Annotated in this window: 424 protein-coding genes, 2 tRNA genes, 1 rRNA gene, 5 pseudogenes and 3 riboswitches; of the genes and pseudogenes, 213 read left to right on the top strand and 219 right to left on the bottom strand. The window is 69.8% G+C overall.

The features are described from left to right. A pseudogene (locus Q1A98_RS10330) lies at positions 1-106 on the top strand (IS481 family transposase); the annotation flags it as partial. Positions 107-200: 94 nt separating this feature from the next. Here the strand turns inward: Q1A98_RS10330 and pgl are convergent. The 5 genes from pgl to tkt are packed head-to-tail and all read right to left on the bottom strand — an operon-like array spanning position 201 to position 6,661. Next, positions 201-941, bottom strand: a complete 741-nt coding sequence (pgl, locus tag Q1A98_RS10325; RefSeq protein ID WP_299572803.1) for a 6-phosphogluconolactonase — start codon at positions 939-941, stop codon at positions 201-203. Beyond that, positions 938-1,861, bottom strand: coding sequence for a glucose-6-phosphate dehydrogenase assembly protein OpcA (locus tag Q1A98_RS10320; RefSeq protein ID WP_299572799.1), 924 nt, complete (start codon positions 1,859-1,861; stop codon positions 938-940). The genes pgl and Q1A98_RS10320 overlap by 4 nt, the downstream gene beginning before the upstream one ends. A gap of 31 nt (positions 1,862-1,892) precedes the next feature. Further along, positions 1,893-3,434: a glucose-6-phosphate dehydrogenase gene (gene zwf / locus Q1A98_RS10315; RefSeq protein WP_299572796.1), complete on the bottom strand. Its 1,542-nt coding sequence runs from the start codon at positions 3,432-3,434 to the stop codon at positions 1,893-1,895. A gap of 3 nt (positions 3,435-3,437) precedes the next feature. After that, the gene (tal, locus tag Q1A98_RS10310; RefSeq protein WP_299572793.1) at positions 3,438-4,556 is read right to left on the bottom strand and encodes a transaldolase; all 1,119 of its coding nucleotides are present in this window, start codon (positions 4,554-4,556) and stop codon (positions 3,438-3,440) included. Then, positions 4,553-6,661, bottom strand: coding sequence for a transketolase (tkt, locus tag Q1A98_RS10305; protein WP_299572790.1), 2,109 nt, complete (start codon positions 6,659-6,661; stop codon positions 4,553-4,555). Before tkt ends, tal begins: the two co-directional genes overlap by 4 nt. Before the next feature lie 290 nt (positions 6,662-6,951). Here tkt and Q1A98_RS10300 point away from each other — a divergent pair, with 290 nt between their 5' ends. Then, positions 6,952-7,929, top strand: coding sequence for a heme o synthase (locus Q1A98_RS10300; protein ID WP_299572787.1), 978 nt, complete (start codon positions 6,952-6,954; stop codon positions 7,927-7,929). Positions 7,930-7,956: 27 nt separating this feature from the next. On the opposite strand, the gene Q1A98_RS10295 is transcribed toward Q1A98_RS10300, so the two are convergent. Beyond that, entirely contained in the window at positions 7,957-8,940 is a 984-nt protein-coding gene (locus Q1A98_RS10295; protein WP_299572784.1) for a quinone oxidoreductase, read from the bottom strand. 34 nt (positions 8,941-8,974) lie between these two features. Between Q1A98_RS10295 and Q1A98_RS10290 the strand changes: the two genes are divergently transcribed. Further along, positions 8,975-9,325 carry a hypothetical protein gene (locus Q1A98_RS10290; protein WP_299572782.1) on the top strand — a complete coding sequence of 117 codons (351 nt, stop codon included), beginning with the start codon at positions 8,975-8,977 and terminating at the stop codon, positions 9,323-9,325. On the opposite strand, the gene Q1A98_RS10285 is transcribed toward Q1A98_RS10290, so the two are convergent. Genes Q1A98_RS10285 through mptB form a run of 4 tightly spaced genes read right to left on the bottom strand, consistent with a single transcriptional unit; the run spans position 9,326 to position 13,992 of the window. Beyond that, complete coding sequence (locus tag Q1A98_RS10285) at positions 9,326-10,318, bottom strand: heme A synthase (RefSeq protein WP_299572780.1); 993 nt, start codon at positions 10,316-10,318, stop codon at positions 9,326-9,328. Positions 10,319-10,341: 23 nt separating this feature from the next. Further along, on the bottom strand, positions 10,342-11,145 hold the full coding sequence (locus tag Q1A98_RS10280) for an ABC transporter permease (RefSeq protein ID WP_299572777.1): 804 nt from the start codon (positions 11,143-11,145) through the stop codon (positions 10,342-10,344). Then, positions 11,142-12,077 carry an ABC transporter ATP-binding protein gene (locus Q1A98_RS10275; RefSeq protein WP_299572774.1) on the bottom strand — a complete coding sequence of 312 codons (936 nt, stop codon included), beginning with the start codon at positions 12,075-12,077 and terminating at the stop codon, positions 11,142-11,144. The genes Q1A98_RS10280 and Q1A98_RS10275 overlap by 4 nt, the downstream gene beginning before the upstream one ends. Before the next feature lie 58 nt (positions 12,078-12,135). Beyond that, positions 12,136-13,992 (bottom strand): polyprenol phosphomannose-dependent alpha 1,6 mannosyltransferase MptB, encoded by a 1,857-nt coding sequence (mptB, locus tag Q1A98_RS10270; RefSeq protein WP_299572867.1) that lies wholly within the window; start codon positions 13,990-13,992, stop codon positions 12,136-12,138. A gap of 222 nt (positions 13,993-14,214) precedes the next feature. On the opposite strand from mptB, the gene Q1A98_RS10265 reads away from it, so the two are divergent. Genes Q1A98_RS10265 through Q1A98_RS10225 form a run of 9 tightly spaced genes read left to right on the top strand, consistent with a single transcriptional unit; the run spans position 14,215 to position 21,754 of the window. Continuing rightward, a complete protein-coding gene (locus Q1A98_RS10265) occupies positions 14,215-14,970 on the top strand; it encodes a metalloregulator ArsR/SmtB family transcription factor (protein WP_299572866.1) in 756 nt (251 codons plus the stop codon). Then, complete coding sequence (gene sufB / locus Q1A98_RS10260; protein WP_299572771.1) at positions 14,957-16,411, top strand: Fe-S cluster assembly protein SufB; 1,455 nt, start codon at positions 14,957-14,959, stop codon at positions 16,409-16,411. Before Q1A98_RS10265 ends, sufB begins: the two co-directional genes overlap by 14 nt. 26 nt (positions 16,412-16,437) lie before the next feature. Further along, positions 16,438-17,628 (top strand): Fe-S cluster assembly protein SufD, encoded by a 1,191-nt coding sequence (gene sufD, locus Q1A98_RS10255; RefSeq protein ID WP_299572864.1) that lies wholly within the window; start codon positions 16,438-16,440, stop codon positions 17,626-17,628. A gap of 34 nt (positions 17,629-17,662) precedes the next feature. Then, the gene (gene sufC / locus Q1A98_RS10250) at positions 17,663-18,436 is read left to right on the top strand and encodes a Fe-S cluster assembly ATPase SufC (protein WP_299572768.1); all 774 of its coding nucleotides are present in this window, start codon (positions 17,663-17,665) and stop codon (positions 18,434-18,436) included. A 35-nt stretch (positions 18,437-18,471) separates the two neighbouring features. Further along, positions 18,472-19,746 (top strand): cysteine desulfurase, encoded by a 1,275-nt coding sequence (locus Q1A98_RS10245; RefSeq protein ID WP_299572765.1) that lies wholly within the window; start codon positions 18,472-18,474, stop codon positions 19,744-19,746. A 4-nt stretch (positions 19,747-19,750) separates the two neighbouring features. Next, entirely contained in the window at positions 19,751-20,227 is a 477-nt protein-coding gene (gene sufU / locus Q1A98_RS10240) for a Fe-S cluster assembly sulfur transfer protein SufU (RefSeq protein WP_299572762.1), read from the top strand. Then, entirely contained in the window at positions 20,224-20,589 is a 366-nt protein-coding gene (locus tag Q1A98_RS10235) for a metal-sulfur cluster assembly factor (RefSeq protein WP_299572759.1), read from the top strand. Before sufU ends, Q1A98_RS10235 begins: the two co-directional genes overlap by 4 nt. Positions 20,590-20,636: 47 nt before the next feature. Then, positions 20,637-21,335, top strand: coding sequence for an SDR family NAD(P)-dependent oxidoreductase (locus Q1A98_RS10230; protein ID WP_299572756.1), 699 nt, complete (start codon positions 20,637-20,639; stop codon positions 21,333-21,335). After that, entirely contained in the window at positions 21,332-21,754 is a 423-nt protein-coding gene (locus Q1A98_RS10225; protein WP_299572753.1) for a MarR family winged helix-turn-helix transcriptional regulator, read from the top strand. Before Q1A98_RS10230 ends, Q1A98_RS10225 begins: the two co-directional genes overlap by 4 nt. Positions 21,755-21,763: 9 nt before the next feature. On the opposite strand, the gene Q1A98_RS10220 is transcribed toward Q1A98_RS10225, so the two are convergent. Continuing rightward, the gene (locus Q1A98_RS10220; RefSeq protein WP_299572750.1) at positions 21,764-22,957 is read right to left on the bottom strand and encodes a lycopene cyclase family protein; all 1,194 of its coding nucleotides are present in this window, start codon (positions 22,955-22,957) and stop codon (positions 21,764-21,766) included. Further along, positions 22,950-23,711 (bottom strand): SDR family oxidoreductase, encoded by a 762-nt coding sequence (locus Q1A98_RS10215; RefSeq protein WP_299572861.1) that lies wholly within the window; start codon positions 23,709-23,711, stop codon positions 22,950-22,952. Before Q1A98_RS10215 ends, Q1A98_RS10220 begins: the two co-directional genes overlap by 8 nt. 105 nt (positions 23,712-23,816) lie before the next feature. Between Q1A98_RS10215 and Q1A98_RS10210 the strand changes: the two genes are divergently transcribed. After that, positions 23,817-25,445: an ABC-F family ATP-binding cassette domain-containing protein gene (locus Q1A98_RS10210; protein WP_299572748.1), complete on the top strand. Its 1,629-nt coding sequence runs from the start codon at positions 23,817-23,819 to the stop codon at positions 25,443-25,445. 59 nt (positions 25,446-25,504) lie between these two features. On the opposite strand, the gene Q1A98_RS10205 is transcribed toward Q1A98_RS10210, so the two are convergent. From Q1A98_RS10205 to Q1A98_RS10195, 3 genes are all read right to left on the bottom strand, one after another. Next, positions 25,505-27,028 (bottom strand): acyl-CoA synthetase, encoded by a 1,524-nt coding sequence (locus Q1A98_RS10205; protein ID WP_299572745.1) that lies wholly within the window; start codon positions 27,026-27,028, stop codon positions 25,505-25,507. A gap of 92 nt (positions 27,029-27,120) precedes the next feature. Continuing rightward, positions 27,121-27,693, bottom strand: coding sequence for a TetR/AcrR family transcriptional regulator (locus Q1A98_RS10200; RefSeq protein WP_299572742.1), 573 nt, complete (start codon positions 27,691-27,693; stop codon positions 27,121-27,123). Between the two features lie 95 nt (positions 27,694-27,788). Then, complete coding sequence (locus tag Q1A98_RS10195) at positions 27,789-30,593, bottom strand: aconitate hydratase (protein ID WP_299572739.1); 2,805 nt, start codon at positions 30,591-30,593, stop codon at positions 27,789-27,791. Between the two features lie 277 nt (positions 30,594-30,870). On the opposite strand from Q1A98_RS10195, the gene Q1A98_RS10190 reads away from it, so the two are divergent. From Q1A98_RS10190 to Q1A98_RS10155, 8 genes are all read left to right on the top strand, one after another. Further along, on the top strand, positions 30,871-31,503 hold the full coding sequence (locus Q1A98_RS10190; RefSeq protein ID WP_299572736.1) for a DUF6676 family protein: 633 nt from the start codon (positions 30,871-30,873) through the stop codon (positions 31,501-31,503). Positions 31,504-31,820: 317 nt separating this feature from the next. Then, complete coding sequence (locus Q1A98_RS10185; RefSeq protein ID WP_299572734.1) at positions 31,821-33,446, top strand: NlpC/P60 family protein; 1,626 nt, start codon at positions 31,821-31,823, stop codon at positions 33,444-33,446. Positions 33,447-33,531: 85 nt separating this feature from the next. Further along, entirely contained in the window at positions 33,532-34,770 is a 1,239-nt protein-coding gene (locus Q1A98_RS10180; RefSeq protein WP_299572731.1) for an AAA family ATPase, read from the top strand. Beyond that, complete coding sequence (locus tag Q1A98_RS10175; RefSeq protein WP_299572728.1) at positions 34,757-35,710, top strand: DUF58 domain-containing protein; 954 nt, start codon at positions 34,757-34,759, stop codon at positions 35,708-35,710. The genes Q1A98_RS10180 and Q1A98_RS10175 overlap by 14 nt, the downstream gene beginning before the upstream one ends. Continuing rightward, positions 35,707-36,681 (top strand): VWA domain-containing protein, encoded by a 975-nt coding sequence (locus tag Q1A98_RS10170; RefSeq protein ID WP_299572725.1) that lies wholly within the window; start codon positions 35,707-35,709, stop codon positions 36,679-36,681. The genes Q1A98_RS10175 and Q1A98_RS10170 overlap by 4 nt, the downstream gene beginning before the upstream one ends. A gap of 67 nt (positions 36,682-36,748) precedes the next feature. Then, a complete protein-coding gene (gene fabG1 / locus Q1A98_RS10165) occupies positions 36,749-37,504 on the top strand; it encodes a 3-oxoacyl-ACP reductase FabG1 (protein ID WP_299572723.1) in 756 nt (251 codons plus the stop codon). A gap of 45 nt (positions 37,505-37,549) precedes the next feature. Further along, on the top strand, positions 37,550-38,386 hold the full coding sequence (gene inhA, locus Q1A98_RS10160) for an NADH-dependent enoyl-ACP reductase InhA (RefSeq protein WP_299572721.1): 837 nt from the start codon (positions 37,550-37,552) through the stop codon (positions 38,384-38,386). After that, positions 38,383-39,462 (top strand): ferrochelatase, encoded by a 1,080-nt coding sequence (locus tag Q1A98_RS10155; RefSeq protein WP_299572719.1) that lies wholly within the window; start codon positions 38,383-38,385, stop codon positions 39,460-39,462. The genes inhA and Q1A98_RS10155 overlap by 4 nt, the downstream gene beginning before the upstream one ends. Positions 39,463-39,476: 14 nt before the next feature. Here Q1A98_RS10155 and Q1A98_RS10150 read toward each other — a convergent pair whose 3' ends face one another. Then, positions 39,477-40,304 carry a hypothetical protein gene (locus Q1A98_RS10150; protein WP_299572717.1) on the bottom strand — a complete coding sequence of 276 codons (828 nt, stop codon included), beginning with the start codon at positions 40,302-40,304 and terminating at the stop codon, positions 39,477-39,479. Positions 40,305-40,403: 99 nt separating this feature from the next. Between Q1A98_RS10150 and Q1A98_RS10145 the strand changes: the two genes are divergently transcribed. The 3 genes from Q1A98_RS10145 (at position 40,404) to Q1A98_RS10135 (ending at position 43,005) form a co-directional block, all read left to right on the top strand. Beyond that, the gene (locus tag Q1A98_RS10145; protein ID WP_299572716.1) at positions 40,404-41,246 is read left to right on the top strand and encodes a DUF3097 family protein; all 843 of its coding nucleotides are present in this window, start codon (positions 40,404-40,406) and stop codon (positions 41,244-41,246) included. Positions 41,247-41,325: 79 nt separating this feature from the next. After that, complete coding sequence (locus Q1A98_RS10140) at positions 41,326-41,754, top strand: NfeD family protein (protein WP_299572715.1); 429 nt, start codon at positions 41,326-41,328, stop codon at positions 41,752-41,754. 39 nt (positions 41,755-41,793) lie between these two features. Next, complete coding sequence (locus tag Q1A98_RS10135) at positions 41,794-43,005, top strand: SPFH domain-containing protein (protein WP_299572712.1); 1,212 nt, start codon at positions 41,794-41,796, stop codon at positions 43,003-43,005. An 18-nt stretch (positions 43,006-43,023) separates the two neighbouring features. Here the strand turns inward: Q1A98_RS10135 and Q1A98_RS10130 are convergent, their stop codons facing one another. From Q1A98_RS10130 to Q1A98_RS10120, 3 genes are read right to left on the bottom strand one after another with little or no spacing between them, the layout of a single operon-like run. Beyond that, positions 43,024-43,575 carry a hypothetical protein gene (locus Q1A98_RS10130; protein ID WP_299572710.1) on the bottom strand — a complete coding sequence of 184 codons (552 nt, stop codon included), beginning with the start codon at positions 43,573-43,575 and terminating at the stop codon, positions 43,024-43,026. Continuing rightward, positions 43,572-44,171, bottom strand: a complete 600-nt coding sequence (locus Q1A98_RS10125) for a winged helix-turn-helix domain-containing protein (protein ID WP_299572708.1) — start codon at positions 44,169-44,171, stop codon at positions 43,572-43,574. The genes Q1A98_RS10130 and Q1A98_RS10125 overlap by 4 nt, the downstream gene beginning before the upstream one ends. A 48-nt stretch (positions 44,172-44,219) precedes the next feature. Continuing rightward, on the bottom strand, positions 44,220-44,957 hold the full coding sequence (locus Q1A98_RS10120) for a TVP38/TMEM64 family protein (RefSeq protein WP_299572706.1): 738 nt from the start codon (positions 44,955-44,957) through the stop codon (positions 44,220-44,222). 244 nt (positions 44,958-45,201) lie between these two features. Here Q1A98_RS10120 and Q1A98_RS10115 point away from each other — a divergent pair, with 244 nt between their 5' ends. The 12 genes from Q1A98_RS10115 to Q1A98_RS10060 all read left to right on the top strand — a co-directional run bounded on the left by Q1A98_RS10115 (position 45,202) and on the right by Q1A98_RS10060 (position 59,578). Next, complete coding sequence (locus tag Q1A98_RS10115) at positions 45,202-47,085, top strand: methylmalonyl-CoA mutase family protein (protein WP_299572858.1); 1,884 nt, start codon at positions 45,202-45,204, stop codon at positions 47,083-47,085. Beyond that, a complete protein-coding gene (gene scpA / locus Q1A98_RS10110) occupies positions 47,082-49,349 on the top strand; it encodes a methylmalonyl-CoA mutase (protein ID WP_299572704.1) in 2,268 nt (755 codons plus the stop codon). The genes Q1A98_RS10115 and scpA overlap by 4 nt, the downstream gene beginning before the upstream one ends. Positions 49,350-49,361: 12 nt before the next feature. Continuing rightward, positions 49,362-50,351 (top strand): methylmalonyl Co-A mutase-associated GTPase MeaB, encoded by a 990-nt coding sequence (gene meaB, locus Q1A98_RS10105; protein ID WP_299572701.1) that lies wholly within the window; start codon positions 49,362-49,364, stop codon positions 50,349-50,351. Between the two features lie 153 nt (positions 50,352-50,504). After that, on the top strand, positions 50,505-51,386 hold the full coding sequence (locus Q1A98_RS10100) for a carbon-nitrogen hydrolase family protein (protein WP_299572698.1): 882 nt from the start codon (positions 50,505-50,507) through the stop codon (positions 51,384-51,386). Continuing rightward, a complete protein-coding gene (locus tag Q1A98_RS10095; RefSeq protein WP_299572696.1) occupies positions 51,379-51,693 on the top strand; it encodes an MSMEG_0570 family nitrogen starvation response protein in 315 nt (104 codons plus the stop codon). Before Q1A98_RS10100 ends, Q1A98_RS10095 begins: the two co-directional genes overlap by 8 nt. Further along, positions 51,690-52,970, top strand: a complete 1,281-nt coding sequence (locus Q1A98_RS10090) for an MSMEG_0569 family flavin-dependent oxidoreductase (protein WP_299572694.1) — start codon at positions 51,690-51,692, stop codon at positions 52,968-52,970. The genes Q1A98_RS10095 and Q1A98_RS10090 overlap by 4 nt, the downstream gene beginning before the upstream one ends. 14 nt (positions 52,971-52,984) lie before the next feature. After that, positions 52,985-54,385: an AMP-binding protein gene (locus Q1A98_RS10085; RefSeq protein WP_299572692.1), complete on the top strand. Its 1,401-nt coding sequence runs from the start codon at positions 52,985-52,987 to the stop codon at positions 54,383-54,385. Between the two features lie 168 nt (positions 54,386-54,553). Next, positions 54,554-55,078, top strand: coding sequence for an MSMEG_0572/Sll0783 family nitrogen starvation response protein (locus Q1A98_RS10080; RefSeq protein ID WP_299572690.1), 525 nt, complete (start codon positions 54,554-54,556; stop codon positions 55,076-55,078). A gap of 2 nt (positions 55,079-55,080) precedes the next feature. Continuing rightward, the gene (locus Q1A98_RS10075) at positions 55,081-56,136 is read left to right on the top strand and encodes an MSMEG_0568 family radical SAM protein (RefSeq protein WP_299572688.1); all 1,056 of its coding nucleotides are present in this window, start codon (positions 55,081-55,083) and stop codon (positions 56,134-56,136) included. Then, on the top strand, positions 56,133-57,575 hold the full coding sequence (locus tag Q1A98_RS10070; RefSeq protein WP_299572686.1) for an MSMEG_0567/sll0787 family protein: 1,443 nt from the start codon (positions 56,133-56,135) through the stop codon (positions 57,573-57,575). Before Q1A98_RS10075 ends, Q1A98_RS10070 begins: the two co-directional genes overlap by 4 nt. 42 nt (positions 57,576-57,617) lie before the next feature. Next, positions 57,618-58,490: a carbon-nitrogen hydrolase family protein gene (locus Q1A98_RS10065; protein ID WP_299572684.1), complete on the top strand. Its 873-nt coding sequence runs from the start codon at positions 57,618-57,620 to the stop codon at positions 58,488-58,490. Next, positions 58,487-59,578, top strand: coding sequence for an MSMEG_0565 family glycosyltransferase (locus tag Q1A98_RS10060; RefSeq protein WP_299572683.1), 1,092 nt, complete (start codon positions 58,487-58,489; stop codon positions 59,576-59,578). Before Q1A98_RS10065 ends, Q1A98_RS10060 begins: the two co-directional genes overlap by 4 nt. Here the strand turns inward: Q1A98_RS10060 and Q1A98_RS10055 are convergent. From Q1A98_RS10055 to Q1A98_RS10045, 3 genes are read right to left on the bottom strand one after another with little or no spacing between them, the layout of a single operon-like run. After that, complete coding sequence (locus tag Q1A98_RS10055; protein ID WP_299572681.1) at positions 59,554-60,615, bottom strand: nucleoside hydrolase; 1,062 nt, start codon at positions 60,613-60,615, stop codon at positions 59,554-59,556. The two genes, Q1A98_RS10060 and Q1A98_RS10055, sit on opposite strands and share 25 nt — an antisense overlap. Positions 60,616-60,625: 10 nt before the next feature. Then, positions 60,626-61,108 (bottom strand): DUF664 domain-containing protein, encoded by a 483-nt coding sequence (locus tag Q1A98_RS10050; RefSeq protein ID WP_299572678.1) that lies wholly within the window; start codon positions 61,106-61,108, stop codon positions 60,626-60,628. Next, entirely contained in the window at positions 61,102-62,493 is a 1,392-nt protein-coding gene (locus Q1A98_RS10045) for an SDR family NAD(P)-dependent oxidoreductase (RefSeq protein ID WP_299572856.1), read from the bottom strand. Before Q1A98_RS10045 ends, Q1A98_RS10050 begins: the two co-directional genes overlap by 7 nt. Before the next feature lie 133 nt (positions 62,494-62,626). Here Q1A98_RS10045 and Q1A98_RS10040 point away from each other — a divergent pair, with 133 nt between their 5' ends. Further along, a complete protein-coding gene (locus Q1A98_RS10040; RefSeq protein WP_299572676.1) occupies positions 62,627-63,148 on the top strand; it encodes a gluconokinase in 522 nt (173 codons plus the stop codon). 5 nt (positions 63,149-63,153) lie between these two features. Here the strand turns inward: Q1A98_RS10040 and Q1A98_RS10035 are convergent. Then, a tRNA-Leu gene (locus Q1A98_RS10035) sits at positions 63,154-63,239 on the bottom strand. Between the two features lie 121 nt (positions 63,240-63,360). Between Q1A98_RS10035 and Q1A98_RS10030 the strand changes: the two genes are divergently transcribed. Continuing rightward, the gene (locus tag Q1A98_RS10030; RefSeq protein ID WP_299572674.1) at positions 63,361-64,701 is read left to right on the top strand and encodes a M20/M25/M40 family metallo-hydrolase; all 1,341 of its coding nucleotides are present in this window, start codon (positions 63,361-63,363) and stop codon (positions 64,699-64,701) included. Between the two features lie 10 nt (positions 64,702-64,711). Here Q1A98_RS10030 and Q1A98_RS10025 read toward each other — a convergent pair whose 3' ends face one another. Continuing rightward, the gene (locus tag Q1A98_RS10025; RefSeq protein WP_299572673.1) at positions 64,712-65,983 is read right to left on the bottom strand and encodes an HNH endonuclease signature motif containing protein; all 1,272 of its coding nucleotides are present in this window, start codon (positions 65,981-65,983) and stop codon (positions 64,712-64,714) included. A gap of 245 nt (positions 65,984-66,228) precedes the next feature. Between Q1A98_RS10025 and Q1A98_RS10020 the strand changes: the two genes are divergently transcribed. Next, positions 66,229-66,723: a hypothetical protein gene (locus tag Q1A98_RS10020; protein ID WP_299572669.1), complete on the top strand. Its 495-nt coding sequence runs from the start codon at positions 66,229-66,231 to the stop codon at positions 66,721-66,723. 105 nt (positions 66,724-66,828) lie between these two features. After that, complete coding sequence (locus tag Q1A98_RS10015) at positions 66,829-67,371, top strand: YbhB/YbcL family Raf kinase inhibitor-like protein (protein ID WP_299572667.1); 543 nt, start codon at positions 66,829-66,831, stop codon at positions 67,369-67,371. A gap of 21 nt (positions 67,372-67,392) precedes the next feature. On the opposite strand, the gene Q1A98_RS10010 is transcribed toward Q1A98_RS10015, so the two are convergent. From Q1A98_RS10010 to Q1A98_RS10000, 3 genes are read right to left on the bottom strand one after another with little or no spacing between them, the layout of a single operon-like run. Further along, entirely contained in the window at positions 67,393-68,511 is a 1,119-nt protein-coding gene (locus Q1A98_RS10010) for a quinone-dependent dihydroorotate dehydrogenase (RefSeq protein ID WP_299572665.1), read from the bottom strand. Then, positions 68,508-68,789 (bottom strand): DUF5703 family protein, encoded by a 282-nt coding sequence (locus Q1A98_RS10005; protein WP_299572662.1) that lies wholly within the window; start codon positions 68,787-68,789, stop codon positions 68,508-68,510. The genes Q1A98_RS10010 and Q1A98_RS10005 overlap by 4 nt, the downstream gene beginning before the upstream one ends. A 23-nt stretch (positions 68,790-68,812) precedes the next feature. Next, the gene (locus tag Q1A98_RS10000; RefSeq protein WP_299572659.1) at positions 68,813-69,850 is read right to left on the bottom strand and encodes a hypothetical protein; all 1,038 of its coding nucleotides are present in this window, start codon (positions 69,848-69,850) and stop codon (positions 68,813-68,815) included. A 75-nt stretch (positions 69,851-69,925) separates the two neighbouring features. On the opposite strand from Q1A98_RS10000, the gene Q1A98_RS09995 reads away from it, so the two are divergent. From Q1A98_RS09995 to Q1A98_RS09970, 6 genes are all read left to right on the top strand, one after another. After that, positions 69,926-70,768, top strand: a complete 843-nt coding sequence (locus Q1A98_RS09995) for an undecaprenyl-diphosphate phosphatase (RefSeq protein ID WP_299572657.1) — start codon at positions 69,926-69,928, stop codon at positions 70,766-70,768. A 56-nt stretch (positions 70,769-70,824) separates the two neighbouring features. Further along, entirely contained in the window at positions 70,825-71,547 is a 723-nt protein-coding gene (locus Q1A98_RS09990; RefSeq protein ID WP_299572655.1) for an MSMEG_4193 family putative phosphomutase, read from the top strand. Positions 71,548-71,620: 73 nt separating this feature from the next. Continuing rightward, positions 71,621-72,298, top strand: coding sequence for a DUF3090 domain-containing protein (locus Q1A98_RS09985; protein ID WP_299572652.1), 678 nt, complete (start codon positions 71,621-71,623; stop codon positions 72,296-72,298). A gap of 62 nt (positions 72,299-72,360) precedes the next feature. Further along, a complete protein-coding gene (locus tag Q1A98_RS09980; protein WP_299572855.1) occupies positions 72,361-73,158 on the top strand; it encodes an SCO1664 family protein in 798 nt (265 codons plus the stop codon). A gap of 52 nt (positions 73,159-73,210) precedes the next feature. Next, positions 73,211-74,470 (top strand): cysteine--1-D-myo-inosityl 2-amino-2-deoxy-alpha-D-glucopyranoside ligase, encoded by a 1,260-nt coding sequence (gene mshC, locus Q1A98_RS09975; RefSeq protein WP_299572649.1) that lies wholly within the window; start codon positions 73,211-73,213, stop codon positions 74,468-74,470. A gap of 9 nt (positions 74,471-74,479) precedes the next feature. Beyond that, positions 74,480-74,803 (top strand): hypothetical protein, encoded by a 324-nt coding sequence (locus tag Q1A98_RS09970; RefSeq protein WP_299572646.1) that lies wholly within the window; start codon positions 74,480-74,482, stop codon positions 74,801-74,803. Here the strand turns inward: Q1A98_RS09970 and Q1A98_RS09965 are convergent. From Q1A98_RS09965 to Q1A98_RS09950, 4 genes are all read right to left on the bottom strand, one after another. Further along, complete coding sequence (locus tag Q1A98_RS09965) at positions 74,796-75,140, bottom strand: Rieske (2Fe-2S) protein (protein ID WP_299572644.1); 345 nt, start codon at positions 75,138-75,140, stop codon at positions 74,796-74,798. The genes Q1A98_RS09970 and Q1A98_RS09965 overlap by 8 nt on opposite strands. Then, complete coding sequence (gene nirB, locus Q1A98_RS09960; RefSeq protein ID WP_299572642.1) at positions 75,137-77,605, bottom strand: nitrite reductase large subunit NirB; 2,469 nt, start codon at positions 77,603-77,605, stop codon at positions 75,137-75,139. The genes Q1A98_RS09965 and nirB overlap by 4 nt, the downstream gene beginning before the upstream one ends. 23 nt (positions 77,606-77,628) lie before the next feature. After that, complete coding sequence (locus tag Q1A98_RS09955; RefSeq protein WP_299572641.1) at positions 77,629-77,973, bottom strand: molybdopterin oxidoreductase; 345 nt, start codon at positions 77,971-77,973, stop codon at positions 77,629-77,631. A gap of 100 nt (positions 77,974-78,073) precedes the next feature. Beyond that, positions 78,074-78,952 carry a PAC2 family protein gene (locus tag Q1A98_RS09950; protein ID WP_299572639.1) on the bottom strand — a complete coding sequence of 293 codons (879 nt, stop codon included), beginning with the start codon at positions 78,950-78,952 and terminating at the stop codon, positions 78,074-78,076. Between the two features lie 51 nt (positions 78,953-79,003). On the opposite strand from Q1A98_RS09950, the gene metH reads away from it, so the two are divergent. After that, entirely contained in the window at positions 79,004-82,612 is a 3,609-nt protein-coding gene (metH, locus tag Q1A98_RS09945) for a methionine synthase (RefSeq protein WP_299572637.1), read from the top strand. Between the two features lie 68 nt (positions 82,613-82,680). Then, on the top strand, positions 82,681-84,129 hold the full coding sequence (locus Q1A98_RS09940; RefSeq protein ID WP_299572634.1) for a hypothetical protein: 1,449 nt from the start codon (positions 82,681-82,683) through the stop codon (positions 84,127-84,129). Here the strand turns inward: Q1A98_RS09940 and Q1A98_RS09935 are convergent. Beyond that, positions 84,075-85,628: an MFS transporter gene (locus Q1A98_RS09935; protein WP_299572632.1), complete on the bottom strand. Its 1,554-nt coding sequence runs from the start codon at positions 85,626-85,628 to the stop codon at positions 84,075-84,077. The genes Q1A98_RS09940 and Q1A98_RS09935 overlap by 55 nt on opposite strands. Before the next feature lie 96 nt (positions 85,629-85,724). Between Q1A98_RS09935 and Q1A98_RS09930 the strand changes: the two genes are divergently transcribed. Further along, positions 85,725-86,798 carry an Lrp/AsnC family transcriptional regulator gene (locus tag Q1A98_RS09930; protein WP_299572630.1) on the top strand — a complete coding sequence of 358 codons (1,074 nt, stop codon included), beginning with the start codon at positions 85,725-85,727 and terminating at the stop codon, positions 86,796-86,798. Here the strand turns inward: Q1A98_RS09930 and Q1A98_RS09925 are convergent. Further along, on the bottom strand, positions 86,780-87,361 hold the full coding sequence (locus tag Q1A98_RS09925) for a dihydrofolate reductase family protein (RefSeq protein WP_299572629.1): 582 nt from the start codon (positions 87,359-87,361) through the stop codon (positions 86,780-86,782). The genes Q1A98_RS09930 and Q1A98_RS09925 overlap by 19 nt on opposite strands. Positions 87,362-87,430: 69 nt before the next feature. Here Q1A98_RS09925 and Q1A98_RS09920 point away from each other — a divergent pair, with 69 nt between their 5' ends. The 3 genes from Q1A98_RS09920 to hisG are packed head-to-tail and all read left to right on the top strand — an operon-like array spanning position 87,431 to position 89,318. Next, positions 87,431-88,156 (top strand): HAD family phosphatase, encoded by a 726-nt coding sequence (locus tag Q1A98_RS09920; RefSeq protein WP_299572627.1) that lies wholly within the window; start codon positions 87,431-87,433, stop codon positions 88,154-88,156. Between the two features lie 6 nt (positions 88,157-88,162). After that, positions 88,163-88,426, top strand: coding sequence for a phosphoribosyl-ATP diphosphatase (locus tag Q1A98_RS09915; RefSeq protein ID WP_299572625.1), 264 nt, complete (start codon positions 88,163-88,165; stop codon positions 88,424-88,426). A 46-nt stretch (positions 88,427-88,472) separates the two neighbouring features. Then, positions 88,473-89,318 (top strand): ATP phosphoribosyltransferase, encoded by an 846-nt coding sequence (gene hisG / locus Q1A98_RS09910; protein WP_299572622.1) that lies wholly within the window; start codon positions 88,473-88,475, stop codon positions 89,316-89,318. 15 nt (positions 89,319-89,333) lie between these two features. Here hisG and Q1A98_RS09905 read toward each other — a convergent pair whose 3' ends face one another. Together Q1A98_RS09905 and Q1A98_RS09900 are read right to left on the bottom strand one after the other, a co-directional pair. After that, a complete protein-coding gene (locus Q1A98_RS09905; protein ID WP_299572620.1) occupies positions 89,334-90,137 on the bottom strand; it encodes a thioesterase family protein in 804 nt (267 codons plus the stop codon). Further along, complete coding sequence (locus Q1A98_RS09900; RefSeq protein WP_299572853.1) at positions 90,134-91,006, bottom strand: RecB family exonuclease; 873 nt, start codon at positions 91,004-91,006, stop codon at positions 90,134-90,136. The genes Q1A98_RS09905 and Q1A98_RS09900 overlap by 4 nt, the downstream gene beginning before the upstream one ends. A 129-nt stretch (positions 91,007-91,135) precedes the next feature. On the opposite strand from Q1A98_RS09900, the gene Q1A98_RS09895 reads away from it, so the two are divergent. The 13 genes from Q1A98_RS09895 to Q1A98_RS09835 all read left to right on the top strand — a co-directional run bounded on the left by Q1A98_RS09895 (position 91,136) and on the right by Q1A98_RS09835 (position 105,966). Next, positions 91,136-91,987, top strand: a complete 852-nt coding sequence (locus Q1A98_RS09895) for a tRNA (adenine-N1)-methyltransferase (protein ID WP_299572618.1) — start codon at positions 91,136-91,138, stop codon at positions 91,985-91,987. A gap of 155 nt (positions 91,988-92,142) precedes the next feature. Continuing rightward, positions 92,143-93,894 carry a proteasome ATPase gene (gene arc, locus Q1A98_RS09890; protein ID WP_299572615.1) on the top strand — a complete coding sequence of 584 codons (1,752 nt, stop codon included), beginning with the start codon at positions 92,143-92,145 and terminating at the stop codon, positions 93,892-93,894. A gap of 94 nt (positions 93,895-93,988) precedes the next feature. Next, positions 93,989-95,488, top strand: coding sequence for a depupylase/deamidase Dop (gene dop / locus Q1A98_RS09885; RefSeq protein WP_299572613.1), 1,500 nt, complete (start codon positions 93,989-93,991; stop codon positions 95,486-95,488). A 118-nt stretch (positions 95,489-95,606) separates the two neighbouring features. Further along, positions 95,607-95,801 carry a ubiquitin-like protein Pup gene (locus tag Q1A98_RS09880; RefSeq protein ID WP_253652880.1) on the top strand — a complete coding sequence of 65 codons (195 nt, stop codon included), beginning with the start codon at positions 95,607-95,609 and terminating at the stop codon, positions 95,799-95,801. Continuing rightward, positions 95,798-96,634 carry a proteasome subunit beta gene (gene prcB / locus Q1A98_RS09875; RefSeq protein ID WP_299572611.1) on the top strand — a complete coding sequence of 279 codons (837 nt, stop codon included), beginning with the start codon at positions 95,798-95,800 and terminating at the stop codon, positions 96,632-96,634. Before Q1A98_RS09880 ends, prcB begins: the two co-directional genes overlap by 4 nt. Beyond that, positions 96,631-97,428 carry a proteasome subunit alpha gene (gene prcA / locus Q1A98_RS09870; RefSeq protein WP_299572608.1) on the top strand — a complete coding sequence of 266 codons (798 nt, stop codon included), beginning with the start codon at positions 96,631-96,633 and terminating at the stop codon, positions 97,426-97,428. Before prcB ends, prcA begins: the two co-directional genes overlap by 4 nt. A 60-nt stretch (positions 97,429-97,488) precedes the next feature. After that, positions 97,489-98,847, top strand: a complete 1,359-nt coding sequence (gene pafA, locus Q1A98_RS09865) for a Pup--protein ligase (protein WP_299572605.1) — start codon at positions 97,489-97,491, stop codon at positions 98,845-98,847. Positions 98,848-98,913: 66 nt separating this feature from the next. Beyond that, positions 98,914-99,903 (top strand): WYL domain-containing protein, encoded by a 990-nt coding sequence (locus tag Q1A98_RS09860; protein ID WP_299572602.1) that lies wholly within the window; start codon positions 98,914-98,916, stop codon positions 99,901-99,903. Next, positions 99,900-100,877 carry a YafY family protein gene (locus tag Q1A98_RS09855; protein WP_299572600.1) on the top strand — a complete coding sequence of 326 codons (978 nt, stop codon included), beginning with the start codon at positions 99,900-99,902 and terminating at the stop codon, positions 100,875-100,877. Before Q1A98_RS09860 ends, Q1A98_RS09855 begins: the two co-directional genes overlap by 4 nt. A gap of 90 nt (positions 100,878-100,967) precedes the next feature. After that, on the top strand, positions 100,968-101,240 hold the full coding sequence (tatA, locus tag Q1A98_RS09850) for a Sec-independent protein translocase subunit TatA (RefSeq protein ID WP_299572598.1): 273 nt from the start codon (positions 100,968-100,970) through the stop codon (positions 101,238-101,240). A gap of 150 nt (positions 101,241-101,390) precedes the next feature. Beyond that, the gene (tatC, locus tag Q1A98_RS09845) at positions 101,391-102,320 is read left to right on the top strand and encodes a twin-arginine translocase subunit TatC (RefSeq protein WP_299572850.1); all 930 of its coding nucleotides are present in this window, start codon (positions 101,391-101,393) and stop codon (positions 102,318-102,320) included. Further along, positions 102,307-105,129 (top strand): DEAD/DEAH box helicase, encoded by a 2,823-nt coding sequence (locus Q1A98_RS09840; protein WP_299572595.1) that lies wholly within the window; start codon positions 102,307-102,309, stop codon positions 105,127-105,129. Before tatC ends, Q1A98_RS09840 begins: the two co-directional genes overlap by 14 nt. 132 nt (positions 105,130-105,261) lie before the next feature. Next, entirely contained in the window at positions 105,262-105,966 is a 705-nt protein-coding gene (locus tag Q1A98_RS09835) for a DUF4333 domain-containing protein (protein ID WP_299572593.1), read from the top strand. A gap of 25 nt (positions 105,967-105,991) precedes the next feature. Here Q1A98_RS09835 and Q1A98_RS09830 read toward each other — a convergent pair whose 3' ends face one another. Then, positions 105,992-106,948 (bottom strand): 5'-3' exonuclease, encoded by a 957-nt coding sequence (locus tag Q1A98_RS09830; protein WP_299572848.1) that lies wholly within the window; start codon positions 106,946-106,948, stop codon positions 105,992-105,994. 70 nt (positions 106,949-107,018) lie between these two features. Here Q1A98_RS09830 and Q1A98_RS09825 point away from each other — a divergent pair, with 70 nt between their 5' ends. Continuing rightward, positions 107,019-108,134 (top strand): Xaa-Pro peptidase family protein, encoded by a 1,116-nt coding sequence (locus tag Q1A98_RS09825; protein ID WP_299572591.1) that lies wholly within the window; start codon positions 107,019-107,021, stop codon positions 108,132-108,134. 83 nt (positions 108,135-108,217) lie between these two features. On the opposite strand, the gene Q1A98_RS09820 is transcribed toward Q1A98_RS09825, so the two are convergent. Next, the gene (locus tag Q1A98_RS09820; RefSeq protein WP_299572590.1) at positions 108,218-108,628 is read right to left on the bottom strand and encodes a pyridoxamine 5'-phosphate oxidase family protein; all 411 of its coding nucleotides are present in this window, start codon (positions 108,626-108,628) and stop codon (positions 108,218-108,220) included. An 85-nt stretch (positions 108,629-108,713) separates the two neighbouring features. Between Q1A98_RS09820 and Q1A98_RS09815 the strand changes: the two genes are divergently transcribed. The 5 genes from Q1A98_RS09815 to Q1A98_RS09795 are packed head-to-tail and all read left to right on the top strand — an operon-like array spanning position 108,714 to position 114,206. Continuing rightward, positions 108,714-110,675, top strand: a complete 1,962-nt coding sequence (locus Q1A98_RS09815; protein ID WP_299572588.1) for a TerD family protein — start codon at positions 108,714-108,716, stop codon at positions 110,673-110,675. A 30-nt stretch (positions 110,676-110,705) separates the two neighbouring features. Next, the gene (locus Q1A98_RS09810; RefSeq protein ID WP_299572587.1) at positions 110,706-111,479 is read left to right on the top strand and encodes an SDR family NAD(P)-dependent oxidoreductase; all 774 of its coding nucleotides are present in this window, start codon (positions 110,706-110,708) and stop codon (positions 111,477-111,479) included. Next, complete coding sequence (cbiE, locus tag Q1A98_RS09805; protein ID WP_299572584.1) at positions 111,476-112,684, top strand: precorrin-6y C5,15-methyltransferase (decarboxylating) subunit CbiE; 1,209 nt, start codon at positions 111,476-111,478, stop codon at positions 112,682-112,684. Before Q1A98_RS09810 ends, cbiE begins: the two co-directional genes overlap by 4 nt. After that, complete coding sequence (gene cobM, locus Q1A98_RS09800) at positions 112,681-113,439, top strand: precorrin-4 C(11)-methyltransferase (RefSeq protein ID WP_299572582.1); 759 nt, start codon at positions 112,681-112,683, stop codon at positions 113,437-113,439. Before cbiE ends, cobM begins: the two co-directional genes overlap by 4 nt. Continuing rightward, a complete protein-coding gene (locus tag Q1A98_RS09795; RefSeq protein WP_299572580.1) occupies positions 113,436-114,206 on the top strand; it encodes a cobalt-precorrin-6A reductase in 771 nt (256 codons plus the stop codon). The genes cobM and Q1A98_RS09795 overlap by 4 nt, the downstream gene beginning before the upstream one ends. Here the strand turns inward: Q1A98_RS09795 and Q1A98_RS09790 are convergent. The 3 genes from Q1A98_RS09790 to cobG form a co-directional block, all read right to left on the bottom strand. Further along, a complete protein-coding gene (locus Q1A98_RS09790; protein ID WP_299572578.1) occupies positions 114,154-115,701 on the bottom strand; it encodes a precorrin-2 C(20)-methyltransferase in 1,548 nt (515 codons plus the stop codon). The two genes, Q1A98_RS09795 and Q1A98_RS09790, sit on opposite strands and share 53 nt — an antisense overlap. Next, the gene (locus Q1A98_RS09785) at positions 115,698-116,321 is read right to left on the bottom strand and encodes a precorrin-8X methylmutase (protein ID WP_299572845.1); all 624 of its coding nucleotides are present in this window, start codon (positions 116,319-116,321) and stop codon (positions 115,698-115,700) included. The genes Q1A98_RS09790 and Q1A98_RS09785 overlap by 4 nt, the downstream gene beginning before the upstream one ends. A gap of 13 nt (positions 116,322-116,334) precedes the next feature. Beyond that, positions 116,335-117,504, bottom strand: coding sequence for a precorrin-3B synthase (gene cobG / locus Q1A98_RS09780; protein ID WP_299572576.1), 1,170 nt, complete (start codon positions 117,502-117,504; stop codon positions 116,335-116,337). Then, a riboswitch (cobalamin riboswitch) is annotated at positions 117,504-117,634 on the top strand. (Overlaps the previous gene by 1 nt.) Before the next feature lie 30 nt (positions 117,635-117,664). Between cobG and cobN the strand changes: the two genes are divergently transcribed. The 5 genes from cobN to Q1A98_RS09755 all read left to right on the top strand — a co-directional run bounded on the left by cobN (position 117,665) and on the right by Q1A98_RS09755 (position 125,954). Beyond that, the gene (gene cobN / locus Q1A98_RS09775) at positions 117,665-121,267 is read left to right on the top strand and encodes a cobaltochelatase subunit CobN (protein WP_299572573.1); all 3,603 of its coding nucleotides are present in this window, start codon (positions 117,665-117,667) and stop codon (positions 121,265-121,267) included. Between the two features lie 55 nt (positions 121,268-121,322). Next, positions 121,323-121,790 carry an FxsA family protein gene (locus tag Q1A98_RS09770; protein ID WP_299572570.1) on the top strand — a complete coding sequence of 156 codons (468 nt, stop codon included), beginning with the start codon at positions 121,323-121,325 and terminating at the stop codon, positions 121,788-121,790. 51 nt (positions 121,791-121,841) lie between these two features. Next, positions 121,842-123,452 (top strand): amidohydrolase, encoded by a 1,611-nt coding sequence (locus Q1A98_RS09765; RefSeq protein ID WP_299572568.1) that lies wholly within the window; start codon positions 121,842-121,844, stop codon positions 123,450-123,452. 104 nt (positions 123,453-123,556) lie between these two features. Next, on the top strand, positions 123,557-125,140 hold the full coding sequence (lnt, locus tag Q1A98_RS09760; RefSeq protein ID WP_299572843.1) for an apolipoprotein N-acyltransferase: 1,584 nt from the start codon (positions 123,557-123,559) through the stop codon (positions 125,138-125,140). Then, positions 125,121-125,954 (top strand): polyprenol monophosphomannose synthase, encoded by an 834-nt coding sequence (locus tag Q1A98_RS09755; protein WP_299572566.1) that lies wholly within the window; start codon positions 125,121-125,123, stop codon positions 125,952-125,954. The genes lnt and Q1A98_RS09755 overlap by 20 nt, the downstream gene beginning before the upstream one ends. Positions 125,955-126,024: 70 nt before the next feature. On the opposite strand, the gene Q1A98_RS09750 is transcribed toward Q1A98_RS09755, so the two are convergent. Beyond that, positions 126,025-126,372 carry an RNA polymerase-binding protein RbpA gene (locus Q1A98_RS09750; RefSeq protein WP_299572563.1) on the bottom strand — a complete coding sequence of 116 codons (348 nt, stop codon included), beginning with the start codon at positions 126,370-126,372 and terminating at the stop codon, positions 126,025-126,027. Between the two features lie 180 nt (positions 126,373-126,552). Here Q1A98_RS09750 and Q1A98_RS09745 point away from each other — a divergent pair, with 180 nt between their 5' ends. Beyond that, positions 126,553-126,885: a hypothetical protein gene (locus Q1A98_RS09745; RefSeq protein WP_299572560.1), complete on the top strand. Its 333-nt coding sequence runs from the start codon at positions 126,553-126,555 to the stop codon at positions 126,883-126,885. Positions 126,886-126,907: 22 nt separating this feature from the next. Here the strand turns inward: Q1A98_RS09745 and Q1A98_RS09740 are convergent, their stop codons facing one another. The 6 genes from Q1A98_RS09740 to Q1A98_RS09715 are packed head-to-tail and all read right to left on the bottom strand — an operon-like array spanning position 126,908 to position 133,799. Further along, complete coding sequence (locus tag Q1A98_RS09740) at positions 126,908-128,134, bottom strand: TerD family protein (RefSeq protein WP_299572558.1); 1,227 nt, start codon at positions 128,132-128,134, stop codon at positions 126,908-126,910. Further along, positions 128,131-128,973, bottom strand: coding sequence for an HAD hydrolase family protein (locus Q1A98_RS09735; RefSeq protein WP_299572556.1), 843 nt, complete (start codon positions 128,971-128,973; stop codon positions 128,131-128,133). The genes Q1A98_RS09740 and Q1A98_RS09735 overlap by 4 nt, the downstream gene beginning before the upstream one ends. Beyond that, on the bottom strand, positions 128,970-130,085 hold the full coding sequence (locus Q1A98_RS09730) for a cysteine protease StiP family protein (RefSeq protein WP_299572554.1): 1,116 nt from the start codon (positions 130,083-130,085) through the stop codon (positions 128,970-128,972). The genes Q1A98_RS09735 and Q1A98_RS09730 overlap by 4 nt, the downstream gene beginning before the upstream one ends. Continuing rightward, positions 130,082-131,368 (bottom strand): phosphoribosyltransferase family protein, encoded by a 1,287-nt coding sequence (locus tag Q1A98_RS09725; protein WP_299572552.1) that lies wholly within the window; start codon positions 131,366-131,368, stop codon positions 130,082-130,084. The genes Q1A98_RS09730 and Q1A98_RS09725 overlap by 4 nt, the downstream gene beginning before the upstream one ends. Beyond that, positions 131,365-132,597, bottom strand: a complete 1,233-nt coding sequence (locus Q1A98_RS09720) for an HpcH/HpaI aldolase/citrate lyase family protein (RefSeq protein WP_299572549.1) — start codon at positions 132,595-132,597, stop codon at positions 131,365-131,367. The genes Q1A98_RS09725 and Q1A98_RS09720 overlap by 4 nt, the downstream gene beginning before the upstream one ends. Then, complete coding sequence (locus Q1A98_RS09715) at positions 132,594-133,799, bottom strand: hypothetical protein (RefSeq protein ID WP_299572546.1); 1,206 nt, start codon at positions 133,797-133,799, stop codon at positions 132,594-132,596. The genes Q1A98_RS09720 and Q1A98_RS09715 overlap by 4 nt, the downstream gene beginning before the upstream one ends. 189 nt (positions 133,800-133,988) lie before the next feature. Between Q1A98_RS09715 and Q1A98_RS09710 the strand changes: the two genes are divergently transcribed. The 4 genes from Q1A98_RS09710 (at position 133,989) to Q1A98_RS09695 (ending at position 137,799) form a co-directional block, all read left to right on the top strand. Beyond that, positions 133,989-134,564: a TerD family protein gene (locus Q1A98_RS09710; RefSeq protein ID WP_299572544.1), complete on the top strand. Its 576-nt coding sequence runs from the start codon at positions 133,989-133,991 to the stop codon at positions 134,562-134,564. 94 nt (positions 134,565-134,658) lie between these two features. Further along, positions 134,659-135,774 carry a DUF475 domain-containing protein gene (locus tag Q1A98_RS09705; RefSeq protein ID WP_299572542.1) on the top strand — a complete coding sequence of 372 codons (1,116 nt, stop codon included), beginning with the start codon at positions 134,659-134,661 and terminating at the stop codon, positions 135,772-135,774. Positions 135,775-135,797: 23 nt separating this feature from the next. Then, entirely contained in the window at positions 135,798-136,910 is a 1,113-nt protein-coding gene (locus Q1A98_RS09700; RefSeq protein ID WP_299572539.1) for a ferredoxin reductase, read from the top strand. A 166-nt stretch (positions 136,911-137,076) separates the two neighbouring features. Beyond that, positions 137,077-137,799 (top strand): adenylate/guanylate cyclase domain-containing protein, encoded by a 723-nt coding sequence (locus Q1A98_RS09695; RefSeq protein ID WP_299572840.1) that lies wholly within the window; start codon positions 137,077-137,079, stop codon positions 137,797-137,799. A gap of 19 nt (positions 137,800-137,818) precedes the next feature. Here the strand turns inward: Q1A98_RS09695 and Q1A98_RS09690 are convergent, their stop codons facing one another. Next, on the bottom strand, positions 137,819-138,502 hold the full coding sequence (locus Q1A98_RS09690) for a YoaK family protein (protein WP_299572536.1): 684 nt from the start codon (positions 138,500-138,502) through the stop codon (positions 137,819-137,821). A gap of 176 nt (positions 138,503-138,678) precedes the next feature. Here Q1A98_RS09690 and Q1A98_RS09685 point away from each other — a divergent pair, with 176 nt between their 5' ends. Beyond that, a complete protein-coding gene (locus Q1A98_RS09685) occupies positions 138,679-139,776 on the top strand; it encodes a glycosyltransferase (RefSeq protein ID WP_299572533.1) in 1,098 nt (365 codons plus the stop codon). Between the two features lie 3 nt (positions 139,777-139,779). Here Q1A98_RS09685 and Q1A98_RS09680 read toward each other — a convergent pair whose 3' ends face one another. Beyond that, positions 139,780-140,643, bottom strand: coding sequence for a cyclopropane mycolic acid synthase family methyltransferase (locus Q1A98_RS09680; protein ID WP_299572530.1), 864 nt, complete (start codon positions 140,641-140,643; stop codon positions 139,780-139,782). A gap of 149 nt (positions 140,644-140,792) precedes the next feature. Here Q1A98_RS09680 and Q1A98_RS09675 point away from each other — a divergent pair, with 149 nt between their 5' ends. Genes Q1A98_RS09675 through Q1A98_RS09665 form a run of 3 tightly spaced genes read left to right on the top strand, consistent with a single transcriptional unit; the run spans position 140,793 to position 143,180 of the window. Next, complete coding sequence (locus Q1A98_RS09675) at positions 140,793-141,221, top strand: SRPBCC family protein (protein ID WP_299572528.1); 429 nt, start codon at positions 140,793-140,795, stop codon at positions 141,219-141,221. Between the two features lie 50 nt (positions 141,222-141,271). Beyond that, positions 141,272-141,742 carry a nitroreductase family deazaflavin-dependent oxidoreductase gene (locus Q1A98_RS09670; RefSeq protein ID WP_299572525.1) on the top strand — a complete coding sequence of 157 codons (471 nt, stop codon included), beginning with the start codon at positions 141,272-141,274 and terminating at the stop codon, positions 141,740-141,742. Between the two features lie 25 nt (positions 141,743-141,767). Further along, the gene (locus Q1A98_RS09665) at positions 141,768-143,180 is read left to right on the top strand and encodes a glucose-6-phosphate dehydrogenase (NADP(+)) (RefSeq protein ID WP_299572523.1); all 1,413 of its coding nucleotides are present in this window, start codon (positions 141,768-141,770) and stop codon (positions 143,178-143,180) included. Positions 143,181-143,347: 167 nt separating this feature from the next. On the opposite strand, the gene cynS is transcribed toward Q1A98_RS09665, so the two are convergent. The 4 genes from cynS to Q1A98_RS09645 all read right to left on the bottom strand — a co-directional run bounded on the left by cynS (position 143,348) and on the right by Q1A98_RS09645 (position 147,516). Next, on the bottom strand, positions 143,348-143,800 hold the full coding sequence (gene cynS / locus Q1A98_RS09660) for a cyanase (RefSeq protein ID WP_299572520.1): 453 nt from the start codon (positions 143,798-143,800) through the stop codon (positions 143,348-143,350). Between the two features lie 34 nt (positions 143,801-143,834). Further along, complete coding sequence (locus Q1A98_RS09655) at positions 143,835-145,652, bottom strand: glycoside hydrolase family 15 protein (RefSeq protein ID WP_299572517.1); 1,818 nt, start codon at positions 145,650-145,652, stop codon at positions 143,835-143,837. Positions 145,653-145,721: 69 nt separating this feature from the next. Beyond that, on the bottom strand, positions 145,722-146,222 hold the full coding sequence (locus Q1A98_RS09650) for a CoA-binding protein (RefSeq protein ID WP_299572514.1): 501 nt from the start codon (positions 146,220-146,222) through the stop codon (positions 145,722-145,724). Continuing rightward, positions 146,212-147,516 carry an O-acetylhomoserine aminocarboxypropyltransferase/cysteine synthase family protein gene (locus Q1A98_RS09645; protein WP_299572511.1) on the bottom strand — a complete coding sequence of 435 codons (1,305 nt, stop codon included), beginning with the start codon at positions 147,514-147,516 and terminating at the stop codon, positions 146,212-146,214. The genes Q1A98_RS09650 and Q1A98_RS09645 overlap by 11 nt, the downstream gene beginning before the upstream one ends. 148 nt (positions 147,517-147,664) lie before the next feature. Here Q1A98_RS09645 and Q1A98_RS09640 point away from each other — a divergent pair, with 148 nt between their 5' ends. The 3 genes from Q1A98_RS09640 to car all read left to right on the top strand — a co-directional run bounded on the left by Q1A98_RS09640 (position 147,665) and on the right by car (position 155,880). Continuing rightward, a complete protein-coding gene (locus Q1A98_RS09640; protein WP_299572508.1) occupies positions 147,665-151,690 on the top strand; it encodes a bifunctional nitrate reductase/sulfite reductase flavoprotein subunit alpha in 4,026 nt (1,341 codons plus the stop codon). 54 nt (positions 151,691-151,744) lie between these two features. Then, positions 151,745-152,149: a hypothetical protein gene (locus Q1A98_RS09635; RefSeq protein WP_299572506.1), complete on the top strand. Its 405-nt coding sequence runs from the start codon at positions 151,745-151,747 to the stop codon at positions 152,147-152,149. Between the two features lie 197 nt (positions 152,150-152,346). Continuing rightward, on the top strand, positions 152,347-155,880 hold the full coding sequence (gene car / locus Q1A98_RS09630; protein ID WP_299572505.1) for a carboxylic acid reductase: 3,534 nt from the start codon (positions 152,347-152,349) through the stop codon (positions 155,878-155,880). 51 nt (positions 155,881-155,931) lie between these two features. Here the strand turns inward: car and Q1A98_RS09625 are convergent, their stop codons facing one another. Continuing rightward, complete coding sequence (locus tag Q1A98_RS09625; protein WP_299572503.1) at positions 155,932-157,236, bottom strand: cytochrome P450; 1,305 nt, start codon at positions 157,234-157,236, stop codon at positions 155,932-155,934. 104 nt (positions 157,237-157,340) lie between these two features. Between Q1A98_RS09625 and Q1A98_RS09620 the strand changes: the two genes are divergently transcribed. Next, positions 157,341-157,949: a hypothetical protein gene (locus Q1A98_RS09620; protein ID WP_299572501.1), complete on the top strand. Its 609-nt coding sequence runs from the start codon at positions 157,341-157,343 to the stop codon at positions 157,947-157,949. A 14-nt stretch (positions 157,950-157,963) separates the two neighbouring features. On the opposite strand, the gene Q1A98_RS09615 is transcribed toward Q1A98_RS09620, so the two are convergent. The 6 genes and pseudogenes from Q1A98_RS09615 to Q1A98_RS09590 form a co-directional block, all read right to left on the bottom strand. Continuing rightward, on the bottom strand, positions 157,964-158,968 hold the full coding sequence (locus Q1A98_RS09615) for a fumarylacetoacetate hydrolase family protein (protein ID WP_299572498.1): 1,005 nt from the start codon (positions 158,966-158,968) through the stop codon (positions 157,964-157,966). 84 nt (positions 158,969-159,052) lie between these two features. Continuing rightward, positions 159,053-159,223, bottom strand: coding sequence for a hypothetical protein (locus tag Q1A98_RS09610; RefSeq protein WP_299572495.1), 171 nt, complete (start codon positions 159,221-159,223; stop codon positions 159,053-159,055). A 93-nt stretch (positions 159,224-159,316) separates the two neighbouring features. After that, entirely contained in the window at positions 159,317-160,450 is a 1,134-nt protein-coding gene (locus Q1A98_RS09605; protein ID WP_299572492.1) for a nitronate monooxygenase family protein, read from the bottom strand. 77 nt (positions 160,451-160,527) lie between these two features. Beyond that, positions 160,528-161,271, bottom strand: coding sequence for a dienelactone hydrolase family protein (locus Q1A98_RS09600; RefSeq protein ID WP_299572490.1), 744 nt, complete (start codon positions 161,269-161,271; stop codon positions 160,528-160,530). Positions 161,272-161,637: 366 nt separating this feature from the next. Beyond that, positions 161,638-163,109, bottom strand: a pseudogene (locus tag Q1A98_RS09595) (AMP-binding protein). An 18-nt stretch (positions 163,110-163,127) separates the two neighbouring features. Further along, complete coding sequence (locus Q1A98_RS09590; RefSeq protein ID WP_299572488.1) at positions 163,128-164,048, bottom strand: diiron oxygenase; 921 nt, start codon at positions 164,046-164,048, stop codon at positions 163,128-163,130. Between the two features lie 148 nt (positions 164,049-164,196). Between Q1A98_RS09590 and Q1A98_RS09585 the strand changes: the two genes are divergently transcribed. Beyond that, positions 164,197-164,814, top strand: a complete 618-nt coding sequence (locus tag Q1A98_RS09585; RefSeq protein WP_299572485.1) for a GyrI-like domain-containing protein — start codon at positions 164,197-164,199, stop codon at positions 164,812-164,814. Positions 164,815-164,842: 28 nt separating this feature from the next. Here the strand turns inward: Q1A98_RS09585 and Q1A98_RS09580 are convergent, their stop codons facing one another. From Q1A98_RS09580 to Q1A98_RS09570, 3 genes are all read right to left on the bottom strand, one after another. Then, positions 164,843-165,532: an SDR family oxidoreductase gene (locus Q1A98_RS09580; RefSeq protein WP_299572482.1), complete on the bottom strand. Its 690-nt coding sequence runs from the start codon at positions 165,530-165,532 to the stop codon at positions 164,843-164,845. Positions 165,533-165,613: 81 nt separating this feature from the next. After that, positions 165,614-167,062, bottom strand: a complete 1,449-nt coding sequence (locus tag Q1A98_RS09575; protein ID WP_299572838.1) for an aldehyde dehydrogenase family protein — start codon at positions 167,060-167,062, stop codon at positions 165,614-165,616. A gap of 144 nt (positions 167,063-167,206) precedes the next feature. After that, positions 167,207-168,418, bottom strand: a complete 1,212-nt coding sequence (locus Q1A98_RS09570) for a CoA transferase (RefSeq protein WP_299572480.1) — start codon at positions 168,416-168,418, stop codon at positions 167,207-167,209. A 53-nt stretch (positions 168,419-168,471) separates the two neighbouring features. Here Q1A98_RS09570 and Q1A98_RS09565 point away from each other — a divergent pair, with 53 nt between their 5' ends. Then, positions 168,472-169,878 (top strand): amidohydrolase family protein, encoded by a 1,407-nt coding sequence (locus Q1A98_RS09565; RefSeq protein ID WP_299572477.1) that lies wholly within the window; start codon positions 168,472-168,474, stop codon positions 169,876-169,878. Here the strand turns inward: Q1A98_RS09565 and Q1A98_RS09560 are convergent. The 3 genes from Q1A98_RS09560 to Q1A98_RS09550 form a co-directional block, all read right to left on the bottom strand. Then, positions 169,856-170,845: an enoyl-CoA hydratase/isomerase family protein gene (locus Q1A98_RS09560; RefSeq protein ID WP_299572474.1), complete on the bottom strand. Its 990-nt coding sequence runs from the start codon at positions 170,843-170,845 to the stop codon at positions 169,856-169,858. The two genes, Q1A98_RS09565 and Q1A98_RS09560, sit on opposite strands and share 23 nt — an antisense overlap. Before the next feature lie 29 nt (positions 170,846-170,874). Continuing rightward, positions 170,875-172,173 (bottom strand): lipase family protein, encoded by a 1,299-nt coding sequence (locus Q1A98_RS09555; protein WP_299572472.1) that lies wholly within the window; start codon positions 172,171-172,173, stop codon positions 170,875-170,877. Positions 172,174-172,383: 210 nt separating this feature from the next. Further along, positions 172,384-173,091: a cutinase family protein gene (locus tag Q1A98_RS09550; protein ID WP_366943417.1), complete on the bottom strand. Its 708-nt coding sequence runs from the start codon at positions 173,089-173,091 to the stop codon at positions 172,384-172,386. A gap of 174 nt (positions 173,092-173,265) precedes the next feature. Between Q1A98_RS09550 and Q1A98_RS09545 the strand changes: the two genes are divergently transcribed. Further along, positions 173,266-174,444: a thiolase family protein gene (locus tag Q1A98_RS09545; RefSeq protein ID WP_299572832.1), complete on the top strand. Its 1,179-nt coding sequence runs from the start codon at positions 173,266-173,268 to the stop codon at positions 174,442-174,444. A 16-nt stretch (positions 174,445-174,460) separates the two neighbouring features. On the opposite strand, the gene Q1A98_RS09540 is transcribed toward Q1A98_RS09545, so the two are convergent. Together Q1A98_RS09540 and Q1A98_RS09535 are read right to left on the bottom strand one after the other, a co-directional pair. Beyond that, on the bottom strand, positions 174,461-175,159 hold the full coding sequence (locus Q1A98_RS09540; RefSeq protein WP_299572469.1) for a hypothetical protein: 699 nt from the start codon (positions 175,157-175,159) through the stop codon (positions 174,461-174,463). Further along, positions 175,156-176,118 carry a hypothetical protein gene (locus Q1A98_RS09535; RefSeq protein WP_299572467.1) on the bottom strand — a complete coding sequence of 321 codons (963 nt, stop codon included), beginning with the start codon at positions 176,116-176,118 and terminating at the stop codon, positions 175,156-175,158. The genes Q1A98_RS09540 and Q1A98_RS09535 overlap by 4 nt, the downstream gene beginning before the upstream one ends. A gap of 239 nt (positions 176,119-176,357) precedes the next feature. Between Q1A98_RS09535 and Q1A98_RS09530 the strand changes: the two genes are divergently transcribed. From Q1A98_RS09530 to Q1A98_RS09520, 3 genes are read left to right on the top strand one after another with little or no spacing between them, the layout of a single operon-like run. Next, positions 176,358-177,179 (top strand): acyl-CoA thioesterase II, encoded by an 822-nt coding sequence (locus Q1A98_RS09530; protein ID WP_299572464.1) that lies wholly within the window; start codon positions 176,358-176,360, stop codon positions 177,177-177,179. Then, positions 177,176-177,613: a hypothetical protein gene (locus Q1A98_RS09525; RefSeq protein WP_299572462.1), complete on the top strand. Its 438-nt coding sequence runs from the start codon at positions 177,176-177,178 to the stop codon at positions 177,611-177,613. Before Q1A98_RS09530 ends, Q1A98_RS09525 begins: the two co-directional genes overlap by 4 nt. 55 nt (positions 177,614-177,668) lie before the next feature. Continuing rightward, on the top strand, positions 177,669-179,327 hold the full coding sequence (locus Q1A98_RS09520) for an OB-fold domain-containing protein (RefSeq protein WP_299572461.1): 1,659 nt from the start codon (positions 177,669-177,671) through the stop codon (positions 179,325-179,327). Between the two features lie 45 nt (positions 179,328-179,372). Here the strand turns inward: Q1A98_RS09520 and Q1A98_RS09515 are convergent, their stop codons facing one another. From Q1A98_RS09515 to Q1A98_RS09460, 12 genes are all read right to left on the bottom strand, one after another. After that, the gene (locus tag Q1A98_RS09515) at positions 179,373-180,143 is read right to left on the bottom strand and encodes an SDR family oxidoreductase (protein WP_299572459.1); all 771 of its coding nucleotides are present in this window, start codon (positions 180,141-180,143) and stop codon (positions 179,373-179,375) included. Positions 180,144-180,172: 29 nt separating this feature from the next. Beyond that, positions 180,173-181,582, bottom strand: coding sequence for an MCE family protein (locus tag Q1A98_RS09510; RefSeq protein WP_299572456.1), 1,410 nt, complete (start codon positions 181,580-181,582; stop codon positions 180,173-180,175). 11 nt (positions 181,583-181,593) lie between these two features. Further along, complete coding sequence (locus tag Q1A98_RS09505) at positions 181,594-182,790, bottom strand: MCE family protein (RefSeq protein WP_299572455.1); 1,197 nt, start codon at positions 182,788-182,790, stop codon at positions 181,594-181,596. Next, positions 182,787-184,037, bottom strand: coding sequence for an MCE family protein (locus Q1A98_RS09500; RefSeq protein ID WP_299572453.1), 1,251 nt, complete (start codon positions 184,035-184,037; stop codon positions 182,787-182,789). Before Q1A98_RS09500 ends, Q1A98_RS09505 begins: the two co-directional genes overlap by 4 nt. Positions 184,038-184,045: 8 nt before the next feature. Next, positions 184,046-185,104 carry an MCE family protein gene (locus Q1A98_RS09495; protein WP_299572452.1) on the bottom strand — a complete coding sequence of 353 codons (1,059 nt, stop codon included), beginning with the start codon at positions 185,102-185,104 and terminating at the stop codon, positions 184,046-184,048. Beyond that, positions 185,097-186,149 carry an MlaD family protein gene (locus Q1A98_RS09490; RefSeq protein WP_299572450.1) on the bottom strand — a complete coding sequence of 351 codons (1,053 nt, stop codon included), beginning with the start codon at positions 186,147-186,149 and terminating at the stop codon, positions 185,097-185,099. The genes Q1A98_RS09495 and Q1A98_RS09490 overlap by 8 nt, the downstream gene beginning before the upstream one ends. Beyond that, positions 186,146-187,339, bottom strand: coding sequence for an MCE family protein (locus Q1A98_RS09485; RefSeq protein WP_299572448.1), 1,194 nt, complete (start codon positions 187,337-187,339; stop codon positions 186,146-186,148). Before Q1A98_RS09485 ends, Q1A98_RS09490 begins: the two co-directional genes overlap by 4 nt. After that, positions 187,336-188,181 (bottom strand): ABC transporter permease, encoded by an 846-nt coding sequence (locus Q1A98_RS09480; RefSeq protein ID WP_299572830.1) that lies wholly within the window; start codon positions 188,179-188,181, stop codon positions 187,336-187,338. The genes Q1A98_RS09485 and Q1A98_RS09480 overlap by 4 nt, the downstream gene beginning before the upstream one ends. Further along, entirely contained in the window at positions 188,181-188,939 is a 759-nt protein-coding gene (locus Q1A98_RS09475; RefSeq protein WP_299572445.1) for an ABC transporter permease, read from the bottom strand. The genes Q1A98_RS09480 and Q1A98_RS09475 overlap by 1 nt, the downstream gene beginning before the upstream one ends. 25 nt (positions 188,940-188,964) lie before the next feature. Continuing rightward, entirely contained in the window at positions 188,965-190,491 is a 1,527-nt protein-coding gene (locus Q1A98_RS09470) for an aldehyde dehydrogenase family protein (RefSeq protein ID WP_299572443.1), read from the bottom strand. A 223-nt stretch (positions 190,492-190,714) separates the two neighbouring features. Continuing rightward, positions 190,715-191,140 (bottom strand): OB-fold domain-containing protein, encoded by a 426-nt coding sequence (locus Q1A98_RS09465; RefSeq protein WP_299572440.1) that lies wholly within the window; start codon positions 191,138-191,140, stop codon positions 190,715-190,717. Next, on the bottom strand, positions 191,137-192,285 hold the full coding sequence (locus Q1A98_RS09460; RefSeq protein WP_299572437.1) for an acetyl-CoA acetyltransferase: 1,149 nt from the start codon (positions 192,283-192,285) through the stop codon (positions 191,137-191,139). Before Q1A98_RS09460 ends, Q1A98_RS09465 begins: the two co-directional genes overlap by 4 nt. Before the next feature lie 78 nt (positions 192,286-192,363). Between Q1A98_RS09460 and Q1A98_RS09455 the strand changes: the two genes are divergently transcribed. The 5 genes from Q1A98_RS09455 to Q1A98_RS09435 are packed head-to-tail and all read left to right on the top strand — an operon-like array spanning position 192,364 to position 197,089. Next, positions 192,364-193,170, top strand: coding sequence for an aldolase/citrate lyase family protein (locus tag Q1A98_RS09455; protein WP_299572434.1), 807 nt, complete (start codon positions 192,364-192,366; stop codon positions 193,168-193,170). A gap of 50 nt (positions 193,171-193,220) precedes the next feature. Continuing rightward, positions 193,221-194,333: a TauD/TfdA family dioxygenase gene (locus Q1A98_RS09450; protein ID WP_299572432.1), complete on the top strand. Its 1,113-nt coding sequence runs from the start codon at positions 193,221-193,223 to the stop codon at positions 194,331-194,333. Beyond that, positions 194,333-195,406: a hydroxyacid dehydrogenase gene (locus Q1A98_RS09445; RefSeq protein ID WP_299572429.1), complete on the top strand. Its 1,074-nt coding sequence runs from the start codon at positions 194,333-194,335 to the stop codon at positions 195,404-195,406. The genes Q1A98_RS09450 and Q1A98_RS09445 overlap by 1 nt, the downstream gene beginning before the upstream one ends. 38 nt (positions 195,407-195,444) lie before the next feature. Then, positions 195,445-196,266 carry an enoyl-CoA hydratase-related protein gene (locus Q1A98_RS09440; RefSeq protein ID WP_299572426.1) on the top strand — a complete coding sequence of 274 codons (822 nt, stop codon included), beginning with the start codon at positions 195,445-195,447 and terminating at the stop codon, positions 196,264-196,266. 55 nt (positions 196,267-196,321) lie between these two features. Next, positions 196,322-197,089, top strand: a complete 768-nt coding sequence (locus Q1A98_RS09435; RefSeq protein ID WP_299572424.1) for a TetR/AcrR family transcriptional regulator — start codon at positions 196,322-196,324, stop codon at positions 197,087-197,089. Positions 197,090-197,125: 36 nt separating this feature from the next. Here the strand turns inward: Q1A98_RS09435 and Q1A98_RS09430 are convergent, their stop codons facing one another. After that, on the bottom strand, positions 197,126-198,301 hold the full coding sequence (locus tag Q1A98_RS09430; protein WP_299572421.1) for an acyl-CoA dehydrogenase family protein: 1,176 nt from the start codon (positions 198,299-198,301) through the stop codon (positions 197,126-197,128). A gap of 163 nt (positions 198,302-198,464) precedes the next feature. Here Q1A98_RS09430 and Q1A98_RS09425 point away from each other — a divergent pair, with 163 nt between their 5' ends. Next, complete coding sequence (locus tag Q1A98_RS09425) at positions 198,465-199,493, top strand: acyl-CoA dehydrogenase (protein WP_299572419.1); 1,029 nt, start codon at positions 198,465-198,467, stop codon at positions 199,491-199,493. Between the two features lie 29 nt (positions 199,494-199,522). Here the strand turns inward: Q1A98_RS09425 and Q1A98_RS09420 are convergent, their stop codons facing one another. Then, positions 199,523-199,921: a PaaI family thioesterase gene (locus tag Q1A98_RS09420; protein WP_299572828.1), complete on the bottom strand. Its 399-nt coding sequence runs from the start codon at positions 199,919-199,921 to the stop codon at positions 199,523-199,525. 31 nt (positions 199,922-199,952) lie between these two features. Then, on the bottom strand, positions 199,953-200,861 hold the full coding sequence (locus tag Q1A98_RS09415; RefSeq protein WP_299572418.1) for an enoyl-CoA hydratase: 909 nt from the start codon (positions 200,859-200,861) through the stop codon (positions 199,953-199,955). 173 nt (positions 200,862-201,034) lie between these two features. Between Q1A98_RS09415 and Q1A98_RS09410 the strand changes: the two genes are divergently transcribed. Together Q1A98_RS09410 and Q1A98_RS09405 are read left to right on the top strand one after the other, a co-directional pair. After that, entirely contained in the window at positions 201,035-202,117 is a 1,083-nt protein-coding gene (locus Q1A98_RS09410) for a dihydrodipicolinate reductase (protein WP_299572826.1), read from the top strand. Beyond that, positions 202,114-202,812 carry a nitroreductase family protein gene (locus tag Q1A98_RS09405; RefSeq protein WP_299572416.1) on the top strand — a complete coding sequence of 233 codons (699 nt, stop codon included), beginning with the start codon at positions 202,114-202,116 and terminating at the stop codon, positions 202,810-202,812. Before Q1A98_RS09410 ends, Q1A98_RS09405 begins: the two co-directional genes overlap by 4 nt. Before the next feature lie 52 nt (positions 202,813-202,864). Here the strand turns inward: Q1A98_RS09405 and Q1A98_RS09400 are convergent, their stop codons facing one another. The 3 genes from Q1A98_RS09400 to Q1A98_RS09390 all read right to left on the bottom strand — a co-directional run bounded on the left by Q1A98_RS09400 (position 202,865) and on the right by Q1A98_RS09390 (position 205,719). Continuing rightward, positions 202,865-203,632 (bottom strand): SDR family oxidoreductase, encoded by a 768-nt coding sequence (locus tag Q1A98_RS09400; protein WP_299572414.1) that lies wholly within the window; start codon positions 203,630-203,632, stop codon positions 202,865-202,867. A 24-nt stretch (positions 203,633-203,656) separates the two neighbouring features. Beyond that, entirely contained in the window at positions 203,657-204,949 is a 1,293-nt protein-coding gene (locus Q1A98_RS09395) for an amidohydrolase family protein (RefSeq protein WP_299572413.1), read from the bottom strand. 143 nt (positions 204,950-205,092) lie between these two features. Next, positions 205,093-205,719 (bottom strand): TetR/AcrR family transcriptional regulator, encoded by a 627-nt coding sequence (locus Q1A98_RS09390; protein WP_299572411.1) that lies wholly within the window; start codon positions 205,717-205,719, stop codon positions 205,093-205,095. Positions 205,720-205,825: 106 nt separating this feature from the next. On the opposite strand from Q1A98_RS09390, the gene Q1A98_RS09385 reads away from it, so the two are divergent. Then, complete coding sequence (locus Q1A98_RS09385; RefSeq protein ID WP_299572409.1) at positions 205,826-206,980, top strand: ABC transporter substrate-binding protein; 1,155 nt, start codon at positions 205,826-205,828, stop codon at positions 206,978-206,980. 18 nt (positions 206,981-206,998) lie between these two features. Here Q1A98_RS09385 and Q1A98_RS09380 read toward each other — a convergent pair whose 3' ends face one another. Then, positions 206,999-208,054, bottom strand: coding sequence for a dihydrodipicolinate synthase (locus Q1A98_RS09380; RefSeq protein WP_366943416.1), 1,056 nt, complete (start codon positions 208,052-208,054; stop codon positions 206,999-207,001). A 228-nt stretch (positions 208,055-208,282) separates the two neighbouring features. On the opposite strand from Q1A98_RS09380, the gene Q1A98_RS09375 reads away from it, so the two are divergent. After that, positions 208,283-209,281 (top strand): dihydrodipicolinate reductase, encoded by a 999-nt coding sequence (locus tag Q1A98_RS09375; RefSeq protein WP_366943415.1) that lies wholly within the window; start codon positions 208,283-208,285, stop codon positions 209,279-209,281. Between the two features lie 79 nt (positions 209,282-209,360). After that, entirely contained in the window at positions 209,361-210,194 is an 834-nt protein-coding gene (locus tag Q1A98_RS09370; RefSeq protein ID WP_299572401.1) for an SDR family oxidoreductase, read from the top strand. A 52-nt stretch (positions 210,195-210,246) separates the two neighbouring features. Here the strand turns inward: Q1A98_RS09370 and Q1A98_RS09365 are convergent, their stop codons facing one another. Beyond that, positions 210,247-211,005: an SDR family oxidoreductase gene (locus Q1A98_RS09365; protein ID WP_299572399.1), complete on the bottom strand. Its 759-nt coding sequence runs from the start codon at positions 211,003-211,005 to the stop codon at positions 210,247-210,249. 208 nt (positions 211,006-211,213) lie between these two features. Between Q1A98_RS09365 and Q1A98_RS09360 the strand changes: the two genes are divergently transcribed. After that, positions 211,214-212,434, top strand: a complete 1,221-nt coding sequence (locus Q1A98_RS09360) for a CoA transferase (RefSeq protein ID WP_299572397.1) — start codon at positions 211,214-211,216, stop codon at positions 212,432-212,434. Positions 212,435-212,463: 29 nt separating this feature from the next. On the opposite strand, the gene Q1A98_RS09355 is transcribed toward Q1A98_RS09360, so the two are convergent. From Q1A98_RS09355 to Q1A98_RS09320, 8 genes are all read right to left on the bottom strand, one after another. Continuing rightward, entirely contained in the window at positions 212,464-213,072 is a 609-nt protein-coding gene (locus Q1A98_RS09355; protein ID WP_366943414.1) for a helix-turn-helix domain-containing protein, read from the bottom strand. Positions 213,073-213,113: 41 nt separating this feature from the next. Continuing rightward, positions 213,114-214,280 (bottom strand): lipid-transfer protein, encoded by a 1,167-nt coding sequence (locus Q1A98_RS09350; RefSeq protein ID WP_299572391.1) that lies wholly within the window; start codon positions 214,278-214,280, stop codon positions 213,114-213,116. Continuing rightward, entirely contained in the window at positions 214,277-214,729 is a 453-nt protein-coding gene (locus tag Q1A98_RS09345) for a MaoC/PaaZ C-terminal domain-containing protein (protein ID WP_299572388.1), read from the bottom strand. Before Q1A98_RS09345 ends, Q1A98_RS09350 begins: the two co-directional genes overlap by 4 nt. Beyond that, positions 214,726-215,853: an acyl-CoA dehydrogenase family protein gene (locus Q1A98_RS09340; RefSeq protein ID WP_299572385.1), complete on the bottom strand. Its 1,128-nt coding sequence runs from the start codon at positions 215,851-215,853 to the stop codon at positions 214,726-214,728. The genes Q1A98_RS09345 and Q1A98_RS09340 overlap by 4 nt, the downstream gene beginning before the upstream one ends. Position 215,854: 1 nt before the next feature. After that, positions 215,855-216,280 (bottom strand): Zn-ribbon domain-containing OB-fold protein, encoded by a 426-nt coding sequence (locus tag Q1A98_RS09335; protein WP_299572823.1) that lies wholly within the window; start codon positions 216,278-216,280, stop codon positions 215,855-215,857. Next, positions 216,280-216,786 carry a MaoC family dehydratase N-terminal domain-containing protein gene (locus Q1A98_RS09330; protein ID WP_299572821.1) on the bottom strand — a complete coding sequence of 169 codons (507 nt, stop codon included), beginning with the start codon at positions 216,784-216,786 and terminating at the stop codon, positions 216,280-216,282. Before Q1A98_RS09330 ends, Q1A98_RS09335 begins: the two co-directional genes overlap by 1 nt. 74 nt (positions 216,787-216,860) lie before the next feature. Next, positions 216,861-218,045 carry an acyl-CoA dehydrogenase family protein gene (locus Q1A98_RS09325; RefSeq protein ID WP_299572382.1) on the bottom strand — a complete coding sequence of 395 codons (1,185 nt, stop codon included), beginning with the start codon at positions 218,043-218,045 and terminating at the stop codon, positions 216,861-216,863. After that, on the bottom strand, positions 218,045-219,166 hold the full coding sequence (locus Q1A98_RS09320; protein WP_299572819.1) for a cytochrome P450: 1,122 nt from the start codon (positions 219,164-219,166) through the stop codon (positions 218,045-218,047). The genes Q1A98_RS09325 and Q1A98_RS09320 overlap by 1 nt, the downstream gene beginning before the upstream one ends. Positions 219,167-219,439: 273 nt before the next feature. On the opposite strand from Q1A98_RS09320, the gene Q1A98_RS09315 reads away from it, so the two are divergent. From Q1A98_RS09315 to Q1A98_RS09300, 4 genes are all read left to right on the top strand, one after another. Further along, entirely contained in the window at positions 219,440-220,897 is a 1,458-nt protein-coding gene (locus Q1A98_RS09315) for an aldehyde dehydrogenase family protein (RefSeq protein WP_299572380.1), read from the top strand. Continuing rightward, entirely contained in the window at positions 220,894-223,278 is a 2,385-nt protein-coding gene (locus tag Q1A98_RS09310) for a CoA transferase (RefSeq protein WP_299572378.1), read from the top strand. Before Q1A98_RS09315 ends, Q1A98_RS09310 begins: the two co-directional genes overlap by 4 nt. A 40-nt stretch (positions 223,279-223,318) precedes the next feature. Continuing rightward, positions 223,319-224,539: a cytochrome P450 gene (locus Q1A98_RS09305; protein WP_299572376.1), complete on the top strand. Its 1,221-nt coding sequence runs from the start codon at positions 223,319-223,321 to the stop codon at positions 224,537-224,539. A 73-nt stretch (positions 224,540-224,612) separates the two neighbouring features. After that, complete coding sequence (locus tag Q1A98_RS09300) at positions 224,613-225,782, top strand: NDMA-dependent alcohol dehydrogenase (RefSeq protein WP_299572373.1); 1,170 nt, start codon at positions 224,613-224,615, stop codon at positions 225,780-225,782. Positions 225,783-225,848: 66 nt separating this feature from the next. On the opposite strand, the gene Q1A98_RS09295 is transcribed toward Q1A98_RS09300, so the two are convergent. Further along, positions 225,849-226,337 (bottom strand): MaoC family dehydratase, encoded by a 489-nt coding sequence (locus Q1A98_RS09295; RefSeq protein WP_299572370.1) that lies wholly within the window; start codon positions 226,335-226,337, stop codon positions 225,849-225,851. An 82-nt stretch (positions 226,338-226,419) separates the two neighbouring features. Next, positions 226,420-227,619, bottom strand: coding sequence for an amidohydrolase family protein (locus Q1A98_RS09290; protein WP_299572367.1), 1,200 nt, complete (start codon positions 227,617-227,619; stop codon positions 226,420-226,422). Between the two features lie 155 nt (positions 227,620-227,774). On the opposite strand from Q1A98_RS09290, the gene Q1A98_RS09285 reads away from it, so the two are divergent. Next, complete coding sequence (locus Q1A98_RS09285; RefSeq protein ID WP_299572364.1) at positions 227,775-228,218, top strand: nuclear transport factor 2 family protein; 444 nt, start codon at positions 227,775-227,777, stop codon at positions 228,216-228,218. Between the two features lie 10 nt (positions 228,219-228,228). On the opposite strand, the gene Q1A98_RS09280 is transcribed toward Q1A98_RS09285, so the two are convergent. Genes Q1A98_RS09280 through Q1A98_RS09270 form a run of 3 tightly spaced genes read right to left on the bottom strand, consistent with a single transcriptional unit; the run spans position 228,229 to position 231,921 of the window. Continuing rightward, positions 228,229-229,134, bottom strand: coding sequence for a TIGR03619 family F420-dependent LLM class oxidoreductase (locus Q1A98_RS09280; RefSeq protein ID WP_299572361.1), 906 nt, complete (start codon positions 229,132-229,134; stop codon positions 228,229-228,231). After that, a complete protein-coding gene (locus Q1A98_RS09275) occupies positions 229,134-230,267 on the bottom strand; it encodes an acyl-CoA dehydrogenase family protein (RefSeq protein WP_299572359.1) in 1,134 nt (377 codons plus the stop codon). Before Q1A98_RS09275 ends, Q1A98_RS09280 begins: the two co-directional genes overlap by 1 nt. Next, positions 230,254-231,921, bottom strand: a complete 1,668-nt coding sequence (locus tag Q1A98_RS09270; RefSeq protein ID WP_299572356.1) for a class I adenylate-forming enzyme family protein — start codon at positions 231,919-231,921, stop codon at positions 230,254-230,256. Before Q1A98_RS09270 ends, Q1A98_RS09275 begins: the two co-directional genes overlap by 14 nt. A gap of 148 nt (positions 231,922-232,069) precedes the next feature. On the opposite strand from Q1A98_RS09270, the gene Q1A98_RS09265 reads away from it, so the two are divergent. From Q1A98_RS09265 to Q1A98_RS09250, 4 genes are read left to right on the top strand one after another with little or no spacing between them, the layout of a single operon-like run. Further along, complete coding sequence (locus tag Q1A98_RS09265) at positions 232,070-233,263, top strand: amidohydrolase family protein (RefSeq protein WP_299572354.1); 1,194 nt, start codon at positions 232,070-232,072, stop codon at positions 233,261-233,263. Between the two features lie 7 nt (positions 233,264-233,270). Then, positions 233,271-234,233, top strand: a complete 963-nt coding sequence (locus tag Q1A98_RS09260) for an acyl-CoA dehydrogenase family protein (RefSeq protein WP_299572351.1) — start codon at positions 233,271-233,273, stop codon at positions 234,231-234,233. Next, the gene (locus Q1A98_RS09255; protein ID WP_299572348.1) at positions 234,227-235,429 is read left to right on the top strand and encodes an acyl-CoA dehydrogenase family protein; all 1,203 of its coding nucleotides are present in this window, start codon (positions 234,227-234,229) and stop codon (positions 235,427-235,429) included. The genes Q1A98_RS09260 and Q1A98_RS09255 overlap by 7 nt, the downstream gene beginning before the upstream one ends. Before the next feature lie 14 nt (positions 235,430-235,443). Next, positions 235,444-236,997, top strand: coding sequence for an AMP-binding protein (locus Q1A98_RS09250; protein WP_299572346.1), 1,554 nt, complete (start codon positions 235,444-235,446; stop codon positions 236,995-236,997). 15 nt (positions 236,998-237,012) lie between these two features. Here the strand turns inward: Q1A98_RS09250 and Q1A98_RS09245 are convergent, their stop codons facing one another. The 6 genes and pseudogenes from Q1A98_RS09245 to Q1A98_RS09220 form a co-directional block, all read right to left on the bottom strand. Further along, the gene (locus Q1A98_RS09245; RefSeq protein WP_299572343.1) at positions 237,013-238,485 is read right to left on the bottom strand and encodes a class I adenylate-forming enzyme family protein; all 1,473 of its coding nucleotides are present in this window, start codon (positions 238,483-238,485) and stop codon (positions 237,013-237,015) included. Further along, on the bottom strand, positions 238,482-239,294 hold the full coding sequence (locus Q1A98_RS09240; protein ID WP_299572817.1) for an enoyl-CoA hydratase/isomerase family protein: 813 nt from the start codon (positions 239,292-239,294) through the stop codon (positions 238,482-238,484). The genes Q1A98_RS09245 and Q1A98_RS09240 overlap by 4 nt, the downstream gene beginning before the upstream one ends. 87 nt (positions 239,295-239,381) lie before the next feature. Continuing rightward, a pseudogene (locus Q1A98_RS09235) lies at positions 239,382-240,128 on the bottom strand (enoyl-CoA hydratase/isomerase family protein); the annotation flags it as partial. Then, positions 240,128-241,375, bottom strand: a complete 1,248-nt coding sequence (locus tag Q1A98_RS09230) for an acyl-CoA dehydrogenase family protein (protein ID WP_299572341.1) — start codon at positions 241,373-241,375, stop codon at positions 240,128-240,130. The gene Q1A98_RS09230 and the pseudogene Q1A98_RS09235, both read right to left, overlap by 1 nt. Then, the gene (locus Q1A98_RS09225) at positions 241,372-242,178 is read right to left on the bottom strand and encodes an enoyl-CoA hydratase-related protein (RefSeq protein WP_299572338.1); all 807 of its coding nucleotides are present in this window, start codon (positions 242,176-242,178) and stop codon (positions 241,372-241,374) included. Before Q1A98_RS09225 ends, Q1A98_RS09230 begins: the two co-directional genes overlap by 4 nt. A 5-nt stretch (positions 242,179-242,183) precedes the next feature. Beyond that, complete coding sequence (locus tag Q1A98_RS09220) at positions 242,184-243,425, bottom strand: hypothetical protein (protein WP_299572336.1); 1,242 nt, start codon at positions 243,423-243,425, stop codon at positions 242,184-242,186. Positions 243,426-243,505: 80 nt separating this feature from the next. Here Q1A98_RS09220 and Q1A98_RS09215 point away from each other — a divergent pair, with 80 nt between their 5' ends. Beyond that, entirely contained in the window at positions 243,506-244,309 is an 804-nt protein-coding gene (locus Q1A98_RS09215; protein WP_299572334.1) for an enoyl-CoA hydratase-related protein, read from the top strand. A 12-nt stretch (positions 244,310-244,321) separates the two neighbouring features. Here Q1A98_RS09215 and Q1A98_RS09210 read toward each other — a convergent pair whose 3' ends face one another. Then, the gene (locus Q1A98_RS09210) at positions 244,322-245,185 is read right to left on the bottom strand and encodes an SDR family NAD(P)-dependent oxidoreductase (protein WP_299572330.1); all 864 of its coding nucleotides are present in this window, start codon (positions 245,183-245,185) and stop codon (positions 244,322-244,324) included. A gap of 62 nt (positions 245,186-245,247) precedes the next feature. Here Q1A98_RS09210 and Q1A98_RS09205 point away from each other — a divergent pair, with 62 nt between their 5' ends. Further along, positions 245,248-246,789, top strand: a complete 1,542-nt coding sequence (locus Q1A98_RS09205) for a class I adenylate-forming enzyme family protein (protein ID WP_299572328.1) — start codon at positions 245,248-245,250, stop codon at positions 246,787-246,789. Between the two features lie 44 nt (positions 246,790-246,833). Here Q1A98_RS09205 and Q1A98_RS09200 read toward each other — a convergent pair whose 3' ends face one another. After that, entirely contained in the window at positions 246,834-248,327 is a 1,494-nt protein-coding gene (locus Q1A98_RS09200; protein WP_299572327.1) for an AMP-binding protein, read from the bottom strand. An 11-nt stretch (positions 248,328-248,338) separates the two neighbouring features. After that, positions 248,339-248,635, bottom strand: a complete 297-nt coding sequence (locus Q1A98_RS09195) for a hypothetical protein (RefSeq protein WP_299572326.1) — start codon at positions 248,633-248,635, stop codon at positions 248,339-248,341. Positions 248,636-248,757: 122 nt separating this feature from the next. Between Q1A98_RS09195 and Q1A98_RS09190 the strand changes: the two genes are divergently transcribed. Then, a complete protein-coding gene (locus Q1A98_RS09190; RefSeq protein ID WP_299572325.1) occupies positions 248,758-249,708 on the top strand; it encodes an alpha/beta hydrolase in 951 nt (316 codons plus the stop codon). Here the strand turns inward: Q1A98_RS09190 and Q1A98_RS09185 are convergent. Then, positions 249,680-250,456: a TetR/AcrR family transcriptional regulator C-terminal domain-containing protein gene (locus Q1A98_RS09185; protein ID WP_299572324.1), complete on the bottom strand. Its 777-nt coding sequence runs from the start codon at positions 250,454-250,456 to the stop codon at positions 249,680-249,682. The two genes, Q1A98_RS09190 and Q1A98_RS09185, sit on opposite strands and share 29 nt — an antisense overlap. 60 nt (positions 250,457-250,516) lie before the next feature. After that, on the bottom strand, positions 250,517-251,704 hold the full coding sequence (locus tag Q1A98_RS09180) for an amidohydrolase family protein (RefSeq protein ID WP_299572323.1): 1,188 nt from the start codon (positions 251,702-251,704) through the stop codon (positions 250,517-250,519). A gap of 283 nt (positions 251,705-251,987) precedes the next feature. Here Q1A98_RS09180 and Q1A98_RS09175 point away from each other — a divergent pair, with 283 nt between their 5' ends. After that, positions 251,988-252,536, top strand: coding sequence for a hypothetical protein (locus Q1A98_RS09175; RefSeq protein WP_299572322.1), 549 nt, complete (start codon positions 251,988-251,990; stop codon positions 252,534-252,536). Positions 252,537-252,587: 51 nt separating this feature from the next. On the opposite strand, the gene Q1A98_RS09170 is transcribed toward Q1A98_RS09175, so the two are convergent. Continuing rightward, positions 252,588-254,054: an MFS transporter gene (locus tag Q1A98_RS09170; RefSeq protein WP_299572321.1), complete on the bottom strand. Its 1,467-nt coding sequence runs from the start codon at positions 254,052-254,054 to the stop codon at positions 252,588-252,590. Positions 254,055-254,253: 199 nt separating this feature from the next. On the opposite strand from Q1A98_RS09170, the gene Q1A98_RS09165 reads away from it, so the two are divergent. Further along, a complete protein-coding gene (locus Q1A98_RS09165) occupies positions 254,254-254,913 on the top strand; it encodes a GPR1/FUN34/YaaH family transporter (RefSeq protein WP_299572320.1) in 660 nt (219 codons plus the stop codon). A 22-nt stretch (positions 254,914-254,935) separates the two neighbouring features. On the opposite strand, the gene Q1A98_RS09160 is transcribed toward Q1A98_RS09165, so the two are convergent. After that, complete coding sequence (locus Q1A98_RS09160) at positions 254,936-255,658, bottom strand: aquaporin (RefSeq protein WP_299572318.1); 723 nt, start codon at positions 255,656-255,658, stop codon at positions 254,936-254,938. A gap of 179 nt (positions 255,659-255,837) precedes the next feature. On the opposite strand from Q1A98_RS09160, the gene Q1A98_RS09155 reads away from it, so the two are divergent. After that, positions 255,838-256,302 carry an SRPBCC family protein gene (locus Q1A98_RS09155; RefSeq protein ID WP_299572317.1) on the top strand — a complete coding sequence of 155 codons (465 nt, stop codon included), beginning with the start codon at positions 255,838-255,840 and terminating at the stop codon, positions 256,300-256,302. Between the two features lie 65 nt (positions 256,303-256,367). Here the strand turns inward: Q1A98_RS09155 and Q1A98_RS09150 are convergent, their stop codons facing one another. Beyond that, the gene (locus tag Q1A98_RS09150; protein ID WP_299572316.1) at positions 256,368-256,664 is read right to left on the bottom strand and encodes a DUF503 domain-containing protein; all 297 of its coding nucleotides are present in this window, start codon (positions 256,662-256,664) and stop codon (positions 256,368-256,370) included. Positions 256,665-256,688: 24 nt separating this feature from the next. After that, positions 256,689-257,297: an NAD(P)H-dependent oxidoreductase gene (locus Q1A98_RS09145; RefSeq protein WP_299572314.1), complete on the bottom strand. Its 609-nt coding sequence runs from the start codon at positions 257,295-257,297 to the stop codon at positions 256,689-256,691. Positions 257,298-257,382: 85 nt separating this feature from the next. On the opposite strand from Q1A98_RS09145, the gene Q1A98_RS09140 reads away from it, so the two are divergent. From Q1A98_RS09140 to Q1A98_RS09090, 11 genes are all read left to right on the top strand, one after another. Beyond that, on the top strand, positions 257,383-258,009 hold the full coding sequence (locus Q1A98_RS09140; protein WP_299572312.1) for a TetR/AcrR family transcriptional regulator: 627 nt from the start codon (positions 257,383-257,385) through the stop codon (positions 258,007-258,009). After that, the gene (locus tag Q1A98_RS09135) at positions 258,009-258,143 is read left to right on the top strand and encodes a hypothetical protein (protein ID WP_299572310.1); all 135 of its coding nucleotides are present in this window, start codon (positions 258,009-258,011) and stop codon (positions 258,141-258,143) included. Before Q1A98_RS09140 ends, Q1A98_RS09135 begins: the two co-directional genes overlap by 1 nt. A gap of 4 nt (positions 258,144-258,147) precedes the next feature. Next, on the top strand, positions 258,148-259,185 hold the full coding sequence (locus Q1A98_RS09130) for an LLM class flavin-dependent oxidoreductase (protein WP_299572308.1): 1,038 nt from the start codon (positions 258,148-258,150) through the stop codon (positions 259,183-259,185). Between the two features lie 131 nt (positions 259,186-259,316). Continuing rightward, positions 259,317-259,829, top strand: coding sequence for a ferritin (locus Q1A98_RS09125; protein WP_366943403.1), 513 nt, complete (start codon positions 259,317-259,319; stop codon positions 259,827-259,829). A 191-nt stretch (positions 259,830-260,020) separates the two neighbouring features. Beyond that, positions 260,021-260,635, top strand: coding sequence for a class I SAM-dependent methyltransferase (locus Q1A98_RS09120; RefSeq protein ID WP_299572304.1), 615 nt, complete (start codon positions 260,021-260,023; stop codon positions 260,633-260,635). 7 nt (positions 260,636-260,642) lie between these two features. Next, entirely contained in the window at positions 260,643-261,179 is a 537-nt protein-coding gene (locus tag Q1A98_RS09115) for an AAA family ATPase (protein WP_299572302.1), read from the top strand. A gap of 85 nt (positions 261,180-261,264) precedes the next feature. Then, positions 261,265-261,870 (top strand): GTP cyclohydrolase I FolE, encoded by a 606-nt coding sequence (gene folE / locus Q1A98_RS09110; RefSeq protein WP_299572300.1) that lies wholly within the window; start codon positions 261,265-261,267, stop codon positions 261,868-261,870. 27 nt (positions 261,871-261,897) lie between these two features. Beyond that, positions 261,898-262,977 carry a dihydrodipicolinate reductase gene (locus tag Q1A98_RS09105; protein ID WP_299572298.1) on the top strand — a complete coding sequence of 360 codons (1,080 nt, stop codon included), beginning with the start codon at positions 261,898-261,900 and terminating at the stop codon, positions 262,975-262,977. A gap of 30 nt (positions 262,978-263,007) precedes the next feature. Continuing rightward, positions 263,008-264,456, top strand: coding sequence for a glutaminase A (gene glsA, locus Q1A98_RS09100; protein ID WP_299572295.1), 1,449 nt, complete (start codon positions 263,008-263,010; stop codon positions 264,454-264,456). 122 nt (positions 264,457-264,578) lie between these two features. Next, positions 264,579-265,313 carry a TMEM165/GDT1 family protein gene (locus tag Q1A98_RS09095; protein ID WP_299572292.1) on the top strand — a complete coding sequence of 245 codons (735 nt, stop codon included), beginning with the start codon at positions 264,579-264,581 and terminating at the stop codon, positions 265,311-265,313. A gap of 152 nt (positions 265,314-265,465) precedes the next feature. Beyond that, positions 265,466-265,771: a GlsB/YeaQ/YmgE family stress response membrane protein gene (locus Q1A98_RS09090; RefSeq protein ID WP_299572289.1), complete on the top strand. Its 306-nt coding sequence runs from the start codon at positions 265,466-265,468 to the stop codon at positions 265,769-265,771. A 24-nt stretch (positions 265,772-265,795) separates the two neighbouring features. Here the strand turns inward: Q1A98_RS09090 and Q1A98_RS09085 are convergent, their stop codons facing one another. Continuing rightward, a complete protein-coding gene (locus Q1A98_RS09085) occupies positions 265,796-267,253 on the bottom strand; it encodes an MFS transporter (protein WP_299572287.1) in 1,458 nt (485 codons plus the stop codon). Between the two features lie 149 nt (positions 267,254-267,402). On the opposite strand from Q1A98_RS09085, the gene Q1A98_RS09080 reads away from it, so the two are divergent. From Q1A98_RS09080 to arr, 6 genes are all read left to right on the top strand, one after another. Further along, on the top strand, positions 267,403-268,287 hold the full coding sequence (locus tag Q1A98_RS09080) for an oxygenase MpaB family protein (protein WP_299572285.1): 885 nt from the start codon (positions 267,403-267,405) through the stop codon (positions 268,285-268,287). A gap of 83 nt (positions 268,288-268,370) precedes the next feature. Beyond that, a complete protein-coding gene (locus Q1A98_RS09075) occupies positions 268,371-269,570 on the top strand; it encodes a cytochrome P450 (protein WP_299572282.1) in 1,200 nt (399 codons plus the stop codon). A gap of 69 nt (positions 269,571-269,639) precedes the next feature. Next, a complete protein-coding gene (locus Q1A98_RS09070; RefSeq protein ID WP_299572280.1) occupies positions 269,640-270,776 on the top strand; it encodes a VOC family protein in 1,137 nt (378 codons plus the stop codon). After that, the gene (locus Q1A98_RS09065) at positions 270,773-271,711 is read left to right on the top strand and encodes a fumarylacetoacetate hydrolase family protein (RefSeq protein ID WP_299572278.1); all 939 of its coding nucleotides are present in this window, start codon (positions 270,773-270,775) and stop codon (positions 271,709-271,711) included. The genes Q1A98_RS09070 and Q1A98_RS09065 overlap by 4 nt, the downstream gene beginning before the upstream one ends. Continuing rightward, positions 271,708-273,261 (top strand): bifunctional 3-(3-hydroxy-phenyl)propionate/3-hydroxycinnamic acid hydroxylase, encoded by a 1,554-nt coding sequence (locus Q1A98_RS09060; RefSeq protein ID WP_299572276.1) that lies wholly within the window; start codon positions 271,708-271,710, stop codon positions 273,259-273,261. Before Q1A98_RS09065 ends, Q1A98_RS09060 begins: the two co-directional genes overlap by 4 nt. A gap of 59 nt (positions 273,262-273,320) precedes the next feature. Further along, the gene (gene arr / locus Q1A98_RS09055; RefSeq protein ID WP_299572274.1) at positions 273,321-273,746 is read left to right on the top strand and encodes an NAD(+)--rifampin ADP-ribosyltransferase; all 426 of its coding nucleotides are present in this window, start codon (positions 273,321-273,323) and stop codon (positions 273,744-273,746) included. Here arr and Q1A98_RS09050 read toward each other — a convergent pair. Further along, entirely contained in the window at positions 273,739-274,272 is a 534-nt protein-coding gene (locus Q1A98_RS09050) for a DinB family protein (RefSeq protein ID WP_299572272.1), read from the bottom strand. The genes arr and Q1A98_RS09050 overlap by 8 nt on opposite strands. A 213-nt stretch (positions 274,273-274,485) precedes the next feature. On the opposite strand from Q1A98_RS09050, the gene Q1A98_RS09045 reads away from it, so the two are divergent. Further along, entirely contained in the window at positions 274,486-275,520 is a 1,035-nt protein-coding gene (locus tag Q1A98_RS09045; protein WP_299572270.1) for a zinc-dependent alcohol dehydrogenase family protein, read from the top strand. A 7-nt stretch (positions 275,521-275,527) separates the two neighbouring features. Here the strand turns inward: Q1A98_RS09045 and Q1A98_RS09040 are convergent, their stop codons facing one another. After that, positions 275,528-276,016: a nuclear transport factor 2 family protein gene (locus tag Q1A98_RS09040; protein WP_299572268.1), complete on the bottom strand. Its 489-nt coding sequence runs from the start codon at positions 276,014-276,016 to the stop codon at positions 275,528-275,530. Between the two features lie 47 nt (positions 276,017-276,063). Then, a complete protein-coding gene (locus Q1A98_RS09035; RefSeq protein WP_299572267.1) occupies positions 276,064-276,894 on the bottom strand; it encodes a MerR family transcriptional regulator in 831 nt (276 codons plus the stop codon). Between the two features lie 136 nt (positions 276,895-277,030). Between Q1A98_RS09035 and Q1A98_RS09030 the strand changes: the two genes are divergently transcribed. Continuing rightward, positions 277,031-277,375 (top strand): nuclear transport factor 2 family protein, encoded by a 345-nt coding sequence (locus tag Q1A98_RS09030; RefSeq protein WP_299572266.1) that lies wholly within the window; start codon positions 277,031-277,033, stop codon positions 277,373-277,375. Beyond that, positions 277,372-278,214, top strand: coding sequence for an oxidoreductase (locus tag Q1A98_RS09025; RefSeq protein ID WP_299572264.1), 843 nt, complete (start codon positions 277,372-277,374; stop codon positions 278,212-278,214). Before Q1A98_RS09030 ends, Q1A98_RS09025 begins: the two co-directional genes overlap by 4 nt. Here the strand turns inward: Q1A98_RS09025 and Q1A98_RS09020 are convergent. Continuing rightward, positions 278,208-278,720, bottom strand: a complete 513-nt coding sequence (locus Q1A98_RS09020; RefSeq protein ID WP_299572262.1) for a hypothetical protein — start codon at positions 278,718-278,720, stop codon at positions 278,208-278,210. The two genes, Q1A98_RS09025 and Q1A98_RS09020, sit on opposite strands and share 7 nt — an antisense overlap. A 33-nt stretch (positions 278,721-278,753) precedes the next feature. Here Q1A98_RS09020 and Q1A98_RS09015 point away from each other — a divergent pair, with 33 nt between their 5' ends. The 3 genes from Q1A98_RS09015 (at position 278,754) to Q1A98_RS09005 (ending at position 280,653) form a co-directional block, all read left to right on the top strand. Then, entirely contained in the window at positions 278,754-279,152 is a 399-nt protein-coding gene (locus tag Q1A98_RS09015; protein WP_299572260.1) for a nuclear transport factor 2 family protein, read from the top strand. Between the two features lie 38 nt (positions 279,153-279,190). After that, a complete protein-coding gene (locus tag Q1A98_RS09010) occupies positions 279,191-279,940 on the top strand; it encodes a WYL domain-containing protein (RefSeq protein ID WP_299572258.1) in 750 nt (249 codons plus the stop codon). A gap of 80 nt (positions 279,941-280,020) precedes the next feature. Next, positions 280,021-280,653, top strand: coding sequence for a DUF2231 domain-containing protein (locus tag Q1A98_RS09005; RefSeq protein ID WP_299572256.1), 633 nt, complete (start codon positions 280,021-280,023; stop codon positions 280,651-280,653). Positions 280,654-280,696: 43 nt separating this feature from the next. Here Q1A98_RS09005 and Q1A98_RS09000 read toward each other — a convergent pair whose 3' ends face one another. Both Q1A98_RS09000 and Q1A98_RS08995 read right to left on the bottom strand, forming a co-directional pair. Further along, a complete protein-coding gene (locus Q1A98_RS09000) occupies positions 280,697-281,191 on the bottom strand; it encodes an NAD(P)H-dependent oxidoreductase (protein WP_299572254.1) in 495 nt (164 codons plus the stop codon). Then, entirely contained in the window at positions 281,122-281,343 is a 222-nt protein-coding gene (locus tag Q1A98_RS08995) for a hypothetical protein (RefSeq protein ID WP_299572252.1), read from the bottom strand. The genes Q1A98_RS09000 and Q1A98_RS08995 overlap by 70 nt, the downstream gene beginning before the upstream one ends. 96 nt (positions 281,344-281,439) lie before the next feature. On the opposite strand from Q1A98_RS08995, the gene Q1A98_RS08990 reads away from it, so the two are divergent. Continuing rightward, complete coding sequence (locus Q1A98_RS08990; RefSeq protein WP_299572250.1) at positions 281,440-281,967, top strand: MarR family transcriptional regulator; 528 nt, start codon at positions 281,440-281,442, stop codon at positions 281,965-281,967. A gap of 572 nt (positions 281,968-282,539) precedes the next feature. On the opposite strand, the gene Q1A98_RS08985 is transcribed toward Q1A98_RS08990, so the two are convergent. Continuing rightward, positions 282,540-283,136, bottom strand: a complete 597-nt coding sequence (locus Q1A98_RS08985; RefSeq protein WP_299572247.1) for a TetR/AcrR family transcriptional regulator — start codon at positions 283,134-283,136, stop codon at positions 282,540-282,542. A gap of 105 nt (positions 283,137-283,241) precedes the next feature. Here Q1A98_RS08985 and Q1A98_RS08980 point away from each other — a divergent pair, with 105 nt between their 5' ends. Together Q1A98_RS08980 and Q1A98_RS08975 are read left to right on the top strand one after the other, a co-directional pair. Next, entirely contained in the window at positions 283,242-283,637 is a 396-nt protein-coding gene (locus Q1A98_RS08980; protein ID WP_299572245.1) for a hypothetical protein, read from the top strand. A gap of 151 nt (positions 283,638-283,788) precedes the next feature. Next, complete coding sequence (locus tag Q1A98_RS08975) at positions 283,789-284,799, top strand: MBL fold metallo-hydrolase (RefSeq protein WP_299572243.1); 1,011 nt, start codon at positions 283,789-283,791, stop codon at positions 284,797-284,799. A gap of 279 nt (positions 284,800-285,078) precedes the next feature. Here the strand turns inward: Q1A98_RS08975 and Q1A98_RS08970 are convergent, their stop codons facing one another. After that, positions 285,079-285,477 (bottom strand): hypothetical protein, encoded by a 399-nt coding sequence (locus Q1A98_RS08970; protein WP_299572242.1) that lies wholly within the window; start codon positions 285,475-285,477, stop codon positions 285,079-285,081. 66 nt (positions 285,478-285,543) lie between these two features. On the opposite strand from Q1A98_RS08970, the gene Q1A98_RS08965 reads away from it, so the two are divergent. From Q1A98_RS08965 to Q1A98_RS08950, 4 genes are all read left to right on the top strand, one after another. Then, on the top strand, positions 285,544-286,161 hold the full coding sequence (locus tag Q1A98_RS08965) for a TetR family transcriptional regulator (protein ID WP_299572240.1): 618 nt from the start codon (positions 285,544-285,546) through the stop codon (positions 286,159-286,161). An 82-nt stretch (positions 286,162-286,243) separates the two neighbouring features. Beyond that, entirely contained in the window at positions 286,244-286,684 is a 441-nt protein-coding gene (locus Q1A98_RS08960) for a hypothetical protein (protein ID WP_299572238.1), read from the top strand. A 32-nt stretch (positions 286,685-286,716) separates the two neighbouring features. After that, entirely contained in the window at positions 286,717-287,079 is a 363-nt protein-coding gene (locus Q1A98_RS08955; protein WP_299572236.1) for a DDE-type integrase/transposase/recombinase, read from the top strand. Next, positions 287,060-287,383, top strand: coding sequence for an IS3 family transposase (locus Q1A98_RS08950; protein WP_299572815.1), 324 nt, complete (start codon positions 287,060-287,062; stop codon positions 287,381-287,383). Before Q1A98_RS08955 ends, Q1A98_RS08950 begins: the two co-directional genes overlap by 20 nt. A 74-nt stretch (positions 287,384-287,457) precedes the next feature. Here Q1A98_RS08950 and Q1A98_RS08945 read toward each other — a convergent pair whose 3' ends face one another. From Q1A98_RS08945 to Q1A98_RS08935, 3 genes are all read right to left on the bottom strand, one after another. Next, entirely contained in the window at positions 287,458-288,546 is a 1,089-nt protein-coding gene (locus tag Q1A98_RS08945; RefSeq protein WP_299572234.1) for a zinc-binding dehydrogenase, read from the bottom strand. Between the two features lie 319 nt (positions 288,547-288,865). Beyond that, complete coding sequence (locus tag Q1A98_RS08940; RefSeq protein ID WP_299572232.1) at positions 288,866-289,468, bottom strand: TetR/AcrR family transcriptional regulator; 603 nt, start codon at positions 289,466-289,468, stop codon at positions 288,866-288,868. 991 nt (positions 289,469-290,459) lie between these two features. Continuing rightward, a complete protein-coding gene (locus Q1A98_RS08935; protein ID WP_299572230.1) occupies positions 290,460-291,002 on the bottom strand; it encodes a DUF302 domain-containing protein in 543 nt (180 codons plus the stop codon). A gap of 92 nt (positions 291,003-291,094) precedes the next feature. Here Q1A98_RS08935 and Q1A98_RS08930 point away from each other — a divergent pair, with 92 nt between their 5' ends. Then, positions 291,095-291,451: a helix-turn-helix domain-containing protein gene (locus Q1A98_RS08930; RefSeq protein WP_299572228.1), complete on the top strand. Its 357-nt coding sequence runs from the start codon at positions 291,095-291,097 to the stop codon at positions 291,449-291,451. A gap of 255 nt (positions 291,452-291,706) precedes the next feature. Here the strand turns inward: Q1A98_RS08930 and Q1A98_RS08925 are convergent, their stop codons facing one another. From Q1A98_RS08925 to Q1A98_RS08915, 3 genes and pseudogenes are all read right to left on the bottom strand, one after another. Then, positions 291,707-295,369, bottom strand: coding sequence for an Ig-like domain-containing protein (locus Q1A98_RS08925; RefSeq protein WP_299572225.1), 3,663 nt, complete (start codon positions 295,367-295,369; stop codon positions 291,707-291,709). Between the two features lie 73 nt (positions 295,370-295,442). Next, entirely contained in the window at positions 295,443-295,988 is a 546-nt protein-coding gene (locus tag Q1A98_RS08920; protein ID WP_299572223.1) for a hypothetical protein, read from the bottom strand. 741 nt (positions 295,989-296,729) lie between these two features. Continuing rightward, positions 296,730-297,008, bottom strand: a pseudogene (locus tag Q1A98_RS08915) (nuclear transport factor 2 family protein); the annotation flags it as partial. A gap of 293 nt (positions 297,009-297,301) precedes the next feature. Here Q1A98_RS08915 and Q1A98_RS08910 point away from each other — a divergent pair. Together Q1A98_RS08910 and Q1A98_RS08905 are read left to right on the top strand one after the other, a co-directional pair. Continuing rightward, on the top strand, positions 297,302-297,778 hold the full coding sequence (locus Q1A98_RS08910; protein WP_299572220.1) for a DUF664 domain-containing protein: 477 nt from the start codon (positions 297,302-297,304) through the stop codon (positions 297,776-297,778). A 369-nt stretch (positions 297,779-298,147) separates the two neighbouring features. Further along, positions 298,148-299,053, top strand: coding sequence for a phosphodiesterase (locus Q1A98_RS08905; protein WP_299572218.1), 906 nt, complete (start codon positions 298,148-298,150; stop codon positions 299,051-299,053). Here the strand turns inward: Q1A98_RS08905 and Q1A98_RS08900 are convergent. Then, entirely contained in the window at positions 299,050-300,585 is a 1,536-nt protein-coding gene (locus Q1A98_RS08900; protein WP_299572215.1) for a stealth family protein, read from the bottom strand. The genes Q1A98_RS08905 and Q1A98_RS08900 overlap by 4 nt on opposite strands. A gap of 418 nt (positions 300,586-301,003) precedes the next feature. Between Q1A98_RS08900 and Q1A98_RS08895 the strand changes: the two genes are divergently transcribed. After that, positions 301,004-301,513: a hemerythrin domain-containing protein gene (locus Q1A98_RS08895; RefSeq protein ID WP_299572213.1), complete on the top strand. Its 510-nt coding sequence runs from the start codon at positions 301,004-301,006 to the stop codon at positions 301,511-301,513. A 25-nt stretch (positions 301,514-301,538) separates the two neighbouring features. Here the strand turns inward: Q1A98_RS08895 and Q1A98_RS08890 are convergent, their stop codons facing one another. Beyond that, entirely contained in the window at positions 301,539-302,726 is a 1,188-nt protein-coding gene (locus Q1A98_RS08890) for an MFS transporter (protein ID WP_299572210.1), read from the bottom strand. An 84-nt stretch (positions 302,727-302,810) separates the two neighbouring features. On the opposite strand from Q1A98_RS08890, the gene Q1A98_RS08885 reads away from it, so the two are divergent. Then, entirely contained in the window at positions 302,811-303,587 is a 777-nt protein-coding gene (locus tag Q1A98_RS08885) for a helix-turn-helix transcriptional regulator (protein ID WP_299572207.1), read from the top strand. Here Q1A98_RS08885 and Q1A98_RS08880 read toward each other — a convergent pair. Next, positions 303,572-304,660, bottom strand: coding sequence for an oxygenase MpaB family protein (locus Q1A98_RS08880; RefSeq protein ID WP_299572204.1), 1,089 nt, complete (start codon positions 304,658-304,660; stop codon positions 303,572-303,574). The two genes, Q1A98_RS08885 and Q1A98_RS08880, sit on opposite strands and share 16 nt — an antisense overlap. Before the next feature lie 230 nt (positions 304,661-304,890). Between Q1A98_RS08880 and Q1A98_RS08875 the strand changes: the two genes are divergently transcribed. The 3 genes from Q1A98_RS08875 to Q1A98_RS08865 all read left to right on the top strand — a co-directional run bounded on the left by Q1A98_RS08875 (position 304,891) and on the right by Q1A98_RS08865 (position 308,080). Beyond that, complete coding sequence (locus Q1A98_RS08875) at positions 304,891-305,424, top strand: TetR/AcrR family transcriptional regulator C-terminal domain-containing protein (RefSeq protein WP_299572201.1); 534 nt, start codon at positions 304,891-304,893, stop codon at positions 305,422-305,424. A 110-nt stretch (positions 305,425-305,534) separates the two neighbouring features. Further along, complete coding sequence (locus Q1A98_RS08870) at positions 305,535-306,677, top strand: epoxide hydrolase family protein (RefSeq protein ID WP_299572813.1); 1,143 nt, start codon at positions 305,535-305,537, stop codon at positions 306,675-306,677. 8 nt (positions 306,678-306,685) lie between these two features. Then, positions 306,686-308,080, top strand: coding sequence for an NAD(P)/FAD-dependent oxidoreductase (locus tag Q1A98_RS08865; RefSeq protein ID WP_299572199.1), 1,395 nt, complete (start codon positions 306,686-306,688; stop codon positions 308,078-308,080). Positions 308,081-308,116: 36 nt separating this feature from the next. Here Q1A98_RS08865 and Q1A98_RS08860 read toward each other — a convergent pair whose 3' ends face one another. Beyond that, positions 308,117-308,881 carry an SDR family oxidoreductase gene (locus Q1A98_RS08860; protein ID WP_299572196.1) on the bottom strand — a complete coding sequence of 255 codons (765 nt, stop codon included), beginning with the start codon at positions 308,879-308,881 and terminating at the stop codon, positions 308,117-308,119. 102 nt (positions 308,882-308,983) lie between these two features. Here Q1A98_RS08860 and Q1A98_RS08855 point away from each other — a divergent pair, with 102 nt between their 5' ends. Both Q1A98_RS08855 and Q1A98_RS08850 read left to right on the top strand, forming a co-directional pair. Then, a complete protein-coding gene (locus Q1A98_RS08855; protein ID WP_299572194.1) occupies positions 308,984-309,877 on the top strand; it encodes a helix-turn-helix transcriptional regulator in 894 nt (297 codons plus the stop codon). Positions 309,878-309,886: 9 nt separating this feature from the next. Next, a complete protein-coding gene (locus Q1A98_RS08850; RefSeq protein ID WP_299572191.1) occupies positions 309,887-310,441 on the top strand; it encodes a YceI family protein in 555 nt (184 codons plus the stop codon). 18 nt (positions 310,442-310,459) lie between these two features. Here Q1A98_RS08850 and Q1A98_RS08845 read toward each other — a convergent pair whose 3' ends face one another. Continuing rightward, a complete protein-coding gene (locus tag Q1A98_RS08845; RefSeq protein WP_299572189.1) occupies positions 310,460-311,446 on the bottom strand; it encodes a phytanoyl-CoA dioxygenase family protein in 987 nt (328 codons plus the stop codon). Then, positions 311,437-312,249, bottom strand: coding sequence for a class I SAM-dependent methyltransferase (locus Q1A98_RS08840; RefSeq protein WP_299572187.1), 813 nt, complete (start codon positions 312,247-312,249; stop codon positions 311,437-311,439). The genes Q1A98_RS08845 and Q1A98_RS08840 overlap by 10 nt, the downstream gene beginning before the upstream one ends. A 74-nt stretch (positions 312,250-312,323) precedes the next feature. Between Q1A98_RS08840 and Q1A98_RS08835 the strand changes: the two genes are divergently transcribed. Then, entirely contained in the window at positions 312,324-313,184 is an 861-nt protein-coding gene (locus tag Q1A98_RS08835; protein WP_299572186.1) for a methyltransferase domain-containing protein, read from the top strand. Between the two features lie 73 nt (positions 313,185-313,257). Here the strand turns inward: Q1A98_RS08835 and Q1A98_RS08830 are convergent, their stop codons facing one another. Both Q1A98_RS08830 and Q1A98_RS08825 read right to left on the bottom strand, forming a co-directional pair. Then, complete coding sequence (locus Q1A98_RS08830) at positions 313,258-313,671, bottom strand: hypothetical protein (RefSeq protein WP_299572183.1); 414 nt, start codon at positions 313,669-313,671, stop codon at positions 313,258-313,260. 109 nt (positions 313,672-313,780) lie between these two features. Then, a complete protein-coding gene (locus Q1A98_RS08825; RefSeq protein WP_299572180.1) occupies positions 313,781-314,731 on the bottom strand; it encodes an SDR family oxidoreductase in 951 nt (316 codons plus the stop codon). A gap of 167 nt (positions 314,732-314,898) precedes the next feature. On the opposite strand from Q1A98_RS08825, the gene Q1A98_RS08820 reads away from it, so the two are divergent. Continuing rightward, entirely contained in the window at positions 314,899-315,732 is an 834-nt protein-coding gene (locus tag Q1A98_RS08820) for a helix-turn-helix transcriptional regulator (RefSeq protein WP_299572178.1), read from the top strand. Then, positions 315,729-315,878 carry a hypothetical protein gene (locus Q1A98_RS08815; protein WP_299572176.1) on the top strand — a complete coding sequence of 50 codons (150 nt, stop codon included), beginning with the start codon at positions 315,729-315,731 and terminating at the stop codon, positions 315,876-315,878. The genes Q1A98_RS08820 and Q1A98_RS08815 overlap by 4 nt, the downstream gene beginning before the upstream one ends. Before the next feature lie 240 nt (positions 315,879-316,118). On the opposite strand, the gene Q1A98_RS08810 is transcribed toward Q1A98_RS08815, so the two are convergent. Further along, the gene (locus tag Q1A98_RS08810) at positions 316,119-318,044 is read right to left on the bottom strand and encodes a primary-amine oxidase (RefSeq protein WP_299572173.1); all 1,926 of its coding nucleotides are present in this window, start codon (positions 318,042-318,044) and stop codon (positions 316,119-316,121) included. Between the two features lie 27 nt (positions 318,045-318,071). After that, the gene (locus tag Q1A98_RS08805; protein ID WP_299572170.1) at positions 318,072-319,553 is read right to left on the bottom strand and encodes an APC family permease; all 1,482 of its coding nucleotides are present in this window, start codon (positions 319,551-319,553) and stop codon (positions 318,072-318,074) included. 208 nt (positions 319,554-319,761) lie between these two features. Here Q1A98_RS08805 and Q1A98_RS08800 point away from each other — a divergent pair, with 208 nt between their 5' ends. The 3 genes from Q1A98_RS08800 (at position 319,762) to Q1A98_RS08790 (ending at position 323,340) form a co-directional block, all read left to right on the top strand. Continuing rightward, a complete protein-coding gene (locus tag Q1A98_RS08800; RefSeq protein WP_299572167.1) occupies positions 319,762-321,231 on the top strand; it encodes an APC family permease in 1,470 nt (489 codons plus the stop codon). Further along, positions 321,228-321,911, top strand: coding sequence for a helix-turn-helix domain-containing protein (locus Q1A98_RS08795; RefSeq protein ID WP_299572164.1), 684 nt, complete (start codon positions 321,228-321,230; stop codon positions 321,909-321,911). Before Q1A98_RS08800 ends, Q1A98_RS08795 begins: the two co-directional genes overlap by 4 nt. A gap of 67 nt (positions 321,912-321,978) precedes the next feature. Further along, on the top strand, positions 321,979-323,340 hold the full coding sequence (locus Q1A98_RS08790; RefSeq protein ID WP_299572161.1) for an APC family permease: 1,362 nt from the start codon (positions 321,979-321,981) through the stop codon (positions 323,338-323,340). On the opposite strand, the gene Q1A98_RS08785 is transcribed toward Q1A98_RS08790, so the two are convergent. Further along, positions 323,322-324,098, bottom strand: a complete 777-nt coding sequence (locus Q1A98_RS08785; RefSeq protein ID WP_299572158.1) for an SGNH/GDSL hydrolase family protein — start codon at positions 324,096-324,098, stop codon at positions 323,322-323,324. The genes Q1A98_RS08790 and Q1A98_RS08785 overlap by 19 nt on opposite strands. A 78-nt stretch (positions 324,099-324,176) precedes the next feature. Here Q1A98_RS08785 and Q1A98_RS08780 point away from each other — a divergent pair, with 78 nt between their 5' ends. The 6 genes from Q1A98_RS08780 to Q1A98_RS08755 all read left to right on the top strand — a co-directional run bounded on the left by Q1A98_RS08780 (position 324,177) and on the right by Q1A98_RS08755 (position 328,377). Further along, positions 324,177-324,764, top strand: a complete 588-nt coding sequence (locus Q1A98_RS08780; protein ID WP_299572155.1) for a PadR family transcriptional regulator — start codon at positions 324,177-324,179, stop codon at positions 324,762-324,764. Positions 324,765-324,807: 43 nt separating this feature from the next. Continuing rightward, on the top strand, positions 324,808-325,203 hold the full coding sequence (locus Q1A98_RS08775; protein WP_299572153.1) for a nuclear transport factor 2 family protein: 396 nt from the start codon (positions 324,808-324,810) through the stop codon (positions 325,201-325,203). A gap of 14 nt (positions 325,204-325,217) precedes the next feature. Next, entirely contained in the window at positions 325,218-325,694 is a 477-nt protein-coding gene (locus Q1A98_RS08770; RefSeq protein ID WP_299572151.1) for a nucleoside deaminase, read from the top strand. A 137-nt stretch (positions 325,695-325,831) separates the two neighbouring features. Then, the gene (locus tag Q1A98_RS08765) at positions 325,832-326,107 is read left to right on the top strand and encodes a UBP-type zinc finger domain-containing protein (protein WP_299572811.1); all 276 of its coding nucleotides are present in this window, start codon (positions 325,832-325,834) and stop codon (positions 326,105-326,107) included. Between the two features lie 31 nt (positions 326,108-326,138). Continuing rightward, positions 326,139-327,587: an MFS transporter gene (locus tag Q1A98_RS08760; protein WP_299572148.1), complete on the top strand. Its 1,449-nt coding sequence runs from the start codon at positions 326,139-326,141 to the stop codon at positions 327,585-327,587. A 10-nt stretch (positions 327,588-327,597) separates the two neighbouring features. Further along, on the top strand, positions 327,598-328,377 hold the full coding sequence (locus tag Q1A98_RS08755) for a sulfite exporter TauE/SafE family protein (protein ID WP_299572146.1): 780 nt from the start codon (positions 327,598-327,600) through the stop codon (positions 328,375-328,377). A gap of 1 nt (position 328,378) precedes the next feature. On the opposite strand, the gene Q1A98_RS08750 is transcribed toward Q1A98_RS08755, so the two are convergent. From Q1A98_RS08750 to Q1A98_RS08730, 5 genes are all read right to left on the bottom strand, one after another. Next, entirely contained in the window at positions 328,379-329,452 is a 1,074-nt protein-coding gene (locus Q1A98_RS08750) for an NAD(P)-dependent oxidoreductase (protein ID WP_299572143.1), read from the bottom strand. Next, complete coding sequence (locus tag Q1A98_RS08745) at positions 329,449-329,895, bottom strand: hypothetical protein (RefSeq protein ID WP_299572140.1); 447 nt, start codon at positions 329,893-329,895, stop codon at positions 329,449-329,451. Before Q1A98_RS08745 ends, Q1A98_RS08750 begins: the two co-directional genes overlap by 4 nt. A 37-nt stretch (positions 329,896-329,932) precedes the next feature. Further along, positions 329,933-330,652, bottom strand: a complete 720-nt coding sequence (locus Q1A98_RS08740; protein ID WP_299572137.1) for a hypothetical protein — start codon at positions 330,650-330,652, stop codon at positions 329,933-329,935. Between the two features lie 164 nt (positions 330,653-330,816). Further along, positions 330,817-331,608 carry a CbbQ/NirQ/NorQ/GpvN family protein gene (locus Q1A98_RS08735; protein WP_299572134.1) on the bottom strand — a complete coding sequence of 264 codons (792 nt, stop codon included), beginning with the start codon at positions 331,606-331,608 and terminating at the stop codon, positions 330,817-330,819. Then, complete coding sequence (locus tag Q1A98_RS08730) at positions 331,605-333,119, bottom strand: VWA domain-containing protein (protein ID WP_299572132.1); 1,515 nt, start codon at positions 333,117-333,119, stop codon at positions 331,605-331,607. Before Q1A98_RS08730 ends, Q1A98_RS08735 begins: the two co-directional genes overlap by 4 nt. Before the next feature lie 204 nt (positions 333,120-333,323). Here Q1A98_RS08730 and Q1A98_RS08725 point away from each other — a divergent pair, with 204 nt between their 5' ends. Further along, positions 333,324-334,250 carry a hypothetical protein gene (locus Q1A98_RS08725; RefSeq protein ID WP_299572130.1) on the top strand — a complete coding sequence of 309 codons (927 nt, stop codon included), beginning with the start codon at positions 333,324-333,326 and terminating at the stop codon, positions 334,248-334,250. On the opposite strand, the gene Q1A98_RS08720 is transcribed toward Q1A98_RS08725, so the two are convergent. Both Q1A98_RS08720 and Q1A98_RS08715 read right to left on the bottom strand, forming a co-directional pair. Continuing rightward, positions 334,247-335,839 (bottom strand): carboxylesterase family protein, encoded by a 1,593-nt coding sequence (locus tag Q1A98_RS08720; RefSeq protein WP_299572128.1) that lies wholly within the window; start codon positions 335,837-335,839, stop codon positions 334,247-334,249. The two genes, Q1A98_RS08725 and Q1A98_RS08720, sit on opposite strands and share 4 nt — an antisense overlap. Positions 335,840-335,929: 90 nt before the next feature. Beyond that, positions 335,930-336,409, bottom strand: a complete 480-nt coding sequence (locus Q1A98_RS08715; RefSeq protein ID WP_299572125.1) for a MarR family winged helix-turn-helix transcriptional regulator — start codon at positions 336,407-336,409, stop codon at positions 335,930-335,932. Positions 336,410-336,453: 44 nt separating this feature from the next. Here Q1A98_RS08715 and Q1A98_RS08710 point away from each other — a divergent pair, with 44 nt between their 5' ends. From Q1A98_RS08710 to Q1A98_RS08700, 3 genes are read left to right on the top strand one after another with little or no spacing between them, the layout of a single operon-like run. Continuing rightward, complete coding sequence (locus Q1A98_RS08710; RefSeq protein WP_299572122.1) at positions 336,454-336,984, top strand: phenolic acid decarboxylase; 531 nt, start codon at positions 336,454-336,456, stop codon at positions 336,982-336,984. Beyond that, entirely contained in the window at positions 336,984-337,448 is a 465-nt protein-coding gene (locus Q1A98_RS08705) for a DUF3237 domain-containing protein (RefSeq protein WP_299572119.1), read from the top strand. Before Q1A98_RS08710 ends, Q1A98_RS08705 begins: the two co-directional genes overlap by 1 nt. A 40-nt stretch (positions 337,449-337,488) precedes the next feature. Next, positions 337,489-339,816 carry a pyruvate dehydrogenase gene (locus Q1A98_RS08700; protein ID WP_299572118.1) on the top strand — a complete coding sequence of 776 codons (2,328 nt, stop codon included), beginning with the start codon at positions 337,489-337,491 and terminating at the stop codon, positions 339,814-339,816. Here the strand turns inward: Q1A98_RS08700 and Q1A98_RS08695 are convergent. Continuing rightward, entirely contained in the window at positions 339,809-340,768 is a 960-nt protein-coding gene (locus Q1A98_RS08695) for an NAD(P)/FAD-dependent oxidoreductase (RefSeq protein WP_299572116.1), read from the bottom strand. The genes Q1A98_RS08700 and Q1A98_RS08695 overlap by 8 nt on opposite strands. Positions 340,769-340,872: 104 nt before the next feature. Here Q1A98_RS08695 and Q1A98_RS08690 point away from each other — a divergent pair, with 104 nt between their 5' ends. Further along, a complete protein-coding gene (locus Q1A98_RS08690; protein ID WP_299572115.1) occupies positions 340,873-341,466 on the top strand; it encodes a helix-turn-helix domain-containing protein in 594 nt (197 codons plus the stop codon). Here Q1A98_RS08690 and Q1A98_RS08685 read toward each other — a convergent pair. Both Q1A98_RS08685 and Q1A98_RS08680 read right to left on the bottom strand, forming a co-directional pair. Beyond that, positions 341,454-343,817, bottom strand: coding sequence for an excinuclease ABC subunit UvrA (locus Q1A98_RS08685; protein ID WP_299572113.1), 2,364 nt, complete (start codon positions 343,815-343,817; stop codon positions 341,454-341,456). The genes Q1A98_RS08690 and Q1A98_RS08685 overlap by 13 nt on opposite strands. 10 nt (positions 343,818-343,827) lie before the next feature. After that, positions 343,828-344,574, bottom strand: coding sequence for an acetoacetate decarboxylase family protein (locus Q1A98_RS08680; protein WP_299572110.1), 747 nt, complete (start codon positions 344,572-344,574; stop codon positions 343,828-343,830). 99 nt (positions 344,575-344,673) lie between these two features. Between Q1A98_RS08680 and Q1A98_RS08675 the strand changes: the two genes are divergently transcribed. Then, positions 344,674-345,558: a DUF1295 domain-containing protein gene (locus Q1A98_RS08675; RefSeq protein WP_299572108.1), complete on the top strand. Its 885-nt coding sequence runs from the start codon at positions 344,674-344,676 to the stop codon at positions 345,556-345,558. Further along, on the top strand, positions 345,555-346,667 hold the full coding sequence (locus Q1A98_RS08670; protein ID WP_299572106.1) for an FAD-dependent oxidoreductase: 1,113 nt from the start codon (positions 345,555-345,557) through the stop codon (positions 346,665-346,667). Before Q1A98_RS08675 ends, Q1A98_RS08670 begins: the two co-directional genes overlap by 4 nt. 121 nt (positions 346,668-346,788) lie before the next feature. Here the strand turns inward: Q1A98_RS08670 and Q1A98_RS08665 are convergent, their stop codons facing one another. Then, complete coding sequence (locus Q1A98_RS08665) at positions 346,789-347,208, bottom strand: VOC family protein (RefSeq protein ID WP_299572103.1); 420 nt, start codon at positions 347,206-347,208, stop codon at positions 346,789-346,791. 54 nt (positions 347,209-347,262) lie between these two features. On the opposite strand from Q1A98_RS08665, the gene Q1A98_RS08660 reads away from it, so the two are divergent. Further along, positions 347,263-348,324 carry a hypothetical protein gene (locus Q1A98_RS08660; RefSeq protein WP_299572101.1) on the top strand — a complete coding sequence of 354 codons (1,062 nt, stop codon included), beginning with the start codon at positions 347,263-347,265 and terminating at the stop codon, positions 348,322-348,324. Positions 348,325-348,381: 57 nt separating this feature from the next. Here the strand turns inward: Q1A98_RS08660 and Q1A98_RS08655 are convergent, their stop codons facing one another. From Q1A98_RS08655 to htpG, 4 genes are all read right to left on the bottom strand, one after another. Then, positions 348,382-349,050, bottom strand: coding sequence for an MspA family porin (locus tag Q1A98_RS08655; RefSeq protein WP_299572099.1), 669 nt, complete (start codon positions 349,048-349,050; stop codon positions 348,382-348,384). A 43-nt stretch (positions 349,051-349,093) separates the two neighbouring features. Continuing rightward, positions 349,094-349,801 (bottom strand): MspA family porin, encoded by a 708-nt coding sequence (locus tag Q1A98_RS08650; RefSeq protein WP_299572096.1) that lies wholly within the window; start codon positions 349,799-349,801, stop codon positions 349,094-349,096. A gap of 320 nt (positions 349,802-350,121) precedes the next feature. Next, positions 350,122-351,450: an ammonium transporter gene (locus Q1A98_RS08645; protein WP_299572094.1), complete on the bottom strand. Its 1,329-nt coding sequence runs from the start codon at positions 351,448-351,450 to the stop codon at positions 350,122-350,124. A 22-nt stretch (positions 351,451-351,472) separates the two neighbouring features. Then, positions 351,473-353,437: a molecular chaperone HtpG gene (htpG, locus tag Q1A98_RS08640; protein WP_299572091.1), complete on the bottom strand. Its 1,965-nt coding sequence runs from the start codon at positions 353,435-353,437 to the stop codon at positions 351,473-351,475. A 216-nt stretch (positions 353,438-353,653) separates the two neighbouring features. Here htpG and Q1A98_RS08635 point away from each other — a divergent pair, with 216 nt between their 5' ends. The 3 genes from Q1A98_RS08635 (at position 353,654) to Q1A98_RS08625 (ending at position 356,798) form a co-directional block, all read left to right on the top strand. Then, positions 353,654-355,051 carry a glutamate decarboxylase gene (locus tag Q1A98_RS08635; protein WP_299572089.1) on the top strand — a complete coding sequence of 466 codons (1,398 nt, stop codon included), beginning with the start codon at positions 353,654-353,656 and terminating at the stop codon, positions 355,049-355,051. Positions 355,052-355,149: 98 nt separating this feature from the next. Continuing rightward, complete coding sequence (locus tag Q1A98_RS08630) at positions 355,150-355,929, top strand: PIG-L family deacetylase (protein WP_366943395.1); 780 nt, start codon at positions 355,150-355,152, stop codon at positions 355,927-355,929. A 56-nt stretch (positions 355,930-355,985) separates the two neighbouring features. Continuing rightward, positions 355,986-356,798, top strand: coding sequence for a glycosyltransferase family 2 protein (locus Q1A98_RS08625; protein WP_299572088.1), 813 nt, complete (start codon positions 355,986-355,988; stop codon positions 356,796-356,798). Positions 356,799-356,800: 2 nt separating this feature from the next. On the opposite strand, the gene recD is transcribed toward Q1A98_RS08625, so the two are convergent. The 7 genes from recD to Q1A98_RS08590 all read right to left on the bottom strand — a co-directional run bounded on the left by recD (position 356,801) and on the right by Q1A98_RS08590 (position 369,087). Beyond that, complete coding sequence (gene recD / locus Q1A98_RS08620) at positions 356,801-358,594, bottom strand: exodeoxyribonuclease V subunit alpha (RefSeq protein ID WP_299572086.1); 1,794 nt, start codon at positions 358,592-358,594, stop codon at positions 356,801-356,803. Then, complete coding sequence (locus Q1A98_RS08615) at positions 358,591-361,920, bottom strand: UvrD-helicase domain-containing protein (RefSeq protein WP_299572084.1); 3,330 nt, start codon at positions 361,918-361,920, stop codon at positions 358,591-358,593. Before Q1A98_RS08615 ends, recD begins: the two co-directional genes overlap by 4 nt. Beyond that, complete coding sequence (gene recC, locus Q1A98_RS08610) at positions 361,917-365,228, bottom strand: exodeoxyribonuclease V subunit gamma (protein WP_299572081.1); 3,312 nt, start codon at positions 365,226-365,228, stop codon at positions 361,917-361,919. The genes Q1A98_RS08615 and recC overlap by 4 nt, the downstream gene beginning before the upstream one ends. A 1-nt stretch (position 365,229) precedes the next feature. After that, positions 365,230-365,694 carry a thioesterase family protein gene (locus Q1A98_RS08605; protein WP_299572079.1) on the bottom strand — a complete coding sequence of 155 codons (465 nt, stop codon included), beginning with the start codon at positions 365,692-365,694 and terminating at the stop codon, positions 365,230-365,232. A 95-nt stretch (positions 365,695-365,789) separates the two neighbouring features. After that, entirely contained in the window at positions 365,790-367,034 is a 1,245-nt protein-coding gene (locus tag Q1A98_RS08600) for a cyclopropane-fatty-acyl-phospholipid synthase family protein (RefSeq protein ID WP_299572077.1), read from the bottom strand. Further along, positions 367,031-367,801 carry a DUF1365 domain-containing protein gene (locus tag Q1A98_RS08595; protein WP_299572075.1) on the bottom strand — a complete coding sequence of 257 codons (771 nt, stop codon included), beginning with the start codon at positions 367,799-367,801 and terminating at the stop codon, positions 367,031-367,033. Before Q1A98_RS08595 ends, Q1A98_RS08600 begins: the two co-directional genes overlap by 4 nt. Then, positions 367,798-369,087, bottom strand: coding sequence for an FAD-dependent oxidoreductase (locus tag Q1A98_RS08590; protein WP_299572072.1), 1,290 nt, complete (start codon positions 369,085-369,087; stop codon positions 367,798-367,800). The genes Q1A98_RS08595 and Q1A98_RS08590 overlap by 4 nt, the downstream gene beginning before the upstream one ends. A gap of 180 nt (positions 369,088-369,267) precedes the next feature. Here Q1A98_RS08590 and Q1A98_RS08585 point away from each other — a divergent pair, with 180 nt between their 5' ends. The 3 genes from Q1A98_RS08585 (at position 369,268) to Q1A98_RS08575 (ending at position 372,983) form a co-directional block, all read left to right on the top strand. Further along, complete coding sequence (locus tag Q1A98_RS08585; RefSeq protein ID WP_299572070.1) at positions 369,268-370,611, top strand: TIGR01777 family oxidoreductase; 1,344 nt, start codon at positions 369,268-369,270, stop codon at positions 370,609-370,611. A 140-nt stretch (positions 370,612-370,751) separates the two neighbouring features. Then, positions 370,752-371,345 (top strand): GNAT family N-acetyltransferase, encoded by a 594-nt coding sequence (locus Q1A98_RS08580; RefSeq protein ID WP_299572068.1) that lies wholly within the window; start codon positions 370,752-370,754, stop codon positions 371,343-371,345. Positions 371,346-371,504: 159 nt separating this feature from the next. Next, positions 371,505-372,983 (top strand): NAD(P)/FAD-dependent oxidoreductase, encoded by a 1,479-nt coding sequence (locus tag Q1A98_RS08575; protein ID WP_299572066.1) that lies wholly within the window; start codon positions 371,505-371,507, stop codon positions 372,981-372,983. A gap of 62 nt (positions 372,984-373,045) precedes the next feature. Here the strand turns inward: Q1A98_RS08575 and Q1A98_RS08570 are convergent, their stop codons facing one another. The 7 genes from Q1A98_RS08570 to Q1A98_RS08540 all read right to left on the bottom strand — a co-directional run bounded on the left by Q1A98_RS08570 (position 373,046) and on the right by Q1A98_RS08540 (position 378,233). After that, entirely contained in the window at positions 373,046-373,720 is a 675-nt protein-coding gene (locus Q1A98_RS08570; protein ID WP_299572064.1) for an urease accessory protein UreD, read from the bottom strand. Positions 373,721-373,724: 4 nt separating this feature from the next. Further along, complete coding sequence (gene ureG, locus Q1A98_RS08565) at positions 373,725-374,402, bottom strand: urease accessory protein UreG (protein WP_299572061.1); 678 nt, start codon at positions 374,400-374,402, stop codon at positions 373,725-373,727. A gap of 52 nt (positions 374,403-374,454) precedes the next feature. After that, the gene (locus tag Q1A98_RS08560; RefSeq protein WP_299572059.1) at positions 374,455-375,111 is read right to left on the bottom strand and encodes an urease accessory UreF family protein; all 657 of its coding nucleotides are present in this window, start codon (positions 375,109-375,111) and stop codon (positions 374,455-374,457) included. Next, positions 375,111-376,832: an urease subunit alpha gene (locus tag Q1A98_RS08555; RefSeq protein WP_299572056.1), complete on the bottom strand. Its 1,722-nt coding sequence runs from the start codon at positions 376,830-376,832 to the stop codon at positions 375,111-375,113. Before Q1A98_RS08555 ends, Q1A98_RS08560 begins: the two co-directional genes overlap by 1 nt. After that, positions 376,829-377,140, bottom strand: coding sequence for an urease subunit beta (locus Q1A98_RS08550; RefSeq protein WP_299572053.1), 312 nt, complete (start codon positions 377,138-377,140; stop codon positions 376,829-376,831). The genes Q1A98_RS08555 and Q1A98_RS08550 overlap by 4 nt, the downstream gene beginning before the upstream one ends. Further along, positions 377,137-377,439, bottom strand: coding sequence for an urease subunit gamma (locus Q1A98_RS08545; RefSeq protein ID WP_299572050.1), 303 nt, complete (start codon positions 377,437-377,439; stop codon positions 377,137-377,139). The genes Q1A98_RS08550 and Q1A98_RS08545 overlap by 4 nt, the downstream gene beginning before the upstream one ends. A gap of 377 nt (positions 377,440-377,816) precedes the next feature. Next, positions 377,817-378,233 (bottom strand): PaaI family thioesterase, encoded by a 417-nt coding sequence (locus Q1A98_RS08540; protein WP_299572047.1) that lies wholly within the window; start codon positions 378,231-378,233, stop codon positions 377,817-377,819. A gap of 292 nt (positions 378,234-378,525) precedes the next feature. Here Q1A98_RS08540 and Q1A98_RS08535 point away from each other — a divergent pair, with 292 nt between their 5' ends. The 9 genes from Q1A98_RS08535 to Q1A98_RS08495 all read left to right on the top strand — a co-directional run bounded on the left by Q1A98_RS08535 (position 378,526) and on the right by Q1A98_RS08495 (position 389,757). Continuing rightward, on the top strand, positions 378,526-378,915 hold the full coding sequence (locus Q1A98_RS08535; RefSeq protein WP_299572045.1) for a BlaI/MecI/CopY family transcriptional regulator: 390 nt from the start codon (positions 378,526-378,528) through the stop codon (positions 378,913-378,915). A 135-nt stretch (positions 378,916-379,050) separates the two neighbouring features. Continuing rightward, on the top strand, positions 379,051-379,998 hold the full coding sequence (locus Q1A98_RS08530; protein ID WP_299572043.1) for a M56 family metallopeptidase: 948 nt from the start codon (positions 379,051-379,053) through the stop codon (positions 379,996-379,998). A 51-nt stretch (positions 379,999-380,049) separates the two neighbouring features. Continuing rightward, complete coding sequence (gene gndA, locus Q1A98_RS08525) at positions 380,050-381,510, top strand: NADP-dependent phosphogluconate dehydrogenase (RefSeq protein WP_299572040.1); 1,461 nt, start codon at positions 380,050-380,052, stop codon at positions 381,508-381,510. A 9-nt stretch (positions 381,511-381,519) separates the two neighbouring features. Continuing rightward, complete coding sequence (locus Q1A98_RS08520) at positions 381,520-382,959, top strand: GuaB1 family IMP dehydrogenase-related protein (protein ID WP_299572038.1); 1,440 nt, start codon at positions 381,520-381,522, stop codon at positions 382,957-382,959. 7 nt (positions 382,960-382,966) lie between these two features. Further along, complete coding sequence (locus tag Q1A98_RS08515; RefSeq protein WP_299572036.1) at positions 382,967-384,370, top strand: hemolysin family protein; 1,404 nt, start codon at positions 382,967-382,969, stop codon at positions 384,368-384,370. Next, positions 384,367-385,443, top strand: a complete 1,077-nt coding sequence (locus tag Q1A98_RS08510) for a hemolysin family protein (RefSeq protein WP_299572034.1) — start codon at positions 384,367-384,369, stop codon at positions 385,441-385,443. The genes Q1A98_RS08515 and Q1A98_RS08510 overlap by 4 nt, the downstream gene beginning before the upstream one ends. Continuing rightward, positions 385,440-386,339 (top strand): 3-methyladenine DNA glycosylase, encoded by a 900-nt coding sequence (locus Q1A98_RS08505; protein WP_299572032.1) that lies wholly within the window; start codon positions 385,440-385,442, stop codon positions 386,337-386,339. The genes Q1A98_RS08510 and Q1A98_RS08505 overlap by 4 nt, the downstream gene beginning before the upstream one ends. Positions 386,340-386,417: 78 nt before the next feature. Beyond that, positions 386,418-388,580 carry a malate synthase G gene (locus tag Q1A98_RS08500; protein WP_299572030.1) on the top strand — a complete coding sequence of 721 codons (2,163 nt, stop codon included), beginning with the start codon at positions 386,418-386,420 and terminating at the stop codon, positions 388,578-388,580. Between the two features lie 10 nt (positions 388,581-388,590). Further along, a complete protein-coding gene (locus Q1A98_RS08495) occupies positions 388,591-389,757 on the top strand; it encodes a hypothetical protein (RefSeq protein WP_299572028.1) in 1,167 nt (388 codons plus the stop codon). Positions 389,758-389,764: 7 nt separating this feature from the next. Here Q1A98_RS08495 and Q1A98_RS08490 read toward each other — a convergent pair whose 3' ends face one another. From Q1A98_RS08490 to Q1A98_RS08435, 12 genes are all read right to left on the bottom strand, one after another. Continuing rightward, positions 389,765-390,601 (bottom strand): alpha/beta fold hydrolase, encoded by an 837-nt coding sequence (locus Q1A98_RS08490; RefSeq protein WP_299572025.1) that lies wholly within the window; start codon positions 390,599-390,601, stop codon positions 389,765-389,767. Between the two features lie 102 nt (positions 390,602-390,703). After that, positions 390,704-393,577 carry an aminomethyl-transferring glycine dehydrogenase gene (gene gcvP, locus Q1A98_RS08485; RefSeq protein ID WP_299572023.1) on the bottom strand — a complete coding sequence of 958 codons (2,874 nt, stop codon included), beginning with the start codon at positions 393,575-393,577 and terminating at the stop codon, positions 390,704-390,706. Positions 393,578-393,738: 161 nt separating this feature from the next. Beyond that, positions 393,739-393,839: riboswitch (glycine riboswitch) on the bottom strand. A gap of 28 nt (positions 393,840-393,867) precedes the next feature. Beyond that, entirely contained in the window at positions 393,868-394,437 is a 570-nt protein-coding gene (locus Q1A98_RS08480; protein ID WP_299572809.1) for a MerR family transcriptional regulator, read from the bottom strand. 336 nt (positions 394,438-394,773) lie between these two features. Beyond that, complete coding sequence (locus tag Q1A98_RS08475; RefSeq protein WP_299572020.1) at positions 394,774-395,274, bottom strand: bifunctional nuclease family protein; 501 nt, start codon at positions 395,272-395,274, stop codon at positions 394,774-394,776. Between the two features lie 123 nt (positions 395,275-395,397). Next, positions 395,398-396,081, bottom strand: a complete 684-nt coding sequence (locus Q1A98_RS08470) for a MerR family transcriptional regulator (RefSeq protein WP_299572018.1) — start codon at positions 396,079-396,081, stop codon at positions 395,398-395,400. A gap of 75 nt (positions 396,082-396,156) precedes the next feature. Next, positions 396,157-396,615 (bottom strand): glycogen accumulation regulator GarA, encoded by a 459-nt coding sequence (gene garA / locus Q1A98_RS08465; RefSeq protein WP_366943394.1) that lies wholly within the window; start codon positions 396,613-396,615, stop codon positions 396,157-396,159. A gap of 200 nt (positions 396,616-396,815) precedes the next feature. Beyond that, a complete protein-coding gene (gcvH, locus tag Q1A98_RS08460) occupies positions 396,816-397,220 on the bottom strand; it encodes a glycine cleavage system protein GcvH (RefSeq protein ID WP_299572014.1) in 405 nt (134 codons plus the stop codon). Between the two features lie 10 nt (positions 397,221-397,230). After that, entirely contained in the window at positions 397,231-397,848 is a 618-nt protein-coding gene (locus Q1A98_RS08455) for a CDP-alcohol phosphatidyltransferase family protein (protein WP_299572011.1), read from the bottom strand. A 36-nt stretch (positions 397,849-397,884) separates the two neighbouring features. Then, positions 397,885-400,293 (bottom strand): accessory Sec system translocase SecA2, encoded by a 2,409-nt coding sequence (gene secA2 / locus Q1A98_RS08450; protein ID WP_299572009.1) that lies wholly within the window; start codon positions 400,291-400,293, stop codon positions 397,885-397,887. A 137-nt stretch (positions 400,294-400,430) separates the two neighbouring features. Further along, positions 400,431-401,345: an alpha/beta hydrolase gene (locus Q1A98_RS08445; protein WP_299572007.1), complete on the bottom strand. Its 915-nt coding sequence runs from the start codon at positions 401,343-401,345 to the stop codon at positions 400,431-400,433. 31 nt (positions 401,346-401,376) lie between these two features. Further along, positions 401,377-401,925: a DUF1990 family protein gene (locus Q1A98_RS08440; RefSeq protein WP_299572005.1), complete on the bottom strand. Its 549-nt coding sequence runs from the start codon at positions 401,923-401,925 to the stop codon at positions 401,377-401,379. Further along, positions 401,922-402,512 carry a mismatch-specific DNA-glycosylase gene (locus tag Q1A98_RS08435; RefSeq protein ID WP_299572808.1) on the bottom strand — a complete coding sequence of 197 codons (591 nt, stop codon included), beginning with the start codon at positions 402,510-402,512 and terminating at the stop codon, positions 401,922-401,924. Before Q1A98_RS08435 ends, Q1A98_RS08440 begins: the two co-directional genes overlap by 4 nt. Before the next feature lie 28 nt (positions 402,513-402,540). Here Q1A98_RS08435 and Q1A98_RS08430 point away from each other — a divergent pair, with 28 nt between their 5' ends. Beyond that, positions 402,541-402,984, top strand: a complete 444-nt coding sequence (locus Q1A98_RS08430; RefSeq protein ID WP_299572003.1) for a VOC family protein — start codon at positions 402,541-402,543, stop codon at positions 402,982-402,984. Positions 402,985-402,995: 11 nt separating this feature from the next. Here the strand turns inward: Q1A98_RS08430 and Q1A98_RS08425 are convergent, their stop codons facing one another. The 5 genes from Q1A98_RS08425 to Q1A98_RS08405 all read right to left on the bottom strand — a co-directional run bounded on the left by Q1A98_RS08425 (position 402,996) and on the right by Q1A98_RS08405 (position 407,069). Continuing rightward, complete coding sequence (locus Q1A98_RS08425; RefSeq protein ID WP_299572000.1) at positions 402,996-404,078, bottom strand: endonuclease/exonuclease/phosphatase family protein; 1,083 nt, start codon at positions 404,076-404,078, stop codon at positions 402,996-402,998. Between the two features lie 88 nt (positions 404,079-404,166). Then, positions 404,167-404,469, bottom strand: a complete 303-nt coding sequence (locus Q1A98_RS08420; protein WP_299571998.1) for a Dabb family protein — start codon at positions 404,467-404,469, stop codon at positions 404,167-404,169. A gap of 23 nt (positions 404,470-404,492) precedes the next feature. Beyond that, positions 404,493-404,987, bottom strand: coding sequence for a phospholipase A2 (locus Q1A98_RS08415; protein ID WP_299571995.1), 495 nt, complete (start codon positions 404,985-404,987; stop codon positions 404,493-404,495). Positions 404,988-405,061: 74 nt separating this feature from the next. Beyond that, a complete protein-coding gene (locus tag Q1A98_RS08410) occupies positions 405,062-406,069 on the bottom strand; it encodes an alcohol dehydrogenase catalytic domain-containing protein (protein ID WP_299571992.1) in 1,008 nt (335 codons plus the stop codon). Positions 406,070-406,097: 28 nt separating this feature from the next. Continuing rightward, on the bottom strand, positions 406,098-407,069 hold the full coding sequence (locus Q1A98_RS08405) for an aldo/keto reductase (protein ID WP_299571989.1): 972 nt from the start codon (positions 407,067-407,069) through the stop codon (positions 406,098-406,100). Positions 407,070-407,154: 85 nt separating this feature from the next. On the opposite strand from Q1A98_RS08405, the gene Q1A98_RS08400 reads away from it, so the two are divergent. Together Q1A98_RS08400 and Q1A98_RS08395 are read left to right on the top strand one after the other, a co-directional pair. Continuing rightward, on the top strand, positions 407,155-407,526 hold the full coding sequence (locus Q1A98_RS08400) for an NTP pyrophosphohydrolase (RefSeq protein ID WP_299571986.1): 372 nt from the start codon (positions 407,155-407,157) through the stop codon (positions 407,524-407,526). A 28-nt stretch (positions 407,527-407,554) separates the two neighbouring features. Then, positions 407,555-408,379 carry an SDR family oxidoreductase gene (locus Q1A98_RS08395; protein WP_299572807.1) on the top strand — a complete coding sequence of 275 codons (825 nt, stop codon included), beginning with the start codon at positions 407,555-407,557 and terminating at the stop codon, positions 408,377-408,379. A gap of 15 nt (positions 408,380-408,394) precedes the next feature. Here the strand turns inward: Q1A98_RS08395 and Q1A98_RS08390 are convergent, their stop codons facing one another. The 3 genes from Q1A98_RS08390 to Q1A98_RS08380 all read right to left on the bottom strand — a co-directional run bounded on the left by Q1A98_RS08390 (position 408,395) and on the right by Q1A98_RS08380 (position 412,304). Beyond that, positions 408,395-408,868 (bottom strand): OsmC family protein, encoded by a 474-nt coding sequence (locus Q1A98_RS08390; protein WP_299571983.1) that lies wholly within the window; start codon positions 408,866-408,868, stop codon positions 408,395-408,397. Between the two features lie 121 nt (positions 408,869-408,989). Continuing rightward, positions 408,990-410,534, bottom strand: a complete 1,545-nt coding sequence (locus tag Q1A98_RS08385; protein ID WP_299571981.1) for a carboxylesterase/lipase family protein — start codon at positions 410,532-410,534, stop codon at positions 408,990-408,992. Positions 410,535-410,555: 21 nt separating this feature from the next. Continuing rightward, positions 410,556-412,304, bottom strand: a complete 1,749-nt coding sequence (locus Q1A98_RS08380) for a DUF3556 domain-containing protein (RefSeq protein WP_299571979.1) — start codon at positions 412,302-412,304, stop codon at positions 410,556-410,558. 137 nt (positions 412,305-412,441) lie between these two features. After that, positions 412,442-412,582: riboswitch (cobalamin riboswitch) on the top strand. Positions 412,583-412,731: 149 nt separating this feature from the next. Here Q1A98_RS08380 and Q1A98_RS08375 point away from each other — a divergent pair. The 3 genes from Q1A98_RS08375 to Q1A98_RS08365 are packed head-to-tail and all read left to right on the top strand — an operon-like array spanning position 412,732 to position 415,567. Beyond that, the gene (locus Q1A98_RS08375; RefSeq protein ID WP_299571976.1) at positions 412,732-413,772 is read left to right on the top strand and encodes an iron ABC transporter permease; all 1,041 of its coding nucleotides are present in this window, start codon (positions 412,732-412,734) and stop codon (positions 413,770-413,772) included. Further along, positions 413,769-414,551: an ABC transporter ATP-binding protein gene (locus tag Q1A98_RS08370; protein ID WP_299571973.1), complete on the top strand. Its 783-nt coding sequence runs from the start codon at positions 413,769-413,771 to the stop codon at positions 414,549-414,551. Before Q1A98_RS08375 ends, Q1A98_RS08370 begins: the two co-directional genes overlap by 4 nt. Further along, a complete protein-coding gene (locus Q1A98_RS08365; protein WP_299571971.1) occupies positions 414,548-415,567 on the top strand; it encodes an ABC transporter substrate-binding protein in 1,020 nt (339 codons plus the stop codon). The genes Q1A98_RS08370 and Q1A98_RS08365 overlap by 4 nt, the downstream gene beginning before the upstream one ends. On the opposite strand, the gene Q1A98_RS08360 is transcribed toward Q1A98_RS08365, so the two are convergent. Continuing rightward, entirely contained in the window at positions 415,564-416,586 is a 1,023-nt protein-coding gene (locus Q1A98_RS08360) for an LLM class flavin-dependent oxidoreductase (RefSeq protein ID WP_299571968.1), read from the bottom strand. The two genes, Q1A98_RS08365 and Q1A98_RS08360, sit on opposite strands and share 4 nt — an antisense overlap. A gap of 13 nt (positions 416,587-416,599) precedes the next feature. Further along, positions 416,600-417,445, bottom strand: a complete 846-nt coding sequence (locus Q1A98_RS08355; RefSeq protein WP_299571965.1) for an alpha/beta hydrolase — start codon at positions 417,443-417,445, stop codon at positions 416,600-416,602. A 78-nt stretch (positions 417,446-417,523) separates the two neighbouring features. On the opposite strand from Q1A98_RS08355, the gene Q1A98_RS08350 reads away from it, so the two are divergent. After that, the gene (locus Q1A98_RS08350) at positions 417,524-418,132 is read left to right on the top strand and encodes a TetR family transcriptional regulator (RefSeq protein ID WP_299571962.1); all 609 of its coding nucleotides are present in this window, start codon (positions 417,524-417,526) and stop codon (positions 418,130-418,132) included. A gap of 7 nt (positions 418,133-418,139) precedes the next feature. Here Q1A98_RS08350 and Q1A98_RS08345 read toward each other — a convergent pair whose 3' ends face one another. Together Q1A98_RS08345 and Q1A98_RS08340 are read right to left on the bottom strand one after the other, a co-directional pair. Continuing rightward, complete coding sequence (locus Q1A98_RS08345; RefSeq protein WP_299571959.1) at positions 418,140-420,548, bottom strand: Tex family protein; 2,409 nt, start codon at positions 420,546-420,548, stop codon at positions 418,140-418,142. Positions 420,549-420,565: 17 nt separating this feature from the next. After that, positions 420,566-420,871 carry a hypothetical protein gene (locus tag Q1A98_RS08340; protein ID WP_299571957.1) on the bottom strand — a complete coding sequence of 102 codons (306 nt, stop codon included), beginning with the start codon at positions 420,869-420,871 and terminating at the stop codon, positions 420,566-420,568. A gap of 185 nt (positions 420,872-421,056) precedes the next feature. Here Q1A98_RS08340 and Q1A98_RS08335 point away from each other — a divergent pair, with 185 nt between their 5' ends. Both Q1A98_RS08335 and Q1A98_RS08330 read left to right on the top strand, forming a co-directional pair. After that, entirely contained in the window at positions 421,057-422,424 is a 1,368-nt protein-coding gene (locus Q1A98_RS08335; protein ID WP_299571955.1) for an AarF/UbiB family protein, read from the top strand. A gap of 73 nt (positions 422,425-422,497) precedes the next feature. Further along, the gene (locus tag Q1A98_RS08330; RefSeq protein ID WP_299571953.1) at positions 422,498-423,184 is read left to right on the top strand and encodes a DedA family protein; all 687 of its coding nucleotides are present in this window, start codon (positions 422,498-422,500) and stop codon (positions 423,182-423,184) included. Between the two features lie 65 nt (positions 423,185-423,249). Here the strand turns inward: Q1A98_RS08330 and Q1A98_RS08325 are convergent, their stop codons facing one another. Continuing rightward, positions 423,250-424,950 carry an alpha/beta hydrolase-fold protein gene (locus Q1A98_RS08325; protein ID WP_299571950.1) on the bottom strand — a complete coding sequence of 567 codons (1,701 nt, stop codon included), beginning with the start codon at positions 424,948-424,950 and terminating at the stop codon, positions 423,250-423,252. A 195-nt stretch (positions 424,951-425,145) separates the two neighbouring features. On the opposite strand from Q1A98_RS08325, the gene Q1A98_RS08320 reads away from it, so the two are divergent. Next, on the top strand, positions 425,146-425,964 hold the full coding sequence (locus Q1A98_RS08320) for a DNA-formamidopyrimidine glycosylase family protein (protein WP_299571948.1): 819 nt from the start codon (positions 425,146-425,148) through the stop codon (positions 425,962-425,964). Between the two features lie 397 nt (positions 425,965-426,361). Here the strand turns inward: Q1A98_RS08320 and Q1A98_RS08315 are convergent, their stop codons facing one another. The 3 genes from Q1A98_RS08315 to Q1A98_RS08305 all read right to left on the bottom strand — a co-directional run bounded on the left by Q1A98_RS08315 (position 426,362) and on the right by Q1A98_RS08305 (position 428,780). Continuing rightward, on the bottom strand, positions 426,362-427,861 hold the full coding sequence (locus tag Q1A98_RS08315) for an FAD-dependent oxidoreductase (protein WP_299571945.1): 1,500 nt from the start codon (positions 427,859-427,861) through the stop codon (positions 426,362-426,364). Positions 427,862-427,901: 40 nt separating this feature from the next. Next, complete coding sequence (locus Q1A98_RS08310) at positions 427,902-428,183, bottom strand: hypothetical protein (RefSeq protein ID WP_299571943.1); 282 nt, start codon at positions 428,181-428,183, stop codon at positions 427,902-427,904. An 81-nt stretch (positions 428,184-428,264) separates the two neighbouring features. Continuing rightward, the gene (locus tag Q1A98_RS08305) at positions 428,265-428,780 is read right to left on the bottom strand and encodes a hypothetical protein (RefSeq protein ID WP_299571940.1); all 516 of its coding nucleotides are present in this window, start codon (positions 428,778-428,780) and stop codon (positions 428,265-428,267) included. A gap of 491 nt (positions 428,781-429,271) precedes the next feature. Between Q1A98_RS08305 and Q1A98_RS08300 the strand changes: the two genes are divergently transcribed. The 3 genes from Q1A98_RS08300 to Q1A98_RS08290 all read left to right on the top strand — a co-directional run bounded on the left by Q1A98_RS08300 (position 429,272) and on the right by Q1A98_RS08290 (position 431,524). Further along, the gene (locus Q1A98_RS08300) at positions 429,272-429,427 is read left to right on the top strand and encodes a hypothetical protein (RefSeq protein WP_299571937.1); all 156 of its coding nucleotides are present in this window, start codon (positions 429,272-429,274) and stop codon (positions 429,425-429,427) included. 289 nt (positions 429,428-429,716) lie between these two features. After that, positions 429,717-430,529 carry a DUF1684 domain-containing protein gene (locus Q1A98_RS08295; protein ID WP_299571934.1) on the top strand — a complete coding sequence of 271 codons (813 nt, stop codon included), beginning with the start codon at positions 429,717-429,719 and terminating at the stop codon, positions 430,527-430,529. 98 nt (positions 430,530-430,627) lie between these two features. After that, positions 430,628-431,524, top strand: coding sequence for a hypothetical protein (locus Q1A98_RS08290; RefSeq protein ID WP_299571932.1), 897 nt, complete (start codon positions 430,628-430,630; stop codon positions 431,522-431,524). 6 nt (positions 431,525-431,530) lie between these two features. Here Q1A98_RS08290 and Q1A98_RS08285 read toward each other — a convergent pair. The 17 genes from Q1A98_RS08285 to Q1A98_RS08205 all read right to left on the bottom strand — a co-directional run bounded on the left by Q1A98_RS08285 (position 431,531) and on the right by Q1A98_RS08205 (position 449,073). Then, positions 431,531-431,604: transfer RNA gene (locus Q1A98_RS08285), tRNA-Pro, on the bottom strand. A 71-nt stretch (positions 431,605-431,675) separates the two neighbouring features. After that, a complete protein-coding gene (gene der, locus Q1A98_RS08280) occupies positions 431,676-433,103 on the bottom strand; it encodes a ribosome biogenesis GTPase Der (RefSeq protein WP_299571929.1) in 1,428 nt (475 codons plus the stop codon). Beyond that, positions 433,100-433,792: a (d)CMP kinase gene (gene cmk / locus Q1A98_RS08275; RefSeq protein WP_299571927.1), complete on the bottom strand. Its 693-nt coding sequence runs from the start codon at positions 433,790-433,792 to the stop codon at positions 433,100-433,102. Before cmk ends, der begins: the two co-directional genes overlap by 4 nt. After that, positions 433,789-434,751, bottom strand: a complete 963-nt coding sequence (locus Q1A98_RS08270) for a pseudouridine synthase (protein ID WP_299571924.1) — start codon at positions 434,749-434,751, stop codon at positions 433,789-433,791. The genes cmk and Q1A98_RS08270 overlap by 4 nt, the downstream gene beginning before the upstream one ends. A 25-nt stretch (positions 434,752-434,776) precedes the next feature. Beyond that, entirely contained in the window at positions 434,777-435,523 is a 747-nt protein-coding gene (gene scpB, locus Q1A98_RS08265) for an SMC-Scp complex subunit ScpB (protein ID WP_299571921.1), read from the bottom strand. After that, positions 435,520-436,374 carry a segregation/condensation protein A gene (locus tag Q1A98_RS08260; RefSeq protein WP_299571918.1) on the bottom strand — a complete coding sequence of 285 codons (855 nt, stop codon included), beginning with the start codon at positions 436,372-436,374 and terminating at the stop codon, positions 435,520-435,522. The genes scpB and Q1A98_RS08260 overlap by 4 nt, the downstream gene beginning before the upstream one ends. Beyond that, on the bottom strand, positions 436,371-437,273 hold the full coding sequence (locus tag Q1A98_RS08255; protein ID WP_299572806.1) for a ParA family protein: 903 nt from the start codon (positions 437,271-437,273) through the stop codon (positions 436,371-436,373). Before Q1A98_RS08255 ends, Q1A98_RS08260 begins: the two co-directional genes overlap by 4 nt. A 202-nt stretch (positions 437,274-437,475) precedes the next feature. Next, a complete protein-coding gene (gene xerD / locus Q1A98_RS08250; RefSeq protein ID WP_299571916.1) occupies positions 437,476-438,414 on the bottom strand; it encodes a site-specific tyrosine recombinase XerD in 939 nt (312 codons plus the stop codon). 16 nt (positions 438,415-438,430) lie between these two features. Beyond that, on the bottom strand, positions 438,431-439,063 hold the full coding sequence (locus Q1A98_RS08245) for an NUDIX hydrolase (protein WP_299571914.1): 633 nt from the start codon (positions 439,061-439,063) through the stop codon (positions 438,431-438,433). Beyond that, positions 439,060-440,823 (bottom strand): CTP synthase, encoded by a 1,764-nt coding sequence (locus tag Q1A98_RS08240; protein WP_299571910.1) that lies wholly within the window; start codon positions 440,821-440,823, stop codon positions 439,060-439,062. Before Q1A98_RS08240 ends, Q1A98_RS08245 begins: the two co-directional genes overlap by 4 nt. A 113-nt stretch (positions 440,824-440,936) precedes the next feature. Beyond that, entirely contained in the window at positions 440,937-441,848 is a 912-nt protein-coding gene (locus Q1A98_RS08235) for a copper transporter (protein ID WP_299571908.1), read from the bottom strand. Positions 441,849-441,851: 3 nt separating this feature from the next. Then, the gene (steA, locus tag Q1A98_RS08230) at positions 441,852-443,039 is read right to left on the bottom strand and encodes a putative cytokinetic ring protein SteA (RefSeq protein ID WP_299571906.1); all 1,188 of its coding nucleotides are present in this window, start codon (positions 443,037-443,039) and stop codon (positions 441,852-441,854) included. A gap of 93 nt (positions 443,040-443,132) precedes the next feature. Beyond that, positions 443,133-444,899, bottom strand: coding sequence for a DNA repair protein RecN (recN, locus tag Q1A98_RS08225; RefSeq protein ID WP_299571904.1), 1,767 nt, complete (start codon positions 444,897-444,899; stop codon positions 443,133-443,135). A gap of 7 nt (positions 444,900-444,906) precedes the next feature. Continuing rightward, positions 444,907-445,863 (bottom strand): NAD kinase, encoded by a 957-nt coding sequence (locus tag Q1A98_RS08220; protein ID WP_299571902.1) that lies wholly within the window; start codon positions 445,861-445,863, stop codon positions 444,907-444,909. Then, a complete protein-coding gene (locus tag Q1A98_RS08215; RefSeq protein ID WP_299571899.1) occupies positions 445,860-446,687 on the bottom strand; it encodes a TlyA family RNA methyltransferase in 828 nt (275 codons plus the stop codon). Before Q1A98_RS08215 ends, Q1A98_RS08220 begins: the two co-directional genes overlap by 4 nt. 20 nt (positions 446,688-446,707) lie before the next feature. Then, entirely contained in the window at positions 446,708-446,980 is a 273-nt protein-coding gene (locus Q1A98_RS08210; RefSeq protein ID WP_299571896.1) for a hypothetical protein, read from the bottom strand. Continuing rightward, complete coding sequence (locus tag Q1A98_RS08205; RefSeq protein ID WP_299571893.1) at positions 446,977-449,073, bottom strand: HAD-IIA family hydrolase; 2,097 nt, start codon at positions 449,071-449,073, stop codon at positions 446,977-446,979. The genes Q1A98_RS08210 and Q1A98_RS08205 overlap by 4 nt, the downstream gene beginning before the upstream one ends. 175 nt (positions 449,074-449,248) lie before the next feature. Between Q1A98_RS08205 and Q1A98_RS08200 the strand changes: the two genes are divergently transcribed. Both Q1A98_RS08200 and Q1A98_RS08195 read left to right on the top strand, forming a co-directional pair. After that, complete coding sequence (locus Q1A98_RS08200) at positions 449,249-450,439, top strand: molybdopterin-dependent oxidoreductase (RefSeq protein ID WP_299571890.1); 1,191 nt, start codon at positions 449,249-449,251, stop codon at positions 450,437-450,439. Next, complete coding sequence (locus Q1A98_RS08195; protein WP_299571889.1) at positions 450,436-450,879, top strand: hypothetical protein; 444 nt, start codon at positions 450,436-450,438, stop codon at positions 450,877-450,879. The genes Q1A98_RS08200 and Q1A98_RS08195 overlap by 4 nt, the downstream gene beginning before the upstream one ends. On the opposite strand, the gene Q1A98_RS08190 is transcribed toward Q1A98_RS08195, so the two are convergent. Next, positions 450,876-452,186 carry a GAF domain-containing protein gene (locus Q1A98_RS08190; protein ID WP_299571887.1) on the bottom strand — a complete coding sequence of 437 codons (1,311 nt, stop codon included), beginning with the start codon at positions 452,184-452,186 and terminating at the stop codon, positions 450,876-450,878. The two genes, Q1A98_RS08195 and Q1A98_RS08190, sit on opposite strands and share 4 nt — an antisense overlap. Before the next feature lie 130 nt (positions 452,187-452,316). Between Q1A98_RS08190 and Q1A98_RS08185 the strand changes: the two are divergent. After that, a pseudogene (locus Q1A98_RS08185) lies at positions 452,317-454,162 on the top strand (NAD(P)/FAD-dependent oxidoreductase). 13 nt (positions 454,163-454,175) lie between these two features. Here the strand turns inward: Q1A98_RS08185 and Q1A98_RS08180 are convergent. Next, entirely contained in the window at positions 454,176-454,526 is a 351-nt protein-coding gene (locus tag Q1A98_RS08180) for a nitroreductase/quinone reductase family protein (RefSeq protein WP_299571884.1), read from the bottom strand. Positions 454,527-454,616: 90 nt separating this feature from the next. After that, a 5S ribosomal RNA gene (gene rrf, locus Q1A98_RS08175) occupies positions 454,617-454,733 on the bottom strand. Positions 454,734-454,895 lie beyond the last annotated feature (162 nt).

Genomic DNA, 454,895 nt, shown 5'->3' with positions numbered 1-454,895 from the left:
CCGGAACCGAACACGCGGCCTTGACCGCTTCCTCGTCCGCTACAACACTCAACGAGGCCACTCCGCCCTCGGCGGACACCCACCCATCAGCCGACTCGCTGCCTGACAACAACGTGTCAGGTCACTACAGCTAGGCGCCCACTCGATCCTGGCAACCGCCCACTCGACGTCGCCAAGCGCCCACTCGACGGGGTGGGTGGTCAGAGGTCGGCGGAGGCGTCCGCGTCGACGAACCAGACGGTCGCCTCGGTACCGCTCACCGACGCGCACGGCCACGCCGACGCGTCCCCGCCACCGACACCCGCGGCGACGGCTTCGGCCTTGTCGGCGCCGGCGACGAGGAACCACACCTGTCGGGCCCGGTTCACCGCGGGCACGGTCAGCGTGATGCGCCGCGGCGGTGGCTTCGGCGAGTTCTCGACGGCGACGACCGTCGCCGACCGCTCGGCGAGCGCGTCGGTGTGCGGGAAGAGCGAATTGATGTGGCCCTCGCCGCCCATGCCGAGCAGGTGGATGTCGAACGCGGGGCTGTCGGCGCCGTCGCCGCGCTCGCGGAGAAGCCGCGCGTAATCGGCGGCCGCGGCGTCGATGTCGTCGCCGAACTCCCCGTCGCTGGGCGCCATCACGAACACGCGGGCGGGGTCGACGTCGACATGGTCGAGCAGCGCGTCGCGCGCCTGCCCGGCATTGCGCTCGTCGTCGGCGTCGGGGACGAACCGGTCGTCGCCGAACCAGACGTCCACCGACCGCCAGTCGATCTCGGAGCCGTTGTCGCGCAACCACTCCAGGATCGCGATGCCGTTGCTGCCGCCGGTGAGGACCACCGACGCCGTCCCGCGTTCGCGCTGGGCGGCCACGACGGTCTCGACGAATCGCGCGCCGGCCGCGGCGATCAGCTCGGGCTTGTCGGTCACCTCGACGACCTCGGGACGAACGCTCATGCCGGGACCTCCGCTCCGGGTCGGGTCAGGCGCGCGACACCCTGCAGCGCCAGGTGGTAGATCTCGTCGGGATCGAGCCGACGCAGCTCCTCGGCGATGCACTCGCGGGTGCCCCGCGTCGACATCGCGATACGGCCGTCGGGGCGTCCCGGGATGGACAGGACCGCGTTGTTGTTCTGGTCGACGGCGAGCACCAGCGGTCCCGATTCGCGCTCGAGACGGATCTCGAAGCTCCCGACACCCCGCTGGACGTCGACGCCGAGCTGCGCCTGCAGCCATCCGGCGAGCAGGTCGATCGACGGCGAGTGCGTCGGCCCGGTCACCGACGCCGAGCGCACCGGTTCCAGCGGCGGCCGGTCGAGCGCGGCGGTGAGGATCGCCCGCCAGTACGTGATCTGCGACCACGCGAGATCGGTGTCGCCGGGGGAGTAGCCCTCGAGCCGGGTCGCGAGGACGGTGTCCGCGTCGGCGGCGTGCGCGGCGTCGGTGATCCGTCGACCGGCCAGGCGGCCCAGCGGGTCCTTGGCGGGATCGGCGGGGGCCTCACCCGGCCACCAGGTGACGACGGGTGTGTCGGGCAACAAGAACGGCGTGACCACGCTCGCGGCGTGCTGCGTCAGATCGCCGTAGAGACGCAGAACGACGACCTCCGAGGCGCCGGCGTCGCCACCGACACGGATCTGCGCGTCGAGGCGGGTCGCCGCCGCGGGATTGCCGAGCGAGACGACGATCACGCGACAGGGGTGCTCGCGGCTCGCCTCGTTCGCGGCGTCGATCGCACCCTCGGTGGGCTGCCCCTCGGCCGCACACACGACGAGCGTCAACACGCGCCCCAACGTGACGGCACCGCCGGTCTCCCGGATCGACACCAGCTTCTTGCTGACCTTCTCGGTGGTCGTGGCCGGCAGGTCGAGGATCACCGCAGGGACTCCTTCACGGGCAGGGTGGGTGTCACGGACGCCGCCAGGTGCGTCCGACGCGCGACATCATCTCGTCGGCCGAGCGTGGACCCCATGTGCCGGACTCATAGGTGTCGGGTCGTCCCGAGGTCGCCCAGTCCTCGAGGACCGGGTCGAGGATCTTCCACGACAGCTCGACCTCGTCGTTGACCGGGAACAGCGACGGCTCGCCGAGCAGCACGTCGAGGATGAGGCGTTCGTAGGCCTCCGGCGACGACTCGGTGAACGCCTGCCCGTAGCTGAAGTCCATGTTCACGTCGCGGACCTGCATGCTCGATCCCGGGACCTTGGACCCGAAGCGCAGCGTGATGCCCTCGTCGGGCTGCACGCGGATCACGAGGGCGTTCTCGCCCAGCTCCTCGGTCATCGTCTTGTCGAACGGCAGATGCGGTGCCCGCTTGAACACGAGTGCGATCTCGGTGACCCTGCGGCCCAACCGTTTTCCGGTGCGCAGGTAGAACGGCACCCCCGCCCAGCGGCGGCTGTCCACCTCGACGGCGATCGCGGCGTAGGTCTCGGTGATCGAGTCGGCGGCGAAGCCCTCCTCGTCGACCAGGCCGGGCACCTCGGTGCTTCCCTGCCATCCCGGGCCGTATTGTCCGCGGGCGGTGTTGAGGTCCAACGGGAGCACGTTGCGGGTCGCGGAGAGCACCTTGATCTTCTCCGCCTGCAGTTCCTTGGGCTCGAAGGAGACCGGCTCCTCCATGGCCACCAGCGCCAGCAACTGCAGCAGGTGGTTCTGGATGACGTCGCGCGCCGCGCCGATGCCGTCGTAGTAGCCGGCACGACCGCCCAGTCCGATGTCCTCGGCCATCGTGATCTGCACGTGGTCGACGTAATGCGAGCTCCACAGCGGGTCGAACAACTGGTTGGCGAACCGCAGCGCGAGGATGTTCTGGACGGTCTCCTTGCCCAGGTAGTGGTCGATGCGGAACACAGCGTCCTCCGGGAACACCCGGTTGACGACGGCGTTCAGCTCCTGTGCGCTGCGCAGGTCGTGCCCGAACGGCTTCTCGATGACGACGCGACGCCAGTGCTTGTCGGTCTGATCGGCCAGGCCGGACCGCTGCAGCTGTTCGCACACCGTCGGGAACGCGCCCGGCGGGATGGACAGGTAGAAGGCGTGGTTGCCGTCGGTGCCCCGCTGCCGGTCGAGGTCGCCGAGAACCGTCGACAACTGGTCGAACGCGTCGTCGTCGTCGAAGGCGCCCTGCACGAAGCGGAAACCCTCCGACAGCCGCTCCCACACCTCCTCACGGAACGGTGTGCGCGCGTGCTCGCGCACCGCGTCGTGCACGATCTGTCCGAAATCCTGGTCGTCCCAGTCCCGTCGGGCGAACCCGACCAACGCGAAGCTCGGTGGCAGCAGTCCGCGGTTGGCCAGGTCGTACACAGCCGGCATGAGCTTTCGTTTGGCGAGGTCACCGGTCACACCGAAGATGACCAGGCTGCAGGGTCCGGCGATCCGCGGAAGGCGTTTGTCCCGCGAGTCCCGCAGCGGGTTGGCCCAGGAGGTCGACACCGTCGCGGTCACGCGTCAGCCCTTGGCGGACTTGAGCTGTTCGGCGGTCTCGTCGAGCAGTTCGCCCCACGCCGACTCGAACTTCTCCACGCCCTCGTTCTCCAGCGTCAGGAACACGTCGGTGAGGTCGATCCCGAGGTCGGAGATGGAGGCGAACACCTGCTCGGACTCCGGTCCCCGTCCGATGAGCGACTCGGTGTCCACCTCGCCGTGGTCGGCGAAGGCGTCCATCGTCTTCTCCGGCATCGTGTTGACCGTGTTCGGTGCCACCAGCTCGCTGACGTAGAGCGTGTCGGAGTAGTCGGGGTTCTTGACCCCGGTGGAGGCCCAGAGGGGTCGCTGGGGGCGTGCCCCGTCGGACAGCAGGCCCTGGAACCGCGAGCCCACCTCGAACACCTGCTGGTAGGCGACGTAGGCCAGACGGGCGTTGGCCAGGGCGGCCTTGCCCTTGAGCTCCATCGCATCGGGGGTGCCGATGGCGTCGAGTCGCTTGTCGACCTCTGTGTCGACGCGGGAGACGAAGAACGAGGCCACCGAGTGGATCGTCGACAGGTCGTGCCCGGCCTTCTTCGCGGCCTCGATGCCGTCGAGGTACGCGTCCATCACGAGGCGGTAGCGCTCCACCGAGAAGATCAGCGTCACGTTCACGCTGATGCCCTCGGCGAGGGTCTTCGCGATGGCCGGGATGCCCTCTTCGGTGGCCGGGATCTTGATGAGGAGGTTCGGGCGGTCGACGATCTTCCACAGTTCGATCGCCTGCTCGACGGTCTTGTCCGTCTCGTGCGCGAGACGGGGATCGACCTCGATCGACACCCGACCGTCGACGCCGTTCGTGGCGTCGTAGACCGACCGCAGCACGTCGCAGGCGTTGCGGACGTCGTCGGTGGTGACCGTGCGGATGGTCGCGTCGACGTCACTCCCGCGGGCGGCGAGTTCGTTGATCTGGTCGTCGTAGGCCTCGCCCTTCGACAGGGCTGCCTGGAAGATCGACGGGTTGGTGGTCACGCCGACCACCGACTTCGTCTCGATGAGCTCGGCGAGGTTGCCCGACGAGATGCGCTCGCGCGACAGGTCGTCGAGCCACACCGAGACGCCGGCGTCGGAGAGTGCCTTCAGGTTCGCGTTCTGGCTCATGCGGATTGTCCCTTCACGGTCGTGATGGAGCGCTGCGCTGCTGCGACGACGGCCTCGACGGTGAAGCCGTACTCGCGGAACAGTGTCTGGTAGTCGGCGGATTCCCCGAAGTGCTCGAGGGAGATGATCTCGCCGTGTCCGCCGACGATCGGGTACCACGGCATCGCGATGCCGGCCTCGACGGAGACGCGGGCGGTCACGGTCGGCGGCAGCACCTGGTCGCGGTAGTTCTGGTCCTGGTCCATGAACCACTCGATGCACGGCATGGACACGACGCGCGCACCGATGCCCTTCTCCTCCAACGCCGCTGCGCCGTCGACCGCGAGCGACAGCTCGGAGCCGGTGGCGATGACGATGACCTCGGGCTCGGCGGTGGAGGAGTCCTTCAGGACGTAGCCGCCCTTGGCGACACCCTCGGCGGAGGTGCCCTCGAGGATCGGGATGTTCTGGCGGGTCAGCGCGAGACCCACCGGACCGCTGCTCGACGAACGCCCGATGACCGACTTCCAGGCGAACGCGGTCTCGTTGGCGTCACCGGGACGGACCACCGAGAGGTTCGGGATTGCCCGCAGCGCGGCGAGGTGCTCGATCGGCTGGTGGGTCGGCCCGTCCTCGCCGAGACCGATGGAATCGTGGGTCCAGATGTAGATGGGGTCGATGTCCATGAGCGACGCCAGGCGCACCGCGGGGCGCATGTAGTCGGAGAACTGCATGAACGTGCCGCCGTAGACACGGGTCGGTCCGTGCAGCACGATGCCGGACAGGATCGCGCCCATCGCGTGCTCGCGGACACCGAAGTGCAGTGTGCGGCCGTAGGGTTCGGCGTCCCAGTCGTCGGTCGAGATCGACGTCGGGCCGAAGGACTTCGCGCCCTCGATGGTGGTGTTGTTCGAGCCGGCGAGGTCGGCGGAACCGCCCCAGAGCTCGGGGAGCACCGGGCCCAGCGCGCCGAGCACCTTCCCCGACGCAGCGCGGGTCGCGACGGCCTTGTCACCGGGATTCCAGGTGGGCAGGACGTCGGCCCATCCCTCGGGCAGTTCGTCCTTGGTCAGACGGTCGAGTAGCGCGCGGCGCTCGGGGTTGGCCGACGACCACTTCTCGAACTCGTCCGACCACTCCTCGTGGGCGTGACGGCCACGCTGCAACAGCTCGCGGGTGTGGGCGATGACCGCGTCGTCGACCTCGAAGGTCTTGTCCGGGTCGAACCCGAGGATCTTCTTCGTCGCTGCGACCTCCTCGTCGCCGAGCGCCGAGCCGTGCGCGTCACCGCTGTTCATCTTCGTCGGCGCGGGAAAGCCGATGATGGTGCGCAGGATGATGATCGACGGCTTGTCGGTGACGGCCTTCGCGGCCTCGATCGCCTCGAGGATGCCGGTGACGTTCTCGCCTCCCTCGACGTACTGCACGTGCCAGCCGTACGCCTCGTACCGCTTCGCGGTGTCCTCGGACAGGGCGATGTCGGTGTTGTGCTCGATGGAGATCTTGTTGTCGTCGTAGAAGACGATGAGGTTGCCCAGCTGCTGGGTGCCGGCGAGCGACGACGCCTCGCTGGTGACGCCCTCCTCGATGTCGCCGTCGGAGGCGATCGCGTAGATGAAGTGGTCGAAGACGCTGCGACCCTCCGGCGCATCCGGGTCGAACAGACCGCGCTCGCGGCGGGCGGCCATCGCCATGCCCACCGCCGACGCGAGACCCTGACCCAGCGGGCCGGTGGTGATCTCGACGCCCCGGGTGTGGCGGAACTCGGGGTGGCCGGGAGTCTTCGACCCGAAGGTGCGCAGCGCCTCGAGGTCGGACAGTTCGAGCCCGAAACCGCCGAGGTACAGCTGGATGTAGAGCGTGAGCGACGAATGGCCGCACGACAGGATGAATCGGTCGCGGCCGAGCCAGGCCGTGTCGTTCGGGTCGTGACGCATGACGCGCTGGAACAGCGTGTAGGCCAGGGGAGCGAGGCTCATGGCGGTGCCGGGGTGACCGGATCCACACTTCTGCACGGCGTCGGCGGCGAGGACCCGGACTGTGTCGACGGCGCGGGTGTCCACGTCGGTCCAGTCCGCCGGGTGCGACGCCTGGGTGAGGGAACGGATCTCGTCTGTCACGGCCACGATGCGGGGATCTCCTGAGGTCGGTGCGGTGCGTCGGGGGAACGCGGGAGCGGCCCGCGCAGGTGTGGGACCGCGCTCTCAGCCTAGTCGCCGCCACGCCCGCTGTGACGCCCCCGGCACCCGCTCGTAGGGCCCGCGGTGACGTGTCCGTTTGTCGCCTGGAGGGTGGGGCCGTCTACCATTCTCTGTAGTAGACGCGCGAGGCGACGCCGGTCGGCTCGGCCCGCGCGCGGACCAGCCGGGTGAGTGTCACGAACGCCCCGGGTCAGCGGGACGGTGCAGGAGAGTCAGTGGAGATCGGGCACAGCGGCGCACGGACGTCGGCCGCGACCCGCTCGGTCGACGAGCCCGGCACCCCGGCGTCGCCCGCCCGGCGGGGTCGCGATCTGGTCCTCGCCTACATCGCGCTGACCAAGCCCCGCGTGATCGAGCTGCTCCTCGTGGCGACGGTGCCGGTGATGCTGCTGGCCGACCGCGGGTCCGTCGACATCGCCCTGATCGCCGTCACACTCGTCGGCGGGTGGCTCGGCGCCGCGAGTGCCAACACGCTGAACATGGTGGTCGACGCGGACATCGACCAGAAGATGAAGCGCACCGCCCGGCGTCCCCTGGCCCGGCACGCCGTGGGCCGTGGACACGCTTTCGTGTTCGGGATCGTGCTCGGCGCGGCGTCGTTCGCGGTGCTGTGGGCGTTTGCGAACCTGTTGAGCGCGCTGCTGGTGATGGCGACCATCGCCTTCTACGTCCTCGTCTACACGATGGTCCTCAAGCGCCGGACCTCGCAGAACGTGGTGTGGGGCGGGGCCGCCGGCTGCATGCCGACCCTCGTCGGCTGGGCCGCGGTCACCGGCACCATCTCCTGGCAGCCGGTCGTGTTGTTCCTGATCATCTTCTTCTGGACGCCGCCGCACACCTGGGCGCTCGCCATGCGCTACAAGGAGGACTACGCGGCGGCCGGTGTGCCGATGCTGCCGGTGGTCGCCACCGAACAGCAGGTGGCGCGGCAGATGGTGATCTACACCTGGGCCACCGTGGCCGCCACGCTCGTCCTGGTCGCCGCGACCGGGTGGATCTACGCCGTGGTCGCCGTGGTGGCCGGCGCCTGGTTCCTCCGGGCCGTGCACAAGCTCTACGCAGGGACCCGTCGGGGCGAGCCCATCGCGCCGCTGCGCGTCTTCCTGCAGTCGAACGAGTACCTCGCCGTGGTGTTCTGCGGCCTCGCCGTCGACTCGGTGATCCACCTGCCGACGGTGCTCTCCACCTTCTGATCGCCCTGCGGCCGGTTCCCGTCGACGTCAGGGGATGAGCGCCACGGATCCCGTCGTCGTCCGCCCCTCGAGGTCGGTGTGTGCCCGGGACGCGTCCGCCAGTGGGTAGCGGTGATCGACGCGCATCGGCAGCCGCCCGTCCGCCACGGCGGCCATCACCTCCGACGTACGGCGCGCGAACTCGTCGGTGTCGGCGATGTAGTGCGCGAGGGTGGGCCGGGTCACGAACAGCGATCCCAGACCGTTGAGGCGTTGCAGGTCGAACGGAGGCACCGGACCGCTCGCGGCGCCGAACAGCGCGACGGTCCCGCGGACCGCGGTCGCGGTGAGGCTCTGCTCGAACGTGTCGGCGCCGACGCCGTCGTAGGTGGCCGCGACACCCTTCCCGACGGTGAGTTCGCGGACCTTCTCGCCGACGTGGTCGCCATAGCGCAGCACGTGTGCGGCGCCGGCCTCGCGGGACAGCTGCTCCTTCGCATCGGTGGAGACGGTGGTGATCACACGGATCCCACGGGCGGCGGCCAGGCGGGTCAGGATGAGGCCGACACCGCCGGCGCCGGCGTGGAGAAGGACCGTGTCCGGACCGTCGGGGTCGCCGCTGCCCCGCAGATGCGACACCCCGTCGAGGAGGTAGTGGGCGGTGCACCCCTGCAACAGGACCGACGCGGCGACGGCGTCCTCGACACCGTCGGGGACGACCACCGTGCGGTGTGCGGGGACAACAGCGAGCTCGGCGTAGCTGCCGGGTGCGTCGCACCAGGCGACCCGTGTCCCGACAGCCGGCTCGGTGACGCCGTCGCCGACCGCCACGACGGTGCCCGCGCCCTCGGAACCAGGGATGTACGGCGGGTTCGACGGGTAGTAGCCCGATCGCAGGTAGGTGTCGATGAAGTTGACGCCCACTCCGCCGACGCGGACGAGAACCTCGCCCGGGCCGGGGCCGGGGTCGTCGACGGTGACGATCTCGAGCACCTCGGGACCGCCGTGGCGGGTGACGTGGACTGCCTGCATCAGACCGTTCTACCGCCCCGATAGGATCGGCGACATGGCTGACGAGAGCGCGACCGAATCCGCCCAGGCCACCGACACCCGCGAGGCCGCGGTGCCGGCGCCCAAGAAGGCCGTGGCCGCGGCGACGCGGTTCGTCCGCGACGGCGGCGGCGAGGCGACGGCTGTGATCGAGCCGATCGGGGCGGCGGGCGTACGGATCCTCATGGTCGCGCAGGACGGCGGCGTCATGGGCGACGTCGTCGTGAAGGACGTCGCGACCGCACACGCCGTCGTCGACGCGGTGGCGGGCCTCACCGCCGGTGAGTGGGACCGCGAACTCAGCGCCGCGGCGACACCGCAGCCGGGCCACTGGCGCAAGATGGCCGGCTGGGTCGCCAACACCTGATCAGCGGTCGGCGCGTTCGGCGAGGCCGGACGGCTCCGACGTCGCCTCCTCGCTCGGCATGAGTCGGCGGGGCCGCAGCGAGATCCACAGGGCCGCGGTGGCGGCGACACACGCGGCCGCACCGGCGACATGGAACACCACGAGCAGCTCGGGGATCCCCGTGGCGTACTGGGTGATCCCGATCGCGGCCTGCACGACGATCATCCCGACGACCACGTAGAGCCGTCGGCGGATCGCGGCGGTCGCGCCCACCGCGGCCAGCCCGAAACCGAGCGCGACGATCAACGCCAGATAGGCCACCATCATCTCGGCGTGGAAGTGCACCAGGGTCGTGATCGCGACCGCGAGTCGCGGGACCGGCTTCTCGATGCTGGCGTCGCCGGCGTGCGGGCCGGCACCGGTGACCATCGTCCCGGCCACCAGCACCACGGCCATCATCACGGCCGACAACGCGGTCAACCAGCGCAGCGGTGCGGGCACCAGGGGGATGGCCTCGCCGTCGTCGGGTTCGCGGACCTTCTCCAGCAGCAGCACCGACAGCCACACCATCGCCATCGACACCAGCAGGTGGATGGCGACGGTCCACCACAGCAGACCGGTGAGGACGGTGATGCCGCCGATCACGGCCTGCGCGACCGTCGAGAGCGGGATGAGCCAGGCGTAGAAGCGAACCTCGCGACGGCGGTTCGCGCGCGTCACCGCGATCACGATCGCGGCGGCGATGATCACGACGGCGAACGTCAGCATCCGGTTGCCGAACTCGACCGCCTGATGGATCCCCGCGACCTCCTGGTGCGGTTCCGGGGTGAAGCTTCCCGGGAAGCACTGCGGCCAGGTGGGGCATCCGAGCCCGGAGGCCGTGACCCGGACGACGGAGCCGGTGACGGCGATACCCGCCTGCGTCAGGACCACGAGGACGGCGATGACCGTCTGCACTCGGAGGGACACTGCGGGCAGGAGGTTCACCAGCCGGACGAAACCGCGATACAGCACGTCGTCGATGGTATCGCCGCGGCTCAGGTGAACCGAAACGAGCGGATCGCGGCTACCGCGGCGACGACGCCCCAGGCGACGAGCACGCCGAACCCCACCCAGTCGACCGACAGCCGTGTCGCCTGGTGCAGGGCCTCCGCCAACGCCCCCGACGGGGAGCACCGCGCGACCCACTTCACCGCCTCGGGAACCGACGACCCGGCGACCACGAGGCTGCCGATGCCGATGAAGACGAACCAGGCGATGTTCGCGACGGCGAGGACGATCTCGGCCCGCAAGGTGCCGCCCAGCAGCAGCCCGAGCGCCGAGAACGTCAGCGTGCCCAGCGCGATCGCGACGGCACCGACGAGCAGACCGCCGAGACCGATGTCCCAGCCGAACGCGACGCCGATCGCCCCGAGCACGATCGCCTGCAGGACGACCACGACGGCGACGGCGATCGACTTGCCGGCGATGACACCCCAGCGGGGCAGGGGGGTGGCGCCCAGCCGCTTCAGCGCGCCGTAGCGGCGGTCGAAGCCGACCGCGATGGCCTGTCCGGTGAACGCGGTCGACATGACCGCCACCGTCATGATCGCGGGCACGAACCGATCCGCTCGCGACTCGGCCCCGGTCGAGATGGGCAGCAGGCACAGGCCGATCAGCATCGTGACCGGGATGAACATCGTCAGCAGCAACTGTTCGCCGTTGCGAAGCAACAAGACCAGTTCCATCCGCGACTGGGCCGCCAGCATGCGCATCACCGGTGCGGCGGCCGGACGAGGAGTGAACAGGCCCGGGGTGAAGCGAGCGGCGGATGCGCCGGTGCGACGGGGTGTGTCGGTCATCCGCGGAGGTCCCGTCCGGTGAGGTCGAGGAAGACGTCCTCGAGGCTGCGCGTCTCCACCCGCATGTCGGTCGCGAGCACGTTGATCCGCGCGCACCACGCCGTGACCGCGGCGATCACCTCGGGGGTGACCGGGCCGGCGACGAGGTAGGTCCCCGGCGAGATCTCCTCGGTGGAGTACTCCTCGGCGAGGATGGAGCGCAGCAGGTCGAGGTCGAGGCCACGGGGCGCCTTGAACCGCAGCTCGTTCTCCGCGCCGCGGCTGGTCACCTCCGACGGCGAGCCATGGGCGACGACGCGACCGCGGTCGATGATGACGAGGTCGTCGGCGAGCTGCTCGGCCTCGTCCATGAGGTGTGTGGTCAACAACACGCAGACACCGTCCGCTCGCAGGCGGTCGATCAACTCCCACACCAGGATCCGCGCGGCGGCGTCGAGTCCGGCCGTGGGCTCGTCCAGGAAGACCAGCTCCGGGCGTCCGACGAGCGCGCAGGCCAGCCCGAGCCGCTGTTGCTGGCCGCCGGACAGCCGTCGGTACGGCGTCCGCTGCGCGTCGCGCAGGCCGAGGGTGTCGATGAGCCAGTCGGGGTCGATGGGGTCCGCCGAGTAGGCGGCGCACAGTCGGAGCATCTCGCCGGCCCGGGCTCCGGGGTAGGCGCCGCCGCCCTGCAACATGACGCCGATCCGCGGTCGCAGCGCCTCGTTGTCGGCGATCGGGTCGAGCCCGAGCACGCGGACGGTGCCGTCGTCGGGGGTCAGGAACCCCTCGCAGATCTCGACGGTCGTCGTCTTGCCCGCGCCGTTGGGGCCGAGGAGTGCGACCACCTGGCCGCGCTCCGCGCGCAGGTCGATGCCGTCCACCGCGGTCGTCCCGTCGAAGCGCTTGACGAGGCCCGTGACGTCCAGCGCCGGGGCTCCGATCGGGCTGTTCACGCGCTCAACAGTAGGCGGGCGGCCGCGCCGGATCGTCGGGGGGCGTGTCCGGCGGCGGTCACCGGACCCGCTGGTCGGCGGCTGCGACGGGGTCCGACGACGAGGTCGACGACGCCTCGTCGTACGACGCGGTGTCGGCGGGATCCGATCGCGCGCCGACGTGGTCGTCGGCCGGTCGGATGTGGGGGTCCGGCGCGACACGATTACGGCGACTGCGCGGCCGTTCGAAGAACAGGGCGGTCAGGGCCGCCGTCAGCAGGATCGACGCGACGATCGCCTCGGCGAGCTGGAAGCCCCGGGTGCCCGCGCCGGTCGGGAGGATGACGACGGCGATCACGGCGGACACCGCGATCGCCACGAGGCGGAACCACCGACCGGTCGCCCACGCGGCCAGCGGGATGATCGCCCACAGCAGGTACCAGGCCTGCACGAACGGGAAGAACACGACGAAGGTCGCCATCGCGATACCGAGTGCGCCGAGCGGGTGCAGGCGACCAGCGAGCGCCGCGAGCAGCCACCGGACGATGAACACCGCCGCGATGAGCTGACCGATCGGACGGGCCACGTCGAGCATGGCCTGGGTGTGGTCGCCGAGTCCGAGCACCACTCCGACGCGCCCACCGGTGACGCCGAGCAGGGTGGGCATCGACATCCACGACCGGACCACGTCGCCCGTGCTCAGCGTCTTCGTCCAACCGAAACCGAGGCCGGTGCCGACGCAGATGCCCACCATGACGACGACCAGCACGGCCAGGAGCAGGCCGGCCGCGCCGGCGAGGGCGATCACCGACTGCCGCGATCGCGTCCACCACTGCGACCGCGGGGCGTGGCGCAGAGCGGGCAGGGTCGCCCCCCAGCGGCGCGCCAGGCCGATGCCGACGAACCCCAACGCGAGCAGCGAGGCGATCTTCACCATCGACGAGGCGGAGATCACGACCACGCCGGCCAGGAACAGCCACCCGGTGGGCGACGGCATCCACCCCGGTGCCCGGCGCAGGCGATGCGGCGAGTCGAGCGCTCGGAAGCACAGCTCGATCCCGGCCAGCATCATCCCGAGCATGAGGGCCTCGTTGTGGATGCCCCCGACCAGATGCAGGATCAGCAGCGGGTTCAGGGCCCCGAGCCACAGCGCGGCGACGGGCGACACGCCGCAGCGGCGTGCGAGTCGTGGCAGCGCCCACACGACCAGGCCGACACCGACCAGCGCGAGGAGACGGTGCAGGAGGATCGCGGCGGACAGGTTGTCGCCGGTGATGTTCGTGATGCCCTTGCCCAGCCACAGGAACAGCGGCCCGTAGGGCGCGGGGGTGTCCCGCCACAGGTTGGGCACCGACCGCGTGAAGACGTGGTCGACGCCGAGGCCGCGGACAGGACTGATCGTGTAGGGGTCCATGCCCTTCGCCGCGATCGCGCTCTGGGCGAGGTAGGAGTAGATGTCCTTGCTGAGCAGCGGGGGCGCGACGACGATCGGCGCCAGCCAGACGAGCAGGGTGCGGTCGGCCTGACGGTGGGTCATGCGGCGCTCCGGACGGCGTCCGGCGGCGACGTCGACGGTGAGCCGCCCGACCGCGAAGCGCCCCAGCATCAGCCAGGCCAGCACCAGGACGATGGTCCCGGTGATCGACAGCGTCAGCGCCGTCGTCCACATCCGGGAGGGCAGCGACAGGACGCGCATCCCGGAGATGGGGTTCTGCAGCACGGGGACCGCGCCGGTGCCGAGCGACCCGACCAGGATGAGGATCGATCCCACGGCGCCGAAGATCCGGATCCGTGCCAACGCCCGGTTCTCCGCGGGCAGCAGCGGGCCGACCTCGGGTTCGCGGTCGTGCATGCGCGCGAGCGACACGCCGTAGTCGCCCGGGAGGTCGGGCGGTGGTGCCGTCCCGCGCCGTCGCAGGCCCAGGTAATCGCCCACGACGCCGACGCGCGCGGGGATCACGCCGCGGGCCCGCGGCCGGGGGTCTGACACGAGTGCAGACTATCCGTCGGGGAGCCGTTCCCGAGTGGGGCCGAGCCGCGCGCCACCGCGGGGGTCGCACATCGGCCGCGGCTGGGGGATAGGTCACCCTTGCTGGCACCGCGCCGCGAATTAGGTGACACTTGTGTTGTGAAAACCTCGCCGGCAGGCGCGCGCTCGATGGAGCCGCACGTCACGATCACCACGGAGGGCCAGACCCGGTCCGCGGTGATCGCGTTGCTGCTCGAGCACGGACCGAGCACCGCGGGCGAGATCGGCGAGGAGCTCGGCATGAGCGCGGCCGGGGTGCGTCGTCACCTCGAGGCGCTGATCGCCGAGGGGCGTGTCACCGCGGGCGAGTCGTCCCGGTACGCCCGTCGCGGTCGGGGTCGTCCGGCCAAGCAGTTCCGCCTCACCGCACAGGGTCGGGGACGTCTCCCGCACGCCTACGACGATCTCGCCGGTGCCGCCATGCGGCGCCTGCGCGACCTGGGCGGCGACGAGGCCGTCCGGGCGTTCGCCGCCGATCGCATCGACGACGTCGTCGGCGAGGTCGAACCGACCTCACCCGAGGTGGCCGAGCGTGACCCCGCCGCGGTCGAGCGGACGGCCGCGCAGATCGCCGACGCGCTGACCCGATCGGGGTTCTCCGCAGACACGCGTCGTGTCGGCAACGGTGTGCAGATCTGCCAGCACCACTGCCCGGTCGGCCACGTCGCGCAGGAGTTCCCCGAACTCTGCGAGGCCGAGACGGCGCGGTTCACCGAGTTGCTCGGCACCCACGTGCAGCGCCTGGCGACCATCGCCAACGGCGATTGCGCGTGCACCACACACGTACCCCTGTCCACCCCCACGACCTCGCACCCGGCGGCCGACGCACAGCCCCCGTCGCCGACCGCCACCACCCACCGAGAGGACACCGATGACCGTCACTGACCCCCGCACCACCGCCGGCGGGCCCGCCGCCCCGCTGACGCAGGAGGAGACCATCGCGTCGCTGGGCACGTACGGCTACGGATGGTCGGACTCCGACGTCGCCGGTGCCAGCGCGCAGCGCGGCATCAACCCGGCGGTCGTCACCGACATCTCGGCGAAGAAGAGCGAGCCCGAGTGGATGCTCGCCGCCCGCCTCAAGGCGCTGCAGACCTTCGAGCGCAAGCCGATGCCGACCTGGGGCAGCGACCTCGACGGCATCGACTTCGACAACATCAAGTACTTCGTGCGCTCCAGCGAGAAGCAGGCCGCCACGTGGGACGACCTGCCCGCCGACATCAAGAACACTTACGACAAGCTGGGCATCCCCGAGGCCGAGAAGCAGCGTCTGGTGTCCGGCGTCGCGGCGCAGTACGAGTCCGAGGTCGTCTACCACTCGATCCGCGAGGACCTCGAGCAGCAGGGCGTGATCTTCCTCGACACCGACACCGCGCTGAAGGAGCACGAGGACCTGTTCCGCGAGTACTTCGGCACCGTGATCCCCGCCGGCGACAACAAGTTCTCGGCGCTGAATACCGCCGTGTGGTCGGGTGGCTCGTTCATCTACGTGCCCAAGGGTGTCCACGTCGACATCCCGCTGCAGGCCTACTTCCGCATCAACACCGAGAACATGGGCCAGTTCGAGCGGACGCTCATCATCGTCGACGAGGGCGCCTACGTGCACTACGTCGAGGGGTGCACCGCGCCGATCTACAAGACCGACTCGCTGCACTCCGCGGTCGTCGAGATCATCGTCAAGAAGGGCGGGCGCTGCCGCTACACGACCATCCAGAACTGGTCGAACAACGTCTACAACCTGGTCACCAAGCGCGCGAAGGCCGAGGCCGGCGCGACCATGGAGTGGGTCGACGGCAACATCGGCTCCAAGGTGACGATGAAGTACCCCGCGGTGTGGATGACCGGTGAGCACGCCAAGGGCGAGGTTCTCTCGGTGGCGTTCGCCGGCCCGGGTCAGCACCAGGACACGGGTTCGAAGATGGTGCACCTCGCGCCGCACACCTCGAGCAACATCGTCTCGAAGTCCGTCGCCCGCGGCGGTGGTCGCGCCTCGTACCGCGGCCTGGTCCAGGTCAACCGCGGCGCACACGGCAGCCGCTCGACGGTGAAGTGCGACGCGCTACTCGTCGACACGATCAGCCGCAGCGACACCTACCCCTACGTCGACATCCGCGAGGACGACGTGACGATGGGTCACGAGGCCACCGTCTCGAAGGTCAGCGACGACCAGCTCTTCTACCTGATGAGCCGCGGCCTGACCGAGGACGAGGCCATGGCGATGGTGGTGCGTGGGTTCGTCGAGCCCATCGCCAAGGAACTGCCCATGGAGTACGCGCTCGAGCTGAACCGTCTCATCGAGCTGCAGATGGAAGGGTCGGTCGGTTGAGTTCTGCGCAGGACACGCCCACCGGAGTGGTCGGCGCGGTGGCGGGGGAGAACCCGCACCCCGTCGTCAACAAGGGCGAGCTGTTCACGTCCTACGACGTCGACGCCTTCGAGGTGCCGTCGTCCAAAGACGAGGCCTGGCGTTTCACGCCGTTCCGGCGTCTACGGGGCCTGCACGACGGCTCGGCGACCGCGTCGGGCTCGGCCACGGTCGAGGTGACCGGCGCCGGTGACGGCGTGACGGTCGAGACCGTCGGCCGCGACGACTCCCGCCTCGGTGACGGTGGCATCCCGTTCGACCGGATCGCGGCGGCGGCGTGGTCGGGGTTCGAGCAGGCGACCGTCGTCTCCGTCGCTGCCGAGGCCGAGGTGGCCGACCCGGTGTCCGTCACGATCACCGGCCCGGGTGCCGGCGTCGTCGCCTTCGGACACGTACAGATCCGCCTCGGGCGGCACGCGCGGGCGACCGTCGTGCTCGACCAGGTCGGCAGCGGCACCTACGGCGAGAACATCGAGTTCGTCGTCGGTGACGGCGCGTCGCTCACGGTGATCGACGTCCACGACTGGGCCGACGACACCGTCCACGTCGCCGCGCACCACGTGCGGCTCGGACGGGACGCGTCGATCAAGCACTTCGCGGTCAGTCTCGGCGGCGACCTGGTGCGCCTGAGCCCGCTCGTGCACTACGACGGGCCCGGGGGGAACGCCGAACTCTGGGGTCTGTACTTCGCCGACGCCGGTCAGCACCTCGAGCAGCGGCTGCTGGTCGACCACTCGCAGCCGCACTGCCGCTCGAACGTCGTCTACAAGGGCGCGTTGCAGAGCGACGTCGACGCGGCGGGGCGCGCCACGGACCGGTCGCGCGAGGCCCACACCGTGTGGGTCGGCGACGTGCTGATTCGCGCCGAGGCCGAGGGCACCGACACGTTCGAGCTCAACCGGAACCTCGTGCTGACCGACGGTGCACGTGCCGACTCGGTCCCCAACCTGGAGATCGAGACCGGCGAGATCGTCGGTGCCGGGCACGCCAGCGCCACCGGACGTTTCGACGACGAGCAGCTGTTCTACCTGCAGGCCCGGGGCATCCCCGAGGACCAGGCTCGCCGACTGGTGGTGCGCGGTTTCTTCGCCGAGATCATCGCGAAGATCCCCGTGCCCGACCTCCGCGAGCGTCTCGAGGCCGCCGTCGAGGCCGAACTCGCCACCGCCGGCGTCTGACGCCGCCCCACCCCACGATTCACGAAGGATTCCTGTGACCACTCTCGAGATCCGCGACCTGCACGTCGACGTCGCCGGCAGCGACTCCGACGCCGAGCCCATCCACATCCTCAAGGGCGTGGACCTGACCATCGAGTCGGGCCAGACCCACGCGATCATGGGCCCCAACGGGTCCGGCAAGTCGACGCTGTCCTACGCGATCGCCGGGCACCCCAAGTACACCGTGACCTCGGGGTCGATCACCCTCGACGGTGAGGACGTGCTCGCGATGTCCGTCGACGAGCGCGCCCGCGCGGGCCTCTTCCTCGCGATGCAGTACCCGGTCGAGGTGCCCGGCGTCTCCATGTCGAACTTCCTGCGCACCGCGGCCACCGCCGTGCGGGGCGAGGCCCCCAAGCTCCGCCACTGGGTCAAGGAGACCAAGGAGGCGATGACCGAACTCGAGATCGACTCCTCGTTCGGTGAGCGCAGTGTGAACGAGGGCTTCTCCGGTGGCGAGAAGAAGCGCCACGAGATCCTGCAGCTCGGCCTGCTCAAGCCGAAGATCGCGATCCTCGACGAGACGGACTCCGGCCTCGACGTCGACGCGCTGCGGGTCGTGTCCGAGGGAGTGAACAAGTACAAGGAGCGCGAGAACGGCGGCGTGCTGCTGATCACGCACTACACCCGCATCCTGCGCTACATCCACCCCGAGTTCGTCCACGTCTTCGTCGGCGGCCGCATCGTCCAGTCGGGCGGTCCGGAACTCGCCGACGAGCTCGAGGAGAACGGGTACGTCCGCTTCACCGGGGCGGGCGCGTCGGCCTGACGCCGACCCGACACCCATCGTCACGAGGTGATCGCATGACCAGCACCGTCGCATCGCCCGCGCTCGACGTCGAGGCGTTGCGCGCCGACTTCCCGATCCTGGGCCGCACGGTCCGGGACGGGAAACCGTTGGTGTATCTCGACTCCGGCGCGACGTCGCAGCGGCCGCTGCCCGTGCTCGACGCCGAACGCGACTTCCTGCTGCACCACAACGCCGCGGTGCATCGTGGAGCCCACCAGCTCGCCGAGGAGGCGACCGACGCCTACGAGGGCGCCCGCGCGGACATCGCGTCGTTCATCGGTGCCGCCTACGAGGAGGTGGTGTTCACCAAGAACGCCACCGAGGCGATCAACCTCGTCGCGTACACCCTCGGTGACGACCGGACCGGCCCGCTGCTCGGTGGGCACCGCCTCGGCGAGGGTGACACCGTCGTGGTGAGCGAGCTCGAGCATCACGCGAATCTCGTTCCCTGGCAGGAACTCTGCCGTCGCACCGGCGCGACTCTGCGCTGGTACGACGTCACCGAGGACGGTCGGATCGACCTCGCCTCCCTGGATCTGGACGACAGCGTCGCGGTGGTGGCGGTGACACACCAGTCCAATGTCACCGGCGCCGTCACCGACGTCGCCGAGGTGGTGCGGCGGGCGCGGGCGGTGGGTGCCCTCGTCGTCCTCGACGCCTGCCAGTCCGTCCCGCACATGACGGTCGACCTGCACGCTCTCGACGTCGACTTCGCCGCCTTCTCGGGCCACAAGATGTTCGGGCCGTCCGGAGTCGGTGTGCTGTACGGCAAGTCGGCACTTCTCGAGCAGTTGCCGCCGTTCATCTCCGGCGGGTCGATGATCGAGACCGTGTCGATGGAGGTGTCCACCTACGCCGCCCCGCCGCAGCGGTTCGAGGCCGGCGTCCCGATGACGTCGCAGGTCGTCGGGCTCGGCGCCGCGGTGCGGTATCTGCGGGACATCGGGATGGATGCGGTCGCCGCCCACGAGCACACGCTCACCGAGCACGCGCTCACGCGTCTGGCCGCCATCTCCGGGCTGCGCATCGTCGGTCCGACCGACGCGACGGATCGCGGCGGTGCGGTGGCGTTCGTCGTCAACGGCATCCACGCCCACGACCTGGGCCAGATCCTCGACGACGAGGGTGTGGCCATCCGCGTCGGACACCACTGCGCGTGGCCGTTGCACAAGCGGTTCGGGGTCGCAGCCACCGCGCGGGCATCGTTCGCCGCGTACAACACCACAGCCGAGGTCGACGCTCTCGCCGACGCGATCGGGACCGCACAGCGGTTCTTCGGGGTGGGCTGAGCACATGCGGATGGAGCAGATGTACCAGGACGTGATCCTGGACCACTACAAGCACCCGCACGGCCGGGGTCTGCGTGAGCCGTTCGGCGCGGAGGTGCACCACGTCAACCCCACCTGCGGTGACGAGGTGACGCTGCGCGTCGCGGTCGCCGACGGTTCCATCGCCGACATCTCCTACGACGGCCAGGGGTGCTCGATCTCCCAGGCCGCCACGTCCGTCCTGTACGACCAGGTCGTCGGCCTGTCCGTCGCCGAGGCGCTCGACACCGTCGGGGCGTTCACCGGCATGGTCACCTCTCGCGGCGAGGTCGAGGGCGACGAGGACGTGATCGGCGACGGCATCGCCTTCGCCGGCGTGTCGAAGTACCCCGCCCGGGTGAAATGCGCCCTGCTCGGGTGGATGGCGTTCAAGGACGCCCTCGGCCGCACCGACGCCACACTGCCCGACGACGAGACCAGCACAGCCAGGAGCACGACATGACCGACCAGCAACAGACCCAACCGGTGCCCGCCGAGGTACAGACCTCGCTGCCCAGCATCGACGACGTCGAGGAGGCCATGCGCGACGTCGTGGACCCCGAACTCGGGATCAACGTCGTCGACCTCGGTCTCGTCTACGGGATCGACGTCGACGCCGAGGCCGTCGCGAAGATCGACATGACCCTCACCTCGGCGGCGTGCCCGCTCACCGACGTCATCGAGGACCAGTCGCGTGCCGCCGTGGTCACCAGCGGATTGTGCACCGACATCGAGATCAACTGGGTCTGGCTGCCGCCGTGGGGCCCGGACAAGATCACCGACGACGGCCGCGAGCAACTGCGCGCCCTGGGGTTCACCGTCTGATCCCTGCCGCTTGACGCGGGATCGTTGTAGAGTACACAATGGTTGTCATGAGTACAACCATTGTGGGTGATGTCCTGATCATCGGTGCCTCGCGCGGACTCGGTGCGGCGCTGGTCGCCGAATGGGTGTCGGGTGGTCGGCGCGTCGTCGCGACCACCCGTGGCGGTCACACGCCTCTCGACGAGTTCGCGGCCGCCCATCCCGACCACGTCGAGATCGAGAACGTCGACGTCACCGATGTCGACCAGATCGCGGCACTGCGCGGCCGACTGGACGGTCGGTCGTTCGGGCTGCTGTTCGTCAACGCCGGGGTCACCGACGAATCCGACGCAACGGTCGCGGAGGTGTCCACCGACGAGTTCACCCGTCTCATGGTCACCAACGCGCTGAGCCCGTTGCGTGTCATCGACGCGCTCGAGGATCTCGTCTCGCCCGGCGGGATGATCGGCGTGATGTCGTCGGGTCAGGGGAGCGTCGCGAACAACACGCGCGGCGGGCACGAGGTGTACCGCGCCAGCAAGGCGGCACTGAACACCCTCGTCCGCAGCTGGGCGGCCCGTCGAGGAGAACAGCGCGGACCGATCGTCCTGATGGCGCCGGGATGGGTGCGCACCGAACTGGGCGGCGCGGGCGCCCGTCTGACCGTCGACGAGAGCATCCCCGGGGTCGTCGCCACGCTCGACTCCCTGGCCGACCGCCCCGGTGTCCACTACGTCGACTACCTCGGACGGACCGTCCCGTGGTGACCGACGACAGCGCGACCCGCTCGTGGGCGTTGCTGTACGACTTCGTCGAGGCGCAGGGCCGACGCGCGGAACTGGCGCAGGCGCTGGGGTTCTCGCTCGGTGGTGGTCGCGGCAAGGTGTTGACGCGGCTCGGTGAGGGTCCGCGGACCCTGCGGGACATCGCGGCCGACATCGGGGTGGACGCGCCCTACGCCACCGTCATCGTCGACAAACTCGAGTCGCACGGACTGGTCGACCGCAGACCCCACCCCGACGACCGTCGGCGCAAGCTGGTCGCGCTCACCGAGGCCGGTCGGGACGCCCTCACCACGGTCGAGGCGATCCTCCGCAGACCTCCCGCGGCGATGGATCGGTTGTCGGAGACGCAGCGACAGACCCTGCTGGAACTCCTGACCGAACTGACCGCGGACGGCGTCTGACCCGCTTGGTCAGCGGGCTCGCGTCGACGCCCACGACGGTCGTCGCATCGCCCCGCGGGCGATCCGCACCGCCGCGGCAGGGCCGACGATCGGCATGAGTGCGGCCATCGCTCCGGCCACGGCGCCGAGGTCGTCGCGATCGCTGAGGTAGGCGTCGCGTCGCGCCGGGTCGAGCAGGAAGAAGCCGTCGAAGAACCCGATCGTCGCGGCGGCGTCGAGGCGCAACATCGTGTTCAGGCCGCGCCGCCGCAACGCGTGGACCGTCCGCGCCGGCGACGGCCACAGCGCACCGACGACGTCGGTCCCGTCCGCCACCGCTCGCACCACGACGTCGGCGAGGGCGAGCGACACCGCGACGCTGTAGCCGGTGGCGGGATGCATCAGTCCGCCTGCGGCGCCGAACCGGACCGGGTCGGCGTGCCAGGGTCGTTCGCCGCCGCCGTCCAGCGCGAACCGCACCGACTCCCGCGGCGCCTCGGTGATCGCGTCAGCGTCGAGTCCGGCACGGACCAGCCGTCTCAGCAGCCGGGCGCGGAGTTCGGCGACGGGCACCGGCGGGTCCGCGGCCAGACACGTCTCCTCGAGCAACACCGTGTTCTCGGCGACCGGGATCGCGTAGAGGAACGTCGCGGGAAGCGTGCGTCCCTTGCTGTCCACGGTGGTGGCGTCCAGCGGGCGGCCGTCGGGATCGCGCCAGTCCATGAGGACCGCCTCCTCGTCGCCGAGGACCGGCGCCGCGGTGGCGGTGTCGACGAAGATTCCCGATGCCGTCTGCGCCGGCCCGGGGGCGTCCTGGCTGCCGCGGGCGTCGACGACCACGTCCGCGGCGAGCACGCGACCGTCGGCGAGCCGCACCGCCTGCGCCGTGATGTCGGTGACCATGGCGGCGTACTCGCTGACCTCGGCGCCCAGCGCCGATCGCAGGGCGGCGCTGTCCAGGACGACGTAGGGCCGGTCGATGCTGTGCCGGCGCCCGGTGTGGACGGAGATGCGACGCACCCTCGTCGCGATCACCTCGGGTGGCAGCCAGAGCGGCAGTTCGTCCTCCCAGGCCGCATAGGTCGCCGACCACACCGCTGCTGGGTGGGGGTCCACGATCGCGACGTCGATGCCGGCCAGCGCGGCACGGTGGGCGACCGCGCGTCCGGCCGGCCCGGCGCCGACGACGACGAGCCGGTGTCGTGCCGTCGGACGGTCACCCACCGGCGAGCAGCCCGCCGTCGAGCGTGATGGTCTCTCCGCTGATCCAGCCCGACCGCTCGTCGTCGACGAGGAAGGCCACCAGTTCGGCGACGTCGGTCGGCGTGCCGAGCCGCTTCATCGGGAAGCGCGCGGCCACGCCCTGCTCGTCGGCGCTGTAGAGCGCCTCCGCGAACTGCGTCTTGACGATGCTCGGCGCGATGGCGTTGACGCGGATGCCGGGGCCGAGCTCGGCGGCCAACTCCGCGGTCAATCGGATGAGTGCGGCCTTCGACGCCCCGTAGGCGGCGATGACCCCGGTCGACCGCAGTCCTGCGGTGCTCGCGATGTTCACGACGGCACCGCCGCCGCTGCCCATGCCGGCGCGGTGACACTCCTGGAGGTAGCCGAGGGCCGCGACCACGTTGACGTCGAAGATCTTGCGCACCGCGTCCAGGTCGGCGTCCATCAGCGGGCCGTAGACGGGATTGATCCCCGTGTTGTTGACGAGGATGTCGACGGTGCCGTGGTCGCGAGCGGCGAGCTCCACGGCGGCTCGTCGGTCGTCGGGCGAACCGGTGTTCGCGGCGATGGTCCGCACGTCGGCATCCGGTGCCGTTTCACGGATCGTCGCCTCGGCGGCGGTGAGTGCGTTGGCCTTACGACCGGTGATCGTCACCGCGGCGCCCCGCGCGGCCAGCACAGACGCGGTTCCGAGGCCGATCCCGCGGCTCCCGCCGGTCACGAGGGCGGTCCGTCCGGACAGGGGCTGTGTCACATCGGTCACACCCACGACGCTATCCGACACCGCCGCGCGTCCTGCCAGGTCAACCCCGTCGTCGGTGGGGGAACCGGTTTGCACCCCTCCGTAGACTGAATCGTCGTGATCACGGCAACGGACCTCGAGGTGCGGGCAGGGGTGCGGACCCTGCTCTCGGCGCCCGGTCCTGCGCTGCGCATCCAGCCCGGCGACCGGATCGGCCTCGTCGGCCGCAACGGCGCCGGCAAGACGACCACCATGCGGATCCTCGCCGGCGAGGGCGAGCCGTACGCCGGCACCGTGTCCCGCACCGGCGACGTCGGATATCTCCCGCAGGATCCCAAGGAGGGCGACCTCGGCGTCCTGGCGAAGGACCGCGTGTTGTCGGCTCGCGGACTCGACGCGATGGTCCGGGACATGGAGAAGCAGCAGGCGCTGATGGCCGAGGCCGCCGACGACGCGACCCGTGACAAGGCCGTGGCGAAGTACGGGCGGCTCGAGGAACGGTTCTCCTCCCTCGGCGGGTACGAGGCCGAGTCCGACGCCGCGCGGATCTGCCACAGCCTCGCCCTGCCCGACCGCGTCCTCGGGCAGCCGCTGTCGACGCTGTCGGGCGGACAACGCCGGCGTATCGAGTTGGCCCGGATCCTGTTCGCCGCGTCGACCGGCGGCGGCAAGTCGAACACCACGCTCCTGCTGGACGAGCCCACGAACCACCTCGACGCCGACTCCATCACGTGGCTGCGCAGCTTTCTGCAGAACCACGAGGGAGGCCTCGTCGTCATCAGCCACGACGTCGACCTCCTCGCCGACGTGGTCAACAAGGTGTGGTTCCTCGACGCCGTCCGCGGCGAGGCCGACGTCTACAACATGGGGTGGGCGAAGTACCTCGACGCACGCGCCACCGACGAACAACGGCGCAAGCGGGAACGGGCCAACGCCGAGAAGAAGGCGTCTGCGTTGCGGACCCAGGCCGCGAAACTCGGCGCGAAGGCGACGAAGGCCGCTGCGGCACAACAGATGCTGAAGCGGGCCGACAAGATGATCGACGCCCTCGACGAGGAGCGGGTGGCCGACCGGACGGCGAAGATCCGCTTCCCCGAGCCGACCGCCTGCGGCAAGACGCCGCTCATGGCGAAGGAACTCACCAAGAACTACGGGTCGCTGGAGATCTTCACCGGCGTCGACCTCGCCATCGACCGCGGCAGCCGCGTGGTGGTCCTCGGCCTCAACGGTGCCGGCAAGACGACGCTGCTCAAACTGCTCGCGGGCGTGGAGAAGCCGGACCTGGGCAGCATCGAGCCCGGGTACGGGCTGAAACTCGGGTACTTCGCGCAGGAGCACGACACGATCGACGACATGGCCTCGGTGTGGGAGAACATCCGCCACGCCGCGCCCGACGCCGGTGAGCAGGACCTGCGTGGGCTGTTGGGGGCGTTCATGTTCAGCGGTCCCCAGCTCGAGCAGCCGGCGGGGACGCTCTCGGGTGGCGAGAAGACCCGTCTCGCGCTGGCGGGCCTGGTGTCGTCGGCGGCCAACGTACTGCTCCTCGACGAGCCCACGAACAACCTCGACCCGATATCGCGCGAGCAGGTGCTCGACGCGCTGCGCACCTACGCCGGCGCGGTCGTGTTGGTCACGCATGACCCGGGTGCGGCCGCCGCGCTGGAACCCGAGCGTGTGATCCTGCTGCCCGACGGCACCGAGGACCACTGGTCCGCCGAGTATCAGGAGCTCATCGAGCTCGCCTGATGACCCGGTGCGGAGATGAGCTCCTCCGCCGTGTCACAGAACTCATCGAGCTCGCCTGATCAGACGTAGGCGGCCTTGAGCTTCCCCTTGACCAGCTTGCCGGTGGGCGTGCGGGGGAGTTCGTCGACGAAGTCGTAGCTCCGCGGAGCCTTGAAGGCGGCGAGCTCCCGACGGACGAACGCGTCGAGCTCGGCGGCCAGTTCCGGCGAACCGGTGTGGCCTTCCTCGAGCTGCACGCAGGCCTTCACCTCCTCGCCGAACTCGTCGTTGGGGATGCCGATCACGGCGACGTCGAAGACGGCGGGGTGACCGATGAGGACGTTCTCGGCCTCCTGCGGGTAGATGTTCACGCCACCGGAGATGATCATGAACGCCTTGCGGTCGGTCAGGTAGAGATAACCCTTGTCGTCGACGTGCCCGATGTCGCCCGTAGTGGCCCAGAGTTCGTGGTCGGGATGCTCCGCGGCGCGCGTCTTCTCGGGATCGTTGTGGTATTCGAACGCCTTCGCCTCGCGCTCGAAGTACACCGTGCCGGTCTCGCCGACGGGCACCTCCGCACCGCTGTCGTCGCAGATGTGGATGACGCCGAGCAGGGGCTTGCCGACCGATCCGGGGTGCGCGAGCGACTCCTCCGAGTTGATGAAGGTGCCACCGATCGCCTCGGTCGACGAGTAGTACTCGTGGATCACCGGACCCCACCAGTCGATCATCGCCCGCTTGATGTGCACGGGGCACGGTGCGGCGGCGTGGATCGCGGCCTTCATCGACGAGACGTCGTAGCGGTCGCGGACCTCCTTGGGCAGCTTGAGCATCCGCACGAACATCGTGGGCACCCACTGACTGTGGGTGACGTGGTAGGCCTCGATGAGCCGCAGGGCCTCCTCGGGTTCGAAGCGGTCCATCACGACGACTGTGCCGCCCACCGACTGCGTCATGCCGCAATAGCGCAGCGGCGCAGCGTGATACAGCGGGGCGGGGGAGAGGTACACGGTGTCGGCGTCGAAGCCGTACATGCCGGAGAAGATCACCGTGTAGATGTCGGGGACCTCGTCGACCTCGCCCTCGGGCAGCGGCGGCTGGATCCCCTTGGGGCGACCGGTGGTGCCCGAGGAGTAGAGCATGTCGTGGCCGCGCGGCTGGCTCGCCGGTTTCTCCGGGGAGGCGGCGGCGAGCACCTCGTCGTACGACTCGAAGCCGTCGATCCCACCCCAGGCGATCCGGTGTTCCAGGGTGGTGACCTCCGCGGCGTCGGCGACGGCACCGGCCGACGCCGCGGAGGCGAACAGGACACGCGCACCGCAGTCACCGAGGATGAAGTTCGTCTCGGCGGCGGTCAGGTGATTGTTCACCGGCGTGATGTAGAGCCCGGACCGCAGGGCGGCCCAGTAGACCTCGAAGACCCGCAGGTCGTTGGTCGAGACGAGTGCGATGCAGTCGCCCCGTCGGAGTCCGAGTTCCCGGAGGTGGTTCGCCAGGCGGACGGACCGATCGTCGAGTTCGGCGTAGGTGATCTGCTCACCGGTCGCAGGGAGGATGGCTGCGGGCTTGTCGGGCGTCGTCGCCGCGAACACTCCTGGGAACATGGCGACAGGATAACCACACCTATGCCGCCGATGGAACAGATTCGGCAACTTGTCGCTTTGGGTCGGCGAGCAACTCGCCTGATGTGTTCGGTCTACTCCGCGCGGGGGCGACGGACCGACTCCTCGACGAGGTCGAGGACGGCGTGCAGGTCACGGCCGCGGTGGCCGGATGCGAGGCGGGTGATGAGGCCGTCGAGGACGAGGTCGAGGTACTGCACGATCACCTCGGTGGGGAGGTCGTCGCGGAGACGGCCGGCGCTGCGTTGGCGTTCGAGCCGGGCGAGGGTCGCGGCCTCGAGGTCGATGGACCGGGCCACCCACTCCGACCGGAAGTCGGGGTCCGACCGCAGCTTGCGCGCGATCTCGAGTCGCGTGCCGAGCCAGTCGAAGTCCTCGGGGTGGTCGAGCATGTCGCGCATGACCTGGACGAGTCCCTGCTCGGCCGCGACGTCGGCCATGCGTTCGGCGTCCTCGTGCGCGAGTGCGAGGAACAGCGCCTCCTTGTCGCGGAAGTGGTGGAAGATCGCGCCCCGGGACAAGCTGGTCGCGTCTTCGAGACGGCGCACCGTGGCGCCGTCGTACCCGTGTTCGGCGAAGCAGCGTCGCGCACCGTCGAGGATCTCGCGGCGGCGTGCCGCCAGGTGGTCTTCGCTCACGCGAGGCACGGCTGCGCCTCCTCTCCTCGATCGACACGGCGGCGATGGGCGCGCGCCCCGGTCCTGTGGGAGGGACCGGGGCGCGCGGACATCGGACGGACTGCTCAGTCGCCGATCATGTTGCGCAGCACGTACTGCAGGATGCCGCCGTTGCGGTAGTAGTCGGCCTCACCGGGCGTGTCGATGCGGACCTTCGCGTCGAACTCGACCGTGTCGCCGCTCTCCTTGGTCGCGGTGACGTGGACCGTCTCCGGGGTGGTGCCGTTGTTCAGCTCCTCGATCCCGGTGATGTCGAACGTCTCGGTGCCGTCGAGGCCCAGCGACTTGTGCGACTCGCCCTCGGGGAACTGCAGCGGGATGACGCCCATGCCGATGAGGTTCGAGCGGTGGATGCGCTCGAAGCTCTCGGTGATGACCGCGCGCACACCCAGCAGGCTGGTGCCCTTGGCGGCCCAGTCACGCGACGACCCGGTGCCGTACTCCTTGCCGCCGAGCACGACCAGCGGCGTGTTCTGCGCGGCGTAGTTCTGCGCGGCGTCGTAGATGAACGACTGCGGGCCACCGTCCTGGGTGAAGTCGCGGGTGTAGCCACCCGAGACCCCGTCCAGCAGTTGGTTCTGCAGGCGGATGTTGCCGAACGTCGAGCGGATCATGACCTCGTGGTTGCCGCGACGGGCACCGAGCGAGTTGTAGTCCTTGCGGGCCACACCGTTCTCGTCGAGGTACTGCGCAGCCGGGGTACCCGGCTTGATGGTCGACGCGGGGGAGATGTGGTCGGTGGTCACCGAGTCGCCCAGCTTCGCCAGCACGCGCGCGCCGGAGATGTCGGTGACCGGGGCCGGCTCACGCTGCATCCCCTCGAAGTACGGGGGCTTACGGACGTAGGTCGACTTCTGGTCCCACTCGAACGTCTTGCCGTCCGGCGTGGGCAGGCTCCGCCACCGCTCGTCGCCTTTGAAGACGTCGGCGTAGTCGGCCGCGTACTGCTCCGGCGAGATCGACTCGGCGATCGTCTTCTCGATCTCCTCACCCGAGGGCCAGATGTCCTTGAGGAAGACGTCGTTGCCGTCGGTGTCCTGGCCGAGCGGGTCGGACTCGAAGTCGAAGTCCATCGTCCCGGCGAGGGCGTAGGCGATGACCAGCGGCGGCGACGCCAGGTAGTTCATCTTCACGTCGGGGTTGATGCGACCCTCGAAGTTGCGGTTGCCCGAGAGCACCGCGGTGGCCGTGAGGTCGTTGTCGTTGATGGCCTTGGAGATCTCCTCGGGAAGCGGGCCCGAGTTGCCGATGCACGTGGTGCAGCCGTAGCCGACGAGGTAGAAGCCCAGCTTCTCCAGATACGGCCACAGGCCGGCCTTCTCGTAGTAGCCGGTGACGACCTGCGAGCCCGGGGCCATCGACGTCTTGACCCACGGCTTGCTGGTGAGGCCCTTCTCGACGGCGTTGCGGGCCAGCAGTGCCGCGCCGATCATCACCGACGGGTTCGAGGTGTTGGTGCAGCTCGTGATCGACGCGATCGTGACGATGCCGTGGTCGAGGATCATCTTGCCGCGCTCGGTCGACTCCACCGTGACGGGCTTGGACGGACGGCCCTCGGCGTTGCGCGCCGCCGAGTGCAGCGGCGCCGCGTCGTCGTCGGCGAAGGACAGTGCAGCCGGATCGGACGCGGGGAACGTGTCCTCGACGGCCTCGTCGAGCTTGGTGTGCTCAGCGGCGTTGCCGTTCTCGACGTAGTTGTGGATGTCCTTGCGGAACGCGTTCTTCGCGTCCCACAGCTCGATGCGGTCCTGCGGACGCTTCGGTCCGGCGATGGAGGGGACCACGTCGGCGAGGTCGAGCTCGAGGTACTCCGAGTACACCGGCTCCTTGTCGCCGTCGTGCCACATGCCCTGTTCCTTGGCGTACGCCTCGACGAGCGCGAGCTGCTCCTCGCTGCGCCCGGTGAGTCGCAGGTACTTCACCGTCTCCTCGTCGATGGGGAACATCGCGCAGGTGGAGCCGAACTCGGGGCTCATGTTGCCGATGGTGGCGCGGTTGGCCAGCGGCACCGCCGCGACACCCTTGCCGTAGAACTCGACGAACTTGCCGACGACGCCGTGCTTACGCAGCATCTCGGTGATGGTGAGCACCACGTCGGTGGCGGTGACGCCCGGCTTGGTCTCGCCGGAGAGCTTGAAGCCGACGACGCGGGGGATGAGCATCGAGATGGGCTGGCCGAGCATGGCCGCCTCGGCCTCGATGCCGCCGACGCCCCAGCCCAGGACGCCCAGGCCGTTCTCCATGGTGGTGTGCGAGTCGGTGCCGACGCAGGTGTCGGGGTAGGCGACGCCGTCACGCACCATGATCGAGCGGGCGAGGTGCTCGATGTTGACCTGGTGGACGATGCCGGTGCCCGGGGGGACGACCTTGAAGTCGTCGAACGCGCCCTGGCCCCAGCGGAGGAACTGGTAGCGCTCCTCGTTGCGCTGGTACTCGATCTCGACGTTGCGCTCGAAGGCCTGCGCGTTGCCGAACGCCTCGATGATGACGGAGTGGTCGATGACCATCTCGGCGGGCGCCAGAGGGTTCACCTTGTCCGGGTCGCCGCCGAGCTCCTGGACGGCCTCGCGCATGGTGGCCAGGTCGACGATGCAGGGCACACCGGTGAAGTCCTGCATGATCACGCGCGCCGGCGTGAACTGGATCTCGATGCTGGGATCGGCCTCGGGGTCCCATCCCGCGATCGCCTGGATGTGATCCTTGGTGATGTTGGCACCGTCCTCGGTGCGCAGCAGGTTCTCGGCGAGCACCTTGAGCGCGTAGGGGAGTCGGTCGACACCCTCCACGGCGCTCAGCCGGTAGATCTCGTACGAGTTGTCGCCGACCTCCAGGGTCCCCTTGGCTCCGAACGAATCAATTGACGAGCTCACGCAACACTCCACTTCTCGGTTCGCCGGCGTCGCTGATCCGCCGACTCTCGTCGCCGACGGGGCTGCGCCGACGCTGACGTGTCCTGTACCCCGCGGGCCGGCGGGGTGCGAACGTGCCCTCAGTCTAGCAGTACGCGCGTACTGGTTGGGCTCTTCGGGTGAATGGTGTGTCCCGGCGGGTGAACATCGCGAGGACACCGTGCTGTCGTACTGTGCATCCGTCACCCCGGGGCCCGAAAGGGTGCCCGGATCCCGACGCCAAGAGGAGCCACCGGTCATGACCGTCGGCATGCAGATCGCCGGCACGGACCCCGCCGACATCCGGGGGATCCTGCATTCGGCGCCGGCGTTGACCGTGATCCCCGAGGACGTCGACCTGGGTGCGATCGAGAAGGATCTCGCCGCCGATCACGTGTCGGCCCCGAGCGGCGATGTCGCCGGACTCGAGCGTGTGGTGGCCGAGGCCAAGGGCAAGGGCCACGACATGAACTTCGTCGTGCTCGAGCAGGCGCAGCCGAACTTCACCTACTACCGCGACATCGCGACCGCTCTCCAGGAGCAGACCGGCGGCACGGTCGTCGTGTTCGGCCCGGACACCGTGGGCACCGCGTCCGACGACTTCAGCCGGGTGCAGCTGGAGCAGGCGCAGGACAACCTGACGGTGTCGCAGCCGACGACGGGTGCCCAGCAGATGCTCGACCGGATGACGGTCCAGACGCAGGTGCCGTGGACGATCGTCACGCTCGTCCTGGTCGTCGTGGTGGTGGTGGGCGCCGTCGCGGCCCGCATGCTCCAGGTGCGCCGGCGCACGTCGGTCGCCGCGACCCCCGCCGGCGCGACCGCCGCGGAGACGTCGACCGCGTCGTCCACCGCCGACGCCGAGCGCCGGGACACCGCTCCGCCGGCCTGACGCGGCCACCGGGATCGCCCACGTCACAGTGGCGTAGTCACTCTTTACGATCGCACATCGAATCACGTCGATGTGGTTCGGCTGATCAGCCCCCAGAACGGGCTCGCGAGCGGTGTTTCCGCAGGTAATCACGTACTTGTAATTTGTTACTCGTGTTTCACTGGTGGCGATTGTGACGTACTGTTCCTCATGTCATTGGTGGTGTTGATGGGGAAGTTGACACCTCCCGTGGCGCACTTCGGGGGTGGGTCGACGTTCGGCTGAGCCGTGGTGTCGCCACCCGCCGATCGCGTGTCCGTTCTGCGAGGGAGTCATCTGTGAGGCGACGTTCCGCATGCGGTCGTCGGGAGTCGTTTCATCCCGTCGACCCGCGCCGCCACCCTGCCGTCGACGACGGCCCCATCCATCCGACGGACCCCGGAGACGGCGTGCATCCGCGCCCCGCCCGGGGTCTGCGCGTCCTCACCGCCGCCACCGTGGCCCTCCTCGCCGCCATCGGTCTGCTCGGTGCCGGGGCAGGAGCCGTGGCCGCGGACCCTGCGGCCCCCGCACCCAGGGGACCGTCGGGGATCGCCGGACTGATCAACCAGATCGCCGACGTCGACCAACGTCTCGCCGACATCGACGCGTCGCTGGCGATCAAGAGGGAAGCCGCCAACCGCGCCCTCGTCGACCTGCAGACGTCCCGGGATCAGGAACGACTGTCGGTGCTCGCCGTGAACGGGTCCTCGGACGCCGTGAAGAAGGCCGACGACCAGATCGCGCTCGCGCAGAAGAACTTCGACGGGTTCGTCCGGGATCTGTACCGGCAGGGCAGCAACCAGGCGTCGCTCGCGGGCATCTTCGCCTCCGGTGACCCCGCGGCCGTGCTCGACCGCGCCGGGATCATCGCCCAGCTGACGAAGGACCAGCAGGCGACGATCCAGCAGCTGAAGGTCTCGCGCAACGAGAAGGCCAACAAGCTCGCCACGGCGACCGCGACCCGCAAGTCGGCGGCTCGCGCAGCCGAGCAAGCCGCCCAGCGCAAGCAGGACGCGGTCGACGCGATCGCGCAGACCGTGGCCGCGGCGAAGACGGAATCCGCGACGAAGGCGCAGCTCAGTGCCGCGCGCGACGCCGCGCAGCAGCAGCTCGACGCGATGCGTGGCCGGGTACCGGCCGCCGCTCCGGTCACCGTCCCGGGAGGTGCGCCGAGCAGCCCACCGGGCAGCACTCCTGCCGCCGCACCGGCCCCGACCCCGGGTGGGGTCGCCGCGGTCATCCCCGGCCGGGTGGATGCGGCATCGCCCATCGACCCGCTCCGCGACGCGATCGTCACGGCCGCACAGTCGGCGTTCCAGACCGCCGCACAGGCCGCCGCCAAGCTGGCCGTCGACGCCGCACAGCAGGTCGTCGCCCAGGTGATCGCCTCGATCACCGGCAACCACACCGACATCGACGGCACCGACGGCGGGTCGGGCACGTCCGGCGGCAGCGGCGGTGGCGGCGGCGCGACCTCGGTGACGCCGGGTGTCACCGGATCGGCGGCCGTCGAGATCGTCGTCAACCGCGCGCTGTCACAGCTCGGCGTCCCGTACTCGTGGGGAGGCGGCAACGCCAGCGGCCCGACGAAGGGCATCCGCGACGGCGGCGTCGCCGACAGCTACGGCGACTACAACAAGGTGGGCTTCGACTGCTCGGGGCTGATGATCTACGCGTTCGCCGGCATCGGCATCTCGCTGCCGCACTACACCGGCTACCAGTACACGTCGGGTCCGCATGTCCCGCTGTCCCAGATGCAACGCGGCGACATGATCTTCTACGGTGCCAACGCCAGTCAGCACGTGGCTCTCTACCTCGGCAACAACCAGATGGTGGAGGCACCGCAATCGGGGTCGGTCGTGAAGATCTCGCCCCTGCGGACCAGTGGCGCGATGCCGTACGTCGTCCGACTCACCGGGTAGACGCCGGGGGAGCACCCGCGTGCCCGGGCGGGCGGCGGGCGGACCGCTACCCTCGGGAGCGACAGGCGTGCGGGCGTGCCCGGCGATGCCATGGAGCCGAGCAGGCGTGACGAGCGGTGGAGGAGAACGCGTGACCCAGACGCACGACGGTGGCGGGACCCGGACCGAGCAGGACGGGGGTCTCACCGACGCCGACGTGAAGCTCCTCGAACGCACCATGTTCGAGGTGAAGCGCGTGATCGTCGGACAGGACGCCCTCGTCGAGCGGATCCTCGTCGGTCTGCTGGCTCGGGGCCACATCCTCCTCGAGGGTGTTCCGGGTGTCGCCAAGACCCTCGCCGTCGAGACGTTCGCGCGGGTCATCGGCGGGTCGTTCTCCCGCGTGCAGTTCACCCCCGACCTCGTGCCCACCGACCTCATCGGCACGCGCATCTACCGGCAGGGCCGAGAGACGTTCGACACCGAGCTCGGCCCGGTCGTCGCGAATTTCCTCCTCGCCGACGAGATCAACCGCGCGCCCGCCAAGGTTCAGTCGGCGCTGCTCGAGGTGATGGCCGAACGCCACCTGTCGATCGGTGGCGAGACGTTCCCCATGCCCGACCCGTTCCTGGTCATGGCGACCCAGAACCCGATCGAGAACGAGGGCGTCTACCCGCTCCCGGAGGCCCAGCGCGACCGCTTCCTGTTCAAGGTCCTCGTCGACTACCCGTCGGTGGAGGAGGAGCGCGAGATCGTCTACCGGATGGGCACCCGTCCGCCGCAGGCCCATCAGGTCCTCGACCCCGCCGCCACCGTGCGCCTGCAGCAGTTGGCCTCGACGGTGTTCGTCCACCACGCCCTCGTCGACTACGTCGTCCGGGTCATCACCGCGACGCGTCGCCCCGAGACGGTCGGTCTCTCCGACGTCGCGGGATGGCTCGCCTACGGTGCGTCGCCACGCGCGACGCTGGGCATCGTCGCCGCGGCGCGCGCATTGGCGCTGGTCCGCGGCCGCGACTATGTGATCCCCTCCGACGTCGTCGAGATCATCCCCGACGTGCTGCGTCACCGGCTGGTCCTCAGCTACGACGCCCTGGCCGACGAGATCGACGCCGACCAGGTGATCACGCGGATCCTGCAGACCGTGGGTCTGCCGCAGGTGGCGTCGCAGCCCGTCGGTCCGCCGCCGGGTCAGAACGGGCCGCGGCCCGCCCCGAACGGTCAGCAACCGCCCGCCGTGAACGGCCCCTCACCGCAGTACGGGGCGCCGGCGCAGCCATACACGCAGAACGCACCGCCTGCTGTGCAGAACCCGTCCGCCCCGGTCGCCGATGGCCGAGGCTGACCGCCTTCCGTCGTTCGGCGACGGCGCACTGGACGACCCGACGCTCACCGCGGCACTGAAGACGCTCGAGCTCACCGTCCGTCGCAAACTCGACGGTGTCCTGCAGGGCGACCACCTCGGGCTGATCCCGGGACCGGGATCGGAGCCCGGCGAGGCGCGGATGTATCAGCCCGGCGACGACGTCCGGCGCATGGACTGGTCGGTCACCGCGCGCACCACGCACCCGCACGTGCGTCAGATGGTCGCCGACCGTGAGCTCGAGACCTGGCTCGTCGTCGACATGTCGGCCAGCCTGGACTTCGGGACCACCGGCGGCACCAAGCGCGACCTCGCAGTCGCCGCGTGCTCGGCGATCGTCCACCTGACACTCGGCGGCGGGAACCGCATCGGAGCGATCGTCGCGACCGGCGACCGCATCGTGCGGGTGCCCGCCCGCTCGGGGCGGGCGCACGCGATGTCGCTGCTGTCGACCATCGCGTCCACCCGGCGCAGCGCCGAGGGCGTCCGCGGTGATCTCGCCGGCGCGATCGACGCGCTGCGCCGCCCGCAGCGCCGCCGCGGTCTCGCGGTGATCGTGAGCGACTTCCTCGGCCCGATCGACTGGGACCGCCCGCTCCGTGCCGTCGGCGGTCACCACGAGGTCCTCGGTGTCGAGGTGCTCGACCCGCGTGACCTCGAACTGCCCGCCATCGGTGAGATCGTCCTGCGCGACGCCGAGAGCGGACAGGTCCGCGAGCTGACGGTCACCGAGAAGGTCCGCACCGACTACGCCCGCGCCGCCGCCGCCCACCAGGCCGACGTGCACCGGGTGCTGCGGACCTGTGGCGCCCCGACGATGAGCCTGCGCACCGACCGTGACTGGATCGCCGACGTGGTGCGGTTCGTCGCCCGCCGGCGTCGCGGTCTGCACGCGGGCGCCGTGGCCGGGGCCGGGCGGTGACCGATCTCGCCACCCCGTGGTGGCTCCTGCTGCTGCTCGTCGTCGCCGCGCTCGCCGCCGGGTACGTCTACATGCAGCGGCGTCGGCACTCCCGCGCCGTCACATTCGCCAACCTCGAACTGCTCGACACGGTGGTCCCGCCGCAGCGCAACCGCCTCAAGCACGCGCCGATCGCCCTCATGCTCGTCGGGTTGATCCTGCTCACCGTCGCTCTCGCCGGCCCGCAGGCCGATCGTCGGGTGCCCCGCAACAAGGCGACGGTGATCCTGGTGATCGACGTCTCGCGGTCGATGAACTCCACCGACGTCGCACCCTCGCGCATCCAGGCCGCCCAGCAGGCGGCGAAGAAGTTCGCCGACGACCTCACCGACGGCATCAACCTCGGCCTGATCTCCTTCGCCGGCACCGCCGCGACCCTGGTCTCGCCGACGCCCGACCACGACGCCACCAAGGCCGCCGTCGACAAGCTGCAGCTCGCCGACAAGACCGCGACCGGTGAGGGCATCTTCGCCGCGATCGAGCAGATCAAGACGCTCAACGCCGTGCTCGGCGGCGACAAGGGCGCACCCCCCGCCCGGATCGTGCTGGAGTCCGACGGCAAGGAGACCGTCCCGGACGACCCCGACGACCCGCGCGGGGCGTTCACCGCCGCCCGCAAGGCGAGGGAGGACAAGATCCCGGTCAACACGATCTCGTTCGGGACCCTCACCGGCACGGTCGATCTCGAAGGTGACCGCATCCCGGTGCCGGTGGACGACGCCTCGCTGGAACAGATCGCGAATCTCTCCGGTGGTGAGTTCTTCACGGCCTCGACCCTCGACGAGCTGACCCGCGTCTACGACACCCTGCAGGAACAGATCGGCTTCGAGACCCAGCGCGGCGACAACTCCCGGCCGTGGGTCATCGCGGGCACGATCCTGGTGATCATCGCGGCGATCGGTGCCATCGCGATGAACCGCAGATTGCCGTGAGCGAAGGTCCGTCCCCACGTCGACCGCGGTGTCGTCCGGGTGGTGGGCAGGCGATAGGTTGACCGGCATGGCAGAGACCGCGTCGCAGCAGCCCCCCGCCACCACCCGCTCCGGCGGACCCTCCCGATCGGTCCTGGTGACCGGCGGCAACCGCGGCATCGGCCTGGCCATCGCCCGACGCCTGTCCGAGGACGGCCACCGCGTCGCCGTCACCCACCGCTCGTCCGGTGCGCCCGAGGGACTGTTCGGCGTGGAGTGCGACGTCACCGACTCCGAGGCCGTCACGCGGGCGTTCGCCGAGATCGAGGCGCACCAGGGCCCGGTCGAGGTACTCGTCGCCAACGCCGGCACCACCGACGACACCCTGCTGATGCGCATGACCGAGGAGCAGTTCGAGAGGGTCCTCGACGCGAACCTGACGGGCTCGTTCCGCGTCGCGAAGGCCGCGTGCCGGTCGATGCTGCGCAAGCGGTTCGGGCGGTTCATCTTCCTGGGCTCGGCCGTCGCCACGATGGGCACACCCGGCCAGATCAACTACGCCTCGTCCAAGGCCGGCCTCATCGGCATGGCGCGGTCGCTGACGCGTGAGCTGGGCACCCGCTCCATCACCGCGAACGTCGTGGCACCGGGCTTCATCGACACCGACATGACCGCCGCCCTTCCCGGCGAGTACCGCGAGCAGGTCACCAAGATCATCCCGGCCGGCCGCACGGGCACGGCCGAGGAGGTCGCCGCCGTCGTCAGCTGGTTGGCCTCCGAGGACTCCGCCTACGTCTCCGGCGCCGTCATCCCGGTCGACGGCGGCCTGGGCATGGGGCACTGATACACGCGCGACCCGAATCACCCACCACCACCTAGGAGTTCACCAGTGAGCGGACTGCTCGAGGGCAAGACCGTACTGATCACGGGCATCATCACCGACTCGTCGATCGCCTTCCACGCGGCGTCGGTCGCCCAGGAGCAGGGGGCCACGGTGATCATCACCGGCATCCCGGAACGGCTGCGCCTCATCGACCGCATCGCCAAGCGGCTGCCGAAGGAGGTCCCGCCCGCGATCGGACTGGACATCACGAACGAGGAGAACCTCGCCGAGCTCGCCGACAAGGTCCGTGAGCTGGCACCCCAGGGTGTCGACGGCGTCCTGCACTCCATCGCGATGGCCCCCAAGAACCTGATGGGGCCCGACGCGGTGCCCTTCCTCGACGCACCCGGCCCCGACGCCGCCAAGTCGTTCGAGATCTCGGCCTGGAGCTACGCGTCGCTGGCCCGTGCGGTGCTGCCGGTCATGAACGAGGGCGGGTCCATCGTCGGCATGGACTTCGACCCCCGTACCGCGATGCCGTACTACAACTGGATGGGCGTCGCGAAGGCCGCGCTGGAGTCGGTGAACCGCTACGTCGCGCGAGAGGTCGGCGAGGCCAAGAGGATCCGGTCGAACCTCGTCGCGGCCGGCCCGATCAAGACCCTGGCCGCCAAGGCCATCGCCGGCACCGCGACCGACGACGCCAAGCAGCTGAACATGCTCAACGAGTACTGGGACGGGGCATCGCCGATCGGGTGGAACGTCGACGACCCGACGGTCGTGGCGAAGTCGATCTGCACGCTGCTGTCCGACTGGCTGCCCGGCACCACCGGGTCGATCATCTACGTCGACGGGGGCGCAAGCCACAACACCTGGTTCCCCGAGGGGTTCACCGGTTCATGACGGCACCGCGCACTGCCGGGTTCGACGCGGTCCTGCTGCTCTCGTTCGGTGGGCCCGACGGTCCCGACGACGTGATGCCGTTCCTGGAGAACGTCACCCGCGGTCGCGGTGTGCCCCGCGAGCGCCTCGAGTCGGTCGCCGAGCACTACATGCACTTCGGGGGCGTGTCACCGATCAACCAGCTCAACCTCGACATCATCGACCGATTGCGGACGGCGTTGGGCGACAACGGCATCGACCTGCCCGTGTTCTTCGGCAACCGCAACTGGCACCCCATGGTCGAGGACACCGTCGCCGAGATGTTCGACGCGGGACACCGCCGCGTGCTGGTGTTCCCGACGTCGGCGTGGGGTGGCTACTCGGGGTGCGCGCAGTACCACGAGGACATCGGCCGCGCGCTCACCGCGCTCGCCGAACGACGTCCCGCGTCCGCCGACGACCCGATGACCCTCCGCAAGCTGCCCCACTACTGGGACCGCCCGGAGATGATCGAGGCCGGCGCGGACGCCGTCCGTGCCGCGCAGGCAGACCTCCCCGAGAACGTCCGCTCCGACGCCCGGGTCGTCTTCACCGCCCACTCGGTTCCCTCGGCGGCCGACGCCGTCGCCGGACCGCCGGACGACGGCGGGCACCTGTACAGCCGGCAGGTCATCGCGGCGTCCGCGGCTGTCGCCGCCGCGGCCGGTGTCACCGAGCACGACGTGGTGTGGCAGTCCCGGTCCGGGCCGCCGCAGGTGCCGTGGCTCGAGCCCGACATCGTCGACCACCTCCAGGCGATCCACGCCGACGGGACCCCCGCGGCGGTCGTGGCCCCGGTCGGATTCGTCTCCGACCACCTCGAGGTCGTCTGGGATCTCGACACCGAGGCGGCCGAGAAGGCGGACGAACTCGGCATGCCCATGGCGCGTGCGGCGACCGTCGGCACCGATCCGCGGTACATCGCGATGATCGTCGAGCTCATCCGCGACCAACTGGCCGGCGCGACGACCCGGAGCACCGGGATGGGCTGCACCGACAACGGACAGCGGTGTGTGGAGGGCTGCTGTCCACTGGTCCGCCCGACACGGCCGGCCTGACCGGCGAGAGGGGCTCAGCGACGCGGCAGGCGGTCCGAGTCGGCCACGACCGCGTTGAGCGCGGTCATCCGCGCGGTCCGCACGGTCCGGTCCAGGCTGTCGAGGGCTGCCTCGGCGCGACCCTGCCCCGTCGCCGTCAGCCCCGTGCGCGGACGTCCGTCCGCCGCGAGATGCAGGATGGCCGCGATCTGCGCGGTCTGACCGATGACCCGCGCGACCCGATCACCCGAATCCGGTGGGACGTCGAGGGTCTCGGCCCGCGTCAAGGCCGCCAGACGCGTCCGCAGGTCCGACGGTGTGCCGTCGGACGGCTCGACACCACCGATGCCCGACAGCAGTGCGGTGGCGTCTCGGACGGCCTCGCGCATGAGCAGCTCGGCCTCCCCGAGATCCCGGTCCGGGACGCGGACGACGGACCCGAGCGAGCGAACGGTCCAGGTGACCGTCCCCGGGCCGACCACACGCGCGAGCACGCCGATCGCGTCCTCCGACGTCTCGGACAGCCACAGCACGAGCACGGCGCCCGCGTCGAGGGCCGCCCCCAGCGGCGCGCCGCTGAGCCCGAGTGTGTCGCCGGGTGCGGGCAGCAGGACACGCATGCGCGTCGCCTGACGGATCGCCCGTAACAGCGACCCCGTGCCGACCTCGGCCGCGGTCAGGTCGACGACGGCGGCCGCGTCGGGATCGGCCGCGACCACCCGATGCGCGGGTGCGACGTCGGACAGGGCATCGACGACGTCGTCCGGAGAGCACAGGCCGGCACGCCACACCGCCCCCCAGGTGCCCAGCGCGGCGACGGCCGGCAGGCCGGCGGTCGCCACGCGGTCGGTCATCTCGCTCACCCGGGCCACGATAGCGACGGTGCGGACGTGACGCCGTCGGCCCGGCGGCACCCGGCGTGGCACCGGGCGACCGTGCCGCCGAACTCCTACGGTCGCGGGATGGGTTTCTCCGACGACCGCTACGGCTTCGACGTCCTCGACGCGGCGGCACGTCGCGCCCGCGCGACGCCCGCGGTCCCCGTCGTCGACGCCGACCGCGATCTCGTGGTCGAGGACGCGGCGACCGGGTTCTGCGGCGCCGTCGTGGGTTTCGAGCGCGGGTACGACGGTGACCACGTGCGCCTCGAGGACCGCCGCGGGGCGACCCGCATCTTCGCGATGCGGCCGTCGGCGTTCCTCCTCGACGGCGCACCGGTGACGTTGCGACGACCGCCCGCCCGCGCCGCGGCCCCCGCCCGCACCGCATCCGGATCGGTCGCCCCGGCGTCGTCGCGGGCGCGGGTGGCCCGCGCGAGCCGCATCTTCGTCGAGGGGATCCACGACGCCGCACTGGTGGAACGCATCTGGGGCGACGACCTGCGTGCCGAGGGCGTCGTGGTGGAGGGACTCGACGGTCTCGACAACCTCGACGAGGTCCTCGCCGGGTTCGGTCCCGGACCGTCGCGGCGGGCGGGCGTGCTCGTCGACCACCTCGTCACGGGCAGCAAGGAGAGTCGGCTGACCCGCGAGGTCGGGCCACACGTCCTGGTCTGCGGGCACCCGTTCGTCGACATCTGGGAGGCCGTGAAGCCCGAGGTGCTCGGCATCGGCGAGTGGCCGCGCGTCCCGCGCACGGAGGAGTGGAAAGCCGGGGTGTGTCGGCGATTGCGCTGGGGCACACCGACCGACGGGTGGCGTCGCGTGAACCGTGCCGTCTCCGACTACCGCGACGTGCGGGTGGAGTTGCTCCGCAGCGTGGAGGAACTCATCGATTTCGTGACCGCCGCCGGGGACGACGACTGACCGTCGCCGCAGGTCGCAGACACAAAGGCGAGGCGTGCGGCTTCTCCGACGCGCGCCTGATCTCTGGCACAGTGGAGACATGGCAGCGATCATCTGGCTGGTCGCGGCGCTGGTCATGGTCGGTGCCGAGGCCCTCAGCGGGGAGTTGGTCCTCCTGATGCTCGCCGGTGGCGCGGTGGCCGCCTCGGGTACCGCGGCGTTCACCGACCTGCCCGTCGTGGTGGACGCCGTCGTGTTCGCGGCCGTGAGCGTGTTGTTGCTGGCCGGCGTCCGGCCGGTCGCCAAGCGGCACCTGCTGCGGCGGCCGATGTTGGCCACCAACGCCGAGGCGCTGCAGGGGAAGACCGCGATCGTGACCACGACCGTCGACGCCCACGGCGGCCAGGTCCGGTTGGACGGGTCGATCTGGTCGGCCCGTCCGCTGCACTCCGGCGACGTGTTCGCCGAGGGCGAGGACGTGATGGTCATGCAGATCGACGGGGCCACAGCGGTCGTCTGGAAGTCCTGAGGTGACCGGTCGAGTGCCGGTCGGGAAATGGAGCGTGTCATGGAAATCGGAGTGATCGTCGTCGTCGCGGTGGTGGTGCTGCTGGCGTTCGTGATCCTGTTCCGGTCGGTCGCGCTGATCCCGCAGGCCGAGGCGGCGGTGATCGAGCGGCTCGGCCGCTACACCAAGACGGTGTCGGGGCAGCTGACGTTGCTCGTCCCGTTCGTCGACCGGATCCGCGCTCGGGTGGACCTGCGTGAGCAGGTGGTGTCGTTCCCGCCGCAGCCGGTGATCACCGAGGACAACCTGACGCTGTCCATCGACACCGTCGTCTACTTCCAGGTGACGGTCCCGCAGTCGGCCGTGTACGAGATCAACGACTACATCATCGGTGTGGAGCAGCTCGCGACGACGACACTGCGCAACGTGGTCGGCGGCATGACCCTGGAGGAGACGCTGACCTCGCGGGACTCGATCAACGCGCAGCTGCGCGGTGTGCTCGACGAGGCGACCGGTCGCTGGGGTCTGCGTGTGGCCCGGGTCGAGTTGAAGAGCATCATGCCGCCGCCGTCGATCCAGGAGTCGATGGAGAAGCAGATGAAGGCCGACCGTGAGAAGCGCGCGATGATCTTGACGGCCGAGGGTCAGCGGGAGTCGTCGATCAAGACCGCGGAGGGCAACAAGCAGAGTCAGATCCTCTCCGCCGAGGGTGCCAAGCAGGCGGCGATCCTCGCCGCGGAGGCCGACCGACAGTCGCGGATCCTGCGCGCGCAGGGTGACCGTGCCGCCCAGTACCTGAACGCCCAGGGTGAGGCGAAGTCGATCGAGAAGGTGTTCGCCGCGATCAAGTCGGCCAAGCCCACCCCGGAGCTGCTGGCCTACCAGTACCTGCAGAAGCTGCCCGAGATGGCGGCGGGCGAGGGGAACTCGGTGTGGGTGGTTCCGTCCGACTTCGGTTCCGCTCTGCAGGGTTTCGCACGGTCGTTCGCGAACCAGGGCGACGACGGTGTCTTCCGGTACGAGCCGTCGGACGACGCGGCCACGCCGCAGGGCGACGACTCCGAGGTCGACGACTGGTTCGACCTCGCTCCGGACCCGAAGGTGGCGCAGGCCGTCGCCGAGGCGGAGGCGGTGGCCCGCAAGCCCGTCGCACCAGAGATGGAGGCGCGGTCGGTCGCGCCCGGCATCGAGACACGGAAGACGCCGGCCGTCCCGGCGACGAGCACCGACGACCCGCCCACCGACGACGCATCGGGTTCGTCGGCGAGCTGAGCGCGTCCGGACGCGACGTCAGGTGAGGGTCAGGCGGGCGACACCTGCCGCCGCCACGGCCCACAGCACCGAGGCGAACGTGCCGATGATGAACTGCTCGCCGGCGTGCTGGTCGCGGATCTCGGGGTAGCGCGCGAGACCTTTCACGGCCAGGACCACGGCGATCCCCTCCGGCCACCCGGCGACGAGCGCGCCGACCACGGCCACGCGTTCCAGGACGCCGATGATCCGCCCACCCCGCAGGGGCCGGGACCCGACCGGGACGTCGTCCTCGCCGGTGTCCTCGGACCCGGGATCCCCCCGGTGGTCGCGCTGGTCGACCTCGACGAGATCGAACACCAGCGGCACGAGGCCGACACCGCCGAACGCGGCGATCACCACCACCAGGGTGACCACGACCCCACGGACCGATCCCTCGGCGGGGTCCGCGATGGCCGCGGCGACCGCCGCGATCGCCAGCGTCACGGTCGCGACCACCACCGCCGCGGTGCGCAGGAACCGGCCGTGCGGCAGGGTCGACGAGACAGCGACCGCGGCACAGATCGCCAGAGACACCACGGTGACCGTCATCTCAGGCCTCCTGCGGCCGTGTCGGCCGCCGCCATGAGGTGGGCGGCGGCGATCCTCCCGTCTCGTTCGGCCTGCCAGTCGGCGACCGAGAGCCGCTGCGAGACGGCCTGCTTGCTGATGCCGAGTTCGTCGGCGATCTCGCTCTGCGAGGCACCGGCCCGGATCCGGGCGACCGCCTGGTGTCCCTCGTCCGACCGCCGTGCCACGACGATCGCCAGCAGGGCGAGCACGGCCCCGGCGTCGGCGGCGCGGGCCGGGTCCCCGCCGGCGACGCTCACGTTCCCCGGTGCTCGTTTCGCCCGGGTCACGGCGTCGCGAGCCGCCTCGAAGGCGGGGCCACGTCCGGCGCGGGTGACCTGGGGCAGGGGGAGCTCGACGGCGCCCACGCCGACGCCGATGCTCCACCCGCCCAGCGCCACCAGGTCGAGGACGACGTCGACGACGACATCCGGGTCGTCGGCGACCGCCTGCACCTCGTCACCGGCGGTGCGGTCGAAGCCGCGGACGAGCGGCGCGTCGGAGAGCCGCGCGACGAGCTCGGGCACGCGGTCACGGTCGCGCCGGCTCCGACGCTGGTCGACCGTCAGTACGTACACCCTGTCAAGCTACTCGGGTTTACTCTGATCTATCAAGTCGGCAGACTTTCACGTCCGGTCTGCGGTGACCGTCTCGTCGCCGTCAAGCCCGACGACCTGATGCTCGTCGGTCGCGTCTGACGCCTTGACATCGGTGCCGTCGGATCGCAGCGGCGTGCGCGCGTCGATCCCGAGGCCCACGAGACCGAGCACCACGCCGGCGATCGAGATCGCGAGTCCCGCAGGGTGGGCACTGCCCGACAGGACACTGCCCAGCACCACCACCGAGACGGTGCCCGGGAGGATCCCCACCGCCGTCGCGAGGGTGTAGGGGATCAGGCGGATCCGCGACAGCGCCGCGCAGTAGTTGATGACCGAGAACGGCGCCGGCGCGATCAACCGCAGCGACCCGACCGCCAGCCACCCGCGTCGGGCCAGGCGCGCATCGACCGCGCGCACCGCCGGATGGGTCAACCGGGGTGCGACGACATCTCGACCCGCCGCGCGGACCAGCACGAACGAGACGACCGCGGCGATCATCGTGGCCCCGAGCGCCACCACCAGCCCCGTCACCGGCCCGAAGAGGACACCCGAGGACAGCGTGAACACCGTGCGGGGGATCGGGGCGACGGTGATGACCGCGTAGGCGAGGAAGAACACCACGACGAACCACGGGCCCGACGAGTCCGACCAGGCGCGGAACCGGTCGACACCGGGCAGGCCGACCACGGCGACCGCGACGAGCGCGGCGACGAAGACGACCGCCAGGGCGATCGGTCCCCACCATCGACGCGCCGCCCGGATCACGCGGGCGAGGCTACCCGCCGACGCTGCGACCCCTCCCGACCGAGCGTTCACACGGGTGTGATCGTCGTCTCATGCTCGGATGGGGTAAGACACACGTGTAGCACCGGACACACGGGCGGCGCGACACGCCCACGCGTCCGGTCACGACGGTCGCCCGACCGTCGCCGAGGACAGGGAGTTCGCCGTGCCCCCATCATCCGACGCATCCGCCGACCCGGCGTCACCCGCACCGGCGGCCACCGACCTGCAGGCCGCCCGGGACGCCTGGGACGACGCGGTCGCCGGCGTGCTCGCGAAGGCCCGGCGGACCGAGCCCGAGCAGATCAGCCGCCCGGCCGCGGCGCACCTGCAGACCACCACCTACGACGGCACCACCATCGACCCGCTCTACACCCGGGCCGACGAGCTCCCCGAGCCGCCACTGCCGGGCGGTTTCCCGTTCGTCCGCGGACGCGAGGCGACCCGGGACGTGATGCGTGGCTGGCACGTCACCACCCGTGTCGGCGCCCCCGACGCCGACCCCGCCGACACGAACACCGCGATCCTGGAGGGTCTGACCACCGGCACCAGCGCGCTCTGGCTCACGCCCACCACCGATCCCGGTGACCTGCCCCGGATCCTCGACGGTGTCCTGCTCGACCTGGCGCCGCTCACTCTGGACGCCGGACGACACGTCACCGCGACCGCCGACGCCCTCTTCGCCCTGCTCGACGAGCGCGCCGCTGCACCCGCGGCCGGATCGGCGCCGCCGCCGGACGCGAGCACCACGCGGATCACGCTCGGCGTCGACACCCTCACCGCACAGTTCGCCGGCGTCGACTCCGCCACCCACGAGGAGGCGGTCGCGCTGACCCGTGCGGCCGTCGCCCGTCCCGAGGAGGTGCGTGCCCTCGTGGTGGACGGCACCGTCTTCCACGACGCGGGGGCCTCCGACGCGCAGGAGATCGGGGCCGCGATCGCCGCCGGACTGACCTACGTCCGGGCGGGGGTCGAGAACGGGCTGCAGGTCGCCGACGTCCTCGACACGATCGCGTTCCGGTTCGCCGCCACCGATCAGCAGTTCGAGACCATCGCGAAGTTCCGCGCGGCCCGACGGGTCTGGGCCCGGATCGCCGAGGTGCTCGGCGTGCCGGAGCACGGTGACGCCCCCCAGCACGCGGTGACCTCGGCCGCGATGATGACCCAGCGCGACCCGTGGGTGAACATGCTGCGCACCACGCTCGCGGCGTTCGGGGCCGGGTTGGGCGGCGCCGACGAGGTGACCGTCTCGCCGTTCGACTCCGCTCTGCCGCCGGGGGCGCTCGGGGTGTCGCGCTCCTTCACCGATCGGATGGCCGTTAACACCCAGCTGCTGCTGCTCGAGGAGTCCCACCTCGGGCGCGTGCTCGACCCGGCCGCGGGCAGCTGGTACGTCGAGTCCCTCACCGACGCCACGGCCGGGGCGGCGTGGGACGTCTTCACCGGCATCGAGGCGCAGGGTGGTTACCGCGAGGCCCTCGTGTCCGGTGCTCTGGCCGCGACGATCGGCGCGGTCCGCGACCGCCGCGCCGACGACGTCGCCCACCGCCGGCACGCGATCACCGGGGTCAGCGAGTTCCCGGACGTGGCCGAGAAGCCGCTGCCCGCACCGGAACCCGGGGCCGAGACCCGTCGGGTCAGCCGCCACGCCGCGCCGTTCGAGACCCTGCGCGACCGGTCGGACGCCCACCTGGCCGCCACAAGCTCCCGGCCTGCGGTGCTGCTGGCCCCGCTCGGCAGCCTCGCCGAGTACACCCCGCGCACCACGTTCACGATCAACCTGTTGGGCGCGGGCGGCATCGTGGCCGTCGACCCAGGGCCGGGTGCCGATCTGTCGTCCGCCGCCCGGGAGACCGCCTCGCCTGTCGCGATCGTCTGCGGCACCGACAAGCGCTACGCCGACGAGGCGGGGGACACCGTCGCCGCGCTGCGTGCAGCGGGGGTGACGCGAATCCTTCTGGCGGGCACCGAGAAAGCCGTCGCCCACCTCGAGGGCGACCGCAGGCCCGACGGGTTCCTGTCGCTCGGCATCGACGCCGTCGCGGCACTCACCGACATCCTCGACCTGCTGACCACGCAGGGCGCCGACACCGCAGGGGTCCCGGCATGACGACACACGACATCGAGCAGGGGATCGGCAGCTTCGCCGAGGTGCCTCTCGTCGGCGACACCGCGCCGCCCACGGTGCCGACCCCCGACGACACCGACGCGCTCACCGCGGCGGCCGCCAGTGCGCACGGGTACACCACCGACCAGATCTCGTGGACCACGCCCGAGGGCATCGAGGTCCCGCCGGTGTTCGCACGGGCCCACCGCGACGCCGTGGCCGCCGACGGGTTCCCCATCGACACCGTCCCCGGTGCGACCCCGTTCCTGCGCGGGCCCTACCCGACGATGTACGTGAACCAGCCGTGGACGATCCGCCAGTACGCCGGGTTCTCCACCGCCGCGGAGTCGAACGCCTTCTACCGGCGCAACCTCGCAGCGGGCCAGAAGGGCCTGTCGGTGGCCTTCGACCTCGCCACCCATCGCGGGTACGACTCCGACCACCCGCGTGTCGCCGGTGACGTCGGCATGGCCGGGGTCGCCATCGACTCGATCCTCGACATGCGTCAGCTGTTCGACGGCATCGACCTCGGGGCGGTCTCGGTGTCGATGACCATGAACGGCGCGGTGCTGCCGATCCTCGCCCTGTACGTCGTGGCCGCCGAGGAACAGGGTGTGCCGCCGGAGAAGCTCGCCGGGACCATCCAGAACGACATCCTCAAGGAGTTCATGGTCCGCAACACCTACATCTATCCGCCCGAGCCGTCGGTGCGGATCATCTCCGACATCTTCGCGTACACGTCGCAGAAGATGCCGCGCTTCAACTCGATCTCGATCTCCGGGTATCACATCCAGGAGGCCGGGGCCACAGCGGATCTCGAGCTCGCCTACACCCTGGCCGACGGCGTCGAGTACATCCGTGCCGGCCTCGACGCGGGCCTGGACATCGACAAGTTCGCGCCGCGGCTGTCCTTCTTCTGGGGCATCGGCATGAACTTCTTCATGGAGGTCGCGAAACTGCGTGCCGCGCGCCTCATCTGGAGCGAGCTCGTCGCGCAGTTCGAGCCGACGAACCCGAAATCGCTGAGCCTGCGCACCCATTCGCAGACCTCGGGGTGGTCGCTGACCGCGCAGGACCCGTTCAACAACGTCGCCCGCACCTGCGTCGAGGCGATGGCCGCGACGCAGGGACACACGCAGTCGTTGCACACCAACGCCCTCGACGAGGCGTTGGCGCTGCCGACGGACTTCTCCGCCCGCATCGCGCGCAACACCCAGCTCCTGCTCCAGCAGGAGTCCGGCACCACGCGGCCGATCGACCCGTGGGGCGGGTCGTACTACGTCGAGTGGTTGACCCACCAGCTCGCCGAGAAGGCGCGCGCCCACATCGCCGAGGTCACCGAGGCCGGCGGCATGGCGAAGGCGATCAGCGAGGGCATCCCCAAGCTGCGCATCGAGGAGGCCGCCGCCCGCACGCAGGCCCGCATCGACTCCGGACGCCAGCCGGTGATCGGCGTGAACAAGTACCAGGTCGAGTCCGACCAGGAGGTCGAGGTCCTCAAGGTCGAGAACAGCAAGGTCGCCGCCGAACAGCTCGAGAAGCTCGCCCGTCTCCGGGCCGACCGCGATTCGGCAGCCGTGGAGCGCGCCCTCGCCGAGCTCTCGCGTGCCGCCGCGAGTTCCGAACGGGGCGGGTCACTCGACGACAACCTCATGGCGCTGGCCATCGAGGCCGCCCGCCACCAGGCGACGGTCGGGGAGATCTCGGAGGCGTTGGAGAAGGTCTACGGTCGTCACCAGGCGGAGATCCGCACCATCAGCGGGGTGTACCGACAGGAGGCCGGACAGGTGGGCAACATCGACGCGGCCACCGCGATCGTCCGGGCCTTCGCCGAGGCCGAGGGTCGTCGCCCGCGTGTGCTCATCGCGAAGATGGGCCAGGACGGCCACGACCGCGGCCAGAAGGTCATCGCGACGGCCTTCGCCGATCTCGGCTTCGACGTCGACGTGGGCCCCCTGTTCCAGACCCCCGACGAGGTGGCCCGGCAGGCAGCCGACAACGACGTGCACGTCGTCGGGGTCAGTTCCCTCGCCGCCGGTCACCTCACCCTGGTGCCCGCCCTGCGGGACGCCCTCGCGGCGGTCGATCGCGAGGACATCATGATCGTGGTCGGCGGGGTCATCCCGCCGGGTGACTTCGACGCCCTGTACGCCGCGGGCGCGACAGCCATCTTCCCTCCCGGAACGGTGATCGCCGACAGCGCGGTGGAACTCGTCACCAAGCTGGGCGAGTCGCTGGGCCACGACCTGTCGGCCGCGGCGGGGTAGTCGCCGACACCGATGCCCGCACCCTCGATCGACCCCGGTGAGCTGGCCGCTGCCGTCCGGGACGGTGACCGTGCCCGACTCGCGCGCGCGATCACACTCGTGGAGTCCACGCGCCCCGACCACCGGTCCGCAGCCCAGGAGATGCTGCTGGAGCTGACCCCGCACGCCGGGAACTCCTACCGCGTGGGCATCACCGGCGTTCCCGGGGTGGGCAAGTCGACGACCATCGAGGCGCTCGGGATGCACCTGCTCGAGCAGGGTCACCGCGTCGCGGTGCTCGCCGTCGACCCGTCGTCGACGAAGACCGGTGGATCGATCCTCGGTGACAAGACCCGGATGGGGCAGCTGTCGGTGCACCCCGACGCCTACATCCGGCCGTCGCCCACCTCGGGCACGCTCGGCGGCGTCGCGAAGGCGACGCGCGAGACGATGGTGGTCCTCGAGGCAGCCGGCTACGACGTGGTCATCGTCGAGACGGTCGGCGTGGGGCAGTCCGAGGTGACCGTCGCGAACATGGTCGACAGCTTCTGCTTCCTCACCCTCGCGCGCACCGGCGACTCGCTGCAGGGGATCAAGAAGGGTGTGCTGGAGCTCGCCGACATCGTGGTGGTGAACAAGGCCGACGGCAAGCACGAACGCGACGCCCGCTCCGCCGCGCGCGAACTCCGCGGCGCACTGCACCTGCTCTACCCCCACGACGCGCTGTGGCATCCGCCGGTGCTCACGATGAGCGCGCTCGAGAACATCGGTGTCACCGAGTTCTGGGACACGGTGCTCCAGCACAAGCAGGTGCTCGCCGACGCGGGCGAGTTCGCCGAGCGTCGGCGTCGCCAACAGGTCCGGTGGATGTGGTCGATGGTGACCGACATCCTCACCGACCGCCTCGACACCGATCCCGGTGTGCGGGAGGCCCGTCGGCGCGCCGAGGAGGCCGTCCGCTCGGGTGGTCTGACCCCCGCGCTGGGCGCACAGCAGATCGTCGAGGCGTTCGACGCGCGCTGATCCGGCTGCGGAGATGTCGCAAGCGTGACGACTGTGAGGACACCGCAGCGGCGGTTTGTTCTGTCGGTAACCACTGCGCAACACGCGGACCGCTTACTGGGTACAGCACACATCGACGTGTGTGCTCCCGTCCCCCAGCAGCAGGAGAGTGCGATGACGACCATCGCCGCCGTGTCCGCGAACTTCACCCGCGACCTCGACCAGAACTACGCCCTCATCGCCGATCTCGTCAGCCGGGCCCGGGCCCGCGGGGTCGACTTCCTCGTCCTCCCGGAGGCCGCGATCGGCGGCTACCTCTCCTCGCTGGGCAACCACGGCGACACGCGCCGGGACTCGGCGGTCTCGCTGCCCCCGGCGATCACCCTGGACGGTCCGGAACTCGCCCGGGTCCGCGACATCGCCGGTGACATGCTCGTCGCCATCGGCTTCTGCGAACTCGCCGACGGTCCCGACGGCGAACCCACCCGCTTCAACGCCGCCGCGGTGCTCGACGGCAGTGGCATCTACGGCAACTACCGCAAGGTGCACCAGCCGTTGGGCGAGAACATGTCCTACGCATCCGGCGACGGGTACGGGGTGTTCGACACGCCCGTCGGCCGTGTCGGCCTGCAGATCTGTTACGACAAGGCGTTCCCCGAGGCGGCCCGCGTGATGGCGCTCGACGGGGCCCAGATCATCGCCAGCCTCTCGGCGTGGCCGGCCGCACGCACCGCCACCGCCGAGGACCTGCAGCAGGACCGGTGGACCTACCGGTTCAACCTGTTCGACTCCGCCCGCGCCCTGGACAACCAGGTGTTCTGGGTCGCCTCGAACCAGTCCGGCACCTTCGGGTCGCTGCGGTACGTCGGCAACGCCAAGGTCGTCGACCCGGGCGGCAACGTCCTGGCCACGACACTTCTCGAATCCGGCATGGCTGTCGCGGACGTCGACATCGAGGGCACGTTCGCCGCGATGCGCGGAGGGATGTTCCACCTGCGCGACCGTCGCCCCGACGTGTACGGCGCACTCACGCAGGGGAACCTGGCCCATGCCTGAGATGACCGTGACCGTCCGCTGGCCCGACGGCACTCGCGACGACTGCTACTCACCGAGCCTCGTGATGCACGACCACCTCACGGCCGGCACCGACTACACGGTCGCCGACTTCACCGACCGCGCGACGGTCGCGCTCGGCGAGGCGGCCGAACGTGTCCGGGCCCGCTACGGGTTCGCCTGCACCTCCGCCATGGCCACCGCCGACCACATCCGTTCGCGCGCCGAGGGCTTCGCACCCGATGCGACCGTCACCGTCGTGGCGATGCACCCGCCGCTGCCGGCCACCGTCTCCAGGGGCACCCGGTGAGCGGCCACGTCTCCGTCGCCGTCGTCGGTGGTGGACAGGCGGGTCTGGCCGTCAGCTGGTATCTCACCGAGTCCGGCGTCGATCACGTGGTCCTCGAGGCGCACACACCGATGCACCACTGGTCCGACACGCGCTGGGACGCGTTCACCCTCGTGACCCCGAATTGGCACTGCCGCCTGCCTGGTCACGCCTACGACGGGGACGACCCGGACGGCTTCATGACCCGCGACGAGGTCGTCGCCTGGCTCGATCGGTGGCTCGAGGACTTCCACCCGCCGCTGCGCACCCACACCCGGGCCACCCGCCTGAAGCACGCACCGGCCGGCGGGTGGGAACTCACCGTCGAACCCACCGGTGGCGGGACGGCGGAGGTGCTCACCTGTGACGAGGTCGTCGTGGCGACCGGCGGCTACCAGGTGCCGATCATCCCGCCGTACGCCGCGCGCATCCCCGCCGGCATCGAGCAGCTGCACTCCGCGCAGTACCGGAACCCCGACCAGCTGCGGCCCGGAGCGGTGCTGGTGGTCGGCACCGGTCAGTCCGGCGCTCAGATCGCCGAGGACCTGCATCTCGCCGGCCGTACCGTCCACCTCGCCGTCGGCGGCGCACCCCGCGTCGCCCGGTTCTACCGCGGCCGCGACGTCATGACCTGGCTCGCCGACATGGGGCTCTACGACACCCCGGTCGCCCAGTATCCGGGCGGCGCACCCGCACGCGAGAAGACGAACCACTACGTCACCGGGCGTGACGGGGGCCGCGACATCGACCTGCGCGCGTTCGCGCGCGAGGGGATGCAGTTGCACGGCCAGCTCGTCGACTGCGACGGTGCCGGGCTGCGGTTCGCACCGACGCTGACCGCGGCCCTCGACGGCGCCGACGCGGTCTACAACTCGATCTGCACCGACATCGACCGGTACATCGAGCGGGAGGGCCTCGACGCCCCGCCGCCGTCGCGGTACGAGCCCGTGTGGGAGCCGGCCGACGAAGCGACCGAGGTCGACCTCGCGTCGGCGGGGATCACGTCGGTGGTGTGGGCCATCGGGTACCGCCCCGACTGGTCCTGGATCGAGGCCAGCGCGTTCGACGGCGCCGGCCGACCGATGCAGACCCGCGGCATCAGCGAGGTGCCCGGTCTCAGCTTCATCGGTCTGCCGTGGATGCACACGTGGGGATCGGGTCGATTCCTCGGCGTCGACACCGACGCACGGCATGTCGCCGACGTGGTGGCGCGGCGGGTCGGTTCCGTCGGAGGACTCCGGCTGGCCGTCTCGGGCTGACGATGTCCGGGGACGTGCCCATCGGGGACCTCGTCGCTCGCCGGGCGCTGCGCGAGCCCGACGAGGTGCTCGTCGTGGACGCCGGCACGGGCGAGGAACTCACCACCACCGCGCTCGACGCGGCTGCCACCGCCCTGGCCGGTCGGTTGCGGGCCGTCGGTGTGGTGCGCGACGACACCGTCGTCGTCGCGCTGCCCACGTCGACCGCGATGGTGGCTGCGCTGGTCGCGGTGTGGACGGCCGGAGCGGTCCCGCTGCCGGTGTCGCCTGATCTGCCACCGGACGAGCGTGCACACCTCGACCGGCTCGCCGGGCCCGCAGCCGTGATCGGTGTCGCGGCACCCGGATCGGCGGTCCCGACGATCGAGTCCGTCGACTCGGACGGTGCGGGCGCCGCGGCGGGCGTGCCGAGCGGCCAGTGGGCGTCGTCGTGGAAGGTGTCGACGTCGTCGGGCAGCACCGGCCCCCGCAAGCTCATCCGGTCGACCGTGCCGGCACGCTTCGACCCGGACCGTCCGGTCGCGCCGTTCCTGCCCGGCCGCGCCGTGCAACTCGTGACCGCCGACCTGTGGCACCCCGCGGCGTTCACCTACGCGTTCCGCGGCCTCATGACCGATCACCGGCTGGTGCTCGCGCCGCGTGCCGACGCCTCCGACCTCCCCGACATCATCCGGCGTCAGGAGGTCACCTGGGCGCTGATGGCCCCGTCGCTCCTCCGGCGCCTCGTCCGATTGCCCGTCGATCGCCGCGGGGAGGTCCCAACCCTGCGGTCCGTTGTGCATCTCGGCGCACCGTGCCCGCCGGCGGACAAGCGGGCACTCATGGACTGGCTGGGCCCCGAGCGCGTCGTCGAGGTGTACGCCAGCAGCGAGTCGTTCGGGCTCACCATGATCACGGGGGCCGAATGGCTGGCCCGGCCCGGCAGCGTCGGACGGGGGATCGGGGGGACACAGATCGCCGTCCGCGACGACGACGGCCGAGACCTGCCGGCCGGTGAGGTCGGCACGGTGTGGATGCGGCGTGACGGGCCGCCCCGGTACTCCCGCGTCGGCGGTGCGACGTCGAGAACCGACGACGGGTGGGACACCGCAGGCGATCTCGGGCGCCTCGATGCGGACGGCTGGCTGTACCTCGTCGGCCGCACCACCGACAGACGCTCCTGCGGCGACACCGTCGTCGACCTCGCCCGCGTCGAGGAGCACCTGCTGCGCCACGGCGACGTCGTCGAATGCCTCGTGAGCCTTCCCGCGGGACAGGGGTTGTGCGCGGACATCACCCTCGCAGACCATGCCGACGAGCCCGCGATCGCCGAGTTCGCGCGTGCGGTCGTGGCGCGACACTGTCGCCCCGGTCGGATCCGGCTGCGGCGCAGTCCCATCCGTGACTCGGCGGGCAAGGCACGTCGACCGACGTGACGCGTCACGGCGTGTGCGACGTCGGAAACGCCGCCGCAACACTCGGATGCGCCTGTAACACAGCGTTGTTCCGGACCGAACCACCGCGCAACGCCATCACCGTTGACTGGTCCTCACCAGAGCCGGATCCCCGGCTCTCGGTCCGACACTCTCCTCCCGGAGGATCCCATGTCCGAGATCGACGACACCATCGCCGCCAACATCGCCACCTCGCTCGCCGAGATCCCACATCCCTCGCTGCCCAAGGGCTCGAACATCTACGGCGGCACCAAGCTGTTCCCCGACTACCAGGCCGAGGACGGCGAGACCTACTTCACCCTGGTGCACGGCATCGCGCACGAGTCGTCGGTGAGCTTCGTCGCCGTCCTGCAGGCCACCCGCGCGCTGCGCAAGGGGTTCGAGTCCGCGATCTACTTCTACGGTCCCGGTGCGATCAACTGCCTGGCCACCCGCGGGTTCCCGACCACCGGCGACAGCGGCTTCCCGGGTGAGCAGAACATCAACAACTCGCTCGAGACCTTCATCGGCGAGGGCGGGACCGTCTACTGCTGTCGCTTCGGACTCGCACTGCACGGCGGACGCGAGGAGGACCTCATCGCCGGCGTGATCCCGGCGCATCCGCTCGACGTGCAGGACGCGCTCATCCACTACGCCCGCAAGGGCGCCATCATCAACTCCACCTACATGGTCTGATCATGTCGGTCTCCACCCGCGTCGATCTCGCACTCCTCGGCATCCGCGGTGACCCGCCGGTGTCGAGGGGCGCGGGCGCCGGCCCCAGCGCCGACGGTCATGTCGTCGTCGACGGTCTGGGCGCGGCCATCCCGCGGAACCCGCTCAGCCCCTATGTGTTCGACGGGGACCGCATCCTCCTCGACGGCGCGGACACCGGGCTGTCGGTGGAGGCCGTCGCACGTCCACGCTTCTACGATCTGCACACCGCAGACGGCGTCGCCTACGAGAAGCTCGCGCGCCTGCACGGTCGCGACGTGCTGGCGACGACCGTCGTGCAGACCTGCGTGCGGTATGCACCCGACCAGCGCTGCCGCTTCTGCACCATCGAGGAGTCGTTGCGGTCGGGCGCGACGGTCGCGGTGAAGAAGCCGGCCGACCTCGCCGAGGTCGCCCGCGCCGCCGTCGACCTCGACGGAGTCCGACAGATGGTGATGACCACGGGCACGTCCAACGGCCGCGACCGTGGCGCAACCCATCTCGCGCGATGTGTGCGCGCGGTGCGGGCCGCCGTGCCGGAACTGCCGGTGCAGGTGCAGTGCGAGCCACCGGCCGACCTCGCGGTCATCACCGACCTGCACGAGGCGGGTGCCGACGCGATCGGGATCCACGTCGAGTCCCTCGACGACGAGGTGCGGCGACGGTGGATGCCGGGCAAGGCACAGGTGCCGCTCTCGGAGTACCGTGCGGCCTGGGCTGAGGCCGTGCGGGTGTTCGGCCGCAATCAGGTGTCGACGTATCTCATCGTCGGCCTCGGCGAGGACCCGGAGGAACTCGTCGCCGGGGCGAGCGATCTGGTCGAGATGGGTGTGTACCCGTTCGTCGTGCCGTACCGGCCGCATCCCGGCTCGCTCGCCGTGGAGGTCGACGGGGTGGGACCGCCCGACGCGGCCGTGTACGAGAAGGTGGCCCGCGGGGTCGCCGACCGTCTGCGCACCGCGGGGATGAGCGGGTCGGACCAACGGGCCGGCTGCGCGGCCTGCGGCGCGTGTTCGGTGCTCCCGGCGGTGGGCGGATGATCGTCGACGTGCGCGGCCCGTCAGCAGTCGACCTGTCCGGTCCGATGTCGATCCTCGAGGGCATGCCGCGGACCGCCACCGTGCCCGCGGGGTTCCTGGTCCGACCGGCGGACACCACCGAGCATCACCGGCGGTATCGCGCGCTGCGTCGTGCGACCTTCGTCGACGCACAGGGTGTGTTCCCACACACCGACGTCGACGAGATCGACCTTGACGACCGCACGGTCGTCCTCGTCGCGATCGCCTCGGACGGCGACGTCATCGGCGGGGTTCGGCTCGCGCCGGTCGGCGAGACCGACATCGGGTGGTGGACAGGCAGCCGACTGGTCGTCGCACCCGATCGCCGCGGTGCCACGGTCGCGTCGGCGCTGATCCGCGCGGCCGTCGCGCATGCCGAGAGTCGAGGCGTGCTGCGCTTCGACGCGTGTGTCAACGCCGCGCAGCGCGGTCTGTTCACCCGCCTGGGGTGGACCGCCGAGGGCGACACCATGATCGGCGACATCCCGCACGTGCACATGCGTCGACCCATGCCCCGGATCGCCCGGATCGCCCACGACACCAAGGCGTTCCTCGCCGACGTCCTCGCGCCGCTCCGTTCGCACGCCGGCGGACTCGGTCCCGCCGGGTTCGTCGGCGACGACGGCGTCCCGGTCCCGGGCGGCGACACGATCGCCGCCTGTGACGCGATCCTGCCCTCGATGGTCGACCGCGACCCGTGGTGGGCCGGGTGGTGCTCGGTGCTGGTGAACCTCAACGACCTCGCCGCGATGGGCGCCACGCCCACCGGTCTGCTCGACGCGGTCGGTGCCCGCACCACGTCCCAGCTCACCCGCGTCGTCCGCGGCCTCGCGGCCGCCGCACAGACGTGGGGTGTGCCCGTGCTCGGCGGTCACACCCAGGTCGGCGTCCCGGCGTCGCTGTCGGTCACCGCCCTGGGTCGTACCAGCCGTCCCATCCCGGCGGGTGGCGGACTCGTCGGCGACACGCTGCGGCTCACCGTCGACGTGACCGGCGGGTGGCGCCCCGGATACACCGGTGCACAGTGGGATTCGACGTCGCGCCGCAGCGCCGACGACCTGCGGGCGATGAACGGTCTCGTCGCACGATCGACGCCACGCGCGGCCAAGGACGTCTCGATGGCCGGCGTCGTGGGCACCACCGGGATGCTGGCCGAGGCCGGTGGGACCGGCGCCTGCATCGACGTCGCCGCGGTACCTCGCCCGTCCGGTGCCGACATGGCGTCCTGGCTCACCTGTTTCCCCGGGTTCGGGATGCTCACCGCGGACGCGCCCGGCGCCGCGGCCCCCGACGCCCCCGCAGGCGTGGCGACGGCACCCGTCGGCAGGTTGACCTCCGAGCCCGGTGTCCGGTTGCGCTGGCCGGACGGTGTCGAGACCCTCGCGGTCGGGCCGTCGGTGACCGGGCTGGGCCCCGCATGAGCCGACCGGCGCGGCGGGTCGCGGACTCCCGGGGCTGACCGCATGGCCCCCATCACGATCGGTGCGGTCGCGGCGCACTTCGGTCGCGACCTCGACCGGTCTCTGGAGAAGGTCGTGGGGATCGTCGAGGCGGCGGTCCGGGACGGCGTGGACCTGCTGGTGCTGCCACACGCCTGCCTGGGCGGGTACATCGGCGATCTGCGCGACCCCGACCTCACCGAGTTGCCGCCGCCGGTCCACCTCGACGGACCCGAACTCGCGGCCGTCCGTGCGGCCGCCGGGTCGACGACGGTGTGCCTCGGTCTCACCGAGGACGCCGGCGCGGCCCGACGGCACAACACCGCCGTGTGTCTCACCGGGGACGGGATCCTCGGTGTGCACCGGAAGGTGCACCAGCCGGCGGGGGAGGCGCGCGCGTTCGCACCCGGGGACCGGTTCGCGTCGTTCGACACCCCGGTCGGGCGGGTCGGGATGCTCATCGACTACGACAAGACGTTTCCCGAGTCGGCGCGCACCCTCGCGCTCGACGGCGCGGAGGTCCTCGCGATGCTGTCGGCGTGGCCCGCGAGCGTCACCGACCGCGCGTCCCGACTGCCCGCCGACCGACAGTCGCGCCTGTTCGACCTCTACGACGCCGCGCGGGCCGCCGAGAACCAGGTCGTGGTCGCGTCGGCGAACCAGACCGGCGTGATGGGATCGCTGCGGTTCCTCGGCCAGGCCAAGGTGGTCGGCCCGGGTGGGGAGACGCTCGCGACCACGCGCTCGAAGGGGGGCATGGCCACCGTGAGCATGGACGTCGACGCCGAGATCGCCCGCGCGCGTCGCGTTCTCGACCACCTGTCGGAACGTCGGATCGACACCTACCGCATCGCCGCGGCCGAGTCGTCCGACCCGACAGGGGGTGTCCTCGCGTGAGGGTGGCTCTCGTCACCTACTCGACGCGACCGCGTGGCGGGGTGGTGCACACCCTCAACCTCGCGGAGGCGCTGGCGCGGGCCGGGGCACGGGTCACGGTGCACTCATTGGCCCGCGACGGCGACCCCGGGTTCTTCCGGCCCGTCGACCCGTCGGTGGAGGTCCGCCTGATCCCGTTCGCCGCGCGCGACGGCGAGTCCGTGGCCGACCGCATCGTGCGGTCGATCGCGGCGCTCGCCGACGGCGTCGACCACGCGGGGTTCGACATCGTCCACGCCCAGGACTGCATCAGCGCCAACGCGGTCGGCACCTGCATCCGGACCGTCCACCATCTCGACACCTTCACCACGCCGGTTCTGGTGCGCTGCCACGAGAAGGCGATCGTCGACCCCTATGCGCACATCTGTGTGTCGGCGGCGGTCGCCGCCGAGGTGACGGCGGGCTGGGGCATCACCCCGACCGTGATCCCCAACGGTGTCGACGCCCTCCGCTTCTCCACCGCCGCCGGCGACGACCCGACCGCGGTCACCGCACGGCAGGCGTGGCGGCATCGACTGGGCCGCTTCGTCCTCGCCGTCGGCGGCATCGAACCCCGCAAGGGCAGCATCGACCTGCTCGAGGCGTGGGCGCGGATGCGTCGGCGGCACCCCGACGTCGACCTCGTCGTCGCCGGCGGGGAGACCCTGTTCGACTACCGCGACTATCGCGCCGCCCACGACCGACGCGCCGACGAGCTCGACGCCCACCCCACGGTGTTGGGCCCGGTGGCCGAGGCCGACCTGCCGTCCCTGGTGGCGGCGTGCGACGTGTTCGCGTTCCCTTCGGTGAAGGAGGGGTTCGGGCTCGCGGCGATGGAGGCGCTCGCCGCGGGGCGGCCCGTCGTCACCCGTGACCTACCCGTGCTGCGAGAGGTATTCGGCGACACCGTGTCCTACGCCGCCGACGTCGACGCGTTGGCCGCCGCGATGTCGACAACACTCGATACCGCGCACGACGCGGCCTCAGGGCGGCGTCTCGCCGAATCGCTGACATGGGACGCGGCCGCGCAGGCGCACCTGGAGTTCTACGAGCGCAACCCGTTGCCCTGATCGCCGTCCGGTGTCCGCCGCGCGAGGTCGGCGACGCGGTCGACGATGTCGTCGAGCGCGGCGTCCGCGTCCGTCGTCGTCGCGACACGCGCGTTCACCGGGCGACCCCACATGCCGCGGGTGTCGGCGACCGTGGTGCCGCGGGTGAGGGCACCGTCGACCTCGACGTCGACGACGGCCGGCCGCGTGGTCACGATGCCGGGGTCGACGGCGACCGCGGCGGCGAACGGGTCGTGCATGTGGCAGATGTATCCCTCGTCGTGGTCGGCGTGGAACTCGAAATAGAAACGGACGGCGTCGGTGACGTGACGGACAATCGTGTTCGACGCGACCGACCGGGTGCCGTACTCGTCGTCGGGGCCGGGCTGCTCCACGGGTTCGCTCTCGGCCGCGGCCGCCAGGCGGCCCAGGTGGTCAGGGGTGAAGGCGATGGACTCGGTGAGGTCCAGCGGACACACGATCGGCTCGGGAGCCCCGTCCCGGCCGAACGCCGCGAACACGGCCTTGGCGGCCTCCGGATCGACGGCGACGTTCCACTCCGACGTCGGCGTGGTGTTCCCGGGGTGGTGGAACGCCCCACCCATGATCACCAGGCGCCGGAGGCGGGCCGGCAGGCCGGGATCGGCGGCGATCGCCTGCGCCAGCGTGGTCAGCGGACCGGTGACGAGTCCGACGACCTCGCCGGGACGGCGGGTGGTGAGGTCGATCCACCAGTCCACCCCGGATGTCGTCGACGCCGGACGAGCGGCGGTGGGCAGATCCGCGTAGCCGACGCCGAGCGGGCCGTGGGTGTCCTCGGTGGTGCGCAGCGGCGCCACCAGCGGACCGGTGGCGCCGAGAGCGACGGGGATGTCGTCGCGGCCGCACAGCGAGAGCCACGCGAGGTTGTTGGCACACACGACGTCCGCGGGGACGTTGCCGGCCGTCGACACGACGGCGAGCAGCTCGGCGGACGGATGGGACAGCAGGTAGAGGATCGCCAGGGAGTCGTCGATCCCGGTGTCGCAGTCGAGGATCAGCGGGACGGACGTGGGCACGCGCACGACCCTACGCAGCGCCGTCGGCGGACGCGGTCAGCAGGTCGCGGGTGATCTCGAGCTGTCCGAGGTGCTGGGACAGCTCCCGCACGACGTGCAGCAGCATCCATTCCGGTGACGCCTCCCGTACCGCCGTCGTGCGGGTCGACCCGACCGCGGTCCGATCGCGGGGCCCCTCGCCGAGGGCGATGTCCACCCACCCCGGGACCCGGTCGGCGATGTCGGACAGCCGGGCCGCGACATCGGCGACGGTGCCGGTCGCGGTGAACTCACCGTCGCGGTCGCGGGGGATGCGTTCGCCGCCGACGACGCTGCCGAGCCAGAACTCGACCAGACCCACGCAGTGATTGGCGATGCCGTAGGGCGCGTTCGCCCCCGGGAGGTCCGGTCGTCGCGCGGCGTCGTCGTCGCCGAGTCCGACGACGAGATCGGCGATGGCCGTGAGGTTCTCCTGCAGCAGCGTGACTGCGGCGTCGTGCAGCGGTGTCACCACGGGTGCACCCGGAAGTCCTTGAGGAAGCACCCGGACAGGTCGATCCCGTTCTCCCCGTCCACGATCGGGTGGTAGATGCGTGCTGCGCCGTCGACGAGGTCGAGCGGGGCGCGGAAGCCCTCGTCGGCCAGCCGGGTCTTCGTTGTGTGCGGACGTTCGTCGGTGATCCACCCGGTGTCGACCGCGGTCACCAGGATCCCGTCGCGGGCCAGGTCGCCGGCGCTGGTACGGGTCAACATGTTCAGCGCGGCCTTGGCCATGTTGGTGTGCGGGTGGCCCGCGCCCTTGTAGCGGCGCGAGAACACACCCTCCATCGCCGACACGTTGACCACGTACCGACGGCGCGCGGTCGAGGCGCGGAGCGCGGGAGTCAGCCGCGACAGGAGGATGAACGGCGCGACGCTGTTGCACAGCTGCACCTCGAGCAGCTCCAGCGGGTCGACACCGTCCACGGTCGCGACCCAGCTGTTGGTGGACACCAGGTCGGGGAGCAGACCGCCGGCGTCGACAGCGGTCCCGTCGGCCAGTCGTGCCGGGGAGGCCGAACCCCCGGTCATCGCTGCCGCGGCGAGCGCCCGCGCACCCGCATCGGACATCGCGCCTGCGGTCTCGGTGGCCGACAGCAGTGCCGCGGGGTGGTGCGCCGCCTCACCGACCGTGAGCACGGGGACCTGCGAAGCGGCGCCGGTCAGCGGGGCCTGCTCGGCGTCGACGAGGGATCGGTACGCGCCGGGGGAGCGCCGCACGGTCTGCGCCGCGTTGTTGACGAGGATGTCGAGCGGCCCACCGGCGGCGACCTCGTCGGCGAGTGCGACGACCTGGGCGGGGTCGCGCAGGTCGATGCCGACGATGTGCAGGCGGTGCAGCCAGTCGTCGGCGTCGGAGCGTGCGGCGAACCGCCGGGCGGCGTCACGCGGGAAGCGGGTGGTGATGGTGAGGTCGGCGCCGTCGCGGAGCAGCATCAGCGCGACGTGCATCCCGATCTTGGCGCGGCCACCGGTCAGCAGGGCCCGGCGTCCGGTGAGGTCGACCCGTTGGTCGCGACGGGCGCCGTTGTCGCGGACGCAGTCCGGACAGAGCTGATGGTGGAAGGCGTCGACCTGGGTGTACTCCGTCTTGCAGATGTAGCAGCCCTGCGGGCGAACCAGGTGTCCGGCGATGCCGTCGGCCGAGGGGGTGAGGGGGAGACCGGCGGTCTCGTCGTCGACGCGATCGGGGGAGCCGGTGGCGGTCGCGTCGACGACGGCGCGGTCCGCGTCGATGCGAGCGCGTCGGGAGGTTCGTTTACGTGTCCGCTTCAGCTGTTTGAACATCGCGCCGACGGCGTGCTGCACGGCGACGGAGTCGGGATGGGTGGGGCCGAGGTCGGCGGCGCGGTCGAGAATTCGCCGTAGCTGCTCGAGATCATCGTCCGGGATACCCGGTTCGCGCGTGGTCTGCCCGGTCACGAGCGATCAGTGTAGGAAAGTCGCCCGCGGGACGCAGATCACGCCTCGCCGGGTCGTGCTACAAGAGGGTGTGGACGACGCCTCGCCGACCGACCGCCACATCTGCGTCATGGGGGTGAGCGGGTCCGGGAAGACGACCATCGCCACCCGGCTCGCGGAGCAGCTGGGCCGCACCTTCTGTGACGCCGACGATCTGCACCCTCAGAGCAACATCGACAAGATGGCCGCCGGCACCCCCCTCACCGACGACGATCGCCGTCCGTGGCTCGACGCGGTCGTCGCCTGGTGCGACGACCAGGCCGCCGCGGGGCGGTCGACGGTGTTCGCGTGTTCGGCGCTCAAGCGCAGCTACCGCGACCACCTCGCCACAGCGTCGGGTGGCGTGCTGTTCGTGGAGTTGGCCGTCCCGGAGGACGAGCTGCGACGACGACTCGAGTCGCGGACCGGGCACTACATGAAGGTGGCGATGCTGGCGTCGCAGCTGTCGACGTATGAGGATCTGCAGCCCGACGAGAACGCCGTGACGATCGACGCCACGGCCGAGATCGAGAAGACGGTGAGCGCCGCGGTCGACGCCGCGGCGCGTCGGTGAGTGTGTGTCCGGAGGGGGACTTGAACCCCCACGCCCGTTAATAGGGCACTAGCACCTCAAGCTAGCGCGTCTGCCATTCCGCCACCCGGACATGTGCGCCGCCGGAGCAGCGCGTCGACCACACTAGCCGAGGGCGCGCACGGTCCCCAAATCTCCCGCGCAGCCCGGTTCTCGCGGGTCCCGGGAGCGCCCGTCGGTGACAGGATGGCCGGGTGACCGACGACTCCACGCCCCGCGCCACCGACGAGGTGGTCGACCTGGTCAGCAGGTTGATCCGCTTCGACACCTCGAACACCGGCGAACTCGCCACCACTGCGGGCGAGGAGGAGTGCGCCCGCTGGGTCGCCGATCAACTCGCCGAGGTCGGCTACGAGACCGAGTACGTCGAGTCCGGACAACCCGGGCGCGGCAACGTGTTCGCGCGCCTGCGGGGGTCCGACCCCGACCGCGGCACCCTGCTGCTGCACACGCATCTCGACGTTGTGCCGGCGCGTCCCGAGGACTGGAGCGTCCACCCGTTCTCCGGCTCGGTGAAAGACGGCTACGTGTGGGGCCGGGGCGCGATCGACATGAAGGACATGGTCGGGATGGCCCTCGCCCTGGCCCGCCAGTTCGCGCGCGAGGGGACCGTGCCGCCGCGCGATATCCTGTTCGCATTTCTCGCCGACGAGGAGGCGGGCGGCAAGTGGGGGTCGCACTGGCTCGTCGAGAACCGGCCCGATCTGTTCGAGGGCGTCACAGAGGCGGTGGGTGAGGTCGGCGGGTACTCGCTGACCGTCGACACACCCGACGGTGACACCAAGCGGCTCTACCTCGTCGAGACGGCGGAGAAGGGCATCGCGTGGATGAAGCTGACCGCGACCGCCACCGCCGGACACGGGTCGTTCCTGCACGAGAACAACGCGGTCACGATCCTGGCCGAGGCGGTCGCCAAGCTCGGGCGACACACGTTCCCGCTGGTCATGACCGAGTCGGTGGGGGAGTTCCTCGCCGCGGTGTCGCAGGAGTCCACGCTCGACCTCGACGCCTCGTCGCCGGATCTCGAGACCACCCTGTTCAAGCTCGGGTCGATCGCGCGCATCGTCGGCGCCACCCTGCGGGACACCGCCAACCCGACGATGCTCGACGCCGGCTACAAGGCCAACGTCATCCCGCAGACCGCGACCGCGGTGGTCGACTGTCGGGTGCTGCCCGGGCGACAAGCCGAGTTCGAGGCCGAGGTCGACGACATCATCGGGCCGGATGTCACCCGCGAGTGGGTGACGAAACTCGATTCGTACGAGACCACTTTCGACGGCGATCTGGTGGACGCCATGAACGACGCGATCCTCGCCTTCGACCCGGACGGTCGGACCGTGCCCTACATGCTGTCGGGCGGCACGGACGCGAAGGCGTTCGCGAAGCTGGGCATCCGCTGCTTCGGCTTCGCGCCGTTGCAACTTCCGCCCGATCTCGACTTCGCGGCACTGTTCCACGGCGTCGACGAGCGGGTCCCCGTCGACGGCCTCCTCTTCGGCGTCCAGGTTCTGGAGCACTTCCTGCTCCACAGCTGATCTGTGCTCCTCAGGCAGCCTCGCCTGGGGCGTGAGCCGGTGCGCGTGATCGGTGTTCGTGTCCGGTGGGTGTTCGGATGAGCGCTTCGTGGGTGCCGTCGTCGTCGATCGCGGTCGTGACCGCCCAGCCGGGGCTCTCTTTCTGCCGGTTGTGGGTGCGGCATTCGCCGAGCCCGTTGAGGGCATCGGTGGGTCCGCCGTCGTGGTGGGGGTGGGCGTGGTCGATCTCGGCGATCGGTGCGTCGCAGTACGGGAAGCGACACGCGATGTCGCGGCGGGTGATGAACCGGCGCAGCCCGGAGGGGAAGATCCGGGCCTTCGACTCCATCGCTACGAGCGCACCCGAGTCGGGTGCCGCGAACAGACGTCGGAGTGTCACGAGGGCGTCGGCGTCGAGGGCGTCGGTGATCAGGTCCCGGGCGGTATCAGCTGGGATCGGCCCGTAGCCGGGGACCTCCGCCGCGGCGCTCGAGTCGCCGACGAGGACATCCGCGCTGAGGACCACGTCGACGGAGACGGCGACATCCTCCGCGCGGGCTTTGCCAGTCAATCGTTCGATCACGGTGTCGGCCATGATCTGAGCGTGGCTGCGGTCACCGTCCCCGACGAGGCCGTCCGCGTGCTGCTTGAGTGCGGCATAGGCGGCGATCCCGGCCTTCATCGGTAGTAGCGCGGAGAGCTGAACCATCGCATCGGGTTTCGGCCGCATCGTGACGCGACGGTCCTTCGGCGCGGATGCGTTGCGGTCGACCACCGCCTGTGGATCGCGCTGGTAGGCGATCTGTTTGGCCAATGCCTCGAGAGCGCGGTCACCGACACCGTCGAGAGTCGTGGCGTCGGAGCACAGTGCGTGGTCGATGATCCGGCGATCCTCGATCTGTAGGTACCCGGTCTCGCGAACGAGGATCGTGGCACGCCACTCCGACAACGAGCCGTCGCGGAGACGGGCAAACGTGTTCGGCATCTCGCCCAAAGCGCGGGCGAACCCGAGATGTCGGCCACCGGCGTTGCCCGACACCCGCCGCGCCAACGCCACCTCAGCAGACAACCCCCGGCACCGCCGCTCGATCGGAACACCGCGCTCGGCCTCAGCCGCCGACCGCAAATCCTGCAACCGCAAGGTCTGCTCCGCCTGAACAGCGGCACACGAGGACTTCACCGACTCCGCAAGAGAGATCAGATCGATCGCTTCGGCCTCATCGACAGCCGTCGGCAACTCGGCGAGCACAGCCATCACCTCGCGCAGTGCCGCGCGGGCGTCGACGGTGCCGATCGGGTTCATGAGTACATGTGTACACGCGGGGTCCGACAACTCTGGCTGTCCAAACCTGTTTGTGCGCAAATTAATTCGCGTCCACAAAGACGCGTGTTCCAACCGCCCAACCGATCACTCCAAACGCCCAGCGGACGGCTCCACCTGCCCAACAGACGTCGGTCGATCGCGTGAACCTGGGGCTTCCTAGTAACGCTCACTATCGACCTCGAGGACGTCAGGGATGTCCGATCCCCGTAGAAAGCGAGCGTCAGATGATCTCTCTCAGGAAGTCCACTGTCCGTCGCGTCACCGCCACCGCCGCAGCGGTTGCCGCCGTCGCCGTCATTCCCGTCGCCGGGGCGAACGCCGCCACCGGAGACGACAGCGTCCCGTTCACGCCGACCGTGTCGGTGATCCCGGGCTCACCGGCGTGTGCAGCCGTCCTCTCCGTCACCAAGCTCCCGCAGACCGTCTCCCGGCAGTACCGCGTGAAGGTCTCGGTGGCGCGGATCGGGACGAACTGCGGTCAGTTCATCTACTCCGTCAAATGGCGCAACCTCACCGAGGGTGGGTCGGGCGGTCAATACGGCACGGTCGCAAGCGACGGAACGGTGGACGGGCGCAGTGACGGAATCAGCGACGGGTTCGGGTACGCGCCCGGCGCCGGGCGCATTGCTGCCCGGGTCGACACCTATTCGAAGAGCGACGAATCAGGCGAGATCTCGCTGCCCCACATCGCCGGCACCGCGACGTTCACACTGCGCTGACCACCAGTGCTCCCGCCTCGGGAAGCCACGGGGCGGGAGCGTGGTTGTGGTCGAAGCAGGCGCGTGGCCGCGCGCCGTCGAGACGAGAGGATGTGCCTTACAGACATGTCGAGCTACAACCCGTACGACGCGCTCCCGGACCTCCCGACCTTCACGGTGACGTCGGAGAGCTTCTCCGACGGTGGCGCCTGGGGCTCCCGACAGGCCAGCGGGATGATGGGCCCCGGCGGTGACGACGCATCGCCGCAGGTCAGCTGGTCGGGCTTCCCCGCAGAGACCAAGAGCTTCGCGGTCACCGTCTACGACCCGGACGCCCCCACCGCCTCCGGGTTCTGGCACTGGGCCGTCGCCGACATCCCGGTGTCGACCACGTCACTGCCCGAGGGCGCCGGCGACGACACCGGCAGCGCACTCCCTCAGGGCGCGGTCACACTCGCCAACGACGGCGGCATGAAGCGCTTCGTCGGCGCGGCTCCGCCGCCCGGACACGGCCCGCACCGCTACTTCCTGGCCGTGCACGCCGTCGACGTCGAGTCGCTGGACCTGCCGGACGGCGCGACACCCGCCTTCCTCGGCTTCAACCTGTTCAGCCACGCCATCGCGCGAGGCATCATCCACGCCACCTTCGAGGTGCCCGCGGACAGCTGATCAGCGCTGGGACGACGCCCCTCACGCCTGCCGGGCGTGAGGGGCGTTCTCGCTCCCGACAGCCTCGGCCAGCGACCGGAACCCGTTGTCGCGCAGACGCTGTGCCACTCCGTCATGGATGTCGCGAACCCACATCGGCCCGCCGTAGATGAAACCCGTGTAGCCCTGGAGCAGGGACGCACCGGCCCGGATGCGTCCCCACGCCTGATCCGCGGTCTCGATGCCGCCGACGGACACCAGCGGCAGACGGTCGCCGACGCGCCCATACAGCCGACGCAGCACCTCCAGGGAGCGGTCGGCGAGCGGCGCGCCCGACAAGCCGCCCGCGCCCATGGCCGCGACGGCGTGCGCGCCGGTCCGCAGGTCCGCGCGTCCGATGGTCGTGTTCGTGCAGACGATGCCATCGAGGCCGAGGTCGACAGACAGGTCTGCGATGGCGTCGATGTCCTCGTCGGAGAGGTCGGGCGCGATCTTCACCAGCACGGGGATGTCCACGACGTCCTGCACCGCCGCGAGCAGCGGTCGGAGTGACGCCACCGCCTGCAGGTCGCGGAGGCCCGGTGTGTTGGGCGAACTGACGTTCACGACGAGGAAGTCCGCGACAGGGGACAGCAGCCGCGCGCTGTGCAGGTAGTCCTCGACGGCGTCGTCGGCCTCGACGACCTTGGTCTTGCCGATGTTCGCCCCGATCGGCACCGACAACGGACCTCCGAGTCGACGGGACAGTCGGTGTGCGGCGGCTGCGGCCCCGTGGTTGTTGAAGCCCATCCGGTTGATCAGTGCGCGGTCGGCGGGGAGCCGGAACAGTCGCGGGCGGGGGTTGCCGGGCTGTGCGGCACCGGTCACGGTCCCGACCTCGGCGAACCCGAAGCCCAGACCGGCCCACGCGTCCACCGCGCGGGCGTCCTTGTCGAACCCGGCGGCCAGGCCGAGCGGGGCGGGGAAGTCGACGCCGAACACCGTGGTCGCGAGTATCGGGTCACGTCGCGCGAACACACGTGCGGCCTGGTGGGCGACGCGCGGACGGGCGAGGAACCCCGAGAGCACCGCCGAGGCGACGGTGTGGATGCGCTCCGGGTCGATCAGGAACATCACCCGCAACGCCAACGGGTAGAGGAGCCGGTAGAGCGCGACGATCACGAGTCGTCCCGGATCGCGTCGGTGGTGGACGACCCGGGACCGGTGCGCGGACGTCGACGTTTCAGCAGCACTTTCCGGGTGCCGTCGGAGTACAGGCGGACGCGCGAGATCTCCCAGCCCCCGAACTCGGCCTCGATGGCCAACCGGACCGACGCGGTCACCCGCGTGACGTCCGGAGGCAGACGCAGGGGCACGTACTCGTAGTCGCCGCGGGTGGCGACCGTCCACTCGCGGGGGAACCCGGGCGCACGACCGCCGGTCGCCGCTGATCTGCGCATCTCGCCTCCTGCTGCTCGCCCGGTCAGTACGCCGCCTGTAGCCCGTCCCCGCGCGCCGACACCAGGTAGACGACACCGGAGTCCTTGTCGACGGCGATCGCGTCGGCCTGCCGCACGGTGGTCAACCGCTGCCGCTCCACCGGGATTCCGGACGCCAGGTCGAAGCCGACGAGACCGTTGTCACCCGTCGTCGCCACCCAGGCCAGGTCGCGAGCGTCGTCGTATCCTACGGCGTACGGCCCACCCGGAACCGGATAGCGGATCCGCATGACGATCGGGTCGCCGTAGAAGGCGACGATGTCGCCGGAGCGCGTGTCGGTGACCAGGAATCGTCCGAAGTGGTCGACCGTGATGTTGGTGGCGCCGTCGCCGGCCCGCAGCGCCTCACCCAGTGACGCGTCCGGGATGTCGACGGTGGTGACCGACGACTGCGCACGGTCGAGCGCGAGGACCTGGTCGTCCCGTCCCTGACGCGGGTGCACCGCCATCGCGTCGACACGGACGAGACCGCCGATGCGGGTCACCGGTGCGGCCGCGTTCGCGAGGTCGACGACGGTGATCTCGCCGGTGGCGCTGCCCACGAGGACACGACCGTCGGACAGGCGCGCCAGCGACAACGGCTGGGACACCGGCACCGACCGTGCGGTCACCGCCCCCGACGCGAGGTCGACGACGACGAGACGGTCGGCTGCCGCCCCGACGAGCACGCCGTCGCGGTCGGCGCCGAGCACGTCGACCTCGGCCGGCAGCGAGATAGTCTGCAGCGCAACGGGTCTGCGGGCGTCGGCGATCGAGTACACCGACACCGACGTCCGATCGGTGCCGAGCACGGCGATCCGCCGGCCGGCGGGGTCGAGGACCATCGACGACGACGCGGGTGCCGCGACGACCGTCCCCGACGGCGCCTGCGAACCCAGCGGGGGCGCGGCGAGCGGGGTCTGCGGGACGGTCGTCGCGACGTTCGGCCGCGACGACCCGCCGCCGGAACCGCAGGCGGCGAGCAGGGTCGTCGCCGCGACGATCACGACGGCGACGGCCGCGCGGCGGGGGTGGACTGGCATGGCGTCCATAGTGCTGCACCCGCCCGGGGTCGCTGACCGCCGGCGGTGGAATGTCCGTGTCGTACGATCCTCGCCGTGACCGACGCCATGACGTGGAGCCAGGCCATCGTCCTCGGGGCGGTGCAGGGCCTCACCGAGTTCCTCCCGGTCAGCTCCTCGGGGCACCTGCGGATCGTGTCCGGCATCTTCTACGGCGACGACGCGGGTGCGTCGTTCACCGCGGTCACCCAGCTCGGCACCGAGGCGGCCGTGCTCCTGTACTTCCTCCGGGACATCGTGCGCATCGTGATCGCCTGGGCGCGTGGCCTCTTCTCGCCCGGCGAGAGGGGACTCGACTACCGCATCGGGTGGTACGTGATCTTCGCCACCATCCCCATCGGGATCCTCGGCTTCGTGTTCAAGGACGAGATCCGAACCGGGGCACGGAATCTCTGGCTCATCGCCACCATGCTCATCGTGTTCTCGGGTGTCATCGTGCTGGCCGAGCGGATCGGCACCCGACGCCGGCCGATCGAGGAACTCACCCTGCGCGACGGGTTGACCATGGGCCTGGCGCAGTGTCTCGCCCTCGTCCCCGGGGTGTCGCGGTCCGGCGCCACCGCCAGCGCCGGTCTGTTCCTCGGCCTCGAACGCGCAGCGGCCGTCCGGTTCTCGTTCCTGCTCGCCATCCCGGCGGTCACCGCGTCCGGCCTGTTCAGCCTTCCCGACGCGTTCTCGCCCAGCGGCGACGGTCTGGAGGCGTCCGGACCGCAGCTGCTGGTCGCCACGGTGATCGCGTTCGCCATCGGCTTCGCGTCGATCGCGTGGCTGCTGAAGTTCGTCGAGCGGCACTCGCTGAACTGGTTCGTCGGCTACCGCGTCGTGGTGGGTGTGATCGTGCTGATCCTGCTGTCGACCGGGGTCGTCAGCGCCACGTGATCCGCCCTGCTCGGGACCCGGCGGCATCGTCGCGACGCAATGCCTAGTGTGAGTGCGTGACCGTCATCCTCCTGCGCCACGGGCGCTCGACCGCCAACACCTCCGGGGTGTTGGCCGGGCGCAGCGGCGGAGTCGACCTCGACGACACCGGGCGCTCGCAGGCCGACGTCGTCGTCGAACGCCTCGCCGACGTCGCCGAGCTGGTCGGCATCGTGCGGTCCCCGCTGCAGCGCTGCGAGCAGACCGTCGAGCCGCTGGCCCGCGCACGCGGCATCGAGCCGATCGTCGACGAGCGTCTGGTCGAGGTCGACTACGGCTCGTGGACCGGGCGCAAGATCACCGACCTCATCGGGCAGGACCTGTGGAAGACGGTGCAGCAGCAACCGTCGGCCGCGGTGTTCCCCGACGGCGAGGGCCTCGCCGACGTGCAGGCGCGTGCCGTGCGGGCCATCCGTGACCTCGACGCCCGCCTCGCCGGCGCTGACCGGTCCGGTGTCTGGGTCGCGTGCACCCACGGCGACGTCATCAAGGCCATCGTCGCCGACGCCATGGGCGTCCACCTCGACTCGTTCCAGCGGATCGTCGTCGAGCCGTCGTCGATGAGCGTCATCCGGTACAGCTCCGCGCGGCCCTACGTCCACGCGGTGAACTCGACGACGGGACGCCCCCCGGTACCCGCACCCCCGCCCGCACCGAAGGAGGGCGAGGCGGCGCCCAGCGGCGACGACGCCGTGATCGGCGGGTCGACCGGCGCACCGGCGCAGGCGGTGCGGCCGTGATCGACCGGCCGGGTACGGCAATAATCGACACAGAGCACGACACGGGCCAGTTCACGAGCAGCGAGGAGGTGTGATGCCCAGGGCCATCCACGTCTTCCGGACCCCGGACCGGTTCGTCGCCGGCACCGTCGGGACTCCCGGTGACCGCACGTTCTACCTGCAGGCCACCCACGAGGCACGGATCGTGTCGGTGCTGCTGGAGAAGCAGCAGGTGCAGATCCTCGCCGAGCGCATCGGCGCTCTGCTCGAGGAGATCCACCGCCGGTTCGGTACCCCGCTGCCGCCCGAGGACGACACGATCGCGGACCTCCGTCCGCTGACCATGCCCGTCGACGCCGAGTTCCGGGTCGGCACCATGGGCCTGGGGTGGGACGCCGAGTCCGAGGCCGTCGTCGTGGAGCTGTTGGCGATCACCGAGGGCGATTTCGACGAGTCCGTCGTGCTCGACGACACCGAGGAGGGACCCGACGCCGTGCGGGTGTTCCTCTCCACGGCCGCCGCGCGCGAGTTCGCGGCCCGCTCGACCCGCGTCATCTCCGCCGGCCGGGAACCGTGCCCGCTCTGCGGCCAGCCGCTCGACGCGACCGGCCACATGTGCGTGCGGACGAACGGGTTCAAGCGCGACGTCGCGTTCGACAAGTCGCTGGACTTCGTCGACCCGGACGTGTTCGACGATCCCGATCTGCGCGACGCACTCGAGGAGGACGACGACCCCGACGACCCCGACGACCCGGGGCCCGCACGTCCATGACGTCGGCGTCCGACCGACCCGATCCAAACGCGACCGACGACACCGCGACGCCCGCCGACGTCATGACGGTGTTGACCACCGGTGACCTCGAGCTCATCGGGCAGGTCCGCACCGCCAGCAACGCCACCCTGGTGTGCGACGCGGTGCTCGGCGACGAGCGGTTGCGGTGCGTCTACAAGCCGGTGCGGGGCGAACAACCGCTGTGGGACTTCCCGGACGGGACGTTGGCGGGCCGCGAGGTCGCGTCGTACCGGATCAGCGCCGCGCTCGGGTGGTCGGTCATCCCCGAGACCGTGCTGCGGGGCGGGAAGTTCGGGCCCGGGATGGTCCAGCGGTGGATCGACACCCCCGAACCGCGCGACGTCGTCCCCGACCGCCTCGACCTCGTCGACCTCTGCCCGGCCGAGCTCGTCCCCGACGACTACCGACGGATCCTCGACGCCTACGACGCGCGCGGCGAGGAGGTGACGTTGGTGCACGCCGACGACCCGCGCCTGCTGCGGATGGCCGTGCTCGACGTCATCATCAACAACGCCGACCGCAAGGGTGGCCATGTGCTCGAGGGTCTCGACGGCAACGTGTACGGCGTCGACCACGGGATCTGCCTGCACGTCGAGGACAAGCTGCGCACCGTGCTGTGGGGCTGGGCCGGCGACGTGATCCCCGCGCATCTCGTCGCCGACGTCGTCGGTCTCTGCGACGTGCTCGCGACCGAGACCTCCGACCTCGCCGCCGAACTGGCCGAGCTCATCACGCCTGCCGAGGTGGCGGCGTTGCTGGAGCGCGCGGAGTTCCTGGCCGAGGTCCCCGAGATGCCCACACCCGCCCGGTCGCGCCCGATTCCCTGGCCTGCCTTCTGAGGTGACCACGGCCGCCGATCGCGTCCGCGACGGCCGACCATATGGTGGAGCCATGCAGTCGTGGTCGCGTGTCGAGGTCCGGTCGGTACCGGGCACAGGTCCCCAGCTCCGTCTCCACGACACCTCCGACGCGCAGGTACGCCCGGTCACCCCGGGACAGACAGCGACGATGTACGTCTGCGGGATCACCCCGTACGACGCGACGCACCTCGGGCACGCCGCGACGTACCTGACGTTCGACCTCATCCACCGCATCTGGCTGGACGCCGGGCACGAGGTCCGCTACGTGCAGAACGTGACCGACGTCGACGACCCCCTCTTCGAGCGGGCCGAGCGCGACGGCATCGACTGGCGTGACCTCGGTGAGCGGGAGACCCGACTGTTCCGGGACGACATGGCGACGCTGCGGGTGCTGCCGCCGCACCACTACGTCGGCGCGGTCGAATCGGTCGACGAGGTGATCGAGCTCGTCGGGAAGCTCGTCGCGTCCGGGGCGGCCTACGTCGTCGACGACGCCGAGTACCCGGACATCTACTTCCGCACCGACGCCACACCGCAGTTCGGCTACGAGTCGAACTACGACCGCGAGACGATGTCGACCTTCTTCGCCGAGCGCGGCGGCGATCCCGACCGCCCCGGCAAGCGCGACCCGCTCGACGCGCTCATCTGGCGCGCGGCTCGCGACGGCGAACCGTCGTGGGACTCCCCGCACGGTCCGGGACGGCCCGGCTGGCACATCGAGTGCGCGGCGATCGCGCTGAACCGGCTCGGTGCACCGATCGACGTGCAGGGCGGGGGCAGCGACCTGATCTTCCCGCACCACGAGTTCTCCGCCGCCCACGCCGAGTCGGTCACCGGCGAACGGCGGTTCGCCGGGCACTACGTCCACACGGGGATGATCGGGCTCGACGGCGAGAAGATGTCGAAGAGCCTGGGCAACCTGGTGTTCGTGTCGAAGCTCACGGCCGCGGGTGTCGACCCCGGCGCGATCCGTCTGGCGGTCTTCGCCGACCACTACCGCGCCGACCGCATGTGGACCGATGCCGTGCTGGACGCGGGTGTGGCCCGGCTGAGCCGGTGGCGCGACGCGGTGGCGCGGGGGACCGGTCCCGACCCCGAGGACGTCATCCTGCGGCTGCGCACCCACCTCGCCGACGACCTCGACACGCCGAAGGCGCTCGCGGCGATCGACGGGTGGGTCACCGATGTGGAGCGCGGGATCGGGTCGGTGTCCGACGCGGGTGCGCGCATCGCGGATGCGGTCGACGCGTTGCTCGGGGTCGACCTGCGTCGGGCTGTCGACCCGAGTTAGGTTTCCGTGGTGGCCCATCTCACCGAACTGGACCCCGACACCTCCGAGGGCGTGTGGACGGTGGTCACCCGCACCTCGACCTATCTGCTCGACTTCGAGGAGATGACTCTGCTGCGCGCACCCGGTGTCGGTGGACCGCCGCCCGGTGTGGACGGCGAGGACCCGTGGGCGGTCAGTCAGCTGCGGCGCGATTCCGAGGACATCCCGCTGCTCGGAGTGAAGTCCTGCCGGATCGGCGAGTCCGCGCAGTTCTGGGTCCGCGCCGTCGACGACCCGGACGTTCGCACCTGGCGCATCACCACGCCGGTGGTCTCGATCGAACGGATCAGCTGACCGCGGGGGCGAGCCGCACCGCGATCGTCGACCCGTCGACCCGGGCCCCGAACACCCCCAGCGACCCGATCCCCGCGTCGGTGCAGCTGCCGTCGGCGAACCGGAACCGGTACTGGTGCAGGGGACACGTCACCGTCGCGGCGTCGATCTGGCCGTCGGCGATCGGCCCTCCCCGATGCGGGCACACCGCCTCGGTGGCGCGCACAGATCCGTCGGCGAGGAGGAAGACCGCGACCTGTCGTCCGTCGACGACGTAGGTACGCCCCTCGCCGGGGGTGAGGTCGGCGGTCGACCCGACGACGATCCACCCCGTGGCGGTGTCCACCCCGGTGCTCATCGGGCCGGCACCGTCGGGAGGGGCAGCAAGGGGAGTGCCGAGGCGAACTGCGCCGGCGACCGTGGGGCCTCGCGCTCGCGCCACGGGTCGCGGTAGCCGGCGACCGCCGCCTCCATCCGCTCCTGCAGCCCGGCCACCACCCCGTCGCGGTCGTCGACCAGGACCGCACGCAGTTCGTCGACGCCCACCCTGGGCACCCAGGCGTAGGTCCGTTCCAGCCACCGCGCCTGTTCGCGGTAGTGCTGGATGAACAGTCCGATCAGCCGGATGACCTCGTCACCGGAGTCGACGGTGGCGAGCAGGTCTCCCTTGCGGATGTGCGCGCCCGCGGCGCCACCGACGTAGATCTCCCACCGGTCGGATGCCACACCGCCCTCGCCCACGGCGACGGCACCGATGTCCTTGCACAGCGCCTCGGCGCAGTTCCGCGGGCAGCCGGTGACGGCGAGCTTCAGCTTCGCGGGGGTCTCCAGACCCATGAACCGTTTCTCGACGGCGACACCGAGCGCGGTCGAGTCCCCGAGTCCGTAGCGGCAGTAGTCGGTCCCGACACAGGTCTTCACCGTCCGCATGCTCTTGCCGTAGGCGTATCCCGACGGCATGTCGAGGTCGTCCCACACCTTCGGCAGGTCCTCCTTGCGCACGCCGAGCAGGTCGATGCGCTGCCCGCCGGTGATCTTGACCATCGGGACCGAGTACTTCTCGGCGACGTCGGCGATCCTGCGCAGCTGCGCCGGGGTGGTGACGCCACCCGCGATCTGCGGTACCACCGAGAAGGTGCCGTCGCGCTGGATGTTGGCGTGCACACGGTCGTTGATGAAGAGCGCGCCGCGCTCGTCGGTCCAGTCCGGGCCCCAGACGACGCGCAGCAGCGACGCCAGCGGCATCTTCGCCGTCGCGTCCTCCCCGCCGGGGGCGAGCGCGGCGAACACCTCCGACACCGACCGCAGGTTCGACGCCCGGATCGCCCCGATCAGTTCGGGTTTCGTCATCGGGATGCAGGGCACGTAGCGGTCGACCTCGGGATCGGCCGCCGCGCCGCCGCCGGCGTGCGCGACGATGTCGCCGACGAGTCCCACGCACGACCCGCATCCCTTGCCCGCACGGGTGGCCGCGGTGACCGCGCGGACGGTTGTCGCACCGTCGCGGACGCACGCGACGATCCGCCCCTTCGTGACGCCGTTGCAGTTGCAGACCTGCGCGTCGTCGGCGAGCTCGGCGGCACCGGTGTCGGGGCCGGGGGTTCCCATGTCGAACAGCATGCTGATGCGTTCGGACGGCAGGGCGACCTTCTCGTCGAAGGCCTGTGCGAGGAAGTTCGCCTTGCTGATGTCGCCGAGGAGCATGGCCCCGATGAGCTTGTCGTCCCGGACGACGACGGATTTGTAGGTGCCGCTGCGGGGTTCGTAGAACTGGACGAACTCGTCGTCGTCGCGCTCCGGGCCCTGGACGCCCATCGCCGCGACATCGACCCCGGCGACCTTGAGCTTCGTCGCGAGTCGTGACCCGTGGTAGCTCGCCGTCGGGTCGACACCGGTGAGGACGTCGGCGAGCACGACGGCCTGTTCCCACAGGGGCGCGACGAGCCCGTAGACCTCACCGCGATGCTGTGCGCACTCGCCGACCGCGAAGATCGCACTCTCGTCCTCGCACCGCATCTGGTCGTCGACGACGATCCCGCGTTCGACCACGAGTCCGGCGCGGCGGGCGAGCTCGACGTTGGGACGGATCCCCGCGGTGATCACCACCATGTCGGCGTCGAGCCGTCCGCCGTCGGTGAACGCGACGCCGGTGACCGCCCCGGCGTCGTCGCGGAGCACGGCCGACGTGCGACGCGACGTGTGCACCCCGACACCGAGTGACTCGATCCTCCGTCGCAGCACCCGCCCGCCGCGCTCGTCGAGCTGCTGGTTCATCAGGTGGCCGGGGGAGTGCACGACGTCGACCTCGACGCCCTGGACGCGCAGCCCGTGGGCGGCCTCCAGACCCAGCAGGCCGCCGCCGACGACGACCGCCCGCGTCCCGTCGCGGGCGCCGGCCATCTGCAGCATGCCGTTGGTGTCGGCGATGGTGCGGAAACCGAACACGCCGCGCGCGAGTCGCCCGTCGGGGTCGCGGAGCCCGTCCATGTTCGGGAAGTGGGTGAGGCTGCCGGTCGCGACGACGAGGACGTCGTAGGGGATGACCCGCTCGCTCTCGCACGTCACCGTCTTGGCGAAGCGGTCGAGCGCCACCACCCGGTCACCGGCGTGCAGGGTGATCCCGTTCTCGGCGTACCAGGCCATGGGGTTGAGCATGAGGTCGTCGTCGTCGAGCGACTGCTCGCCGGCGAGCACATGCGACAGCATGATGCGGTTGTAGTTCCCATAGGGCTCGTCGCCGACCATCGTGATGTCGAACATGTCAGCGCCGCCACGGGTGAGGATCTCCTCGACGGTCCGCGCCCCGGCCATCCCGTTGCCCACGACGACCAGCCGACGGCGCGCGTTCAGAAGACCACCATCCCGAAGTCGACGACCATCTCGCCGGAACAGCCGCTCGGAGCGGCGAACACGAGCTCCAGCGTCGAGTCGGGGTCGACGTCCTCCACGACACGCAGCGGGATGTTCACCGATCCCCGTGCGCCCATCGGGAAGAGCCGCATCGTCCGGCCGTCGCAGGTCAGCGCCACGTGCACGAGCTCGTCCGAGGAGTTGCCGCCACGGAAGTACAGCGGCTGCGCGGTGAGCCCGGGAGGGACGACGTACCGCAGTGAGGGGTGCAGCGGCACCTGCGTGGTCAGGCCGGTGCCCGTGAACGGGAACACGCCCTGCAGGAAATGGGGTGTGGACATGGGCACACCCTGTCGGGGCGAGGTCAACCGACCTTTGCCGCGCCGTAACGGCTGGGTTGTCGGCAACTCACCCGCTGCGGCGGGCTCTGGTGAAGTGCGGTCAGCCGCCGAACGAACCCGGGCCGCGGCGACGGAGGTACCGCTCGAACTCGGCGGCCAGCGCGTCGCCGTCGATCTTGCTCATCGCGTCCTCGACGCTGACCTCGGCGTCGCCGCGCTCCTCGAGACCGCGCACGTACTCCGCGATCTCCTCGTCGTCCTCGGTCATCTCCGTGACGGCCTGCTCCCACTCCTCGGCCTGCGCGGGAAGGTCACCGAGGGGCACCTCGATGTCGAGGACCTCCTCGACGCGGGACAGCAGCGCAACCGTCGCCTTCGGGTTGGGCGGGGTGGAGACGTAGTGGGGGACCGCGGCCCAGAACGACACCGCCGGGATGCCCTCTGCGACGCACAGGTGCTGCAGCACGCCGGTGATGCCGGTGGGGCCCTCGTACCGGCTCTCCTGCAGGTTGTAGCTCAGCGCCGAGTCCTTGCTGTACGTCGTGCCCGTGACGGGCACGGGTCGTGTGTGCGGCGCGTCGGCGAGCAGCGCACCCAGGATCACCATGGTCCGCACGTCGAGTCGGCGGGCGACGTCGATGATCTCGGCGCAGAACTGTCGCCAGCGCATGTTCGGCTCGATCCCGCGCAACAGCACCACATCGCGATCCGATCCGGGTGGGCTACACCACGAGATCGACGTGGCCGGCCACTCGATACGTCGCGTCACCCCGTCGACCTGCTTTACGATGGGACGGTTGACCTGGAAGTCGTAGTAGTCGTCGGAGTCGATCTCCACGAGGGGGAGGGCATCCCAGATCAGCGCCAGATGTTCGACCGCGCCGCTCGCGGCGTCGCCGGCATCGTTCCAGCCCTCGAAGGCCGCGACCAGGATCGGTGCCCGCAGTGAAGGCAGTGGGGACGACTGGTCAGCTGTCACCGACCCAGCCTACGACCGAAGACCGAAACGGAGCGAACTACCCTGAGCACCATGTCTGTCTCCACCGGAACCGACTCGTACGACTCGGCGTTTCTCGACGCGCTGGGCAAACGCGTCCTCGTGGGCGATGGGGCGATGGGCACCATGCTCCAGGCCGCGGACCTCACCCTCGACGATTTCGCCAACCTCGAGGGCTGCAACGAGATCCTCAACGACACCCGCCCGGAGGTGCTCGCGGGGATCCACCGGGCCTACTTCGAGGCCGGTGCGGACGCCGTCGAGACCAACACCTTCGGGTGCAACCTCTCCAATCTCGGTGACTACGACATCGCCGACCGCATCCGGGAGCTCGCCCGCAAGGGCGTCGCGATCGCGCGCGGTGTGGCCGACGAGATGGGCCCCTCCGACGACGGCATCCCTCGGTTCGTCCTCGGGTCGGTCGGCCCCGGTACCAAGCTGCCGTCGCTGGGCCACACGACGTTCGCGGTGATCCGCGACGCGTACCAGGAGTGCGCCCTGGGCATGCTCGAGGGCGGTGCAGACGCCATCCTCATCGAGACCTCGCAGGATCTGCTGCAGGTGAAGGCCGCGGTGTTGGCCGCCAAGCGTGCCATGGAGCAGCTCGGCCGGCGCATCCCGATCATCTCCCACGTCACCGTCGAGACGACCGGGACGATGTTGCTCGGGTCGGAGATCGGTGCGGCGCTCGCGGCGATCGAGCCGCTCGGCGTCGACCTCATCGGACTGAACTGCGCCACCGGCCCCGCCGAGATGAGCGAGCACCTGCGGTACCTCAGCAAGCACGCCCGCATCCCGGTGTCGGTCATGCCGAACGCCGGACTGCCGCAGCTCGGACCGAACGGCGCCGAGTACCCGTTGACACCCGACGAGCTCGCCGAGGCCGTCGGCGGATTCGTCTCCGAGTACGGCCTGTCGTTCGTCGGTGGCTGCTGTGGCACCACCCCGGATCACATCGGGCAGCTGGCCCAGGCGGTGCGCGGCACCACCAAGGGGACGCGCACCGTCGAGCACGAGCCGGAGATCTCCTCGCTCTACGCCTCGGTGCCGTTCGAGCAGGAGAACAGCTTCCTCATGGTCGGGGAGCGGACGAACTCCAACGGCTCCAAGGCCTTCCGCGAGGCCATGCTCGCCGGCGACTACCAGAAGTGCCTCGACATCGCGAAGGACCAGACCCGCGACGGCGCGCACATGCTCGACCTCAACGTGGACTACGTCGGGCGCAACGGCGCCGAGGACATGACCGCGCTGGCGACGCGTCTGGCGACCTCGTCGACGCTGCCGATCATGCTCGACTCGACCGAGCCCGCGGTCCTGCAGGCCGGTCTCGAAGCCCTCGGTGGCCGCTGCGCCGTCAACTCGGTGAACTACGAGGACGGCGACGGACCCGATTCCCGGTTCACCAAGATCATGCAGCTCGCGGTCGAGCACGGTGCCGCGGTGGTGGCGCTGACGATCGACGAGGACGGCCAGGCACGTACCGCCGACTGGAAGGTCCGCGTCGCCGAGCGGCTCATCGCCGACATCACCGGCAACTGGGGTCTGCGCGACGAGGACATCATCATCGACGCGCTCACCTTCCCGGTCTCGACCGGCCAGGAGGAGACGCGCAAGGACGGCATCGAGACCATCGAGGCCATCCGCCGCATCCACGAGGCCCACCCCGAGGTGCATTTCACCCTCGGCATCTCGAACATCTCGTTCGGACTGAACCCGGCCGCGCGCCAGGTCCTGAATTCGGTGTTCCTGCACGAGTGCGCCCAGGTGGGGCTCGACACCGCGATCGTGCACGCGTCGAAGATCCTCCCGATGGCGCGGATCCCCGACGAGCAGCGCGAGGTCGCCCTCGACCTCGTCTACGACCGTCGCGGGACCGCCGGCATCCGCAGCGAGGGCGACGAGAACTACGACCCGCTGCAGACCCTCATGGGCCTGTTCGAGGGTGTCTCGGCGGCGTCGGCGCGCGAGAGCCGGGCCGAGGAGATGGCGAAACTGCCGCTCTTCGAACGCCTCGAGCGTCGCATCGTCGACGGCGAGCGCAACGGGCTCGAGTCCGACCTCGACGACGCGATGAAGGAGGTCCCGCCGCTCAAGATCATCAACGAGACGCTGCTCTCGGGGATGAAGACGGTCGGTGAGCTGTTCGGCTCCGGTCAGATGCAGCTGCCGTTCGTGCTGCAGTCGGCCGAGGTCATGAAGATGTCGGTCGCCCACCTCGAGCCGCACATGGAGGCGACCGGTGAGGACGGCAAGGGTCGGATCGTGCTCGCCACGGTGAAGGGCGACGTCCACGACATCGGCAAGAACCTCGTCGACATCATCCTGAGCAACAACGGCTACGAGGTCGTCAACATCGGTATCAAGCAACCGATCTCGACGATCCTCGAGGTCGCCGAGGACAAGCGGGCCGACGTCATCGGGATGTCGGGGCTCCTCGTGAAGTCCACGGTGATCATGAAGGAGAACCTGCAGGAGATCAACGCGCGTGGGCTCGCCGAGAACTACCCGGTGCTGCTCGGTGGTGCGGCGTTGACACGTGGGTACGTCGAGAACGACCTTACCGAGACCTACGAGGGCGACGTGCACTACGCGCGCGACGCGTTCGAGGGTCTGCGGCTCATGGACGAGATCATGGCCACCAAGCGCGGTGGCGGGTCGACGGCCGACCCCGAGGAGAAGGCCGCGGCCGAGGCGAAGGCCGCCGAACGCAAGGCCCGACACGAGAAGTCGGCGAGGATCGCGGCGAAGCGCAAGGCCGAGGCCGCGCCTGTCGAGGTGCCGTCGCGCTCGGATGTCGCCGCCGACAACGAGATCCCCGTCCCGCCGTTCTGGGGGTCGCGGATCGTCAAGGGCATCCCGATCGCCGACTACCGCGGACTGCTCGACGAGCGGGCGCTGTTCCTCGGCCAGTGGGGTCTTCGTGGTGCCCGGGGCGGCGACGGGCCGAGCTATGAGGAGCTGGTCGAGAGCGAGGGCCGTCCGCGCCTGCGGGAGTGGATCGCCCGCCTGTCGACGGAGAACATCCTCCAGCACGCGGCCGTCGTCTACGGCTACTTCCCCGCGGTGAGCGAGGGTGACACGGTGCACGTGCTCACCGAGCCCGACGCCGACGCCGACACCCGCTTCAGCTTCGAGTTCCCGCGCCAGCAGCGCTCGCGGTTCCTGTGCATCGCCGATTTCGTCGCGTCGCGGGACCGTGCCCGGGAACTCGGTCGGGTCGACGTCCTCCCGTTCCAGTTGGTCACCATGGGTCAGCCGATCGCCGACTTCGCCAACGACCTGTTCGCGAAGGACGCCTACCGCGACTACCTCGAGGTGCACGGCATCGGTGTGCAGCTGACGGAGGCGCTGGCCGAGTACTGGCACCAGCGGGTGCGGTCGGAGCTGCAGTTCGACGGTGGCTCGGTGGCCTCCGACGACCCGGATTCGCCGCAGGGGTTCTTCGACCTGGAGTACCGCGGCGCCCGCTACTCCTTCGGGTACGGGGCCTGCCCCGACCTCGAGGATCGCGCGAAGATGATCGAGCTCCTGGAGCCCGGTCGCATCGGTGTCGAGTTGTCCGAGGAGCTCCAGCTGCATCCCGAGCAGTCGACGGACGCTTTCGTGCTGCACCACCCGGAGGCGAAGTACTTCAACGTCTAGGCAGTCTCACGGCGGGCTGGGAGGCCGCTGACATCGATCTCCCAGCCTGACCGGTCAGTGTGTCGGGTATGACCGCTGTGCTCGCCGACCCGGCCCCCGCGACCGACGCCGACCGGGGGTCGCTGCTCACCCGCCCACCCCGCCTCGTGCGCTGGGCTGTGGTCGCCGCGATCCTCGTCGTCGCTCTCGTGGTGCGGTGGCAGTTCGTCCACGTCGAGACCATGGACTACCGGGCGTTCCTGAGCCGCTGGTACGACGTCCTCGACCAGCAGGGCGTCGCAGCGTTCCGGTCCCGCTTCGCCGACTACAACTACCCGTACCTGTACCTGATCGCCGGTCTGTCCTGGCTGCACATCCCGTCTCTCATCGGGATCAAAGCGCTGTCGATCGCCGCCGACGTCGTCCTCGCCTTCGTCGCGGCGCGGATCGTGGCTCTTCGGTCCGCCAATCGCTGGACACCACTGGGTGCGTTCGCACTGGTGCTGTTCCTCCCGTCGGTGATCGCGAACAGCGCGTGGTGGGGTCAGGCAGACGGCATCTACACCGCCTGCGTGCTCGCCGGCGTCCTGTTCCTGCTGAAGTCCGGGCGGGAGCGCCGCCGCCGCAACGCGGTCATCGCCTGTGCGCTGTTCGGTCTCGCGCTCGCGTTCAAGCTGCAGGCCGTGTTCGTGTTCCCGGTCCTCGCTTGGCTGGTCCTCCGACGACGGGTGCCCTGGTACGCGCTGCTGATGATCCCGCTCGTCTACGTCGCGCTCGACGTCCCCGTGCTGATCGCCGGTGCCCCCTGGCGGGAGGTCTTCTCGGTCTATCTGGATCAGACGGACTCGTACCGGCAGCTGACGCTGGGCGCGGCGAACCTGTACCAGCTGATCCCGCTGTCCGGCGACGTGACCTGGGTGGCGTACGCGGGTATCTCCGCCGCGGTCGTCCTCGTGGTCGGGTTCCTGGTGTGGTCGGTGGTCCGGCGCCCACCGGTGACGGACCCATCGATCCTCGTGGTCACCACCGCCTCGGCGATCGTGGTGCCGTTCCTGCTGCCCGCGATGCACGACCGGTACTTCTACGCCGCGGAGGTCCTGAGCGTCGTTGCGGCGTTCTTCCTCCCACTCCGTTATGCGGTGATCCCTCTGCTGGTGCAGGCGTCCGCGATCGGCGTCTATCACTCGTCGCTGACCGGCGACCAGGGCGGGATGCGCGGCGGCGGTGCGGGATCCGTCGGGGGCGGTGGACCCCGGCCCGGCGGCGCGGGACCGGATGACGGCTTCCGGCCCGGCGGGTCGCGGCCCTCGGCCGACGGCGGACACCAAGCCGGGAACGGCGGTGCAGGACCGGGGCGGGCCGGCGGTGCGGGGTCGTCGGGGTACACGTCCGGCCGCGGCGACACCGCCCTCGGCGTCTACGCGTCGATGATGGCGTTCGCCGCGGCCGGGGTGGTGGTCGCGCTGCGTCGGGTGGTGCGTCGTCAGCCCGCCGCGACCGTGTCGTCGGGTGCCTCGGTGCGCGCACCCGGTGCCTGAGTGACGACGAAGTCGCGACCGCGCACCAGCAGCAGCGCGCAGACGCCGCCGACAGCGGCGACCGCCGCGCTGACCACGAACAGGGTGTTCATGCCGTCGGCGAACGCCGTCCGCACGGCGTCGGCGACGACGGCCCGCTGATCGGCGGGCAGGGCCCCGATCACCCGGCCGGCCGCGCCGTCGTGGATGGCGTCGGCGAGACCCGTTGTCCGCGAACGCAGTTCCGGTCGGGCGGCGAGACCGGACTCCAGCGACGAGCGGACCCGCGCGGCGAACAGCGAGCCGTACACCGCGATGCCGACGGCGATCCCGACCTGACGGCAGGTGTTGTTGACACCGGAGGCCATCCCGGAGCGATGGTGATCGACAACGCCGACCGCGGTCGACGCGAGCGGCGGGTTCACCAGACCGCTGCCGACACCGGCGACGAGGAAGCCGGCCGCGAGATGTGTCCAGCCCGATCCGCCGTCGAGTCCGGCGCAGAGCGCGAGTCCGACACCGACCAGCAGCAGGCCCGGTCCGATCAACCACCGCGCCGGCACGGTGTGGGCGAGGCGTCCGGAGACGGTGGCGACCACCATCGTCGCGCCGGAGATGAGCACCAGCCGCAGGCCGGCCTCGAGCGCTGAGTACCCCAGCCCGTCCTGCAGGTACACCACGACGTACAGCAGCATCGCGAACAGCGACCCGTTCATCGCGAACGCGGCGAGCGACCCGCCGACGAACGTCGGTGTGCGGAGCAGGGACAGGTCGAACATGGGTTCGCGGACCGTCCGTTCCACCACGACGAATCCGACGAGCATGGCCGCGCCGATCACGAACGACCCCACCACGATCGGGTCACCCCACGACCGGCTGCCGGTCTCGATGAAACCGAACACCACCGCGAGCAGACCGACCGTCAACGTCGCGACCCCCGGGACGTCGACGCGTCGGGGATGGTCGGCGCGGGACTCCGCGATGACGCGGGTGCCCCACAGCGCGACGAGCCCCACCGGGAGGTTGACCAGGAAGATCCACCGCCACGACAGGCCGGTGGTCAGCACCCCGCCGAGGATGGGACCGAGTGCGGTCGCGACGCCGGTGACCGCACCCCATGCGCCGAAGGCGATCCCACGGTCGCGGCCCTGGTAGAGCACCGACAGCAGCGCGAGGGACGTCGCGAACAGCATCGCGCCGCCGATGCCCTGCACGGCGCGGGCGGCGATGAGCAGCGCGGGGTCGCTCGCGACACCGCAGAGCACGGAGGCAGCGGTGAACACGGCGAGACCGAGGGCGAACACCCTGCGGCGGCCGACGCGGTCGGCGATGGAGCCGGCGGTCAGGAGGAGGGACGCGAGCGCGAGGGCGTAGGCGTCGGTCACCCACTGCAGCTGGTCGAAGCCGGCGCCCAGCGAGCGCTGGATGTCGGGGAGTGCGACCACCACGATGGTCACGTCCAGCAGGAACATGAAGGTGGCGGTGCACACCACGGCCAGGGGCCACCATCTACGTGACATGTCGATTCCTTCGCTCGGGGACGAGAACGGGGGAGACGATCACCCGCGATGGACGGCCAGGTCGCGGAGAGCGTGCCCGCGCGTACGATCACCACGATGACACCGGCCACGCCGACCGATTCCGTCGTCCTGGACCCGATCGACGAACAGATCGTGCACGCCCTGCAGATCGCGCCGCGCGTCGGCTTCGCCCGGATGGGCGAGGTGCTCGGGATCGGCGAGACCACCGCGGCGCGGCGCTACCGCCGGCTGCGACGCAGCGGGCTCGTGCGGGTGACGCTTGCGGTCGATCCCGCGGCCCTCGGCCTCACCGTCTGGCACGCCCGCATCCGGTGTCGACCCGAGGGCGCCGAGGTGGTCGCCGAGGCCCTCGCCCGGCGTGACGACGTGTCCTGGGTGGCCATCGACGCGAGCGGCTGGGAGGTCACCTGCTCGGTCCGCTCCACGGCTGGTGACGAGGCGCAGCGTCTGATCACCCGCCAGCTGCCGAAGTCGCAGTCGGTGCTCGACGTGGAGGTCGCGGCGCTGCTGCACACGTTCGTCGGCGGCAGCGCGACCGACTGGGCGGCCTGGTCGTCGCCGCTGTCGACGGACCAGCAACAGGCACTCGCCCGCGACGAGCAGTGTCCCCCGGTCATCGACGACCCGCCCTCGGGCGGACCCGACGGCGTGACGGTGCTGCGCGCCGACGACCGCGCGATCCTGGATGCGCTGGCGCGTGACGGGAGGACCTCATACGCCGCCCTCGCCCGGCTGACCGGCAGCTCACCGGGTCGGGTGCGACGTCGGGTGGAGGCGCTGCTCGCGGCGGGGATTACCTACTTCGACGTGGATGTCGCCGCGGCCGCGTCCGGGATCCGCACCGTGGTCGGGCTCTGGTTGTCGGTGACGCCCCGCTCGCTCGCCACGGTCGGTGCGGCTCTCGCCGACCATCCCCACGTCCCGTTCGCGGCCGCGGTCACCGGTCGCCACAACCTCACCGCCTCGCTGGCCACCCGCGGCTTCGCCGACGTCTACGGCACCGTGACGACGACCCTGGCCGACCTCGACGGGATCGTCGGCTACGAGATCGTCCCCGTCGGACGACGCGTCAAGTTCGCCGACGCCCGGGTCACCGGTGACCGCCTCGCGCCGCCGGAGCCGGTCCGCGGTCAGCGGACCCGGCGGTAGTCCACGATCCGGACGCCCGAGGTGAACTGTTCCTCGTCGGTGAGGGTCCAGCGCTCGGGCCCGGGGCCTGCGAAGAGCGGCCGCCCGGAGTCGCCGATCACGACGGGGTTCACCTTGAGGATCATCCGATCGATCTCGTCGCGCAGTGCCGACGCGAGGATCCCGCCCCCACACAGCCAGATGTCGGCGTCGCCCGCTCGCGCCTTCGCCTCCCGCACCGCCCCGACCGCATCCGCGGTGACCTCGACGTCGGTGCCGACCGGAGGCCTGGAGCGCGAGGCGACGATCTGCCGGAGATGCGGGTACGGACTGAGCAGGCCGTGAGGCACACCGACGCCGTGGGTCTCGCGACCCATCACGACGGTGTCGAAGAGGCGCAACGAGGGCGTCAGCCCCAGCGCGGCCAGCGCCGGAGCCGGCAGCGCGTCGCGGAATCGGCCCGTGACCGCGCTCATGTGATCGCCCTCCACCGGGAACGCGGAGAAGTCCCCGTCCGCCGCGGCGATCCGGCCGTCGAGCGAGACGGCGACGTAGTAGACGAGTTCGGGACGACCATGGGGCATGGACCCACTTCCTACCGTCCCGACGGGCGGAGGCGGTGGCGACGCGTCGGTGCGGAAGGATGAGACGTCATGAGCACCCTGCCGAGCGCCGTCCTGTGGGACATGGACGGGACACTTCTCGACTCCGAGAAGCTCTGGGACGTCGCCATGGCGGACCTGGCCGCGAAGCTCGGCGTCACGATGACCACCGCGTTGCGTGAATCCACGCTCGGGAACTCGATGGTGGATGCGCTGAACCGGCTGTTCGACGCCGCCGCGACCGCCGAGTCCGACCGTGATCACGCCCGGGAGGCGCAGTGGCTGCGGGACCGGGTGACGGAATTGTTCGCCGACGGCATCCCGTGGCGGCCGGGTGCGCGCGAGGCCCTCGACACGATCGCGGGTCTGGGGATCCCGATGGTGTTGGTCACCAACACCGAGCGGGTCATCACCGAGCAGGCGCTGCCGACGATCGGCGCGGACAGGTTCGCCGCCACGTTCTGCGGCGACGAGGTGCCCACCGGCAAACCCGCGCCCGACCTCTATCTCGCCGCCGCCGCCCACCTCGCGATGTCGCCGTCGCAGTGCCTGGTGATCGAGGACTCGCCCACGGGTTCCGCAGCGGCGGCCGCCGCCGGCTGCCCCACGCTGGTGGTCCCGTCCGACGCGCCCGTGCCCGCCGCCGACGGGCGCGTGCTGCGCGACAGCCTCGTCGGACTCGACGCCGAGACCCTCGGCGAGATCTTCCGCCTCGCCGGAGGCGATGTGGACAGGAACGCCGGACGCGAGGCCGGATCCTCGACCGTGGGAGACTGAGCCACCGTGAAGACCTTCGACGAGCTGTTCGCCGAGCTCTCCGACCGCGCCGCGACACGACCGGAGGGCAGCGGCACCGTCGCCGCGCTCGACAAAGGCGTCCACCATCTCGGCAAGAAGATCGTCGAGGAGGCCGGCGAGGTGTGGCTCGCGGCGGAGTACGAGTCCGACGACTCGCTGTCCGAGGAGATATCCCAGTTGCTCTACTGGCTGCAGGTCGTGATGATCAAACGCGGCCTCACCCCGGCCGACGTGTACCGCCACCTGTAGCCCCGCGGTCCCGGCCCACACCACGATCACGACGAACGAGAGAGCGATGCTGCGCGTAGCCGTCCCGAACAAGGGCGCCCTGTCGGAGGCCGCCGCGGCCATCCTGGCCGAGGCCGGGTACCGGCGTCGCACCGACGCCAAGGACCTCACCGTCCTCGACTCCGCGAACGACGTCGAGTTCTTCTTCCTGAGGCCCAAGGACATCGCGATCTACGTCGGGTCGGGTGAACTGGATCTCGGCATCACCGGCCGCGACCTCGCCTGGGAGTCACAGGCAGCCGTCGTCGAACGTCTCGCGCTGGGCTTCGGGTCGTCGACGTTCCGGTACGCCGGGCCCGTCGAGACCCCGATGACGGTCGACGACCTCGCCGGCAAGCGGATCGCCACGTCGTTCGGGAACATCGTCGCCGCCGACCTGTCCAAGCGGGGGATCGACGCCGAGATCATCCGGCTCGACGGGGCCGTCGAGATCTCGATCGCTCTCGGTGTCGCGGACGCCGTGGCCGACGTGGTCGGCTCGGGACGGACCCTGCGCCAGCACGGTCTGACCGCGTTCGGTGACGTGATGTGCGAGTCGGAGGCGATCCTCATCCACGGCGCCGACAAGGATCCGTCGGCGGCTGCGAACGGGCTGATCGCGCGGGTGCAGGGCGTCGTCGTCGCCCAGCAGTACGTGATGATGGACTACGACTGCCGCAAGGACCTGCTCGACCAGGCGGTCTCGATCACGCCCGGGCTGGAGTCGCCGACGATCGCCCCGATGGCCGACGACGACTGGGTCGCGGTGCGCGCCATGGTCCCCCGATCGGGGCATCAGCTGGTGATGGACGACCTGTCGGCGATGGGCGCGAAGGCGATCCTCGTGACCGACATCCGGTCCTGTCGCTTCTGACCCACGACCACACGGTCAGGCCTGGGGTGCGATGAGCACCGTCTGACTCGACCGGCCCACGCGACCGGAGACGTCGTAGAGGTCGGCGCCGGTGTAGCCGTATCCCTGGTCGCCGGCGACGAGTTCGGCCTCGACGCCCACCCAGTCGCCGGTCGGACGCCGGGCGAGATGGATGGTGGTGTCGGTGTTCATCCACTGCCACTGCAGGGCCGACAGCCTGCTGCCGAGCCCGTTCGCGATGTCGACCACGCAGCAGAACGTCGCGTAGGGGCCGGTCTCGTGGCCCGCGACCAACGGGTGGCGCGGTCGCAGCCACGTGGGGCCGGGGTCGGCGACACCGACCACGTCGACCGCCGCGATGAACCCGGTGTGCCCCCAACCCTGATCCACCCATTCCGACGGGCGGTCGTCACCGGGTCCCCGTGGCGCGGCTCCGCTCATGGTCGACGGCGACGCGATCCCCGCGGTGTCGCCGGTGGCGAGGACCCACGCCGAGGCCCGGGCGGCGGTACGGAACGCGCCGTCGGACGCCCGCACGTCGAGCACGGCCTCGACCAGGGAGATCCGGCGGCCCGGCCGGACCACACGCGCCTGCACGCGGTTCTGCTCGAGCCCGACGGCACCGAGGATGTCGACCGTGATGCGCGAGATCGCCGTGCCGGCAGGCACACCCATCCGCTCGATCGCCCACACCAGCAGCGCCGACGGCGGACCGCCGTGCTGCAACGTGTCCGCCCAGACGCTCACCGTGTGCTCGGTCGGCTGGACATGGAACCAGCCGTCCTCCTCGCCGAGCGGCGTGTAGAACGCGTCCGTCACGGGGCGAGCCGGTCGGCGGCGGTGTCCTCACCCGGGGTCGTCGGCCACCCGGGGTAGTCGGGGATCGAGCCCCCGAACTCCGGGCACAGCGCCTTGTGGTCACAGAACCGGCACATCGAGGAGCGCTTGGGCCGGAAGTCGCCGGTGGCCCCCGCGTCGAGGATCGCGCGCCAGATGGCGGTCAGCGTCCCCGCGAACCGTTCGAGCTCCTCGCGGTCGGGTGTGTAGCGCAGTTGCTGACCGTCGGCGAGATACATCAGCTGCAGACGGTGGGGGACCACCCCGCGCAACCGCAGGATGGCCAGGGCGTAGAACTTCATCTGGAACAGCGCCCGCGCCTCGAACGACTCACCCGGCGCCCGGCCGGTCTTGTAGTCCACGACGCGGATCTCACCCGTCGGTGCGACGTCGATGCGATCCACGAAACCGCGCAGGGCGACGTCGTCGGCGAGGTCCACCTCGACCCGGAGTTCGCAGCTCTGTGCGTCGAACGCCGTCGGGTCCTCCATGCGGTAGTAGGTCTCGATCAGCCGGTGCGCGTCGGCGAGGAACCCTGCGACGCCCTCGGCCGGGACGAGGTCGCGGAGCTCGGGCTCCTTCTCGCACAGCACGTCCCACGCCGCGTCGACGAGGTCGCCGGCGGTCTCGCGAGTCCGCAGCGGCGCAGGGAGATCGAAGAGGTGCTCCAGAGCCGAGTGCACCACGGTCCCGCGGACCTGGGCCGTGGTCGACGGTTCGGCGAGACGGTCGATGGCGCGGTAGCGGTACAGCAGCGGGCACTGTTTGAAGTCGGCTGCGCGCGACGGCGACAGGGCCGGACGGCGGGGCACGACGGGCGGATCGCCGATGGCGGTGGGGCAGGAGGGGATCTCCCTGCCGGCCGGCACGAAGGGTGCACGGTCGCTCGAATCGGTGCCGGTCGGTGCAGGGTCGCCGCAGATCACGTCACTCACACCTGGCAGGGTAAGCCCGGTGTACGACAGAGGCCGGGAGGCGCGATGACCCACGATCCCGCCTTCGCCGTCGGTGACCGTGTCCAGCTCACCGACACCAAGGGCCGCAAGTTCACCGTCCACCTCGAACCGGGGAAGTCGTTCTTCACCCACCACGGCGGGATCGCCCACGACGACCTGATCGGTGCCCTCGAGGGGAGCATCGTGTCGTCCACGGGCGGTGCGCAGTACCTCGCGTTGCGCCCGCTTCTCGTCGACTACGTGCTGTCCATGCCGCGCGGCGCGCAGGTCATCTACCCCAAGGACGCGGCGCAGATCATCACCGAGGGCGACATCCACCCCGGGTGCACGGTGCTCGAGGCCGGTGCCGGGTCGGGTGCGCTCACCTGCTCGCTGCTGCGCGCGGTCGGGCCCGAGGGTCGGGTGCTGTCCTACGAGGTCCGCGACGACCACGCCGAGCACGCGGTCCGCAACGTCGAGACGTTCTTCGGCGGCCGCCCCCCGAACTGGGAGCTGACGGTCGCCGACATCCGCGAGCACCGCGCGGGCGGGCAGGGCGGGGACGGTGCCGTGACCGTCGATCGCGTGATCCTCGACATGCTCGCCCCGTGGGAGACCCTCGACGTGGTCGCGGAGACGATCCGGCCGGGCGGGGTGCTCATCGTCTATGTGGCAACGGTCACACAGTTGTCGCGGGTGGTCGAGGGCCTGCGTGAGCAGGAGTGCTGGACCGAGCCGCGCGCCTGGGAATCGCTCGTCCGTGACTGGAACGTCGTCGGTCTGGCCGTGCGCCCGTCGCACAAGATGCAGGGCCACACCGCGTTCCTGGTCACGGCGCGACGCCTCGCCCCGGGGACCGTCACCCTGCGCCCGGCACGGCGGCCCAGCCGCGGCTGAGCACGTCCTCGTCGCGGTCGTCGACATTCCCGCGGTGTCCACCATGCGGGACGTCCGGCGGGTCTGTGCACGCCTGCCCCGCGTACGTCCGCGCACGCCGGTAGCGTGGAAGGACGGTGAGCCCGATTGCGACTCACCGGCGAGAGGAGTCAGCAATGACCGAATCCGACCGTCGTGACAACGCCCGTGGAGAGAACGCGGACCGGGCTGGTCGTCCCGGACACGGACGTGTCCCCATCCCGGACACCGGAGGGCACGAGCGCCCGCTGAGCGGTGATCTCCAGGAGCGCGTGGACACGCTGACCGCCCGCAACGCCAAGCTCCTCGACACCCTCAAGGACGCGCGCCAGCAACTCCTCGCGCTGCGTGAGGAGGTCGACCGTCTCGGACAACCGCCGAGCGGCTACGGCGTGCTCCTCGCCACCTACGAGGACTCCACGGTCGACGTGTTCACCTCCGGTCGGAAGATGCGACTGACCGTCTCGCCGAACATCGACGTCGAGGCCCTGCGACGCGGCCAGACCGTGCGCCTGAACGAGGCCCTGACGATCGTCGAGGCCTGCGAGTTCGACACCGTCGGTGAGATCAGCACCCTGCGTGAGGTGCTCGGCACCGGTGACCGCGCGCTCGTCGTCGGCCACGCCGACGAGGAACGTGTCGTCTGGTTGGCCGAACCCCTCATGGGTGAGGTCGACGGCGAGGACGGCAAGCGCGCGTTGCGTCCCGGCGACTCGCTGCTCATCGACACCAAGGCCGGCTTCGCGTTCGAACGCGTCCCCAAGGCCGAGGTCGAGGACCTGGTGCTCGAGGAGGTGCCCGACGTCGGTTACGAGGACATCGGTGGTCTCGGTCGCCAGATCGAGCAGATCCGTGACGCCGTCGAACTGCCGTTCCTGCACAAGGACCTGTTCCGCGACTACTCGCTGCGCCCGCCGAAGGGCGTCCTGCTCTACGGTCCGCCCGGCTGCGGCAAGACGCTCATCGCCAAGGCCGTCGCGAACTCGCTGGCCAAGAAGATCGCCCTGGCCCGCGGCGACGACGCGCGCGAGGCGAAGTCGTACTTCCTCAACATCAAGGGCCCGGAGCTGCTCAACAAGTTCGTCGGTGAGACCGAGCGTCACATCCGTCTGATCTTCCAGCGGGCCCGCGAGAAGGCGTCCGAGGGCACACCGGTGATCGTCTTCTTCGACGAGATGGACTCGATCTTCCGCACCCGCGGGTCCGGCGTCTCCTCCGACGTCGAGACCACCGTCGTCCCGCAGCTGCTCAGCGAGATCGACGGCGTCGAGGGACTCGAGAACGTCATCGTGATCGGTGCGTCGAACCGCGAGGACATGATCGACCCGGCCATCCTGCGTCCGGGCCGTCTCGACGTGAAGATCAAGATCGAGCGACCCGACGCCGAGTCGGCGATCGACATCTTCTCGAAGTACCTCGTCGAGGGCCTGCCCATCCACGCCGACGACATCGCGGAGTTCGGCGGCGACCGCGGCGCGTGCATCGCGGCCATGATCGAGCGCGTCGTCGAGCGGATGTACGCCGAGAACGAGGACAACCGGTTCCTGGAGGTCACCTACGCCAACGGCGACAAGGAGATCATGTACTTCAAGGACTTCAACTCGGGCGCGATGATCCAGAACGTCGTCGACCGCGCGAAGAAGTACGCGATCAAGTCGCAGCTCGAGACCGGCGCCCCCGGCCTGCGCGTGCAGCACCTGTTCGACTCGATCCTCGACGAGTTCGCCGAGAACGAGGACCTGCCCAACACCACCAACCCGGACGACTGGGCACGGATCTCGGGCAAGAAGGGCGAGCGGATCGTCTACATCCGCACGCTCGTCACCGGCAAGAGCGCCGGCGCGAGCCGCGCCATCGACACGGAGACGAACACCGGCCAGTACCTCTGACCGACACGCTCACCGACACCGACGCCGGCCCGTCCACCGATCACGGACGGGTCGGCGTCGGCCGTCTGTGCCGATGACGCCTACGCTCGACCACGTGCAGCGCATCATCGGAACCGAGGTCGAATACGGCATCTCGGCCCCCAACGACCCGGGCGCCAACCCCATCATGACCTCGACGCAGGCGGTGCTCGCCTACGCCGCCGCCGCGGGTGTGCCGCGGGCCAAGCGGACGCGGTGGGACTACGAGGTGGAGTCGCCGCTGCGCGACGCCCGTGGCTTCGACCTCGGCCGGTCGTCCGGACCCGCGCCGATCATCGACGCCGACGAGGTCGGTGCCGCGAACATGATCCTCACCAACGGCGCCCGGCTCTACGTCGACCACGCGCACCCCGAGTACTCCGCACCCGAGGTCACAGACCCGATGGACGCGGTGATCTGGGACAAGGCGGGGGAGCGGGTGATGGAGGCGGCCGCCCGGCACGTCGCGAGCGTGCCCGGCGCACCCCGTCTGCAGCTGTACAAGAACAACATCGACGGCAAGGGCGCCTCCTACGGGACGCACGAGAACTATCTGATGGCCCGCGAGACCCCGTTCACGGCCGTGATCGCCGGGCTGACACCGTTCTTCGCGACGCGACAGGTGTTCACCGGATCGGGTCGGGTCGGCATCGGCCAGTCCGGCGACGACGCGGGGTTCCAGCTCTCCCAGCGCGCCGACTACATCGAGGTCGAGGTCGGACTCGAGACCACCCTCAAGCGCGGGATCATCAACACCCGCGACGAGCCGCACGCCGATCCCGACCGCTACCGGCGTCTGCACGTCATCATCGGCGACGCCAACCTCGCCGAGACCGCCACGTACCTCAAGGTGGGCACCACCTCGCTGGTCCTGGACCTGATCGAGGCCGGCGTCGACCTCTCCGACCTCGAACTCGCCCGTCCGGTGACCGCGGTGCACCGGATCAGCCATGACCCGACCCTCACCGGGACGGTCGCTCTCGCCGACGGCCGGGAGGTGACGGCGCTCGCGGTACAGCGCATCTACCACGAGCGGTGCGCCGAGTTCGCGCGTGAACGCGGGATCGACGACCCCCGGGCCCAGCACGTGCTCGACACGTGGATCGACGTGCTCGACCGCCTCGAGCGTGACCCCATGGAGTGCGCCGACATCCTCGACTGGCCGGCGAAACTGCGCCTGCTGGAAGGGTTCCGGACCCGCGAGGGTCTCGGGTGGAGCGCTCCGCGCCTGCAACTGGTCGATCTCCAGTACTCCGACGTCCGACTCGACAAGGGCCTCTACAACCGGCTCGTCGCGCGCGGGTCGATGAAGAGGCTCGTCACCGAGCAGCAGGTGACCGACGCCATCTCCGCGCCGCCGGAGAACACGCGCGCCTACTTCCGCGGCGAGTGCCTGCGGCGCTTCGGCGCCGACATCGCCGCCGCCAGCTGGGACTCGGTCATCTTCGACCTCGGCGGCGACTCCCTGGTGCGCATCCCCACGCTGGAACCGTTGCGCGGCAGCCGCGCCCACGTCGGCGCCCTGCTGGACTCGGTCGACTCCGCAGCCGAACTGGTCGACCAGCTCACCACCTGACACCCACCCCGGCAGCTGCCCGCGCATCCCGCGGGGGCGCAACCCCTGCCGGTAGGGTGGTCACACGGACTCCCCGGGCCCTCGTGGCCCCGGGGATCGCAGGATCGAGGAGGCAGCAATGGCGCAGGAGCAGACGCGGCGCAGCGGTGGCGGGGACGACGACTCCGCCGACGGCCCGGACACCGCGGCCGGCCAGGAACGACGCGAGAAGCTCGCCGACGACACCGACGACCTGCTGGACGAGATCGACGACGTGCTCGAGGAGAACGCCGAGGACTTCGTGCGTGCATACGTGCAGAAAGGCGGCCAGTGAGCGGACAGCTCGACGGAATCGGTCGGGACATCTCGTCCTTCACCGACCACCTGCGGCGTACCGCACCGGAGCTCCTGCCCGACACGTCCCACGTCGTGTCACCCACCGACTCCATCCCGCACGGCACCACCATCGTGGCCGTCGCGTACCCGGGTGGTGTGCTGATCGCGGGTGACCGTCGTGCGACGGCGGGCAACATGATCGCCAGCCGCGACATCCGCAAGACGTTCGTCACCGACGAGTACTCCGCCGCCGGCATCGCCGGCACGGCGGGCATCGCCGTCGAGATGGTCCGTCTGTTCGCGGTGGAGCTGGAGCACTACGAGAAGATCGAGGGCCGTCCGCTCACCCTCGACGGCAAGGTCACACGCCTGGCCACGATGGTGCGATCGAACCTCGGCGCGGCCATGCAGGGCCTCGTCGCCATCCCAATGCTGGTGGGATTCGACCCCGAGGGCGGCGACGACCCCCGTCGACCCGGCCGCATCTTCTCCTTCGACGTCGCCGGCGACCGCCACGAGGAGTTCGGCGGCTACCAGGCCATCGGCTCGGGGTCGGTGTTCGCGAAGTCGTCGCTGAAGAAGCTGTACCGCGCCGACCTCGACGTCGCGTCCGCGGTGCGGATCGCCGTCGAGGCCCTCTACGACGCCGCCGACGACGACTCCGCCACGGGCGGACCGGATCTGGTGCGTCGCATCGTCCCGACAGCGGTCGTCATCGACACCGACGGCGCCCGCGAGGTGCCGTCGGTCGAGATCGAGGAGGCGGCCCGGGCGGTCATCGCCGACCGCACCGCCGCCCACGACGCCGCGTTCGGGGGTGACGCGTCATGACGTTCCCGTACTACGCCAGCGCCGAGCAGATCATGCGCGACCGCTCGGAGCTCGCCCGCAAGGGCATCGCCCGCGGCCGCAGCGTCATCGTGCTGACCTACGCCGACGGTGTCCTGTTCGTCGCGGAGAACCCGTCGAACGCGCTGCGCAAGGTCAGCGAGATCTACGACCGCATCGGGTTCGCCGCGGTCGGCAAGTACAACGAGTTCGAGACCCTGCGCAAGGCCGGGATCCAGCTCGCCGACGTCCGCGGCTACAGCTACGACCGTGCCGACGTCAACGGACTGTCGCTGGCGAACGCCTACGCCAACACGCTGGGGTCGGTGTTCACCGAGCAGCCCAAGCCGTTCGAGGTCGAGCTGTGTGTCGCGGAGGTCGCCCAGCCGGGCAGGTCGACGCCGTCGCAGCTCTACCGGATCACCTACGACGGTTCCATCGCCGACGAGACGCGCTTCCTCGTGATGGGCGGGTCGACCGAGTCGATCACGACGGCGATGCGGGACTCGTACACCGCCGACGCCGATCTCGCGACCGCGCTCACCGGGGCGGTCGCCGCGCTCGGTGCGCCTCCGGCCACGCCCAACGGCACGTCGTCGTCGCAGCCGACGCCGGAACCGCGGGTGCTCGCCGCCGGTGATCTCGAGGTCGCCGTCCTCGACCGCCACCGCCCCCGTCGGGCGTTCCGTCGGTTGACCACCGATGCGGTCGCGGCGATCTTGCCCGCACCGACCGCGGAGGCCTCCGCCGACGGTGACGAGTCGGCGACGGACGGCACGGGGGACGCGACGTCCTGATGCGTCCGCCGCGTCCGCGCATCCCGGCCGCCCGCGACCAGCACCGGTAGGGTCGAACAGGTGGACCGTCGCATCATGGGCATCGAGACCGAATTCGGCGTGACCTGTACCTTTCACGGTCACCGTCGCCTCAGCCCGGACGAGGTCGCCCGGTACCTGTTCCGGCGGGTGGTGTCGTGGGGACGGTCGTCGAACGTGTTCCTGCAGAACGGGGCGCGGCTCTATCTCGACGTCGGGTCGCACCCGGAGTACGCGACCGCCGAGTGCGACGGGCTCGTGCAGCTGATCAACCACGATCGCGCCGGGGAACTCGTCCTCGAGGAGCTCCTCGTCGACGCCGAGCGGCGCCTCGCCGACGAGGGCATCGGTGGGGACATCTACCTGTTCAAGAACAACACCGACTCCGCCGGCAACTCGTACGGCTGCCACGAGAACTACCTGGTCGTGCGGGCGGGGGAGTTCTCCCGCATCTCCGACGTCCTGCTCCCGTTCCTCGTCACGCGCCAGCTGATCTGTGGTGCCGGGAAAGTCCTGCAGACGCCGAAGGCGGCGACCTACTGCCTCTCGCAGCGGGCCGAGCACATCTGGGAGGGCGTCTCGAGCGCGACCACGCGGTCGCGGCCGATCATCAACACCCGCGACGAGCCCCACGCCGACGCCGAGAAGTACCGGCGTCTGCACGTGATCGTCGGCGACTCCAACATGGCCGAGACCACCACCATGCTGAAGGTCGGGTCCGCCGCGCTGGTGCTGGAGATGATCGAGGCCGGTGTCTCGTTCCGGGACTTCGCGCTGGACAACCCGATCCGCGCCATCCGCGAGGTCAGTCACGACACCACAGGACGCCGTCCGGTGCGCCTGGCGGGTGGACGGCAGGCCAGTGCGCTCGACATCCAGCGGGAGTACCACGCCCGCGCCGTCGAGCACCTGCGCAACCGCCGCCCCGACCCGGAGATGGACCTCGTCGTCGATCTGTGGGGCCGCACCCTCGACGCGGTGGAGTCGCAGGACTTCTCCGGTGTCGACACCGAGATCGACTGGGTCATCAAGCGCAAGCTGTTCCAGCGCTATCAGGACCGCTACGACATGGACCTCGCCGACCCGAAGATCGCCCAGCTCGACCTGGCGTTCCACGACATCAAGCGGGGACGCGGCGTCTTCGACGTCATGTCCCGCAAGGGTCTCGTGCGCCGCATCACCACCGACGAGGACATCAAGACCGCCGTCGAGGAGCCACCGCAGACCACCCGCGCCAAGCTCCGGGGCGACTTCATCGCCGCCGCGCAGAAGGCCGGTCGGGACTTCACCGTCGACTGGGTGCATCTCAAGCTCAACGACCAGGCTCAGCGGACGGTGCTGTGCAAGGACCCGTTCCGCAACGTCGACGAGCGGGTCGATCGGCTCATCGCGTCCATGTGATCACCTGTTCGACACGGCCGAGGATGTCCGCTTCGGCGACCCCCTTCGTGCCTTAGGCTGCGTCGAGTGGCGACCACCAAGATCGAACGGTTGATGAACCTGGTCATCTGCCTGTTGTCGACGGAGCACTTCCTCACCGCGGACAAGATCCGCACCCTGGTCGCGGGATACGGGGAGTCGTCGAGCGTCGAGGCGTTCAACCGCATGTTCGAGCGGGACAAGAACGAACTCCGTGACCTCGGCATCCCCCTGGAGACCGGCCGTCACCGGGGCTCCGAGGTCGACGGTTACCGCATCAACCGCAGTGCCTACGAGCTGCCCGCCATCGACCTCGACCGTGACGAGTCCGCCGCGGTCACCATGGCCGCCGCACTGTGGGACGACCCGTCGATGGCGTCGGTCGCCCGGACCGCGTTGCTGAAACTGCGGGCGGGTGGTGTGGAACTCGTCGCCGACAGCGACCTCACCGTCGGTGTGCGCGCGGCGACCCCCCGCGCGATGGGCTCCGAGGCCGTGGTCGCGGTGCTGCTGAGGGCCGTCGAGAACCAGCTCCCCGTGAGTTTCCTGCACCGGCCGTCGCCCACCGCCGAGCCGAGCACCCGACGCCTCGAGCCGTGGGGTGTGGTGACCCACCGCGGACGCTGGTACGTCGTCGGTCACGACCTCGACCGCGGTGAGACCCGCACGTTCCGCCTGTCGCGCATCCTCGAGCCGGTCGAGACCGGGACCGCGTCCTTCACGCGCCCGGACGACGTCGACGTGCGCGCGCTCGTCGCCGAGGCGGCGACCTTCGCCGACTCCGGCGGGCACGGACCCGCGCGTATCTGGGTCGCCGACGGGCGCGCGGCAGGGGTGCGACGTGCGGCCGCGACCGTCGCCCCCGAGGACCGTGACGGCCGGCCGGGTGCCGTCGTCACCCTGATGGAGTGGTCGGCGGAGAGCCTGGCCCGGCAGGTGGTGGGTCTCGGCGAGGACGCGGTCGCCCTCGCGCCGCCGGTCCTCGTCGACGCCGTCGTCGCCGGCCTGCGCGGCGCACTCGCCGGGGCCGACGCGTGAGCGGCGCGCCGGACCGCCTGTCGCGGCTCCTCGCGATGGTGCCGTATTTCCTCGCCCACCCCGGCGTGGCCAAGACGCGGGCGGCGGCCGAGCTCGGCGTCACCCCCGATCAGTTGCAGAAGGACCTCGAGCAGCTGTGGATGTGCGGCCTGCCGGGGTACTCGCCGGGCGACCTCATCGACCTGGACTTCGTGGACCGCGACACGGTCGACGTCACCTTCTCCGCCGGCATGGACCGTCCGCTGCGCCTGACCCCGGCCGAGGCGTCGGTCCTGTTGATGGCGTTGCGTGCCCTGCTCGACATGGGCGGTGTCGTCGACTCCGACGCGGCCCAGCGGGCGATCGCCAAGATCGAGAGGGCCGTCGGCGACGCAGCTCTCGGGTCGGCCGCCTCGGCGGCGCCGTCCGCTGCCGACACGGCGTCCGCGGAGGGATGGGACCGCATCGTGCGGGACGCCGTGCGCACCCGCAAGGCCGTCTGGCTGCGCTACTACTCGGCGTCGCGGGACGCCGTGTCCGAGCGGACCGTCGACCCGATCCGGATCCAGGCCGTCGACGGCCAGAGCTACCTCGAGGGCTGGTGTCGCGAGAGCGAGGGCGTCCGGCTGTTCCGCTTCGATCGGATCGACGAAGCCCGGCTCCTCGACGAACCCGCCCACGACCACGCATCCGACGACCGCGGGTCGTCGTCGCTGTCGCTGTTCGGTGACGACGCGGACTCGTTGCCGACCGTCGACCTCCTCATCGAGCCGGACGTCGCGTGGGTCGTCGACTACCACCTCATCGACATCGTCGAGGCGGGGACGGACGGTGGCCCGCTGCGGGGTCGGATGACCTACGGCTCCGACGAATGGCTGACCCGGTTCCTGCTCGGCTTCGGCGGCCGCATCCGGCCCGTCGACACCCCCGGGGTGTCCGCCGAGATCGGTCGACGAGCGCAGGCGGCCCTGGGCGCGTACGGCGTCACGCGCTGACGGCAGGCCCGACGCCGGATCCGACGCCTCCCGCCGCGACCTCGCCGGTCCGGTAGCATCGGCAGCAGTCGACGCGCGAAAGGAAGGCCAATGGGCGCCATCCAGCCATGGCACATCATCATCGTGGTGATCGTGTTCCTCATCCTCTTCGGGTCGAAGAAGCTCCCCGACGCCGCGCGCGGTCTGGGCCGGTCGATGCGCATCTTCAAGTCCGAGGTCAAGGAGATGCAGAACGACGGCAAGAAGGAGGAGTCGGCGGACGCCGAGGACTCCGCGCCGCGGCAGATCCCCGCGCCGACCCCGACCGACAGCACCGGCCACACGACCTCCTCGCAGTCCGACGGGGAACGTCGCAGCGCCTGACCCCGCCGCACCGCGCACCGTCGCGCCCGGCCTCGTGGCCGGGTGGTGATCGTGACCGCGGTGCCCTCCCGACTGGTGGTTCTCTGACCCGTGGTCCGCATACCCCTGGATCCGCGCCGTCGTCGGCGGCACGTCAACCCCGACGGCACCATGTCGCTCGTCGAGCATCTCTACGAGCTCCGCAAGCGACTGCTCATCTCGCTGATCGCGATCGCACTGACGACGATCATCGGGTTCGTCTGGTACTCGCACGGCGTCTTCCACATCGAGTCGCTCGGTGAACTGCTCCGCGGGCCGTACTGCTCGCTGCCTGCCAGTTCCCGCGCCACGCTGACACCCGGCGACGAATGCCGGCTGCTCGCCACCGGCCCGTTCGACCAGTTCATGCTGCGTATCAAGGTCGGTGCGACCGCCGGGGCCGTGCTGGCCTGTCCGATCTGGTTCTACCAACTGTGGCAGTTCATCACCCCGGGCCTGCACCAGCACGAACGCCGCTACGGACTGACCTTCGTCGCCGCGGCGGCGGTCCTCTTCGTCACCGGGACCATCCTCGCGTACCTCGTCGTCGCGAAGGCCTTCCACTTCCTGCTCACCGTCGGCAACGACGTGCAGGTCACCGCCCTCGCCGGCGACCAGTACTTCTCGTTCATGTTGCACCTGCTGATCATCTTCGGCGTCAGCTTCGAGGTGCCGCTGCTGATCATCGCGCTGAACCTCATCGGTGTGCTGACCTATGCGCGTCTCAAGGCGTGGCGACGGGGACTGACGTTCGGGCTCTTCGTGTTCGCCGCCGTCGTCACCCCGGGGTCCGACCCGTTCACCATGCTCGCGCTCGCGCTCGCGCTGACGGTGCTGTTCGAGTTCGCGGTGCAGTTCACCCGCATCCACGACCGCCGAAAGGCACGTCGGGAAGGCGAGAACTGGGACCACCTGTCCGACGAGGAGGCATCGCCGCTGGACCATCGCCCCGAGATGGTCGGCGCGAGTTCGTCGGTGGCCGCGAGCGGTCCCGTGTCGGCGAGTCCGGTGACCACGTCGCGCCGACCCGTCAGCGCGTCGGATCTCGATGACGTCCTCTGACGCCGCCGGAACCGCTGCCCTCGCCGCCGACCGGCCGCGCCTGCACGAGTTCACCGAACGGCTCGACTTCGCCCTCGACCCGTTCCAGCTCGCCGCGTGCTCGGCGCTCGAGGACGGACACGGTGTCCTGGTGTGCGCACCGACCGGCGCCGGGAAGACGATCGTCGGTGAGTTCGCCGTCCACCTGGCGCTGGGGGCCGGGTCGAAGTGCTTCTACACGACCCCGATCAAGGCGCTGAGCAACCAGAAATACGCCGACCTGGTCGCCGTTCACGGTCACGACGCGGTCGGACTGCTCACGGGCGACTCGTCGATCAACCCGCACGCACCGGTCGTCGTGATGACGACCGAGGTCGTCCGCAACATGATCTACGCGAACTCGCCTGCGCTGCAGGGGTTGTCGCACGTCGTCATGGACGAGGTGCACTTCCTCGCCGACCGTTTCCGCGGGGCGGTGTGGGAGGAGGTCATCCTGCACCTGGAGCCGGCGGTGAAGGTGGTCAGCCTCTCGGCCACCGTGAGCAACGCCGAGGAGTTCGGCGACTGGATCAAGACCGTCCGCGGCGACACCACCGTCGTCGTCGACGAGCACCGGCCGGTCCCGCTGTGGCAGCACATGATGGTCGGCAACCGCATCATCGACCTGTTCGACCGCCGCTCCCGCCCCGGCAGCAAGCCGGAGGTCAACCCCGAGCTGAGCCGGTACATCAAACAGCGCGAGATGGTCGACGACCACGACCGTGTCCACGGGCGCGGATCGCGCTCCGGACGCGGCCGTCAGGGCGGTCGCGGCGGGGTCCGCACCGGTGCGGTGGTGTCCCGTCCCGATCTCATCGCCCGGCTCGACCGCGAAGGGCTGTTGCCCGCGATCACGTTCGTCTTCTCCCGGGCGGGGTGCGACGCCGCCCTCGACCAGTGCCTGCGGTCGGGGTTGACGCTGTTGCGCCCCGACGAGGCCGGTGAGGTCGAGGCGGTGGTGGAGAAGCATGTCGGCGAGCTGTCCGACGCCGACCGTGAGGTGCTGCGGGTCGACCGGTGGGCGTCGGCGCTGGCCCGCGGGTTCGCCGCGCACCACGCCGGGATGCTCCCTGCGTTCCGCCACGCCGTCGAGGAACTGTTCGTCCGCGGTCTGGTGCGCGCCGTCTTCGCCACCGAGACGCTGGCGCTGGGCATCAACATGCCCGCGCGGTCGGTGGTCCTCGAACGCCTCGTGAAGTTCAACGGCGAGGCCCACGTCGACCTGACGCCGGGCGAGTTCACCCAGCTGACCGGGCGTGCCGGCCGTCGCGGCATCGACGTGGAGGGTCACGCGGTGGTCGTCTGGTCGCCCGAACTCGACCCTGGTCGCGTCGCGGGACTGGCCGGGGCGCGCACCTTCCCGCTGCGCAGCTCGTTCGCGCCGGAGTACAACATGGCGGTCAACCTCATCGACCGCGTCGGGTTCGACGGCGCCAAGAACCTCCTCGAGCGGTCGTTCGCGCAGTTTCAGGCAGACCGGTCTGTCGTCGGTCAGCACCGACGCATCGACGCGACCCGGGCCACGCTGCGCACGGTCGACGCCGAACTCACCGGCCGCGCGGCGACCGTCGGGATCGACGCGGGCACCCTCGACCCCGCGCCCGACGACGCCGATCCCTACGCCGGGTTCTTCGGGTACATGCGCCTGCGGCAGACCATCCGGGCGCGGGAACGTGACCTGAAGTTCCGGACACGGATGGACCGCCAGGACTCCGTCGTCGACGACCTGTTCGGCCTGAAGCGGGGGCACGTCATCGCTCTGCGGGGTGGGCGTCACCGCGGACTCGCCGTCGTCGTCGAGCAGGCGTCCGACCGCCGTGACCCGAGGCCGCTGGTGCTGTGTGAGGACGCCTGGTGCGGCCGCGTGGGAGCTCGCGACTTCGTCAACCCGCCCGAGGTCCTCGGCGACATGCGCCTGGGCAAGCAGGTCGACCGCCGCACCGGCAGAGGGAGACGGGACCTCGCGGCGTCGCTGCGCAACACCGGGATCGAGATGCCCCGCGGCCGTCCTGCGAAGCGTGCCCCGGCCGCCGACGACGCCCAGCTGGCCGACCTCCGGGCCCGGTTGCGGTCGCACCCGGGTCACGACATCGCCGGATCCGACGAGTTGTTCCGGCTCGCGGAACGCCGTGCGCGGGTCCAGCGGGATCTCGACGGACTGGTGGACGCGGTCCGCACCCGGACGTCGACGTTGTCGGTCACGTTCGATCGTGTGGTGGGCGTGCTCGAGCACCTGGGGTACCTCGTTCGCGACGACGACTCGTTGACGGTGAGCGCGTCCGGCTCCGCGCTGGCGCGCGTGTACAGCGAGAGCGACCTGCTGATCTGCGAGTGCCTGCGCGGTGGCATCTGGGAGGGGCTGACGGCGCCGCAGCTGGCCGCGGTGGTGTCGTCCACGGTCTACGAGTCCCGCCGCGACGCCTACGCCGGCGCCGATCTCGTGACGGGTGACGACGCCGTCCGCGACGCCCTCACCGCCACGCATCGGGCGTGGCGCGCGCTGTCGGTCGTGGAGGAGCGCCACCACGTGTCGGTGACCCGTGAACCCGACGCCGGGTTCGCGCTCGCGATGCACCTCTGGGCGTCCGGACGACCCCTCGCCGAGGTGCTCGCCGTCGCCGGTGATCGTGGGCGGCCCCTGCCCGCAGGGGATTTCGTGCGCTGGTCGCGTCAGGTGATCGACCTGCTCGAGCAGATCCGCATCGCCGCCGCCGGTACCCCGGTCGCGACGACCGCCCGGGCGGCGAGCCGCGCCGTGACCCGCGGAGTGGTGGCCGTCGAGATCGGCTGACCCGCTCGTCGGGTCCACGCCGCGCACGCCGGAGCTCCCGGGACGGTGGGGGTGGGTGCGGTATCTTCGGTCGCGACCAGGGCGTCCGCGCACGGGTGCGGGCGCAGCGTGACGACAGTGCGGGAGGGCTCGATGACCGACCCCCAGACACCGGGCCCCGACGACCAGACGCGAGCATGGCAGGACCCCTCGCGGCCGTCCGATCAGGGCCAGTACGGACAACCTGCCTACGGTCAGCAACCTCCACCGCAGTACGGTCCGCCCCCCGGACAGGCACCGTGGGGCCAGCCGGGGTACGGCCAGCAGGGATACGGCCAGCAGGGATACGGCCAGCAGCCGCCCCAGTACGGCCAACAGGGATACGGACAGCCGCCGCAGTACGGCCAACAGCCCTACGGCCAGGCGCCCACCGCACAACAGCCCTATGGTCAGGCACCCACGACGCAGCAGCCCTACGGCCAGGCCCCCGCGGCGGGTCAGGATGCGTTCGCCTCGATGGCCCCGTCGAAGGGTCGCCGACCGAAGCTGCTCGCCGCGATCGGCGGTGTGGTCGCACTCGTCGTCGTGATCCTCGCGATCACCGCGTTCTGGGCGCCGGGGTTCCTGGTGACGACCGAGTTGTCCCGCTCGGCGGCGGAGAGCGGCGTGAAGTCGGTGCTCGTCCGTGACTACCAGGCCACCGACGTCTCGACGGTGAGCTGCCCGGACGGTCAGAGGGTGCAGAAGGGGTCGAGCTTCCGCTGCAGCGTGAGCATCGCGGGAGCGCAGCAGCAGGTGACCGTCACCTTCCTCGACGACAACGGCACCTACCAGGTCGGACGGCCGGCCCCGAACTGATCCGCGCCCGCGAGATCGGCGTGGACTAGAAGCGCTGGTCCCAGCCGAACGCCGCGGCCAGACGGTTCACCGACGACCCGACCCCGAGTTCCTCCACGAGGGCCGCGAGCGCGTCGGCGTCGGCGGGGCCGGCGGGGACCGGTGCGGGCGCCGAACCGGATTCCCACGCGACGTCGGCGTCGGTGCGGACGAACACCACGGTGCGCGCGGCGTCGAGATAGTCGTGGGCGTCGGTGATCGACGCGGCGATGCGCGCCGAGATGCGTTTGTCGCGATTGCGGGCGGCCTCCTGCACCCTGTCGAGGTCGCCGAACTCGCGGAGCAGTTTCGCGGCCGTCTTCTCTCCGACACCCGCCACACCGGGCAGTCCGTCCGACGGGTCGCCGCGTAGGATCGCCAACTCGGCATACGCGCTCCCCGGGTGCTGCTGCGGCACCCCGTACTTCTCGGCGACCTCCTCGGGCCCGAACTTCTCCGCCCGCGTCACGCCCTTCCCGACGTAGAGCACCCGCACCGCGACCGGATCGTCGCGGACGACCTGCAGCAGGTCCCGGTCGCCGCTGACGACCACCACCGGGTCGTCGGTCTCGGCGTCGGCCAGGGTGCCGATCACGTCGTCGGCCTCGCAGTCGACGGCACCGGCGCTCGCGATACCGGCGGCGGCGAGGACGTCGGCGATCATCGCGACCTGCGGGGTGAGGGTGTCCGGGACCTCCTCCACGAACTCCTCCCCGTCGCCCGTGGGAACGACCTCGGCGACGCGGTGCGCCTTGTAGGAGGGGATCAGCGCCACCCGGAAGTCCGGACGCCAGTCGACGTCGAGGCAGGTCACCAGCCGTCGCGGGTGTTCCCGCTCGACCAGTACCGCGATCATGTCGAGGAACCCGCGCAGGGCGTTGACCGGGCGGCCGTCCGGCGCGGTGATCTTCTCGGGGATCCCGTGGAACGCGCGGAACCACAGGCTGGCGCCGTCGAGCAGCATCAGGGGAGCGGCCATGGTGGATCACTGTGCCAGAACGCGGACCCCCTGCGGCCGTGACAGGCTGGAGGTCATGAGCGAGTCACGATTCCCCTCCCCGGTGTACGCCGACCGCCTGTCCCGCGCCGCCGCCCACGCCCGTGAGGCGGGGCTCGACGCTCTGATCATCGGACCCGGCCCCGACCTCGACTACCTGACGGGGTCGCGTGCCAGCACCTTCGAACGACTGCTCGCGCTCGTCGTGCCGTCCGCCGGCGATCCGTGGGTGGTCGTCCCGCGCCTCGAACTGACTGCCCTGCGGGCGTCGGCCGTCGGTGACCTGGGTATCGCGACCCGCGACTGGGTCGACGGCGACGACCCCTATGGCCTCGCCCTGCAGGGAGTGTCGGCGCGGTCTTCCCTGGCTGTCTCCGACGCCGTCCCGGCGCTGCACCTGTTGCCCCTCGCCGACCGGAACGAGGCCGTGCCGGTGCTGGCGACCGACGTGCTGCGTCTGCTGCGCATGACGAAGGACGACGCCGAGATCGACGCGCTGCGACGGGCGGGTGCCGCGATCGACCGCGTGCACGCGCAGGTGCCGGGCTTCCTGGCCCCAGGGCGCACCGAGCGCGAGGTCGCCGCCGACATCACCGCTGCGATCGTCGCCGAGGGCCACTCGCACGCGGAGTTCGTCATCGTCGGCTCCGGGCCCAACGGCGCGGACCCGCACCACGAGGTCTCCGACCGGGTCATCGAGTCCGGCGACGTCGTGGTCGTCGACATCGGCGGACCCGTCGCACCGGGGTACTTCTCCGACTCGACCCGCACCTACAGCGTCGGGACCCCGGCCGACGAGATCGCGGAGCGCTGCGCGATCCTCGAACGGGCCCAGCAGGCAGCGGTCGACGTGGTGCGACCGGGGATCGAAGCCCAGTCGGTCGACGCCGCCGCCCGATCGGTGCTCGCCGAGGCCGGCCTCGCGGACGCGTTCATCCACCGCACGGGTCACGGGATCGGGCTCTCGGTGCACGAAGAGCCCTACATCGTCGCGGGCAACAGCACCGTCCTCACCGAGGGGATGGCGTTCTCGATCGAACCGGGGATCTACTTCTCCGGCGAGTGGGGCGCCCGCATCGAGGACATCGTGGTGGTCACTGCCGACGGCTGCGAACCGGTCAACGCCCGCCCCCACGGTCTCACTGTCGTCTGACCCCGCGAGAACTCACCGATCGTGCACTCGATCCCGCCGAGCGGGCGGAAACTGCACGCCGACCGGGCGGAAACGGCGTCGGCTCAGTCCTTCTCGCCGAGAAGGGTGCGTGACCCGAGGACGCGCGTGACCTCGAACTCGATGACGACGCGACGCGGGTTCGGCTTCGGCTGGCGGTAGCGGGCGGCGTACCGACGCTCCGCCTCGGCGATCCCGTCGGGATCGCGGTTCACCCGCGCCGGACCCTCCAACGTCAGCCAGCGCGGGCCGTCGACGTGGGTGGCAGCGGCGTAGCCCGATCGCTCTGCGTTGCGCACCTTCTGGCTGCCCTCGACCGTGATGACGCGCGCCAGCCGACGTTCGGGCTCGTACGTGACCCCCACCGCCACCGAGTGCGGCGTTCCGTCGGCACGCAGCGTCACGAGGCTCGCCAGATGCCGATCGGTGAGGAACTCGAGGGCGGCGTCGGTGAGATCGGAGGCGTCGCGGGGCACTCGGTCAGCGTAACGACCGGCAGGACCCGGCTCGCGCGCGCCGAGACCTGCACCGGCCGTCGGGCACCTGTGCGATAGTCGGCGAATGTCCGAATCACGTGTTCTACAACCCGGTGAGAATCTCGTTGTGGGCACTGACGCCGAAACACTGCAGTGCAGCGTCCTTCTCGATTCGGGCGCGGAGAACGCAGCCGGTTCACGGCCGGACATCAGCGCGCTGCTGGTGGATGCGGGCGGTTCGGTCCGCGACAACTCGGATTTCGTCTTCTACAACCAGCCTGTTGCGAGCGAGGGGGCCATCCGCCTGGACCTCGCAGGAGACGACTCCGGCCTCGCGACGTTGACCCTTGAACTTCACCGGATGGACCCGGACGTGGATCGGGTGATCCTCGCCGCGAGTGTCGATGTCGACGCGGAGTCGGCTGTCCTCGGACCGATTGTGATGTCGGTGAACCTGACCCCGGAGGAGGAACCCATCGCCCGGTTCGTCTCCGATTCGGACCCGGAGATCACGGCGATTCTCCCGGGAGAGTTCTATCGGAAGGCCGGCCAGTGGAAATTCCGCGCCGTAGGCCAGGGCTATGCAGGCGGACTGGCGGAATTCGCACGCCACCACGGCGTCGAGGTCGATGCCGAAACCGACGCCGACACGACCCAGCTTGCAACTGAAACCGAGGTCGCGGCCACAGAACTCACTGCCACCACGGCGACGGATCAGCCATCGAGCAGTGGTCCGGCCAACCGCCTCACCGTCGCACGACGTCCGACTCGTCCGCCGCGACTGCCCGACTGGTCCATCGCGAGTTCGCTGGCCGACGACGACGAGTGGGATCGGGCGAGATTGTTCTCCGTGTCGGGGATCGGGAAGGGAGAGGAGCGCGAGCGACGGTCGGCGTCGGCTCTCCTCGCGGTCATGAGTGGGGTTCGTGAGTTCGGACGCGAACTGACCCGGCGCTGCGGGGCGATAGGAGGCACGATCGAGACGTTCGTCGAGCCACAGTTCACCCTCAAGGAGAGGACGGTACGGCCGGACGGGCTCGTTCGCGTGCGCCGGGGCGCCCGTGTGTGGACAGCGTTGGTGGAGGTCAAGACCTCATCGGCCCCCCTCACCGCCGAACAGGTCGAGCTGTACGTGGATCTGGCTCGAGCCGAGGGTTTCGACACTGTCATCACAGTCAGCAACCAGCTGCTTTCCGGGGGAGACGACATCCCCGTGGACATCGACCGCCGGAAGCTGCGAAAGGTCGCCGTCCGGCATCTCTCGTGGGACGAGATCCGCTCGGTGGCAATCCATCTGTCGATGCATGACAAGGTGGAGGACGCAACGCAACGGTGGGTGCTGCGGGAATTCGTCCGCTACCTGCTGCATGACCAGTCCAAGCTGCAGGGGTTCACCGACATGGGTCCGGACTGGGTGCATGTTCGCGACGGGGTCAAGAACCGGACCCTGCACCCCCGCGACAAGGCCGCAGACGGGGTCTGTCGGCAGTTCGACCAGTTGATCCGACACATCGGACACGATCTGTCCTGCCTTCTCGGTGTCGACGTCCAGCCCGTCTTCCCGCGAAACCGTGTCGACAGCACGCCCAGAATCCAACAGCTGACGGATTCCGGCATCCTCTTCGGTTCGCTACGAATCCCGGGCGCCGTGGGACCGCTGACGCTGTCGATGGACCTCCGCACCGACAAGGTCTCATGCTCCACGACGGTCGACGCGGCGCAGACATCTCGTGCGGTCACGGCAGTCAGACAACTGATACGGCAGATCCCCGACGCCCCTGCCAAACTGCTCGTGCAGGCGACGACATCGAGGTCCGCCGCGCGGCCGCGGCAGGTCGAGCTGGCGACCGTGCGCGATGACCCCCAAGTCCTCGTCGAGAGTGACGATCGGCCGCCTCGCCGATTCACACTCACGCTGACATCCGGTATCGGTGGCCGAGGGGGGCCTCAGCGCGGCAACGTCGTGGCTGCGACCGATTCTCTGATCACCGAGTTCTACCGGGATGTCGTGCAGGTGCTCCGGCAGCCCCGAGACACCGACTCCTGACCCCGCTCGCGCCGATGGGAGAATGCTCGGGTGCTGCGCAGACCCCCGAACACCGACGGCGTCGTGGTGCTGTTCGGCGGGCGCAGTGAGATCGGCATCGAGGTGGCGCGACGCGTCGCCGACGGTGCTGTCGTCGTGCTCGCGGCCCGCCGCCCCGACGACCTCGACGAGCAACGACGCCTGCTGACCGACGCCGGGGCGGCCGCCGTCCACGACGTCGCCTTCGACGCCGACGACACCGACTCGCATCCTGCGCTGATCGACGCGATCGTCGCCGAGCACGGCCGAATCGGCATCGCGGTGGTCGCGTTCGGGATCCTCGGTGACGCGTCTCGCGCGGAGACCGACCACGCGCACGCCCTCCAGATCGCGCACACCGACTACCTCGCGCAGATCAGCGTCCTCACGCCCCTCGCCCAGGCGATGCGCCGGCAGGCGTCCGGTGCGATCGTGGTCTTCTCCTCGGTTGCCGGAGTCCGTGTGCGCCGGGCGAACTACGTCTACGGCTCGACGAAGGCCGGCCTCGACGGCTTCGCGTCGGGGCTCTCCGATGCGCTGCACGGCAGCGGCGTCCACCTGCTCCTCGCCCGGCCGGGATTCGTCGTCGGTGCGATGACCCGCGACCTGATGGCGTCCGGCGTCGACCCCGCCCCCATGTCGAGCACTGCCGACCAGGTCGGCGAGGCGGTCGTCCGGGCGCTGCGTCGAGGACGTCGTACGGTGTGGATCCCCGGTGCGCTGCGACCGGTGTTCGCCGTCATGCGCGTTCTGCCGCAGGGGGTCTGGCGTCGGATGCCGCGATGACCCATCCCTCGGTCGTGGTGGTCGGCGTCGGCGCCGACGGCTGGTCGGGTCTGACACCGCGATCGCGCGACGAACTGTGCTCCGCGAGCCTGGTCGCCGGGTCCGCTCGACAGCTCGATCTGCTCCCCGACACCGTCACCGCCCACCGGCACTCCTGGGCGACACCGATGCTCGACGACCTCGACGCCCTGCTGGCCGGCGAGTCAGGGACGGTGCATGTCCTCGCGAGCGGAGACCCGATGTTCCACGGGGTCGGCGCCACGATCGTCCGTCGGATCGGCGCCGACCGCGTCCGTGTGCTCCCCGCCGTGTCGAGCGCGACCTTGGCCGCCGCACGGATGGGGTGGGACCTCGCCCGCGCGACGGTCCTGTCCGTCGTCACCGATCCCGTCGACTCCGTCCTGGCGGAGGCCGGCAACGGTCTACGACTGCTCGTCCTCGGCCGCGACTCCCGCACCCCGACGGAACTCGCTCACGTGCTCGCCGCGAACGGTTTCGGGGCGTCGAGGCTGACCGTGTTGGCGAACCTGGACGGCCCGGGGGAGTCACGAACCACCGGCACCGCCGACGTGTGGTCGGACATGGGTGGCGATCCACTCGCCGTGATCGCCGTCGAGTGCGTCGGGCCACCGCTGATCCGGTCGGCCGGACTGGACGACGACGCCTACGACAACGACGGCCAGCTGACCAAGGCAGGTGTGCGTGCCCTGACCATCGCCGCGCTCGCACCGGCCGCGGGGGAGACCCTGTGGGACATCGGTGGCGGTGCGGGGTCGATCGCCGTCGAATGGTGCCGCGCCGATCGTCGTTGCACCGCATGGACATTCGAGTCCGACGCCGCGCGACGGGGACGGATCGCGACGAACGCCGCGCGCCACGGGGTCACACGGTCGATCACGATCGCCGGTGCCGCGCCCGGGTCGTTTCCGTCCGCCGCCGTGCCCGACGCGATCTTCGTCGGCGGCGGCCTCACCGACCCCGGCATGGTCGACGCGTGTTGGGCGGCCCTGCGACCCGGCGGGCGTCTGGTCGCCAACGCGGTCACCGTCGAGTCCGAGCATCTCGTCGTCGGTGAACAGCGTTCGCGCGGCGGTGATCTGCGCCGGATCCACCTCGAGTCCGCATCACCGCTGGGAACGATGACCACCTGGCGGCCCGTCCTGCCGGTCACGCAGTGGATCGCGCGGAAACCGGAGGATCGATGACCGTCCACTTCATCGGTGCCGGACCCGGCGCACCCGACCTGCTCACGCTGCGGGCCGTCGAGACCCTGAAGCGATGCGGCACCTGCCTGTACGCGGGATCGCTGGTGCCGCAGGAGGTCCTCGCGCACTGTCCCGACGACGCCGTCCTCGTCGACACCGCCCGGATGCCGTTGGACGAGATCATCGGCCACATCCGCGACGCCCACGACGCCGGTCACGACGTCGCACGCCTGCACTCCGGCGACACGTCGCTCTACTCGGCGATGGCCGAACAGATCCGCGCGCTCGATGCCGTCGGCATCGACCACGTCGTCGTCCCCGGCGTCCCGGCGTTCTCCGCCGTCGCCGCGTCGCTCGGTCGCGAGCTCACCGTCCCCGGTGTCGGGCAGTCGCTGCTGATCACCCGCGTGTCGACACTCTCGACCGACATGCCACCGGGGGAGACCCTGGCCGAACTCGCCCGCACCGGGGTGACGCTGGCACTCCATCTCGCGGCGCGGCAGGTCGACGCGGTCCAGACCGACCTGATGGACACCTACGGCGCCGACTGCCCCTGTGCCGTCGTCGCGTTCGCCAGCCGCGACAACGAGACGATCGTGCGCTGCACCCTGGCCGACCTCGCCGAGCGCACCCGACAGGCCGGCGTCGTCAAGACCGCGGTGATCCTGGTCGGGCGAGTGCTCGGCGCCTCCGGCTTCCCCGACAGCTACCTGTACTCCGCCGCGCGGATGACCAAACTGTCGAAACCGTCGTGACCGGTGCCGGTCCCGTCCTGCTGCTCGGTGGGACGGGTGAGGCGCGGGCGGTCGCCGCGCTGCTCGTCGACGCCGAGATCCCGGTCGTGTCCTCTCTCGCCGGCCGCGTGTCGCAGCCGCGGCTGCCGGTCGGCGAGGTCCGTGTCGGCGGCTTCGGTGGTCCCCAGGGTCTCGCCGAGTGGGTGCACGAGCACGACAGTCCCGTCGTCGTCGACGCCACTCACCCCTTCGCACAGACGATCTCGCGTAACGCCGTACGCGCCGCGGGGCTCGCGGGCGTGCCCCTCGTCGCCGTCCGACGCCCCGCCTGGGAACCCGGACCCGCCGACCGGTGGACCGTCGTCGACGACATCGCGGCCGCAGCGGCGACGGTCGCCGAGCGCGGGGGCCGTGTCCTGCTGACCACCGGCCGCCAGGACGTCGGCGCGTTCGCCGCGGTGGACACCGCGTGGTTCCTCGTCCGGGTCGTCGACCCGCCGACCGCCGACCTCCCACCCCACCATCGGATCCTGCGCAGCCGTGGTCCCTACGACCTGGAGTCGGAACGGGCGCTGCTGCGCGACGACGCGATCGACCTCGTGGTCACCAAGAACTCCGGCGGGGAGCTGACCCGGGCGAAACTGATCGCCGCGGCGGAACGCGGTCTCGAGGTCGTGATGGTGCGTAGACCACCGACGCCCGAGGCCGACCACGAGGTCAGCGACCCCGACGAGGTCATGGGTGTGGTGCAGCAGATCCTGACGGGTCGTCGTAGCGACGCGAGGTGAACACCGCGCGGCCGGCGGTGCGTTCGACGACCGCGGTGGTCGACGACCCGACGATCAGCAGGGTGCGCATGTCGACCACACCCGGGTCCATGTCGCCCGCGGTGGTCACCGTGACCGACTCGGTGGGACCACCGACATCGCGACCGAGGACGACAACCCTGTCCGGCCCGGCGGTCTCGACGACGATGTCGCGCAACGTCGACACCTGACGGGTCCGTTCGCTCGACGCGGGGTTGTAGATCGCGATGACGAGATCGGCGTCCAATGCGGCGCGGATGCGGCGCTCCACGGTGTCCCAGGACTTCAGCCGGTCCGACAGCGAGATGACCGCGAAGTCGTGGCCGAGGGGTGCACCGACGGCCGCGGCGACCGCACTGGCCGCGGTCACACCCGGTACCACGCGCACGGGGACGTGCGACCACTCGGGATCGGCCGCCATCTCCACCACCGCCGTCGCCATGGCGAACACGCCGGGATCGCCGGACGACACGACCACCACCTGACCGCCCCGCGCCGCCAGATCCAATGCCATGCAGGCGCGTTCGGACTCGACCTTGTTGTCGCTGGAGTGCACCCGCTGACCTGGTCGGGCCGTGACACGTCGGAGGTAGGTCGCGTACCCGACCAGGTCGGTCGCGCGGGCGAGCTCCGCGGTCACCTCGGGAGTCGTCCACCGGTCGGCCCCGGGTCCCAGCCCGACGACGACCACCTCACCGACCGAGACCCGCCGCGAAGCAGTGGTGTCGGTCGCGATGGCCCCGGTGTCGACGGCGTTGAGGCGTCCGGGGACCACGACCATCGAGAAGTACGGCACCGACGACGCGTCGACGTCGCGGACCGGGATCACCCGCTGGCGCTCGGTCGAGGCCCGCTCGACATACCAGGCCCGGTCGGCGACACCGGCGATCTCGAGTGCCTCCCGCACGGTGGCGAACGTGCGGCCCAGCTTCATGATCGCGACCGCGTCGGCGTCACGGAGGCGGCGGACGAGTTCGTCCCGGGGGAGTGTTCCCGGCAGGATCGTCGTGGTCTCGTCGGCCTCGACCCACGGCAGCCCGACCGCCGCGACCGACGCGCTCGGTGACGTGACGCCGGGGATGATCTCGACGGTGAACTCGTCGACGAGTCGCTTGTGCATGTGCATGAAGCTCGAATAGAACAGCGGGTCACCCTCGGCCAGCAACGCCACCGACCGGCCGGCGCGCAGGTGCGCGGCGAGCCGTGCAGCGGCCTCGGCGTAGAACTCGTCGAGTGCGCCTCGGTATCCGCCGGGGTGATCGGTGGTCTCGGTGGTCACCGGGTACCGCAGTTCCTCCCGCAGCTGGCCGTCGCGCAGATACGGTTGTGCGACGCCGAGGGCGATCGAGTTGCCGTGTTGCGCACAGTGATAGGCGACGACATCGGCGTCGCCGATCACCCGCGCGGCCTTCACCGTGACCAGCTCGCTGTCCCCGGGTCCGAGCCCGACGCCCCACAGTGTCCCGGGCGTCGTCATTCGACCGGGCTCGCCAGGGCGTTGAGGGCGGCCGCGGTGATCGCCGACCCGCCGCGACGACCGAGGACGGTGATGAAGTCCAGATCGTTCCGGTCCGCCAGCGCCGCAGCTGATTCCGCGGCGCCGATGAACCCGACAGGGGCGCCGACCACCACTGCGGGCCGGGGGAATCCGGCGTCGATGAGTTCCAGCAGCGCGAACAGGGCGGTCGGCGCGTTGCCGATCGCGACGATCGCCCCCTCCAGCATCGGTTCCCACAGGTGGACTGCGGCGGCGGTGCGGGTGGTCTCGAGCTCGAGTGCGAGTTCGGGCGTGCGCGGGTCCCCGAGGAGGCAGACGACGTCGTTGTCGACGGGCAGTCGGCGACGGGTGACCCCGGAGGCGACCATCGTCGCGTCGCAGAGGATGGGTGCGCCGGCCTGCAGCGCGGCCCGACCGCGCGTGACGGCGTCGTCGGTGATCCGGACGTCGTCGACGAGATCGACCTGACCGCAGGCGTGGATCATGCGGACGACGACCTTCTCCGTCTCCGGATCGAGCCCGTCGAGGCGGGCCTCGCCGCGGATGGTCGCGAACGACTGCCGGTAGATCTCGGCGCCGTCGTGGATGTACTCGTACATGTCGGGCCTCACCCTAGAGGTGTCCCGGGTCGGGGTCCTCACCCGTCCGGCGGCGGGTGTAGCCCTCGGGTCCGGCTTCCACGCGCAGGTGGGGGCCGTGCGGGCTCCCGCAGCCGCGCTCGCACCCGATCCAGTGCTGACGGTCACCGAGGTCGGCCGCCTCGCCGGAAGCGAGGTGCTCGACGAGGTCGGCTCGCACGTCGGCGTGCGAGCGTGCGCAGCCCGGGGACCCGGCGCACGCGCTCACCCGCGCCCACGGCGACGCCGCGTCGTACACGAGTCCCATCGGGGCGAGGACCCGCACCACCGTCTCGGCGACGCCCTCTCCGAGGTCGCACACCAGGATCTCGCGGTCGGGCGTGATCACGATCGGGTGGTCGATCGCGGCCAGGAACTCCGCCGTGCGCGCCGGGATACGTGCGAGCTCGACGACGGCGCCGAGCAGCACCGTGCCGTCGTCCTGGTCGAACCAGCCCACGATCGGACCGTCGTGGGGGACCACCGGGATCGGGTCGGCGTCGTCGGGACGTGTCGCCGCGTCGACGATCTCGACCAGGACGGCCAGCGACTCCGCGTCGAGGTCACCGATGCGCCAGCGATCGCCCCGGACGCCGACGAACGCCCGCGCCACGTCCAGCAGAACCGCGACCGCGCCGTCGGACGCGACCAGCCGTCCGGTCCGACGTCCGCCGAGCAGCAGCTCGACGGTGTCGCCGTCGACGGCGAGCACGCCGACGTCGGGACCGTGCGCGAGCACGTCACCGTGACCGTCGTCGAACCCGAACAGGAACCGGCCGGGGAGGGCCGCGAGGTCTGGATCGTCGACGAGGGCGGCGTCGAGATCGGAGGCGAGGGGGCGCACGTCGCCGTGACCGCCGAGACGCCCCGACAGCGGAGAGACCATCGTGTTGCGCACTCGATCGTGGGCGCCCGAGGGCAGCAGGCCGGCGTCACGCAGTCCGGCGATCGCGGTGTCGTCGACCTCGGACAGACCGCGGACCTGGACGTTCGCTCGACCCGTCAGTTCGAGGAATCCGTCGCCGTGGTCGGCGGCGAAGGCCGCCAGCGCCTGCATCTCCGCCGGGGTCACCGCACCTCCGGGCAACCGGATCCGGGCGACGAGACCGTCGGCCGCGGGGTGCGGGTCGAGCACACCGGGACAGCGGTCGCTCGGTCGGGACATCACTCCAGGCTAGGGTGAGGACCATCCGATCGGGCAGTCGGGAAGCCGGTGCGAACCCGGCACGGTCGCGCCACTGTGTGACGCCGTCTCGCGGCGTCGAGTCAGACCCTCTCCCGATGACCGTCGACACCGGGCGCGAGAACCCGGTCGGGAGGCATCGTTGATCGTCCTGCTGTCCACCTCGGACACCGACCTCATCACCGCGAAGGCGTCCGGCGCCGACTATCGCGTGGCGAACCCGGCCCGCCTGCTGCCCGAGACCGACCTGCCCGGCCTGCTCGACGGCGCCGACCTCGTCGTCGTGCGCATCCTGGGCGGTCGACGGGCCTGGGAGTCCGGTCTCGACGCGGTGCTCGCACACGGGCTGCCCACCGTCGTGCTGTCGGGGGAGCAGCTGCCCGACCCCGACCTGATGTCGTTGTCGACGGTGCCCGGCGGTGTGGCCGCCGAGGCGCACAACTACCTGGCCCAGGGCGGCGTCGAGAACCTCGCCTCGCTGCACGGGTTCCTCTCGGACACGGTCCTGCTGACCGGCGCCGTCTTCGCCCCACCTACCGTCACACCGCACTGGGGTGTGCTGGAGCGACCGGCCCCGGCCGAGGAGCGGAGCGGCCCGACGGTCGCGGTGCTCTTCTACCGCGCCCAACACCTCGCCGGGAACGTCGGCTACATCCACGCCCTGTGCGACGCGATCGAGGCCCGCGGCGCCCGATCGTTGCCGATCTTCTGCGCCTCGCTGCGGACCGCCCCCGACGACCTCATCGAGACGCTGCGGCAGGCCGACGCCCTGGTGGTCACCGTCCTCGCCGCCGGCGGAGCCGTCCCCGCGACCGCCTCGGCGGGAGAGGACGACGACGCCTGGAACATCGAGCGCCTCGCGTCGCTGGACGTGCCGATCCTGCAGGGCCTGTGCCTGACGTCGTCACGCGCCACCTGGGACTCCAACGACGACGGACTGTCGCCGCTCGACGTCGCCACACAGGTCGCGGTGCCCGAGTTCGACGGTCGCATCATCACGGTCCCGTTCTCGTTCAAGGAGTTCGGCGACGATGGCCTGCCCTGGTACGCCCCCGACCACGAGCGGTGCGGGCGCGTCGCGGGCATCGCCACCTCGTACGCGCGGCTGCGGTCGACGCCGCCGGAGCAGCGGCGCATCGCGATCATGCTGTCCGCCTACCCGACGAAGCACGCCCGCATCGGCAACGCCGTCGGCCTCGACACGCCGGCCAGCGTCCTCGCGCTGCTGCGCGCCATGCGCGACGCGGGCTACGACATCGGCCCGGACTCCGGCCCCGACGCGATCCCCGGTCTCGCCGAGGACGACTCGGACGCCTTGATCCATGCGCTCATCGCCGCCGGGGGACAGGATCCCGACTGGCTCACCGACGAGGCGTTGGCCGCCAACCCGATCCGTCTTCCGGCGCAGCACTACCGGCCGTGGTTCGACGGCCTCGACGAGGGCCTGCGCGCGCCGATGGTCGAGCACTGGGGGCCCGCACCCGGCGAGCTCTACGTCGACCGGTCGGCGAACCCCGACGGCGACGTCGTCATCGCCGCGAAGACGTTCGGCAACGTCGTGCTGATGGTGCAGCCGCCACGCGGCTTCGGCGAGAACCCGGTCGCGATCTACCACGATCCCGACCTGCCGCCGTCGCACCACTACCTCGCCTGCTACCGCTGGGTCGCCGACCGCGACAACGGGTTCGGAGCCGACGCGATCGTGCACGTCGGCAAGCACGGCAACCTCGAGTGGCTGCCCGGGAAGACCCTCGGCATGTCCGCGGCGTGCGGCACCGACGCGGCCATCGGGGACCTGCCGATGATCTACCCGTTCCTCGTCAACGACCCCGGGGAGGGCACCCAGGCCAAGCGCCGTGCCCACGCGACGCTGGTCGACCACCTGATCCCGCCGATGGCGCGCGCCGAGAGCTACGGGGACATCGCCCGTCTCGAGCAGCTGCTCGACGAGCACGCGAACATCTCCACGCTCGACCCGTCGAAGCTGCCCGCGATCCGTCAGCAGATCTGGACGCTGCTGCAGGCCGCGAAGATGGACTCCGACCTCGGTCTGACCGAGCGCCCGGACGAAGAGGTCTTCGACGACATGCTGCTGCACGTCGACGGCTGGCTGTGCGAGATCAAGGACGTCCAGATCCGCGACGGTCTGCACGTGCTGGGCGCGGCACCCGCCGACGACGTCGAGGTCGATCTCGTGCTGGCGATGCTGCGCGCCCGACAGCTCTGGGGCGGCACCCGCAGCCTGCCGGGGCTGCGCGAGGCGCTGGGTCTGGCCGAGGGTGAGGCGAGCCGCGAGGACACCGATCACGTCGAGACGGTCGCCCGGGAACTGGTCGCCGCCTGCGGAAAGGTCGACTGGTCGCGCGCCGAGGTCGCGACGATCGCCGCCGACCACCCGCCCGCGGTCGCCGAGATCCTCGACTTCGCCGCGGCCGAGGTGGTCCCGCGCCTGCGCCAGACCAGCCAGGAGATCGACCGCGTCCTGCACGCCCTCGACGGCGGGTTCATCCCCGCCGGCCCGAGCGGATCACCGCTGCGCGGCCTGATCAACGTCCTGCCGACCGGCCGGAACTTCTACTCCGTCGACCCCAAGGCCGTTCCGTCGCGGCTGGCCTGGGAGACCGGCCGCGCCATGGCCGACTCGCTGCTGGAGCGCTACCTCGCCGACCACGGCGAGTACCCGCGGTCGGTGGGCCTGTCGGTGTGGGGGACCAGCGCCATGCGGACCTCCGGCGACGACATCGCCGAGGTCCTCGCGCTGATGGGGGTCATGCCGGTGTGGGACGAGGCGTCGCGGCGCGTGCGGGATCTCGAGGTGATCGGGCTCGCCGAACTCGGCCGCCCCCGCGTCGACGTCACCGTGCGCATCTCCGGGTTCTTCCGCGACGCGTTCCCGCACGTGGTGACCATGCTCGACGACGCCGTGCAGCTCGTCGCCGACCTCGACGAGTCCGACGACGACAACTTCGTCGCCGCCCACACCCGCGCGGACGTCGCCGACCACGGCGACACACGCCGGGCGACGACGCGGGTCTTCGGGTCGAAGCCGGGCACCTACGGCGCCGGGCTGCTGCAGCTCATCGACTCCAAGGAATGGCGCACCGACGAGGACATGGCGGCGGTCTACACGGCCTGGGGCGGCTACGCCTACGGGCGGGGCCTCGACGGCGTCGCGGCCGTCGACGACATGCGCTCGGCCTATCGGCGGATCGCGGTGGCGGCGAAGAACACCGACACCCGCGAACACGACATCGCCGACTCCGACGACTACTTCCAGTACCACGGGGGCATGGTCGCCACGGTCCGCGCGCTCACCGGGCGGTCGCCGGAGGCCTACATCGGGGACAGCACGCGTCCGGACACGGTGAAGACCCGGACGCTGTCCGAGGAGACGTCACGCGTCTTCCGAGCACGTGTGGTGAACCCGCGGTGGATCGCGGCGATGCAGCGTCACGGCTACAAGGGCGCGTTCGAGATGGCGGCCACCGTCGACTACCTGTTCGGCTACGACGCGACCACCGACGTCGTCGCCGACTGGATGTACGAGCAGCTCGCCGAGTCCTACGTCTTCGACGAGACCAACCGGGAGTTCCTGCAGAAGTCGAACCCGTGGGCGCTGCACGGGATCGCCGAACGGCTGCTCGAGGCGTCCGGCCGGGAGATGTGGAAGAACCCCGAGCCCGAGACGCTGGGCCGGCTGCAGCAGGTGTTCCTCGAGACCGAGGGCGACATCGAGGGCGGCTGATCCGGCACACGCCGGCTCCCGGGAGAAAATCCGGCGTCCCGGTCGTTGGAGGGTCATGAAGCTCGCAGTGTTCGTCGGATACGTCGCCGTGGAGGTCGCGGCCTTCGTCGGGTTGGTGTACGCCATCGGTTTCTGGTGGACGCTGTTGCTCACCCTCGGCGCGATCGTCCTCGGGTTCGCACTGCTGCGCCGACAGGGAGCGAGGATCTTCGCCGAGATGCGTCTCGCGCAGGCGGACCCCACGGCCGCCGCCCGGTCACTCACCGACGCGGCCCTCCTCGCCTTCGCGACCGTCCTGTTCTTCGTCCCGGGCCTGGTCACCACGGTCGTCGGCATCCTGCTGATGCTGCCGCCGGTGCGTGCTCTCGCCCGACCGGCCGTGGCGGCCGTCGGCGCGCGACGGATGACACGCGTCGTCGACCGGTTCGGCCCGATGACAGGGCGCGGCGTCACCGTGATCGACGGTGAGGTGGTCGACCCGTACCGCCCGAGCACCGGCACCGATCCGTACCGCCTGCGCTGACACGTCGTGCCCCGTCGGCCTTCCGGGGCAGGCAGGGCAGACTGGTCCCTCGTGGGAACGCAACTGTTCGTCGGGGGGCACGTCTACACACCGTCGTCGCCGGACGCCACGGCCATCGCGATCACCGACGGCGTCGTGTCCTGGGTCGGAACCGACGACGTCGGGCGGGCGCTGCACGACGGCGTCGAGACCGAGGACCTGCAGGGCGCCTTCGTCGCCCCGGCCTTCGTCGACTCGCACGTGCACCTGACCTCGACAGGCCTGGCGCTCGAGGGGCTCGACCTCGACGACGCCCGCGACCGGCACGAGTGCCTCGACCGGTTGCGCCGCCACGTCGCGGACACGCCCCCGGGCGACCTCGTGTGGGGTCTCGGGTGGGACTCGTCCCGCTGGGCCGACGACACCCCGCCCTCGACCGACGAGATCGACGCCGTCGTCGGTGACCGGCCCGTCTACCTGGCCCGCATCGACGAGCACTCGGCCGTCGCCTCGTCGGCCCTACGGCTCATCGCCGGCGGCCTCTCCGACGCACAGGGTTTTCACCCGCAGGTGCCGCTGACCGCCGAAGCCCACCACCTCGTCCGTGCCGCGGCACGGGAACTGCTGAGCCCGATCCAGCGCGAACGCGCGCAGCGCCGCGCCCTCGACGACGCACTGGCGCACGGCGTCGTCGCGGTGCACGAGAACGCCGGCCCGGACATCAGCGGCCTCAACGACCTGGCCGCGCTGGCCGCCCTCGACCATCCGGTCGAGGTGCGTCGCTACTGGGGACAGGCCGTGGCCGACGCCGACGACGCCCGCGCACTGCTGCACGCCACCGGCGCCCACGGGCTGGCGGGCGACCTGTTCATCGACGGCGCGATCGGTTCCCACACCGCGTGGCTGTGCGAGCCCTACACCGACGCCCCCGGGCGCAGCGGTGTCTCCTACCTCGACGGCGAGACGGTCCTCGCCCACCTGCGGGCGTGCACCGAGGCCGGGATCCAGGCGGGATTCCACCTCATCGGTGACGCCGCGACCCGATGTCTCGTGGATGCCGTGTCCGCGCTCGTCGACGAGGTCGGCACCGTGGCGGTGGCCCGCTGCGCGCACCGCGTCGAGCACGCCGAGATGGTGGACACCCATGCCGCGGAGACCCTGGCGCGATCGGGCTTCACCGCGAGCATGCAGCCCCTGTTCGACGCCATCTGGGGTGGCCCGGGAGACCTGTACGAACAGCGTCTCGGCGTGCCCCGCGGGACACAGCTCAACGATTTCGCGTCCCTCGCCCGGGCCGGGGTGACCCTGGCCTTCAGCTCCGACTCACCGGTCACCGGCATCGACCCGTGGTCGCAGATCCGCGCGGCCGTGCACCACCACAACCCGGTCAGCGCGGTGTCGCCGCGCGCCGCGTTCGCCGCCTGCACCCGTGGGGGCTGGCGCGCGGCGGGGGAGCGCGACCCGATGCTCGGCACCCTCGTGCCCGGCGCGCCGGCGGACCTCGCGTTCTGGGAGGCGGGCGAGCTCGTCACGGCCGGGTCGTCGGAGTCGGTACAGCGATGGTCGACCGATCCGCGCTCGCGGACACCGGCCCTGCCCGACGTGACCCCCGGCGTCGACCTGCCGACCTGCCGACGCGTGCTGCGCGGTGGTGCGGAGATCTACCGACGGCCGGGGTCGTGACCGCGACGACCACGCGCGCTCCGGAGCCGGCTCCGGCACGGTCGCGGCGACCCGCGGCCGGACTCCTCCTCCGCGTCGGGGCATCGGCGGCCGGCGGGTTCGCCATGTGGGGCGCCTTCCCTCCGCGCAACCTGTGGTGGCTCGCCGTCCTCGGCCTCGCTCTCCTCTACGCGGCGCTGGCGGTGGGTCGCCCCCGCGCCCGCGTGGGCGCGCTCTGCGGCCTCGTGTTCGGGCTCTGCTTCTGGCTTCCCCTGCTGCCGTGGATCGGCGTGTACGTGGGGCCGCTGCCGTGGATCGCGCTCGCGGTCGCGTTGTCCCTGTACGGGGCGGCGTTCGGTGCGATCGCGGCCGTGACCATGCGCCTGCCCGCCGCACCCGTCTGGTTCGCGGTGTGCTGGATCGCCGTCGAGTGGGCCCGCTCCTCGTTCCCGTTCGGTGGGTTCCCCTGGGGTGCCACCGCGTTCGGTCAGGTGGGCAGTCCGCTGCTGCCCGTCGCGGCGCTCGGTGGCGTGCCGCTGCTCGGACTCGCGGTCGCGCTCACCGCCGCGGGAGCGGCCGAGATCGTGCGTCTCGCCGCCCGTGGCGCAGGCTCGTGGTCGGCGCGGATGCGTCCGGTCGCCGTCGCCGCGATCTGTCTCCTCGCCGGTCCGGTCGTCGCCGCCGTGATGTGGCCGTCGGTGCACGATGCGGACCGCCCCGGCCCGGCATCGTCGCGGATCACCGTCGCCGCCGTGCAGGGAAACGTCCCCCGCCTCGGCCTCGACTTCGCGTCCCAACGCCGCGCCGTCCTCGACAACCACGTCCGCGAGACCCTGCGACTGGCCGACGCGATCCGCGCCGGCCGCGTCGCTCGGCCCGACGTCGTCCTGTGGCCGGAGAACGCGTCCGACATCGACCCCCTGGAGAACGACGACGCGGCCACCGAGATCACCGCGGCGTCGCAGGCGGTGGCGGCGCCGATCCTCGTCGGGACCCTCATCCTCAACGCCGACGGGCGGCCGACGAACACCGTGCTCGTCTGGGACGGTGACCGGGGACCGGTCGGACGCTATGACAAGCACATCGTGCAACCGTTCGGCGAATACCTGCCGTGGCGGTCCTTCTTCCGCCACTTCTCGTCCTACGCCGACCAGGCGGGCAACTTCCGTCCCGGCACCGGGCCCTCGGTGCTCCAGGTGCCGGTCGACGGGCGGGAGCAGCCGGTGCCGATCGGCGTGTCGACATGCTGGGAGATCGCGTTCGACCGCTCGCCGCGCACCGCGGTCGACGAGGGAGCGCAGCTCCTCTACGTGCCCACGAACAACGCGACCTTCGGCCGCACCCAGATGACCTACCAGCAGTTGGCGATGTCGCAGGTCCGCGCGGTCGAGACCGGCCGCAGCGTGGTGGTGGCCGCGACCACCGGTGTCAGCGCCGTCGTCGCCCCCGACGGCCATCTGCAGCAGCGGTCGGGGTTCTTCACCCCGGCGGTGCTCACGGCCGATCTCACGCTCCGGACCGACACCACACCGGCCGTCCGGTTGGGGGTCGGACCACAGGCGGTGATCGTCGTGATCGCGGTCGCAGGGTTTTTGGTCGCGCTCGCCCGTCGTACTAGGTTGAGGAAACGTTTGCGCAGGGACCCCCGCGCCGACGGTGACAGCCCTGACCTCACCGCCGAGGAGATCGATGACACCCCGCACCCCTGACGCGTCGGAGTCGGTCGACCCGACCGCATCGGCCGGGGCGTCCGCGACGGTCGGGCCCGACGGATCCGGCGCGCTGGTCATCATCCCGACCTACAACGAGCGCGAGAACCTGCCGCTCATCGTCGACCGGCTCCACGGCGCGCTCGCCGGAGCGCACGTCCTCGTCGTCGACGACGGCAGCCCCGACGGCACCGGCGACCTCGCCGACTCCCTGGCCGCCCGGGACGCCGACGGGCGTCCCGGCTCGCGCATCCACGTCCTGCATCGCGCCGAGAAGAGCGGGCTCGGGGGCGCCTACATCGCCGGTTTCGCATGGGGTCTCGAGCGCGACTACAGGGTTCTCGTCGAGATGGACGCCGACGGCAGCCACGCCCCGGAGCAGCTGCACCGTCTGCTCGGGAAGATCAACGACGGCAGCGATCTGGTCATCGGGTCTCGATACGTGCCCGGCGGGTCACTGGTGAACTGGCCCCGGCGTCGCAAGTGGCTGTCGCAGGGCGCCAACACCTACTCGCGGCTCGCGCTCGGGGTGGAGGTGCGCGACATCACCGCCGGATATCGCGCGTACCGCCGCGAGGTCCTGCAGAAGATCGACCTCGACTCGGTCGACTCGCACGGCTACTGCTTCCAGATCGACCTCGCGTGGCGTGCCATCCAGGCGGGCTTCCGTGTCGCGGAGGTGCCGATCACCTTCACCGAGCGTCAGATCGGCGAGTCGAAGATGAGCGGCGACGTGATCGGTGAGGCCTTCCTGAAGGTCCTCGAGTGGGGCATGGCGCACCGCGTGGAGAAGTTCCGCCGCCGGTCACGCTGACCGCCCCACCCCCTGTACACACACAACGGGCCCCGGCACATGCCGGGGCCCGTCGTGTGTCGTGCTGTGGTCAGCCGGCGGAGACGCCGCGTCGACGCTGCTTGAGGAGTTCGAGCCGCTCGTTGAGCAGTTCCTCCAGCTCGGCTTCGCTGCGCCGCTCGAGGAGCATGTCCCAGTGGGTGCGCGGGGGCTTCACCTTCTTCTCCTCGGGCTCGGCGCCCTCGAGGATGGTGCCCTCCATGCCGTTCTTGCACGGCCACGTCGAGGGGATCTCGGCGTCGTCCGCGAACGGGACGTCGAAGATCTCCCCGTTGTCGGTGCGGTACTGCACGATGCGCCGGGGCGCGAGGTCGTGGTCGCGGTCGGTCTCGTAACTCACGGCGCCGAGTCGGCTGCCGCGGAGAACTCGATCTGCCATGGTCGATTCCTTCCTGCGAGGTGCTCGTGATGGTGTCCGACAGGTGGGGCGCTCGGCGCCCTCCACCCGACTCACCGGGAGTCGTCTGGTCGGACACGGCTGTCACAGAGCAGAACAGGGACATACTACGCGTCCCGGGGCTCGCGTCCCACCCGACCGGCGCGGCGTATCGTGCGCCGCGTGGAGACGACCCGACGCCGACCGCAGGCCTGCGGCTGGTGTGGACAACCCGTCCCGGACTCCGGTGTCGGACGTCGCCGCCGCTACTGCAAGCAGTCCTGTCGGCAGCGCGCCTACGAGCAGCGGTCGGTCACGCAGGGCACCTCCGTCCCCGACGACGCGGTGATCCTCAGCCGCGGCGAGGTGGACGCGCTCGTCGACCGGCTGTTCACCCTGCGGTGTGCGGCGGAGGACGTCGCGACCGCGGTCGCCGAGTCGGCACCGCACGACGAGCTGGCCGACCTGTGCCGGGAGCTGCTCGACCGCGCCGCCGAGGCCGAACGGCTGCGTTGATCGGTGCCTCGCGGGCGCAGGGTCAGAGGAAGCGCTCGACCTGCTTCTTTGCCTCACCGGGGTGGCGCGCCTGGATGCCGTCGCCGATCGCCTGCAGCGACCACCCCGACGCCGTCCGCGACACCTTCGCCATGACCATCCCGGTGAACGGCATCCCGCCCGCGAGCGTGTACCGCGCGAGTTCGTGACCGGTGGTGTCGTCGACGAGGCGACAGAAGGCGTTGTCCACCTGCTCGAAGGTGTGACCCTGGTAGGACGTCACGACGAACAGCACCTGGGTGACCGCGGGCGGGACACGCGTGAGGTCGACGTCGATGACCTCGTCGTCGCCCTCACCCTCGCCGGTGAGGTTGTCGCCGTGGTGCCGGATCGACCCGTCCTTGCTGACCAGCTGCCCGTAGTAGGCGAGGTCGCCCAGACGGGAGCCCGCGTACATCATCGCCGACGCGTCGAGATCGATGTTCGCGCCGCGTCCGCCGCCGAACAGCCCCCGCTTGGTGACGACGGGATCCCATCCGAGGCCCATCCGGATGCGGGTGAGCGCGACACCGCCGTCCTTCTTCAGGGACACGGTCTGCCCCTTGGTCAGGCTGACCGGCCGATCCTTGCTGAGGCTGACCTCGCCGGTCGAGGCCGTCGGCCAGGGCTGCGACCCCCCGGTCGGAGCGGGCGGACCGGCGGGCGGCGTGGGGGCGGCAGGTGGCGGGGCAGCAGGCGGGGTGGGCGCAGCGGGAGGCGGCGCAGCGGCGGACGGCGGGGCGGGTGCGTCGTCCACGGACACGCCGTGATCGGTGACGAGTGCCGCGAACCCTCCCGCGTACCCCTGGCCGACCGCGCGGACCTTCCATCCGTCACCGCGCCGGTAGACCTCGGCGGCGATCACGATCGACTCCGTCGTCAGGCCGTCGATCCGGTACTCGTAGGTCTCGGACCCCGAGACGACGCGCGTGACGGGCGCCGAGACCGCGCCGAAGGTGCCGGAGTCCAGGGTGATGACCGCGCGGATCTGGTCGATGTCGGCCGGGACGGCCGCGAGGTCGATCCGTAACGTCCCGCCCGCGCCGGGCACCAGGGTGACCCCGGGCGCCGACGGCTGGTTGTAGAACACGAAGTCCGCGTCGGTCCGGACCTTCCCGTTCGCGGTCACCATCAGCGCCGACAGGTCGGCCGAGGCGGCCACCTGCGCCGTCACCTCGACGCTGCTCGACGGCAGCGGTCCGTTCTGTCCCTTGATCAACGCGGTCGTCATGGGTTCCGTTCTCGGTCGGCGGCAGGTCGAACGTCGGGTCCGGTGCCCCCCGCCCAGCGGAGCAGGGCGGCCACGACCTCCTCGGAGGCCGCGACACCGGATGCACTCGAAACGGACAACGTCGGATGGTGCCACGAGAGTTCCTCGAGCTCGCCGTGTCGCGGTCGGATGGACCGGTGCGCGTGTTCCAACACGGGACGGTCGAGGGCACCGTCGCCGGCCGCGAACACCCGGTCGGCCGGGACACCGGCGCGCGCGGCGACCTCCGCCACCGCAGACCACTTGGTCACCGCGTCGGGCATCAGGTACACCTTGCGGCCCTGCCGCGAGACGTTCCACCCGTCGGCCTCGGCCCACACCCGCCACCGCTCGACCAGGTCGTCGGGGGCCGCTGCGGGGTCGATCACCGCGTAACAGAAGAGCTCGTCGGCCACGCGCGCCGCACGCAGCCACACCGGGTCGCCGTCGGCGACAACCCGCGCGTACACCGACGGGACGGGCATCGCAGTGGACACAGCGGCGTCGATCTGCTTGCGCCACACCGGGTCCGGTTCGCCGTCGACGAGGATCTCGCCTCCGTTGGCCGCGACGGCGAACGCCCGAGGCCGCCCCGGGAATCGGACCCTCCGGTACTGCTCGACCGTGCGTGTCGTCACCGGGACCACCAGGGCGCGTGCGTCGAGCTCGTCGAGCAGATCGACGGTGGTGGGGCTCATGTACGACAGCGGACGGTCGTCGAGGTGTTCGACGCAGCGCAGTCCGTCCACCCCGGCACCGGCCGACGCGGCCGAGAAGATCAGAGTGCGGTCGAGATCGACGGCGGCGAGTGCGCTGTTCACCGATCGGCCTCCCTGATCAGGCCGACGCAGGCGTAGGCGAGTGCCGGGTCGGTCTCGACGGGCACGCCGCGAGCCGCCGCGAGGGCGAGGATGTGGCGGAGTGCGGGGTCCTCGGGGTCGCGGACGAGGACCCGCCACGGGACCCGTCGCAGGAGCACCCGCGTCGTCTCGCCGACCCCGGGCTTGACGAAGTTCACCGAGGAGATGCCGAAGGCGGCGCGAATACGCTCCACCGACGCCCAGCCGCGGAAGTCCGGGGTGCGGTCGGACGCGCGGATCGTCGCGACCCGCTCGTCGGCGTCGTCGGTGACCGCGGGGAAGCGCGCCGAGACCGTGTCGAGCAGATGGTTCGACACGTCGTCCGCGGCGAGGTCGCGGTAGAACTTCGCGCCGTGGAACTGCCCCGGCGCGAGCAGCCTGTCGTTGAGCACCGTCCGGGACACGAGCCCGGAGACGGTCGAGTTCAGGCAGGCCGAGGCGATGAGGAAGTCGTCGCGCGTGCCGAAAGTCCGCACGCAGTGACCGGGGTCGGCGAGGACGGCGAGGTCCGGGTCGCACCGGGGCCCGCCCGTGCGGGCGAGGTCGTCCAGAGCATCCGCCAGCTCGCGCGTGATCGCGCCCTTGCCGGTCCACCCGTCGACGAACACGATGTCGGACGGCGGGTGGTGGTCGGCGAGCCAGCCGACGGCAGCGGCGTCGATGCCGCGATCACGGACGATGGACACCGCGAGGTGCGGCAGATCGAGGCCGTGCCGGTGGCGGGCCCATCGGCGCATGAGGATGCCGATCGGGGTGCCGGCCCGCGCCAGCGACGCGAGCACGATGTCGGTGCCGCGTTCGGCGAGGAGGAGGTCGGTGACCGTGGCGACCGCCGTGGCGAGCACCCCAGCCGTCTCCTGCAGCACCTGCTCGAACAGGTCCCGATAGGCCGCGTCGGGCTGGAACTCGTGCGGCAGCGACTCGGCGTAATGGGCCGTCCCCGCCTGGATCGCCGCCTCCCGATCGGCGATGTCGGCCTCGAGGTCGACATGTGACAGGTCGGTCAGCAGCCACCCCACCTCGTCGGGGGCGTAGCTGCCGAAGTCCGGTCCGCGGAGCGGTTCCTGGGTCACGCGGACACCCTGCCGGAGTCCACGCGTGCCCGCGCCAGGGCGTCGAACGAGGTCCCGCCCGCGACGACGACGAGGAGGTCGCGTCCACCCGCGGTGAGCACGTCTGCCACACCACCCGGTGCGGCGAGCGCCGCGGTGTCGGCGGGTGGGTCGACCACGAGCACCCGCTGGGTCGCGGGGTCGTCGGCGGCGGCGTTGTACAGATGCCGGGTGCCGTGGACGCCTGCCGCCGACTCGGGTTCGGGTGCGGTGAAGGCGAATCCGCTGCGCAGCGGGTACCCGGAGTGGGTGCTGACGTAGGCGGGGGAGCGGGTGGTGGTCTGCGAGGTCACCGACCGGCCGCGGTCCTCCAGCGCCGCGCCGATCCGCAGGGGCAGGTACATGAACTCCTCGTGGCCGAGCACCAGGACGGGGCGACGGGGGTCCAGGCGCTCGGCGATCGCGTCGACGACGGGGACGAGTGCGTCGTCGAACGCCGCGGTCTCGCTCGCGAGCATGCCGTGTCGCCCGCTGTCCGGGACCTCGGCGGGCCAGTCGATGCATGTTCGCGTCACCGTTCCCGCCGGGCCCGTCGTGTCCGGGGCCAACGGGTCGGGGAGTGCGGCGACCCGGTCGACGAGATCGGGCGGGACCACGGCCGATCCGGTGGCGAGGGCGACGAAGTCGACGGCCACCCCGGCCTCCCGGGCCATCGCGGCGCAGCGCTCACGATCGGTCTCGGTGCGCAGGTCGACCAGGGCCGCGACCACCCACGACGACGCCCGCACGGTCGGCTGCAGGGCGGCGATCGCCGCTATCGCCGTTGCGCCGGTGGAGATCTCGTCGTCGACGAGCACACACGGGACACTGGGCGGGATCAGATCCCGGGACGTCGGTTGCACGAGGTGGTCGGTGGCGTGCGAGTGCCCCTCGACGAACCGGGCGGTGGTGGGCACCGCCGGGACCGCACGACGCGTGGACTGCAGGTGGACCTGCGCGTGCAGGCGACGGGCGACACAGTGACCGAGACCGGTCGCGGTCTCGGCGAACCCGAAGACGGTCATCGGTCCGTGTGCGTCCACGACCGTCGCGACGTGGTCGGCCAACGCCTCGGCCGCGCCGATGATCCGTGACGGCGCGACCGGGATGTGCTTGCCCAGCACCGTCGACACCCACAGGTGGGCCCGACGCGGGTTGCGGCGCAGACCGGGCCGAACCAGCTCGTCGACAGACCATCCCGCCACCCCGGCGCGGGGTGTGATGCGCAGTCCTCCTGTGGGATCCAGTGCCGACGCGTCGGTCACCGGTCGACCACTGCGGTCAGCACCTCGATGATGCCGACCTCCGGGCGCGTCACGCCGAACGCCTCGGCGCGCAGCAGGGTGCGGATCGCCCAGTTCCGGTGCGGGCGGCGCTCGTTCATCTTGTTGCGATAGCTCGAGGCCAGGACACCGCCCTCGGTGTCCGCGTCGCGGGTCCCGACCCCTGCCGCGTCCCGGTCCTCGTCGCGGCCCAGTACGGCGAGCGCGTCGACGTACTCCTCGTGGGTGACGGTGCTGGTGGCGTTGACGACGTTGACGTGTGTGGGATGGATGACGGTCTTGCCGAGGAGGCCGTTGGCGCGGTCGAGGACGATCTCGCGGAGCATCCCGTCGAGGTCGCGGCTGACGAGGTGTCGTCGGAACCGCACCGCGTCGAGCTCCTCGAACGGCGTGTTGCGCAGCAACGGCCGGAACATGCGCTCGTGGGCGTTGTAGTACTCCCACACCGGTCCGGTGATGGTGAAGCCCGTGCCGTCGTGGCGACCCAGTCGGGTCACGACGGCGGCGATCACCGACGCGACCGGGTGCACGTCGTAGATGGTGAGGTCGGGGTCGCGGCGGATGCCGAACGTGCCGCTCAGGTCGGTCGCCCCGATGCGTACGGCCAGCACACGCTCGCGGTGCGCGGCGAGGATGTCGGCGATGCCGGCGAGTTCATCGGCCCGGGTGTCGGGGTGCACGACCCGCGGTGACTCGATGATCGGCATCGCGTACAGCGGACCGTGCGGGGTCGGGGTCGCGGCGGCGATCCGTGCGAGGTGGTCGGCGCCGTCGGCGGTCCCGAACTTCGGCAGCGCGAACCCGGAGAGTGCGACGGCACCGCGGCCGACACGCTCGAGCACCGTGTCGATCTGTGGTCCCGATCGGGTGCGGACGAAGGTCATCGGCGCCCCGTCGACGCCGGCGAGGTCGTCGAGGGTGGCGACGACGGCGGCGAGGCCGGCGCCGACCTCGTCGTCGGGGACCGCGTCCTCGAGGTCGAGGACGACCGAGGTCGCACCCGCCTGCCCGGCGCGCAGCACGGACGCGGTGAGGTCGGGACGGACGGACGGGATGTACAGCGTCGCGCCGAGCGCCGCGGCCACCTGGTCGCGGGACCCGTCGAGCGGTATCGGCCGCGGCAACCGGTGGAACAGGCGGTCGCACTGCTCCCCGGTGAGGTTGGGGAAGTGGGTCACCGACCGCCCGAGCGCGGCGTGCGAGCCGGTCATCGTGCACCGGACTTCATCTTGCCGACCACGTCGGCGACGAACTCCGACACGGAGTCCAGTTCGCGGACATAGGCGAGGTAGTCGGGATGACGACCGGTCAGACCCTCGGCGGCGCGGTCGACCCGACGCGCGGCGGCGTCGATCACCGAACCCCAGCGGGCCACGAGTCCGCGGTCCACCGCGAGGAGTTGCGCGTCGCGGATGGCGAACCGCGTCCGGCGTTCCACGGCACCGGGATCGTCACGGACCGACCGCAGCAGGTCGAGCCGGTCGGTGACGCCGTCGACGAGCCCCTCCGCACGGGCGAGGTCGTCACGTGCCGCCGCGATCTCCCGCGCGGCGGCCTCGGGATCGGAGTCGGCGGCACCGGCCGCGGCCCGGATGTGCTCGTCCGCGCGGTCCACGGCCTCCCGGCCCCGGCGGTCGTCGCCGACGACGTCCTCGGAGCACGCGGCCGAGAACTCCCGCAGCAGAGCGGAATACGCGTCGGGCAGTCGCTCGGCGCGGGTGGCCACCGCCGAGCGTCGGGTGCGGACCGACGCGAGCGCACGGGTGACCTCGGCGGTGCGTCCCGGTGCGCGCTCGATCGCGCGGCGCAGCGCCTCGGTCGTCGCGACGAGCCGCTCGGTCGCCCGCGCGACGTCACCCGGTCGGCCCTGCGTGCGGGCCTGACCGACGGCGTCGCGCGCGGCCTCGGTGTCGCGCACCGCGGCACGGACCGAGGCGTATGCCTGCGCGGCGGGCGGTAGTCCGCCGACCCCGGCCAGCGCCTGGTCGGCGGCCTGGATCGCCTGTGTCGCCCGGGTCGGCAGCGCCGCCGCGGCCGACCGCGCATGCTCGACCGACGTCGCGTGCCGCTCGTAGAAGGTGTCGAGACGCGTGGCCCTGTCGTGCAGCGCCGCGGTGCAGCGCTGCAGGTCAGCCACCGTGGGCGCGGGCCCCGGGGCCGTCGGATCCGGATCGGCGGAGAGGCGCAGGTAGTCGTCGATCGTGGCGTACACCTCGTCGCGCAGCGGGCCGAACGCGGTGACCATGTCCGGGTGGAGGCCGAGGTCGCGGGCAGCGTCGACTCCGTCGTCGATCACCGACAGTCGGCGGTCGAGATCGAGGAAGGCGCGGACCATCTCGGCGCGGGCGGTCTCCACCGGACCGTCGGAGGGGCCGGCGGTGCGTGCATCACGCCGGAACCACCCACTGACCACGCCGCGATCGTACTGGTGCACGTGACCGGCGTGTCCGGCTCGGGCCGCCACATCCGTCCTTCGGGGGATGACCGGGATGTCGGGTCCCCGCGTACCGTGGTGCCCACGAACGGGGTGGGTGGCCACCGCGCACCCCGACGCAGCACGACCCCGCCCCGGGGAGGTCCCGGCCGGCGAGAAAGGACCGACATGGGCGTCAGTTTGAGCAAAGGCGGCAACGTCTCCCTCACCAAGGAGGCACCGAACATGACCGCGGTGTCGGTGGGGCTCGGATGGGACATCCGCACCACCACCGGGACCGATTTCGACCTCGACGCGAGCGCCATCGCCGTCGGCACCGACAAGAAGGTGTTGTCGGACAAGCACTTCGTCTTCTTCAACAACCTGACGTCGCCCGACGGCTCCATCGAGCACACCGGCGACAACCTGACCGGTGAGGGCGAGGGCGACGACGAGGTCATCAAGGTGAACCTGGCGGCCGTGCCGCCGGAGGTCGACTCGATCGTCTTCCCCGTCTCGATCTACGACGCCGACTCGCGGTCGCAGTCGTTCGGTCAGGTCCGCAACGCGTTCATCCGCGTCGTCGACCAGTCGAACAGCAACGAGATCGCCCGCTACGACCTGTCGGAGGACGCGTCGACCGAGACCGCCATGGTCTTCGGCGAGCTCTACCGCAGCGGGTCGGAGTGGAAGTTCCGCGCCGTCGGTCAGGGGTACGCCTCCGGATTGGCGGGCATCGCCCGCGACTACGGTGTGAACGTCTGACGACCAGCACCACCCATCTCGTCGGCACAGCCCGGGGAGACGCCACCGCCGGCGTCCCCCGGGCTGTGCCGCGCCATCGGAAAGGCTCCCACCCGTGGTAGTCCGCATCTTCGGGATCTCGGTCGCCGTGTCGATCGTGTCCCTCGTCGTGGCGTTCCTCTACGGCAGCTGGGAGGCGGTCGCGCTCTGCGCCATCCTCGGTGTGCTGGAGGTGTCGCTCTCCTTCGACAACGCGGTCATCAACGCGACCGTGCTGGAACGGATGAGTGAGTTCTGGCAGAAGATCTTCCTCACCGTCGGCATCCTCATCGCCGTCTTCGGCATGCGGCTGCTGTTCCCGCTCGTGATCGTCTGGATCACCGCGGGACTCAACCCGGTCCGCGCGTTCGATCTGGCCATGAACCCGCCGGCGGAGGGCTCGGGCCAGGAGTCCTACGAGCAGATCCTCACCGACGCCCACCCGCAGATCGCGGCGTTCGGCGGCATGTTCCTGTTCATGCTGTTCCTCAACTTCATCCTGTCCGAGCGCGAGACGACCTGGCTCGACTGGCTGGAGAAGCCCCTCGCGGCGATCGGCCGTCTCGACCAGCTCGCCGTCGTCATCGCGGGCGGCACCCTCGTGCTCGTCGCGGAGTTCCTCGCCGACGACACCCACCGCGCGACGATCCTCATCTCGGGGACGCTCGGCATGATCACCTACATCACCGTCGACGGACTGGGCTCGCTGTTCCACACCGAACAGATCGGTGATGCCGACGGGGAGGAGGTCGCGGGCGGCTCGAGCGCACGCGGTCCGTCGGCCGCGGTGAAGGCGACCGGCAAGGCGGCGTTCTTCCTCTTCCTGTACCTCGAGGTCCTCGACGCGTCGTTCTCCTTCGACGGCGTCATCGGCGCCTTCGCCATCACCGCCGATCCGATCATCATCGCCCTGGGCCTGGGGTTCATCGGCGCGATGTTCGTCCGGTCGATCACGATCTACCTGGTGCGCACCGGGACGCTCGCCGAGTACCGCTACCTCGAACACGGCGCGCACTGGGCCATCGGCGCGCTGGCGGTCATCCTGTTCGTCTCGATCGAGTACCACATCAACGAGGTCATCACCGGCCTCGTGGGCGTCGCGTTCATCGGCGCCGCTCTCCTCAGCAGCATCGCCGCCAACCGCCGCGAGAACGCCGCGGAGCCCACACCCGACCGCACGCCGGTCGGCTGACACCACAGCGAGGAGACCCCACGATGGACCTGCTCCGATGGAGTCGACGGCCGGCCGAGGGGGTCGCGGCGACCACCTCGCACGCCCCGGTGATCCGCGGCCTGCTCGCGCGCGCCACGACACCACTCCTCCCCGACGACTACCTGCACCTGCTCAACCCGCTCTGGTCGGCGCGGGAACTGCGCGGCCGGGTGGTCTCTGTGCGCAAGGAGACCGCCGACTCGGCGACCGTCGAGATCGAGACCGGCTGGGGCTTCTCCCACGACTACCGGGCCGGACAGTACGTCGGGATCGGTGTGCAGATCGGCGGCCGGTGGCACTGGCGGTCGTACTCGCTCACCTCGATCGGCGCGGCGCGGCACAAAAGGATCACCGTCACCGTGAAGGCCAACCCGGACGGGTTCCTGTCGACGCACCTCGTCGACGGGCTCGCACCGGGCACGGTCATCCGCCTCGCACCGCCGCGCGGCGACTTCGTCCTGCCCAGTCCGCCGCCGGCGCGGCTGCTGTTCATCACCGCCGGCAGCGGGATCACCCCGGTGATGGCGATGCTGCGGAGCCTGCGCGACCACGGGACCCTGCCCGACGTCGTCCACGTCCACTCCGCACCCACCCGCGACGACGTCATCTTCGCCGACGAGCTGGCCGAACTCGCGCAGACGGCCGACTCGTACACACTGCACCTGCAGCTCACCCGCGAGATGGGCAAGGTCGACCTCGGCGCCCTCGACTCCGTCGTGCCCGACTGGCGCGAGCGGTCGACGTGGGCGTGCGGTCCGGTGCGCATGCTCGACGACGTGGAGCAGGTGTTCGCCGGGGCGGGAGTCGCCGAGAACCTGCACATCGAGCGCTTCGCCATCGACCGCGGCGACGTCCGCGGCGAGGGCGGAACCCTCACCTTCACCCGATCGGACAGGTCGATCGAGGTCGACGGCGCCACGACGATCCTCGAGGCCGGTGAATCCCTCGGTGTGTCACTGCCGTTCGGATGCCGGATGGGTATCTGCCAGACATGTGTCGTGCCCCTTATATCGGGCCACACCCGAGACCTGCGGTCGGGGGAGGAGCACCGCGAGGGCGAGCGCGTCCAGACGTGCGTCTCGACGGTCTCGGGCGCGTGCACCATCGACCTGTGAGGCGGTCTCGGCGATGAGCGACGACGTGTCCCGGACGCCTGAGGACGACGCCCGTGACCGCGAGCAGGAAGCGCGTGAACGCGAGCGGGAAGCGCGCGAGCGAGCGCGTCGCGCCGGGAAGGCCATCGCGACCGGCCTGGTCCGAGCGAAGGACTGGGCGTCGCGGATGAACCACACCGAGACCGTCATCCGGGCGGCGCGGTCGGCGCGCACGCGGGCGCCGGGAGACCTGCCGGTGATGGACTTCTCCGCACCCGCCATGCGCTACAGCGACCGTCTGGCGCGACTGATCGGCGGTGGCGACGAGCCCACCGCGATGCGTGAACTCGGGCTGACCGCGGTGCAGATGTGGCAGACCCTCGGCGGTCGGCGCCAGGTCGACGACGACCCGCGACCGGTCACCATCCTCTTCACCGATCTCGTGAACTTCTCCACCTGGGCCCTCGACGCCGGCGACGACAAGGTGCTCGACCTCGTACGGAAGGTGAACGCTGCCACCACCGAGGTGGTGCGTAACCGGGGTGGCCGCGTCGTGAAGTCGCTCGGCGACGGCGTCATGGCCGTCTTCCTCGACGGTGCCGACGCCATCGAGGCGGCCCACGAGGCCGGACTGGCCGTCAGCGCGATCACCGTCGACGGATACCGCCCCGCGCTGCGCGCCGGACTGCACACCGGCACACCGCGTCGCGACGGGGACGACTACCTCGGCGTGGACGTGAACATCGCTGCCCGGGTCGCCGACGCCGCGGGCGCGGGTGAGGTACTCGCCACGAGCGCCACCCTGGACGCGACCGACGCCGACAAGTACGTCCGGCGACGTCGACGGTTCCGCGCCAAGGGGACACCGAGCGACCTCGTGGTCTATGCGGTGGTCCCTCGCTACGAATGAGTCGCCGTCACTGCGGCTCTCACCCGAGGATGCCTGCGCGCTCGTCGAGCCGGTAGGTGTACAGCGCGACACCACCGCAGATCACGGTGGCCACCAACAGCATCTGGCCACCGGTGATGACGAGGCTGACGATCCCGCCCAGCACACCGCCGACGACGAACGCCAGCCACAGGAGGAAGTAGCCGTTCCACTCCTTCGCCTGACCGCCGCTGATGTGTCGCTCGATGCCCTGCCCGAGCTTCACCAGGGTGCCGGTCACGTAGCTCAGGGGGACGGACACCTCGCCCTTCTTGTCATCGCAGAACGACGTGTTCAACGCACCGATCCCGAACGCCACGAACAGGATCGGGATGAAGGTGACCGCCGGGGCGTCGAAGCCGGCGGTGACGAAGTCCACGCCTGTCGCGATGGCGAGGCTGATGGTCGTGAGCATCGTCGCGCCGTGCGGGTGGTTCACCCACAGGTGTCGCCGCAGCAGTGACGCGACCACGACACCGGCGACGAACGTGACGGTGATGAGGATCGCGGCCGTCGCCATGGCCGGTCGTCCCACGAGATAGCCGAGGGCGGCGCGCTCGGCGTTTCCTGTCATGAAGGTCACGAAGTAGCCGGTGGTCTGGATGAACGCCGCCGCTCCCACCAGGCCCGCCATGGCGGCGAGCACCCACGAGACCACTGCTTCTGGATCCCCGATCGGTTTCATGCCTTCCAAGGCTAGCCACGCATGCCGCATTTCACCGTTTCGCCCGTGTTACACATCGTCTTCTCAGGAATGAGTTGTGCCACATCACCATCGACGGTCCGACAGTTGTGGCGGTGTTGCGATCCCGGCCACCTGACGGACATCTGACGGCGGCGGGAGGGCGCCACACTGCGGACGTGCGCATCGTGCAGGTCGCCAACTTCTACGGGCCGCGGTCGGGCGGGCTGCGCACCGCCGTCGACCAGCTCGGCCACGGCTACGTGCAACGGGGACATCAGGTCTCGCTCGTCGTGCCGGGGCACCGCGCCGACGAGGAGATGCTCCCGTCCGGGGTGCACCGGATCACCGTCGCCGCACCGTCCATCCCGTGGACGGGCGGGTACCGGGTCGCCGACCCGCGTCGGGTGACCGACATCCTGCGCGGCCTGGCGCCCGACGCACTCGAGGTCTCCGACCGGCTCACGCTGCGTGGGCTCGGTCCCTGGGCCCGACGTCGGGGCGCCGTGGCGGTGATGATCTCGCACGAGCGTCTCGATCGGCTTCTCGCGCAGGCGATGCCGCGTGCCTGGGCGCGTGCCGCCGCGGACGTCGCGAACGCACGGTCCGCCGCGGGACACGACGCGGTGGTGTGCACCACGGAGTTCGCCCGCGCCGAGTTCGATCGCATCGGGGCCCGCAACGTCTACCGCGTCCCGCTCGGCGTCGACCTCGACCTCTTCCATCCCCGGCGACGTGACTCCGCGGGCGGCGGGCGGTGGCGCGACGGCGGGGGACAGCTCCTGGTGCACTGCGGGCGGTTGTCGGTGGAGAAGCACGTCGAGCGCAGCATCGACGCCTGCGCCGGTCTTTTGGAGGCCGGTGTGGCGGCGCGCCTGGTGATCGCCGGTGACGGTCCGCGCCGCCCCGCCCTGGTCCGTCGGGCCGCAGGACTGCCGGTCGAGTTCACCGGGTTCCTGCAGACCCGCGACGAGGTGGCGGACCTCCTCGCCGCCGCCGACGTGGCCATGGCACCGGGTCCGCACGAGACGTTCTGCCTCTCGGCGCTGGAGTCGTTGGCCGCGGGCACACCCGTGGTCGCCTCCCGGACCTCCGCGGTCGCCGAGATCGTCACCGCCGACTGCGGGGCGATCACCCCGAACACCGCAGCGGCGTTCACAGCAGGGGTGCGCACCGTTCTCGACCTCGCCGACGCCCGGGCCCGGGCACGCGAGCGCGCCGAGACGTTCGGCTGGCCGGCGACGGTCGAGAAGATGCTGCGGGTGCTCAGCGCGTGAGCGTCACTTCTGCAACGTGAACTGCATGACGTCGATGTAACCGTTGCGGAAGTAGTCGGCGCAGCCGGTGAGGTACTTCATGTAGGTGTCGAATACGTCGCGGTTCGCGATCCGGACCGCGTCGTCCTCACGCTCCTTCAGCGACGCGGCCCACGTGTCGAGGGTGCGCGCGTAGTGCTGCTGCAACGGTTGGATGCGCTCCACGGTGAACCCGACGCGGGTGCTCTCCCGCTCGACGTCGTGCGGCTCGGGCAACTGCCCGCCGGGGAAGATCTCGTTGGCGATGAACCGCGCGAAGGCCAGGACGTCGCGGGTGATCGGCAGGCCCTTCTCGCGGATCACGTGGCGGTTGAACGCGACGATCGTGTGCAGGAGCATCACGCCGTCGTCGGGCAGGATGCCGTAGGTCTTCTCGAAGAACGCCGGGTAGCGCTCGGCGCGGAAGTGCTCGAACGCGCCGATGCTGACGATGCGGTCGACGGGCTCGTCGAACTCCTCCCACCCCTGCAGACGGACCTCGGCGGTGCGGCCGGCGGGGGTGGCCGCGGCCAGCGACTCGTTGACGAGCTCGTACTGGTTCTTGCTCAACGTCAGTCCGATGACGTCGACGTCGTAGCGCTCCATCGCCCGCTTGATGGTGGTGCCCCATCCGCAGCCGATGTCGAGCAGACGCATGCCCGGTTCCAGGCCGAGCTTGCCTAGGGAGAGGTCGATCTTGGCGTACTGGGCCTGTTCGAGGGTGTAGTCGTCCTCCTCGAAGTACGCGCAGCTGTACATGCGGGAGGGGTCGAGGAACAGGTCGAAGAAGTCGTTGGACAGGTCGTAGTGGGCCTGCACGTCCTCGTAGAACGGGTCGAGCTCGGTCATGACGACACCTTCCGGTTCGGGTTCGAGAGGTCGCACGCGGGGCGCGACGCAGCGGGCTCAGGCTACCCGTGTCACTCGTCACAACCCCGTGTGACCCGGGGCGCCGGGGGTACTCCCGGTAGCGTCGTCGGTCGAGCAGAGGAGCAGCGGTGGCAGATCTGGACGTGACGGTCCGCAGTGAGGTCGACCCGGCCACGGCGTGGTCGCTGGCCTCGGATCTCCGGCGGTTCGACGAGTGGCTGACCATCTTCGGCGGCTGGAAGTCCGACGTCCCCGACGAGATCACCGTCGGCACGAGCGTGAAGTCGCTCATCAAGGTCAAGGGTTTCCGCAACACCATCTCCTGGCGGGTCACGCGATACGACGAGCCCACCCGCATCGGACTCGAGGGCAGCGGTCGGGGCGGGGTCCGGATCACCCTCGACCTCACGGTGTCCGCGGACGGTGACGGCTCACGGTTCCGTGTCGCCGCCGAGTTGTCGGGCGGTCTCCTCAGCGGTCCCGTCGGTCGCATGGTCGCGAGGGTCATCGAGGGCGACGTCCGCCGCTCCGTCGACAACCTGGCAGCCCTGCGCTGACCCACTCCCGCGTAGCGTCATACCCCTGGGCTCGCACCGAAGGGATCACCATGGGTCTGCTGACACCGCTCGCCGTCCGCATCGGGGCGGTCGGTTGGATGCCGAAGCTCCTGCCCGTCATCGAGAAGACCGACGTTCGGCTGCAACGGATCTCGAACGGGAAGGTCTCCGTCCTCGACATCGCCGGGCTGCCCAACCTGACCCTGCGGGTACCCGGCCGCAAGTCCGGCGTCGTCCGGTCGACGCCTCTGCTGTGCGTACCGCGCGACGGTGACTGGCTCATCGCCGGCTCGTACTTCGGCAACCCGAAGATGCCCGCCTGGGTGCACAACCTGCGTGCCACCGACACCGCCGAGATCGTCCGCGGCGGGACCCCGATCCGCGTGCGGTGGCGGGAACTCGCCGACGCCGAACGCTCCGCGGCGTGGCAGGACCTCCTCGACACCTGGCCCAACTTCCGGCTGTACGAACAACGCACCGACCGCGTCATACCGGTCTTCTCGCTCACGGCCGTCGACTGACCCTCGCATCTGGCAAGGTGGAACCATGCCCGACACCCCCACGGTCTTCGTGTTGTTCGGCGCCACCGGTGATCTCGCCAAGCGGATGGTGCTGCCCGCGTTCTACGAACTCGAGCGCCGCGGGCTGCTGCCCGAGCAGTGGCGTCTCGTCGGCAACGGCCGCGGTGAACGTACCGACGACGAGTTCCGCGACCACGTCCGGTCGGCGCTGGAGGAGTTCGGCGACGGCGTCGACGACTCGTGGGACGCCTTCGCGGCCAACCTGCGCTTCGCGGGCCACGGCTTCACCGTGGACGACCCGGGGCAGCTCCCCGACGTCGTCGAGGAGATCCGCAACGACGACGACCTGAGCGGCGACGACGTCCAGCTGGTCCACTACATCGCGTTGCCGCCCAGCACCTTCACCGACTACACGAAGGCCCTGGGCGAGCACGGACTCGCCGAGGGTTCGCGGGTCGTCTACGAGAAGCCGTTCGGCACCTCGCAGAAGACCTTCACCGAACTCGACGAGGCCGTCCACGCCGTCTTCGACGAGTCGCAGGTCTATCGGATCGACCACTTCCTGGGCAAGGAGAGCACCCAGAACCTGCACATCCTGCGGTTCGCCAACGGCATGTTCGCCGGTCTCTGGAACCGCGAGCACGTCGAGCAGGTGCAGATCGACGTGCCCGAGACGCTCGACATCGACGACCGCGCGGAGTTCTACGACGCGACCGGTGCCGTCCTCGACATGGTGGTCACACACCTGTTCCAGGTGGCCGCCGAGGTGGCGATGGAGCCGCCGCTGAGTCTCGGCGCGGACGACCTGCAATCGGCGCGCGAGTCCGTGATCGCCGCGTTCCGTCCGATCGACCCGTCCGAGGTGGTCCTCGGCCAGTTCCACGGGTACCGCGAGACCGAGGGCATCGACGACGATTCGACGACGGACACGTTCGTTGCCGCGCGGCTCTGGGTCGACACCGACCGCTGGCGCGACGTCCCGTTCGTCCTGCGCACGGGGAAGAAGATGGGCGTCTCGGCGCAGCGCGTCACGCTGGTGTTCCGGCGACCCGAGGACGGTCCCATCACCCACATCCCCCAGGGCGGGGCGGCGCTCACCTTCGACCTGTCCGGTGACGGCAGCATCGACATCACCGTCACCGTGAAGGAGCCGGGTCCCGGCGAGGACCTCGCGGTCGCGCACCTCGACCTGCCGCTCGACACCGTCGACTCCGACAACGGCGGCGCCCTGTCGCCGTACTCGCGCCTGCTCAACGACGTCCTCGACGGTGACCGGTCGCTGTTCACCCGCCCCGACGGTCTGGCGCACGTCTGGGAGGTCGCGCAGCCCCTGCTGGAGAACCCGCCGTCGGTGCAGTCGTACCCCGCCGGCTCGATGGGGCCGGGTGCGGCCGATCAACTCGCGGCGCCGATCGGCTGGTTCGTCACCGGGAAGTGACCCCGGTCCCGTTCGGCGGGCGGTAGGACCCGTTCGTTGGGCGGTAGGACCCGTTCGTTGGGCGGTAGGAACCGCGCGGACGGCCTAGCCACCCATTCGACTGCTCCGGGTGCCCAACAGGTGGTCCCGGGCGCCCAACAGACGGCGCGGGCCGTGCGTGTCGGATGTCAGTCGGCCGAGACCCAGTCGTAGGGCAGGAACTTCCCGTCGAGGGTGATGACGACGCGGTCACCCGACGGGTGCGGCTTCTTGTCGATGTCGACGCTGAAGTTGATGGCGCTCATGATGCCGTCGCCGAACTGTTCGTGGATCAGTTCCTTCAGCGCGGGTCCGTACACGGCCAGCGCCTCGTAGAGCCGGTAGATCGTCGGGTCCTTGCTCACCACGTCGCGGTCGGTGCCACGGACCGGGACCGCCCCGAGGATCGGGACGAGATCCGTGGACAGACCGAGCTTCTCGAGCAGCACCTCGGCCTCCGGTCGCGGGATGGGGTGCTGTCCCAGCAACGCCGCGGTGGTCCACACGACGGGCTTGTCGATCGCGTCGGCCAACGACTGCCATGTCAGTCCGAGTTCCACGCGGCGGGCGGCGATGGTGCGGGTCACGTCGTCTCGTGTCATGCACACCAGGATCACGCAGATCCGTCCGCGCCGCTCAGTCGCCGAGTTCGCGGTCGAGGTTGTAGGCGGCGCTGATGAGGGCCAGGTGGGTGAAGGCCTGCGGGAAGTTCCCCAGCTGCTCACCGGTGAGGCCCACCTGCTCGGCGTAGAGACCGAGGTGGTTGGCGTGGGTGAACATCTTCTCCATCGCCAGGCGTGCATCGGCGCGGCGGCCGACGCGGGTGAGTGCCTCGACGTACCAGAACGAGCAGAGTGAGAACGTCCCCTCGGTGCCACTCAACCCGTCGTCGTGATCGCTCGAGTCGTACCGGAACACCAGCGAGTCGCTCACCAGTTGCCCCTCGATGGCCTTCAGCGTCGACAGGAACCGAGGATCGGTGGGGGAGAGCAGCTTCACGGCGGGGATCAACAGGAGCGATGCGTCGAGGCGGTCGGATTCGAATGTCTGCGTGAAGGATTCACGCTCCTCGTTCCACCCCTTGACCATGATCTGATCGAAGATCGCGTCGCGGGTCTTCATCCAGGTGCCGACGTCACCGGGCAGCCCGCGTTGGCGGCTCATCCGGATCATGCGCTCGAACGCGACCCAGCACATCAGCCGCGAGTACACGAAGTTCTGCGACTCCGACCGCACCTCCCAGATGCTCTCGTCGGACTGGTCCCAGTTGTCGACGAGCCAGGACATGACCTCGCACAACTGATGCCACGAGTTCCACGAGATGCCCGGCCCGTACTTGTTGAACAGGTAGACCGAGTCGATGAGTTCGCCGTAGATGTCGAGCTGCATCTGGTTGGTCGCACCGTTGCCGATGTTGACCGGGGTCGACCCGCGGTAGCCCTCCCAGTGCTCGAGCGGCTTCTCGTCCGGCGGTGCCTCCCCGTCGATGGTGTACATCAGGCGCAACGGCCGTCCGTCGGCGCCGCCGCCGGCGCTGAAACGTCGTGTCAGCCAGCCCATGAACGCGGCGGCCTCGTCGTTGAACCCGAGACGCAGGAGCCCGTACAGGGAGAAGGCCGCATCACGGATCCAGACGTAGCGGTAGTCCCAGTTGCGTTCGCCACCGATCTCCTCGGGCAGCGCGGTGGTGACCGACGCGACGATGGCTCCCGTCGGCTCGTGCGTCATAAGCTTGAGCGCGAGGGCCGAGCGGTGCACCATCTCACGCCACCGGCCGCGGTAGTTCGACTGGCCCAGCCACGCCTGCCAGAACCGCACCGTCCCGTGGATGATGTGCTCCGACGCCTCGGAATCGACCTCGTCGTCCGGGATCTCGTCGACGCCGAGGGTGAACGTGGCGGCCTCACCGACGCCGAGTCGGACCTGGGCGGCGACGACGCCGCCGTCGACCTCGAGCGGGACGTCGGCGGCGAGGTGCAACGTCAGGTCGCCACCGGTGAGCGTGATGTGGGTGTCGTCGACCCCCGACGCGGTGTGGTCGGCCCGGCCGTAGTCGAACGCCGGATCGAGGCGCATGGCCATCGTGACCCGCCCGCGCACGCATTCGATCCGCCGGACGATGCGGGTGCGATGCTCGGGATCTCGCGGTTGCGCCAGGGGCATGAGGTCCTGCACCTCGGCGACGCCGTCCTCGCTCATGAACCGGGTGACGAGGACGTTGGAATCGGGCAGGTAGAACTGCCTCGTCGACACCAGACCGTCGACCATCGACACGTCCCACGAACCGCCCTTCGACGCGTCCAGCAGCGACCCGAACACGCTCGGCGAGTCGAACCGCGGACAGCAGAACCAATCGATGCGCCCCGTGGTGCCGACGAGTGCCGCCGTACGGAGATCGCCGATCACCCCATGGTCGGCGATGGGCAGGTACCGGGGTGTGTCGTCGTCGCTCACACCGTCCATCGTGTCATCGCACCCGACGAGCACCGGTCGACGCGCCCGTGAACAGGGACTACAGCGTCGTCAGAGGCCGCTGCGTCGCCGCGAGTCGATGACTCCGGTGTCGAAGCCGGCGAGGTGGAGACCCCCGTGGAAGCGGGCGTGCTCGATCTTCACGCACCGGTCCATGACGACGTCGAGTCCGGCCTCCTCGGCGCGACGTGCGACGTCCTCGTGCCAGAGACCCAGCTGCAACCAGAGGGTCTGCGCACCGACGGCCAGCGTGTCGTCGAGCACCGAGGGCAGGTCGTCATGTCGCCGGAAGACGTCGACCATGTCGGGGACGCCCGGCAGGTCGGCGAGGCTCGGGTACACCGGCGTCCCGTCGACCTCGTCGATCGTCGGGTTCACCAACCACACGGTGTAGTCCGAGGTCGACGTCAGGTAGCGGTTGACGAAGTAGCTGGCGCGGGCCGGGTTCGCGGAGGCCCCGACGATGGCGATGGTCCTGGTGCGCAGCAGGATCTCGCGTCGACGGGCCGCCGACGGGCCCTGCCAGGTGCGTGTCTGCGTCTCAGCGGTCACTGTCGACCTCCTCGGTGGCGACGGTCAGCGCCTGGTCGAGATCCCACAGGATGTCCTCCAGGTCCTCGATACCGACGCTGATGCGGACGAGGTCGTCGGGCACACCGGCGGCCTCCAACTGCTCGGGGGTGAGCTGCCGATGGGTGGTGCTGCCCGGGTGGATCACCAGGGTGCGCACGTCGCCGATGTTCGCGACATGGCTCGCCAGACGGACGTTCTCGACGAGTGCCTGCCCGGCGCGACGACCGCCGCGCACCCGGAAGGCGAACACCGCTCCGGGCCCCTTGGGCAGGTAGCGCGCGGCGCGCTCGTGATGCGGGTGGCCGGGCAACCCGGCGTAGGCGACCGATGCGGTGCGCGGGTCGGCGTCGAGCCACTCGGCGACCGCCTGTGCGTTGGCGACATGGGCGTCCATCCGCTGCGGCAACGTCTCGATGCCCTGCAGCAGCTGGAACGCCGAGGTGGGTGACAGGCTCGCCCCGAGGTCGCGGACCTGCTCGCTGCGGACCTTGGTGAGGAAGCCGTACTCGCCGAAGTTGCCCCACCAGCTCAGTCCGCCGTAGGAGGCGACGGGCTCGGTCATCGCCGGGAATCGGCCGTTGCCCCAGTCGAATCGGCCGGATTCGACGACGACGCCGCCGAGCGTGGTGCCGTGGCCTCCGAGGAACTTGGTCGCGGAGTGCACGACGACGTCGGCACCGAACTCGATCGGCCGGCAGAGCCACGGCGTGGCCATCGTCGCGTCGACGACGAACGGGAGCCCGTGCTCGTGCGCGACCGCCGCGAGCCCCTCGAGGTCGGCGATGTCTCCCGACGGGTTGCCGATCACCTCGGCGTAGACCAGCTTGGTGCGATCGGTGATCGCGGCCGCGTAGTCGGCGGGGTCCGTCCCGGGGACGAACGTGGTCTGGATCCCGAAGCGACGCAGGGTGACGTCGAGCTGGGTCACCGTGCCGCCGTAGAGGCCGGCCGCGGCGACGATGTGGTCGCCGCTCTCGCAGAGGGTGGCGAAGACGGCGAATTCCGCCGACAGTCCGCTCGCCGTCGCCACGGCCCCGATGCCGCCGTCGAGGCTGGCGATGCGTTCTTCGAACGCCGCCACCGTCGGGTTCCCGATCCGGGAGTACACGTTGCCGTACTTCTGGAGGGCGAAGAGGTCACCCGCGTCGTCGGCGTCGCTGAAGACGTAACTGGCGGTCTGGTAGATCGGGACGGCCCGGGCACCGGTCGTCGGATCGACGCGGGCCCCCGCGTGGATCGCCCGCGTCCTCAGCCCGAAGGCGTGTTCGCTCACCTGCCGATTTCTACCAGCCCGCGACCACGTGCAGGTCGGCGCACCGCCTGCGGCCTCACCGTTCCCTTCGGCTCACCGTGAGCAGAAAGTCACCCCTGCCACACAGCACGGCAACCGCACCGATCGCGTCTGCCGCGACAGTGGGGCCATGGTGGCGGGGAGCGGCGTGCGATCGGTGTGCGGCTACTGCGGTGTCGGGTGCGGCATCGTCCTGCAGCCCGGCGTCCGCGACGACGGCTCCACCGGGGTCCTGTCCGTGTCCGGCGACCGCGATCACACGGCCAATCGCGGCCGGTTGTGCACGAAAGGCGCCACCACCGCGGAGATGCTCGCCGCTCCGGGCCGCCTGACCACGGCGCTGGTCCGACCCGAGAGGGGTGGGCCCGCGCATCCCGCACCCGCTGCCGACGCGATCCGGGAGACCGCGGCCCGACTCCGCGCGATCATCGACCAGCACGGCCCCGACGCCGTCGCGCTGTACGTGTCGGGGCAGATGACCACCGAGGCGCAGTATCTGGCGACGAAACTGGTCAAGGGATTCCTGGGCACCAACGCCATCGAGTCGAACTCGCGACTGTGCATGGCCAGCGCGGGCACCGGCTACAAACAGTCGCTCGGCGCCGACGGTCCCCCCGGGTCCTACGACGACATCGACCACGCCGACGTCTTCCTCGTCATCGGGTCGAACATGGCCGACTGCCACCCGATCCTGCACCTGCGCATGCTCGACCGGTCGCGCGCGGGCGCGAAGGTCATCGTCGTCGATCCCCGACGCACCGCCACCGCGGACAAAGCCGACCTCCACTTGCAGGTCCGGCCCGGCTCGGACCTGTGGCTGCTCAACGGTCTCCTGCACCTGCTGGTCGCCGACGGCCACGTCGACGACGAGTTCGTCGCCTCGTCGACCGACGGGTGGGACGACCTCGTCGCGTCGCTGGACGCGTACCCACCCGCGACCGTCGCGCGGGAATGCGGCATCGACGAGTCCGACCTGCGGACCGCGGCCACGTGGATCGGTGAGGCCGACGACTGGATGAGCCTGTGGACGATGGGGCTCAACCAGTCCACCCACGGCACGTGGAACACCAACGCCCTGTGCAACCTGCACCTCGCGACCGGCGCCATCTGCCGCACGGGTAGCGGTCCGTTCTCGCTCACCGGACAGCCGAACGCCATGGGCGGACGCGAGATGGGCTACATGGGTCCGGGACTCCCGGGGCAGCGGTCGGTCCTCGACGACGGCGACCGCGCGCACGTCGAGGACCTGTGGGGCGTACCGCGGGGGACCATCTCGACCGACGTCGGCGGTGGCACCGTCGACATGTTCGAGCGGATGGCCGCCGGCGACATCCGCGCCGCCTGGATCATCTGCACCAACCCCGTCGCCAGCGTCGCGAACCGCGCGACGGTGATCGACGCCCTCCGCAACGCCGACCTCGTCGTCGTGCAGGACGTCTACGGCGACACCGAGACCACCGAGTACGCCGACATCGTCCTCCCGGCCGCCATGTGGTCCGAGACCCACGGCGTGATGGTGAACTCCGAACGGTCGGTGACCCTGTGCCGGCCCGCGGCGCCGCCACCGGGCGAAGCGCTGCCGGACTGGCGGATCGTCGCCGAGATCGCCGGCGGGCTCGGCTTCGGCGAGCACTTCACCTACGACGACGCCGAGGGCGTGTTCGACGAGATCCGGCGGTTCCACAATCCCCGGACCGGGTGGGATCTGCGCGGGATCAGCTACGGCCGCCTCGCGGACGGCCCGATCCAGTGGCCCTGCCCGCCCGACGACCCGCACCGGCGACACCCCGTCCGCTACGTCGCCGCCGACGGCGGCCGGCCCACGTTCCCGACGCCGTCCGGTCGGGCTCGTTTCCTCACGCGACCGGCCGTCGATCCCGCCGAGATGCCCGACGACGACCACCCCTTCGTCCTCAACACCGGACGGTTATCGCACCAGTGGCACACGATGACGAAGACCGGACGCGTCGAGAAACTGCGGCGGCTGAACCCCGCACCGTTCGTCGAGGTCCATCCCGACGATGCGGCGTCGCTCGGTGTGGCCGACGGCGACTCGCTCGAGATCGCCTCGCGCCGTGGCCGTTCCGTCCTGCCGGCGGTCGTGACCGACCGGGTGCTGCCCGGTTCGTGCTTCGTCCCCTTCCACTTCGCGGACCGGTTCGCCCCCGACATCGCGGTCAACGCCGTCACCAACGATGCGGTCGACCCCGACTCCCGCCAGCCCGAGTTCAAGGCGTGCGCCGTGCGGCTGACCCGGGTCGCGACGGCACGGGCGGAGGACACGACCGCGACCCGGACGGGCGACCTCGCCGTCGCGCTCGGCGTGGCCGACACCCACCGGGTCGAGACACCCACCGCGCTCGAGGCCGACTGGCTCGCCGGGTTCGTCAGCGGTCTGGACGCCCGCCCTGTCTCACCCGGAGAGGTCCCGATCGTCCCGGCCTCCGCGCCACTGCGACCGTCGGTCCGCGCACGCGTCGACGGCGTCCTCGCGGGGATGTGGTCGCGCACGGTCGTCGGTTCGCCTGCACCCGCCGACGACGCGGCATCGGCCGTCACGGTGCTGTGGGCCTCGCAGACCGGCACCGCCGAGGAGGTCGTCGAGACGGTGGCGACCCGACTGACCGCGGCGGGCACGAGCGTCGTGACCCGCCCGATGGACGCGATGACACCCCGTGATCTCCCCGGTCTCGGGACGGTCGTCGTGGTCAGCTCGACGACGGGGGACGGCGACGCGCCTGACAACGGTGCGGCCTTCTGGTCGGAACTCGTAGACGTCGACCTCGATCTCTCCGGCCTGCGGTATGCGGTGCTGGCGCTGGGCGACTCGACCTACGCCGATTTCTGCGGCCACGGGCGCCGCCTCGACAGCCGGCTCGCCGATCTCGGGGCGGTGAGACTGACCGATCGCGTCGACTGCGAACCCGAGTACGAAGAACACGCGGCACGGTGGCTCGACGCGGTCGTCGAGGCGATCGGGTCCGGCCCACCCACCGAGCCCACCGTCGCGGACACGCGCGCACCCGGGCCCACCGCGGTCCGCTACGACCGGACACGGCCTCTCGTGTCGTCACTGACCCGCAACCATCGGCTCACCCTCCCGGGTTCTCAGAAGGACGTCCGCACCGTCGGGGTGGCGATCCCGGCCGACACCCTGACCTACGAGACGGGCGACGCGCTCGGTGTGTGGCCCCGCAACAGCGAGTCTCTGGTCGGGGAGTGGCTGGAGCACACCGGCCTGGACGGCGGCACCACCGTCGACGTGCCCGCGGTCGGGTCGATCACCCTGCGCGACGCGCTCCGTGACCGCCTCGAGATCGCCAAGGTCACCCCCGACCTGATGCGGTTCGTCATCACGCGCACCGGGGACGTCGACCTCGAGGCGATGATGCTGCCGGAGAACCGCGGCGCGTTCGACGAGTGGGCGTGGGGTCGGCAGTCGGTCGACCTGCTGGCCGACCATCCGGTGCGGGCCACCGCCGACGAATGGCTCGACGTGCTGACACCCCTGCGTCCGCGGCTCTACTCGATCTCGTCGAGCCCGCGACAGCACCCCGACGAGATCCACCTGACCGTGTCGGCGGTGCGGTACAACGTGCACGGCACCCCACGGCGCGGCGTCTGCTCGACGTACCTGGCGGACCACGCCGACGACGACGTCCGGGTGTTCGTCCGTCGGTCGTCCTCGTTCCGCCCACCGACCGACCCCTCGACCCCCCTGATCATGGTGGGGCCGGGGACCGGCATCGCCCCGTTCCGGGCGTTCCTGCAGGACCGCCGCGCCCGCGGACACGACGGTCCCAACTGGCTGTTCTTCGGCGAGCAACACGAGGCCACCGACTTCTACTACCGCGACGAACTCGACGAGTTGCGCGCTGACGGCGTGCTCACGCGGCTCGACGTCGCCTTCTCCCGTGACCAGGCCGAGAAGGTCTACGTCCAGGACCGGATGCGCGAACACGGCGCCGAGCTGTTCCGCTGGTTGCAGCGTGGCGCGATGTTCTGCGTGTGCGGTGACGCCGACCGCATGGCTCCCGACGTCCACGACGCGCTGGTGGGGGTCGTCGCCGAGCACGGCCGCCTCGCCCCGCACAGCGCCGAGACGTACGTGCAGGCGCTCGCCGCCGACCGGCGCTACCTGCGCGACGTGTACTGACCACGGCACCTCCGACCACCTCGGGACGGACCTCGGCGGCGATACCATCGCCACGTGACGACGGTCGGGGCGGTGCTGCTGACCGTGGTCGACGTCGTCATCGTCCTGGGGTGGATCTGGTCCGCCGCGCGCGCGTGGCGGGCCCCGGACGACCCGGACCTCGAACTCGCGATCGAGGCCTCCCGACACCGCGGTGCGGACACCCGCGATCAGGCCCGCCGGGACGCCGTCGACTGGAAGGTGCGGTTGGAGAACCGGGCCGGGTATCCCGCCTTCGGCTCGGCCATCCTCAGCGGGATCGCCGTCGGGTTCAGCGGCAACGCGGTCGATGCGGCCACCCCCCGGTTCGATGCCTGGATCGTCGAGGCGCTGCTGTTCGTCGTGTCGATCACCGTCGCGTTCGTGAGCCGTCTCGTGACGGCCAAACGCATCCAGCGCCGCCTCGCGTCACTGCGCTGACCGCGTCCGTCGAAACGGTCCAATCGGACCAATGTCGCGAAAACCCCTGTGCAGATGGACGATTCGTTGTCGCAGAGACGACGGTCACACTGCTCTCGCGGAATACGCGCAGCGGCAATAGTACTTAGCTGTTCTAAGCTCACGATCATCGATGAGCGTCTGGTCTTGCACACCAGGGGAGTGACAGGAGGACAGCGATGACCACACAGGACGTCTCCACCACCGACGAACCCCGCGATCAGCGGCTCGCCGAGCGACGGGCGCGACTCGTCGAGGACGACCCGCAGTTCCGCGACGCCGCGCCGGACCCAGATCTCGCCGAGCGTGTTCTCGCGAGCGACCTCCCGCTCGCGCAGGTCATCGAGGAGATCCTCTCCACCTACGCCGACCGGCCCGCCCTGGGGCGTCGCGCCACCGAGGTGGTCACCGGCGACGACGGCACCGCGTCCGTCCGTCTGCGCGACGAGTTCGAGACCGTCTCCTACCGCGAGCTCGCCGACCGCGTCCGCGCTGTCGCCGCGGCATGGCAGTCCGACGGCCTGCAGTCGGGCGAGCTGATCGCGACCCTCGGCTTCACCAGCGTCGACTACGTGACGCTCGATCTGGCCTGCATCCACCTGGGGCTCGTCACGGTCCCGCTGCAGACGAGTTCCGCGCCGGCGCAACTCCTCCCGATCCTCACCGAGACCACCCCCACGGTCCTGGCGGTGGGGATCGACCACATCGACGACGTCGTGGAGCTCGCCACCACAGACCACCGCCCGCGTCGCGTGATCCTGTTCGACCACGACCCGCGCGACGACGCCCAGCGCCGGGCCGTCGAGCAGGCCGCGGCCGCGCTCCGTGACGCCGACATCGCGGTCGAGACCATCGACGATCTGCTGGACCGCGGACGCGACCTCCCCGCGGCGCCGGCCTTCGGCAGCGACGGGGTCGACCACTCCGACGACCTCGCGAACCTGATCTACACATCGGGCAGCACGGGTGCCCCCAAGGGCGCCATGTACCCGGTGAAGGGTGTCCGCCGCCTGTGGACGACGTTCTGGTTCACCGGCGATCCCACACTGCCCGGCATCACCGTCAACTACATGCCGATGAGCCACGTCGCCGGTCGGGCTCTGTTGGCCAAGACCATCGCCACCGGGGGCACCGCCTACTTCGTGGCGGCCAGCGACCTGTCCACGCTCATGGACGACATCGCACTCGTCCGACCCACCGATCTCGCCCTCGTCCCCCGGGTGTGCGACATGATCCACCAGCGCTACGTCAGCGAACTCGACCGGCGCTCCGGCGGGACCGACGCCGACGACGCCGTCGTCGACAGCGTGAAGCAGCACATCCGCGACGACGTCCTCGGCGGACGCGTGCTCGCGGCCATGTGCGGCACGGCGCCGCTCGCACCGGAGATGGCGGACTTCATCGCAGACTGCCTCGACGTGCACCTCATCGACGGCTACGGCTCCACCGAGGCGGGGTCGGTGCTCGTCGACGGACACATCACCCGCCCACCGGTGACCGAGTACAAGCTCGTCGACGTTCCCGAGCTGGGGTACCACGTCGACGACTCACCGCACCCCCGCGGCGAGCTGCTCATCAGGTCCGAGTCGCTGTTCCCCGGCTACTACAAGCGCCCCGAGACCACCGCCGAGGTGTTCGACGAGGACGGCTTCTACAAGACCGGCGACATCATGGCCGAACTCGGGCCCGATCACCTCGTGTACCTCGACCGCCGCAAGAACGTGCTGAAGCTGGCGCAGGGCGAGTTCGTGGCGCTGTCCCGCGTCGAGGCCGTGTTCGCCGCCGCCCCCGGCGTCGGGCAGATCTTCGTCTACGGCAACAGCGCACGGTCGTTCCTGCTCGCGGTCGTCGTGCCGACCGACGAGGCCGTCGCCCGCGTCGCCGACGACACCGCGCTGCACGACGCGATCGTGGACTCGCTGAAGTCGACCGGCCGCGAGGCGGGTCTGAACTCCTACGAGATCCCCCGGGACGTGATCGTGGAGCGCGAGCCGTTCAGCCGGGACAACGGACTGCTGTCCGGTGTCGGCAAGGTGTTGCGGCCGAAGCTGACCGAGCGCTACGGCGACCGGCTGGAACAGCTCTACCGGGACCTCGCCGACGGACAGACCGAGGAGTTGCGGCGTCTGCGTCGCGAGGCCGGTGACCGTCCGGTGGTCGAGATCGTCGGTCGCGCGGCGGCCGCGGTGATCGGGGGTGGGACCTCCGCACTCGCCGCCGACGCCCGCTTCGGCGACCTCGGCGGGGATTCGTTGTCCGCGTTGAGCTTCTCGACGCTGCTCGCGGAGATCTTCGACGTCGAGGTACCGGTCGGTCTGCTCATGAGCGCGGCGACGGACATGGGCGCGATCGCCGCCCACATCGAGTCGGTCCGTTCCGGCGCGGATGCCGCGCCGACGTTCGCGTCGGTGCACGGGCCGAACGCGTCGTCGGTCCGTGCCGCGGATCTGACACTGGACAAGTTCCTCGACACCGACCTCGTCGAGGCCGCGCCCACGCTCCCGTCGGCACCCGAGACCCCGACGACCGTGCTGCTCACCGGCGCGAACGGCTACCTCGGCCGGTTCCTGTGCCTCGAGTGGCTCGAGCGTCTCGACGAGGTCGACGGCACCCTCGTCTGCATCGTCCGCGGTCGCGACACCGCCGACGCGCGGCGCCGTCTGGAGTCGGTGTTCGACTCGGGCGACGACGAGCTGAGCGCACACTTCCGGGAACTCGCTGGCCGACGACTCGAGGTGCTGGCCGGCGACATCGCGAGCCCGCGGTTCGGCCTCGACGAGACGACATGGGCACGGCTCACGCAGGTAGTCGACAGGATCGTCCACCCGGCCGCACTCGTGAACCACGTGCTGCCCTACGACCAGTTGTTCGGACCGAATGTCGTCGGCACCGCCGAGGTGATCCGTCTCGCGCTCACGACCCAGCGCAAGCCGGTGACCTACCTGTCGACCGTCGGTGTCGCCGAGCAGGGCGGGCCGCAGGTGCTGGACGAGGACCTCGACATCCGGTCGGCGAGCAGCGAACGGGCCGTGGCCGATTCGTACGCGAACGGGTACGGCACGAGCAAGTGGGCCGGTGAGGTCCTCCTCCGCGAGGCGCACGACCTGTGTGAGTTGCCGGTGGGGGTCTTCCGGTCGGACATGATCCTGGCGCACAGCACGTTCGCCGGACAGCTCAACGTCCCCGACGTGTTCTCCCGGTTGATCCTCACGGTGCTCGCCACCGGTCTCGCGCCGGCGACGTTCTACCGCCGCGAGACCGACGGGTCGTCGGCGCGGGCGCACTACGACGGGCTGCCCGCCGACTTCACCGCACGCGCGATCACCGAACTGGGCGTGGCGGTCGCGAAGGGCTACGAGACCTACAACGTCGTCAACCCCCACGACGACGGGATCTCGCTCGACAGCGTCGTGGACTGGATGCAGGAGGACGGCGTCCGGATCACCCGCATCGACGACCACGCGACCTGGGTCGAGCGGTTCGAGACGGCCATCCGTGGTCTGCCCGAACGGATCCGGCAGGCGTCGGTGGCGCCGCTGATGGACGCCTACCGGACCCCCGAGGAGCCCGTGCACGGCTCGGCGATCCCGTCGGAGCACTTCGTCCGCGCCGTCGCCGACGCGGGCCTGGGGGACGGCGGCGAGATCCCACACCTCTCGCACGCCCTGATCTCGAAGTACGTCTCCGACCTGAGATTGCTCGGGCTCGCCTGACGGCACGACGAGAACGTCCGGTCGACGTCGTCGACCGGGCGTTCTCATGTCTCAGGTGCGCGCGCTGCTGCGTTCCCCGAGCGTGACCGGCATCGCCGAATACCCCTGCAGCACACGGGTGTCGCGTCGGACCGGAGGACCCGCCTCACGGAGGTCGGGGTAGCGGTCGAAGAGGGCCCGCAGACCCACCTCGGTCTCGGCGCGCGCCAGGGCTGCGCCGAGGCAGAAGTGGCGGCCGCCGGAGAACGAGTGGTGCTTGTTCGCGTTCGCGCGGGTGACGTCGAACCGGTCCGGGTCGGTGAAGACGGCCGGGTCACGATTCGCCCCCGCCAGCACCAGCACGATCAACTCGCCGCGCTCGAAGGACACGCCGCCGACCTCCGTCGGACGCACGGCCGAGCGCGCGGTGAGCTGCACAGGCGAGCGCAGCCGGAGCATCTCGTCGACGGCATTCGGCCAGAGCGACGGATCCTCCTGCAGCAGCGCCAGCTGGTCGGGGTGATGGGTCAACAGGTCGATCCCGCTGCCGAGGATGTTCACCGTCGTCTCGAACCCGGCCGCGAGCACCAGCCCCGCGATCCCGCGCAGCTCCTCGTCGGTCAGCGACACGCCGTTGTCGGTCGCCGCGATCAGCTGGCTCATGAGGTCGTCGCCGGGGGAGCGCCGCAGCGTGGCGAGGTGGTCGGCGAGCCACTCGTTGAACCGCTCGATCCCGTGCTCCACGCGGCGGAACTGTCCCCACGGCAGACCGAGATCGAGGCTGGGAGCGGCGAGTTCGCCGAAGTGCAGCACCTTGTCCCGCTCGGACTCCGGGACCCCGAGGATGTCGCCGATCACCGTCACCGGCAGCTTCGCGCAGTACCGCTCGACGATGTCGACCGTGCCGGCCGCGCCGTCCAGGTCGTCGAGGAGTGCTCGCGCGGTCTCCTCCACGTTGTCGCGCATCGCCGCGACGGCGCGCGCGGTGAACACCGACGACACCATCTTGCGGTAGCTCGTGTGCTCGGGCGGCTCGGTGGCCAACAGCGACGGCGGCCGCAGCGGGTGCAGCGCCTCCGACCGCGTCCGGCGCTCGATCGCCCCGAGCGGGCCGGGCAGCTTCGATCCCAGCACGATCGTGCGGAAGTCGTCGGAGCGCAGCACCTGGTGGACGATCGCGTGGTCGACGGTGACGGCCGCCAGACGACCCTTGGTGACGGGACCGCGGGCGCGGATGTCGGAGAACAGGCCCGTCGGGTCCTCGCGCACCGCCGGATCACCGATGAGCCGGGCCTGCAGATCGCCGGCGGCTGCGGCCCGCCCCGCCACGAACCGCAGGAACCCGTGCATCACGAACCATCGCAGCATCAGCTTCATCGTCGGATCCTCATCGCTCGTCTCGGGGACGTCGTCGCGCTCGTCGCCATGATGCCCCAGGATGGTGGCGCGGTCATTCGTCGAACCCGCGACAGAGGAGTGGTGTGCGAGCAGTCGTGCAGGACTACCGCGCGTGGCGGGCGCTCGGCCCGGGTGGACTCCCACAGACCCCGTTCGGGTGGTCGGTGACCACCGTGCTGCGGGTCCTGGCCCGCGACACCTTGAGCGTCGCAGGCGATCCCGCACCGTCCCACGACGGCTGGACGCTGCCGGACCGGGGGGAGCGACCGGCGATGGCCCCATACCCCATCCCGCACCGACAGCTCGACCAGATCCCCGGCGCGGACATGATCGACGCCGTCGTCGCCCATGTGGAGGCTGTCGGCCGCGAGCCGGGGAACAGCCTCGCCCGCAGCCGATTCGAGCGACACCACGACGCGGTGGTGGTCGACGATCCGGGGACTGCGTGGTCTCGCCGGTCCGCCGGGGAGATCGCGCACGTCCATCCCGGCCAGGGATCCCTGCACGTCGTGGCTGCACCCGGGGACGTCGCGACGATCCTCGGCTGCGGCTGGGGCGAGCGACACCCACTCGCCGGCCGTTCCCTGCTCGGGCTCCCGGACGGGTACCTCTTCCTGTACGCCCCGCGGGACGCGTCCGAACTCGACACCGTCGCGCGGATCGTCGCGCGGGTCGTCGCCACCGCCCGGTGACGGGCAAGTCGTCGTCATGATGGCCCGCCGGCGGGCGCACCGACACGGTTGGTCACGTCGCCGATGCGGTCGATGGACAGCGTGAGGGTCTGGCCCGGCTGGATCCACCGGTCGATCTCCAACCCGGACCCCGACGGCAGGGTGCCCGAGGTGAACAACTCCCCGGGTCCGATCTCCTCACCGCGGGCGGCGTAGGCCACCCAGTCGCCGGGGGACCACCGCATGCCGGCCGTGCTGGTCTCCGCCCAGGTCTCACCGTCGACGACGACGCGTGCCGCGAGGTCGTCGAGGTGGGGGAGGATCTCGTCGGCGGTGACGACCACCGATCCCATCGCACTCGCGAACGTCTTGGTCTTGACCACCGGGCCGAACGAACTGCGGCGCTGCTCCTCCCACTGGACGTCGCGCGCACTGACGTCGTCGAAGACGACGAACCCGCCGATCGCCGCTGCGGCCTCCGCGGAGGTCGCATCGCACACCGGCCGGTCGACGATCACCCCGAACTCGAGTTCGTAGTCGAGCAGGCCGGTGTACGTGGGCCAGGGGAGTTCGGCGCCGTCGGGACGGATGGTCCGGTGGTTGCCGGTGTAGTAGTCCGGATGGTCGGCGAACGCCGGACCCGGGCGCAGGGCCGGGAACGTGCGACGGCTCACCGTCTCGTACGCGCGGATGAACGGCCAGGCCGCGGGCAGGTTGCGGCGCACGATGTGGTGGGCGGCCTGCACCCAGTGCTCCTCCCATCCCAGGAAGCACCGCAGGGACAGGGGATCGAACGGGAGTGCGGGCGCGGGCGTCGTGACGGCGATCCGGTCGGCCACCGCGCGGTCGGCGAGACCCAGCGCCAGGTCGCGACCACGTTCCCGGGCGGCCAGCAGCGCGAGGAGATCCTGGGTGAGCGGGCCGCGGGCGGAGTGGTCGAACACCGCTGCCGCAGCATCCAGGTCCACCCACGAGTCGCTCTGCTCGTGGTGGACGGCCACGACCCGACGATCCCCGTCCACGACCCGTCGTAGCCGCATCGTCCGTCCTCCCACGCCGACGGCGGCGCCGCGCGCCCCCTGATGCCGACGAATCTACAGGCGTTGAGGCGGGACGGACCGGGTTCAGTCGTCCTGCGTCTGGGCGACGTGCGGATACTCCTCGTCGTCGACGTCGACGACGAATTCCTGCTCGAGGATGTCGGCCTCGGCTCCCTCGGGCACGGGCTTGTCCGGGATGGCCTCGACGGGGACGGCCCCGGTGGCGGGTTCGGTCGCATCGGGATCGACGGTCATCGTTCCTCCTTCGCGTCGGGACGTTCGGGGCGACCAGGGTAACGACCGACACCGGGGCTCGTCATCCGCCCCGCGACTCCGCGACGCGGCGGGTCAGACGCCGGCGGCAGCGGCGTTGATGTCGTCGAGAGTGCCTGTGGCCTGGAGGTATTCCTGCACCCAGCGCTCGATCACCGCCGAGGTCCTCTCCACCTTCCGGAACTGTCCGACCACCTGGCCGACGGGGTTGAACGCGACGTCGACGGTCTGGTCGGGGTACTTGTGCGTCGCCGCGACGGCCATCCCGGACACCATGTACTGCAGCGGCATACCGAGCGGATCGGGGTTCTCGGGCTTCTCCCACGCCTCGGTCCAGTCGTTCTTGAGCATCCGACACGGCTTGCCCGTGAAGGACCGACTCCGGACCGTGTCCCGACTCGTGGCGTTGATGTACGCCTCGTGCTGCTTGCTGGTGTTCGCCGACTCCTCGACGATCAGCCACTGCGATCCCGACCAGGCGCCCTGTGCACCCAACGCCAACGCGGCCGCGATCTGTTGGCCGCTGCCGATGCCGCCGGCGGCGAGGACGGGGATGGGCGCGACCTCCGCGACGACCTGCGGCCAGAGCACGATCGACCCGACCTCACCGCAGTGACCGCCGCCCTCACCGCCCTGCGCGATGATGATGTCGACTCCGGCGTCGGCGTGCTTGCGCGCCTGATACGGCGACCCGCACAGCGCGGCGACCTTCCGGCCCGTCGACTGGATGTGCTGGATCATCTCGACCGGCGGGGTGCCCAGCGCGTTCGCGATGAGCCGCACCTTCTCGTGCTGGAGGGCGATCTCCACCTGCGGGGTGGCCGTTGCCTCGGTCCAGCCCAGCAACTGCAGGCTGTTGTCGTCGCCCTCGGCCAGCGGCACGCCGTGGTCGGTGAGCAGCTTCCGTCCGAAGTCCAGCGTCTCCTGCGGGACCATCTTCCGCAGCATGTCGGCCAGCTCCTCACCCGACAGGTCGGAGTCCATCCCCTCGTACTTGTTCGGGATGACGATGTCGACACCGTAGGGGCGGTCGCCGATGCGCTCGTCGATCCACCGCAGCTCCACCTCGAGTTCCTCGGGTGTGTAGCCCACGGCACCCAGGACACCGAAGCCCCCGGCCTTGCTGACCGCGACGACCACGTCGCGGCAGTGGGTGAACGCGAAGATCGGGTACTCGATCCCCAGGGTGTCGCAGAGCGGTGTGTGCACGGTCGTCCTCTCGGCCCGAGATCTAGAACGTGTTCTAGTTTAGGCGACGGCGGCCGTCGGCGGAACCCGGCCGGATGTCAGCGCAGCGCGCGGGCGTACAGCGCCTCGAGCTCCCGGAACGACCGCTCGGCGCCCTGCTCCTGATACATGGACGTGTCGACCATCGTGAACCCGTGGGGCGCGTTGGGGTAGATCTCGTTCGTCGCGGTCAGGCCGGCGTCGTCGAGTGCACGACCGAGCTCGGTGACCGCCTCCGGCGGCATCGACGAGTCGTTGTCGGCGTGGCCGAAGACGAACTCCGCCGTGGCCGACGCGATCTGCCGGTGCGGGCTCGCGGGGTCGTCGGTGACGAGGCCACCGCCGTGGAAGCCGGCGGCCGCACCGACCACCTGCGGATGGCGGGCCGCGAACAAGGTCGCCACCCGGGCACCCATGCAGTAGCCCACGCATCCGATCGTCGAACCGGTCACGCCGTCGATGCCCTGTACCGCCGCACGGTACGCGTCGAGGTCGCCCGACAGATCCTGCCCGAACAGCGACCCGACCCGGGGCATGGCTTTGCCGAAGAACGCGTCCCGTGCGCCGTCGACACGCAGATCGATGTGCGGGCGGACGTCGTCGACGCTGCCGTCGCGGTAGAACAGGTTGGGCGTGAGGACGACGTACCCCCACGACGCGATGCGCTCTGCCATCTCGACCAGGGCCGGTCGCACACCGATGGCGTCCATGAACAACACCACCCCCGGCCCGGAGCCGGACTGCGGTCGTGCGATGTGGGCTTCGGTGTCTCCGTCCCCTGCGGGGATCGTCGTGAGCTGCATGCCACGACGGTAGCGCCGCTCCGCCGGAGCATGCCGCGATCGTCGGCATCCGCGCCGTGAGTATGGTGTCCCGGCGGCGGCACAGGAGTTCGGCGCCGGTGATGCTCCTGCCCGCGCGAAGGACCAGCCGTCGCCAGACTCAGACCGCCCGACATCCGGTGTGCGGCCGACGATCCCGCCGAACGCGGGTCCTTCCGCCACACCCTCGACGGCTCCCGGTCCCACGACGTGCTCGCCCGGCGCTCACAGCACACCGACACGAAGGTGCGCGTGCCGGCCGCTGCGGTGGTGCGCGATGCGCCCACGCCGACCGGTCGGCGTCGACACCATCCTCCTCACCGCGCACGAGAACTGACGCCGACGAGCTCAGCCGCCGGCCTCGGACTCGCGCAAGGCGTTCTTGCGCACCTTGCCCGTCGACGTCCGCGGCAGCGCATCGGTGAACACGATCTCCCGCGGCGCCTTGAACGCGGCCAGCCGTGACCGCACGTGCGCGACGAGGCTGTCGGCGTCGGGCGAGGCACCCTCCCGGGCGACGACGAAGGCCTTGGGCCGCTCACCCCACTTCTCATCGGGGACGCCGATCACGACGACGTCGGCGACGTCCGGATGGGACGCGAGGGCCTGCTCGACCTCGATGGTCGAGATGTTCTCGCCACCGGAGATCACGATGTCCTTCGCCCGGTCCAGCAGCTGCACGTACCCGTCCGGGTGCATCACGCCGAGGTCGCCCGAGTGGAACCATCCGCCGGCGAACGCCTCCGAGGTCGCGTCCTTGTCGTCGAGATAGCCCTTCATCACCCCGTTGCCGCGCATGACGATCTCACCCATCTCCACCCCGTCGGGCGCGACGTCCACCAGCGCACCGTCGCCGTCGGTCTCGCGGCGTACGACGCGCAGGCGGTCGGCCGTGATCATCCCGGCTCCCTGACGCGCCATCTGCACGTTTGCACGAGGGTGGCACCGAGGTCACGGATCTGACCGACCACGGTGGGACTCGGTGGCGCGCCTGCGGTCACGACGGTGAGGGGCCGGTCGAGGTGGTGCGCCTCGGGGGCCGTGGCCAGCGTGGTGAGGACCGTCGGGGCGCCGCAGAGATGGTCGACCCGCTCGTCGTCGATCAGTCCCCAGATCGCCTCACCACGGACCGCGCGCAGACACACGTGTGTCGCCGCCGCCGCGGTCACCGCCCACGTCGTGCACCACCCGTTGCAGTGGAACATGGGCAGGGTCCACAGGTAGCGGCTGTCGTGGGTGAAGCCCTGGTGGTGCATCTCGCCCAGGGCGTTCAGGTACGCACCACGGTGGGTGTACATCACGCCCTTGGGGCGCCCCGTGGTCCCGGAGGTGTAGTTGACCGTGATGGTCGCCGTCTCGTCCTCGACGTCCCACGGCAACTGCTCGTCGATCCCGCGATCGAGGAACTCCGCGTAACCCGTGTCGAGGTCGACCACCTCGGACACCGCGAGGTCGACGTCGTCCAGCGCGGCGAGCAGATCGCTGTCGCCGAACAGGATCCGCGACGACGAGTGCTCACAGATGTAGGCGACCTCCTGCGGCGAGAGACGTGTGTTCACCGCGACGAGCACGGCGCCGGCGAGCGGTACCCCGAAGTGCGCGACGAGCAGCTCCAGGCGGTTGGTCGCGAGGAACGCCACGCGCTCACCCTCACCCACCCCGGATCGACGCACGGCCGAGGCCAGACGCTGTGCCGCGGCGGCCAACTCGCGGTGGGTGATCCGGCGGTCGCCGTCGACCACGGCCTCGGAGTCGGGGTGGACCTCGGCGGCTCGCTCGAGGAATCGCAGTGGTGTGAGCGGCGTGTCCAGTCCGGCCATCCTGCGAGGGTAGACCGCTCAGAGCAGGTGGCACCGGCGATAGATCCGGGCCGCCGTGGGCGTCAGCAGTCCGACCTCGTCGAGGAACTGCATCAGGTGCACGCAGCTGCCGCGCAGCATCGCGTGTCGGTGTTCGTTGGCGATCATCTCGCCGACGGCGCGACGCTTGTCGAGCCCCGCGTCGGCGAACACCTGGGGCCGGACGAGGTTGATCACGATCATCTCCGCACCGAGTGCGACGAGGACGGCACTGCTCGCCCGGCGGAGGCGTCCGGCACCGACCATCGCCTCGCGGACCTGTTCCCGCGCGAAACGCATGTGCCGGGACTCCTCGAGGACGTGCACCTCGTTGACCGTCTGGATGAGCGGGAGGACACGCCTGTCGCCGAGCGAGCCGCGCTGCAGGACGTCGAGGATCTCCTCGGCGACGAGGATCCCCGCGTAGGCGACCTCTCCTCGCGCCACGGTCATGAAGACGCGTCCCATCCGGGCGACCTTCGGCGACGGGTGATACGAGCGCCCGACGAGGCGCTGCGACGCGGCCGAGAACATCAGTGAGTGCCGGCACTCGTCGGCGATCTCGGTCATGGCGAAGTGAAACTCGGGGGAGTGGGCCGAAACTGTCCGCTGGTCGCGGATGACCAACTGCTGCAACATCATCTCGAACCAGACACCGATCGTCATCACCGAGGCGATCTCGTGCCGGGTGAGCCGCACACGTTGTTCCTCGGAGAGTTCGTCCCAGTACCGGGTCCCGTACAGCGCCGACCATTCCGGGCTGCACCCGTGTCCGTGCGCGTCGAGGGGCGCGGTCCAGTCGATCTCGGTCATCGCGTTGCGGGAGGCGACCAGCGACGAGTCGACGAGGCGGCGCGACACCTCGTCCATCCCGGCGTCCACCCGACTCGGTGCCCCGTCCATCCGTGTCGCCGTCGTCATCGTCACTCCCACCGCCCACAGTGCCATTGGTCGATGTCAGAGTACCGGTGTCTGTGACCGAAGGGAACACACAACGCGGCGCAGGGCACCGGGCGCGGGGGACGGCGACCGCCACTAGGGTGACCGCCGTGGTCAGGGAGGCGGCGTCGTGAGCGCGGTCGACCTGCGCCGCGACCTGCCCGGGTACTCGGCACGGCGGGACCGGTTCGACGTCCTCGAGATCCCGCCGCAGCGGTATCTGATGATCGACGGCGAGGGTGACCCGAACACCACACCCGCCTACGCCGACGCCGTGTCCACGCTCTATCCGGTCGCCTACGCGCTCAAGGCGCACAGCCGGCAGCGCCACGACCGCGACGTCCGCGTCATGCCACTCGAGGCGCTGTGGTGGGCCGACGACCCGACCGTGTTCACGACGCGACGGGACAAGTCACGCTGGCGGTGGACCGTGATGATTCTGGTCGCCCCATGGCTCGACGCGCGGGACGTCACGGACGCCGCGACGACGGTGGCGGCGCGCGGACGCGGTCCTCGTCTGGCCGACCTGCATCACGACGTCCTCGACGAGGGGCTCGTCGTGCAGACGCTGCACGTCGGACCGTACGACGACGAGGGCCCGGTCCTGGCGACGATGCACGACGAGGTGATCCCCGCCCGAGGACTACGGATGACCGGTCGTCACCACGAGATCTACCTCGGCGATCCCCGCCGGGCGGCGCCGGAACGGCTGCGCACCATCCTCCGGCAGCCGGTTCGTCGAGCGTGATGCCGACCGACGGCGGTCGGACGCAGGGTCAGCCGACGCCCGGCACCGGGACCTGCGCACCGGTCACCGCGGACCCCGCGTCGGACACGAGGAACGCGATCGCCTCGGCGATCTGCGCGGGCGACACCCAGTTCGACCTGTCGGCCGACGGCTGCGAGTCCCGGTTCCCGGGGGTGTCGATGACCGACGGCAGGATCGCGTTCGCGCGGACACCGTCCTTGGCGTACTCGACCGCGATCGACTGGATGAGCGTCCACACCGCGGCTTTGGCGGTGACGTAGGCGGACGCCCCTGAGAACGGGGCGAACGCGGCCTTCGCCGACACCCCCACGATCGCCCCGCCGCCGGCGGCGACGAGATGCGGGAGGACGGCCTGGCTCAGGAGGTAGAGCGGCCGGACGTTGAGGCGCAGAAGGGATTCGAAGTCGTCGACCGGGGTCTCGTGCAGACGACCCCCCATGGCGAAGCCGCCGACCAGATTGACGAGCGAGCGCAGTTCGGATCCGTCCGCCGTGGCGAGATCGACGACCGTCGCGACACTGTCGGGATCCATCAGGTCGGCCTGGATCAGTTCGATCCCGTCGACCCCACGCACGCGGTCGAGCTCGGACTCGACGACCCACGGGACGACCACGCGCCACCCGTCGGCGGCGAGCCGCGCGGTCACCGCCGACCCCAGTCCGCCCGTACCCCCGGAGATCACGACCGTGCGTGTCATCGTGCGCCTCTCTGCTCCACCGAAACACTTACTGTTGGTCCGACGGTACCGTGGCGGTCCCGCTCGTCATTGTCGCGGGTGTCAGCGGTACCCGATGGTCTTCGTCTCGAGGTACTGCTCGAACCCCTCGACGCCGTTCTGACGGCCGACCCCGCTCTGCTTGTACCCGCCGTAGGGGGCGTCCGCGCCGTAGAACATGCCGCCGTTCACCATCATCGACCCCGTCCGCACCCGTCGGGCGAACGCCAGGGCCCGCTCGTCCGACGCCGACCACACCGACCCCGACAGCCCGTATCGACTGTCGTTCGCGATCCGCAGCGCGTCCTCCTCGTCGTCGTACGGGAGAAGGACCATGACGGGTCCGAAGATCTCGTCCTGCGCCGCCTCGGAGGAGTTGTCGAGTCCCGCGATCAGCGTCGCCTCGACGAACGTCCCCCCACGCAGGTGCTCGGGGAGATCGGCCGGTGCACGACCACCGGTCACGATGTCGGCACCCGCCGCCCGCGCCCGCTCGACGTAGCCGAGCACCCGCTCCTGCTGTGCCCGGTTGACCACCGGTCCCAAGACCGTCGCGTCGGAGGCGGGATCGCCGGGACGGAAGAGTGCGAAGAGGTCGGCGACCTTCTCCGCGACCTCGTCGTGCCGGGACGCGGGTACCAGCAACCTGGTCGTGATGGCGCACCCCTGTCCGGCGTGGACGCAGACCGCCATCGTGTTGCCGACGACGCCGTCGATGTCGGCGTCGGGGAGGACGACCATCGCGGACTTGCCGCCGAGTTCGAGGAAGACCTTCTTCAGGGTGTCGGCGGATCTCCGGACGATCAGCTGTCCCACCGTCGTCGATCCGGTGAAGGAGATCAGGTCGACGCGGGGGTCGGTGACGAGCATCTCGGCGACCGAGTTGTCCGGCGTGGGGACGATGTTCACCACGCCGGCCGGGATGTCGGTGTGCTCGACGATCAACCGTCCCAGCCGCGTGGCGTTCCAGGGGGTGTTCGGGTCCGGCTTGAGGACGACGGTGTTGCCGGTGGCGAGCGCCTGCCCGAGTTTGTTCAACGCGATCTCGAGGGGGAAGTTCCAGGGCGCGATGGCCCCGACGACGCCGATCGGCTCCTTCACCACCATCCGACGGTTGTCCGGTCCCGCGACCTCACCGGGCCCGAGATCGCGTTCCCACTCGAAGCTGTCGATGAGGTCGGCGGGGTAGGTGAGAGCGTCGAGGAGTGGCCAGTCGAGTTGAGCGATACCCATCGTCATCCGGGGTGCGCCGACCTCCGCGATCAGCTCGTCGACGATCTGGTCACGCTCGGCCTCGACAGCCTCCTGCAACTGCAGCAGGCACCGACGGCGCAGAGCCCGATCCGAGGCCCAGATGCCGTCGTCGAATGCCGTTCGCGCCGCGGCGATGGCGGCGTCCATGTCCTCCGGCCCCGCCGCCGCGGTGGAGCCGAGCACGACGCCGGTGGCAGGGGACCGGTTCTCGAACTCCGCCCCCGACCGGGCCGCGACGAGCCGCCCGCCGATCAGCATGCGTGACTCCGCCGCTGCGGCGGCCTGCCGGTTGACCTCGACGCTGGTGGCGGCGTCCGCGAGGTCGGTCACGACCGGCTCGGGGTCGGCGTGCCGGGGGTGGGGACGACGTCAGACACAGTTGTACATCCTTTGTCGAACTGTTCAGGTGCCGTGACCGTACCCCGTCGAGGCGATGGACGCGAGAAGTCTCTCGACGCGATCGCCATCGGCGCCGAGCCGTGCCGCCGACGGCGTGAACGGGGGTGCCGACGGCGGGTCCGGCCGGTCGATCCGAGCCCCCGTGTCGACGGTCCCGAGCGCGGCGTACCGGGCCGCGACCGTCGACAGCGCGACGTCGATGACTTCGCCGCCGCCACGGGCGAGGCTCTGCGTCACCGCCCGGGCCGCCTCGAGGCCCGTCAGCGGGTCGGCGACGGCGTCGGCACAGAACATCGTGTGGCGCGGGGTCCCGACCACGAGCCCACCCGCCACCGCCGCGTCGTCACCGAAGGCGACGCGGTCGGGGTGGGCGAGACCGTGGCCGGTGATGCGCAACCACACCTGTCCGGGTCGTGCCGGCACCGACGACGAGTCGAGACCCAGTCGCCGCAGCGCCCGCGGCCTGGAGGCCTCGACCACGACATCAGCGCACCGCAGCAGCTGACGGACGCGGTCGGGAGATCGCGTGGGATCGACCGCCCAGGAGAGTTTCCCGTGGTTCATCCAGTCGAAGAAGCGGACGTCGCCCTGCCGGGCACCGTCGGGGCGCGCCGGGCTCTCCACCTTGACGACCGTCGCGCCGGCATCGGCGAGAAGTCGGGTACACAGCGGTCCCGCCCACAGGGACGAGAGGTCCGCGACGAGCAACGGCCGTTCACCCGCGCTCCGACGGGATCCTCGCCGGGACACGACGGGCGCGCCGGGTGCGGTCTCGCCGAGCGCCGCGACCGGGAGCCCGAGTTCGGCGCCCCGGTCCACCCACTCCGCGGGCGACATCACCCTCGCGGCATCGGTGAGCGCCACCCAGGAGTCCGCGCGCTCGACGGCGCGGCGAAGGAACGCGGGGACCAGGTCGACGTCGTCGTCCCGTGACAGCGTGATCGCGACGTGGCCGTCGCGGGCCGGGAGAAGTCGGGACGCCCCACCGACGGAGACGGACCCCGCGCGGCTCCGTCCCGACAGCGCGGCGCGGCCCGCGAGAAGGACCGCGGCATCGCCGACCGTGGCCCCCGGACGGACGTGGGCAAGCACGCGATGCGCCTCGACGAGCACCCCGGCGCGACTGGCGTCGCCGGTGCCCGAGGGCTCACCGCACAGCGACGTGAGGCCGTGACGCGCCCACTGCGCCGTGGCGTCGCCTGTCGTCGGATCCACCCGCACCCGCCTCGTCGGAGGAGCATCTGGCCTGCGGCGATAGCATAGCGGCCGTGCCGATCCGGTCCTGCGTCGTCGTCAACGCCGACACCGGCGGCCCGACGCCCGTCGACATCCGGATCGCCTGCGGACCCGGGGGTGACTCGCTGATCACAGCCGTCGCACCACGTCTCGCGACAGGATCCGCCGACGTCGTCGTCGACGCCGACCGTTGCGCGGTCATGCCGGGCTTCGTCGACCACCACGCCCACCTCTTCGCCACCGCCGCGGCGGATTCGTCCACGCCGTGCGGCCCGCCCGCGGTCCGCGACCGCGCCGACCTCGCCGCCGCGCTGGCCCGGGCCCCGTCCGACCCCGCCGGCTGGGTGCGGGGGACCGGCTACATCGAGACGGTCGCCGGCGATCTCGACGCCGACGTCCTCGACGGACTGCACGCAGACCGACCGGTGCGGATCCAGCACCGCAGCGGCGCGCTGTGGACGGTGAACGCGGCTGCGATCCGGGCCCTCCGGCTCGACACCGCGGACCATCCGGGCGTCGAGCGCGACCCGCTCGGTCGGCCGACGGGCCGTCTGTGGCGGGCCGACGACCTGGTGCGGTCACGCCTCCCGGGAGCGGGACCACCGGCTCTCGACGCCGTGGGCGCCCGTCTGGCCGGGCTGGGGATCGTCGAGATCACCGATGCGACACCGGATCTCGACGACCGCTCCCTCACGGCTTTGATCACCGCGGCGGACGAACGGCGCCTCCCGCAGCGATTGCATCTGCTCGGCGTGCCCCTCGGGAAACAGGTGGCGTCGTCACGGGTCACGACGGGCCCGTACAAGATCGTCGTCGCGGACGCACCGATGCCGTCGCTGACCGAGCTGACCGCGGCGGTCACCGCGGCCCACGAGGCGGGCCGGGCGGTCGCGGTGCACTGCGTGTCCCGTGCCGCCCTCGCGCTGAGCCTCGCGGCCGGGGTCGGGCGGGGGGATCGCGTCGAACACGCGGGTGTGGTGGATGCGAGCACCGCACGGCACCTCGGCGAACTCGGCGTCACCGTCGTCACCCAACCCGGTTTCCTCGCCGACCGCGGCGACGACTTCCTCGACGGATCCGACCCGGGCGACCACGACGATCTCTATCGGTGCGCGAGTCTGACGCGGGTCGGTGTGCCTGTCGCCCTCAGCAGTGACACGCCGTACGGTCCCGTGGACCCCCTCGCGGTGATCGACGCGGCCGTGCACCGCAGGACGCGTCTCGGACGTCGCGTGGGTCGCCCCGACGAGAGATGCACTGCGGCGCAGGCGTTCGCGGCCTACCAGTCGGGCGCCGCGACCCCCGGCGGGCCCGAGCGGCGGATCGCGGTGGCGGAGTGCGGCGACGTCGTCGTGCTGGACCGCCCGGGCCGGGAGGTCCTGGCCGATCCCGGCGCGGCTCGCGTCGTCCACACGCTCATCGAGGGTCGACCGGTCTGACCGCCTCGACGGCGTCGCAGAGGCCCCAGGCGAGTGCCGTCGCCGGGTCGACCACCTCGTCGGTGGCGGCCAGGTGGAACGTGCGCCAGCGCCCGATCCGCCGGGAGATGCTGACCGTCCCACCGGCTCCCGGGATGAGGCCCATCGACAGCTCGGGCAGGTGCACGATCGTCGCGGGGTCCATGACCACCCGGCCGGCCATCGCCGGGAGCTCGATGCCCGCACCCACACACCCGCCGTGGACGAACGCCGTGACCGTCGACGCGATCTCGGCGATCCGCGGGCCCGACCCGACCGCGGTCCGGATGACGTGGGCGGTCGCGACATCGGCGGTGGTCCCGAACTCCGCGAGGTCGCCGCCGGAACAGAACGACGAACCGACCGCCCGCAGGTGGACCGCGCGGACCGTGCTGTCGTACCGGGCGACGTCGATCGCCGCGTTCAGCGCGTCCCGCAGCGCTGCCCCGTAGGCGTTGCGTCGGTCCGGCCGGTTGAGCGCGATCGTCAGGACGTCGTCGTCGCGGTCGATCAGGACCGGATCGGACGCCGGGGGCGGCGCCGGCTTCTCGCCACGCCCGGCGAGCCACTTCGCGAACTCGGGGCCGCCGAGCAGGGTCGAGTAGGCGAACGACTCGACGAGCAGGGCGTGCGCGACCGACACGTGTTCCCCGGCTCGCAGGACCTGTGCGAGCACCGCCGCCGCCTGGGGGTGTCGCGCGAGGTCGTCGACCACCCGAGCGGCGGTCCCCCCGGGATCGTCGACGCCGACGCACCAGCGTCGGTCGCCGGCGACTTGCGGTGTCGCATAGACGACGTCGCAGCCCTGCGCGGCCGCCCCCCATGCAGCCTCGGGCAGGTCAGCGGAGACGACCCCGATCCGAGGACCACCGCGATAAACCGGGGGATCGAGAAGACCCCCGGACCGGTCGTCGAGATCGACGACGACCGGCCCGGGGGTCTGGAACATGCTCCGACCCTAGGCGAGCGGCAACCCGATCATCGACAGGTCGTCGGCGCCGGCTTCCCGTCGAACCGGTCCTGCAGCCACTGCAGGGCGGGGAAGAACCCCACGGCGGCCGCGCTCAGGTGCTCCGGTGCCGGCGTCGACAACTGGACGACCTTGGTGCCCGCCCGGCAGTACCGGGCCATCGTCTGGTTCAGGAACGCCACCGAGATCAACGGGTCCGTCGGGGAGTGGAACTCGAAGATCGGCGCCGTCGGGGTCTCCGGCATGTACCCGATGGAGTTCTCCCGCAGCACCTTCTTCGTCGACGGGTCGTTCAGCAGATCGAAGTTCGTCGCCAGCATCCGTGCCGTCTTGCCGAACCCGACGGTGAGGATCTCGTTGGTGCAGGCGTTCGCCATCTGCGCCCGCGTCTGCAACCCGAGCCAGTTCAGGTGCTTGCTGATGGGCAGCTCCTTCGGGTACTCACGCTCGAGCCCGAGGGCGGCGGCCATCGCCAGACCGAACGCGGGATGCGTCTTCTCGGTGCCGATGGCCTCGGCCATCTGCTCGAGGTTGGTGGGCACGCCGCCCTCGGCCGACCCGACCAGATTCACGTCGGGGGCATAGGTCGGCTGCTGCGCAGCAGCCGATGCGGTCGCCATCCCACCACCGGAGTACCCGGACATGCCGACCCGCGACTTCTGCAGACGCAGCGGGGCCCACCGCGTGGCGGCGCGGATCCCGTCGAGGATGACGTGACCGCTCATACGGACCGCTCCGTACGCCGACTTCTCCCCGAGGTGGTCGGGGACGGCGATCGCCCACCCGCGCAACAGCGCGACGTTGAAGCCCCAAGGATCGGCCGGGGACGCCGAGAAATCGGTCGACGTGTACACGCTCTGCGATGCCTGACACCGCATGCCGAGGGCGTTGGTGATCATCTGGTACGAGAGCAGCGGAACGTTGGCGGCACGGTTGAACGGTGCCATCACCAGGGTGACACCGACCATCGGCTGCCCGTGCGAGTCCGTCGTCTTGTACCGGATCTGCCAGGTCTCGGACGGCACCACCCGGAACGGGTTGGGCTTGCGCTGAGCACCGATCACGTCGCCGTCCCGCATCGACGCGAGGTTCGGCGGGTGCCGGTACAGCGGACCCGGGTCGGAGTACGACGGCCCGAGCTCCGAGGCCGGCGGGAGTGGTGGCGTCGGGACGCCGGGCAGCGCCGGGAGCACCGGCGCGGGTGGTGGAGCGGCGACCGCCGTCGCCGAACCCCAGATGACCAGTGCCGCGGCTGCCGTGACGACGGTCGTCACCCAGCGGACGCGGCGGAACCTCAGATGTTGCACGCATGCCCCCCTCGATCGTGGCCGAGACGGCCACCGGGTGCGAGTGTGCGATCCGTTGTGGTCGGTGCCACAACGGGAGTTGAGTTCGGTGACGGGTGCCAACTGATGTGCCGATGTGTGTTTCTTCGCCACAACGACAGCCGCGAGCGGGGGCCCGAACGCAGAACACCCCGACGACCAACGGTCGTCGGGGTGTCTCGTCGGGGTGGGTCAGCCGCGCACCGCCCGGGCGGCGAAACCCGCCCCGCGTACGACGTCGCCGTTCACCGCGTAGAGCACGTGCACAGCACCCGGGCCCGCCAGCGGCGCCCCGTTGCAGATGTTGTCGGAGGGGATGCAGTACCGCGCGGTACGCCCGGCGAGGGCAGGTTGCACGGCGACCGGCGGCGCACCCGCGTCGGACAGGAACCGCGCCGACGGCGGGGCGAAGAGGACGACCGCGGCGATCTTCTGCAGCAGCGCGGGCGCCAGCGGGCGCGGGGTGAAGGTGCGGTACTCCGGTGGCAGGACCACCTGCGGGCTCACGGCGTAGCCGGCGACCACCGCACCCTGGGAGTAGCCGGCGAGGACGATCCGCGTCCCGGGGCACGCCGACGCCAGGAACGCGACCCTCCGCTGCACGTCGTTCACGCCTGCGATCACCGAGCGCGCGGTACCGATGCGGTCGGTGAAGCTCGCCGACGCGGGGTAGTTCACGCCGTACTGCGCCACCGAGCGGCCGGGCAGCTGCGACCTCAGCGACGCGATGAACGCCGAACCCGTCAGTCCGATCGGGGGTGCCGGCTCCGCGGTTCCCCGGGCGAACACGACCTCGACGTTCGAACACGGCGCCGCGGACGCGGGCGCGGCGCCGGTCAGGACGACACCGGTGGTGGCCACCGCGACGGCGACGGACAGGGACGCGAACAGGCGCTTCATCACACGACGGATGCTACGGCACCGGGTGTCCCCGCCGACGGTCGTCGGCCGCCCCGGGACGGCCTCCGGGACACGGTGGACCGGCGCACTTACTGAAAGCCTTACGGTAATGTCGTCAGTCGTCGACGGCGACCTGTCCGTCGGCGATCCGTCGTCCCTCGGAGGTCTGTCTTGCTGTCGACGCGCCCGGTCATCGTCGCCACCACCCGCACCCCGGTGGGGACCGCGTTCAAGGGGTCCCTCGCGGGGACCCCGGCCGAGACGATGGCCGCGCACGTGGTCCGATCGGCACTCGAGCGCTCCGGGCTCGGCGCCGACCGCGTCGACGACATCGTCCTCGCCGAATCACACTACGGCGGAGGCGATCTCGCCCGGCACGCCGCCGTCGCCACCGGGCTCACGTCGGTTCCCGGCCTCGCGGTCAACCGCCACTGCGCCGGCGGCCTCTCCGCGACCGCGGTCGCCGCGACCACCGTGGCCGCCGGGGCCGCCTCGGTGGTGATCGCCGGAGGTGTCCAGAGCACCTCGCTGACACCGGTCATGAAGCAACGTGTCCCGGGCACCGCCGACGAGTTCGTCGAGCCGTGGATGCCGTTCACCCACCCCGACTCCGCCGAGGCGCCCGCGATGGACATGTCCATCACCGTCGGGTGGAACACGGCGCGCGCCTACGCGATCAGCCGGGAGGCCATGGACGAGTGGGCCCTGCGCTCCCATCAGCGGGCGATCGCGGCGATCGACGACGGCACCTTCGTCGACGAGATCGATCCCATCGAGGCGGTGCGCGCCGACGGGCAGTCGGCGGTGTTCGCGGTGGACGAGCACCCGCGTCGGTCGACGACGGCGGAGAAACTCGCCTCCCTCGCACCCGTGCACCCGGAGATCGACGGGTTCTCGATCACGGCGGGGAACGCGAGCGGCCTGAACGACGCCGCCGCGGCGCTGGTCGTCGCCGACCCCGACACCGCCCGGTCGACCGGGGTGACCGCCCTCGCCCAGATCCGCGCGGTCGCCTCCACCGCGACGTCACCCCGCGACACCGGCAGCGCGGCCATCGCGGTGATCCGTCGCCTGCTCGACCGGTCCGGGCTCACCGTCGCCGACGTCGCGCTGTGGGAGATCAACGAGGCGTTCGCATCGGTGCCGATCGCGGCCTGCCGCGAGTTCGGCATCTCCGAGGACGTCGTCAACATCCACGGCAGCGGGTGCAGCATCGGCCACCCCATCGCCGCGAGCGGGGGACGCATGATCGCCACCCTCGTCGGCGACCTCCGTCGTCGCGGCGGCGGGATCGGTGTCGCCGCGATGTGTGCGGGCGGCGGTCAGGCCGGGGGAGTGGTCGTCGAGGTCTGACGGGACCCCGTCGGCGTCACACGGGGTCGAAGCTGGAGATCTTCCAGGCCCCGTCGACCTTCTGCATGCCGACCTTGATGCTGCTCGACGTCAGGCGCGGGTCCTTGCTGTCGGTCGACGTCACTGTCTGGTTCACGAAAACCAGTGCGGTGGCCTGGGAGTCGTCGATCGACGTCAGAGACGACCCGACCACGGTGACCGCGGACGTGATCTGCTTCGCCTTGACCGCCGGTGCGACGACCTCGGTCGTGAACGTCGTGTAGTAGTCGCGGAACGGTCCTGTCAGACGCTGTTTCGCGGAGTCGAAGTCCTGCTGCAACTTCGCCGGTTCGTACGCGAGGATCGCGACAGCCCCCTGGCCGGCCGCCGCTGTGGCCGCTGATCGCTCGGACGAGTCGATCGCGCGGTCCGGACGCGTGAGCGCGAGGTAGAGCGACAGGACGACCGCGACCGCCGCGACCACCAGGACGGACAGGACCCCGGCGACGACACGTCCCCGTCGCGTCCGGGGCGCGACCGCTGCGCGGAGGCGACGGAACCGACCCTTCTTCTCGGTCACCGCAGGCGACTTCGCGGTCTCGGTCTTCTCGAGGGTCACCGTGCTGTCGGCTGCCGTGCCGTCGGTGGTGGCGCCGTCGGGGCCGTCCGCGGCGCTGTCCTCCGGCGCCTCGGCGTCGCTCACCGACGTGTCCCGTTCGCTGACGTCGGCCTTCACGGGACGAAGTCCACTCGTGACATCTTGTACACCCCTTGATCTCTGGTCAGTGTCACCCGCAGCCGCCACATGCGCGGCTGGTCCTGTGCGCCGGCGGAGTTCGTGACCTTCGACGTCGCCGCGACCAACGCGACAGCGGAGGAGTCCGACACCGATTCGACGCCGACACCGGTGACGGTGCCGGCGGTGGACACCTGCGAGTCCTGGACCACGGACACGAAAGCGCCGGAACGCTTCTGGAAGTCGTCGCGGAAGCCGCCCGTCGAGTTGTCGACGATCCGCGCGACGTCGGCGTCGGCCTTGGTGTGGTCGATCGAGGTCAGATCGACCACGCCTTGCCGGGCGGCCGCGAGCGCCTCGCCCCGGAGGTCGGCATCGTGGCGGACGTCGAGGTGATCGACGACGAGGAATCCGGCGAGCGAGGCCAGCCCCACGACGACAACCACGGCCGCGGCGGCCACGGCGACCGGTGGGCGGGTCAGCGCGACGACCCCGCCGCGCGTTCCCGACGCGACCCCGGACCCGATCCGCCGCAGACGCGACCGTCGCCGGACGTCCGTCGATGTCGAGTCGGCATCGTCGGTGTCGGTGTCTGTGACCGTGTCGTCGGCGTCCTCGCCGGTGTCGTCGGACACGGCGACGGCCGTGTCGGCGCCACCGGAAACCCCTCCCGAGAGTGCGGCGACCCGCTTGCGCGCCTCCGCCGCCTGCCGCGCCGACTCCGCCGCGGCGGCCTCGAGCGTGCGGGCCTCCTCCTCGGCGACACGTGCCGCCTCGAGTCGCTCCATCCGTTCCCGCGCCTGCGTGGCCTTGGCCTCCACCTCCTGCGCCTCCGCCTCGAGCCGGGCGATGTCGTCGCGAGCCGCACTCAACGCATCGACTGCCTCGCCGCTCCCGTCACCCGGTGCGGACTCGTCCGGATCCGGGGGGTCGGCCTTGCGCCTCGACGAGCCGAACACGTCCACCACCTCTCGAGAGCCGGTCGATCCCGACCGTCCGTCGGCCCGGTGACCGACGCGGGTCACAGTACCCGCACGCTCCAGCCGTGTTGGCCGATCCGACGCAGGTCACGGCAATGTTCAGATTCTTCTCAGACCTGAGTACGAGCGCTTACTGTAGGAGATACAGTAACGCGTTCCGATCACTCGCCGACGACGTCGACCCCGACGCCGCGGCGCCTGCCCATGGAGGTCCACCGGTGTCGGTGTTGTCGCTCGACGAACTCGATCGTTGTCTCCGCCTCGCACCCACCGACGACAGCGGCACGTTCCGGGGCGACAACATCCCGATCGGCACCGACCGCGTGTTCGGCGGACAGATCATGGGTCAGGCGGTGATGGCCGCCGCGTCGGCCGCGCCCGAGAAGTCCCTGAAATCCTTCACGCATTTGTTCGCGCGCGAGGGTGCGACCGACACCCCCGTCGACTTCGACGTGACATCGCTGCACAACGGCCGGACGTATGCGTCGGCGCGGGTCGCGGCCCGACAGGGCGAGCGCACGATCGGCCACACGCTGATGTCCTTCCACACTCCGGAGGACGGTCCGACCCTGCTGCCCGTGGGGGATCCGCCGGGAAGCCCCGACGACGCCCGTCCCGTCGATCTGGGGATCCTGCCGTGGGATGTCCGCATCGTCGGCGACGTCGACCTCTTCGACCGGCGCTCGCAGCCGTCCGAGTGCGCGCTGTGGATGCGCGCGCCGGTCCGGGCCGACGACGAGTGGATGCAGAAGGCACTGCTGGCCCACGCCACCGACCTCTCCATGATCGGCACGCTCCTGCTGCCCGTCGAGGGAGTCGCGCAGCAGGACAACGGGGTTCGCGTCCACACCGCGGTCACCTCCCACACCATGTGGTTCCACGACGACATCCACCTCGACGACTGGCTGCTCATCCGCCAGCGAGGCCTGGCGCTCAACCGGTCCCGCGGGTTCGGCACCGGTGACGTGTTCACCGCCGACGGGCGTCTGGTGGCCGCCTACGCGCAGGAGTCGATGATCCGCGTGATGGCGGCCGGGTGACGGCCTCGTCCGGACGCACGGTCACCCGATCCCGCGCCGTCGACTGGGTCGTACGCGGCCTGATCCTGGCCGTCGCACACATCGCCGTGCGGACGGCCGCGGGCGCGCTCACCGAGTCCGCGCCGCTGCACAGCGCGGCGTTCCGGTACTCGGGTACCGCGATCGTCATCCTCGTGGCCGTGGCAGCCGGTGTCGTCGACGGCGTATCGCGTCGCAACCGAGACACCGTCGACGCCTACACGTGGGTGCGGGCGGCCGTGGTGTGCGCCGTGGTGACCGGCGTCGTGTGCAGTGTGCTGGGCGTGCTGGAGGTCTCGGGACTCGCTGGCGTCTCACCCGGGGTGGAGCTGACCTCCGGGCTGGCGTGGACGTTCCTCATCACCATGGTCCCCGCCGTCCTCGGCATGGCCGTCGCACGTCGCCTGCGCGGTTGACCGCCCGGCCCACAGCCATCTTCGTGCAGCACCCCCTCGACAAGGACGCATCGTCATGACCACGACCTCGATCAGACCTGCCCCTCAGACGACCATCCTGACCCGTGACTTCTGGGCATCGGGAGCCGACGGCGTGCTGCGTATCAGCCGGTGCGACGACTGCGGCGCGTGGAACAACCCGACGCCGGCAGCATGCCGTCGGTGTCGCTCCCGCTCGTTGACGATGACACCGACGTCGGGCCGGGGGACGGTCGTCGGGGTGTCGGTGAACCACCAGCACCTCGTCCCCTCGATGCCCCCGCCCTACGTCGTCGCCATCGTCGCCATCGACGAGGACGACGGCGCCCGGTTGACGACGAACGTCGTCGGGTGCGACGTCGACGACGTGGTGGTCGGGATGCGCGTGCGCGTGCGCTTCGAGCAGGCGTCCGAGCACGTCTGGCTGCCCCTGTTCGAACCCGATCCCGAGGCCGGCGGGGAGACCGGGCCCGTCCCCGAGCCGGATCCCGCGTCGCGACGTGTGCGACCGCCGGTGTCGCGGCGCAAGTTCGAGGACGACGTCGCGATCACCGGTGTCGGCCAGTCGAGGGTCGGACGCCGGCTCATGATCGATCCCGTGACGCTCGCCGTCGACGCCGCCGAGCGCGCCGTCGCCGACGCGGGCCTGACGATGGACGACATCGACGGCCTGTCCACCTACCCCGGCTGGGGTCCGACCGGCATCTCCGAGGGCGGCATCATGCCCCTCGAACAGTCGTTGACGATCCACCCCACGTGGGTCAACGGCGGGGGAGACCTCCCGGGACAGAACGGGTCCATCATCACCGCGATGCTCGCCGTCTCGGCCGGGCTGTGTCGCCACGTCCTGTGCATCCGGTCGGTGTGGCAGTCGACCAACAGCGCGATGATGCGGGCCGGGGAGATCGACCCGCCGTCCGGCCGTCCCGAGGGGATGATGGAGTCCCGGGGGCCCTACGGCGCGATGTCCCCGGCGACGTGGATCGGCTGTCAGGCGTCGAACTACATGCACCGGTACGGGGTCGGACGTGAGGTGCTGGGTGCGATCGCGGTGACGACCCGCGCCCACGCCGGCGCCAATCCCGAGGCGGTGTACCGGGATCCGTTGACGATGGACGAGTACATGTCGGCCCGGATGGTCTCGACGCCGTTCGGCCTGTACGACTGCGACGTCCCCTGCGACGGTGCCGTCGCCGTCGTGGTCTCCGCGATCGACGCCGTCGCCGACATGGACTGCGAACCCGTCTTCGTCGAGGCGGTCGGGACCCAGATCACCGAGCCGTTGAGCTGGGATCAGGGAACACTGCACTACCTGCCGCAGACCATCGGACCCGCAGCGCACCTGTGGTCGCGGACCGACCTGGGCCCCGACGACGTCGACGTGGGCTGCATCTACGACGGTTTCACGTTCAACGCGCTGTCGTGGATCGAGACGCTCGGCTTCTGCGGAGCGGGCGAGGCCGCCGACCTCATCGGCGACGGGTCCGGGATCGCCGTGGACGGCACGCTGCCGCTCAATCCCCATGGGGGACAACTGTCGGCCGGGCGTCTCCACGGATACGGGTTCGTCCGCGAGGCGGTCCTGCAGCTTCGTGGGCGGGGGAGCGGCCTCCAGGTCCCCGACGCCCGGGTCGCGGTCGCCACCGCCGGCGGCGGCGTACCGTCCGGCGCCATCCTGTTCCGCCGGGAGGGCTGAGGCGGTCTCCACCGCGCAGGTCCTGCGCGGTGGAGACCGGTGGGGTCAGCGGGGCTGGAACCGTTGGGCGCCGTCGAGCCGGACCACCTCGCCGTTGAGGTAGGTGTTCGACAGCAGGTGCAGTGCGAGGTCGGCGAACTCCGACGGTTGCCCCAGTCGGCGGGGGAAGGGCACGTTCGCGGCGAAACCGGCGAGCATCTCCTCGCCGACGGACGCCATCCGCGGTGTGAGCATGGTCCCCGGCGCGATCGTGTTGACCCGCACCGCGACCGGGGCGAGATCGCGTGCTGCGGCGAGGGTGAGTCCGATGACGCCGGCTTTCGCCGCGGCGTAGGCGCTCTGGCCGACCTGACCCTCGTATCCGGCGATCGAGGCGGTCGCGACGACGGCACCCCGTTCGTCGCGGCTGTCGGTGTCCGTCGCCGCGATCGCGGCCGCGGTCAGGCGGAGGACGTTGTAGGTCCCGTTCAGGTACAGGCTGATCGTCTTCTCGAAGCCGGCCATCTCGGCGGGGCGGTTGTCCTTGCCGACGACGCGCTGCGCCACCCCGAACCCACCGTGCGCGATCACCGCGTAGCGGAACGTCGCGAGCTCGGAGGCGGCGGTGATGGCGGCGGTGACGTCGTCGTCGTCGAGGACGTCGGTGCGGACGTACCGGACACGGTCACCGAGTTCGTCGGCCAGGTCCGCGGCCGGGCCGTCGGCGAGGTCGGCGATCACGACCGCGCCGCCGGCGGCGTGCAGGGCACGCACCACGGCTTCGCCGAGACCACCGGCACCCCCGGTCACGATCGCTGCGGTACCCGTGAAATCCATTCGTTTCCCCTCGATGTGGTGGTCCGCCGTCACTGCGGCATGAGCTGTGTCCAGGACGTCGCCGGCCTGAAGTCGCCCGCGGCGTTGCCGTCGGTGTAGATCTCGCCGTCCGGTGCCACGAACTTCCCCGTGGACGAGTCGTAGGACGACGGTGCGCCATAGTTGCGCGGCGTCCCCGTCTGCGGGCCGCCGGACGAGTCCGGGACGCCCTGACGTTCCAGGTCGGGATCGGCCGGGTTGCCACCCACGAACGGACCGTTACGGGCGAGGGGCGCGAACCCGTCCTTGCTCTTGCACAGCGCGACCGTCGGCGCACGGCGGCCCGGCGTGTCCATGCACGGATAGTTCCTCGCCCCGCGGACGGCGACCGGCGAGTCCTGCGCCAGCTTGCAGTAGAGGTCGCTGGGGGTGTCGACCGTGTTGAGCTCGTCGGGGTTGCGGCGTTGCGACGCCGGGAGGAACCCGACGGTGCACGCAGGCGGCTGGTTGACCTGCAGGTTGAAGTCACCACGCGCCGCGCCGAACAGATCGCTGCTCGCCCGGGGATCGGCGGCGGCGGAGTTCAGCAGCAGCCGCGGCAGCAGGATGAACGTCTGGCGCAACCCGGGGTTGTACTTCACGGCCACCTGCCCGACGTTGGTCAGGTTCGCGAGCAGCAGCGGCAGCGTCGGGCTGAGTTGTGCGAGTTGAGCGGTCGCCTGTTGCGTCAGTCCGGGGCCCTGGTCCAGGACGGTCCGGACACTCGCGTCGTCGCTCGCGATCGTCCCGGTGACCCCCGACAGGCCGGTGATCCACCGTCGGATGTCCGCCGCGCCGTTCACCTGGGTGTCCAGCAGCGGGCCCGAGTCGGTGATCAACGTGGCCAACCGGGAATCGTTGGCCTCCAACTGCGTCGCGACCGCGTTCGCCGACGACAGGATGGTCCCGAGATCGTCGCCCGCGCCCGCGAAGCCGCGATAGGTCTCGTCGAGCAGGGTGGAGAACTTGTCCTCCGGGATCGTGGAGACCAACCGGTCGAGCTGGTCCAGCAGTGGCCCGACCTCCTGCGGGATCGTCGTGCGGTTCACGGGGATGACCGACCCGTCGCGCAGATAAGGTCCGTCGTCGGTCTGCGGGATGATGTCGACGTACTGCTCACCGACCGCCGAGACACTCTTGACCTCCGCGCGCAGATCCGTCGGGATCTTGCGGTCGCTGTCGAGCGACATGGTCGCGGTCACCCCGTCGTCGGAGAGACCGACGTCGGTGACCCGCCCGATCTGGTCACCGCGGTAGGTGACGTTGGCGAACCGGTAGAGCCCACCCGCCGCCGGCAGGTCGACCTTGACCGAGTACGTCCCGATGCCCAGGAACGTCTGCACCCGGATGTAGCCGAAGCCCATCACCGCCAGACCGATGATGGTCAGGACACCGAATATCGCCAGCTGGATCTTCACCATGCGCGAGAGGATCACGGCGCACCCGGACCCATCGTCGTGAATCCCGGCACCTGGGGGAGTTTCTGCGCGGGTGCGGGGGCGGGGGGTTCGACCGTGCCCTTCAAGGGGTCCTTGCTGTAGCTCGACGACGAGGTCGGCTGCTTGCCGACCACGGCCGGCAGCGAGGTCAGCGCCTCGCCCAGCGGGGTCCCGAGCAGCAGCGTCTTGCGCAGGCGCGGGACGGTGAGGTCGAGGACGATGTAGAGGTTGAAGTAGTCGCCATGGATCGACTTGTCGATGAGGCTCTGCGAGAACGGGAACGTCGTCAACGACGCCGCCGTCTTCGCGACCGCGTCGGAGTTCTTCGCCAACGCGTCGGTCGTGGGCACGAGATCCTCGACGAGGCGCCGCAGATCCGCTCCCGCACGATCCACGACGGAACCTGCCGTCGCGCTGAACGCCCCCGCCTTCTCGATCGCCGAGATCAGCTCGTCCCGGTCCTTGTTCAGGACGTCGAGCGCCGCCGGTATCCGCGTCAGCGCGTCCTCGAGGACGCCGTCGTTGCGTGCGAGTGTGCCGGCCAACTGGTTCACCCCCTGCGTCGTCGAGACGATCGTCTGACGCTGGTCGTTCAGCGTCCCAAGGATCTCGTCGAGCCGCGGCAGCAGCTGACGAACGGTGTCCTGCCGCCCGTCGAAGGCCTGGTTCAGCTCCGACGAGAAATCGGCGAGCTGGCCCAGGCCACCTCCGTTGAGCACGTAGGACAGCGACGACAGCGTCTGCTCGGTGCTCGGGTAGGTCTCGGAACGGTCGAACCCGATGGTGGCCCCGGACGCCAGGCGTCCCTGAGCCGCCACACCCGGTGGTGTCGTCAGCGCGAGATGGCTCGAGCCCAACAGGCTCGTCTGACCCACGGCGGCGATGGCGTTGGCCGGGATGATCACACCCTTCTTGACCGAGATGTCGACCGATGCACGCCACCCGTAGACGTGCATCGCGCCCACGCTGCCCACGTCGACGTCGTCGAGCAGGACCGGTGAGTTCTGTTGCAGCGGGCCGACGTCGAGGAGCCGGACGGTGAACTTCTGCGCGTCCTCGCCGTGACCCTGGGCGCCGGGGAGGGGAAGCGAGTTCAGGCCGTTCCACCCGCAGCCGGAGGCGGTGAGCAGCACGCCCAGCGCCATGCAGATCGCCGCCGTCAGCCGGGCGTGCCGTCGTGGCCTGGTCATGGCTTGCTCCCGGGGACGAGCAACTGCTGCAGGGACGTCACCGGCGTCTTCTTCGGCGGCGACGAGGACTGCTGGGACGAGTCGGCCGACGGTTCGAGCTTGTCCTGGCTGTACAGCAGCCGTCCCGGGGCCGGGGCCGGGGGCTTGAGCGGGTTGATGCCGAACGTGGGGTAGTTGACCGCCACCGTGTTCAGGGCGGGTCCGAGGTAGTCGGCGCACAGCTGCGCACCCTGTGCCGACGTGGCGTTGCGGAGGCTCGCGACCGCGTCGCAGAGGAAGTTGGCGGGGCTCGCGAAGTTGTTGGTGACGAACACGCCGACGAGGCTTCCGGTCGTCGGGTTGTAGTTGTTGTTGTAGTTGGCCAGCGCGTTCGGCGCGACGTGCAGCAGCTGTTGGAGGTCGTCGGTCTTGTCGACGAGCACGCGCGTGGCGTCGCCGAGGCGCTGCACCGTCTCGCTCACCTGGTCCCGGCTGCCCGCGATGAACGCCTGCACCTCGGTGCTCGCGGTGGCGAGGTTCCGCAGCGCACCGTCGAGGTCCGAGCTGCCCGCGCTGATCGTCGAGGTGAGCGATCCGAGATTCGCCTGCAGCGACGAGATCTGCTGCGTGCTGCCCTTCAGCGCCGAGACGAAGGTCTGCAGCGCCGCGATCGTGCTGCCGATGTCACTGCTCTTGTCGGACAGGATCTTCGAGGACTGCGCGAGCTCGGTCAGGGCACCGCGGAGTTTGTCCCCGTTGCCGGCGAGCGCTGTCCCGGCGGAGTCGATGAACCGCGACAGCGTCCCGGTCGCGTCGTCGCCCTGCGGTCCGAGGGTGTCGGCGAGGCGTTTCAGCTGCGTCTTCACCTCGTCCCACTCCACGGGTACGGCCGTGCGTTCACGCGGGATCGTCGCACCGGACCGCATCGTCGGCCCGGTACCGGTGTAGCTCGGCGTGAACTGCACCGAGCGCGCCGCGATCAGACTGCGGCTGATGATGACCGCACTGGCGCCTGCGGGGATCTTCACGCCGTGGTCGACGGACATGACGATCTCGTTCTGGGTGCCGCGCGGGGTGATCGAGTCGATCTTGCCCACCGTCACTCCGGCGACCGTCACGGCGTCGCCCACGTAGATCGACGTGGTCGACCCGAAGTAGGCCGTCACCTTCATCGGGGCCTCCACGACCCGGTACCCGACGTAGGCGCCCACGAGGACGGCCACCACGAGCAGGGCCGCGGCGGTCTTCCTGAGATCGAGACGTCGCATCGTGATCCTCATGCTGCGGGGGTGGGGATGAAGGGCGGATCGGGGTTCACGATCGGCAGCGGGAGCGGTTGCGGGGGCAGTCCGAACGCCCCGTTGAGGAAGGGCTGGATGAACTGTCCCGGCAGCAGGTTCGCGACATAGGCGTTGTAGTACGGCCCGCTGGAGACGCCCTCACCGACGACGGTCGCGTACTTCGCCAGGCCGGGGATGGCCTTGGCGATGTTGTCGCGGTTCTTCTGCAGCACCGCGGTGACGTCGTTGAGTCGCGCGAGCGTCGGCGCCAGCTTGTCCCCGTTCTCGCGCGACAGGATGGTCAGCTGCTCGGTCACCGCGGAGGTGTTCGCCAGCAGGTCCACGATCTGCTGACGTCGCGCGTTGAGCTCGTCGACGATGTCGTTCGCGCCCAGGATGAGGCTGTTCACCTTCGCGCTCTGCGTGGCGAGGATCCCCGTCACCTTGCTGGTGCTGTCCAACAGATCCCGCAGGCTGTCGTCGCGAGCATTGATCGTCCGGGACAGACGCGAGAGGCCGTCGAAGGTCGGGCCGAGTTCCGGCCGGGTCGCGGTCAACGTCCCGGACAGGGTGTCGAGCGCCTTGTCGAGGTCTGCGGTGTCGAGTCCGGCGGTGTTGCGTGTGACGCCGTTGAGGGCGTCGGACAACGAGTAGGGGGAGTTCGTCCGCGCGACCGGGATCGGCGACGACGGGGAGAGTTGTCCCGTCCCGTCCGGTGCGACGACGACCGCCCGCTGCCCGAGCAGCGACTGCGTCTCGATGGACGCCCGCGTGGTGTCACCGAGTCGCATACCGTCCCGCACGGTGAAGTCGACGTCGACGAGTCCGTCTCCTCGGAGGGAGATGCCCTGCACCGCACCCACCTCCACGCCACCGATCGTCACCGTGTCGCCGGACTTGAGACCCCCGGCCTCGGTGAAGACGGCGGTGTAGCGGACGCCCGAGGAGAACGACCACAGCTTCTCGAACTGCAGGCCGGCGAGGATGACGGCCACGACGATCACGAGGCCGAGGATGCCGACCCGCACGAGGTCGCCGGCGCGATACCTATTCATCTTGGAAAGAACACCGTCCCGTCTGTTGCTGAACCCACGGGAGTTTCACCGTCTTGCCGTCCAACCCGGTGAGGTTGACCGAGACACCGCAGAGATAGAAGTTGAAGAAGTTGCCGTAGGAGCCCAGCCGCGCCACCTTCCGGAAGTTCTCCGGCGCCTTCTGCAGGGCCGAGTCGACGATGCCCCGCTGTGCCTGCAGGGTCGGCGCGAGGATCGACAGGTTGTTGATGGTCTGGGTGAGGTTCGGGCGGGTGTCCTGCAGCAGACTGGCGAGACTCGCTGTCCCGCTGTCGATCTGACCGACCGCCCGACCGATCTGCGTCCGCTGCGCAGCCAGCCCGTTGACCAGCGAGTCCAGCTGCCCGATGGTGTCGCTGAACTGGTCGCCGTTCTTGGCGATCGTGTCCAGGACGGTGCGCAGGTTGGTGATGACCTCCCCGATCAATCGGTCGTTGTCGGCGAGGGTCGAGGTGAACGAGCTCGTGTTCGACAGCAGCGACACCAGCGTCCCGCCCTGCCCCTGCAGGATCTGCACGAGCGACGCCGTCAACGCGTTGGACTGGTCCGGGTCGAGGACGCGGATCAACGGCTTGAAACCACCGATGAGCTGATCGAGATTCAGCGCCGGGGACGTCTGACTCTGCGGGATCGTGCCGCCCTTGGGGAGGCGCGCCGCCGAGCCGGGCCCGTCGGCGAGCTCCAGGTACCGGTCACCGGTCAGGTTCAGGTAGCGCACCTGCGCCCGGGTGCCCCGGGTGAGGGGTGAGCCGGAATCGGAGTCGAACCCCACCGTCACCTTGTGGTCGCGCAGCCCGAGGTCCACGGCCGTCACCGTCCCCACCCGGATGCCCGCGATTCGCACGGTGTCGCCGGCTTTCAATCCGGAGACGTCGGTGAAGACCGCCTTGTAGTCCGACGTCGGTCCCGACCGCCACTGGTCGAACACGATGACGAGACCGGCCGTGGTGAGCAGCATGACGACGGCGAAGACGGAGAACTTGACGATGGCCGCGATGGGACGTCCACCGCGCTTCGACGGGCTCACGGCGCGAGTCCCACAGGCGGGCCGAACAGCAGCTGCTGGAAGCTCTCGACGTTGAGCTCGGTCGACTTCGACCGGCCCTCGAACGGGTTCGCGCCGTAGTCGGCGACGAGGAACTGCGGCTGTTCGTCGTAGGGCAACCGCGGCAGCGAACCGCAGTAGGTCCGCCCGGCGCGGGTCAGCTTCGGGAGGTTCGTGGGGTACTTGTACGCGGGGCTGGCCGCCAGGAAACTGACCGCCTGGACGGCTCCGGGGCCGGCGAACGGGTAGGGCATCAACTCGGCCCGGTTGTAGAAGTTCTTGAAACCGCCCAGGGTGCAGCCGAAGGAGACGTTGTACTCGCTGGTGAGATCCAGTGTGGGCACCAGCGCGCGAGCAGTGCTCACGAGCCCGTCCGCGTTGCGGCCCACGACGGCGTCACCGACGTCGGACAGCCCGATGACCCCGGAGAGCAGCCGGTCGAGCTGTCGTTCCTTCTCGACCAGGGTGGTGCTGATCGTGGTCGACGACCGCAACGTGTTCACCAGGGGGTCGGACACCGACGCGTAGGTCCGCACCACGGTGTTGAGCTTCTGCAGATCCGTGCTGAACGTGGGCAGGGTGGGATTCACCGTCTTGAGCGTCTCGTTGAACTTGTCAAGGGTGTCGCCGAACTGCGCACCCTTGCCGCGGAACGCCGTCGCCAGCGCGCCGAGCGTCGCGTTCAGCTTCTCGGGCTGGACGCGGGAGAGGACGTCGGTCAACTGGTCGAACAGGGTGTTGAACTCGACGGTCACGCTCCTCGACTGCAGGATCGCATGCGCGGCAAGCGGTCTGGTGGACGCGTCCTCCGGCGGGATCAGGTCGACGAACTTGGCTCCGAAGAACGTGACCGAGCGGATCTCGGCGAGGGTGTTGCTCGGGATGTGTCGCATCTGGCCGGGGTCCATGGCCAGGGTCAGACGTGCACGATCGCCGTCGGTGCTGATCGCGCTGACGCGCCCCACCTGGACACCCCGCAGCTTGACCTTCGCGTCCGGGTCCATCACCAGACCGGCCCGGTCCGAGATCACCGTGACCGGCACCGAGGTGGTGAAGCCCCCGGCGAACATCGTGAGGGAGACGGCCACGATGGCCACCAACCCGACCACGAACAGCAGGCCCGCGAGCGCCTGCGCCCCGGGTCCGGATGTCTTCGCCTGCACGCCCGTCATCCCGAGAGGTTGAAGTTGCCGTTGGTGCCGTACAGGGCGAGCGAGCTGAGGAGCGTGACCGCGACGACCGCGATCAGCGACGAGCGGACCGCGTTGCCGACCGCGACGCCGACACCCTCGGCGCCGCCGCTGGCGAAGTAGCCGTAGTAGGTGTGCACGAGCATCACGACGACGGCCATGATGATCGCCTGCATGAACGACCACAGGATGTCGACGGGGTTCAGGAACGTCGAGAAGTAGTGGTCGTAGAGACCACCGGACTGCCCGAACAACAGGACCGTGGTGTACCGGCTGGCGAGGAACGACGCGACCACGGCCAGCGAGTACAGCGGGATGATCGCCAGCAGACCGGCGAGGACACGCGTGCTCACCAGGTAGGTCATCGGGTTGATCGCCATCGAGTCGAGCGCGTCGATCTCCTCGTTGATCCGCATCGCGCCGAGTTGGGCGGTGGAGCCGGCGCCGATGGTGGCCGCGAGGCCGATACCGGCGATCACCGGTGCGGAGATGCGCACGTTGATGAATGCGGCGAAAAAGCCGGTGAGCGCCTCGATCCCGAGGTTGCCGAGGGAACTGAAGCCCTGCACGGCCAGGGTGCCGCCCGCCGCCAGGGTCAGGAACCCGACGATGATGACGGTGCCGCCGATGACCGCGAGCGCACCCGATCCCATGCTGATCTCGGCCACCAGGCGGACGGTCTCGCGACGGAATCGGGTGACGACTGTGGGGATACCGGCGATCGCGCGGAGGTAGAACATCGCGGGATGGCCCATGGTGTGCGCCCACCGCACGGGCGTGCGGACGGTCCGGTACGTGCGCGGATACCGCGCTGCGATGACCATCACGAACCCAGCCGGATGCCGATGGCGGTGACGACGACGTTCACCACGAACAGGGACATGAACGCGTACACGACCGTCTCGTTGACCGCGTTGCCCACGCTCTTCGCACCGCCGCGGACCATCAGCCCCTGGTAGCACGCGACGAGGCCGGCGATGAGCCCGAAGAGCAGCGCCTTGATCATCGAGATGACCACCTCGGTGAGGTGGGTGAGCAGCGTGATCCCGGCGACGAACGCCCCGGGGTTCACACCCTGGAGGTAGACGGAGAACAGGTATCCGCCGACGATCCCGATGGTGCAGACCAGACTGTTCAGGAGCATCGCGACGAGCCCGGATGCGAGGACCCGCGGCACGACGAGCCGTTGGACCGGGTCGATGCCGAGCACCTCCATCGCCTCGATCTCCTCACGGACGGTGCGGGACCCGAGGTCGGCGCACATCGCGGTCGCACCGGCGCCGGCCACGATCAGCACCGTGACGACGGGGCCGACCTGGGTGACCGCGCCCAGCGCCGCACCGGCGCCGCTGAGGTCGGCCGCTCCCAGCTCGCGCAGCAGGATGTTCAGCGTGAAGCTGACGAGGACCGTGAAGGGGAACGCCACCAGCAGGGTCGGCATGATCGAGACACGCGCCACGAACCACGCCTGCTCGAAGAACTCACGGGTCTGAAAGGGACGGCGGAAGAGGAACTTCGACGTGTCCGCCGCCATCAGGAAGAGACCCCCGATGCCGCGCATCAGGGGGAGCAGCCGCGTCATCGCGGGCAGCCTCCGGGTCCGGGCATCAGTGGTATCCGATGATCTTCGTCTCGAGGTACTGCTCGAAGCCCTCCACGCCGTTCTGCCGACCCACACCGCTCTGCTTGTATCCGCCGTACGGTGCGTCCGCGCCGTAGAACATGCCGCCGTTCACCATGACGGAGCCGGTCCGCATCCGACGTGCGAAGTCCAGGCCGGTCTCGGCGGAGCCGGCGAACACCGATCCCGACAGGCCGTAGCGGCTGTCGTTGGCGATCGCCAGCGCCTCGTCGACGTCGTCGTAGGCCAGCAGGACCATCACGGGCCCGAAGATCTCGTCCTGTGCGGCCTCCGCCGAGTTGTCGAGACCGCGGATGAGCGTCGACTCGACGTACGTCCCGCCCTGCAGGTGTGCGGGCAGGTCGGTGGGTGCCCCACCGCCGGTGACGATCTCGCCGCCGGCCTGTCGAGCGCGCTCGATGTAGCCCAGGATCCGCTCGTGCTGCTTGGGGTTGATCACCGGTCCGAGCAGCGTGCCCGGTGAGGCGGGGTCCCCGGGCTGGATCGACTGGTAGAGGCCCGCGACGAGTTCGGTGGCTCGCTCGTACTGCGACCGGTGGACGAGCAGTCGGGTGTTGATCGCACATCCCTGCCCGGCGTGCACACAGACCTGCATCGAGTTGATGATCGCGGAATCGATGTCGGCGTCGGGGAGGATCACCATCGCGGACTTGCCGCCGAGCTCGAGGAACGTGTTCGTCACCCGGTCCGCCGAGAGACGCGCGATGAGCTGACCGACCGCGGTCGAACCCGTGAACGACACGAGGTCGACGCGGGGATCGGTGACCAGCTGTTGCGCCACCGCGTTGTCGGGAGTGGGGACGACGTTCACGACGCCGGCCGGGAAATCCGTCTTCTCGGCGATGAGGCGTCCGAGGCGGGTCGCGTTCCACGGGGTGTTCGGGTCCGGCTTGAGCACCACCGTGTTCCCCGTGGCCAGCGCCTGCCCCAGCTTGTTCAGGTTGATCTCGAGGGGGAAGTTCCACGGCGCGATCGCGGCCACGACACCCACCGGCTCCTTCACGGCGAGTCGCTTGTTCCTCGCGTCGGAGACGGCGCCGGGGCCGAGGTCGCGTTCCCACGCGAAGGTGTCGATCAGGTCCGCGGGGTAGGTGAGCGCGTCGAGAAGCGGCCAGTTCAACTGCGCGATGTCCATCGTCATCCGCGGGGCGCCGACCTCCGACATGAGTTCGTCGGCGATCTCGGCACGCTCGGCCTCGAGAGCCTCCTGGAGCTGCAGCAGGCACCGCTTGCGCAGGGCCCGATCCCGCGACCAGACCTCGGCGTCGAACGCGGAGCGGGCAGCGGAGATCGCCGCATCCATGTCCTGCGTGCCTGCAGCGGCCGTCACGCCGAGGCGAGCACCGGTTGCCGGCGCGTGGTTCTCGAACTCCTCGCCCGAGCGGGCCGGCACGAGTTCACCGCCGATGAAGAGCCGGGATTCCCCCCGTTCGGACGCGCGACGGTTGACGTCGACGCTGGTCTCCTCGGCGGTGGCCTGCTGGGTGGTCATCTCGTGCTCCTCGGTCGCCCACGTCGTGGGGGCCTGTGCGGCGATGTCTGTTCGGGCGAAAGCGGTTGTGGCGGCGTCGTGCTCGCGGATGGCGTGCCCGCCGGTGTCCCAACTGACGGTCTTACAGTAACGGCATCCGTACGGTACTGCCCGAACGGCCCTTGCGGACTGGATTCGTCATGCATGTCGCAGATTCTCAGACTCGACGCGGACGGCGTCGCGCTCATCGAACCGTGTCCGTGGTCGGCGCGAACACCATCACCGCGCGGCCCTTCTCGCGGTCCCGAAAACCTACTGTCAATCGCAGTCCGGCGTGGAGGGTTGCCGGATCCGCGTCCACGATCTCCGTCATGAGGCGGGGCCCCTCCTCGAGGTCGACCATCGCGACGACATACGGTGCCTTCTCGGCGAACGGTCCGTACCCCTGGAGCACGGTGGTCCAGGTGTACAGCGTCGCGGTGCCCGACGCGGGCACGCGCTCCACGTCCTCGGCCCAGCACCGCGGGCAGAACGCCGCGGCCACCGCGGTGACCCGGTCGCATCGGGGACACCGGACGACCATCAGCCGGTGGCCGTCGATCGCATCCCACCACCATTCGGTGTCGAGATCCGGTGTCGGCTCGTCGGGCGCGACCCGCAGCTCACTCATCGGCTCGTCCCCAGGATCATCGTCGCCGAGTGGGACATGAACCCTCCCATCGCGTTCACGCAGGCCAGCGCGGCGTCCGGGACCTGTCGATCACCGCAGACCCCGCGCAGCTGACGGACCGCCTCGACCATCAGGAACATCCCGCGCATCCCGGGATGGCAGGACGCGAGTCCGCCGCCGTCGGTGTTCGTGGGCAACGACCCCCCGGGCCGGAGGCGACCCTCCGCGATGAACGGCCCGCCCTCGCCCTTCTCGCAGAACCCGAGGTCCTCCACCGTCGTCAGCACCGTGTGGGTGAACGAGTCGTAGAGCTGGCAGACGTCGATGTCGTCCGGAGACACACCCGCCCGGGCGAAGGCAGCCGGTCCCGAGTCCGCCGCGGGCGACCGCGTGAAGTCACCCCACGCGGACATCGAGACGTGACTCGCGGCCTGCGCGCTGCCCCGGATCCACACCGGCGCCGCCGCGCAGTCGCCCACCCTCTCCTCCGCCGCGAGGACGACTGCGCCACCACCGTCGGTGCGCAGGCAGACGTGTTTCGCGGTGAACGGGTCGGCGAGCATCGGCGCCGCGGCCACGTCGTCGGCGGTGATCGAGAACGACTCGAACGCGTCGGGGTTCATCGCCCCCCACTCGTGTGCGGCGACGGCGATCTCGGCGAGTTGCTCGCAGGTCGTCCCGAACTCGATCATGTGGCGGCGGGCGGCCATCGCGTACTTCGCGATCAGCGTCGCGCCGTACTGGGTCTCGAACTGCATCGGTCCGCCGGTCGGCATCGCCGCGGCCGACCCCCGCACCTTGCGTTTGACGTCGGATCGCGCTGTCGAGCCGTAGGTCAGCAGGACGACGTCGACCTCGCCCACCGCGATCGCCGCTGCGGCGTGCTGGGCCATCGCGACCCAGGAGGAACCCCCGACATCGGTCGAATCGACCCAGGACGGGCGCAGACCGAGGTGCTCGGCCGCGTCGACCGGACTCAGCAGTGCGCCGTGGGCCCCGAACCCGTCGATGTCGTCCTTGTCCAGTCCGGAGTCGGCGAGAGCGCGCCGAGCGGCCTGGGCGGCGAGCCCGCGCGCTGTCATGTCGGGGACACGACCGCACTCGGAGAGTGCCGCGCCGACGATCGCCACCGCCCGTGAAGCCATGGCAGAGGTCTACCACACGACGAGAACAGCATTTCTCCATTCGTGGAAACGTCGTTCTCAATCCGCTACGGTTGCGGTGTGACGGCCGGTCTGCGCGACGCACTCGACACCGATGGTGTCGTGCTGTGCATGGCTGTGCAGCACTTTCGCTCACCGGTGGTGCCCATGGTCGCGGCCACATGCGGGTTCGACGCGGTGTACGTCGACCTCGAACACACCGCCCTTCCGCTGGACGCGGCTGCTGACCTGTGTTCGGCTGCGGTCTCCGCGGGAATCGTGGCGCTGGTGCGCGTGTCGGGCCACGACGCGTCCGGCATCGGGCGCGCACTCGACGTCGGGGCGACCGGGGTGATCGTCCCGCACATCGAGAGTGCACGTCAGGCAGCCGATGTCGTCGCCGCGGCGCATTTCCCCCCGACGGGACGCCGATCGGTCTCGGGTCCCACCGCGGCCACGGGATACGGCCACCGTTCTGTCGCGGAGGTCATGGTCGCGGCGCGGGCCTTCACCAGCGTGACGGTGATGGTCGAGTCGAGGGCGGGACTCTCCGCCGTGGACGAGATCGCCGCCGTACCCGGTGTCGACATGATCCTGCTCGGCGCGAACGACCTGTCCCTCGACCTCGGCGTCCACGAGGACTTCGCCTCGGATGTGTTCGACGAGGCCGTCTGCCGCGTCGCGGACGCCTGTCGGGCGCGCGGCCCGGCGTTCGGTGTCGCGGGGGTCCCCGCGGTCGATCTGCTCCGGCGCTACGTCGACCGGGGTCTGCGGTTCGTCTCCGCCGGGACCGATCTCGGCTTCATGACCGTCGCGGCCGGCGACCGCGTCCGGACGCTGCGTGCGCTCGACGAGGCCGGCACCACCCGGATGACCGCCACCAGATGACAACGACGGCCCGCACATCGCGGTGGGGGCCCGACAGATTGGAGGATGAGATGCCCACAGCGATCTATCAGCAGAAGGTCGACGACCCGATGGCGTGGACCGGAGCGACGTTCACGGGGAAGGACGACTTCGCGTTCGACCTCTCGGCCAAGAACCTCGAGGCCCTGCGCTCGATCCTCGCCGCGACCGCGCACAAGGGTCGTGACGAGATCACCCCGGAGGACGCTCGTCATCCGGGTCTGAACGACGACTTCGAGAAGATCTACCGCGAGATCATGTTCGGACGCGGCCTCGCCGTCGTCCGTGGTTTCCCGGTCGAGGAGCACTCGATCGAGGAACTCGAGCGGATGTACTGGGCCTTCTGCACCCACCTCGGGTACCTCGTGTCGAACAACTCGATGGGTCACCGGATGGTGCGTGTGCAGGAGGAGATCCTCCCCAACGGTGTGCAGCCGGCCCGCGGCACAAAGTCGAGCGCGGAGCTCGCGATGCACAACGACGCGGCGGACATCCTGTCGCTGCTGTGCGTGTACCCCGCGATGGAGGGTGGCGCCAGCCAGTTCTCGAGCGGACCGGCGGCGCACAACACCGTCCTGGAGAACCGACCCGACCTCCTGGAGGTGCTCTACGAGGGCTTCCCGCACCATCGTCGCAGTGAGCAGCCGGACGATCAGCCGGATGTGACCCCGTACAACGTCCCCGTGTTCTCCCAGGTGGACGGCAAGATCTGCATCAACTTCACCTACAGCAGCATCCTGCCCGCCATGCACGCCCTGGGACGGGAGTTCACGGAGAAGGAGACCGAGGCCATCGACTACCTGCGGACGGTGCTCATCCGCCAGCAGGTGGAGTTCCGTCTGGAGTCCGGCGAGGCCGGCGTCGCGAACAACTTCGCGATGTGTCACTCGCGGTCCGACTTCGTCTCGGGGACCGATCCGAAGAAGGCGCGGTGCTTCCTGCGCGCGTGGATGGAGGTCCCGCTGTCGGATCGCCGGCTGCCGCAGGGACGGGAGTACTTCCACATGGAGAACAAGGATCTCCGCCTCGGCTACGACGTGGTCCCGGGCCGCGACGGCGCCATCGCGACGAACGACTACAAGAACGTCGACAGCGCACTGGCGGACATGTTCAAGGCGGCGCAGGCGAAGCCCAAGGTCGACTGATGACCCCTCGGCTCGTCTACGAACGGTGGACGGACCCCGCGGCGGGTGACGTGCTCGCCGCCTCCGACGTCGACCTCGACGTGGTCCACCTCGACCTCGCCGACCCCGAGGCGGCCTGGGCGCTGCTGCAGGGCGCCCACGGGTACCAGGTCGCCACGCGGACCGACGTCAGCCAGTTCGCCGACGGCGACCAGTGGCTCGTGGGGGAGGAGCTGATCCGGCGGTGTCCGGATCTGCTCGCGGTGTGCTCCGCGGGCGCAGGTTACGACGTGATCGACGTCGAGGCCTGCACCCGCGCGGGGATCGCCGTGTGCAACAACTCCGGTCCCGGCGCCGAGGCGGTCGCCGAGCACGCCCTGGGCTTCATGCTCGACCTCGCCAAGAACGTGACGCGGGCGGACCGAGCCCTGCGGGCCGGCAGCCTGGGTCATCGACTCTCCCTGCAGGGGAGCCAGTTGTCGGGGAAGACGCTGGGCGTCATCGGGATGGGCGCGATCGGTGGTCGACTCGTCGAACTCTGCGCACCCTTCGCGATGGAGGTGCTGGTGTTCGACCCGTACCTCACACCCGCCGCCGCGCGGGCTCGCGGGGTGACGGTGACCGACCTGCCGGACCTGCTCGCGCGGGCGGACTTCGTCCAGGTGACCTGCCCGCTCACCGATCAGACGCGGGGGCTGATCGGCAAGCGGGAGTTCGCCACGATGAAGGCGACCGCATATTTCATCTCCACGGCCCGCGGTCCGATCCACGACGAGCAGGCGCTGTACTCCGCGCTGACCGAGGGCCGGATCGCCGGTGCGGGACTCGACGTGTTCCACACCGAACCGCCGACCGCCGACGAGCCGCTGCTCGCTCTCGACTCCGTGGTCGCCACGCCGCACCTCGCCGGGATCACCCGCGAGGCGGCCCGCGACATCGCGGTCGCGACCGCGCAGCAGTGGACGCAGCTGCTGAGCGGTGCGCACCCGCCACGGCTGATCAACCCGGGCGTGTGGCCGGCGTTCACGGAGCGGTTCGAGGCACTGTTCGGTACGCCCGTGGCCCCACGGCACGACACGATCACGACCTCATGACAGCGGTCGCCGCGAGAGGCACGAGACGAGAGGGCCCCATGTCGTACGAGACCATCGAGGTCGAGATCCGGGACAGGACAGCATGTGTCACGCTGAACCGTCCGCATGTGCTCAACGCCATCAACGACGAGATGATCGCCGAACTCGCGGGGGTCTACGCCGAACTCGAGGCGCGCGACGACGTCTGGACACTGATCCTCACGGGTACGGGAAGAGCACTCTGCGTCGGTGCGGACGTCTCCAAGGCAGACGGGCACGACACCACCAACGCAGCGGGGATCGACACCCAGGGCGAGCCCGTCCTCAGCTCCATGCGCCAGTGGGACGCACCGCAGGAGGCCACCCCGCCGTGGCTGCAGACCACTAAGCCGATCATCTGCGCCGTGAACGGCCTGGCATGCGGCGCGGGGCTGGACTTCGTCACCACGGCCGACGTGACGATCGCCTCGGATCAGGCGGCGTTCATGGACCCCCACGTCAGCATCGGTCTCACCTCCGGTCGCGAGGCCGTCCGACTGGCCCGGGTGTTGCCGTTGCCGGTCGCGATGAGAATGGCCCTGACCGGCAAGCACGAACGTCTCTCCGTCGAGCGCGCGTTCGACCTCGGACTCGTCACCGAGGTCGTCGCGCACGACGATCTGATGTCCCGGGCCTGGGAGGTGGCCGCGATCATCAATCGCAATGCGCCGCTGGCGGTTCGGGGAACACGCATGGCCATCCGCAAGGGGTTGACCCTGCCGATCTACGAGGCGGAGCTGATCGCGGAGAACTATCGGATGAAGGTGGCACTGACCAAGGACGCCGTCGAGGGGCCTCGCGCGTTCATGGAGAAGCGCGACCCCGAGTGGACGTCGTCGTGACCCCGCAGCCGTGTCAGGCGAGCACGAGCATTCTCACATGTCGTAACCTGAGGAAATGAGCAGTGACGAGGCCGCGTCGGACGCACCGGCCGATGTGACGGACGGCGATGCGCCGCTGTGGAAGCAGCGGACCATCGACCGCCGTCTGAGTGCGGCGCGGGCGCGAGCCCTGGCACGGAGCTCGCGGTTCCTCGCCGCGGCCCTCGATCTCGTCGAGGAATCCGGACGCGCCGACTTCACCGTGCAGACGCTCATCGAGCGCTCCAACCTCAGCCTGCGTGCCTTCTATCAGCATTTCGCCGGCAAGGAGGAGTTGCTCCTCGCGTTGTACGAGGACCTGACGAGCCAGTTCACCGAGGACCTCCGCCAACAGGTGTCCGGCGTCGAGGGCTCCATGGAGCAGCTGGAGGCCTTCTGTCGGGGATTCCTGTCGCGCGCGCAGTCGTCGGAGGACAAGGGTGGCCGGATGGTCACGATCTACCACCTGAGCCTGGAGATCGAACGGCCCGCGGACTTCTGGAAGGTGTGGGAGCCCCAGCACCGGCTCCTCGCGCGCATCGTCGCGGCGTGCCAGGACGAGGGCCTGATCCGCACGGATCTCACGGCGGCACAGATCACGTCGCTGCTGAGCACGACGCTGTCGGGCTTCGCCCAGATCGGTGTCTTCAACCTGACCGGACCCAACGTCCCGCTGTCGGTCGACGACATGTGGTCGTGGTGTCACCAGGCCGTGACGACACCGTCCGAGGCCGCCGGCCCGCGCGTCATGCCGCGCAAGACGACGAAACCGCGTACCGCACCACGCACCCGCGCGAAGAGCTGACGCGTCCGCGGCGAGATCCCCGCGGACGCGTGCGCCTCAGGTCCGCGGCAGCTTCAAGCCCCGCTGGGCGATGATCGTGCGCTGGACCTCACTCGTACCCGCGTAGATCGTGGTGCCCAGGCTGAACCGCATGGTCTGCTCGAACATCCCGTCCTCGGGGGCGGTCGGCTCGAGGTACGAACGCAACCCGTCCGGGCCGACCATCTCCACGACGTCCTCGGTCGCGCGCTCCAGTGCCTCGGTGCTGTACAGCTTCGACATCGGACCCTCGGCGATCGGCATGTCGCCGTTGCCCGACATCCACAGGCAGCGCTGCTGCAGGAGGTCCGACACCTCGACCTCCATGGCGATGCGGGCGAGCCGACGCCGCGTCGCCGGGTCGTCGATCGGGGTGGCGGTGACACCCTGGTCGTCCACCCGCTTCTCGTGCGCCCAGGCCTCGGCGTGGTGCAGGAGCCGGGCGAGGTGCGGACCCCAACTCGACGCGTGCTCGTCGACCAGGGCGATGTTCAGCACACTCCACCCGGCGTTCACGTCGCCGATGCGCTGCTCGTCGCCGATCCGCACGTCGCTGTAGAACGTGATGTTCGTGCGCTCGCCGGAGAGGGTCCACACCGCCTGCGCGTCGCACCCCGGTGTGTCCATGGGCACGAGGAACATGGTGAGGCCCTTGTGCTTCGGGACGGTCGGGTCGGTCCGGGCGAGCAGGAAGACGTAGTCGGCGATGTGACCGTTGGTGGTGAACATCTTCGAGCCGTTGATGACCCAGTCGTCGCCGTCGCGCACCGCACGGGTCGCCGCGGCGGCGACGTCGGAGCCGGACTCCGGCTCGGTGAAGCCGAGCGCGATGGTGACCTCGCCGCCCAGCGCCGGCCCGAGGATGCGTTCCTTCATCTCGTCGGTCCCCGCGTGATGGATCACCGACGCCACCATCATCGTGGTCGCGGAGAGATACGTCGGGGCGTCGGCGTACATCAGCTCCGCGTCGATGGCGCTCTGCTCGACCGCGGTGCGGACGGGCGCGCCGACGGCCTCGGCGAGGTGCGGGGGGACGAACCAGCCACGGTCGACGAGACCGGCGATCAGGTCCTTGTCGTGCGAGACGCCGCTACGGTAGATCCGTTCGCGCCGCTCGGGTGTCATCACCTCGGTCAGGTGGTCGCGCACCTCCGTCCGGAGCTGCGCGAGTTCGGGGCTGTCGGTGAACTGCACGGCGTCGACCTCCTCGTCGCGGCGGGACCGACAACGGTATCGGCTCGGACCTCGCCAACAGCGATAATGCTATTCTCACAACACAATAACAGCGTTGCCGTCTGGACGGTGGCACCCGGGCGGACGACGGGCCCGGGCACCGTCGCCTCACACAGGAGTCCTCGTGGATCTCACGCTCACCGACGAACAGACCCAGCTGCGGGACGCGTTCCGATCGCTCTACGCGCGCGAGGCGACGGTCGACCGCGTCCGTGCTGCCGAGCCGCTCGGGTTCGACGCCGCACTCTGGGCGGTGCTCACCGAGACCGGCGGGGTGCCCATCGCGGTCGGGGAGGACCACGACGGGTGGGGCGGCTCGATGAGCGACCTGAACCTGATCGCGGAACTCCACGGTCGGCACATCGCCCCGGCCCCGTTGATCGAGGCGCAGGTCGGCGCCTGGACCCTCGGCGAGGTCGCCGGGGCGTCACCCGTGGCCGCCGAGACGCTGTCCGCGGTGTTGGCGGGCGAGCAGACCGTGACCTTCGTACCGCGTGCGACGCGTGGCGGGGTGTGGCGGATGGCGGCGGGCGGCGCTGTCGCCGACGCCGTGATCGGTCTGCACGAGCACCGTCTCGTGCTGGCCCGTCCCACGGCACAGGAGCCCGTCGAGAACATCGGCAGCATGCCGGTGTCCGACGTCCACGCGACCGACCTCGAGGTCCTGGCCGACGGGGAGGACGCGGCCGTGGTGTTCCAGTCCGCGCTCGACCGGTGGCTCTGTCTGACCGCTGCCGCACTCGTGGGGATCGGCGCACGAGGGCTCGAGATGGGTGTGGAATACGCGCGACAACGATCGGCTTTCGGGACGCTCATCGGGACGTTCCAGGCGGTGTCGCACCCTCTCGCCGACTGCGCCACGGCCCTGGACGGCGCGCGCCTCCTCGCACAGCGGGCGGCGGCGGCGTTCGAGGAGGAGCCGGCACGCGTCCGGGAACTGTCGGCCATGGCGTTCGCGGCCGCCTTCGAGGCGGCACGCGACGCGACCTATCGCGGACTCCACGTGCACGGCGGCTACGGGTTCGGCATGGAGCAGGACGCCCAGCTGTACTACCGGCGCGCCCGGGCGTGGGCTCTCGTCTGGGGCACCGCCGACGACGCACTCGACCGCGCCGCGTCCGCTCGCTACGACACGTCGGTCGCCTCGGCCTGAGGCGGACCCGGGACCTCTTTGCGACCGCGTCAGGTCGCGGTGCGCGGACCCAGGACGGCGAACGTGAGCGTGCTCCGCGTGGACAGCCGGTCGCCGGCACCGGCGTCCACCACGTCCACCGCCACGACGATCAGCCGGGACCCGACGCGCACCGGCGTCGCTATCGCCCGTGCGGGTCCCACCCGCACGGGCGCCACGAAGTGCACGGTCATGTCCGCGGTCGTGACCGCATGGCCGTCCGGCGCGCTGGTGAGCGCCAGACGGCCACCGGCGATGTCGATCAGGGTCGCGATCAGACCGCCCTGGATCGCGTCGTGCGAGTTCACCAGGTCCGCACGGTGTTCGAGTTCGACGACCACCGACTCCGTCGAGTCGTGAACGTCGAACAGGGGGAGCGTCGCGAACAGGTGACCCGGGTCGACCTGCATCGGCGTCCCGGACGAACGGCCGACGGCCGTGTCAGTCATCGGCGCGCACACGGTCCTTCATCGACATCACGATGGGCGGCGCCTCCCGCCAGTTCGGCACACCGTGTGACTCGTCGGCACGCGGGACCTTGTCCTCCCGGACCTCGGCCCAGTGCGAGTGGTTGAGCTGGTGCAGCGAGAAGCACGACTGCAGCGCGTTGTAGAAGCCCATGCAGTCGACGGTCTGGTTCACCGACTCCTTGATCATCAGCGCGGCCATGGTGGGCACCTGCGCGATCCGGCGCGCGAGTTCCAGTGTCTGGTCGGGGAGGGTCTCGCGCGGGAAGATCTTGCTCACCATCCCGAGGCGGTGTGCCTCCTCGATGTCGATGGCGTCGCCGGTGAGCATGAGCTCCTTGGTCCGCCGGGGCCCGAACTCCCAGGGGTGCCCGAAGTACTCCATGCCGCACATGCCCAGCCGGGTGCCCACCACGTCGGCGAAGCGGGTGTCGTCGCTGCCGACGATGAGATCGCAGGCCCACATGAGCATCAGGCCGGCGGAGAACACGTCACCGTGGACCTGCGCGAGGGTGATCTTGCGCAGGTTCCGCCACCGCAGGGTGTTCTGGAAGAAGTAGTGCCACTCCTGGAGCATCCGCTTCTCGGTGCCGTCGCGGCTGCCGCCGTTGTTCCCGGCGGTCGGATGCTGGTCGGGTCCCGGGGTGTACTCGGCCATGGCCACCTTCGACCCCAGGTCGTGTCCCGACGAGAACATCTTGCCCTCGCCGGCGAGGATCACGACGCGCACCTTGTCGTCGAACTCCGCCGCGCCGAACGCCTCGTCCAGCTCGACGAGCATCCCTCGGTTCTGCGCATTTCGGGTCTCAGGTCGGTTCAACGAGATCCGGACGATGGCGCCGTCGTCGAACGTCTCCCACTTCAGGAACTGGTAGTCGGGCACTGACACTCCTTCGCACGGGCGGGATCGCATCGCACTCGACGATGCGGAAACGGCCATTTCCGTATGACGGTTATCATGTTCTCACACGGAGGGTCTGCGGCTCCCTCGGTCCACGATCCCGTCCCTGCCGCACCAGGAGGGAGAGTCCTGTGAGCCTGCGGCCGAAACCGAAGGTGATCATCTGGGGGCCGGGTCAGGTCGGCGTCGCAGCACTCCGGGCCGTCATCAATCACCCAGGTCTCGAGCTCGTCGGCGTCGTGGTGCACTCGCAGGCCAAGGTCGGTCGCGACGCAGGATCCCTCTGCGGCCTCCCCGACACGGGTATCGTCGCCACGAACGATCACGCCGCGGCACTCGCCCTCGACGCCGATGTCGTCGCCTACTTCGCGTCCGGCGACTACCGGTACGAGGAAGCCGTCCAGGATGTCGCCTCCTGCCTGCGCGCGGGCAAGAACGTGGTGTGCACGTCACTGGTCCCGATGTGTTACCCGCCCGCCGCGGACACCGCGTCGATCGACGTGTTGCGCGCGGCGTGCGCGGACGGGCACAGCAGCCTGTTCACCAGCGGTGTCGACCCGGGATGGGCCAACGACGTCATCGCGTTGACGATGTCCGGCTTCAGCGCGCGCGTCGACACCATCACCATGCAGGAGATCCTCGACTACGGCGGCATCGACCAGCCGGACATCATGTTCGACTTCATGGGCTTCGGTCGTCCGGCGGAGTTCGAGGCGCCCCTGTTCGATCCCGCCCGACTGCAGGCGCTGTGGGCACCGATCGTGCATCTCGTCGCCGACGGGCTGGGCCTGCCCCTCGACGAGGTGACCACGACGATCGACAAGTGGATCACCCCGGAGGACTACGAGGTCGCGTCGGGCACGGTGCCGGCAGGGACCATGGGCGGCATGTGGTTCCGCGTCGTCGGACACCTCGGGGGAGAGGAACGCATCATCCTCGAACACATCACCCGCATGGGGGAGAGTTCCGCACCGGACTGGCCGCAGCACCCGTCCCCGCACGGGGGCTACCGGGTCATCGTCGACGGCCTGCCCACCTACACGGTCGACATCGAGATGCACGGGCGCGGGAGCAATCTCCGTGGCCTCACCTACGCGACCGTGATGCGCGAGATCAACGCCATCCCCGCGGTCATGGACGCCCCGCCGGGCTTGTTGTCCACGCTGGACCTGCCGCTGGTGACCGGTCCGATGCGTGGCGGCACCTGGCTGGGGGTGGTCCCCGGGGGCGACTGGTGACCTCGGTCGACCCGGGATCGACGGACCGGGCCGTCGACGCGTCCGACGACGTCTGGACCGTGCTCCGCTCGGCGTCCACCATCCGGCGCTACCGCGACGACCCCGTACCCACCGAGGTCCTCCGCCGATGCCTGGAGGCCGCCACGTGGGCGCCCTCGGGTGGCAACCAGCAGCCCTGGCGTTTCGTCGTCCTCGAGTCGCGGTCGGTGCGGGACATCATCTCGCGGTCAGCCCTGCGCAGTTGGGATGAGGCGAAGCAGTTCTACGGGATCGCCGACCCGCCGCGGGACGTCGCGCCCGACGCCGACGCACGGACGCGAGCCCACCGAGCCATGCGCGATTATGCCGAGACCGGCGGCGACGCACCTGTCTGCCTGCTGTTCTGTGTCCGCGCTCTGCCCGGTGTCGGGTCGGAACTGCTGCACGGCGGATCGATCTTCCCCGCCGTCCAGAACTTCGCTCTCGCGGCCCGCGCTCACGGCCTCGGAACCGCGATGTCGCTGTGGCACACGGTGTTCGAGGACGAACTCCGGGAGGCGGTCGGCGTTCCGCCGGACTGGCAGATCGCGGCGACGGTCACGGCGGGGTGGCCGCGCGGCCGGCATCGCGAGGTGCGCCGCAAGCCTCTTCGCGAGGTCACCGCATGTGATTCGTGGGAGACGCCCTGGTCCGGATCGTCTGGTCCCCGGACATGACTACGGCGGGCAGGCCCCGAAGGACCTGCCCGCCTTGCGTCGACCCACACCGCTACCGCGGCGCGCCCGCTCGACTCGGGGGACGCGGGGTCAGGGTGACCGACGGCAGGAAACTGCTGCGCCCCACCGTCAGGATCGACGTCACCATGCCCACGAGGTGATCGGGGTGGATGAGACCCCCGTTCATCAGCTTGCGTTCCAGCCAGACGTTGACCGACTCCGTGAACAACTCCGGATCCCAGTCATGGTGGAACCCGGTCTGCGAATCGCCCTTGCCGCCGTAGGTGTCACCCACGGCGAGCCTGGTGAAGCCGATGTCTGGGTGTTCCTCGGTGAACGCCTCGATCAGCTTGTCGAGAGCCGCCTTGCTCACCGCATACCCACCCAGCATCGGCCACGGCCCGGTCAACGACGCGCTCAGCGACGACAGGTAGACGGCGACGCGTACGTCGGATTCCATCAGATGGGGGATCGCAGCCGATGTCACCAATGCGGCACCGGTGACGTTCGTCGCGAACAGCGAGGACCACGTGTCCGCTGTCGTGTCGACCAGCGGCCCCATCCTGCCGATGCCCGTGGCGTACACCAGTGCGTCGAGGCCGCCGAGCTCCGCGGCCGCCTCGTCGATCGCCGTTTTGCTCGACAGCTCGTCGGTGACGTCGCACTCGATGGCGACCGACGACGGACCGGCCTCCGCGGCGGCCGTCTGCAGTCGCTCTTTGCGCCGCGCGAGCAGCGCGACCGAGTTCCCGCGCTCCCCGAGCCCCACCGCGATGCACCGACCGAGTCCGCTCGAGGCGCCGACGACCGCGACCTTCATCGCGGCCCCCGGCGTCCGATGCGATCAGGCATTGCTGGGCGAGTTCGCGACCTTGCTGAACACTCCGAGGTCGACACCCTTCTTGCGCTCGAACCGACCCTGGTCGAAGCTGCGGATCTCGACGTCGTGTCCGGCCGCCTCCTCGCGGAGTGCGCCCACCGTGCACTGCTCGCGCGAGCGGTGCTTGAACGGCTCGAAGTTGTACCAGCGGCTGGCGTTCTCGTACGTGATCTTGTTGACCTCGTCGTCCGGGACGCCGGCCATCACGGCCTCCAACTCCTCCGGAGCCTTCGGCCACGACGAATCCGAGTGGGGGTAGTCGCATTCCCACGAGATGTTGTCGATGCCGATGTCGTGCCGGAGCTTGATGCCCACTGGATCGGAGATGAAGCAGGTCATGAACCGCTCGCGGAAGACCTCGCTCGGCTTCTTGTCCGCGAAGTCCTGCCCTGTCCACAGGTGGTGCATCTCGTAGGTCCGGTCGAGGCGGTCGATGAAGTAGGGGATCCACCCGGTGCCACCCTCGGACAGCGCAAAGCGCAGGTCGGGGAAGTTCTTCACCACGCGCGACCAGAGGAGGTCGGCCGCGGCAGAGCAGACGTTCATCGGCTGCAGCGTGATCATCACGTCGATCGGCGCGTTGTCGGCGGTCATGGTGATCTTGCCACTCGAGCCGAGGTGGACGGAGATGACGACCTGGCAGTCCGACGCGGCCTGCCACACCGGGTCCCAGTACTCGTCGTGGAAGCTGGGGAAGCCGAGCGTCGCGGGGTTCTCGGTGAAACTCAGCGAGTGGCAGCCCTTCTCCGCGTTGCGACGGATCTCCTTCGCGCACTCCTCGGGGTCCCACATGATCGGGATGGCCATCGGGATGAAGCGTCCCGGGTAGGTGCCGCACCACTCCTCGATGTGCCAGTCGTTGTACGCACGTGTGATGGCGGCACCCAACTCCTTGTCACCGTGACTGGCGAAGAGCCGTCCGGCGAAACCGGGGAACGAGGGGAAGCACATGGACCCGAGCACACCGCCGGCGTTCATGTCCTTGACGCGCTCGTGGATGTCGTAGCAGCCGGGTCGCATCTCGTTGAACGCCGTCGGTTCGACGCCGTACTCCTCGCGGGGACGACCCGCGACCGCGTTAAGACCGATGTTGGGGACGACAGCGTTGTTGAACGTCCACGCCTCCGACCCGTTCTTCTGCGTGATGACGCGTGGTGCCTCGTCGGCGAACTTGCTCGGAACGCGACCCTCGAAGAGGTCGGGTGGCTCGACCAGATGGTCGTCCACGCTCACGAGGATCATGTCTTCGGCGCGCATGGTGTCTCCTTTGATCTCACGCTTCGGTTCTGTCTCGGGGGGCCGCCGCCCGGATCATCCCGCGGTGTGGCAACGATCCGACCGCCCCTGCGAAAGCGGCTTCTCGACGACGAGAACGGCATTTCCACTATAGCGTCCGATGGTCATCCGCGGGGAGCTTTGTCCGCCGCCCGGCGCCGCGATCGCGGGTTCGGGATCACCTCCGGCCCCGCTGTCGACGCCGCGCCCGACGGTGTCGAGACCGCGTCGAGCAGCTGGTCGAGACAGGCTCTCGCGCGTCGGGCCGACGTGGATCGCGAACGATCGGATCGCGTCATCATCGCCGATTCCTCCACGACGGCGATGACGGCGTGGGCCAGCGCCACGGGGTCGTCGGTCTCGATCACCCCGGAGTCGGCACACTCGACGAGCGCGTCCCGGATCATCGCGAAACTCCCGCCGCGACGGTCGGCACGCGTCTCCGCCCACCCGAGCACCCGACGTCCGTCCTCGAACAGGATGCGGCGGATCTCCGGCGCGGCGGCCGCATCGACGACGTCGTGCAGTCCGTTGCGAAGCCGGTCCCACGTCGATCCCGGTGGGGGACTGGCGATCGCGCGGAGCACGAGATCGCGCTCGACGTCGGCGTAGACCTCGCGGAAGAGGTCCAGCTTGCCGGCGAAGTGGTGATAGAAGGCGCCCCGCGTCCCGACGCCGGACTCCTCGACGATGTCGGCCACGCCGACCTCGTCGTAACCGTCACGCGCGAAGACGACGCGCCCCGCGTCCACGAGCTGTCGTCGGGTCACCTCTGCCCGAGCCGCCCGTTCCGAAGCGGTCCCACCGCGTTGCGCCATTGCCGCAGCCTACCAACATTCGCCGTGTAGGTTGACCCGCATGAGCAATGACTCCTCGCGTGGTTACGGATCCGTCGTCCCGCTGAAAGTCGGTTATCTGAGCGACTATCCGACCGGAGGTGGCGCCGACACCGACGCGATCGACGCACTGCGGATGGTCTTCGACGAGGCGTACGAGTCGAAGCTCGTGGACCGCCCGATCGAGATCCTGCACCGGCAGGTGCTCGGGCTGCCGAACGGGAGCTTCAAGGCGGTCCGCGACGCCTTCGACGACCTCGTCGCCGAGGGGTGTCTCGCCATCTTCGGTCCGTACGTCTCGGACAACGTCGTCCCGCTGCGGCCACACGTCGAACGAGTCGCCGAGGTCCCGATCATCACGATCTGCGGGTCCGAGGGCGCACTCGGCGAATGGTGCTTCGCGCTCAACAACGGATCGATGCCGGAGGAACCGGTGATGCTCGCGTCCGTGCTGATCGGTGACGATCGGCGTCGCATCGCCATCGCCTACGAGTCGTCGTTGATCGGCAAGGAGTACCTCGCGTTCGCCGAACGTGTCTACGCCGACGCCGGCATCACCGTCCTCACCACGGTCGCCATCCCCCAGGTCGAGTCCGACAAGGCTGCCGCGGTACGCGCACTGCGGGACAGCGGACCCGACGCGGTCGTCCACGTCGGTTTCGGACATGGACTGTGGGGGTTTAACGCGGCCCTGGAGGCCATCGACTGGGATCCGCCCCGCTACACGACCACCGCGTTCGAGCTGGCCCACATCAACCGGACCTGGATGAAGCAACTGTCGGGATGGATCGGCCTGGACAGCTACGACGAGCGCAACGAGGTCGGACAGCGTTTCCTCGACCGCTTCGAGGCGCGCTACGGGCGTCGACCGGCGTACTTCATGCCCTCCCTGTGTCGTGACGTCGCCGTCGTCATCAGCCGGGCGCTCGGCAACGCCAAACCCCTGACGGGAGAGGGGGTCAAGGACGCGATCGAGCACATCAAGTTCGTCCCGTCGGCCAGCGGCGCCCCCGGGACGTGCATCCAGTTCGGTCGGTACATCCGGCAGGGATGGATGGGTGTCGACTACCTCGTCGCCCGTCGCGTCCTGCCCGACGCGAGCGCGCACGTCTTCCACGCCGCCCCGAGCGTGGCGCTCCCGCAGATCTCGGCCGACGTCATCCCTGCCCGGGTCTGACGATCCGGGCACGGCGGCTCACAGCTTGATCGCACCGAAGACGGGCGCGACGACGACGCCGGGTTCGGACGCCCGCACGTCGTCGATCGCCCGGACCGCGGTCATCGCGATCATCAGGTGTCCGGGCAGCGTGCCCGCCAGTCCCGGCGGGACATCGTCGTAGCCGACGTCGAGCTGCAGCTCGATCGAGGGCACCCCGTGGATCACGGCCCGGATGAGCGGGGCCTTCTCGCCGACGGCGAGAGGACGCAGACCCCACTGGGGGAGATCACGGGTGAGCACCCACTCCTCGTGGATCGCCAGCAGCGGCGAGCCGCCGCGCGAGGCAGTCCACGAGAACCGCCGCCCGACAACCGTTCCCGCCCTGATCACGCCGGCGCTCACCGTCAGGTCCCGGTCGATCGTCGTGTTCTCCACCGACAGTGTGATCTCGTCGAGGTCGACACGGAACACGTCCGCCGTCGCGGCGAGTGCCTGCCGGTAGGCGAGATCGAGCGTGGCCAGGACCGGTGCGTCCGCCTCGACCTCCTCGGGTGGCCGGCCCATCCCCATCAGGTCGGTGAGCATCGGCAGACTGCTCACGCCGGACACGTCGGTGGCCTCGAAGAGTTCGATGCGGTCGACGGTGCTGACGAGGCCCGTCGCCGTCGCGACGAGCCGCTCGAACATGAACCCGGGATTCTCCCCGGCCGCGTGGAATCGGGAGTGTCCGGCGGCGCACGCCTCGAGAATCGCCGACCGGGTCTGTGGGCCGCACGTCTCGAGGTGGGCGTACGACGTCGTCGTGATCACGTCCGAGCCCGACGACAACAGTCGACAGATGTCGTCGAGGTTGGAGTCGTGCGGATGCGCCTTGCTGGCGGCGTGCAGGATCACGTCGGCACCGAGGTCGACGATCGTGTCGGTCGAGTCGGTCGCCGTGACACCCGTGGGATCGGAACGCCCACAGAGGTCTGCGGCGTCGACGCCGACCTTGTCCGCGCTGTAGACACGCACGCCGACGAGCTCGTACCGCGAGTCGCCGATGATCTCGTGCAGAGCCGCGCGACCCACCGCGCCGGTCGCCCACACCACCAGCCGCACAGGGGTTCTCGTCGAGTCCATCACCCGTCCCATCATCCGCACCACGATCGGGGACGGACGACGCGAAGTCCACCGAGGGGTCCCCGACACCTACCTACACGATGTATGTTGACAGCTGGTCGGCCTCATGTTCGCCGATCGCGACGAAGGGGTCTCGAAGTGGCTGACAGCAGCGCGCGTACACGTGTCATCCAGTGGGCGACGGGTGTCACCGGCACCATGTCGTTGCGGCACATCGCTCATCGCGACGATCTGGAACTGGTGGCGGTCCGTGTCTACGACGAGGGCAAGGCCGGACGCGACGTCTCCGAGATCTACGGCGGTGAGACCCGCGGAGTCGCCACGACCGCCGACCGTGGCGCGGTGATCGCCGAGGACGCAGACGTCGTCCTCTACATGGGAAAGGTCGAGACCGACCTGCAGGGATGTTTCGCCGACGTGTGCGATCTCCTCGCCTCGGGCAAGAACGTGATCGCCACGGGAAGCCGGTTCGTCCACCCCGATTCGCTGCACCGCTCACTGGGGGACTCCATCCGTGCTGCGTGCGAGAAGGGTCAGTCCTCCTTCTTGGGCCTCGGCCTGTACCCCGGCTACATCGCCGAGACCCTCGCCCCCGTCCTCAGCCGGCTGACACAGTCGACCGACCGCATCGACGTGCGCGAGGTGTTGAGCTACGCGACCTACGCCAGCACGGACCTGATGTTCTCCACCATGGGATTCGGACACGCTCCGGACGACCAGACGCCACTGCTCGCCAACACCGACTACGCGGCCGCCGCCTGGGTGGGATCGGCCACCGTCCTCGCATCGGCGCTGGGCTTGACCATCCAGGGGATCGAGGGGTTCCGCCACGTCGCGACGACACCGCGCGAGCTGACCGTGGCGGCGGGGACGATTCCCGCCGGGACGGTCGCGGCCATGCGTTTCGGCGTTGTCGCCGACTGTGGCGGCACCGAGATCGCGGTGGAGCACATCACCCGTATGGCCGACGACATCGCCCCGGACTGGCCGGCGGAGGAGGGGTACGAGATCGCGTACCGGGGATCTCCGAACATGCGGTGTCACCTGCTGATCGGGGACGAGGGTGTGGAGGACCACGCCGAACTCGGGTGCCTCGCCACCGCCATGCACGCGATCAACGCGATCCCACGGGTGGTGGCCGCAGAGCCCGGTCTCTACGACCTTTCGACCATCCCGGACTTCGTCGGTCGGTTCTGACCCGCACCGACACTACGAGATCGTCGTCACCGCCGTGTGAGAAGATCGTTCTCACCAGTACCGGACCAGGGAGGTCACCATGGATGATGCGTTGGGCTACAAGGGGAAGAGGGTGGTGGTCACCGGCGCCGCCTCCGGGATGGGCGAGGCCACGGCCGCCATCCTGGGCGACCTCGGGGCGCGCGTGACCGCTCTGGACATCAAGGAGCCGACGGTGTCGGTGGACCGCTTCGTCCAGATCGATCTCCGCGATCAGGGCTCCATCGACGCCGCCGTCGCGTCCATCACCGACACGGCGATCGACGGTCTCTTCAGCTGCGCCGGACTCCCGGGGCCGCCGTTCAGCGAGTTCGACACGATGCTCGTGAACTTCGTCGGCGCACGGCATCTCGCCGAGTCGCTCGTCCCCCACATGTCGACGGGGTCGGCGATCAGCGTCATCTCCTCCTCGGCTGCGATCGGCTGGGAGAAGCAGACCTCGACGACGAAGCAGTTGCTCGAGACGACCGGTTTCGATGCCGCCGTCGAGTGGTTGCAGGCCAACGAGGCCACCTGGAACTGGAGCGGATACGCGTACTCCAAGTACGTCATCGACGCGTGGGTCGGGTGGTGGTATCCCGAACTCGCCCCGAAGGGCATCCGGATCAACTGCATCAACCCCGGACCCACGGAGACCGCGATGATGCCGGCCTTCCAGGACCTGATGGGCAAAGACGTCATCGACGATGCGATGGGACCGGTCGGTCGCTACTCCCGAGCCGAGGAGCAGGCATGGCCGCTGGTCTGCCTGGGGAGCCCTCGGATGTCCTACGTGGGCGGCTCGATCCTGTGGACCGATGGCGGGTGGTACGGCGCGATGACCATGGGCCGTCACCAGGCCGACTGGGCGGAGGAGACCGCCAAGCACGCCTGACACGCGACGTACCGGTGCGGCGGACCGTCCTCGACGGTCCGCCGCACCCGTGTCAGCGGTATCGCGGCGCGAGCGCGACGACCTCGGGGACCACCGACGGGTTGGCCCGCGCCATGGCGAGCAGCGACACGATCGTGTTCGCGACATCCTCGAGTGCCGACATCTGGGCAGGCACCTGACCGGAGTGCATCCACCCGTCCCACAGTTCCGCCAACATCTCCCGGTCGGCTCCACGGAGGATCTCCGTGTCCTTCGTCGGTCCCACGTCGACCCGGATCAGCGACAACTCCGGGCGTTCCGCGCGCCACGACCGCAGCATCTCGTTCAGGGCCGCCTTGCTCGCGTTGTAGGCGGCGACACCCGCACGTGGTCTCCCGACGTCGTGCGCCGACGCGATCAGCATGGTCGCGTCGGCATCGAGATGCGCCAGCGCGGACTCCATCACGTTCGAGACGCCGATGCTGTTCACCGAGAACGCGTGCAACCACGTCGTGGCGTCGGTCTCGTCGACGCGCGCGAAGGGGGCGACGGCGCTGGTGACGATCACCGCGTCCAGCCCACCCATGGCGCTCGCCACGTCACCGACGACACGGCGGACCTCGTCGGCGTCGGACACGTCGAGAGCGCGCGCGATCCCGCCGGTCCTGGAGGCGATCTCGTCGAGGAGGTCGGTGCGCCGCGCGGCGATCGCCGTGCGGGCACCCCGCCGGGCCGCGGCGGTGGCACATGCCTGCCCGATCCCCGACGACGCCCCCACGACCAGGATGCGCACACCCTCGAGGTCTCGCACGGTCCGATCGGCAGCCGTCATGGTCGCCCCATCCTGGGTCACAGGCACTCCTCCATCGGTGATGAACATCAGGAAGTCTAGTGGAGCAGCTCTGTACGGAAAGGGCGTTCTCGTCGAACGAGAGTGTTATTCTTCCCGCGGGCTCGCGGTGGGCGACTTCACGACGCCGCGGGCCATCATGAGGCGATCGCCATCGGTTGCCGCACAGTCGAACTGGAGGCATCGCCACATGACCGATGACAGACCCCTCGCCGGCGTCCGCGTGCTGGAGGTCGCGGCCTGGACCTTCGTCCCCTCGGCGGGAGCGGTTCTCGCGGAGTGGGGCGCCGAGGTCATCAAAGTCGAACCCCGTGTGGGCGGTGACCCGCAGCGCGGCCTGGTGACCAGCGGGATCGTCGACGCCGGCAGCAACGTCAACTACATGATCGAGATCCCCAACCGCGGGAAGCGGTCCATCGGCATCGATCTGCAGACCGAGGGTGGCCAGGAGGTCCTGCACGCCCTGGCGAAGACCTGCGACGTGTTCCTCACCAGCTACCTGCCCAGCCGCCGTGCGCGGCTGGGGATCGACGTCGAGGACATCCGCGCGGTCAAGCCCGACGTAGTGTACGTGCGCGGCAGCGGCCACGGACCGAAGGGCGACGACGCCGACAAGCCCGGGTACGACGGTGTCTCGTACTGGTCCCGGGGCGGGATCGCGGTCGCTCTGACCGAGGCCGACGCCGAGGAGACCGTGCGTTCGCGCCCGGCCTTCGGAGATCTTTTGGGCGGCATGACGATCGCCGGGGGCATCGCGGCAGCGCTGTACAAGCAGAAGACGACGGGCAAGGGCTCCGTGGTCGACGTGTCGCTCCTCGGACTGGCCGCCTGGAACCTCGGCCCCGACATCGCGATCGCGAACCTGTTCGGCGGCAACCCCGCCCCGACCTTCACCCACGCCGACGCGCCCAACCCGCTGGTGGGCAACTACCGGACGAAGGACAACCGCTTCGTCACGCTGATGATGCTGCAGATGGGGAAGTTCTTCGCCGAGACGATGCACGCCATCGGTCTGCCGCAGCTGATCGACGACGAGCGGTTCGTCGACGACGCCTCGCGTTACGCGAACCGGGTGACGCTCATCCAGCTGATGGACGAGGCGTTCGCCCAGCGCACACTCGAGGAGTGGCGTTCCGCGCTGGCCGGGGTGTCGGGGGCATGGGGCATCGTCCAGACGCCCGGCGAGGTGGCCGTCGATCCGTCGGTGACCGCGAACGGGTACATGGCCACCATGACGACCTCGGACGGCACGCCGTTCGCGTTGCCGACCAACCCGGTCCAGTTCGACGAGACCCCCGCCGTCCCGGTGGGCGCGCCCGAACACGGTCAGCACACCGAGATGCTGCTGCTCGAGGCGGGTTTCGACTGGGAGACGATCGCCCGCCACAAGGAGGCCGGCGCGATCGTGTGAGCTCACCGCGACGACGCCCCGGACACCGGTCAGGGGCGTCGTCGACGGGCTGCGGACGGATCGGGCGTGAAGCCGTCGACGACGAACTGCGCCACGAAATCCCGCGTGCGTTCACTGTCGCTGACGTCGAAGAGCGGCGACGGGGTGGTGAAGAGCGAGAACAACATCCGCGCGAACCACTCGCTGGCCGCGGGAACGTCGATGTCGCGGCGCACCTCACCCGTGACCCGAGCAGCGGCGATGTACGGGCCGATGAAATCGGCACAGTCCTTGAGCAGCGCCCGGGAGTTCCGCGTGAGCAGGATGTTGACCTCGTCGCGGTCGTAGAAGAGTTGCCCTTCCACGACCCGCAGAGCCGACGTGACGAACGCCGCCGCGAGGGCCAGTCTGTCGCGCAGGGTCTTCCCCTCGTCCATCGCCTGGGCCATCCGCTGGTAGAACCGCTCGGCGGCTGTCTCGGCGCATGCCTCGAGGAGGTGCTCCTTGTCGGTGAAGTACTGGTAGAGCGTGCTCCGCGAGACCTTCGCCTCGCGGGCCACGTCGCTCATCGTGGTCTTCGCCAGCCCGCGGTCACGGAAGCACGTGAACGCGGCTCCCATCAGGGTGTTGCGCATGTCGACGCTGTACGAGTGCGCCATCATCGCTCACCATCCCCGCTCGGACACCACTGATCATTCCTTCACGGCTGGGCCAGGATCAGACCACTCGTGGGAACACCCGTACCGGACGTGACGAGCGTGTGCTCGACGTTCGGCACCTGATTGTACGAGGTGCCGCGGATCTGCCGGACTCCCTCGACGATGCCGTTCATCCCGTGGATGTACGCCTCGCCGAGCAGGCCACCGTTGGTGTTGATGGGGAGGTGTCCGCCGAGCGACAACCCGTCGACCGTGACGAAGTCCTTCGCCTCACCCCGTCCGCAGAAGCCGAGCTCCTCGAGCTGCACGAACACGAACGGCGTGAAGTGGTCGTACAGGAAGGCCGTCTGGATGTCCTGCGGCGTGAGTCCGGCCTGCGTCCAGAGCGCGTCGCCGACGATCCCCATCTCGGGCAGCGCTGTGATGTCGTCGCGGTAGTAGCTCGTCATCACCTCGCCGTCTCGTCCACCACCCTGTGCCGCGGCGGCGATCACCGCGGGTCGCTGCTTCAGGTCCTTCGCACGCTCCGCGCTGGTCACCACCATCGCCACACCGCCGTCACTCTCCTGGCAGCAGTCGAGCAGGCGGAGAACGGGTTCGATGATCCACCGCGATTTCTGGTGATCCTCGATGGTGATGGGCTTCTCGTAGAACCAGGCGTCGGGATTGGTCGCGGCGTGTTTGCGGTCGATCACGGAGATCTTGCCGAAGTCGGCGTTCGTGACCCCGTACGCCTCCATGTAGCGCCGGGCGTGCAGAGCCACCCACGCCGCGGGGGTCATGAGACCGAACGGGGCGTACGGCGCGAGCCAGAGGGGAGTGGTGGTGTGGTCGCGGCCCGCGCCGCCGAACCGCAGGCCCGACCGCTCGTTGAACGCGCGATAGCAGACGACGACGTCGGCGATTCCCGTCGCGACGGCCATCGCCGCCTGCAGGACCGTGCCGGCGGCGGCGCCGCCGCCGTGCGGGACGCGGCTGAAGAAGTGGAGGTCGTCGATGCCGAGATTGCGCGCGACCTCGATCTCCTCGGACGAGTCGACCGTGAACGTCACCATCCCGTCCACGTCGGACGGCGTCAGACCGGCGTCGTCGAGGGCGCTCTTGACGGCCTCGCACGCCAGCTGCAGTTCCGAACGACCGGACTCCTTGGAGTACTCCGTCTGGCCGATGCCGACGACAGCCGCCTTGCGAGCGATGGTGTCGGTCACCGGGCAGGCCCGTCCAGCAGGTGCAGCGCCGCGGTACCGTACACGTGCTTCCCCAGGTTGTTGACGCCCTCGAGATCGATCTCGACGCGGTGCCCGTCGCCGTCGGGTTCGACAGCGGTCACGGTGCCGGTGAAATCGAGGTCACTGTTCGGGAACGCCGGGACTCCCAGTCGCACCGACAGTTTCGCGACCATCGCCTCGGGGCCGGCCCACTGGTGGAGAAATTTCACGCACAGCCCGTTGGTGGTGAGGATGTTCAGGAAGATGTCCGGCGACCCCTGCGCGGTGGCGAAGTCCTTGTCGTGGTGAACGGGCATGTAGTCGCGGGAGGCGATGGCGCCGGCCACGATCAAGGTGGTGGTCACCTTCACCGACATCGGTGTGACCGCGTCCCCGACGGAGACGTCGGCGCCGGTCAGGGTGCGGCCCGGGGACGTGGTACTGGTCATGCGTGCGCTCCTACGAGTCCGTGGCCGAGTTCGGCGAGCTGGTGCGGGGCCGAGCCGAGGCTGAGCTCGTAGGTCTTGCCCCACAGGAAGTACCGGTGAAGGGGATAGGTGACATCGATGCCCATCCCGCCGTGGACCTGCTGCGCCGACGCGACCACGCGCGGACCCGCTTCCGCGGCCCAGTACTTGGCGATGGCCGCCTCACGCTCGGCGTCGCGGCCCTCGGAGTACAGCCACGCCGCGTGGAAGGTCGTCCAGCGGATCGACTCGACGTCGATGAACGCATCGGCGAGTCGTTGCTGCACCGCCTGGAACGACCCGATCGGGCGACCGAACTGTTCCCGCTGCGTCGTGTACTGCGCCGCGAGCTGCAACGCGCGGTCGGTCACGCCGATCTGGACGGCCGCCAGGCCGAGCTGGGCGCGGATGACGAGGTCGCGCAGGAGTTCTCGGCCCGAGGTGGTCGCACCGATGCGCTGATCCGCCGCCACGGCGACGTCTGCCAGGTCGATGTCGGCGTGCGGTTCGCCGTTGGTGGTCGCGACCGGCGTGATACTCACGCCCGCGGCGTCGGTCGGCACGACGAAGAAGGCGACGTCGCCGTCGTCGAGCAGCGCCGGTACGACCACCGCATGGGCGATCTGCGCGGCGGGTACCAGTTCCTTGGCACCCGAGATCCGCCAGCCCGTGCCGTCGGACGTCGCGCGTGTCGAGGTGGTGTCCACGGTGGCACCGCCGCCCGGCTCGGACAGCGCCGCCGTCAGGATGCGGCTGCCGTCGCCGACCCCGGTCAGCCATTGGGTCACCTGGTCGGCGTCGCCGTGGCGGGCGATCGTGTCGGCGCCGAGGAGCAGTGACGCGTACACCGGGACCGGTGCCACGCTCCACCCCACCTCGGCCAGGACGATGCTCAGGTCCAGCAACGAACCCCCGTTGCCCCCGACACTCTCCGGCAGGGCGATCCCGAGCAGGTCCGAACCGGCGAGTTCCTGCCAGAGCTCGGCGTCGAAGCGGACGTCGCCGGCCTCGATCTCGGTCAGACGCTCGGGTGTCGCGCGCGTCTCGAAGAGCTTCCGGGCGACGTCGTGAATCGCTTCCTGCTCGTCGGTGAAGGTGAAGTCCATGTCAATCTCCCACTGCCGCAGCGGTCGGACGGAACTGGTGCAGGACCAGCTCCTCTTTGTCGAGGGTGTCGAACGTCGTGAAGTAGGCCGTCACGGGCATGCCGATGTGCACGTCGTCGGGCGCGACGTCGGTGAGGTTCGAGACCAGTCGGACGCCCTCGTCGAGGTCGATCAGGGCGACGATGTAGGGGTACTCGAAGAAGGGCAGCGGCGGGTACTGCGGCATGACGAAGCTGTGGACGGTCCCGGTGCCTGCCGCCGTCACGGTCTCCCATTTCAGTGACTGACAGGAGAAGCACATCGGCCGCGGCGGGAATCGCCGTGTGCCGCAGTCGGAACACTGCTGGATCAGGATGGTGTGGTCGCGCAGTCCGTCCCAGAAGAACTGTGTGTCGGGGCTGATGGTCGGCGCGAGCCGGGTGCCGATCACTTCGCGCCCGGCTTGAATCGCAGGGTCCGGAAGCGCTGGCGCCCCACCACCTCGCCGTCCTGATCGCGGTAGGTGGTCAGCCAGGTCACGAAGAACCCGGTCCCCATGGCCGTCTTCTTCTCGGTCGAGATCTCGTCGAACACCGTCTCCGCGGTCAGCTCGTCACCCACGCGTGGATAACGCTCGATCTCGAACTCCGAGTTGGTGGCGACGGTGCCGGTGTACCCCGCATCGGCGAGGAACTGCAGCGGGTTGTCCTTCACGACGATCGGGACCCCACCGCGCTCGTGGAGGTGCACGAGCTCGGGCGGGGGCATCGTCCACGTCTGCAGCATGACCGGCGACGAGACCACGCCCCCGAAGCGCGAGTTCTCGGCGAACTCCGCGTCGAGGTAGGCCGGGTTCATGTCGTCGAGCGCGTAGGCCCAGTGGCGGATCATCGGCTGGTTCACCGGATCCGGCGCATGGCTCACCGGGGTGGTCGACGTCGGCTGACCGATCATCGCGTCGAGCCGGGCCTGCAGACCGTCGTTGTCTGGCACGGTGGGGGACTCCTGGGTCATCGGGGGGGACGGGGTCACTTCTTGGACGAGGTGTCGCGGGGGGCGCGGGGCATGCCGAGGCCGGCCATCGCGATGATGTCGCGCTGGACCTCGTTGGCACCCCCGCCGAACGTGGTGATGACCGCTTGTCGATAGGCGGTCTCCAACGCACCGCGCAGCGGTGCGTTGGCGCCCGCTCGGATACCGTTCGCCCCCACCACCTCGAGGAGTTCGCGCGCCACCTTCTGGACCAGTTCGGTGCCGAACACCTTGGCCGCCGATGCCTGCGCCATCCCGAGACCACCGGAGCCGATCGACGCGTTCACCCGAAGGTTGAGGAGCTTGTATGCCGCGATCTCGGCTTCGACGCGCGCCAGGGTCGACTGCACCCAGGGCTCGTCGATCACCTTCCCGCCACCGTGCGACGTGGTGCGCGCCCAGTCCAGCGTCTTCTCCCACAGGGGCTCGATGGCACCGAGGTTGCCGAGCGCCGCACGCTCGAGGTTCAGCTGCGCCGTGATGAGCGCCCAACCGCCGTTCACCTCGTGCACCAGGTTCTCCGCAGGGATGCGGACGTCGTCGTAGAACGTGTAGTACGTCTGCACACCGGGCATGGTGCGCAACGGCTTCCACGAGAACCCGGGCGCGGAGGTCGGGACGATGAAGAGGCTCAGACCCTTGTGCTTCTTCAGGGTGGGGTCCGTCCGAGCAGCGAGCCAGACGTAGTCGGCGAACTCCGCACCGCTCGTCCACATCTTGGAGCCGTTGATCACCCACTCGTCGCCGTCACGCACCGCGGTGGTTCGCAATGCGGCGAGGTCACTGCCGGCGCCGGGTTCCGAGTACCCGACGGCGAAGTCGAGCTCACCCTGCCGGATCTTCGGCAGGAAGAAATCCTTCTGCTGCTGAGAACCGAACTGCATCAGGGTGGGGCCCACGGTGTTCAGGGTGATCATCGGGATCGGCGCGTTCACACGCTTGGCCTCGTTGGAGAAGAGGTACTGCTCGATCGCGGAGAACCCGCGGCCGCCGTACTCCTCGGGCCACGACACCGCGAGAAGATTCGCGTCGCCGAGGGCGCGCTGGCACTCCTTGACCGCGGGACCGCCCTCCAGGCGGTTCTCCATCGCCGCTTGACGTTCCGGCGTCATGACGGCGTCGAGTTCGCTCCGGAGCTTCTCGCGCAGCTCGAGTTGTTCGTCGGTGTAGTCGAAATCCATCAGGCACCTGCCTTCAGTCGTACCGGCATCTTCTTGACCCCCGGGACCATCGTCGCTCGGAGACGGGTGATGTCTCCGACGAGTGAGATGTCGGAGAACCGGGTGAGGAACTGCTCGAAGAAGATCCGCGCCTCGAGTCGCGCCAGCTGAGCGCCCAGGCACATGTGCTCGCCGTATCCGAAGGCGATGTGCGGGTTGGGGTCACGGGTGATGATGAACTCCTCGGCGTCGTCGCCGAAGACGTCCTCGTCGCGGTTCGCGGCGCCGTAGAGCATGGCGACCCGGTCACCCTCCTTGATGAGCTGGCCGCCCACCTCGACGTCGGCGGTGGCGGTGCGCGCCATGTGCGCGACGGGCGAGTTGTACCGCAGCATCTCCTCGATCGCCGACGGGATGAGGGAGTGGTCCGACCGCAACAGCGCGAACTGATCGGGGTTCTCGATGAGGTTGAGCATGCCGAAGGCCAGGAGGTTGCGCGTCGTCTCGTTGCCGGCGACCAGGAGGAGGAACGAGAACGCGAGCAGATCGTCGTCGGTCAGCTTCAGACCGTCGACCTCGGCGGCCGCGAGGATCGCGAGGAGATCGGTCTTGCCGGTGGAGACGCCCTCCCGGCGCAGGTTGATCAGCTTCAGGAAGTACTCGTACAACTCGGCCATGGCCTCGAGCGGGTCCTGCTCGATGTCGGGGTCGTTCAGAGCGACGATCGCGTCGGACCAGTGGCGGAACTGTTCCCAGTCCGTCGACGGGGCACCGAGCATGTCCGCGATGAGCCGGGTGGGGAGCGGGGCCGCGATGTCCTCGGCGAAGTTGTACTCCCGCGTCGTGTCGATCTCGTCGAAGATCCCCGTCACGATCTTCGTGATCTCGTCGGCCAGGAGCGCGACCTGGCGAGGGGTGAAGCCGGCGCTGATGAGCTTGCGCAACTGTCGGTGACGGGGCGGGTCGGTGAAGATGAGGTTCTCGGGCTGGATCAGCTCCTCACCGTCGACCTCGGGGATGATGATCCCCTTCGCCGACGAGAACAGCGCCGGGTTCGACGAGACGAACCGGATGTCGTCGTATCGGACCAGCGCCCAGAACTTGGTGACGTCGTTCCACCACACGCGCGCTCCCGCGCGCATCTCACGGAATGCCGGGTAGGGGTTGCCCGCGAAGAACTCGGGCGTGTGAAGCGGGACGTCGGTCAGCACCGATGTGCCTCCTGTCGGCGATCAGAGAACGTACACTTACGATGAGAATGTACGACGCCCGCAAGCATGGACTCCGCTCGCACGAGCTGTCAAGATCGACGGATTGGCCCACGTGAAGCGGACTTTCGTGGTCCAGCATCATTGACTACGGCGCGCGTCATGTGTTCACAATGTGTCGTTCACCCACCGACAGCAGGATGGCAGATGTCTGATTCGGTTCTGGCCGATCGTTCCTATGGCGTGTACATCGACGGCGCATGGCAGGAACCCGAGGGTGGCCGGTACGCCGACATCCGCCCCGGGAACGGTGAGACCGTCGCGATGGCCCCGGACGCGAGCACCGGCCAGGTCGACGCGGCGATCGGCGCGGCCCGTCGGGCGTTCGACGACGGCGGCTGGTCCGGCCTCGATCCCAAGGAACGCGCCGAGCACGTCCAGCAGCTCGCGAACGCCCTGCTCGGCGCCGGCGACGATCTCCTCGCACTGGCGAAGCACGAGTGGGGATGCACCGAGAACGAGCGCCTCTTCCAGATCGACGCCCCGGCGATCATGGCGTTGCGCAACGCCGAACTGGCGGCGGAGCCCGTGGAGAGCGCGATCCCCGCGTGGGGCGCGGCCGGCACCACCCTTCTCCGGTACGAGCCCTTGGGCGTCGTGTCGGTCCTGACGCCCTGGAACTTCCCGCACACCCTGAACGCGATGAAGGTGGGCAACGCCCTCGCCGCGGGCAACACGGTGGTGCTGAAGCCGTCGCCGCTGACACCGCTCTCGGCGCTCGCGCTGGCGACGATCATCGACGAACAGACCGACATCCCCGCCGGGGTCGTCAACGTGGTGACACCCAGCTCGCTCGAGGGGTCCGAGCTGCTCACCACCGACCCCCGCGTGGACATGGTCAGCTTCACGGGCAGTTCGGCGGTGGGCCGGTCGGTCATGGCCGCGGCGGCGCGGACGATGAAGCGCGTCCTGCTCGAACTGGGCGGCAAGTCGGCGTCGATCATCCTCGACGACGCCGATCTCGACGACGAGACCATGGCGCGGTTGCTGTTCGAGGGATGCACCCTGCACGCGGGACAGGCGTGCATCCTCAACAGTCGGCTCGTCGTGCCCGCGTCACGACACGACGACATCGTCGCCCGCCTGGTCTCCCTCGCCGAGAAGGTGACCGTCGGCGACCCTGTGGCCGGTGACGTCGACATGGGTCCCTTGATCAGCGCCGATCACCTCGAGCGCGTCAGCACCATGGTCGACAAGGCCGTGTCCGACGGAGCAACCGTCGCCACCGGGGGACACCGTGTCGACGCGGGCGCCGGGCACTTCTATGCCCCGACGATCGTGACGGGCGTGCGAAGCTCCGATCACATCGCCCAGGAAGAGGTGTTCGGTCCGGTCCTCACCGTGCTGTCCTACGAGTCCGACGACGAGGCAGTCGCGATCGCCAACGACTCGCAGTACGGCCTCGGCGGGGCGGTCTGGGGCACCGACACCGACCGTGCGCTCGCGATCGCCCGGCGCATGCGGACCGGCCAGGTGTCGATCAACGGCACCACGCCGGGCGACGCACCCTTCGGCGGGTTCGGACAGAGCGGGATCGGCCGCGAGGGCGGCGAGATGGGTTTGCGCACCTACATGGAACCCAAGGCCATCGGGTCGCCGGCATGACCCGCTCCCTCGTCGGGCTCCGGGTCGTCGAGATCGCGTCGGACATCGCCGCCCCCTACGGATGCCGTCTCCTGCGTTCGCTGGGGGCGGACGTCGTGAAGATCGAGACGGGTTCGGGTGATGTGCTGCGTCAGCGCGTGTCCGCCGCCGACACGGCGGTCGCGACCCGGCACGGCGGGCTCTTCGACTACGTGAACGCCGACAAGCGCGGACTCACCGTCGATCCCGACGACGCGCGGGACCGCAGCGTGGTGCGTGACCTGATCGCCGACTGCGATGTCCTCATCGAGTCGCTGCCGCCCGGCGGCACGGAGCAGGCTCGCTGGGGTGTGGACCACGCCTCCCTCGAGGGACTGGGCAACCCGCTCGTCGTCTTGCGTGTCTCGGACTTCGGTCAGACCGGGCCACGGGTGGGCGTCCCGACCAGCCCCCTGACCATGCAGGCGGCGACCGGATGGGTCACCGAGCGCGATCCCGGTCGGACGCCGGTGGGCGCCGGTGGCCGGATCCCCGAGTACGTCGCGGGCGCATGGGTGGCGGTCGCCACGCTGTCCGCGCTGCCGATCGCGGCACGCGACGGGGTCGTCGAGGTGGACCTGGCCGTCGCCGAGGCGATGATGTCGACGCTGCCGTACCCGATGCTGGTCGCCCAGCGGTTGATGTCGATGGGTCTGCCGCCGACGTCGTCGACACAGCCGATGGTCGGGGTCCTCGCGGCGGCCGACGGGTGGGTCGGCATCAACTGCCTCACCGGTCAGAACTGGCTCGACGTCTGCGCGATGGTCGGCGGCATCGAATTCGGCGAGCACCAGATGTCGATCATGATCGGCGGGCCCGAGCGTGCGCAGTTCTTCGCGCTCATCGAGCCCTGGGTCGCCGAACGCAAGGTCGAGGACATCGTCGCCCTGTGCCAGGCGATGCGCATCCCCGCGACACCGGTCTGCGACGGCAGGACCGTCCTCTCCTGTCCGCAGTTCGAGCAGCGCGGGTTCTTCGTGGAGACCGAGCTCGACGGCCGCGGCTACACGCGACCGGGACCGGCGTTCCGGCTGTCGGCGACCCCCGCCGACCCGACAGGCTCCGCGCCCTCGCTCGGGGCAGCCGACACCACCTGGCTCGACACCGAACGCTTCCGCGCCGACGCCACAACAGATCCCGCGCGTCCGCTCGCCGGCCTCCGCGTGTTCGACCTGAGCACCTTCTGGGCCGGTGCGTACGTCACGTGCTACCTCGGCGCCCTCGGAGCCGACGTCGTCAAGGTCGAGTCGATCCAGCGCCCGGACAGCCACCGCTACTCCGGCGGGATGCTCTACCAGGGCGACGACGCCTACGAACGTGGTGCGCTGTGGCAGGGCACGAACCTGAACAAGCGCGACATCACCTTGAACCTCAACTCCACCGAGGGTCGCGAGATCGCTCTGCGGATGGCCGGCGAGGCGGACGTCGTGATCGAGAACTTCTCGGCGCGGGTCGTCGAACAGTTCGGTCTCGACTACGAGTCGCTCCGGGCGATCAACCCCGACGTCATCGAGGTCCGCATGCCCGGGTTCGGTCTCGAGGGCCCGTGGCGCGACTGGGTCGGCTGGGCGTTGAACTTCGAGCAGCTGTCCGGGATGACCTGGGCCACCGGGTATCCCGACGGCAATCCGTGCAACCTGCAGGGTCCCGCCGATCCGATCGCCGGCGTGCACGCCTGCGTCGCCCTGCTCGCCGCGGTGGCGCACCGCGCGCGAACCGGTGAGGGCCAACTCGTCGAGGTCGCGCAGATCGAGGCCGGGGCCGCCGCGAACCCCGAGCAGGTGATCGAGTACAGCCTCACCGGGAACGTCCCCTCCCGCATGGGCAACCGGGACACCGTCGCGGCTCAGGGTGTCTACCCGACCTCCGAGGAGGGTCGATTCGTGGCCCTCACCGTGCGCGACGACGACGACTGGGCCGCGATCACGCCGATCGTGGGCCCCGATGCCACGGCGGCTCGCACGCTCGCGTCGGCGGCCGACCGGAGGGCGCATCACGACCTGTTCGACGACGTCGTCGGCAAATGGTGCTCCGCGCGAACCGGACCCGAGATCGTCGACACCTTGCGGGCCGCAGGTGTCCCGGTCACCGAGGTCATGACGGCCGACCGCATGTACGACGACGAGCAGTTGCGACACCGCGGGTACTTCCAGGAGATCTCGCACCCGCTCAGCGGCGAACTGGAGTTCCCCGGGTGGCCGTTCCGCATGAGCCCGGGGCCCGATCACCACCACCGGGCGCCGGCACCCACCCTGGGTCAGCACAACGACGAGGTGCTGCACGAGGTCGGACTCGGCGACGCGCAGATCGCCGACCTGCGGGAGACGCAGGTCATCGGCGACAAGCTCCTCGCCCGTCGATGACCCACCCGACCGAACCCCCACGAACAGAGGCGACATCACCGTGACGACACAGGCGGACACCGTCGAGTTCGACCCGTTCTCCGACGACTACTTCACCGGGGCGTGGTCCACCTACAAGCGGCTGCGCGACGAGGCACCCCTCTACCGGAACGACAAGTGGGACTTCTGGGCGCTGTCGCGCTACGAGGACGTCGCGGCGGCGTACAAGGACACGGCCACCTTCTCCTCGGCCAAGGGCGCGACCCTCGACATGCACGTCTCCGAGGAGAAGCTGATCACGGTCACGCCCGTGATCATCCATCTCGACCCGCCGGAGCATCAGGTGTTGCGCAACCTCGTGAACAAGGTGTTCACGCCCCGCGCGATCGCCGCACTCGAGGAGAAGGTCGTCGACATCGTCGGTCGCACGCTCGGCGCGGTCGACGCCGACGCCGGTTTCGACCTCGTGCAGGACTTCTCGGCGCTGTTCCCGATCGAGGTCATCACCACCATGCTCGGTGTGCCCCAGGAAGATCGCGAACAGATCCGGCACTGGCTCGACCAGATGATGGAACGTCGTCCCGGCAGCATCGAGATGACGCCGGAGGGGCTCCAGTCCGCCTACGACATGGGGCTCTATTACTACTCGCTCATCGGTCGCAAGCGACAGGATCTCGGCGACGACATGATCAGTGGTCTGATCCGCGCCGAGGTCGAGCGGGACGGGGAGAAGGTCTCGCTCGACGACATCGAGATCGCCATGTTCACCTCGATGCTCGGCGGGGCGGGTGCCGAGACGGTGACCAAGCTCGTCGCGAACGCCCTCGTCCTCTTCGCCGACCACCCGGAGCAGTGGCAGCAGCTGCGCGGCGACCGCGACAAGATCCCGGACGCCGTCGAGGAGGCACTGCGAATGGAGGGACCGTCGCAGTACAACGTCCGGAGCCTGACCCGCGACATCGAGATCCACGGGACGACGCTCCCGAAGGACACCACGATGTTGTTGATGAACGGGGCGGCGCTGCGCGACGACCGCATGTACGACGACCCCGACACCTTCGACATCAACCGGATCCGCCCGAACGGGCCGAACATCGCATTCGGCTACGGGGCGCACTCGTGTCTCGGCGCGGCCCTGGCGCGGCTGGAGAGCCGTATCGCGTTCAACGCCCTGCTGGACCTGTTGCCGCACTTCGAGATCGACCGTGCCGGGCTGCAGCGGGTCCGCATGGCAAACGTCTTCGGGTGGCAGAACGTCCCCATCCGCAGGGTCTCCGGGTGAGTCGGATCGTCCACCCGTACCCACCCCACCGGTTCGAACCGGCGGCACGCGCCGTCCGGAGAAGGAGTGAAGCATGAAGAGCAAGGCCGCGGTTCTGCAGGGAGTCGGCCGTGAATGGGACGTCGTGGAGATCGATCTCGACGAACCCCACGCGGGCGAGGTCCTGGTGAAGATGTCCGTGGCGGGGATCTGCCACTCCGACGACCACTTCGCCACGGGTGACAGCGTTCTCAGCGACGACATCGCCGCCATGATGCGCGAGCTCGGGATGGATCCGCCGGACTTCTTCCCGATGCTCGGCGGGCACGAGGGCGCCGGCGTCATCGAGAAGGTCGGACCGGGCGTGACGGACGTCAAGCCCGGCGATAGGGTCGCCATCTCGTTCATCCCCGCCTGCGGGAACTGTCGCTGGTGCGCTACGGGATTCAGCTACCTGTGCGACGTGGGGGAGTTCCTCCACAGCAAGAAGATGACCACCGACCACACGCCTCGTCGGCACTACGACGACCAGGACCTGATGGCGATGATGCAGGTGGGCACGTTCTCGGAGTACGTGGTGGCGTCCGCGCGGTCGGTCATCAAGATCCACGACTGGATCCCGCTCGACGCCGCGTCACTCGTCTCCTGTGGTGTCACCACCGGTTTCGGTTCGGGATCCACCGCCGCGGGGACGCAACCCGGGGACACCGTGATCGTGGTGGGCGTCGGCGGGATCGGGATGAACGCCGTGCAGGGTGCGCGCGCGGCAGGCGCCAAGCGTGTCATCGCCGTCGACCCCGTCGAGTCCAAGCGAGATATCGCACCGTCGTTCGGCGCGACGCATGTCGCCGAGAACCTCGGGGAGGCCACCAACCTCGTCCGCGAACTCACCTGGGGCGTCATGGCGGACCGGCTGATCCTCACCGCGGGCGTCGTGCACGCCGAACTCGTGGGGGAGGCCATGATGTCGATCCGCAAGGGCGGCGTGTGCGTGCTCACGGGCATGACCCCGGTGTCGGAGATGTCGGTGCCCCTGGTGCTGGCCGAGATGGTGAACTCGGCCAAGACCCTCAAGGGTGTCCTCTACGGCAACATGAACCCGCGGGCGAGCATGCCGATGCTGCTGTCGATGTACGAGGCGGGGACCCTCAAGCTCGACGAGCTCATCACCAACCGCTATCGGCTCGAGGACATCAACGTCGCGATGAAGGATCTTCGTGCCGGCGCGAACATCCGCGGTGTCATCGACTTCGACCTGACCTGAGCGATCAGAGGACCGTGGCCCGCCCCCGACTCGGAGGCGGGCCACAGTGGTCTGCGGGTCAGGAAATCACGCGCCGGGCTCGGCCTCGACCATCATCGCGATCGTGTCCACGACGCAGGCCGGCTTGCTGCCGCCTTCGACCTCGACGGTGACACGGACGGTCGACCGGGCACCGCGGGGGATGCGCTCGACCTTCACGAGTTCGGCTCCGGAGCGGATCCGCGACCCGACCGGGACGGGTGCCGGGAACCGCAGCTTGTCGACGCCGTAGTTGACCTGCATGGCCAGCCCGGTGACGCGGTAGATCTGCTGCACCATCAGCGGCACCATCGACAGGGTGAGGTAGCCGTGCGCGATCGTGGTCTTGTACGGGCCGGACGCGGCGCGGACCGGGTCGACGTGGATCCACTGGTGGTCACCGGTGGCGTCGGCGAAGAGGTCGACCTGATCCTGCGTCACCTCCCGCCAGTCGCTGTACCCGAGATGGCTCCCGACCGCGGCCTCGAACGCGTCGATGCCCGTGTACGTGACGACGGTCTGCTCACTGGATGTCATCGGTGTCCTTTCGGTGTGGATACGACGACACGGCCGGCACCCGGGGGCACCGACCGTGTCGTCGTGATGAGGTCGAGTCGGCTCAGACCGTGGCGTCGACCGGGATGTGCAGCAGATCCATGGCGGTGCCGCCCATGATCTTCCGCTTGTCCTCCTCGGAGATCCCGTCGAGCCGGTCGACGAAACTGATCGGGTCGCCGATCCCCTCGGGGTGCGGGTAGTCCGACCCGAACATGACGTGGTCGGCACCCATGATCTCGACGATGCTCTGGACGTCGTCCTCGAGGAACGGGTGGATGTAGACGTTGCGCTTGAAGGCGTCGACCGGGTGCTCGTCGAACTCCTTCGGCATGATGTTGTACGCGCCCGAGAGCTGGTCGAGCAGACCCTTGACCCAGCCGCTGCCGTTCTCCACGCACAGGACCTTGAGATCGGGGAATCGCGTCAGGGCACCGTGGCACACGAGAGCGGCGAGCGTGTCCTCGATCGCGCGGTGACCCATGACGACCTCGCGCAGCGCGCTGGGCTTGAACGACAGGTACTCGTCGCCACCCTCCCAGGCCATCAGGTGGTCCTGGTAGCCGCTGTCCGAGGCGTGGAAGGTCACCGGGATGTCGGCGTCGACGACGGCCTGCCAGAAGGGATCGAACTCCGGCAGACCCATCGACCGCGAGCCGCCGGTGAGGCTCGGCACGGGGGCCGGCCGCACCAGGAAGGTCTTGGCGCCGCGCTCGAGGATCCACTCGAGCTCCTTGATCGCTTCGTCCACCAACGACAACGTGATGACCGGCGTCGCGAAGATGCGTCCCTCGTAATTGAACGTCCAGTGCTCATGCATCCACTCGTTCAGCGCATGGATGACGGCGTGGGTGAGGACGACGTCGTCGGTCGAGCGCTCCTCGATGAGACTCGCCAGCGTCGGGTACATGACGCAGCGGTCGAGACCGAGCTCGTCCATGAGCTTGATGCGCGGCTCGGGGTTCTGGTACCCGGGGTGCACGTCCATCGCCTCGCCGATGAACTCGCGGAAGGACTTGCCCTCCGGGTTCTTGCCGAGGAAGTAGTCCTCGGCGCTGCCCGGGCGTGCCACGCGCTCGAACGTCGGGTTCGGGATCATGTGGCTGATCCGGTTCTTCACCACGAGCTTCGGACGGCCGTTGGTGTAGACGTAGCCGACCTTGCCCTTGTGCTCGGGTGGCAGGTATTTGGTGAGAGCGTCCGACGTCTCGTACATGTGGTTGTCGATGTCGAAGACCGGGTAACCGAGTGACCGGGGCGTCATGACGAAGAGCCTCCTCTGAGCAGCTGCGGAATAGCAGTTAACGCTGGGTGAGAATGACGTTATCATCGCTGACGGTCGAGGGCCAGAAGTGCTGGTGAACTCGCAGTCCAGGAGTCGGGCGTCCCGGACACCATGCGAACGGAAGGGGAGTGGACGTGCAGTCGACCGAGGTGCAGGCGCGTGAGGAGATCCGGGACCTGTTGATGCGCTACACCGCCGCGACCGACCGGTTCGATCTCCCCGGGCTCGCGGCGTGTTTCGCCGACGACGGCGAACTGCGCACGCCCGCCGGGCCCCCGATGGTCGGACCCGACGACATCGCCTCGGGGCTCGCGGCCCAGGTCCTGCCCGACACCGGGCGGCCCGCCCCGCGGTACGTGCACCACCACGTCAGCAGCACCGCGATCTCCGACGTGACGACCGATTCCGCTGCTGCGACCAGCTATTTCACGGTCTTCACCGACGCCGGCGTCGACCACTGGGGTCGCTACCGCGACCGGTTCGTCACCGGCGCCGACGGCCGGTGGCTGTTCGCGTCCCGTCGGATCTCCGTCGACGGTTTCGCCGAGAACAGCAGGATGCGGCCCGCGGCCGACTGAGAACGGCCGGTCAGTCCGGCACGACGTCGGCGGCGAACTCGCGCAGGTTGCCGATGACCTCTTCGCGGTCGTCGCCGCGGGAGTCCACGGTCACGTGCGTCACCCCGATCTGCTCGAGTCGCTCCAGCACCGATCGACGCTCGTCGGCGGATCGCCGCCCGCTCAGGATCGGCCCCGCCGAGAAGCAGACGTCCAACGGGGCCGTGCGTCCGATCTCGTCCGCGTAGGACCGCGCCCATCCGATGGCGGCCTCGAGCTCTGCGAGATCGGACACCTCGGCGGTGCGGGTCGTGGCGGAGTAGCCGAACGTGTTGAAGGGAGACCACCCCTCGTGGCGCGCGACCGCTCGTCGGATGGCGGCCTTGCTGTTGCCGCCCACCCAGATCGGCGGGGTCGCCGGGGGGAGCGCCGGACGCAGGCGTACCCCGCGCGCCGAGAACGAGCTGCCCTCCCACGCGGTGTCCTCGCCCCCCAGGACGGCCCTGAGAACCTCCAGCGACTCGTCGAGTAGGGCACCGCGGGTGTCGAAATCAACACCGAGAGCACGAAACTCGGATTTCAGGTACCCGGCACCGACGCCCAGGATGAAGCGATGCCCGCTGAGCACCGACAGGCTCTGGACCTGTTTCGCGCTGAGGAACGGGTTGCGGTACGCCGCGATGTAGATGTTCGTCAGCAGCGAGAGCGAGGTGGTCGCCGCGGCCGCGAACGACAGTGCGACGAACGGGTCGAGCGCGTGGTGCCCGCCGTGGTCGAGCCACTTCGCGTCCGGAGCGGGATGGTCGGTCACGTAGACGCCGGTGTACCCCGCCGACTCTGCCGCGCCCGCGATCTCCGCGATCGCCGCCGCCGTGACGAACTCCTCGGGTGCCTCCACCCGGTGCGTCGGCAGTTCCATCATCAGCCCGACGGCCATCACATGCTCCCGGTGGTGTCGCCGACGAGCTGCGCGAGCCGCTCGCCGTGGTGGTCGGGCGTGCCCCACATGAGGCGGTCGGCCGTGGCTCTGCGGAGGTACAGATGCGCGTCGTGTTCCCAGGTGAAGCCGATCCCGCCGAACACCCGCATCGCGTTGTACGCGACGTCGGCGAACGTGTCCGAGCAGACCATGCCGCACACGGCGGCGGCCACCGCGAGTTCGTCGGACTCGGTGCAGAGCGTCGCGTGGACGACGGCCGAGCGCGCCGTCTCGACCTCCACCAGCATGTCGGCGCATCGATGCTTCACGGCCTGGAAACTACCGATCGCCCGGCCGAACTGGATACGGTCGCGGGCGTAGTCCACCGCCAGGTCCAGACATTGCTGCGCCGCGCCGATCTGTTCGGCGGCCAGTCCGACGACGGCCAGATCCGACGCCCGGGCCAGCGCCGACGCGGTACCCGCCGGGTCGCCCACGATGTCACCGGGGGCTGCGTCGAGGACCACCCGGGCGATGCCGCGCGTCCTGTCGAGGGTCGTCAGCGCATCTCGGCGGACGCCGTCCGCGTCACCTGCGACACGGACCAGCAGGATCTCGTCGCCCCGGCGAGCGGCCACGAGCAGGACGTCGGCGCGGTCACCGTCGACGACCTTCTCCAGGACCCCGGACACCTGCACCCGACCCGCCTCGTCCTGCGCGGTGAGAGTCACGGCGGCCGGGTCCCAGGGCCCGAGTTCGCCGTTGAGGGCGACCGTCGCGGTCACGCTGCCGTCGACGAGGCCCGGGAGGAGATCGGCGCACGCCGACCGGTCGTCGACGGCGAGCAGCGTCTGCGCCGCCAGCACGATCGACCCGAAGACCGGCGAACACGTCAACGCGGCGCCCAGCTCCTCCTGGACGGACGCCAGTTCGGGCAGGCCCGCGCCGGCACCCCCGTACTCCTCGGGGACCGCCACGCCGAGCACACCCAACTCCGTGGCCAACGCGGTGTGCAGCGCGCGATCCCAGCCGTCGGGGCCGTCCATGGTGTCGCGGACCGTCGCGATGGGGGAGTGGCGGGTGAGCCACTGCCGCACGGTGTCCCGGAACTCGGCGAGTTCCGTGGGGGACATGGACTCAGTGGTCTGCACGGGCATGCTCCGTCGTCGTGTTGTGGCCGACCGGTGCGAGATCGGCGAGCATCACCGCCAGGTCACGGCGCTTGATCTTGCCGGTGCTGGTGAACGGCAGCGCGGCCTTCTCCACCACGGTGACGCGTTTCGGGATCTTGTAGGCGGACAGGGTCGACTTCAGCTCGGTGCGGATCGCATCGACGTCGAGGTCGGCCCCGGGCGCCGCGATCAGCGCCGCGCCGACGATCGTCCCCGCATCGGGGTCGTCGACGCCGGCGACATAGGCCTCCTGCACGCCCGCGCATCCCATCAGGGCGGCCTCCACCTCGGTGGGCGTCACGTTGACACCCGAGCCCGTCTTGATCATGTCGCCGAGCCGACCGGTGTAAGTGATCCACCCGTCGGCGTCGGCGAACCCGGCGTCGCCGGTGCGGAGGTATCCGTCCGGCGTGAAGGTCTCCTCGCGCTCGAACTTGTACAGGCCCTGCATCAGCGCGACCCCGCGCACCCAGATCTCGCCCTCGACTCCGGGTCCGACGTCCACGCCCGTCTCCGGGTCGACGATGCGGTGGGTCATCCCGTCGAGCGACTGCCCGAACGTCCCACGTCGCGATTCCGGTTGCGCCACATAGGGGTCGGCGCCGATGTGCATCCCGCACGTCTCGGTCATCCCGAGGTTCAGCGCGCCCGTCGCCGGGGGCGCGATGTCGGGGGCGAGAGCGGGCATGCTCGTGCGGCGCAGGGACGAGAGGTCCGAGCCCCGGGCGGTGGCGCTCTGGGCGAGCGTCTTGCCCTGCTGTGGCCACCCCAGCGCGATGGTGGCGCGGTGGTCCTGCATGAGATCGACCGCCGCGTCGGCGTCGAACGCCTCCTGGGTCACGAGGGTGGCGCCGTGGTGCATGACCGCGTGCAGTCCGGTGATCAGCCCACCCACCCAGAAGAACGGCATCGACGTGAACAGCACGTCGTCGGAGGTCACGAGGTACACCGACGTCAGGTTGAAGGTGTGGCGGACCACGGTGCCCTGGGTGTGCCGCGGGCCCTTCGGGTCACCGGTGCTGCCCGACGTGTAGATGATGAGCGCGTCGTCGGACGGCACCACGGCCGACTCGACGGCGGCGAGCAGGTCGTCGTCGACGCCGTCGGGTCCGCGACCGGTCTCGGTGGAGTCGCCCACGACCGCCGTGGCCCAGCGCCGGTCGCTCTCACCCCAGACGAACACCGTCCGCAGGTAGGGGGCCGACGGGATGCGCAACCGGCCAGGGCGGACCTGCGTCGACAACCCGTCGAAGGCCGCCTCGAGGGTCGCGGTGAAGTCGACCTTGGCCGAGCGCGGCCACGCGAGGATCGCCGAGAGGTCCGCGTGCCGGGCGGTCCAGCCGAGTTCCGACGCGCGGTAGAACGTGTTGAGAGGCACCGCGACCGCGCCGATCCGTGTGACCGCGAGATAGGCCACGGCCCAGTCGACACTGTTCGGCATCAGGATCCCCACGTGGTCTCCCTTGCCCACCCCGTGTGCGAGCAGCGTGCGGGCCAGACGCGCGGACCGGCCGGCCAGGTCGGCGTAGGTGGCCGACTCCCCACCGCACACGATCGCGGTGGTGTCGCCGTGCTGCCGGACGACGCGGTCGAGCATGACCGGGATCGTGGGGACGTAGTCGGGGAACGGCATCGGATGCGGCCTCACTCACGTCGTCGGGATGGGATCGCACGACCGGGTCGGCTCATCCGAGCAGACCCGATACGGGCGATCTCGCGAAACGATAGTATTGTTTGCGTCAGGTGAGAACAGCAATTCTCGGACCGAAGGAGTTCGCTCGATGGCCACCCTGGACTACGGAATCTTCGACTGTGACACGCACTGTTACGAGACGCGAGACGCCTTCACCCGCTACCTCCCGTCGAAGTTCCTGGATCGCGCGATCCTCCCGGTCAAGGGTGGCGACGGCAAGGAGGCGATCCTCGCCGGCCACCGCATCGCGACCTTCAACAGCGAGGCCGGACTCGGGTTCGACCTCGCCTACCGTCCGGGATCGCTGAAGGAGATGCTCAAGCAGATGGGTTCGGGCAACCCCGAGGAGACCTATCAGCCCGAGCCGATGCGCACCGAGTACCTCGAGCGCGGCCCGCGTCTGGAGATCATGGACCGCCAGAACGTGGCGCGCGCGGTCATCTTCCCCGCCGGCATGGCGCTGGCGGCCGAGCACTACGTCGACGACACCGAGGCCCTCTACGCCAACCTCCGGTCGTTCAACCGGTGGTTCGACGAGACGTGGGGCTTCGACCACCAGGGCCGCATCTTCGCCACCGCCCTGCTGTCCCTGCGCGACCTCGACTCGGCCATCGCCGAGACCGAGGCGATCATCGAGCAGGGCGCGAAGATGGTCCTCCTCCCGACGGGCCCTGCCTACGGCCGGTCCCCGGGCGATCCCTACTTCGACCCGATCTACGCACGACTGCAGGAGGCGGGCTGCACGCTCGTCTTCCACATCCAGCCGTACTGGTACTTCTCGGCCATCTCGCCGGCGTGGGGGCTCGACCCCGATCCCGCGGCGTGGCACATGTCGGCCTGGCAGTGGATGAACATCTACGGTCAGCGCCCCATCGAGGACACGCTGTCCGCTCTCATCTTCGACAACCTCTTCGGACGCTTCCCCGGCCTGAAGGTGCTCGTCGCCGAACACGGGGCAGAGTGGGTGCCGGGCTTCGTCCGCCACATGGACAAGAGCCGCGGCATGGGACGCAACGGTCCGTGGATCGGCGGCCCGCTCACCGAGCGCCCCTCGGAGATCTTCCGCCGCCACGTCGGCGTCGTCCCCTATCCCGAGGACGACACCCCCGCGATCGCCCAGGCCCTCGGGTACGACGAGTGCCTGCTCATGGGCTCGGACTTCCCGCATGCCGAGGGGCTCGCCGAGCCGGCGGACTTCGTCAAGCTGCTCGACCCCCTCGACGACGCCGCGAAGCGACGCATCATGCGGGACAACGCCGAAGCCCTGCTGATCCGTAGCTGACACCGCGATGGACGACGATGCGTTGGACGTCGCATTCGTCCGCGAGTCCGCGCGCGAGTACCTCGCGGCGGGGTCGGGGAGCGACCTGCGATCTCTCGGATCGATGGACTGGCTCGGACTGCTGGTCGCGGAGGACCGCGGCGGGTCGGGTTGGGAACCGCTCGTCGCCACGGTGATCGCCGAGGAGCTCGGTCGCGCACGCGCGACCGCTCCGTGGGTGTCGTCGATGGTGTGTGCGACGGCGGTGTCCTGGGCGACGGCGGACCTCCGCGACCGACTCCTGCCGGGACTGCTCGCGGGGACCACGTGTGGGGCACTGGCGGTCCACGGGGCGCCGGTGCGTGTCACGCACGCCGACGTCGCGGAGTTCGTACTCGTCCTCGGTCCGGACGGCGTCGGGCTGTCCGAGTCGGTGCCGCTGGCGACGTCGGACGACGACGCATCGCTCGACCTGGACCGTCCCAGCGTCCTGATCGACCTGACACGCCACCCGTGTACGGAGATCGGCGACGCCCGCGCGGCGCATGTCCTGACCGCGGTCACGCGGTTGCTCGTCGCCGCCGACTCCGTGGGCGCACTCGCCGCGGCACGCGAGAGACTGGTCGACTATCTCCGCGACCGCATCGCCTTCGGCTCACCGATCGCCGCCTTCCAGGCAGTCCAGCACCGGCTCGCGGACCTGCTCGTGTTCGAGGTCCGATGCCGTGCACTGATCGCCAAGGCAGCACGCCGACTCGGTGAGCAGCCGGGCGGGAACGTCGAGGCCGTGCCGCTCGCCGCCGCGGCCCACGCGTTCGTCATGTCCTCGGTCGTCGCGATGGTGGACGAATGTGTCCAGCTCTCCGGCGGCATCGGCTTCTCCTGGGAGTACCCCTTGCACCACGATCTCCGACGCGTCACCGACAACTCCGTCCTCGTCGGCACCGCGCGGCGCAGCGCCGTCGACTACGCGGGGGCGTCGGGATGGTGACCACCCTGTCGCGGCCGTCCGTCGAGCAGCTCACCGAGTTCCGGGAACGCGTCCGCGATTTCGTCGCCGCGAACGCGCCCGCCATCGTCGCGCGCGAGGGGCACCGCGCACCGGAGAACGCCGAGCAGGAGGCCATGCTGCGGCAGTGGTTCGCCCTGCTGTTCGCCGAGAAGTTGATCGGCGCCGACTGGCCGGTGGAACACGGTGGCGACCCCGACCACCATCCCCTACGCGACCGCATCGTGGCCGAGGAGATCGTGCGCGCCCGGGCGCCGCGACCGGTCGACCAGGTCAACCTCGCCGCCCACGTGATCCTGCACTTCGGCACCGAGGAGCAGAAGCGCACCCACCTGCCGCCCATCCGTAGGTCCGAGGACGTCTGGTGCCAGCTCCTCAGCGAGCCGGACGCCGGCAGCGACATCGCAGCCGTGCGGACGCGCGGGGTCCGTCAACCCGACGGCGACTGGATCATCTCCGGCGCGAAGCTCTGGATCACCGACGGGCACTGGGCCGACAAGGGTCTCGCGCTCGTCCGGACCGACCCCGACTCGCGGCGGCACAAGGGCCTGACCGTCTTCGTCGTGCCCATGCGCTCCCCGGGGGTGCAGGCGCGTGCGATCCGCACCATCGGCGGCGCGCACGAGGTCAACGAGGTGGTGCTCGACGACGTCCGTGTCGGTCCCGACGCGGTCGTCGGCGACGTCGGGTCGGGGTGGTCGGTGATCATGGCCGGCCTGGACTTCGAACGGTTCGGCATCGGCGGCAACGTGATCCTGCTCGAACTCCTCGTGGAGGATCTCGTCACCGTCGCGCGGCTCGGCGACATCGACGGTCGGCCCGCGATCGAGAGCGCCGACATCCGGCACCGGCTGGCCACGTTCGCGTGTGAGGTCGAGGCCGCCAAGGCCTTCATCGACGACCACGTCGAGCAGATGCTGGCCGGCAACGACGAACCCGGCGACTCGTCGATCGCCAAGCTGAGCTTCGCCGACACCTATCACCGGCTCTCGGCCCACGGGACGCAGCTCTCCGCGGCCGTCGAATGCGGTGGACGCGACGACGACGCCCTCCGCGAGGCACGTCGACGACTCCGCGAGTGCTGGTTGTGGTCCCGGGCCTACACGGTCTCGGGCGGCAGCTCGGAAATGATGAGGAACATCCTGTCCAAGCGACGGTTGCGACTTCCGTCCGCCTGATCGGTGGGGGACCGATGTACTGGGATCTGCTCGTCGACGCCGCGGACCGCACCCCGGACGCCGTCGTACTGACCGACGACCACGGGAGAGGTCTCACGTGCGGCGAACTCCGTGACCTCGCGGAGGCGACCGCACGGTGGTTGGCCGACCTCGGCGTCGCACCCGGCTCGACGGTGTCGTGGCAACTGCCCACCTGCCTCGAGACGATGGTCGTCATGACCGCGTTGACGCGGATCGGCGCCGTGCAGAACCCGATTCTGCCGATCTGGCGGGAACGCGAACTCGCGGTGGCCATGCGCGAGCTGTCACCGGCGACGGTGATCGTCCCGACGTCGTGGCGCGGGGTCGACCACGTCGCCCTCGTCGAGTCGGTCACGGACACGCCGGCGCCCCGCATCATCGCGCTCGACGTAGAGACCCCGCCCATCTCCTCGCGGCTGCGGATCGACCTCGACCCCGACGCCCGGCTCGACACCCCGTGCGGGGGTACGGGCGGCGACGTGCGATGGGTCTTCTACACCTCGGGGACGACCTCGGACCCGAAAGGCGCTCGGCACACGGATGACTCGATCATCGCCAGCACCACCGGGATCGTCGAGATGGTCGGGGCGAGCAGCGCCGACGTGAACCCGGTCGCGTTCCCCGTGTCGCACATCGGCGGGGCGTCGATGCTGGCGGCCTCACTGCGGACGGGGATGCAGCTGGTCCTCTTCGACACCTTCGACCCCGTGGCGACGCCGGTGGCCATGGCACGGCACCGCCCGACGCTGCTCGGCAGCGCGACGCCGTTCTTCCACGCGTTCGTCCAGGCGCAGAAGGCCGACCCCGACCACCGGCTCTTCCCCGACCTCCGCGGATGCGTCGGGGGCGGGGCACCTGTGACCACCGCGTTGTCCGCACAGATCCGGCGCCACCTCGGCGTTCCCGGCGTCGCGAATGCGTGGGGGCTCACCGAGTTCCCCGTCGCGGCGTCGGCCACTCCCGACGCACCGCTGGACGTGCTGGACCACACCGCGGGCAGGCCGGTGTCCGGCGTCCGCGTGCGGGTCGTGGGTGCCGACGGTCTCGACGTCGACCCCGGACACGAGGGTGAGCTCCGACTGCGGGGCCCGCAGTGCTTCCAGGGATACGTCGACGCTTCCCTCGACAAGGCGGCGTTCGACGAGGACGGGTGGTTCTGCACGGGCGACCTCGGACGGATCGACGCCGACGGCAACGTCGTCGTCACCGGGCGTATCAAGGACGCGATCCTCCGCAACGCCGAGACGATCTCGGCGCGCGAGGTCGAGGAGGTGGTGGCAGGGCACCCGTCGGTGTCCGACGTCGCCGTGGTCGGGCTGCCCGACGTGCGGATGGGGGAGCGTGTCTGCGCCGTCGTGGTGCCCGACCGCCCCGACGACCCACCGACTCTCGACGACCTCCGACGACACTGCACCCAGGCAGGTCTGTCCCGGCACAAGCATCCCGACGAGGTGCGCATCGTGGAGGCGTTGCCGCGCAACCCGTCGGGCAAGGTCCTCAAGACCGTCCTGCGGTCCGACCTCGCGGCGCCGGCACCGACCCCCTGACGCCGCCGACGTCTCTCAGGCCAGCATCGTCTCCGCCAGCGCGGACAGCTCGCGTTTGAGGACCTTGCCGACGTCGTTGCGGGGCAACTCGTCGACGAAGACCAGTCGGGCAGGCACCCGGTAGGGGGTGAGGTGGTCGCGGCACCACTGCGTGACGGCGGCCTCGTCGACATCGGCGGTCGACCGCACCACGAAGCCCCAGGGCAGTTCGCCGACCCGCTCGTCGGGCACCCCCACCACGGCGGCGTCCGCGACACCGTCACAGGCGAGCAGGACGTCCTCGACCACACCGGGGAACACCTTGAGTCCGCCCCGGTTGATCATGTCCGACACGCGTCCGTCGAGCCACAGGAAGCCATCCTCGTCGAGCCATCCGAGATCCCCGGTGTGGAACCAGCCGCCCTCGGCGAGGCGGTCGAGCAAAGACGAGTCCACCCGTCCCGCAGCGGTGCTCGGTGTCCGCACCACGACCTCGCCCTCGTCGATCCGCACCTCGATACCGGGGAGCGGCCGTCCGACCGACCCGATCTTGTCCGCACCGAACTCTCGGGAGTCCGCAGCCGACCACCCCACGACCTCGCCACCGAGCTCGGTCTGGCCGTAGGAGTTCAGGACCATCACGCCGAACTTCTCGTAGAAGCGCCGGGCGACCACCGGGGACAGCGGCGCGGTGATGCTGCGCACGATCCGCAGCGGCGCGAGATCGGTGACCTCCTCGGACTGCACCGTCATGGTGAGAGCCGCCGGCGGCAGCACCGTCGAGCGGATGCCGTGGCGCCGCACCAGCGTCGCGAACTCGACCGGCTCGAACCGGTCCATGAGCACCACGCCCGCGCCCGCACGGAACGCGAAGATGACCTGATAGATACCCGCCCACAGCGACAGGGAGAGCGGCACGAGGTTCGGCATCGGTGTGCTCGGTGCGGACGACTTCTCACCCGACTTCCGACCCCGCAGGCGGGCCTGCAGACGGTCGACGAGATCGAGGACCGTGGAGTGTCGCAGTGGCACGGGCTTCGGACGGCCCGTCGTCCCGGAGGTGAACTGCAGCAACGCCACGTCGTCGTCGAACCGCGGCGGGGCGGGCGTCGCCGCGTCGGACGGGTGGGCGGTGACCGTGTCGCCGTCGACGACGACGAGATGCAGCCCGGCCGCCCGGTGCACGTCGAATCGAGGCGCGAGCGCGGCGTCGGTGATCACGACCAGCGGGCCCAGGGTCTCGAGCTGCGAGGTGATCTCGGGGTCGGCGGCCCGTGGGTTCAGCGGGGCGTAGACCCCTCTCGCGGACCAGACACCGAAGAGCGTGGCGATGGTCGAGGAGGTGTTGCCCAGCATGACCGCCGCGATGTGCCCGCTTTGCATGTCGAGACCGGTGAGCGCGACGGCGATCTCGTCGCGCAACGCCGTCAACTCGTCGCGCGGCACCGTCCGGTCGACAAGGTGCACCGGCTCGGTGGGGCCGTTGTCGAGCAGGTCGGCGAGTGTCATGACTCCCTCTCCGCGGGTAGCCACACCGGCTCCCGCTTCTCGGCGAACGCCTTGGGTCCCTCGTCCTGATCGGGATGTCCCCACATCGACGTCAGATGGCGTGCCCCGGTCCGACAGGCATCGGTCAGGCCCTCCTCGAGCGCACCCCACAACGCTCGCTTGGTGGCCCGCATCGCGCTGGGGGAGTTGCGGGCGATCTTCTCGCCCAGTTCCTGCGCCGCCTCGCGCAGTTCCTCGGGTGTGTCGACCAGCTGTCCCACCATGCCGATCTGGTGGGCACGTTCCGCGCTGAGGCGCTCGCCGCTGCCGACTAGGGCCATGCGCAACACCGCCTCCGCGGGGACCTTGCGCATGAGGGCGATCGTCTCGAGGGCACTGACCTGACCGATCGAGACGTGCGGGTCGACGAAGGACGCGGTCCGCGCGGCCATCACGATGTCGGCGTCGGCCACCCAGTGCAGCCCGCCGCCGGCGCAGACACCGTTCACCGCGACGATGACCGGCTTCCCGACCCGCATGTGCCACGCGGTCAGGCGTAGATCGAGGTTCGCCATGGTGTCGGCGAACTCCTGGACGGACTCACCGTCGAGTTCGTCGACGTCCGCGCCGGCCATGAACGCGCGTCCGTTGCCGGTGTGCACGATGACCCGCACGTCGGGGTCGTCGTCGAGTTCGCGCCACGCGCGGGGGAACTCGGCGCGCATCGTGGCGTCGTAGGCGTTCAGTCGTTCGGGCCGGTTGTTGATGATCCAGCCCACGGGGCCGCGACGCTCGACGATCAGGCGCTCGTAGGGGGCGTCGGAGTCCATCGACAGGGTCCTCTCGGGCGGGGACGGTTGTGAGACAGGTGTTCTCGGCACCGTGGCGATGCCTGCACGCTCACGGATGCGGGTCGTCACGCTGTGGTGTCGGTCCGCGGACTCCACACGGGCGCGGATGGTGTCGGCGGCCTCGGTGAGTGCCTGCGTCGTCCCCACCTCCAGAGCCCGCCACAGGGCGCGTTTCGATGCACGGACCGCCGACGGCGGGTTCGCGGCCACGGCGAGCGCGGTGCGGTGCGCGGCGTGACACAGGTCGTCGGGGTGGACCACCTCGCCGACGACGCCGAGGTCGAACGCCCGCTGCGCGCTGATCCGCTCGGCCCGACCGACCAGGGCCATCCGTGTGGTGGCCTCCATCGGCGACTTCCGCAGCATCGTGATCGCCTCGTAGGCGACCGCCTGGCCGACCGAGACGTGGGGATCCACGAACGACGCCGCGCTGGAGGCGATCACGATGTCGGCGTCGACGACGAGGTGCAGCCCGCCGCCTGCGACGACCCCGTTGACGGCCGCGATCACCGGTTTCCACACACCGCAGTGCCACGACGAGATGCGCAGCTGCGCGTCGCGGGTCCGGCGCGAGTGTCGCCGCATGGCGTCACGGTCGCGAGACACCTGCACGACGTCCATGCCCGTACAGAACTGTCGGCCGGCGCCGGTGACGACGATCGCACGCACCTCGGGGTCGGCGTCGAGTTGTGTCCAGGCGATCTCGAGCTCGTCGAGCATCGTGTTGTCGAAGGCGTTCCCCGAGTCCGGTCGATTCAGGGTGAGCCATCCGACGCCCTCGTCGACCGACACGATCAGTCGCTGGAACGACATCATGACCGCGGGATGTCCTTCCAGGGGACGCCCTTGTACGGGTCTGGTTCCCGGGGGAGGCGCAGGACCCGCTCGCCCAGGATGTTCTTGTTGATGTCGCTGGTGCCGCCCTCGGTGGTGTTGGCGCGGCTCCGGAGCATGCCGCGCACCTCGCGGGGCAGGTGGTCGGGGTCGTCGGTGCGTTCCCACGCGAGCGCGTCGGCGCCGATGAGCTCGACGGTCAGGTCCTGGATCCGCTGGTTCAGCGTGGCCTGGTGCACCTTGCCGATCGAGGACGCCGCGCCCGGGGATCCCCCGGCCGCGACCGTCGCGCGGATGCGATCGTTCGTCCACTCCGCGAGCTGCTCCTGCGCCCACAGGCGCATCACATCCCGCCGGACGAGCGGGTCGTCCCAGCGTCCGGTACGCCGCGCCGTCGCGATGAGGGAGTCGGCGCCCGACCCGCCGAGCCGTCCCGCGCCTCCGGAACCCGAGCTCGAGACCATCTGACGCTCGCTGGACAGGGTCGACGCGCTCACCCGCCACCCGTCGCCGGCCTCGCCGACCCGGTGCGCGTCGGGGATACGGGCGCCGTCGAGGAAGACCTCGTTGAACTCGGAGTCACCGGTGATCTGCCGCAGCGGTCGCACGTCGACCCCGGGCTGATGGAGATCGAGCAGGAAGTACGTCATGCCCTTGTGTTTGGGCTGATCGGGATCGGTGCGGGCCAGCAGGATCGCGAAGTCGGACACGTGGGCCCAGGTGGTCCACACCTTCTGGCCGGTGACGATCCACTCGTCACCGGACCTGACGGCCTTCGTGGCCAGGGACGCCAGATCGCTGCCGGCACCGGGCTCGCTGAAGAGCTGGCACCACTTCTCGTCGTTGCGCACCATCGGGGGCAGGAACCGTCGGCGCTGCTCCTCGGTCCCGTGCGCGAACAGGGCGGCCGCGGCATTGTGCAGGCCGAGCGGGTTCAGACGACGGAGGTTGAGCGGCCGCAGTTCGCGATCGATGACGCGGGCGACATCGGCCGAGACGCCCAGGCCGCCGTGCTCGTATCGCCAGGTGGGGACGACGAGCCCGGAGTCGCCGAACGCGGGGTACCACTTCTCGTAGTCCTCCCGGGACCGGACGCGTCGCAGGGCGTCGCGTCCCTGCGCCGCGGCCTCGCGCCAGGTACCGGGGACGGCGTCGGCCACCCAGGCGCGGACCACCTCCACGACCTCGTCGGGCGTGCTCTGTTCGGTGATCTCGACCCTGGTCATCGTCCCTGGAACCCCGTTGCCCGCTTCTCCCGGAAGGCGGCGAGCCCTTCCTTGAAATCATCACTGCGACTCGACAACTCGAGCGCCATGGCCTCGTTGTGGAGGTGGCGTTCGAGATCGAGGCCACCGCCGGTGTGCAGCAACCACTTGGTCAGTCCGAGTGCGACGGTCGGTGCGGCCGCCAGGCCGTCGACGAGTTCGGTTGCCGCGGAGTCGAGAACACCGGCGGGGACCGAACGGTGGATGATCCCCCAGTCGGCGGCCGTCGCACCGTCGATCTCCTCGCCCAACATCAGCAGCTGCCGCGTGCGGACCAGACCGATCAGGCGGGGGAGCAGCCACGCCGCCCCGCTGTCGGGGGTGAACCCCCGGGCCATGAACGGTTCCCAGAAACGGCTGTCGTCGGCGGCGATGCAGAAGTCCGAGGCGAGCGCGATGTGGAAGCCCAGTCCGGCTGCCCAGCCGCGGACGACGGTGACCACGGGCACCTGTGTCTGGGTCAGCAGAGGGATCAGCCGGTTGGCCTTGCTCGGCATGCGACGCTGCGTCGACCCGACCCGGGGTTTGCGGTCGGACTTGGCGTTGCGCGCGATGAGGTCGGCACCGGAGCAGAAATCGTCTCCCGTGGAGTCGATCACGATGACGCGAACGTCCTCGTCGCTGTTCGCGGTGACGAGGTCGTCGATCATCGCCTCGAGCATCGCGTCGCTCACCGCGTTGCGACGGTCCGGACGGTCGAGCGACAGGCGCAGCACGGCTCCGTCCCGGTCGGCGACGAGGCCTTCGGCGCTCTGGTAGCCCATGTCCCTCACCGGTCCGCGAAGTCGTCGATGACCGCGTCGAGAACGCCCGCGAGCGACGTCGCGTTGCCGGGCGGGTCGGGAAGGCGCACCTGTCCGTGCTCGGAACTGGGCAGCAGGATCGTCGCCTCACCCGGCGCCGTGACGACACCGCGCTGGTTGCGGGCCTCGAGTCGCACGTCGACGGCCGGGCGGCCACCCTCGGCGAGATACTTGCGGGTCACCGTCCCGGTGACGGTGTGCAGGTCGCCGACATAGTTGAACAGGCGGAACTCGCACTCGAGCTTCCACAGCCAGGCGTCGTCACCCATCCAGTCGGTGCAGAGGTGGATCAGCCAGGTCTCCCGCATGCGCCCGTAGTCGAAGGTGGTCGGGTTGCCGGCCGCGCGTGCCGCCGTGGGATCCCAGTGGACGCGCTGCTGCACGTCGGGGACGTTGTCGGGGCCCGCGGAGTAGAAGCGGGGGATCCGCCGACGGTTCTCCCATGCCAGTCGCAGCGGACGCACCCGGTACATCCCGGTGCCCATCCCGACGTGCCAGCAGACCATGTCGGTGACCGTCAGGGGGCCCTTGATCAGGGGACCGAGCGTGTCCCCCTCGGAGACGTCCTCCCACAGGCGCGGTGTGCCGCCCCGGCGACACTCGGCGGCGTAGGCGCGATCGATCTCGGCGATCTCGTCGTCGGACCAGGTCTTCAACTCGATCGACTCGTACTTCTTCGTGGCGCGAGCCTTCGTCCGCTCGGTCCGGATCATGTTGCGGTACTGGCCCGCGAGCATGGCCCCCTCGTCATCGGCGAACACCTGCGCAGACCACTCGTGGATCGCGCGTGCGGCGAACGAGCTGGACTTGTCGAGCGCGGCGACGAGGGCGTTGCGGCGGTGGACCCGTCGGTTCGGCCGCAGGGGCGCCCACCACTCCCGCGCGGACGAGGCGTAGAAGGCGTGCACGCCACGCAAGGGGTCGCCGCCGACGCCGTCGGGCTTCTCCGTGACCTCGTCCTCGCCAACGAGCGAGTCGCCACCGATCAGGGCGGGCGGGGCCATGGCGCCCTGCCATCGGGTCTGCGCCGCGTATGACTCGTCCCACCAGAGCGGGTTGTCGTCGCCGTAGCTCTCCGCGACGTGGCGGAAGGCGTCGTGATTGGGGGACAGGTAGTGCGGCGGCGCGACATGCGGCACCGCGACACCGATCGTGGATCGGAGTCGGTCGACGGCCTCATCGGTGATCTGTCCGACGGTCGATGTCACGACGCCTCCTCTGCCCGCAGCGGCGCGAGCGTGAACAGCATATCCGATTATGAGAGCGCCATTATCGCTAGGCTGTGCCGGTGGCGACAGAGGAGCGACAGGTCCGCACGACGACGGCGCCGGACGGCGTCCGGACGATCGAGATCGCCAATCCCACACGGGGGAACGCACTCACCCCGGCGATGCGCGACGACCTCGCGCGGGCCTTCGAGGACGTCCGCCGCGATACCGAGGTCCGGGCGGTCGTGCTCGCGGCAGCGGGGGATCGCCACTTCTGCACCGGTGCCGACCTCAGCGCCACGCCGCCGCGCTCCGACCACCGATCGGGCGACGTCGCCAGGACGCTGCGTGACGGGTGGCAACGGCTCGTCGCGGCGATCATCGACTGCGACACGCCGGTCGTGGCCGCGGTGACCGGGACCGCGGCGGGGGCGGGGATGAGTCTCGTCCTCGCGTGCGATCTCGTCGTGATGTCCTCGACCGCCACGCTCGTGGCGCCGTTCGTCCGCCGCGGCATCCTGCCCGACGCAGGCGCGATACACCTGCTCACGCGGGCGGTCGGGCAGCGCCGCGCCGCCGAGATACTCATGCTCGCCGAGCCACTCGACGCCGAGGGATGCGGCCGGCTCGCCATCGCCACCAGGGTCACCGAACCCGCGGACACCCGCACTGAGGCCGACGCGATGGCGCAGCGCCTCGCGTCCGGGCCGGGCGTGGCGCTCGCACAGATCAAGCGGCTTCTCGCCGTCGCGCCGGAGTCCGACCGGTCCCGCGCGTTCGACCAGGAGGCGTGGGCGCAGGAGACGGTCGCGGCCACCGACGACCTGGCCGAGGGGATCGCCGCGTTCCGCGAGAAGCGCGAACCGCGGTTCCGCGGCCGGTGATCCCGCCCGACGTCAGGGCGTCGGGCCACCGCGCACGGTGAAGGTCTCCGTCGCGTCGATGTCGTCGATCGCCTCGGCGACGGACTCCGCGGTGATCTCACGGTTGGTGACACCCTCGGTCACGCCGATGAACACGCGCGCCACACGACCGCCACCCACCGAGTAGATGTGGGCCGTGCGGTCGCACGACCGGTGCGCGAGGTAGACGACCACCGGGGTCACCAGCTCGGGGTCGAGATCCTTGGCCGCCTCACCCATGATCTTCTCGGTCATCCGGGTGCGGGCGATCGGGGCGATCGCGTTGATCGCGATGCCGCGACGCTCACCCTCGATGGCGAGCACGTGCATCATCCCGACGAGGCCCATCTTGGCCGCCGCGTAGTTGGTCTGGCCGAAGTTGCCGAAGAGCCCTGTGCCCGAGCTCGTCTGGATGATCCGGCCGTAGTTCTGCTCCCGCATGATCGGCCACACCTCGGCGATCATGTTGAATCCGCCCCGCAGGTGCACGGCGATGACCGCGTCGAACTCGTCGGCGGTCATCTTGGCCATCGCGGCGTCCCGCAGGATCCCGGCGTTGTTGACCAGGATGTCCACCCGACCGAACGCCTCGACGGCCGTCGCGACGATCGCCTTCGCGCCCTCCGTGGTCGCCACCGAATCGGTGCTGGCCACGGCACGCCCACCCTCGGCGGTGATCTCGTCGACGACCGTCTGCGCCGCCGAGGACGACGACCCGTCGCCGGTGACGGACGCACCCAGGTCGTTGACCACCACCAGGGCGCCACGACGGGCCAACTCGAGTGCATGGCACCGTCCCAGGCCGTTCCCCGCGCCGGTCACGATGGCGACCTGATCGTCGAAAGTCATTGCTGGCATGGCGAGAGGATACATTCTCTATTCTGACAACGGCGTTACCCCCTCCAGACACAGGAGCCGATGTGCCCGATCTTCTCGCCCCCGCTCGCGAACGCGCCGACCGTCGACGAAGCGCCTACCGCGCCGACGGTTTCTGGACGGGCGACCCGATCGACGTGGTCGCGGAGGCCGCGGCACGGATGCCCGACGCGGACGCGGTCGTCGACCGTGACGCCGGAACGGTCACCTACGCCCGGCTCGACGCTCTGGTCGGACGCGCGGCGCGACGCCTCGCCCGGGCCGGGGTGGGCCGTGACGTGCCCGTCCTGCTCATCGTCGGCAACGATCTGGGCTCGGTCGTGGCGGTGCACGCGGCGACCCGTGTCGACGCGGTCGTGCTGGTCGTGGCGGACAACGCGGGGCCGGCGCACATCCGCGACGTCGTCGAGGGGTCGGCGGTGCGGTTCGCCGTGGCTCCCGGCCGTCCGGTGCCCGACGAGGTGACGGACCTGCTGACCGTGATCGACCTCGAGGACGAGGCGTCGTCGGACGGCGACGACGTGGTGGCACGGCGCGCGGGCGACGACCCGTCGTTCGTGCTGTTCACGTCGGGGACGACGTCCGCGCCGAAGGGCGTGGTGCACTCGCTCAGCACGCTCCAGAAGGCGAGCGTCAACTACATCGCCGGCGCCGAGCTCACCTCCGACGACCGGATCTTCCTCATCAGTCCGCTGTCGTCGGTGACCGGGGTGCTGCAGGCGCTGTTCGTCGCCCCGTTGCTCACGATCCCTGTCGTGCTCGAGGCGCGGTGGCATCCGGAGCGGTCCGCGCAGTGGCTGACGTCGCAGCGATGCACCTGGTACGGGGGTCCCGACCGCCTGCTCGACACGATGCTGGCGGCGACGGCCGCGGCGGGGGAGTCGACCACGCTGCGGGCGGTCTTCCTCGGCGGCACCATGCTCGACGACCGCATCGTCCGCCGGGCGGAAGAGGAGTTCGGGATCGTCGTGCTGCGCGCCTACGGGTCGTCGGAGGTGCCGGTGAGCACCTGCGGGCGACGCGACGACCCAGCGGCGGTACGTCACCACCACGACGGCGCACCCCTCGACGACGTGGACGTCCGCATCGGATCGGACCTCGACCCGACCGAATGCTGTATCCGGGGACCGCATGCGTTCCTCGGCTACACCGATCCCGTCGCGACCGCCGCGCTGGACGACGAGTGGTTCCACACCGGCGACGCGGCGGAGATGGTCGACGGGCACCTGCGCATCGTGGGACGCCTGCGGGACATCGTCATCCGCAACGGCATGAAGATCCCTGTGGCCGAGGTGGAATCGGCGGTCAACGCGATCGACGGTGTGCGCGACTGTGCCGCGTACTCGGTCCCCGACGACAAGACCGGAGAACGTCTGGCGATCGCCGTCGTCGCGGACGCCGCGATCCCGCTGGCGCGGATCTCGGGCGCACTGGTCGACGCCGGGCTGCCGAAGTACAAGATCCCGGAGGAGTTGGTCTCCTGGGGAGAACCCCTGCCGGTCAACGCGAACGGCAAGATCGACCGCAAGACGCTGGCCGACCTCGCGGCGGGCCGACCCGTGGAGCGCGCCGCCCGTCTGGGGTGACGCCCCCGGGGCCCTGCGGCGGCAGGGCCCCGGGATCGACGGGTCTAGGAGGCCGGTGTCGCGACCAGCTTGACGAGTTCGCGCCGCAGCAGCTTGCCCGTGGCCGTCGTCGGCAGTTCCTCGACGAAGACGACGTCCGACGGCGTCTTCGATCCGCGCAGTCGGTCGCGGACCCACTGCCGCAGATCGGACGCCCCGGTCGTCGCGCCCGGGGTCAGCACGACGAACGCGGCGATCCGATGTCCCCACTCGTCGTCGGGCACGCCCGCCACGGCACACTCGTGCACCTCGGGGTGTCCGACGAGGACGTCCTCGATCTCGGCGGGGGCGATGTTCTCCCCGCCGCGGATGATCGTGTCGTCGGCACGGCCGTGGACGAAGAGATACCCGTCGGCGTCGAAGTGACCCAGGTCGCGGGTGTGGAACCACCCGTCGGCGTCGACCAGGCTGCCCTTCTCGGCGTACGCGCCCGCGATCTGGCCGCCACGGACGACGATGTCTCCCTCGACCCCGGGGGGACAGGGACGACCGTCCGGGTCGTGCACCTCGATGGTCACCTCGGGAAGCGGCTTGCCGACCGACGCCAACCGAGCGCGGACCTCGGGGACGTCGCTGCGCTGCGCGGTGCGGTGGTCGTCGGGTCCCAGGACCGCGATCGACGACGCCGTCTCGGTGAGGCCGTACCCGTTGACGAAACCGGTCTCGGGGAACAACTCGAGGGCGTTTGCCAGCACCGTCGGGGAGACCTTGGCGCCGCCGTAGGACAGCGTCCGGAGGGTGTCCGGGCCGTTCTCGCCGCGCGTCGTCAACTCGTCGACGATCCGCGCCAGCATCGTCGGCACCACCATCGCGTTGGTCACCGCCTGCGCACGTGCGATGTCGATCCAGGCGCCGGCGTCGAACTTGGTCAGGTAGACCAGTCGCCGTCCCGCGTAGAGGTTACTGAGCACGTTCGCCACGGCCGCGATGTGATAGGGCGGCACACTCACCAGGATCGAACTGTCCGGCGGAGCCGACGCGAACTCGACGGTGTTGATGATGTAGGAGGTGAGGTTCTCGTGGCGGAGCACGGCGGTCTTCGGAGCCGCTGTCGTGCCGCTCGTCATCAGCAACACCGCCGGCTCGTCGAACGCGGCGAACGGCAACGCCCGCGTGGGGGGCTCGGCGGCGACGGCGGTCGCGGCGGACCAGTCCTCGATCGACATGAACGAACCGTGCGAGGGTCGGTGGCCGTTCCCGATCACGAGGGGACGCGCCCGTCGACTCACGATCTCGTCGATCTGCTCGGAGGCCAACCGGAAGTTCATCGGCAGGAAGGGGATGCCGGCCCGGGCGGCGGCGAACAGGGTTACCGCGAAATCCGGCCCGTTGTCGGCGAGGTAGGCGACGGTGTCGACGCCGGCGTCGAGGAGCACATGGGCGCCGAGGGTGGCGCGGCGGTCGAGTTCGGCACCGGTCAGTCCGGACTCGACGTCACCGAGGAGGACACGGTCACCGCATCCGGCGGCGACGATGTCGAGCAGCATCGACAGGTTCACGGCCGACCCTCTCAGTCCGAGGCCGGGAGCGGCTTGGCCTCGCGCAGGGCGAGCTCACGCCCCGCGAACGCCAGCGGACCGGCACCCGGCTTGACGATGAGCACCTCGAGGCCCGTCGCCTCGTCGGTGTAGCGCTTGCCCATGGCGAGCTGCGGCGCGTCGGGATCGGTGACGTCACCGGCGGTGGCGTCCGGGCCCATCACGCCCCCGTGACACTGCAGTTCGCCGTCGACGTCCGGCCCGCGGACGACGATCACCTCCGCCGCGCTCGACGGGGTGCGAAGGTGGGTGCCGACCGACAGTGCCATGGCGCGACCTGCTTTCGTGACGGGGCCCGCCTCTCGCGAGCCCGATACTCAAAGCCATACTGTAAATCATTCGGTAAGCGCCCCGGACTCGGTGCGCTGCAAATTCTGCGAGGGATTCGCCTGTGACCCCGACATCGCCGTCGAACGACCACCTCGAGTCCGATCTGCACGCTGCCCGGACCCACGCCGCGTCCGAGTTCGCCCTGCTGCCCGAGACCGCGGAGGAGTTCGGCATCGCATGGGTCGACCCGGCCGTCGAACGTGTCGACGACGGGGAGATCAGCGCGGTGCGATGGGGGACGGGCGACGTCGACGTGGTGCTCCTGCACGGCGCGGGCCAGAACGCGCACACCTGGGACGCCGTTCTCCTCGCCCTGTCGGCGCGCGGCGAGGTCACCGCGATGGCGATCGACCTGCCGGGACACGGTCGATCGCCGTGGCGCGACGACCACGACTACGGCCCCGAGCGCAATGCGACCGCGGTCGGCGGGTTCCTGACCCGCGCCGGCGTCGATCCCCGAGTGGTCGTGGGGATGTCTCTGGGCGGGCTCACCGCGATCGCCCTCGGACGGGCAGGCACCCGGCAGGTCGGACGGGTCCTCGTCGACGTGACACCGTCGTCGGCGGAACGGGCTGCGTCGATGTCCCGTGAGTCCCGGGACGCCACGATCCTGATGGAGGGGCCGCGCGACTTCGCCTCGCTCGGCGAGATGGTCGACGCGACCCACGCCGCCTCGCCGACCCGGTCCCGGGCAGCGATCCGGCGCGGGGTGCTGCACAACGCGGCTCCCGGCGACGACGGGCGATGGCGCTGGCGCTACGACGTCCCGGCACGGTTCGACCCGACGTCACTCTGGGGAAGCGTGATCACCCCGGGCGTGCACACCACAGTCGTCCGCGGATCCCGTTCGGCCTTCGTCGACGAGGAGGACGTGGCGCGACTGCGCGCGGCGGACCCCACCGTCGACGTCATCGAGGTCGAGGACGCCGGGCACTCGGTGCAGGGGGATCAGCCGATCGCGCTCGCCGGCATCCTGCACGCGGTCATCGACCGGATTTCGCACCCGTCCTGATCAGGCTCTCGGCGCGGTCGAGGATCGCCTCCAGCGTGTACTCGAACACCGCGTCCTCGATCCCGTGGGTGGACCGGCCTGCCTCGGCAAGTCGCTGCGCGACCGGCGTGGACACGATGTCGGTCGGCGCGTCGACCCCTTCGGCGTCCCGCTGGACGGTCCGCAGGTACTGACCGATGGCGGCGCCACTGCTGTGCTCCGAGAGCGACATGTACACGGTGAGAGCGTCGTCCTGATCGAATCCGGCCTCGGCCATGGTCTGGACCATCGCCTCGAACTTCTCACCCGTCGCCGCCAGCGCGGCGGGGCTCACGGCCCGAGCGCGGAGCAGGATGAGTTCGACCAGCACGGGATGCGCACGGAATGTCTCACGCATCTTGTGGAAGTGGTTGCGCAGACTCGACTTCCAGTCCGCGCCCTCCACGAACGGTGTGACGAAGTGGTATTCGTCGCTCGCCCGCTGGGTCATGGCGTCCAGCAGTTCTTCCTTGCGTCGGAAGTACCAGTAGATGCTGGTGACGCCGACGTCGAGATGGCGGGCGAGCATGGGCATGCTCAGCTTCGCGAGCGTGACCTTCTCGGCCACCTCGAACGCCGCGGCGACGATGTCGTCGGCCGAGATCGATCCGCGAGGTCGTCGCGTCTTCTTCGGTGCCGACGCTGTCCGCGCTTCTGCCATCCGTCTCGTCTCCATCGTGCCGTCGCCGACGACCACCGCCGACCGGCCCGGCGACCGAGCCGAGCGCAAGGCCCTTACTGTAGTGCATTCAACACACGGTGCTGAAGGCCGCCTGCGCCCGGCTCGGCGTCACGCGATGCCGAAGAAGTTCTTCGCGTTCGTCGACAACACCTTCCGCTTGGTCTCCTCGTCGAGGCCCGCCGTCGCCTTGTTCGCGACCTCGGTGCTGTGCGGCCAGTTGGTGTCGTTGTGCGGGTAGTCCGTCTCGAACATGAGCTGGTCGGGTCCGACCAGATCGAGGATGCGGAAGGCGACCGGGTCGCCGAACGTGGAGAACCAGACCCGACCGGGGACCTGGCTGCTCGGCGGCTCGGTGAGCAGCGGGTGGATGCCACCCCACGCCCGACGGTCCTCCCACACCTCGTCGACACGCTGCAGGTAGTAGGGGATCCAGCCGGCCTGGGCCTCGGCGAACGCGATCTTGAGCTTCGGGAACTGCATCAGCTTCGCCGAGAACAGCCAGTCGACCAGGGCGATGGTGCAGTTCACCGCCATCAGGGCGCTGGTCACGACATGGGGCGCGTCGGGCGACGACTTGGTGAGCGAGGAGCTCGAGCCGATGTGCAGCATGATCCCGACGTCGTTGCGCTCACACGCGGCGAAGAACGGGTCCCAGTAGCCGCTGTGGATCGACGGCAGGTCGAGTCGTGCCGGGAGCTCGGAGAAACAGACCGCCTTCATGCCCTTCGCCGCGACGCGCTCCACCTCGGCCACCGCGAGCTGCACGTCCCACAGGGGGATGATCCCCAACGGGATGAGGCGACCGTTCGACGACGCTCCCCACTCGTCGATCTGGAAGTCGTTGTAGGCGCGGACACACAGCAGCGACAGGTCCTTATCCTTGGCGTGGAGGAACCGCTGACCGCAGAAGCGGACCAAGGTGTTCGGGAAACACGCCGACGCCTCGATACCGGCTACGTCCATGTCGGCGATCCGGTCCTCCGGGCGGTAGCACCCCGGGCGCATCTCCTCGTAGGTGATCGGGTCGGTCGAGAGCTCGTCGAGCTCGTATCCCACCGCCGCGCTGATGAGGGGGATCGGGATGATCGAGTCCTCGTAGTGCCAGATGTCCGCCTCGCGACCGTCCTCGGTGTCGATGAACGCGACGTCGGAGGTGACCGACGGGTCCATCAGTCCACGGTGTCGGACGATGTGGGGGCCGACATCCCTGTAGCGCGAGGGCAACCTGCTCGTCCACAGGTCGGCCGGCTCGACCAGGTGGTCGTCGGGCGACACGATCATGATGTCAGCGGTCACTGGACGCTCCTTCGACAGCCGCCTCCGACCCGCAGGCCGAGACGATGCTTACACGAATATGAGAATGGCGTTATCACTGTAGCGCAGCCGACCACTCAGGGCGTCTCGTCCGTGTGCCGCGACGCGACGACGACCTCGACTCGACCATCGGTGACGTCGTGGAGTCGACCCGGGTGACCGCCGCCCCGCCGCGACACCTCACCGGTCCGTGACCTCCAGGTTTCCGGCGGCCCCTTCCGGGTACCCGGCGATCTGATCGACCAGTTCCCACGAAAGCGAGATCATGGCACGCGCAACGATTTTCCATCAGCTTCACGACCTGGGCGGCGCCGCCTGGTTCGGCGGCACCCTCGCGAACGCGGTTGCGCTGAACCCCGCCTCGAAGAGCGCCGGAGACCAGGAGTCGGCCGGCGCGGTCGCGAACGCGGGGTGGGACCGGTGGACACCGGTCAACGCCGCGGCGATCGGCGCACACCTCGTCGGTGCGGCCGGGCTGCTGCGACACGACCTGGGGCGCGTTCGCGCTCAACAGGGAGTACCGACCATGGCGATCACCAAGACAGCGCTGACCGCCGCCGCTCTCGGTGTCACCGGGTGGGCGCGACTGCTCGGTAGCACCGTGTCCGACCACGGCGCCGTGGCGGCTGCCGGAGCGACCGAACCGAGCTCGGCGACACCGCCCGACGTCGCGTCGGCACAACGGATGCTCGCGCGACTGCAGTGGGTCATCCCTGCCCTCACGGGCGCGATCGTGGCGACGAGTGCCTTCGCGGCCGAGCAGTACCGTCCCGCGGAGGTCGGACGCGGCCTCCTGCAGCGGATAGCTGGATGAGACGCGTCGATCCCGCAGGCATCTCGCCTGCGGGATCGACAACCCTGTGAGTCAGGATTCGGACGGCACCTCACGCCGTGGCATCGCCTGCGCCGCAACGGCACCGGCGGTGATCAGCGCCATCATCACGACGAACGCCGCGCGATAGCCCGACTCGAGCCCGTCGGACGCGGACACCGAGGTGTAGACCGTGCCGACGACCGCGGCGCCGAGCGCCACCGACAGCGCCTGCGCCGTGGTGAACACGCCGGAGGCCGCACCGGCCAGCCGCACCGGGACGTCGTGCAGGACGAGCAGTCCCGACGAACCGACGATCGCGCCGAACCCGAGACCCGCGACCACCAGCGCGACCGCGAACCACACGCCCGGGTGCGTCGAACCCTCGGCCATGATCATCAGCCCCATCCCCGCGACCAGGACGACGCCGCCCAGCTGCAGGACGTGCTTGCCGAGGCGGTCGGCCAGAACCGTCGCCGCCAGCCCTGCCGAGACCGGCACGGCGAGGGAGAACGGGATCCACATCAGTCCGGTGTGCAGGACCGACCACCCGAGCGCCGCCTGGACGTGCAGCGACTGCACCAGGAAGTAGCCTCCCGTCGGCACCATGAGGAGCGCGAAGGCCCCGACTCCGCGAGCGAACGACGCCGACCCGAACAGCGCCGGCGGGACCATCGCCTCCACCCCCGACCGCGCGAGGACACTCTGGCGACGTGCGAACGCCGCGAGCCCGAGGACACCCAGCGCGATGACACCGAATCCCCACAGCGGCCAGTCGTTCTCGGGGCCGAGCGTGATCGGCAGCATCACGGCGACGAGCGATCCGGCCAGCAGCAGCGCCGAGCCCGCGGTGATGGGGGAGTGCCGGTCTGCGCGCGTCTCCGGGATGAACGCGAGTGCGGCGACGATCGCCGCCGCGGCCAGCGGGACGTTCACCAGGAAGATCGGCCGCCAGCTCAGGCCGAACCAGTCACCGCTGGTGATCACCGCGCCCAGCACGGGACCGACGACGGCGGCCAGACCGATCACCGACGTGAACAGACCCATGGCGCGGCCGCGTTCGGCCGGCGGGTAGAGGACCTGGATGTTGCTCAGCACCTGCGGGACCATCAGTGCAGCCGCAGCGCCCTGGACGAGTCGGAAGACCACCAACTCCACCGGCCCATCGGCCAACCCGCAGGCCAGTGACGCCGCGCCGAACGCGGCCAGTCCGATCACGAAGACCCGCCGTCGGCCGACGTTGTCACCCAGGCGGGCACCCAGGATCAGCCCGACCGCGTAGGCGAGGGGATAGCCCGCGACCACCCACTGCAGGCTCACGGGTGACACACCCAGATCGCGCTGCAGGGTGTTCAGCGCGACGTTGACCACCGTCGCGTCCATCAGCTCCATGAACGACGCTGCCAGCAGGCAGATCAGCGCGACGGTGCGGGCGCGGCCCACGGGGGAGCGTGTTGTCGTGGGCTGCGACGCCGGGCCGGCCGGGTCGTCGCGAACCGGGTCGATCGATGCTGTCGTCATCGGTTTCTCCTGTCGTGGTGTGGCGAACAGGGATGACGCTAGGAACGATTCAGGACAGGTTCGGTCCTCAGAGGAACGTCGTGGCTCGCGGCATCGTCACGGCGGGCGTGACGAGAGAACGGCTCGGGGTGATCGGAAGGCTCGGCTCGCGCGAGATCCGGCGCTAGCGTCAGCCACCTCCGACGAGCAGAAGGACCCCATGACCGCCATCTCCGATCGCCCGGCACCTCCGACAGCCGCAGTGACCGTTCCGCACGCAGACGACGCGGCTTCGTCGGGAGGGGTTCCGGAGCGCGAGGGCAATCCGGGCCTCGTCGCCCTGCCCCTGATCATCGCCGGAGCGGTGGGTCTCGGGTTCACGAACACGGGCGTGGTGCACAACGGCGCTGCCGCCGTGCCGATCCTGCTCTCGGCGACCTCCGTCGGCCTGCTGCTCGCGACCATCTGGGCGGCCGCGCTGCGGCAGAACGTCAACGCGACCGTCTACGCGATCTTCTTCGGCTTCTACGGCAGCTACGCGGTGCTGTCGATCGGTCTGACGCACAACTGGTTCGGGATCTCCGGCGGCGATGCCACGCAGACCACGGAGCTCTGGCTCGGCAGTTGGCTCCTGACGATCGGCCTGCTCACCGTCCTGACTCTCCGCCTCCCCTGGACCTACCCGGCGCTGCTCGGTGTCGTCGACATCGCGCTCGCGCTGCTGCTCGTGGGCACGGCCGCGGACAGCCGCGCGATCGTGCACGCGGGGGGCGTCGCGGTCTTCCTCTTCGTCGCGTTCGTCGTGTACTACTACGTCGCCGCCCTCTGGGAGGAGACCGGAGGCTCGGCGCTCCCGCTGGGTCGCCCGCTCGTCCGGTGATCGGACGGCGGGCGCCACGCGATCATGCCGCGACGGCCTCCTTGCGGCCGGAGATGAGCAGGTGCAGCACAGCGCCCACGGCACCGCCGACCAGCGGGAAGACGATGAAGACCCAGAGGTGGGCGAGTGCGGTGCCCCCCGCGAAGAGCGCCGGCCCGAGCGAGCGTGCCGGGTTGACCGACGTCGAGTCGATCCCGATGGCGATGAGGTGTGCGACGACGAGCGTCGCGCCGATGGCGACGCCGGCGCCTGCCGGGGTGGCGATCGAGTCGGTCGCCGCGAACACGACCAGCACCAGCACGGCCGTCAGGACGATCTCGATGACCGCCACCGGGAGCAGACCGTAACCGCCGGTCGACTGTGCGCCGTACCCGTTCGTCCCGAGACCGTCGACGTCGATCGAGTAGCCCGGTCGACCGGAGGCGACGAGGAGCACGATGGCGGCACCGACGATCGCGCCGACCACCTGTGCCACCACGTACCCGACCGCCTCGGTGGGTGAGATCCGGCGACGCAGAGCCATGGCGAGGGTGACGGCGGGGTTGACGTGGCAGCCCGAGATGGGCCCGATCGCGTAGACCAGCGCGGCCAGCGTCAGGCCGAAGGCCAGTGCGATGCCGAGGGTGCCGACTGTCTTCCCGGCGAGGACCGCTGTACCCACACCGCCGATGACCAGGACCGCAGTCCCGATCGCCTCGGCCAGGACGGGCGTCACGAGTCGGTTCCGGCTCTGCGTGTCTGTCATGGGATCCACCTGTTCCTCTCGTCCGAACGTCTTCCGGATCGACGATGTAGTCGCAGCACGCGTGCGGTTCAGCACGAAGAAGGGCCGTGTGATCTACATCACGCGTTCTCGGCGGTCCACATCGCCCGGTCCGGCCGACGTGATTGCCGCCTGTCGCAATCGCGGGCAGGGTGGGTTCCATGACCGACACCACGCACGTCACCGTCGAACGCACCATCGAGGCACCCGTGGACGCGATATTCGACGTCCTCTCCAACCCGGACCGTCATCAGGAACTCGACGGAGCGGGGTTCATCCGCGGCGTCGACCACGCCGACCGCATCCAGAAGGTCGGTGACGTGTTCACCATGAACATGGAGGGCGCCCACATGGGCGGCCAGTACCAGACCGACAACCACGTCACCGGCTACGCCAAGGACAAGCTGCTCGCGTGGAAGACGGCGCCGGCCGGCACCGAGCCCCCCGGATGGGAGTGGGTGTGGGAGTTGGAGTCCCAGGGCCCGAACGAGACCCTGGTGCGCCACACCTACGACTGGTCGAAGGTGGAGGACAAGAAGCTGCTCGAACAGGTCGGCTTCCCTTTGGTCACCGAACAGCAGCTCCAGGACACCCTCGGACGTCTCGCCGCCGCAGCCACGGCCTGACGCCACGCGTCGCACGCCCGTCCCCACCGATCGCGGGGGCGGGCGTTCCTCGTCTCGGGTCGATGTCAGATCTCGTCGGCGCGGACAAGCCGACGACGTACCGAGAGCAGCTGCAGTTCGGGGCGACTCGCCGCATGCCGTTCGATCTGGTCGAGGATCTCGGTGATGTGCGCGCTGTCGGGGGCGACCACCGACGCGCCGACCGTGGTACGGCGGTGCAGATCGAGATGGTCGACCTCAGCGGCCGAGACCGCGAACCGCCGTCGCATCTCGGAGACCACGGGACGCACCACCGACCGCTTCTCCTTGAGGGAGTGCACGTCACCGAGCAGGAAATCGACCTCTATCCATCCGATCCACATCGCGGACGACGCTACGCCGTCACCTCAGCGCAGCGCGAGATCGGCGGCGTCCGACCGGGCGTGGCGCCCGATGGCGTCGGCGATCTCCTGTGTCCGCGACGCGACGTCGGTCGCGGTCTCCGATCCGTGGACGGTGGCGACCACCCCGGTGACAGCGCCGCAGTAGCCGAGCACCCCCGTCTCGATCTGCGTCGACATCGCGGTGTCGTAACCGCGCCGGCGGAACCCGTCGGCGTCGTCGTCCGCCAGCATCACGAGATGGACGGTGAGGTGGCCCAACATGGCCCTGAACGGCGAGACACGATCGTCGAACGCCCAGCCGCGGATGAACACGCGGTCGACCCAGCCCTTCAGCAACGCCGGCATCGACCACCAGTAGACGGGGAACACCAGGACCAGGTCGTCGACCCCGTCGAGGCGATCCTGCTCGGCCCGCACGTCGTCGGGCAGCGGGGCGTCCTCTGCGTAACGGCGCCTGTCGGCCGGCGAGAACCGAGGGTCGAACCCCTCGGCCCAGAGGTCGGCGATCTCCGCGCTCACACCGCGATCCCGCAGAGCGGCGCGGATCCGCTCGGCCGCATGGTGGGTCAGGGAGTCCCGGTCGGGATGGGCTACGACGACGAGAGCGGTCATGACGGACGGTCCCTTCTGCGACTACCGTGTGGGTAAGTTACCAATAGTAGGTTACCGATGGTACACAGAATCGCAGGTGCGGCCGGTGGCCCGTGAACGCATGGCGCGTCAGGATCGGTTCGATCAGCTGGTGGCGATCGCATGGTCGATCGTCCGCGACCACGGCGCTGACGATCTGACGCTCGGCCGTCTGGCGACGGCCGCAGGGATCACCAAACCGGTTGTCTACAGCCACTTCCCGTCGAGAGACGCATTGCTCGTGGCCTTGTTCGAGGAGTACGACGAACGCCAGAACGCAGCACTCGCGGCCGCCGTCACGCGGGCGGGTTCGAGCGTTCGCGGTCGTGCGCGTGCCATCGCGGCGTCGTTCGTCGACTGCGTCGTGACCCAGGGGCGCGAACTCGTCGGCGTGGCCGCCGCGCTGGAGGGGACACCGGAACTCGCCCAGTTCAAGCGACGTTCCGACCTCGCGTACGCCGAGCAGCTCACCACCGTCCTGGGCGGTGCTCGCAACGGTGCGACGCTCACGCCGGCGGCGCTCACCGGGATGCTCGGAGCAGCCGAGGCCCTCGCAGCCGCCGCGGCGTCCGGCGACATGGACCGCGACACCGTCGTCGACGAACTCGCCGCGGTGATCGAGACGACGGTCGCGCGCTGCCGCCGGGCGGCGCGATCCGGCCCCGGGTCCTCCGTCGCGGACACAATGGTCTGATGACCGACGACACGACCGACCATCAGGACGACGACGACAAGCGTGAGCAGCCGGCACCGGGTCCCGCCGACCACGGTGGCAGTGGCGGGATGGCCACCCGTGAGCTCGACGACCACGACGACGAGACGGACTGAGCGGGTGCAGATCGGCATCGACAACTTCGTGTCGGCCGTCGTCGAGTACGACACCGGCCGCGAGATCGGAGCCCGTCAGCGGGTGGCCCACCTGCTCGAGGAGGTCGAGCTCGCCGACCGGTCGGGCGTCGACGTCTACGGGATCGGTGAGCATCACCGCGCCGAGTTCTACGACTCGGCGCCGACGATCCTCCTGGGTGCCGCCGCGGCGCGAACGGAGCGCATCCGGCTGACGAGTGCGGTGTCGGTGCTGTCCGCCGACGACCCCGTGCGGCTGCACCAGCAGTTCGCCACCATCGACCTGATCTCCGGGGGACGGGCCGAGATGGTCGTCGGCCGAGGGTCGTTCACCGAGGCGTTCCCGCTGTTCGGGCTCGACCTGCAGGACTACGACTCCCTCTTCGCCGCCAAACTCGACCTCCTGCTCCGGATCCGCGAGAACCCCGGGTCGGTCACGTGGAGTGGTCCGCACCGACCGTCGCTGAGCGGTCAGGGTGTCCACCCGCGGCCGGTGCAGGACCCGATCCCGATGTGGCTGGGTGTCGGTGGCAGCCCCGAGTCCTTCGTCCGCGCGGGCATGCTCGGCCTGCCGCTGATGGTCGCGATCATCGGTGGTGAGCCCCGTCGCTTCCGTCCGCTCGTGGATCTCTACCGGCAGGCGGGCGAGCGGTCGGGCTTCGATCCGTCGCAGCTGCCGGTCGGGGTGCACGCGCCCGGCCTCGTCGCCGACACCGACGACGAGGCGGTCGCGGCGGCCTACCCAGGGTGGGCCGACCTGTTCGGCCGGATCGGTCGGGAACGCGGGTTCGGGGCGCCCGGACGCGCCGAGTTCGACGCGATGGCCGGTCCGCACGGGGCGATGTTCGTCGGATCACCGCAGACCGTCGCGGAGAAGATCGCGCGCGTCTCCGATGACCTGGGTGGCCTCGCGCGACTCACCGTGCAGATGACCAACACCAAGCTGCCGCACGACGCGATGCTGCAGGGCATCGAACTGCTGGGTACGCAGGTGAGTCCTCGCGTCGACGCGCAGACGCACTAGGAAGGGTGCCGACCATTCCCTCCGTCGACGGCCGGCGGAATCCTCGTCCCCGTCCCCAATGGTCTTACTGTTGTGGTTTCGGGAAAGGTCACTGTCCGTGCGTCATACGACTACGCTCGCGATCCATGAGGATGAGCACGGCACTCGAAGCCGACTTCAATGCCCAGATCACACTGGAACTCGAGTCGGCTGTCGTCTACCGTCAGCTCGCCATCGAGATGGACATGCGCGACCTCCGGGGCATGGCCACCTGGCTCAGACGTCAGGCGGAAGAGGAGAACCGGCATGCCGAGAAGTTCATCGACCACCTCACCGACCGCGGGAACCATGCCGTGATCGGCACGATTCCGTCGCCCAGCGTGTCGGTTTCCAGTGTGCTCGAGTGCTTCGAGACGGCACGTGCCCACGAGGAGCGGGTCTCGACCGCGATTCGGTCGCTGTACCGCCAATCCGAGGCCACCGACGATCTGGACTCGCGACCCCTGCTGACGTGGTTTCTCACCGAACAGCTGGAAGAAGAGGCAAAAGTCGACGAGATTGTGGGGCGCGTCGGCATGATCGCGGGCGACGGCCCCGGCCTGCTGCGACTGGACGCAGAGATGAGTGCACGATCGACTGGGTCCGCGGACACCGATGCACGGTGACGATTGACGACGTGAGCGCGCGCGGTTCCGTCTCTCGGACCACCACACCGGAGTAGCGAGACGAGCCGGAAGCCGAATCGTTCGCCCGAGGACTGCAGGCCGATCAGTGCGATCGCAGCGTACGCGGGTCTCGGTCATAAGATCATTCGGTCGAGGCCGACGAGGTGCCTCTCGGTCTCAGGATGGGGCACATGGGCTTTCAGCAGTTGCAGGACATCGTCGACGACGCCCGCGCGAACGGGCAGTACGTCGAGGGCTCGGCGAGCGAGACCGAACTCGCCGCGCTGAGGACCCTGGCCGAGGCGCCGGGTATCCGTCGGGTCGTCGAGATCGGTTTCAACGCCGGCTTCTCCACCCACGCCTTCCTCAGCGCACATCCCGATGTCACCGTCACGTCCTTCGACCTGGGCGAGCACGCATACGGCTCGAGGGCGAAGGCCCAGATCGACGCGGACTTCCCCGGTCGGCACACCTTGATCATCGGTGACTCACTGTCGACCGTGCCGGAGTACGCGGACGCGCACCCGGGCGAGACGTTCGACCTCGTCTTCGTCGACGGTGGCCACACCTATGAGGTGGCGAGTGCCGACATCCGCAACATGGCACGTCTCTCCGACGGTGAGACCGTCCTGGTCATCGACGACCTCCTGCCGCACAGGCCGTGGGGCGAGGGCGTGATCCGCGCGTGGGACGAGGCGATCGAGACCGGTGTCGTCGTGCAGACGACGCTGTACGCCGACGGCGCCGAGGTCGACGTCGTCGGACCCGACGCTGCCCGCGCCTGGGCTGTCGGTCGCTACCTCTGAGCACCCCGTGGCGGGTCGAATAATCCTGGTCACCGGCGGCTCGTGCACGGGCAAGTCGACGGTTCGCCGCGAGCTCGAACGACGCGGCGTCCGGACCGTCGACGGCGATCGCGACCTCGCCTACCAGGGTGACCCGCAGACGGGTGAGCGGCTGCCGACGTCGGTGACCGCGCGGCCGCCCCACTGGCATCACCTGTGGGACGTGACCCGAGCGCGTGACCTCGCCGTCGCCGACGACGGCGACATCGTCGTCGTCTGCGGTGACGCCCGGAACCTCGACGAGGTCCTCGACGTGTTCGACGAGATCGTCGTGCTGCAGATCGACGAGACGACCCTGTGGCGCCGACTGGAGAGCCGCCCCGCCACCGAGTTCGGGGCGACACCCGGCGAACGCGACCTCGTCCTCCGACTCCATCGGGAACCCGACAGGTGGCCGAGCAGGTCCACCGTCATCGACGCGACCCGGCCGGTCGAGGACGTCGTCGACGACCTGCTCCGGACGACATCTGACGGGTCCGACCCCACCGAGGGCCGCCTACTGTAAGTGTTACGGTAAGCGCTCTCGTGGCGGCGTGATGGTCGTCCGGCGCGCACAACGGGGCGGGACCGTCCCGGGAGGACGGTGGGCAGTGACGACGACCGACGCGCGCGATCAGTCGGCCGTCGGCGGGTTCGACCAGCCTCGTGCCGAGGCCGCGGTCCGCGAACTGTTGCTCGCGATGGGGGAGGACCCCGAGCGCGACGGGTTGAAGGACACGCCCGCGCGGGTGGCGCGTGCCTACAAGGAGATGTTCGCCGGCCTCTGGGTGGATCCCGACGAGGTCCTCGCCACGACGTTCGACGTCGGGCACGACGAGTTGGTGCTGGTCAAGGACATCCCGATGTACTCGACCTGTGAGCACCATCTGGTGTCGTTCCACGGCGTGGCGCACGTCGGGTACATCCCGGGCGCCACGGGTCAGGTGACCGGGTTGTCGAAGCTGGCGCGGGTGGTGGACCTGTACGCCAAGCGCCCGCAGGTGCAGGAGCGGTTGACCACGCAGATCGCCGACGCCCTGGTCCGCAAGCTCGAGCCGCGCGGGGTGATCGTGGTGATCGAGGCCGAGCACCTGTGCATGGCGATGCGCGGCATCCGCAAACCCGGCGCGAGCACCACCACCTCCGCCGTGCGCGGCATCTTCCAGCAGAGCCCGCTGAGCCGCGGTGAGGCGATCCGACTCATCCAACGGCGCTGACACACGGAGACAAGGGAATTCGACGACATGAACTACTCGGTGGTGCACGCCGGAACCGGGATCACCGGGCGCGAGGCGCTGCGTGGACTCATCACGGACCCGGACCTCGACCTGACCGGGCTCGTGGTGTCGTCCGCGCGCAAGGTCGGCCGTGACGCCGGCAGCCTGTGTGGCCTCCCGGACACCGGCGTCACAGCCTCCGACGACTTCGACGCCGTCCTCGCCGCGAAGCCGGACTGCTTCTGCTACTGCCGATCTGCCGTCGGCCGTGAGGACGAGGCCTACGACGAGATCGCCACACTTCTGCGGGCGGGGATCAACGTCGTCACCATCGCGACCATCCCCATGGTCTACCCGCCCGCCGCGCCCGTTCAGTACCGCGAACAGCTCGCCGCGGCCTGCGACGAGGGTGGTTCCACCTTCTACGCCTCGGGGTGTGAGCCCGGCGTGGTCAGCATGCACCTGCCGGTCACCCTCTTCGCGGGAGCCGGACGCGTCGACTCGTACCGGATGGACGAATACGCGGTCGGGATGGATCGGGCGTACCCGCTGTGGGACGTCCTCCACGAGTCCATGGGGTTCGGGAAACCCGACGGCCACGTGCCCGCCCGGATCGCCTCGGGCAAGGTGCGTCACGACTGGGAGCCCGTCGTCCGATACGTGGCCGACATCCTCGGCGTCCAGCTCGACTCCGTCGAGCTGGATTGGGAGACGATCCTCGCCACCACGGACCAGCCCACCGCACTGGAGACGATCCCGCAGGGAACCGTCAACGGGCATCGGTGGCAGCTCGCCGGCGTGGTCGGCGGAGAGCCGGTCGTGTCGGTCCAGTACTTCGCGACCGTCTCGACCACTCCCTGGCCCGACGCCTGGCCCGCCCCCGAGGGCGACGCGGCCATGGTGCATCGCATCGTCGGCCGACCCAGCTTGCGACTGCAGATGTGTTTCGACCAGGGCCCCGACGAGAAGTCGGTCCCGTCGTTGTCGTTCACCGCGCAGGCGATCGTGAACGCCATCCCTCATGTCGTGGACAGCGCACCCGGACTGCTCGAGCCCGTCCTCGGCCGCGCCGTGGCTACGCGGCAGGGCCGACGCCACGCACCCTGAGACACCCGACGACGCGGTCGGTCTGCTGTGATGGCGGCTGTGACATCGGTGGTCGAGCAGTACCTCGCACGGATCGAGTCCGGCTGCGTCCCTCTCCACGAGGGTGCTGTCGCCGACTACATCCCGGAGCTCGCCTCCGTCGACCCGGACCGGTTCGCGCTGTCGTTGGTGGTCCATGACGGACACATCTATTCGGCCGGCGACACGACCACCGAGTTCACGATCCAGTCGATCTCGAAAGCGTTGACCTACGCGCTGGTGTTGGCCGAGTACGGGGTGCAGCTCGTCGACTCCCACATCGGCGTGGAACCGTCGGGTGAGGCGTTCAACGAGGTCAGCGTCGACACGTCGTCGCGGCACCCGCGCAACCCCATGATCAACGCCGGCGCCCTCACCGCGGCGGCTCTGCTCATTAGGCCTGAGACCCTGCCGGATCGGCCGACCTCACGCGAGGAGTGGGCACCGCACCTCGACGCCGCGTTCGCCCGCATCCTCGACTTCTACTCGGGGTGCGCGGGCCGACGACTGTCCATGGACGACGCCGTCTACCGCTCGGAGATGGCCACCGGCTCACGCAACCGCGCGATCGCGTACATGCTGGAGAGTTTCGGTGTCTTCCCCTCCCACCCTCAGGCAGCGGTGGATCTCTATGTGCGACAGTGCTCGATCCGCGTGACCACCGACGACCTGGCCGTCATCGGGTCGACGTTCGCCAACGGGGGAGTCAATCCCCGGACCGGTCGACGGATGATCGAGGGCGACGTGGTGCGACGCGTCCTGAGCGTGATGACGACGTGCGGCATGTACGACGGCGCGGGGGACTGGGTGACGACGGTCGGCCTGCCCGCGAAGAGCGGCGTCGGCGGCGGCATCCTGGCGGTGCTTCCGGGGCAGCTGGGTATCGGCGTGTTCTCGCCACGCCTGGACCAGCACGGCAACTCGGTGCGCGGCGTGCGTGCATGCCGTCTGTTGTCCGACGATCTCGGCCTCCACATGTTCACAGTCGCTCGCGAGAGCAGGGTGACCATCCGATCCGTCTTCGACGGTCGGGAGTGGGAACCGAGCACCCGAGACCGTACCGCCCGCGAGGCAGGGTTCCTGCGCGCCCATCGTGACCGCATCCGCGTCCTGCAACTGCAGGGCGACCTCACCTTCTCCGGGGTGGAGAGCGTCGTCCGCCGGGTCGAATCGCTGGGCGACCGCGCGGATGTCGTCGTGTTCGACATGAGTCGCGTCGGGACCGTGGACGAGGTGTCCCGGCGGCTGCTGATCGGACTCATGCGCCTGCGGGCCGGGGACGGCACCGGCTGGGTCGTGATCGACCCGGATGCGGCCCTGGATCCGCCCGATCGTCACGGGACCGCAGCCGCACCCGCGCCTCGCGACGACCGGCTCGACGCCCGGGTCCGCATCGCGACCTCGGTGCCGGAGGCCACCGCCGCAGCCGAGGATCTCCTCCTCGCGACGGCGCAACTCTGACGCCTGACCTGCGGACACCGCCGAGTTCGGTTCTCCGAACTCATTTCTTCCGAGCCTGCGCAGCGGTTTGTACGGAATGAGGAACTGTTGCACTTACCGTAAGGGTTTCCTAACCTCATCTCATGTTCACCGCCCTGCTGATCAGTTTCGGCGTCGTCTTCGTCGCCGAACTCGGCGACAAGTCTCAGCTGATGGCGATGACCTACGCCCTGCGCTACCGCTGGTGGGTCGTGCTCGCCGGCATCACCATCGCCACCACCGCCGTACACGCCGTCTCCGTCGTCGTCGGCCACTTCCTGGGCCTGTCGATCCCGACCGACCTCATCTCGATCGTCGGTGGCCTCGCGATGCTCGTCTTCGCGATCTGGACCATCCGCGGTGACGAACTCGACGCCGACGAACAGAACAAGGCCTCCCGCACCAGCACCTCGGTGCTGCTGGCCGTCATGTCGTCGTTCTTCCTCGCCGAACTCGGCGACAAGACCATGCTCGCCACCATCACCCTGTCCACCGACCACAACTGGCTCGGCGTCTGGATCGGCTCCACCGTCGGCATGGTCCTCGCCGACGCACTGGCCATCGTCGTCGGCATGGCACTGGGCAAGAAACTGCCCGAACGCACCATCGCCCTCGGCGCCGCAGCCCTGTTCCTCGCCTTCGCAGCCTGGCTGCTCACCGAAGGCATCACCGCGGCACAGAGCACGCCGATCACGATCGGGACCGTCGTCGCAGCCGTCGTCATCAGCGTGGTGGGCATCCGGATCATCGCCGTCACACGCCGTCGGCGCGACGAGATGGCCCACCTGGCGGCGCCGACCGACCTCGCGCCCCACCACACCGCCGACAGGCACGACTGACGGCCCGCGCGTTCGCGCGCACCGGGACCATCGGACGACGTTTCACGCGGCCGCACACCGGGTAGATCATGCGGAGCAAACCGTACATTTCACCCGCGTGCCTGCCTCGAGCCATGCAGGCGTGCGACCGTCACGCAAAGGACGTTCCCTTCATGAGCACCACCGCAGCAGCAGTCGAGGTCTTGGCCGCGCGATCGACCACCACCACCAGCGTCGGCATCATCGGCTACATCATCATCGGCGGTCTCGCCGGGTGGATCGCCAGCAAGATCATGGGCACCGACAAGCAGATGGGGATCGGCCTCAACATCGTCGTCGGTGTGATCGGCGCGTTCCTCGGCGGATTCCTGCTCAGCTTCGCGTTCGACACCGCAAGTGGAGGATGGTTCTTCACGTTCCTCACCGCCCTGCTGGGGGCGGTCATCCTGCTGTTCATCGTGAAACTCGTTCGCCGGTAGGCGAATCGTAGGCCGCCGGGGCGGTCACTCCTCGACAGTGCGCGAGTCGGTGAGGGTGAGCGCCCCGACGGCAGCGATGACGCCGACCACGACGGCCAGCACCGCGTAGGTGATGCGCTCGCCGTGGTAGAACGCGTCGACGAGCGTCGAACTCCATGTGCCGGGCGGCAGTTGCGCGGTCACGAGTACCGCGATGGCGGTTCCGACGACGGCGGTACCGACGCTGGTCCCGACCTCCTGGGCGGTGTCGTTGAGCGCCGTGCCCATCGACGTGCGGTTGGCGGGCATCGCGTCGACGAGCGCGACGGCGCAGATGGTCATCACGGTCCGCAGCCCGATGGTCATCAGGACCATCGACGCGGCGATCACCGCATAGCCGTGGGACACACCCCACGACAGTCCCGCCAGAGACGCCGCAAGGAAGCCGGCTCCGATCAGGCAGGCGATCCGGTGCCCGAACCGCGCGACGAGCTTCTCCGAGAGCGGTGACGCGAGCAGCATCGTCACGATGATGGGGAGGTTGGCCAGTCCGGCGCGTACCGGACTCCACCCGTAGGCGTACTGGAAGTGCAGGATGAGGCCGAACATCACAGCGGCCATCGCGATCGACGTGCCGACTTGCGCGATCGCGGCGCCGCGTACGGTGCCGTTCGAGAAGAGCGTGAGATCGAGCATCGGTGTTGCACTGCGCCGTTCGTGCCATCCGAACGCGACGGCGGTGGAGATCGCACCGACGATCGACAGCACGGTGATCGGCGCCGTCCAGCCGTTGTCGACGCCGCTCGTCAGCGACCAGCACGCCAGCCCGATCGCGACGATGCTGAGCAGAGCCCCGGGGAAATCCAGCCTGTCGGCAGTGAGACCGTCACGGCTGTCCGCGGTGACGCCGTAGCGCACGCCGAGACCGGCGATCAGCGCGATGGGGGCGTTGACGACGAGGAGCCACTCCCACCGGACGTGCGCCAGTGCGGTTCCTCCGAGCAGGGGCCCGAGGACGAAGCCGGCCATGCCGACGGTGATCATCACGGTCATCGCGCGCATGCGCAGCGTCTTGTCATCGAAGAGCCGGAAGACGAGCGAGTTCGTGATCGGGGCCATCGCGGCGGCGGCCACGCCGAGCGCTGCTCGCAACGCGATCAACTCGCCCGTCGAGTCGACGGCGAGCACCATCAGGCTGATCAGACCGAACGCGGCGAGACCCACCAACAGCACACGACGCCGACCGAACCGATCGGCGACGGAACCGGCGGTGAGCAACAACCCACCGAAGGTGAGCGAGTAGGCACCGGTGACCCACTGCAGGTCGGTGGTGCCGCCGCCCAAGGCGCGACCGATGGTCGGCAGGGCGATGGACAGCAATGTGTTGTCGACCATCTCGACGAAGAACGCGAGGCAGAGCGCGGCGAGGGGGATCCACGCCGCGGACAGCGACGTGTAGGTACGGGTGGCGGTCTCGGGGGACGCGGCCGGGGCGAGACTCATGGTGTCTCCTCTCGGGTCGGGGTTCGAGTCAGGACGCTAGAAAGCGCCGCTGTCGTCGCCCTGTCAGGCGCTGTCGTCCCGCTGTCGTCGGCGCGGCGATGGGGTCGTGAGGAAGTCGGGCCCACGCGGAGGAGGCGCAGACTGGATGGATGACCCCGTTCGGATCGGTCCAGCAGCGTGTCGGCGAGATGATCTTCGACCGCGTCGCCGGCGACGAGGGACCCGCGCGTCGCGATCGGATCCACCTGACTCCCGGTCCGCGCCGCTTTGCGCCAAGCTCCGCGATCTACCGGGTGCACAGCGACGCAGCGATGTTCGTCGGCGGCATGCGCGCTCTGCTGCTGCAGTCGTTGCACCCGTTGGCCATGGCCGCCGTGGACGAACACTCGGGGTATCGCGGTGACCCGTGGGGTCGCCTGCAGAGGACCAGCACGTTCCTCGCGGAGACGACCTTCGGGACCATCGAGGATGCGGACCGCGCCATCCGGATCGTCCGCGCGGTGCACAAGCGGATCACCGGGGTCGCTCCGGACGGGCGACCGTACGCAGCGTCCGACCCCCACCTGCTCCGCTGGGTGCACGTGGCGGAGATCGACAGCTTCCTGCGCGCGCACGATCGGTACGGTGCGCATCCGCTCGACGCGGCGGGCCGGGACGAGTACGTCCGCCAGACCGCGTTTGTCGCACGGGGCCTGGGCGCCACGGACGTACCCGAGTCGGTGGCCGAGCTCGACGCCGCGCTCTTGTCCTACCGTCACGAGTTGCGGGGGACCACGGCTGCCCGGCGCACGGCCCGGTTCATCCTGCTGACCCCGCCGATCCCGATCGCCCTACGGCCGGCGTACGGCCTGCTGTCGTCCGTCGCGGTGTCGATGATGCCGTGGTGGACACGGTTCCCTCTGCGCCTGCCTTACCTCCCGGTGACCGAGGCGACCGCCGTCCGTGCCGGTGGCATCGCGATGACCACGGCCATCCGCTGGGCGCTGGGCTCCGGCGAGGTCGGAGCAGCAGAGCAGCAGGCACTCCAGACCTGACCGACAGGCGGCACGAACCCGCCTCGTTGACACCGATGGACACCCTAGGTGAAGATTTCGTCATCTATGACGGAGGTGTCCAGTTGAGAATCCCCACCGCAGCGCGCACGGGGCGTCGCGTGTATCGAGGCGCGCCCGTCGTCGACGTCGACCTCTACGGCGATCACGCCGTCGACAACTCCCAGGAGGTCTACCGCCTGATCCGCGACAGCGGACCGGTGGTGTGGCTCCCACGTCATCGGGTGTTCGCGATGGGACGCTTCGACGACGTGCGGGCGGCGCTCCGCGATGACGCGACGTACCGCAGCGGCAAGGGCGTCGCGGCCAACCCGGTCGCGAACACGCTGGGGCACTTCACGACCCTGGCCAGCGACGGCGACACCCACATGAAGCGGCGCATGATCCTGATGCAGTCGCTGACCTCCCGCGCGATCCGGCCGTCGCTGCCGACGCTCGAGCGCGAGGCGGCCGCGACCGTCGACCGACTGTTGACCCGCGACACCTTCGACGGCGTCGCGGACTTCGCCACCCGCCTCCCCGTCCAGGCCGTCGCCGAACTCGTCGGGGTGCGGGTCACCCCCGAGCAGATGCTGACATGGGGGAGAGCGACATTCGACGGCCTGGGACCGACGAACGGGCGGGCGGTGCGGTCGATCCGGGGCTCGATGGGCCTGTTCCTGTACACGGTGAAGCTCGACCGCAGGCACGTCACGCCGGACGGCTGGGCGTCGACGGTGCTCGACGCAGCCGACCGCGGGGAGATCAGCCGTGTCGAGGCGAAGAACATGATCATCGACTTCGTCGCACCCAGTCTCGACACGACGATCCTGTCGACCGGCCGGCTGCTCTGGAGCCTCGGTCGCGACCCGGCGGCATGGGATCAGATCCGGCGTGAGCCCGACCTGATCCCGACGGCAGTCGTCGAGGCCGTGCGGCTGGCGTCGCCAGTACGGGCGTTCACCCGATCGGTCACCACGGAGACGACGGTGGGTGACGTCCGGCTGCGCCCCGGAGATCGGGTGGCACTGCTGTTCGCGGCCGCGAACAGCGACGAGCGGCACTTCGACGACCCCGAGACGTTCTCCCTCCTCCCGCGTGGAGGGAACGTCGGGTGGGGCCACGGCGTCCACACCTGCGTCGGCATGCAGCTCGCGAAGCTCGAGATGCAGACCCTCCTGCACGCCATGGTCGAGAGGGTCGAGCGGATCACGGTGAGCGATCCGGTACCCCTCCGCAACAACTGCCTGCAGGGTCTCGAGTCGTTCCGCGCGTCGTTCGCGTGACCTCTGATCATCCTCTTGACTGACACTGTCGTCGTGAGTGACGATATCGTCAGAAAGTAGGAGGTGCCGATGACCGTCGCCCACGACGTCCACGAGGGCCTGCATGCCGACGAGGGCGCGCTGCCCGGGGAGCACCCTGGCAGGCATCCGCAGCCCGTGGTGAAGGTCCACGACATCGCGTGGCTCGAGTTCGACAAGCCCGACCTCGTGCGGACCGCCGCATTCGCCGTCGACTTCGGCTTCGTCCCCACGTTCGCGACCCGCGACGAACTGCACCTGCGTGGGGCGCTGCCCGGATCGCCGTGTGTGATCGTCCGTCGCGCGCATCGCACCGCGTTCACCGGCGTCGCGTTCCGTGCGGCCGACGACGCCGACCTCCGGACTCTCGCCTCAGAGTGGGACCGCCCGATCGAATCGCTGGGCGACGCGCTCGGCGGGAGGGCCGTGACCACCCGCGAACCGGGCGGATGTCGTGTCCGTGTCGTCGCGGGTGTCACCGACTGGCCAGGTCTACCCCTGCAGGACACACGGACTCTCAACGTCGCGCGCGCGACCGGCCGCACGAACGACATCCAACGCCCGGCGCGTGCCCCCGCCGTCGTCGAGCGGCTCGGGCACGTCGTCCTGCAGTCGACGCGCTACCTGGAATCCCTGAACTGGTATCTGCGCAACCTCGGGCTCATCGTCAGCGACTTCCTGTACTACCCGGGTCAGCGTGATCGCGGGCCGGTCATGAGCTTCGTCCGCTGCGATCGCGGCGCGCAGCCGTCCGACCACCACACCCTGGCGCTGACCCTGGGGCCCGCGGACCGCTACGTGCACTCCGCGTATCAGGTCTGCGATCTCGACGCCCTCGCCGCCGGCGGCGAATTCCTCACCGAGCGTGGTCATCACCGATCCTGGGGTGTCGGCCGCCACATCCAGGGCAGCCAGATCTTCGACTACTGGCGCGATCCGGACGGATTCCTCGTCGAGCACTTCACCGACGGTGACCTGTTCGACAGCACGGTCACCGCCGGCTGGGCCCCGATGACCGCGTCCGGCCTGAACCAGTGGGGCCCACCGGCCACCGCCGACTTCCTCGGCGTCGCACCCGGCAAGGCCGCCCTGCGCGAGTTCGCCGCCATCCTCTCCTCGTTGCGGGAGTCCGACAACGAGTTCGACGTCCACCGCCTCCTCGGCCTGATGAAAGTCGCGCGCTCATGAGCATCTCCGTCCTCCGCACCGTCGACGCCTGGTGGGTCTCGTTTCCCGGCGGAGCCCGTCGCATCGACACCGCTGCGTCGACCACCGCCGAGCTGATCGCCGACCGGGCCGCGGTGGAGTCCGCGGCGACCGGCTTCGGTGATCTCGTCGACCCGTCGACGCTCGCGCTGATCTCGCCGGTGACCGCGCCGTGTCGGGTCATCGCCCAGATGACGAACTACGTCTCACACGTGAAGGATTCGGGCATGAATCCGGACAAGGTCCCGCTGACCTTCTTCCGCAAGTCCTCCGGGTCGATCTCCGGCCCGAACGACGACATCGTCAAGCCGCCGCACGTCGCACTGCTCGACTACGAGGTGGAGATCGGACTCGTGTTCGGGCAGACCATCCCCGTCGGCACGCACGTCGACGAGGCCACCCTCGCCGACTCGATCGCGGCGCTGGTCGTCACCAACGACGTGTCCGCGCGCGACGTCCAGCTGCCGAAGACCCAGTTCTACGAGGCGAAGTCGTATCCCACGTTCACCCCGGTCGGCCCGGCACTGGTGCTGCTCGAGGCGGGCGAGTGGGAGAAGTTCTCGACCCTCACCCTGCAGTTGCGTGTCAACGGTGTCACCCGCCAGAACAGCACGGTCGCGGACATGATCTACAAGCCGCTGCAGACACTGCGTGAGCTGAACCGGTTCCAGCGCGTCGACGCCGGTGACCTGCTCCTCACCGGCACCCCCGGCGGCACCGCACTGACCGCGCCGCCCAAACCGATCGAGATCATCGGCGCCCTCCTCCCGCCGCATGTGAAGTGGAAGGCGTTCTTCCGTCGTCAGGCGTCGAACCCGAAGTACCTGCGCGACGGCGACATCGTCGAGGCGACGGTGCGCTCCGGTGACGGATCGATCGACCTCGGTACGCAGAAGACGGTGGTGCGGCACGCATGAGCGCGCAGGCCCCGGTGCTCATCGTCGGCGCGGGTCCCTCCGGACTCACCGCGGCGGCGCTGCTGGCCGATCTCGGTGTGCCATCGGTGATCCTGGAGCGGTGGGACGACGTCTACCCGCAGCCCCGCGCGGTCCATCTCGACGACGAGGTCTACCGCGTCCTCGCACGCCTCGGTCTCGCGGAGGAGTTCGCCGCGATCTCGCGCCCGGGCCTCGGCCTACGTCTGGTCACCCGTGATCTCACGCCGCTCGCGGAGTTCCGCCGCAATCCAGACGCAGGGATTCATGGGTTCCCGGCCGCGTCGATGTTCGACCAACCCGACCTCGAGCGGTTGCTCCGCACCGCCGTGGCGCGACGCGGCGACCTCATCACGGTGCGCGGGGGAGTGGAGGTGCAGTCCATCGATCAGTCGCCCGCGGGTGTGACGGTGTCCGCCTCGGATCGACACACCGGTGCGTCCCTGACGTTCGAGGGAAGTCACCTGCTCGGTTGCGACGGCGCGGGAAGTCTCGCGCGCGCGACAATTGGTGGCGACTGGAGGGATCTCGGTTTCAGCCAACGCTGGTTGGTCGTCGACATCGAGACCGCCACGGACCTGCATCAGTGGGACGGTGTCCATCAGGTCTGCGACACCGAGCGTGCAGCCACCTACATGCGTATCGGGGACAAGCGGTATCGCTGGGAGTTCCAACTCCTCGATCACGAGTCCGCCGACGACTACGCCTCCATCGACGCCGTCGTCCCCCTGATCGGACCCTGGCTGCCCGCGGGGGCCGATCGCTCGCTGACGCTGATCCGTTCGGCCGAGTACACCTTCCGCGCTCGCTGCGCGCAGACGTGGCGGGACCGCCGCGTATTCATCCTCGGCGACGCAGCACATCTCACGCCGCCCTTCATCGGCCAGGGGATGGGTGCGGGCATCCGGGACGCGGCCAACCTCACCTGGAAGCTGGCCGCCGTGCTCTCCGGCGGCGTGCCGGAGTCGTCACTCGACAGCTACGAGCAGGAACGGATTCCCCACGTCCTGTCGCTCATCCGCCTCGCGGTGGCGATGGGCGTCGCCATGACTCGCGGTGGCAGCGGGGGAGACCTGGTCCGCAAGGTGATCGCGCCGCGGATGGCCCGGATCCCTGGTCTGTCGGCGCGCGTGACCGACAGCGCGACACCGCCGTTGACCTCGTCGTACTTCGTGCGACACGGCGCGATCGCAGACCGGTTGCCGAAAACGGTGCTGGGCGCTCTGCGCGGTGCGGGCAGTCTGCCCGGGACGTTGGCGCCGAATGCCGTCGTCGACTCCGCGGGGGCACGCCTCGACGACCACCTCGACCGGTTCCTGCTCGTCACCGTCGACGAGCCGTCGCGCGACCAGCGCTTCGAGATCACCCGACGCGGCGCGGGCGTCCTCACGGTCCACCCCGGGGAACCGCTCGGGGAGTGGCTGATCCGACACCGGGCTCGCGTCGCGCTCATCCGGCCCGACGCGACGGTGATGGCCGCGGCCGGCGACATCGACGCGGTCTACACGCTCGTACCGACCACGGTGGTGTGAGCTCGGGCTCTGATGCAGAATGCCCCTGCCGTTGTGTGTGACAGGAGGTGGGACCGCTCATGGACGACCGGTGGACAGCACTGGACGACGGCCCGTTCTTCCACGGCACCCGCGCCGAGTTGGGGCCCGGTGATCTCTTGCGTGCCGGGTTCCGGTCGAACTACAGACCCGAGGTCGTCATGAATCACATCTACTTCACGGCGTTGCGGGACGGCGCGGGGTTGGCCGCCGAGATCGCTGCCATGGACGTGGACGGGGCGACGCCACACGTCTATGAGGTGGAACCGACCGGGCCGTTCGAGAACGACCCCAACGTCACCGACAAGAAGTTCCCCGGCAACCCCACGCGGTCGTTCCGCAGCACGCACCCACTACGCGTCGTTCGGGAAGTGCGTGACTGGACTCGTCTGAGCGACGCCGACCTGCAGATGTGGCGTCAGCGTCTCGGGGCGATCCGCGACCGTCAGGGCGAGATCATCAACTGACGAATCGCTCACCCGTGACGTCGAACAGGTGATGGATCGGGTCGTGGACGAAGTAGCGACCCAGCGACTCGACGGTGAACACGCTGCCGTCGCTGCGACGACCGGCACGGGCGAGGGCGGCATCGGGGACGGCACGGAAGGCGTCGGCGATCGAGCGTCCGGCCTCGGCGAGTTCCTGCAGCACCGTCGTCGGGTCCTGGTCGCGGTAGCGTTCGGCCCGCGCAGTCGCGTCCTGGTCCCAGTTCGCGAAGGGGGGAACGTCCGATGTCAGCATCGCGTCGAGCCGCACCGCGAAGCGGCGGAAGACGTCGCGCACATGCGCCGCGTACTCGAGCGGCGACCACGTCGCCTCATCGGGCCGTGTGGCCGGGTCGGGCACGGCGAGCGCCGCGGGCCAGCGGGCGACGTTGTCGTCGACGAGATCGGGGATCGCACGGAACGGGAGCGACGAGGCGTCGAGACCACAAGCGTCGCAGCGTCTCTGCAGCACCCAGGTCCAGTTCTTCGTGTCGGGCTCGATCGGCATGCGGGCACGCTATCCGTCCGGCGCACCGAACGGACGGCGCCGGCGACACCGTGGGCGCAGAGTGGCAGAGGACTTACGGACATTGTCGGTCGCTGTGCGGTCGGAGGCCACGACCACGGCGATTCGACGGGACCGGACGCGTGTGCGCGAACCGTTCGGGCATGCTGAGAAGGTCCGCACTCACCCGTCACCCGACCCGCTAGGAGCATCCGCATGAAGGCCACACTCATCTACGGCAAGGGCGACATCCGGGTCGAGAACGTCCCCGATCCGGAGCTGAAGGATCCCACCGATGCCATCGTCCGCGTCGTCCGGTCGTGCATCTGTGGCAGCGACCTGTGGCCGTACGGATCGAAGAAGCCGTCGGACAAGGGCGCTCGGATCGGACACGAGTTCCTCGGCGTTGTCGAGGACATCGGCTCCGAGGTGAGCGATCTGAAGCGCGGCGACCTCGTCGTCGCCCCGTTCGTCTGGGCCGACAACACCTGCGACTTCTGCCGTGAGGGCCTGCAGACCTCCTGCCGCCACGGCGGAGGTTGGGGCATGCGCGGCGTGGACGGGGGACAGGGCGAGGCCGTCCGTGTCCCCCAGGCGCAGGGCACCCTGGTCAAACTCCCCGTCGCCGAGGACTCCGCCCTTCTCCCGTCGCTGCTGACGCTCTCGGATGTGTTCTCGACCGGCCATCACTGCGCCGTCACCGCCGGTGTCGGTGAGGGCGACACCGTCACCGTCATCGGCGACGGAGCTGTCGGCCTGTCCGCCGTGCTCGCCGCGAAGCGACTCGGTGCCGAGCAGATCATCCTGATGGGCCGCCACACGGCCCGCACGGACCTCGGACGGGAGTTCGGTGCGACCGATGTCGTCGAGGAGCGCGGTGACGAGGGAGTCGAGAAGGTCCGCGAACTCACCGGCGGCGACGGAACCCGCAAGGTGCTCGAGTGCGTCGGACACGAGGCCGCGATGGATATGGCGCTGGGCGCCGTCCGCTCCGGCGGGACGGTCAGCCGCGTCGGCGTGCCCCAGTACGACAAGGTGACCGCAGGCAGTCAGTTCTTCATGAACAACATCACGCTCACCGGTGGGGTCGCGCCGGCGCGGGCCTACATCGAGGAGCTCATGCCCGACGTCCTCGAGGGAAAAGTCGAACCCGGCAAAGTCTTCGACGTCACCATGGGCCTCGACGACGTCCCCACCGGCTACCAGCAGATGGCCGACCGCGAGGCGTTGAAGGTGCTCATCGCGCCCTGAGTGCGCCTCAGAGACCCAGGTCCGACAGGCCGGGGTGATCCTCCGGGCGGGGACCGCTGCGGTCCCAGTGGAACGTGCGGTCCGCGTCGCGGATCGGCACGTCGTTGATGCTGGCGTGCCGATGGGTCATGTAGCCGCCGTCGTCGAACGCCCAGTTCTCGTTCCCGTACGCGCGGAACCACTCCCCGGAGTCGAGGTGGTACTCGTAGGCGAATCGCACCGCGATCCGGTTCCCGCTGTGCGCCCACAGCTCCTTGATCAGTCGGTATTCGTGCTCGCGGTCCCACTTGCGCGTCAGGAACTCGACGATGGCCCCGCGCCCTTCGAAGAACTCTGAACGATTCCGCCAGCGGCTGTCGGGCGAGTACGCCATCGACACCCGCTGCGGATCACGGGTGTTCCAGGCGTCCTCCGCCTTTCGGACCTTCACGGCGGCGGACTCGTCGGTGAAGGGCGGAAGAGGCGGCCGGGGGTCGTCGGGTGTCGTCATGGACATGATCGTCCTCTCGGATGCGATCGCGCGCGATGCGGCGGCACTCCGGCTTATCGCGGCGGCGGGGGAGTCGTGCTGAAAATCGGCCAGCATATCTCTGTGGCGGTGAACGCCATCGGAGCCGAGAAGGTGCCGCCGACGTAGTGTTCGCGGATCGGCCCCTGGTGGCTGATCAGATGCTCGTTCGCGTAGGTCCCCAGCGCCGCGTAACTGCGGTCGATGCCCTCGTGGCCACCCTGATGGGTGAGCACCGCGAACTCCGCCGCCGGCAGGACCTCGGCACGAACTCCGTCCGGGGGCTCGGCCGACTGCGGCGCAGGCAGGAAGAGCCTCGCCCCACCCCGCGATTCGAGAAACAGCTCGCGGTCGTAGAGGCCACCCGGTACGACGTCCGCCTGCGCGCCGGTCGTCGTGAACACCGCACGATGCAGGGTCGTCATCGTCACCCCGAACCAGCTGTCGATGTCGGAGAGCTCGACGATGGCGCTGATCGACCACACCGCGAGCGCCGGCTCGCGGCGCACGCTCACCGAGGCCGGGGGCTGCACGGGGGAGAGCAGTTCGCGTAGCGCGCCGACGGTGTCGCGGGTCTGTTGCAGTTGCGCCTCCATCTGCTCGAGATGGGTCGTGATGATCTCCGTCCGAGCCGTGGCGTCCTCCGTACTCAGCAACGCCTTGATGTCGGGAATGGACATACCGAGTGATCGGAATCGACGGATGATGTGCGCGTGGTCGACCTGACCCGTGTCGTAGAAGCGGTAGCCGGTGTGAAGGTCGATGTGAGCCGGCGTCAGGATCCCGATGTCGTGGTAGTGCCGTAGGGCCTTCCTGGTCAGGCCGGTCATCACGGCGAAGTCGCCGATCGGGACTCGTGCGCTCAAGGTGTCCTCCTGCGTGATCCGCCTGTCGCGATGCCGTCGATCATCGTGCAGATTCCCCCTACGGCAAGGTCAACCGTGACAATTCGGCCGCCCCTGGGGTTGACATTCCCCGTGGGGGAGGTCCGACCGTCGTGGCATGACAACAGATTGGGATGCACTCCCGCACACCGTGAAGACCTTCATGACCGCCATCAACGACCGAGACGACAAGCAAGCCCTCGCAATGTTCACCACCGACGCAGCGGTGACCGACAACGGCCACGTGCACACCGGACGTGACGAGATCAGGGCGTGGCTCGCCACCGACGTGAGCGGCAGCGAGTTCACCTACACGTCGGAGTTCACCGACGCGATCACGACCGATACCGGTGTCGACGTCGGGCAGCATCTGGAGGGCGACTTCCCGGGCGGCGTCGCCGACCTGCGCTATCGCTTCGAGCTCGACGGCTCGTTGATCAGCCGGCTGGTGATCGAGCCATGACGCGGCGGTGGTTCATCACGGGAGGGACGCTCGGCGGGTTCGGGGTCGCGTTCGCCGAGGCGGCACTGGAGACGGGGGATCGCGTCGTCCTCACATCCCGTCGACCGCAGGAGCTCACGGAATGGGCCGAGCAATACGGTGACCGCGTTCTCGTCGTACCGCTCGACGTCACCGACGCCGAGCAGGTGCACCGCGCGGTGCGCACGGCCGAGGAGCACTTCGGCGGTGTCGATGTCCTCGTCAACAACGCCGGCCGCGGCTGGTTCGGCTCGATCGAGGGGATGGACGAGTCCGCGGTGCGGTCGATGTTCGAGTTGAACTTCTTCGCCGTACTGTCCGTGACTCGTGCGGTGTTGCCGGGGATGCGCGCTCGCGGGGACGGGTGGATCGTCAACGTCTCCTCGGTGGCCGGCCTGGTCGCCGCACCGGGGTTCGGCTACTACAGCGCAACGAAGTTCGCGGTGGAGGCCGTCACCGAGACACTGCGCGACGAGGTCGCGCCGCAGGGCATATCGGTGTTGGCAGTCGAACCGGGGGCGACCCGGACGAATGCCTACGCCGGCTTCGCCGACGAGCCCGTGTCCGAGCCGATTCCGGATTACCACGAGCTGCTTGAGCAGGCCCGTCAGACGTTCGTGGACATGGACGGTGTGCAACCCGGAGACCCGCACCGCGGTGCACGCGCCGTCATCGCAGCCATGGCTCAGGATTCGCCCCCGCGACGACTGGTTCTGGGAAACAGCGGTTTCGACGCCGTCACCGACACGCTGGAGGCGGCGTTGTCCGACATCCGTGCGAGTGAATCACTCTCGCGAGGAACGGACTTCCCCGCTCAGTGACGTCGCTGGATCGCGCTGCGGCGCAACGCCCAGCGCCCTGCGGACAGCGCCGCAGACACGAGCAGCGCCGCGAGGATCCCGACGACCGGAAACCACACGCCGATCGGTGCCAGCTCGTGACTCCACGGTCCACCGGCCACCAGATCGTCGGCACCAGATGGATCGCGTGGTGCCTCCTCGACGATCCGTGAGAGCACGCGAGGTCTGTCCACGTGCGCGAACAGCACTGCCACACCGCCGACCGACGCGCCCGTCACGGCGGCCGGAATCGACACCAGGAGCGACTCGACGACACGACCGGTGCGGGTACGCAGAACGGTCCAGCAGATCAGGCTGAGGACCATCGCGACCACGGCACCGATCGCGGGCAGCACAAGCATCTCCGGCCACCACCGGGGACCGGAGATGTACCGCAGATCGCCGGTGAAGATCAGGATCACCGGTCGTGTCGCAGGCCGCTGTTCCACCCACCGCGTGTCGATGGCCGATCCGTCGAACTCCGACACACAGTTGTCGCGCGGGTCGTCGAGGGTTGCCGCATGAGCGAGCAATTGAGCCCCAAAGCCCTGTCCGTCGCGCGAGAGTCGCTCGATTCGTGGCTGACGATGTGGAACACGGACGGCGACATCGCCCGACGAATCTGTGCCGGCGATTTTCGAATCCACTTCGCCGTGACCGAGCCCGACGGGTCGACTCCCGCGGACGACATCCGCACGCCGGACGACTTCGCGAACTATCTGCGCTGGTGGCACGAGCAGAACCCGGGTGTCGTCTTCACTGCCGTCGCCGACGCGATCGACGGGATCCACGCCCGGCTGCTCTGGGATGTCCGCGCGGGAGATGCGGAGGCGGGGGGCGTCGATGTCTTCGATTTCACCGAGGACGGTCGCATCGGACGGGTCTGGTCGGTCGGCGGGCAGCGGAGCATGCGAAGTTGAACCCCTGTGCGCTCCATCATCTCTGACACGATGAGGGCATGAAGCGAGCCGAGCGGCAGTACGCACTCGTCGACCTGCTTCGAGGTGCCGATCGACCGTGGTCCGCCACCCGGCTTGCGCGCGAATTCGGTGTCTCGTCGCGCACCATCGAGCGCGACGTCGAATCCCTGCAGCTCGCCGGCGTCCCCATCTACGCAGACCACGGAGTGGCCGGCGGCTACTCGATATTGCGCGAGTACTCGCTGCCACCGCTGAACCTGTCCGCGGCGGAATCGCTGGCGACGCTGGCGGGATTGTCGCTGCTCGAGTCGTCGCCCTACCAGGGGGCCGCTCGCCGTGCGCGCGCCAAGATCGCCGCGGTCATGAGAGACGACCACCGTGCGCGCGTTCAAGAGATCCTCGGCACCATGCACGTCGTCGACGCCGTTGCGCGCGCCGACGACGCAGTGCCACCGGCAATGCTCTCCGATGTCATCGCCTCTCGACGTCTTGTGCGACTGACCTACCTCGGAGAGAACGATGACGGCAGCCCGGACGACGTCACACGCACCGTCCGCGATGTCGAGACGATGGGCTTGCTCCGCGCTCGGGATTCGTGGTTGCTGATCGCGTGGTGCCGACTCCGGAACGCGATACGCGGCTTCCACCTCGAGCGGATCGTCGACCTCGAGATCCTCGATGAGGTCCCACCGCCCCGAGACCCGGCACTTGTCGACGCCGACCTCGCTCGGTGGCCGACGAGGCGCCTCGACCAGACCCGTTCTCGAGACCGGAATCCCTCATCCTGACGCCGCGCGGGGGAGCGATGACGAGGGACGGAACGCACGATTCGATGTTTCCGACTCGGTGGGTGGGGTAGACGCTGTGGATGGCAGATGACCTGGGTGCTCACCGACATCGAATCCTTCCAGCGACCGCCACGAACTCACCGATCGGGCGAGCCCTCGCTGGTGTCGAGCGACTTTCTGGCCTCGACGGACTGGCAGCCACCACCGGCCGCCTGCTCGCGCCGGTGCTCAGCGGAGGGCTGGGGAACATCCTGCGGGGTTCGTGGCTCGGTCACCCGCTGCATCCCGTGCTGGTCACCGTTCCGATCGGCGCCTGGACCTCGGTTCCGGTGTTCGACCTGACCGGTCAACCTGTTGCAGCACAACGATTGACGGCGGTCGGTCTCGCTGCGGCAATTCCTGCGGCGACAGCAGGGCTCGCCGAGTACACGACCCTCGACACCGCGCAGCGTCGAGTCGCACTGGTCCACGCCGCGAGCAACTCGGTCGCGATGACCGCGCTGGTCGGGTCCATGGCGGCCCGCAGCAGGGGCCTCACCGGACGAGCGATTGCCCTGACGATCGCCGGCCTCGGTGTCACCGCGATATCAGGCGCCCTCGGAGGCCATCTGACCTATGTGCAGGCCGCCGGCGTGCAACGAGAATCCCTCCCGTCCGTGTCATCTGGAACCACTTCGATTGCCACGGGATCGCATCACCTCGACGAGATCTGACTCAGAAGCGCTGGAGAGTCGCGCCGCGCCGGAACCACCGATCTCAGACGTGAGCGGCCCCGAGCGCCTGGCCGTGCTTCCGCGCGAGCTGCTCGGCTTCGCTGCGAAGCGTCGCCGCGAGGTCGGTGAACTCGTCGAGCGCCGGGTTCTCTCCGACGAGGGTGAACGCGGTCTCGACGACCTCGAGCTCCAGCTTCCAGACATCGGCGAGGATGCGGCGCATCCACCCGGTCGCGTGGTCCCAGCCCTCTCGCGGCGTCCCCGCCGCGTAGTTGCCGCCCTGGACCGACACGAGAACGGCAGGCCTGCCCGCGAGGACCGGGGCGATGGTGGGGTCGAAGCGCGGATCGGTGATGACGGTGTCGACCCAGGTCTTGAAGTGTTGGGACACCCCGAAGTTGTACAGCGGCACCGCGAACAGCAGGGCGTCCGCGGCGATCAGCTCGTCGGCGAGTTCCGCCGCGACGTTCACCGCGTCGCGTTGCTCGGACGTCCGCTGATCCTCGGGGGTGTAGCCGGCGAACGCAGCTGTGGCCACGTCGTCGCGGGGATCGGCTCGGTGCCGACGTGGCGCCGGATGATCCGATCGTCGGGATGTCCGGCCGTCCACTCCCGTTCGACGATGTCGGCCATCGCGCGGCTGTGTGATCCCTCGACGCGGATGCTGGCGTCGAGACGGAACAGTGTCATGAGATCTCCTTCGGACGGAACTCGAACTTCAACTTGAACGTGCAAGTTCGAGACTACTCAACATAGTTGAACATTCAAGTCGGCTACCATTGCCGTGTGACCCACAGCCCGGACACGCACGATGACGTGTGGCTTTCGCACGATCAGCAGCGCGACTGGGCAAGCCTCGTCGCCGTGTTGATGACGCTTCCCGGCAAGCTCGACGCGCAGCTGAAACAGGTTGCCGGGATCAACTTCTACGAGTACAGCGTGATGGTGTCGCTGTCGGAGGCCCCCGGACGCGTCAGCGTGATGAGCGATCTGGCCGTCGAGGCGAAGGGGTCGTTGTCCCGCCTGTCGCATGCCGTCTCACGTCTCGAGACCGCCGGCTGGGTGGAGCGCCGGTCGTGCGGGGGAGCTGGTAGACGAACCGAGGTAGTCATGACCGAGACGGGGTGGCAGGAACTGCAGCGCATCGCGCCCACTCATGTCGCGGAAGTGCGGCGGCTCGTCGTCGACGCCATGGACGCCACTCAGCTCGAACAACTCGGCTCTGCCGCGCGCCTCATCGTGGCGGCAGTCGATCCGGCACTAGCCGCGATGCTGACGTCCACTACTGGCCGCAGCGATACGACGAAGACGTGAGATCGCATCTATCCGAATGTGACTGGCTTCTGGAAGGACTGACCGTCGAACGCCGCGGACGGGAACCGGCCAGAGAGCAGGTCGACAAGATATGCAGCCAGCCCTCGCGGGTGGTGATCCCACTGTGTCGCGAGATCGGTGACGATGACCGGCCACGCTTTCGGATCGTCGCCGGTCCTGTGCCAGAAACCTACCTGACCATTCGGCCCGCCTCTCCAGCCGAGATAGGGAAGGGCCGGGTCGACGACGACGGGCTCAGTCGATCCGTCCGGCGGAACCCACACATCGCCGAGTTCGTTGTCCCCGACGATTGTCTCGTCGTTCTCGACAGACTCGCGGCCTCGGACCGGATGATCCGTCGGACTGAACAGCCCGAGCTGCTCCAGCCTTGACCTGACATAAGAAATTACTCGGCGCACGCTGGGACGAGCTATCTGCGGCGAACTTCGCCTCTCAGGCACACAGTGGGACGGTCCCGGCAACTGCACGCGACGCGGACCCGATAGGCGACATGACCGTGAGGGAGGCCGCGAGCGACAGAACAGATGCAAGCGGACGCCAAAGATCGCGGGTCAATTGTCGACCTCCGAGGCCTTGCCCTCGACGGTTCTCGCTGCACGTAGGGCGCCAACCGCGCGAGTAAGGCCAATCACGTCCGGATCGAAGCGCCGTTGGATGTTGAGCCCGAGAGTCATTGCGCGAAGCGCCGTCGCGACATCTTGGGGATCGACTTCATCACCGACCAGATCATTGGCGCTTAGATAGTGTGCGTAGAGATCACGCACCCGTTGATGGCCCGCAGTGAATGCTGCGGCAACCGCACCCTGCTCACCGATCGCGTCGAGGCCCACGGTCGCGAAAATTCGGAACCTTGAATCTGCGAGCATCGCATTCTGTGCGCCGAGTGCACGCTCCCAGGTCGCCGGTCCGGGAGCGTCGAAAACCGCGTCCACCCGCTCGCAGAGCATGTCGAAGGCGTCGTTGACCACCGCGACGACAAGACCTTCCTTCGACCCGAAATGCCATCCGATCGATCCCCGACTGATCCGCGACCTCTGAGCGACCGCCTGCACCGTCGCCGCGCGGGTTCCGCCCTCAGCGAGAAGGTCCCACGCCGCGGCGATGAGGCGCGCTCGTGTCTCCGCACTCACTTCTGCGTGTCTATTCATGACGCGACCGTAGCGCACCAGAACTAACCATCCAATAATTGGACGCTCAACATAATTCGGAGCTAACGTGGCCACCACCCGTTGCGAACGCCCTGAGGAGAACCGATGAGACTGCGGTCCAGGCCACGCTCCGCGGCGCTTTTGATGTCGTTGATCTCCAAGGCGGTGGCGTCCCGGGGAAGGATGGCTGCGGCAGCCTCGGCAGTTGCGGGATCTGGGTGGACGGATCAGAGGGCCGGTTCCACGTCTCTCGCTGCGCTGAAGGCCCACGGAGACAAGGTTTCCAGCGTCCAATACACCGTCATTGAGACACGGACCGACACGGTCGTGAGGCCGTTTCCGTCGGCCTTCCTAACAGGCGACGACGTCCCGAACGTTCTCGTCCAAGATCGCTGTCGGGCCAACACAGTGGATCACGGCGGGATGGCCTTCGACCCCTACACGCTTGGTCTCGTTCTCCACGCGCTGGACCCCGCGACCACGTCGGCCCCCTGTCGTTGATGACAACGAGCGCGGTCAACACCCGATGTCGAGATGGGGTCTAGAAGTGGTTTATACACGTCGTCAGATACTGCGATCGGCCGCCGCAACATCAGGTGGCGCCCTGGCGGCGCCGGCAATCGTAGGCCCCGGTTCCGGCGCGGCTTCGACAATGCCGACACTTGCCGGGACCGATCCAATTCCGCGGAACGGCGCTCATGTCTTGCTGCTCGGAACGGCGGCCGGTCCGGTGCCCATGTCTGGCAGGTCCGGAATCGCTAGCGCGCTCGTCGTCGACGGCCGGATCTATCTGATCGACATGGGCCACGGAGCTTTCGACCAGTTTCAGAAGTCCGGCCTCGCTGCCGCCGACATCGATCACATCTTCGTCACCCATCTGCATTCGGATCATCTAGCAGATCTCTTCACCCTGCTGTGGCTCCGGTTCGGCGGCGTGAACCCCTTGACCCACGTCGTCCACATCCACGGCCCGGGACGCGCGGGTGGACTCCCTGAGTCGTCCAGCGGCCACCGTGTCGCGACGATCGCAGCCGACAACCCCACGCCTGGACTAGCCGACTTCTTCGCCAATTCCCTCGCTGCTACTGCGTACGACGTCAACCTCCGGATGCGCGACGAGGGCTGGCCCAACATCCGAAGCTTGTTCCGAATTGACGAGATCACGGTTCCTGACGTCGGCGCGGGGCCCAACGGCCACCTAGCACCGCCCATGGCGCCGTTCCACGTCTTCGCTGACGATCGTGTGCGGGTGACGGCCATCCTCGTAGATCACCCACCGGTGTTCCCGTCGTTCGCGTTCCGATTCGAGACCCGCTACGGAGCAGTCGTTTTCGGTGGCGACACCACGATTACCCCGAACATGGTGACCCTCGCCAGAGGCGCACACATGTTGGTTCACGAGGCAATCGACCTGACCATCGTGGAGAAGTTCGGCAACCTCTCGGCGTCGCAGCTGCAGCACCACCGCAACAGCCATTCCGACGTGCGACTCATCGGTAGCGAGGTCGCACAGCCAGCAGGCGTCGAGAAGCTGGTGCTCACGCACCTGGCCCCCGGAACCACGGCGATCCCCGATGTCTCATGGAGAGTGCAGGCGCAGAGTGGGTTTCACGGCGAAGTGATCATTGGTCACGACCTGCAGAGGATTCCGCTAAACAACTGAGATGAACCAGGGGTGTCGCGTGACCCCGGCCATGTCTGCGACGCTGACCCACAGGTCGCCGAGGCGGAGCAGCCGTGCCGTTGCCTGACACTGCTGAACGTTGTCAGTTCCTTTGTCGGGAACGAGGTGTCGAGACTGCGTCGTACTTTATCGATGGTGGCGAACTAGACCTCGACGAATTCTGGCGTGGCACCCTGGGGCGCAACCGCGGCGCGGTAAGGCGTCCAATCGGGAATGGAGGTGAGGATGTCGTCGGTGATGGTGCCCTCGAATTGCACCTCAGACCGCCTCGGCGAACAGCCATGGGTGGACCAGTGGTCCAATGAGCGCGACGACGGCGATCAGTCCTAGCCCGATCCACATGTCCGGGTTGGCAATCCTGCCGTCCAGGACGAACCCGGCCATCACCGCCAAGGTTATGACGGAACCCTTGAGCGCGATGAATCTCCCCAGCCGCGGATGCCTAGGGTGCTGACCCCGGCGTTCCGCCGCTCGTCGCGCCACGGCGGCCACCGTCATCACACCGATCATCAGCACGACGAGCCGAACCGCGTGTTGCCACGGCGACTCTCCTGCGTGCGCCATCCAGAGCGCCCCAATCGTCACACCAGCGACGAGATAACCGATGCGGACCCTGGTGACCTGCTGGTGTTGGCGCGCACGCACGAAATCTGTCATGAATGACACTTTAGATCGAAGTGTCAGTACTGACAACTGCTCGTCACTTACTGCGATAGTGGAGACATGACGGCTGATGTCGGTCGGCGCGAAGCGCACAAGATCGCAACCCGTCGCGCCATTCGAGACGCGGCTGACGTGCTATTCGCGGATAAGGGCTTCGGGGCTACCACAGTCCGCGAGATCGCCGACACCGCAGGCGTAACCGAGCGCACCTTCTTTCGATACTTCCCAAGTAAGGAAGCCCTCCTCGTCGAGGACATTCTGTCGTGGCTACCGACGCTCGGGGACACCATCCGGGCCCGACCCGCGGACGAGACTCCCCTCGACGCGATTGAGAACACCGTCCTCGCTCTTGGTGACGACGTCTGGCACACGATACGACAGACTCTGACGTGGTTGTTTCACGACGGACCACCGGCCGGCCGCCTGACCAACACCGCGCCGGCGCTCCTGGCGCAGTTCGAGAACGTCATCGCCGACGCGCTCGCCGACCGCAGACGGGCATCCGGAGACCCGCAATCCGAGGACGTGCTTGTTGATCAGGTGCTGGCGCGGGCTGGGGTGTCAGCGCTGCGCAGCGCTGCAATTCGACACTGGCAGCTGCGCGTCGCCGGGTTCGCGGATAAAACGACCCTTACCGAACTGGTCCAGCGCGCCTTCGCCATCCTTCGACTCCGCTAGAGCAGCGCGCTGCCCGTAAACGGGAGGCGCCATCGATGACTACACACCGAGATGGGCCACCCTGCCTCGCGCCGTCGCATCGGTGATCGGGCGCTCGCATGGGGTCAATGCCGACACGTTGCGGGGGTGGTGCAAGCAGGCCGCGATCGATGCCGGGGAACGCCCAGGGACCACGACCAGCGATGCCCAACGCATCAAGTCGCTCGAGGTGGAGGTACGAGAATTCAAGCGCGCCAATGAGATCTTGTTGGCGGCGTCCTCGTTCTTCGCGCGGGAGCTCGACACCGCGACTGCCGTGGTAGTCCAATTCACCGACGACCATCGCGCCCGTTTCGGGGTCGAGCCGATCTGCCGAGTGCTCACCGAGCACGGAGTGCCGATCGCTCCGTCGGGCTACTACGCGTTCAAGACCCGTCCGGCCTGCGCCAGAACCCTGGCCGATGCCGAACTCATCGCCCACATCGAGCGGGTCTTCTGCGACCCGGCGCTCGGGCGTGGGATCAGCGGCGCCCGCAGGATCTGACAGCTGCGCCGAGAGGGCCATGACGTGGCCCGATGCACCGTCGGGCGCCTCATGCGCCAGCACGGGCTGCGTGGATACGGCGCGAACGCCGGTTCGTCACGACCCGCTCCGATTCAGCCGCGCTGCGCGCTCCGGATCATGTGCAGCGCCAGTTCCGGGCCTCCCGGCCGAACGAAATGTGGGTGGTGGACTTCACCTACATCCCCACCTGGTCGGGGATGGCATTCACCGAGTTCGTCACCGACGTCTACTCGCGACGCATCGTCGGCTGGCGGACGATGGCGCAGATGCCAACCGACCTGCCCCTGGACGCGCGGGAGATGGTGTTCTGGGTCCGCGACCGCGCCGGACACGTCGTCACCGGAGTGGTCCAAAATTTTTACGCCGGAACGTAATACACTGCGCTGCGCTACAGCGAGCGGTTCACCGACGCTGGGGCGATCGCATCGATCGGCACCGTGGGCGACTCCTACGACAACGCTCTGGCCGAGTCCGTGGTCGGGCTTCTACAAGACCGAGTGCGTGCAAATCGACGGACCGTTCCGCATTGTCGGCGAACTCGAACTGGCCACCCTGTCCTGGGTGCACTGGTTCAACGAGAACCGATTGCACTCCGCGATCGGCTATCGATCTCCGGTCGAGATGGAGAACGAGGACTACCGTGAGAACACCTCCCACCGCGAACCCGCGCTGGGATAACCCGCCCTCTACAAAGCCCGGGGCGATTCAACTTGACGCCATCGGAGGTGTTGCATCAGTTGGTAGGGCCAAGATTATTCGCGATCTGGCCGGATGACTGTGAGTTGGTGTGGCTGGCTGTGTGACTTTGCGTAGGGGAGCGCGTCATTGATATTTTCGAGAGCGAACTCGGTGGTGTCGAATTGGCTCAGGTCAATGAGGCCGGAGCGGATCAGCTGCACCATCTGGGGTATGGCTGTGCGGGGGTACATCCATTTTCCGCGCACGGTGACGTCGTTTCGGACCAGCCATCGATAGGGCAGTGCGAGTTCGTCGCTGCCGGTTCGGCCGACGCCTCCCATGAGCACGATGGTCCCGCCTGGCCGTACGGTCATCGCCGCGGTCAGGACCTGTTCCGCTGTCGCCATTCGGGGTAGCAGATCTAGGACGCAGTCGACAGGTCCGCCTGCGGCTTCGATGATGCGGTCGTGGTCGACGGTCGGGTCGCCGGTCATTTGTACCGGCGCTACTCGGGAACGATGACAATCTGCTAGCGCTTGGAGTGTTTCGGTGTTGCGGCCGGTGGCAACGACACGGCCAGCACCCATGGCCAGCGCAACGGTTACCCCGGCGCTGCCGAAACCCCCTGTCGCACCGTTGATGACCAAGGTCTGCCCAGCGTGCAGCCCGCCGGCTAGCAATCCGCCGTAGGGCACGAGTAGACGCCCCATCACACTCCAGCGGCCTGCGTCCGTCGGGTTGATCTCACCGATCGGCGTGACGTTCTCGGTGGGCATGAGCACTTGTTCGGCGAAGGAGCCGTGATGAAAGTAGCGGTGTAACGGCAACGCCGAAGGGGTGCGGCCGGTCCAGCCCAGCAAAATCATGTCGGGTTCGGCAATATTGTCGCGGCCACGGATTGTGGCGTCGCAGTAAACCCAGTCACCGGGTGTCAAGCGGGTGGAATCGGGGCTGGTGGCGCGTATCCGTCCGATACCGCCCGGGCCCGGGACGACGGGTAGTTCCAGTAGGTAACCGCGGGCGCCGGAGAAGACGTCCGCGGCATAGCCCCCGACGCCGGCAGCGATGATGTCGACGACGACCTCTCCAGTGCCGACTTCGGGATCAGGCAGAGTCTGAATAGACAGGGGCGCACCGAATTCGGAGAGGACGGCGGCTCTCATGAGACACGATCCGGTGTCGTGGGCGGAACCGTTGCGCGCTTATCCGCCGTCGATGGCGGCGCTGGCGACCACCCTGGAGGATCCCACGGCAATTGGATGAACGCGTTGAGCGGCTTGACCATCCGGAGCAGACCGGACGCCGACAAACTGGTCAGCGTGTCACGCGTCGAGAAACCTACGCGTCGGCGATCGGTGTGTGACTGCGCCCAATCCTCGCGGCGACGTTCGAGTCGATCGCCGATGAGCTCCGCGCCCAACAGCAGCAAGAAGGCTGGAATGGAGTAGAGGCCAATATTGTAAACAAAGTCCATGGTCGTGCCTATTCTCTTTCCTCAACTCCGATGCGCGAATGGGGTTCGCTACCTGTCGTTTTCGGCATACCGTCGATCTGCCAGCGCAGTGCACGGCCGAACATCTCGTCGGACACCCGGCGCGGATCGATGCGCCGCTGACGGATCAGACCGCTGAACAATGCCAGCGTTGTGACAGCAAACTCCTCAACCGAGACGCTCTCGTGAACGTGATGACGATCAAGGATCTCAACCAGGATGTTGCGCACCGCAAGCAATTTCTGATCCGACGCGTTGGCCTCGATCTGCATCAGAGCGGGATTGCGCACCGCTTGCAACCAAAACTCGGTGCTGAGCACAGCGGCCTCGATGTCTTTGTCGGCGATCGCCATCAGCAGGGCACCCAGCGCCTGCAATGGGTCCACGGACTGATCCTGCGCGGTATCGATGACACGGGCGACCTCGTCCATTCGCCCTACCGCCCGCGTGGACATCAAGGCCGCCAGCAGGTCTTGCTTTGTCGCAAAGTTCGAATACATCGCCCCGATCGAGAAGCCAGCGGTTTCAGCGATCTCCTCCACCGAGGATCCGAGGTAGCCCTTTTGAGCGAAGACTTCGGCTGCAGCCTTCAACAAGCGCTGCCGCGTCTGCTCTTTACTTTCGGCCCGAGTCAGTCGCCGACTACTCCGCACGATCGGATGTACCCGTCGAAGTCAAGTATGAACTCATATCCAGATAGTAAGCACTATCTCAAATCCTTGGCAAACCGAGTGGATACGAGGATCAAGAGATGACCGAGAGCGTCGTGGCTGTGGCGCCATCACAGAACCCTCATCGAGATGCGGCGAGCACGATCGAGTCACCATGGCTCGTTCTGACGCTCCACGGGCGATTCGAATGCGGCAGCCACTTGCTGGCGCAAACCAGCAGTGTGCGGCATCGTTTTGGGTACGCAGGTGCCAGGCGATTCCGATCCTCGGCGGTGGCAGGTTAGGCCAGCGGTCTGTCAGGTACGTGCAGCGAGTGGGAACTCGTACCTGACATAATGTGTCTTATCGGCGCACACCGGGCCGCGGCGCGATGAAGAGCTAGGGCTCGACTCGCGTTTGGTCCGACCAACACAAACGAATCTGCATCCGCGCAACGAAAGCCTCGGCGTCGCAGACGGATTTGGCCGGGTCGGATCGATAGGAAGCCCCACAGCTGCGCCAATCGCCGTTGACGAATGCGTCGAACGACCATGTGCGCCGACCGGCGCCCAGACCGAGATCCACCCCATGACCTACGGAACCTGCCACGCTCGACCAATACGTCACAGTGACGTAATGTCAGCCTCCTGGTGCCGACCTACTGGCTCGTGGTCACGAGCGGACGAGCGTGTATGTCAGACCGGGTCAATGCGTCGTCGCGCGTTGGCGCCAGCATCTGCGTCTCGCGTGGCGTGAATCAAAGGGCCGGGTCGGCCGTAGACCCACTTCCACACATTCTCGAGCGCCTCCCCCAACTCCTCGCCACTGGCGAGTGAGTTCGTACGACTTATTCGGCATCTTCGTGACGACTTCGGCGAGTACTACGGTGGCATATCCAGGTCACGCCGTGCCGCCGCGTCATCTGAGATTGCAATCAACCGTGGCGAGTTCCCGATTGCGGCGGGAAGGCAACGACCACCAAGAGGAACGCGAGCAGCGCGGCTACTTTGTCGTCGAGCCCCAGAGCGATCTCAGTGACCTCGTCGATGCCCAGGCTGCCGAAAACTGTGCTCGGCTGGTCGATGCTGAACACGGCTTCGCCCACGGCGTTGCTGTACAACAGCACTCGCAGCGGGGCGTACAGCATCGCATGAGGGTCGTGGCGGAACATCGTCTCGGCGATGACGTGATTGCCCAACAGGTATTCGACCGCCTGGGTCCGGTTGCCGGCTAGTGCCATCACGGGGCCGGCGTCAATGGTGACGTAGCGGATAAGCGCATGCGGAGCCATCTCTCGCACGGCGGCCTGCATATCCTCCCAGGGGGCTGCGCGCTGAACCAAGCGTTCCACGACGTCGGCGTCGAACGACGGTGCCGCCTCTTCGAAGCGCGAGCGAAACTCCTCGAACTTCATCCCGGTGCTGATATCGAGTCGGTTCATGACGTGCGACGTCACGTCCATTTTCGCTTCAGTCACGCCAAGCCCCCCGGTTCCTTGGTTCGCTGACCGAACCAACCGATTCGACGGTATGGTTCGTTCACCGAACTTGCAAGTGGCACAATCGCGACATGGCGCTACCCCGCGAGTACCCGGCCGAGGATTGTCCGATTGCCCGGTCGCTAGAGGTCGTCGGCGAACGCTGGACACTGCTTATCCTGCGGGAGGCGTTTCGCGGTGGACGTCGGTTCACCGACTTCCAAGATCGCCTCGCTGTTCCGAAAGCGGTGCTATCCCAACGGCTGTCGTTTCTTGTGAAAGAACACATTTTCGACATTGCTGCCACAGAGCGTGCGGGCCGCGCAGAGTACGAGTTGACGAGCAAGGGACGTCAGCTGTTGCCCGTATTGACCGCTCTCGCGGAATGGGGCGCCGAGCACTACGACACCGCCTACGTCGACACCCTCGCCCCAGAAGCACAGGAGTAAAGGACGTACGGGCGGCGGGGTCCGTTATTACGGCGGCGATGCACTACGCGTTGCGCTCCCGTGATTTTGGTTGCGGCGGCCGGCGTTGGTGGTGGGTTTGGCTCGGGCGGGGCAGCACCCATCGACGCTCTGGCACTCCTTTCGACATCGCCGAAGTAGTCGAAGGGAGACAGCGACAGGTGTCGCGGCGCCAGGGCCGATCGCTGGGACCAGCAAGTGAAGGGGCCACGTGCAACTATTTCCGTGTCCCGCTGATCAGCCAATTGCGGTGACGTTGAACGTGACCGTCCCGGCGGCGCTGTCGACCTTTCCGTCGTTGACCTTGTAGGTGAAGGAGTCGAGTCCGATGTAGTTGGTTGCGGGCGTGTAGACGGCGGTCAGATCGACGCCGTTGAAGATCAAGGTGCCGTGCTGAACGTTGGTGAGAAGCGTTCCGGTCAGTGCGTCGCCATCGCCATCAGATGACTTGTTGCCCAGGAAGTAGCCGCCGGTGGTGTTTTGCTTGACGGGAATCGTGCTGTTGACGATCACCGGCACGTCGTTGACCGGGGTGATGGTGATCGTGACGGTGGTGACTGCCGAGGTGTTGACACCGTCACTGGCGGTGTAGGTGAACGAGTCGGTGCCGTTGTAGTTGGCAGCTGGCGTGTACGTGAACGAACCGTCCGACAAGAGTTGGAATGCGGTGGCGTGTGTGGGCGCGGTACCCGCCGAGATCACCAACGTCGGGCTGTCCACGTCGGTGTCGTTGGCCAGGACGCCGGGAACGCCGACGGTCAGGACGGTGTCCTCAGCGATGGTGTAGGAGTCGGGATTGGCCACCGGGGCGGCATTGCTCGTGGCGGTCACGGTGATGGTGACCGTCGTAGGCGCCGACGCGGTCGTCCCGTCGGACACCTGGTAGGTGAACGAGTCGGTGCCGTTGTAGTTGGCGGCTGGCGTGTAGGTGAACGAGCCGTCCGACAAGAGTTTGAATGCGCTGGCGTGTGTGGGCGCGGTGCCCGCCGAGATGGCCAATGTCGGGCTGTCTGCGTCGGTGTCATTGCTGAGCACGCCTGGAGCGTTGACGACCAGCGTGGAGCCCTGCCCGACCGTGTAGGAATCGGGCACTCCCACCGGCGCATCGTTGACCGGGGTGACCGTGATGGTCACGGTCGCTTCGTTGCTCACCGCGCCGGTGTTGTCCTTGACCGTGTAACCGAAGCTGTCAGAACTGGTCTCGCTGCCGTTGTTGGCGTAGGTGATCGAGCCATCGGCGTTCACGGTGGCGGTTCCTGCGGTGGGCTGTCGGGTGATGACGACAGTGGTGGTGTCGACCGTGCCGTCGGCGTCGGTGTCGTTGGCGGTCACCGCGATGGTGGTGCTGCCACCTTCGGCGACGGTCGCGGCGTCGTTCGCCGCGGTGGGCGCGTCGTTGACCGGGGTGACCGTGATGGCCACGGTCGCTTCGTTGCTCACCGCGCCGGTGTTGTCCTTGACCGTGTAACCGAAGCTGTCAGCCCTGGTCTCGCTGCCGTTGTTGATGTAGGTGATCGAGCCGTTGGCGTTGACCGTCGCGGTTCCTGCGGTGGGCTGTCGGGTGATGACGACAGTGGTGGTGTCGACCGTGCCGTCGGCGTCGGTGTCGTTGGCGGTCACCGCGATGGTGGTGCTGCCACCTTCGGCGACGGTCGCGGCGTCGTCGACGGCAACCGGCGGCTGGACGGCTGCACCGGGGACGACATCGAACGTGACGGTGACGGTGCTACCGACTCCGTCATAGTTGACGATCCGGTACCGCAGGATGTCCTGCCCAGTGAAACCAGCGTTCGGAGTGTAGGTGTAGCCGGTCGGCGCATTCCCGTTTGGGTGATAGAGCGACCCGTGCGCAAGATATGTGAGGAAATCTCCGATATAGATCGGGTCACCGTCGACATCGGTCGCGCCGGTGAGTAGATCGAAATACACGGGCGTGTTCACCAGCGTGGTGAGATTTTGATCCGGGGCCGTCGGCGGGTGGTTGACTGGTGTTCCGGCTGTTCCGGCAGTTCCGTTGCCCTTGCCTCCGATACCTGCTGCTCCCGCAGCGCCGGCGGTCCCCGATGGGGCGAATCCGCCGTTGCCGCCGTTGCCGCCGGTACCTGTCGCGCTGTTGCCGCCGTTGCCACCGTCACCGCCGTAGACGCCGAAACGGGGGCGGTCGCTGGAGGCGGACCCGCCGTTGCCACCGTCACCGCCGTTGCCGGAAATACTCGACCCGCCGTTGCCACCAGCACCGGCGATGACCCCGAAGGGGCCGGTGGCGGTGCCGCCGTTGCCGCCGCGGCCGCCACCGCCCGTGGTGCCGGTACCGCCTGCTCCGCCTGATCCGCCGTTGCCGTCTGCGGTGGACGTCGCAGTGGCCACCCCGCCGTTGCCGCCGTTCCCGCCGGCCGACCCGCTGCCGCCGTTACCGCCGGCACCGGATGCGCTGCTGGTGCCGGAGCTGGGCGCGCTTGTTCCGCCGTTACCGCCGTTGCCGCCGGCGCCTGTCGCACCGGTCGAGCCGGCGATTGCGCCGGTGCCGCCGGTTCCGCCGGCGCCACCATTGCCGCCCGCACCGCCGTTGCCGCCACTGCCATAGCCTGGCTCGCCGTTGCCGCCGTTGCCGCCGTCGCCGCCCCGGGCCCCGGTACCGCCGTTGCCGCCGTCGCCCTGGGATCCGGTCTGACCGTCTGCGCCGTCCACGCGGCCGGCGCCCCCGGTGCCTGCGCGGCCTCCCGCCCCGCCGTTGCCGCCGTTGCCGCCGGCGCCGCCGGCTTGTCCATTCGCGCCCGACTGAGCGGTGCTATGGTTCGCGTCCCTACCGGCGGCTCCGTTGCTCCCTGCAACCCCGTTGCCCCCATCACCGCCGTTGCCGCCGTGTCCGCCGTCGGCGCCGGTTCCGCCGAGTCCTTGTACCCCGGTTGCGCCGTCAGCGCCCGCAGAACCACCGGTGCCGCCCATCCCGGCAGCACCCCCAACGCCCGCTGCCCCGCCCGCGCCCCCGGCACCGCCGTTGCCGCCGGCACCGCCGGGGGTTCCGTCGGCGCCGTTGGTTCCCGAGGCGCCTGACGCACTACCGTTGGTTCCATTGCCGCCGTGAGCACCTGCGGTCCCGTGCACACCGTTGCCGCCGTCGCCGCCGATACCGCCGGACCCGCCGGCTCCGCCGGTGCCGTTGGTGCCGGCCGTGCCTGCGGTGCCGATGAGTCCGCCGCGGCCACCGGCGCCGGCGTCCCCGCCCCGACCGCCAGTGCCGCCTGCCCCACCTGAGGTGCCGTCGGCACCATTGGCGCCGGGCGTGGTCCCATCCGCACCCTGGGTTCCAGCCGCCCCGCTGCCACCGACCCCGCCGATGCCGCCGGTGCCGCCCGTTCCCCCGGCACCGAACAGCAGGCCGCCGTTGCCGCCGCGGCCACCCGCACCGCCCGCGGTACCGTTCCCGCCGGCGCCGCCGGTGACGATGGCGCTGGTTCCCGCCGTGCCCGCACTGCCAGCACCACCGCGGCCACCGTTGCCGAACAATCCAGCGTCGCCGCCGTTGCCGCCGTTGAACCCGTTGCCGCCGTTGCCGAACAGGCCACTGCGGCCGCCGTTGCACACCATGTCCACAAGGCAGGTGGCCGAGGTGTAGCTGAACCCGTTGCCGAACAGGAGACCAGCATCAGGATGCTCAGCGGTGCCGTTGCTGATCAACAGGGCGAGCAACGCCTGCAGCGGATTGAACGGCGGAGCTGCCACAAGACTCACCTGCGGCGTCACCATATTCGTCGATGCGCCGGTGCTGGTGTGGGTCGTGTCCAGCTCTCGGCGAGCGACGCCGGCGGCGACCCACGACGACGGTCCATCCACCGCCGCGGGAGTGCTGGTGGAGCCGTGCTGCTGGGCAGTGGTGAAGATGCTCAGCAATGCCGCCACGATCGCCGTCGCCGGCGTCGGCGGGGCGGTCGGCGCAGATGGCGATAGAGACGACTGCGCGGCGGCGTGCCGGTCACCGGGGGTCGAGGTGAACGTGCCGGTTCCTGTCGCGGTCGACGGTGCCGAGGTCGTCGACGGTGCCGAGGTGCCCGCCGCAGGCGACATGGTCGTAGTGCCCGCCGCCGCGGATGACGTGGTCGCAGTCGAGGTGGTCCTCGGCGGCGAGGTGGTCGTCGACGCAGCAGTGGTGGTCACAGAGGACGACGTGGTCGAGGTCGGGTCGCTTGTGGTCGGCGCCGCATGCCGCGGACCCGACGACATCGACGACGTACCCGAGGGCGCGGGACTCGTCGCGGTGGTCGGGATAGGTGCGCTCGAGCCCCCGGAATCCGTCGGCGTACTTGACGCACCACCACCAGAACTCGACACGGGCTTCGTCGATGACGGCGCGGCGCCCGTCGAGGTGGTGGTCGAGGTCGGGGTGGGCGCCGACGATGACGTCGACGTGGTCGTGCCCGCGCCGACGGTGTCGGCTGGGGCGCTGCTTACAGCCTGTCCCCCGGCATCCGACGTGGACGGAGCGGTGTCCGCCGCGGCGGCACCCGTGCCCGCGGCACACGCACCCGCGATCGCAACAGCCCCACCGGCGAGCTTTGCAGCGCGCACCCAATTCCGCTTGGCCTTCATGAGCGTCCTTCACCTATCCGTGGAAGGGCGCCCCCGCAACCCCACGATCAACAATCCGAACCGAACACACTCCGTGCGCCCACGACCGGGCACGCATGAGACGGACGCTAGAGCCGCGCACGTTGGCATGTCTACGATGCGCAGCGCGGCTAACAGAAGTGCAGTAGTGCCGCTCGGGGTGCAGTAGTAGAAGCGTGTTCCTGCAGTAGTTTCCGATCTCTCATCCGGCGGCAGGGGCACGCCTCCCCCTCTTCCGTCGCGCAGCTGATGCCGGTCGGCCGGCGTCGTGTGAAACCGGCACCCCGCGGCTGCCGCGCGACGTGGATGGGATGGCGATGCCGCAGGAGTGGGCCGTGGTCGGACGTGACCGGGACCTCGCCGACATCACCTCATCGTTCGATGATCCAGTCGGTCGGGCTCGCTCGGCGGGTTCGCGCGGTGGACCGACGACCGCGCCAGCGCACCCGCTTCGCTCGTGCGTCGCATCAGCGGTGCGCTCGTGCAAGAAGTGAACCGACACGTCGGCCCACGACCTTCGATGACCAACCCCCAGACAGCGATGGACACGCACCTTTCGAAGCCTGTCGCGTTCCAACCGGTATGCCTTTGTCACGTAATACCATTCGCCCGGCGGGTTTGGCGCGTTGTCTTGTTTCCCGGTGGACAAGCGGGGTCAGCTGGGAACTTTGTCCAAGAACCCGACCACGGTGAGGATGCGCCCCTCGCCGTCCAGTGACACAACGTCGAACCCCTCGACGAGGGGCGGTTCGTTGGCAGGGCCTAAACCCCAGCGGAACCGGGCGTGATCGTGGTGGGCGTCGGTGTCACCGATGGCGGTGAACACGAATCCGGGGAACTGGTGCTGCACGCCGGCGATCGCTGAGTCGAGTTCGTCATGACCAGTCGCCTCTACGAGCGGATCGCTGTACGTGGCCTGCGGTGACCAGAACTGCTCGAGCGCGGCGCGCCGGGCCGCAGGGTCAGTCGAATTCTAGGTGTCCAGGTAGGTGGTGCTGACTGCGTCCACGAAGGACCTCGATTCTGTTGGGGGCGTGGTGACCAGACCCAGGATGCGTGCGGTTACGTCAGCGAGTCGATGACCTACAAGGTCATGTCCGGTGCGCGGACCACGCTCGGCGCTTCGCTTTCGCAGACGTTTGCTGCGGGGCACAGTGGGCGGGTCGGTGTTCACATCGCGCGCGTCTAGGCTTCCGCGATGACTGACATGCCGAGCAGGAATCCGCGGTGATCGACAACCTGAACCTGCCCGCCTGGGCCGAAGCGGCGCACGGCCTGATCGTCGAGAATCTCGACGGCCTGGCAGCCGTCGCCGATCAGATTGGCGACGAACGCATCAACGTCGTTCCGCCGCTACCGCAAGCGAATTCGGGGTACGGCATCGTGTACCACTGCACGCAGGTCGTCCTGTTCTGGGCGGGTAGCGTCATCGGCGGCGAACGTATCCCCCGAGATCGCAACGCTGAGTTCACGGCGACCGGGACGGTCACAGACCTGCACGGCGCACTCGACGACGTCGCTGCCCGACTCCCGGCCTGGGTTGAGGTCGCCGTGACCGACGGCGTTCGCGACCCGGGCGCAGCCGGATCCCGCGCCGCGACGGCTACCCCCGAGTATCTCCTCAGCCACCTGGTGCGAGAGCTTGCGCAACACCTCGGCCAGCTCGAGATCACACGCGAGGTCCTTCGCGCCGATACCGAGTAGCGCAGCGGTGTCACGTCATCGGTCGTGTTCCCTGCGACCACGTCGCGCGTTGTGAGCTCCCTGCCGAAAGTGCCTGCATCACTGCCTCGAACCATCGACGACTTCGTCGCACCCTCGACCCACCGCTGCATCCGGCAGATCGAAGGTCAGATATGTCCCTGTCATGAAAACGGATTACTCCCTGTCTCGCGTTTGAGCGCACTCGAACTCCTACACTCGTCGCCACGACGAGCTCGCCGAGCCGGCGCGCAGTGGCGACGCGGTCCGCGTCTCCGGTTGTCTAGGGTGAACACGACGGACGCCCGGCCCCGGGTTTCGCGCACGCCCCACGCACGGCCCTCGACGAACGGCCGGCGGAAGCGAGAGCACATGAAGGCCCGAACGGCCGAGTACGCGCGGCCCAATTTCTGCATCCTCCACTTCAGCGACACCCACCTCGTCGCCGAGGGCATCCTCTACGGCGACGTGGACGGCGGAGAACGGTTGCGGCGGATCCTCGCTGACGTTCAGGCGTCGAAGGCCCGCCCGGACGTGCTGGTGTTCAGCGGCGACCTGACCGACCGGGGCGAGGCCGCGGCGTACGACGACCTGCGGGCACTGGTCGATCCGCTCGCAGACGAACTCGACGCGACGGTGATCTGGGCGATGGGCAACCACGACGACCGCGCGCAGTTCCGTGCCCACCTCCTGGACCAGGAGCCGTCGAGTGATCCCATCGACGAGGTCTACGACATCGATGGGCTGCGCCTCATCACTCTCGACACCACCGTCCCCGGTTACCACCACGGTGAGGTCACCGATGAACAGTTGGCGTGGTTGACCGACGTCCTCGCGACACCGTCGCCCCATGGCAGCATCGTGGTGATGCACCACCCGCCGATCCCCGCGGTTCTGGACCTGTCGACGCTGGTCGAGCTCGTCGGCCAGCAGAAGTTGGCGAATGTTCTGCGCGGCAATGATGTCCGTCAGATCCTGTCGGGCCACCTGCACTACTCGACGACGGCGACGTTCGCGGGGATCCCGGTGTCGGTGGCGTCGGCCACGAGCTACACCCAGGACCTGGCGGTGTCGGCGGGCGCGGTCCGAGGCAGGGACGGAGCCCAGGCGCACAACCTCGTCTACGTCTACGACGAGACCGTGGTCTGCTCAGTCGTCCCCCTGCGCGGCGACCCCACGGTGGGTGAGGGTGTCGACGCCGACGAGGCAGCGCGCCGGATAGAGGCACACGGGGTCACCATCCGCGACAGCTCGCGGGCCGCGAGTCCGCCGGTCTAGTGCTTCGCGGAAGACGTCGGCGGCGGTGTCTCCCATCCGGCGGGGATGGGGAAATACCGGTCGAGGAATCGCGTGACCCGGTCGGTTCGGACGTCGAGGTCCACTTCGGGAAAGCTGCCGTCGTTGAGGCAGAAGAAGTCCACGGCCCGCTTGGGCAGCAGCTTGTCCATCAACCGCAGACCGGCAGCGGAGGTGGTGTCGATGTAGCGCACCTTGGCGCCTCGCTGGACCACGGCCCGACCGGTGCGCAGGGCGTAGTAGTGGTAGAGCGAGTTGGTGACCGAGATGTTGTCGCTGGCCCGGAACGCGCTGGCCGCGGTGGCGGTGAACTCCTCGGGGAACTCGGCCTCCATCTCCGACATCACGCTCTTCCGTAACGGCGTCACGACGTGTTCGAGGTGTCGGGTCGTCACCGACCCGAATCGCTTCTTGAGGACTCGTCGGTTGACCCGGGCGGCGTTCTCGAAACCGCTGCGCTGGTTGTCGTTCGTGCCGAGCCCGATGCGCACGTCACCCTCGACGAACATGGTGATGCCGCCCGGTGAGAAGAACATGTCCGGTTGGACCGGCCGCGCGAAGAACATGTCGTCGTTGGAGTACAGGAAGTGTTCGGACAGGCCCGGGATGCGGTGCAACTGCGACTCGACGGCCTGCGAGTTGTGGGTGGGAAGCACCGAGGTGTCGGTGAAGAACTCCGCACTGGGAACGAATGTGACGCGGGGGTCGTCGGCCAGCCACGCCGGGCGCGGAGAGTCGGTCGCGACGAAGATGCGTCGGATCCACGGGGCGTACATGTGCACCGATCGCAGCGCGTATTTGAGTTCGTCGATCTGACGGAACCGTGCGGCGGAGTCGTCACCGGATCCGACGACATAATTTCTCATGCGCTTGGCGCGCTGAGCCTGGAACTCCGCGGACGAACCGTCCACCCAGGAGAAGACGATGTCGATGTCGAACGAGATGTCCGACGCGTGGTCGGCGAACATGTTCTCGATTGTCGGCCAGGTCGCACCGAACCGTTCGACGGTGCCGAACACCACCTCGTCCGTGCGGATGATGCTGCGCGTCAACGAATTCTCCACCGGGAGCACCATCTCCGCCGACGACATCGACCACAGCTCGACCTGCACCGCGGTCGATGCGCCGTAGTGGAGACCACTGGTGGGTTCGTAGCGCGGGCGGTAGAGCCTGAGGATCCGTGCGTCGTCGTCCTCGGAGAGCGTGTCGTCGGCGACCAGCATCGGACGGCTGTTGTCGACGTCCATCGTCTTGACGTAGAACGGCTCCCGCATGCACGCGGAGACGAGGGCGGCGCGTAGTTCGGCGCGCAGGTGCCAATCCACGGCCAAGACGGGTCGCGAATCATTTCCTCGCACCAGCAGATACGCGATGCCCGCGGCGTCGAGCGCATCCCGGATGAACAACAGATCCGCGACCATCGCCTCGTGCGGTGTGGTGGTCGTGTTGCGCAGCGCGTGACGACCGTGGAACTCGACGATGTCGGAGCGATCGCGGAGGCGCGGTGTGACCATACGCTCGGTCGCGGAATCGCTGTACACACCTGTCGAATTCGGCGGTACGAGGTAGAGCTCCCGAGACGGCGGTGATGTTGTCATGGCGACCCTTCCCAGGCGACGCAGAACCCGGGGTTTCAGCCAATGCGTGTGGGTTGAAACTATACGCCACGATGCTCTCCGACCTGACGACTCCGACAACCTCCGAGTTGACAACCGCACCCGCACCGCCAGTAGGCATACCCACGTCCGATTTCACCCGTTTTAAATCCGTCGCGCTCTACGATTCGACACAACCTCCACGAGCAGCCGACGAGAATCCCTTGTGCACTCCGAGCCCATACTGCAATTCGACAACATGGCGATTGAGAGTGGCGCGGATGAGTTGAGTCGAGTGCAGACTGCAGTGGAGAAGCAGTTCTATCCGAGGAGATCAATGGACATCGCCGAGCTGATCCTGCACGACCATCACGAGTTGGAACACCAGTTCGCCTTGCTCGACGAGGCGGGCGACGATCCCGCCGTTCTGGAACCACTGTGGCGACGGCTGGCCACCCTGCTCGAAGTTCACGCCGCCGCCGAGGAGGAGATCTTCTATCCCGTCCTGCTGGACGTCGGCCGCGGCGCGGGTGGAGAGGACGGCCCGGAGGCCGAGACTCGCGACGCCATCGGCGATCACAACGAGATCCGCGACGCCATCCGCGCTGCCGACGAGCACCCGGTGGGCAGCACAGAGTGGCGCAAGTCCGTGGTCGACGCGCGGGTCGCGAACAGCGACCACATGGGCGAGGAGGAGCGCGGCGCGATCGCCGACATCCGGCAACATGCCGACTTGCAGCAGCGTCACGACCTCGCGGTGGCCTTCGCGACATTCGAAGCCACGCATCGACACGGGGTCGACCGTCCGGAGGAGGATGCCGACACCTACATCGACCAACACTCGTGATGCGATAACGGCTGGGCACGCACACTCACGAGCGAGGAAGCGCCAGCGCCAGGGCCACGGCGATGGCGGACACGACGCACAGGGTCGACAGGGTGGCGGTGATCCCCGCGTGGTCGGCGATCGCCCCGAGCGCCGGCATGAGCAGTCCGCCGGCACTCACCGCCAGCCCCAACGTCACCCCCGCCGCCGTCCCCGGACGGCTCGGCAGATAGTCCTGCCCGAGCTTCACCATGACGGCGAACGGGATGTTGATGGCGGCGCCCGCCATGAGCGCGAGGACCAGAGCCGGCACGGGTTGTTCGGCGGCGCGCAGTGCGACGAGTACCGGGATGATCAGCGCACCGCCGATCTGCACGGTGCGCACTGCGCCGAAGCGGTCGGCGATGCGTCCTCCGATGACCGTCCCGGCGATCCCGCCACCGAGGAACAGGGTCAGGGCGAGACCGCCGGTGGTGACACTGGTCCCGAGGTGGTGGATGAAGTAGAGCGCGAGGAACGTGCTGATCCCGAACGACACGGTGGACCTCACGATCTCGACCCCGGTGAGCGTCACGAACGGTCGCCAGCGATCGCGGCCCGACGACGTCGGTGCGGCCCCGCCGTTCGTCTGAACGTGACGCTGGTGTCGCAGCAACGCGGCTCCCATCACCAGCGCCGGGACGACCAAGGCAACGAGCGCCTCCACTCCGAAATGCGCCGCCACCGGTGTCACCACGAGGGGTGCCAGGAAGAACCCGACCTTGCCCCCCGTCGCGAAATAGCTCATCGCCGTCGCACTGGCGCCTGCAGACCGCCGTGCGTCACGGCCCGCGGCCGGGTGGAACGCGGCCACCCCGAGACCGGACACCAGCATCAGTGTCCAGACCACCGGATACTGCGGCACCGTCACCGCAGCACAGGCCCCCACTCCGGCGATCGTGAGGCCGACGGGCGCGACGAACGGGGTGGGTCGGCGATCGGCCAGGATCCCGAACATCGGCTGCGGCAACGCGCTTCCCAGCGCAGCTGCCATCGCCAAGGCCGCGACCGCGGTGTAGTCGTATCCCCTCGCGATGGCCAGAAACGGCAGCATGGCGGGCACCATGCCCTGATAGAAATCGTCGACCGCATGCCCTGCGATCCACCACCTCATCCGCGCCAGGGCACGAGGGGTCTTCCCCGGTTTCTCCGGTGCTCGCAGCACGTGACCGTCGTCGATGTCGGGGCTCGCCATGTCGGTTCCCTCCCAGGCTGGAGATCATCTCCTCCCGAAACTAGGGCGGACAGACATCGACGACTTCCTATACAGTGCCCGGAAATGTCGGAAACCAGCCACGACCACATGGCGACGTCGTCACAGGTGTGTGCGGCGGGGACGACGATCGAGCCCCACCTCCACCCGTGGCATCAGGTCGTCTACCCGTCCACCGGCGCAGTCGCGGTGACGACCGACGTCGGCACCTGGATCACCCCGCCCAATCGCGCCATCTGGATACCGGCCGGAGTCCTGCACCACCACCGATTCCACGGCCGCACCCGATTCCACTGTGTGGCTTTCGAGCCCGCACGGTATGCCGATCCGGCGCGAAGGCCGACCGTGCTGCTGATCGACCCGCTGACCCGCGAACTCATCAAGGCCCGATCCTCCGCGGACACCGACGACTCCCCCGGTGGCCGTCGCCTGCTCGACGTCCTGCACGACCATCTGCGGTTCGACGACCCTCAGCCCCAATGGCTTCCAACGCCCACGGACCCGCGACTGGTGGAGGCGTGCACGCTGGTCGCGGAGAACCTGTCCACTCCCCTACGCCTGAGTGCGGTGGGAGCGGCCATCGGAGTGGGCGAACGCACCCTCAGCCGGCTCTTCGCCGAGGACCTGGCGATGAGTTACCGCGAGTGGCGCACACAGCTCCGGCTCCACCACGCCGTGCGCCTGCTCGCGGACGACCACACCGTCACCGACGTCGCTCACCGGTGTGGTTGGGCCACTCCGAGCGCGTTCATCGACACCTTCCGACGGTCCCTCGGGTACACCCCGGGCACATCGTCTGCGTCGCGCGCACGGTCAGGGACGCGCACTCAGAACGGAGTCTGACGTGATGACCGTGCGCGGCGGAGTGCGCGGGCGTGGCGTATCAAGTCGACAGCGTCGGGGCCCCACATCATCCGCATGAAGTAGCGCTCGCACGGCGGCTGCTGCAGCACCCATATGAGGGGTCGCATCCAGTAGAGCGACGACCGGGCGAGCAGCTCCTGACGACGCGTCAGGTGCATCGATCGGCGGGTTTTCCCCGAGACCGAACCGAGTACCGGAAGCTTGAACAGTGAGTTCTGGAACCAGAGTTGGACGCGAACCCGATACTGCGACGGGTGCCGGTTCTTCTGCATCGACTCCTCGACCAACTCTGCGTAGTTCTGTCCGGTCGACGGGATGATCGCCATCGACGGCGTCTGCCCGAACAGGCGTGCATCGCGGTCGTACAGAGCCTGCAGTTCCGCCATCGTCGTGGGCAGATCCTCGTCTGCGGCCGGGAAGAGCTTGCAGTACTCGGCGACCTCGGCGATGAACTGGTCCCGCTTCTCGTCGGGGAGTCGACGGGGTCCGTGCCCGTCACGAAATGCCAGTGACTCGTAGACCCAGAGCATCGTGTGCATCTCGGTCAGCGCAGCCCACATCGACTCCCGCGGCGAGTTCGCACTGTACGAACCGAGCGACGGATCCCCCGCGTCGATGACGTCGCCGGCGACCTTCGCGTGGATGTTGGCCAGGTGCTTCGCCACTCGTCGGGCAGTCGCGGTGTCACCGAGCCACATGGGCGCGTGGATCCCGGAGTTCCGCTGGGCACGATCGAAGAGATCGAAGATCGTGAGCTCACCCGCGCGGGCCTTACGGGAGATGGGGTCCCAGTCACGCACCCCGGCGAAGATCGGCTTGTAGGTGAGTTGCAGGACGAACTGGGCCGCGCTCTGGAACACGATCGTCGCGGGGTGCAACAGCACCTCCCAGGCCACGGAATCAGGACCGAAGACGCCGTAGTCCCGCTCGCCGTCGGACGACTCCGAACCGGCCGGATTCGGCTCACCGAACCGTCGCCACCGCGACTCGGTACCCAGCAACCGTTCTCTGGTGACCACAGGGTCCACATGGTGGTGATGCGTCGTTGTCATCGTCACTCCTGAGCAAATACCGGGCGGGATTTCACCGCACGTTACGCTCGTCACCTGGCAGTGGGCAAGAGGCACCCTGCGCTGGGTGTGGAGGTGGGAACGTGGCCGCCGAGGTCAGACGACGGGGTCGAGGGCACAGCGCTGGGATCGATCTCGATCAGATCCTCGAGGCCGCCAAATCCCTCCCCCGCGAATCACTGTCGATGCAATCCGTGGCGAGCGTGCTCGGGGTGGATCGCAAAGCTCTCTACAACCACGTCTCCGATCGCGATTCGCTGCTCGCACTGGTGGCACTCGACGCGTTCGCGGCGCAATTCGCGGCAGGCGACATCGCCCGCACATCCACGTGGCAGGACGCCTGTACTGCGTACGCGCACTCCTTCGTCCGGGGGATCGTGGCCGCCGGAGACCTGGCCGACCACCTCTGGTTCGACGAGGCCCTGACGTCGTGGTTCCTCGAGCCCACCGAATTGCTGTTCAGCAGACTGACCGACGCAGGGTTCCACGATGAACTCAGCATCCGGGCGGTCACCATGCTGTCGACCATCTGCCTCGGACATGCACGGGACATCACTCGCGCGTCCGCCAGCGGCGACCGACCTCGGCACCGATCCTTGGTGCGAGCCCTCGCCCCGAGGGATGCCGCCAGATATCCCAACCTCGTGCGTATCTCGGAGCGGGGTGACAACACCTACGGCACCCAGCAGCTCGACTTCACCCTCCGGGTGTTCCACGACGGTGTGGCCGCAGAGCTCGACACGTGACCAGAACCAGGACGACCTGACATCGGGCGGCACCAGCGTGCTGCTGGTCGCTCATCGTGGCGCCGTGCCCCGCGCGGCACACTGAGGTCGTGAGCTCCGACAGCAGCGCCGTGACACCGTTTCGCATCGACGTCCCCCAGGACGACCTCGACGACCTCGCCGATCGGTTGCGTCGTACCCGCTGGGCGGAGCCCGAGAACGTCGACGACACCAGCCAGGGCGTGCCCGAGGACTTCCTGCGCCGACTGGTCGATCACTGGATGCACACCTACGACTGGCGCCGCGTCGAGCAACGACTGAACGACCTGCCGCAGTGTCGCGTCGATGTCCGCGGGGGCGGCGACGACTCGCTCGCGATCCACGTCATCCACGTCCGATCGGAACGTCCCGACGCCACGCCCCTGCTCATGACGCATGGCTGGCCGGGATCGGTACTGGAGTTCCTCGACGTCATCGAGCCGCTCACGGCTCCTGCCGACGATCAGCCGGCCTTCCATCTCGTACTGCCGACGCTGCCGGGGTTCGGCTTCAGCGACAAGCCGACGTCGCCGGGGTGGGGTGTCAACCGGATCGCCACAGCCTGGGCCGAGCTCATGGCGACGCTCGGTTACGACCGGTACGCGGCACAGGGCGGTGACTGGGGATCGATCGTCACCAGTGCGCTCGGTGCCGTCGACGCCGAGCACCTGACGGGGATCCACCTGAACATGCCGCTGGCGCAACCGGATCCCGACGACGACCCGACCGAGGCCGAGCGTGCGATCATCGCCCACCTGAAACAGCACCGGCGGGACAAGACCGGCTACCTCAAGGAGCAGTCCACCCGCCCTCAGACGATCGGCTACTCACTCGTCGACTCCCCCGTCGGCCTGGCGGCGTGGATCGTCGAGAAGTTCTGGGACTGGACCGATCACGACGGCGATCCGACCAACATCCTGACGTTCGACCAGATGCTCGACGCCGTGATGATGTATTGGCTCCCCGCGACCGGAGCATCGTCGGCACGTTTGTACTGGGAGGCTCCCCGCTCGTCCTGGCAGTCCGACATCGGTGTTCCCGTGGGTGTCTCGATGTTCCCGAAGGAGATCAACCGGACGTCGGAGCGCTGGGCGCGCAAGCGGTATCCCACGTTGTCGTACTGCAACGAGGTGGACCGCGGCGGCCACTTCGCCGCTCTGGAGCAACCGGCCCTCTTCGTCGACGAACTCCGCTCCTGGCAACAGACGCTGCCACCCCTCACCCCGATGGCATAGTCGGTCACATGGACCCGAACAGCGCACCGATCGACGTCGACTACCTCGTCGTGGGTGCGGGGGCGGTCGGCATGGCGTTCACCGACGTCCTCCTGTCCGAGACGACGGCGACCGTGGCGCTCGTCGACAGGTACAGCCGCCCCGGCGGGCACTGGAATCGCGCCTATCCGTTCGTTCGGCTGCACCAGCCGTCGGCGTTCTACGGCGTCAACTCCGAGGCGCTCGGCATGGGTCGACTCGACACCGAGGGCGGGAACGCCGGACTCCAGGAACTCGCCTCCGGCGCGGAGGTGGTCGACTACTTCGATCGCGTGCTGCGAGAACGACTCCTCCCCACCGGGCGCCTGCAGTACCTGCCCGAGCACGACGTCGACGGGTCGGACGCGGTGTCGGTCACGACAGGTGCCCGACGACCCATCCGCGCGAGGAAGATCGTCGACGCCGCCCACAGCGAGGTCACCGTGCCCTCGATGCGCCCACCCACGTACGACGTCGCCGACGGGATCGTGTGCGTCGCGCCGAACGAGCTGCCGTCGGTGTTCGGTGATGCCTCGGGGTACGTGGTGATCGGTGCGGGCAAGACCGGCATCGATGCATGCTTGTGGCTGCTCGACGCGGGGGTGGACCCCGACGCCATCCGGTGGATCGTGCCGCGGGACTCCTGGTTCCTCGACCGGCGCAACATCCAGCCGGTCGAGGACAACTTCGAGAGCACGGTCGGCGGTTACGCGCTGCAGCTGGAGGCGTCCGCGCTGGCGACCTCGATACCCGACCTCTTCCGTCGCCTCGAGGAGACTGGCCAGCTGCTGCGACTCGACCCCGAGGTGACGCCGACGATGTACCGCTGCGCGACGGTGACGAGGACCGAACTCGACCAGTTGCGGAGCATCAGCGGCGTCGTGCGCATGGGACGGGTCCGGTCGATCGGTGCCGACGCGATCGGACTGGACGGCGGCACCGTCAAGACCTCCGCCGGGGTGATCCACGTCGACTGCACCGCAGACGGATTCAAGCGTCGCCCACCGGAACCGGTCTTCAGCGGAGATCGGATCGTCCTCCAGAGCGTCCGCACGTGTCAGCAGGTCTTCAGCGCCGCACTGATCGCACACGTGGAGGCCACGTTCACCGACGAGGCGGAGAAGAACGCGCTGTGTGCGGTGATCCCCTCGCCGGACGCCGACATCGACTGGCTGCGCACCACGCTCGTCAACACCGAGAGCACGATCCGGTGGGGGTCCGAGCCTCGGATCGCCTCGTGGTTGGAGGGGTCCCGGCTGAACAGCGTCAAGACCGGGCTCACCGGCGCACCCACCCCGGCGCAGATCGGGACACTGCGGACCATCGTGCGCCACATGAACGGTGCCGTGGACAACTTGCGCCGCCTCCTCGACGAGGCCGGCTGACCGACCGGCACGCACCGGTCCGATGGTCACGCGCGATCAGAGACGAACGCCTCCCGACGCCTCGATGCGCTGACCGGTGATCCACGACCCCGACGCGGTGACGAGTCCGGCGATGGCGGAACCGATGTCCTCGGGCGCGGCCAGTCGCCGCAGCGCCGCGGAGTCGATCATCGTCTGCTGCAGGTCGGGATCCGAACGCAGGTGGCCACCACCGAAATCGGTGGGCACGGCGCCGGCCGCGACCACGTTCGCGGTGATCCCTCGCCCGCCGTACTCGAGCGCCTGATAGCGCGTGAGGACCTCCAACGCGCCCTTCGCCGCGGCATAGGGACCCGACCGCGGAAAGGCCATCCGGGTCAGTGCCGTCGAGACGTTGACGATGCGACCACCGTCGCGCAGAAGCGGCTCCACCGCCTGCGTGAGGAACAGCGGCCCCTTGAGGTGGACCGCGAACACGGTGTCGACCTCGTCCTCGGTGGTGTCGGCCAGGGCGCTGTACAGAGCAGTGCCCGCGTTGTTCACCAGGATGTCCAGCTGCCCGTCGGGCAGGTGGTCTCGCAGGGTGTCCCGGAAGGTGGGGAACGACGCGATGTCGGTGGTGTCGAGACGCAGGGCGGTCGCCCGCCGACCGCGTGCCTCGATCTCGTCGACCACTACGAGAGCCTCGGGCTCACCGGTGCGGAAGGTGATGACGCTGTCGACACCCGCGTCCGCGAGGGCGAGGGCGGTGGCGCGGCCGAGGCCGCGGCTCCCGCCGGTGACGAGTGCTGTCTGGGGGTTCGTGGTGTTCGTCGTGGTCATGTCCCCACCGTGCTCGGGATCCCGAACGGTCACCAGAGACCCTGTTATCGGGGGACCACCGATCTCTGCCTACGGAGTCGACGATCGGTCATCCTGACATCCATGGACAAGGAATCCTTGGCCGACTTCCTGCGGCACCGTCGCGAGGCCCTGACGCCCGAGGACGTCGGACTCGAGCGGACCGCCCGCCGCCGCACACCCGGCCTGCGCCGCGAGGAGGTCGCCCGGCTCGCCGGGATGTCGACCGACTACTACACGCGTCTCGAGCAGGGCCGCGGACCGCAGCCGTCGGCGCAGATGCTCGCCGCCGTCACCCGCGCACTGCGCTTGAGTCGCCGAGAACGCGATCACCTCCATCGGCTGGCCGGTCATCCACCACCCGCCGACGACGGGTACGACCATCACCTCTCCCCTGCTCTGCAGCGAGTACTCGACCACCTCGACACCCCGGCGATGGTGACCGACGACCTCGGCCGTGTCCTGTCACAAAATCGTTCGGCGATGGCATTGTTCGGCGACGAGTCCCGGTTCGCACCCACCGACCTCCGTCGATCGCGCTTCTATCGGTGGTTCACCGAGCCGGTCGCACAGCAGATCCACCCTTCCGACGAGTGCGCCGAATACTCGCGCGCCTACGCCTCGATCCTGCGGTTGGCCAGTGCCCGACGCCCGAAGGACCCACAGGTGCGGGCACTCGTCGCGGCATTGCAGCGCAGCTCACCGGAGTTCGTCGAACTCTGGGAGCAGCATGACGTCTCCTGGCGGCCCCGACCGCAACGCAAGACGTTCCGACATCTCTCGGTCGGCGAACTGGTCCTGGACTGCGAGGAACTGGCCGCGGACGGCGGCGCCCAGATACTGCTCCTGTACACCGCCGAACCGGGCAGCACTTCGGCGGACAAGCTGCGCCTGCTCGAGCACGCCCCCCTCGACACATCCGAGCCCGCCGTCCACCCCGACGAGGATGCGACGAGACGACCTGGCCGACGCACGTAGCGTTGGGGCATGGCCGATCAGAGCTGGACTCTCACTCCCTCCGACGACGCGACTCTCGAGATCCGCACCGGTGTCACCGGCAAGGCCGCGACCATGGGCCACCGCCTGACGATCGAGGTGTCCCGGTGGCACGCGGTCGTCGAGTGGGATGGTGGGCAGCCGACGGCGGTCGAGCTCACCGCCGATCTCGACTCGATCGACGTGGTGCACGGCGAGGGCGGCATCACGCCCCTGCTCGCCCCCGAAAAGATGGTGGCACGGTCGAACGCGCTGAAGACACTCGACGCAAAGCGGTTCCCGACCGTCACCTTCCGCTCGGACACGATCGACGCCACCGACACGGGCCGGCGGTTGACCGGCACCCTCGAGATCCACGGCGTCACTCATGACCACGTCGTCGACCTGGCGGTGACGACCGAGGACGAGCGTCACCACCTGTCCATGGAATCCGTTGTGCGACAGTCCGATTTCGGCATCAAGCCGTACTCGCAGTTGCTCGGCGCGATGAAGGTGGTCGACGAGGTGACCGTCGCCTTCAGCGCCACCCTGTCCGATCCGGTGTGACCGTCCACCGACCGCCGATCAGCTGGAGCGGCCGACCACCGGGTTCAGGTCGGACACCGCAAGGCCGCCGGGCTCGACGCCAGGGAGGAACTCACGCCACGTGCCGCTGATCAACGTCGGTGAATCGACAACCCGAGCACCGTCGGCGAAATACGTTGTCGCCAGGGCCCGCCGGGGCTGCGTGGTGAGGTTCGGGCCCGCGGTGTGGAGACACAGCGCGGAGTGGAACGACACATCGCCCACCGCGAACGGTCCGGCCTCGACGGCGACGTCACGCTCGACGAAGCGGTGCGAGACGGCCTCGTCGTACGACGTCCCGACCTTGTCGAACTCGAGGTCGGACACCTCCGACAGCACGTCGCGGCCACGCGCGAACGACAGTGGACCCATGCGACCGGGGATCGCGGACATGGGGATCCACGCGGTCACCGCCTGCGTGGTCTGCAGTGGGAAGTGCTCGGCGTCGTGGTGCCAGGGCGTCCGGCCGCAGCCGGGCTCCTTCGACAGGGCGTTGTCGTGGTACAGCCGCACGCCCGGCTCGCCGAGGAGCGTCGCGGCCAGTCCCCCGATGCGTGGCGACAGCGCGACCGCGCGCATCAGATCGTCGTGCAGCCACATCTGCTCCAGCGCCGTGAACCGGCCTGCGACGTCGTCGCCGTGCTCCGCGCGCAACAACTCCTCGAGTCGCTCGGCGAGACGTCGAACCACGGCCGGCGAGAGGACACCGGGCAGCCGGACGAACGCATCACGGGCGAAGGCGTCCACCGCAGCGGAATCGAGGTCGTAGGGCTCGGCCAACTCACGCTCGACCTGCTCGTCGCTCGCCGGTGCGGCGTCGGGCAGTCCGGGCCCGTCGACCAACTCGGTGGGGACGGCATCGTTGGCGGCCAGGGTGACGTACCAGTCCCACCAGTCCTGATCGTCGCCGGCCCAGTCCTGTTCGATGCCGCCGTCGCGATTCTCCTCGGGCAGGCGGTCGTTGGTCGTCGGATTGCTCAGAGCCACAGCAGAGCCGCCTCGTGGGAGAAGGTGTAGGAACCGGACGCGTCGCGGCAGGAGGCGAGGTAGTCGCCCAGAACGGGCGCTGCCTCCATCTGCTCCAGCGACACGGTGTCGTCGAAGGCGCAGCGCTGGAGGAAGCCCTCGGCGACAACACGATCGGACGTCCCGGTGGTGTAGGTGATCCGCTGATCGCGGACGTCGGCACCGGCACGGGTCAGGGCGTCGCGCACCTGCTCGGCGGTCGTGTACGGCGTCGCCTCGTGGACGCCCGCGCGAAACGCGTCGTAGAAGGCGAGGTAGTGCGACGTCGCCGTCGCCTGTGCGACCAGTCCGAGACCGCCCGGGGCGAGCGCGGCCACGAAACGCTTTGCCGCGGCGTCCAATTCATCCGGGGGAAGTGCGTAGAGCGCGTGCGTGGCCCAGACGACGTCGTAGTCCGAGTGCTCGGCGGGCAGATCCTGCAGCGTCATGACCAGGTCGTGTCTGGCCGCGAACGGGGCGCCCAGAGCACTGCGCGCCTCGGCGACGGAGAACTCCGACGGGTCGAGCAGGTCGTAGGCCACCTCCGGCACCGTCGAGAGATCGGTGTGACGGCGCAGCGCCGTGGGGAACTTGCCGCTTCCACAGGCCACGTCCAGCAACGACCATCCGTCGTGTGCGCGGGATCCCAGGAGGGTCGGCCAGTCGGCGGCGAGCGCCAGTTGCCGGTAGTCCTCGGTGGCCAGGGCGTAAAAGGCCTCCATCTCGGCGCGACCCGCCTCACTCCAGTGCTCGAGACTTCGTTCGGCCGTGTCTTTGCTGCTCACAGGACTCCTTTGTCGTTGTCGCCAGCATACGTGCGCGTACATATGTACAGTCGTGACGTGGTTCACTCGGCAGTGTGTTCAGCTCTGTGCCGTCCCGATCGACCGACACCGCCGTCGCGATCCTCGACGAGTTGCGTGTCGCACGCCGCGACTCCCCCGCCCTGCCCTGTCTCGACCCCGAGTCCTACGCGCGCGACCACGCCGCGTTCGAGCGACTCTCCGACCAACGCGGCCTGATCGCGGATCACCTCGCCGGACACCTGGCGAGATTGGACGACGGACCGGTGTCGGTGCTCTCGGTCGGCTGCGGCGACGGCTCGCTGGACTCGCAGCTCGCTCAGGGTCTCCTGCGAGCGGTTCCCGGGCGACCGGTGCGCTACGTCGGCATCGAGCCCTGGTCGGGGAGCGCAGCCTTGTTCGCCGCGGAGATGTCCGCATTGGAGGCGCACGAACTCAGCATCGACGTGCACGTGACCTCGTTCGCCGAGGCTGCTCTCGACGAGACGTTCGACGTCGTCGTCTTCGTCCACTCGATGTACTACGTCGCCGACGTGGCCGCGACATTGCGTTCCGCCCTGCAGCTGGTGCGTCCCGGCGGGCAACTGTGGGTGCTCAACGCCCCCCGCGCCGCACTCAACGAGTTGGTCGACGTGCTGGCGCCACCACTGGAGGACCACCCGCAGTGGTTCAGCGCTGACGTCCGGAAGGCATTCGACGACGCCGGGATCATCCTCGAGGAGTCGGTGACGCTGGACGCGTTGGTGGCCCTGCTCGCGACGAGCGACGAGGTGCTGGACTTCGCCGTCCAAGCCCGACTGACCCCGGAACTGCGGGGTCCGGTGCGCGACTACCTCCGGGCGGTCGCGGTGTCCGATGCGGACGGCGAATCGCGGATCCCGCACCCGGTCGATGTTTTCCGCGCGGTACGCCACTGAATGACGAGAGCTTACCGCGAGACGTCGGCGGTCCTTCTCGGCACGGTCCGAGGGAACGGTCGAGACGGATTCCCTAGTCGGCGCCGGGAGTGAGCAGCGAGCACGGCTTGCGGTAGGGCTCGCGGGCGCTGGTCGCCGACGACGTCGCGGACGCGGGGTAGTACTGCCGGTAGTGCTGACGCTTGATGCGCGCGATGTGCTCCTGCAGCGTGCGGTCACCCTTGGCCATCGCGCGGGCACGGATCGCGTAGATCACCACTCCATAGGCCACGACCCACACCGCGAGGGCGACGATGCCGGCCACGGTGAGTCCGGTCGCGAGACCGGCCAGACCCAATGCCAACGCCGCAGAGCCCAGCATGAACGCGGCCCAACCGACCTGACCCCAGACCGCGGCACGCCGCAGCCGCGCCCGCCGCATCCGAGCGGCGCTCAACGGCTGCTTGTGATGCAGATGTGGGCTGTGAAAACTCATCGTGACCGCCATGACGCGAACCTCCTGCACGTGTGATCTGGACCACATGTCCAACAGTCGGCGTCACCAGGTATTTCCGCGAGGGATGTGCGGAACCTGAGAATTCGTCCCGGCGGTGGTCTCAGGCGTCGGCGGCGGTCGGGAACCGCACGTCGACGAGACGTTCCGACTCGGTCCAGACGCGCCGGGCGTCGTCGACAGACCGCAGACGTGAGAACAGCTTCTGGGTGCCCGGGCCACCCCCGAGATGTCCCGGGCCCCTCGGGGCGTACATCGTGCCGCTCGTCGCGTCCGGATCGGTTGCCGCGAGCAACGCCGGCAGCGCAGCCGTCTCGGCCGTGCCGACGATCAGTCCTCGAGCCGAGAGCCACCGGATCAGACGCACCGATCGCGTGTCGTCGTCACGTCCCACCTCGGGCCGCGCCGACAGCAGACTGGTCGGCGCCACCCCCGGATGCGACAGGACGCTCGTGATCCCCCACCCCTCCTCGTCGCTGCGTCGGCCGAGCTCGACGGCGAACAGGCCCATCGCGATCTTCGACTGGCTGTAGGCGGCCATGCCGTCGTAGGAGCGTTCCCAGTTCGGGTCGGACCAGCTGATCGCACCGCGGTTCGCCGCGACGCTGATCTGCGACACCACGCGTGCCCGCCCCGATCGCAGCAGCGGGAGCAGGCCCGCCACGAGCGCGACGTGACCGAGATGGTTGGTGCCGAACTGAACCTCGAACCCGTCGGCGGTCACCTGCCGAGCAGGCGGCGTCATCAACCCCGCGTTGTTCACCAGGATGTGGATCGGGTCGCCCGCCGACCGCAGCTCCGCCGACATCTCCTGCACTGATCGCAGCGACGACAGATCCAGCTTCTGCAACGACACCCGAGCACCCGGTACCCCAGCGCGGATGTGGTCGGCCGCGGCGGTTCCCTTCTCGGTGTTGCGGACGGGCAGCACCACCTCGGCACCCGCGGCGGCCAACCTCCGCGCGATGTGGAGGCCTATCCCGTCGCTCCCCCCGGTCACGACGGCCCTCCGCCCTTTGAGGTCGGGCAGGGTGGTGTCGACGTTGCGTGGCATGTCCACTCCTTCGCTGATGTGTCCCCCCACCGTGGCCCACCCGGTCATCGACGAACCAGGACCCGACGATCCACCCTTCGCGTCGCCGCCCAGGGGTGGATCGAGAAGGCGTGGCTCACACACCGCATCGGCACGAGAATCGACCGCATGACCGTCGAGGTGCCCCGGTGATCGACCGGGCGGGACTGGCCGAGTTCCTCCGACGCCGCCGCGTCGCGCTGCAGCCCGAGGACGTCGGCCTGCTACGTGGGCCACGGCGACGCACGGACGGACTGCGTCGCGAGGAGGTGGCGGCGTTGTCCCACATGTCGACCGACTACTACGCGCGGCTCGAGCGCGGGACGGGTCCGAACCCGTCGGAGCAGATGATGGCCTCCATCGCCCAGGGGCTGCATCTGTCGGTGGCCGAGCGCGACCACCTGTTCCGACTGGCCGGTCACCGACCGCCGTCGACGGGCGCATCCGGCGACCACATCGGACCCGGGTTACTACGGATCCTCGACCGGCTCGGCGACACCCCGGCCGAGATCGTCACCGAACTCGGCGAGACGTTGCGTCAGAGCCCGCTGGGGGTCGCGCTCACCGGCGATCTCACGCGCTTCACCGGGCCGTCCCGCAGCCTCGGCTACCGCTGGTTCACCGACCCCGCGACACGTGCGCTGTACGCCCCGGAGGACCACGACTTCCTCTCGCGCATGTTCGCCTCAGGGCTCCGCGAGAACATCACGCTGCGCGGCCGACCCTCGCGGGGCGCCGAACTCGCCGACCTGCTGATGGACCGGAGCGCGCAGTTCCGCGCCGTCTGGGAGCGCCACGAGGTCGGGATCCGACCGCAGGACGTCAAACACCTCGTCCATCCGCAGCTCGGACCACTCGAACTGTCTTGTCAGACCCTCGTCGACCCCGCCCAGTCCCACTATCTGCTGGTGTACACCGCGACACCGGGTTCACGCTCCCACGAGATGCTGCAACTGCTCTCGGCGCTCGCACCGTCGGGGTGAGCGCCCAGATCGCGGCCACCGCCAGCACGAGACCGGTGGACGCGATCGCCATCGACGCCGACATCAGCGCCGAACCCGACGACCCCGACGGCATCACCATCCCGTGTCCGGCGTGGCCTCCGGGCGAACCCGCCGTCGCGAGGTGAGCGCTCAGCATCACAGCCTCGGTCACCGCCGTCGTCACCCACCCGGCCAGGCCCGGGGACCTCAGCAGCCCTACCCCGCACCACACGCAGCCGACGGCGGGGACGAGCAGAGCGACGTGGACCGGATCGGGTGCGGTCGTCACCATGGCGACGTGGATCACCGCCGCGGCGACCGCCAGCACCGCTGCGACTCCCCCACCGATCCGGTGCAGACCGCGTACGGCCCGCACCGGGTCGGGGTCACGAGCAACCGTGGTCACAGTGCGCAGCGGTCGACGGCGGGACGTTCATCACAGGGTTGGCGTCGAAGAAGTTGTAGGGCCTCAAGGTGAACCCGGCGTAGTCGGTCGGCATCACCGGCCAGTCCTCGGCCCGCGGGAAGTGCGTGAGTCCGAAGGTGTGCCACACGACGAGGTCCTCTCCGTCGAGCGATCGGTCAGCGGCCTGGTAGCCCACCACCCCCTGAGATCCGTCGCTCTGGTTGACGAAATCGCCCGCGGCATAGCGTTGGTGGACGTCATACCGCGTCACCCACACCTGGTTCGTGGTGAACGGCGCCCTCTTGGCGATCGAGGACGACGGGTCGGCGAGCAGGGTGGGCGATTGCTGGGCGTGCAACGCGTAACTCGTCGGCGCACCCATCCGATTGGTCTTGTCGCTGCTCGCGATGTGCCAGGTGCGCCCGACCTCGGCGTTGGCGCGGCGTACCCCGTCACGTTCGGAACCGATCCTGGTGGCGCTCATGGTGAACGCATTGCCCCACGGGTTGCCGTCGCCGACCGGGACCGTCACCGCGTCGATCTCGTCCACGGCGTTGGCGACCCCGTCGACGGTCATGTCGAGGCGGGCGTTGAACAGATGCTGGTGGTAGGGCAGCCCCAGCCCGGGCGCGACGTGACTCTGGTAGTCCGACCCTTCGGGCGGGTACGCGGCCGTGAAGGCCACGCCGGTCAGCTTGGCCTCGAGTTCGATGGTGCCGTCGAGGTAGAGGTACCAGTAGAAGCCGTAGTCGTAGTTGCCGACGGTCGTGAAGAAGCTGATGACCAGGCGACGCTGGCGACGCACCTCACTCGATCCGGTGAAGATGTCCGTGTGCTTCCACAGCGTGCCGTAGTCCTCCTCGTGCATGCAGATCGCGTTCTCGATGACCCGCGGGCTGCCCTGCTCGTCGGCCAGCACCGCGTCGAAGTAGTGGATCTCGCCGAGACAGTCGCAGCCGAGCGTCAGGGAGTTCGTGTAGCGACCGTAGACGTACTCACCGGTGTCGAAATAGTTCTGCCAGAACCGGTTCGGTGACGGATCCCCGTAGGGCACCACCATCTCGTTGATCGACCCGCGGTACATCACCGGCCGGTCGAGATAACTCAGCTGCCGCAGGACGAGGCCTTCGCGGGCGTCGAAGGAGATGTCGAGCTTCCAGTTCGCCCATTCGATGTGCTCGCCGTCGACGGTGAAGCTGGGGCCCTCGGGTTGGGTGATCTCGATGGGCTTGAGCCCCTCCAGCGGCGGGCCGGCGACCGCGGGGTCGTCGAAGTTGCCGGACTCGCGTGGGACGTCGTAGACGCGGTAGTCGATGAGGTCGACCAACTCGCGTCCGATGATGTCGACGTAGGCGCACAGACCGTCCACAGGGTGCGCCCACGGATGGTCCTTCGGATGATCCATGACGAACGCGAACGAGCGGACCATCCGGCGGCCCTCCTCGCCGGGCAGATCGTAGGTGCCTGCGGACAGCGGGACGGCGACGGTCGTCGCCGGGTCGATGCCGCGGGACTCGAGAGCGGCGATCCACCGTGGCTCGGTGGACAGGAACTCCCCGACGATCTCGAACTCCTCGTCGAGGATCGGGACCTGTCCGACCGCGGCGTCGATCGTCCGCGAAGTGACGGTCCCGGCGTCGAGGTCGACGAGGGCGTCGCGGGTGTCGCCGCTGGTTGTGTCGAGCAGCAACGCCCGTGCGGTGCGGGCCGGGGCCGGTGCCTGTCCGGCCTGGAAGGCGAGCACATCGGTCTTGTCGGGCTCGTCGAGGCCGAGGTAGACGAACCTGGTCGTCGGTGTCAGTGCGCCCGCCTCACCGAGAAGCTCTCGGGTGCGGCTGATCTCGGGGGCGGTCAGACTGCCGAGCACACGGGTCGCGGTCGTGGGCGGGGTGTCGAATGTCGTCATGGGATGTCTTCCGTTCGGGCTCGGGGGTCAGAGCGAGATCGAGTCGGTGAGGGTGTCGTAGGCGGCGGGGTTGCGTCGGGCGATGATGCGGGCCTGGACGACGCCGATCACGACGGCGAGCACCACCAGGGCGATGAACATGTCGGCGAGAGTGGAGGATCCGCCGATGAGGGTCGCGAAGTTGGTCACCACGATCACGAGGATCGCGATCAGTCCGATCAGTCCGAGCACAGGGGAGATCAGCGACTGCCACGCGCCGACGGTGGACGGATTGCGTCGGAAGTAGACGATGACGGCGAGGCAGGTCAGGGCCATCAGGACGACGATGCCGAGCGTCGCGATCCCGGAGAACCAGGCGAACACCTGCAGTTCGGGGTCGAGTCGGCAGGCCGCGAACACGGCGACCAGCACGGCGGCGGTGACGGTCTGCACCATCGACGACACATGGGGCGAGCGGTGTCGCGCGTGGACCGCGGCGAAGCGCTTCGGCATCGCGGTCGCCGACGCCATCGAGTGCTGGTAGCGGGTGATCACGTTGTGGAAGCTCAGGATGCAGGCGAACAGGCTCGTCAGCAGCAGCACGTGGACCGTGACGTCGGCCCACTCGCCGAGGTAGTTCCGGGCGGTGGCCATGATCATCCCCGCGGGGTCGGCGGCGGCCGCGGGGACCACCTTGTCGACACCCCACGCCTCGACGAGCGACCACGACGACAGCGTGTAGAAGACGCCGATGATCGCGACCGCGGCGTAGGTGGCGCGCGGGATGGTGCGGTCGGGGTCGCGCGCCTCGTTACGGAAGATCGCGGTGGCCTCGAAGCCGATGAAGCCGGCGACCGCGAACATCAGCCCGATACCCGGTGAGCCGGACAGGAACTGGTTGGGCGTGAACGACTCCGCGCCCAGGCCCGAGTCACCGCCCTTGACGACCACCGCGATGTCGAGCATCAGGACGATCCCGACCTCCGCGGCGAGCAGGAACCCGAGCACCTTGCTGCTCAGCTCGATGTCCCGGTACCCCAGCCAGCCGGTGACCGCGACGACCGCAAGGCTCCACACCCACCACGGGATCGACGGCCCGCCGAGATCGATGATCGAACTCTGCAGTGCCCCGCCGAGGTAGCCGTAGACCGCGGCCTGGATCAGCGTGTAGGTGAGCAGCGCGAGGTGTGCGGTGCCCAGACCCATCGGACGGCCGAGGCCGTAGCCGACGTAGGTGAAGAAGGCGCCGGGCTTCGGGACGAAGCGCGACATGGTGCTCAGCCCGACCGAGAAGAGGAGCAGCACGATCGCCGACACCAGGAACATCATCGGGACGCCTGCGCCGTTCCCGAGCAGGATCGCGATCGGGACCGCCCCGCCGACCACCGTGAGCGGAGCGGCCGCGGCGACGACCATGAAGACGATGGAGCCCACGCCGAGCGAACCGTGCAGCCGGCCGGAATGCGAGGCCGCGGGCGTGGACGCCCCGGCGGGGACTGGAGCGCCGACGGGCGCGTACTCGGTGGCCATGGTTGGTGCTCCCGGATCTCGATGGTCGCGGCGGATGCGACCCGTGTGCCGACCACTGTGGGAGGGACAGGAGGCGGTGCAGTTGCCCCCGGGTAACACGTTCGCGCAGGGCGCGGGACACCGTCCGCCCGGTCGTCCCACCGCGCGACACGACGTCCACATGGGCGGGTAACACCGCCGAAACCGCGTGTCTCTAGCGTGCGGCGCCATGGCGATCGTCCCGTCCCCGCAGCAACCCGAGGTGATGCCGCGGGGTGCGCGGAGTCGACTCGCCGGTCTGGATCGACGATCTCTCGGGCGTGCCGACGTCGCGGCGCAGTCCGTGGCGGTGATGGCGCCCTGCGCCGCCGGGGCCACGGTGCCGCTTCTCATCGCGGAATCCGGTGCGGCCCTCGTCGGCAGCATCGTCGTGGCCGTCCTGCTCGCCGGGCTCGTCTCCCGCGTGCTGACAGAGTTCGCTTCCCGACTGACCGCGCCCGGCGCGCTCTACACCTACGCGGCCAAGGGCCTCGGTGCGACAGCGGGGTTCGCGACCGCGGCCGCGATGATCCTCGGCTACGGCGCTCTCGCCATGTTCACCCTCACCGAGTCGGCCGCATACCTGCTGAGGGTGGTCGGTGTCGACCGCCCGTCCGCCGCGATCGTCGTCACGACCATCGTCCTCGTCGGCGCGGGCAGCACCGTCGTCCTGCTCCGCGGCATACGCGCCTCGGCGCGGGTCGGTCTCGTGGTCGAACTCGCAGCGGTGGCGATCCTGCTGGTCGTGGCGATCGTCGTGATGGCGGCCGTGCCCGGCGGTGTCGACCTCACTCAACTCACCGCCACACCGACCGGCCTCGGCGACTTCGCCACCGGTGTGGCGCTGGCGACCTGCGCGCTGATCGGGTTCGAGAGTGCCGCATCGCTGTCGGTGGAGGCGCGCGCTCCGTTGCGGTCCGTTCCGTCGGCGATACGGGGGTCGTTGGTCTTCGGTGCCGTCGTGGTACTCGTCGTCGCGGTGGCCCAGGACGTGGGGCGGGCATCGGCATCCTCGTCCGTCGGTGACGGGAACATCGACGTACTGCTCGGACGGGTCGGCGGCGCGTGGTTCGCACCGGTGGTGGATGTCGGGATCGTGGCGTCGTTCCTGGCGTGCACTCTGGCAAGCGTGACCGCGCTCGCCCGGCTGTTGCTGTCACTCTCGCGCGAGGGACTGCTCCCACCAGGGATCGGCAGCACCCACGTGCGGTTCAAGACCCCGGTCGTGGCGATCGCCTCCGCGATGGCCGTCATCGTCGCGGTACCGGCGATCGCCACCGTCTGCGGCGCCGGGCTGCGGTCGATGACCGGATCACTCGCTGCCGCCCCCGTCATCGGTTTCATCGCGTCCTACGTGATCGTCAGCGTGGCTGCACCGGTCTTCCTGTACCGGCTGGGCGAACTGCGCGTCCGGACTGTCACGGTGGCGGCGGCCGCCGCTGTCTCGTTCGGCGTCGTGGGGATCGTGTTCGTCGCGGCCATCATGGGCACCGACTGGGGGCTGGGAGCGATCGGCGCTCTCCTCTGGTTCCTCGCGGCGGCGGTGACATATGTCGTCGTGCGCACGCGACATCCGGACCGCCTGAGGGGGATCGGGTTGCACGACACACCGACCCGCGCCGATCTGTGGAGCGGTCACGCCGACCGCACAATGCGTTGAGCGGGCTGGGCGGCGACGGGGCATCACGGTCGGTCATTTCTGCACTCGAGCTGATCGAGGAGGTCGCGGCGAGCGGTCCGGGGATCACTGCGAACGAGCTCGCGCGCACCCTCGGACTCCCCCGCTCCACCACCTACCGCCTCGTCAACCTGTTGGCGCAGGAGGAGTACCTGGTGCGCACACCGGATCTCGGCGGGTTCGCCCTGGGCAGGAAAGTGGATCGGTTGATCGGGACCGCCGCGGCGGCGACGGTGCCGGACCGCGTGCGAGCGGTACTCGACGAGGCCAGGTCGAGTATGCGCTTCGGGCTGCACCTGTTCGGCTTCGTCCGCGTCGGCACCGCCCGCGCCCGCATCACACCTCTCGACATCGATCCCGACTACCCCCTGTCCGACGCCTCGCGGATCCTGCGCGACCACCGCGTCTCCGCCGTCGGACGACTGCTCCTCGCCCACGACTCGACCCACCGGTCGCAGCCCATCGATTCGACGACACAGGTCGGTTCGCTGGTGCCGGGGTTCGGGTGCATCGCGGTCCCGGTCGTCTCCGCCGACGGCACCCTCCGCGGGGCACTCGCCGCCGCAGCACCCGAACACCGCGTGCGGTCGCCCGGCGCGATCCTCGCCGCCCTGGAACCCACCCGCGCAGCGCTCGGCGGCCTCGTCGAGTCACTCGCCTGAGCACCGACGACCACGCCGCCGACACACCACACGGTTGAACATTCACGGGTGGGGTATCCCCCACCTGATGACCGTGGAGAGAGCCCGCGACGAGGGCACGACCGACCCCGACGACGAGCACACCCCTCTCCGGCGGGCGATCACCGGGAAGCTGCTCTTCGTCTTCATCCTCGGCGACGTCCTCGGCGCGGGGATCTACGCGCTTGTCGGCCAGATCGCCGGCAAGGTCGGTGGCGCCGTGTGGGTGCCGTTGCTCCTCGCCCTGGTGATGGCGCTGCTGACGGCGACGTCGGACGCCGAGCTGGTCACCAAGTATCCGCGGGCGGGCGGCGCGGCGGTGTTCGCGCGGCGGGCCTACCGGTCACCGCTCGTTTCCTTCCTCGTCGGCTTCTGCATGCTCGCCGCCGGGGTCACCAGCGCCGCCGGCCTCGCCGTGGCCTTCGCCGGGGACTACCTGACCGCGCTCGTCGACGTCCCCGCGCCGGCTGCGACCCTCGTGTTCCTCGCCGTCGTGGCAGCGCTCAACGCTCGGGGCATCCAGGAATCGTTGCGCGCCAACGTCGTGATGACCGTGATCGAGGTGTCCGGGCTCATCCTCGTCGTTGTCCTCGCAGGTGTCGTGCTCGGGCGCGGTGACGGCGACCCCGGCCGGGTGCTCGAGTTCGACTCCGCGTCCACACCTGCGGTGGCGGTCCTCGGTGCGGCCCTGCTGGCGTACTACTCCTTCGTCGGTTTCGAGACGTCGGCGAACGTCGCCGAGGAGCTGCGCGACGTGCGTCGCGTGTACCCCCGCGCGCTGTTCGGTGCGCTCATGGCCGCAGGTGTGATCTATGTGCTGGTCGGTGTCGCGATCTCCGTCGTCGCCCCGGCAGATCGTCTCGCGGCGTCGACGGGGCCGCTGCTGGACGTGGTGGCGATCGCGGACGTCGGGGTGCCGGCACGCCTGTTCTCGGTGATCGCTCTGGTGGCTGTGGCCAACGGCGCCCTGCTCACCATGATCATGGCGTCGCGACTGACCTTCGGGATGGCCCGCGAGGGACTGCTCCCCGGGGCGCTGACCCGCGTTCTCCCACAGCGGAAGACACCGTGGACCGCCATCCTGGCGACCACAGCCGTCGCGATGGTCCTCTCGGCCACAGGATCGGTCGCCGCACTCGCCGAGACGGTCGTATTGCTGCTGTTGGTCGGGTTCGTGAGCACCAACCTCGCGGTGTTGGTGCTGCGGCGCGACCGGGAGCACCAGGGCGATCACTTCCGTGCCCCGACTGTCGTGCCTGTCCTCGCTCTCGGGACCTGCGTGGCACTGATGACCCAGCAGAGCGCATCGACCTGGGCGCGCGCCGGAGTCCTGGTGCTGGTCGGAGTGGGTCTGTACGTCGCGACACGGATCGGCGGCCGCACGAGAAGCGGTCAGACGGAGGCGAGCTGAGGCCGTTTCGCTGTCCTGCGGTCGCCCGACGAGCGCCCTCGAACCCGCCGGAGCAGCCACGGCAGCAGGAACGTGACCGTCCACCGCGTGTCGGCGGCGACGCGTTCGCGCAGCGACGACCGCGGCATCGGAGGCAACGGGACGACCCAGGCGTCGTCGCTGTCCGGGACGCCGAGCACGTCGGCCGCCGCGTCGGCGAGGCGCCGGTGCCCTGTGCTGTTCAGGTGCAACCGATCCCGGCTCCACAGCCGTGGGTCCGAGGCCACGTCGTGCAGCGCGAGATCGATGACGGCGACGTCGGATCGTGCCGCGACGCGCCGGATCTCGTGGTTCAGGGCGGTGATCCGCCGGCCGATGGCCGCGCCCCCGGGGACGGGGTGCGCGAGGCGGGGAAAGGTCATGGTCACGACGACGCAGTCGATCGCCCGCAGCGCCACGAACATCGCGTCGAGCTCGTCGGCGACGGCGCGTGCGTCGAACCCGGTCCGAAGGACGTCGTTCACACCCGCCGACACGGCGGCGACCGTCGGTCGCAGTGCCAGTGCCGCAGGCAGCTGCTCGGACCGGACCTCCGCGGCTCGTCGCCCCCGCACGGCGAGGTTCGCGTACACGGCGCCCGGCTGCGATCGGGCCATCTGTTCGGCCAGTCGATCTGCCCACCCGCGGTAGCCGGTCCGCTCGTCACCGTCGGCCAGGCCCTCGGTCTGACTGTCGCCGAGGGCGACGAAGCGCGACCACCGACCGCCGTCGTACGTCATGCTCGACCACTCTGCTGGACCGGCTTGTCATATTCAACTTGTTGACCATTGGCTCGTCGGACCGTAGCGTCGGCAAGCATGTCGCTCCGCAGCGCCATCCTGGCGTCACTCGTCGACGGCGAGATGTCCGGATACGAGCTGTCCAAGGCCTTCGACGCCACGGTGGCGAACTTCTGGACCGCCACGTCGCAGCAGGTCTACCGGGAGCTCGACCGTATGGCCGACGACGGCGTCGTCGTCGCGAGGCTCGTCCCGCAGGAGGGACGACCCGACAAGCGACTGTTCCGCCTCACCGACACCGGCCGGGACGCCCTGCGCGCGGTGTCCGCCCACACCCCCAGGCTCCCGGCCATCCGTGACGAACACCTGGTTGCCGTCCACGCCCTGGAGGCCGGGGACACCGGCGCGGTGGCCGACGCCGTGCGCACGCGGATGCAACTGGCCCGCGACAAGCTCGCACGCTACGACCGCATGGCGCATCGCCTGCTCGACGGACGCACGGAGACCGACTTCCTCGCCACCGCCGAGCGCGTCGGCCCGTACCTGACCCTGATGCGAGGGCGCATGTTCGAGGAGGAGTCGCTGCGATGGGGGGCACGCGTCCTCGAGGTGCTCGACGCGCGTGGTCTCGCCGGCCGCACGTCACAGAACGACGCGTACCGATAGGTGCGGAGTTGACCACATCCGATCCCGACCCGAAGGACCAGACATGCAGCAGTTCCGTAAGGCAGTGGAGGCCGATGACCACGACGCGATCGCCGCGCTCCTCGCAGAGGACGTGGTGTTCACCTCACCGGTGGCCTTCGCGCCCTACCGTGGCAAGCCCGTCACCGCCGCGATCCTGCGTGCGGTGACACGGGTGTTCCAGGACTTCCGGTACGTCAGGACCGTCGACGACGTCGGTGGGCGCGACCACGTCCTGTTCTTCACCGCCACGATCGACGACCTCACGGTGCACGGGTGCGACGTCCTCCACCTCGACGACGACGGACTCATCGACGACTTCACCGTGATGGTGCGGCCGCTGCGAGCCGCGCAGGCGCTATCGGCGAGGATGGCCGTCGAGTTCGCGGCGGAGATGGGCACGTCCGCACCCGACGCGTGACCTACGCTGCGGTGATGGCCATCTCCGCGGACGACGTCGACCACGTGCGTCGCTGCGTCGAGCTGGCCCGCGAGGCCGCCGACGCCGGGGACGAGCCGTTCGGGTCGGTCCTCGTCGACGCCTCCGGCACCCGTCTGTTCGAGGACCGCAACCGCGTGGGCGGCGGCGACGCCACTCGGCACCCCGAACTCGCGATCGCCCTGTGGGCCGTGGAGAACCTCGCCGCCGAGGATCGGGCCGAGACGACGACCTACACCTCCGGGGAGCACTGCCCCATGTGCGCGGCCGCGCACGCGTGGGTGGGGCTGGGCCGGATCGTGTACGCGGTGTCGGCGACGCAGCTCACCACATGGATGCACGAGTGGGGCGCTCCGGTGTCGCCGGTCGCCCCGCTGCCGATCACGACGGTCGCGCCCGGCGTCGTGGTCGACGGCCCCGTCGACGAGGTCGTCGAGACGATGAAGGCACTGCACCGCGTAGGGCTGAGATGAGCGTGGCGCGGTGAGAACCGTTCCCGTCGAGAGTGTTCGGAGATCCGATGGATGACATGACCGGTATCGACCCGTCCCGGCCGCCCAGCGGTGACGGCTGCCTGGACTGCGAGGCGGCGCAGGGCTGATGGTTCCATCTGCGGCGCTGCGCACAGTGTGGACACATCGGGTGCTGCGACGACTCACTCGGTGGACACGCCACCGCCCACGCGCGCCAGTCGGGACATCCGGTGGTGCAGAGCTTCGAACCCGGCGAGGACTGGTTCTACGACTACGGGTCCGGCGGGATGGTCACCGGGCCCGAACTGGCCCCGCCGCACTCGCATCCGGCCGATCAGACCGCACCCGGGCCCCGCGACCGTGTCCCGCACGACTGGCAGGAGATTCTGATCCGACACCGCGGAAACGGTTGACGCCACCCGCGTCGGTCGTACCGTCAGTCGGATGACCACGTCGCCCGACGCCCGTTCGACGATCACCGTCTCCTCCCCCGCCGACGTCATCGGGTTGGTGAACTCGAGCCGTCTGACCCCTCGGCGCCCGCGCCTCATGCTGGCCGTGGCGCTGGGCAGCATCTTCGTCGACGGCTGGGACCTCGGCAGCTTCGGCCTGGGCGCCCAACAGATCCGGCAGGACTTCGACCTCGGCAGCGGCAACTGGGGGCTCGACAGCCTTCCCTTCGTCAGCGCCTCGGTGCTGGTCGGTGCCCTCGTCGGAGGACTGGTCGGTGGCTGGCTCACCGACCGCGTGGGCCGGTACCGGATGATGATCCTCGACCTCGTCCTCCTCGTGTTCGCCGCGGCCGCAGCAGGTCTGGCCCCGAACGTCGAGAGCTTCGTGGCGTTCCGCTTCCTCATGGGGCTCGGGGTGGGGCTCGACGTCCCGGTCGCGCTCGCGTTCATCGCCGAGGTGAGCGCACTCGCGACGAAGGGCCGCAACGTCAACTTGGCGCAGGTGATGTCGACCGGTGCGTCGGCGGTCGTGTTCGCTGTCGCGCTAGGGATCCACGCGCTCGGGGTCGACCAGGGTCTGTGGCGGTGGGCGATCGGGTTGGGGGCCGTACCGGCGCTGATCGTGTTGGCGCTGCGCTACTTCGCGTCGGTGGAGAGCCCGATGTGGGTGGCGCGCCACGGATCGGTGAGCGAGTCCGTGGAGATCCTGCGCTCGACCTACGTGCTCGACGACGTGCACCTCGTGGTCACCGACGACGCCGAGCGCGCCCCGAGGCCGCGGCCCACCCGGCCCGGCGACGTGGTCGCGCTCTTCCGGTCGCCCTATGGTCGACGCACGCTGCTCGTCAGCGTCCTCGTCGTGATGCAGGCGGTCGAGTTCTACGCCATCTCCCTCTACACACCGACGATCCTCACCGAGCTGTTCGGCGCGAACCACCTGGCGGCCGTCCTCGCGGTGTCCGCCGCGGTGAACGTCGTCGGCGCGATCGGCGCCTACGCCTGCACCCGGGTCGTCCAGCGCACCGGCATCCGGACCATCGCGATGGTGGGCTTCGTCGGCACGGCAACCGCTCTGGCGTTGATAGCCGGGCTGTACGGCATCCTGGCGTCGGGCGCAGCCGCCGTGTTCATCGCCGCGTTCTACTTCCTCCACAACCTCGGCCCGGGCTACGCGGGGACGGCGATGGGGACCCTGTCGTATCCGACCGACGTCCGCGGCACGGCGGGCGGGTACACCCAGGCGGTCACCCGCGTCGGCGGCATCGTCGGCGCCTATGCCTTTCCCGTCCTCACGGCCGCGCACGGTCAGCGGTTCACCATCGGGGCCATCGTCGTCGCCCCGATCGTGGCCCTCGTCGCCCTCGTCGCGATCCGGTGGGATCCCATCGGACAGGACGTCGACGCCGACGCCACCGGCGTCCACGCCGCCGCCGGCACGTAGCGTCGGGCGGGTGTCCGCCGTCGAAGCCGTCGTCATCCTGCTCGCGGGCGTCGGCGCCGGCGCGATCAACGCCGTCGTCGGGTCCGGCACCCTCGTCACGTTCCCCACCCTGGTCGCCTTCGGGTATCCGCCGCAGGTGGCCACCATGTCGAACGCGATCGGGCTGGTCGCCGGGAGCGCCTCGGGCACATGGGGCTATCGCCGTGAATTACGGGGCCAGGGGCGTCGACTGCTGCGGCAGGCGCCCGCGTCGTTCCTCGGGGCGCTGATCGGCGCATGGTTGCTGCTCCACCTGCCGCCGTCGGTGTTCGAGGCGATCGTCCCGGTGCTGCTGATCGTGGCGTTGGTGCTGCTGGTGGCGCAGCCCCGCATCCAGACCTGGGTGCGGTCGCGGTCGGACGTCGCCGGTCGGGCCGCCGCAGGGATCACACGGACCCGGATGGCGGTGCTCACCCTCGCGACGTTCGCCGTCGGGGTCTACGGCGGCTACTTCACTGCGGCACAGGGGATCCTGCTGATGGCCGCGATGGGTGTCATCCTGCCCGAGTCGATGCAGCGGATGAACGCCGCCAAGAACCTGCTCTCGCTCATCGTCAACGTGGTCGCCGCTGTCGCGTTCACCGTCGTCGCCTACGACCGGATCAGTTGGTCCGCGGCGGGTCTCATCGCCGCGGGCTCCGTGGTGGGTGGATTCCTCGGCGCACGGTACGGCCGACGGCTGTCACCGGCGGCCCTGCGGGCCGTGATCGTCGTCGTCGGGATCGTCGGCCTCTGGCGGCTGCTCGCCTGAGCTACCGGGCGCCCGGTGTCGACTCGACGGCGTCACCCCACCGCTGCGAGATGACCGACCACGGGTCGGTGACCCGCGCCGACTTGTCGTAGAGCGACATCCGGCCCAGATACCACCGGACCGCCGGCGCCAACGGCCGCATGACGTGTCTCCTCCACCCGGCTGCGGAACGGATCTCGTCGTACATCTGCGGCAGGGAACGACGCTGGAAGTCCAGCACCTCCTGCGACCGCGTGGTGTCGACCCAGTCGGTCGCGAACCAGCTGAGATCCTGATCAGGGTCTCCCGGCAATCCTGCCGGAACGGCGCCCGGCAACCCCATGGCCGCGGAGGTGTCCCTGCTGAGCCGCGCCTGCTCCTGCCGATGTGACTCGTCCCCGCCGATCAGGAACACCTCACCGGTCGCGGGCGTCGTCGTGGCGGCGGCGAATGCACGGGCGACGTCTCGGACGTCCACCGTCTGGATGCGGCCGTCGCGTGGGAGGACACTCGCGAAGGACAGGAGTTCTTTGTCGAGTGACGTCGCCGCCTCGACGGTCAACACACCCCCGAGCCGCAGGATCACCCAGTCCAGGCCGGAGTCGCGCACGATCTGCTCGGCCTCCACCTTGTGCTGCCCATACATGTCGTAGGGCGCGACCGGCGTGTCACTGGTGAGAACACCGCTGTGCTTGACCGGGTTTCGCGGACCGTAGACGGCGACACTCGACGCCAGGACGATCCGCGGCGGTCGGGGGCGGGTGGCCGCTGCGCGGCTGAGGCCTGCCGTCGCGTCGACGTTCACCGTCCGCGCCAGGCCGGGCCTGCCGTAGCAGAACGGTGGGATGACCGCCGCGAGGTGGACGATCGCCGATGGCTCGACCTTCTCGAGCACGGCCTCGACGTCGGAGTGATCGGTCAGGTCCGCCCAGTGGACGCTGACGCCGTCGCTTCCCTCCCACCGGGCCGCCTTACGGCGGTTGTCCGGGGTGTCGAGGTCGGTGGCGACCACGGTCCGTCCCTCACCGGCGAGGTGGTCGACGACAGCGGTTCCGACAAGTCCTGTTGCGCCGGTGACGAGTACGACCTCGGTCATCGTGTGGCCCCCTCCTTCTCCTTCTCCTGTTTCTCGCGGGCGAGCCGTTCCTCGTGTTTGCGCACGAGTTCACGGAACCCGATCTTGGGGTACTCCGGCTTGGGTTGGACGCCCCACCTGTCCTGCGCCGTCGTCTGGTGGGCGGCCTCAGGGGCACCACCGAAGGGCGGGCCGTTGAGTGGGTAGGGGTTGCGACACGTCAGTGAGTCGTCGGAGTAGCGGACCTTGTAGAGCTCACTGCAGATGTCGGTCAGCGACAGTTGCGGCCACCCGTAGTAGACCGCCAGCGCCGGGACGGTGAGCGAACCCTCGATCACCAGACCGAACAGCACGATGAACAGACCCCGCTTGAGGTAGCGGTGCATCCGGGCGAACGCCGGGGTCGTGCCCTCGGGCAGCACCTCCTTCGCCGGCGTGTCCGTCGTCGCATCCTTGTCGCTCATCCGATCCCACTCTCCACGTTCGTCGTTCGCGTCGTCATCAGTCCGTGAATATCTCTTTGTTCACCGTGTGGAGATACGGGATCGCGAGGAACGGCGTGATGTAGAAGACGTTGTAGGCCCACCACCCGATGACCGGGAGCGTGGTCCCGGCGAATCGGACGTCGGCGTAGATCGTCATGTTGATGACGTATCCCACCCAGGCGATGACCCCGAACCAGCAGGTCATGATGATCCACTGGTGCCCCCATCGCTTCATCTGCAGGAAGCCGATGGCGGCCGCGATGCGCATCGGGAAGATGACGAAGACGCTGACGATCACCCAGGCCTTCTCACCGGGTGCGCCCGACCCGCCGATCCACAGCTCGTTGTAGTGCCAGTTGTAGCCGCCGTCCATGAAGTTGCCCCAGGCGGTGAAGATCGTCCGGGTGATCAACGCGTGGTTGGCGAACAGGTCGAGCCCCCACCCGATGGTGTTGATGGCGGCGTCGAGGATGACGACATAGCCGATGAGCGTGACCATCAGCGGGCGCACCGACAGCCCGTCGCGCTCGGCCCGTCTGATCAGCAGCAGGCCGCGCACGAAGGCGACGAGGCCGATCGGTCCCAGGACGAGGGTGCCCATGAGCAGGGTGCCGACGATGAGCCATCGATCGGACCTCCGCTGCGCCTCCCGCGACCTCTCATGGTGTTCGTCGAAGGCCACCGCCGGTCCGAGTCCACCGTCGGTCGTGTTCTTGGTACGTGATCCGAAAACCATTGCGGCGTCACCAGTCCCTGGTGAACAGCATGCTCAACTGCAGAGCGAACATGCCGATCATGAAGCCATAGATCATGATCTGGAAGACAATGAGAGCGCGCTTGCGCTGCTTGTCTCTCTCGTTCATCGATGCGTCCTTCGTCGGGGTGAGCGCTGGCGGGCCGTCATGGGAATACGGCCGAGGCGACGGCGCGGAGACCGTCGGAGATCGCACCGTCGGAACTGAGGGGGGCGAGCACGCAGCTCTCGACCGCGGTGAACTCGTCGACCCCCGCCGCGGTGAGCCGGGCCGCGGCGACCAGGACTCGTGTCGACGGAGGTTCGAGGTGAAAAGCCTTGTCCGCTCCGCGTATCGCCGTCGCGCAGGAGACCAGACGCTCGGCGACCCCGGCGGCGACACCGGCCTCGGCGATGATGACGTCGCGTTCCCGGTCGGGCGGCAGGTAGGTCAGCGGCACCGTGACGAACCGCTGGCGGAAGGACGGTTTGAGGTCCTTCAAGGTGCTGCGGTACGCGGGGTTGTAGGAGCTGATCAGCATGAACGAGTCCGGGGCCGTGACCACCTCGTCCGACCGGTCGAGGTAGAGGGTCCGCCGATGGTCGGTCAGCGCGTGCAGCACGGCGAGCGAGTCGTGCCTGGCCTCGACGACCTCGTCGAGGTAGCAGATGGCGCCCGTCTTCACCGCGCGTGTGAGTGGCCCGTCATGCCATGCGACGTCGCCGCCCGACACCGTGAAGCGGCCGACGAGATCGGCGCTCGTCAGGTCGTCGTGGCAGCTGATGGTGACCACGGGCAGGCCGAGCTGCGCTCCGAGGTGCTCCACCAGCCGGGTCTTCCCGCAGCCGGTGGGTCCGGTCAACATCACGGGCAGACGACTGCGGTAGGCGGCCAGAACCACGTCGACCTCGTTGCCGGCCTGGACGTAGTCGGACCCCGATCGCACCGCGGCCGTCATGCCGCGACCAGTCCCGCGTGCACCGACGCCAGGACGTCCGGCAGCTGGTCCAACCGTGTGATCCGACACGACCGTTCCCGGCCGAACACCTCGGGCAGCGGGTCGACGCGGACGACCCCGACTCCGATGTAATACAGGACGATCCCCGCCTCCTCGGCTTCCGTGACGGCGTGAGCGGTGTCCGCCCAGGCGTAGTGACCCTCGTACCCCTCGTCCGACATGAGACCGTCACCGAGGATCAACAGCACCCGCCGCGATCCGGTCGCGGCGTTCAGTCGTGCGGTCGCGTGCCGGATGGCCGCTCCCAGGCGCGTGTACCCGCCGGTCGTCAGACCGGACGACGTCAGGGACACCGGACGTGGGTCGTCGAAGTCCTTGAGGCGCTGCACCTTCACGTTGTGTCGGGTGTCGCCGTTGAACACGAAGATCGCGTGCCGTTCGCGCGCTCGGGTCATCGACGCCGACAGCGCGTCGGCACAGCGCAACTCGAACGAGAACGCGGCCCCCTCGTGCGACGACAGCGATGCGGATCCGTCGACGAGGACGGCGGACGTGACGTCCCGCAGGGTGGGGCGGAGTTCCTGGAACCAGCGGGGTTCGCCCGGGTCGCCCACGACCTCGTCGACGACATGCCGGACATAGGCGTCGACGTCCAGGTCGGAGCCGTCGTCGAGGCCGCGCACCACGGTCCGGTGCAGGCGCCGGCGGAACCACGGGTCCAGGGAGGTGATGCCGGCATCGGTACCCGCGTCCCGGGCGGGGACGACCGTCTCGAGCACCGTGACGTGGTCGGGCAGGAAACTGTTCGACCAGATGTTCCACTCGGGGTACGAGATGCCCGACCGGCGGTCGTTCTCGTTGTGCGTGTCGTCGTCCTCCGGTCGCGACGGTGGTGGGAGCGTGCTGGTCGGTGCACCGCCGTTGCCGCCGACGGGTACCGACATGTGTCGCTTCGCGGCGGTCTCGCGCGACACCCAGGGAAGGCGACCCAGCACGCGGCGGCCGGTCACGCGCGGACGCGCGATCACCTGCGGGGCCGACAGACGCCCCAGGATCGGGTGGGGCGCAGGCGCACCGGCCCGGACGAGCAGGTCGGCCTCGCGGAGCATGTCCTCGAGTGCGAGATCCTCCGGGTAGCGAGGCAACTCGCCGACGTCCTCCGCGAGATCGGCGACGAGGCCCGGCCAGCGGCGCGACACCCAGGAGAGCGCGACCCCACCCTCGACGACCGTCACTGCCGCCTCCACGCGACCGGACGCGGCGGGTCGGGCACGGAGGAGGTCCTTGGACGGAGCGCACTGCAGGGCGATGCCGCACGACGTCGTGGCATCCGACCACCCGCTGGGGACCGGCCAGGGCACCTCGACGACGGTGCCCGACTTCGTCAGCCCGAACGACCGCTTCTCGCCGCCGACGAGTCGCGCACCCTGCCTGCGACCGTCGGACAACGCGGCGGCGATCACGCCGAACGTCGTCTGGCGACGCAGGTTGTCGGTGGTGGAGAAGGTCACGTGGGGCCTCAGAAGGTCCCGATGTTGGACAGCAGCCAGTACCAGAAGGCGATGATCAGCGCGATGATCCCCCACGCGATCACCAGCCGGACGATCTCTTCCCACATGCCGCGTCCGCCTCCGCCGTCTCGTCGCGCCGATACCCTATTATCGAATTCTCGATACGAGCATCGACTATCTGAGCGGAACGGTAACGCTTACAGTATGAGACGTCAATCACCCTCGCCACCGACCGAGCGCGTGCTGCGCATCCTGGAGGCGCTCGCTTGCGCTCCGCCGCAGGGAGTTTCACTGACCGGTCTGCTGAGCGGGCTCTCGATCAGCTACGCGACGGGACACGCGATCGTCGGCGCGCTCGTCGAGAACGGGTGGGCGACGCGTTCCCCGGACACCGCCCATCTGTCGCTCGGTCCGCGGGCAGCCGAGGTCGTCGGAGGGCGGGCCGGGCGGCACAGCGCGTTCGACGGGTGTCTCGACCAGTTGCACGCCCGCCTGGAGCGGCCCGTGTTCGTCCTGCGTCTGGTCCGCCGGCAGCTCGTCATCACCCACAGCCGCGGGCACCGGGTGGAGATGCCGCAGGTCGGCTTTCGCGCCCCGTACGCCGCGCCGTTCGGCAGGGACTTCGCCGCGTGGGACACCGGCGAGTCACTGGCGCAATGGTTCTCCTCCGTGCCCGACGACGAGGCGTTCGCGTCTCGGATGGACCGGGTGCTGCCCGCCATCCGGGACCGACGGTTCTCGGTGGAGAACTTCAGCGAGATCCACGAACAGGTGATCGCCGCGTTCTCCGCCCTCCGGTCGGCCGATGTCCCGAGCGCGGGCGAGCTCATCGACGTCGACCCCATCACCTCTCGCCTCGCGACCGCGGTCGCGGATCTCACCACGGTCGATCTCGACGACGACGAACTGCGATCGGCGGCGTCGCACCGGGTGGCGACGGTGTCGGTGGCGATCCCGGCGCCCGACCGCGGGCTGCCGACCGCGTCGCTGCACGCGCTCTGTGTCAGCTCGATGACACCCGACGAGATCACGCAGGTGGCCGACGAACTCGACCGCACGGCGCAGGCGATCACCGAACTGTCCGAGCCACTGCCCTGGGACGTGCCCGGCCCCTCGACGGTCGCCGTCTAACCGAGCCACACCCCACACTTGTGCAGATCGGAGAACCCCGACCGCATGGACGACGTGGGGATGTCGAGCGACAGGAACCGCGGGTCCGACGGCGACCACGGCGTCCACTGCGGCGATCCCGGGCCGTTCGGGCTCCCGGTGCGTGCGAACGTCGACCACTGCCGCTTCATCTGCGCGGCGAACGCGGCCGACGCCCCCGTCCAGGGGACGGGCACCCCGCCGAGCCGGTTGAAGAGGAACGGGATCTCGGCCGCATGGAAGGCGCCCGGCAGGACGGGGTTGTCGCCGACCGGCTTCACCGCGAACCGGTACTGCCACACCGTCGCCCCGCCGGCGGACGCCGCGCGCGCCGTGGCGAGGGCCGGGCACGCGAACAGCGAGTCCGTGTAGACCGCGGTCAGAGCCGCGGCGGGCGAGCCGTAGCGCGACGAGGGGTACGCGGCCAGGATCCGTGGTGCGCGGTCGGTGTAGAGCTCCTCGACGGTCTGCCGATAGGACGCCTCGGTGACGAGTCGCTGCCGGCTCACGTAGTCGAAGAGGAGCACGAAGACGGCGCCCTCGTTCGCGTTGCTGCCGATGATGAGTGGCGTGTCCCGTGCGGCACCGTCGCGCAGCGCGTCCTCCGGCGTCTGCGTCAGCACGGTCCCGTCCAGGAAGGGGGTCCACGTGACGGCCGCACTGTCGAACTTCGTCGTGGGTGAGTCCAGGAGTCGGTCGATCGGCAGTCGGCGGAGGCATGCCAGGCGCGTCCGTGCGTCACTGCAACCGACCTGCGCTGCATAGGCTTCCGAACGGCGTACCCCCTCGGCCTGGGACGGCGGGACCAAGGGGCTCCGCGCGCAGCCGCCGCTCTCGGAGATCGCGCGGCGGAACAGCCCGCGGGATCCGGGCGCCGCGACCTGCAGGCACACGCTCATCCCGCCGGCCGACTCACCGAAGATCGTGACGTCATGGGGGTCGCCGCCGAAGGCGCCGATGTTGTCGCGCACCCACCGCAGTGCGTATTGCTGATCGGCGATGCCGAACGTTCCACTGACGCCCTTGTTCTGGGCCGCGAGTTCGGGGAGCGCGAGGAATCCGAACGGCCCGACGCGGTAGTTGGGCACCGCGACGATGACGTCCCCGCTGCGCGCGATCTCGGACGGGGCGTCGTACTGGAAGTTCGACCCGAGGAGGAACGCGCCGCCGTACAGGTAGACCATCACCGGCAGGTTTCGGCCCGCGGCGTTCTTCGGGACGTAGAGGTCGACGGAGAGGCAGTCCTCGCTCGTCGGACTGGGGATCGGCACCGACGACGGGATCGCGATCCCCGGCGTCGGCAGCGCCTGGGGGCACTGCGGGCCGTGCTGTGTCGCCGCACGTACTCCGGACCAGGGACGAGCCGGTCCGGGTGGCGCGAAGCGCGCCGCGGACGCGAACGGCACGCCGAAGTAGGTGTCGACGCCGTCGCGATCGAATCCGCTGACCGCGCCGCCGGCGACGCGGACGGCGGACGGAGACGCGGTCGCGGTCGGGACGGCCGCGACGAGGCCGATGGTCGCGAGAACGACCGCCACCACGGTGGTCGTCGAACGCCGGAAGCTGGTCACGTCGGACCCCTTTCGTCGGGCACAGTCCTAGCCGACCGCAGCCCCCGAGGGGTGTGTTTTGGGACAAAACAGTAATGCCGGGCTACACACCTACGACGCGGAGTGACGCTCCACAGCCACGGGAGACGACATCGCGTCCAGCACCGTCGTCAGCTCCTCGAAGGCGTGCACCGCCGCCACGACCGCTTGTCGCGCGTCGGCGCCGAGCGAGTCGAGCGCTGTCGACAGCACCTGACGACTGGCGCGGTCGTACCGTGCGAGCAGGTCGAGGGCATGCGGCGTCGGCCGGACCACGACCCGTCGGAGGTCCTCGCCGATGCGCTCCCGTTCGACGAGCCCCTGACGCCGCATCGTGGTCAGGAGGTTGCTCGTCGTCGGTCGTGCGAGCCGGAGCCGGGCGGCGAGTTCCCCCGAGGCGAGCGAGGTCTCCGCGGCGAGTACGCGCAGCACCTCGATCTGCGCCTCGGGGAGGTCGGGCAGATCTGCCGCGATCCGTACCGCACGCAGGACCGCGCGGCGCAAGGGACCTGTCATCTGGCCCAGGCGGACCGCATCGTCGGTGTCCGTCATCCCGATACCTGCTTCCGCTAATCATTTTGTGGCAAAATGATCGCATGTCCACGATCACCACATCCGTCTCGAACCCCGTCCCCGCACAGAACCTCGACGGCATCGTCGGCCACCGATTCATCTACACCTATGCGAACGGCTGGCAGTACGAGATGTACGTCAAGAACGCCACGACGATCGACTATCGCATCCACACCGGCATGGTGGGTGGCCGCTGGGTGAAGGACCAGGCGGTCGATCTCGTCGCCCTCGACGACGACGTCTACAAGGTGTCGTGGAACGAGCCCACGGGCACCTCGGTCGTCGTGAACGTGCTGCCCGGCCGGCGTCGTCTGCACGGCACCATCTTCTTCCCGAAGTGGGTGGAGGACGACGGGGCGAAGACCGTGTTGTATCAGAACGACCACCTCGACGACATGCGCCGGTTTCGCGACGAGGGGCCGACCTACCCGATCTACGTGGTCCCTGAGTTCGCGCACATCACCCTCTTCGAGCACGTCGGTGCCGACGACGAGTCGGTGATCTCGGTGGCGCCGGCGGATCTCCCCGACGGCTTCGCCGACCGCACGAACTGATGCAGCCCACCCCTCCCCCGCTGCGCTTCGTGACGCGGCTGACGGTGCACGTCGGCGAGCCGATCGACCTGGGCGTCTTCCCGACGGGCCGGCGGCGGGTGGTCCCGATCGTAGGAGGGACGGCGGAGGGACCGGGGCTGTCGGGAACCGTCCGTGCCGCGGGCGCCGACAGCCAGACCCTGCGCGCGCCGGACGTGATGGACCTCGACGCCCACTATCTTCTCGACACCGACGACGGCGCGGTGGTCGAGGTCCGCAACCGCGGCGTACGCGTCGCAGCGCCCGACGACACCGCCGCGCTGCTGCGGGGCGTGCCGGTCCCGCCCGACCGGATCTACTTCCGCACCACGCCACTGCTGTCCTCGGATCACCCCGACTGGGCGTGGCTGTCGCGACGGGTGTTCGTCGCGTCCGCCCTGCGACATCCCGACGTCGTGGAGGTCGACGTCCACGAGGTCGGGTGAGTCGGTCTCGTCGCCCGCCCCCGTCCGTAACCTGGACGGCATGAGCACGGACCTGTCCGAGGACACCCCGGACGTCGGCGACGACAGCGCCGCACTCGACACGATCGCGCGCCACGTCCTGTGGACGTCGACGGCGATGATCCACCACGCGAACCGGATCCGGCCCAACCCGAGCGGCCTCAAGGTCGGCGGACATCAGGCCTCGTGCGCGTCGATGGTGCACATCATGACCTCGCTGTGGTTCGGGCAGTTGCAGGCGGGCGACCGGGTGTCGGTGAAGCCACACGCGTCGCCGGTCTTGCACGCGATCAACCACCTGCTCGGGGATCTCGACGAGCGCTGGCTGCCGACGCTGCGGGAATACGGCGGGTTGCAGTCCTACCCCAGCCGGTCCAAGGACCCCGATCGCGTCGACTACTCCACCGGGTCGGTCGGCATCGGCGCGACAGCCCCGCTGTGGGGCGCGATAGCGCGCCGCTACGTCGACACGTCCTTCGGCCCCACCGGCACCGGACGGCAGTACTCACTGGTCGGTGACGCCGAACTCGACGAAGGTGCGGTGTGGGAGGCCATCCTCGACCCGTCGGTGGCCGAACTCGGCGAGGTCGTGTGGATCGTCGACATGAACCGCCAGTCGCTGGACCGGGTGGTGCCGAACATCGCCGCCCGCAAGCTCGCCGACATGTTCTCCGCGGCCGGGTGGCAGGTGCTCACCGTCGCGTTCGGCCGCACGCTCGAACGCCTCTTCGCACGGGAGGGCGGCGACGCACTGCGGCGCCGCATCCTCGACATGCCCAACCCCGAATACCAACGTCTCCTTCGGTGTTCGGGTCCTGAGCTGCGCGACCGACTCCCCGGCGACGGGCCCGACGCCGACATCATCGGACAGGTCGTCGCCGATCTCGACGACGAGGCTCTGGTCGCTGCGATCGCGAACCTGGGTGGCCACGACATCGACGCCCTGCGGGACGCCTACGCGCGCATCGACGACCACCGCCCGACGGTGATCCTGGCCTACACCGTGAAGGGATTCGGCCTGCCGATCCAGGGCCACCCGCAGAACCACTCGTCGCTGCTGAGCGTCGAGCAGTTCGCGGACCTGGCCACGACGCTCGGTGAGGACGTCGAGAACCCTTGGCGCCGCTTCGATCCCGACTCACCGGAAGGACGCATCTGCGCCGAGACGGCGCGGCGTCTGGAACGGCCGTCGGTGCCGCCGCTGCCGCGACTCGACGTGCCCCGCGACGTCGACCGCACCCCGTCGGCGACGTCCACCACCCAGGCCGCGCTCGGCCGCGTGCTGCTCGACCTGTCCCGGGAGGCACCGGAGATCGCCGAGCGGGTCGTCACCGTCAGCCCCGACGTGAGCTCGACGACGAACCTCGCCGGGTGGCTCAACAAGGTCGGCGTCTGGTCGGCCGCCGAACGCCGCGACTGGTTCGCCGACGACGCCGAGACGATCATGCACTGGCGTGAGCGCCCCACCGGCCAGCACATGGAGCTCGGCATCGCCGAGACCAATCTCGTCGGCCTGCTCGGCGAACTCGGCGCCACGTGGAGCCGGTGGGGGCAGCCGTTGCTGCCGATCGGCGTCCTGTACGACCCGTTCGTCGAACGCGCCCTCGAGCCGTGGTCCTTCGGGGTCTACGCGGGCGGCCAGTCCATCCTCGTGGGTACCCCGTCGGGTGTCAGCCTCGCCTCCGAAGGCGGTGCACACCAGTCGATCACCACGCCGTCCGTCGGGCTCGAGCAGCCCGGCTGCATCACCTACGAGCCCGCGTTCGCCATCGAGGTGCAGTGGATCCTGCTCGACTGCCTCGCCCACCTCGGACGCCCCGACGGCCGGTCGGCGTACCTGCGGTTGTCGACGCGACCGGTGGAACAGCAGCTCGCCGCCGTGCCCGACGACCCCGCCGCCCGCGAGCGGCGACGCCGACAGGTGGTCGCCGGCGCCTACCGGCTCCGCAGCGCCGAGCACCCGACCGCGACGATCGTGACGATGGGCGCGATGGCCACCGAGGCCGTCCGCGCCGCGGAACGCCTGCAGGACATGGAGATCGAGACCGACGTCATCTGCGTGACCAGCCCGGGACTGCTGTTCGCGGCCACCCAGGCGCGCGACGGCCGACACGACGCGCCGACGTGGATCCTCGACAGCGTGTTCCCCGCCGACCGGGCGACACCGATGGTCACCGTCCTCGACGGCCACCCGCACACCCTGGCGTTCCTGGCCACCATCAACCGGGTTCGGCTGCGCGCGCTGGGCGTCGCGAGCTTCGGGCAGGCGGGCGCGTTGGACGACACCTATCGCCACCACGGCATCGACACCGACAGCATCGTCCGGGCGACGCTGGACGTGATCAGCTGACGACCGCGTCCTGACGTCGCGCGGCCACGGCGCTGGCGGTGTCCTCGGCGACGAGGTCGGCGTTGACGTGTGCCCCCGCGAGCGCGCCCTGCGCTGCGGACGCGCCGACCTGCGCCATGAGGTCCCCGGCGTTGCCGGCCACCCACACGCCGGGAACGTCGGTGGCGCCCGTCTGGGTGACGGCGACGTGCGTCCCGACACCCATCGGGTGATCGGTCGCCGTCAGTCCGATCCCGGCGGCGAACTCCACCCGGGCCTCCATCCGCGGCGCGACGGCGACCGCGTCGCGAGCGATCACGGTCCCGTCGTCGAGGCGGACCCCGGACAGCCGACCGCCGGTGGTCTCCAGCGCGTGCACCGCACCCTCCACCACCCCGATGTCGCGCGCGGCGAACTGCTCGCGAGCCTCGGCGTCGAGCGCGGTGTCCTGCACGAAGTACACGACGTCGTCACTCAGTTGCCGGAACAGCAGGGCGTGGTGCACGGACGCCGGACCGCTCGCGACGATGCCGATCGCCTTGTCACGCACCTCCCAGCCGTGGCAGTAGGGGCAGTGCAGCACGTCGATCCCCCAGAGCGCGTCCATCCCCGGCACCGGCGGCAGGACGTCGGTCAGCCCGGTGGCGATCAGGACCCGGCGTGCGTCGACGGTCGAGCCGTCCTCCAGGTGGGCACGGAACCCGGATGCGACGTCCCCCGACAGGGCCGCCACGCGGCCGTCGACGATGCGTCCGCCGTAGCCGGACACCTCGCGTCGACCCTGGGCCACCAGTTCTCGCGGTGGGACGCCCTCCCGGCCGAGGAGCCCGTGCACCGCGTCCGCCGGGGCGTTGCGCGGGTCGCCGGCGTCGACGACGATCACCGACCGTCGGGATCGCGCCAGCATCAGCGCCGCGTTCAACCCGGCGGCCCCGCCACCGATCACCACGACATCGACGTCGTCCGACTGCATCTGCTGCTCCTCTCGTCGCCCACCCCCTGCGGGTGTGGCGACAACTGTGCATCCTGCTTCGCGATTGTGGCAAACATCTTCCCTGTTATGGCACACTCGCAACCATGGACGCCCAGACCGATCAGGCGATCGCCGCTGCCGGACCCCGCCTGCGAGAACTGCGCCAGCACCGCGAGCTGACCCTCGACGAGGTGTCGACGCAGACCGGCATCTCCCGCAGCACCCTGTCCCGGTTGGAGTCGGGTGGGCGACGGGCGAGTCTGGAACTGCTGCTGCCGTTGGCCCGTCTCTACGGGGTGACGCTCGACGAGCTCGTCGACGCCCCCTTCACCGGCGACCCCAGGGTCACGTTGCGGGCGACCCGGGCCGGCGACCGGACCGTCCTGCCGCTCACCCGCCGGCCGGGCGGCATCCAGGCCTTCAAGGTGGTGCTCGACCCATGCGATCCCGGGGTCGATCCCAGCCCCCGCACCCACACCGGGTACGAGTGGCTGTATGTCCTCGACGGGCGTCTGCGCCTGGTCCTCGGCGAGCACGACATCGTGCTGGGGGCCGGCGAGGCCGCCGAGTTCGACACCCGACTCCCCCACTGGTTCGGCTCCGCGGACGGACGTGCCGTCGAGTTCCTCAGCCTGTTCGGCAAGCAGGGCGAGCGGGCGCACCTGCGCGCGGCACCACCGGGCGCTCAGGCGACATAGCTCGCAAGGTGGTCGCCGGTCAGCGTCGACCGTGCGGCGACGAGATCGGCCGGGGTTCCCTCGAACACGATCCGACCACCGTCGTGCCCGGCGCCGGGACCGAGGTCGACGATCCAGTCGGCGTGGGCCATCACCGCCTGGTGGTGCTCGATGACGATCACGCTCTTCCCGCCGTCGACGAGGCGGTCGAGCAGTGTGAGCAGTTGCTCGACGTCGGCCAGGTGCAGACCCGTCGTCGGCTCGTCGAGGACGTACACGTCCCCGGTGGAGCCCATCTGCGACGCCAGCTTCAGCCGCTGGCGCTCGCCGCCCGACAGCGTCGTCAAGGGCTGACCGAGACGGATGTAGCCGAGCCCGACGTCGTCCAGGCGGGTCAGGATCTTCGACGCCGCGGGAACCGCAGAGTCACCGTCGGCGAAGAACTCCCGTGCCTGCGCGACCGACATCGCGAGCACCTCGCTGATGTCGCGCCCTCCGAAGGTGAGCTCGAGGACCTCGGCGAGGAACCGCCGACCCTCGCACACCTCGCAGGTGGTCGCGACGCCCGCCATCATCGCCAGATCGGAGTAGACGACACCCGCGCCGTTGCAGTTGGGGCACGCCCCGTCCGAGTTCGGTGAGAACAGGGCGGGTTTCACCCCGTTCGCCTTGGCGAACGCCTTGCGGATCGGCTCGAGGAGCCCGGTATAGGTCGCCGGGTTGCTACGACGTGACCCCTTGATCGGTGTCTGGTCGATCCACACCACGTCGTCGCGCGATGCCACCGACCCGGCGATCAACGAGCTCTTCCCCGACCCCGCCACCCCGGTGATCACGACCAGCGCGCCCAGCGGGATGTCGACGTCGACGTCCTTCAGGTTGTGCGTGGAGGCACCCCGGACCTCGATCGCGCCGCGGGGCGTCCGGACCTCCGGCTTGAGGGACGCGCGGTCGTCGAGGTGCCGTCCGGTGAGCGTGTCGGCGGCGCGGAGATCGTCCACACTGCCCTCGAAGACGACCTGCCCGCCCTCGGTGCCCGCCCGCGGTCCCAGGTCGACGACGTGGTCGGCGATGACGATCGCCTCCGGTTTGTGCTCGACCACGAGCACGGTGTTGCCCTTGTCGCGCAACGCGATCAGCAGCTCGTTCATCCGGGCGATGTCGTGCGGGTGCAGACCGACGGTGGGCTCGTCGAACACGTAGGTGATGTCGGTCAGGGACGACCCGAGGTGGCGGATCAGCTTGGTGCGCTGCGCCTCTCCCCCGGACAGGGTCCCGGCCGGCCGGTCGAGTGAGAGGTAGCCCAGTCCGATGTCGACGAAGGAGTCGAGGGTCTGGCGCAGCGTCGTGAGCAGCGGCGCGACCGACGGTTCGTCGAGGTCGGCCACCCATGCGGCCAGGTCGCTGATCTGCACGGCACAGAGGTCGGCGATGTTGCGCCCACGGATGCGCGACGACCGCGCGAGCTCCGACAACCGGGTGCCGCCGCAATCGGGGCAGGTGTCGAAGGTGATGGCGCGGTCGACGAATGCCCGGATGTGCGGCTGCATTGCGTCGCGGTCCTTGCTCAGCATCGACTTCTGGATCTTCGGGATGAGCCCCTCGTAGGTGACGTTGATGCCCTCGACCTTGATGCGTGTCGGCTCCTTGTGGAGCAGCGCCTCGAGTTCGCGTTTCGTGAATCTGGCGATGGGCTTGTCGGGGTCGAAGAAACCGCACCCGCGGAAGATCCGGCCGTACCACCCGTCCATCGTGTAACCGGGGATGGTCAACGCACCCTCCGACAAAGACTTCGAGTCGTCGTAGAGGGCGGTCAGGTCGAAGTCGGAGACCGATCCGCGTCCCTCACAGCGCGGGCACATGCCGCCGGTGATCTCGAACGACGCGCGTTGCTTCACCGTCCGTCCGGCCTTCTCGACGGTGACCGCGCCCGCACCGCTCACCGACGCGACGTTGAACGAGAACGCCTGCGGAGAACCGACGTGCGGCTCCCCCAGGCGACTGAAGAGGATGCGGAGCAACGCGTTCGCGTCGGTGGCGGTACCGACCGTGGACCGGATGTTGGCGCCCATGCGTTCCTGGTCGACGATGATCGCCGTGGTCAGGTTCTCCAGCAGGTCCACGTCCGGGCGGGCCAGACTCGGCATGAACCCCTGGACGAAGGCGCTGTAGGTCTCGTTGATCATCCGCTGCGATTCGGCGGCGATCGTCCCGAACACCAGGGAACTCTTGCCCGAACCGGACACGCCGGTGAACACTGTCAGGCGTCGTTTGGGGATGTCGAGATCGACCTCGCGCAGGTTGTTCACCCGTGCGCCCCGCACGCGGATGACGTCGTGCGAATCGGCCACATGCGGTCCGGCAGCGGTCATGACAGGCAGCCTAGTGCGCGGACGAGCCGATCACCTCGGCGTCACCGAACGTCATCGAGAGGTGACTGATCGACGACGACATGAGTGTGACGCCGATGTCGAGACGACGTAGCTCGTCGGCGAATTCGTGGTCCCCCAGCGTGATCCGGGCACCACCGGGACGGGTACGAACCGATTCGGCACGCATGGTCCACGGTGTCGCGCGCAGAGTGCCGTCGAGACACGAGTAGGCGGTCAGCGTCGTCGACGACGACGAGTCGGGGACGGACAGTCCCCGTCCGAGCCGCAGGTCGACGATGTCGCGGCCGTCGGCGCGCACCGCTCCATACGGCCGGACCGACCGGTGTCGACAGTCGAACTCGGCGAGGGTCTTCGGGAACCCCCAGATCTCCCGCCCCGCCGCGAGGGTGAAGTCGCCGTCGACGGGGAGGCGGTGGATGTAGGCACACACCTCGCCGCGCAGCAGCGCACGCATCCCTCCCGCGCCGGCACCCGGCCGGTGGTGGTTCACCAGGAAGCAGACGCCGAACTCGTTGTAGGGGCCGAGGTCACCGTCGACGTAGTCGACGAACACGAGTGCGCACGCCGCACGCCCGGGACGCCACGTCACGGGTTCGAGCCCGCTGGGTCCGATCAGTCGGGCCGCGGCCGCCGCGTCCACCGAGACCATCGCGGTGAAGGCCGTCGCATGCCGGATCTCCACCGGTGACCCGACCTCTCGTCCCAGTACCGTGTGCGCCGTGGATCGCCCTGCCATGACCGGACCCGCCTCTCGTCGCGGTTCAGACAATCACGACGCGGGGGCTCGTGCGGCGATTTGCGATACCGGTGGTCTCGAATGGGGCACCATCGCCTGATGAGCAGGCGCGCGTCGTTCGTCCGGGTCGCCGTGGCCTACGTGGTCGCGATCGCTGTGGCCGCCGTGTGGTTGTCGCTGGGGCCGCGGACGTCGTCGGCGCTGTGGGACGCGGCCGTCGCCGATGTCCTCGCGACCGTCGTGGTGTTCGTGTTCAGCCGGGCGCACGGCAACTCGAGCTTCTACGACGCCTACTGGAGCGTCATCCCTCCCCTGCTGGTCGCGTACTGGTGGTGGCGGTCGGACGCGGGTCCCGGCGACCCGACCGCGTGGGTCGTCACCGTCGTCGTGCTGTATTGGGCGGTACGGCTGACGGCGAACTGGGCGGTCGGGTTCCCCGGCCTGCACCACGAGGACTGGCGCTACCCGATCCTGCGGGGACGGGCGGGCCGGTTCGAGGCGGTCGTCGACCTCGTCGCCATCCACCTGATCCCGTCGGTGCAGGTCTTCCTCGGGTGCGTGCCCGCCTATCTCGCGGTCACCCACCGACCGGTGGCGCTGCCCTGGCTCGTCGTCGTCGCGGCGGTGGTCACGCTCGCGGCGGTCGCGCTCGAATGGGCCGCGGACCACCAGATGCGGGCCTTCGTCGCGGTGAAGCGACCGGGGCAGGCCATGGACCGTGGGCTGTGGGCGTGGTCGCGGCACCCGAACTACTTCGGCGAGTTCGGGTTCTGGCTCGGAGTCTTCCTGTTCGGCGTCGCCGTCGAGCCGGGCGACGCGTGGTGGTCGTGGATCGGGGCGGGCGCCATGCTCGCGATGTTCCTCGGGGCCAGCATCCCGATGATGGAGGAGCGCAGCCTCGCGTCGCGACCGTCGTACGGCGACGTCGTCGAGAGGGTCCCGCGGTTCGTCCCCCGACCGCCGCGGGCGGCGGCCGGTCGGTGAGCCGACCGACGGTGCTCGTGGCGGGGATGGGCGACGTCGGGGTGCTCACCGCCATGCACCTCGCCCGCCACGTCGACGTCGTCGGCGTCGCCACCACGCCGGGACTGGTCAGTGGCCAGGAGCTCGGGTTACGGCTGTCCGACCCCGGGCGGTGGGCGCGGGACTACTGGGTCGACTACCGCCGATACCGCCGGCTCGACGAGGTCGAGATCGTCCGCGGACGGGTGACGGGGATCGACGGCGACACGCGGACGGCGACGATCACCACCGACGACAGCGGTGACACGACGCGGTCGTGGGATGCGCTGGTGATCGCGACCGGTGTCACCAACGGGTTCTGGCGGTCGCCCGACGTCGTCGACGCCGCCGCAGTGGCCGACGGGCTGCGAACCCAGCACGACGCGCTCCGCAGTGCAGGTCGGGTCGCCGTGATCGGTGGCGGCGCGGCCGCTGTCGCCGCCGCGGCCGGCATCGCGGCGCGGCTGCCCGATGCGCGTGTCGACCTGTACTTCCCGGGCGAGCGGCCGCTGCGGGACCACCACCCCAGGACCCAGGCGACGGTGCAGCGTCGCCTGGGTCGTCTCGGGGTCGCTCTGCACGCGGGCCACCGCGCACGCGTCCCTGCCGGGGCCGAGCGCGCGGACGTCGGTCCGGGCGTCGTCGAGTGGACCACCGGCCAGCACGGCGTGTCGGCAGATGCGATCGTGTGGGCGATCGGCCGCGCGACCCCGCACACGGACTGGCTTCCTGCACGCGTTCTCGACGAGCACGGTTTCGTCCGGGTCGACGAGAACCTGCGGGTGTCAGGGCTGCCGCGCACCTTCGCGGTCGGGGATGTCGCCGCCACCGATCCCCTGCGCGGGTCGGCTCGCAATCGCGCCGACCGGCTGGTCGCCCACAACGTCGGCGCGGAGCTCTCGCGGCGACGCCTCCGGCGCTACCGTCCGCGCGCCACCCGATGGGGATCGGTGCTCGGTCCGCAGGCCACCGGTCTCGAGGTGTTCACCCCCACCGGGATCGGCGTGCGTATCCCGCGGCCGGTCGTCGATCGGGTGTTGCGGCCGTGGATCGTCGACCGCGGGATCTACGGCGGTGTCCGCCCCCGCTGACCGTCGTTCGTTGGGCACCCGGGACCGTTCGTTGGGCACCCGGGACCGTGGTCATCGGCACAGTGCACACGAGGGTGTTCCTGATGCCCAACAGACGGTTCCTGGCGCCCAACAGACGGGGTCAGCTCTTCGGCGGCGCGGTGAGTTCGAGCGCGATGTTGTCGGGGTCGCGGAACTCCAGGATCGAGATGCCTCCGGCGTCCTTGATCCCCTCGTGCTCCACGCCGAGACGGTCGAGGGTGGCGACGGCATCCTCGATCTCGTCGAAGGTCGCGAGTGCGAAGCTGAGATGGTCGAGGCCCGTGCGGTCCTCGTCGAACGAGTCGTCGCCGACGGGCCGGAGGCCGAACAGGTTGCCGGCGAACTGGTAGATGACCCCGCCGAACAGGAACGACAACTGCTCGCGGGTCGCCTCGTCGGCGTCGGCGGGGAGTTCGTAGGCGACATCGAAGCCGAAGACGTCGTCGTAGAACTTCCGCGATCGCTCGATGTCACGCACCGTGATCCGGACGTGGTGGAACCCTGTCGGCGATATGGTCACTGTCGATCCTCCTGGTCGGCTCCACGACGTACCGCGAATCGGCACACTGGAGTCATGCCTACCAAGACCCGCACGGCGGCCCTGCATTCCCTCGCGGTCCTGACCTGCATCGGACTGGTGTCCGCGTGCGGATCGGACGGCGGCGACTCGCCGGCCCCCTCCAGCGCATCGTCGACACCGGTTGCCGCCGAACCGGCCGTGGCCCCGGCCCCGACGACCCGCCCGGTCGGTACCGTCATCGAGGTCGGCAACGAGCCCGAGGGCGTGCAGATCGGTACGTCCGGCATCGCCGCCGTCGGCGTCCGCCGACCGGACGGCATCTCCCTCGTCGACGTGGCGGGCAAGCGGCTGATCCGGACCGTCCCGACCCAGGGCGCGCCGCGTCACCTCGAACTCGCCGGACCCGACGGCCCGGTGATCCTGCCGCTGGAGACCGCGAACATCGTCACCACGATGACATTCGACGGGCAGTTCGGTCCGATCGCCCGAGACGTCGGGGATCTCCCGCACGACGTCGTCCTCACCTCCGACGGCACGTACGTCGGCACGAACGAGCACGGCGGCGGGGCGCTGTTCATCCGCGACGGCAAGGTGATCAAGTCACTTCCCGCGCCGCCGCCACAGCCGGGCGGTGTGGCCGCCGTCGGCCGCTACGCCGCGATGGCCGACGTGCAGGGCAACGGTGTCTATGTCTACGACGGCACGACGCAGACCGAGGTGGCGCGCAAGCAGATCGGGCTGCGGCTCACCCACGCACAGGCGATGGAGGACGGCCTCGTGGCCTTCGCGGACACCGACGGTGGTGCCGTCCTCGTCGAACGCATCACCCCGCAGGTGGTCGACGTCGCGCGCATCCCCACCGCCGGCAAGCCGTACGGCCTCGGCTACCAGGCGTCGACGAAGACGCTGTTCGTGACGTCGACCGCGACGAACACCCTGCAGGTGATCGACATGAGCGATCCCGCGCGACCGCGGGTGCGTGGGTCGGTTCCTACCGTGCAGCAACCGAATTCGGTCTCGGCGGATCCGACGACGGGAACCGTCGTGGTCACCGGCAGCGCGCCCGGCGAGGCCAGTTCGCTGCAGATCATCCCGGCCGACCTGCTGCCCCGCTGACACGACGGTGCCCTCGACCCGTGGTGGGTCGAGGGCACCGTGGTGGGTGTACGGGTGTCAGCCGATGCTGAACGGACGCCCGTAGAACGTGACCTGCTTGTCGACGTTGGACGTGCGCACGCGCACAACCGCGATCGAACGGGCCTGGGCGTAGCCAGCGCAGCCGGTGAGCTGCAGCTGCGACCCCGTGTAGCTCAGCTTGAGCTTCGTGCCCTCGTAGTCGACGTTGTTGGTGTACTGCTGGCTGCCGAAGTCGTCGGCCTTCTCCACCTGGTTGATGAAGTACTGCGTCGCCTGGCCCGGGCCGAGCGACAGCGACTGGTTCGCACCGGCGCCGGTGGCGGTGCTCGTGCCGGCGAGGTTCTCGGTGGTTGTGCCCGTGCCGCCGGGGGTGAAGGTCGAGATGTTCACCTGGCAGCCGACGATGTACCCGGCCTGGATGCGGATCTTGGCCTTCTTGCTGGAGGTCACCTGGTAGCGCGCGGAGACCTGTGCTGCGCGGTGGAGCGGGGTCCCACCGAGCGAGGGTGCGACGACGGCGGTCTCACCCGTGCGGGAGATCGACACCTTGGTGCCGTCCTGGAGGGTGGTGGTCTGGACCTGGTTCGGCAGGTTCACGAAGACGTCGGCGTTGGCCGACCCCTGCGCGAGCAGCGCGGCGGCAGCCGCGATGGCTGCGCTGGTGCCGGCGACCCCGAGTGCGCGGCGAGAAACCTTCTGGGACATGTTCATCAATTCCTTGTGTCTCTGCGGATCGTGGATGGTGGGGTCAGCCGATGGAGAACGGCTTGCCGTACAGGGTGACCTTCTGCTGGTCCTCGCCGGTGGTCTCGACCACCGAGAACGCGCGCGCCTGGGCGTACCCACCGCATCCCTGGACCTGCAGCTGGGCACGGTCGTAGGAGATGTAGTACGTGCCCTTCTTCTCGATGTTCTTCGAGTTGATGATCACGAAGGACACCGCGCCCGGGGTGAGGGGCAGGGAGAACGACCCGTTGAGGGTCGCGGTGGGCAGCGCCGCACCGATGTTGTTCAGGGTCGCGCCGCCGCCGAGGGTCAGGTTGCCGACCGTGACCTGGCAACCCACGATGTATCCGGTCGACAGGGTCGCGGCGGCACCGTTGGTCTCGGTCGAGTTGGTGCCGAGCGTGCCCGACGTCGAGGTGCTCTCGTTCTGCGCGCCGCGGTTCGGGCCGGCCTTCTTGGCCTTAAGGTTCGGGGCGTTGAGCGTGATGTCCGCGGAGACCCAGGCGGTCCGGCCCGCACCGTTGGCGGCCAGCGACGGCGAGATCTGGGCGAACTCGTTGCTGCGGCTGAGGACGATGCCGTCGTCACCGCGGATGCTCCCGCTGGGGAGCTTGACGAAGGTGTCCGCGTTCGCGGCGCCCTGCGACACGAGACCGACGGCGGTGGCGCCGATCACTGCCATCGTCCCCAGCGTGCCGGCTCGCCGGAGCGCGGTGGAGTTCTTGCTCATCTGATCCTCTTTCGGATGCTCTGCCCGCCCCCGATCAGGGGCGTGTGTTCGTGACATGAACGGAACCGACAGCGCGACCACGGGGCTCGCTGCGCTGTTGTCGATCGGCAGAATCGTGACCGGATCAGGCGAACGTGGGGTGAACGGCGGGCCGTGTTTCGGTGACATGCCTGCCGGTTTCCTGTGAACGGACCAGCTTTCCGATCACGAAACCGGTCAAATCGTAATCGTAAGCGCCGCTGACGATTTGAGACCGCAGATCGTCCATCCGATGTTCATCACGACGTTCCCGGGACGTCGTCGGCAACCGTGCGGGCGTACTAGAGTTCGCGCCGACCGCCGCGCGTCATGAGCATGTCGTAGGCCGTCTCGGCGTGCTCCGCGTCGTCGATGCCGTCCAGCTCGTCCTGGGGGTCGGCGCGAACACCGATCGTCTTCCGCAGCACGGTGGCGATGATCGCGGTGGCGAGGGTGGCATAGAGCCCGACGGCGAGCACCGCGACGATCTGACGCCACAACTGGTCGACCCCACCTCCGTAGAAGAGGCCGTCGACTCCGGCCGGCGCGGAGGCGCTGGCGACCAGACCGATCATGACGGTGCCGACGACGCCGGCGACGAGGTGGACGCCGACCACGTCGAGCGAGTCGTCGTAACCGAGGCGGTATTTCAGCTCGATCGCCAGCGAGCTGACCGCACCGGCGACGATGCCGATCGCGATGGCGCCGATCGGGGTGACCGACGAACAGGACGGCGTGATGGCGACGAGACCGGCGACCACGCCGGAGGCGGCACCGAACGAGGTCGGCTTGCCGTGACGGATCTTCTCGACCACGAGCCAACTGAGCAACGAGACCGCTCCGGCGCCCATGGTGTTGACGAGCGCTACGGCGGCGGTGCCGTCGGCGGCGAGGGCGGAGCCCGCGTTGAACCCGAACCAGCCGAGCCAGAGGAGTCCGGCGCCGAGCATGACGGCGGGGAGGTTGTGGGGCCGCATCGGGTCGCGCGGCCACCCGCGGCGCTTCCCGACGATGATCGCCAGGGCGAGCGCGGAGGCACCGGAGTTGACCTCGACCGCCGTCCCGCCGGCGAAGTCGATCGCCTTCAGGTGGTTTGCGATCCACCCACCGTGCTCCGAGGCGAGCCCGTCGAGCGCAAACACCCAATGGGCCACCGGGAAGTAGACGAATGTCGCCCAGAGGGCGGCGAACACCAGCCAGGCCGTGTACTTCATCCGGTCGGCCACGGCGCCCGCGATGAGCGCGACGGTGACCATGGCGAAGCCGGCCTGGAACATGACGAACACGACCGCGGGGATGGTGCCGACGAGCGGGATCGACACCGTCGCACCGTTCGTCGCGAGGTAGGTCCCGGTGACGAGCCCTCGGAGGCCCGCGAACTCGGTCGGGTCCCCGATGACGCCGCCGATGTCGTCACCGAATGCGAGGGAGTAGCCGAACACGACCCAGAGCACCCACACGACGCCGACGGCCGAGAGGCACATCATCATCATGTTGAGGACGGACTTGGCGCGGACCATGCCGCCATAGAAGAACGCCAGCGCCGGCGTCATGACGAGAACCAGTGCGGCACTGGTCATCACCCAGGCGGTGTTGGCCGCGTCCGGCGCTCCGAGCAGCGGGAATCCCACGGTGTCGTGCCCCCGACCCGACTCAGACCGTCGCTGTCAGCCGCGCGGCCAACAGTTTCGCGAAGTGCGCCGGGTCGTCGAGTTCACCGCCCTCGGCGATCACCGCCATCCCGTACAGGAGGCGGGCGGTGTCGGCGAGAGACTCGTCGTCACCCTTCTCCGCACGTGCGTCCTTGAGTGCGGTGACCAGCGGATGGTCGGGGTTGAGCTCCAGGATCCGCTTGGACGGCGGCAGGAACTGGCCCGACGCGCGGTACAGCTTCTCCAACTGCGGCGAGAAGCTGAACGTGTCCCCGACCAGACAGGCAGGCGAGTCGGTCAGACGCGTGGACAGACGGGTCTGCGACACGTTCTCGGACAGCGTCTCGGTCAGCCACGACGTGAGGTCGGAGAACTGCTCCTCCCGCTCGGCGCGCTCCTTCTCGGCGGCGTCCTTCTCCTCCTGCGTCTTGCCCTCGTCGTCGTCGAGATCGACCTCACCCTTCGCGATCGACCGCAGCGGCTTGCCGTCGAACTCCGGGACATTGCCCGTCCACACCTCGTCGACGGGGTCGCCGAGGAGCAGGACCTCGATGCCGCGGGCGCGAAACGCCTCCATGTGCGGCGAGTTCTCCATCGCCGACCGGGATTCGCCGGTGATGTAGTAGATCTCGGTCTGGTTGGGCTTCATCCGGGCGACGTAGTCCTCGAGCGACGTCGCCGTCTCCGGGTCGTGGGTGGACTCGAACGCGGAGATGCCCAGGATCGCGTCGCGGTTGTCGGTGTCGGCGATGAGGCCTTCCTTGATGGCGCGGCCGAACTGGTTCCACAGCGTGGTGTAGTCGTCGGGGCGCTCGGTACGGATGTCCTTGATCGTCGAGAGCACCTTCTTGGTGAGCCGACGACGGATCGCGCGGATCTGGCGGTCCTGCTGCAGGATCTCGCGGGACACGTTGAGCGACAGGTCCGCCGCGTCGACGACACCCTTGACGAACCGCAGGTACTCGGGGATGAGCTCCTCGCAGTCGTCCATGATGAAGACGCGCTTGACGTACAGGTGGATGCCGTGCGGCCGCTCCCGCATGAACAGGTCGAAGGGTGCCTGCGACGGGATGAAGAGCAGCGCCTGGTACTCGAACGTGCCCTCGGCGCGCAGCGCGATGGTCTCGAGCGGCTCGTCCCAGGCGTGGCTGACGTGCCGGTAGAACTGCGTGTACTCCTCGGCGTCGACCTCGTCCTTCGGTCGCGCCCACAGCGCCTTCATCGAGTTCAGCGTCTGCGTCTCGACGACCGTCTTCTCCGTCGGCTCGGCGTCCTCGTCGCCGTCCGCGGGTTCGACCTTCTCGGTGCGCTCGACGTCCATGCGGATCGGCCACGCGATGAAGTCGGAGTAGCGCTTCACCAACTCGCGGATCTTGGCCTCGGAGACGTAGTCGTAGAGGTGGTCGTCGGTGTCGACGGGCTTGAGGTCGAGCGTGACCGAGGTGCCCTGCGGGGCGTCGGCGACGGTCTCGATCGTGTAGGTGCCCTCACCCGACGACCGCCAGCGCGTGCCCTCGGACTCCCCCGCCTTGCGGGTCACCAGGGTGACGGTGTCGGCGACCATGAACGTCGAGTAGAAGCCGATGCCGAACTGGCCGATGAGGTCGGCCGAGGCCGCCGCGTCCTTGGCCTCCGTGAGCTTGGCCCGCAGCTCCGCGGTGCCCGAGCGCGCCAGCGTGCCGATGAGACCGACGACGTCCTCGCGGGACATGCCGATCCCGTTGTCGCGGATCGTCAGTCGGCGGTTCTCGACGTCGCGCTCGATGGTGATGTGGAGGTCGGACACGTCGACCTCGAGGTCCTTGTCCTGGAACGACGCCAGCCGCAGCTTGTCCAGGGCGTCGGAGGCGTTCGAGATCAGCTCCCGCAGGAAGCTGTCCTTGTTCGAGTACACCGAGTGCACCATCAGGTCGAGCAGTTGGCGGGTCTCGGCCTGGAACTCGCGTTCTTCGACGGGGGCGTTCACGACGTCGGTCTCCTGTGTCACCTCGGCCGGCGGCTGCCGGCACCATCGATTCTCATTCCGCCGGACATGCGGTCCGGCGCAGGAATTTTACCGATACGTCCGACCTCACCTGGACCGCCCCCGCCAACCGGCGACGATCGTGTAAGCCGGTGTCAGGAGTCCGCGACGCAGCCCCGCGGTGGACCCGTGTGCCCCACTCACCTCCGAGGAGACACCGTGACCGATACGTCCGGATCCGGCCCCGCCACCCCCGACGACGGCGACACACACCTCGCCCCGGCCTACACCGGCCGCCTGTCCCGGGACCGCATCCCCGCCCTGCGGATGCCCGAGAACTCGATGGACCCCGACGCCGCCTACCGCTTCATCCACGACGAGATGATGTTCGACGGGGCGTCGCGGATGAACCTGGCCACCTTCGTGACGACCTGGATGGACCCGCAGGCCGAGAAGCTGATGGCCGAGACCTTCGACAAGAACATGATCGACAAGGACGAGTACCCCGCGACGTCGGCGATCGAGTCCCGCTGCGTGTCGATGGTGGCGGACCTCTTCAACGCCCCCGATCTCGACCCGGCCGACCCGTCGAGCGCCACCGGTGTGACGACGATCGGCTCGAGCGAGGCCGTGATGCTGGCCGGACTGGCCCTCAAGTGGCGGTGGCGCGCCCGTGGTGCCGGCAGCGGGACACCCAACCTCGTCCTGGGATCGAACGTGCAGGTGGTGTGGGAGAAGTTCTGCCGCTACTTCGACGTGGAGGCGAAGTACCTCCCGGTCGAGCGCGGCCGGTACGTCATCACGCCCGAGCAGGTGACCGACGCGGTCGACGAGAACACCATCGGCGTCGTCGCCATCCTGGGCACCACCTACACCGGTGAGCTCGAGCCCGTCGCCGAGGTCGTCGCCGCGCTGGATGCGCTCGCGTCCTCAGGCGGCCCGGACGTCCCCGTCCACGTCGACGCGGCCAGCGGGGGGTTCGTGGTGCCGTTCCTCGACCCGGATCTGAAGTGGGACTTCCGCCTGCCGCGCGTGAAGTCCATCAACGCCAGCGGTCACAAGTACGGGCTGACCTATCCGGGCATCGGCTTCGCGGTGTGGCGGACGCCCGCGGACCTGCCCGAGGACCTCGTCTTCCACGTCAACTACCTCGGCGGGGACATGCCGACGTTCACGTTGAACTTCTCGCGGCCGGGCAATCAGGTGGTCGGGCAGTACTACAACTTCCTGCGCCTCGGTCGGGCGGGCTATCGGGAGATCATGCAGACGCTCGCGGACACCGCGCAGTGGCTGGCTCACGAGATCGGTCAGATGGACGTGTTCGAGGTCGTCACCGACGGCAGCGGGATCCCCGTGCTGACGTTCACCACCACACCGGACGTCGGCTTCAGCGTCTTCGACGTGTCGCGAGGGCTCTCCACGTTCGGTTGGCAGGTGCCCGCGTACACGATGCCCGACGACGCGACCGACGTCGCCGTCCTGCGGATCGTCGTGCGCGAGGGGTTCTCCGGCGACATGGCGCGTCACCTCGCCGACAACCTGCGCACCGTGGTCGACGGGCTGCATCAGGCGCACACCACGGGACACCTCCCCCACCGCAAGCACTTCGCGCACTGACGGCGGGCGGTGGGCCGACGACCGTCCGACGCATCCCCCTACGCTGAGGGGAGACCGTCCCGCCGCCGGCGCACCCGCGCCCCTGCGTGAGGAGGAGCGTGCCCCCAGGGTCCGTGATGTTCGTGCACGCCCACCCCGACGACGAGTCGCTGTGGACGGGCGGCACCATCGCGCGCCTCGCCGACGCCGGGGTCGCGGTCTCCACCCTCTGCTGCACCTGGGCCGAGGGGACGAAACGTCACGCCGAACTGCAGCGCGCCCTCGCGACACTGGGAGCTCCACCCGCGGCCGCGCTCGGGTACGCGGACGGGGCGTACCCGGACTCCGCACCCGGAGCGCCGCGCCTGTGTGACGCCGACTTCGACGGGGCGGTCGCCCAGGTCACCGCGCACATCCGCGCAGACCGTCCGGACGCGGTGGTCACCTATGACGCCTACGGCGTGTACGGGCATCCCGACCACATCCACACCAACCGCATCACGCTCGCCGCGGTCGACGCCGCGGCGACCTCGTCGATCTATCCCGACGCCGGACCGGCCTGGCAGGTGCGATCGGTCTACTTCACCACCGTCCCGACGTCGACGATGGACGCCATCGGTCGGCGCATCGGCACCGCTGACGACGCACCGCCGGCAGGGACCCCGAACGACGAGATCGACCTGACGGTGGACGTGGCCGACTGGGTCGACCGCAAGTGGACGGCGATCAACGAGCATCGGTCGGAGATGGATCGCAGCACGGCACTCAAGGCGCTGTTGGCCCTCGACGAGGACACCCGCCGTCGGCTCCTCCGCGTCGAGTACTACCTTCGCCGCGACCTGGTGCAGGGGGGGTGCCCCCTTCTGCCGGATGCGCGGGAACAGGTCATCCCGCGGTGATCCCGGTGCCGTCGACCCGGCCCGCCTGACGACTCCGTCGTCGATACCCTTCGCGCATGGACTTCAGCTTCGTCATGTTGACGTGGAATCGTCCGCGGTTCTTGGACGCGAGCCTCACCAGCTTGTCGTCGAACATCGCACATCGGGACCGGTGCGAGATCCTGGTCCTCGACAACGGCTCCGATCAGCCGACCAGAGATGTCCTCTCCCGGCACGCCGGTCAGCAGAACGTCCGCGTCATCACCCTCGAGGAGAACGAGGGTCTGCAGGCGTATCACCGGCTCTTCGCGGCGGCGAAGGGAAAGTACATCGTCGTGGTCGACGACGACGTCCTCGAGTTCCCGCCAGACCTGGACCTCGTGTTCGACCAGTACATGACAGCCTTCCCCGACTACGGCTTCCTGTGCCTGAACGTGGTGCAGAACGAACACACCGACGGCGCGAAGCCACCGGCGGACGCGTACTCGCCTGACGTCAGGGGCGACCTGACCGTGGAGCGCGGACCAGCCGGCGGATGGTGCGCCTGCTTTCGGCGACGTCACCACACCCTGCTCAAGCCGCTGATCAGACGCCGCGCACTGTCGATGGCGAGCGGTGAGGACGGGATGCTCTCGACCGTGTTCGCGAAGTACCTCCGCAAGAAGCACGGTGTCATCCGCGACCACCTCTGCTTTCACGCATCGGGTCCCTACTACGCAGCGCAACACGGACACCTCGACCGGGAGATCGAGAAATACGAGGCGGTCGGGTTGACCGATTTCGTCACCGCGTACGAGACGTATCGCGACACCGGCCAGGGACAACGGTCCGACGACAACAGGGGTGACCATCACCCGTCAGAACCTGGTGGGCCAGACCACGGAGCCTGATCTCACCGAGCAACATCGACGAGGCTCGTGCGCAGGCCGCTGGCGCGCAGCACCTTTCGCTCGACCCCGGCCCGGAGGTCGGCTGCGGTCCCCACCAACGTCACCGCGTCCGTCGACCGGGTGATCGCGGTGTAGAGCAGTTCTCTCGTCAACAGAGCCGACCGTCCCGGCGGGATGACCACGGTGACCGCGCCGTACTGGCTGCCCTGACTGCGGTGGATGGTCGTCGCATACGCCGACACGACGCCGCGCAGGGTGCGGGGCCGGACGAGGCGCGGCTCCGCTCCCGGGTCGAGGCCGGGGAAGGCGACCATCGGCTCCCCCTCCACGAGGACCACGACACCGGTGTCGCCGTTGTACAGCCCGGCCCGCCGGTCGGTCTCGGTCAGCAGGACCGGGCGGCCGGCGTACCACGGTCGTGCGGGGTGATCGTCGATGTCGGCGGCGCGGGTGACGACGGTCTGCCAGTGGGCGACGCCCGCAGGTCCCCGGCGGTGGGCGCACAGCACGCGGTGGCTGTCGAGAGCGGCCAGTGCACCGGCCGCGTCGCCTGCCTGCGCCGCCGAGGACATCGCGCGCAACCATCGGGTGGTCGCGGCCAACACGTCGTCGAACGCTGCGCCGGTGTCGTCGACGAGGCGGACACCGCCGACGTCGGCGTCGGGGTCTGCGAGGCGACCGATCACCGCGTCGGCGTCACCGGCGCGGACCGCGTCGGCGAGAGCCCCGATCTCCCCGCCGAATCGCCGACGGCGTCGGAGTGACACGACGGCACCGGAGGTCCCGGTGTCGCTGTCGCCGACGTTGTGGACGAGGTCCGCCAGCACGGCACCCGCGTCGACGGATGCCAACTGGTCGGGGTCGCCGACGAGCACGAGTCGCGTCGTCGGGCGCAGCGCGTCGAGGAGGCGGAACATCATCGTCAGCGACACCATCGACGCCTCGTCGACGATCACGACGTCGTAGGGCAGCCGGTGTGCCGCCGAGTGACGGAACCGCCTGCCCCCCGGCAGCGGCCCGAGCAGTCGGTTGATCGTCACCGCACGCACCGGCGGGAGACGCAGGTCGGACTGGCCGCTCACGGCGGCCTGCAACGCCGCCGCGGCGCGACCGGTCGGGGCACACAGACCCACCCGCAGACCGGGTCCCTCGATCTCCTCGAGCAGCGCGACGATCCGCGCGACGGTGTGCGTCTTGCCGGTACCGGGTCCTCCGGCGAGCACGGTGGTCCGATGGGTCGCCGCGGCCCGTGCGGCCGACGCCTGCAGGTCCGGTCCGTCGTCACCGTCGTCGGGGAAGAGCCTCGCCACCACGGCGTCGACGACCGCCTCGTCGACGGTCGGCGGATCCGCGGCGCGCGTGGCGAGCACCTCGCGGACGCGGGACTCCTGACGCGAATACTTGTCCAGGTAGACCAGGACGGCACCGTCCCCGGTGCGCGCCACTCGCAGCGGGGCGAGTCCACCGGAGCCCGCGACCGCCAACGGTGAGGACCGGAGGTCGTCGAGGAGCGCGTCCGCGTCGGGCCAGGGCAGGTCCGCGATCTCGAGGCCCTCGGGGGCGTCCCGGTCGGGTGGGATGTCGCGGAGTCGGGCGAGGTCGACGCAGACCGATCCCGCGCGCAGCGCTCGGATCGTCAGTGCGACGAGGAGTCCCAGGGTCGGCGCCACTCCCCCGACCAGACGCACGAGCCGGCGGGCGACCTGCACGTCGGCGACGCCGAGCACCCCGGCGTCGGCGAACACCGTCACCAGATCCCCTGCGGAGGCCGGCGACGTCGTCGAATCGGCGGTCACGAGCGGCCTCCCAGCAGGTCCGACAGCGCGACGACCATCGGCCCCGGCACGTCCCAGCGCAGCACGCCGATCCCCGCCGGCGTCGCGGGGCCGGCCATCCCGCGCACGAAGAGGTACAACACGGGGCCGAGGCGATCCTGTGCCTGCGGGTCGGACAGCCGCCACCGCAGATATCGGTAGAGCGCGACCGCGTACAGCATCGCCTGCAACGGGTAGTGGGAGCGGATCATCTCGGCGGTCATGGCGGGACCGTCGTAGTCGAGCGCCGAGAGATCGCCGGGGCCCATGCGGTTGGTCTTGTAGTCCACGACGAGGTACCGCAGATGTTCGCCGACGGGGACGCCGAGGACAGCGTCGATGCTCCCGGTGAGGAAACCGCGCAGTTCGGGATCGCCGAGTTCGCGCAGCACCGATGCGTAGCCCCGCATCGGATCGTCCTGCGGCAGATGGAGGTCCATGAGGTCGGCGATCGCAGCCACTGCACCCGTCCCGGCGGCCAGCGGGAACTCGAAGTCGACCTCGGCGAGTCTCCGGCGACGCGGGACGTCCGCGAGCCGCAGGTCGGGATCGCGGCCGCCCGCGAGGTGCAGCGGCGTGCTCAGGACCGCGACCAGCGCGTCGACGAGGTGGCCGTGGTCGAGGTCCAGACCCGCACTCGCCACGGCCGGGATCGCGCAGCGCTCCACCTCGGTGCGCAGGTCGGGTGCGTCCACGTCGACGGTCTCGAGGACCGCGTGCACGAGGGTCCCGAACGCGGCGCCGTAGGGCAGACCGTTCATCGGCGACGGGAGCGCGAGACCGTCGGCGTCGATGTCGGTCACCGCATCGTCGTCCGTCGTCTCCTCGGTCGGCTCGTCGGCGACGGTGAGCGGATCCGGTTCGGTGGCCACGCCGGGTGCCCGGTCGTGGGCGGCGGCCACGAGCGCGGTGTACGAGGTGCGCCGCCACCCGGCGTCGATGGTCCGATCGAGCCGGGCAGCGCGCAGCGTCGTGGGGCGGCCGGTGTCGGTCTCGTCGTCGACGACGGTGTCCGTGGACCCGGATCCGCCGTGCGACACGACGATCGGGACCGTCGCGCGTGCGGCCCAGTCGGTGAGACGGTCCATGACCTCGGCGTCGGTCGGGAGATCCGCCGATGGTCCGGGATCGGGTGCGGCGACCGCACGCGGTGGTCGTGCGAAGAGGAGACGGTGCAACGGTGACTGTCGCGCCGACGACCCCGGAGCCCACCACAGCGTCACCGCGGATCGCGCGCGCGTGACGGCGACGTAGAACAGACGCAGGTCCTCCCCCGCGTCCTCGGCGTCCGCGACGGAACGACGTCGCTGGTAGCCAGGAGCCTCGGGTCCTCCGACGTCGAGGACTCGGCGGTTGTGGTCGTCGTGGAACTCCAGCGTCTCCGGCTTCGGGACCTTCGCCGAGTCCCACCCGAACGGCACGTGCACGATGGGGAACTCCAGTCCCTTGCTGCCGTGGACGGTCATGATCGTGACGGCGTGCGCGTCACGGTCGAGACGACGGCTCTGTTCCGCCTGATCACCCACCCCGGGGTCCTCGCGCCGTTCGGAGAACCAGCGGACCAGACCGGGAAGCCCGGCACGCTCGGTGACCATGTGGCGGTGGCACAGCGACGCCAGGTGCAGGTGGTCGGTCATGGCCCGCTCGCCGTCGTGGGTCGACAGCACGCGGGCGTAGAGGCCGCGGCGCAACGTCAGGCGCTCCACCATCGCGGCGAATCCCGACCGCTCCACCGTCTCGGCCAGGTCGGCGACGAGATCCGACGCCGCGTCCGGTGCGCCGCCCGCCTCGGCCACCTCCGCCGGGGACCACCCGAGGAGCGGTGTCAGCGCAGCGAGCGCCACGCGATCGGCGCGGGTCGGCTGTTCGAGGGCTCGGATGAGGTGGAACCAGTCGCGCGCGGCGTCGGTGGCGAACACGCTCACCCCGGCACCGACCACCGAGGCGACGCCGTGGGTGCGCAGGGCGGACTGCAGCGGCTCGATGACCTTGCGCGCGCGGACGAGGACGGCGATGTCCGACGGCCGGACCGGCCGGTCACCGTCGGGCGTCGACAGTGTCGGCGGGTCGGCGAGGATCGCCGCGATGTCGTCGGCGACGTCGGTCACCACGGACCGGCGGAGCGCGTCGAGGACGGGCAGTCCCGATCGCGACATCGGGCCGTGGCCGGTGCGGCGCACCACCTTCAGGCGCAGCGGGGGCAGACCGTCGATGCGCGGCTGCGCGTGACGGGCGTCGACGCCGCGCACGACGATCTCCGGGTTCCCGAGCTCGGCGCCCCCGTAGAGGTGGTCCAGCGCGGACACCAGGTCGGCGTCGGTGCGCCAGTTCGTCGTCAGGCGACGGTTCTGGTCGGCGACGCGGGACGCGTCGAGGTAGGCGAGCACCTCGGCCCCGCGGAACTTGTAGATCGACTGCTTCGGGTCGCCGACGAGGGTCAGCGCCACGTGTCCGTGGAAACAGCGGCGCAGGATCTCCCACTGGACGGGATCGGTGTCCTGGAACTCGTCGACGAGCACGGCGCGGAAGTGCCGTCGGATGCGCGCGCATGCGGCCTCGCCGTGCACCGGGTCGCAGACGACGTCGCGGAGCAGCGACTGCAGTTCGTCGTAGTCGCGGATGCGGCTCATCCGCATGCGCCGTCGGACCTCGCGGCGGACGACCTCGACGAAGCGCCCCCGCAGCGCCTCGGAGGTGTCGTCGGCGGCGTCGTCGGGGACGATGCGGGCCGCGGACTGACGGACCGCCGCGCGGGCGATGGTGCGCGTTGTGTCGGCGGAGAACGGTGGCTCCGCGGTCGCGAACCACTTGAGATGCACGTCGCCGGCGACCTCGTTCACGAGGTCGTCGACCTCCTCGACCAGCGTCAGCCCCTCCTCACGGTCCCCGGCGACGCCGAGGGCGTCGAGCATGCGCGAGCAGAAGGTGTGGGTGGTGCTGACCGTCGCGGCGTCGAAGTCGGACAGTGCCGCGGCGATCCGTTCCCGGCGCAGCGTCAGCTCGGCCGGATCGACGTCGGCGACGATCGCGACGAGATCGTCGTCGGAGGCCTCCGGCTCCGCGAGACCGGCTGCGAGGGAACGCAACCGCTCGCGCGTCCGCTCGCGCAGCTCGGCCGTGGCCATCCGACTGAACGTGACGAGCAGCAGCGACTCGACGGGCACGCCCTCGGCGATGTAGCGCGCGGCCAGTGCCACGATGGCGTGGGTCTTCCCGGTGCCCGCCGACGCCTCGAGGACGGTGGTCCCGGTCGGGAGCGGGTCGGCGAGGGTGAACGGCGACGCCTCACCGCGGGTGCGGTCGCTCATCGTGTCGTCGTCGTCTCGTGGGCCGTCAACGGCTGCCAGATGCGTGCCGCGATGTCCCGCAGATCGGCGTCGGCGGCGGCGATCTCGTCGAACCCGCCCGGGAACACGAACTGTTCGAACCGGTCGGTGTGCTCGCCGTACCTCCCCTCGTAGTCCTTGCGCGCCGCGTCCATCGCCGGGTCGTGGTCGACGCCGCGTCCACGGCGTTCGGCGTAGGTCGCGGTCGCGGCCACGGGTGCGGGCAGCGGGGCCTGCAGACCACGGTCCCGCAGGGCGACGAGGTCGGCGAGCAGCGCGACGGGGTCGGCGGGCACGGTCAGATCGGCGACGGCGATGGCTGGGCCGCGACCTCGGCCGACGGTGCGCGCACCGAGCATCTCGGGCACCGACGCCGCGGTCGCCAGCAGAGTCGCCCACGCGCCGATACGACGCCTCGCCGACAACCGTGAGAAGGAGGCGGTGACCGCACGGAGCCCGGTGTCGTTGTGCCGCAACGAGTCGACGGTCCCGGTGACCCGTCGCCCGTCGGGCAGGGCCACGTCGACGTCGACGGTGACGCGCGGGGTGAGTGCCTCGGGCCCGGCCGCGCCGGCGATGCGGTCGACGACGTCGACGATGTCGTCGAGTGCGCGCGTCCCGAACGTGAACGGCGGCAGCATCCCCCGCCGCAGTTCGATGTTGCGCAGGGTCGCGAGATCCATGCCGTCGAGCCGACGCGAGAGGATCCGGTCGCCGATACCCCAGCGGTCGAGGGAGTCGAGGTCGGCGGTCATCGCGTCGGGCAGGACGTCGTCGGCCTCGGGGACGCCGGTGTGCAGCCGCTGGCGGAGAAACGCGCGCGTCGGATGCTCCAGGAAGGCGACGAGGTCGCCGAGGTCGAGGTCGTCGCGCAGTGCGGCCGCCGGTAGCGGGATCGGGGTCCGGTCGAACACGAGGGTTCCCGACGACGGCGCGAGCATCGCCCGGGCGCCGGCCAGGGCGACCGTGTCGTAGGAGAACGGGTGTGGCGTCGTGTCGGCCACGCCGGGTGCGGGATCGTCCGCGGCGAACGACGCGGGATCGAAGGCGTGCAGCGGGTGCCGATGCACGATCTCGTCGGGGCCGTCCGCGCCGACCAGGGTGACGAGCGTGTCGAGCAGTTCGCTCACCGGCACCGACGGTGGCCGGCGAAGTCCGGACACCGGGTCGGTACCGGAGAAGCAGACGGCGAGCCGGTCGGTCGCGGACATGATCGTGTCCAACAGGAGCTGACGGTCCTCGGCCCGCGGATCCCGTTCCCCCACGACGGGATCGCGGCCCAGGACGTCGTCGCCGTCGGCCCGGGTCGCCCGCGGGTACGTGTCGTCGTCGAGGCCGAGGAGCACGACGGCGCGGTGCGGGACCGACCGCATGGGCACCATGGAGCACACCGTGAGCTCACCGGTGCGGAAGTTGGCGCGGGTGGGTCGCGCGGCGACCATCTCGTCGAGCAGGGCGGTGACGTCCGCGCGACGCAGGGTGAGCGACTGCCCGTGGTCGAAGGCTGCGTCGATCTCGGCGATCGCGCGTGCGGTCTGCCATGCCTGCGTGCGATCGCTCTCGGTGAGGTCGGCGACGACCCCGACCAGTGCGTCGCGCCACTGCACCCCGGTGTGGACGCCGGTGAGGGCGTCCACGCAGCGTTCCAACGACTCGACCAGGGCGACGAAACGTCCGACGAGATCGACGTCGGCACTCTCGATGTCGGCCAACGGCAGGGCCCGGTCGATCCAGCCGTCGAGTTCGTCGGCGGCGACGCCCAGCGCGAGCCGGTCGACGCCGGTCTCCATGGTGTTCTGCGGGAAACCCTCGAGACCGAACGCCTTGCGCTGGGGCGCACCTAGTCCCCACCGCACCCCGCCGCGCACGAGCCAGTCGTCGATGCGCTCGAGTGCGTCGTCGTCGAGACCGAAACGCCGGGCGACGGGTTCGCGCGCGGCCAGGTCGGCGACGTCACCGGCGGTCACCCGCGACCCGGCGAGCGCGTGCACGGCGACGACGGTGTCCAGGACGGCGTTGGTGGCCGCGAGCCCGCGGTCGGCGAGGCGCACTCGCAGTTGGTGCGCGGGGTGGGTGGTGGCGTCCTGGCCGAACGACGCGGCGACGAGCGGCGCGAACAGGTCGATGTCGGGACACATGACGATGACGTCGCGGGGGGTCAGGGTGGGGTCCTCGGCGAACATCCGCACGATGACGTCCCGGGCGACCTCGACCTGCCGAGCCGGTCCGTGGCAGGCGTGGACGGTCACGGTGCCGTCGGCGACGGCGCAACCCGGACTCGGCGGCTCGTCGGCCTCGACGCCGGACTGGAGGCGACCGAGCAGCGTGGTGGGTCGCGCCTGCGGGAGGGGATGGTGCACGTCGTCGTCGACCACGGCCCCGAGACGGTGACGGGTCTCGCGGACCTCTCGGGACAAACTGGCCACCAACGGGTGTGGGGACAGCGCGCGGCGCAGCGCGGTCCGCCGGACGGGTCCCCCGGCGGCCTCGGAGTGCCACAGTGCGTCGGACGGGTGGGGCAGGAACACGTGCACGTCCCGGTCCTCGGCTGTCGCCGCCAGCACGTCCAGCTGCTGCGTGGTGAGGCGTGTGGGGCCGAACAGGGCGACGCGCTCGGGCAGGTCGACGGACGTCGGCTCGTCCCGGATCCGTGCGCAGAGGTCGTCGAGCATCTCGGCCGGTGACGGTGTCCCGATGCGGGCCCGCAGGGCACGCCACACCACCGGTTGCCAGCGCAGGTCGTCGTCGACCGGCCGTACCGAACCGTCCTCGTCGGAAACGCCGTCGACGTCGTCGCCGCGCGTCCAGGCGGCGAGCATCGCGGGCCGCGACGCCGCGTAGGCGCGGAACAAGCGGGTGAGGTGACCGGCGGTGGCCCACCGACGGCCCGCCCGATGGGGGTCCACCCGGGCGCCGTCCACACCGAGATGCCGTGCCAGGACGGCGCATTCGGGCAGCGAGGCACACTCGTCGACGACGTCGAGAAGGTGCCAGCGGACCCGGGCGGTCGCCCACGGGTCGTCGGCCATGCGGTGGCCGCGGACACCGGCGAGGACGCCGTCGACGAGGTCCGAGGCCGACCGGAAGTCGATGTTGGCGGCGACGCCGTCGCCGGTGCCGGACGTCGCTCCCAGGGTCGTGGCGAAGCGCTGCGCGAGCCACCGCTCGACGCCCTTCGCGGGCACGGCCACGATCTCCGCGGCGAACGGGTCGGGCAGGGGCTGCACCAGGATGTCCGCCAGGGCGTCGGCGAGGACGTCCGTGCGGGGCGACCGGTGCAGCGTGAACACGTCAGGCCCGCGCCGCGGACCGACTGCGCAGGGGCAGGGGTTCCCGGAGGCGGTCCGACATCGCGGCGAGGACGTCGTCGGGCAGTGGCGCCGGGCGACCGGAGACGTCCACGCGCACGAGCGTGGTCTCGGCCTGGGCGTAGGCGGTGTCGTCGACACCGGTGATACGCGCGGAGAAGTCGAAGGACGAGCGCCCGACCCTGCTGAGCCACACCGAACAGGTGACGTCGTCCTCGGTGTAGGGCATGACCGCCAGGAACTCGATCTCCTGACGCACCACCACCAGTCCGCCCTCGAGCAGTTCGCGCCCGTCGGCGGCGGACGCGTCACGCGCAAGGAGCCGGTGGGACGCACGGATGCGGGACTCCTCGAACAGCCGCGCGATGGCGACGTTGTTCACGTGGGCGTTGAGGTCCATGTCGCCCCAGCGCAGCTGCAGGGACACGGGCACGACGTCACTGGACATGCGGACACACTATCGACGCCGTCCGACGCCCCCGCCCCTGCCGTCGACCGTCCGCAGGGTCGCCCCCCGCACGGCGGGTAGGCGGTGCGGACGCGTCAGGGTCGGGTGAACTGCAACTGGCTCACCTGCAGGTAGCCGGAGGCGAAACCCGCCTCGCAGTAGGCGAGGTAGTACTCCCACATGCGACGGAAGGTCTCGTCGAACCCACCGTGCACCGCGCCCGCCGAATCCCACGAGGTGATGAAACGATGACGCCACCGCCGCAGGGTCTCGGCGTAGTGCTGTCCGAGGTCGCTGCGGGCACTCCGGACGAGTCCGGTGTGCGCCGCCAGCGTCTCGTCGATCGCCGGCAGCGACGGGATCAGCCCACCGGGGAAGATGTACTTCTGGATCCAGCCGAACGATCGGCGGGTGGCCACCATCCGCGAGTGGTCCATCAGGATCGCCTGGATGGCGACGGTCCCGCCCGGCGCGAGGAGCGAGTCGATGGCCGCGAAGTAGGTGGGCCAGTACTCCTCGCCGACGGCCTCGATCATCTCGACGCTGACGATCGCGTCGAACTCGCCCTCCACGTCGCGATAGTCCTGCAACCGGATGTCGATGCTGTCGGTCAGTCCCGCCTCGGCGATGCGCTCCCGGGCCAACCCGAGCTGCTCGGTGGACAGGGTGATCGTGGTGACCTGTGCTCCGCGCTGCGCGGCACGGATGGCCAGAGCGCCCCAACCGCTGCCGATCTCCAGGACCCGGGTACCCGCACCCACGTGGGCCATGTCGAGGATCGCGTCGATCTTGCGCAGCTGTGCCGCCTCCAGATCTTGCTCGGCGAACGGCAGGGACTCGTCGAACTTCGCCGCGCTGTACGACATCGTCGGGTCGAGGAAGGACGCGAACATCTCGTTCGACAGGTCGTAGTGGGCTCCGATGTTGCGGCGCGACCCCTCGCGGGAGTTCTTCGTCACGGCGGGGATGCGCTTGTCGACGACGGCGCGCAGCTTCCAGATGGGCTCGGGGACCAGCGATGTCATCCGTTCGGCGAACGGGGTGAGCGCGGCGCCGAGGTCACTTCCCGGGGCGGCACGCCAGTCACCGGCCATGTAGGCCTCGCCCAACCCGATCTTCGGGTTGTGGCTGATCCGGTCGTAGAAAGCCTTGGGGCGCACGATCTCCAGCACCTGGCTGCCCGGTCCCCCGGCACCGCGCACGGAACCGTCGGGGAAGCGGACCATGACCGGCGCCTTGCCGATCGCGTAGTCCATGAGCCATCGGGCGATGGGCACCTTGACGAACGTGCCGGCGAGCAGTGGGCGGCGCACGGCGAAGGGGTCGGCGAGTCCGGTCATCTCTGGATCTCCTGGGCTGGGGTGTGCACCGGTCGTGGGACGACCGGCAGTCGGCGGAGCCACAGCCACACGCCGTGCACCGTGATGAGGGTGCGGGCGCGCTGTGGCATGAGGGGCATGGTGGTCAGGGCACGCACGAGGCGGCCGGGGGTGGCTGGGCGTGGGGTGCCGGTGAACGAGGCGTGGAACGGCGCGTGCTCCTCGCGGTCCAGACGGATCGAGACCGCGACCGCGTCGTCTCGCAGGACGAACCGCATCCGGTAGCTCCCGGAGACGTCGTTGAACGGCGACACGTAGAACGTCTTGTCGGTCTCCGCGGTCCCGTGCTCGTCGGGGTGCAGCAGGTAGGCCGTGCGCTCGCCGTAGGTGTTGTGCACCTCGGCGACCAGACACACGACGGCGCCGTCGGGGTCGATGCACCAGAACACCGACAGTGGGTCGAACACGTATCCGAGCACGCGGGCGTTGGCCAACATCAGGATCCGCGATCCCGCGGGCAGGTCGACGCCCTGTGAGTCGAGGAAGCGCTCGACGTTCGCGCGGATGCTGGCCGGTCCCCCACCGTCGTCGCGACCGATGTGGTCGGCGGCACGGAACGCCGCGAACGGACGCAGCACCGACGGCGGCCGGGGCGGCTGGTCGAGGTCGATGAGCCATTGGTAGGCGCGGTGGGTGAACCGGTGACGCAGGGGTGTACGCCGCTCGTGGGCCACCTCGCCGACGACGAGAGCCGGGAGCGAGGGCAGTGTCAGGGGCCGGGTGGTCACCAGCGTCCACCGAGACGCTCTGCCGCGGCCACCCCGGACCGGCAGCCGTCCTCGTGGAAGCCCCAGCCGTGGTAGGCCCCGGCGTACACCGTTGTGTCCGTGGCGATCTGCGGCAACTCGCGCTGCGCGGCCACGGCACCCGGCGTGTACACGGGGTGCGCATAGTCCATGACGGCGATGATCGCATCGGGATCGATGCGGTCGGTGGCGTTCAGCGTGACCAGGTAGTCCGTGTCGCCGGGCAGGTTCTGCAGACGGTTCATCCAGTAGGTGACCACCGGCGGCTCGTCGGAGGTGTCGACGTCGCCGGGGACCAGGTAGTTCCACGACGCGCGGGCACGCGGCGTCCGAGGCAGCAGGCTCGAATCGGTGTGCAGCACGGCCTCGTTCGGCGAGTACCGGAACGCCGACAGCACCGACTTCTCCTCCGGCGTCGGATCGGCGAGCATCGTGAGCGCCTGGTCCGGGTGGACCGCGACCACGACGGAGTCGAACCGGTGGGTCCCGCCGTGTCCATCGGTGATCGTCACCCCGCCGTCCGCGTCGGGATCGCTCCTGCTGATCCGCGTGACGGGGCAGCTCACGCGGACGTCGTCGAGGCGTTCTGCGACACGGCGCACGTACTCGTTCGACCCGCCGGTGACCGTGAACCACTGCGGCGACCCCGTCACCGACAACATCCCGTGGTTGCGCAGGAAGGCGAAGAGGTACCGCGCCGGGTAGTCCATGGCCGTCGCACTGCCCGACGACCACACGCACGACACCAGCGGCACCGCGTAGTGGCGGCGGAAGAACTCACCGAACCGGTGGTCGGCGAGGAATTGACCGAACGTGGTCAGATCCTCGTCGTCGGTGTCGGACAGGAACTGGGCGGCAGCGCGGTGGAACTGCTTGACCTGCACCAGCATGCCGACGAAGCGGGGATCGGCCAGACGCCATGGCTGGGCCAGGATTCCCCCGACACCCCGACCGCCCGCGTACTCGAAGCCGCCCGCGGCGTCGCGGATGCTCATGCTCATCTCGGTGGGCTGCGTGGCGACGCCCAGTTCACCGAAGAGACGGCGCAGCAGCGGATAGGTCTCCTCGTTGTGCACGATGAAACCGGTGTCGACCGCGATGTCCCCGCCGGGACCCGGGACACGGTGGGTGTGGGCGTGGCCGCCGAGACGGTCGTCGGCCTCGAACAGCGTGACGTGGTGGGTACGCGCCAGGATGTGCGCCGCGGTGAGCCCGGACACGCCGGAACCGACCACCGCCACACTGCCGCCCGAACGGGTCGTGTCCATCGTTCACCGCCTCCTCGCCGTCGTCTCGATCGAGTGCCGGATCACCATCGTGGCGATGCGGTCAGCACATTATCGGCACGCGTGACCTCACTGCGGTGTTCGGAGTGTGCCGACTCCCGGATGGGGTGACCGCGTTCACGTCACGCCGCGGCGCATCACGCGCCGCCTACTGTGGAATGCGTGAGCATCCACCGCACCACGGTCGTCCCGGGCGCCATCGACGACGTCTTCGCGTGGCACGAGCGTCCGGGCGCGTTCCGGCGGTTGTCCCCGCCCGGGTCGCCGATCGGTCTGCGGTCGGAGGCCACGTCCATCCGTGACGGCCAGGCCGTGCTGTCCCTCCCGGGCGGCCTGAACTGGGTGGCGTCGCACGAGCCGTCGGGATACCGACCGCCCTTCCAGTTCGTCGACCGGTTGAGCAACTTCCCGCTGCGGGTGCTCACGCCGTGGGAACACACCCACGGGTTCGAGGCCGTCGACGACACGCACACCCGGATCATCGACCACGTCGAGACCCGTGTCCCGGGCTTCGCACTGGCCCCGATGTTCGACTACCGCCACCGCCAGCTGGCGGACGATCTCGCGACCCAGGAGTGGGCGCGCGAACTGTCCCCCGATCCGGTGGTGATCGGCATGACCGGGCACTCCGGGACCATCGGCCAGGCCCTGTCGGCGCTCATGACCACCGGCGGACACCGCGTCGTCGCGCTGGTGCGCCGCGAGCCGACCGGGCCCGACGAACGGCGGTGGGATCCCGACGCCCCCGACTCCGACCTCCTCGACGGGCTGGACATCGTCGTGCACCTGGCGGGCGCTTCCATCGCGGGTCGGTTCACCGATTCCCACGTCGCCGCCGTCCGTGACAGCCGCGTCGGTCCCACCCGGCTGCTCGCCGAGGTCGCCGCCGACGCCCGTGCCGCCGGTCGCGGACCGTCGGTGTTCGTCGCCGGGTCGGCGGTCGGGTACTACGGCGACATCCGCGGAGACGAGGAACTGTCCGAGGACAGCGACCCCGGCACCGGCGTCGTCGCCGACATCGTCCGCGACTGGGAGGCCGCGACCGTCCCCGCCCGCGAGGCCGGTCTGCGGGTGCCGGTGATCCGCACCGGTGTCGTCCAGGCGGCGGCGGGCGGGATGCTCGCTCTGCTGCGACCCCTGTTCACCGCGGGTCTGGGAGGACGGATCGGCGGCGGTCGTCAGTGGTTGCCGTGGATCGGCATCGACGACGTCTGTGACGTCTTCTACCGCGCCGCACTCGACGAGCGCCTCGACGGTCCGATCAACGCCGTGGCGCCCGCACCCGTCCGCAACGCGGAGTTCACCCGCACCCTGGGGCACGTCCTGCACCGCCCCACGGTCCTGCCGGTGCCGGCGATCGCCCCGGAACTGCTGCTGACGCCGACGGGCGCGCGGTCCTTGGCGCTGGCCGACCAGCGCGTGGTGCCCACCCGGCTGCTCGAGCTCGGCCACCGGTTCCGCATGCCCGACCTCGAGCAGGTGCTGCGCCACCAGCTCGGACACTGACCCTCGGGACGCCCGCGTCGCGTCGGACGGGCGCACGACACGACGCCCGATCCATCCCGTCTCCGTCGTCGGACGGTTTTAGGATGAGACCACCCCGCGGGCGGTGACCGATGCCCGCGCACGTCGGCGGAGGTGGGTCGGTGATCATCGAGACCCCGCACCTGCGCCTGCGTCCGGTGAGCGCCGATGACATCGCCGACCTCGTCGACCTCGACAGCGACCCCGCGGTCATGCGCTACGTGTCCGGCGGTGCGCCCACCCCGGAGGAGACCATCGCCCACTGGGTCGTCCCGCGTGCGGTCGCGGCGCTCGCCGCCGGGAACGGCGCCGGGATGTGGATGGCGCACGACCGTCGGAGTTCCTTCGTCGGCTGGTTCGCCCTGCGGGCACCGCGCCACAGCGCGTCCCCGGAACTGGAACTCGCCTACCGCCTGCGGCGCACCGCGTGGGGGCTCGGCTACGGGACAGCCGGATCGCGGGCGCTGCTGCGTCACGCCTTCGAGACGGGGCCCACCGACCGGGTGTTCGCGGGGACGATGGCCGTCAACGCGGCGTCGCGGCGGGTGATGGAGAAATCGGGCATGCGCCTTGCCGCGCTGCACCAGGCCGACGACCCCGCGGTCGACGGTTACGAGCGCGGGGAGGTCGAGTACGAGATCCTGCGCAGCCACTGGGAATCCGGCGAGCTCGCCTGGGCTCCGCGCCGCGCGCGGCACGCGCACCTCATCGCCTGAGGACGTCCTCCGCGACGTGTCTGCCCTCGGGCGCGTGGGCGTCGCCTCGATTGACTACCGTTGGGGTGAGCGGACGGCATCGACGACGTCGTGACACCACCCCCGTCACGGCACCAGGGACCGCCCGGCTGCCACCAGCGACGAACACAGGAGCTCCGCATGAACGCTTCCACCGAGGCGCGCCCGCACCGCGTGGTCATCATCGGGTCCGGATTCGGCGGCCTGTTCGGTGCGCAACGCCTGCGCAAGGCGAACGTCGAGGTCACCCTGATCGCCCGGACCACCCACCACCTCTTCCAGCCGATGCTCTACCAGGTCGCGACCGGCATCGTCAGCGAGGGCGAGATCGCCCCGGCCACCCGTCAGGTGCTGCGCCGACAGAAGAACGCAACGGTCCTGCTCGGTGACGTCGAGAAGATCGACCTCGAGCGCAAGGTCGTCACGTCGCGCCTGCTCACGCGCATGACTGAGACCCCCTACGACAGCCTCATCATCGCCGCGGGTGCCGCCCAGTCGTACTTCGGCAACGACCACTTCGCCGAGTTCGCCCCGGGCATGAAGACCATCGACGACGCCCTCGAGCTGCGCGGCCGGATCCTCGGCGCCTTCGAGCAGGCCGAGTTGTCCGACGACCCCGAGGAGCGCGCCCGCCTGCTGACCTTCGTCGTCGTCGGTGCGGGACCGACGGGTGTCGAACTCGCCGGCCAGATCGCGGAGATGTCGGACAAGACGCTCAAGGACGCGTTCCGCAACATCGACCCGACGCAGGCGCGGGTGATCCTGCTCGACGCCGCGCCCGCCGTGCTGCCGCCGATGGGCGAGAACCTCGGGACCAAGGCCGCACGACGCCTGGAGAAGCTCGGTGTCGAGATCCAGCTCAACGCGATGGTCGTCGACCTCGACTACGACGGCCTGACCGTCAAGGAGAAGGACGGCACCACCCGACGCATCGAGTCGCAGTGCAAGGTGTGGTCGGCCGGTGTGGCCGCCAGCCCGCTCGGCACGCAGCTCGCCGAACAGAGCGAGGTCGAACTCGACCGCGCCGGCCGCGTCAAGGTCGAGCCCGACCTGTCGATCAAGGGCCACCCCGAGGTGTTCGTCGTCGGCGACATGATGTCGGTCGAGAACGTCCCCGGGCAGGCGCAGGGCGCCATCCAGGGCGGGCGTTACGCCGCCGACGCCATCGTCGCCGGGCTCAAGGGCCAGACGCCGGACCAGCGCACGCCGTTCAAGTACAAGGACAAGGGCTCGATGGCCACGGTGTCGCGGTTCAGCGCCGTGATGAGCGTCCCGATCCCGTTCACGCAGAAGCGATTCGAGACCGAGGGCTTCTTCGCCTGGATGGGGTGGCTCGCGCTGCACCTGGTCTACATCGTCGGCTTCCGCAGCCGGTTGTCGACGATCATCGACTGGGCCGTCGCGTTCAGCACCTGGGGCCGATCGCAGCTGACGGTGACCGAGCAGCAGGTGTACGCGCGCACCGCGATGGACCACCTCCACCATCTGGAGGCGGCGAACAAGCTGGACGAGGAACCGCCGATCCCGGCCATCGCCGAACCCGATCCCGAGCCGACGACCCCGGCGTCGGACTCCACCACCGACGCCGACGCCAAGGACGAGGCCCGCGCTACGGGCTGATCCCGTCGTCGCATGCCTCGGCGCCGGATTTCTCGACGCCGCATTTCTCGGCGCCCGGTCCCTCAGCGCCCGATCGTCGCCTCCGCGGATCGCGCGTCGGCGACGGTCCGTCCCAAGGCGGTGACGAGCGAGGCGCCGCCGGCCACGGCCATCCGCGTCGCCGTGCGCGACGTCGAGACGTCCCCGCCGCCGGCGTCGGGGTAGGCGAACCGGCTGACGACGGCGCTGTGGTGATCGCCGAGCACTGACCCCGCGCCCAGTTCGAGGCGGTGACGCAGCGTCGGGGTGTCGTCGACGTCGACCCACAGTCGACCCGACCACGCACCCCCGGTCTCACCGTGTCGCCCGATCTGTGCACTCTCGTCGATCTCGACCGTGGCGGTCCGCGCCAACCGCACCCGTGTGGTGGTCTCGTGGGCTGCGGTCGCGGCGACGACGGTCGGCTGCGGCGCAAGGCACAGCCGTCCCGTGTCGGCGACGTCGACGGTCCATCCGGCACTCGAGTGCGGGTCGATCCGGGCGGGCAGCGCGATGGTCGCGGCCACCGTGCCGAGCCACAGCCGGGCTCCCGGCTCGACCTCGACACGGATGTCGATGCGATCGCCACCGAGCGGTGTGGCAGCGGTCGAGATCAGGTGCAGCGCATCGACGCCGGTGCGGCGCACGGCGAGACCGCCGACGGCGCAGGACCACGGGGAGCGGCCGGCGCGCGCGACCACGTGGACGACGGTGTGCACCCGCTCAGCGCACCTCGGCGAGCTGTCGCCGGACCCAGCCCAGGACATCGGTCGCGGCCGGGTCCTCCGTCAACGAGATCAACGCGGTCGGCCGCTCGCCGCGCACCGCGGCGGCGTCGCGTTCCATCACCGACAGGTCGGCCCCGACCATCGGCGCGAGGTCGGTCTTGTTGACCACCAACAGATCCGAGAACGTCACCCCCGGTCCGCCCTTGCGCGGCACCTTGTCACCGCCGGCGACGTCGATGACGAAGATCTGGACGTCGATGAGGCCGGTGGAGAACGTCGCGGTGAGGTTGTCGCCCCCGGACTCGACCAGTATCAGGTCGAGTGGCGGGTTGTGGTCGACGAGATCGTCGATGGCGTCGAGGTTGGCGGTGATGTCGTCGCGGATGGCGGTGTGCGGGCACCCACCGGTCTGCACGGCGGTGATCCTTTCATCGGGCAAAACTGCGTTGCGCCGCAGGAAGTCCGCGTCCTCGGTGGTGTAGATGTCGTTGGTCAGCACCGCCACCGACAGCTCGTCGCGCAGCTGGCGACACAGCGCGGCCACGAGCGCCGTCTTGCCGGACCCGACGGGCCCGCCGATGCCGACGCGCAGGGCTTCGCCCGGCTGCCGGGTGCGTCGCGGGCGGTCCGGCGCGTGGCTGTGGGGTTGTCCGTCGATGAGATGCGGGGGCATCGGTGTCACCGTCCTTCTCTGCGTACCGCGCTGCGGTGGTGGGGTGTCGTGGTCACGACGCGAACAGGGGCATCTCGCGGCGCTCGTGCCGTTCGGCGAGCACGTCGTACACCGGGTCGGACAGGTCGGCGAGCTCGAGGGCGGCGGCGTCCGCGGTCTCCTCGCACAGCGCCGCGAGGTCCATGGTGATCATCGCGACGTCGGCGGGGTCGAGGGCGAGCAACCGCTGCCCGGCTGTCGCCGACCCGGTCATCGCCGTGTAGACGTGCACCAGGGCGACGTGGCGGCCCGACATCCCGCACAGCGATCCCACCGTCCCCGCGATCACCGGGAGGTGGGTGCGGGGGATGTGCCCCGACAGGTCGTGGTGGGGCCAGCGGCGCCGGGCCAGTCGCAGCATCCCGCGCCCCTGGGCCAGCGACGCTGCGCGCGCCGCGGACGACGGTGTGCGGGCGTCGGTCTCGACCTGGGCGGCCGCGGGCGTCAGACGCCCGTCGGCGACCGCGGCGGCGATCGACGCGGCGACCAGCGCACCGGTGACGATGCGGCGCCGCAGGTACGTCTCGAGACCGGCCGCGTCGACGACGATGCCGTCGGCGATGGCCTGTTCGACCCCACCCGAGTGGACGTGGCCACCGACGGGCAGTCGGGAGTCGGCGAGGGTCAACAGCATGGCGAGGGTGCCGTCGGGCGGCGCGGGGGCTGCCATCAGAAGAGGAAGTACCGCTGCGCCATCGGCAGGGTCTGCGCGGGCGACTCGGTCCAGACCTCCCCGTCGATCGAGACGGTGAAGGTGTCCGGGTCGACGCGGATGTCGGGGGTCGCGTCGTTGCGGGGCATGTCGGCCTTGCCGATCGATCGGACACCCTTCACCGCGGCGAGACGACGCCGCACCCCGAGCCGGTCGGCGAGACCGTCGTCGAGGGCCTGCTGGGCCACGAACGTCAGCGACGTGGCCGCGGCCACCGGTGGCGCCGCGCCGAACATCGGTCGGTTCAGCACCGGCTGCGGCGTGGGGATGGAGGCGTTGGCGTCGCCCATGGCGGCCCATGCGATCGCACCGCCCTTGACGACGACGTGCGGACGGATCCCGAAGAACGCCGGCTCCCACAGCACGAGGTCGGCCAGCTTGCCCACCTCGACCGAGCCGATCTCGTGGTCGAGACCATGCGCCACCGCGGGACAGATCGTGTACTTCGCGACATAGCGCTGCGCGCGGTTGTTGTCCGCGCGGCCGTCACCCTCGAGGCTGCCGCGTCGGGCCTTCATCGCGTGCGCGGTCTGCCAGGTCCGCAGCACCACCTCGCCGATGCGGCCCATCGCCTGTGCGTCCGAGCCGATCATCGAGATGGCACCCATGTCGTGCAGCAGGTCCTCGGCCGCGATCGTCGACGGACGGATCCGACTCTCGGCGAATGCGAGGTCCTCGGGGACGCTCGGGTTGAGGTGGTGGCACACCATCAACATGTCGAGGTGCTCGTCGAGGGTGTTCACCGTGTGCGGCCGGGTCGGGTTCGTCGAACTCGGCAGGACGTTGGGATGGCTTGCGACGGTGATGATGTCGGGCGCGTGACCACCTCCGGCGCCCTCCGTGTGATACGCGTGGATGCCCCGGCCGGCGATCGCGCCCAGGGTCTGCTCGACGTATCCGGCCTCGTTCAGGGTGTCGGAGTGCAGTGCCACCTGCACACCCATCTCGTCGGCGACACGCAGCGCCGCGTCGATGGCCGCGGGAGTGCTCCCCCAGTCCTCGTGCACCTTGAACCCCGACGCGCCGGCGAGGATCTGTTCCCGCATCGCGTCGGCGCCGGTCGTGTTGCCCTTGCCCAGCAGCGCGATGTTCAGCGGCCAGTGGTCGGTCGCGGCGATCATCGACGCCAGGTGCCACGCGCCCGGCGTGACGGTGGTGGCCTTGCTGCCCTCGGCGGGTCCCGTGCCGCCGCCGATGAGGGTGGTGACCCCGTTCGACAGGGCCTCGTCCATGATCTGCGGGCAGATGAAGTGGACGTGGCAGTCGATGGCGCCGGCGGTGACGATCTTGCCGTTGCCAGCGATGATCTCGGTGCTGGGCCCGATGACGAGGTCGGGGTGGACGCCGTCCATGGTGTCGGGGTTGCCGGCCTTGCCCAGCGCGACGATCCGACCGTCGCGGATCCCGAGATCCGCCTTGACGATCCCCCAGTGGTCGAGGACGACGACGCCGGTGATGACGGTGTCCGGGGTGCCGTCGGCGCGGGTGGCCCGCGACTGTCCCATCGACTCGCGGATCACCTTCCCGCCGCCGAAGACGGCCTCCTCGCCGGCGAGCCCCGGTCCGCCACAGCGGTCCTCGGTGATCTCGACGAGCAGATCGGTGTCGGCCAGTCGGATCCGGTCACCGACCGTCGGCCCGAAGAGCTGCGCGTAGCGGTCGCGACCCAGCGAACTCATCGGTCGAGCTCCCCGGGCGCGTCGAGCGACAGCCCGGGGACGACGCGGGCGCCCGCGATCGGGATCAGCGACACCGACATCTCGATCCCGGGTTCGAACCGCACGGCGGTGCCGGCCGGGATGTCGAGGCGCAGCCCGTGGGCAGCGTCGCGGTCGAATCGCAACGCCGCGTTGGCCTGCGGGAAGTGGTAGTGGCTCCCGACCTGGACCGGTCGGTCGCCTGCGTTGACCACGGTCAGCTCGGTCACCGGTGCGCCTGCGTTGATCTCGATGTCGCCCTCGTCGCAGAGGACCTCACCGGGGATCATGCGATCGGCTCGTGGACGGTGACGAGCTTGGTGCCGTCGGGGAAGGTGGCCTCCACCTGGACGTCGTGGATCATCTCGGGCACTCCGTCCATGACGTCGGATCGGGCCAGCACACTTCGTCCGCTCGTCATCAGGTCCGCCACCGACCGCCCGTCGCGGGCGCCCTCGAGGACGTGGTCGGTGATGACGGCGACCGCCTCGGGGTGGTTCAGCCTCAGGCCGCGACCCTGGCGACGTCGCGCGAGTTCGGCTGCGTAGGAGATCATCAGCCGTTCCTGCTCGTGCGGCGTCAACCTCATCGCATCACTCCTCCGCTGCGGACCGGCGCCCGATCGTGTCGGTCATCGTGCCACGCACCGCGGCACCTCGTCGCGGCGAACACGACCGCCTCACCGTCGGTCGGCCACCCCGCGCCGTTCGTCGGGCACCTGGAACCGTTCGTTGGGCAGCTGGAGCCGTTCGTTGGGCACTTGGAGCCGTTGGTTGGGCACTTGGAGCCGTTCGTTGGGCGCCTGGAACCGTTCGTTGGGCGGTCGGAACCGTTCGTTGGGCGGTCGGAGCCTGTTCATCGGGCGCTGAGGCAGCTTCACCGCTCCAACAGCGCCTCACTCGGTTTCACCTGCCCGACGAGTGGTTCCTACCGCCCAACGAGTGGTTCCTGCCGCCAACAGACGGGTCAGCGGCCGGGCTGGTCCAGATTCTGCAGCCGCACGCGTCCCTGGGCGACGAGTCGGCCGTCGCCGTCGGTGATGTCGACCTGCCAGAGCTGCTGCGACCGGCCCCGGTGGATGGGCGTGGCCTGCCCGGTCACATCGCCCTCGCTGACCGCCTTGAGGAAGTCGGTCGAGTTGTTGACCCCGACCACCCGTGGCGGCAACCCCTGGTCCTGCAGCCACTGCGCCGCCGACATGCTCGCGAGGCTCTCGACCAGCGCGCAGTGGACGCCGCCGTGGACGATCCCGAACGGTTGGTGGTGTTCGGGGGCCACCGTGAACGACGCCCGGGATCCGTCCCCGCTGACGTGGTCCCACCGGAAGGACAGGTGACTGTCGAGGCCGGCGCCGATCAGGTCGCTGTCGAGAGAGTTGGTCATCGTCGGAGCCTAACCAGCGGTCCGACGGGCCCCGGACAGACCGACAGGCCCCGCACCGGGTGGGTGCGGGGCCTGCCGTGGCGTGGACCGGGGGTCTCTGCAGCCCTCAGGACGCTCACGCGGTCCGACGTGATGAAGATAGGCTATCCTTACCTTCATGGTCAAGAGCTACGCCGCCATCACTTCCGCCCCGCATCGGCCGGGGTCGCGCGCCGCGGGCGCGCGTGATGTCGGACAACCTGGCCGCATGGCGGGAGCGCGACGGACCGGCCCGGTCGGTAGAGTCAAGAAGATGAGCGGTTTGGGAGATCTCGAGCGCGCCGTGATGGACAATCTGTGGTCCAGCGACGAGGCGCTGACAGTGCGGCAGGTGCATGCCGCCCTGTCGGAGAACCGCGACCTCGCCTACACCACCGTGATGACCGTTCTCCAGCGGCTGGCGAAGAAGAACCTCGTCACGCAGATCCGCGACGACCGCGCCCATCGCTACTCCCCCACGCATCCCCGCGAGGACCTCGTCGCCAGCCTGATGGTCGACGCCCTCAGCGAGGCCGACGAGTCGACGTCGCGGCACGCCGCCCTGGTGTCGTTCGTCGGACGCGTCGGCGCCGACGAGGCGGCCGCACTGCGCCGCGCCCTCGACGAGTTGGAATCGGCCCGTGGAGACTCCGACCGCTCGTGACCGCGGTGTCCGCGACCGCCGGACCACGACCGTCCGGCGGGTATCCTCGGACGTGTTCGGGCCGTTGACCCGGACCGTTCGCGACCTCCGCCCCGCGCGTCGTGCGCGATCTCGACACCGCAGTGAGGACACCCGATGACCGCCGCGGCGTTCGGGCTGATGGCACTGGTCCTCGTGGGCCCCGTGCCCGACCGCCTGTCCCGTGCCACCTGGCCGCTTCACGCCCCGCGTGCGGCCATGGCCCTGTGGCAGGCCATCGCAGTTGCCGCCGTCCTCTCGGCGTTCAGCTGCGGACTGGCCATCGCGGCCAACCTGCTGGTCCCGGGACCCGACGGCCGCCCGACCACCAACCCGCTCGACGAGATCAGCTCCCTGGGCATCGTCCTGTGGTCGATCTACGTCGGCGTCTTCCTGCTGACGCTCTTCATCGGCGCCCGACTGATGTACACGGTCGTCCGCGTGGGCGTCCGCACGCGAGCGCGCCGCGCCGCGCACCGCACCCTCATCGACCTGCTCGACAAGCTCGACCGCAGCGACTGCGACGGCGCGCTGCTGGCCCGTGATGTCCGGATGCTCGCCGTCGAGCAACCGATCGCCTACTGCCTGCCGGGTCTGCGCCAGCGCGTCGTCCTCAGCGAGGGCGTCATCGCCCGGCTCTCCCACGACGAGCTCGAGGCCGTGATCACCCACGAACGCGCGCACCTGCGGGCCCGCCACGACCTGATCCTCGAGGCGTTCATCGCCGTGCACGAGGCGTTCCCCCGTTTCATCCGCAGCCGGTCGGCGCTCGGCGCCGTGCAGCTGCTCGTCGAGGTCCTCGCCGACGACCACGCCGTCCGTGCCACCGGGCCCACCCCGTTGGGCCGCGCCCTCGTCGCCTGCGCCGACTCCGTCGCCCCCCGTGGCGCGCTCGCCGTCGGCGGTCCGACGACCCTCACGCGCGTCCGTCGCCTCTGCCACGACTCCCCCGCGCGGTGGCCGTCGGCCGCCGCGTACACCGCGGCCGCGGGCATCCTCGTGCTGCCCACGCTCGCGGTCGCCATCCCCTGGCTGACCGAGCTCAGCCGACTGCTCACCGCATGAGGCGCGCGTCCTGCGGGACCGTCACCGGCGCACAGGTCATAGGCTGAGCACATGACACAAGCCTCGGGTGACTCCTCGACCACCGCGCGCGCCCAGATCGGCGTGACGGGACTGGCCGTCATGGGGTCCAACATCGCGCGCAACCTGGCCCGACACGGACACACCGTCGCCCTGCACAACCGGACGACCGCCAAGACCGACGCCCTGCTCGAGAAGCACGGCGACGATGGCGATTTCGTGCGCACCGAGTCGATGGAGGAGTTCGTCGCCGCACTGGAGAAGCCGCGGCGCGTGCTCATCATGGTCAAGGCCGGCGATCCCACCGACGCGGTCATCTCCGAACTCGCCGACCTCATGGAGGACGGCGACGTCATCATCGACGGCGGCAACTCGCTGTACACCGACACCATCCGGCGCGAGAAGGAGATGAGCGAGCGCAACCTCAACTTCGTCGGCGCCGGTATCTCCGGCGGCGAGGTCGGCGCGCTCGAGGGACCCTCGATCATGCCGGGAGGGCCGGCCGAGGCCTACGAGTCGCTGGGCCCGCTGCTCGAGTCGATCTCGGCCCACGTCGACGGCGAGCCCTGCTGCACGCACATCGGCCCCGACGGGTCGGGCCACTTCGTGAAGATGGTCCACAACGGCATCGAGTACGCCGACATGCAGCTCATCGGCGAGGCCTACGACCTGCTCCGTCGCGCGCTCGGCATGGACGTGGACCAGATCGCCGACGTGTTCCGGGACTGGAACTCCGGCGACCTCGAGAGCTACCTGGTCGAGATCACCGCCGAGGTGCTGTCGCAGAAGGACGCCGAGACCGGCAAACCCCTCGTCGACGTCATCGTCGACGCCGCGGGCCAGAAGGGCACCGGCCGGTGGACGGTGAAGTCCGCGCTCGACCTCGGCGTACCGGTCACCGGCATCGGCGAGGCCGTCTTCGCCCGCGCGCTGTCCAGCGAGTTGGACCAGCGCGCCGCGGCCACCGACCTCAAGCCCGGCACGATCGGCGAGAAGCCCACCGACAGCGAGGCGTTCGTCGCCGACGTCCGCGCGGCGCTCTACGCGTCGAAGGTGATCGCCTACGCCCAGGGCTTCGACCAGATCCGCGCGGGCAGCGAGGAGTACGACTGGGACCTGCACCCCGGTGCCATGGCCACCATCTGGCGTGGCGGCTGCATCATCCGCGCGCAGTTCCTCAACCGCATCCGCGACGCGTACGACGAGAACCCCGACCTGAAGAGCCTGCTGCTCGCGCCGTACTTCCGCGACGCGGTCGAGGAAGGTGTGGAGAGCTGGCGTCGTGTCGTGACAACGGCGGCGAGCCTCGGGATCCCCGCGCCGGCGTTCTCGTCGTCGCTGGCCTACTACGACGGCCTGCGGTCGGAGCGCCTTCCCGCCGCCCTCACCCAGGGTCTGCGCGACTACTTCGGCGCCCACACCTACCAGCGCGTCGACAAGGAGGGCACGTTCCACACACTGTGGAGCGAGGACCGCTCCGAGGTGGAGGCCTGAGACACCGCCGTGCGTTTCCTCGACGGACACCAGATCACGACCGATCTCACCTATGACGACGTCTTCGTCGTCCCCGGGCGCAGCGATGTCGCCTCCCGCTTCGACGTCGACCTGACGACCTCCGACGGGTCCGGTGCGACCATCCCGATCGTCGTCGCCAACATGACGGCGGTCGCGGGCAAGCGCATGGCCGAGACCGTCGCACGGCGCGGCGGGATCGTCGTCCTGCCGCAGGACCTGCCGGCCGCGGCCGCCGCCGAGTCCATCGCGACGGTCAAGAGCCGCGACCTCGTCGCCGACACCCCGGTCACCCTCGGACCCGACGACGCCGTCTCCGACGCACTCGCGTTGCTGCCGAAGCGGTCCCATGGCGCAGGGGTCGTCGTCGACGGCGAGGGCCGCGCGCTGGGCGTCGTCACGGCGGCGGCATGCACCGGCGTCGACCGGTTCGCTCGCCTGTCGGAGGTGCTCGACCCGGCGATCGTGTCGGTGCCGGTCGACACCGAGCCGCGCAAGGTGTTCGACGCCCTGTCCGACCAGCACCTCGGGCTCGCGGTGCTGACGGCACCCGACGGGACCATGGTCGGCGTCCTGACCCGCACCGGCGCCGTCCGCGCGGGCATCTACACCCCGAACACCGACGGCCACGGACGGCTGCGGGTGGCCGCGGCCATCGGCATCAACGGAGACGTCGCCGGCAAGGCGGCCGCGCTCGCGCGTGCCGGCGCCGACCTGCTCGTCGTCGACACCGCCCACGGCCACCAGGAGAAGATGATCACGGCCGTCCGCGCGGTCGCCGAGGCCGATCTCGGCCTGCCCATCGCGGCGGGCAACGTGGTGTCCGCCCAGGGCACCGCTGATCTCCTCGACGCCGGCGCATCGATCATCAAGGTCGGTGTCGGACCGGGCGCGATGTGCACCACCCGGATGATGACCGGCGTCGGGCGCCCCCAGTTCTCGGCCGTCGCCGAGTGCGCGGCCGTCGCCCGCGCCCGCGGCGCGCACGTGTGGGCCGACGGCGGCGTCCGTCACCCCCGCGACGTGGCGCTGGCCCTCGCGGCCGGGGCGTCGAACGTGATGATCGGCTCCTGGTTCGCGGGCACCCACGAATCACCCGGTGACCTGCACCACGACCCGTCCGGGCGCGCCTACAAGGAGAGCTTCGGCATGGCGTCGAAACGAGCGGTCGCCGCGCGCACCGCCGGCGACAGCGCGTTCGACAGAGCCCGCAAGGGCCTGTTCGAGGAGGGGATCTCGAGCTCGCGGATCCTCCTCGACCCGGCCCGCCCCGGCGTGGAGGACCTCATCGACCACATCTGTTCCGGTGTGCGCAGCACCGCGACCTATGTCGGGGCACGGACCCTCGACGAGCTGCACGAGCAGGTCGTGCTGGGGGTGCAGTCGGCCGCCGGATTCGCCGAGGGGCGCCCCCTGCCGACCGGGTGGTGACGCCGGCGTGCAGACCCTGATCCTCGTCGGGAGCCTGATCGGGTTCATCGCCCTCACGCTGGGCACCGCGTTGTTCGTCGCGGCGGAGTTCTCGCTCACCGCGCTCGAACGGTCGACGGTCGACGCCGACCTGCACCGCCGCGACGACCGCCGCGCCCGCCAGGTCGCCCGCGCGCACCGAAGCCTCTCGTTCCAGCTGTCCGGCGCGCAGCTCGGCATCACCATCACCACCCTGGTCACCGGCTACATCGCCGAACCGGTGCTGGCGCAGCTGTTCGGGCCGGCGCTGGAGGCCGCAGGTGCGGGCGACGAGCTCACCGACGTGCTCTCGATCGTCCTGGCCCTCGTCGTCGCAACCTCGCTGTCGATGGTGCTCGGCGAACTCATCCCGAAGAACGCGGCCATCGCCCGGCCGCTGCCGACCGCACGGGCCACCGCGGGTCCGATGGTCGGGTTCTCGGCGATCTTCTCCTGGGCGATCCGCGGGACCAACGGCACCGCGAACTGGGTGGTCCGTCGGCTCGGTATCGAACCGGCCGAGGAACTGCGCTCGGCACGCTCACCGGAGGAACTCGGATCACTCGTGCGGAACTCCGCCCGCGAGGGATCGCTCGACCAGAGCACCGCCATCCTCGTCGGACGGTCCCTCCGATTCGGCGAGCTCACCGCCGAGGAGCTGATGACCCCGCGTTCGACGGTGGAGGCGCTCGACGAGACCGCCGACGTCCGCGACCTGATCCTCGCCGCGTCGCAGACCGGTTTCAGCCGCTTCCCCGTCGTCGTCGACGGTGACCTCGACAACATCCGCGGGTTCGTGCACATCAAACAGGCGTTCACACTCCCTGTCGCGCAGCGTCGGTCGACGACGATGGGCGACATCGCCCGACCCGTCCCCGTGGTCCCCGACAGCCTCGACGGCGACGCTCTCATGGCCCGGATCCGCGGCGACGGCCTGCAGGTCGCGGTCGTCGTCGACGAGTACGGCGGCACCGCAGGCATCGTCACCACCGAGGACCTCATCGAGGAGATCGTCGGCGACGTCACCGACGAGCACGACGACGAACAGGCCGACGTCTCGCGCTCCGACGACGGGTGGGTGTGCTCGGGTCTGCTGCGGATCGACGAACTCACCTCCGCGACCGGGTACCACGCCCCCGACGGCGACTACGACACCCTGGGCGGGCTCGTCGTCGCACTGCTCGGACGCATCGCCGCAGAGGGCGACGTCGTCGCACTGCCCGAACGCAACGAGAGCGAGGAGGACTCCGGCGCCGACCCGGTCCCGCCGCCGCCGCGATGGCAGGCCCGGGTGGTGCGGATGGACGGCCGGCGCGTCGACGTCGTCGCGATCTCCGCTCTCGACTCCGACGCCCCGCCCGCCGAATCCGCCCCCGAGGAGGTGGACCGGTGAACGACTGGCTCGGGGTCCTGATCGCCGTCGCACTGCTCGCCGGCAACGCGTTCTTCGTCGGCGCGGAGTTCTCACTGATCTCCGCCCGTCGCGACCGGCTCGAGACACTGGCCGAGCAGGGGAAGCGCCGCGCGCGCACCGTGATCCGCGCCGGTCAGGACCTGTCGCTCATGCTCGCGGGCGCCCAACTCGGCATCACGGTCTGTTCCATCCTGCTGGGTCGCGTCGGCGAGCCGGCGGTCGCGCACCTCATCGAGGCACCGATGGATCTCGTCGGCATCCCCGACGCACTGCTGCACCCGATCGGTTTCACCATCGCGCTGATCCTCGTCGTCGCGCTGCACATCCTGCTCGGCGAGATGGTGCCGAAGAACATCGCGCTCGCCGGTCCCGAGGCGTCGGCGATGCTGCTGGTACCGATCCACCTGGCGTGGATCCGGATTGCCAAGCCGTTCATCGCCTTCTACAACCTGGCGGCGAACCTCACGCTGCGAGTGCTGCGAATCCAGCCGCGCGACGAGCTCGACGCGACGGTGTCGGCGGGTGAGCTCGCCGAGATGATCGGCGAGTCCCGCCAGGAGGGACTCATCGACGCCGAGGAGCACGAACGGCTGACCCGTGCGCTGCGCACCGCGGGTCGCACCGTCTCGGAGGTCGCGATCCCCCTGGACGACCTGCGCAGCGTCCGCGCGACCACCGACCCCGCGACCGGGCGCACCGGCCCCACCCTCGGGTCGATCGAGCGGGCCGTGTCCGAGACGGGGTTCTCGCGGTTCCCCGTCCGCGGCACCGACGGCACCTTCACCGGATATCTGCACCTCAAGGACGTCCTCGACGAGATCCTCGACGAGAGCGTCGGACCGGACACGATCATCGGGGCCGACACGATCCGGCCGCTGCCGGTGATCTCCGGCGACACCTCCCTCGACGAGGCCACCGCGTCGCTCCGCCGGACCAGCGCGCACCTCGGGACCGTCGTCGACGGCAACGGTCGCACCACCGGCGTCGTCGCCCTCGAGGATCTCGTCGAGGAGTTCGTCGGCACCGTCCGCGACGAGACGCACCGGATATGAGGGTCCTCACCGTCGACGACTGGACCACCCGTGCCGCCGACCACGCCGCGCGGGTGGGAGCACTGCTCGACGCCCACCCGCAGCATCTTCCGGACGGTCGCGATCATCCGGTGTGGCAGTTCCTGTTCCGCTACTACAGTCACAAGCCGGCCCGACTGCGCCGCTGGCACCCCGGCTTCGGCGTCGGACTCGCCGGGGCACCGGATCACCGCGACTGGCCGCACTACGTCCGCGTCGACGACGCGGCGGGCGGCTCCGTGGTCACCGTCGGCCACGCCCACCTCGACGCCCGCCGCGACACGGTCGCCCATGTGACCCGCCTGCTGTCGGCGACGGCCGGGCGCGCCCCCCGATGGAACTGTTTCGGGCTGCACGAGTGGGCGATGGTCTACCGCGACAGCGCCGTGCGCCGCCACCACGTCCCGCTGCGCCTGTCCCCCGCCGAGACCGATCGCGTCGTCGACCGCCAGGGTCTGCGCTGCACCCACTTCGACGCGTTCCGGTTCTTCACCGACGACGCGGTCGGGCGGAACACGCAGGAGCTGACGCGGGCGACACAGGTCGCGACCGAGCAGCCGGGCTGCGTCCACGCGGGCATGGACCTCTACAAGTGGGCCACCAAACTCGAAGCGCTGGTGGGCTCCGACGTCGTCGTCGACGCCCTCGCGCTGGCGTTCGACCTCCGCGAGCTCGACATGCGCGCGAGCCCCTACGACCTGCGCGATCTCGGCTTCGCACCCGTGGCCGTCGAGACCCCGCGGGGACGCGCGCAGTACGTCGCCCACCAGCGAGAACTCGCCGACCGGGCCGCGTCCATCAGGTCCGACCTACTCGCCCGGTGCCGGTCTCTGGCGTCGGCCACCACCGTGGACGAACCGCTCACTACCGCTGAGTAGGATTGATCCCCGGATCACCGCGAGGACACCAGCCGACTCCGTGATCGGAGGAGATCGGCAACCAGCGAAAGAGGAGCCATGACCGAACGCGTCACCGTCGGCGGGGTGCAGGTCGCCACCGTCCTGCACGACTTCATCACCACCGAGGCGCTGCCCGGTACCGGTGTGGACGCCGACGCGTTCTGGGACGGCGTGGGCCGGATCATCACCGACCTCGCGCCCCGCAACCGCGAACTGCTGGCCGTCCGCGACGAATTGCAGACCAAGATCGACGACTGGCACCACCAGAACAGCGAGATCGACCCGGCCGCCTACAAGGCGTTCCTGCAGGAGATCGGCTACCTGGTCCCGGTGCCCGAGGACTTCCAGATCGGCACCGAAGGCGTCGACACCGAGATCACCAGCACCGCCGGGCCGCAGCTCGTCGTCCCCGTGCTCAACGCGCGCTTCGCGCTGAACGCCTCGAACGCCCGCTGGGGATCGCTGTACGACGCGCTCTACGGCACCGACGCGATCCCCGAGACCGACGGCGCCGAGAAGGGCACGTCCTACAACAAGGTCCGCGGCGACAAGGTCATCGCCTACGCGAAGAACTTCCTGGACGGCGCCGTCCCGCTGGAGAACGGCAAGTGGGCCGACGTCACCGGCCTCGCAGTCGACGGGTCCTCGCTCGCGGTCACCCTCGGCGACTCCTCCACCTCGTTGGCCGACCCCTCGGCCTTCGTCGGGTTCCTCGGCGACACCGACTCCCCCAGCGGGATCCTGCTGCGCCACAACGGCCTGCACCTCGAGGTCCAGGTCGACGCGGAGTCCCCGATCGGGTCCACCGACCCCGCCGGCATCAAGGACGTCCTGGTCGAGTCCGCGATCACCACGATCATGGACTTCGAGGACTCCGTCGCCGCCGTCGACGCCGAGGACAAGGTGCTCGGCTACCGGAACTGGTTGGGCCTGAACAAGGGCGACCTCGCCGAGGACGTGACCAAGGGCGGGAAGACCTTCACCCGCACACTCAACCCGGACCGCGTCTACACCAAGCCCGACGGTGGCGAACTCACCCTGCCCGGCCGCTCGCTGCTGTTCGTGCGCAACGTCGGTCACCTCATGACGAACGACGCGATCCTCGACGCGAATGGCGACGAGGTGCCCGAGGGCATCCTCGACGCCGTCTTCACCTCGCTCATCGGGATCCACGGAATGGCGCCCGAGGGCCGCCAGAACTCGCGGACCGGATCGATCTACATCGTGAAGCCGAAGATGCACGGCCCCGACGAGGTGGCGTTCACCGTCGAGCTTTTCGGCCGTGTCGAGGAGATCCTCGGCCTCCAGGCCAACACGCTCAAGGTCGGCATCATGGACGAGGAGCGGCGCACCACGGTGAACCTCAAGGCGTGCATCAAGGCCGCGGCCGACCGCGTCGTGTTCATCAACACCGGCTTCCTCGACCGCACCGGCGACGAGATCCACACGTCGATGGAGGCCGGCGCGGTCATCCGCAAGGCGGAGATGAAGTCGCAGACCTGGATCAAGGCCTACGAGGACTCGAACGTCGACATCGGCCTGCACGCCGGCCTGGCGCACCACGCGCAGATCGGCAAGGGCATGTGGGCCATGCCCGACCTGATGGCGGACATGCTCGAGCAGAAGATCGGGCACCCGAAGTCGGGCGCCACCACCGCATGGGTCCCGTCCCCGACCGCCGCGACGCTGCACGCGCTGCACTACCACCAGGTCGACGTGTTCGAGCGTCAGGACGAGATCGCCAAGCGCGATCCCGCCTCGGTCGACGACATCTTGCAGATCCCGCTGGCCAAGGACACCAACTGGTCCGACGAGGAGCGCAAGCAGGAGCTCGACAACAACTGCCAGTCGATCCTCGGGTACGTCGTGCGCTGGATCGACCAGGGCGTCGGCTGCTCCAAGGTGCCCGACATCCACGACGTCGCCCTCATGGAGGACCGTGCGACGCTGCGCATCTCGAGCCAGCTGCTCGCGAACTGGTTGCGGCACGGCATCATCACCGAGGAGCAGGTCGTCGAGTCGCTGCAGCGGATGGCCGCGGTCGTCGACGAGCAGAACTCCGGCGACTCCGCCTACCGGCCCATGGCCCCGGACTTCGACTCCAGCATCGCCTTCCAGGCCGCCAAGGACCTGATCCTCGAGGGCACCTCGCAGCCGAGCGGCTACACCGAGCCGATCCTGCATCGCCGCCGCCGGGAGTTCAAAGCCGCCAACGCCTGAGGCCTGACCCATGGCCCGGCACCGCACGGACACCGCCCACCGCCGCCGCGTCAGCCGCGGGGTGGTGCTGTCCGTCGCGGCGCTGGTCGTGGTGGCGGTCCTGGTGGTCGTGTGGGTCGTTCTCGGCCGCAGTCTCCGCGACGACTCCACCGCCGCGGCGCAGACATGTGTCGAGGGCCCCGAGACGGTGTCCGTCGTCGCCGACGCCGACATCGCCGAGCCGCTGGGCCGCATCGCCGCGGCGTACTCGGCGACCAAGCCGGTCGTGCGCGACAAGTGCATCACCGTGTCGGTCCGCCCCGTGGATCCCAAGACCACGCTCGACGGGCTCACCGGGACGTGGGACACCGCCTCGATGGGGGCCTTCCCCGCGGCGTGGGTGCCCGCGTCGTCGGTGTGGAGTGCGCAGCTGCTCACGGCGAGATCGTCGGTGGTGGACGGCGACCCCGAGTCGCTGGTCACCTCACCCGTCGTGCTCGCGGTGGCCCCGCAGTTCGCGCGTGCGGCGGCGGGGAAGCTGTCATGGATCGAGGTCCCGACCCTCACCCGCGACGATGCCGCCCTGTCACGGTTCGGACTGAGCGGATGGGGCCCGCTGCGCATGGCTCTGCCTGTCGGACCCGGCACCGACGCGAGCGTGCTCGCCGCGCAGGCGGTCGCCACCGAGGTCAGCCGTGTCGGGTCGGCGGGACTGACCGTCGAGGACGCGCGCTCGGCCCAGGTCACCTCGACCATCGCGGCGCTACGCGCCGAGGCGCCGCAGTCGGTCGACGGGAGTGCCTCACGCACACTGCCGACTGTCGTCGACGGTGATCCTGCACGGGCGCGCGTGCACGCGGTCCCGATCACCGAGCAGGCGCTGTACTCCGCGACGCGGCGAACGGGGGCGCCCGGGGTCGTCGAACTCCTTCCGACGGGCTACACGCCGTCGGCCGACTTCCCCGTCGTCGACCTGACCGGCCCCCAGGTCGACGCGGCGGCGGCCGAGTCGGTCACCGCGTTCTTCCGGTTCGCCCGTATGCCCGAGCAGCTCTCGACCCTCACCCGTCTCGGGTTCCGCGGCGCAGCTGCCGGTGCGACGCCGACGGCCGCGGTCACCTTCCCGCAGATCGCGACACCGATGCCCGCCGGTGACGCGGCCGCGCTCGCCGAGATCGCCCGACTCGTCTTCGGCTGAGACGACGTCATCCGGCGACGGGCAGAATGCGACGAAGCCATCGGGTGACGATCTCGTCGACCGCATGGGCATCGGCGCGCTGCGGGGCCGGTTCCATCCCCGGTTCGTCGGCCAGCGGGTGCGCGAGGCCCGGCACGCCGATCTGCTCGATCCTGCCCGGGTCGCCGTCCTGACCACGTAACGCGGCGACGAGGTCCGCCGCATCGGCGCGGAACTCCGGATGGTCGTCGTCGCCGCTGACGATCAGCAGCGGCGGCGGGGCGATCTCTGGGGCGCGCGCCACGAAGTCCAGGTCGGCGCACCTCTGTCGCGCCTGCTCGGACCATTCGTAGCGGTGCCCTGCCATCGGCTCCACCAGTGGCACCGCCGAGCTGACCCGTATCGCGGGGTTGATCAGCACCGCAGCGTGCACGGGGATCTCTGCGTCGGCGAGGACCTGCAACGCGACCGCGCCCCCGAGCGAGGCACCGACGATCGTCACCGGGCCGTCGTCGACCGGCAGCTGCGCGCGCACGGCGGCCAGCGCGGCCGGGAACTCGGCCACGGCCGACTCGACGAACGGCACCAGGAACGACGACACCGCGTCGTCGCGCGCGAGTGCGAACACCTCGTCCACACCACCGGCGGGCATCCGTGCCCCGCACATCGGCATCCCGAGGTGCACGCGCCACGCGGGGACCTCCGCCATGGGGAACGCCGCGGCGAACGCCGCGTCGGTACGCGGCGCGTCGAGCATGTGCCAGGTGATGATCAGCGGCGCGTGGTCCTGGCGCGACACGTCGCTCGTGCGAGGCGGGAGCGCGGTGAACGGCACGCCCGCCGCGGTTCCGGTGACGACGTCCACAGCAGTCCCTCCAGTCCGGCGATGCAGGTCGTCCGGACGGTGGTGCCCGCCCGGGACCGCCGTCCGGGGAATCCGCTGTCGGCGGAACGCCCGCCGCCGGACTCAGGCGTCGGCGGGCTCGCTGAAGGCGCTGATCGGCGGGCAGCTGCAGACGAGGTTGCGGTCGCCGTAGACGCCGTCGATCCGGCGCACCGCGGGCCACACCTTGTCCCGCGCACCCGCCGACGGGCGGCCGTTCGGGAACGCCGCCTGCTCGCGGGTGTAGGGATGCTCCCACTCCGCGACCAGGCACTCCGACGTGTGCGGCGCCCCGCGCAGCGGGTTGTCGTCGACGGTGAACGTGCCGTCGGCGACCTGCTCGATCTCCGCGCGGATCGACACCATCGCCTCACAGAACGCGTCGATCTCGTCGAGGTTCTCGCTCTCGGTGGGCTCCACCATGAGCGTGCCGCTCACCGGGAAGCTCATCGTCGGCGCATGGAATCCGTAGTCCGCCAGGCGCTTCGCCACGTCGTCGACGGTGACACCGGTCGCCTTCGTGATCGGACGGAGGTCGAGGATGCACTCGTGGGCCACCCAGCCGTTCTCGCCGGTGTAGAGCACCGGGAAGTGGTCGGCCAGGCGCCGCGCGATGTAGTTGGCCGACGCGATCGCGGTGAGCGTCGCCCGCCGCAGACCCTGCGCACCCATCATGCGGATGTAGGCGTAGGTGATCGGCAGGATCGACGCCGAGCCGTACGGCGCGGCCGAGATCGTCATCGACCCCGGCAGGGCGTCGTCCAGCGGGTGCCCGGGCAAGAAATCCGCGAGGTGCTCGCGGACCCCGATCGGACCGACACCCGGTCCGCCGCCGCCGTGCGGGATGCAGAACGTCTTGTGCAGGTTCAGGTGGCTGACGTCGCCGCCGAACTTGCCGGGTCGGGCGACACCGACGAGGGCGTTGAGGTTCGCGCCGTCGACGTACACCTGACCACCGGCGTCGTGCACGGCACCGCAGATCTCCGAGACCTCGTGCTCGAACACACCATGGGTGGAGGGGTAGGTGATCATGATCGCCGCCAACGACTCCGCGTGGGTGGCGATCTTCTCCTTCAGGTCGGCGGTGTCGACGTCACCGTTGGCACGACACGCGACGACCACCACCCGCATGCCCGCCATCACGGCCGACGCGGCGTTGGTGCCGTGGGCGCTCGACGGGATGAGGCAGATGTCGCGACCCTCGTCGCCGCGGCTCAGGTGGTACTTGCGGATGGCGAGCAGACCGGCGTACTCCCCCTGCGACCCGGCGTTGGGCTGCAGGCTGATCCGGTCGTAGCCGGTGATGTCGGCGAGCCACGTCTCGAGTCGCTCGATCATCGTGCGCATGCCGGCGGTGTCCTCGGCCGGGGCGAACGGGTGCAGGTTCGCGATGCCCGGCCAGGTGATCGGCTCCATCTCGGCGGCCGCGTTGAGCTTCATGGTGCACGAGCCGAGCGGGATCATGCTGCGGTCGAGCGCGATGTCCTTGTCGGACAGACGACGCAGGTAGCGCAGCATCGACGTCTCGGTGCGATAGCGGTGGAACGCCGGGTGCGTGAGGAACTCGCTCGTCCGCTCCGGACCGACGGGCGCCTCGATCACCTCACCCGACAGCTCCGCCCCGAACGCGGCGAGGACGCCCGCGACGTGCTCCTCGGTGGTCGTCTCGTCGCAGGCGATGCCGACGTGGTCGGCGTCGACGCGGCGCAGGTTGATCCCCGCGTCCCGCTTGGCGGCCTCGACCACCTCGTCCGCCCGGCCCGGGACTCGGGCCAGGACGGTGTCGAAGAACGTGTCGTGGACGATCTCGACGCCGGCGTCGGCCAGGCGTCCGGCGACGACCGACGCCAGACGGTGGACCCGCCGGGCGATCGCGGTGAGGCCGTCTGGACCGTGGTAACTCGCGTACATGGCGGCCAGCACGGCCAGCAGCACCTGGGCGGTGCAGATGTTGCTGGTCGCCTTCTCGCGGCGGATGTGCTGCTCGCGGGTCTGCAGCGACAGCCGGTAGGCGAGGTTGCCGTCGGCGTCCTTGGACACGCCGACCAGACGACCCGGCAGCTGACGGGCATGCTGGGTGCGCACGGCGAGGTAGCCGGCGTGCGGACCGCCGAAGCCCATCGGGACGCCGAAGCGCTGTGTGGTGCCGAAGCAGGCGTCGGCACCCTGCTCACCGGGCGGGGTGATCAACGTCAGCGACAGCAGATCGGCGCCGACCGCGACGAGCGCATCCCGTTCGTGTGCGGCGGAGATGATCGGTGCGAGGTCGACGACGCGACCCGAGGCACCGGGAACCTGGGTGAGCACCCCGTAGAAGTCGCCGTCGGGCAGGCCCCGGGTGAGGTCCGCGCGCACGACCTCGATGCCGAGCGGCTCGGCACGGGTCTCGATGACCGCGAGGGTCTGCGGGAAGACGTCGGTGTCGACGACGAACCGCGGTGACTTGTTCTTCGTCGCGCGCCGCAGCAGGGTCATCGCCTCCGCGGCCGCGGTGCCCTCGTCGAGCATCGAGGCGTTGGCGACGTCCATGCCGGTGAGGTCGGAGACCATCGTCTGGAAGTTGAGGAGCGCCTCGAGGCGACCCTGGCTGATCTCCGGCTGATACGGCGTGTACGCGGTGTACCAGGCGGGGTTCTCGACCAGGCTGCGCCGCAGTACGGCTGGGGTGTGGGTGCCGTAGTAGCCGAGGCCGATCATCGACGGGGCGGCGGTGTTCTGTGCGGCGAGGTCCGCGAGCTCGGCCAGCGCCTCGACCTCGGTGGCCGCGGGCGGGAGGACGTCGAGGCCGGTCGCGTCGGCGGGATCGGCGATCGAGGACGGGACGACGCGATCGGCGAGGGCCTCCAACGAGTCGACGCCGAGCGCTTCGAGGATGCGGCCCAGGTCGTGGTCGTCGGGACCGATGTGGCGGTCGGCGAAGGCGTCGGTGACGTCGGCGATACGGGTCTGCTCGGACACGGGTGGGACCTCCCCTGGGCATGTCCGACGATGCCGTCGGACAGCAGTTGGTCCTCCCCCTCTGTCCTGCCCGTCGTACGGGCGCCTGAGAGATTGAGCCGCGGGCGGCGGCCTTTCACCGTGGGCGGACGACGCGGACGCCGTCACTTTCCAGAGACGTCGGGGGCGACACGGTCCTGGATGCCTGAGAGATTGACGGAGAGGTGTTGCTCCTTCGGCGGACGCGACCGGTCGGGTCGCGACACTCTCCCATGCCGCTGCGACGTGGAGCCGAGTTTACCCCGGTCCCGCTACCCCGTGCGACGCGCGCGGGTCTTGCGGCGCGCGGCGAGCTCGTCCTCGGGGGCGGTCTCGCTGATCGCGCCGTCGGCCCGCTCACCCGGGAAGTCGGCGATGGTGCCCGAGAGCTCCCGCATCGCACCGGCGACGGCGATGCCGAACACACCCTGACCGCCCTGCAGGAGGTCGACGACCTCCTCGGCCGACGTGCACTCGTAGACGGTGGTGCCGTCGGAGAAGAGGGTGATGCGGGCGAGGTCCTCGACACCGCGTTGACGCAGGTGGTCGACGGCGACACGGATGTTCTGCAGCGAGATGCCGGTGTCGAGCAGTCGCTTGACGATCTTCAGGACGAGGATGTCCTTGAAGGAGTACAGGCGCTGGCTGCCGCTGCCGGCGGCGCCGCGGATCGACGGGACCACCAGGGACGTGCGCGCCCAGTAGTCGAGTTGGCGGTAGGTGATCCCGGCGATCTGGCAGGCGCTGGGCACGCGGTAGCCGACGAGTTCGTCGGGCACGGTGTCGTTCGGGAACACGCCGGGCGCGATGTCGTCGAGTGTTCCCTGCTGGGGACGCGCCACCGGCGCCTGCTCGGACCGGGTCGCGACGTCGTCGGCGGTGTCCGGGCCCTGCGTGGTTGGCTCGTCGCCCACGGCGTGCTCCTGGGGATGATCGGGTCCGTCCGGCGTGGACCTGAGTGGACGGATGGCAGAACACCATCGGTGCAACTCAGGGTACCCCTGCGACCCGACCCTGGGTGGCGTCCCGCGATCTCGCGGATTCGAGGGGAACGCTATGACCCGGCGACGCGCCGATCAACGCGACTCGCCCGCCCGGTAAGTCTCAATCTCACCTTGAGGGTGAACCGTGACGCCGGGGAGACCGTTCCGTGATCAGGCCCCGGCTGTGACACCGGATCAGGCTCCGCCTGAGGCCTTGAAGTCGTCGGGCGAGATGTTGTCGAGGAACTCCTTGAACTTCTCGACCTCGTCCTCCTTGACCTCCTCGGAGTCCGAGGACTCCTCGTCGGGGATGACCAGACCCGCCTCGGCGAGGACGTCCTCCTCGGCGATGATCGGCACCTCGGCACGCATCGCGACGGCGACCGCATCCGACGGACGCGCCGACACGCGCAACTCGCCGCCGAAGATCATCTCGGCGTAGAAGGTGCCCTCCTGCATGTCGACGATGCGCACCTCGACCAGTTCCTGCCCGAAGGCGGACACCAGGTTGACGATCAGATCGTGGGTGAGGGGGCGGGGCGGTTCGACACCCTTCTGCTTCAGGGCGATCGACGCGGCCTCGCTCTGCCCGATCCAGATCGGCAGGTAGCGCTCTCCGTCGACCTCGCGGAGGAGCAGGACAGGCTGGCCCTGTGGGGGTTCCACGCGGATCCCGACGACGTGCATCTCACCCATGGTCACTCTCCCGCCTGACGATCGACGCACCTGTCGAACAGCACCGACCGGCACGCGAACGGGCCGGTCGATCAGGATCGACGCTACACCTCACGGGCGCGGACCACCGGGGCGTGCGTGGAGTCAGTCCAGGGCATCGCGCACAGCGGCTTTCACCAACTGTGTGTGCAGGGTGACGGTGAGTGCGGCCACCTCACGCGTGAGTTCCTCGGCCCGGTCGCGGGCACCGGCACCCTTGCTCTTCGCGATCGGGTTGGCGATCTGGGCGACCAGGCCCGCCTCCCGGTCCGCCGAGACCTTGAACGCGCGCAGATGCCGTGCCTCGAGCCCGTAGTCCGCGAGCGCGGCGGCAGCCTCGACCAGACGGACGGCGTCCTCGTCGAAGAACCCACCCGGTCCGGCGCTGAGCAGGCCGGCGGACAGCAGTTCGGCGACGAACTCGGCGTCGGCCCCGGTGCGGTCGATGAGCGCCTCGCGCGACACGCGGCCACCCGAGCTCTCGAAGTCCATCGCCGGCGCAACCCAGGAGCGCGCCGTCGACAGCAGCCGGGGTGTGCCGGGGTCGACCCGTTCCCCGCGGTCGATGGCGTCGAGCTGGTCCTTGATGACCTTGAGGGGGAGATAGCGATCCCGCTGGGCCGTCAGGACGAACCGCAACCGTTCGCAGTCGTCGGCGGTGAACCGCCGATACCCCGACGGGGATCGTTCCGGGGTGATCAGCCCCTCCGCCTCGAGGAAGCGGATCTTCGAGATGGTGACGTCGGGGAAATCCGGACGGAGCCGGTCGAGGACTGCGCCGATGGACATCGACCCCTCGTCGGATCCCGACCGACCACCCGGACGGGCGGCCCCGCCACCGGTGGACGGCGCGGTCACGAGCGGTTACCCGGCCGCCGACGATCCGTCGCCGGAGGGGCCGCTGAGGAACACGAGACGGAACTTGCCGATCTGCACCTCGTCACCGTTCGCGAGGACCGCGGAGTCCACGGGCTCCCGGTTCACGTAGGTGCCGTTGAGGCTGCCGACGTCGACGACCTGGAACTCGTTGTCCGCGAGACGGAACTCCGCGTGACGACGGGACACGGTCACGTCGTCGAGGAAGATGTCGCTGTCGGGGTGACGACCCGCCGACGTGGTGGTCTGGTCGAGGAGGAAGCGCGACCCGGCGTTCGGTCCACGCTTGACGACGAGCAGCGCGGTGCCCGGCGAGAGACGTTCGACGGCGGCCTCGGCGGTCTCGGTCGTCGATCCCCCGGAAGCGTCGAGTTCCTTGATGAAATCGGCGCGGAAGACCGACGTCGTCTCCACGGGCGCGTCGTAGTCCTTCTCGTTGTCGCTCACCAACCACTCCTTCTCGGGTTCTCGTGACCTGTCGATGCAGGTCGCGCGTGTCGGGTCGACGGCGGTGGCGCGTGTCGACCCGGTTGTCCGTGGTGATCCCCGGCGGCCGGGGTGCCTGCCGACGCGGTGGTGGTCCGCGTCGGGTGCTCCCGGGGTCCGCTCGTGCCCAACTGACCGTACCCTGCCGGGCCCCCGTCAGATCAGCTGTCGATGACCTTGCGGTAGCCGTCGGCGTCGAGCAGGTCACCCAACACCGCATCGAGGTCGGTGCCCTCGGACACGGCGATCTCGATGAGCCAACCGTCGCCGTACGGCGCGGAGTTCACCAGTTCCGGCGTGCTCTCCAACGCGTCGTTGACGGCCGCGACCGATCCCTCGAGCGGGCCGTAGATGTCGGAGACGCTCTTGGTCGACTCGACCTCGGCGAAGGACTCCCCGGACGTCACGTCGTCGTCGACGGCGGGCAGCTGGACGAACACGACGTCGCCGAGCTGATCCTGTGCGTAGGCGGTGATCCCGACCCGGACACGGTCGGGTCCGAGCTGCTCGATCCACTCGTGTTCGACGGTGTAGCGCAGGTTCCCGGGGACCTCGATCTCACTCACGCCGTGAACCCTATCGTGCCCGCGGCACTCGTCGGACGACGAGCACCGCCTGCCACCAGTACTGCACGAAGGACCACACGTACATGCCCGTCCCCCAGATGAGGAACGCCCATCCGATCGGGTGGAACACGTCTCCGAGCCAGTTGTCGATCTGTCCGCCGAGCACGAACGGGAACCCGTACATCAGGGAGAACGTCGCCGCCTTGCCCACGTAGGTCACCGGCAGCGCCGTCAGCCCCCGCGTGCGCAGGATCGGAACCGCGGCCAGCAGCAACAGGTCCCGGCCGATGAGGATCCCGATCAACCACCACGGGACGATGTCGCGCAGCCCCAGGCAGATCGGGATGACGATCATGTAGATCCGGTCGGCTGCGGGATCGAGCAGCGCACCGAGCGACGACGACTGGTTCAGCAGTCGCGCGAGCTTCCCGTCGGCCCAGTCCGACGCCCCGGAGACCAGCAGGACGACGAACGACCACGCGTAGGCGTGCTCGAACACCAACAGCCACACGAAGACCGGGACCAGGACCAGACGCAGCAGGCTCAGCGCGTTGGGCACCGTGACGATCCGATCGGACAGCACCGGTTCGCTCGATCCCGGTGCCCGCGTGGAGCCGTCGGATTCCATGCTGCTCAGCCTGTCACACCGCCAACCGGGCCGGGCTCAGCGGAAGACGCCGATGATCCCCTGCAGCGTCTTCGCCCCGCCGGAGGCGAACGGGTTGTCGTGGACCATGTAGGTCCACGTCGTCGTCGAGCGACGCAGGTCGGCGCCCTCGAGGTCGACACCGTCGGCGGTGATGGTCGCCTCGCGGAATGTGGTGCGTGCCTTCTCGACCGCCTCGGCGGGCAGGGTCGCGAAGGCGTCGAGGATCAGCTTGTGAAACTCGTCGAGAGGGCTCTGCCGACCGATCGAGCGCAGGTGGATGCTGGCGCGGACGTCGGCGACGAAGGCGAGGTGGTCGGCCCAGGCGCGGTCGAGGTGGTACAGCGCGATCTCCCGCGCCGCCTGCACGAGCACGTCCCGCGGCACCGGATCGGTCTTGACCGCGACCGAGGACGCCTCGGCGGCCGTCCCGTCCGCGTCGTCGCCGGATGACGTGTCGGAGGGGTCCGACGACGTCGCGGTGCCGGTCAACTCGGCGTAGCGCTCGGGTTCGGACTTCTCCAGTTCCTCCAGCGCGATGTCGGTGGTGAGGACCTCCATGCGCCGCTTCACGACGATGTCGCGCTGCTGGTTCACCAGCTTGTTGTAGCGCCAGGTGTTCGCGTGCAGCTCCAGCATGATGCCCTCGGCGACGCGCTGCGCCTGCTCGATGAGCTCGATGCCGCGCTCCCCCATGGAGCCGTCCTCGTTCTCCGACTCCGGGTCCCGCTTGAACGACAGGTTCTTGGTGACCACCGGGTCCTGCAGCGACGAGAAGAACACGCTGCGGCCGGGGTCGCCCTGACGGCCGGCACGTCCCCGCAGCTGGTTGTCGAGACGTTCGGTGTCGTGGCGGCCGGTCCCGACGACACAGAGCCCGCCGAGCTCGACGATCTGATCGCGGGCGCCCGTGGACTTCCCGTCCTTCTCGCCGCGGGTGCCGCCGAGCTTGATGTCGGTGCCACGACCGGCCATCTGCGTCGACACGGTCACGGCGTCGAGCGCGCCGGCCTCGGCGATGATGACCGCCTCCTCGGCGTCGTTCTTCGCGTTGAGGACGACGCTCGTGACCCCTGCGCGTTCCAGGAGCAGTGCCAACTCCTCGGACTCGGCCACGTCGTGGGTGCCGATGAGCACCGGCTGACCGGTCTCGTGGATCTCCTTCACGAACTCGACGATCGCCTCGGCCTTGTGGAACTTGGTGTCGTAGACGCGGTCGGGCTCGTCGACACGGACGTTGTCGGTGTTCGGCGGGATCTGGGAGACGGCGAGCTCGTAGAACTGACGGAACTGCTCACCGGCGGCCAGAGCGGTACCCGTCATGCCGCACACCGTCGGGTACCGGCCGATCAGCGCCTGCACGGTCATCGTGTCGATGACCTCGCCCGAATCGGTCTGCGCCAGGCCCTCTTTCATCTCCACAGCAGCCTGCAGGCCGTCAGGCCACCGCTGCAGCTGCGCGACGCGGCCGCGGGAGGAGTTGATCAGGTGCACGCCACCGTCGCGGACGATGTAGTGGACGTCGCGCTCGACGAGGATGTGCGCGTGCATCGCGATGTTCACGTGCACCAGCGTCGTGCCGACGTGCTCCTCGGAGTACAGGTCGATGCCGCCGAGCTCGGCCTCGACGAACTCCGCGCCCTCCTCGGTGAGGAAGACGTTGCGGCCCTCGGTGTCGATCTCGTAGTGGTTCTTCCGCAGCTTGGCGACGGTGTCGTGGATCGGTTTGTCGGGCACCTCGCCGGTCGTCGCGCCGGCGAGGATGAGCGGAACCAGCGCCTCGTCGACGAGCACCGAGTCGGCCTCGTCGATGATCGCGACGTCCGGCGTCGGGGAGACCAGGTCCTCCTCGCGGGTCACGAGCTGGTCGCGCAGGACGTCGAAGCCGATCTCGTTCACCGACGCGTAGGTGATGTCCGCGGCGTAGGCGGTACGTCGCTCGTCCTTCGTCGACGACTCCGACACCGACCCCGAGGACATGTCGAACAGATCGAACAGCGGCTTCATCCACGACGCGTCACGGGTGGCGAGGTAGTCGTTGACGGAGATGACGTGCACGCGGCGGCCGAGCAGGACGTAGCCGACGGCCGCGATCGCACCCGAGAGCGTCTTGCCCTCACCGGTCGCCATCTCGACGATGTCGCCCTCGAGCAGGCGCAGCGCACCTTGAAGCTGCACGTCGAACGGTCGCATCTGCAGGGAACGTTCGGCGCCCTCGCGCACCAGGGCGATGTAGCGCGCGCGGTCGTCGCCGGCGGGATCGGTGATGTCGAGCTTCTCCGCCGCCCCCGCGAACTCGTCGTCGGACAGCCCCGCGGCCCAGTCGTCGTGGGTGGCGGCCTTGGCGATCAGTGCGACCGACTTCGACTGGTTGCGCGTCGCCTGCGCGCCCAGCATCCGCCACATCCGGTTCGAGAGCTTGCCCACTGACCGATCACTCCTGTTCGACGTGCACGGGGACCTGCCCGCCCCGCGCCCCGTGGCCGCCCCCACCGTACGCGGGACGACCCGCCGACCTGCGCGACATCACGACGTCGGCGTCAGACCCCACCCACGACGTCGACTCAGACCCCACCGACGACGTCGTCGAGGAAATCGACGTAGTCGGCGACCGCGGTCTCGAACGCGTCACCGAGGTAGATGTCGAAGTGACCGACCGGGTAGCGCTTGATCACCGCGTTGCGCACCCGTTCGGCGTGCTTGATCGTCGCCGCCGCCGGCGCGACGGAGTCGGTGTCGCAGACCGCGAACAGCACCGGCGCCGTCACCGACCGCGCGACCTTGCCCGGCTTCTCCCGCGGGATGCGCAGGGCGACGGCCGCGGCGACCTCGTCGGAGAACGACATCCCCTCCGGCACCAGCGCGAGGTAGCCGTCCATCGCGTCAGGCGTGTTCATGAGCGCGGTCTCCCCGGGACGACCCGCCAGCGCCACCATGACCCGCGGCCGACCGCGACGCGCGGCCAGCGCATCGGCCAGCGCCTTGCCCATCACGCCGAGCGAGCTCGGTCCCATGTTCTGGCGCGCCGAGGCGATGCCGTCAGTGAACGGGCACTGCGCGATCGCCGCGGCCACCCGCGGGTCGTGCGCGGCGATCACCAGCACGTGTCCCCCACCGAACGACGACCCGAAGATGACCACCCGGTCGGGGTCGACCCCCGGAAGCGACCGCGCGTACGCGATGGCGGCGTGCCAGTCCTCGCGCTGCCGGTCGATGTCGAGGAGTTGACGCGGCTCGCCACCGCTGGCGCCGAAGTGGCGGTAGTCGAAGGCCAGGGCGTGGTAGCCCGCGTCGGCGAACCGCTCCGCGTAGGCGTCGAGCCGCATCTCCTTGACCGCGCCGAGACCGTGCCCCAACACGACGATGGGCCGGCGTTCGCCGTCTTCGGCCTCGGCCCGGTACAGCCAGGCGGCGCAGGTGGTGCCGCCGGAGTCGAACGTGATGTCCTCGCGTGGATACGCCTCGGGCCCCGTCGTCATGGGGTGATTATGTCGCGCGCCACACACCGGGTCACAGCGACCTGATCGCCGCGACGTAGCGACGGGCCATGATCCGCTGGGCGACTCGGGCGACCGGCCCGCCCACCCGCGTCAGCAGCGAGCCGGGTCGCGAGAACGCGGTGACCGCGAGACGCACGGTCCCGTCGTGGTCGAGGTGGACCAGGAACGCCTCCTCGCCGTCCTCGGGATGACCGGGGAGGGTGCCGTAGACGAATCCCGCCCGGGTGGGCTCGTCGACGACGCGCACCACTCGCACCGGTGCCCGCAACCCGAGCGGTCCCGGACCGAGGAGGACGTCGGCCACCGTGCCCTCCACCAGCGGGTCGTCGGTCGCCGCGACCCGCGCACCCGATCGCAGTTGCACCTGCCATGCGAGCACCGCCTCGGCGCACTGCTCGAACCGCCGCCTGCCCTGTCCGACGACGCCGTCGTGGTGGAGGTGGTGGTAGCCCGACGGCAGCCCGGTGAGGGTGGCCCCCACGTCGCGATAGGTCAACGTCGCGGCACGCAGGTCGGCGGCGCGGTCGGGGGCCAGCGGGGTCGAGCGCTGCTCGGTCATGCCCCACCGTATCGCCGGTCCGCGACCGCCAGTCCGGCGGCGACGGCGGCCTCGCGGTAGTGCTCGGCGAGGGTGTCGACGGTCTCGTGCGCGTTGAGTCCGCTGGGGTTGGGGACCACCCACACCCGCGCGCCCGCGAGGTCGCGCGGTTGCTCGCCGACCGTCGCCCTGGGGTGCCCGAACCCGGTGCGGTAGGCCGTGATCCCGGCGACGGCGACCACGCGCGGCGCGAGCGCGCGCACGGTCTCGGCGAGTCGACGCGCACCGGCGCGCAGCTCGTCGTCGGCGAGTTCGTCGGCCCGCGCGGTGGCCCGGGCGACGACATTGGTGATGCCGATCCCGGCTCCGAGCATCACCTCGCGATCGGCCGCCGACATCCCCGACGACGCGTCGATCCGCCGGTCGACGAGACCACCCCGGTACAGGGCGGGATAGAAGCGGTTGCCGGGCCGCGCGAAGTGGGCGCCGGTCGCCGCGGTCCACAGGCTCGGGTTGATCCCGACGAACAACAGCCGACAGCGGTCGTCGACGAGGTCGTCGACGACCGCGTCCCGGTACGCGAGCAGCTCGTCACGACGGAACCCGATGACGTCCCCCTCCCGCTACGGTCGCACCATGACGGGCGCCCCGACCGATCACCGCGTGCACTTCATGACCCTCGCGACCGCCGACCTCGACGCCGCGCGCCGCTTCTACGTGAACGGACTCGGGTGGGAGCCACTGCTCGACGTGCCCGACGAGATCGTCTTCTTCCAGATCGCCGGTGGGCTGGTGCTCGGCTTCTTCGAGGCGGAGAAGTTCGCCGCCGACGTCGCCGGAGCGACCAGCAGCACCGTCGGCGGGGTGACGCTGGCCCACAACGTGGACGACCGCGACGCGGTCCACGAGGTCGTTGCCCGCATGGCCGGCGCGGGCGGCACCGTCGTCACACCCCCGGAGGACGGCGCGTTCGGTGACATCTTCCACGCGATCGTGCGGGACCCGAACGGCGTCGTGTGGGAGGTCGCCCACAACCCCGGCTGGCGCGTCGCCGCCGACGGGACCGTTCACCTCAGCTGAGTCGGTCGCCGTCACGGTCGCAGTTCGAGATCGACCACGACCGGCGAGTGGTCGCTGACAGCCCGCTCTGCCTGCGGCCGGTCGACGACGCGCGCGTCACGCACGAGGAAATGGTCCGAGACCAGGACCCGATCGCTGGTCGAGCGGGTTCCCGTACCGGCGTCGGACAGGCCGACGGCCGCGGCCAGTCGTGTCTCCCCCGCGTACTCGGCCGAGTCACGCTGGGTGTTGAAGTCGGCGCCCAGGATCGTCGGCCCCGGCCACAGCCGGACGGTGTCGAGGACGGGCGCCACCTGGCGGGCCACCTCGTCGACGCCGTCGTGCGGCGAGCTGAAATGCCCCGAGAGAATCCGGATCGCGGTGCCCTGCGGCGTGACCGCCATCGTGTCGGTGGCACCGCGGGGCTGGTGTTCGGTGGTCGTCGGGAACCACCGCCGCCGCAACCCCCATCGACTGCCGGCGACATCGGCCCATGCCGCCAGTGCCGATCGGGCCCGACGGGCCCAGTCGTCTCCGAATGCGTCGCCGATGCGCAGGGTCCGTGCGTCGGTCAGGACGATGCCGTGGAACGTGAGCACCCCGGGACCCTCCTGGCGGCCGTAGATCTTCTCGGCGTTGACCGTCATCACCGCGCCGGTCGGGTGCAGTCGCCGGGCGAGGGCACACAGGGTGTCGCTCAGGCTCGACCGGAGCGCGAACCGGTCCAGTTCCTGCAGCAGGACGACGTCCGGGTCGAGGTCGGCGATGGCCTGCGCCAGCCGGTCGAGTTTCGCCGGGGTCGCGAGGAACTCGCCCGACCCGCCCATGCCGCCGTGCACGTTGAACTCGACGACGCGCAGCCGCTCGGGTGCGCGCACTTCGGGGTCGGCGGCCGCACGCACCGGCACCACCGGTGTCCGCGGCCCGACGGCGGTCACGGTCGCGGCCGCACCCGCGGCGGACACCGCACCCAGCGAGGCGCCGACGCGGGGTCTGCCCCACCGCGATCCCACCGCGCAGCCGAGGACCGTTACCGGAGCGACCCACCATCCGCGGTCGCGGATCGTCGTGCCGACCGTCTCCACCAGCCCGGGTCGGTGACGAGGGGCCGGCACAGGGGCCAGCGCGGCACCGCGCGCACGCGGGGCGCGTCGGACACCGTGGGCGCGAGGTTCGACCGTGAGGGCCATCGGGGACGGGCCGTCAGATCTCGAACTGCACGCGGGCGACCTGCTCGGCGACGGCGACGATCTCGGCCCGGTGGACGTTGTGCTCGGCGTCGACGTCGTAGCCGCGGTAGTCCTCCACGGTCGCCCAGTCGTTGGTGATCGCGAAATCCCAGCCGCCGTCGCGCAGACCGGCGTCACGGCCGGTGTGGTTGGCCAGACAACCGGGCAGGTCCAGCGCTGCGATACCCGCGAGCGCGGCCTCCAGTCGGGCGCGGTCCTGCTCGGCCTGCTCACCCTCCGCGGCACGCAGCCGCCCCATCACGACGTTGCGGATCATGGCGCCGAGTATGCGCCAGGGCGTCAGAGGTGCGCCGCGGTGACCGCCGCCCAGTAGATGTCGGCGGTGGCCTTGCAGGTCGAGTACCCCGTGCCGCTGGTGCCGTAGGCGTACGCGCAGTTGGTGATCAGGTCGGTGCGGAGCGCGGAGTTGCAGGCGGTGTACGAGGTGCCGGCACGGTCGGCGGCGTCGTAGCAGAGGTCGTGGCGCGCGCAGGGGCCGCGGAAGTCGGCCGCGAAGTAGCTGTCCGGCGACGACGTGCAGTAGTCGTGTCGCGCAACCGGTTCCAGGCTCGTGTCGTAGACATAGTTGCTGGGCACGGTGACGAACGCGGTCGCCCGCAGCGTCGTCCGCGACTGCTCTGACAGCGGCGGGCCCGGGTAGACCTGCGACGCCGCCTGCACCTGCGGGGAGATCGGGTACTGCTCGGTGGGCGTGGCGTGGGCGAGTGCCCCGTCGCCGACGAGGGCGAACAGGGTGAGGGCGGCAGCGGCGAGGACGACGCGCAGTCGGGTCATGAGCAGAGCGAAACACCTGCGGGGAACCGCTCACCCCGATGTCGGCGAACCCCCGGTGAACTCCGGCGGTCGGGTCAGAGGCGGATGACGGTGACCCCACCGGCGCCGGCACCCGGCGTGCCGAGGTCGGCGAGACGTCCCGGCGCGTCGTCGAGGCCGATCACGTCGCGGAGCAGCGGGCGCGGGTCGACGACGCCGTCGGCGATGTCGGCGAGCATCGCGGGGTACTCGTGCGCGGCCATGCCGTGGCTGCCGAGCAGCTGCAGTTCATGGGCGACCACGGACCCCATGGGTACGCCGGGATCGGTGTCGGCGCCGAGCAACCCGACCTGCACGTGTCGACCCCGCGGCCGCAGCGTCGCGATGGAGGCGCGCATGGTCGCCGGGGACCCGAACGCGTCCAGCGAGCAGTCGATGTCGCGCAGCCCGTCCGCGGACTCCACGACCTCGGCGGCTCCGAGATCCCGGGCCATCGCGCGACTGCGCTCGGACGGATCGATGCCGATCACGGTGGCCCCGCGGGATGCGGCGATCATCACCGCGGCGAGACCGACGCCCCCGCATCCGTGGACGGCGACCCGCTCGCCCTCACGCACCGCACCCACAGCGGTGACCGCGCGATAGGCCGTCGCGAACCGGCACCCGAGGCCGGCGGCGGCCTCGTCGGACACCGCGTCCGGGACGGCGACGAGATTGACGTCGGCATATCGCAGGGCGACGAGGTCGGCGAACGACCCGGCGTGGGTGAAACCGGGCTGCTGCTGGCGCTCGCACACCTGCTGGTCACCGCGCAGGCAGGTCGAGCAGGTGCCGCAGGCGCACACGAACGGGACGGTGACCCGGTCACCGGGCGACCACCGCCGCGCACCGGCACCGACCTCGACGACCGCACCGACGAGTTCGTGTCCGGGCACGTTCGGCAGCGGGATGTCGGGGTCATGGCCCTGCCATCCGTGCCAGTCCGATCGGCACAGGCCCGTGGCGGCGACGGCCACCACCACCCCGTCGTCGGGGCACACCGGCGGCGGCACGTCCCGCAGATCGATGGGTCCGCCGAAGCGCTCGTAGACGACTGCTCTCATGCGCCCGAGCCTGCCGCAGCGACCCCGGTCAGGAGAAGCCGACGATGGGCCGCGGGGCGTAATGCGCCTCCAGGGCTGCGATCTCGTCGTCGGAGAGCGAGACGTCCAGCGCGGCGACGGCGTCGTCGACGTGAGCCGTCTTGCCGGCACCGATGATCGGGGCGCTGACGACTGGCTTGTGCAGCATCCACGCCAGCGCGATCTGCGCGCGCGGGACGCCACGCGTCTCGGCCAGATCCGACACCGCGTCGACCGTCGCCTTGTCGCCCTCGTCGTACAGCGTCGACCCGAACTGGTCGGTCTGCGATCGCGTCGTCTCGGTGTCCCAGTCGCGGGTGAGCCGACCGCGCGCGAGCGGGCTCCACGGGATCACACCGATCCCCTGATCGGCGCACAGCGGGTGCATCTCCCGCTCCTCCTCGCGGTAGAGGAGGTTGTAGTGGTCCTGCATGGAGATGAACTTGCTCCAGCCGTGCAGCTCCGAGGTGTACAGCGACTTCGAGAACTGCCACGCGAACATCGACGACGCCCCGATGTAGCGGGCCTTGCCCGCCTTCACGACGTCGTTCAGTGCCTCGATGGTCTCCTCGATCGGCGTCGTCGGGTCCCACCGGTGGATCTGATAGAGGTCGACGTAGTCGGTGCCGAGGCGCCGCAGGCTGGTGTCGATCTCGGTCATGATCGCCTTGCGCGACGAGCCCCGCTCGTTCGGATGCGGGCGACCGTTGTTGTAGACCTTGGTCGCGATGACGACGTCCTCACGGTCGGCGAAGTCGCGGATCGCGCGGCCGACGATCTCCTCACTCGACCCTGCCGAGTACACGTTCGCGGTGTCGAAGAACGTGATCCCCTGTTCGAGGGCGTGCTGGATCACCGTCCGCGACTCCTCCTCGGGCAGCGTCCACTCGTGCGGCCCGCGGTCGGGCTCTCCGAAACTCATGCAGCCCAGGCAGATCCGCGAGACCTTCAGGCCGCTGCGACCGACGTTCACATACTCCACGACACACCCCTCACTCCGACGACGTCCCACCCGACCGTAGCCACGCTCGTCGTCGGCGGCACGAACCGGACATAGGGTCGCAGGCGTGGACGAGACCGTGATCGTGGTCGACGCCGCCAACGTCGTCGGTTCCCGACCCGACGGGTGGTGGCGCGATCGGCGCGGCGCGACCGAGCGACTGCGCGACGAGATCGCCGGCCTCGCGGCGACGGGAGTCGACGGCTCGGGATCGGCGCGCGTGGTCCTCGTCGTGGAGGGCGCCGCGCGCGGGGTGCCGTCCACACCGACCGTCGAGGTGGTCGAGGCGCCGGGGTCCGGCGACGACGCGATCGTGGCGGTCGTGGCCGACATCGCGGCGTCCGCGGAGCGCATCGCGGTGACGGCCGACCGTGAACTGCGTCGCAGGGTCACCGACCTCGGCGCGCGGGTGGTGGGTCCGCGAGCCGTCCGGGACTAGCAAGTCGGACATCGTCGTTGCGATGGGCATGGCTGAGAAGATCTGGTTCATCACCGGCACCTCGCGCGGCTTCGGTCGCGAGTGGGCGATCGCGGCACTCGATCGCGGCGACAAGGTGGCCGCCACCGCACGGGACACGTCGTCGCTGGACGATCTGGTGGAGAAGTACGGCGACGCGATCCTGCCGATCGAGCTCGACGTCACCGACCACGACGCGGACTTCGCCGCCGTCGCCCGTGCCCACGACCACTTCGGTCGTCTCGACATCGTCGTGAACAACGCCGGATACGGCCAGTTCGGGTTCGTCGAGGAGGTCAGCGAGTCGCAGGCGCGCGCCCAGATCGAGACCAATGTGTTCGGGGCCCTGTGGGTGACGCAGGCGGCATTGCCGTTCCTGCGCGAGCAGCGGTCGGGTCACATCGTCCAGGTCTCGTCGATCGGAGGCATCAGCGCGTTCCCCAACGTCGGGCTGTACCACGCGAGCAAGTGGGCCCTGGAAGGGTTCTCGCAGTCGCTGGCACAGGAGGTCGAGTCGTTCGGCATCCACGTGACCCTGATCGAGCCGGGCGGGTTCTCCACCGACTGGGCCGGCCCGTCGGCGAAGCACGCGGACACGATCGACGCCTACGAGGACGTCCGCGCCGCGGCCGAGAAGGCGCGGTCGCAGCGGTCGACGACACCGGGTGATCCGGCGGCATCCGGTCGAGCGATCCTCTCGGTCGTCGACGCCGAGAAGCCGCCCCTGCGTGTGTTCTTCGGCGAGGCGCCCCTCGCGATCGCCAAGGCCGACTACGAGAAGCGCCTCGCGACGTGGGAGGAGTGGCAGCCCGTCGCCCTGGAGGCGCAGGGCTGACCACTCCCGGCCGCGTCAGGGCAGGTCGGCGCGCGTCCAGTCGCTGACGAACTCCAGGCCACTGCGGATGTAGAGCTGGCTGACCGGGCACCGCCGCTCGACCTCCGACCTGAAGCGCGAGAACGTCTCGTCGTCGGCGTCGGTCTGCACGGTGACGTCGACGGTGACCTTGTCGAAGTTGGCGTTGCCGTCGGCGCCGGTGACGAACACCGCGGTGTCGAGGTCTCCCTGGATCCGGAACGTGAACTCGCCCAGCGTGATGCCGAGATCCTTGGCGACGATGGACGCGGTCACCTGATTGCACGACGTGAGCGCGCCCAGCGCGTACAGCAGTGGACTGGGCGCCGCGTCCTTGCCACCGAATGCGGGGTAGGCATCGGTGTCGAACTCGTGCTTGTTGTCGCCCTGCGCGACGAGGTGCTGCGCGACGCCGGATCCGGTCGCCTCGACGACGAACGGGACGACGGATGTGCGGATGGTGCTGGCCACGGGAACCTCCGGTGAGATGGCGATGGTCGGGCGTGACGTGCCCGACGCTCCAGCATGCCGATATCGCAGCCGTGCGCCAACTGTTGGGACCGGGCTGCGCGGAACCTCGCGGTCGGGAATGTCAGTGGAAGCTGAGCGGTTCCTCACCCCACGCCGCGCGGAGCTGCGCGTCGACGTCGGCGACGCGTTCGGTCGCGTCGATGACGAGGACACGACGGGACGCCGTGTCGTACGGAGGCCAGATCGGGTCGGCGTGATCCCCGTCGGGGCGACCGGTCGCCGCGAACGTGGCCCACCGACGTTGGATGCGCTCCGAGACACGTCGGGCGGTGCCGTGCCCACCGAGAAGAAACTCGACGCTGCGCTTGCGCGACCGGACGGCGCCGAAGACGTAGCCGAGTTCCGTCGCGTGCGTGGCGCCGATACCGAGCGCATTCAGCAGGCGTGAAGCCCAGTCGTAGCGGTAGAGGTACACCGGCGCGACCGTGCTGTGGCCGTCGGCGAGCCAGAGCGTCGGCATGCGGAAGGCGAGGTCGCGGGCGACGGCGAGTCCGCGAGATCGGGTGCGGACCCGCGAGTACGCGGACAGCACGTCCTGCTCGGCCGGGATCACCAGTTCGGGACGTTCGACGGCGATCTCGGAGAACAGACTGCGGATCGCGTCGGCCTTGATCGGGATGATCGACGACCGGATGAGACGGAACAGCGCGGCCTCGTGCTTGTTCGTGCCGATGACGAGCGGGACCGGCGTCGCCCGACCGGCCCGGAAGGCGTCGACGGGGTACTCGGGGACGAGGTCGCCGTCGACGACGGGCGCGAACGCCAGGCGCCCCGGGGACTCGGTGGGGATCGCGTCGAACAGCGTCGTCGAGGCCTCGAGCAGGGTCCGGACGGGCACGTCGCGGATCGCGCCGATGTCGTCGTGGTCGACGCCGACCATGTCGAGGAACCGCTCGGCGACGACGCGCGCGCGGGAGCCGTCGTACATCGACGTCGCGGGCGCGCTCTGCGCGATGGCCCGATGGAAGAGGCCGCGCGCCGCCGGGACGGTCATCAGCGTGGTGACGATGCCGCCGCCGGCGGATTCACCGAAGAGCGTGACCGACTCCGGGTCCCCTCCGAACGCGGCGATGTTGTCGCGCACCCACTCCAGAGCGGCGATGACGTCGCGCAGTGCGAGGTTGCCGTCGAACGCGTGGTCGTCGGTGGCGAACGACCCGAGTTCGAGGAAGCCGAAGGGCCCCAGCCGGTGGTTGACGGTCACCAGGACCACGTCGCCGTCTCGGACCAGTCGCGTGCCGTCGTAGAGGGGCTGGCTGGCAGAGCCGAGGATGTACGCGCCGCCGTGGATCCACACCATCACCGGCTTCAGGGCGGACGGATCGGCTGTGGCCGGTGCCGCGACGTTGAGGACCAGGCAGTCTTCGGAGACGGTCACGCCCTCCCCCAGGTCGAACATGGGGAACCGCGGCTGGGGTGCGGCGTGCCCGAACCGGGTGGCGTCGCGGACGTCGGTCCAGGGCTCGGGAGCGCGGGGTGATCGCCACCGGAGATCACCGACCGGGGCTGCCGCGTACGGGATCCCCTTCCACCGACGGACTTCGGAGTGGGGGTCGACTACGCCGCGCACCGGCCCGTGGGTCGTGGCGACCTCGAGAGAAATCACCCGACCATTCTTCCCGACAGCTCAGGGGACCGTCGGCGACGCCTCTCTGCTCCACGTCACGGTCACCGGGAGGTCGTCGTCCCAGGGTTGGCGGGTCGCCATGTCCGCGACGCGCATCTCGCCACGTTCGAACTCGCCGGTCGCCGCGTCGACGAGGCGATACCGCTGCCGTTGTCGGTGGATCGGCTGCGCCTCGAGGAGCACCACGCGCACCTCACCGGGCTCGAAGTGGCAGCGCTTCTGCAGGGATGCGATGAGCTGTTCGTTCGACAGGTGCCCGTCCCCGAAGTTCCAGCCCATCGCCATGCTGCAGATGCGCTCGCCGTCGGTGAGGACGAAACCGGACTCGTCGGAGCCGGCCATCGCCCGGTGGGCGAGGGTGAAGAGCGCTCGCCCGTGGGTGTTGAAGGCGCGGAACGCATATCCCTTGTACATCGCGATCTGCGCACCCTCGAGACCGCCGTAGACCCGCTCGAGCTGCGACGCCGGAAGGGCCGCGATCGCGACGATCCCGGCCTCGAGTTTCGCCGAGGCCGACGGGGTGATGCACCAGAGTCCGGTGTCCCAGTTGCCCGCGTAGTAGCGCATGCCGGGCAGGAACGACACGAGGTCCGGCCGCAGATTACCCACGACCACCGTCGCCGCACTGACGACGATCAGCGCGATCACCCACACGGGGTTCTCGATGTCGCCGAGGCCGAGATCCGCGTGCCCGACGAACAGCGCGAGCACCCCGAACATCATGAAGACGTTCCACTCCAGCGGCACACCCATCGGGATGGCCGAGAGGATCGCGAAGTGGAAGATCAGCATGATCGCCGCCGCCACCCAGGTGAGCCACCCGCCCGTCGACGCGAACAGCACGAGCCCGACGCACATCTCGATCACGGTGCTGGCGTGCGCGATCCACCGGGCCGGCCGTCCCGGTCGCAGGTCGTCGGGGAAATGTTCGAAGAACGATCGCTTGAGCCGCTTGGTCCGGATGATCGGGTTGTTCGACATCATCGTCGACACCACGAACGGGAAGTGCCTGTTCAGCTTCGACGTCGCCGCACCCATCCAGATGACGACGAACAGCAGCTTCGCCGCGACGACCATGTCGGGTGCCGAGAACAGGAATGTCACCGCGAACGCGCCGTACACCTCGCCCCGTGCCGCGAGGAAGATCGTCTTGTCGCGCAGACCGATCAGGGCGAGCAGGACGAGGATCGTCGCGATCTGCCACCGCGGGAGCAGCCCGACGCTGCTGTCGACGGCCGGTTGTGGCCCCGTGCCGCCACCGGCGAGTGCGACCACCAGCATCACGAGCAGCGCCGCGTAGATCGCGACGTCCACCGGGGTCCGGGTGTCACCACGGGTGAGCGGGACCGGGCGCGGCCAGGGTGGCTGGCGAATCGTCCTGGGCCGCAACCAGTACAGGATCGAGCCCATGGGCGGGAAGAACCTGTTGTTCAGCGGCCCGAAGCCGCATCCGAGGCCGACCACCTCGAACAGCATCGTGAAGAGGACGACCTTCTGGAAGACGATGGGCTCGTCGTACCACTGCGCCACGTCGGTGAACCCGCCGACACCGGGTGTCGACGCCGCGATGGCCCACGCGACGAGCACGTAGCCCGCGATCTTCACGACGTAGAAGAGATGCAGCACGACAGGCGTACCGAACCCGACCTCGGCCCAGTGGTGGGCCATCGGGCGGATCTTCTCCGCCCGCGTCCCTCGACTCCACTCGGCGAAATCGACCTGCGGGGACTCCTGCGTGATGAAACCCATGGTGGGCGACACCTTAACAACCAAGCGCTCGCTTGGTCAGGGGTTCGCGAAGTCGGACATGGTCGCGTGTAGCGTCCCCCGCGACGTCGGTGTGCCCCGCCGTCGACCGCCCACCGCGGTGGACGACGGGGCACGGCAAGAGGGAATCCGGTGCGAATCCGGAACTGCCCCGCAGCGGTGATCGGGAACGACGCGACAGACACGCACTGGCCCAGGCCGGGAAGCAGTCGCAGGTAGGTGGCACCCGTCGGGTGCCGAGCCCGGGAGTCCGAAGACCTGCCGGTGTCGGCCGCGCCGGCGAGGCGCGGTCGCTCATCGGCCTCGTGGGACATGGCTGGTGCGGCACTGCCCTCGGCGAACCGCGGCCTGCGTGGGATCGCCCGGGCGTCTGCGCCCTGTCGTCGACCGCGATCGACGGAAGGTCCCCATGGACGTCGGACGACGACGGGTCACGGTGCTGCTCACGCTGTCGGTGCTCGCGCTGGTGGTCGTGAGCGTTCTGGGACTGGTCGTCGGCAGTGTCGCCATCCCCGCGCGCGACGCGCTGGGTTACCTGTGGGCCGATCTGGTCGGCGGACACGTGGCGGCGACCGGCGTGCCCGGCTATCGCATCGTCGTCGAGTCCCGCCTGCCGCGCGTTCTCACCGGAGCAGCCGCGGGCGCCGGACTCGGCGTGGCCGGTGTCGTCATCCAGGCGGTCGTGCGCAACGCCCTCGCCGATCCGTACGTCCTCGGCATCTCCTCCGGCGCATCCGTCGGCGCGACGGGCGTGGTCCTCTTCGGCGCTCTGGGTGGTCTCGGTGTCTACGCCCTGCCGACGGCGGCCTTTCTCGGAGCGCTCGTCGCGACACTGGTCGTGCTGATACTCGCCCGCACCGCGTCCGGGCTGGAACCGCTGCGTCTCGTCCTGATGGGAACCGCTCTGGGATACGGGTTCTCCGCGATCACCACGGTGCTGGTCTTCCTGGCGCCCGCCGGCGACGCGGCACGCAGCGTGATGTTCTGGCTCCTCGGGAGTCTCGCCGCATCGGATTGGCACTCGGTGTGGCTGGTGGCCACGGTCGCGGCGCTCGGGTCCGGCCTGGCTCTGCTGGTCGCGCGGCACCTTGATGCCCTGGCGATGGGTGACGACGTCGCCGCGAGTCTCGGCGTGGACGCCGGCCGCTTCCGTCTGGTGCTGTTCCTCGGGGCCGCGGCCGTCGTCGGGATCATCGTGTCGGTCTGCGGCGCGATCGGTTTCGTCGGACTGGTTCTCCCCCACGTCGCCCGACTGCTGGTCGGCGCCGGCCACCGTCGGGTCCTTCTGCTGACACCGGTACTGGGCGCGGCGTTCCTGGTCGCCGCCGACATCGTCGCGCGGTCGATGGTCCCGCCCTACGACCTGCCGATCGGCGCGATCACCGCGGCGGTGGGCGTACCGGCCTTCATCCTCCTCATGCAGCGACGACACCGCGCTGGCACGCGATGACCGCGCCAGAGGTCCGGTACGAGGATGTCGCCGTCACCCTCGGTGACACCGCCGTCCTCCGCGATCTGTGCCTGCACGTCGGGGCGGGACGTTTCGTCGGTCTCGTCGGGCCCAACGGCAGCGGCAAGACGACCGTGCTGCGCTGTCTGTACCGCGCGCTGGCCCCGACGACCGGTCGCGTGACCGTCGGCGCACGGGACATCGGCGCGGTCTCGGTGCGGGAGAACGCACGTCAGGTCGCCGCCCTGACGCAGTCGGGTGGGATGTTCCTCGACTTCACGGTGCGCGAGGTCGTACGCACCGGGCGGCTGCCGCACACCCGGCTGCTGCGGTCGCTCTCCACCGGCGACGACGCGATCTGCACGCGGGCGATGGCAGACGCCGGCGTATCGCACCTCGCCGGTCGGCGGTTCTCCGAGCTCTCCGGCGGAGAGTCCCAACGCGTGCTCATCGCGCGGGCGTTCGCGCAGGAGTCCTCGGTGCTGGTGCTCGACGAACCCACCAACCACCTCGACGTCGCCCACCAGTACGCCGTCCTGCGCGCCGCGCGCGACCGCGGCATCACGGTCCTCGCCGCCCTGCACGACCTCAACATCGCCGCGCAGTTCTGCACAGAGCTCGTGGTGGTGTCCGGCGGACGGATCGTCGACAGCGGTACCCCGACCGCGGTCCTCACGGCCGACACGGTCCTCCGGTGGTTCGGAGTCGCCTGTCACGTCCTCACACATCCCCGAACCGGGGTGCCGCAGATCATCTTCGACGAAGGGACTTCCCCATGATCACCCACCGGAGACCCCGGGCCGCACTGGCAGCGCTGGCAGTGACCCTGCTTGTGGCGGGCTGCGGCGCCCGCATCGACGAACCCGCGGCGCCCTCCGGCACCGTCGGCACCGTGGACGTCACCAACTGCGGCGTGCCCCTGTCCATCCCGCACACCCCGACCAGGGTGGTGACCAACGACACCGGCATCACCGAGATGATGTTCGCGCTCGGTCTGGCCGACCGGATGGTCGGGTACACCACCTACGAGGGCAAGGACCGCGATGTCGACAGCTCACCGTGGCGGTCGGAGTTCGCGTCCACTCGATCACTGGGGACCGCGTTCACCCGGGAGGTGATCCAGGCGGCCGCCCCCGATTTCGTCTTCGCCGGATGGAACTACGGCTTCAAGGAGTCGACCGGGGTCACACCGGAATGGATCCGCTCCATCGGTGCCACGCCGTACCAGCTCACGGAGGCGTGTCGGCAGCCCGGCACCACCCGACGCGGCGTGGAACGGCCGCTCGACGCGCTCTACGACGATCTCGACAACCTCGGTTCCGTTTTCGGCGTGCGTGACCGGGCTACGACGCTGATCGACGGGTACCGCGCCGAGGTGGCGCGTGCGGCCGCGGGTGCGCCGCCGGCGGATCGCCGGGCGCGCGTGTTCCTCTTCGACAGCGCGGACCCGTCGCCCTTCACCTCCGGCCGCAACGCCGGACCGGACGAGATCATCGAGAAGGCGGGCGGCACGAACATCTTCCACGGGCTCGACGACTCCTGGACATCGGTGTCCTGGGAGGCCGCCGCACAGGCGGACCCGGAGGTGATAGTCATCGTCGACTACGGCGCCGGGCCGTCCAACACCGTCCAGGCGAAGATCGACGCGCTGCGCTCCCAGCCGCTGATGGCAGGGACCACAGCGGTCCGCGAGGGGAACTTCGTGGCGTTCCCGTACGCGGCGCTGGTGGAGAGTCCCCGGAACCCCGCGACGATCACCGCACTCGCCGCCTACCTCCGTGGCAAAGGCCGCTAGGTCGCAGGCGTCCAGCCGAGTGCGGGACCCAGACGGGTGGCCATGTCCTCGATGATCTGCGCGTAGTCGGCCTCGTCGAAAGAGAACGGCAGGGCGAAGGCGACCTCATCGGCGCGCTGGAACCCCGCGTGTGCGTGCAGTGCCTCGGCGAGTTCGTCGGACGTCCCGACCAGGTCGGGGGCGAACATCATCCCGCGGGGCCCCTGCGGTTCGCGGGTTCGAGCGAACCGCGACTGCGCGTACTCGCGGTATTTGCGGACCTGGTCGGGCGTCGCCGAGTCGGTGGGGATGACCACCAGAGCCTGCGAGACGCGCGCCCGCGCAGGGTCGGGGTGGTGGGCGCGGAAAGCGTCGATCTGCTCGGCCTGGATGGTCGCGAAGTCGCGCGAGACGGTCCCCTCCGTCGTCACCACCGACGACGTCAGATAGTTCAGTCGCTGCTCGCCCGCCCAGATCGCCGACGACAGCCCGCCGCCGTACCAGACGCGATCGGCCAGGCCGGGCGACTGCGGTTGCACCCGGCGGGAGTAGGTCTCGATGCCGACGACACCCTCGAAGTCACTCACCGGCTCGCCCCGCAGGCACCGCAAAAGCCGCATCACCCGCTCCTTGGAGAAGTCCTCCACGTCGTGGGTGTCGGGGTACAGCGCATGCCGGTAGTCGTCGTAGCGCATCGGCGTCCCCACGGAGACACCCGGATTGACACGACCGTCCGACAGGAGGTCGACGGTCGCGAGATCCTCGGCGAGACGCATCGGGTTCTCGAGTCCCAACGGGATGACCGCCGTGCCCAGTTCGATGCGACTGGTGCGCATGGCGGCTGCCGCCATGACGGCGACCGGCGAGGAGATCCCGTACTGCAGGTGCCGGCAGCGCAACCACACGCTGTCGAACCCGAGTTCCTCGGCGCGTTCGATGGTCCGGATCGTCTCGAGGTGACCCTCGCGGGGACTGTCGCCGTCGAAGCGTCCGATGGTCAGAAAGCCCAGCTTCCGCAATGGTGCACCCGCGCGTGGCATGGTCCCGCCCCTCTCACCGCGGCGAGGCGACCCGTCCGTCGACCCCAGCCCAGAACGCCATGATGGCATCAGCCGTGGCCGTGGGTCGTTCGAGCGCCGGGATCACCCGGGCACCGGTGACGGTGACCACGCGGGCGTCACGCATCGTGTCGGCGGCCTCCTGCGCCTGCTCCCCGGTCCACTCCCCGCGATCGTCGGTGGCGATCAGCAGTGTGGGACAGGCGATCCGACAGGCCGCGGGCAGCAGGTCCGTCCGGTTGAGGATGGCCGTCCGGATCGCCGCGATCATCGCCCGGCCCGACCGACGCAGCGAGTCGTCGAGGAGGGCGAGTGCCTCGGGGTCGTCGCGGCGCGTGGCGTCGGTGAACAACGTCTCGACGATCGCCGACCGCACGGGACCGCGCGCCCCGACCAGTCGGTACAGCGGCAGCAGCAGACGGACCTTGGCGCGCAGCGCGGGCGGGATCGGGAAGGTCGGGGCACTGATCGCGACGAGGCTGCGGACCAGGTCCGGCCGGGTGGCGGCCAGTTCCATGCCGACGTGCCCGCCCCAGGCGGTGCCCAGCCAATCCACCCTGTCCGCACCCGTCGACGAGCGGATCGCGTCGACGACGGTCGTGGCGGCACGCGCGCACGCCGGGATGTCGGCGGCAGCCCGCAGCGGGTCGCTGCTCCCCGACGACGGGCCGTCGACGAGGTAGAGGGGCCGAGCGGCGATCAGCGGCGCGACGCGGTCCCAGCTGCGCGAGTCGACGAACATGCTGTGCCACAGCACGACCGGCGTCCCCGCCGCGCCGGCGGAATCCGGCGCACGGACGTGCAGTCGACCGAGCTCGGTGTCGACGGTGATCGTGGCCATGGGGTCTCCTGACGCGGCCTGGGGGTGACTGGTATTCGTATTACACAGCGTCTAGTCAATTCTGTCTAGACTCCATCCGTGGCACGCGAGTACTCCTCGACGCTGCGCGCCGAGCGCGCGGGACAGAACCGACGTCGGGTCGTCGAGACGGCGACCTCGATGTTCTGCGAGCGCGGGTGGTCGACCACCACGATGGCCGAGGTCGCTGCGGCGGCCGGCGTCGCGCGACAGACCGTCTATCACCAGTTCGCGGGCAAACTCGAACTCCTCGACGCGTGTATCGATCTCGCCCTCACCGCCGGCGAGGGTGGCGCCGTGCGGGCGCTCGACGACTACCGCGCGATGGGCGACGGCACCCCGGAGAACCGCATCCGCGCAGGGGCGTCGTGGCTCCGCGGGGCGCACGAACGATCCGCGCGCATCCAGAACGTGCTCGACCAGGCCGCTGTCACCGACACCGACGCGGCGGCTCGCCTGCATGTCCGTGAACAGAACCGGTGGGACGAGGTCCGCCACGCGACGACGCTCATCCTCGGAGACGCGCCCGCCGACGACGTCGTCGACGCGATGTGGGTCCTCGCGTCGCGACGGATGTTCCTGATGCTGGTCGACGGCCGCGGCTGGACCCCGGCGCGATGGGAGAGGTGGTTCGTCGAGCAGTTGCGAGCGACGCTGGGCGTCGACTGAGGAGACGTCAGCGGCCGAATCCGGCGTCGCGCAGTGCCTGGGCCATGGCACCCGAGGCCGCGGGGGCGTCTCGGCGCGCACGGTCACCGCCACGGGGGCCTCCCCGCTTGCCGCCGCCCCGGCCGTCGCGCGGTCCGGAGGGGCGGGCGCCACCCGACGGCCTTTCGCCCGACGCCGTGTCCGCTCCCGGCTTCGCCCCGCGGCCCGGTCGCGTCGCCCCGACCTCGTCGGTCAACCGGAGCGTCAACCCGATCCGTTGCCGGTCGACATCGACCTCGAGGACCTTCACCCGCACCACCTGACCCGACCGCACGACCTCGTGCGGGTCGGACACGTAGCGATCGGACATGGCCGAGACGTGCACGAGCCCGTCCTGGTGCACGCCGACGTCGACGAACGCCCCGAAGGCTGCGACGTTCGTGACGACACCCTCGAGGACCATGCCCGGTCGCAGGTCGCCGACCTTCTCCACGCCTGCCGCGAAGGTGGCGGTCTCGAACGCCGGTCGTGGATCCCGGCCGGGCTTCTCGAGTTCGGCGAGGATGTCGGACACCGTCGGGACGCCGAACCGGTCGTCGGCGAAGTCCGCCGGCCGCAGCGAGCGCAGCGTGCGGGTGTCGCCGATGAGTTCGGCGAGCGTGATCCCAGTGCGGTCCAGGATCTTTCGCACAACGGGGTACGCCTCGGGGTGGACGCCCGACGCGTCGAGCGGGTCGGCGCCGTCGGTGATGCGCAGGAACCCCGCGCACTGCTCGAACGCCTTGGGCCCGAGTCGCGGCACCTTCAGCAGCTCGGCTCGGCTCGTGAACCGACCCGTGGTGTCGCGGTGACCGACGATCGCTTCGGCGAGGGCGGGCGTCACTCCGGACACCCGCGACAGCAGCGGCACCGACGCGGTGTTCAGGTCGACGCCGACAGCGTTGACGGCGTCCTCGACGACGACGTCGAGACTGCGCGCGAGGGTGACGGGGTTGACGTCGTGCTGGTACTGGCCGACGCCGATCGACTTCGGGTCGATCTTCACCAGCTCCGCCAACGGGTCCTGGAGTCGACGGGCGATCGACACGGCGCCGCGGATCGACACGTCGAGGTCGGGTAGTTCCCGGCTCGCGTACTCCGACGCCGAGTACACCGACGCTCCCGCCTCACTGACGACGGCCTTCGCGGGGGCCGCTGAACCGGAGGCACGGATGTCGGCGACCAGCTCGCTCGCGAGCGCGTCGGTCTCGCGGGAGGCGGTGCCGTTGCCGATCGCGATGAGGTCGACCCCGTGCCGCGCGACGAGTGCGCCGAGCGTCGCTTTGGCCGCATCCCACTGCTTCTGGGGCTGGTGCGGGAAGACCGCGCAGTGGTCGAGCACCTTGCCGGTCCCGTCGACGACGGCGACCTTCACGCCCGTCCGGAAGCCGGGGTCGAGTCCGAGGGTGGGACGGTTGCCCGCGGGCGCGGCCAGCAGGAGGTCCTTCAGGTTGGTCGCGAAGACGGCGACGGCGTCCTCTTCGGCGCGACGACGCAAGCGCAGGCGGGCGTCGGTCTCGGCGCCGATCGTGAGCTTGATCTTCCACGCCCACCGCACCGATCCGGCCAGCCAGGCGGTCGCCGGTCCCGGGTGGGAGAGGTCGACGCCCAGTGATCGCGCGACCATCGCCTGGTAGACCTCGTCCTCACCACCGTCGAAGGTCAACGACAGGACTTCCTCCTTCTCCCCGCGCAACACGGCGAGGACGCGGTGCGACGGCATCGTCTCCAGCGGCTCGGCGAAGTCGAAGTAGTCGCGGAACTTCTGGCCGGTCGGCGTCGCGGCCGCGGCCTCGGTGCGGGGAGCGGTGCGCAGCGTGCCGTCGGCCCAGAACTTCTCGCGCACGGCGCCGACGAGGTCCGCGTCCTCCGCGGCCCGCTCGACGACGATGTGTCGCGCGCCCTCGAGAGCAGCGGCGGCGTCGGCGACACCGTCGGTCACGAAGCCGGCGGCGATCGTCTCGGGCACGAGAGTCGGGTCGCCGAGGAGACGGCCGGCGAGGGGTTCGAGTCCCGCCTCCCGGGCGATCTGCGCCTTGGTCCGTCGCTTCGTCTTGTACGGGAGGTAGATGTCCTCGACACGCGACTTGGTGTCGGCCGCGAGCAGCGCGGCGCGCAGGTCCTCGGTGAGCTTGCCCTGCTCGTCGATCGAGGAGAGCACGGTGGCGCGTCGATCGTCGAGTTCACGGAGGTACTGCAGTCGCTCGTCGAGCCGGCGGAGCTGGGCGTCGTCGAGGCTGCCTGTCGCCTCCTTGCGGTAGCGCGCGATGAACGGGACCGTCGATCCCTCGTCGAGCAACCGCACCGCGGCGGCGACCTGGTTCTCGGCGACCGACAGTTCGTCGGCCAGCCGGGCGTTCACGGACTGGATGGGCGCGCTCGCTGTCACCCGCGGCACCCTACCGACGGCGTCGGTCAGTTCCCGTCAGGCGCGTCGGGGTCCCCGGGCCGGGGCACGTGTGTCTCCCACCGGGCTCGGCGTTCGTCCTCGGACTGCTCCCACCACGGCGTGCCGCGCTCGCCCAACGCGACCTTGGCCGCCTGTACGCCGGCCCGGGCGGCGCGGGAACCGTCGGTGTCGCGGACGGCCCGCCGCCAGGCCATCAGGATCGACCGCAACTCCGCGCCGCGGTCCTCGGGGATCGATGGATCGGTGGCGCGCCACCGTCGGCCGTTCACGACGATGTGGTGGCCGTCTGGGGTCCGCTCCGGCTCGGCCATGGGTCGACCCTGGCACGGACCGGTGGTAATTCGTCACAGAACACCCGTCTCGCGTTGACTCTGCCATCGCAGAACGGCACCCTCGCACAGTGGTCCGCACCAGCCCGTGTGGTGCGGCTCACGATGCGATGACCATCCGACCCCGACCCACGGATCCCACGATGACGACGCAGACACCTGAGGACATGACCACAGCCGACGACCCGCGTCCGGCGATCACCGCTGACGTCGATCCCGCCGAGGGCGTGTACAACCGTCTTCCCCACGTGTCGCCGATCGCCGAGGCCCGACGCATGGGTGTGACGGCCTTCCAGGTGGCGCGCGGCGGTGTGGAGTTCGTGGCCGGCGTGCGTCCCGGATCGCCGCTCGCTCCACTGGCCGCGCGCGAGGTCCGCGACGTCTTCGAACGACTCGGCCCGACGTACGTCAAGCTCGGGCAGTTGATCGCGTCGAGCCCGGGCGTCTTCACCCCGCTGCTCTCGCGGGAGTTCGAGTCACTGCTCGACCGCGTGGCCCCCGCGCCGGGCGACGCCGTCGAGAAGGTGTTGACCGACGAACTGGGAGCGCCGCCGTCGGAGGTGTTCGCCGAGTTCGACCGCACGCCGATCGCGTCGGCATCCATCGCGCAGGTCCACACCGCGACGTTGCACACCGGTGAGCGAGTGGTGGTGAAGGTGCAGCGACCAGGGATCGCGCCCCGGTTGGCCGCCGACGTGCAGATACTGACCCACCTCGCCCGCCTCGCCGAGACCTCCGAGTACGGGCGGATGCTCAGCGCTCGGGACGTCGTCGACGACTTCGCCGCCGGGCTGAACGCCGAGGTCGACTTCCGCAACGAGGCGTCGGCGATGGAGGATTTCGTCGCCGGTCTCGCCGGGACAACGCTCGCCGACCGGGTGCGGGTCCCGCGCGTACACCGCGAGTTCACGACCGCCGCGGTGCTCACCATGGAGTACGTCGAGGCGGTCCGCATCGACGACGCCAAGGCGGTCCGCAAGGCCGGCCACGACGGCACCGAGCTGGTCCGGACCCTGCTGCTGTCCTTCCTCGAGTCGGCGTTCCACGGCGGTGTGTTCCACGGCGACCTGCACGCTGGCAACGTCCTCGTCGACGCCGAGGGTCGTCTGGTGCTGCTGGACTTCGGGATCGTCGGACGCTTCGACCCGCGGACCCGCCGCATCATGCGACGGCTCGTCGGCGATCTCTTCCTCCGCAACGACTACGAGTCGGCCGGGCGCGCGCTGTTCACGCTCGGCGCGGTGAAGAAGCCGGGAGGCACCCGAGATGGGGCGAAGGACATGCGACGGTTCGTCGCCCCGACCGCGGGCAAGGGACTCGGCAGCATGTCCTACACCGACCTGGGCAAACAGCTCGCCGACCTCGCGCGCGCCTATGATCTTCGTCTCCCCCGGGAGCTCGTCCTCGTCGGCAAGCAGCTGCTCTACGTCGAGAAGTACATGAAGCTCCTGGCCCCGAATTGGCGCGCTCTCACCGATCGTGAGCTCTTCACGTTCATGTCGAACCTGCTGACCGAGGACGAGAAGGGCCGCTGACCGGTTCGTCCGGATCTGGATGATGGAGGGAGGCGGCAACCCGGCCGCCCCCTGACCACAGGAGTTCGCCCGCGTGACGACGCTGACGATCACTGCCGCCGAGGGCCACGGGTTCACCGGCATCACCGGCTTCGCCGCCGACGTCCTCGAGCGTTTCGGGAGTGCGGGGATCGGGTTCCTCGTCTTCCTCGAGACCGTGTTCCCGCCGATCCCCAGCGAGGTGATCCTGCCGTTCGCGGGATATCTCAGCCACACGGGGACGCTGTCGTTGCCGGCGTTGATCGTGTGGAGCACCGTGGGCGCCTGGCTCGGCGCGCTCGTCCTGTACGTGCTGGGCCGCGTCGTCGGCCTCGACCGCACGGTCGACGCAGCCGTGTGGACCCGGATCGTCAGCCGCCGAGACGCCGAGCGTGGCGCCGATTGGTTCCGCCGGTTCGGCAAGTGGTCGGTGTTCCTCGGGCGGATGATCCCGGGTGTCCGGTCGATCATCTCGCTTCCCGCCGGTGCCGCCGCGATGAACCTTCTGGTGTTCAGTGTGCTGACGCTGCTCGGCTCTTTCCTGTGGAACGGCCTGCTGCTCGGTGCCGGCGCCGCGCTCGGCACGCAGCACGAGCGCTTCCACGACTACCTGGGGTACTTCGACTACGTCGTCTACGCGATCATCGCGGCTGCGGTGGTGACCCTGGTGGTGCGGCGACGTCGGCACCAGCGGGAACAGGCCCGGGCCGCCGACGACGATCGGCTGCCTACCGCCGGCTGACCCGATACGACGAACGGCGCCCCCCGTCGCGATGACGAGGGGCGCCGCTGTCGTGTGTAGCTGTGTCAGGCCGCCGAGGCGGTGGCCGTCGTCTCGGTCTTGGTGACCGTGGTGGAGCCGCTGGTGCCCGTCGATCCGCTTCCCGTCGAGTCCGACTCCGTCGAAGGCTTCGTCGCCGAAGTGTCCGTCGAGGACGTCTCCGGCGCCGAGGTCTCCGTCGTCGACGGGGTCGACGTGCTCGGTGCGGTCGACTCCGATCCCGTCGAGGCCGACGTCCCCGAGTCCGACGACTTGGTCGGTGCGGGCGACTCGGAGGTCGACGGCGCCGATGAGGTCGGTGTCGATTCGACCGGCGTCGACGAGGCCGGAGGCGTACTGGTCTCGGTGGTCGAGCCCGATTCGGTCGAGGTCGAACCCGAAGTGCCGGTGGCGGTCTCAGACGTCGATCCGGACGCCGCGGTTTCGTCCGACGAGGACGATCCCGTGGCGACCTTCGACGGCACGTTGAGCGCGGAGGTCCCATCCGCCGACTGCACGAGCGAGACACTCTTGGCGAGAGCCGCATTCGTCGAAGTCAGGGTGGAGGACGGGCCGGCCACCTTGGCCAAGGTGTTCGTGTTCTCCTTGGCCTGCGCCGCCGCGAGGGCCGCCTCGATCTCGGCCGCGTCCTGCGGAGCGGTCTGCGCCCACGAGTAGAAGTCGTGGCTGCCGAAGTTGTAGTGGAACCGGACCGGCAGGCCCTGCGCGACGGCCTGGGCGTTGAGCAGCATCGTCGAGACGAGCGAGCCCATCTCGATGGCGGCACCGGTCGCGATGGTGACCGGCAGCGTGATGATGCCGGCGATGCCCTGCGAGGCGGCGAGCGCGAGGATCGTCTTCAGCGGCGGGATGCCGTTGCCGACCGAGATGATGATGGTCTGCCCGTTGGCCTTCGCCTCGGCGATGCGCTTGCTGACGTCGTTCTGCGCCCAGATGTTGCCGGGCGTGTTCGGGACGCCCCACATGCCGGAGCCACCGTTGCTGATGCCGGTGTACGTCTGCTGGATGTACGGGATCGCCTGGTAGCCACCGGCATTGTCGGTCTGGTAGAAGCCCGAGAACGACCGGGCGACGGCGAACACCGTCGGGTTGTTCAGCGCGGTGATGATGGCCGGGCCGCCGGACATCGAGACGCCGACGATCGCGTTGTTGTTCTTCTGGACGTCGAAGTTCTCGTTGAGGTAGTCCGGCAGCTCCTGCGCGAGGAACGTCTCCCACTGCGGACCCTTGGTGGTCACGCCGTTCTGGACCTTGTCGCCCTGCCAGTTGGTGGCCCACTCACCGGCGCCGCCGGCGGGGAGGACGAGGTTGACGCCCTTGCTGAACGCTTCCACCTCGCCGACATCCGCGTTGGCCCAGGTGCTTCGGTCGTTGTTGGCGCCGATGCCGTCCAGGAAGTAGACGCCCTGCTCGGTGCCGCCGGCCTCCTGGTTCGACGCGCGGACCTGCACGTTGACCTCGCGACCGAGCGCGTTCGAGTAGAACGTGCAGGTCTGGATCTGCCGTTGCTGGTCGGACGTGCTGGCCCAGGTGCAGTCCTTGCGAAGCTGGTCCGGGTTTGCCGCGAAAGCAGGTCCGGCGACGCCGAGCGCGACCGCCGCGGCGGTCACGCCCGAGGTGGCCAGGACGAACTGCGCCTTCCGCTTGCTCGACGAAGCGGCGGTCCGCTCGCGCCGACGAGCGGCCTTCTTCTCTGCGGCGCGATGACGCCCGCTGTTGTTCCCCACTGGAAAACCTTCCCCCAAAAGAATGTGACTGTCGCTGAAGAGCTGAATGCGACCCCCTGGGCGTAAACATACATTGAGGAACCGCCGTTTGTCGCTAGTGATCGGAGATTCCGCGCGTTCGACCGACAACGACCCCGCGCACCGCTGTTGTCGCAGGCCAGTGCGCCGCGCCGCGGGAGCCGGTACACCGGAGTCATGCCCGAACTGCCCGAGGTGGAGAACGCGCGCCAGGTGGTCGAGAAAGCACTCGACCGGACCATCAGCGACATCGACGACCACGACGAGTACGAGTGCCGCCCCCACCGGCCCGGAGAGATCAAACACGCGCTCGTCGGTGGCCGGCTGACGGCGGCGCATCGCCGCGGCAAGGCGATGTGGTGCGAGACCGAGACCGCCGACGGAGCCGAAGGTCCCACCCTCGGAATCCATCTCGGCATGGGTGGGCGTGTCATCGTCACCGCTCCCGAGGGCGAGGACTCGTCGGACTACGGCGGGGGCAACGCGAAGATCGGCGTCCGGAAGAAGGACAAGCCCGAGTGGACGCGCTTCTCCATGTCCTTCGACGACGGCGGGCAGCTGCGCCTGTTCGACAAGCGCCGCCTCGGCCGGGTGCGGCTCGAGCCCGACATCGACGCGCTCGGTCCGGACGCCGCGGAGATCACCCGCGAGGAGTTCCGCAGCATGATCGCCGCGAGCAAGGCGCCACTCAAGGCGCGACTGCTCGACCAGAACGCGATCGCGGGTATCGGCAATCTCCTCGCCGATGAAGTGCTGTGGCAGACGAGTTTGTCGCCGTCGCGACGATCGAATTCTCTCTCGGAATCAGACGCCGACGAATTGCGTCGAGTTTTACGAAGGTGCACAAGATCCGCTATTCGAAAGGGAGGTGTTCACACCGGCGAGATCATTCCCTACCGCAATGCCGACTCGAATTGCCCGCGCTGCGGCGCACCGATGAAGCGCGGGACGGTCGGCGGCCGCACCACCTGGTTCTGCTCGAAGGAGCAGGGCTAGAGAACATCACAGCGATGGCCGAGACGAGAAGGACGAGACCGTCGCCACGGCGGTGACCCGAGGGAGCGGGGCACCCTCACGACCTCGCACGTAGTCGCGAGGCCGCCCCGAAAGACCACAGCGCCGAGGCGACGGCTCGTGTCGGAAGGGCCGCCAGCAGCGGCTCGTCGGGCTCCGACCACGGAGTTCACGTGTGACCATCGCCCTCACCCGGGAGGCGTCAGACCTTGTGTCGGCGCCGGTCGCGACCCTTTCGACCACCCGATCGTCGCCGATGTCGTCGGTGTCCTCACAGGGCCGAAGGTCCTCGTCTGCGAGGACCACCGGCGGCCCTGGGAGACATCTCGGGTCCGTGCTCAGCCGAGATGCTTGCCCGTCAGCATGTCCTCCTCGACGCTCAGCCGCCGACGACCGCCGGTTTCTGGGCGGCCTGCAGCATCGCCCGGTACTCGCGTTCTCGGGCGGTGAGTTCGGGGCCCGGGATCGCGCCGAACGCAGCGGCATCGCGCAGGAACCGCTCGCGAGCATCAGGCAGCGCGTCGGGTCCCTCGAGTCGGAAGCAGCTCGGCGCGAGCGGGCCGAACAGCAACGCGCGCTGCAGGTCCGGCCACATCTCGGGTGTCGGCTCCACGCCGGCGGCCCGTGCGAACGTGATGGCGGCAAGGTTCATGCGGGTCTTCTGCGATTGACCGCGGCGGGCACGGTAGGCGATCACCGCATCCCGCTGATCGGCATCCGACGGCATCGGGACTGCGCCGCCCCACGCGTAGGCGATCCAGCGGGCCTGGAGTTCCAGCGGCACGAAGTAGCCACCCGACTGATCCCACATCCCCACCAGCGCGAGACCGGGTAGATCAGGGTGGAAGGTGTACCGGTCGGCGTCGATGTGCGCGTCGTCGATGTCGAGTGCCTCCCGCACCTCGTCGGAGAGGAACGGGATGTCGACGGAAAACCCGGTCCCGAAGAGGATCGCGTCGAACTCCTCGCGACGTCCGTCAGCGAAGGTCACCTCGTTGCCCTCGACCGATCCGATCCACGGCCGCACCGTGATTCGTCCTTCGGCGACCAGCGGCAGATACGTCTGGTTCAGGGTGACGCCGGCCCGGAACAGTAACGGGTCCGCCGCCGGTGCGCCGTATTGTTCGGGCGCGCCGCCGGCCTCCACGACGATCTCACGGAGCTGCCGGTCGATCTCCGCCGGCGGAAGCGACTCTGCGGCGAGCGCTCCGTAGCGGGTGAAGATGCGATGGTCGGACGGCACCCCCGCGGCGAACTTCGGCAGCACGTAGCGCTGGCGGCGCTGGGTGATCGTGACCGTCGAGGCCCCGGACTGCGCCAGCTCGGCGGCGATCTCCAGGGCACTGACAGCGCAGCCCGCCACCAGCACGCGCTTGCCGCGGTACTCCTCGGCCCCGCGGTAGTGGAATGTCGACTGCGCTGTGCCCGGGAATGTCTCGAGACCCGGAACCGGCGGGAACGACGGAGATCGAAAACGTCCGGTCGCAATGACCACTCGGTCGAAGATCTCCACGGTGGCCGAGTGTTCGACGCGCCACCGGTCGTCCTCGCGATCGATGACGTCGACGCGGGTGCACAACCGGATGCGGCGGGTGAGGTCGAACGTCTCGGCGTAGCGGTGGAGATACGCGAGGATGTCGCGGTTCGACGGGAAAACGACGTCGGCGTCGTGGTCGAGATCGCCGAAGGCGGTGAGGATCCGACTCGTGTTGGTGTGCATGGCGGGCCACACCCCGCTCGTGCGGGGTCTTCCAGACCACTGGCCGCCAAGGGTCGGCCCCTCCTCGAACAGGTCGACGTCGAAGTTCTGCGCGAGGAGCCACCGTGCCGCAACCAGCCCTCCGGGCCCTGCCCCGATGACCGCTACGGTCTCGCTCATCGAGTCACTGTCGCACGACGCGGCGCCTGATCGGGTCAGGTCAGCAACTCCCGCCGGAGTCGCCTCCACTCGATCCGCCGTCGCTGGTGCCGCACGAGCCGCTGTCGAACCCACCCGAACCAGAACTGTCGAAGCCCCCGAGGCCGAGAAGGCCGACGGAACTCCCGTTCGTGCCAGGGTCCGAGGTCCGCCCGTAGCGGGGGACGATTCCAGCTCTGCCCACCCGCGAGGGGTTCTCCCCCGGCTTCAGCCCGCCACGATTGCGCGCCACGAGTGCGACGCCCAGCGCCACGAGGCCGAGGATCACGAATCCCGTCACCATGTCGCCCTCCATCCGTCGGCCCGTCGTACAGATGACCTGTGACCGTCATCGTCACCCCGTCGGGCCGACGACGCAACCGGTTCAGCGTGGGGGCGTCAGGCGGTAGACGAGCCCTGCGACATCGTCTGTGACATAGAGCGAGCCGTCGGGACCGGGTACGGCGTCGACGCTTCTCCCCCAGCGCGATCCGTCGGCGTTCTGGAACCCGGTCACAAGAACACGGAGGGCACCGAGGGACTTCGTCGCGTCGTTCCACGGCGTATACGCGACGTAGGGCTCCCGCGGAGGCTTCCGGTTCCACGACCCGTGTGCGGTGACGATCGCGCCGTCGGACAACGCCGCCGGAAGCGCTGTGCCCCGTGTGAACCCGAACCCGACGGGCGCACTGTGTGCCGGCATCCCGAGCATCGTCGTGCCGATACGCGAGCAGTTCAGTTTGCTGCCGTCCGCATTGAACTCGGGGTCGTTCACGTAGCCGATGTTCAGTCCGTCCGGCTTGCCGCGCGAGTCCGGCACGCACAGCGGCCAACCCATGTCGGTCCCGGGCGTGATGCGCGAGATCTGATCGTTGGGGTGGTCGTTGATGTATGACTGCACCTTCCCGCCGTACGGGTTGTCGTCGTGGAACGGGTACGGCTGGTTGTCGTCCTCGTTGATGGCGGTGAAGATCGAGCCGTCCGGCGCGATCGACAGACCCTCCCCGTTGCGGACACCGACCGCGAGGGTGCGGTTGCCGGTGCCGTCGAGTCCGATCTCCGCGATCGTCGCGCGGACCGGCGTCGCTGTGGTTGGCGGTCGACCCCACGTTGTAGACGATGCGATCGCCGTCGACGGCCATCATCTTGCTGTCGTGGCCGCCGGTGGGCAGGTTGTCGATGATCCGTCGGTCCGAGATCGCACCGTTCGCGTAGGTCCACGTGGTGATCCGCGAGTTCTCACCGACGACGAGGACCTCGCGGCCGCCCTGTCGGGTCATGGCCACGCCCTGCGGATCCGACAGTCCACTCGCCAGTCGAGACACCTGGGGCCCCCGGCCGGCGCTGGCTGGCGTCACGATGTTCAGCGTTCCGGTCTTGCCGGTCGAGACGATGAGCTTCCCGTCCGGCGTCCACACCGCCATCCGCGCGTCGGGAACGTCCGCCCACACCTGCGCGGTCCAGCCCTTCGGAACGTTGAGCGATCGACCCGTTGCGGCACCGGCGTCGACGCCGTTCGCGGTGGTGAGCTTTGTCGAGACCAGCTGATCAGCGCCGAGACCAGCGGGCAGTGATGACGTGCCCGACGTCGTGGTTGGTCCGCCTCCGGACGAGCAGGCGACGAGAGCGACGCAGAGCAGAGCGAGCAAGGACGCGGAGCCCGCGTATGGACGACGTGTCACTCCCTCGACGGTAGGTCGGGTGCGGGGGGCCGGCCACGTAGGTGAGCCACCCCTTGCTGACCTGGAGGGTCAATCTTTTCGACCGCGGCGAGAACAACGCGAACATCGAGGACGCGTCAAGCGTTCACTAAGTGACCGAGGACGAGGAGATTGCCATGACGACGACCACGACTGACAGCAGCGCCGCTTCGACGGACGACTTCGCAGCGGAGTGGGCGAAGTGGCACCACGCCCGCGAGCAGGCCCTGGGGGCACGCGGTGGGTGGTTGTCGATCAATCGCCTGGAGTGGCTCGACACCGAGCCCGGTCAATTCGACGGTTTGCCGGGGTCGTGGTGGTACGAGGAGTCGATCGCGCATCTCGCGCCGGGCGACGGCGAGACGTTCGAGCCCCGCGATTTCGAACTACATCCCACCGGCCCGGGCGAGGTCATCGATCTCGACGGTCACCACATCGAGGTCACCCGCCGCGGCGAGGGCTACCTGATTCGTGTCCACGACGACTCCGCCGCGACACTCCGCGACTTCCGCGGGGTTCCCGCCTATCCCGCTGAGCCGGCGTGGGCGATCGAAGCCCGGTTCGAGCCATTCGCCGAGCCCGAGTCCGTCACCGTCGGCGCGGTCGCAGAAGGGCTTGCGCACGTGTACGTCTCACCGGGCGTGGTGGTCCTGCAGCGAAACGGAGCCGAGCACCGCCTGACCGCGTTCAACGGCAAGGACGGTGGACTGAGCGTTCTCTTCACCGATGAGACATCGGGGGTGACCACCTATGCCGCCAACCGCACTCTCGCGATCGAGGCGTCCGACCAGGTGATTCGCGACGGCGGTGCGGTGGTCCTCGACTTCAACCGGGCGGTCAACCTGCCCTGCGCCTTCATCGATTTCGCGACCTGCCCGCTCCCGCCGGCCGGCAATCACCTGCCCTTCGCCGTCGAGGCCGGCGAGAAGATCCCGTACGAACGGGGCTGAGGAGCGGCGACGCCGGGATTCGGCGGAGACGGGCAGACCTCCCCGAACTCGATCGGCCCGCAGGCGACGAGAACTCCGATGTGGTTACGCTCCGATTCATGCGGTCCAGTCGCCCCGAGGTGATCACGGTTCGGATGGACCGCGAGTCGGTTGCGATGGGCGATGACGTCGAGAGCCACGAGGAGTTCTGGGACTACCCGGCCGACGCGACGGTCGACGATCTTCTGACCGACATCGCTTCGAGTTTTGTGGCGAGTGTCGCCGGCGATGTCGGTTGGGTCGTCCGTTTGATGAACGGGAAGAGGAAATCCACGGAGACCCTCGGCCTCATCTACTGCACTCACGTGGGTGGTGCCACCACCATCTGCAGGCCCGCCCGTGCCGCGGTGCCGCTGTCGAGGCTGACGTCACCAATCGGCATCGATGTCTACGTGGCATACCTCCCCGGTGCTCGACCACGTGCTGTGGCGGATATGAGGCGATCTCGATCACGCGACAGCGAGAGGCTCGACCGACGTCTCACGCGCGACGGCGCTCCCGATGCGCCGACGTGGAGACAAGTGAGCGACCTCCGTGCCGCTGACCGGGCCGGAGCGCAGAGACGGCGAGAATGGTTGCGCCACCATCTTCTCCGAGGCGGCCCACGCCTTACTGGCTCCGAGGAGTTCGTCGCGAATGCGATGCACCTCCTGTACGACAGCCTGTGCCCAGCGAGCCTCGCGCTGACCGCCGAGGTGTTCGAGATACCTCACCAGGGCCACCCGACCGAGCTCCCAGGATGGCAGGTCACCCAGTTCTTCGGCGATGCCCCGACCGCGGCCCTGGCGATGGTCCTGTGCGCCTTCGAATGGCGGATGACGAATCTCAGTTGGGAACACGGCGAGAACGAACTGGGCGTCGCGTACCTCGGGCAGCTCGCCTGGTGGGGATATCCACTGTCAGCGCCCGAGGAGGTTCTCGCGGGGATTCGCGACATCCGAGATGTCGTCGGATGAGGTGAGTCGGGCTGACAGGATTTGAACCTGCGACCACTTGACCCCCAGTCAAGTGCGCTACCAAACTGCGCCACAGCCCGTTGCCGCTCCGCGGAGCAGCGTCGCTCAGCCTAGCGGACGGCGAGGTCCGCGAGCCAATCGCCTGGCACCCTCAGCGACGCTGCTGGCGCTTCTCCCGAACACGCACGTTGATGCGCACCGGGGAGCCGTCGAAGCCGAACTGCTCACGCAACCTGCGCTCGAGGAAGCGGCGGTAGCCGGCCTCGAGGAAACCGGTCGTGAACAGCACGAACGTCGGCGGACGCGTCGCGGCCTGGGTCGCGAACATGACCCGCGGCTGCCGGCCACCGCGCACCGGCGGCGGCGTCGCTGCGATGACCTCCTTGAGCCAGTTGTTCAGCTGGCCGGTGGAGATGCGGCGGTCCCAGGAGTCCAGCGCGGTGTCGAGCTGCGGCACCAGCTTCTGCACCGACCGTCCCGTCGACGCCGAGATGTTCACGCGCCGTGCCCACGGCACACGGGCCAGGTCGCGGTCGATCTCCTTGTCGAGCATGTAGCGGCGGTCCTCGTCGACGAGGTCCCACTTGTTGAACGCGATCACCAGCGCGCGGCCGGCCTCGATCACCATGGTCAGCACCCGCTGGTCCTGCTCGGTGATCGGCTGCGACGCGTCGATCAGCAGCACCGCCACCTCGGCGGCCTCGATCGCGCTGCGCGTCCGCAGCGACGCGTAGTACTCGTGACCGCTGGCGGTGTTCACCTTCTTACGCAGGCCGGCGGTGTCGACGAAGTTCCACACCTTGCCGCCGAGTTCGACGAGCTCGTCGACGGGGTCGACGGTGGTGCCGGCGACATTGTCGACGACGGCGCGGTCGGATCCGGTGAGCTTGTTCAGCAGCGAACTCTTGCCGACGTTCGGCTTGCCGACGAGCGCCACGCGACGCGGTCCGCCGCTCACCTCGGTCTCCCGAGGTGTCTCGGGGAGCACCTCGAGGATGGCGTCCAGCAGATCGCCCGCTCCCCGACCGTGCGCCGCGGAGACCGTCCGCGGCTCGCCGAGACCCAGCGACCACAGTGACGCGGCCTCGGCTTCGAGCCGTTCGCTGTCGGTCTTGTTGGCGGCCAACAGGACCGGGGCGTCAGAGCGCCGGAGCACCCGCGCGACAGCTTCGTCAGTGGCGGTGGCGCCAACGGTCACGTCGACCACCAGCACCACGGCGTCCGCGGTCTTCATGGCGTGTTCGGCCTGCCGGGCGATGGACTGCCCCATGCCCTTCGCGTCGGGTTCCCAGCCGCCGGTGTCCTGCACCAGGAATCGTCGGCCGCTCCACGTCGCGGGGTACGAGACGCGGTCACGCGTCACGCCGGGAACGTCTTCGACGACGGCCTCGCGGCGCCCGAGGATGCGGTTGACCAGGGTGGACTTGCCGACGTTGGGGCGACCGACGATGGCGACGGTCGGCATCGCCAGAGCGCCGCCGTCCCCGTCGACGGCGTCGCCGAACTCGTCGACCTGCCAGTCGGATTCGTCCGACCACACGCCGTCGACGATGCCGATGTCGAGATCCGACTCGCTCATGCCTCTACTCCGATCCGCTCGCGCACGAGCTCCGCCAGCCGGTCGATGACCTGCTCGATGTCGAGATCACTGGTGTCGAGCTGGATCGCATCGTCGGCCGCGCGCAGCGGCGAGACCGCGCGCGTCGAGTCGAGATGGTCCCGGCGCTCGACGGCTGCGAGCACCGCGGCCAGGTCGCTCTCGCGGCCCTGCGCGATGTTCTGCTCGTGTCGGCGCTCGGCGCGGGCCTGTGCGGTCGCGGTGAGGAAGATCTTGCAGCCGGCCTTCGGGAACACGACGGTCCCGATGTCGCGCCCCTCCACCACGGCGAACTCGCCGTCGGCCAGCGCGCGCTGCTTGTCGACCATCAGGGTCCGCACCTCGGGCACGGCCGACACCGCGGAGACCGCGTCGGTGACTGCGTCCGTGCGGATCTCGGCCGAGACGTCCTCACCGCCGAGGAACACGGTGTCCGACGAGGGGTCGTTGCTCAGCGAGAGGTCGATGCCTTCGACGGCAGCGGCGATCGCGGACGGGTCCTCGAGGTCGACGTCGGCGCGCAGAGCGACGACCGTCGCCACGCGGTACATGGCGCCGGTGTCGAGGTAGCGGGCACCGACGCGGTCGGCGAGCCGACGGGAGACGCTGCTCTTGCCGGTGCCGGCGGGCCCGTCGATCGCGACGATCCGGTCCTGGTCGGTCCCGCTCACATTCCCACCGCCTTGTACAGCGCGCCGATCTCGTCGCGACCGAGGACCCGCAGGCTCCCGGGCCGCTGGTTGCCGAGGTGCACCGCACCGATCGAGATGCGCGACAGCTCGATCACGGGGTGCCCGACGTGCTCCATGAGACGGCGAACGATCCGCTTGCGACCCTCGTGCAGGACGATCCGGACGAGCGTCACCCCGTCACCGATCTCCATGACGGTGAAGTTGTCCACCGCGACGGGACCGTCGTCGAGCTCGACCCCGGCCTTCAACGTGCGATTCATACCGCGCGGCGGCAAACCCTTCACCGTCGCGAGGTAGGTCTTCGGCACCTCGAACGACGGATGCATCAGCCGGTGGGCCAGTTCGCCGTCGTTGGTGAGCAGCAGCAGACCGTCGGTGTCGGCGTCGAGGCGTCCGACGTGGAACAGACGTTGCCCGGCCATCACCCGCTCGGCGACGACGTCGCCGACGCAGGGGCGGCCCTGGTCGTCGGACATGGTCGACTGCCAGCCCTTCGGCTTGTTCAGCGCGAGGTACTGCAGGGTCTCGTCCATGACGACCCGGGCGCCGTCGACGCGGACGACGGCGGTCGCCGGGTCGATGCGCATGCCCTGCTCGGTGACGATCTCGCCGTCGACGTCGACGCGTCCGGCCGCGATCAGTTCCTCGGCGCCGCGGCGGGAGGCGACGCCGGCCTGGGCGAGCACCTTCTGCAGGCGCACGCCGTCGGCGACGTACTGCGCGCCGTCGCCGTCGGGGGTGACGTTCTGCCGGGCCGCGGGCTTGGCGTTGTTGATCCGGATCGCGCCACGGTCGGCCCGGGGCTTCGACGGGCGGCGACCGCCGGACGTCGGGGCGCCACCTTTGCGGTGGGGCTTCTTCGACCGCTGCTGCGGGGACTCCTCGCGCGAGGAGGTCTTCTTGCGGTCCGGTCTGCCATCTCGGCTAGCGGGAGTCATCAGTACATCCAGTTCTCAGCGGGCGTCAGTCGGTGTCCGAACGGCCCAGGTCGATTCTCGAGTCTGCCCGCTGACCACCGATCTTGGCGAATCTGGGATCGGCGGCCAGCTCGTCTCCGATGTCGTCGATGACGTCGACGTCGGGCAGGAGCGGTGCGATGTCGGGAAGATCACCCAGCGAGGCCAGGCCCAGGCGCTCCAGGAACAACTCGGTGGTCGCGTAGAGGATTCCCCCGCCGTCGGGGTCGTTCCCGGCCTCGCTGATGAGTCCGCGGGCGAGCAGCGTCCGCATGACGCCGTCCACGTTGACGCCGCGGACCGCGCTGACCCGCGATCGCGTGACCGGTTGGCGGTAGGCGATCACGGCCAGGGTCTCCAGGGCGGCGCGGGTCAGCTTGCTCCGCGCGCCGTCGAGCAACAGCTTCTCGACGTAGGGCGCGAACTCCTGACGGGTGTAGAACCGCCACCCGTCGCCGGCGTAGCGCAGGTCGATGCCGCTGTTGCGCTCGCTGAGCTCCGCGGCCATCGCGATCACGGTCGACTCGATGCGTGTGGCCGGCTCCCCGATCGCCGACGACAGCGCATCCACGCCCACCGGTGAGTCGACGACAAGCAGGATGGCCTCCAACGCCGACCGCAGTTCGTCCTCGTCGAGGGGGTCGTGGATCTCGTCGGCCTCGACGACGGGCTGCTCGAACAGTCCGCCGTCGTGGTCCGTGGCGTCGAGCTCGGTCGACTCGTCGGCGTCCGGGCCCTGTGGCTCGTCGGTCATCCGTAGTCCTCCGCGGTGGTCGTCACGAGTTCGGCGGTGTCACGCTCGCCGGACCACCGGACGTGCAGCATCCCAAGCGCCTCGGACTGCTCGAACTCGACCGCCTTCTGTCGGTACAACTCCAGCAGGGCCAGGAACCGGGCGACCACCTCGAGGCCGCTCGCGCACTCCGACGCCAACGTCCCGAAGTCGACCCAGCGGTGCGTGCCCGCGCGACGCAGGATGTCACCGACGCGGGTCACCTGCTCGGGGACCGACACGGCGTCGACGTCGTGCAGGTGCGACAGCCCCACCTGCGGAACGGGTTTCGGGGCCAGTGCCGCGGCGGCGACCTGCGCGAACTGCCACGCATCGACACCGAGGGCGACCTCCGGCAACAACTCCTCATAGCGCGGTTCGAGCGACACCGCGCGCGGATAGCGTTGCAGCGCCGATGCTTCCAACTCGGCGAAGAGCACCGCGACCTGCTTGTAGGCGCGGTACTGCAGCAGTCGCGCGAACAACAGGTCGCGAGCGTCCAGCAGTTCGAGGTCGTCGGCGTCCTCCACCTCACCACGCGGCAGCAGACGCGCGGCCTTGAGGTCGAGCAGGGTCGCCGCAACCACGAGGAACTGCGTGATCTGGTCGAGATCGGCTGCCGTACCGAGGTTCTTGGTGTAGGCGATGAAGTCGTCGGTGACGGCGTGCAGGGCCACCTCGGTGACGTCGAGGCGGCGCTGGCTGATGAGGTCCAGCAGCAGGTCGAACGGACCGGAGAAGTTGGTGAGCGAGACCGTGAACACCGACGGGTCGACGGCAGGTGCCGCCGCATCGGCCGCCACGGCGACGTCGGTGGTCGCCGTGTCGCTCATCCGGCCCTGCCGGTGCGGTCGATCACCTCACGCGCGAGCGACCGGTAGGCGGTGGCACCACCGGATTTCGGTGCCCACGACGTGATCGGTTCCCCCGCGACGCTGGTCTCGGGGAACCGCACGGTGCGCGCGATGACGGTGTCGTACACGGTGTCCCCGAACACCTCGACGACGCGGGCCATCACCTCGCGGGAGTGCAGCGTGCGTGCGTCGAACATGGTCATCAGGATCCCGCCCAGCGACAGCCGCGGGTTGAGGCGGTCGCGCACCTTGTCGATGGTGTCGGTGAGCAGCGCCAGTCCGCGCAGCGAGAAGTACTCGCACTCCATCGGGATGACGACGGTGTCGGCGCAGGCGAGAGCGTTCACCGTCAGCAGACCCAGCGACGGCTGGCAGTCGATGAGGACGTAGTCGTAGCGATCCAGCACCGGGTGCAGCGCGCGAGCGAGGGTGTGTTCGCGACCGACCTCGTTGACCAGCTGGATCTCCGCGGCCGACAGGTCGATGTTGGAGGGCAGCAGGTCGAGCCCGTCGACGCGCGTGCTCATCAGCACGTCGTCGACAGACACCTGCGGCGGGACCAGCACGTTGTGCACGGTCAGGTCGAGCTCGTGATGGGGCACGCCGAGACCCGCGGACAGCGCGCCCTGCGGGTCGAGGTCGACGAGGAGCACGCGTCGGCCGTATTCGGCCAGTGCCGCACCGAGGTTGATCGTCGACGTGGTCTTGCCGACGCCGCCCTTCTGGTTGCACACGGCGACGACGACGGCCGGGCCGTGGCGGTCGAGGGGCGTCGGCTCCGGGACGGGTCGGTTGACGCGGCCGGTGGGCCCGAGTTCCTCGTCGGAGGCCGTGGGCCCGGTGTCGGCCTGCGCGCTCGCCCGCGCGGGCGCGTCGATCGTGAGGTGGTACTGACCGTTCGCCGACCCGGGTGCGGGAGCGGTCGTCGCGGGACCCTCCGGGTCCGGACCGTCGGCGACACCCGGGGCCGGTGGCTGGGGTGTCGTCACGTGCGGTTGCTCCTCACCGTCGGCGCTGCGATGCCATCACAGCCTAGTGCGTGGCGCGTCGCTCGCCGTGGAGCATCGCCGTCGGCGCGGGTCACCGGGCGCGGGGGTGGGCGGTGGCGTACACCTCGCGCATCGCCGACACCGTGACCAGCGTGTACACCTGCGTCGTGGTCACCGAGGCGTGCCCGAGCAGCTCCTGGACGACGCGGACGTCGGCGCCGCCGTCGAGCAGGTGTGTGGCGAAGCTGTGCCGCATGGTGTGCGGTGACACCGAGGTCTGCAGTCCTGCGCGCTCGGCTGCGTCGGACAACACCTGCCAGGCGCTCTGCCGGGACAGTCGCCCGCCGCGCGCGTTGAGGAAGAGCGCGGGGTTGTAGCGGCTCACCAGGGCCGGTCGGCCCCGGACCAGGTAGGCGTCGAGCGCCTCCCGTGCGGGACCACCGATCGGGACGATCCGCTCGCGGCCGCCCTTGCCGCGGAGGAGGACGGCGCCGGACTCGGTCGCCATGTCGTCGATGTCGAGGGCGACGGCCTCGGAGATGCGGGCGCCGCAGCTGTAGAGCAACTCGATCAGCGCCCGGTCACGCAGCCCGCGCGGCGTGTCGGCGGCGCCGTCTCCCCCGGCCGCCTCGATGATCGCGACCACCTGGTCGACGGGTAGCGACTTCGGGAGCCGACGAGCGGGTTTCGGTGGCCGCACGGCGTGCGCGACGTCGGTGGCGGTGATCCCCTCGGCGGTGGCGAACTTGTGCAGTCCCCGCGCCGCGACGAGGGTCCGGGCGACAGAGCTGTCCGCCAGCGGCGCTTCGTCGCGGTGGGGATCGCCGGTACGCAGGGCGACGAGGAACTCGCGAACGTCCTCCTCGGCGACCTCGGCGAGGGACGCGATGCCCCGCGACGTCAGGTGGCGGCGGTAGCGGTCCAGGTCGCGACCGTAGGAGCTCAACGTGTTCGCCGCCGCACCGCGTTCGACGGCGAGGTGGTCGAGGTAGCGACGAATCTGATCCTCCAGACGCGTCTCGGCGGCCACGGTCCCCACGGCCGGCTCAGCGATCGGCGTGGCGACGGTCGAGCGCGGTGGGCTGGTCCTGCCACGGGGCGTCGGGTCCGCGCAGCTCGATCTCCTCCGACAGCGCGTGGGCGTAGGCGAGCACACCGCAGACGCTGGTCACGTTGACGATCTCGCCGCGGAACACCATCGCGACGGCCTCGTCGAGGTCGACCCACTCGATGCTCATGTCGGCTTCCTCGTCGTGCGCCTCCGGCCGGTCCACCGACCGCAGGTCCTGCGCGAGGAACACCCGCAGTGCCTCGTCGGTGAACCCGGGCGAGCTCGCGACGTCGACCAATGAGTGCCAGGTCTGCGCCTCGACGCCGACCTCCTCGACGAGCTCGCGGGCCGCCGCCTGTACGGGCGACTCGGCACCGCCGGAGTCCATCAGACCCGCGGGCAGTTCCCGCAGCGCGCGCTGCACGGGGTGGCGATACTGCGTGACCGTCGCGATACGACCCCAGGCGTCGACGGCGACGATCGCGACGGCGCCGTGGTGTTCCACGACCTCACGCTTGGCGGTCCGTCCGCCGGGCATGGTCACCTCGTCGACGCGCAGGGCGAGGATCGCGCCGTCGTAGACGGTGCGCGAGTCGACGACCTCGTAGGTGTGCGACTCGTCGCTCATGCGCCCGCTTCGGCGACGCCGGCCACCGCGCCGGTGGGCGACGGCTCGCCGTCGACGTCGTCGTCCTCGGGGTCACCGTGGATGTTCACCGGAAGACGCTCGCCCGCCTTGTACTTCAGCGCGGCCTTCACGAACGCGGCGAACAGCGGATGCGGGCGCGTCGGGCGGCTCTTCAGTTCGGGATGTGCCTGAGTCGCGACGAGGAACGGGTGGATCTCGCGCGGGTACTCGACGAATTCGACGAGGTGGCCGTCGGGCGAGGTGCCGCTGAAACGCAGGCCGGTGCTCGCGATCGTGGAGCGGTAGGTGTTGTTGACCTCGTACCGGTGGCGGTGCCGCTCGGAGACCTCCGTCGTGCCGTAGGCGTTCGCGACGATCGAACCGCGTTCCAGCACAGCGGGATACGCGCCGAGACGCATGGTGCCGCCGAGGTCGGCCTCGCCGGCGACGGCCTGTTCCTGGTCGGCCATGGTCGAGATGACGGGGTGTTCGGTGTCGGGGTCGAACTCGGCGGAGCTCGCGTCGGTCAGACCGGCCTCGCGCGCGGCCTCGATCACGATGCACTGCAGGCCGAGGCACAGCCCCAGCAGCGGGATCCCGCGGTGGCGGGCGTAGCGGATGGCACCGACCTTGCCCTCGATGCCGCGGATGCCGAAGCCGCCGGGGATGAGGATCGCGTCCACGTCGCCGAGGTGCGCGGCGGCACCGGCCTCGGTGGCGCACTCGTCGGACTGGACCCACCGGATCTCGGTCTTGGCGCGGGCACCGAATCCGCCGGCGCGGATCGCCTCGGTCACCGACAGGTAGGCGTCCGGCAGGTCGACGTACTTGCCGACCAACGCGACGGTGACGGTCTCGCGCGGCTCGTGGACGCGGGTCAGCAGGTCGCCCCACACCGTCCAGTCGACGTCGCGGAACGGCAGACCGAGCTTGCGCACCACGTACGCGTCGAGCTGCTCGCGGTGCAGCACCTTGGGGATGTCGTAGATCGACGGTGCGTCGGGACACGAGATGACGCCGTCGAGTTCGACGTCGCACATGAGCGCGATCTTGTCCTTGAGCGGCTCGGGCACGTCGCGGTCGCAGCGGAGGATGAGCGCGTCGGGCTGGATGCCGATGTTGCGCAGCGCGGCCACCGAGTGCTGCGTCGGCTTGGTCTTCAGCTCCCCTGACGGCGCGAGATAGGGCACGAGGGAGACGTGCAGGAACAGCACGTTGTCGCGGCCGACGTCGTGGCGGATCTGCCGGGCGGCCTCGATGAACGGTTGCGACTCGATGTCGCCGACCGTGCCGCCGATCTCGGTGATGACGACGTCGGGCTCGTGTCCGTCCGCCCCGGGATGGCGCATCGCGAGGACGCGGTTCTTGATCTCGTCGGTGATGTGCGGGATCACCTGGACGGTGTCACCGAGGTACTCGCCGCGGCGTTCCTTGGCGATGACGGTCGAATAGACCTGTCCCGTGGTGACATTCGCGTCCTGCGAGAGGTTGCGGTCGAGGAAACGCTCGTAGTGACCCACGTCGAGGTCGGTCTCGGCACCGTCCTCGGTGACGAACACCTCGCCGTGCTGGAACGGGTTCATCGTCCCGGGATCCACGTTGAGGTAGGGGTCGAGCTTCTGCATCGTGACGCGGAGGCCACGTGCGGTGAGCAACTGACCGAGGCTCGACGCCGTCAGCCCCTTGCCGAGCGAGGACGCGACACCCCCGGTGACGAAGATGTGCTTGGTGCCCGAATGGCCGTGACGCAGTGGTCGCAAAGGTTCTCCCGTGGGGCCGGAGCAGGACCGAAACCTGCTCGCCTACGGGACTCAACCGTAACACCCCCGGGCGGTCCCGCGACGCAACCGCGGCACGGGCCGCGCCGGTCGACTCAGGTGGCGGGCACCACAGCCGACGCGCCCGCACCGGTGCCGTACGCCCCCGTCTGTCCGCGCTGCGCCTGGGCGAGTGCGAGCGCCGCAGCGATCCGCCCGGCCGAGGTGTCGACGTCGTCCACGGTCGAGACCGTCTTGGCCAGCGAACCGTCGGAGCGCACCACCGCCACCGGCGATCCCCCGTCGGCCGAGCCGGCACGTCCGGCGAGCACGCCACCTGCGCCGCGGGCAGAGAACGAGGCGGCGAAGCGCGCGATCAACTGGCCCTGCGCGCCGGAGTTCGCGGGCAGTTCCCCGCCCGTCACCACGATGGCGAGCTGCCCGGGCGACACCGATCCGTCGACGTACGAGATGTAGCCGCCCTCGCGCAGAGCCTGCAGGCCCGCGGTCACGTCGCCGGGGTTCACCTGCGCCGGGGACTCGACCTTGCGCAGGAGCAGGGCCCCGAGCAGGTCGCCGACACGGCCACCCGAGTCGGTGAGTTCGGGGCGCAGCTGGGCGCCGGCCGGGATCGCCTGGTCGACGATGGTCGTCAGCTTCTGCGCCGAGGTGTCCCCGACCAGCTCGTCGGTGAGGCCGATCTGACCGGCGAACCCGGCGCCGGCCTGGTTGAGGATCTGCTTGACCGCGGTCACGTCGGCATCGGCGGCGTCCGGCGTGGTCACGACGACGACGCTGCGGTCGGCTAGGAGCCCACGCAGCAGTCGTGGCGCGATCGCGGCGTTGAACGAGTCCGACGCGTTGACCTGCGCGCTGAGCGCATCGTTCTGCGACCGCAGCGACGACGAGCCGGAGTCACCGCCGGAGTTCACCCGGTCGCCGACGAAACCCGACCCGAGCGCCACACCGACGGCGAGCGCGAGGAACACCGCGACCAGCGAGATCGCGTGCTGTCGCAGGGAGATCACCGGTTATCGGTTCCAGAGTTCCCGCGCCCAGGCGTATCCGCGATCCCACTCGGCGACGGCCCAGTCGACGATTTCGGTGCCCGTGTTCGACATGACCACCGCGACGATGATCGCGGCGAGCGCGGCGAGGATCAGCAGGGCGACGGCGGCACCGGAGACACGGCTGCGGTACAGCGTGGCAACGGCTTTCGCGTCGACGAGCTTGTGGCCGACCTTGAGGCGGGTCAGGAACGTCGACGGGTTCGACTCCCGACGGCTGCGGTCGAAGAAGTCCTCCAGCGAGGCCGACGCACCCACGGTGACGACCAGCGCGGCGCCGTGGTGGTCGACGAGGAGCAGCGCGAGGTCGGTGGGCGACCCGACGGCCGGGAACGTCATCGCCCCGACACCGAGGTCCTGGATGCGTTCGAGACCGATGGCGTGACCGTCGGGGTCGGCGGGCAGCACCACCTGGGCGCCGGACTTCAGCGTCGCCGAGCGCATGAGCTCCGGGTCGCCGACGATGAGGTCGGGCCGGTAGCCGGCGCGCATCAGGGTGTCCGCGCCGCCGTCGACGCCGACGAGCACGGGTGCGTACTCCTTGATGAACGGCTTGATCCGCTTGAGGTCGATCTCGTGGTCGGTGCCGTCACCGACGACCACGACATGCCTGCCCGCCATGTCGATGTCGACCTCGGGAACGCCGACGCCGTCGATGATGAGCGGCGACTCACTGCGGATGTACTCGATGGTGTTGCCGGAGAACGCCTCGAGGTGGTCGACGAGACCCGACTTGGCCTCGATCATCAGCCGGGCGACCTCACGCTCGCCGAGCTCGGTGCCGCGGGCCAGCTTGTTCGTGCCGACGTAGACGTCGCCCTCGTCGAGGCGCACCTTGGCGCCGTCCTTCACGCGACGGAAGACCTCCGGGCCGACGTCGTCGATGAGGGTGATGCCCGACGCGACCAGCACCTCGGGGCCGAGGTTCGGGTAGCGGCCCGAGATCGACGGCGAGGCGTTGACGACGGCGGTGACGTCGGCGGCGACCAGCGCGTCGGCGGTCATCCGGTCGAGGTCCTGCTCGTCGAGGATGACGACGTCCCCCGGGCCGACCCGCTCCAGCAGCCGGGACGTGTTCTTGTCGATCCGGGCGATCCCGATGACGCCGGGCAGGGTGTCGGCGGTGCGCGAGAGAAGGGCAGGCATCTTCATGACGCCCATGGTGACGCGGACCTCATGCGTCACATCGGCGCCACGCCGTAACTCGAGAAACTTTTGTCACACGAGTAACACGGGCTCCGGCACTCAGCCGGGGGTCTTCTCACCCTCGGCCGTGTCGAGCAGTTCCTCGGCGTGCGCGCGACCGGTGTCGGAGTCGCCGAGACCGGCGAGCATGCGCGCGAGTTCGGCGACGCGACCGTCGCGGTCGAGGGTGGTCACCGAGCTCGTCACCGACGACTTGCCGGTGGTCTTGCCGATGACGATGTGGTGGTCGGCGAAGGCCGCGACCTGCGGCAGGTGGGTGACGACGATGACCTGATGGTTGCGCGCCAACGCCGCGAGGCGGCGACCGATCTCGACGGCGGCGCGACCGCCCACGCCCGCGTCGACCTCGTCGAACACCATGGTCGATCCGCCACCCGGGCCGGCGAGCACCACCTCGAGGGCCAGCATCACGCGCGACAGCTCGCCACCGGACGCCGATCGCGCGATGGGCATCGCCGGTGCCGCCGAGTGCGCGGCCAGGGTGAACTCGACCCGGTCGACTCCGGAGGAGCCGGCGTGGCAGCGCCGGCCGGCGACGTCCAGTGCGCGGGCGTCGTTCTCCCCCGCCTCGTCGGGTGAGACGGTGACGGCCAGCGTCGCGCCGGACATGGCCAGACCCTTCAGTTCGGTCGTCACCTTGGTGCCGAGCGTCGACGCGGACTTCGTGCGCGCGGCGGTCAGCGCCGCGGCGGCCTGTCGGAGGTCGTCTGCCGCGGTGCGGGCGTCGGCCTCGAGGGACTCGATGGACACCGACGAGTCGTCGATGGCGGCGAGTCGCGTGCGCGCGTCGTCACGCCAGGCGATCACGCCGTCGATGTCGGGGGCGTACTTGCGTACGAGATTCTTCAGCTCGGCCTGGCGGGCGAGCACCTTCTCCAGTTCGCTCGCGTCGGCGGGAAGTCCGTGCAGGAATCCGGCGAGTTCCTCGCCGATGTCACCCACCACCGACAGCGCCTCCTCGACGCGTGGCAACAGGCCCTGCAGGGTCGACTCCGACGTCGACGACAGCTGGGACCGCACCTGGCCGAGCAGGTCGAGGACAGCGGGCGCGTCCGGGTCACCGGTGTCGTCGGGGCCGACCTCACCGGTGATCGCGCCGTGGGCGACGGCCGCGACCGACCGCACCGCCTCGAGGTCGCCGAGGCGGGTGACGAGTGCGGCGAGTTCCTCGTCCTCCCCGGGATTCGGCCCGACGGCGTCGATCTCGTCGAGGGCGTACCGCAGCCGGTCGGCCTCCTGGGCACGCTCGCGCGAGTTGGCGCGGCGCTCCTCCACCAGGTCGACGGCGGCGACCCATCGGGCGCGGGCGGTGTCGTAGGCGGCGCGCGCCTTGGCGATCGGTTTGCCGCCGAAGCGGTCGAGGGCGTCGCGCTGGTGGTCGGCCCGGACGAGCCGCAGCTGGTCGTTCTGGCCGTGGATCGCGAGCAGCGAGTTGGTGAACCCGCCGAGCGTCCCGACCGGCACCGACCGCCCGCCGAGGTGCGCCCGCGACCGGCCCTCCGCCGTCACCGACCGCGCGGCGATGACGGTGTCGTCGTCGTCGAGCAGCGCACCGGTCGACTCGAGCAGGTCCGCGACGTCCGCCGGCGCCTCGCCGACCCGGAACCGTCCTTCGACGACGGCCTTGTCGGCACCGGCGCGCACCCGGGCCCCGTCGGCCCGTGCCCCCGACAGCAGGTGCAGGCTGGTCACCACCATCGTCTTGCCGGCGCCGGTCTCGCCGGTGAGCACCGTGAACCCGGCGTCGAACTCCGCGGCCGCGTTCTCGATGACGCCGAGCCCGCTGATCGTCAGTTCCTCGAGCACGTCACACCTACCTCCCCCGCCACCCGGTGACGGGCAGATCGAACTTGGTGACCAGTCGGTCCGCGAACGGGTCGGAGTCGATCCGGACCCAGCGCAGCGACTGCGCGCCCCGCACCACCTCGACGCGGGCGCCGGCCGGGACCTCGAGGGTCCGACGGCCGTCACACGACACGATGGCATGCTGCCGTGACCGCTCCACCTCGATGGCGATGACGGATTCGGGACTTGTCACCAGGGGGCGGGTGAACAGTGCGTGCGCGTTGGACGGCACCACCAGGATCGCCTCGAGGTCCGGCCACATCACCGGACCGCCCGCGGAGAAGGCGTACGCAGTCGAGCCGGTCGGGGTCGACACCAGGACACCGTCGGCGCCGTACGACGCCACCGGGCGGCCGTCGACCTCGGTGACCATCTCCAGCACACCCTGGTTCGTCGGGTTCTGGATGCTGGCCTCGTTGACCGCCCAGCTGCGTCCGATCACCTCGTCACCGTCGACGATCGTCACGTCGAGGGTCATCCGCTCCTCGACGGCGTAGTCGCCGGCGACGAGCAGTTCCATCACGTCGTCGATGCGATTGGCCTCCGCCTCGGCGAGGAACCCGATGTGTCCCAGGTTGATGCCGAGGACGGGAGTGCCTGCGGGATAGGCGAGTTCAGCCGCGCGCAAGAACGTCCCGTCGCCACCGAGCACGATGACGAGCTCGCAACCGGCGGCGGATTCCTCGTCACCGCTCGCGACGGCGACGTCGGCGCCCATGCCGCGCAGCTGTGCGGGGTCGACGGGGTGTGCGGTCGGGCCGATCCATCGCTGCCCGTGGTACCCGCCGGAGATGTCGTGTTCGACGACGCGCAGCCCGATGCCGGCGCCGACGCAGTGGCGGGTGATGGCGGCGATCGTGTCGGTGACGATCTCCCGCCCGGTGTGGGCGACCACCAGGAACTCTCGCTGCCCGGACTCGGTCACTGGGGTCCCTTCTCGATCGCGGAGGTGATCGCCGCCCGGGTGGCGTCGTCGAGCGTGCTGTCCCGGGCGGACTCCGCGGTGCGGCGCAGCCACAGGAAGTATTCAACATTTCCCGACGGGCCCGGCAGTGGGCTGGCCACGACGCCGAGTGTCCGCATGCCGTTCGTCAGCGCGGCCTGCGCGACCTCGGCGACGGCCTCGGCACGCAATCCGGGGTCGCGGACGACGCCGCCGGACCCCACACGCTCCTTGCCCACCTCGAACTGCGGTTTCACCATCGGGACCACGTCACCGCCGTCGGCGACGCACGCCGCGAACGCGGGCAGGACGAGACGCAGGGAGATGAACGACAGGTCGGCGACGACGAGGTCGACCGGGCCACCGATCTGCTCGGCGTCGAGATGTCGGACGTTGACGCGGTCGCGGACGTCGACCCGGTCGTCGGTCTGCAACCGCCACACCAGTTGCCCGTATCCGACGTCGGCGGCGACCACCTCGCGCGCTCCGTGCCGCAACAGGACGTCGGTGAAGCCGCCGGTCGACGCGCCCGCGTCCAGACATCGGCGGCCGTCGACGACGAGCCCGGACGGACCGAACTCCGCCAGCGCACCGAGCAGCTTGTGTGCGCCGCGTGACGCCCAGTCGTCACCGTCGTCGACGGTCACGACGATCGGCGTGTCCCGTCCGACGTTGGTGGCGGCCTTGGTGGCCGCGACACCGTTGACGGCGACGACGCCGTCGGCGATGAGTGTCTGCGCCTGTTCCCGGGACCGGGCCAGTCCGCGGCGGACCAGCTCGGCGTCCAGCCGGGCGCGCGGCGCCATCAGCGACCCACCGTGGCCGCTCAGACCCGATCGAGACGGTCGAGCGCGTCGGTGAGGAGTCCGTGGGCGCGGTCCACCAGGTCGGCGGTGGCGTCGAGCGCGGCGATGTGGGCCCCGACCGCCTCGGTGTCGTCGGGATCACCGGTGGTGTCCGCGGCGATCGCGTCGACGCGGTCGGTGATCTCACCGATCTGCGCGGTGAGCTCGGCAGGGTCGACGTCGGCGCCGACGGGTGCCGTGGCGCCGGGAACCGGCCGCGAACCCGGCATCTGCGTGGGAGACGGGAAGGTCATGACCTCTCAACGCTATCGGAGGACAGTCCGTGTCGTCGTGCGGCGGCGGCGGCCGTGTCGTCCTCGGTCACGACGGTGACGTCGCCGGACGGGACGTCGACGAACGCGTCGCCCTCCCACGCGGCCGCGAGGACGGCGCCCGCGAAGGCGGCGTCGTCCGCGTCCGCGTCACCGGCGATCCGGATGGTGGTGCCCTCCACCCGCACATCCCAGTGGTCGTCGGCGCCCACCGCGGCGAGATCGGCGTCGGCGAGCAGCCCGGTGAGGTCGGCGGCGACATGTGTCGGACGGGAATCCGCCTCGGCGCAGATCGCGTCGGCCAACGTGCTCACGCCCGTCAGGACCAGCAGGCTGTCGAGGCCGACGGCGTTCGCACCGGCGATGTCGGTGTCGAGACGGTCGCCGACGACGATCGGCCGCGACGCGCCGCTGCGCGTCAGGACGTCCTGCATGTGCGGCGCGGCGGGCTTGCCGGCGACGAGCGGCGTCGCGCCGGTGGCCGAGGCGACAGCCGCGACCATCGACCCGTTGCCGACGAGGAGCCCGCGCTCCGACGGCAGGGTCGCGTCGGTGTTGCACGCGATCCACAACGCGCCGGCGCGGATCGCCAGCGCGGCCTCCGACAGCTGCGCCCACCCGGTCTCGGGGTTGTGACCCTGGATGACCGCGACCGGGCGGTCGTCGGCGCTGCGGGTGGTCGCGATACCGACCTCCCGCACCTCCTGCACGAGCCCGTCGGTCCCGACGACCAAGGCGCGCGAGCCCGGCTCGACATGCTCGGCGAGCAGTCGGGCCGCGGTCTGCGCGCTGGTGACGACGCGTTCGGCGTCGGCGCGGAACCCCAGTTCCTCGAGGTGCGCGGCGACCTCGGCCGGACGGCGACTGGCGTTGTTGGTGACGAAGTACACCGGCACCGACAGTGCCTCGACGGTCGCGACGGCGTGGTCGACGGGCGCGCTGCCGGCGAAGAGCGTTCCGTCGAGGTCGGCGAACACCGCGTCGTACCCGGCCACCAGTGCCGACTCCGACACGGCCGGTGGCTCGTCGGCGGTGTCCGAGACCGTGGCCTCCGGGGTCTCCGCAGCAGCGTTGTCCGAGTGGGCGTGTTCCGGGGCAGCGATCTCCGAGGCGGCGATCTCCGAGGCGGCGGGCTCCGGCGCGGGCGCCACGGACGCGACGGTGTCCGGCACGTCGTCGGTCTCCGGGACGTCGGCGGTGTCCGGGGCGGCTTCGTCCTCCTCGTCCTCGCCGTAGACCGCAGCGAACTGCTCGGGGTCGGTGATCTCCATCAGACGCAGTTCGGCGTCGGTGACGTCATCCTCGTCGGCCGCGGCGGCGTTCATGAACCACGTGATCGCGTCGTCCTCGCGCCCGGCGGCGTGCAGCGCGGTGGCGTACGCGTAGAACAGCCGCGCCTGCCCGGTGCCGTGCACGGACGGGTCGAGGTTCTGCGATTGCAGTGTGACGACGGCCTTCTCGGGATCGCCGAGATCGAGGCGGGCACCGGACTCGACGATGCGCATCTCCAGGGCTTCGTCACCGGTGAGCGCGCGGCCCTCCTCGCTGCGGGCGATGTCGATGGCGCGCTCGGGATGCCCGAGTCCGCGTTCGCAGTCGGCCATCAGCGGCAGCAGGACCGTGCTGCCCGACATCCGCCGCGCCGCCCGCAGTTCCGACAGCGCCTCCGACCACTCGCCCGCGTTGTAGGCGGCGATGCCGGCGGTCTCACGCACCACGGCGATGCGTCCCGCCCGTCCCCGCGCAGCGCGGGCGTGGAGCAGGGCAGCAGCCGGATCGTCCTCGAGCAGCCGGGACACCATCACCAGGTGCCGGGCCACGGCGTCGGCGTTGGTGCGGTCGAGGGTCTTGAGGTCCCGACGGACCTCACCGTCGAGATCCTGGGGTGTCACGTCGTCGGGGAGGGCCGGCTCGTCCCGACGGACCGTGCCGCGGCGATCGGTGGTGCGGCCGTCGCGTCCGGTCCTGTCGGACGGGGACCGGCCGGACTGCGGTCGACCCGACTGGGATCGATTCGGGCGGTCGGTGCGGCTGTGCTCGGTACGGCGATGCGGTCCGCGGCGGTCGTCGCTCATCTCGATCCCTCTGCTCCTGACACACACGGACACCCACGGCCGCGCCGTGGACTCGTCCGGCACCCTGCTCGGACACACCCTGTGAAGTTCGCGCGCACAGCATAACGCCGCGCACGGGCATCCCCCGCCGCGCGATGACCCTCGCCTGACCGGCGCGGCCACGTACGCTCGACGGATGCGCGTCGCCGACCGGATCGATCGCCTGCTCGAGACCGTCGGTCTGGACGAGCGGCCGCGCAGCCCCGTGCGCGGTGCACGGCTCACCGCGCGGGTCGGGGTCGCGCTGGGCATCTGCTTCGGCATCTGTTTCGTCACCGGCCTGTTGAGCCACTGGATCCAGCACCCTCCGGGGTGGTTCTGGTGGCCGACGCAGCCGTCGTGGCTGTACCGGTTCACCCAGGGTCTGCACGTCACGACCGGTGTCGCGGCCATCCCCCTGCTCCTGGTGAAACTGGGCACCGTCTACCCGAAGTTGTTCGCGCGTCCGCGGATCGGCTCGCCGGTGCGGCTCCTCGAGCGCGCCTCGATCACCGTCCTCGTCGTCGCCGCCATCTTCCAGTTGTTCACCGGGCTGATGAACACCGCGCAGTGGTATCCGTGGAAGTTCTTCTTCACCACCACCCACTACGCGACGGCGTGGATCGCTATCGGGGCGATCCTCGTGCACATAGCGGTGAAGCTCCCCGTCATCCGCACCGCGCTCGGCGAACCCCTCGACGCGCCGGAGACCCTGCCCGACGGGTCGTCGGCGCCGCCCGCCCGCCCGGATCACGCCGGTGCCCTCACCCGCCGCACGGTGCTGCGCAGCACCTGGGCCATCACCGGACTCGCGGCGGTCGCCGTGGTCGGACAGACGCTGCCGTTCGCCCGGTGGATCTCGTTCCTGGCGCCTCGATCCGGCGAGGGCCCGCAGGGCCTCCCGATCAACCGCACCGCACAGCAGGCGAACATCACCGACGGCGTACGCGGTGCCGATTACCGACTGACCCTCGCCGTCGACGGTCGTGAGACACCGCTGACGCTCGACGACCTGCGCGCGATGACACAGACGACCCGCGACCTGCCGATCGCCTGCGTCGAGGGGTGGAGCGCGTCGGCGACGTGGACCGGCGTGCGCCTGCGCGACCTGCTCGCCCGCGCCGGCCACAGCGGTGGTCGGGACGCGCGGATGATCTCGCTGGACCGAGGCCTCTACGGGGTCACCGTGCTCCCGGCGAACTTCGCCGACGCCGACGACACCCTGATCGCGCTCCGTCTCAACGGCGAGGAGCTGAACCTCGACCACGGCTTCCCGTGCCGGCTGATCGCACCCAACCGGCCGGGCGTCCTCCAGACCAAGTGGTTGTCCCGGATCGAGGTCCTGTGACGGCCGCGGTGCGCGTGCTCCTGGTGCTCGCCGGCATCGGGATGGCCGTCTACGGCGTCACGCTGATCACCGATTTCACCCCGCGGGACCAGCTGTCCGTCCTCATCTGGGCGATCGCGGGACTGCTGGTGCACGACGCGATCCTCGCGCCGACCTACTCGATCCTCGGACACGCTGGGTCGCGCCTGCTGCCGTCGACGGTGTGGGCGCCGGTCCTGGTGGCGACCGCGGCGACGCTGGTGCTCGTCGCGCTGGCGTTTCCGGTGCTCGCCCCGCGCCCGGCGGGTGAGAGACCGATGAACGCGACCATCCTCGACCGCCCCTACGGGCTGGGACTGACGATCGCGGTGGTCCTCATCTGGGTGCTGGCCGCGGCGGTGGCGGTCCGCAACCACCGTTCGGCACGCCGTGGGGCGACACCGACGGAGTCCGCCGCCTAGAGACCGATCCGCGCACGCCGGATCGCCGGCGCGGTCGACCGGGGCAGCAGGCGCGTCGGGTCGGAGGGTATCGACACCTCCACGTCGAGTCCGTCGACGAACCGGTAAGGACTCCCGGCGACCAGACCCGAGAGCTGCCGTCGGAGCCGCGACATCTCCGCACGCACCGTGACCACCCGGGACGCATCGCCGAACAGGTCGGCGGCAAGGTCGCCCGCCGTGCGCCCGTGCGGGGAGTGCAACGACAGCAGGTAGAGGATCTCGGCGTGACGCGGCGACATCGTCTGCGTCCAACTGCCCATCGGTCCGACCACCCGCACCGACGGATCGCGGTCCGAGCACAGGTCGACGACGAGTCGGGTCGCCTGTTCGGCGAGGGCGCCGTCGGTGTCGGCGAGGCGGATCAGCCACCCACCCGGCAGCGGGTCGAGGTCACAGGAGCCGAGTTCGGGCAGCAACGCCCGGCCCGGTCCGATCTCGTGCGGGAGCATCAACCGGGCGCCGGAGTCGACCCCGTCGACAGCGGCGACCCATCCGTGGTTGTCGACCGCGAGTGCGCGCCCGGCCAACCGCGCCAGCATCGGTGCGGCGACCGTTCGCAGCCGGTCGAGGCTGCGGCGGTGCACCTCGCGCAGTCGGGACTCGGCCAGCCGCGCCACCGCGTCCACGAGCGCCAGTGTCGTCGGGTGGATCGTCGCGGCGGGCCCGCTCACGTCCACGACGCCGAGGACCTCACCGGTCCGGGCGTCACGGATCGGCGCCCCGGTACAGGTCCAGGTGTGGTGGGTGCGGGTGAAGTGTTCGGCGGAGAACACCTGTACCGCCGACCCCGCGACGAGCGCGGTACCGATGGCGTTCGTACCGACGCTGCCCTCCGCCCAGCTCGCGCCCTCGACGAAGCCGAGACGATCCGCCCGCGACAGCACCCTCGAAGACCCGCTCCGCCAGAGGACGCGCCCGCCGCGGTCGGCCACGACGACGATGTTGTCACCGTCGGTGGTCACCGCCTCGAGACCGGCGGTCATCTCATCGACGACCTCGTCGAGTCCGGAGGCGCGCCGTTCCCGGTCGAGGTCGACGACGGTGGGATCGGGGGTCGCCCGTGCCATGCGGTCGGGATCGGCGCCGTCGGCCAGCAGGCGACGCCAGGAGTCGTCGATGACATCGCGGGGTCGGGCCGGTGCCCGCGTTCCCGACATCCGCGCGTCGTAGACCGCGGACAGGATCTCGGCGTGGTGACGCGGGTCGTCACCCGCCTGGATCGCGGGTTCGGGCGCGGGCGTGCGGGTCGCGGACGGGCTCGGCATGGTGACCCCAGTGTGCTCCCGGTCACACCTGGCAGCAACGACCGGGCGGGTTGCAACACCTCGCAACGGTTGCCGCACCCACCACCTCCGGCGTGTGCTCTGCATCACACCGCACACATGGAGGAGCACGATGACGCAGACGCTGCACCCGGCACTCGCCGACACCCACGAGCAGGAGACGCCGCAGGACCGGATGGATCGGTGGCTCGCACGGTTCGAGTCACGGCTCGCCGCGCGGGACGTCGAGGGCGTCACCGAGATGTTCCGGGTGGACAGCTTCTGGCGGGACCTGGTGTCGTTCACGTGGAATCTGCGCACCTCGGAGGGTCGTGACGAGATCGGCGCGATGCTGCAGGCCCGCCTCGACGACACCGACCCGTCTGGGTTCGCCACCCTGGAGCCGGCCACCGAGGACGGCGGCGTGGTGTCGGCGTTCATCGAGTTCCGGACCGCGGTCGGGACCGGGAAGGGCCACCTGCGCATCAGCCGCGACGACGACGGCGAGGACCGCGCCTGGACGCTGCTGACGACGCTGCGTGAGCTCACCGGCCACGAGGAGCCGCAGGGCACCCGCCGGGTGATGGGCGCGGTGCACGGCCAGTCCGCGGACCCACGGTCCTGGGCGGAACGTCGTGAGGCCGAGGAGCGCGAGCTCGGCCGGTCGATCCAGCCGCACACGCTGATCATCGGCGGAGGCCAGGGCGGCATCGCACTCGGTGCGCGGCTACGGCAACTCGGCGTCCCCGCGATCGTCCTCGACCGCCACGAGCGGCCGGGCGACCAGTGGCGCGGACGGTACAAGTCTCTCTGCCTGCACGACCCCGTCTGGTACGACCACCTCACCCAACCTGCCGTTCCCCGAGAACTGGCCGGTGTTCGCACCCAAGGACAAGATCGGCGACTGGCTCGAGTTCTACACACGGGTCATGGAGGTGCCCTATTGGGGCTCGACGACGTGCCTGTCCGCATCTTTCGACGAGGAGTCGAAGCGCTGGACTGTCGAGGTCGAGCGGGATGGCGAGCGCCTGACCCTGCACCCGGAGCACCTCGTCCTCGCGACCGGCATGTCGGGGAAGCCCAACGTGCCGGAGTTCCCGGGGATGGACGTGTTCCGCGGCGATCAGCACCACTCGAGCGCACACCCCGGGCCCGACGCCTACGCCGGCAAGCGTGCCGTCGTCATCGGGTCGAACAACTCCGCGCACGACATCTGCAAGGCACTCGTCGAGAACGGCGCCGACGTCACGATGGTGCAGCGGTCGTCGACCCACATCGTGAAGTCCGAGTCGCTGATGGACCTCGGACTGGGTGACCTCTACTCCGAGCGGGCGGTGGCGTCCGGGATGACCACGGAGAAGGCGGATCTGACGTTCGCGTCCCTGCCCTACCGGATCATGCACGAGTTCCAGATCCCCATCTACGACGCGATCCGCGAACGCGACAGGGACTTCTACAACCGCCTCGAGGCGGCAGGATTCGAGCACGACTGGGGTGACGACGGATCCGGGCTGTTCATGAAGTACCTACGACGCGGATCGGGCTATTACATCGACGTCGGCGCGGCGGAACTCGTCGCCGACGGCACCATCAAGCTCGCCCATGGCGACGTCGATCACCTCACCGAGGACGCCGTCGTGTTGGGTGACGGGACGGAACTGCCCGCCGACGTGGTCGTCTACGCGACCGGCTACGGCTCGATGAACGGCTGGGCGGCCGACCTGATCGGCCAGGACGTCGCGGACAAGGTCGGCAAGGTGTGGGGGTTGGGTTCGGACACGACGAAGGACCCCGGCCCCTGGGAGGGCGAGCAGCGCAACATGTGGAAGCCGACGCAGCAGGAGAACCTCTGGTTCCACGGGGGAAACCTGCACCAGTCACGTCATTACTCGCTGTACCTCGCCCTGCAGCTCAAGGCGCGGTACGAGGGGATGGACACCCCGGTGTACGGGCTGCAGGAGGTCCACCACCTCAGCTGAACCCCGGCGACGCCTAGGAGGGTGGTGTCAGGTCGATGACGACCTGGCGCCACCCTTTGTCGTTGGTACGGGTGGTCGCGTGTCCCTCGCGCCGGCCACCTCCGGGGTATTCGACAGCGATCGGTGCGCCGTCGCCGGAGAAGTTCTTCCACCAGGACTTCTGTCCGGGTGCCGCGACCGTGACGGTGACGGTGTCGCCCTTCTGGCGATAGTTGACCGGCAGCCTGACGGTCCGCCCGGACTTCCGACCGGTGTACTCCAGGACGACCATCGACTTGCCGAGCAGGCCGGCGAGTCCGGGTACCCGCAGAAGCGGGAACACCGCCTTGTTGGCACCGTTGGCGACACGCTGGAAAAGGGTCATGTCGGCAGATCGTACGCGCCGGCTCCGGGCGACCCCAGACATGCGACAAGGCCCCTGAACCGCAGTTCAGAGGCCTTGTCGGGATGTTGTGTTCGGCGGTGTCCTACTCTCCCACACTGGTTAGGGTGCAGTACCATCGGCGCTGGAGGGCTTAGCTTCCGGGTTCGGAATGGGGCCGGGCGTTTCCCCTCCGCTATGGCCGCCGTAACTCTGTGAAACCACACGGGTTTGTTTATACCTGTGTGTGTTGTTTCAGATATTGCACAGTGGATGCGAAACAGCTTCTAAGAAGTGTTGTTGTAAGTCCTCGGCCGATTAGTACCAGTCACCTGCACCCATTACTGGGCTTCCAGTTCTGGCCTATCAACC

This window comes from uncultured Williamsia sp. (genome assembly GCF_947494875.1).
Lineage (GTDB): Bacteria > Actinomycetota > Actinomycetes > Mycobacteriales > Mycobacteriaceae > Williamsia_A.
The sequence above is the reverse complement of the archived record's forward strand: the minus strand, read 5'-3'. Positions and strand labels throughout refer to the sequence as shown.

Bases quoted from the DNA above. Each gene is read 5' to 3' on its own strand.
- Q1A98_RS09920 (WP_299572627.1), top strand. From the start codon at position 87,431: ATGAGCACCCTGCCGAGCGCCGTCCTGTGGGACATGGACGGGACACTT.
- Q1A98_RS08985 (WP_299572247.1), bottom strand. From the start codon at position 283,136: ATGAATAGACACGCAGAAGTGAGTGCGGAGACACGAGCGCGCCTCATC.
- Q1A98_RS09450 (WP_299572432.1), top strand. From the start codon at position 193,221: ATGCCCACAGCGATCTATCAGCAGAAGGTCGACGACCCGATGGCGTGG.
- Q1A98_RS08215 (WP_299571899.1), bottom strand. From the start codon at position 446,687: ATGGCGCCGCGCGCCCGGCTGGACGCCGAGCTGGTCCGCCGCGGACTG.
- scpA (WP_299572704.1), top strand. From the start codon at position 47,082: ATGACGACACACGACATCGAGCAGGGGATCGGCAGCTTCGCCGAGGTG.
- Q1A98_RS08575 (WP_299572066.1), top strand. From the start codon at position 371,505: ATGAACGCTTCCACCGAGGCGCGCCCGCACCGCGTGGTCATCATCGGG.
- Q1A98_RS09840 (WP_299572595.1), top strand. From the start codon at position 102,307: ATGACGTCCTCTGACGCCGCCGGAACCGCTGCCCTCGCCGCCGACCGG.
- Q1A98_RS09025 (WP_299572264.1), top strand. From the start codon at position 277,372: ATGACGCGGCGGTGGTTCATCACGGGAGGGACGCTCGGCGGGTTCGGG.
- Q1A98_RS09315 (WP_299572380.1), top strand. From the start codon at position 219,440: ATGTCTGATTCGGTTCTGGCCGATCGTTCCTATGGCGTGTACATCGAC.
- Q1A98_RS08790 (WP_299572161.1), top strand. From the start codon at position 321,979: ATGACCGTGGAGAGAGCCCGCGACGAGGGCACGACCGACCCCGACGAC.
- Q1A98_RS08685 (WP_299572113.1), bottom strand. From the start codon at position 343,817: ATGACCGCTGCCGGACCGCATGTGGCCGATTCGCACGACGTCATCCGC.
- Q1A98_RS09680 (WP_299572530.1), bottom strand. From the start codon at position 140,643: ATGACCGAGCTCGACCCGTTCTACGAGGACGTGCAGGCCCACTACGAC.
- Q1A98_RS09080 (WP_299572285.1), top strand. From the start codon at position 267,403: ATGACCCCGTTCGGATCGGTCCAGCAGCGTGTCGGCGAGATGATCTTC.
- Q1A98_RS09980 (WP_299572855.1), top strand. From the start codon at position 72,361: ATGACGGTGTTGACCACCGGTGACCTCGAGCTCATCGGGCAGGTCCGC.
- Q1A98_RS10205 (WP_299572745.1), bottom strand. From the start codon at position 27,028: ATGTTCCCAGGAGTGTTCGCGGCGACGACGCCCGACAAGCCCGCAGCC.
- Q1A98_RS09755 (WP_299572566.1), top strand. From the start codon at position 125,121: ATGACACCCCGCACCCCTGACGCGTCGGAGTCGGTCGACCCGACCGCA.
- Q1A98_RS08365 (WP_299571971.1), top strand. From the start codon at position 414,548: ATGATCACCCACCGGAGACCCCGGGCCGCACTGGCAGCGCTGGCAGTG.
- meaB (WP_299572701.1), top strand. From the start codon at position 49,362: ATGCCCGCACCCTCGATCGACCCCGGTGAGCTGGCCGCTGCCGTCCGG.
- Q1A98_RS08410 (WP_299571992.1), bottom strand. From the start codon at position 406,069: ATGAGAGCAGTCGTCTACGAGCGCTTCGGCGGACCCATCGATCTGCGG.
- Q1A98_RS09770 (WP_299572570.1), top strand. From the start codon at position 121,323: ATGAAGCTCGCAGTGTTCGTCGGATACGTCGCCGTGGAGGTCGCGGCC.
- Q1A98_RS09325 (WP_299572382.1), bottom strand. From the start codon at position 218,045: ATGGATTTCGACTACACCGACGAACAACTCGAGCTGCGCGAGAAGCTC.
- Q1A98_RS08930 (WP_299572228.1), top strand. From the start codon at position 291,095: ATGGCGCTACCCCGCGAGTACCCGGCCGAGGATTGTCCGATTGCCCGG.
- Q1A98_RS08825 (WP_299572180.1), bottom strand. From the start codon at position 314,731: ATGCCACGCAACGTCGACACCACCCTGCCCGACCTCAAAGGGCGGAGG.
- Q1A98_RS09515 (WP_299572459.1), bottom strand. From the start codon at position 180,143: ATGGATTTCACGGGTACCGCAGCGATCGTGACCGGGGGTGCCGGTGGT.
- Q1A98_RS09750 (WP_299572563.1), bottom strand. From the start codon at position 126,372: ATGGCAGATCGAGTTCTCCGCGGCAGCCGACTCGGCGCCGTGAGTTAC.
- Q1A98_RS08560 (WP_299572059.1), bottom strand. From the start codon at position 375,111: ATGGCAGCCCCCGCGCCGCCCGACGGCACCCTCGCCATGCTGTTGACC.
- Q1A98_RS09345 (WP_299572388.1), bottom strand. From the start codon at position 214,729: ATGACCAGTACCACGTCCCCGGGCCGCACCCTGACCGGCGCCGACGTC.
- Q1A98_RS10295 (WP_299572784.1), bottom strand. From the start codon at position 8,940: ATGCAGGCAGTCCACGTCACCCGCCACGGCGGTCCCGAGGTGCTCGAG.
- Q1A98_RS09050 (WP_299572272.1), bottom strand. From the start codon at position 274,272: ATGCCGATCGAGCCCGACACGAAGAACTGGACCTGGGTGCTGCAGAGA.
- Q1A98_RS08810 (WP_299572173.1), bottom strand. From the start codon at position 318,044: ATGACGACATTCGACACCCCGCCCACGACCGCGACCCGTGTGCTCGGC.
- Q1A98_RS08505 (WP_299572032.1), top strand. From the start codon at position 385,440: ATGAGGGTCCTCACCGTCGACGACTGGACCACCCGTGCCGCCGACCAC.
- Q1A98_RS08905 (WP_299572218.1), top strand. From the start codon at position 298,148: ATGAAGGCCCGAACGGCCGAGTACGCGCGGCCCAATTTCTGCATCCTC.
- Q1A98_RS09065 (WP_299572278.1), top strand. From the start codon at position 270,773: ATGAGCATCTCCGTCCTCCGCACCGTCGACGCCTGGTGGGTCTCGTTT.
- Q1A98_RS09160 (WP_299572318.1), bottom strand. From the start codon at position 255,658: ATGACAGACACGCAGAGCCGGAACCGACTCGTGACGCCCGTCCTGGCC.
- Q1A98_RS09495 (WP_299572452.1), bottom strand. From the start codon at position 185,104: ATGAATAGGTATCGCGCCGGCGACCTCGTGCGGGTCGGCATCCTCGGC.
- Q1A98_RS09560 (WP_299572474.1), bottom strand. From the start codon at position 170,845: ATGTTCCAGACCCCCGGGCCGGTCGTCGTCGATCTCGACGACCGGTCC.
- Q1A98_RS09145 (WP_299572314.1), bottom strand. From the start codon at position 257,297: ATGACCGCTCTCGTCGTCGTAGCCCATCCCGACCGGGACTCCCTGACC.
- Q1A98_RS09260 (WP_299572351.1), top strand. From the start codon at position 233,271: ATGGACGACGATGCGTTGGACGTCGCATTCGTCCGCGAGTCCGCGCGC.
- der (WP_299571929.1), bottom strand. From the start codon at position 433,103: ATGAGCGAGTCGGATCTCGACATCGGCATCGTCGACGGCGTGTGGTCG.
- Q1A98_RS09475 (WP_299572445.1), bottom strand. From the start codon at position 188,939: ATGACGCGGCTGCTCCCCCTGATGCGCGGCATCGGGGGTCTCTTCCTG.
- Q1A98_RS08535 (WP_299572045.1), top strand. From the start codon at position 378,526: ATGAGCGGTTTGGGAGATCTCGAGCGCGCCGTGATGGACAATCTGTGG.
- Q1A98_RS09580 (WP_299572482.1), bottom strand. From the start codon at position 165,532: ATGACACGCACGGTCGTGATCTCCGGGGGTACGGGCGGACTGGGGTCG.
- Q1A98_RS08860 (WP_299572196.1), bottom strand. From the start codon at position 308,881: ATGACCACGACGAACACCACGAACCCCCAGACAGCACTCGTCACCGGC.
- Q1A98_RS08625 (WP_299572088.1), top strand. From the start codon at position 355,986: ATGGACTTCAGCTTCGTCATGTTGACGTGGAATCGTCCGCGGTTCTTG.
- lnt (WP_299572843.1), top strand. From the start codon at position 123,557: ATGTGGGGCGCCTTCCCTCCGCGCAACCTGTGGTGGCTCGCCGTCCTC.
- prcA (WP_299572608.1), top strand. From the start codon at position 96,631: ATGACGTTCCCGTACTACGCCAGCGCCGAGCAGATCATGCGCGACCGC.
- Q1A98_RS09240 (WP_299572817.1), bottom strand. From the start codon at position 239,294: ATGGACTCCGACGCCCCCTACGAGCGCCTGATCGTCGAGCGTCGCGGC.
- Q1A98_RS09590 (WP_299572488.1), bottom strand. From the start codon at position 164,048: ATGACGACGGCGACACGGATGGACGGGGCACCGAGTCGGGTGGACGCC.
- Q1A98_RS10075 (WP_299572688.1), top strand. From the start codon at position 55,081: ATGTCGGTCTCCACCCGCGTCGATCTCGCACTCCTCGGCATCCGCGGT.
- Q1A98_RS08335 (WP_299571955.1), top strand. From the start codon at position 421,057: ATGACCACAGCCGACGACCCGCGTCCGGCGATCACCGCTGACGTCGAT.
- Q1A98_RS08555 (WP_299572056.1), bottom strand. From the start codon at position 376,832: ATGAGTTCGCTGGGTCGCGACCGCTACGCGCAGCTCTTCGGGCCGACG.
- Q1A98_RS09825 (WP_299572591.1), top strand. From the start codon at position 107,019: ATGAGCGAGTCACGATTCCCCTCCCCGGTGTACGCCGACCGCCTGTCC.
- metH (WP_299572637.1), top strand. From the start codon at position 79,004: ATGTCTGTCTCCACCGGAACCGACTCGTACGACTCGGCGTTTCTCGAC.
- cbiE (WP_299572584.1), top strand. From the start codon at position 111,476: ATGACCCATCCCTCGGTCGTGGTGGTCGGCGTCGGCGCCGACGGCTGG.
- Q1A98_RS09940 (WP_299572634.1), top strand. From the start codon at position 82,681: ATGACCGCTGTGCTCGCCGACCCGGCCCCCGCGACCGACGCCGACCGG.
- Q1A98_RS08750 (WP_299572143.1), bottom strand. From the start codon at position 329,452: ATGACCGAGGTCGTACTCGTCACCGGCGCAACAGGACTTGTCGGAACC.
- Q1A98_RS08705 (WP_299572119.1), top strand. From the start codon at position 336,984: ATGCAGCCCACCCCTCCCCCGCTGCGCTTCGTGACGCGGCTGACGGTG.
- Q1A98_RS10155 (WP_299572719.1), top strand. From the start codon at position 38,383: ATGACGGCACCGCGCACTGCCGGGTTCGACGCGGTCCTGCTGCTCTCG.
- Q1A98_RS10135 (WP_299572712.1), top strand. From the start codon at position 41,794: ATGGAAATCGGAGTGATCGTCGTCGTCGCGGTGGTGGTGCTGCTGGCG.
- Q1A98_RS08415 (WP_299571995.1), bottom strand. From the start codon at position 404,987: ATGACCCGACTGCGCGTCGTCCTCGCCGCTGCCGCCCTCACCCTGTTC.
- Q1A98_RS10020 (WP_299572669.1), top strand. From the start codon at position 66,229: ATGATCTCTCTCAGGAAGTCCACTGTCCGTCGCGTCACCGCCACCGCC.
- Q1A98_RS08440 (WP_299572005.1), bottom strand. From the start codon at position 401,925: ATGACCGAGCAGCGCTCGACCCCGCTGGCCCCCGACCGCGCCGCCGAC.
- Q1A98_RS09895 (WP_299572618.1), top strand. From the start codon at position 91,136: ATGACCCACGATCCCGCCTTCGCCGTCGGTGACCGTGTCCAGCTCACC.
- fabG1 (WP_299572723.1), top strand. From the start codon at position 36,749: ATGGCAGAGACCGCGTCGCAGCAGCCCCCCGCCACCACCCGCTCCGGC.
- Q1A98_RS08945 (WP_299572234.1), bottom strand. From the start codon at position 288,546: ATGAGAGCCGCCGTCCTCTCCGAATTCGGTGCGCCCCTGTCTATTCAG.
- Q1A98_RS08205 (WP_299571893.1), bottom strand. From the start codon at position 449,073: ATGAGCGACGACCGCCGCGGACCGCATCGCCGTACCGAGCACAGCCGC.
- Q1A98_RS08375 (WP_299571976.1), top strand. From the start codon at position 412,732: ATGGACGTCGGACGACGACGGGTCACGGTGCTGCTCACGCTGTCGGTG.
- Q1A98_RS09330 (WP_299572821.1), bottom strand. From the start codon at position 216,786: ATGATCGGTCAGCCGACGTCGACCACCCCGGTGAGCCATGCGCCGGAT.
- Q1A98_RS09665 (WP_299572523.1), top strand. From the start codon at position 141,768: ATGCCCGACACCCCCACGGTCTTCGTGTTGTTCGGCGCCACCGGTGAT.
- Q1A98_RS09400 (WP_299572414.1), bottom strand. From the start codon at position 203,632: ATGAAGGTCGCGGTCGTCGGCGCCTCGAGCGGACTCGGTCGGTGCATC.
- Q1A98_RS09720 (WP_299572549.1), bottom strand. From the start codon at position 132,597: ATGACCGGCTCGCACGCCGCGCTCGGGCGGTCGGTGACCCACTTCCCC.
- mshC (WP_299572649.1), top strand. From the start codon at position 73,211: ATGCAGTCGTGGTCGCGTGTCGAGGTCCGGTCGGTACCGGGCACAGGT.
- Q1A98_RS10145 (WP_299572716.1), top strand. From the start codon at position 40,404: ATGGGTTTCTCCGACGACCGCTACGGCTTCGACGTCCTCGACGCGGCG.
- Q1A98_RS08420 (WP_299571998.1), bottom strand. From the start codon at position 404,469: ATGATCCGCAACGTCGTGATGGGGCGGCTGCGTGCCGCGGAGGGTGAG.
- Q1A98_RS09420 (WP_299572828.1), bottom strand. From the start codon at position 199,921: ATGCAGGTCGACCCGGGTCACCTGTTCGCGACGCTCCCCCTGTTCGAC.
- Q1A98_RS09090 (WP_299572289.1), top strand. From the start codon at position 265,466: ATGAGCACCACCGCAGCAGCAGTCGAGGTCTTGGCCGCGCGATCGACC.
- Q1A98_RS09465 (WP_299572440.1), bottom strand. From the start codon at position 191,140: ATGAGTGAGCTGCGGGTCGCGCCCGACGAGCCGACACCGGATCTCGAC.
- cynS (WP_299572520.1), bottom strand. From the start codon at position 143,800: ATGACACGAGACGACGTGACCCGCACCATCGCCGCCCGCCGCGTGGAA.
- Q1A98_RS08290 (WP_299571932.1), top strand. From the start codon at position 430,628: ATGCGGTCCAGTCGCCCCGAGGTGATCACGGTTCGGATGGACCGCGAG.
- Q1A98_RS10005 (WP_299572662.1), bottom strand. From the start codon at position 68,789: ATGCGCAGATCAGCGGCGACCGGCGGTCGTGCGCCCGGGTTCCCCCGC.
- Q1A98_RS09925 (WP_299572629.1), bottom strand. From the start codon at position 87,361: ATGCCCCATGGTCGTCCCGAACTCGTCTACTACGTCGCCGTCTCGCTC.
- Q1A98_RS08760 (WP_299572148.1), top strand. From the start codon at position 326,139: ATGACCACGTCGCCCGACGCCCGTTCGACGATCACCGTCTCCTCCCCC.
- Q1A98_RS09120 (WP_299572304.1), top strand. From the start codon at position 260,021: ATGGGCTTTCAGCAGTTGCAGGACATCGTCGACGACGCCCGCGCGAAC.
- Q1A98_RS08590 (WP_299572072.1), bottom strand. From the start codon at position 369,087: ATGGACACGACCCGTTCGGGCGGCAGTGTGGCGGTGGTCGGTTCCGGC.
- Q1A98_RS08690 (WP_299572115.1), top strand. From the start codon at position 340,873: ATGGACGCCCAGACCGATCAGGCGATCGCCGCTGCCGGACCCCGCCTG.
- Q1A98_RS08200 (WP_299571890.1), top strand. From the start codon at position 449,249: ATGCGCGTCGCCGACCGGATCGATCGCCTGCTCGAGACCGTCGGTCTG.
- Q1A98_RS09625 (WP_299572503.1), bottom strand. From the start codon at position 157,236: ATGAAGCTGATGCTGCGATGGTTCGTGATGCACGGGTTCCTGCGGTTC.
- Q1A98_RS09935 (WP_299572632.1), bottom strand. From the start codon at position 85,628: ATGTCACGTAGATGGTGGCCCCTGGCCGTGGTGTGCACCGCCACCTTC.
- Q1A98_RS09470 (WP_299572443.1), bottom strand. From the start codon at position 190,491: ATGACCACCCAGCAGGCCACCGCCGAGGAGACCAGCGTCGACGTCAAC.
- Q1A98_RS09290 (WP_299572367.1), bottom strand. From the start codon at position 227,619: ATGACGCCCCGGTCACTCGGTTACCCGGTCTTCGACATCGACAACCAC.
- Q1A98_RS09040 (WP_299572268.1), bottom strand. From the start codon at position 276,016: ATGTCCATGACGACACCCGACGACCCCCGGCCGCCTCTTCCGCCCTTC.
- Q1A98_RS10230 (WP_299572756.1), top strand. From the start codon at position 20,637: ATGAGTACAACCATTGTGGGTGATGTCCTGATCATCGGTGCCTCGCGC.
- Q1A98_RS09575 (WP_299572838.1), bottom strand. From the start codon at position 167,062: ATGCTGATCGGCGGGCGGCTCGTCGCGGCCCGGTCGGGGGCGGAGTTC.
- Q1A98_RS08740 (WP_299572137.1), bottom strand. From the start codon at position 330,652: ATGGTTTTCGGATCACGTACCAAGAACACGACCGACGGTGGACTCGGA.
- arc (WP_299572615.1), top strand. From the start codon at position 92,143: ATGACCGAATCCGACCGTCGTGACAACGCCCGTGGAGAGAACGCGGAC.
- Q1A98_RS08615 (WP_299572084.1), bottom strand. From the start codon at position 361,920: ATGAGCGACCGCACCCGCGGTGAGGCGTCGCCGTTCACCCTCGCCGAC.
- Q1A98_RS08270 (WP_299571924.1), bottom strand. From the start codon at position 434,751: ATGACTCCCGCTAGCCGAGATGGCAGACCGGACCGCAAGAAGACCTCC.
- Q1A98_RS08900 (WP_299572215.1), bottom strand. From the start codon at position 300,585: ATGGTCACACCGCGCCTCCGCGATCGCTCCGACATCGTCGAGTTCCAC.
- Q1A98_RS09835 (WP_299572593.1), top strand. From the start codon at position 105,262: ATGACCGACCCCCAGACACCGGGCCCCGACGACCAGACGCGAGCATGG.
- Q1A98_RS08380 (WP_299571979.1), bottom strand. From the start codon at position 412,304: ATGGGTTTCATCACGCAGGAGTCCCCGCAGGTCGATTTCGCCGAGTGG.
- Q1A98_RS09060 (WP_299572276.1), top strand. From the start codon at position 271,708: ATGAGCGCGCAGGCCCCGGTGCTCATCGTCGGCGCGGGTCCCTCCGGA.
- Q1A98_RS09280 (WP_299572361.1), bottom strand. From the start codon at position 229,134: ATGGCCGTCGGGCTGATGATGGAACTGCCGACGCACCGGGTGGAGGCA.
- Q1A98_RS08650 (WP_299572096.1), bottom strand. From the start codon at position 349,801: ATGAGCAAGAACTCCACCGCGCTCCGGCGAGCCGGCACGCTGGGGACG.
- Q1A98_RS08805 (WP_299572170.1), bottom strand. From the start codon at position 319,553: ATGGCCACCGAGTACGCGCCCGTCGGCGCTCCAGTCCCCGCCGGGGCG.
- Q1A98_RS09195 (WP_299572326.1), bottom strand. From the start codon at position 248,635: ATGGCACTGTCGGTCGGCACCCACCTTCGCACCCCGTCGAGCGCGGCG.
- Q1A98_RS09085 (WP_299572287.1), bottom strand. From the start codon at position 267,253: ATGAGTCTCGCCCCGGCCGCGTCCCCCGAGACCGCCACCCGTACCTAC.
- Q1A98_RS10015 (WP_299572667.1), top strand. From the start codon at position 66,829: ATGTCGAGCTACAACCCGTACGACGCGCTCCCGGACCTCCCGACCTTC.
- tatA (WP_299572598.1), top strand. From the start codon at position 100,968: ATGGGCGCCATCCAGCCATGGCACATCATCATCGTGGTGATCGTGTTC.
- Q1A98_RS09015 (WP_299572260.1), top strand. From the start codon at position 278,754: ATGAGCGAGCAATTGAGCCCCAAAGCCCTGTCCGTCGCGCGAGAGTCG.
- Q1A98_RS08675 (WP_299572108.1), top strand. From the start codon at position 344,674: ATGAGCAGGCGCGCGTCGTTCGTCCGGGTCGCCGTGGCCTACGTGGTC.
- Q1A98_RS08965 (WP_299572240.1), top strand. From the start codon at position 285,544: ATGACGGCTGATGTCGGTCGGCGCGAAGCGCACAAGATCGCAACCCGT.
- Q1A98_RS09830 (WP_299572848.1), bottom strand. From the start codon at position 106,948: ATGCTGCTCGACGGCGCCAGCCTGTGGTTCCGCGCGTTCCACGGGATC.
- Q1A98_RS09135 (WP_299572310.1), top strand. From the start codon at position 258,009: ATGACCGACGACACGACCGACCATCAGGACGACGACGACAAGCGTGAG.
- Q1A98_RS09610 (WP_299572495.1), bottom strand. From the start codon at position 159,223: ATGACCGTCGATCCCGATGCGACCGAACCCGCCACCGGGGCCGTCCCC.
- Q1A98_RS09270 (WP_299572356.1), bottom strand. From the start codon at position 231,921: ATGCCGTTCCCCGACTACGTCCCCACGATCCCGGTCATGCTCGACCGC.
- Q1A98_RS09070 (WP_299572280.1), top strand. From the start codon at position 269,640: ATGACCGTCGCCCACGACGTCCACGAGGGCCTGCATGCCGACGAGGGC.
- cobG (WP_299572576.1), bottom strand. From the start codon at position 117,504: ATGTCCCGACCGAGCGACCGCTGTCCCGGTGTGCTCGACCCGCACCCC.
- Q1A98_RS09340 (WP_299572385.1), bottom strand. From the start codon at position 215,853: ATGGACTTCACCTTCACCGACGAGCAGGAAGCGATTCACGACGTCGCC.
- Q1A98_RS08430 (WP_299572003.1), top strand. From the start codon at position 402,541: ATGACGGGCGCCCCGACCGATCACCGCGTGCACTTCATGACCCTCGCG.
- Q1A98_RS08445 (WP_299572007.1), bottom strand. From the start codon at position 401,345: ATGACGACGGGGCCCGAGGCGTATCCACGCGAGGACATCACGTTCGAC.
- Q1A98_RS08660 (WP_299572101.1), top strand. From the start codon at position 347,263: ATGCCTACCAAGACCCGCACGGCGGCCCTGCATTCCCTCGCGGTCCTG.
- Q1A98_RS09955 (WP_299572641.1), bottom strand. From the start codon at position 77,973: ATGTCCACACCCCATTTCCTGCAGGGCGTGTTCCCGTTCACGGGCACC.
- Q1A98_RS09245 (WP_299572343.1), bottom strand. From the start codon at position 238,485: ATGACACTCGCCGACCTGCTCGACAACGGCCCCACCGAGCCGGTGCAC.
- Q1A98_RS09880 (WP_253652880.1), top strand. From the start codon at position 95,607: ATGGCGCAGGAGCAGACGCGGCGCAGCGGTGGCGGGGACGACGACTCC.
- Q1A98_RS08655 (WP_299572099.1), bottom strand. From the start codon at position 349,050: ATGTCCCAGAAGGTTTCTCGCCGCGCACTCGGGGTCGCCGGCACCAGC.
- Q1A98_RS09815 (WP_299572588.1), top strand. From the start codon at position 108,714: ATGTCCGAATCACGTGTTCTACAACCCGGTGAGAATCTCGTTGTGGGC.
- Q1A98_RS09790 (WP_299572578.1), bottom strand. From the start codon at position 115,701: ATGACGACGCCCGGGACACTGTGGGGCGTCGGGCTCGGACCCGGGGAC.
- Q1A98_RS09985 (WP_299572652.1), top strand. From the start codon at position 71,621: ATGCCCAGGGCCATCCACGTCTTCCGGACCCCGGACCGGTTCGTCGCC.
- Q1A98_RS09395 (WP_299572413.1), bottom strand. From the start codon at position 204,949: ATGCGCGCCGAAGACATGATCCTCGTGAGCGTGGACGACCATCTGGTC.
- Q1A98_RS09690 (WP_299572536.1), bottom strand. From the start codon at position 138,502: ATGAAACCGATCGGGGATCCAGAAGCAGTGGTCTCGTGGGTGCTCGCC.
- Q1A98_RS09460 (WP_299572437.1), bottom strand. From the start codon at position 192,285: ATGGCTTCACGGGCGGTGGCGATCGTCGGCGCGGCACTCTCCGAGTGC.
- Q1A98_RS08880 (WP_299572204.1), bottom strand. From the start codon at position 304,660: ATGACAACGACGCATCACCACCATGTGGACCCTGTGGTCACCAGAGAA.
- Q1A98_RS08360 (WP_299571968.1), bottom strand. From the start codon at position 416,586: ATGCCACGCGCGGGTGCACCATTGCGGAAGCTGGGCTTTCTGACCATC.
- Q1A98_RS08605 (WP_299572079.1), bottom strand. From the start codon at position 365,694: ATGTCCAGTGACGTCGTGCCCGTGTCCCTGCAGCTGCGCTGGGGCGAC.
- Q1A98_RS09155 (WP_299572317.1), top strand. From the start codon at position 255,838: ATGACCGACACCACGCACGTCACCGTCGAACGCACCATCGAGGCACCC.
- Q1A98_RS08310 (WP_299571943.1), bottom strand. From the start codon at position 428,183: ATGGTGACGGGATTCGTGATCCTCGGCCTCGTGGCGCTGGGCGTCGCA.
- Q1A98_RS09370 (WP_299572401.1), top strand. From the start codon at position 209,361: ATGGATGATGCGTTGGGCTACAAGGGGAAGAGGGTGGTGGTCACCGGC.
- Q1A98_RS08995 (WP_299572252.1), bottom strand. From the start codon at position 281,343: ATGACACTGTTCCGTCTCGACGCCAGCATCCGCGTCGAGGGATCACAC.
- Q1A98_RS08715 (WP_299572125.1), bottom strand. From the start codon at position 336,409: ATGACGGACACCGACGATGCGGTCCGCCTGGGCCAGATGACAGGTCCC.
- Q1A98_RS08830 (WP_299572183.1), bottom strand. From the start codon at position 313,671: ATGGCGGTCACGATGAGTTTTCACAGCCCACATCTGCATCACAAGCAG.
- Q1A98_RS09175 (WP_299572322.1), top strand. From the start codon at position 251,988: ATGGCACGCGCAACGATTTTCCATCAGCTTCACGACCTGGGCGGCGCC.
- Q1A98_RS08540 (WP_299572047.1), bottom strand. From the start codon at position 378,233: ATGACCAACTCTCTCGACAGCGACCTGATCGGCGCCGGCCTCGACAGT.
- Q1A98_RS08245 (WP_299571914.1), bottom strand. From the start codon at position 439,063: ATGAGCGACGAGTCGCACACCTACGAGGTCGTCGACTCGCGCACCGTC.
- Q1A98_RS08180 (WP_299571884.1), bottom strand. From the start codon at position 454,526: ATGACCCTTTTCCAGCGTGTCGCCAACGGTGCCAACAAGGCGGTGTTC.
- Q1A98_RS08475 (WP_299572020.1), bottom strand. From the start codon at position 395,274: ATGGGTGAGATGCACGTCGTCGGGATCCGCGTGGAACCCCCACAGGGC.
- Q1A98_RS08955 (WP_299572236.1), top strand. From the start codon at position 286,717: ATGCACCGTCGGGCGCCTCATGCGCCAGCACGGGCTGCGTGGATACGG.
- Q1A98_RS09445 (WP_299572429.1), top strand. From the start codon at position 194,333: ATGACCCCTCGGCTCGTCTACGAACGGTGGACGGACCCCGCGGCGGGT.
- Q1A98_RS08355 (WP_299571965.1), bottom strand. From the start codon at position 417,445: ATGGCCACGATCACCGTCGACACCGAGCTCGGTCGACTGCACGTCCGT.
- Q1A98_RS10245 (WP_299572765.1), top strand. From the start codon at position 18,472: ATGACCAGCACCGTCGCATCGCCCGCGCTCGACGTCGAGGCGTTGCGC.
- Q1A98_RS08550 (WP_299572053.1), bottom strand. From the start codon at position 377,140: ATGATCCCCGGTGAGGTCCTCTGCGACGAGGGCGACATCGAGATCAAC.
- Q1A98_RS10000 (WP_299572659.1), bottom strand. From the start codon at position 69,850: ATGCCAGTCCACCCCCGCCGCGCGGCCGTCGCCGTCGTGATCGTCGCG.
- Q1A98_RS08975 (WP_299572243.1), top strand. From the start codon at position 283,789: ATGCCGACACTTGCCGGGACCGATCCAATTCCGCGGAACGGCGCTCAT.
- Q1A98_RS09030 (WP_299572266.1), top strand. From the start codon at position 277,031: ATGACAACAGATTGGGATGCACTCCCGCACACCGTGAAGACCTTCATG.
- Q1A98_RS08735 (WP_299572134.1), bottom strand. From the start codon at position 331,608: ATGACGGCCGCGGTGCGATCGGGGTCCGACTACGTCCAGGCCGGCAAC.
- tal (WP_299572793.1), bottom strand. From the start codon at position 4,556: ATGAGCCAGAACGCGAACCTGAAGGCACTCTCCGACGCCGGCGTCTCG.
- Q1A98_RS10180 (WP_299572731.1), top strand. From the start codon at position 33,532: ATGCCATGGAGCCGAGCAGGCGTGACGAGCGGTGGAGGAGAACGCGTG.
- Q1A98_RS10065 (WP_299572684.1), top strand. From the start codon at position 57,618: ATGGCCCCCATCACGATCGGTGCGGTCGCGGCGCACTTCGGTCGCGAC.
- Q1A98_RS08855 (WP_299572194.1), top strand. From the start codon at position 308,984: ATGGACAAGGAATCCTTGGCCGACTTCCTGCGGCACCGTCGCGAGGCC.
- Q1A98_RS09150 (WP_299572316.1), bottom strand. From the start codon at position 256,664: ATGTGGATCGGATGGATAGAGGTCGATTTCCTGCTCGGTGACGTGCAC.
- Q1A98_RS09105 (WP_299572298.1), top strand. From the start codon at position 261,898: ATGAACTACTCGGTGGTGCACGCCGGAACCGGGATCACCGGGCGCGAG.
- sufU (WP_299572762.1), top strand. From the start codon at position 19,751: ATGCGGATGGAGCAGATGTACCAGGACGTGATCCTGGACCACTACAAG.
- Q1A98_RS08770 (WP_299572151.1), top strand. From the start codon at position 325,218: ATGGCCATCTCCGCGGACGACGTCGACCACGTGCGTCGCTGCGTCGAG.
- Q1A98_RS09250 (WP_299572346.1), top strand. From the start codon at position 235,444: ATGTACTGGGATCTGCTCGTCGACGCCGCGGACCGCACCCCGGACGCC.
- Q1A98_RS09485 (WP_299572448.1), bottom strand. From the start codon at position 187,339: ATGACGGGCGTGCAGGCGAAGACATCCGGACCCGGGGCGCAGGCGCTC.
- Q1A98_RS09005 (WP_299572256.1), top strand. From the start codon at position 280,021: ATGGCAGATGACCTGGGTGCTCACCGACATCGAATCCTTCCAGCGACC.
- Q1A98_RS08295 (WP_299571934.1), top strand. From the start codon at position 429,717: ATGACGACGACCACGACTGACAGCAGCGCCGCTTCGACGGACGACTTC.
- Q1A98_RS09265 (WP_299572354.1), top strand. From the start codon at position 232,070: ATGGCCACCCTGGACTACGGAATCTTCGACTGTGACACGCACTGTTAC.
- Q1A98_RS08865 (WP_299572199.1), top strand. From the start codon at position 306,686: ATGGACCCGAACAGCGCACCGATCGACGTCGACTACCTCGTCGTGGGT.
- Q1A98_RS08680 (WP_299572110.1), bottom strand. From the start codon at position 344,574: ATGGCAGGGCGATCCACGGCGCACACGGTACTGGGACGAGAGGTCGGG.
- Q1A98_RS08700 (WP_299572118.1), top strand. From the start codon at position 337,489: ATGAGCACGGACCTGTCCGAGGACACCCCGGACGTCGGCGACGACAGC.
- sufB (WP_299572771.1), top strand. From the start codon at position 14,957: ATGACCGTCACTGACCCCCGCACCACCGCCGGCGGGCCCGCCGCCCCG.
- steA (WP_299571906.1), bottom strand. From the start codon at position 443,039: ATGAAGATGCCTGCCCTTCTCTCGCGCACCGCCGACACCCTGCCCGGC.
- Q1A98_RS08695 (WP_299572116.1), bottom strand. From the start codon at position 340,768: ATGCAGTCGGACGACGTCGATGTCGTGGTGATCGGTGGCGGGGCCGCC.
- Q1A98_RS10235 (WP_299572759.1), top strand. From the start codon at position 20,224: ATGACCGACCAGCAACAGACCCAACCGGTGCCCGCCGAGGTACAGACC.
- Q1A98_RS10070 (WP_299572686.1), top strand. From the start codon at position 56,133: ATGATCGTCGACGTGCGCGGCCCGTCAGCAGTCGACCTGTCCGGTCCG.
- Q1A98_RS08600 (WP_299572077.1), bottom strand. From the start codon at position 367,034: ATGACCGGACTCGCCGACCCCTTCGCCGTGCGCCGCCCACTGCTCGCC.
- Q1A98_RS09300 (WP_299572373.1), top strand. From the start codon at position 224,613: ATGAAGAGCAAGGCCGCGGTTCTGCAGGGAGTCGGCCGTGAATGGGAC.
- Q1A98_RS08470 (WP_299572018.1), bottom strand. From the start codon at position 396,081: ATGTCCATCGGCGCAGTCCTCGACCGGCTCCGTCCGGATTTCCCCGAC.
- Q1A98_RS09520 (WP_299572461.1), top strand. From the start codon at position 177,669: ATGACCACGACCTCGATCAGACCTGCCCCTCAGACGACCATCCTGACC.
- Q1A98_RS09125 (WP_366943403.1), top strand. From the start codon at position 259,317: ATGAGCACGGCACTCGAAGCCGACTTCAATGCCCAGATCACACTGGAA.
- Q1A98_RS08980 (WP_299572245.1), top strand. From the start codon at position 283,242: ATGAGACTGCGGTCCAGGCCACGCTCCGCGGCGCTTTTGATGTCGTTG.
- Q1A98_RS09255 (WP_299572348.1), top strand. From the start codon at position 234,227: ATGGTGACCACCCTGTCGCGGCCGTCCGTCGAGCAGCTCACCGAGTTC.
- Q1A98_RS10025 (WP_299572673.1), bottom strand. From the start codon at position 65,983: ATGAACCCGATCGGCACCGTCGACGCCCGCGCGGCACTGCGCGAGGTG.
- Q1A98_RS09500 (WP_299572453.1), bottom strand. From the start codon at position 184,037: ATGCGACGTCTCGATCTCAGGAAGACCGCCGCGGCCCTGCTCGTGGTG.
- Q1A98_RS09320 (WP_299572819.1), bottom strand. From the start codon at position 219,166: ATGCGCGCGGGAGCGCGCGTGTGGTGGAACGACGTCACCAAGTTCTGG.
- Q1A98_RS09375 (WP_366943415.1), top strand. From the start codon at position 208,283: ATGTCGTTGCGGCACATCGCTCATCGCGACGATCTGGAACTGGTGGCG.
- ureG (WP_299572061.1), bottom strand. From the start codon at position 374,402: ATGCCCCCGCATCTCATCGACGGACAACCCCACAGCCACGCGCCGGAC.
- Q1A98_RS09360 (WP_299572397.1), top strand. From the start codon at position 211,214: ATGACCGATGACAGACCCCTCGCCGGCGTCCGCGTGCTGGAGGTCGCG.
- Q1A98_RS08530 (WP_299572043.1), top strand. From the start codon at position 379,051: ATGACCGCCGCGGCGTTCGGGCTGATGGCACTGGTCCTCGTGGGCCCC.
- Q1A98_RS09510 (WP_299572456.1), bottom strand. From the start codon at position 181,582: ATGGTGAAGATCCAGCTGGCGATATTCGGTGTCCTGACCATCATCGGT.
- Q1A98_RS09045 (WP_299572270.1), top strand. From the start codon at position 274,486: ATGAAGGCCACACTCATCTACGGCAAGGGCGACATCCGGGTCGAGAAC.
- Q1A98_RS09310 (WP_299572378.1), top strand. From the start codon at position 220,894: ATGACCCGCTCCCTCGTCGGGCTCCGGGTCGTCGAGATCGCGTCGGAC.
- Q1A98_RS08395 (WP_299572807.1), top strand. From the start codon at position 407,555: ATGGCTGAGAAGATCTGGTTCATCACCGGCACCTCGCGCGGCTTCGGT.
- Q1A98_RS09480 (WP_299572830.1), bottom strand. From the start codon at position 188,181: ATGGTCATCGCAGCGCGGTATCCGCGCACGTACCGGACCGTCCGCACG.
- Q1A98_RS08340 (WP_299571957.1), bottom strand. From the start codon at position 420,871: ATGGCCGAGCCGGAGCGGACCCCAGACGGCCACCACATCGTCGTGAAC.
- tatC (WP_299572850.1), top strand. From the start codon at position 101,391: ATGTCGCTCGTCGAGCATCTCTACGAGCTCCGCAAGCGACTGCTCATC.
- Q1A98_RS08500 (WP_299572030.1), top strand. From the start codon at position 386,418: ATGACCGAACGCGTCACCGTCGGCGGGGTGCAGGTCGCCACCGTCCTG.
- Q1A98_RS10100 (WP_299572698.1), top strand. From the start codon at position 50,505: ATGACGACCATCGCCGCCGTGTCCGCGAACTTCACCCGCGACCTCGAC.
- Q1A98_RS09165 (WP_299572320.1), top strand. From the start codon at position 254,254: ATGACCGCCATCTCCGATCGCCCGGCACCTCCGACAGCCGCAGTGACC.
- Q1A98_RS09695 (WP_299572840.1), top strand. From the start codon at position 137,077: ATGAACCACACCGAGACCGTCATCCGGGCGGCGCGGTCGGCGCGCACG.
- car (WP_299572505.1), top strand. From the start codon at position 152,347: ATGACCACACAGGACGTCTCCACCACCGACGAACCCCGCGATCAGCGG.
- Q1A98_RS09710 (WP_299572544.1), top strand. From the start codon at position 133,989: ATGGGCGTCAGTTTGAGCAAAGGCGGCAACGTCTCCCTCACCAAGGAG.
- Q1A98_RS08800 (WP_299572167.1), top strand. From the start codon at position 319,762: ATGGCGATCGTCCCGTCCCCGCAGCAACCCGAGGTGATGCCGCGGGGT.
- Q1A98_RS09365 (WP_299572399.1), bottom strand. From the start codon at position 211,005: ATGACGGCTGCCGATCGGACCGTGCGAGACCTCGAGGGTGTGCGCATC.
- Q1A98_RS09505 (WP_299572455.1), bottom strand. From the start codon at position 182,790: ATGACCAGGCCACGACGGCACGCCCGGCTGACGGCGGCGATCTGCATG.
- Q1A98_RS08785 (WP_299572158.1), bottom strand. From the start codon at position 324,098: ATGACGTACGACGGCGGTCGGTGGTCGCGCTTCGTCGCCCTCGGCGAC.
- Q1A98_RS09785 (WP_299572845.1), bottom strand. From the start codon at position 116,321: ATGTACGAGTACATCCACGACGGCGCCGAGATCTACCGGCAGTCGTTC.
- Q1A98_RS09930 (WP_299572630.1), top strand. From the start codon at position 85,725: ATGACACCGGCCACGCCGACCGATTCCGTCGTCCTGGACCCGATCGAC.
- Q1A98_RS10280 (WP_299572777.1), bottom strand. From the start codon at position 11,145: ATGACCGACACACCCCGTCGCACCGGCGCATCCGCCGCTCGCTTCACC.
- Q1A98_RS09600 (WP_299572490.1), bottom strand. From the start codon at position 161,271: ATGCAGCTCACGACGATCCCCGCAGGGGACGGAGACACCGAAGCCCAC.
- Q1A98_RS08895 (WP_299572213.1), top strand. From the start codon at position 301,004: ATGGACATCGCCGAGCTGATCCTGCACGACCATCACGAGTTGGAACAC.
- Q1A98_RS08370 (WP_299571973.1), top strand. From the start codon at position 413,769: ATGACCGCGCCAGAGGTCCGGTACGAGGATGTCGCCGTCACCCTCGGT.
- gndA (WP_299572040.1), top strand. From the start codon at position 380,050: ATGACACAAGCCTCGGGTGACTCCTCGACCACCGCGCGCGCCCAGATC.
- Q1A98_RS08300 (WP_299571937.1), top strand. From the start codon at position 429,272: ATGAGCTTCCCGTCCGGCGTCCACACCGCCATCCGCGCGTCGGGAACG.
- Q1A98_RS10175 (WP_299572728.1), top strand. From the start codon at position 34,757: ATGGCCGAGGCTGACCGCCTTCCGTCGTTCGGCGACGGCGCACTGGAC.
- Q1A98_RS08495 (WP_299572028.1), top strand. From the start codon at position 388,591: ATGGCCCGGCACCGCACGGACACCGCCCACCGCCGCCGCGTCAGCCGC.
- Q1A98_RS09440 (WP_299572426.1), top strand. From the start codon at position 195,445: ATGTCGTACGAGACCATCGAGGTCGAGATCCGGGACAGGACAGCATGT.
- Q1A98_RS09670 (WP_299572525.1), top strand. From the start codon at position 141,272: ATGGGTCTGCTGACACCGCTCGCCGTCCGCATCGGGGCGGTCGGTTGG.
- glsA (WP_299572295.1), top strand. From the start codon at position 263,008: ATGGCGGCTGTGACATCGGTGGTCGAGCAGTACCTCGCACGGATCGAG.
- Q1A98_RS09740 (WP_299572558.1), bottom strand. From the start codon at position 128,134: ATGACGACCGCGTTGATCAAGGGACAGAACGGACCGCTGCCGTCGAGC.
- Q1A98_RS08725 (WP_299572130.1), top strand. From the start codon at position 333,324: ATGAGACGTCAATCACCCTCGCCACCGACCGAGCGCGTGCTGCGCATC.
- Q1A98_RS08780 (WP_299572155.1), top strand. From the start codon at position 324,177: ATGTCGCTCCGCAGCGCCATCCTGGCGTCACTCGTCGACGGCGAGATG.
- Q1A98_RS08745 (WP_299572140.1), bottom strand. From the start codon at position 329,895: ATGAGCGACAAGGATGCGACGACGGACACGCCGGCGAAGGAGGTGCTG.
- Q1A98_RS10080 (WP_299572690.1), top strand. From the start codon at position 54,554: ATGTCCGAGATCGACGACACCATCGCCGCCAACATCGCCACCTCGCTC.
- Q1A98_RS08710 (WP_299572122.1), top strand. From the start codon at position 336,454: ATGTCCACGATCACCACATCCGTCTCGAACCCCGTCCCCGCACAGAAC.
- Q1A98_RS09435 (WP_299572424.1), top strand. From the start codon at position 196,322: ATGAGCAGTGACGAGGCCGCGTCGGACGCACCGGCCGATGTGACGGAC.
- hisG (WP_299572622.1), top strand. From the start codon at position 88,473: ATGCTGCGCGTAGCCGTCCCGAACAAGGGCGCCCTGTCGGAGGCCGCC.
- Q1A98_RS10130 (WP_299572710.1), bottom strand. From the start codon at position 43,575: ATGACGGTCACCGTGGTGTCTCTGGCGATCTGTGCCGCGGTCGCTGTC.
- Q1A98_RS09700 (WP_299572539.1), top strand. From the start codon at position 135,798: ATGGACCTGCTCCGATGGAGTCGACGGCCGGCCGAGGGGGTCGCGGCG.
- Q1A98_RS08210 (WP_299571896.1), bottom strand. From the start codon at position 446,980: ATGACCTTCCCGTCTCCCACGCAGATGCCGGGTTCGCGGCCGGTTCCC.
- Q1A98_RS08190 (WP_299571887.1), bottom strand. From the start codon at position 452,186: ATGCCGAGCCCGTCCGCGACCCGCACGCCCGCGCCCGAACCCGCGATC.
- Q1A98_RS08890 (WP_299572210.1), bottom strand. From the start codon at position 302,726: ATGGCGAGCCCCGACATCGACGACGGTCACGTGCTGCGAGCACCGGAG.
- Q1A98_RS09640 (WP_299572508.1), top strand. From the start codon at position 147,665: ATGGTGGCGGGGAGCGGCGTGCGATCGGTGTGCGGCTACTGCGGTGTC.
- Q1A98_RS10290 (WP_299572782.1), top strand. From the start codon at position 8,975: ATGGCTGACGAGAGCGCGACCGAATCCGCCCAGGCCACCGACACCCGC.
- Q1A98_RS08320 (WP_299571948.1), top strand. From the start codon at position 425,146: ATGCCCGAACTGCCCGAGGTGGAGAACGCGCGCCAGGTGGTCGAGAAA.
- Q1A98_RS09210 (WP_299572330.1), bottom strand. From the start codon at position 245,185: ATGCCAGCAATGACTTTCGACGATCAGGTCGCCATCGTGACCGGCGCG.
- Q1A98_RS09230 (WP_299572341.1), bottom strand. From the start codon at position 241,375: ATGACCAGGGTCGAGATCACCGAACAGAGCACGCCCGACGAGGTCGTG.
- Q1A98_RS09550 (WP_366943417.1), bottom strand. From the start codon at position 173,091: ATGAAGCGCCTGTTCGCGTCCCTGTCCGTCGCCGTCGCGGTGGCCACC.
- arr (WP_299572274.1), top strand. From the start codon at position 273,321: ATGGACGACCGGTGGACAGCACTGGACGACGGCCCGTTCTTCCACGGC.
- Q1A98_RS10190 (WP_299572736.1), top strand. From the start codon at position 30,871: ATGACCGTCGGCATGCAGATCGCCGGCACGGACCCCGCCGACATCCGG.
- Q1A98_RS08775 (WP_299572153.1), top strand. From the start codon at position 324,808: ATGCAGCAGTTCCGTAAGGCAGTGGAGGCCGATGACCACGACGCGATC.
- scpB (WP_299571921.1), bottom strand. From the start codon at position 435,523: ATGACCGACGAGCCACAGGGCCCGGACGCCGACGAGTCGACCGAGCTC.
- Q1A98_RS08545 (WP_299572050.1), bottom strand. From the start codon at position 377,439: ATGAGGTTGACGCCGCACGAGCAGGAACGGCTGATGATCTCCTACGCA.
- pgl (WP_299572803.1), bottom strand. From the start codon at position 941: ATGAGCGTTCGTCCCGAGGTCGTCGAGGTGACCGACAAGCCCGAGCTG.
- Q1A98_RS08315 (WP_299571945.1), bottom strand. From the start codon at position 427,861: ATGAGCGAGACCGTAGCGGTCATCGGGGCAGGGCCCGGAGGGCTGGTT.
- cobM (WP_299572582.1), top strand. From the start codon at position 112,681: ATGACCGTCCACTTCATCGGTGCCGGACCCGGCGCACCCGACCTGCTC.
- Q1A98_RS09965 (WP_299572644.1), bottom strand. From the start codon at position 75,140: ATGAGCACCGGGGTGGACACCGCCACGGGGTGGATCGTCGTCGGGTCG.
- Q1A98_RS09095 (WP_299572292.1), top strand. From the start codon at position 264,579: ATGTTCACCGCCCTGCTGATCAGTTTCGGCGTCGTCTTCGTCGCCGAA.
- Q1A98_RS09295 (WP_299572370.1), bottom strand. From the start codon at position 226,337: ATGACATCCAGTGAGCAGACCGTCGTCACGTACACGGGCATCGACGCG.
- Q1A98_RS08970 (WP_299572242.1), bottom strand. From the start codon at position 285,477: ATGACAGATTTCGTGCGTGCGCGCCAACACCAGCAGGTCACCAGGGTC.
- Q1A98_RS09010 (WP_299572258.1), top strand. From the start codon at position 279,191: ATGAAGCGAGCCGAGCGGCAGTACGCACTCGTCGACCTGCTTCGAGGT.
- Q1A98_RS09355 (WP_366943414.1), bottom strand. From the start codon at position 213,072: ATGGCGCACTCGTACAGCGTCGACATGCGCAACACCCTGATGGGAGCC.
- Q1A98_RS09225 (WP_299572338.1), bottom strand. From the start codon at position 242,178: ATGGGCTACCAGAGCGCCGAAGGCCTCGTCGCCGACCGGGACGGAGCC.
- Q1A98_RS08850 (WP_299572191.1), top strand. From the start codon at position 309,887: ATGGCCGATCAGAGCTGGACTCTCACTCCCTCCGACGACGCGACTCTC.
- Q1A98_RS08885 (WP_299572207.1), top strand. From the start codon at position 302,811: ATGTCGGAAACCAGCCACGACCACATGGCGACGTCGTCACAGGTGTGT.
- Q1A98_RS10265 (WP_299572866.1), top strand. From the start codon at position 14,215: ATGGAGCCGCACGTCACGATCACCACGGAGGGCCAGACCCGGTCCGCG.
- Q1A98_RS08260 (WP_299571918.1), bottom strand. From the start codon at position 436,374: ATGAGCGACACGGCGACCACCGACGTCGCCGTGGCGGCCGATGCGGCG.
- Q1A98_RS10140 (WP_299572715.1), top strand. From the start codon at position 41,326: ATGGCAGCGATCATCTGGCTGGTCGCGGCGCTGGTCATGGTCGGTGCC.
- Q1A98_RS10095 (WP_299572696.1), top strand. From the start codon at position 51,379: ATGCCTGAGATGACCGTGACCGTCCGCTGGCCCGACGGCACTCGCGAC.
- Q1A98_RS08455 (WP_299572011.1), bottom strand. From the start codon at position 397,848: ATGGAATCCGACGGCTCCACGCGGGCACCGGGATCGAGCGAACCGGTG.
- Q1A98_RS09615 (WP_299572498.1), bottom strand. From the start codon at position 158,968: ATGCGGCTACGACGGGTCGTGGACGGGGATCGTCGGGTCGTGGCCGTC.
- Q1A98_RS09385 (WP_299572409.1), top strand. From the start codon at position 205,826: ATGAGCAATGACTCCTCGCGTGGTTACGGATCCGTCGTCCCGCTGAAA.
- Q1A98_RS09170 (WP_299572321.1), bottom strand. From the start codon at position 254,054: ATGACGACAGCATCGATCGACCCGGTTCGCGACGACCCGGCCGGCCCG.